We start from the raw sequence: 461,373 nt of genomic DNA on the forward strand, positions 1-461,373 counted from the left end.
CGTCGTGCTTGGGATACGCCCTCGTGATTTTGCAAAACCTTTACGCCCCCAACCCTAGCCGAATTCAGCCAAAGTGCCATACTGAGATCACGTATTTCACAGGAGGCAGTAACATGAAAAAGTTAATCGGATTAACAGCAATTTTGGCCGTAAGCATCGCGGCGACAGCAGAAGCTCAAGACCGCACTTATGTGAGCGGTGGTTACAATGACTTTGGTGATTCAGACTTTTTTATTAAGGCGTCGCGCCAGCTGGATCGCAATTGGGTCGTTGAAGCAGAAGCTTTTGATCTCGGCGATGTCGGTCTTCGTGCAGGTGGTCAGTATTTGATCACGAATTCACCGGTATTTATCCGTGGCGGTGTAAGCCATTATGATTTTGGTCGCAGCGACGACACCGGTGCATACGCAGGTATTGGTACCGAACTGCCATTGAGTACCCAGGCCAGTGCCATGTTTGATGCCAGTTACGATACTGCGCTCGATGGCTATGCTTCAGTAGGGGCATCGGTGCGTTATAACTTTGACCAGAACTTTGCCGCCGATGTCGGTTTCCGTGGCAACTTTGATGATATCGACAACGAGTTCCGCGTCGGTATAACCTACAAATTCTAGTACGTCGTGCCTTTGGCACGACCTCATGTCCTCGATGTTGGAGATACGTGCGCCGAAGGCGCACGGTACGTCGTGCCTCTGGCACGACTGCATTTCCTCGATGCTGGAGATACGTGCGCCAAAGGCGCACGGTACGTCGTGCCTTTGGCACGACATGATTCCTCGATGCTGGAGATGCGTGCGCCAAAGGCGCACGGTACGTCGTGCCTCTGGCACGACTGCATTTCCTCGATGTTGGAGATGCGTGCGCCAAAGGCGCACGGTACGTCGTGCCTTTGGCACGACTTCATGTCCTCGATGCTGGAGACACGTGCGCCATAGGCGCACGCTACTGTACCATGAGTCTTGGTCCTGCGATTTCCTGAGATTTGTAATTGCGCAGTGCGCGAACCATATTGTTGTAGGAATCCAGGAACGCGGCGGAAATCACTTTTCCTTCTGGGGTATCCGTGTAACCGCCGGCACCTAATCCCAGCCCCCAGAATCCAGCGAAGCCACCGAAATCATAGTTCTTGGCGTTGCCGGTCGCGGCTGAAACCTGCACACCGGAGCGGTTATCAATCAGCATTAGCGTGGTTGATGCTTCATTAGCCGAAAGTCCCCCGGCGACTAAACCTACCCAGCCGCCGAGCAGGGCGCCTGCCTTTTGTGTGCCTTTTTCAGAAAACTGAATTGACGGGGTGACGGTATAGTCGGCGGATACCAACTGGCCTTTGCCGAAGTTACTGCCGGCGCGCAACTCGCCGCTGTCCATCAATGCTCTTTCGGCGCGCATGGCGGCCATTGCTTTTCCGCGTTCGACAATCACAAAGCAATTAGATTGCTGGATCATGAGTCGAATCACAGGCAGGGTAGAGCCGAGCTTGGGGTAACGGCTTTGATAGTCCCGCCACCAATTGTCCTCGGTATCCTCAAATACCGATAGGGTACCCAGTGGTGCGTCGCAGCGCTCGAGTTCTGAATTAGCGCCGCTGGCGGATGCGCCGCCGGCGCCGCCACTGGTGGTCATGCCACCGCTACCGCCGAGCTTTGGGGTGGTGCTGACGCAGCCGGATAGGGCGATTGTGATGACTGCTGCTAGAGAGACGACTTTTGTCTTGAACATAGACCTTAACCTTTTCGTAGGTCGTGCCTATGGCACGACTTGGTGTTTGATACGTGTGCCCCAGACACACGTTGCGGATATTTAAAAATCGAGATTAAGGTTTATTCATGAGAGCAAGGTTTTCCAGCTGCGTTGTAGGACAAAGAGTTTAGGAACTTGAGGGATGGAAACGTGCGCCGAAGGCGCACGCTACGTCGTGCCTTTGGCACGACCTGATTCCTCGATGCTTGAGGTGCGTGCGCCAAAGGCGCACGGTACGTCGTGCCTTTGGCACGACATGATTCCTGGATGTTTGAGGGTACGTGCGCCAAAGGCGCACGGTACGTCGTGCCTTTGGCACGACATGATTCCTGGATGTTTGAGGGTACGTGCGCCGAAGGCGCAGGGTACGTCGTGCCTTTGGCACGACCTGATTCCTCGATGCTTGAGGTGCGTGCGCCAAAGGCGCACGCTACGTCGTGCCTTTGGCACGACCTGATTCCTCGATGCTTGAGGTGCGTGCGCCGAGGGCGCACGGTACGTCGTGCCTTTGGCACGACATGATTCCTGGATGTTTGAGGGTACGTGCGCCAAAGGCGCACGGTACGTCGTGCCTTTGGCACGACATGATTCCTGGATGTTTGAGGGTACGTGCGCCGAAGGCGCACGCTACGTTAGAGGCGTTTTCGCAGCCCTAACAACGCCAGCAAAATAATCAGCCAGCCGCTGCTGCCGCCGCTGGAGCCGCCGTTGTCCGGTTCGGTGACCGGTGGTGGCTCGACCGCTGCGGCTTCTGCACTAAACTCAAACGATGCCGTATCGCTGGCGCCGGATGGGTCGGTAACAGTCACTTCTACGGTGTACGAGCCCTCTTCATTGGCGGTTACGGTCAACTCATCGGTATCCGTGCCGGATAAGGTCAAATCGTTACCGGAAACCTGCTCCCAGGAGTACGTCAATTCGTCACCGTCGGGGTCGGAAGCTGAAGCACTTATTACCAAGCTGTCCCCAACCTCGACAGTCGAGCTGTCGGCACTGACTGAAACCGTTGGTGCCTGGTTGACGCTACCGCCGCCACCATCGCCCTCAGCGACGGTTAGATCCAAAGAATAGACAATCTGGCCACCGTCAACATAATCCAGCGCTATCTGAAACTCGTAGTCATCGGCATCCAGTTGCCCCAAGTTAAACACAAACCGGTTGCCGTCCTGTGACTCGGGCGTATCGTAAACAACGTCTTCGGCCCCGGGGACTAAACGACGGATCTCCAAGGTGTCCCAGAATGAGTTATCCTCAAGATCGGCGAGGGTAACTTCCAGCAAGATATCAACCCCTTCAACCAACTCCGACAACACTTGCACGTCTTCAACACGGTTGCCATCTTCGGCGTAGCCGCTCAAGGTTAAGGTAACACGCTGGTCGGCGCGGTCACCCCAACGAGCAATCAGCTGCCAGGTGCCGTTCGCATCAATATTAACCGGGTCACCTTGTACCTCGATAACCCGTTGATTGGCCGTATCACCTTCGGTCACCGTGTATGAAAAATTCGGTAAAGTAATATCGCCGGCCTGCTCAACCGTTACCGTCGCATCCGCCGGAAGGTTATTCAGCAAGGCTGAAATTTCGTAGGGTTGTTCGTCCAGCAAAAATTCACCGTCTTCGAAAAAGCCATAAGGCAGGCCTTTGCCTGGTTGTTCTGGGTCATCGGTCACCCAAACAACGGACGCTACGGCGTATTCATTGTAACGGGTGTCGACCAGCGCCAAGGGTAAATGAAAGGGGTTACGCTGGTCGTCAGCCGCCAGTTCCAGCGCGATTTCTGCCGGGGATTTAATAAAATTCAGCGTCGCCGTACGCTCGCTACCGCTACCACTGATACTCACATCAAACCACTGTTGTGCCTGCGCGATGCCATCGGCCAGTGCCGGACGGCCGCCCGCTGCGTCGTTAAACAACGCCAGTGCGATGTCGCTGTTAGCTACCGTATCGTCCGATACAATAAAGTCGATGGTTTGCGCCAGACTGCTGTCGTACACCCACAGGCTGTTATTCTGCACCAACAGGTAGGCAGGCTGAGAGCCACTTTGATCAATATTAGCCTGGTATTCAGCCACCGGCCGATAACCGGAATTGGCGGCGTCCGTCGCTTCCAGCACACAGGCGCGCAGCGTTGAGCTGTCACTTAACGAACCGCTGGCAACACCGCTACTGGCATCGGTGCCGTCGGCAATTTGCGCGGCGGTGAAAAAGCGGTTGTCATTACAGGAGCGGTCAAGCAGCACGTAATCAAGGTTGTCGTTGGTGGCAAAACTTAACACCCCGCCACCGTCGCCGGCGGGGGTCAGGCTCATACCGGTATAATCCTGAAGGCTCGAGTAGGCCACGGCCCAAGGTAGCGTCAGCGCTAAACCACGGCTGGCGTCGGCGGATTCGGTGACTTCGGCCGGGGCGCCGGCCGATTCACCGTCGATGACCACATCCGGGTTGGAATAAATCGGCGCAGACTCACATTCAGCGGTGGCAAATACGTCGGTGCAACTGCTTTGATACGCCATGGTGGTGTAAAACTGGCCTTCGGGCTCGATGTAACCGTAAGGAACATGATTATCAAACGACTCGCCGGCACCGTCTTCGTTGTTGGCCAGGGTGTAACGGTCGTGGTACAGACCTAAGTTGTGGCCGAGCTCGTGCGCAAAGGTACTGTTCCCCAAACAGCCGTAGTTGGTGTAAGCCACCTGAAAATCCAGCGAGGTCGAGTTAAATTCGTTATTCAAATCGATATCATTGGCAACAAATGCCTGTCCACACACCTGGTCGGTGATACCGATGTAATGCACAACGTCAGCGTCGTAGATGTCTTTAAGCCGTTGCACTTCGCCACTGGCGACCAGTTCATCAAGGATATCCTCGGTCGGCGAGTTAATGTAGCGGTCGGTGGTGCTTGGCAGGTTGATCGCGTGAGTTGCGGCCAGATTGTGCTCAAACGGCAACTCAGAGTTACTGAAAATGGTCTGGGTGAGATTCATCGCCCCCTGCAAATCGGTTTCGAACTGACGGCCAATCATATTAACCCGTGCCGGCAGCCGCGGATCAAACAACACCAGTGTGTCAACGCTGTTAAGCCCGTCGTCGATCGGAGCGGGGGATAATTGAGGTTGGGGACTCGTGCCGGAGGCACGAGCTACCCCAGAGGTACCAGCTACGCCTTCGTACCTCGTGCCTTCGGCACGAGCGGTCGAATCAACATCCACAGAAGGCTGCAGCGGCTCTTTCCGTACCCCATTCACTGTCTTTATTTCGGAACCGTTGTCGGACTGATAAATCTTCGTAATGGAACCATCGGCATGTTGCAACACCGTCAGAGTGACATCCGGCCCCTGTTGGACAAAACCGCGGTAGGCGTTTTTACCATTTATCTGGCGTAGTGTCTCCAGAACCAGAAAGCCACGCTCGGGCAGACTGCTGTCCGCAATTTTAAGCGTTTGACCGGCAACGTTCAGAGTAGAACCGACAATCAAATTACCCTGAGTCATCATCGAATGAACATCGGGGTACTGGGTTTCAGCTGCCGCAGGCAATGCCAGCAACGCAGCAAGCGCAAAAGGTTTTAATTTCATACAAAGGTACCAAATGAGATGTTGAGTTGTTAACACGATTTAAACATTTTATTGCGCAGCCTGCAAAGAGTCTTATTACCTACAATTTAAACGCGATTTACATCAGAGATTGGTGCATAAAGCAAAGGCGCATTAACAAAAAACCGCTTGCAAATCTGTGTCTTCCCAGCTAACGTACAAAGTAATCAGCCACAGGCATGTGGTTTGATTGGCCAATCGAAAAATGTACGCACATTGAGGTGTAAGTATGAAAAAATTAACAGCATTATTTGCTGCAGCGTTATTAGCTGCTGCTCCTGGTGCAATGGCGCAGGACGAAGGCGCCGCTGGTACAGCTGGCGGTTCTACTGCAGCTGGCATCGGTGGCATGAGTGCTGCAGCTATCGGTATCACTGCAGTTGCTGCAGCGGTAGCGGTAGCTGTTGTCGCTGACGGCGGTTCTGATGACGGTAACGTCACACCAGATCCAGATCCGGATCCAGAGCCACCAACAACAACCACATCTACAACCACTAGCACGAGTACTACTACAGTTACTCAGTAAAAGTGCCGTGAACGGTTGTAAAGATCAAAGCCGTCTCTTTTTAGAGGCGGCTTTTTATTTTATACTGCGCCAATACGCTCAGTCAGGACAACAATAAAAAATGCTCAAACGCCAACTGACCTTATGCGGACTCATGTTGTTACTTACCGCCTGTGGTTCACGTATTGATTCCATGCAACAAACCATCGAACACGCGGTTTTTGGTCCGCCGGACATCGAACTCACCAGCGAACAGATTAAGCAATATCGCTATCCGATACAGTATTTGCGTTTAGATAACGGGCCGCAAATTGTGCTTGGTCTGGCGTTTGATGATAAAGGACTGTATAAGTGGCAATCCGGCGCCGGTGAAATTCTAGTAACCCAACGCGGCCGAGCGATTCAGACGCAGGGAGTGGCGCTTAATCTCACTCATGTTGCCGGTATAACGAATGATCCGCTGCTATGCCTTACGGCCCTAGAGGATGACTGCTCGTTATCCTGGCAGGGAAGAGTCACCATTGGCGAAGGTTTTCATCAGCAAACCATGGCGTTTAACGGCCGTTTCACCCAACAAGCGGAGGAAACGGTTCGCCTGGGTAACGGCAAGACGGTGCAAACCGAACATTGGGTCGAGCACATGACCAGTGCCGACGGCCAGCAACACTGGCGCAACCATTTTTGGCTGGAACAACACAGCGGACGGGTGGTTAAATCCAGGCAGACCCCGCACCCTGGCTGGAAGTCGCTGCAACTGCTGGAAGTGAAAGCCTACCGCCCGGATCTAACGCCGACCCCAGCGAACCCGGGGCAAGGAGCGCAACAATGAATCGCTGTTTAACATGGCTGATGGTGTTTGCGGCAATCCTGCCGCTGTGGGGGCAGGCACAGTCGTTCAAGGTAACCGTACACTACCCGGGGCTGGAGCGGGCATCGCAAGAACTGTTGTTTGAACAGCCAACGCGGTTGGCTGATGTCGTACAGGCCGCCGTAGCCGGACTCGATAAACTGGCGTTAACGCAGATTCGCTGGTCCAACGCCAAAATCAACACCCCCGAATTGCAACAGCAACTGCAGCAACAACGGCAAGGGGTATTGACGCAATTGCGGGAACTGTTGGAATACTGGGAAAAACGCCAGCAGTACGCCATGGTCAACGGCATCAAACGACTTGCCGATGACATTCGGCGTTGGCCACTGACGGCGACCTACCAATTAGGCATTGCGCCGGACTTGTTGCGTACCCGACTTGACGATAATGTGTTGCTGTCAAACGCGTTATCACCGTCCTACACATTAATACTCCCGGCCGTCGAGCCTGAGGCTCAGCGTTTAGGGCTTGCCGCTGATGAACCAGCCGCAGATGGGCTGCACCGCTGGGCGATTGCGGCCAACGGCGAGATCGCGGAAGTTGCCATCGGCTATTACAATCAGGCACTCGCCAGCGACTGTTATGCGGTTGCACGTCGCACCCCGCTCAGCCTTGTGTCAACGGGGCCATGTCACCTGTCGGCGTCGGTTCAGGCACATTCCCTGGTGGGGTTATCCTATCGAGCCAGAACCGGCCGCTTTGCCGAACTGAACAAAGACATTGCCGTACTTGCGGTGTATCTGACAAGGTATTCTAATGATTAAACAGCGCGTTCTCGTCAGCACCCTAAGCATCGTGACCCTTGGTTTGTCCGTTTGTGCTAAGGGGCAAGATTTGGATCCCGTGGTTGCGTCACAGCCGACTCAATCCGACGTAGGCGGTGTGGGCCTGTTGCAAATGCCGACCGCGCGGATGGCGCCGGTCGGCGAATTCACCGCAAGCTACTATGATAACGATGAATACCGCCGCATGGCATTGTCAATGCAGCTGTTCCCGTGGCTGGAAGCCACCATTCGCTATAACGACATTCGTACCCGTTTATACAGTTCATCGCCCGGCTTTAGCGGTAATCAAACTTACAAAGACCGGGGCGTCGACGTAAAGCTGCGGTTGCTACAAGAGAGTTACTGGCTGCCGGAACTGAGCATCGGCCTGCGCGATCTGGCCGGCACCGGTAAATTTGCCGGCGAATATCTGGTTGGCAGTAAACGTTTCGGCCCTGTTGACGTCACCCTGGGGGTGGGCTTTGGCTACCTTGGTAACGCAGACGACTTTGCCAATCCGTTTTGCGAAATCAGCACGGAATTTTGCCAAAGAGGAACTGGCACATCCGGACGCGGCGGTGAGTTTGAAGTCGACGACTGGTTCAGCGGTAATGCCGCTGTGTTTGGCGGGCTTGAATACCAGACGCCGTGGCAGCCGCTGCGCATCAAACTGGAATATGACGGCAACGACTATCATGACGAGCCCTCCGGAACCCCGGTATTGCAGGATTCGCGCTGGAACTACGGGGTGCATTATCGGGTCAGTGATAACGCCAACCTGCAGCTCAGTTACGAACGCGGCAATACGCTGATGTTTGGCTTTAACCTGCGCACAAACTTTAATACCGTAACTCAGGCCAAAAATACCCCCCCCATAGCGGCGCCCGAGAACCCACCGGTGGTCGCAGTAAACGAGCTGGATTTTAAAGACATTGCCTTGTCGGTATATAACCAATCCGGCTTTTATCCGCGTAAGATTGATATCAGCGATAACGGCAAAGTGGTGACGCTGTACGGCTATCAGGGCATGTATCGTAAGCATAAAATGGCCATTGATCGCGCTGCCGCGGTGCTGGCCAATAGGCTGCCGGTAACCGTAGAAGAATACCGTTTTGTTGATGACGTCTGGGACATGCAACTGGCGGAAGTTCGAGTTGATGCGGCTAAATACAAGCGGGCGTTTTATCGCGCCGATTTTACCAGCCGTTATGAAGACTCTTACAAACTGGTCGAGCCATCGCGGCAGCCAGCAACCACGGCGTACCAGTATCAACGTCAGCTCGGCTGGCCCAACGTTGGGCTGCGCCCCTATCTGGAGCAGGCGTTTGGTAGCCCGGAAAACTTTTATATGTATCAGCTAAGGCTGGATGCTTACGCCGACTGGGTCGTCAGCGACAAGCTGCTGCTTAACGGTATTATCAGCGGCAGTTTACTGAGCAATTACGATGACTTTAATTTCCTGGTGGATAACTACAACACCGACGTCCCTAGGGTGCGTACCTACGTGCGCGAATACGCGACCCAGTCGGACATCTGGCTGAATAACCTGCAGGCAACCTACTTTGAACAACTCGGTGATAACTGGTTTGCCTCCGCTTACGGGGGCTATCTTGAGCGCATGTTTGCCGGGGTCGGCAGCGAATGGCTGTATCGCAAAGTTGGCGCTAAATGGGCGGTCGGGGTGGACATCAACTACGCCCGTCAGCGCAGCTTCGAGTCGCACTTTGGCCTGCGAGACTATGACGTGGTAACAGGGCATGCAACAGCATACTGGCAACCCTCGTTCCTCAAAGGCACCTTATTGAAAGTCGCCGCCGGACGCTTTTTGGCCGGGGACAAAGGCGTGCAAGTTAAGTTCGAAAAACAATTCGACTCCGGCATCATCGTCGGAGCCTTTGCCGCGCGCACTAATCTCTCGGCAGAAGAGTATGGCGAAGGCAGTTTCAGTAAAGGGTTCTACGTCAGCATCCCGTTCGATCTGTTCCAGATGAATCACAGTGCCGGCCGCGCGCGCGTTGGATGGACACCGCTGACCCGCGACGGCGGTCAAATGATGGGCCGCAGTAATCGGTTATTCCCGCTGACCGATGCCCGCGATCGCTATTATACCGAGTGGTAAAGTCGGATGTTATAACGTGAATCAGGCGCGTCTTCTAAACGCCTAGTTTTTGCGCAATCCCGCATCAATTAAGCGTTGCACACTAACCATCGGCCGCGATAAACTACGTGCTTGGATAAATTTTATAATAACTTCTTAACGATTACCGGTTATTGGGAACCGCAACCCAAGGGCGGTAGCGTACCCAAACCAAAATTTGAGGGAAACACCGTGCTCAGCTTAACCATGCGCTTTAAGCAGCTCATTAAAACCGTATCGATCTCGCTATTTTTTGCTTTTGTTGTCGCCTCATCCAGTTATCTGCCTACTGTTTACGCACAACAATTGAGTCAGGATCAAATTGAGCAGTTTAAACAATTACCGCGAGCTCAACAGGAGGCGCTGGCGCGTCAGTACGGGGTGGATCTCGATACGGTATTGTCCAATGGCAGCAGCCGTCAGGGGCAACAAAAAACCAGCACCGGTGTAGAAACGTCGCGTCGTTCGTCCGCTGATAGCCCGGGTAACCCAAACCGACCCATGAACGAGTTGACCCCTGCGGAGCTGAGTGCGCGTCTGTCGGCAGAGAACGAAGAGTTACAGCCTTTTGGTTACGACGTGTTAAAAGGTAAACCCTCCACCTTTTCCCCCCTTAGCAACGCCCCGGTGCCGAACGACTACCTGATCGGCATCGGCGATACCCTGCGCGTACAACTGTACGGCAAAGAATCAGCCAGTTATACCTTGCCGGTAGACCGTGAGGGCTACATCAGCCTCACTGATCTTGGGCCGATTCAGGTGGCCGGACTGCGATACAGCGAAGTGCAGGAGCTGATAAAAGCTACCGTACAGGAGCGCATGATCGGTGTTCAGGCTGCGGTATCGATGGGCGACATTCGCTCGATGCAAGTGTTTGTGATTGGTGAAGCCGAGTTGCCGGGGGCTTATACGGTCAGCTCATTAACCACGGTAAGTCAGGCATTAGTGCAAGCCGGAGGTATCTCCGAGATAGGCTCGCTGCGTAACATTCAGGTAAAACGCAATGGCAAGCTGGTCACCGAGTTCGATCTTTACGACCTGTTGATGCGCGGTGATAACAGCAATGACGTAACCCTGCGCGCCGGCGATGTCGTGTTTATCCCGGCTCGCAAACCACTGGTGAGTGTCAGCGGGGCGGTGGTACGTCCGGCTAAGTACGAAGTGAGCGAAGGCGAAACGCTGGCCGATGTCATCGATTTTGCCGGTGGCCTTAAGGCCACCGCCTACGCCTCTTCAGCGCAACTACTGCGCTATCGCAATGGCCAGCGCAGCGTGCAGACCGTGGATTTACACTCGGAAGAACGCAGCCAGCCCATCCAGGGCGGCGATCACCTGAATATCGGAGCGATCGGCGATGACATTTCGGATGGCATCATGCTGGTGGGAGCGGCGGCACTACCGGGTTATTATCAATACTCTGATGGTATGACCATTAACGACGTACTGACGGATGTGAACACGAGCTTACTGCCAATCACGGATCATCATTACGGACTGATTGTGCGTAAAAAGCCGTCCACGCAAAAAGTAGAAGTTTTACAGTTCGACGTGGTGGATGCCATTAACGGCGCGACCGATGAAAACCTGGCTCTACAGCCACAGGATAAATTGGTGCTGTTCAGCCGCTACGAATCGGCGCAGGCAGAACGCAGCCAGTTAAAAACGTTGCTGCGGTCAGAAGACGAGCGAGCACGCGAAGAGCGTGAGAAGGTGATTGACGCGTATCGACAGCAGTTTTTTAGCCGTTTAGTGGGTAAAGACGTCTCGGTGGATCTGGACGACGACATCAGAAGCCTGGATATCAATCAGCTAGAAAGCGATGTACGTAGCTTTTTCGATAAGGCAGACAATAATGACCAACGCCCAGAATCCTATTACTCGCGTTATTCACGCCACCATTTGTTGCAACCCATCATCTACGAACTGCGTAACCAGTATTCCGAAACCGGCAGTTTATCGCTGTTTTATATTGATGGTGAAGTGCGCTATGCCGGCGTCTATCCGTTACCAAGTAATGGTTCTGTGGCAACGGCCATTGATGCGGCGGGTGGCTTAAGAGAATCAGCCTATCTGCAACGGGGTGAAATTACCCGCACCGTCATCAGTGCTGGTGAAGCGACGACCGACTACGTTAGGTTTAATCTGGGTGAAATATTATCCGGCGAAGAGGACGTTAAACTGTCGGGGCGCGATCAGATTAACATCTTAAAAATACCGTCCTGGCAAAACACCATCCAGGTAACCTTAGGCGGCGAAGTGCAATTCCCGGGCACTTATAACGTACGTCGCGGCGAGACTCTGCAGCAACTGGTAAAACGGGCAGGCGGGTTAACCGAATACGCGTTTGTGCGCGGAGCGGTGTTCACCAGAGCCGACTTACGCCGCACCGAACAACGTCAGATAGAAGCGTTAACGCAGCAACTGCGCCGAGAAATGGCTTCCAACATTTTGACCGATCAGAGCACTAATATTGCCTACTCTGATCTGCAACAGTTGCTGGACGATATGGCCAATATTGAAGCCGTGGGCCGACTGATCATCGACCTGGAAGACGTGTTAGCATCCAGCAGTGCCGCGACTGATGATATTCAGCTGAAAGACGGCGACGCACTTTATGTGCCGACGGTGAAAGACACGGTAAGCATTATCGGCGAAGTGCAATTGGCCAGCTCGTATCGGTACGATCCTAACCTTGGCTTGCAAGACTATCTGGAACGCGCCGGTGGTTTGCGGCAGAAGGGCGACGACGAGCGCATTTACGTGATAAGAGCCAATGGCTCAATCGAGGTGCCTAAATCCACCTGGTTCTCGGCCAACAACCTGGCGATACGCCCCGGCGATACCATTGTGGTGCCGCTCGACTCACAATACATGAGCAATATGGAACTGTGGAGCACCTCCACCCAGATTATCTATCAGGTCGGCGTAGCCCTCGCCGCGCTATCCAACCTATAACAAACACATAGCGTGCGCCCTAGGCACAAACCCATAACACACACGTAGCTTGCGCCTCCGGCGCAAGCCTGTAACAAACACGTAGCTTGCTCCTCTGGCGCAAGCCTGTAACAAATACGTAGCTTGCGCCTTTGGCGCAAGCCTGTAACAAATACGTAGCTTGCGCCTTTGGCGCAAGCCACTAAAGGCAAAAAAATCAAAACCATGGACCAAACACAACACCCTCAACCCGCAGACGACGAAATCGATCTACGCGAACTGTTCGGCATCATCTGGCAAGGCAAATGGTGGATCATCGCCATCACCTTCGTATTTGCCGTCGGCTCAGTCATTTACGCACTAAGCCTGCCGAACATCTACAAAGCCGAAGCCACCCTCGCCCCCACAGAAGAAGCCAGTGGCGGAGGCCTGGCCAGCATGGCCGGACAACTTGGCGGCCTAGCCAGCTTAGCCGGCGTTAACCTCGGTAAATCCGGAACCGACAAAACCACCATGGCCATCGAAGTACTCAAATCCCGTGCCTTCTTGACCGAATTCGTAAAAAAATACGACATATTACCCGAACTGATGGCGGTAAAAGAGTGGTCACCAAACCAAGGCTTGGTATACGACCAAGATCTCTATAATCCCGATATCAAGGAATGGGTGCGAGAAGTAGCCCCCCCCAAACAACCGAAACCAACAAGCTGGGAATACGTCGACGTTTTTCGGAAAGAAATTCTGGCAGTCGATAAAGATCAGGAAACCGGGCTCGTGAGGATATCGGTAAATCACCAATCTCCCGAGTTAGCCCAACAATGGGTAGAATGGCTGGTAACCGAGGTGAACAACCACATGCGCCAACGGGATATTGAAGAAGCACGCCGCAGTTTGGAATACTTGAATAACGAATTGCAAGACACTTCCCTCAGCAATATGCAGCAAGTGTTCTATCAGTTGATAGAAAAACAAACACAAACCATTATGCTGGCAAATGTGCGACCTGAGTATATTTTTCAAACACTTGATCCCGCCGTTGTACCAGAACAAAAAGCCAAACCATCGCGGGCACTAATATGCATTATTGGTGCCTTTTTAGGCGGTGTTTTAAGCATCGGCTTTGTATTAGTAAGAAACCTATTTCGTTCGTAGCTCGTGCCTCGGCACGAGAACAATGTATTCGTAGCTCGTGCCTCGGCACGAGATAAACGTAAATAAAAAAGCTAACAATCTATGAAAATTCTAGTAACCGGTGGTGCCGGATTTATCGGCTCGGCTGTTATTCGGCATATCATCAATGATACTAATCATACGGTCGTCAACGTTGATAAATTGACCTATGCAGGCAATTTAGAAAGCCTGGCATCAGTCAGCGATAGTAACCGTTATGCATTCGAACACGTCGATATTTGCGACGCTAATGAAGTAAAACGAGTATTCGAGCAGCGTCAACCAGATGTTGTCATGCACTTAGCGGCAGAGTCTCACGTGGATCGCTCCATTGACGGCCCCGGTGAGTTCATGCAAACCAACATTATTGGCACTTATACGCTGCTAGAACAGACAAGAGCCTACTGGCAAAACCTGCCGGAGAATCAAAAGGCGACCTTTAAGTTTCATCATATATCGACCGATGAAGTGTATGGTGATTTACCGCATCCTGATACACACGAAGGTGAGCTACCGCTATTCACAGAAACCACGGCCTACAAGCCCAGCTCACCGTACAGCGCTTCAAAAGCCAGCAGTGATCATTTAGTTAGGGCGTGGCACCGCACCTATGATTTGCCAACGGTTATCACCAATTGCTCCAATAATTACGGCCCTTATCACTTCCCTGAAAAGCTCATCCCTTTAATGATTTTAAATGCCTTAGAAGGCAAGCCGTTACCGGTTTATGGCAAAGGCAACCAAATACGCGATTGGCTGTATGTGGAAGACCATGCTCGCGCATTAGTAAAAGTGGCCACAGAAGGCAAAGTGGGCGAAACTTACAACATTGGTGGGCATAACGAAAAGCAAAACATTGAAGTGGTCACCACCATTTGCGACATACTCGATGAGTTAGTACCCATTAACAGCTCGTATAAAGACTTAATAACGTACGTTGAAGACCGCCCCGGCCATGACATGCGCTACGCCATTGACTCAACAAAAATTAAAAACGATTTAGTCTGGGTGCCTGAAGAAACCTTTGAGTCGGGTATTCGTAAAACCGTGCAATGGTATTTAGAGAATCAAGAGTGGTGTCAGCGAGTGCAGGATGGAAGCTACCAACGAGAGCGATTAGGAAGCGCACAGTCAGGAGAAGTAAAATGAAAGGAATAGTGTTAGCGGGGGGATCAGGGACGCGTCTATACCCAATAACAAAAGGTGTGTCGAAACAACTATTACCCATTTACGACAAACCAATGATTTACTATCCGCTGTCAGTATTAATGCTGGCGGGTATTCGTGAAATCCTCATTATTTCCACACCAGAAGACTTACCAAACTTCGAAAAGCTTTTAGGTGATGGCTCTCAGTTTGGTATAGAGCTTAGCTATAAAGAGCAACCAAGCCCTGATGGTTTAGCACAAGCTTTTATTATCGGAGAGGAGTTTATCGGTGATGATAGTGTGTGCTTGGTGCTTGGTGATAACATTTTTTATGGACAGGGCTTCAGCCCTAAACTTCAGCATTCAGCAAAACAAACATCGGGTGCAACAGTTTTTGGATACCAAGTAAAAGATCCTGAGCGTTTTGGTGTCGTTGAGTTTGACGAGAATAAACGAGCTGTTTCAATTGAAGAGAAGCCTGATAACCCGAAATCTAATTATGCGGTGACTGGGCTTTATTTTTATGACAATGAAGTGGTAAAAATAGCGAAAGAAGTTAAACCTTCAGCTAGAGGGGAGCTCGAAATTACCAGTATAAATGAAGCATACCTTGAGCGAGGGGAGTTAAATGTTGAACTGTTAGGCCGGGGTTTTGCTTGGCTTGATACTGGCACCCATGAAAGCTTGCTGGAAGCAGCTCAGTTTGTAGAAACTATTGAAAAGCGGCAGGGGTACAAAATTGCCTGTTTGGAAGAGATAGGCTACTTACAAAACTGGCTGAGCTGGGAGCAAGTGCAAAAGGCTGGGCTTGATCTGCGGAAGAACGGTTATGGTCAATACTTACTAAGCCTTAAACCAAAGACGTCGTCAAAATGATACCTGTAACTAAACCTTACTTACCCAGTCGTGAAAAATTCGATAAATACGTTGACGGTATTTACGAACGAGAATGGCTAACGAACAATGGTCCATTGGTTCAAGAACTGACTAAACGACTAGAAGAATATCTGGGCGTAGAGAATTTATTGCTCGTTTCTAATGGTACATTGGCATTGCAAATCGCTTATCGAGCTTTGAATATCCCAGAGACAGTCTGCGGTAAGCCGGCCGAGGCAATTACTACGCCATTTACCTTTGTAGCTACATCCAGTTCACTGAAGTGGGAAGGTATCGAGCCAGTTTTTGCAGATATTGATCCTGATACTTGGTGTTTAGATCCTAACAAGATTGAGCCTGCAATTACAGAGCAAACTAAAGCAATAGTTCCAGTGCATGTATTTGGGAATGCTTGTGACGTGGAAGCTATCGAGGAAATTGGTAATAAACACAACCTAAAAATTATTTACGATGCAGCGCATGCCTTTGGGGTTAATTATAAAGGTGAGAGTTTATTGAAATGGGGTGACGCTGCTACGCTTAGCTTTCATGCGACTAAGGTTTTTCATACCATTGAAGGTGGTGCTATTGTTTTTAAGCGCAAAGAAGATTTAGACAAAGCAAAAAAATTAATTAGTTTTGGTATTACAGGATCAGAAACAATAGACGAACTTGGTATTAACGCCAAGATGAACGAATTCCAAGCAGCCGTTGGTTTAGCAATATTAGACGATATAAATAATGTAATAAAAAAAAGGAAAGACATAAAAGAATACTATAACGATAAGTTGCTTGATACTTGTGTATTACAAAAAATGCATCCTTTCATAACGAGTAATGGAGCCTATGTTCCAGTTATTCTAAATAGCGAATCGGAGTTAATGGACTTACTGTCCTATCTTAAAGTTAATGGTGTTACAGCACGTCGTTATTTTTCGCCTTCTTTGGATTCACTAGTTTTTATTAATAATATTACTATTAATAAAATTTCTCGAGATATATCCAAGAGAATTATGTGTCTTCCTATCTATGAATCCCTAGATTATGAGATTGTTGATTTAATAATAAGAATCATAAAAAACAAAAATGGTAGTTAGCTATGGCTTTTTTAACTCAATCAGAATTAAATGAAATTGGTTTTAAAAGTTTAGGTTCAAAAGTATTAATTTCAGATAAAGCATCTATTTATAATCCAGCAAATATTTCAGTTGGTTCAAATGTAAGAATAGACGATTTTTGTGTCATCTCGGCAGGTGTGGAAGGAATAAATATTGGTAGCAATATTCACATCGCGGTGTTTACTTCGATAATCGGTGCAGGCAAGGTAACTCTCTCAGACTTTTGCAATATATCTTCTCGTGTAAGTATTTATAGCAGTAATGATGATTACTCGGGCCAATCGATGACAAACCCAACTATTCCAAATGAATACAAAAACGTGCGCGTTGCACCCGTTTATGTTGGCCGTCACTCAATTATCGGTTCAGGAAGTGTCATTCTTCCTGGTGTAACTTTGGGTGATGGAGTTGCAATTGGTGCGCTAAGTCTTGTAAACAAAAACTGTGAAGATTTCAAAGTCTATTCTGGTGTTCCTGCGAAATACTTAAAAGAAAGAAAAAAAAATTTGTTGAAATTAGAAAGGACTTTTTTGAGTAAATCATGAGAATTCTACATTTGGCAACTGATGATAAGTTTATAGATCATGCAAGTTTATTGTTTGAGGAAGCCTTCCCTGGATCAAATGATATATACGTTTTTTCAAGATCGAGAAGCCTTAAATATGTAAAGCTTGCTGTCGATAAGATAATTAAGCCAAATAGAATATTGAAAAATCCAACTCTCAACGCTCATGACTATGCTGAGTATGATGTTGTAATTTTTCATTCATTAAGCGAATTGTTTTTCTCCGAGATTTTTTCAGTTCCAGAAGAGATTCCAACAATATGGCTAGGATGGGGTTATGATTATTATAATCTAATCACCTCGCCGGAATCGTTGCTTTTAGCAGAAACCCAAAAAGTCACAGAGAATGCCAGAATAAAAAGCTATGTCTCATTCATAGCAAGTAAAGTTAGAACTATACTTGAGAAACTTAAAGTAAATAAAACCAAAATCGATGCGATTGAAAAAATTACCTTATTCTCACCAGTACTTCCTCAAGAATATGATTTAGTTCGTAGCTCAAGAAAATGGAAGAATTTTCCAGAATATTTGCAATGGAATTATGGCACAATAGAAGATAACTTTATAAGAGGTTATGAAAATACCGAGGTTGATTCAAATTCAATTTTAGTTGGAAATAGTGCTTCTTCAACAAGTAATCATTTAGAAATCTTTAACTTGCTTAGAAATCTAAACGTCTCTGACCGATATATTGTATTGCCTTTGAGTTACGGTAATAAAGGCTATGGTAGTAGAATAAAAAAAATGGGCTACGATTTATTCGGAAGAAACTTTGTACCTTTAATAGATTTTATGGCGATTGATGATTACGTACAAGCTATCAAAAAATGTGGTTTTGTTATAATGAACCATAAAAGACAACAGGCTGTTGGAAATATCGTGATAATGCTCTATTTCGGGGCTCGCATCTTCCTTAGAGAAGAAAATCCAACTTATACTTTTTTAAATGAAATCGGGGTAGTGCTGTCCTCTGTTCAAGAACTTGAGAGTGAACCATCTTTAATCGATACTCCTTTGTCCTCGGAGGAAAAAAAGAATAATCGACAACTAGTTGTCGACTACTGGTGTCGTGAAAAGGGGATTGAAAGAACTAAGAATATAGTGAAAAGAGCTTTATTCTTAAGTCGACAGAATCATAATCTGGCAAAAACTCGGGCGTAGATATTTAAATTGACACCAAGAAAAATCGTTAGTTTTGCAATAGGTCCTGTCAGCGGGGCCCTCTTCGGGCTTATAACCCTACCTTTAGTCACTTGGTTTTTTGCCCAAGAGGATGTCGGACGTCTGTCGATGCTTCAAGTGACTCTAAGCTTTAGCGTACTTTTATTCAGTCTAGGACTTGATCAGGCGTATGTGAGGGAGTTCCACGAGCGAAAGGATAAACCAGCACTGCTTAAGCATGCTGCCTTACCAGGATTTTCATTGCTTACATTTACTATTGCGGTTTTATTATATTTCGGGGGGTTAATTTCAGACTTATTGTTTGAAGTTCCTGCGACCCACCTGAGCTTGCTGGTTACACTTGCTTTATTAGCCAATTTTACGTCGCGTTTTTTATCGTTAGTTTTGCGCATGAACGAACGTGGACTGGCGTACTCGATGAGTCAGCTTTTACCAAAGTTATTACTCGTTATTCTGATTGGCTTATACGTATTGTTGGATGTTAAAAAAAGTCTAACGAACTTGGTTGTCGCAATGACGGCTTCTGTTGTAGCGGTTACAATGGTGTTTGCTTGGAATACACGAGCAGAATGGCTAAAAGCAATACACTCGTCTTTTAATTGTATCGAAGTTAAGTCGATGCTTAGATTTGGACTTCCTTTAATATTTGGTGGGCTTGCTTTTTGGGGGTTAACTGCTTTAGATAAAGTGTTTCTTCGTACACTTTCAAGTTTTGAAGAGTTAGCTGTTTATTCTGTTTCAGTTAGTTTTGCTGCCGCCGCCACTATATTTCAAAGTGTTTTTTCCACCGTCTGGGCGCCGACGGTATACAAATGGGCAAGTTCAGGGCAAGGTCTTGAGAATGTTGAAAAAACAACTAGGTTTGTTCTTGCTATTGTTGTGCTCGTATTTTGCTTCGCAGGACTCTTTTCTTGGATTGTGACTTACTTTCTGCCGCCAGAGTATGATGCAGTGCAATGGATTGTAGTTTCATGTTTAGGTTATCCCCTACTTTATACACTTTCTGAAACCACGGTAGTCGGTATAGGTATTTCAAGGCGCAGCTCCTTTGCAATGCTAGCAGCACTATTGGCGTTTTGTGTAAATATTATTGGGAATTTATTACTCATACCCGAATTTGGTGCTGAGGGTGCAGCTGTTAGCACATGCATATCTTTCTTAGTATTTTTCGTGTTACGCACAGAGTTCTCAATTCATCTTTGGCGAAAAATGCCTAGGACTATAGTTTACGCATATACCTCTATTATTGTTCTGCTAGCCTCTATTTTTACATTATATGGTAATGAATTGGCAGAGATTATGATAATAGGTTGGATCATTGTAATTCTAGCTAGTTGTATCAGTTTCAAACGCGAGTATATAGCAACTTTCAAATTTGTTCGCGGCAGAACCAAGTTGAATCTAGATGGTACTAATAGCTGAAACACCAGTTTTAACCTGTTGCAATCGCAGAGATGAGTTTCCATTACTTCAGCCTTGTTGTTAGTTGCCAATTTGACTATTAATAAATAGCGGGCGGTATAGGTTGATTTATGCCACGTTACTCCGAAGAGCGTAAAGCAGCAACACTTAAAAAATTATTACCACCACAGAGTCGCTCTGTAAACTCTGTTGCTAATGAGGATGGCGCCAGCCAGCACACCTCGTATCTTTGGTTAAAACAGTGTCGTGAGCAAGGAATTGCAGTGCCTGGATATCAGATTAAGATTGATAACTATTCAGTTGAAGAGTAATTAACCATCGTTATCGACACGATTTGCTTGTTAGAAGCCGAACTATCGATCTATTGTCTGGAAACGGATAATTTATCGAGAAGGAAAATAGTAGCGTACGGTTTGCCTGAAGGGCTTCGGGCGCACCGCTGAAAGTGAGCGCCAGGTCAAGCAAGAGCGTAAAAAACGGCCAAAAAAAATCAAGAAGCTTAAAGCCAAGGTTCGTTGTTAAGCGAGCCTATAAGCCTATCCGATGACCTTAACGAGCGACTAATGACGGCGCATAGCCCTACTGGGAAGCTCACGTTCGTTATTTAAATAAACCAAAGCACGTTAAAACGCTGGGCTAATCCGGAGCCGGATAAACGCCCTACACCAGCGCTATTTAAACAGCTCCGGCAGCTGAGCGAAGACGAAGAGCAGCGTATTCTGACGGTCTGTTACTTACCGCGGTATGCGGATTGACCTGCCTTAAAAAATCGCACCGTTACTGGCCGATAAAGGCGTCTTCTGGCATCTGTACTTAATATTTGATATTTACAGCCACAAAATTTTCGGCTGCGAAGTCCATGGAAAAGTATTCGGTGAACTGGCAGAACAATTGGTTGAGCGAACTCTGTTCCGTGAGGGCTGCTGACATAATCCGCCGGTACTGCATCTCTAGATGACGGAGCGCCGATGATCTAGTTTACATGGAAATTAAAGTTAACCTGTCCGCTTATTGCTATGTGGCACAACTTGGCGTGCGTGAGTAACGATAATTCGTATACAGAATCGTTGTTCCGGACCGTAAAGTACTACCAAAATGGCCGCGCAAAGGGTTTAACTCACTTATGTACGTAAGGCAGTGGATAATGGAACTCGTTAACGTTTACAACGAGCATAATCTGCACAGCGGTACTAACCTCGTGACACTGGGTATATCTGAACCGTTACAAAGATAACGCCATATTAGCCAACCACGCCTCATTATATGAGCAGTAAATACGCAGCCGCGCGGGCCGCTGATAAGTCAGCTCCAGAGACTGGACTCTCGTTGGTCGCGTTGCGCTGAATTCCTCCAATATCAAGGAAAATAAGCATAATACCGCTTTTCTTTAAAACAGGTTTTTATGGAAAACTCGGTTGAAAAACATCAAAGCAAAACGATGCATTGTTATTGCCGCTGATAGAAGAGTCGTAAGATTATTGCGCAGCGCTTACTTAGAAAGAAATTTTAAAACCAGCTTTGTAGTCGATAAATAAAACTCGTAAATTCAGTTTTTTTTCGATGAATCCGGTTTGATAATTGCTTCGGGTGCCTTATCAATTTTCTTTCCTAAACTAAGGAGATGAAGTGAATAAAGAAATTGTTTATCTAAATGATGTGGTTTTCTCTCAAAACTCAGGAGAGCTGACACACGCAGTTGGTTTTTTAAAATCTTTAGCAAGAAAAGATTATAATATAATGTTTTATACAATTAAAAAAAACAAAACAAAACTAGCAAGCTTGGAAAAATATAAAAATATCAAGATTAAATATACCCCGTTTGTTTTTAATGTTGTTTTGTCACGTGTTTTATATAATGTAATCTGTCTTTTCATTTATAATTTTAGCATGTGTAAATTTTATATAAGACTTACAAACTATAGTCCGGTTCTTCTACTTAAAGTGTTGATTATAAGAAAAAAATGTTTTGTTGAGGTTAATGGTGTGTCAGAAATTGAAAGCAAGGCTGGCTATTCATTATTGCTGAATAAAATAATTTCAAAAATCAATTTTTTTATGTGTCGTCAAGTAAAAAGCGTTATTAGTGTTTCATCAGGAATAACAGAATATTTAAAAGATGTTTATAGTCTGGATAGGGTTTTAACAATCAATAATGGCACAGAACTTGTGAAAAAGGACCTAAGCGTCCGTAAAGACAATGACGATTGGAAAAATATTGTTTTTATAGGTAATTTCGCAAAATGGCAAAACTTTCAATACTTAATTGACTGTGTGTACAGCCATAGAAGCTTCCTTCTGAAGAAAAAGATTAGGTTTAAACTCTACGGAACCGGTAAGAGCTTTAATTTTTTGGAAAAAGAAATTAATTTAAAAATGCTCAGTGATTTGATTTTTCTAGAGGGTAAAATACAAAGGAATAAAATTCCGGAGGTATTAAATATCGCTAATGCTGGGTTGCTCATAGATACTAGATTCTATAAAGAAAAACCCCTCTTTTCACCTCTAAAAATGTATGAGTATAACTCGTTCGATTTACCAACCTTTTTTGTTTCTCCTTACTCATACCCTAAACTGCAAGATAAGGGTTTTTATATACTTAATTTGGATGATTTCAAAGATATATCTTTATTTCTGAATAATGAATTTAACCTAGAAAGTTACCGAAGAACTTGGGACGATGTGGTTAATGAATTTATCTGGCTAAATGAAAACTTCTGATGTTTACCCTTATTTCCTTTTCAACCGTCTTATTCGCAATTATAATAAAAAGGAATGTCTGGTTTTATATTGCTTTATTTGGGTTTTCATTAGTTGTGCTTTCATTTGCTCTTGATGGGGTATGGGAGGGGGCAATATGGCGCAGTATGTATGTGTACGACAGTGTGGAAATGTCTTTAAAACTGGTTTTTTACTGGTTTGTGTATTTTATGGCTTTTATTGTTTTTTTTCTGAATCTATCTAATAAGAAACAACCAAATTTTTTTTACACGCTCAGTGAGACACAGGTTGGCTATGCCGTATACATAACTTCATTCATAGCTATTGGTGCAGCTTTTTATAATCTCTCACAAGCGCCTTCTATAAGTATATATCTGACAAACTTAAGAGAGTGGGAAGCAGGTTTTGGGAAGAATGTAATAACAAATTATCTGTATTTTCTGCACTTGTCGGCACTCACCTTTTTCGCTTTAATTCTTGGATATAGAAAATATAATCTACTCGACATTTTTATTATACTTCTTTTGTTTTTAACTACGCTTTTTCATGGGATCAAGTTTACAATTATACATGCTTTTATATATTTTATTGTTGCTCGCTTTGTTGTTAAATCTGAGAAGCTTGAAAAGCCTGAAGTTATAATTGGATTAGCCCTTGTTGCGTTGTTAATTGGATTTTTTACTTTTGGTAGAGGAGGGGGGGTAGGCGGCTTTGTTGATTATATTTTAAGCGCGTCAGTTAACTCATTCTACGTAATAAATAGATCGGAATTTTATGATATTTCTTCTCTTTCAGTATTTAACCCACTCTCAATTTTAAATATTGATAGGGCTTACCAACGGCTTATAGAAAATACGCTTGAAAGCACTTCAGACGGTGGCTTTATTTTAAACCCAAAATATAATTTAGAGCACGCGATATCAAAAGTAGGATTTGCATTTGGGTTTGGAACTCTGGTTTACGCATTCATATTTGCACGTATTATTAACTGGTTTAGAAGCCTAACGGTAAAGTCGACTTTTTCAATATTTTTATTTTTAATTACAGTTGATTCGGTTTTCTTCCTTTATACAGGGTTCGAATTTTATAAAACAAAACTTTGGTTTGTAATGTGTTATTCTATATTTATTGTTTCTTTTATACGGTTAATTAAAAATAAGAATATAAAACATCCTGGACTTTAACCGTTAAAATATAAAGGCTACTAGAGTTGTCCAAGAGTAAAGGTCAATTTTATAATCAGAAAATTAAAGGTTGAAGCCGTAATGCAGATGTCTGATTGCGTTGTTCTTTTTTTTGAAATTGCTGTTCGTGCTGTAAGCTTGTCAATTAACCTTAATGCTGGTGGTTTAAGCTCTTAAATATATTAAACACTATCAATCCTTCTAGAAAATAGCTACGTGTAGAAAAACTTTAATCTCAGCTAAAACGTGTTAAAAACTAACTGAATATATTATTGTATATAAGCTAAAATAGAATTTGTAGACCGTTAAAATGAGATAGATTTTAGCTGTGACCTAAAAAAACATTTACTTTCTTCTGCGCGTATCTAATATTGAAATAGATATATGATGCTTTATAGGTTTGGGTAAAGATGTCTTTAAACTACCTTTCGATATAAGAAGCAAGACTTTTTACTCAGTAAGACTCTGCAGTAGCCTATGTTGGCACTTACGGCAGTTCAAGAGTCGACAAGGTTTTCTTAATGTAGCCTAAGAAATTCAGCGCTCGTCTCTTTGCTTAGAATATTTGGTTCAATAAACCCAGCACTTAAACTGGTTATCAAGCCTGACACATAAATGAGGTGCGTATAGCTGCGTTTCTGAAAATGTTTTAGAGCGTCAGTTTAATCCTGTAATGCCAAATGATTTGTGGGTAGGCAACATGAGCACTGTCTGTAAGAATGAAGTTTTTTGTTTATGCAGCAACCATTAATAAATTGCTCTCCGGAAGTGCGGAGGCTGGTCAATGAATGGAAATATGGGTAGTATCTGTCGCTCATGCGAACTTGCAGTCTAATGCCGTCGATGGGGCGATGGACGAGCAGTCACGATAACACCCTTGCTGAGAGGCTTTTTGTCTCCTTTAATAAGCAGATTATCCGAAAGAAGAGTTACTCTAACTTGAATTGTGTTAAGGCTGAAATCTTTAGTTTTATTGAGATTTTTACAAAACTAAGCAGCGTCGTTCTTACGTGAGCGGTGTTTTTCCTAGCGATTTTCAAAATCTAAATACTGTCTAGTGAGCGATGGCTGGGAAGTCCAGTTCTATAATATTTTATGGTTTTAACTTTTGCTGTGTACTTTTAAAGTCTTGAGAATAATATGGCTACACAAAAATCTCTAACAAATTCAAAAATGAGAGGTTTATCGCAAAGAAAAATAGATTGCTCTTTGGAATTATTTGAAACTCCTTCTTAGTTTACTGGTAGTCTTTTTCGACTATTGGTTGTTGATATTCACTCTTAGTTGAGTAGATCTTCGAGATATACTTTGTTTCTGATATTAAAGAGGGTCTACTTTACATTGTATTGCTCTATTTTTAAGATTTAGCATTGTCTTTTAACTACATAAGTTAACATTTACATATATACTGGGGCGATTTGTGAAATCGGTTATTATAGTTCAAAATATTTTGTCTACTGTATTGACATTTAGAAAGGTTTATATTTCCAGGCTTTTATCAGAAGGTTATACTGTCGTTGTTTTAGCTCCTTGCGATAATAAAGAATCAAGAAGAAGATTGGTGGCCATGGGGTGCATAGTTCCAGAGTTGCCTTTGATAAAAAATATTTTTCTTCGTTCTTTGTTGTTAAATATTGCTCTAATAAAATTTAGGATTAAGAACTTTAAGAATCGCCATTGCATTTTTGTTTGCCACTTTATATCTACCTATCTCCTTACTTATTTATCTACTTTATTTTTAGGTAAGAGATTGGTTCTGTATGTTGAGGGGCTCGGTAGTTTATTTGCAACGTCTAAAGTTAGGCAGTGGTGTTTGAGGAGGCTTGTTAGTCTTAGGTCTAATAATGTTTTAACTTGTAATAATTATGAAGCTAAAATAATCGGTGTTTCTAAAGAAAATATAACAGGTGGAGTTGGGATTGAGCTAGATAAATTTGCTTCCAGTACCGCTTTTAGTAAAAGAGAAATACTCAGAATCGGATATGTAGGCCGCCTGGTTGCTGATAAAGGGGTGTTCGACGCGGTTACGTTCTTTAGATATATAATTAATAACTATCACTCAGAAGCAGAGTTGCATTTTATTGGCGATGTCTATCCAAAGAACCCTAGCTCATTGTCCCAAAAAGATATAAAAGAAATAAAGGAAGAATTTCAGGATAAAGTTTTTTTTCACGGTTACGTGGACAATCCTGAAGAGCATTATAATAATATTGACATACTTGTGCTTTTTTCTAAATGTGAGGGCTTTCCAGTTTGCGTAATGGAGGCGGCAGCTTGTAGTGTACCAAGTGTTGTTTACGACGTTCCTGGTTGTAGGGATGCTGTTATCAATAATATTACAGGTATAATTGTTAATAAAGGTGAAGTCAAAGATGCCGCCAGAAAATTTATGGACTATTGGAATAATGAAAGCAGATTCTTAAAAATGAAAGGCGCATGCTTTAACCTTTCAAAAGAGAATTTTGATGCTAATGTTAAGGCAAAGCAGCTTGTCGATTATTTAGAGAAATGCTTGAAGCTAAATGCTGATTGTTGGATTTTATAAGAATCTAATTTACATTACAAAAGTAATCATAATAATATCTTTTTTGCGGATATGAATACGATTATATCTTTCGGTTGAACATGTTTTAGCTATTTAGATTCTACTCTAATAAACTAAATTGTATAAAGAGGTTAGTTAGTGAATCAATCCACGACACTTGTAATAATATTTTTGATTGCATTGCTAACGTCAGCTTTTCTTAGTCGCGCGTTGATTCCAATTGCCCATCGTTACCGGTTACTCGACATACCCTGTAGCCGCAAGCAACACAATGGGAGTATTCCTCTTGTCGGTGGTATTTCTATCTTTATTACCACGGCAGTCATGTTACTCGGTTTTATCAGCACAGAGGAGGGCGCTAGGCTGTTTGTTGTGGCCAGTGCACTCATGGTCTTTATTGGTGTGTTGGATGATAAGCATGACTTGAGTGTGCGGCTCAGAATCGTTGCACAATTACTGGTTGCGTTAATTATTGTCTTTGGTGCAGAAACCTACATTACCAATTTAGGCAACCTGGTTGGTTTGGGTGATATCAAACTGGGCGTATGGGGTATACCTTTTACCTTGTTGGCTATCATGGCCGCCATGAACGCTTATAACATGGTTGACGGTATCGATGGTTTGCTCGGCGGATTATCATTTATTAGTTTTGCGGCCATAGCTTTCCTTGGTTATGCTCACGGTAACGACTTTGTTCACACCACCAGCATGGTTATCGCTGCCGCATTGATTCCGTTTATCGCACGTAATACCAGTTTCCCCTTTAAGAATGTTCGCAAAGTGTTTATGGGCGATGCCGGTTCCATGTTTATTGGTCTTGCCATCGTCTGGCTACTGACACTGCTAACCCAACCCTCGTTACAAACCAATGAATCTACTCCGGTAAGACCCGTCATCGTATTGTGGTTTATCGCCGTACCGTTAATGGACATGCTCGCTATCATGTTCCGCCGTACAGCCAAAGGACAGTCTCCCTTCAAACCTGACCGTAACCATCTACACCACATTTTTATGCGGGCAGGTCTCACCTCTCGTGAAGCTTTACTTTTCATTTTAAGTATTGCGCTGATAAAAGCATTACTTGGTATTGCGCTTGAGCTGTTTTACGTGGCCGACTGGATTGTACTGGGTTTATACGTATCGGTCTTTGTGTTTTATTGTTATCTGATAAAACATGCCTGGAAAGTGGTCACTTGGGTAAAACGGCGGTCAAAGCCTGAAACGAAAGTAAAGGATTAGTTGCAGTGAATCATAACGTACTCGTCACCGGCGGAGCCGGCTACATCGGTTCGCACACCCTTGTCCAATTACTCGATGCAGACTACTCGGTTGTTGTTTTGGATAATTTTTCAAACAGCTCCAAAGAAAGTCTTAACCGTGTCGAGAAAATCACCGGTAAACGGATTACCCTTGTGGAAGGTGATATTTGCGACAAAACCTGTTTGCAGGAGCTGTTTAGCCAACACTCGATAGGCTCAGTGATTCATTTTGCCGGCCTAAAGGCCGTTGGTGAGAGCGTAGAGCAACCTTTGCGTTACTATCAAAATAACGTCAGCGGTACCCTCGCGTTGTGCGAAGTAATGGAAAACTTTGGCGTTAAGAACATCGTGTTTTCATCATCAGCGACCGTATACGGTGACCCTGAGACCGTGCCCATTAATGAGCAATCACCGGTAGGCAACACCACCAACCCGTACGGCACATCAAAGTACATGGTTGAGCGAATTCTTAGAGATCTTTGTGCTGCCGACTCCGGCTGGTCAGCTGTGGTATTACGCTATTTTAACCCCGTTGGCGCACATAAATCCGGGCTCATCGGCGAAGATCCAAACGGTATTCCGAATAACCTGTTGCCCTACGTGTCGCAAGTGTCTATAGGACGGCTTGAACAGCTCAGTGTCTACGGCAACGATTACCCAACCAGCGACGGCACCGGTGTACGTGATTATATTCACGTCGTTGATCTGGCCCGCGGTCACCTCGACGCATTAACGCTGATGGAGCAGAGCGCTCCGGTTGGCTTTGATGCGATTAACCTCGGTACCGGGCAAGGTTACTCCGTACTTGACGTCATATCCGCGTTCGAACAACAAAGTGGTAGATCAGTACCATACCAGGTTGTTGAGCGTCGACCCGGCGACATCGCTGTTTGCTATGCCGATCCGGATTATGCACACAAACGACTGGGCTGGAAAGCCGAACTCGGATTAGATGATATGATGCGAGATTCGTGGAACTGGCAATTAAATAACCCCAATGGCTACAACGTAGACTGACTTGAGCCTAAGGCACAAGCTACTGGTATCAATCATGATGAATAGATACAAAAAGGACTTTCCCCATGCCGCTGATTTCTAGTAACACCCTGCATTTGGACACCAGTTACCAGTACCAGAGTACAGAAGCTTTGTTTGATGAGTACTTTGGCGATGAAGGCGGTACGACAAAACAAAGTTTAAGCGAGGCGATTAATCTGCTCATGCGCGGTGAGTACGTTAATGTGTCCGAGCAGCGTAATGTCACGCATCCGCAAACGCGATCTTATCATGCTGTGGTAACGGCTAACCGCCGTGACACCCGTTTTGCCGACACAGTGCGTAAACTGCGCTCGGGTAACTGGTTTGGCGCTACCGGCAAGCCGATAACCGCTGTTGTTAATATCGGTGTGGGTGGCTCCGATCTTGGCCCCAACATGGCCTCGTTCGCGCTAAAAGAATTTGCTGATGACCATCAGAGCCATAGCTTAAACGTACATTTTGTCTCGTCCATGGACGGTGGTCAGTTGTACGCGGTACTGCCAATCATCGACCCGGAAACCACCGTTTTCATTATTGCGTCTAAGTCGTTTTCCACCATCGATACACTGGCTAATGTTAATACCGTCCGTGAATGGATAAAACCGCAACTTAATCAAGAGCAGTGGTTGCAACACCATGTGATCGGGGTGTCGTCCAACGCCAAAAAAATGGGCGATTACGGCATACCCGAGGCACATCAGTTTACCTTTGGTGAAGGGGTTGGCGGGCGTTACTCGTTATGGTCTGCGATCGGGTTAAGCATCGCGCTCAGCTGCGGTCTACACACTTTCGAGCGGATGCTGGAAGGCGCCAAAGCCATGGACGATCATTTTGCCAGCGCCCCGGCAAGCAAGAACCTTCCACTGGCATTGGCACTGCACGGGATTCATAACCGCGAACAGCGCGGCATCAACAACCTGGCGATACTGCCATACGATGGTCGCCTGCGCATGTTGCCTAACTATCTGCAACAGCTCGACATGGAAAGTAACGGCAAACAGGCCAGCGCCGATAATCATGCCATTGATTACCCAACCGGGCCTATCATCTGGGGTGGGTTTGGGCCGAACGGACAGCACGCATTCTTCCAGCACCTGCATCAGGGCTACGATGACTTTGCCGCTGACTTTGTGCTGGTGCTTAAACGCAACGCGCCTACCTTTAACAGTGCCGTTGCCGCTAAGCTGGCCGAACAGCAACAACTGTCGGTGGCGAACTGTTTAGCCCATCGCCGGTTAATGTGGTTTGGTGCCAAAAACACCGAATCACCCCGCGATCATTACCCCGGCGGACATCCGTCCAACCTGTTAATGATGGACGAGCTTACCCCGGAAAGCTTTGGCGAATTGATCGCCGCCTATGAACATAAAGTGTTTGTACAGGGCGTCTACTGGAAGTTAAACTCGTTCGATCAACCCGGTGTGGAAAAAGGCAAAAAAATAGCGCTCGACGTGATGGGTAGCCTAAACGGTGATGCCGATACCGCGTTTGATGAATCAACCGATGCGATTATTCGTCGTTACAGAAATATGTGATCTGTCGGTCGTGCCTATGGCACTCTGAACATTATACTTGCGCCACAGGCGCAAGCTATGGACAGAATGATGATAATACTTGCGCCAGAGGCGCAAGCTACGGACAGAATGTTGATTATACTTGCGCCAGAGGCGCAAGCTACGCTTTCGAAAGGATGAGGTAATTACGTGAGAATTGCAGTAGCTGGAACAGGTTATGTCGGGTTATCCAATGCGGTGTTACTGGCGCAACACAATGAGGTAACGGCGGTTGATTTAAACCTAGAAAAAGTGACCGCGGTTAACGAGCGCCGCTCACCGATCGTGGATGATTACATCCAGGACTACCTAACCAATAAACCACTGCAGCTAACCGCAACCAGCGACGGCGACAGCGCATACCGCGATGCCGAGTATGTTATTATTGCCACCCCGACCGATTACGATCCGGTTACCAATTACTTTAATACCCGCAGTGTCGAAGCAGTTATTGAGCAGGTACTTAAGGTCAACCCGGATGCGGTGATGATCATCAAATCGACCATACCGGTGGGGTATACTAAACAGCTTCGGCAAAAATACGGCAGTAACAACATCATCTTCTCGCCAGAGTTTCTGCGCGAGGGCAAAGCGCTGTACGACAACTTGTACCCGTCACGGATCATCGTCGGTGAACGTTCGGAGCGAGCAGAAACCTTTGCCAAGTTGTTACTGCAAGGGGCCTTGGTAGACAACGTACAAACGCTGTTTGTCGATTCGACCGAAGCTGAAGCGATTAAGCTGTTTGCGAACACTTATCTCGCCATGCGCGTGGCCTACTTTAATGAACTGGATTCCTATGCCGAAACCCACGGCCTAAACACCAAACAGATCATTGATGGTGTATGCCTGGACCCACGTATCGGCGACCATTATAACAACCCGTCGTTTGGGTACGGGGGCTACTGCCTGCCAAAAGACACCAAACAACTGCTGGCCAACTACGAAGACGTGCCACAAACGCTGATCCAGGCGATCGTCGATGCCAACCGTACCCGTAAAGACTTTGTTGCGGGTAAAATTGTTGAGCGCAACCCCAAACGCGTTGGCATTTACCGCCTGGTGATGAAGCAAGGCTCGGATAACTTCCGTGCCTCGGCAATACAAGGCATTATGAAACGCATCAAAGCCAAAGGCATCGACGTAATTGTGTACGAACCGGCGCTGAAAGAACCGCATTTTTACAACTCCCAAGTGTATACCGACTTTGACGCCTTTAAACGTGACGCGTGCGTAATTGTTTCTAACCGCATGGCACCGGAGCTGGAAGACGTCAGCGACAAGGTTTACACGCGGGACTTGTTTGGCAGTGATTAGTCGTTCGTGCCTATGGCACTCTGAACATTACGCTTGCGCCAGAGGTGTAAGATACAGAAAAGGGGTTCAATGCTCACTGATAAAAAGCTAACGCACCTAAAAGCACTGGAATACGAAGCCATTCATATTCTGCGTGAGGTCGTGGCTGAGTTTGATAACCCGGTGATGCTGTACTCGGTGGGCAAGGACTCGTCGGTGTTATTGCACTTGGCGCGCAAGGCGTTTTACCCCGGGAAGATTCCGTTTCCGTTGCTGCACGTTAACACCACCTGGAAGTTTCGCGAAATGATCACTTTTCGTGATCGCATGGCGGAGCAACATGGCTTTGAACTTATCGAGCACATCAACCCCGAGGGTCTGGAAAAAGGCATCGGTCCGTTCACGCACGGCAGTGCGTTGCACACCGATGTAATGAAAACCCAGGCATTAAAACAAGCGCTCAATAAATACCAGTTCGATGCCGCTTTTGGCGGGGCCCGCCGCGACGAAGAAAAATCGCGGGCTAAAGAACGGATGTATTCGTTCCGCGACAAAAACCACCGCTGGGACCCGAAAAATCAACGACCTGAACTGTGGAATATTTTTAACGGCAACGTACACAAAGGTGAGAGTATTCGGGTGTTCCCGCTGTCTAACTGGACCGAGCTGGATATCTGGCAGTACATCTATTTAGAACACATCGATATTCCTCAACTGTACCTCGCCAAAGAACGGCCGGTGGTTGAACGTGACGGTACCCTTATCATGGTTGACGATGATCGTATGCCGTTGGAACCGGGCGAAACCCCGCAGATGAAACGGGTGCGCTTTCGCACCTTAGGTTGTTATCCACTGACCGGCGCGATTGAGTCCAACGCCACCAGCCTACCCGAAATCATTCAGGAAATGTTGCTGACCAAAACCTCGGAACGTCAGGGCCGTGTCATCGACCACGACAGTTCCGGCTCCATGGAAAAGAAAAAAATGGAGGGGTACTTTTAGTACCGGGCATGTGAATGAGTCACACTTCTGCGCTGATCGATAACGACATTCTTTCCTACCTCCGGCAGCACGAACGTAAGGAATTGCTGCGCTTTATCACCTGCGGCAGTGTTGACGACGGCAAAAGCACGTTGATTGGCCGATTACTGCACGACAGTAAGATGATCTTTGAAGATCAGTTAGCGGCCATTACGGCGGACAGTAAAAAAGTCGGCACCACGGGTGATCAGGTCGACCTTGCGCTGTTGGTTGATGGCTTACAGTCCGAGCGCGAGCAGGGCATTACCATCGACGTTGCCTACCGTTATTTCTCTACCGATAAACGCAAGTTCATCATTGCCGATACCCCTGGTCATGAGCAATACACCCGTAATATGGCCACCGGCGCGTCAACCTGTGATGCAGCCGTTATTCTGCTAGACGCCAGTAAAGGCGTGCAAACCCAAACCCGCCGCCACAGTTTTATCTGTTCATTGCTGGGAATAAAAAACATCATCGTTGCCGTTAACAAGATGGATTTGGTGGATTATTCCCAACGCGTGTACAAACGCATTCAAGCCGATTATCTGGATATGGCCGGTGCACTGAATATCCCCAACATACGCTTTGTGCCGGTGTGTGCGCTGAACGGCGATAATGTCGTTAACCGTTCGGAAAACCTCAGTTGGTTCCGTGGCTCGACATTGATGCAATACCTCGAAACTATGGACGTGCAACGCGCGGTCAGCCACTCGGAATTTCGTTTTCCGGTGCAGTACGTTAACCGCCCTGACTCGACGTTCCGTGGCTTTGCCGGAACCATTGCGTCGGGCGCGATTGCCGTGGGCGATACCATACGAGTATTACCGTCCGGTAAGATATCCACGGTTAAGTCGATCGTCAGTTTTGACGGCGAACACGCCTCTGCCCAGGCACCGGCTGCGGTTACGTTGACACTGAACGATGAAATCGACGTCAGCCGTGGCGACATGATCGTAAAAAAAGACGCGTTGCCGAATGTGTCGACACGTTTTCGCGCCAAACTGGTGTGGATGAACGATGACCCCCTACAAACCCACCGCGAATACTACCTAAAATTTAACAGCAAGCTAACCACCGGAGAGGTGGAAGACATTCAGCACCGCATTGACGTTAATACCTTTGCCGAGCACAAAGCCGGTGAACTGGGGTTAAATGAGATCGGTGAGGTGGATGTCCGGGTGACCGAAAAGGTGATGTTTGATGATTATCAGAGCAACCCGAAAACGGGCGCCTTTATTGTCATCGACCGTTTTACCAACATGACGGTAGCCGCTGGTATGATTGAGCAGGCCTTGTCCGACTCGGACGAAAGCCGTGGCGACAAACACCAGTACAGCGAGTTCGAACTGGAGCTGAACGCTCTCATCCGCAAGCACTTCCCGCATTGGGAAGCCAAAGACCTGCTGAAGTAGCTCGCGCATTTTGCGCAAGTTACGGTGTGTGGTTAAAACAGTGAACCGCAGAGGGCGCGGAGGGCCCAGAGAAAAGACATTTAAATGGAAAGCCCAAAACAAAAGGGGGTCCACTTTTAGACGCTTTCCCTGCGCCTCCCGCCAGTTTCATCAGCCCTTATGGGTATCAAACCAATCTGATGGTGTTTAATGCCAGCAGCTATCGCCTAAAACATTTTTTATACAGCGGTGTACCGATGGCCGTGGTGTATTTGCTGATCACCATCACCACGATTGGCTATTTTTATTTACTGTAACGACACAGAGTGAATGATGAGTGAACCTATTGTCTGGCACGAGGCCAGTGTCAACCGCGCTGAGCGCAGTAAAGCCAAAGGGCACCGCCCGGCGCTGCTGTGGTATACCGGGTTCAGCGGCTCGGGTAAGTCGACCATTGCCAATGCGGTGGACCGCAAGTTATTTGAATTGGGCTGTCACACCTATTTGCTGGACGGTGATAACGTTCGTCATGGGTTAAATAACGATCTGGGTTTTGGTGATGAAGATCGGGTGGAAAACATCCGCCGCATCACCGAGGTTGCGAGGCTGTTCGTGGATGCCGGGCTTATCGTGGGGACAGCGTTTATTTCGCCGTTTAGGGCGGACAGGGCGCAGGCGCGGGCGCTGGCGGGTGATGCGTTTATTGAGGTGTTTGTCGATACGCCGTTGGCTGTCTGTGAACAGCGAGACCCCAAAGGGTTGTACAAGAAGGCGCGAGCGGGTGACATTCCGCATTTTACGGGGATTTCGTCGCCGTATGAGGCACCGGAATCGCCGGAGATTCACCTGCGTACGGGGGCGTTGAGTATTGAGGCTGCGGCTGAGCAAGTCATCGACTACCTACGCCGCCAGGGCTTTATCTTTGAGGGTGCTGAGTAGGCAGAGAGCGCGGAGGTTATTCACCGCAGAGGGCGCGGAGAGCGCGGAGTTTTTTATTGGAAAACATAACGCCGTGATTCTTTGGTGACAATGGCAGCGGTGCTGACGACAAGCACCACGCCTAATCCCACCCAAAAACCCTAACAATTGGGTTTCCCATTCAAAGTTTTTTCTCTGCGGTTCTCAGCGTCCTCTGCGGTGAAAAACATATTCATTAAGGAATTTGTTGATGCTGAAGGAATTGGAACAGATCGCGCGTGATGCTGGCGCGGCGATTATGGAGATTTATAACAGCGACGATTTTGATGTGCAGTTGAAGGGCGATGACAGCCCCCTGACTAAGGCCGACCTGGCCGCACACCGGGTGATTGTTGACGGGTTAAGTCAGCTGAATGAGCAGTATCCCATTTTGTCTGAAGAGTCTGCTGATATCAGCTGGGATAAGCGTCAGCAGTGGCAGCGTTACTGGTTGGTTGATCCACTGGATGGCACCAAAGAGTTTATCAAGCGCAACGGCGAGTTCACCGTCAATATCGCACTGATTGAGAACGGCGAGCCGGTTATGGGCGTGGTGTATGCGCCGGTGCTGGATGCCATGTATGTGGGCGACCGTGATAATGGCGCAACGTTAAATGATACCCCGATTCAGGTCGAGCAAAATACGCCTGAAACGTTGCGTATTGTTGGCTCGCGTTCACACGCTTCGCAGGAAACCACCGATTGGCTGGAGCAACTGGGCAAGCCTTACGAAATGGTACCGATGGGCAGTTCGTTAAAAATTTGTCTGGTAGCCGGGGGGAAAGCCGATATCTACCCGCGCTTAGGGCCAACCTCGGAGTGGGATACCGCGGCCGCGCACGCCGTGCTTAATGCTGCCGGTGGTTCCATTACCACCGTCGACGGTGAACCGCTGCGTTACAACCAGAAAGACTCCTTCCTGAACCCGTACTTCATTGCCCGGTAGGTCGTGCCTCTGACACGACGCGGAAGTTGTACCGTGCGCCAAAGGCGCACGGTACTGCAATCCTATTTGCGCAGATAGGGAATAAACATCAGTAGTGCCAGCGTGCTGACAAATAGCCCTGAATGCGAACCAGTGGCTAAATAGGACAGTACTGCGTAGTAGACAACATCAAACAGTAAATACCCCGCGAACACACGCTTAAACCAGCTGCTGCCGCGCCAGACAGCAACAATCAGTGCCAACTGCAGTGGCACGAATAACATCAGTTTCCAGCCCCATGTACCGATGAACGCACTGGCGAGGCTGTCGGTACGCTCACTCAACGGACCTAACAACGCGTCTTGGTAACTGTGAGCGAACTGTATATCAAACATAATCCAGTAGAAAAACGCGACGGTGTACGCCAGATTGAGCAGTAAATACGCGCTAATGGTTTTCTTTGGTGCTGACGGTTGAGTCGCTGTCTCATGACTTTGCGTAGCCGCCCTTGTCGCTAACACCACCACTGCAACCAAATAGAATACTTCGGTCGCAATATATAACCCTCCTGCGAATACCCCCACGTTATCTTTCCGCGCAAAAGAGTAATAGGTTGCCGACAGGTTGTCCGATAAACCGGCTAAGTGCAGCAGGCTGATGAGCATTAGCTCAGCGTTGTGCAGGAAATCACTCACCCATTGCATCGGGTAGATGAACCAGTCAGCAAAGTAGATGGACGAGAAGGCACCAATGGTGACAGCAAGACCCAACAAAGCCATCATCCCGCCCGCAGGTGGTAAGCGACCGGTTAGCGTGGTGTGCATAGCGATCATGCGCTAAGAAATCCTTAAGTTTTTGTTTTTAAAAACTATACAGACCCTTTTGTGGTTCGGCAACTTTGTGGTTTGCGTGTATTGAGCGGCCTCCGCGGTGAGAAGGTCTTTTTTGTTCACCGCGGAGGGCGCGGAGAGCGCAGAGTCTTTTAATGGTAAACACAAACCCTGACCGATTGGGTTTTCCATTAATAAATGGTTTCTTCGTATACTCAGCGGTGAAAAGGTCTTTTTTGTTCACCGCGGAGGGCGCGGAGAGCACAGAGTCTTTTAATGGTAAACACAAACCCTGACTCATTGGGTTTTCCATTAATAAATGGTTTCTCCGTGTACTCAGCGGCCTCTGCGGTGAGAAAGCTCTTTTGTGTTCACCGCTGAGGGCACGGCGTTTATATTGAGTGGTCTCTAGAGGCGTTGACTGTATCTGCGCATACCATTGAAAATGGGTTCAGCAATAAAACTGGGGAACGACTCAGGTAAACCGCAACTAACCTGCTCTATGACACTCTCCGTCCTTGCAGCCATATCGTCTAATATCTCGTTCATGGAATCTTGGCTGAAACCAACCTCCCTAGCGGTTGCCAGGAAGTGCTCTCGACGAATCATTCGACATTCATACTTTCTTCCTTGGCTGCCCTTAAGCGACATGGCAAGCTTCAGATCTTTTTCGTGTAAACCCTTTTTATTAATAGCTGGAAACGCCGACAGGATATCGTAGAGTGGCGTTAAGCGATATCGGTTTTCACGTTCGATAAAAACAGAAAAGTTTTTGGCATGGCCGTCAGTCGCACCTAACAGCCAAAATAAAACTTGCGCACGCATGAAGGTGTAACGGTCCTCAATAGGTTTAACTGACCCTAGCAGCTCCTTCATAATCTGCGAAATTGCCGGACCGCCATCGGTTTCATATTTTCTTGCCGGTGATGTACCAGTGGCCTGGCAAAATCCTCTTGCGGAAGACGTATTATCCACGACCCGTCTGGGCTCTGTTTACGGTCAAAACGCTCTACGGCAAGCGCTTTTGTGTCATCAGGAGTAATGATCTCGCAATTTGCGGCTTCAAACCCATAAGCTTTTGCAATCTGCAGACACAAATATTCGTTCTCAACGCTATGTCTCATGTCAATAACTCGGTCATGAGACTGTATCTCACCGATGGGTAACTTGATTATGTGCGTTGTTGGTGTCGCGTCATGTGGCAAGAACCACTGGCCGTTATGAAATAATAAAGCTGTTTTCTCCTGGGCCCCTGCAAGAGAAATGCGAAAATCCGCTTCATCTTTTAACATACCCAGCGGGGTTTTAGATTGATATCCCCTCAAGATTTTCGCTAGTTGCTTTTCAGATAGCGGGCTTAGGTCAATGCGCTTCACATTGGGTGGCTGTGCCTTATGAGGTAACAGTTGTATAGCGCCAACACAGTCGCGGCCGATTTGGGTTAATATATCAAATGGCTCACTAGAGTCGGCTTGAAAACGCGCAACGATGCGTTCTCGAATTTCCCGGGAGTCGGGAAGTAGATTGTCAAAATAATTATAAACTTCTGGCCCCGAATAGGGCTTGCTTCGAAGCGGCAGCGAAAGTGAAATACTGCGACGCCCCGGCGACTTTAGCCAGCTTTCATCATATTGAAATGTATTTGCCCCACTGCGGCTACGGCCGTACTCCCCCACTTTTAGCCCGTTCATGTAAACATCGAGTTTATCCATTGTTTACCACTCTTCCGTCCATTCTGATGAATCGCCTTGGCTTCCGGTATCTCGTGTATCTATATCGACTTTTAAATTAAGCGCGGCCAGAATCTTAAAGAAGGTTTCTAGCTTGCAGGCTTGGGGTTTATTTTCGAAATCCGATACTGTGGCGACACGGATCCCCACAAGCTTTGCAATATCGGACTGAGTGAGACCGCTTTTACTGCGGTAGTCCTTGATAAACGCGCTTAGTTGCTCAGGTCTTGTGATATTCATGGTATTACCCGGATAGTGGCCGTTCAGTTTGGATTTTTAGTATACGCTATAGCGTAATAAAAGCAAATATACTCTATGGCGTATACTGTAAAAATATACGCTATAGAGTAAGACCAATTGAGACGGCTTGTTACAATAATTTAACAGTTGCTGTGGCAAAAACATTAGCAATTTCGCCGTAAACCCTCGCCCAAGCGGGCGGGGATATAAGGCGATTGAGGCGAGGCCTCAACGTCCTTGACAAGCAAAGCTATATCAGGAGAATACTGGTTATCTATACAGTTGCATGATTTAAATGTTAAGAGCGACAAAAGTACGCATTTACCCAACTCAAGAGCAGGCTGAGTTTTTAATAGCTCAGTTTGGCGCTGTGCGTTTCGCGTACAACAAGGCTCTGCATTTAAAGTCTCATATGTATCGCAAGCATGGTGTCACACTGAATCCAAAAAAGGATATAAAACCACTGCTTGCAGTTGCTAAGAAATCACGAAAATACCACTGGTTGAAACAATATGATTCAATCGCCTTACAGCAGGCGGTCATCAACCTTCACCAAGCCTTTGACAACTTCTTCAACCCGAAGTTAAAAGCCAAATTCCCGCAATTTAAACGCAAGCACGGCAAACAGTCGAGTTACCACTGTGTGGGTGTTAAAGTGCTGGATGGGGCTGTTAAATTGCCCAAAATGCAGCCTGTAAAGGCAAATATTCATCGTGAAATTACGGGTGCAGTAAAAAGCATTACTGTCAGTTTGAGTAAAACAGGTAAGTTTTACGCATCAATTCTTGTGGATGATGGAGTCGAAGCGCCTGCATTACTTCACACTGTAAGCAAGGTTATAGGTGTTGATTTGGGGCTGTCTCACTTCACCATCGAATCAAACGGCAGAAAGACTGCCAACCCTCGATTTGTAAAACGCGCTGAGAAAAATCTCAGACGTAAGCAGCGCCAGTTGTCTCGTAAGGCTAAAGGGAGCGCCAACCGAGCAAAGGCTCGTTTGTTGGTTGCAAAATGCCACGAAAAAGCAGCAAACGCTCGTGCCGACTTTCAACACAAACGCTCTCGAACTCTCGTTGACGAAAACCAAGCGGTGATAGTTGAGACATTGAAATCGGCCAATATGATGAAAAACCGTAAACTGGCAAAACACATAGCCGATGCCGCATGGCATAGCTTTGTTGCGAAACTGGAATACAAACTGAAAGAGCAAGGCAAATACCTAGTCAAGCTCGACCAGTGGTACGCCAGTTCTAAAACATGCCATTGTTGCGGTCATAAAATGGAAGAAATGCCCTTGTCTGTTCGAAAGTGGGATTGCCCCTCATGCGGAACGACGGATATAGATCGCGACTTAAATGCCGCCTTCAATATCCGTGATAAAGGCATTCTGGAATTAAAGGCGGCTGGACGGTCGTCTCTGCTTATGGAAGCTGCGTAAGCCTCGATACTATCGAGCAACGGCTAATGAAGTAAGAAGCATCGCCTGATAAGGCGGTGAGTAGTCACGCAATATTTTCTACGTAGATGATTACCTGTGAGCAGCTCTTTTGTGTTCACCACCGAGGGCGCGGAGAGCGCGGAGGTTTTTATTGGAAAACACAAAACTCGACCTATTGGGTTTTCCATTAATAATCTTTTCTCCGCGTACTCAGCGGCCTCTGCGGTGAGAAACGAAGGCTCGGCGTTCTTTGATCTCATGAACTCTTACTCCCGTACCCTAAAGGGAATTCAAATTAACAAGGAGTAAGTATGAGCAAGTTTGCAGATTTTACCGCTCCGGGGTTAAACGCCGAGAAAGCAGAGAACGTCATTAGTTTACTCGATGACCGCATGGTAGCCTTGATTGACTTACAACTGACGTTAAAACACATCCACTGGAATGTGGTGGGACCTAATTTTATTGGCGTTCACGAAATGCTCGATCCACAAGTGGATTCGGTACGTGAAATGACCGATACCATCGCAGAGCGCATTGCAACGCTGGGAGGCGTGCCTTTCGGTACACCGCAGTCTATTGTCGAGCGCCGTCGTTGGGATGATTACTCTATCGGTCGAGGGCTGGTGACCGAGCACTTAGCTGCGCTGGATAAAGTGTATGACGGTGTTAATAGCGATCACCGGCAGGCGATGGAAAAACTGGCCGAGTTGGATCCTGTCTCGGAAGATATGTTGACGGGGCAACTGGCGGAGTTGGAGCAGTTCCAGTGGTTCGTCCGCGCCCACATTGAATCGGCTTCGGGGGAGCTCAGCAGCCATTAAGTGTGCTGAGGGCACTGTTCACCGCTGAGGGCACGGAGAGCGCGGAGGTTTTTATCGGAAACCACAAACCCTGACTCATGGGTTTTCCATTAAAAAGGTTTTTCTCCGCGTACTCAGCGGCCTCAGCGGTGAGAAAGGCAGACTGACTTGCGCCAAAGGCGCAAGCTACAGGGTTTTGAGGAAGCTGAGCAGGGCCTGGCGTTCTTGGTCGCTGAGCTCAAAAGCCACCAATAACTCGGTGGTTTTTGGGTAGTACGCCTCTGGCGGCAAGTTCTTTGGCCGACGTGGTCGCGCGCCGCCATGCTCGTACATCCTTACAATCCCCTCTAACTGAGTAAACAATCCATTGTGCATCCACGGCTTGGTCAACACCAAGTGTCGTAGCGACGGCGTACGGAATGCCCCCATATCCTTGTTCAGACCTGTCACCTCATAACGTCCGAGATCTTCGAACTTACGCCCGAAATAGTGCAGACCCATGTTGTGAAAGCGCTGATCGGACAACAGTGGGCCGTTGTGGCATTTCACACAGCCCGCTTTGGTCCGAAACAAATGCAACCCCAGTAACTGCTCGTCCGACAGAGACTGCCGTGCCGTTGACCAATCCTCTGCCGCCACCGCCAATAAAAAACGATCCAGCACCTGCTCCTTCGGGTCATCCATCAGTGAGCGCTGAAACTCCGCCAACGCCTTCGCCAGTAACGACCAATCCAAATCAGACAAAGAGGTATTCAGCCCCTGTAACAGCGGCCGGTAATCTTCCGCCTTGCGCACCCACTCAACAATCGCTTTAGGACTGTGTGCCATTTCCAGCGGATCCTCCACCGGCATCACCGCTTGCGTTTCCAATGACGATGCCCGGCCGTCCCAGAAAAAATGATCCCACAAATGCGTATTGAGCAGCGCCGGTGCATTCCGGCGGCCTTCCTGATCACGCACCCCCAGCGAGCGGGCGCGCGGATCCGCAAAGGCGTGGCTGGCGAGATGGCAGGACGCACAACTGACTTCGGCCGTTTGTGATAAGCGCTTATCGTGAAACAGCTTCTCGCCTAACTCCACCAAGGGATCATCAAGAGCGGCCCGCAGCGGGTGCGGATCCGGCAGCGGTGCCAACGGCTGCGCCTCCTTGGGTAAGGCCGGCCACTGTGCTTGCGGCCGCAGATATTGCTGCCACAATGCTTCCGTCGATGGGTCTTCGTCGCTTCCGGCATGAGCAAACGGTGATAACAGTGCGAACGCCAACGAAAGCATTGCCCTCCGCGCAATCGACATTACCATCGGTATTCCGCCCCCAACCAGAAACTACGGCCGCTTTCCAGCCCTTGCTGACCTTCGGCGACGGAATAGGTGCGCTGATTGAGCACATTGTCAATTTCCACACTCAGGGTCAGCGGCCGCGCCATTAGCTCCAGCTGATACTGCACATTGGCACTGACCATGGTACGAGCCGGGCGTTCCGCGTCCTGATACACCGGGTATGCCAGTTCAACGTCCTCGCACTGCGTACAGAGCTGATCACGCTCAGCAAAATACCAACTGCCGGTGTCCACCGCACGTGTGTAGTCGCCCTGATAACTCACTGTTAGCGAGCTTCTCAGCGCATCGCTCCACTGACTGTGCACCGACAGACTCGCCACCAGCGGTCGACTGAAATCCTCGTTTAAACGGTTCAGATCATCCAAACTGATGAGCTGATAACGGCCATTACCCGTGGCACTGAGATACGCCACAATTTCATCTTCAGGCACCGAGTCCACCGAGCGGTCATAGGACGAACTGGAACTGAGGTTTTCGCTGTGACTGGTGTGCAGCCAGAACTCATGTTCATTCCATCGATACTGATACGACAGCGTCAACCGTTGGTACTCGCCGCTGCCGGCATTAGTGGCGGTTATGTAGGTGATGCCGTCCTGCTGTTGCGTGCTGCCGCGAGCCAGTTGCTCGCGTTGCCAGCGTTTTACCCCTTTAACCGACAGCACTCCACCGAACAATCGTTGCTTAAAGGCCAGGCTGAGTTCGTCGTTGTAGGGGGTACTGACGTCCTCAAACTGATAGCGAAACCGTTCCGCCTGTGCTGAGGTTGCCCAGTTGCCAACTTGTCCCTGGCTGATGGGACGAAACTGAGTCAGATAAGGGCGCCGCGCTTCACGCAGTTTGTAAGTGACCAGGTTGGCCGAGTAATAGCGGTTAGCGCCGGCAATTAAACGGGTTCCTGCAAGCGGTTGATAACCCAGTTGCAGCCGCGGTGCGACATCGATATTGGCGAGAAAATCGTTGTAATCGGCTCGCAGTCCGAGGCGCAGATCCCAATCGTGCCAGCGGATTTGGTCATCGGCGTAGACGCTGAACTCGTTCATGGTCACTTCGATGTTCTCGATTGGGTAGACGCGACGATAGCGGAAGAACTGACCGCGTTGCAGCAGATTGTCCTGGTATGCCTGCAGATGCTCAGGGTTGGATAAGTCGATGTTGCCGCCCAGCTGAGCCGCCAGTTGCTCGAGTGGCATCGCCAGTTGCTGCTCAACACAGTCCAGCGTTTGGCCGTTACAGTCGATGTTGGCGTCACGGAACGGTGCGTTATAGACCACGGCGGTACTGCTACGATTACGCTCGATGGTCAGCAGGTTAGCGCTGGCGCCAAGGCTGAGTTCGTGGCTGGCCGCGCCGATATCAAAGGCATCACGGTTAAGGCTGATGCGGGCGCTGAGATCCTGCTGGGTTTTATCCAAATCGCCGTAGCCGCCTTCGATGCTTAAAGCTTTATCACCGACAAAAGTACCCCAGTCTTTGCCCGCTGCGCGGAACCAGGGACGGTAATAATTGGGCGCCTGCCGGCTGTTTTCACTGAACGAATAGCCCAGTCGGGCGGTGCCTTGCCAGCGTTGCCATTGTTTTTCGGCGCTGATGCTGAGTTGGTGGCCACCACCGTCCTGGGTATAGCGGGAATCTTTGACGTCCGTTAATACATAGTCGCCCTGATAAGGGGAATAGGACGCGCTGACGCTGATCCGATCGAACAGTGCCTCAGCGCCAGGGGTATAGCTGTACTTAAGAAGGCTGGAGAGTGAACGGCGCTCGGTTTGCACTGGTTCGAACAACGAAATTTCACCAATGGTGGAGGTGGTCTGATTCACCGAGGCAAACAGTGCGTGTTCGTCGTTTAGCGGTAATGCGACGCTGAGACCTAGTGTCTGTTTGGCGAAGTCGGGGATCTCAATGTCATCCTCCCGTTCGGCCTGTTGTTGCAGTTGGTCGTCGGACAGCGTGCCACGCAAGTCGTAGTACCGGTATTCATTCCAATCGCTGAGCGAGCGGCGGTAGCGCAGACTGACGCTGGGTTCCTTAAAATCGCTCAGCTGACGCGCCTGAACATCGACCACGCCGCCGCTGAAACCGCCGTAGGAGGCCGGGATATTGCTGTCAAACACCGTCACTTGTTGCACAAGTTCTTGGTTAATAAACTGGTTTTGCGGGTGTCCCTGTACGTCATTCACGGATGCTGTGGAACGCGATGCGGCTGCCGGGTCGATGCGTGAATTGTTGGCCAGACCGTCAAAATAAAAGCCGGTCTGCCAGGGTTGGGCGCCGGAAATCGAAATCAACTGACTGCGGATTTCCTGCTGCAGATCGATGTTGTAGGCCTCTTCTGACACTTGCACGCCGGGTAGGAACGTCAGCATATCGGTGATGTTACCGTTGCCCTGGTTGCGAAACGTCAGAAACTCGCGGCTTAAATCATAGCGGCCGCTGAGCGAGAGGGTTTCAGGAAACCAGCGATAGCCCAGTACTTCGATGCGCTCATCGACGTCGACGTTAGCGTCAGGTTGTTCGTTCGCATCGGTGTCGGTCTCGGCGGCCGCACCGAAACTCAGTGCGGCCGCTAATGTTAACGTTAAGGTGGCGAACAGCGATAAGCTACGCATATCAGACTCCGTCGTCGGCGCTTAGCGGTGCCGGGTCATCCTCGTCGACAATGCCGTCGTTATCAGCATCGTTATCGGCGCTGATGCCACTGGCTTCGATGGCTTCGTCCGTAGCTTGTTCGGCGAAGAAGTTGGCCAAACCATCCTGGTCGGTGTCGACGCTGGCAACTGCGGTTGCTGGGAAGTCATCCTGTTGTGCTTGTTGCAGGCTGACGGTTGCCAACAGTTGCTCGACTTCGGCGGCACCGAAGCTGCTCAGTTGCGCGAGACGCTCAGCGTCCGCGTAACGACGCTGTGCACTGAGTGCCGTGATGACGTCCTCGGCCGTGCTGACCTGTGCAGCCGCCGGTAACTGTTCGAAGCGGTCAATCAGTTCATCACTGAGGGCGGTGGTCAGCGCGTCAAAACGAGTCAGTAGCTGCTGATAGACTGAAGCTTCCAGCTCGACGCCGACGGCCGCGCGCACCTGTTCAATCAGTGACGGCCGCTCGAATACGGTTTCGTCGTCACCGTCTACCGCGGCGATCACGCTAAGGTGAGCGGCTAAGGTATTGACGGCGCTCTCGCTGAGTTGTGGATAAGCGGGGTGCTCGCTGTCGCTCCAGCGCTGTTGCAATGGTTCCAGTAACGCCAGCATTGGCTCGAACGCGGCCGCAGAACCATAAGCACGAGCTAGGCGCAGCGTCAGCGGCTCCAGCGTTTGCCATTGATCATCGGTTTCCGTCGGTAATTGCTGCAGTGCCTGTTGTGCTCGATCTAACTGCGCTAATTGCCCTTCGCTATCGCCGACAAATTGATACAGATCGGCGATATCGATGTATGCTTCAATTTGATCAGCGGCGGTGATGATGACCCCGTCGGGTTGACCAAACAGCTTGTCGGCGATGGTGTTGCAGGCGCTGATGATGGTGGTGTTCAGATCCGCTGCTGTGCTGTCATCGAGGCTCAGGTTGGCTGCGTACTGCAGGTATTTAAGACACCCGCGGGTACTGGTGGTGTACAGGCGCGAGGTTTGTTCCGCCAGATACGCGTCGCTTTGCATCAGCGTAATGCCGGCTTCGAGCATGGCCGCGGCCGCCTGCTGATAGTTCATTTGTGCCAACAAACCACCGGTATAAGGTGAATTCGCGGTACGGCCGGAAAACGCTTCCTGACGCCCGCGCAGATCGTCGGGGTAGGCTTGTTCAATCAGCGCGATGGCCTGCTCGATGTCGGCGTTGCTGCCGTCACCGTTAAGAATGGTGGCCAACGCCCGTGCTTCGTTCACATTATCCTCAGCGCGAGCCTTACTGCGGCTGTCAGCGGGGATCAGTGCCAGCGGCAGGTTTTCCAGTTCGGGATACAGTAACGCGAAGTAGCGCGCGGCCTGCACCAGCGGGAAGTCGAACTCCTGCAGTGTTACGTCTGCGTTAGGTTTGGCCGGGTAGCTGTAATCCGGGTCATAATCGGCGTCGGTGTAATAGGAGAGCGTCCATGCCAGCAACTCCTTGGCGGCTTCGAACTCGCCAAGAGTAAGAAAGTAATCCAGCGCGAAGCTACCATACAGCGGCGCGAGTTGGTATTTGATTTCACCGGCGTTATCGCCGTTTCGTTGGATCTGATAACCAGTTTGGCGTACCAATCGCGAGACGTTCTCAGCGGCCGCGAGGGCGGCATCAAAGTTAGCCTGGCTGCGATCGTCGACATAGCGTTGGATCAGTGCCGCGGCGTTGTTGCGGTAGCTGGTGACGATAAAGCCGAACTCGGTGCTGTACTCGTTATCGATGCCACCAAGCTCAGTTGCCAAGGTGTCAAGAAACGCAATGATGGGAGCCGCGCCGCCGCTGTCATTGGCGTCGTTGAAGTCGTTGATCAGGCCGAGCAGAAATTGGCTGTCGGCCGGGCGCAGGTTATTGATGCCGTTGTCAGCGATGTAACTTTGGTATTGCTCAAAACTGCTGAGGCGTCGTTGCCGTGCCTGATCGGTTTGGTTAAAGCGATCGTGGGTCAGAGCCAGGGTGCGGAACGCTTCGGCTTTACCCTGCTGTGAGTTGATACGGTTGTTGATAATTTCATTCGCCTGAGTTGCCAGTGCTCCCTGCTGGTAGCCGCTGGCCAAAGCGATGAGCGCCGGCTGGGCGATAACGTCGTCGCTGAGTTGCGTCAAACGCTGTTCCGCGGCGTTGAGGTGCGATTGCGCAGAGCGATAATAGTACGCGGCTTTCTCGCTGTTGCTGCTGTAGGCCGGGATCAAATCGACGGTAACGTCGACGCTGACGGTGCCGTCGCTGGCGCTGACTACAAAGTTTTCGGCGGGTAGGCTGAGTTCGTCGAGGGTATAGTCAAACACGCCGTCACTGCCAAGCGCGATGGTGCCTTTTTCAGGTTGAGTTGCAACGCTGAGCGAAACGTCGTCGCCGTCGACATCAGTGACTTGCAGCTCACCGCGGTAGGTCTGCTCATCGATAAGGCTGATGCGGGTGCTGGTGACTTCTGGAGCGTCATTAACGGGGGTGACGGTAAAGCTGAGCTGGTAACGGGTGTCGCCGGCTTCGACGGTGGCGCTATCGCTGCCGTTATAATTCTCGTCTGGGGTGTAGGTGACACGTTGATCGGAGACACTGATACTGCCGTTGCTGGCGTCACTGATGACGATGGCGGTGCTGGTAAACAGAGTGTCGCTTTGCCACTGCGTGTCTTCGGCCAGGCTGGCGCTGATTTGTTCCGTGCGGATGTTATCGCCGTCACTGCCGCCCCCGCAGGCGCTGAGTGTGAGAAGGGCTGTAGTTATGAAAGAATATTTGAAAGTTCGCATGTAAAGCTCCGGTCATTCAATTTGGGCTGGATCATAATGCGAACTATTCCCATTTGCAACAATTTGAGGGCGCGGAGGTTTTTCACCGCCGAGGACGCGGAGAGCGCGGAGGTTTTTATTGGAAAACACAAATCCTGACTCATTGGGTTTTCCATTAGAAATGTTTTCTCCGTGTACTCAGCGGCCTCAGCGGTGAAAAGCTTTTGTGCTCACCGCCGAGGACACGGAGAGCGCGGAGGTTTTTATTGGAAAACAAAAACTCTGACTCATTGGGTTTTCCATTAGAAATGTTTTCTCCGCGTACTCTGTGGCCTCAGCGGTGAAAAAGTTTTTGTGGCGTGGAGTAAGCGGTTGACTGTTTGATGACAAATTAACCGGCATCTGCTATAACATCTAAACGCTTATTAATTATCAATGCATAAAAGCCTGCATAAAACATGAGTTTTAATAGTAAAAAATATATATAACAATGATTTATATATAAAAATTATCCATGCATTTTCGATGCAAAATTCGTGTTTTACGAGTGCTGTCCTGAGCTATTCAACCAATGTCTGAACTTGATAACAACATAGTATTAACATTAACGTCAGGGCCAATGTCGGCGGCTCAGATTGCTCGTATTTTGGGTGTTGATGCGACAACGGTGTCGCGGCGGCTGGGTCGTTTGGGTTCACAAGTACTTAAAGCCGGCCAGGGGCGTGCGACGCGCTGGGCTCTGCGGCGCAGCTTACCGATGCTCCCGGGGCATTCTGTATTGCCAGTTTACCGGGTTGATGCTAACGGCAAAGCGGAGAAAATGGCTTTGCTCAATATCGTTCATCCTGATGACAGTTACTTGGTGGAATATTTTCGAGCGAATGATGCTAGCGGTAAGGTACTGTCGGAGTGGAAGTTCTATCAGCCTTTGCCGTGGTGGTTGTCCGACATGAGACCACAGGGGTTTCTAGGACGTTCTTTTGCCAATCAGTTGCGGAGTCAAGGCGAGTTATTGGATGCTGACCCCAGTAAATGGTCGGAAGATACGACGCTGGCGGTGCTGGCGAAGTTTCCGCAGGACCATGTTGGTAATCTCCTGGTCGGTGATGTGGCCTATTCCCGGTGGCTAGAGAGGCCACAAGATATGGCCGTTAGCGATGAGCAAGCGGCCATCAAGGCGGATGCTATAGCGCGTGGTGAGCATTTTGATTCATCGGCTAAAGGTGAGCAGCCTAAGTTTGTTGCAACCCTCGATGAGGGTGAATGTATCGTTAAATTCTCTGGTCGGGTGATGCAAACGGAGCTTGATTCCGTCGCTAATCGGTGGGCGGATTTACTTAATGCAGAAGCACTCGCGGCGGCTGCACTGAATACCGTCATCGCCGATGTTGCTGCTCATAATCGCGCGTTCAATGTTGATGGACGAACGTTGCTTGCCTCTCCGCGGTTTGATCGTACTGGGCAGGGTGGGCGCGTCGGGGTTATATCGTTTGCGAGTTTGGACTTAGAGTTTGTCGGGCGGGCTAATGGGCATTGGCCTGATGTTGCCGACGTTTTGTATCAGCAAGGGGTTATTACCGAAAATGCGGTGATCCGGTGCAAGGTTGCTTGGGCTTTTGGTCAACTTATTGCTAATTCTGACATGCATTTAGGTAACGTTTCAGCGCTCAATTCTGGTGGGCGACCTTATGAGCTGGCGCCGATCTATGACATGCTACCGATGCATTACTCGCCAACCTCGGCAGGAGATTTACCCTCGGAACCGTTTAACATTCGTTTTCACCCGAATGTTCCAAAGATATGCTGGCAAACCGCGCAAGTCGCGGCCGTCAAGTTCTGGCATAGCGTGTTAGAGAGTGGTGTTATCAGCAGCCATTTTAAGTATTTGGCTGCGCAGCAGCTGCAAGTGGTTACGGACTATGCGGGGACGATTGAGCGGATGGCATAAACCCAGTCTGCTTACCGCTGAGAGCGCGGAGGTTTTTATTGGAAAACACAAAACCCGACCGATTGGGTTTTCCATTAGAAATGTTTTCTCCGTGTACTCAGCGGCCTCAGCGGTGAAAAGAGTCGTTGCGCTGAGCAGATTGACTTGCGCCAAAGGCGCAAGCTACGAGATCAGTGGTCGATTCGCAGCGACTAATGGCGTTTTAATTTACAGGTCTAACCTGTTAGCCTATATGTAATCGCTTACATCGAGCTTGAAACACTTTGTAACAATCCGTGTTACAAATTTTTAATAAAAGTTAATAGAATGTGTCTTCAGAAATGTTGATGCCGCGTTAAAGGCGCGACATCGTTATCGCTTGCACCGTTGGTGCAAGTATAAAAACAACAAGAAGAGGACATTATGGCTCGAAATACCTTTAAGCTGACGGCATTGTCGGCGGCTGTACTCCTGGGCTTGACTGCCTGTGGTGGTGACGGAGACACCAACTTTGCTCCGGACGTGAGCGCACAGAACATAAACGGTGGGCTGCAATGGGTCCCCGTAACCGGTCAAGTGACCGCTACCGATGCGAATAATGATTCGTTATCTTTTTCAGCAAGTGTCGTGGCTTCTGAAGGAGGAGAAACCCCCGGAACGGTTTCTATCGATGGTAGTGGTCACTTCTCTTACGTTCCTCTGACAACCGAACCTGCAACCATTAATATTTCTGTCAGTGATGGCACGGAAACGACAACGGCACAGGTGCAGGTAACTGGCATTGCCGGTGACCCGCTCACCTATCAACAATGGCACCTGCGCAATACTGGGCAAAAAGCCTATGCGCAAAGTGAAGAATTCCTGACCTTCCTGGTTGAAGTTTTAGGGTATCCGGAAGATTTGGCGCTTGAACTTTTCTTTGACGAGTCTGTGTTCCAGGCTGGTGAAGACATGAACATCGTCGAAGCGCATGCTCAAGGCGCGTTTGGACAAGGTATGATGGTTGGTGTTATCGATTCGGGTCTGGAAATCAATCACCCGGATTTACAAGCTAATATTGCGGCGAATAAATCACTCAACGTCATTCCGAACGCCATGAATAAAATGGACCCAACCAGCGCCTCTCAAATGGGTGATCATGGTACCTCGGTTGCTGGTCTTATCGCGGCCGTCGCGGGTAACGACGAGGGTGGCCGAGGTGTGGCACCAATGGCGAAAGTCTTTGGTATCAACTATTTAGGAGGCCAGGGTACACAAACCATGTTGAACGCCGGTTTGTCGCACGGCCTGCCAGGCAGTGGCATTACAGAGAGTGACCCGGTTATCGCGTACAACCGAAGCTACGGAATTTCCGTGCCGTTTGCCCTGTACTCATCGGCGACCGATGAAGCTTTCGAACAATACGTTATGCTGGGCTTACGTGACGGCAAGGGTGCGCTTAACGTTAAGTCAGCAGGTAACTCGTTTAACGACACCGGTAGTGCAGGTTACTTTTCTAATATCTGTGACGCGACGGGCGCCATCAGCCTTGGTTTGAGTTGCCTCAACGGTAACTTTGATCCGTCTAATGCCAGCTTCTTTACGACCACCGTTGCCGCAGTTAACTCGGACGGTAACCACACCAGTTATTCTACCGCCGGTTCTAACGTGTTTGTTTCAGCACCTGCCGGAGAATATGGTTATGCCGCTCCTGCTATGGTAACCACAGACCAGTCGACCTGTTTACGCGGCTATTCAAGCTTCCCGCGTCAGGACTCAACGGACGCTTCGACCGGTATCCCTGGCTATTTCGCCGGCTTGTATCCGTTTAACGCGCCGGGTCACCCTGAGAACCCGAACTGTAATAACACCTCGACATTCAACGGTACGTCTTCTGCGGCGCCTAACGCGTCGGGTGTTGTTGCGCTGATTGGCTCGGCCAATCCGGACTTGAGTGCACGTGAAATCCGTCACATTCTGGCGAATACATCTACTCAGGTTGATGCGGATGATGCCGGTGTTGTTTTACCGGTGGGCGACGGTGAGTTTGTCGCTGATGCGGGCTGGGTAACGAACGCAGCAGGCTACAACTTTAACATTAAGTACGGTTTTGGCCGCGTTAATGCCGGTGAAGCCGTGCGGATGGCGAAAGAAATGTCGGCCGGCAGCATGGGGCCATTAGCTTCAACGGGTTGGTTGGACGTATCACCGGAAGCGCCGATTGAGATCCCGGATAACAACGCTGAAGGCGCGTCGTACAGCTTTGAAGCGCCGGCTGGTCTGGTACTGGAAGGTTTACAGTTCCGTCTGACCGTAGCGAACGATGACTTTGCTGGCTGTAGTCTTTCTACCGCAGGTAATGACCTGGCGGTTGAAGTGACGTCACCTGCAGGCACGACCACGCAACTGCTGACTGGCCGCCAGGCAATCAATGTTGGTGCTGATGGTTGGTGTAGTGAGTACATTCTGGAAGACAGCGTGTTCCTCGCTAACGCATTCTACGGTGAAGCGTCAGGTGGTGAATGGACTGTTCGCTTGGTTGACACCAACGGCAGCGACCTGGTTGCCGATGGACGCGCACTGGGCGGTTCAGCACAAGCAACCTTTGCAAACAACAGCACACCGTCACGCCTTGAAGCGATTCAAGTTCGTGCCTTCGGTCACCAATAAGAGCGTCAGGAGAAAGACATGAAATTAGTAACGTTATTTGCACTGGCAGCCTCTGGTCTGATTGCGGCAAGTGCCTCTGCACAACAATTACCAACTCCGAAAGTTGGAGAAACTATCGATAATCCACAATTTATTGGCGGTGATCGTGACTACAAGGGTTACCAGTTCACTAAGTTACCTGAGCCACGCGCAGGCGTTGACTTTTCTGAGCGTTCAGGTGAGCAATTATTGGCTGGTACCGAAATGGTCAATACGCTGTCGGGTAAAGAAGCATACGTTTCAGGCATTGTCTCCGTGCTGATGGATGGCACGGATATCGATGCGCTGGCTCAGCAGTTCGGTTTGACCGTTGAACGCCTGTACGGTCGTCTGAACCTGGCGCTGCTGCGTGCCCCAGAAGGCACTGAAATGTTGCAGCTACGCCGCGACATGATGGCGTTTACCGGTGTTAACAACGTCGATATCGAAATCGTTGAAGACATTCGTGAACCGCACGTGATTAAGTAGGTCGCGCATTCTGCGCGACAAATAAAAACGCCCTCCGGTCTTGGAGGGCGTTTTTTTATGCCTAATGGTACGCCGCGCCTTTGGCGCGACTATCTATGCCATCAGAATGAATAACTCACCTTCGTGTAAACAAAGCGGCCGCGTGGGTTATGCACACTTGGTGCATAGCCGTACAGGTCGTTGTTAAACGCTTCGGGTGGCTCTTCGTCGAACAGGTTGGTTGAACCTAAGGTTACACGCAGTTCCGGTGTTACGTCGTAGTAAGCCTGTAAATCGACCAATAATTGGCTGTCGACGATACGGGTTTTCGACGCTTCAACGTCAGCAGGTGCCTGATAGTCCTCAAACTCGCCGATGTAGTTCAGGTTCAGGTTGACACCGAAGGTATCACGAGCCCATTCGGCACGGCCGGTCCAGCGGTGCTCCGGGTACTCGTATTCGCCGGCGTAATCGATACCGTCTTTCTCGAACTTACTCATGTAAGACCAGTCAAGACCCAAGCGAATGTTGCCGATGTCCTGCAGTTCCCAATTGTAGTTCGCGGATAGGTCGATACCGGCCGCTTCCTGGCTGGATAAGTTAACGTAAGTGTTGTACAGCACCGCTAACTCACCAAGTTCGTCACCCGGTAACGGTGGGCGGCGTTCGCAGATGGTGCTGTTCTGATCGCCACAGTGCTCCGCATAGACGTTTTCAAAATCGTTCTGAACAATTTTGTTGTCCTGCTCGATTGACCAGTAGTCAGCTGATACATCAAAGGCGTCGGTTACCTGCCAGATACCACCGATGTTGTAGTTTGAAGATTCTTCTGGCTCAAGGCCGTCAGAACCTGAGAAGACAATGGTGTAATCCAATGGTACACAGCTTTCGCCGTCCGCTTCACAACGATAGGTATCGGTGAAGAACGTTGATACCTGCGACGGACCTAAACCAATTTGTGCCAATGACGGTGCGCGGAAGCCTTCACCGTACGACGCACGCAGAGTGACATTGTCCGACGGACGCCATTGCAGTTTTGCCTGTGGATTAAAGGTAGAACCAAAGTCACTGTAGTCATCGTGACGACCGGCAACGGTTAGCTCTAGTTGGTCAGTCAGCGGTACCAGGAACTCGACATAAGCGGCCCATTGATCACGCGCTGCTTGTGCCTGAACGGATTCGGTACCAAAGATCAGCCCGCGCTGGAACTGGTCGTCCGGCTGGTCGAAAACGTCTTCTTCACGGTACTCAAGACCTGCAGCCATTGAGATCCACCGATCGCCCCACTGGAACGCTTCGCCGGCAATGCTGGCATCTACAGCGGTCAGGTGTGATTCACCGCGACGCACCAGCGAAGTGGTGATGTTGTTGATGACTTCCGGATCGTTAACGGTGCCGCCGAACGGGTTGTAGTTACCAAGATTAATTTGCTCCTGCAGGAAGTCTGTACGCACCCAGCCTTGCTCACGCGAACCGGTTTGCATGCCTTCACTGCGGCCTTTTTGGTAAGAAACGTCCCAGTTCCAGCCATTCAGATCACCGCGTAAACCGGCGATAAAGCGCAAGGTGTCAGACTCGACGTCCCAAATACGCGCACCGGCATCAACGGTACGGAAGAAGTTAATGTCGACGCGCTCGCCCCATGGGTTGTTCGGGTGATCGGCCGGTACGTATAGTCCAGCGTCTGCATCCAGTGGCGTTGGCGCACCGCCGGCCATCGAACGGTTATGCTGTGCTGCGATTTCGATGTAACCTTCAACGTTGCGGCTTAGCTCGCGGCGTGACTGAATGATGGCACCAACACGTTCTGCTTCCGGGAAGATTTGTGCGTAGGGGCCATAGTCAAATACGCAGCGGGTACCAACCAGCGAATCAGGTGGGCAGTCCGGATCTGGCTGCTCGGCACCGTCGACAATAAAGCTACCCGGGAAACCGCGTGATGAGCGGAAGTCGTTACCACCGTATGGCGCTTGGTTAGCAGTACCGTTGCGGCCAAATTCAGCACCGAAGATGGAGGTGTTTTTCCAGTAGTCCATGATGATGGTGGTGTTGCCTTTGTCGTCCCCGGTACCCCACACCAGACTCATGGTCGATTCTTCATAGTTGACGTCACCGGTGGTACCGCCGTGACTGACCGACAGCTCGGTACCAACGAAGTCATCACGCAGGATGATGTTGACAACACCGGCAACGGCGTCAGAACCGTAAATGGCCGATGCGCCATCCTTTAAGATATCGATACGCTCAATGGCGGCGACTGGGATGGTGTTGATGTCGACGAAAGAGTTCGCAACGCCTTCGGCAAATGATGAAACGGCAACGCGGCGGCCGTTCAGTAACACCAGCGTTGAATCGGCGCCAAAGCCACGCAAACTGATGGCGGCAGAGCCGTTGGCGGTGGTGTCCTGACTGTTACCCTGGGTTGAGAAGGTGCCCACACCGGCCGATGGCAGGCGCTCGAGCAATTGTTGCAGGTTGTTAAAGCCGGAGGCTTCAATGGCTTCGCGGTCAATCACTTCAACCGGCGAAGCGCCTTCCATATCGGTACGGTTAATCCGCGAACCGGTAACCTGAATACGCTCTAAGCGTTCGTCCTCGGCTTGTGCCTGATCCTGTTGTGCGTAGCTGACCGGAGACGCAAAGACCGCCCCGATAGCCAACGCGCACAACGAATATTTGAATGTGCTTTTCATTGTTTTTGTTCCCTGTGATTTTTATAAACAACAAACGGCTTGTCATTTTAATGACACATTCTTTATTACACTTAATTAACACCTGATCAAGATCATATCTTGTTAGTCATACTAAAGTTGAACGTCTAATCGTTCTTGGGTCTGCGACGCTCCAGACCTTTGGCGGGTTTAGAGCCTTCGGCTGGTATGGGCGCTTCGCGCGGTGTAGCTCGCTGCCTTCGGCGCGAGGGTGTAGGGGCTTCGCCCGTCAAACCGCGAAGCCCTACACCGCGAGCAAAGCGAGCCCAAAACTCGTTTGTCTTGCGGCTGTAACATTCCCGAGGTACGATCGTTGCACATTTATTGTGGAGAATTTCTGACATGAAACGCACTCTTCTTGCGGCGTCAGTTGCCTTGCTGTCGACCGCAGCAGTGGCTGATGACCACCAAAAACCGAACATTATTTATGTCATTGGCGACGGTATGGGGTTTGAATTCATCAGCGCCTACCGATACGCGATGTCGGATTTGGAAACTAAAAACATAGCACCGACACAGTTTGATGATGTGCTGACCGGCGCGGCGACCACTTACCCGGAAGACGATACCTGGGTGACGGATTCGGCAGCAGGCGCCACGGCGCTGGCGACGGGTGAGAAATCGTACAACGGCGCCATTGGTATGGATAACGACAAAACCTCACTGAAAACCGTGATGGAATACGCCAAAAACAACGGTTATATGACCGGTTCGGTATCGACGTCACAAGTTAACCACGCTACGCCGGCCTCGTTTTTCTCGCACCACCCGTCGCGTTACGAGTACAACGAAATCGCTGATTTGATGGCACAACAGTACATCAAGAATGAAGCATCCTATGACGTGCTACTTGGTGGTGGTCAGCAATACTTTGTGCGTGAAGACAAAGATTGGGTGTCGTTGCTGGAGCAACATGGCTTGCAGGTGATTCAGGACATGCAGATGCTGGATCAGGTTGAGCAGCCGCCGGTGATGGGCTTGTTTGCACCTAAAGGTTTGCCGCACGCCATCGATGAAGGTAAAGACTCACTTGCGCGCATGACCTCAACCGCGCTGCGTCTGTTGTCAGCAGACGATAAGCCATTTGCGCTGATGATTGAAGGCAGTCAAATCGATTGGTGTGGTCACGCCAACGACATCGCTTGTGCGGTACACGAAATGGACTCCCTGAACAAGGCGCTGGAAGTGGTGGATGAGTTTATTAAAAATAACCCCAATACCTTGTTTGTGATGACCGCCGATCACTCGACCGGAGGCCTGACGCTGGGGCGTGACGGTGAATATGCGTGGTACTCAGACCGGGTGATGGCGATTGAGAGTTCGATTGCGACAATGCGCTCTGAGCTGCTGGAGATGGACGCCGACAAGTGGGCTGACTACGTTGCCGATAAAGTGAACGTTGAGCTAACGCAGGAGTACGTCGATGAGCTGGCGTTGGCGGCTGAACAGCAGGGCGAAGATCGTGAAGACGCGCTGCACAAAGCCCTGGTGTACATTACCGGCGACATTACCGGCACCGGCTGGACCAGCAGCGGCCACACCGCCGTTGACGTACCCATCTTCGCCCGCGGCCCACACGCCGAGCAGTTCCGCGGTTACATGGACAACACCGACATTGGTAAGCGTTTGATCGAGATCGTACGGTAATGACAGCGTCGCGCAGAATGCGCGACCTACCGTAGCTTGCGCCTTTGGCGCAAGCGGCTTGGCAATTAAAACCTGTTTCCTGCCGTTAAGTTGAGTTAGTATCTGTAAAAACGCGACTAACTCTAACTTAACAAATGAATAATCCCAAGAGCCTAAGCTCTATCAAGTTAATCAAAGAATTTACCCGCTTTAAAGCGTTATTGCGCGAGAAACCTGAGGCGACCATTGATGACGTGCTCGACGTACTGGCGGTCTTTGATGTCTATGAACCGGATATGTTTTTATGGTTAGAACAGGGGATTGATTACGGTAGGCCCGATCAGCGTGAATCCTTGTTTCAGGCGTATCAACAGCTAGACCGCGAAATGACCTTGCCATTAAACGAAGCGGTAACGGCGTTTTTCAATATCCTCGCAGAAGACGGCCAAACTGAAACGATTGCGCCAGAGTATGCGAAAACCCTCGACGAGCAGTTGGTGAAAGCCATCGAATGGGCAAAAGAGTTTAGCAGCCCCGACTTACTGACCCTGCAACAGCAAACCCGCGACGTGATTAAACGCATCAAAACACGCATAGTGGGTCAAGATGATGCCGTTGAACAGCTGGTCAAAACCTACTCAAGCCAGCAGGTCAGTCGTCTCGGTCAGCGGCCCCGAGCCGCAGCATTGTTGGTTGGGCCGGCACAGAGTGGTAAAGGTTTTTTAGCCCGCGTGCTGGCGTCAGAGTTGGCCGACGAGGACAATCCTCGTCCGGTTTTCGAGCTCGATTTAAGCTCCCTGCAAAGTGCCAACCAAAGTGCGCAAATCGATGGCAATGAACCAACCTACAGCAATGCCAGACCCGGCAAGTTGACCAGTTTTGTGCGGGAGAACCCGCGCGCGGTGGTGGTCTTGAAGAACATGGATATGGCCGAGCCCAATGTGATTAGCCGGCTGGCATCCATTTTTACCGATGGCGTATTGGTGGATCAGTTTGGTTTTTTCAAAAACAACGACCTGGAAGCGGAGCAGATTGCGCCTCCTGAAGTGGATTTTTCGCGCACACTGGTCATTGCGACCACCAGTTGCGGGCAGCGTTTGTATGACGATCGTATGTTCTGGCAAACCTACAGCGACAACCGAGCGCAGGCCATTTCTTTGTTAACCTCGGAAATTCGGGCTGAGCAGAGCAGTACGCGCAAGGCCGCCGCAACCATGTTATCGATGTTTGCGGATAGTGACGTGATTCCGTTTAAACGTCTCAGCGGAGCTGATTATGAACTGATTTTTACCCGTGCAGCTGCGCAGTTAGTTGACGACTTTACCGCCCGCTACGGTATCGATATTGAGCTTGAAGCTAATGATACGCAAGGTCTGAGTCGGCTGTTGATAAGCCGTGACTTGCCGCACGTATCGCCGCAGGCGGTCAGTACCATATTAGAAACGGAAATATTGCAACTGCTGCTTGGCAATGACGAGATTGCCTTGCAGGGTATCAAGCGTGTGCACATCGCACTGTCTGAGCGTAGTCGAGAAACGGCGCAGCTCATTGAACAATGGGCGGATGGGGCAGACTGGCTGGAACAGTTGCTGCGCCGTAACCAATACCTGTCGTACCACTGGGCTGTCAGCGTCGATGGTAAGAAGTTGCACCTGACCTTAACCGATGCGCTACTCAATAAGCACCTGCAGGTACAGGATATTCGTGGCAGCGGCGCAATCAGGCTGGAAATCCCAGACGTCAGCTTCGCAGACATCGCGGGGCATCATGCGGTGAAAGAGCAGCTTCAGGACGTGGTCGACTTGTTACGTCACCCGGAAAAAATTTCACAGTACGGCGGTTCGGTGGCAAAAGGCATGTTGCTCTGGGGCGTGCCGGGTACGGGTAAGACGATGCTGGCCAAAGCGCTGGCAAAGGAAGCGGAGTTGCCGGTCATCAGTCTGGTCGCCACCGAGTTTAGCGATGTTGAGACTACCCGTGAGGTTTTTGCCCGAGCCCGCCGCTATGCCCCGAGTATTCTGTTTATCGATGAACTTGATGCCGTTGGTAGCCGCGACAAGAATGGCCATCCGGCACTGATTAATACCTTGCTGTCTGAGATTGATGGCTTTGATACCAGTCTGCACGAGCCGGTTTTTATTATCGCCGCCACCAATCTGCCAAACAGCATTGATCCGGCTTTATTGCGGTCGGGGCGTATCGATTTGCACATCGAAGTACCCAACCTGGATCGTGACGCACGTGCCTTTTTTATCGATAAAATCTTGTCGTTACCGGTAGCAGAACCTGTCGATCGTAATGCGCTGCTGGATTTAAGTTCGGGCATGACCGGTGCCGACTTAATGCGCACGGCCTCGAAACTGGCCGCTCATCTTGCCAGCCATGAAGGGCGGCAGTTGTCTGAAAAGCACATCATAGAAACCTTGCATCAACACCGTTTTGGAGAAGTGAGGACAGTGCAGCGTTCCCAGCAGATCCGAGCATTAATTGCTTATCATGAAGCCGGTCATGCGGTGGTGTCGTCAGTGCTTAATCCCTCCAAAACCATCACGACCATCAACACACTGACGCGCAAAAACATGGAAGGTTTTGTGGCCTTTAACGGTGATTACGACAGCAACCCGCAACGTCGGGTAACCTACACCGAGTGTCTGGAAGATATTGCCGTTTACCTTGCCGGGCGGTTATCCGAGCGGCAGTACGCGCCCCGCCTGGAGCCGTGTGCGGGTGCCAGTGACGATTTAGCGAAAGCGACCCAAATCGCCGAATACGCGATAACCGAACTGGGGCTGGACGCAGAACTTGGTTCCTTGTCGTTGCGCGATCTGCCCGGTTATTACCGTGAGGCATTTACTGACAAAGTGGTTACGCGACTGCATCACTGGTTGCAGGAAGCCGAAGCGCTCTGTCAACAAACCCTTGTTGAGCATTGGAGTAAGGTCGAAAAGGTCGCCAATGCATTAATGGATCAAGAGATCATCACCGGTCGCCAGTTTTATCAACTTATCGAGGATTAACGCTATTATGTCATATACGTTGCTAGCTTGGCTGGCGGGCATATTTGCAATAACGACCCTGGTGCTTGCCTTGTGGGGCGTAGCGCAACGCCGTCAGCGTCTGGCGTTGAGCGCAACCAACCCAACCCCACAATTGGCGACACGCTCGCTCATCGAAACCGCCATCGCTGTGCAACTTGGGCAAGACCCTAGCGGAGCCGTAGTGTTTATTGACATGGACGACTTCAAGCCAATTAACGACCAGTTCGGTAAAAACGGTGGTGATAAGGTGTTGGCAACGGTGTCATCTCGATTAAAAACCTTCTTTGGTGAGCATGTGTATGTTTGCCGTTATTGCAGCGACGAATTTATCGCCTTCATTCCTTCGCAGGTTGTCCCCGCTGAACTGCTGGCGGACTATCTCGAGCGGCTACAGGCAACTCTGTCGAATGACTTTACGCTAATGAGCCGGCCCATGTCGCTGACCGCCAGTATCGGTTACTACCGGCTGAGCTCTGATACTGAGAGTCCGACCCAGGCTATTCAGGCCGCTGACATTGCCATGGGCGAGTCTAAGCGTCAGGGCGGCGCCAAAGTTACCGAATTTAGCGACGCACTGTGGCAACAGTACCAGCGGGAACTGACGATAAAAACAGAGTTACAATTAGCACTCAATAACGAGCAATTGGTGATTTTCTACCAACCCATAGTCGACTGCATCAGCCACGATATTGTCGCGGTCGAAGCGCTGGTTCGATGGCCAAAAGATAGCGGCTTCGTAGCGCCGTCCGAGTTTGTTGCGGTTGCCGAGCGGTCACGACAAATCGTCGAACTCAATCAATACATACTGCGTCAGGCGGTCAAGCAATTTGCCGCGCTACCCGGCAACATTCGGTTATCGGTTAACATTCCCGCCAGTCAACTGCACGCCACCGATTTAGTCGCTGACGTAAAAGAGCTGCTCGAGACCACGGGTTTGCCGAGCCAACGCTTGTATCTGGAACTGACTGAAACCGAATTGGTGACCGATTCCGCGCATGTATTGAATCAGTTGCAGGCGCTGCGCGCGTTGGGCGTTGGCATCGCGTTGGATGACTTTGGCACCGGCTATTCAAACCTTCAGTATCTAAAGCAGTTGCCGGTGGACATCGTCAAATTAGATCGTTCGTTTATTGATGATATTGGCGATAAAGCCGCCGATAACCAATTGACCGGCTCGATTTTGGACATGCTTCGTTCACTGGATAAATACTTGATCGTCGAAGGCATCGAAAATTTACAACAAGCCGAATACCTGCGCACATTTAATGTTAACGCCCTGCAGGGCTTTTACTTTCATAAACCGATGCCGTTGGAGGCCCTGCGGGCGGTGTAGGGTCGCTGCGCTCGCGATGTAGGTGTTGCGAGCGCCGAAGGCGCAAGCAACAAACGGCGATGGCCGAAGGCCGAGCCCAAACCGCAAGCGCGACAGCGCGCCAGGCAAGCAACGCGCCAAGCCGCGCAGCGACAAGCAAGCGTAGCGCCCAGCGCGAGCGAAGCGAGTGCGTAGTAATATTTCTGTCATCTGTTGGGCCTTTTGGTACGTTACTCTATAGAGAAGTTTTTTTGAGTTGTAGGTCGCGCCTCCGGCGCGACATTTCAATGTTGTAATAGCTTGCGCCACAGGCGCAAGCTACGACTTTGGGCGTGGTGGCATGAAGTTTTATAATAAAGAACTCAGTTGGTTATCGTTTAATGAACGTGTGTTGCAGGAAGCGGCTGATGAGGCGGTGCCGGTTATTGAGCGGATGCGCTTTTTGGGCATTTTTTCCAGTAACATGGACGAGTTTTTCCAGGTGCGGGTGGCAGACGTACGCCGCCGTATTTTCTTTAGCCAGTCACCGCAGGAACGTCGCGAGCAAGAACAATTGATGGCGCAGTTGCAGATTAAAGTGAACGAACTGCAACAAAAGTTCGATGACATTCTGGCCCGCGTCATCGTTGCGTTGCGGGAGCATCATATCCATCTGCTCGAACCCCAGCAGCTCAGCGCCGATGAAAAACAACGGTTGAAATTTTTCTTTATCGAAAAGGTTCGTCGCCATGTGGTACCGATCCTGGTCAACGATAAAATCAACCTCGCAAACGCCATTCGGGAAGACGAAAACTACCTGTGCGTTGAGATCCTCAACGATAAGTGCAAATGCTACGCGCTGATCGAAGTACCCGCCGATGATATGGATCGCTTTATAAAACTGCCGACCCATGGCCGTTCACGGGATCATAAGGTACTGTTTCTGGACGATATTCTGCAGCTCAATCTGGATGAGCTGTTCCGCGGCATTGTGCCGTTTAAACGGTTGCGGGCGTTCTCGTTTAAAATGACCCGTGATGCCGAATACCGGCCGTCGGACGATATCGAGCAGAGCATTCTGGAGCGCATGGAAGAGGGCCTTAAGCAACGGATTAAGGCCGATCCCGTGCGTCTGGTGTACGATAAAAAAATGCCCGACGAGATGCTGGTGTTTTTAAGCGAAAAGTTGAACCTGAACCGTTTTGACTCGCTGGTCGCCGGTGGTCGTTATCGTAATACCCGTGACTTTGCGAAGTTCCCCAACTATGGCAAAACCTCGCTCGAGCACCCGCGTCAGCCAGCGCTGCTGCATCCAAAGTTTTTCCACCACGACAATGTGTTTGATGCGGTGCGTAAGAGCGACATTTTACTGTATTACCCCTATCATCGCTTCGCCCACTTTACCGAGTTTGTGCGCCAGGCCGCTTATGACCCTAAAGTAACCCGCATCGCCATTTGCATCTATCGGGTCGCGCCGAATTCACGGATTTTGCACTCGCTCACCGATGCCGTGCAAAACGGCAAGCACGTCACCGTGATGGTCGAGTTGCAGGCACGTTTTGATGAAGAGGCCAATATCGAATGGGCGAAAGAGCTGACCGAGGCCGGCGTGCACGTCAGTTTTGGTATTCACGGCTTAAAAGTGCACTCCAAGCTGGTGCTGGTGCACCGTCAGGAGGGCATCAGCGAGCGGCGCTATGCGGTGATCGGTACCGGCAACTTTCATGAAGGTACCGCGCAGGTGTACACCGATTTCAGTCTGTTTACCTGTGCTAACGAACTGACCGCTGATGTTGAGCGGGTGTTTCACTATCTCGACCAGCCCTACCGACAGCATCGCTTCCGGGAGCTATTGGTGGCGCCGGTTAATTTACGCCAGCGTTTGACCGACTACATTGACTATGAAATCGAGCAAGCGCAGCTGGGTAATCCCGCTGAGATTTTTCTCAAGGTGAATAATCTGGTCGACGACAGCTTGATCGTGCAGTTATATCGTGCGTCACGGGCGGGGGTTAAGGTGCGCGCCATTGTCCGTGGTATGTGTGCGCTGCGGGCTGGTGTAAAAGACCTCAGTGAAAACATCGAGGTGCGCAGTATTGTGGATCGCTACCTTGAGCACCCTCGGGTGTATTACTTTGCGCACGGTGGACAGGCGGAGGTGTTCATTGCCTCCGCTGATTTGATGACCCGCAACCTCGACTTCCGGGTTGAGGTCGCGGCACCGGTGCGTGATAAGGATGCCCGTACGGACGTGATGCAGGTGCTCGAGTTGCAGTGGCGTGACCGGGCGAAAGCTCGTCTGATTGATGCCGAGCAAACCAATCCCTATGTGTGCGATTTGAATCATCGCCAGCAGTCGAGTCGCCGGCGACGGTTACTGCGCTCACAAACGGCGATTTACCGATATTTTAAACGGCGGGGCAAGGATTATGACAACATCGACTAGCCCAACGGCTAATGCAGTGCCGCAGTTTGCGGCGTTAGACCTTGGCTCGAATAGCTTTCATTTGATCATCGCGCGACTGGTGGAAGGCCAGTTGCAACCGATTTTTAAATTTAAACAGCCGGTGCAACTGGCACAGGGGCTAAACGGTCGCTATTTGTCCGACGCCGCCATTGAGCGCGGTGTCGAAGCGCTTAAGCAGTGTGCGGCGAGGTTGGAAGGTTTTGATCCGGAAAATGTCAAAGTGGTGGGCACCCACACCTTGCGACGGGCGAAAAACCGTAAACAGTTTCTGGCGGCAGCAGCGCGGGTGATGCCGTATCCCATTGAGGTGATTTCCGGCCGTGAAGAGGCCCGCCTGATCTATCGGGGGGTCTGCGAAACCATCGCCGAAAAAGGCTCTGAGCTGGTGATCGATATCGGCGGCGGTAGTTCGGAATTTGCCTTTGGTAAAGACAAAAAAGCGCAGTTCCTCAGTTCTCGCAGTGTCGGCAGTCTGGTGTGTTCGGAGCAGTTTTTCGGGGACGGCAAGCTTACCGCCAAGCGGTTTGAAAAAGCCGTTGTGTATGTTCGCCAGCAGGTTGAGCCGGTCGCTAATGGACTTGCCGGCTACACCATTCAGTCGGTGTTTGGCACCTCGGGTACCATCAAGGCCATTCATCAATGGGTGGTTAAACGTGCCGGCGAACAGCCACTGGGATTAACGCTGGCGCACCTGTATCACTGCCGCGATGAATTGATCGCCGCCAAGCACCTGAGCGATTTGCCGACCGACATTATTTCGGAGGATCGCAAGCAGTCGATTGCCGGCGGTGTCGCGGTGCTCATCGGTGTGTTCGAAGAACTCGGCATTGAGCGTATGCTGCCCCATGATTCTGCATTGCGCGAAGGGGTGTTGTACGAGTTGGCGCAGGAGGTGTTAAGCCATCAGGACGTGCGCGAGCGTACTATCTCCAGTTTGGCGCAGCGTTATTCAGTCGACGGCGCGCAAGCCGACCGGGTCTGGCGCACGGCTTATCAGGTGTATCAACGTGCTGCGGCGTTGTGGCAAATTGATTCACACGATTTAGAACTGTTGCTTGAGGGCGCCGCGAAGCTGCACGAGGTGGGCCTCAGCATCAGCGCCAGTGGCGTGCAGAAGCATTCCGGCTACATTCTTGCCAATGCCTATATGCCGGGCTTTAACGCCGAAGAGCAACGCTTTTTAGCCACTGTGGTACGGTTTTTCCGCAAAAAAATAAAGCCGGAGGAGCTGCCTGAGCTGGCGTTGTTTGAGCACAGTCAGTTGTTGAAGCTGATGATCATTCTGCGTTTAGCGGTGATCATTAACAGTGATCGGCAGGATCGGGAGCTGTTGCAGGACGTCAAAGTCACCGCAAACGGACTGACGCTAAAACTGACCAAAGCCGCCCGTTTGGATTCGGTGCTGCAAGCGCAACTGGCCGACGAAGCCAAAACCCTGGGCAAGTTGGGTTATCGGTTGACTTAGGGCCTTCGGCCGATCTAGGGCCTTCGGCCGGTTTAGACTCGCTGCGCTCGTGGTGTAGCTTGCTGCCTTCGGCGCAAGGGTATAGGGGCTTCGCCCGTCAAACCGCGAGCAAAGCGAGCCTATCCCGGCGAAGCCCTAAACCGCGCGAAGCGCCCAAACCGCCGGAGGCCTAAGCCGCCGAAGCGCCTAGGCCAGCCGAAGGTCCGGAAGGTTTAGAAGCTATACATCGCCATCAGTTGCAGGCGGTTTAAATCACCGTCGACGCCGGCTTCGGTTTCGCGGTTTGCTTGTGAAATTTCCGCACCGAAGGTCAGGTTAGACGCTGGTGAATACATCAGGTTGAACGCCAGGCGTTGGGTGTATTCGGTCATGTCACCAGCCATACCCAACAGTGCGTCGTCGTTATCGGCCCAGCCGCGTGAGTAGACCACGTTTGAACGCAGTTTCTCGGTCCAGAAATGGCGGTAAGCAAACGAGATACCGGTAGAATCGATGGTTTCCAGACCACCGTCAGCGTCAATGTAAGCGCCGTTCCAGGTGTTCAGACCCAGATAGCGGCCAAGGCCAGAGCCGGTAGTGATTGACGCACGGATGTCGTCCATACCAAAGCTGTATTTCGCGCCTAAGCTAACACCGTAACCAAAAGCCGTTTCATCGTCGCCGCTTTGTGCCACATCATAAGTTAACTGGCGCAATAACGCGGATGCCTGCCATACCAGGTTGTCTGCTTTACCGGTGTACTTAAAGGTGACGTCCGGCATCAAACCGTCGCTGGATACGATACGGCTGCCGCTTTCGTCGGTCACTGTCGTTTCCGGGTTTTCAAGAGACGCACTAAAGCCACCGGAGGTGTAACGGATCTGCGCTTGACGGTTAAACACGATACCATCAGTGATACCGATAAAATCGACCGATTCTGCCAGAATGTTCAAATCCTGGAAGTTTGACCAGGTTTGACCAAAGGTCCAGTTACCGTATTTGATGAACGCATGGCGCAAACGCGGGTTGTAGGAGTTAGAAATACGCTGGTCGCCGTCCGGCGTCAGCATAAAGTCCATTTCGATATGGCCGGTCAGGGTTTCACCGTTATCCAGTTCGGTTTTGTTGGTAATAAAGAAGCGTGACTGACGTGCGTGAAAATCAGTTGCCATGTCATCGCCGTCGCCACCGACCGGCGTCAGGCTGGGAATGTACTGCTGGCGAGCAATGCTACCACTGTCCGGTGCCGCACCGTCGGCATAATCCGATACCATCATGTCGAGTTTAACGAAACCACCAAACGTGAACTCTGAGTCCTGCGCCTGAGCGCCGAAGCTGGTGACGCCCATCACTGCTGCTGCCGCAGCCGTAAGTAAGAATTTGTTCTTGTTCGAACTTGAAGCCATCGTGTGTTCTCCCGTGTCAGCCAAGTTTTTAGTGCTTAAGATAAGCTTTATAAACGCCATTAATTCTCGTTAATTGTTCAAATTTTCGCAATCTAGACTATGGTCTAATAGTGTTCAGCCCAGGTATTACGTACAAAAGATGCATCATGCGAATAAGGAGGAAGTGGTAATGTCGCAACTCTATAAAGTGCCGGATCACATTAAGCAAACTGCAAAACTTGATAACGACAAATACTTAGAACTATACCAACAGTCCGTCGACGACCCGGAAGGGTTTTGGCGTGAACAAGGTAAACGCATCACTTGGTTCACTCCTTACACTAAGGTCAAAAATACGACCTTTGAACCGGGTAACGTCAATATCAAATGGTTTGAGGACGGTACCTTAAACGCTTGTTACAACTGTGTCGACCGCCACCTCGCGGATAAAGCGGACAAAACCGCAATTATCTGGGAAGGTGACGACCCGAGTGTAGACAAACACATCACGTATCGCGAGTTACATAAAGAGGTATCCCGTTTTGCTAATGGCCTGAAAAAATTAGGTATTGGCAAAGGTGACCGTGTGGCAATTTACATGCCGATGGTGCCTGAAGCCGCCTATGCGATGCTCGCCTGTGCGCGCATCGGTGCTGTGCACTCGGTGATCTTCGGTGGCTTCTCGCCGAACGCGATTGCCGACCGCATCAATGACTGCGGTGCCAAAGCCATTATTACCGCCGACGAAGGTCGCCGCGGTGGCAACACCATTGGGTTGAAGAAAAACGTCGATGCTGCGCTGGATGATGACGCCTGTCCGACGTTAGAGCACGTCATTGTGGCACAAGTGACCGAAGGTCAGGTGAGCTGGACCGAAGGCCGCGATGTCTGGTGGCACGAACTGGTTGCTGACGTCAGCAGCGAATGTCAGGCTGAAGTCATGGATGCCGAAGATCCGCTGTTTATTCTGTATACCTCGGGTTCAACCGGCAAGCCGAAAGGTGTGGTGCACACCACCGGCGGTTATATGGTGTATGCATCGATGACACACGAGTACGTGTTTGACTGCCACGATGAAGATATTTACTGGTGTGCCGCAGACGTCGGCTGGATTACCGGTCACTCGTATATCGTTTATGGCCCGTTTGCAAACGGTGCAACTACGGTGATGTTTGAAGGGGTACCGACTTATCCGGGCGTTGGCCGTATCGGCGAAATCGTTGATAAGCACAAAGTCACCATTTTATACACCGCACCAACGGCGATTCGTGCGCTGATGGCAAAAGGCGATGAAGCGGCGAAAACCTCGAGCCGTGACAGCTTGCGCATCATGGGCAGTGTGGGTGAGCCGATCAACCCGGAAGCCTGGGAATGGTATCACCAGCGCATTGGTAACGGTAAGTGCCCAATCATGGATACGTGGTGGCAGACCGAAACCGGTGGCATCATGATCACGCCACTGCCGGGTGCGACGGATCTGAAGCCGGGCTCGGCAACACGTCCGTTCTTCGGGGTGAAACCGGCGTTGGTGGATAACGAAGGCAATAAGCTGGAAGGCGAAGCCGAAGGTGGGTTAATTATTGAAGACTCGTGGCCGGGTCAGATGCGTACGTTGTGGGGAGACCACGAACGCTTTGAGCAAACGTACTTCTCGACCTACAAAAACGTGTACTTTACCGGTGACGGCGCGCGTCGTGACAGCGATGGCTATTACTGGATCACCGGTCGTGTGGACGATGTCCTGAACGTTTCCGGACACCGTCTCGGTACTGCTGAAATTGAAAGCGCGCTGGTTGCTCACAAGGCGATTGCCGAAGCCGCTGTCGTCGGTTATCCGCACGATCTGAAAGGGCAGGGTATCTACGTTTACGTGACGCCGGTTGAGGGTGTGGAAGTGACCGACGAGTTGACCAAGGAAGTGCGTAATTGGGTGCGCTCCGAGCTCAGCCCAATCGCCACGCCGGATCTGATCCATTGGACCAGCGGCATGCCAAAAACCCGTTCCGGCAAGATCATGCGTCGCATTCTGCGTAAGATCGCCGCCAACGAGTTTGACAGCCTGGGTGACACCTCAACCCTCGCCGATCCATCCGTCGTCGACGACCTCATCGAAAACCGCAAAAACAAGTAGCGCGTGCCTCCGGCACGCCTCGTGCGCTGCCGCTTGCGCCTTTGGCGCAAGGGGAGCGCTAGTAACAAGCAGGCTTTACAGGCTCTGTTGCCCCCGTGTCAGGGGGACGCCACGAGCACGTCCGTGTGGGCTTGTTTCCGGCCATCCATGGCCTTCGACACCCCCTGACACGGGGGCAACAAACCCTGCGCCTGCTTGTCACTACCGCAGTAATTTGGTCGTAAAGCGCCTTCGGTCGTAGCTTGCGCCTTTGGCGCAAGGGGGCCGCAAAGCAAGCCCGCTTCTGTCAGAGCTCGAGGGGGGTTGACCAGGAACCGCCACGAGCACGTCCGTGTGGGCTTGTTTCCGGCCATCCATGGCCTCCAACATTCCTGGTCAATCCCCCTCAAACTCTGACGCGTGTTCTTACATTGCAGCCAACTTGTCACGGCTGCCGGCGACTTGCGCCAAAGGCGCAAGCTACGGGCAAAGGTGCAAGCTACCATTCGAAGCGTTGGCGGAACTCCAGGTGGAACAGGCGGGTGGGGCCGGCGATAAAGGTTGGGTTGCCGAAGCTGCCACCGGTGTTACCAGCGTCGACCAAGTAGTCTTTGTCGAGCAGGTTATTGCCTTTCAGCACTAGGCTCCAGCCATTGCTGTCGTCATAAATGCCGACGCTGCCGTTTATCAGTGTGACGGCGTCTTCTTTTATCGCCAAGCCGGCAATAGGCGCATTTGCTGGCTCGAAGAAGATTTCCGAACGATACGTGGTGACCAGTGAGCTGCGCAGCATCAGGTTCGAGTTAATCGGCACGTCAAACAGCAGCCCTAGGCTTGAAGTCCATTCCGGCTGCAGGCGGAAGCGGTTGCCTGCTAACTGGCCGTTGTTGGCATCATCATCGATCTGCGCATCGAGGTAAGCGACGTGACCAAAGGCCTCCAGCTGTTTCGAGAAATAGGCCGTGAACTCGGTTTCAATTCCCCAGTTGGTAGCGTCGCCGGCGTTGTCGGTATAAAAATTACCGGCTTCATCTTGCAACGTCACCTGAAAGTCTGAATAGTCCTGATAGAACACCGACGCACTGTATTGCAACGCATCCGCCCATGAGCCTTTGACACCGGTTTCATAGTTCCAGATCGATTCTTCCGGGATTAGATTGGTTGCGGCAACGACGTCACCATCATTGTTGCGCGTTGAGCTGACATCCACCACAAACGAACGCTGGCCTTTTGATACCGTGGCGAACCAGTTGGTGTCTTCGTTAACTTCATACAATGCATTGAAACGCGGCAACAGCGCGTCGTTGGAACCGCTGCCGGAGAGTCGCTGTCCGTTGGTTGATACGACCGGTAGCAGTGGCTGTGTTGGTTGGCCCAGTAACGTCAGTAACTGACTGTTTGGCATGGTGGCGGCAAAACCACTGTCGCGATCTTCGTCGATATAACGTAAGCCGGCGGATAACGTGACGTCATCGGTCAGGTCGTACGTCACATCAGCGAAGGCCGACCATGAGCGATTATCACCATAGTTTACATAGTTGCCCTGGTAAGGAAGCTCGCTAAGCGCGCCGCCGGTCAGTACCGGGGTCAGCTGGTTTACGCTGCCATCGGCATTAATGCAGGGTAGGCCGCTGCCCAGCGCTCCAATGCAGTTAAAGTAGATGGACTCTTCAGTGCTGAACGGCACCCGTTGAGAACCGTCTTCCGTAAAGTAGTTCACGCCCCACAGCAGGAACGTATCGTCCAGGGTATGGCTGAAGCGAAATTCCTGACTGAATTGTTGCCCTTCGGCATCTTCAGCAAATTCCAGGAACCACGCCTGGGTGCCGTCAGCGTCGAAGACTTCCAGCGAGTCAAATTCACGATAACCGCTTACTGAGGTAAAGGTCGTCTGCGGACTCAATTGCCAGTCGAGGGTTAAATTGACGTCGTCGATGGTACGTTCCAGCCCCAGCTTGTCATCGCCCAATACGCTTAGCGAGTATGGACTACTGGTCATTTCAACAAAACTGAACGGGCTGGTGTCACCCCCGGTGGGGGCGTAGATACCGTTTTTGAAAGACGTTCCGGTGTCGTTGTTGTCCTCGTGGCTGTAAATCAAGTCGGCGGTGATCGCAGCCGTTGGCTGATAGCGCAGTGACAGTCGCAGCCCAGTTCGCTCGATACCGTTCATGTCGTCTTGATTGGGCGCGATATTGTCGATGTAACCGTCACGTTCTCGGTAGCTGAACGCCAGCCTGCCGCTGACTTCATCACCGGCCAGGTTCAGATAACCGTCTGTTCGGCGTTGCCCTTCGTTGCCGGCGCCAACAGCAATCTCGGCGCTGTCGAAATCCTCCGGTTTTTTGGTGATCACGCTGATGGCACCAACAGCCGCTGCGGTACCAAATAATGTGGCCTGCGGCCCTTTCACCACTTCCACCCGTTCGATGTCAAAGAGTTCAAAATAGGAACCCCGCGAGCGCGATACATCGACGCCGTTGTAATAAATCGAAACCCGCGGTGATATTTGTGACGAACCGCTGTCCGACGTGATCCCACGGATGACAAAGCCGGGGTTATTCGGACTTTGCTCTTGAATCACCAGCCCCGGGGTAAGATCCGACAGCATGTCTAATTCGTTCAGCCCAAGCTCCTGCAGCCGCTTGCCGTCAAACGCGGAAATACTAGCGGGTACCTCGTCTATTGATTGACTGCGTTTCTGCGCGGTCACTTTGATACGTTCGAGATTGTCATTATCAGCCTCATCCTGCGCATGGCTAAGCGCCGGCAAACTGGCAAAAACAGGCAGCGCTAAAATCAGCGCACGGGTAACATAATTGCGGGGGAAGTTCACTTTCATCGTCTTGACATCCTGAGTCCTGGCAAAGATGTCAGCACTCTAAAACCCAACCGTGACGATTTAACGCCAACTCAGTGACAAAACAACGAAACAATTATTGCAGTAGCTTGCGCCTTTGGCGCAAGGGAAGCCGCAAAGCAAGCCCGCTCCTGTCAGAGCTCGAGGGGGGTGACCAGGAACCGCCACGAGCACATCCGTGTGGGCTTGTTTCCGGCCATCCATGGCCTCCAACATTCCTGGTCACCCCCCTCAAACTCTGACGCGCGTTCTTACTTTGCGGGCAACTTGCGGAGGTCGTGACAAGCAGGCACAGGATTTGTTGCTCCCGCGGCAGGGGGTGTCGAAGGCCAGGGATGGCCTGAGACAAGCGCACACGGATGTGCTTGTAGCGTCCCCCTGCCGCGGGAGCAACAGAGCCTGTAAAGCCTGCTTGTCACGGCTGCCGGTGACTTGCGCCAAAGGCGCAAGCTACGGCCGAAGGCGCAAGCTACCCGGTGTAGCGGCTGCTGTGGGTGGCGGCGAGTTGGTAGTTTTTTGATTTTACGGTATCGACGAAGCGCCACTGGTTGTTGATGGCGTCGCGGTTAATGGAGGTTACCATGTAGCCGCGTTGATGCAGGTTGGTGTACTGCAGATCGTCGATCAGGGTCGGCAGGGCGGCGGCGAGTTGTTTGGCGGTGTCGTCGTCCAGGCCGAGGTAGGATTCCATGCCCGGTGATGACACTGAACTGGTGGCAAATTCGACGCCGACTTCGATACCGTCGCGGGTTGTCAGCCGGCTGTGCCAGGCGTTGTGGGTATCTCCGGCCAGCACCACCAGCTTTTTACCCATCCGTTGTGCTTGTTGCAAAAGAACCTCGCGCTCGACCGGATAGCCGTCCCAGGCATCCAGGTTGTATGGCGTTAGGGTATCGATAAAACGCTGTTGTTCGGCGGTTAGCGACTGCCCGCGCTGGCGCGCCTGTTTGAGTTGTGCCGCTTGCAACAACTGCGGTGCTACTTTGCTGCGATCCTGGCTGCCAATGATCGCCGCAGGGAAATTCATGCGTGCCATTAACAGCTGTTGCCCTAATAATTGCCAGCGGGCGTCAGAACCTTGCAATTGCTCGATCAACCACTGCAATTGGGGCTTGCCGAGTAGACTGCGATCACTGGCCATGGCCGCTTGAAACCCCTGACGATCAAACTCGCCAGTGGCAGGATCCATAAAGTCGGCGTACGCCAGCTGTTTTTCACGGCCAATGATACGGGTGTCCAGCATGATCAGGTGGGCAAGTTCGCCAAAGGTAAAGCTGCGATAGATTTGCAGATTGGCGTCACCTTTGGGTGGGCGAATGGGCAGCCATTCATAGTACGCCTGAATCGCCGCGGCCCGACGTTGATAAAAATCGCCCTCGGTTTCTGGTTGATGGTTTTGCGCACCGTCGAGGTAAGTGTCGTTGGTAATCTCATGATCGTCCCAGACCACGATAAAAGGCGCATGAGCATGCAACGCCTGTAACCCCTGGTCCTGGCGATACAAAGCGTAGCGGCGACGGTAATCCTGCAGGTGGATGATTTCTTGGTCGTTATCAGCGGGGAAGGTTCGCCCAAGTTCTACGGCGTCGTCATAACCATAACCGCCGGCGCCGTATTCATAGATGTAATCACCGAGGTGTAATACCACATCGATGCTGTCGTCCTGTGCCGCATGGTGGTAGGGATTGAAAAAACCAGCCGGGTAGTTGGAGCAGGAGAAAACGGCCATGTTCAGGCTATCGATGCCGGTTTTGGGAATGGTATTACCGCGCCCGACCGGCGAGGTTTGTTCAGCACCGAGAAAGCGATAGTACAGGGTGATACCGGCGGGAAGCTGTTGCACATCGACTTTAACGGTAAAGTCACGATTTTCCTGAGCTACCGCCGTCCCCGAGCGCAGCAGTTGCTTAAATTCCGGGTCGCGTGCCACTTCCCAACCGACCCGAGCGCTGTTGTTACTGCGATTTTGCGGTACCGCACGAGTCCAAAGCATCAGCGCCGAGGTGGTGGGGTCACCACTGGCAACACCGTGGGTAAACTGCACATGGTCCGGGCGTTTACCGCCGCTGAGCGAACTGCAGCCGCCAAGCGCTGTTGATACCGTTACCGCAGCACTCGCACCAGCAATGAGTTTCAGAAATTGACGACGATTCACCGGTTTCATGGGGCTATCCTTTTTCCAACAAAATAATCACTACACTAAAACGCTTGCATGACAGAGGTGTGACAAAACCATCACAGCCGTGGCTCGCGTCTTTGGTCGTAGCTTGCGCCTTTGGCGCAAGGCCGCAAAGCAAGCCCGCTCCTGCCAGAGCTCGAGGGGGGGACCAGGAACCGCCACGAGCACATCCGTGTGGGCTTGTTTCCGGCCATCCATGGCCTCCAACATTCCTGGTCAACCCCCCTCAAACTCTGCCGCGCGTTCTCACTTTGCGGTCAACTTGCGGAAGTCGTGACAAGCAGGCACAGGATTTGTTGCCCCCGTGTCAGGGGGTGTCGAAGGCCAGGGATGGCCTGAGACAAGCGCACACGGATGTGCTTGTAGCGTCCCCCTGCCGCGGGGGTAACAGAGCCTGTAAAGCCTGCTTGTCACGGCTGCCGCCCCCTTGCTCCAAAGGCGCAAGCTACAGCCAAAGGCGCAAGGGGAGCCATTCACTTTACGGCCTCACTCCCCGTCGTTGGCTTGCGTGCGCGGCTTAAGTTGGGTAGCTTATAGCTAACGAACCGAGTATAAGAATAATTATGGCTAAATTTTTGATCGCGGATGACCATCCGTTGTTTCGCGAAGCGCTGCAGGGAGCGCTGGGGAATCATTTTGAGGAACTGACGCTGCGCGAGGCTGAGGATTTGGACTCGACGCTGGCGGCGCTGAACGAGGATGACGATGTCGACTTGTTGTTGCTGGACCTGCATATGCCCGGCAGCGGTGATCTGTACGGTTTGATTCGGGTACGGGAAGACTTTCCGTTGTTACCGGTGGCGATCATCTCGGGCTCAGAAGACGCATCAATTGTTGCCAAATGCATTGGCTTTGGGGCGTTGGGATTTATCCCTAAATCGCTGTCATCGGCAAAAATTGCCGAAGCGATCGACACCATTTTACAGGGCGATACCTGGGTGCCGGAAGAAACCCGTGGTCGTCTGGATGGCATTACCGATGAGGATCAGGAACTGGCGCGTAAGGTGTCGGAACTGACGCCGCAGCAATACCGGGTTTTGCATTTCTTGCACGAAGGGCTGTTGAACAAACAAATTGCCTACCAGTTGAATATTACCGAAGCCACGGTGAAAGCACACATCACCGCCATCTTCCGTAAACTCGGGGTATACAGCCGTACCCAGGCAGTACTCGTCGCTGAACGCCTGCAGTTGTAACTCGTGCCCCGGGTACGGCGGAGAGGTTATGCTTAACTTGCGCCAAAGGCGCAAGCTACGAAGGATGGATAACGAACAATGACGTGGATTTTGGTGCTGGCTTCGCTGTTGTATGTGGTGTTTTTGTTCACCATTGCCAGTTGGGGCGACCAGAAAGATTCCTGGGCCAATCGGCTCAGCCATCGGCCGTTTGTGTACGCCATGTCACTGGCCATCTACTGCACCTCCTGGACCTATTACGGCGCGGTCGGTAACGCCGCCAATGAGGGCTGGGCGTTTTTTCCGATCCTGCTTGGCCCCATTCTGTTGTTTTTATTCGGCATCAAGGTGCTGGAAAAACTGGTGTCGGTCAGTAAACAGCAGAACATCACCTCGATTGCGGACTTTATCTCTTCCCGTTATGGCAAAAAACGCCGGCTCGCGGTTGTCGTTACGACCATCGCTGCGCTGGCCATCGTGCCCTACATTGCGCTGCAATTGAAAGCCGTAGGGTTAAGCTTTTCGGTGCTGACTGAAAACGATTCGGTGGTCAGTGAGTTTTCACTGAAGGAGCTCGGTGCGGCGGCGCTGATGGCGCTGTTTGCGATGTTGTTCGGTACCCGGCATGTCGAGGTGACCGAATACCGCAGCGGCATGATTCTGGCGATCGCGGTGGAGTCAATGATAAAACTCGCAGCGCTGGTGGCTGCCGGTATTTTCGCCTGGGAATTGATCAGCACCGACACGCAGTACCAAATGGTGCAGACCTTCGGTTCGCCGGAAAAACCGCAATGGAGCCTGGCTGCCTTTGGCGAGTTTGAGTTTATCGTACAAACCTTTATGGCCGCCGGTGCCATTCTCTGTCTGCCACGTCAGTTTCACGTTGCGGTGGTGGATAACGTTAATGTTAAACATTTAAAAACGGCACGTTGGGGCTTTCCCCTGTATCTGGCGGTCACCGCGGCTGCTATCGTTCCGATTGCGGTAGCGGGTACTTACTTTCTACCGGTGGGCTCTGATGGCTCGACCTTTTCGCTGCAGTTACCCTTGCTGCAGGACCAGTTATGGTTGTCGTTGGTGGTCTTTATCGGCGGTATTTCGGCGGCAACGGCGATGGTGATCATCGCGTCGGTTACCTTAAGTACCATGGTAACCAACGACGTCATTATGCCGATCCTGCTGCAACGGGAATCCCGGCTACCGTTAAAAGAACGCCGCCGCGAGTATGACCGAACCTTGCTGAAATTCCGCCGCTGGGCGATCGCCGTGACCATGGCGTTGTCATTTTTGTGTTACTACTTCTGGGCCTCCCGTACCGACTTGGTCAGTATCGGTCTGTTGGCGTTTTCATTGGTGTTGCAGTTGCTGCCAAGTTTGCTCGGCGCTCTGTATTGGCGCAAAGGTCATGCCCGCGGTGTTTATGCCGGGTTGGCGGCCGGATCCATCGGCTGGGTGGTTGCGGTACTGGTGCCGTTGTACTCGACCGCGACGGCCACGGACGTTGAAATCATAACGCGCGGGACGGTGATTTCGCTCAGTATGAATCTGATTGCGTATATCGCCTTCTCAATGATGGCGCAGCCGCGGCTGGTCGACCGCATTCAGGCGACGGCCTTTGTGAAACCGCGCGCTGAACTGCCGGATAATAACCTGCACAAAAATCATCACGCCACCAACGCCGATATGATGTTGCTGCTGAAAACCTTCCTCGGCGCCGAGCGGGCTCAACAACTGATGTCTTATTATCAGGCGCCGGACGAGAGTCAGTCGTTGCGGGCCGAAGCGGTGGCTGACCGGGCGCTGATCCAGTACGTTGAACGCGCCATTGCCGGGGTATTGGGCTCAGCTACCGCGCGCTCGCTGATCCAGGCTGCGCTACGAGACAAGCAACTGAACCTGGAAGAAGTAGTGCACTTTTTTGATGACACCACTCAGGCGTTGCAGACCCAGCAGTCGATTTTGTTCAGCTCGCTGGAGAATCTGGCACAGGGCATCAGTGTGGTCGACAACGATCTTAAGTTGGTGGCCTGGAATGCCCGCTATCTGGATTTGTTTGATTACCCCGAGGGCATGGTCAAGCCGGGTCAGCCGATTGCGACTTTGATCCGCTACAACGCAGAACGCGGTGAGTGTGGCCCCGGCGATATTGATGAATTGGTCAGTAAGCGCTTACGTTACATGCAGATGGGCTCACCGCACCGCTTTATCCGCCGCCGCGCCGATGGCCGGGTTATCGAGATGGTGGGCAATCCATTGCCCAGCGGTGGTTTTGTGACCAGTTTTACCGACATCACCGAACACGTCGAAACGCAGCAGGCGCTGGAAGATGCCAATATTGATCTGGAGCAGCGGGTGGATACCCGTACCCAGGAGATCCGTGAGATCAATCAGGAACTGACGGCGGAGATTGATCGCCGTCGTGAGGTCGAAGAGCAACTGAAAAAAGCCAAAGCGGAAGCGGAAGCCGCTAACGCCTCGAAAACACGCTTCTTAGCACTGGCCAGCCACGATATTTTGCAGCCACTAAACGCAGCCCGGCTGTATTTGTCGGCCATTGACGAGAAGGAATTATCCGAGCGCAACCTTGGCCTGGTTGGCAAGTTAGACACCGCTCTGGGCTCGACGGAGCACTTATTGTCGACGTTGCTGTCGATCGCAAAAATGGATCAGGGCGCACTGCAGCCACAGTTTCGTCATGTCCAGCTCAGCTCGATTTTGGCGCCGTTGGTTGAGGAATACACGGTGTTGGCCGAGCAGCGGCAATTGCAATTCAAGGCGTTTTTTAACGATCGTCCGGTGTACACCGATCCGACGTATTTACGGCGTATTGTGCAGAACTTTTTATCCAATGCGATTAAATACACGCCTAAGGGTAAGGTCTTGCTGGGCGTGCGCAAACGCGGTGACTACCTGCAGATTGCGGTGTGGGATACCGGTCCGGGCATAGCGGCACAGCAACAGAACAAAGTTTTTGACGCGTTTTACCGGATCCAGAATCAGAACGTTGAAGGCGTTGGTCTGGGCTTGAGTGTGGCACAACGGATGAGCGAACAACTCGGCTGTGAACTGCAGATCGCCTCGGTCGAAGGCAAGGGCTCGTGTTTCTCGGTGACGGTACCCCTGGGCAACGCGGCACAGGTGGTGCATAAGCCTCAGTATAAAGCCGATGAAACACCGACCACCGAGCTGACGTTACTGGTGGTGGATGATGATCAGGAAAATTTAAACGCAGTCAGCGCATTGCTGGAAAAATGGGCATGTCGTGCGGTTACCTGCCGCAGTTATGCGGAGGCGGTTTCTTATGCACAAGCGCAACCGGCGGTGGACGGCCTGCTGCTCGATTATCAGCTGGGCGAAGGCAATGGTTTGGCGTTGGTGCACGAGCTGCGGCATATCTGGCAAACGGACAACCTACCGGGAGCGCTGGTCACGGCAATGCGTGATGATAATGTGAAAAAAGCAGCCCGACAGGCAAAACTGCACTTCCTGCCCAAACCGGTTAAACCGGCATCGCTTAAAGCCCTGCTAAAATATATATCCTCGCGTTGATATTGTATGTCGCTGCGCGACAAAACAGGCGAGTGGCGAAGCCACAAGCCACCCAGTTTTTGTTTAGCAAGGCGAGTGGCAAAGCCACAAGCCGCCCAGTTTTTGTTTAGCAAGGCAAGTGGCGAAGCCACAAGCCGCCCAGTTTTTGTTTAGCAAGGCGAGTGGCGAAGCCACAAGCCGCCCAGTTTTTTGTTTAGCAAGGCGAGTGGCGAAGCCACAAGCCACCCAGTTTTTTGTTTAGCAAGGCAAGTGGCGAAGCCACAAGCCCCCAGTTTTTTGTTTAGCAAGGCAAGTGGCGAAGCCACAAGCCCCCAGTTTTTTGTTTAGCAAGGCAAGTGGCGAAGCCACAAGCCGCCCAGTTTTTGTTTAGCAAGGCGAGTGGCAAAGCCACAAGCCCCCAGTTTTTTGTTTAGCAAGGCAAGTGGCGAAGCCACAAGCCGCCCAGTTTTTGTTTAGCAAGGCGAGTGGCAAAGCCACAAGCCGCCAAGCAAAGCGCGCAGCAGCGCGCTGCCAAGCAAGCCGCCAACGGCGGCGCCCAGCAAGCCCCGCAGGGGCGCCAAGCGCACCCAAAGGGTGTGCTCTTAGACCAAAGTCCAATTCTTTTTATTAACAACCCCATCTACATTTGTTAGCGAACAACAAATCACGTTCGACAATAACTATCAACAAACAAGAGGGGACGTTTATGGCATTTAAAAACGAAAGTGATGCCAAAGCGTATTGGAAAGAGAACCTGGGCTTAATGCTAAAGCTCCTGGTTGTCTGGTTTATCGTATCCTATGGCTTTGGAATACTGCTCGTGGACGTGTTGAACGAAATCACATTCTTCGGCTTTAAGCTGGGTTTCTGGTTCGCGCAACAAGGCTCCATCATTACCTTCATCGTGCTCATATTCATTTATGTACGGAGCATGGCCAAACTCGATAATAAATACGAAGTTCACGAGGACTAGTGCGCTATGGATATTCAAACGCTCACATTTATCATTGTCGGCCTGACCTTCGCGTTATATATCGGTATCGCAATTTGGTCTCGTGCCGGATCAACCAACGACTTTTACGTAGCCAGCGGCGGGGTTAACCCCATTGCCAATGGTATGGCAACCGCGGCGGACTGGATGTCGGCGGCTTCTTTCATCTCAATGGCGGGAATCGTCGCATTTGCAGGCTATGACGGCTCGGTTTACCTGATGGGGTGGACCGGTGGTTATGTACTGCTGGCGATGTGTCTTGCACCTTACCTGCGTAAGTTTGGTAAGTTCACCGTGCCGGACTTTATCGGTGACCGCTACTATTCACAAACAGCACGTACCATCGCGGTACTCTGCGCGATCCTGATCTGCTTTACCTACATTGCAGGCCAGATGCGTGGTGTTGGGGTGGTGTTCTCGCGCTTCCTGGAAGTCGATATCGCTACCGGCGTTATCATCGGTGCCGTGATCGTATTCTTCTACACGGTATTGGGTGGTATGAAAGGCATCACCTATACACAGGTAGCGCAATACATTGTACTGATGTTTGCTTACATCGTTCCGGCGATTTTCCTGTCACTCTTGATCACCGGTCACGTGCTGCCGCAAACTGGTTTCGGCGGTACCATTGCCGATGGGGTACCGGGCTCCGGACAGTTCCTGCTGGAACGACTGGATGGCTTGTCGGTTGAACTCGGCTTTGCCGAATACACCGAAGGTGTGCGCAGTAAAGTGGATGTGTTCTTTATTACCGCTGCACTGATGGTCGGTACCGCGGGTCTGCCACACGTTATCGTGCGCTTCTTCACCGTTCCGAAAGTACGTGATGCACGCCGTTCAGCGTTCTGGGCTCTGACCTTCATCTCAGTCGTTTACCTGACTGCACCAACCATCGCTGCGTTCGCCAAAGTGAACATCTTTAACACCATTAATGGTCCTGACCTACAGGGTGTTGAATATGAAAACGCACCAAGCTGGATCAAGAACTGGGAAAAAACCGGTCTGATCACCTGGGAAGACAAAAACGGCGACGGCAAGATGTTCTATTCGGGCGATGATCGCAACGAAATGACCATCGACCGTGACATCATGGTACTGGCTAATCCGGAAATCGGCGACTTGCCGGCCTGGGTAGTGGCATTGGTTGCTGCCGGTGGTGTTGCTGCCGCGCTGTCAACCTCCGCAGGTCTGTTGTTGGTTATCTCGACCTCGGTTTCGCACGATTTGCTGAAACGAAACTTGATGCCGAACATTACCGACAAGAAGGAGCTGTTCTACGCCCGACTGGCGGCGGCCATCGCGATATTTATTTCGGTCTACTTTGGTATCTACCCGCCCGGCTTCGTGGCGCAGGTGGTGGCCTTTGCCTTCGGCTTAGCCGCAGCAAGCTTCTTCCCTGCGATCATTCTGGGTATCTTCCATAAACGCATGAACCGTCAAGGTGCAGTAGCGGGTATGGTTGTCGGTATTCTGTTTACCTTCTCGTACATCGTGTTCTTCAAGTTCATCTCGCCTGAACTGAACACACCGGAGTACTGGTTCTTTGGTATTTCGCCGGAAGGTATCGGTACCTTGGGTATGATCATCAACTTTGTGGTCGCTACCATTGTCCACAAAATGACCGGTGATGCCCCTGAAGACATTCAGGAGCTGGTTGAGTCAATTCGCTACCCGAAAGGTGCTGGCGCAGCGACTGACCATTAAACGTATCGTGCGCCTTTGGCGCACTTTACCTTCCCCACATATTATTCGTAACGTGCGCCTCAGGCGCACGCTGCGTTTTTACCCACCGATATTTTATTTCAACCGTATTGTATATTTCCGCTTCTGGTCTACTGTTTAATTAACAACAAAACAGACTATGGCGGGTGCATTGTGGTAGTTAAACGACGGATTCTCTTGGTGTTTGGTACACGGCCCGAAGCGATTAAAATGGCGCCGTTGGTGAAAGCGCTGAAAGCCGATGAACAATATGATGTGCTGGTTGCCGTTACTGCGCAGCATCGACAAATGCTCGATCAGGTGCTCAGCTTGTTTGATATCGTGCCCGACTTTGACCTGGATATCATGCGCGCGAACCAAGACCTCTTTGATATCACCGCAGCGGTATTGCTGGGGATGCGACAGGTGTTGAACGATGCGAAGCCGGATTTAGTATTGGTTCACGGTGATACCGCAACAACCTTTGCCGCCACGATGGCTGCATTTTATGCTCGTATTCCTGTGGGCCATGTCGAAGCGGGTCTGCGCACACACAATCTCATGTCGCCCTGGCCGGAAGAAGCGAATAGGCAGTTGACCGGACGTTTAGCGACTTACCATTTTGCGCCAACCGAACGAAACAAGCAGGATTTAATGCGTGAGGGAATTGCCGCGACGAATATTGTGGTTACCGGCAATACGGTGATTGACGCGTTGCAGTGGGTTACAGCAAAAATTGCTGGTTCAACGCAATTAAAGCAACAAATACGACAGCAATTAATGGAAGCCGGTTTGCGGATTGATCCACACCAGCGTCCGTTTGTGTTGATCACCGGTCACCGGCGGGAAAATTTTGGTCAGGGTTTCGATGATATTTGTACCGCCATTAAGCGACTTTCTGAACGCTTTCCAGAGGTAGACTTTATCTACGCGGTGCATTTAAACCCAAACGTGCAAAAGCCTGTGCAAGCGATGCTGAGTAACATTTCTAATGTTCACTTAATCAAGCCGTTGAGCTATGAGCCGTTTGTGTATCTGATGGCGCGTTGCTACTTAGTGTTGACTGACAGTGGCGGCATCCAGGAAGAGGCTCCGGGGCTGGGTAAACCCGTGCTGGTGATGCGCGATACCACCGAGAGACCTGAGGCTGTTGTGGCAGGGACGGTTAAGCTGGTTGGTACAAATCCTAAAGCGATCATTGATCACGTTAGCACGCTGCTGACGAGTCCCGAATGTTATGCCGATATGTCACGCGCGCACAACCCGTACGGCGACGGGCGCGCCTGTCAGCGAATTATTCACTTTTTGTTAATGGCAGATAGCGTAGCGAAAAAAATGCATCCGAATCTGTTGCTGCAGCAATAGCTGCCTCTATGTCAGTATTAGAACGAGGAGCAAAGGTGCCTGACTGGTATTCAAACAGCTCTCTGATCACTGCCGTTTGCGTGGGTATGGCCTTTAGCACGCTAGCTCGTAGTGTCGCCGCTACGGCTTGAGTGCCAACACCGTCCTGATGCAGCAGACGAATGCCTGATTGTTGCAGTTGTAAAAGCTGTTTACGATAGTGCTCGGGACTGACTTTACCGCTATAAAAGGTGCTCACGTAGATGGGGGTACTGAGCGTCTGTTGCCATTGTGAGAAGGTGCGCGTAACGTGATTCAGGAAGTTTTGGTCAGACAAGGCGGAATCATTAAACTCGCCGGGAAAATAGTATCCGTCAACATGGATATTCAATGCGTTAGTTAGGTTGCTCAGCTCATTCAGCCAGTCTTTGTTTTGTTGAATATAAGCTTGAAAATACCGACTGTCGGCGCTTTCATTAATGAACTCAAAATACTGACTGTCTGCGTCTAAGCCGATAATCAGTTCAAAGTCCTTGTCCAACCATTTAAGCCGTCTTAATAGCCAATTATCGGGGAATTGGAATCGATGATTATCGTGCCGTGTCCATTGCACATAGACGCGGCGGATGCCAACGCGCTTTAAATAATCAGTAAGATCGAACCAGTAGGCATCACTGAGATAGGCATCTTGATGCAACGGTTGGAAGAAAATGCCTTTCTCCCAACCGTTGGTGGTATCGGCGACACTGCTGGCGCAGGCGTTTAGTAATAGAGCGCAAAACGCAGCAGCAAAGCATTGTCGTTTTCTTTTGAAATATCGCTGTTGATAACGTACTGCCATTCTAATGATGCCTCCAGAAATACGTTATAACCTCGGTAGCGATTTTTCCCCCAACGGGAGCGGCTACTGATACCGAGACCGGCACGCGTGTCTGACAGTGTCGATTTCGCTAACGTGTCATTGGTTAACTGATACTGCACAAACGGATAGAAACTACCCTGATAAAACAACCGCTGACGACCGGCAAAATCATAACTCGGTTTGTAGCGGGCGTAACCACCGTAAGTTCCACTATCAATGTAGTATATGGCATCTAAGAACAGACTTTGCGAGGGCCATAAATGGTCTTGTGACCACGATTTTGCCTTAGCCATGCTTTGTAGCGGGTCGTAAGAAGCGCGGATGTAGGTACGTGAATTGTCACTGTCGAAGTTGTGTCGGATACCGAACCGCGCAACGGCTTGTTGGTCGCTCCAGGGGCGCCAGGCTAAGTGAAAATCAAGCTCCTCATTGTCAAAAAAGGTGTTTTCGCCACCGGAAAGCGTTGCGACAGCCAGACTTATGTCGGATCCAACGCGGTTGTCGTAGTTAAGATTGTAGCTGACCTCGGCGTTCAAAAAATAGTCCGCTTGAAAGTCATTGGCCGTGACTACTGACACCGCAGAACTGTCACCAACCCAGCCGGCTAGTGTTACGCCCCAGGGAGAGTCGACTTCTTGGTAGAGTTGTTGTGCTTTAGCGACGTCTTCATGTTCTGTTGTCTGAACGTGGTTAAGGCGTTGTTCGAGGCTGTTAGTCAGCAGTTTTTTTGCTTCCGTATCTTTATCGATATAAAGGTTAGCGTAAGCAGCTTGCTCCAGGTTGGCGGTTGTTTGTGTGCCGCTGTCGTTATTAAAGGCGACGTTAAATTGCCGAGCGGATGCGACAAAGTCTCCCTCGCTGTAATAAAAATAAGCTTTACGAATGGCGGTTTCTGCGACTCGGTCGTAAAATTGGTCGGCGATGGCAAACAGCTGTCGTTGCTTCTCTTTATTGTTTTGTTGTGCGGCTATCGACAAACGTGCGTCAACCAATAGCCACTGTTCCTGCCAGTCTTCGATACCAACGATAATGGCATCGGCTTGTTCGTAGTCCTGCTGTGCAATAAGCAGAAATGCGGCTTCTGCCTGCTGACTGGCAGGCCGCTCTTCAAGGTTCTGCAATAATCGCGCGAGTCGTTTGTCGATGGCCGCTTCACAATTGAAGGTGATCGCATCTTTCGACGCTTCCGATACGGTTGCATAGAGACTCATTGCCTCACTGCAGGCGTTATTTCTCAGCAAAGCATTAACCAAAATATCACTGGTCGGATCGAGGGATGCAAAAAGTGAGCGCTGTTCAGGAGTCAGTGAGAGTACCTGAGTATCAATGATGAATTGCGCTCTCTCGCGCAGAGACGTTGAACGGTCGAATAAATCAGGCTGTTCGTTAAGCGCTGCGGAAATTAATGCCAGTGCGCGTTGGTATTGCCCCTGTTCGGTCAAATAGTAGGTGGCAAGTTCAAGGTCGGAGGGCACGTTTGAAAGTTGCCAATTCGCCACCACGACATCACTGGCATCATCAACACGCTGCTGTTGTTTTAGCGCTGTTGCTAATACCCTTCGCTCGTTGGCGGTCAGTTGATCCAACGGAAAAGGTGACAACAACGCGACCAACCGAGACCAATCTTTGCTGCTGTTATAGTGATCTACTAAGGCCGAACGTTGCGTCTTTATCAGCTTCTCGTCATCGAATCGTTTGTGCGCCAACGTTTCATACATCCGGTTTTCAGTTAACAGCAGTAATTGCTGCTTAGCATTTTCAGCGGTAACCGGGCAGTTGGTGAGCGTTTCTCGAAGCGCGGCGGTTTGCCCAAGCTCGTGTTGCTGCTGCGCTCGTTCGGCACATGACAGATCGGATTGCGCTAACAACTGTTGTGAGATGACCTGATCGCCAAGCGTACGGGCGACCGTGTAAAGCCTGGCGACTTGTGAAGGCGTCAACGAGTTGTTATCGATATAGGGTGCCAATACGGTGAGCAAACTCTGATAATGACCGCGTGCAACCATTCGCTCGATAATGTCGTCGATAAGCCGGGGACGGAGCTCAGGCAGTCGCTTCAAGGTCTGCTGAATTTGATCAAATTGTTGTTGTTCGATGTAAGCCATGAATAGTGCACGCCATTCGGGATAGTTACAGCTTCGTGCGGAACAAATTCGTTGTTGGTAGCGAGACACGGCGGTGCGGTCACCTTGTTGGATAAATCGTTGGTTAAACAGTATCGCTGTATCGCTAGTGACTAACGTTGCCGGGATCAACTCATAAAGCGCTTTTAATTCGCGGTTGGTTAGTTGTTGGTGGTTGAAGACAAAGAAGCGAATCAACGCGTCACGTTCAGCAACAGGTAATCGACTGGCAAGTTTGATCATATCTTCCGCGCCGGTCGATGCTCTAAGTGCATATTGCTTGTAGGCTTCTGCCGCTAAGTCGGTTAACTCGGCATCGTCGGGAAATTGAGCGGCAACCTCAGCCGCGCGAAGGTAACGCTGTTCAAGTAACAGGAGGTTGGCATGATAGTGTGCCAGCGGCCGGTAGAGTGGAATGGCTTCGCGTGCTTTTTCAATTTCGACAATAGCGTCGGCGATACGATCCTCGGCGACCAGCCGATAAGCCATGTCGACCCGAGGATAGGCTTTAAAGCGCTGATATTCTGAAAGACCGCTGAGTAACTCAGTGGAATTTTGAGCTGCGTTTACCGGGGCCAGTAACAGTGCAATAAGTGCTGGCAAAACAAGACGTTTGGTGATCATAGTAGAACGTCTACCGGGCAGATCTAGGGTGCCGTTCATAACGGTTATACTCCCGCCAATAGGTTGAGTCGACGGGCTTGCTCATTCAATGCAAGATCGAGTTGGTCCTGTTTGAGCCAGCCGTGAGCAATTAACAGATCACCAAACCGGGTGGTTGGTTCGCTGTCGTAATAATCCAGTTCCGCCTGTCGTAAGGTTGCTGGCGCAATAAGATTCATATTAACCAGAATCTGCCCTAATGATTCATTGACGGCAAAATAGGTGTCCTGGTCGGGTTGCTGTTGCGCGCGCTGTTTGACACTCTCATCATTGAGATACCAGTAGCGCAGCCCAACACTGACAGCCCCCGGCTGTGATATCACGACGTTGATTGATGTTTTGGTGGCTCGGCGCAAACTCGCAAGCGCAACTTTGCTCGGTTCGTTTTCCGATGCCACAGTCAGCAGGTTTTTCGACGCATCATAGGCGACCGGCAGCACCCGATACATCAGTGCTTTGCGACCCGGAATTTTCTGTATTAAGTCGCTACTGAGCTGAAAAGGGTCGACTCGCTGAAACGAGAGGCCGCTGGTCTGAGCAATCAGTTCACCCAGCTGTCGCGGTGAAAGGATGTGTTCTTGTATTAAGTACGCGCCGAGCCGCATTCCCAAGGGTTTACTGATTAACGCATCGGTTAGTTGCTGTTCGGTGAGCAGGTTATGCTGCAGCAGCAGTTCACCGATGACACGTTTTTTGGCATCCAGGACATGAGGGAAGTCATGCTGTGTTTTATCCCACGCTACCGCTGAACCTTTTGCCAGGATAACCAGTTTAATGGCACGCAGTACGGCAACGAAATTGATGACATTAGCCCACACCATGCGCAGGATTGAGAGGAATCCCTGTGTCATACCGTAAAACTGTGTGGTAAAAATAAAGCGCTGAATAAGACGGTTAAAAAACATCAATAAGTTGGCGCTTAATAACACCATCACGATCACATCGTCGCTGAAGATCGAGAGAAAACGATAGGCGTCAGGAACCCAGGCTTGATAGGCGTATATGATCACCAACTGAAAGAACACCAACATGGCTAGAAAGCTGACGATATTGGCAATAACTCCGCGGCGGTCGCGCCAAAGAAAATAGTTAATGTGAAAGTCTTTGCTCCAGCGATGCGTTCTGAAGCCTTGAAAGACGATGCCGACAATCCAGCGTGACTTTTGCCGCACGGCATGTGTAAAGCGACTGGGGAAATATTCTCTCACACAAATTACCCGATGCTCGCGGTCGTGCACAAAGTGGTGTTTTTCTCTTAATGAAGCATCTTCGGCTTCGGCAGAAAACCGAACAAAAATTTCCTTCATGCCCCATTTTTTAAGCCGGAAGCCGATATCGTAGTCTTCAGTCAAAGAACGGGTATCAAACGCAACGCCGTCACCTTCGAGTAAAAGCTTCATGATCGCTTGGCGGCTAAAACAGGTGCCGACTCCTGCCGACGGAACTTGTCCGGCAATTGACTCGCGGACCACGACGTCCTTGCCATGCAATTCGGCAAACTCATCAATGTAATGCGCCGCGGTAAATTGATACCAGTGCTTGGTGTATGGATAAACCGGGATCTGAATCAGGTCTTTGTTTTTGATGAGTAAATAATTAAATAATCGTAACTCAAGTGGCGAGATCATATCCTCGGCGTCGTGCAACACGAACCCTTTAAATTCAAACTTGTTGATCTGCTCAAATTCCATGATGGCTGCAATAATGTTATTAAGGCAGTCTGCTTTTGACGTTGGCCCCGGCAACGCACAAATAACTTTGTGCACGTTGTCGTAATTACGACAGACTTCATCAATATCAGCTTGGGTGGCTGGATCGTTGGGGTAAGTGCCGACAAAGATTTGATAGTTTTCATAATCCAGGGCTTTAACGGCAGCATCGGCCATTGGCCCGACAACGCCAACTTCTTGCCATGCAGGCACTAAGATCGCTATTGGTTTTTGTTTGGGCACAAACAGATCGCTGGGATCAGCATGTTTAAATTGGGTATATATGGTGCGGTTACGGCGCAGTTTTCGTAGCCAGTAATAGGCATCGATAAACAGATCGTCCAGACCAAATAAAAACAACACAATGAGTAGAAAAATGCTGATAAATTTCAGCACGTAAAGATAGTCAATGAATAGGTCGAGCATGATCAACTCACACTGCAAAATAGAACCGTAAATAAAGTTATGTCATGATTCTGAAAACGTCCATGTATCGGCAATGTTTTTTTAATATTTTTTATATTGTTTTATGTGAAACTGTGATTTAAACCTCAGGTTTAAATCACAGTGTTAGGGAGCAAGCCATGGAGCCGGATAAATTTTTGACCGACTGCCCGCCCTTTGACGGGCTGGAGGCCGAGCAGCGGCAGTGGGCAGTATCGCAATTGCAGTCGGTCTATATGAATGAAGACAATTGTAACGATATCCTGCGACAGATGCGTCCCGCGTTGTTCATTGTCCGCTCCGGAGTTTACGATTTACGCGGCAGCGACGGGCGTTTAATTGAACGGCTTGAAAGCGGCGACTTGTTCGGCTTTCCATCACTGTTGACCGGCCGCGAGATTGTCAATCGCTTGACGGCGATTGAAGATGGCATTGTCTATGTGCTGCCTCAGCATGCGTTTGATCGTCTGCGTAATGCCTCCAAACAATTTGAACAGTATTTTATTCGAGCCCATGGCGAGCGGTTGCTGACCGAAAAGGGCGGCAGTAATGACGGTAGCAGTGATGACTGGACCGAGCAGACCGTCGGGTCGGTGGTGACCATGGCGCCGGTCAGCCTGAGCAGTGATACCTCGATACAGGACGCCGCAAAAGTCATGTCCGAACACGGCATCAGCTCGGTACTGGTGGTGGATGACGGGCAACTGGTGGGGATTTTAACCGACCGCGATTTGCGCAACCGGGTGATTGCTCAAGGGTTGTCTTATGAGGTGACCGTGGCCGCGGTGATGACGCAATTGCCGGAGTCGGTCGAAGAGAGCCGCTCGTTGTTGGACGCGCTAACCACGATGACGGCCAATAATGTTCACCACTTGCCGGTGGTAAACAGTAACAATGAGCCGGTGGGTATGGTGACGGCGACCGACCTTATCCGCCAGCAACGCAGTGAGCCGGTCTACCTGATCAGCGCCATTCGTAAAGCCGAAAGTCGTGAGCAATTGATTCAGGAAGCACAGAAAGTACCCGAGTATTTAAAAACCTTCGCCAACCGCGTGAAGCGCACCACGGTGGTCGGCCAGTTAATGGCCTCGCTGACCGATGGTATGACCCGTCAGTTAATCCAACTGTATGAAAAAGATTACGGCGTAGCACCGGCTCAATACAGTTGGTTGGCGTTTGGCTCGCAGGGGCGCGAAGATCAGACCTTAAGCTCCGATCAGGATAATGGGTTACTGCTGGCTAATGGCCTTAGTGATAAACAAAAAGACTGGTTTAAGGGGCTCGGCGAATATGTTTGCGAAGGGCTACATGAATGCGGCATTCCGTTGTGTCCGGGCAATATCATGGCGTCCAATCCGGATTGTCGGGGAACCACCGACGAGTGGCTGGCGAGATTTCGTAATTGGACCCAGAGTCCGACGCCGAAGGCACTGATGTATTGCCAGATATTTTTTGACAGTCGTGCCGTGGTCGGTAACAACCGTTTTTATCAAAACTACCGTGAACAGGTTGCAAAACTGGCGCAAAATGAGATGTTTCTCGGCAATCTGGCGATTTTGGTCAATCGTATTTCAGTGCCTTTGGGGCTGTTCAACCGGTTTCGAACCGAAGATACCGACGAGGGCGATACCATTGACATCAAGCGCTATGGCATTGCCCTGATTAATGACATCGCGCGCATTTACGCGTTGCAAGCGGGCTTTACGATGCCGAGTACGCCGGCGCGGCTGAAAGCACTGGAAAACAGTAAGCTGCTGAACCGGCGCGACAACCAGTCGTTGCTTGAGGCGTGGCAGTTCCTGACTCAGCTCAGGTTGAATCATCAGTTGGCGGTGTGGGATACGGACAAACCGAAGAACGCACTGGATCCCGATGAGCTCAGTACGCTATCACGACGTCAGTTAAAGTCGGCGTTTAAGATCATTAAAGAAGCCCAGCAGGGTGTCGGTCTTAAATTCAGTCGTCAGGGTTATTAGTCATGGGTAAACTTCTCGGTGCCTTAGCCGATTGGTATCAACGCCGGCAACAACTGCAAAAGCCCTGGACGCAGCAGCGCTATGTCGCGCTTGATATTGAAACCACTGGGTTGGATCCCAAAAAGCACCAAGTACTCTCCATTGCCTGGATGTCGATAGAACCGCCGGTGATGCATACCGGTAGTGCTCAATATCATGTGTTTTCTCATGGGCAGGAACTTGAGCTAGGTCAAAGTCCCACCATTCATGGTTTGACACGACAGGATTTTTTGCACAGTTCAGAACCACGACAAACTTATGCGATGCTAAGCCGAGCCTTGTCTGGCGCGGTATTGGTGTGCCATCACAAAGGCATGGATTGGCGTTTTCTGAAGCACATTGAAAAACAGTATTTTGTAAATTTCAGGCCGTTGGGCATATTTGACACGCTGGCTTTCGAAAAAAATAGCATGTTCAAAGATCTAAGTAACCCGCCGCAAAAGGGACAGCTAACGTTAAACGCATGCCGTTTGCGCCATGGACTACCAAACTATACATCCCATCATGCTCTAACGGATACGTTATCGTGTGCTGAACTATTTTTGGCACAAGCTTTTAAGTTTTCCGGAAATGACGCTACAACCCGAGAATTGATTGATTTTGCTCGTTAATTCTATCAGCAACATCAGGTTTTCTCAGAAGTTTTGACTAACAATTGACTAAAAGTAGTGAAAATCTGTGTTTTGATGTTGTACAAGCAAGGTAATTTGAAACTGACTAAGCAACAAGCGGTGAGCGTTTGCCTAGAGTGTTATGCTAAAAATCTATTTAATGTTTTGTTTTTATTGTAATTATTGGGTGTTTTTCAAACATAAAAAGAAATAATGAATAAAGAAGAGTAAATGTATACAGGTATCGCTGAAACGCTTTTGGAATAAGGATTTTGTTAACAAAAATAAAACATATGTTGGCTTTTCGTTCAAAATCAAACCAATGCCGTTTTTTTCGAACAAACCGTTTACATTAAGTCGATAGGTTGTTATTTTCTATCGCCATAGCTTGGCTTAGAAAGAGCAGGCTTGTTATAAGAAAAATACCCCAGGGAGATGATAATAATGAAACATCTAGCTTTTCGTAAAAGCTTAACGGCAGCAGCAGTTGCGGCGACTTTAAGCTTCCCAGCGGTTGCACTTGCGCAAGATGCACAAGAGGCAAATTCTGGTGAAGAAAAAAGTGTTGAACGTATCGAGGTTACAGGTTCTCGTATCAAGCAAGTGGATATGGAAACCTCTTCACCCGTTACGGTTATCACTGCAGAAGACATTGAAATTTCAGGTGAGCCAACAGTAGCTGACGTGCTTAATAATGCAGCCGTAAACAGCTTTGGTTCTTGGCGCGGCGTATCTGGTTATGGTTCTGGCGGTAGCGCGACGAGCAACGTTAACATGCGTGGCTTAGGAGCAAACTACACGTTGGTACTGTTAGATGGCCGACGCATGCCTGGTACCAGCTCGAGCTCAGGTGCTGCTGCGGACACGTCGCGTATTCCAATGGCGATCGTAGAACGTATTGAAATTTTGCGTGAAGGCGCGTCAGCGGTTTACGGTTCTGACGCTGTTGCCGGTGTCATCAACATCATCACCAAAAAAGACTTCAATGGCCTGAAGTTTTCTTACGACCTAGAACGCCCAAGTGTAGAAGGCGGCGACAGCGATCGTTTTACCGCAGCAACTGGCTTCTCAACGAACAAGGGTAATATCACCTTTACCTTTGAAAACTACCGTAGCGACGCCGTTTTTGACCGTGACCTTTGGAAGTTAGACGATCCAACATACGGTGCTTATTCTTCATTCAGCGCAGTACCTAATGCAGCTGGAGCAAATCAATACTACACTGCAGACTTTTGTGAAACTGCGCCTAATACTGTTCCAAGCAGTGATGGTCGTTGTCTTTATAGTTATGGCGAAGTCACCAAGTTCTATGGTGATGTAGAGCAAAATTCAATTTTGTCTAACTTTAACTATCAATTGACCAACGACTTACGTTTCCGGGGCCGCGCAAGTGCATCAATGTCACAAACTGACACACGTTATGCGGGAACGCCGGTATCAACTACATACCCTGTAATGACTGCAGACAATCCAATGAACAACACGGGTGAAGACCTTACGTTGTTTATGCGTTCTGCTCAGATTGGTGAGCGTGACACACGCACCGAAATTAACAATGTTGACTTTTTAGGTGGACTTATAGGTTTCATCGATATTGGTAATGGTGTCGATTGGGAATTAAACGGCCAATATAGCAAGTCAACTACACGGTCATTTAACTCTAACTTAATCAATGACGTGACAATGCAGCGTCTGATTGACAGCGGTGAATACGATATCCTTAACACCACTGACATGAGTTATGAAGACTGGAACTCGCAAATGACTGACCTGTATAGCCAGGCAGCTCATACTGGTTTATACCGTGCCGAGTTTGATAGCACACAAATTGACGGCTTTGCGTCTACCTTGTTGTTTGACAATGGTGACGTATCGATGTCAGGTGTTATTGGTGCTGAGTACGAGAAGATTGAATTTACTCAACAGAGCGATCCTCAATCTGCGTCGGGCAACGTTTCCGGTGGTTCAGGCGGTGATGACGTATTCGCTGACCGTGACCGCACCTCAGTATATGCAGAATTGCAAACTACACTGCCATTCGACATTGACGTGAACGCGGCCGTTCGTTACGACGAATACGACCAGTCAGGTGATGTTGGCGCACAAGTTGTTAGCGGTACCTTTGATAACGTATCTCCTCAGTTAGGTGTTGCATGGCGTGCAACCGATTCGTTGTTGTTACGTGCGAGCTGGGGTGAGTCATTCCGCGCTCCTAACATGGGCGAAATGTTCTCGTCACAAGCACTTAGCTTCGAAACCGCTGTTGATACACTGTGGTGTGATCAGCCACAAAACTCTGACCCAGTTTACTGTGCTGAATCAGGTACTCAGCACAAAACTTGGTTTGGTGGTAATCCAGATCTGCAGCCCGAAGAAGGTGACTCTTTGACCTTGGGTGGTGTTTACAACATCACAGAAAATTGGTCAGCGGAACTGTCTTACTACGACATTTCTTTGGACAATAAAATTGAAGCCGTTAGCGTTTCTCGTTTGCTAGCTGAAGAACGTGAAAACGGTATTGGCTCAAACCCTGCCGTCGTGCGTGATCCAGCAACGGGTAAAATTGACGTGATGTATAGCTTTGACCAAAACATGGCGAGCCTTGAAACGTCTGGTTTTGACTTCAAAACTAATTACAACCTAAGTACTGCTTACGGTGACTTCGGTGTTAAAGGTGAAGCAAGTTACGTTCGTGAATATGTTGAGCAAACAACTCCAGAAGCGGACCCGTTTGACTATGCTGGCCTCCAGGATTTCCCAGAGCTGCGTGCTAATCTTGCCGTAGATTGGAAATACGAAAACTGGGGCGCTGCGTGGGCGACGTATTACATTGGTCCACAAGATTCTGGTAACGAAGAATACGGCGTAACGTATTTGCAAGATATCCCAAGTTACGTTAAGCATAACGTTCAGGTATCGTACACGCATGCTTATGATGGCCGTATCACTTTAGGTGTTAACAACGTATTCGATAAAGAAGGAACGTCTTGGTATGACGGCTTCCGTGATTATCGTGACGTGAGCTGGACATTGTACGATGTATTAGGTCGCACAGTATTCTTGAAGTTTGAGCAATCATTCTAAACTTTAAGTTATAATGTCTTTAATCAAAACCGCCTCCTTTGGGGCGGTTTTTTTATGAATACGACAAAAAGGCGACAAGGTGCTGGTTATTTAGTTCAACATACTTACAACAATTTGATCGCATAAGCGTTACAAAGTGTTTACATTAAAATAACTTCTTGCTAACTTTTAATCATCCACAGTTATTGTGGGTGATAACAATAAATGTTCCGGGGAGTTTTAACTCATGAATAACACGACATTTCGCAAAAGTTTGCTTGCGGCAACTATCGCGGGGGCTATCAGCTTCCCAGCAGTTGCGTTAGCGCAAGATAATCAAGAAGACGGTGCTCAAGAAGACGTTGAGCGTATTCAGGTAACAGGTTCACGTATTAAACGTACCGATATGGAAACGGCATCTCCTGTCGAGATGGTTTCCTCAGAAGAAGTAAAAGCATCAGGTTATACCCGTGTGGAAGACTTGATGGCAACATTACCTCAGTTAGAAACTGCAGCGCAAAACTCGTTTGTTGCTAACGGCGCAGCGGGTGTTGCTAACCTTGACCTTCGTGGTTTGGGTGCTCAGCGTACCTTGGTACTGGTTAACGGCCGTCGTTTACAGCCAGGTGGCGTATACTCACAGGCTGCTGACGTCAACCAAATCCCGACGGCTTTGATTGAGCGTGTCGAAGTGTTAACCGGTGGTGGTTCTTCGGTCTACGGTTCCGACGCGGTCGCCGGTGTTGTTAACTTTGTCATGAAAAAAGACATGGAAGGCTTTGACGTTTCTATTGGTACGTCAGGCTACCAGCATGACAACAGCAACGACTACATGCAGGGCTTGATGGACGAAGCGGGTTACGACTATCCGACCGACGGTTCAGGCATTGACGGTAAGACATACACCATCGACGTTTCTGGTGGTAGCTTGTTTGCTGGCGGTAAAGGTAGCGCGACGTTCTACGCGACGTACCGTACCAACGAAGAGTTACTGCAAGCTCAACGCGATTATTCATCCTGTGCTTTGAACGGTGCGGGTACAACATGTGGTGGTTCTGCAACGGCACCGGTACCTAACTTCTTCATTTCTCCAATCGTTGGTGGCGCGGCTGACTTTGACCAAGAAGTGTTCTGGTCATTAACTGAAAACAGCACCTTTGAACCTTTCAGTGACAACGTTTACAACTATGCGCCGATCAACCACTTCATGCGTCCAAATGACCGCTACACGTTTGGCTCATTTGTTAACTACGAAGTGAATGATAATTTCCGCCCATATTTGGAAACCAGTTACATGCAAGACCGCACCGCTGGTCAGATTGCGCAGTCTGGTGTGTTCTTCCAAAACTTCGTCTTTGATATTGACAGCGACGTTTTCAACGACGCACAACGTCAACAGTTCCGCGATCAGTTTGGTAGCGATACTGACCAAATTTTGGCTTACATCGGTAAGCGTAACGTTGAAGGTGGTCCACGTGTAAACAATCTGGAGCACAACTCTTATCGTATCGTTGCAGGTGCCAATGGTGCCTTAAGCGGTATGTGGGAATATGATGTGTCATTCCAGTACGGTGCGACGTCTTCATCGTCTGTTTACATCAATGACTTATACGTTCCACGCATGGCTCAGGTGCTGGGTGCATCAGGTGCTGACGCTTGTACCGGTGACTGTATTCCTTATGAAGTATTCACCTATCAAGGTGTTACTGAGGCAGCGGCACGTGCTCTAGGTGGTACAGCGGCTCTAACCGGTTTAACAACTCAGCGTATTATTAACGGCTATGTTACCGGTGAAACGGGCTATAGTCTGCCGTCATCAAACTACAACATCGCGGCAGTATTTGGTGTTGAAAACCGTGAAGTTGACTTCGAACGTGTGGCGGATGAAGTTTACCAAATGGGCGCGCTGTCCGGTCAAGGTGGCCCGACTAACAGCTTAATCGGTGGTTATAACGTTTCTGAAGTATTTACTGAGATCAACATTCCAGTAGTAGAAGACGTGAGCTGGGCAAACAGCTTAGTACTTGACTTGGGTTATCGCTACTCAGACTACAACACCTCTGGCGGTGAACCATCGTACAAATTTGCCGTTGATTGGCAAGTTAACGATGATTATAAGGTTCGTGGTACGTTCAACCGTGCAGTACGTGCACCAAACGTAGCAGAACTTTTTGCTGAACAGGGACTTGGCCTGTGGTCAGGTGTGGATCCATGTGCAGGTGATAGCCCTGAGTACACGCAACAGCAATGTGCGCTTACCGGTATGAGTGCGTCACAATACGGCAATGTTGCGCCAAACCCAGCTGGTCAGTACAACGGTGTCTTTGGTGGTAACCCGGATCTAGACCCAGAGCTGGCAGATACCGTTACGTTCGGTATTGTTGGTAACCCTTTAGACAACTTTAACTTCTCGATTGACTACTGGGACATCGAGATGGAAGACCGTATCGGTACCATCTCTGCCGAACTTATTGTCCGTCAGTGTGCTGAAACTGGCGATGCGCAATACTGTGATGCAATCACCCGTAGTCCAGCTGGTGACTTGTGGCGTGGTACCAATGGTTTTGTTACTGCAACCAACGTCAACTTGGCGCAGTCTAAAAACACCGGTATCGACGCAAACTTCAATTACAACACCGAAATCGGTGGTGGTCAGTTAGCGGTCAGCTTAACTGGTACTTACTACATGACCAAAGAAGTCACCACGGTTCCTGGGTTGGCAGGTACGACGTACGACTGTGCTGGTATCATTAGCTCAGACTGCTTCCCACAACCTGAATGGCGTCATTCAATGAACTTCAAATACAGCACCGGCGACTGGTGGACTGTTGGAGCTAAGTGGCGCTTTAATGGTCAAGTGGACTATGACGGCTCGACTGACCAGCTAATTGGCGACGGTCTGGCTTCTGTAAGCTACTTAGACTTGAACGCAAACTTCGACGTAACAGACAACATCTCCGTTCTGTTCGGTATGAACAACGCGTTGGATAAAGAACCAGAAATCGTCGGTGACGTGAACAGCCTGAACGGTAACACTATCCCTGGTTACCACGATGCGCTGGGTCGTTATGTGTTTGGTAGCGTAACGTTCCGCTTCTAAACTCTCAGCATTATTATTCTTGTGTACTAAAGGCGGCCTCCGGGCCGTCTTTTCACATTCTAATAACAGCTGTTATTAAATAATAAAACATTTGAAGACTAAGTGCGCATTGAGGCCAAAAAGTGGCCAAGAAACTCAAAAAACTCCCCGATCAGTTGAATTCGGTACTTGCACCGAGTAAAACAGTTGCGCTTGTTTTAAGCAAAACTAACAAAAAGACGTACCAGGGAGTTTTCTCATGAAACGTAGTACCTTCAAAAAAGCCTGACCGCGGCTGGGATCGCGACGACTTTAGCAATTTCGCCGTAAACCCTCGCCCAATCGGGCGGGGATATAAGGCGATTGAGGCGAGGCCTCAACGTCCTTGACAAGCAAAGCTATATCAGGAGAATACTGGTTATCTATACAGTTTCATGATTTAAATGTTAAGAGCGACAAAAGTACGCATTTACCCAACTCAAGAGCAGGCTGAGTTTTTAATAGCTCAGTTTGGCGCTGTGCGTTTCGCGTACAACAAGGCTCTGCATTTAAAGTCTCATATATATCGCAAGCGCAGGATTACGCTGAACCCCAAAAAAGACATAAAACCGCTGCTTGCCGTTGCTAAGACATCACGAAAATACCACTGGTTGAAACAATATGATTCAATCGCCTTACAGCAGGCGGTCATCAACCTTCACCAAGCCTTTGACAACTTCTTCAACCCGAAGTTAAAAGCCAAATTCCCGCAATTTAAACGCAAGCACGGCAAACAGTCGAGTTACCACTGTGTGGGTGTTAAAGTGCTGGATGGGGCTGTTAAGTTGCCCAAGATGCAGCCTGTAAAGGCAAATATTCATCGTGAAATTACGGGTGCAGTAAAAAGCATTACTGTCAGTTTGAGTAAAACAGGTAAGTTTTACGCATCAATTCTTGTGGATGATGGAGTCGAAGCGCCTGCATTACTTCGCACTGTAAGCAAGGTTACAGGTGTTGATTTGGGGCTGTCTCACTTCACCATCGAATCAAACGGCAGAAAGACTGCCAACCCTCGATTTGTAAAACGCGCTGAGAAAAATCTCAGACGTAAGCAGCGCCAGTTGTCTCGTAAGGCTAAAGGGAGCGCCAACCGAGCAAAGGCTCGTTTGTTGGTTGCAAAATGCCACGAAAAAGCAGCAAACGCTCGTGCCGACTTTCAACACAAACGCTCTCGAACTCTCGTTGACGAAAACCAAGCGGTGATAGTTGAGACATTGAAATCGGCCAATATGATGAAAAACCGTAAACTGGCAAAACACATAGCCGATGCCGCATGGCATAGCTTTGTTGCGAAACTGGAATACAAACTGAAAGAGCAAGGCAAATACCTAGTCAAGCTCGACCATTGGTACGCCAGTTCTAAAACATGCCATTGTTGCGGTCATAAAATGGAAGAAATGCCCTTGTCTGTTCGAAAATGGGATTGCCCGTCTTGCGGAACGACGGATATAGATCGCGACTTAAATGCCGCCTTTAATATCCGTGATAAAGGCATTCTGGAATTAAAGGCGGCTGGACGGTCGTCTCTGCTTATGGAAGCTGCGTAAGCCTCGATACTATCGAGCAACGGCTAATGAAGTAAGAAGCATCGCCTGATAAGGCGGTGAGTAGTCACGCTTCCCAGCATTGGTAGCTGCACAGGACAGTGGCGCAGACGACGTAGAACGCATTCAGGTAACGGGTTCTCGGATCAAACGTACGGACACAGAAACAGCAAGCCCTATCACCGTTTTTGACGCAGAAGCGATCGAAAACTCTGGCTTCACCACCATGGAAAAGTTCATCCATAACATTCCTTCGATGAACGGTGGTTACAACGGTTCAAACACTAACAACGGCTCTGTAGGTTACGCTTCAGCTAACTTACGTGGTCTGGGTTCAGCACGTACCCTGATCCTGATCAACGGTCGTCGTTACGCTTCAGGCGATTTGAACTCTATCCCAATGGCATACATTCAGCGTGTTGAAGTATTGCGTGACGGCGCCTCAACCATTTATGGTTCTGACGCGATTGCCGGCGTTATCAACTTCATCACCAAAGACGATTTCGAAGGCGCTGAGTTCTCAGCTCAGTACGACCTGACTGGTGAAGGTGACGGCGAAACCACCAAAGTATCGGGTGTTATTGGCGCAACCAGCGACAAAGGTAACGTAACCTTAGCGCTTGAATACCAAAACCGTAACCCAATCTGGCAGGGCGATCGTGACTTCTCGAAAGTTCCTTACAGCGAGTCTGGCGGTGAGCTAGTACCCGGTGGTTCTTCAACTATCCCTTACGGTAACTGGTCTGCACTAGACCCAGATTCACAGTACAACTCAGGTAACGCAGGCACCAGCTTTGTTGTTGATCCGGTCACTGGCGAAGTTCGTCCATACAACGGTCAGCAAGACGCGTACAACTTCGCCCCTGCAAGTTACATGGTAACGCCTCAGGATCTGTTCTCTATCAATGCCTCAGCTAACTACGAGCTAACTCGTGACCTGACCGCATTCATGGAAGGTGGTTTCACTAACCGCCAATCAGACCAGTTGATGGCTGCAGAAGGTACGTTCTGGGGACCAACCGTTGCGGCTGATCACCCAAACAACCCTATCGGTGAAGAGCTGGTTATCTACCGTCGTCTGGCAGAAACCGGTGGCCGTTCATTCACTCAGGACTTCTCTGATTACCGTATGGTATTCGGCCTTGAAGGTTACCTGGACAACGGTTGGGCGTGGGACGTTTCTTACAACTACTCACGTTATGTTGACAGCCGTGTAGAATACGGTCGTTCAAACCCAGAGCGTATCGGCACCTTGTTGGATCCAACACTGTGTGCGGCAGACGAAGAGTGCCCTGGTGTATGGAACCCGTTCCAGGAAGGTACTTTCACACAAGAATTCCAAGACTACGCAACCATTCCAAACTCGCCAGTTGACCGTGCGACGACTAAGCAGTTGATGGCTAACTTAACCGGTGATACTGGTTCATTAAGCCTGCCTGCGGGTCCAGTTGCATGGGCATTTGGTGTTGAGAAGCGTTGGGAAGAGTACCAGAACCAGCCTGACGGCGGCGCAATCTTAGGTCAAATCTACAGCGTTGCAGCTGAACCAACTGAAGGTTCTTATGACGTTCAGGAAGCGTACGTTGAAATCAACGCACCGTTGTTGGTTGGCTTGCCAGGCGTTGATCGTCTTGACCTGTCAGCAGCCGTTCGTCGTTCAGACTACGACTTCCTTGACGCTCAAACCACAACCAAGTTTGGTTTAGAGTACGTACCGACTGACGGTATGTTGGTTCGTGCAACGTTCGCGGAAGGTTTCCGTGCACCAGGTATCGGTGATTTGTACTCGCCACAGGTAGAGTCTAACATCAGCTACACCGATCCGTGCATTAACTACGCGAACAGTAACGCGAGCGAAACCGTAAAAGCGAACTGTGCCGCAGAAGGCCTGCCAGGTGACTTCAACCTGGATAACAACCAGTCTTCAACCCTGGTTGGCGGTAACCCGGATCTGAAACCAGAAACGTCTGAAAGTTTCACCATGGGTATCGTTTATCAGCCTGAGTTCATCGAGAACTTCAGCGTCGCCGTTGACTACTACGACATCGAAATCGAAGACGGTTTAGGTGCACCAAGCACTTCTGCGATTATCTCTGAGTGTTACAACAGTGATAACTTCAGTGCTGCGTCATGTGACCTGATCTTAGGTTCAGAAGCCGTAGGTCGTCCGGGTTACTCAGGTTCTGATTTCCGTGACTCACAAGGTTACATGGCGGGTATCTTAGCGGGTACAGCGAACATCTCTACCTTCACCACTTCAGGCCTTGATTTCGACATCAACTGGGCATCTGAGCTGGGCGACGGTATGTTCAACCTGCGCGTTGACGGTACCATCCTGGATGAGTACAAGTACCTGGCACAAGAAGGTGCACAAACGCTGGAGCTGGCGGGTAAATTCGGTGCTGACACCAACTTTGGTGGCCGTGTTGCTGCGTTCCCAGAATTGCGCACTAACTTGACCATGGGCTACCAGAGCGGTGACTTCGACTGGAGCTGGATCACTCGCTTCCAGGACGGCGTAACCGACATCAACTACTCAGAAGACGATCTGTCTTCAGAAGTTGGCAGCTACGTTTATCACGACGTTCAAATGAGCTACTTTGTTAACAACACGACCACCTTTACTCTGGGTGCACGTAATTTGTTCGATAAGCAGCCTCCATACGTTACTAACAATAACGATATGAATACCTTGAACTCTTCTTATGACACAGCTGGCCAATACTGGTATGCTCGTGTTGGAGTTAAGTTTTAATCGATAGTGATTAACGATGAAAAACCCGGCTCCGGCCGGGTTTTTTTTGTCTAACAGATAGCTAAATAATAATAAACTGGCGTAAGGAAGTCGTATTATGTCAAATAAACAAAATCCATGGTCCGTGTTCTGGCAAAAGGGCGCATTTGCGGCATTTCTGGACGAAAAATCGACGCTGCAAAATTATCAAATGCGTAAGTTTTGGTTTGAGCGGATGGAAGAAACAGAGCCGAAGCAACCGATTCTGGATGTAGCCACGGGTAACGGTATCGTGCCGCAGTGGCTTAGTGAATTCGCTGACAAGAAAGGTAAGAAATTTGATCTGATTGGGGTCGATTCGGCCGTGATCAAACCGGCTAACGACAAGCTTAAGCTGCACGGCGAAACACCTTACGAGCGCTTTACCCTGCCGTCGAATAAGAAGTTCGGCACCATCGTGTCCCACTATGGGCTGGAATACGGCGATATGGCAAAAGGCTTACCGCACCTGCATAAAAACCTTAAGCGTGGTGGCATGGTTATCGCCCTGGTGCACTCGGAAGACTCGGTTATTGTGCAAACCAGTCGGAAGGTTTATGAGCTGTTACCGACGCTGATAAAACACCTGAAAAAGTCGGTCGAGCCTTTGTATACGGCGATTTTAAAAGCAGCCGGTAAGCCGTTGCCAAAAAATGCACAAATTGCCCAGCAAAAGCTTAACCAGCTTGCCGCAAAACATCGCAACGATGCGGCCTTTCATCGCACCAACTTCGTCCCGGCTGTACGTCACATTTTACAAGCTGCCGGGCAGGGTAAAGCCGCCGAAGCTAACCACGTTTTCAACGATTATTTAAGCAATTTGAGTGATCACAAAGCCCGACTTACGACCATGGTTAAAGCGGTTGAACAGGCAGGCAGCGGAGAACAACTAAAACAGCAGTTTGAAGCAGCAGGTTTTAAAGATGTGAAGGTCCAGTCGGTTCAGTTTCCGGAAACAGGAATCGTCGGACAATGTGTACAAGCTTGTAAATAGATTGAAACAAGTGTTGCAAAACTGTTGTAAAAAGTTTGAAAATATGTTTTTCTTCTTGCTGAGAGCGAACTATAAGTATGGTCGCTCTGCATAATGACCGGTTGTTATGAAAAGAAAAAACTAGACAACTGGAAAATAAAAATAAAATATTCAGGGAGACTGAACATGAACGAACAGTCATTATTGGCTCGTTCTATAAGAACGATTTTGTTTGCAGGTGTGAGCTCAGCATTCTTTGCGGTTCCAGCAATAGGGCAGGAGCAGCAAGTTAACAAAGAGGCTGAGGCTGAAGAGGAAGTTGAACGTATCGAGGTAACAGGATCGCGGATTGCGCGACCAGAGTTAGCACAAGCAGCGCCTTTATTGAGTCTAGGTGAAGAAGATATCGAACGGTTTGGTACTCCCGATTTAGGTTCGATACTTGCTGAGTTACCGGCGATCGGTGCAACCGATACAGTAATCGGTAACCGCGAGTCAAACGCAAGCGCAGGCGTAAGCTCTGCGGACTTACGTCGCTTAGGCGCTGCCCGTACTTTGGTTTTGGTTAATGGTAAACGTCATGTTGCCGGTCAGCCCGGGTCTGCACAGGTTGACTTGTCTAGTATTCCTTCAAGCATGATCAAGCGTGTTGAGGTCGTTACTGGGGGCGCATCTGCTATTTATGGTTCGGATGCAGTATCTGGTGTTGTTAACGTCATACTTAAAGACGATTACGAAGGATTGGAATTCAGCGCTACCGGCTCAGGCTCAACTGAGGGTGTTGGCGCAAAGTCACACCAGTTTACTATCCTTGGTGGTGGTGACTTCATGAATGGTCGTGGGAATGCTACATTTTTTATGACGCAAACGCGACTTCAACAAACAATGGAAAATGATATCCGTCAGTTCGAACGCTGGGGTACAATTCTTAATCCAGAAGACACTGGTCGGTTAGATGGTATTCCGGATCGCCTTTTTGTCCGTAACGTTGGCTCTGAAATGATTAACCGGTTCGGTGTAATTAATCCTTTTGGAGGTGGCCCACGCTATACCTTCCAACCTGATGGTAATCCGATTCTGCAGCAAGAGCGTGATGGAACAAACAGCTTTGCATTTGGCAGTTTTCCAGATGGTTGTGACACCTGCTTCTTTGGTCAAGATTACGTGAACTATCAGCCTGATGTGCGTCGTGAGACTGTTGGCTCTACGTTTAATTTTGATTTCAACGATTATGCACAGTTCTATGGTGATTTTAAGTACTCGCGTGCTGATGTCGAGCAACAGTTCCAACCTTCTTTCAGGTTTGGTAATATTACAATTGATGTAGCAAATAACGCCTTTATAGACGAAGCTCTTCGTCAAGAGCTGCTCGACAATGGCCAATCATTTGTCAGTATGGCTAAGTTCTTCGATGAATGGGGCAATCGTTCTGCAGACAATGAGCGTCAGACTTTCCGAGTGGTTTCAGGTGTTAAAGGTGCCGTACCATTAGGAAGTACTTTTTTAGATTACGATTTCTATTATTCTTATGGGGAAACATCGAATAAACGTCAGACGTTGAATTCACTTATCCCCGGTAACTTTGCCGCAGCAGTTAATTCTGTGATTGATCCAGAAACTGGTGAAGCTGTATGTGCAGATCCATCCCAAGCAGACGTTAATCCGCAAAACTGCGTTGCTTATAATCCGTTTGGCTTTGGCCAAGCATCACAAGAAGCAATTGATTATGTGTCTGCTGACGTAACTCGAGAAGACAAAATTACTCAAGAGTACTTGGGAGCCTCATTTGTAACGGATACTACGGGGATGTTCGAACTTCAGGGTGGTCCAGTAGATGTTGCATTCGGTTTTGAGTATCGCGAAGAAACATCAACGACCATTACTGACGAGTTCACTCGTCGTGGGTTGACTCAGAACGCAGCTACTCCAAATGAGTACGGTGAGTATGATGTAAGTGAGTTTTTTGCCGAAGTTAATCTACCTATTTTGCGCGACCTAGATTTCGCAAAAGAATTAAGCATTGATGCGGCATTTCGCACGGCCGACTATTCTCATGCTGGTACAGCTGATGCGTGGAAAGTAGGGTTGGTTTATCGTCCTATTGATGATGTGCGCTTACGTGGAACATTAGGACAAGCCGTTCGCGCTCCAAATATCACTGAAGCATTTAGTCCTCAGTCTCCAGGCTTTGCTAATGTTTCAGACCCGTGTGATGCTGATAATATCAATCAAAACCCTAATCGGGCAGCTAACTGCCAGGCATTAGGGGTGCCTGAGGGCTTTCAGGCTAATGACAACGTAAGTATCGAGCTAATCTCAGGTGGTAATCCTGATCTTGCTCCGGAGGAGTCGGATTCGATGACCTTTGGTATCGTGTATACTCCATCGTTCCTTGAGAACTTCTCAATTACTGCTGACCTTTATGACATTGAAATCTCAGACGCGATTACCTTTATCGGTGCACAAACCGTCGTAAATAACTGTGTTGACTCAGAGGGAGGCCCGTCAGGAACATTCTGTTCTCAGGTTGACCGTGATGAGCAAACTAACGATATCACACAGGTACGTTCCGGCTATCTGAATGCTGCTGCACTCAATACTCGCGGGGTAGAAGTCGATATTAATTATCGTACTGAATTGGAACAGTACAATCTGCCTGGCTCATTGTCGGCTAACTTATTTATCAACCATCTAATTGAGCTGGAGTCGTTTGAATTCCAAGACCAGCCGGAATTGAATAACGATGAGGTTGGAGAAGTGGGCGATCCAGAGTGGCAGGCGCGTATGTCGTTGACATATCGTCTGGATGACGTGTCGGTTAACTGGTCATCACGTTACCTAGATCGTTCAGCTCTCTTTGACGTAACTGAACGTCTTGAAGCTTATGAGAACGTCTCTCCTAATTACGTTGGTTCTATTGTGACTCATGATGTTTCTGCGAGTTACTATTTCAGCGAGAACTTCAATGTAAACGCGGGTATTCGTAATGTGTTCGACAAACTTCCTCCAGGTTATACGGGCAATCCGCTTTATGACCTTGTGGGACGTCGAGCATATGCTGGTGTTCAATATACATTCTAAATTGGATGATATCGGACGATAAGCCGATGTCAGACAGCAAAACCCTCGCTTCGGCGGGGGTTTTTTATTGCCTGCACGCTACACTTTAACGCTTTATATTGGTCAGGAGTTACTGTGACAGTCCCCAAATCCGTGCTTTATAAAAACTCACTCGACGCGCTTGTCACATATTCTGCTTTTCGTGTTTTCCTTCCCTACCATCCTGTAGAAACGCTAATGGAAAGGGATGGGCCATTTAAAGCTATGAAACGAGTGTTTCCTGTTCGCTCTGTCGGTAAGATCGAACTTGTACCACTGGAAGAAATTCGCTGGATCAAGGGTGCCGCGAACTACGCTGAGATCCACGCACAAAACGGTAAGTATATGCACCGGGAAACCTTGCATAACCTGACCCAACAATTGGATCCTTCGATGTTTTTACGCATTCATCGTTCAGCGATCGTAAACCTGAATCATATTAAAGAAATCAGCAGTGAGCTGGGGCGGTTTTCGCTGGTCACTCTGCGTGACGGTACCGAATTAAAAATCGGTAACGGCTATCGCGACACGCTTTTCTCAGCCCTAAACCTGTGATGTCGAGTACGTCGTGCCTTTGGCACGACACAAAAATTCCCCTCAATTATTTACCTCGACGGCCGATAACAGCGTAACAAGGCATTAGCGGAGAAGTTTTATGTTACGCGCGGGTTTATTGCTGCTGACATTGGTGTTGAGCCCTTTGGTAGCGGCTCATAAAGCCAACACCTACGAGGGCGTGGCCGATGATTTAGCGGAGCAACTGGTGGTGCAATTAAAGCGCCAGGGAGCCGATGACGGCTTTTCACAATTGGGATTGACGCGCTGGGTGATGGCGGACTCGCTGGCGCTGCCGCATCCGCACGATTCAGTCACAGGCCTTAGTCATCAGCTGAGTGAAAGCCTGTACACTCACCTGCAGGAACGTAACGTGCGCTTAATCGACTATCGGGCTCAGGATTATGTGAGTTTGTCCAAGCAGGGCGCCACATTATTGACCCGCGATCCGCAACGACTCAATCAGCAACCGTTACTGGACTGGGTGCTGGTGGGTACGATGGCGCCGGAGCAGGGGGGTGTCATCGTTAACCTGCGGGTTATCGACCGCACATCACAGCAGGTGCTGGCCTCAGCCAATCGCTTTGTACCTAAGCACTTGTATGCCGATAACCGCCGTAGCGAGATGGTTGGCGGCAAACTGCAACGTAATTTTTAAGGGGACCGCGATGAAACACTACCTCTGCATCGGTTTGATCAGCGCGCTGGTGTTGGGCGGATGTACGGTGCTGCCGAAGCCGGATGCCAAAGCGCGCTTGTCCAGCTACGAAAAGCCGTATCAACAACCGGGCAGCTCGCAATACGCCAGTGATATCGCTCAGCAACTTGTACACCATGCTAACGCAGATTTATCGGCGGCCACCATTGGCGTTACCACCTTCAGTAACGTGACGTCTGATTACAACGAAGGAACACCCTTTGCGCAAACCCTGGCTCAGCAGTTGATGACCGAAATGCATCGTCAGGAAATGCCGTTACTGGACTTTAAAACCACCGACTTTATTCGGGTAACCGCCGATGGCGACTTTGCCTTAACCCGCGATTACCTGGAAATTGATGAAATTTTACCGGTTACCCATGTGGTGGTGGGTACCTGGGCTCAACACCGTGCCGGTGTGATGGTTACCGCGCGACTGGTGGATATTAACAGCAAAGACGTGGTAAGCGTGGCACAGACCTTTGTGCCGCAGCAGGTGGTGCGACAATTGAGTGAACAGGGCGAAAAGGCCATTATTCGTAAAGCACCGTAGATCTCGCTTTATCAATTAAGCGTACCTATACTGTTGAATAACAACACATTACAACAATAGGTACGCTATGAAAACGTTGCAAAACTTGTTTATCCTGCTGGGCTTTTTGTCCGTCATTGTGCTGGCTGTGTCCGGGCCTCTTTATCAGTCTGAGTTGATCAGTTTAGGAACCGCTTTCTTGTTGTTGCGGTATGCGGCTTACGTGGCAGCCGCCACCGTCGTCATTAATGTTCTGTTTTTTATTTTTCGTCGCCCGGCCGGTGCTCGAGCCGGTGCTTCGGTGCTTTCCGTCATTGCCGCAGCGATTGCGTTTTACCTGCCGTTCAGCCAATACCAAACGGCCACATCGGTACCGCCCATCCATGATATTTCGACCGACTTGGTTAACCCTCCGCAATTTGAGGCCATTGCGCCATTGCGTGCGGATGCACCAAACCCGGTAGAATATGCCGGCGAGGAAACGGCAAAGCAGCAACGTGAAGCCTACCCGGATCTGCAGACCTATACCACCGCTGAAGACGTTAACGCGGTGTTTGCCAAAGCTCTGCAGGCGGCCAACGACATGGGCTGGGAAATTGTTGAAGCCAACGAAGACGAAGGCCGTATTGAAGCAACCGACACCACCACCTGGTTTGGCTTTAAAGACGACGTGGTCATCCGTATCGAGTCGGTAGACGGCCAGACCCATTTGGATATCCGCAGTAAGTCCCGCGTCGGTCGCAGCGACGTCGGTAAAAACGCCGAACGCATCCGTGAGTTCTTAGCCGCATTGTAGCTCGTGCCCGCTGTAGCTCGTGCCTCTGGCACGAGCCTCACTTCTCAGTCGCGCTGTAAGCGCGACCTACTGTTTAAATTCCAGTTGTAGTCGGTGTAGCGGATGGCAATATCGGTTTCTGTTAAGCGCTGACGCTGCTCTTCGTTATCCGCTAAAGCCTGTGCATATTGGCGCATATACTCACGAACGCTTGCCTCGTTGACTTGCTTAAAGTCCTCAGCATACCAGTCAAAGATCTTCGATAAATACAGACCCCGGTCGTCGATGCCGTTTTTGTTGCGATCGCGTAAAAACGACACCATTTGGTCGTCGAGCTGCTGCTCAAGTTTGTCGCCAACAAACGCCTCTGCTCGCAGTTTGGGACAACTGACGGCGGCACAAACAAGTGCCGCATGAATGCGCGGCTCGTCAAAGTCGACACGTATCTTTTCGTGTTCTAGCCAATCCAGCGTGCGTTTCTCGCCCAATAAGGTGAAGAATTCCTGTTCCCAGGGGCTGGTAAAAAAGCCCCCTAAATCCCTGATGGATTCAGCATTGCCGGATTTAAACGTATGAAAGTTTTCGATAATTAGCTGTAGGGTAAAGGCGTTATAGGCGTTGATTAAAAAGGCTAATTGCTGGCTGTCGCTCCACTGTTGATATTGTTTCTCTGTTACTGCTGACAGCATTCTCAGGTAGCTGTTTAATGGTTCGGGTGCTGATGCCAAAGTGGCGTAGTCGACCGCAGACTTCAGGCCTTCATTATAAACCACCACATGCTGCTGCAACACCTCAGTAAAGCGCTGATGCTGGAGATCAAAGGTTTGGCTTAGTGTACTGGGCGTCACCAGAATAAGAATGAGTAGTAGGTAGCGCATAGAAATTAGCATCTCCGGTCGGGATGGTTCTGTACAGCCTCGCGGTTTGGGCGCTTCGCGCGGTGTAGCTCGCTGCCTTCGGCGCGAGGGGATAGGGCCTGCGGCCGGTGTGGCTTTGCAGCATGCCCCCCAAACCCGCGAGTGCGAAGCACGAGCCCATACCGCGAGCGTAGCGAGCCTATTTGAACTTCTGAAACGGCTCATCAATTGGCGTTTGCGCGATGGCATTGGTGTAGTTGCTCATGGTTTTTTGCGCAATCCCCAAAATAACCTCCAACACGTGGCGGTTGCCGTAGCCTGCATCAAAAAATGGGCGTACGTCGGTTTCCTCCACCTGACCACGTTTTTCCAGTACCGCCTCGGTAAAAATACGCAGTGCTTGTAATTTTGAGTCGTCAAGCGTTTCGCCATTTTTCAACTGCCGCGTAATCGAGTCATCCGCACCCATCTGCTTGGCAATGGCCGTATGAGCCGGTACGCAATAATGGCAGCTGTGGTAAACGTTAATGGTTTGCCACACCACAGTTAGTTCGTTTTCATCGAAGCTGCTGTTAGCAAACAGTTCGTGAGTTGTCTGATAGGCTTTTAATAGCCCTGGCGCTTCTGCCATCACCGCATGCAGATTCGGGATCATGCCGAAAGATTTCTCAGAGTCCTGTAACAGTGGTTTGCTCTCTTCGGGAGCTGATGTTTGGTCATGCAGTTTAAAGTCGGCCATGGAGCCTCCTGTAAAATAGAGTATGTATTCAAAGCATACGCAATGACATACAATTTTGTTCTCTTGAACGATAATCAACATCCAAAATACCAATGAGTTACGTAAACCAATGACGATGTAGGCTTTGCGGTATAGGCGCTTTGCGCGGTGTAGGCTCGTGCTACGCACTCGCGGTTTAGGCGCTTCGCGCGGTGTAGCTCGCTGCCTTCGGCGCGCGAAGCGCCCAAACCAGGATCAATCGATAGGATAGTGAAGTGAAGAAAACGATTATTTTTGCCTTAACAACCATCCCGCTGGTAGCCCCGGTTATGGCGCAAGAGCCGATGGAAGTGATTGAAGTGATGGGGCGTGACAGCGAGCGGTTGTTGTTACCCTCAGAAGACGAGACTGAAGGGCTGTTTGGTCTGGCCGAGAGCCTGAAAGACATTCCCCGTGCTGCGACCGTCATCAATGCGTCATTGATGCAGGAAGCGGCCATCGACGATTTACACGATATTGCGCGCTTTGCGCCGAACAGCTACGCCGCCGCCGGTTTTGGCAACCCGTCACTGCCAACATTACGGGGTCAGTTGGGTGAACTGTTTGAAGCCGGCATGCGTCGTCAGGCCGGTAATAATGGCCTGGGCATTCCTATGTCGTTTAATGCCATTGAAGGGATTGCTGTGGTAAAAGGCGCGCCGCCGGTGATGCTCGGCACCACCCAGCGGGTTGGTGGTTTTGTTAATCTGCAGCCGAAAACCGCTAACGTCAACCGTCAACACAGCCGACTGGCCGGAGAGTGGGGTCAGTGGAGTCAGTACCGCTTACAGCTCGACCACAACGCGGTGTTAAAAAGCGACGAGCAGGCTCTGCGGGTAAGCGCCGAGTACATCGATGAAGACAGTTTTTATGATTACCATCATCATCGCAGCGATGATTTGCTGGTGGCTTACCAGTGGCAGCCTAATAACGACACCCAGTTAGATGTGGCATTGGAATACTATGATGTTGCCTGGACCGACAACGCGGGTATTAACCGGCCAACCCAAGGGTTAATCGATAATAACCTATACATTACAGGTCAAGGCGTGCAACCGAACGGGTCAACCGTGCCAGGAGCGGGAGCCGTGATCACTCCAACTGGCGAAGTACGCATTGATCGCAGCAACACACTGACCGATCCACTGGATACCAATACCGCTGAAACCACTTTGTTGCACGCAAAATTACAACATTATTTCAGCGACGATCTGGTGCTGGTAAACCGCACTTATTATCAATATTTAACGCGCGAAGGCATTAATCAGAACAGCTTTGTCGAGATCATCGATGCGGCACATACCTTTGAAAACCGCACCGAACTGCACATTAATAACAACACTGTTGTCGGCGCTAATTTACGCGTCAACGATGTGCTGGGTTACAGTCAATTCACCACCGAAGCCGACAATCCGATCGATTTGACCGGGCCATTAAGCAACCGCCGTATTCCGCTGACCGACGCGCAGCAAGCACGCTTAATCGAGTTGCGGCCGGGAGTGTTTGTCTCGCCGGGGGCGCAGTATGATGTAGACGGTGACGGTGTCGGCGATTTTAACCTGTCGGATACCACCGACTCGACCAGCTATCAATGGGGCGTGTTTGCCCAGCACGAGCAAGCCCTTAGCGAACGTTGGCGAGTGACTGCCGGTGTGCGCGCCGATTATTATGACGTGGAAGCTGAAGATCCGCTGGCGCCTGCCGGGGTGGCGGCGAAAAGCGACAGTTACAGTGACTGGCTATCGGCATTAAGTTTATCGACACAGTATGACTGGACGCCGGATTTAACCCTGTATGCCACCGCCTATAAAAGTGATTCGACTTCCAATTCTATGGCCGGCGGCACCGTGCTCAATGCTGCCGGTGTCATTGATGAACAGAACTTTGCCACCGAAAACGAATTGTACGAAATTGGTTTGAAGTACGCGCCATCCGATGCTCGCTGGTATGCCGATGCAACGCTGTTTGACCAAAGCCGCAGCCTGCGTAATCGTGACGGTTCCAATAGCGGTATTCGTACCGAAGGTATCGAAGGCCAATGGCATTTTGCCGCGGACTCGTATTGGGTAACATTGGCCGCAAGCTATATCGATGCCTACTGGGATAATTCAGCGTCGTCACAGGGGACACGACAGGTGGCTGATGCCTTTGACGATTCACGCCCGGATATTATCGAGGGCACCGGTGTGGGCTCACCAAATTTCACCTTGTTCCCGGCATCGACTCAACAATTGCAGGGTATTCCAGAGGTGCAGGCGTCACTTGTGGCGGGCTGGTCGGTCACGGAAAATTGGTCGGTGGGCGGTGATTTAAGCTACACCAAGCACTTTCCGCTGGATTTTCTGCAAACGGTGTTTATCCGCGACCAGCATACTCTCAATGTGCACACACAATACCGTGTGACGCCGCAACTGACCGCTCGGCTGGATGTATTTAATGCCACCGATCAGGATAACTGGTCACCGGTATTCGAGGGCGGCTACTTTGGCGCCACGCTGGCGTTTCCATCGCAGCCCGTGCACGCTCAGTTAAGTGTGCGTTACGCATTTTGAGGTTAGTTTATGTCATTTAAAAAGCTGTTGTTATTACTGCTGATCGTCGCGCTGTTTATCAGTGCATTTGTGTTTGATCTGACACAGTATTTGTCTTTGGACGTATTGAAAGAGCAGCAACAGCAGCTTAATTCGTTGTTTGCCCAGAACCCTTTCGCAACCTTTGCGATTTATTTTGCGATTTACGTTATTTCTACGGCACTTTCGCTGCCCGGTGCGACGGTATTAACATTAGGTGCTGGCGCAATATTTGGGTTTGGCTGGGGTCTGCTGTTGGCAAGTTTTGCTGCCTCCTTTGGCGCCTTTTTATCGTTTTTAAGTGCGCGTTTTATTTTGCGTGATTGGGTACAGGCTAAATTTGGCGAGCGGCTGGAGGCGATCAATCGCGGTATCGAGCGTGATGGTGCGTTTTACCTGTTGAGTTTACGGCTGGTCCCTCTATTCCCGTTTTTTGTCATCAACCTCGTCATGGGGCTCACGCCGATTAAAGCCTGGACCTACTATTGGGTGAGCCAGGTGGGCATGTTGCTGGGCGCGGCCGTTTACATTAATGCCGGCACTCAGTTGGCGCAGATCAATAGCCTGGGGGATGTCGTGTCGGCGGACCTTATCGGTGCCTTTGTATTGCTCGGTATTATGCCAATTGTCGCTAAGTTTATTCTAAGCATCGTCAAGCGGCGGAAGGCATTTAAAGGCTACCACAAGCCGAAATCGTTCGATAACAATATGGTCGTTATTGGTGCTGGGTCTGCCGGGTTAGTCAGTGCTTACATAGCGGCGGCGGTGAAAGCCAAAGTCACGCTTATCGAGCGCGACAAAATGGGCGGCGACTGTCTGAATACTGGTTGCGTGCCGTCGAAAGCGCTGCTGCATGTCGCTAATGTCGCCCAGCAAACCCGTAACAGCGAACATCTTGGGGTCAAGGCTGATAATGTGCAGGTTGACGTTAAGCAAGTGATGCAACAGGTACAAGATGTTATCGGTAAAATCGAGCCCCATGATTCGGTCGAGCGCTACGAAAAACTCGGTGTTAATGTCGAACTCGGCAATGCGCGCATCGTATCGCCATGGGAAGTCGAAATAACCCAAAATGGCGAGACGAAAACCATAACCACCCGCGCTATCGTGGTTGCGACCGGGGCGCGCCCGTTAATCCCGCAATTTGAAGGACTGGATAATGTCGATTACCTGACTTCCGATAATGTGTGGTCGTTGCAGGAATTGCCTAAGCGATTGCTGGTGCTGGGTGGTGGGCCGATTGGCTGCGAACTGTCGCAGGCCTTTCAGCGGCTCGGCTCACAGGTCACCCTAGTGGAGATGGCGGATCGTATTTTAAGCCAAGAGGATCAGGACTCGGCCGAATTGTTAGCTCAGCAGCTACAAAGGGATGGTATTGACTTAAAAACCGGTCACAAAGGCAAGCGCTTTGAACAGCACGACGGCGAACATGTATTGGTGGCCGAATACAACGGTAAAGAACAGCGGATACCGTTCGACCGAGTGTTGATAGCACTGGGCCGTCAGGCCAATGTTAGCGGTTTTGGCCTGGAAGCGTTGGGCGTTGAAACCGACCGTACCATTAACACCAACGAGTTGCTGCAAACCAATTACCCAAACATTTACGCCTGTGGCGATGTGGTTGGTCCCTATCAATTTACCCATGTGGCGTCACATCAGGCCTGGTATGCTGCGGTAAATGCGTTGTTTGACCCGTTTAAGACCTTTCGTGTTGATTATTCGGTCATCCCCTGGGTAACGTACACCTCGCCGCAGGTGGCGAACGTTGGGCTGACCGAACAGCAAGCGCAACAACACAATAAACAATATGAAGTGACGACTTATGACATCGGTGAGCTGGATCGGGCGATTGCCGATGACAGTGCCTACGGTCGTGTTAAGGTGTTGACCGTGCCGGGCAAGGATAAGATTTTGGGCGTGAATATTGTCGGACCTTATGCCGGGGAGTTGTTGGCAGAATACGTACTGGCCATGAAACACGGCATTGGTTTGAACAAAATTTTGGGTACCATTCACAGTTACCCAACCCTGGCCGAAGCCAATAAATACGTGGCCGGCGAGTGGAAACGTGCGCATGCCCCGCAGCGGGTGCTGAACTGGGTCGAAAAATTTCATCGCTGGCGCCGGAGCTAACATGAGAGGTTGGTTATTGTGTTTGATCGTTATTGCGAGCCTGTTGCCCGCCGTCAGTCTGGCACAGACGCAAACCGTGTATTTTTACGCCTGGGGCGGTAACCCGGCGGTCAATGACTATTTGCGCTGGGCTGCAAGCGAGTTGCGTCGGCAGGATATCGAGCTGCGTCATGTCAAAGTCGCTGACATTGCCGAGGTGGTAAAACAACTGACGGATGGTCGTAGCAATGCCGATTTGTTGTGGATTAATGGTGAAAATTTTCACGCTTTAAAGGCCGCAGGGAAGCTTTACCCAGTCGCTGATAAGGTCAGCAATCTAAGTCAGGTGAGCAATGAACTGAACTGGCGCACAGACTTCGGTGAGCCGGTTGACGGCTTGGAAGTACCCTGGGGACTTGGGCAATTCTATCTGTTGAGCTGCAACGAGTGCCTTATCGGCGATGCCGTATCGGCCGAACAATTGCTGCTGTACGCTGAGCAACATCCCGGCACCATCAGTTATCCAAAGCCTCCGGAGTTTCACGGTACCACGTTTCTAAAAGCGTTATTGCTGTCGCTGAGCGAAAACCATGAGCCGTTCCAGCAACCGGTGACTGAGGTCGATGCCGATGCTTTAACCCGACCGCTCTGGAATTATCTCGAGCGATTGCACCCCTTGTTATGGCAACAGGGTGAAAACTTCCCTGCTTCGGCCGCTGAAATGCAAAACTGGTTTGCTAATGGTGTCTTACATATTGCTGTAAGCTTTAACCCGAACGACGTTCAGACGCTGGTGAATCAAGGCCGGATTCCGGCGCAAACGCAGCGGGTGATACTCGGTGAGGCTGCCATAACCAACCATCATTACCTGGCGGTGCCGACAACGGCGAAAGCGAAACCGGCTGCAACTCAAGTCATTAATTTTCTGCTGAGCGAGAAAGCGCAGCGTCGTAAGGCGCAACTCGACGGCTGGGGCGATCCGGCGGTAATCCGTTTGAGCGCTGATGACGAAACCGAGCGGTTACCGGTGGCGGCCGATTTTCATGCCAGCTGGCAAGCGTATCTGGAGCAGGCGTGGTCAGAGCGCTTTCAATAACGGTACTACTGCTGCTGGTCGGGTTACCGTTGCTGGCGGCGTTGCCGGCACTGCAGTGGCCGTCCGCGATGACACTGGCGCCGTGGCTGAAGGCGCTGATGCAAACGTTGTTGGTGACGTTACTGAGTACCTTGGTGGTGACCTGGCTGAGCCTGTCGGCGGCGCGGACGTTGGCAACAAGCCGATGGTTCAGTGCACTGAGTGTGTTACTGGCGACTCCGCATGTTGCTTTCGCGGTTGGTGTGATGTTTTTGTTCAGTCCCAGTGGTTACCTGGTGCGTGTTATTGATGCCCTGAGTGGTTGGCTACCGGTGCCGGCAAACGGCTGGCCCTTGCCGGAAAAGTCACTGCTCACGCTAACCGTCGTGCTGGTGCTGAAAGAACTGCCCTTTCTGCTCTTGATGATCGCCACCCAGCGTAAACAGTTGCCGCTACAACGCTGGTTGCTGCAGGCTCAGAGTCTGGGCTGGTCGGCAACCCGAGCCTGGTGGTGGCTGATTGTTCCTGAGCTGTTGCAACGGCTAAAGCTGCCGCTGGCGGCGATCATTATTTATACCGTTTCGGTGGTTGATATCCCTTTGTTGCTGGGGCCTAACGCGCCGGGCTTACTCGCGGTGGTTGCGTTTGAACAACATTACCAATGGGCGGATACGGAAGCGGCGGCCATCGGCGTATGGCTATTGATCCTGGCCGGTGCGGTGTTGCTGCTGGCGGCGACGGTTACGGTAAACGGCTATCAGCGACTGGCGGACCGCGCCCGGCAAGGTCTGGTGAAAACCACGGCTTCGCGCTGGCGCCGGCTACTGGCCGGCGGTGGTCGCCTGATCACCCCGACGCTGGTGATAGTGTCGTTATTGGTGGTACTGGCACTGTTGCTGCATAGCCTGGCCGGCAGTTGGTTCTATCCGGCGCTGTTGCCACAACAATGGCAACCGCAACGTTGGTTGACAGAATGGCCCTATCTGGCGCCGTTACTGTGGGACACATTCTGGCTGGCGTTGCTGACCGGGCTGTTATCCGTTGCCGCTGCGGTTGCGGTACTTGAGCATCAGCGGCAACGCGGACAACGGCAGCTCAACGTCGTACCGCTACTGCTGTTGCTGCTACCACAACTGGTACTGGTGCTGGGCTGGCAACGCCTGCTGGGGCAGGGTTCGGAGGGTCCGCTGTTGCTGTGGGCGCATGTCGCGTTCGGCTTCCCTTACGCCTATCTGGTTCTGCACGGCGCTTGGGTCAACCTGAGTCAACGCTGGCTTTATCAGGCACAAAGTTTAGGCTACAGCTACCGCCGAGCCTGGTTTACACTGGTGCCCGGGATGATGCGCGGACCGTTATTAACCGCGTTTGCCATCGCCTTTTCGGTGAGTATTGCGCAATACCTGCCGACACTGTGGCTGGCCGGCGGCACCGTGCCAACCTTAACCACCGAAGCGGTCAGCATTGCGTCCGGCGGCGACTGGCGGCTGGCTTCGTTGTACGCGCTGATGCAGGCGCTGTTGCCGCTGCTGGTGTTATCGCTGGTGATGTTCATGCAAACCCGACAACGAGGTACCGATGTCAGTTACTGATGCCTTACGAATACGTTCGCTGATGATTACTCGTCGCCAGCAACCGTTGGTCAGCATTGACCGGCTCGACGTTGAGCCCGGCGAAATCGCCACGCTCATCGGCCCCAGCGGCAGTGGTAAAAGCACCGTGTTGCGCTGGATATTGGGCGAACCATTAACCGATTTCGACGCCAACGGCGAACTTTGGCTGGGCCAACAACGTATTGATGAGTATCCCATTGAGCGGCGACGTATCGGACTCATGTATCAAAAGGGCGACTTATTTCCGCACCTTAGCGTGCTGCAAAACCTGATGTTTGCGCTCCCACGCGCAAGCCGCAGTGAGCAACTGCAACGCGCCGCACACGCGCTCGATGCGGTCGGGCTACAGAGCAAAGCTGAGGCGATGCCAGCCGAACTCAGCGGTGGAGAACAAGCGCGCATCGCGCTGGTGCGCTCGTTACTGGCCGAGCCGCGTGCGATTTTGCTGGATGAACCTTTTTCGGCGCTGGATACCCAACTGCGTCAACAAATTCGTGACTGGACCTTTGCGCAAATAAAGGCCCGTAATATCGCTGCGGTATTAGTCACACACGACCCGGCCGATCACGGTGACGGCCCGTTGCTTGAACTGGGGAAACACAATGATTGATCCGCTGCTGACACCGGTAACGAGGCAGTTGCTGCATGCGCCCGCCGGCTGGCTTATCCGCCGTAACATCAATGCTGATCAGGTCACCCTGGGCGGATTTTTTGTCGGTTTGCTGGCGTTGCCGGCACTGGCCTGGGAGTACTACACGCTGGCGCTGTTGTTAATTCTGCTGAACCGGCTCGCCGATGGGTTGGACGGTGCGGTGGCACGACAGACAAGACTCACCGATGCCGGTGGCTATCTGGACATCGTGCTGGATTTTATTTTTTACAACGCCGTGGTACTGGGCTTTTTAATCGCGGACGTATCGCAAAATGCCATCGCTGCCGGGGTGCTGATGCTAACCTTTACCGGTACCGGGTCGACCTTTCTGGCGTTTGCCGGTGTCGCTGCCAAGCGCGGCATTGATAATGTCAGCTACCCAAACAAGTCGCTGCATTATATGGGCGGATTAACCGAAGGCTTCGAAACCATCGTCGCCTTCATTGCCTTTTGCGTATGGCCGCAGCACTTCGCAACGCTTGCCTACGTGTTCGCCGCGGCTTGCTGGATAACCGCCATCACACGCTTGTGGAGCGGCTACCGAACATTGAAAATGATGGATAAACATTAAGCTGCAGAGGTTTTTCACCGCTGAGGGCGCTGAGAACCGCAGAGAAAAGACTTTTAATGGAAAACCCAATGGGTTGGTTTTTTTGTTGGGTTGATGCTGTGTGCCTGTTGTCACCACCGCGGTTGATATCATGAGAGGGGCTGGTGGTTTTACAATAAAAAAACCTCCGCGCTCTCTGTGCTCTCTGCGGTTAAAGGGTTAAAGGGTTAAAGGGTTAAAGGGTTAAAGGGTTAAAAGGGGTTAATGGAAACGATAGTTCGACTGACGATTTTTGTGACGGTGCTGGCGTTGATGATCGGCTGGGAGTTGTGGCGGCCGAAGCGACAGTCACGCTATACCCGTTGGCAGCGCTGGCCGGCGAACCTCGGCATTGTTGCCATTGATACACTGATCGCGCGTCTGGCGGTACCCGCAGGGGTCGTCGGCGCGGCGGTATGGGCACAACAGCAGGGCGTGGGCTTGTTTAACGTCGTTAGCTGGCCGCTCTGGCTGGAAGTAGTACTCAGCTTCTTGCTTTTCGATATCGTCATTTACTGGCAGCACCGCGCTTTTCACCGCATTCCCATTTTATGGCGTTTGCACCGGGTGCATCACGCCGATCCTGACTTTGACGTCACCACCGGCCTGCGTTTTCATCCGCTTGAGATCCTCCTCAGTCTCGGCATCAAAGCGGCGGCTGCCGTTGCCCTCGGCGCGCCGATATTGGCTATTATCGTATTCGAAGTGGTGCTGAATGCCTGTTCCCTGTTTAACCACGGCAATGTGGCGTTGCCACCGAAATGGGAAGCGCGGGTAAGAAAAGTCTTAATTACGCAGGAATTGCATCGCATCCACCACAGCAGCGTAAAGCAGGAAACCAACTCCAATTATGGCTTTAGCGTGAGCTGGTGGGATCACCTGTTTAACAGCTATACCGACCAGCCCAGCGCCGGTTCTGACCACATCGACATCGGCCTCGAACACTATCGGGACGGTAACTTGACCACGCGTTTGTGGGGGCTTTTACGGATTCCTTTTAAATAATGGCGTTGCCGCACCCCGTATAAATAGGCTGGTCGGACTTTCTATTTTTTATGCTTTATGGTAAGACTCGTAAACGAAATGTTAACAATATGAGTCGTTTAGCATGGAAGATAAAGCGGTACGGTTAAGGAATAACGTAAAAGTCATCGGAACCGGGTCGCCGACGCTGCTGTTTGCGCACGGCTTTGGCTGCGATCAGAGCATCTGGCATCAGGTTGCGCCTGCATTTCATGACCGCGCTACGGTGGTGACCTTTGATTACGTCGGCAGCGGTGATTCTGACCTGAGCCAATACGATGAACAGCGTTATCAGTCGCTCAGCGGCTATGCGCAGGATTTAGTCGACGTCGTTAACAGTCTCGAATCCGAGCACCTGATCCTGGTTGCCCACTCGGTCAGCGGCAGTATCGCAACCCTTGCCTATCCGGCCATTCGGCAACGGCTTAACCACATCGTCATGCTTAACCCGTCACCACGTTATCTTCACGATAAACCGCATTATCAAAGCGGCTTCGACCGCGAGGACGTTGATCAACTGATGGTCATGATGGAACAAAACTTTTTTGCCTGGGCGCAGGGTTTAGCACCGCAAGTGATGGAAAACCCGGAACGCCGTGATCTGACCGAACAGCTGACGCGTCAGTTTAGCGCCGGTGAACAGCGCATAGTACGGGCGTTTGCGCGGGCGACCTTTTATTCCGATGTGCGCGCCGAACTGGCGCAGGTTGATTGCCCGGTAACCGTGGTTCAGGCCAATAAAGACATCGTGGTACCGCAACGGGTGGCGGAGTACACCGTGGCTCAGTTGCCTAAGGCCGAGCTGACGGTGATAGATGCCAGGGGACATTACCCGCATGTCAGCGCACCGGCCCAGGTGATTGCGCAAATCGAACGAGTGCTCAACCAGGCTACGGTGCCCTTATGACCGATTACTTGACCGACTGGCCTGGTTTGGCCGTGCGGATAGCGCTGGACGGGCGCATCATGCATGAGCTGAGTCCCGAGTTTGCGGCGTTGCTGAAACGTACACCAGAGCAACTCATCAATACCAGTCTGGACAATGTTCTAACCGCGGCCTCGCGCCTTTACTACTTATCCGCCATCGACATCAAGCTACGTCAGCGCCAGAACTGCGAACAACAAACCTTATATTTGAACACAGCTCAAGGCTGTCGGCCGTTTATTGTGTCAGCACACCCGCAGGATAACGACACCGCATTACTGATACTGATGCAGGCCGATCAACATCTGGCGCTGCAACAGCAATTGATCCAGGAACGCAAATACACCGAAAGCCTGAACCGGGAACTGAGCCGGCGGGAGCAGCACTTACGGAATGAACGTAACAAGCAAAAAGCGCTACTGGAAAAGCTCGAAAACACCAATTATGAACTGCTACAAACGGAGAAGCTGGCGGCGCTTGGGCAACTGTCAGCGGGTATTGCCCACGAAATCAACAACCCGGTCGGTTACATACAGTCCAACTTGAACAGCCTCAGTCATTATGTGGAAAAACTGCTCAAGGTACTAACGGATAACGCTGAGGGTCTGTTAAAGCAACGACTGCAACAGGAAAATTTCGAGTTTATTGCGGCTGATTTACTGGATTTGCTGCAGGAAAGTCAGCAGGGCGTCGCGCACATCACCTCAATCACCTCAGCGCTGACGCAGTTCGCGCGGGCGCCCGGTAACGTCGAGCAATGCAATGTGCACGAACAGATCAATACCACCTTGCGGGTGCTGCATAATGAGATTAAAAACAAAGCCCGTATCCAACGGGACTTTAATGGCAGTCCGCTCAATATTGCCTGCGATCCGGCTCAGTTTAATCAGGTGATGATGAATCTGCTGGTGAATGCGCTGCAAGCAATCAATCGATTTGGGCAGATCACGATCCGTACCGGTGTCGTCGAGCAATTTGTTTACATCGAAGTAGCCGATAATGGCGAGGGCATGAGTGAAGAAACCCGCAAGCGCGCGCTGGAACCATTTTATACCACCAAGCCCGAAGGCGAGGGCACGGGTCTCGGTCTGGCACTGGTTTATAACATCGTACGCAGACACTTGGGTAAATTAACCATCGACAGTGACGTCGGTAAGGGAACATGCATTGGCGTGTGGTTCCCGTTGGCACAGGAGTGTAATCATGGCAAACAACTCGAATAACGGCATAAACATCGTCGCACGCGGTTACTGGTTTGCACTAACCTGTCTCTGTTCGGTCTGGGGCGGCTTGTTAAGTTTTGGGCTGACCCTGAACTTGTTCAGTGTATCCAGCCGCTTATCCCTGACTGACGGTTTGCTAACGCTGCTGCTGGCGGTATTGGGATGGGCGCTGCTGCTCAGTTCGCGGTTGCGGATACGATTAACGGCGATGCGACGCTGGTTCTGGCGAGGTCTGGCGCTAATCAGTGCGGTTGCATGCGCTGCGTTTTTGTACCAAGGATTAAGCTCAGATTTGCTGATTTACCGCGCCGTTATTTCGCTACAACTGGCACTGGGGTTTTGGTTGCTGCCTTACCTGAACAGTGGCTACAGGGATCAGCAGGACAACATCTGGTTATGGGTTTACCTGACGCTGGCGTTATTGCTGGCATTTATCTGGCTACACGTGGTAAACCAGCCGTTGCAGGGGAGTGACGGCTTATACGACTCGTTGCCCGGAGTGTTTCTGGTGATGGCGTTTGCCGGCCTTAGCCTGATTGAAATCATGCGACAACTGTTGTTGGCTTATGTCACGCTGCTGCACTCGCGTCGGGCCACTGATGTGGCGATGAATGATCGTCTAATGAGTTTGCCATTGGCGGCGTTGGTGGTGCAGAGCGATGGAAAAATCGTTAACAGCAATGCGCTGGCGGAGCGCTGGATTGCGGCGCAGAATAGTCGTCTGCCCGGCCGCAGTATCGACTGCTGGTTGAGTGATGCCGACTGGGACGTCTTACGCCAGCAACTAGTGCAGCAACAACCCTCCGATCGTAAGCCGATGCGCTGGCACGGCAGTTGGTTAAGCGACGGCGTGAAATTACCGGTAGAGCTGTTGATCAAACGCTACAACGGTCATTGGTTAATGATCGTGAACGATCGTACAGAGTATGCACAGATCGAAGCGGAACGTGACCGTGCATTAAGGTCCCGCGACAGTCTCGCATACATTATTGATCAGCATTTACAGGAACCGGTTCAGGTGGTGCTGACACAACTGCAACAATTCGACAGCAATGTCGAGCTGGATCCGCAGACGACCACTCTACTGCAACAAACGCAAAGCAGTATTCGCCACTGGCAGCGCTTGCTGCAGGAAACCCAGGCTTATGCGTTGTTAGACAATCACCAACCGCAACAAAGACGCTGTGACTTAAATGAAATCACGCATCAGGTGGCGCTGGAATACCATGAGCGGCTGCAGCATTTGCGGGCAAATCTGGACATACAGGTTGCCGAGAGCGCGACGGGAGATGCCGGGTTGTTGTATGAGCTGGCCAAACAACTCATCAGTAACGCGATCAAATTTAGATCGCCGACGCGGCGACTAAAAATCACTGTCTACACCCAGTCTGTCGGCAACGGTAAAGTTGCCTGGTGCTTTGCCGATAACGGCAGGGGCATGAAAAACCAGCAATTAAAAAGGATGTTAAGACCCTTTAACCGCGGTGATGAAGCCGATGCCGAGGGCATCCCAGGCAGTGGCATGGGGCTGGCTCTGGCAGAAAAAATAGTTGACATACATCACGGAAAACTGATGATAGAGACCGCTGCAGAACAGGGCTGTGTGATAAAGGTCCTGCTGCAGCAGGCCAACGACGGGACAAAAAATGACTTCTGATACCTTGCTACTGCAGTTACTCGAAGATATGCCGACAGCTGCCTTACTGGTGACGCTGGAACGACGCATTCTGTATGCGAACCCGGCGGCTGAGAAACTGCTGCAGCAAACCGACAGCGAACTGTGCGACAAAATTCTGCCACTGCAGTTAACTGAAGACGCGTTACTGGGTAACACCGGACAGCTGGAATTACCCAATGGCAAGCAATTGCCGGTACGACATTTTAACGTTCCCACCGTCTGGCATGGCAATACCGTACGGATGGTGCATTTAGAGGATGTTTCTGCCGTGCAGGGGCTGCAACAGCAATTGTCGGACCTGGTCAATTATGATGGTCTGACCGGCCTGCCGAATCGCGGTTTGCTGGAAGATCGTCTGAAACAGGCGTTTTCGTTCGGACAACGTAATAAAGGGGTATTGGCCGTTGTATTTTTTGATTTGGATGGCTTTAAACCGATCAACGACACGCTCGGCCACGAACTCGGCGATCGCCTGCTAAAGCAAGTGGTTGAACGGCTGCGGTCCTACATTCGGCCGAGCGATACGCTGGCCCGTCTCGGCGGGGATGAGTTTGTATTGATATTGCCGGATCTGTCGCATATCGGTGACGCCGCGGCGGTGACTGAGCGCATGTTGCAGTCGGTAGCGGAGCCATTCGAACTCGACAGCAACGAGCTACACATCAGCGCCAGTGCCGGTATCGCCACCACCGAGCTTTATGATGAAGATCCGCTGCAGTTAATCCGCCAGGCCGATATGGCCATGTTCGAGGCCAAGCGCCGGGGTCGTAATCAGTACCAATGGTTTGACCAATCACTGGATACCCGCACGGTAAAATCGCTAAAAATTCGTAATGCACTGCAGTCCGGCATTGAGCAAAAGCAGTTTGAACTGCACTATCAGCCGCAGTTCGATCTGCATAATAACGACGTGGTCGGGGTCGAATCTCTGGTGCGCTGGAATCATCCCACCATGGGCATGATTTCGCCGGCCGAGTTTATCCAGATTGCCGAAAATACCGGTGAAATCGTGCGTCTGGGGCGCTGGATCTTGCGGCGTGCCTGCAAGGATTTCGTGCAATTGAAGCAACAGATGCCAAACAAGGCAACGGTATCGGTTAATATCTCGGCAATCCAGCTACTGCGCCATGAATTCGTCGACGAAGTGGCGCAGGCATTGCGTGAAAGTGGCCTTGATGCGCGCCACCTGGTGCTCGAAATGACGGAGTCGGTGTTGGTTGAATATCCACAGCTGATCAGCGAGAAATTGGCGAAATTGAATCAGCTTGGTGTCAAACTGGCGCTGGACGACTTTGGTACCGGATACTCCAGCCTGAGTTACCTCAAAGACCTGCCGGTTAGCTGGGTTAAGATAGATCGCAGTTTTATCACCGAACTCACTCACGACAGCCGTGACGCGGCCATTACCGAAGGCATCATTTCAATGGCTCATCACCTGCAACTGGAAGTGATGGCGGAAGGTGTGGAAACCACCGCCCAGCGGGATTACTTGCGGCGCAGCGGTTGTGATGCCATGCAGGGCTTTTTGATGGCTAAGCCAATGCCTAAACCGCAACTGGACAAGTTTTTGAGTCAGTATCAGGCATCCATCAGTACCGACGAGCCGAGTTCAGAAGCGACCGTCATGATTGTTGACGACGAGGAAAACGTGAATAAGTCTTTGCGGCGCTTACTGATGCGAGATGGCTATCATATTTTGACCGCAAACTCGGCCAATGAGGCGTTTGATTTATTGGCCCAGCATAACGTGGACGTGGTTATTTCCGACCACCGTATGCCGCAGATGCAGGGTGTCGAGTTTTTGACCCATGTTCGTTCCATGTATCCAAACACACAACGTATTGTGTTGACCGCTTATCAGGACGAAGAGGCACTGGCGCGGGCGCTGAACGAGGGTGAGGTATTTCGTTTTTTGACCAAGCCCTGGGATGATGAAACCATCCGCCAATCCGTAAGAGCTGCGTTGCAGGGATAACGTTGAGCGGCGCGAGCTTGCCCAAGGCCGTGGCTTTTTGGCATAATCGGCGCCGGCAAGTTCCCGTAGCTCAGTAGGATAGAGCAGCCGCCTCCTAAGCGGCAGGTCGCAGGTTCGACTCCTGCCGGGAACGCCAGTTATCGGTTATTCCGCCGGTATAACCCAATCGTTGACCTGGACATTGGTAAGAATGCCCGGGCCGGACAGCTCGGCCACCGCGGTGTTGTGCTGAACCTGGGTGACTTCTACGGTAAACTCACTGACCTGCCATTTCTGCCGATAAATCCCTTCATTGTCGACAAAGTTAGACGGGTGAATAATTTTTAGCTGATCGCCGACGCGAACGCCGTGGTGTGAGCCTAAGTTAAATTGCACCTGGTTATCCTGTTGCCATACCACCCGACCACGAGTCGGTTTGCAACGTAACTGTTCACGAACGCCAGCGGCGAGATCTTCGATGCCGGTCATAAGTGCAGCGCCAAACGGGCGATCCCAGAATTCGCTGGCGGCAACATCAACGGTTTCATTACGCTGATAATTCCAGCTTTCGACGTCGCTGACCCGCGCCCGGGTAAGCAGTTCGCCGCTGCTGGCGTTAAGCAAATACAAGGTCAGTGCGTAGTTACGGCGATAATCAGAGTCAAACAAACCCCAGCCGCGCTGCTGTTCAATCATGGATAAATCATCAAACAGTCCGAACACTACATACTGACTGTCGTTTGCCTTGCCAACCTCGCGTGCCATGGCGCCTAACTGCTCCAGGTTAAGCTGGCGCAGAGCGTTGGTTAAGCCGGTATTCCGTGACAAGGTATGGCTGACATAAATGCGATCGCTGCGTCTGGAAATTTCCCGGGTCAGTCGCTCGGCGCTGACTTTCCCCAACTCCCAGATCTGTCCAAAAGCACCGTGTTCACGATTACTGAGTTCGAACGGAACCACGGTCAGAGCAATCTTATATTTATCGCCGCGACAGGTGTTTTCGCGATTCCAGATCTCTGCCTGTAATAACACCACCAGACGATCACCCTGGACTTCCTCGCGGATAATACTGACGCGTTCGACGTCACCGGTTGCCGACACCTGGGTTTGATTGGTGCTGAGTACGCCATCAACAATGGACTGGACACTGGAAATTGAACTGCCGGTCATGAGCAGTGCCTGCTGCAGCGCATTTTCAATGGCGCGTTCGCGCGCCGCATCGGTGTCACCGTTAACAATGCGCGCGCTGCCCTGGGCTTCCACCACACGGGCGTCGGCGCTGACGGCTACCAACAGTACCAGTGAAAAAAGAATGAGTTTCCAGTTCATGCATTACCTGCTTGGCGTTTACGTGTTTAGGCGGTTATGCAAGTACCATTCCAGTCGGATTCATGACACTGTGTTAATAGTACACAACGCGCTTAATTTTCTGCTGGCGGCTGGTGCTTTGGTAGATGCGATGAACTTTTTCGAAGTCCAAGCGCAGCTCGGTGGCGTAGTATTCACCGACGGTGTAGGTGCGAACCACTTCGGCACCGCGAATCACGCCATCAACCGATGACTGAAACGTATCGTTGGTCAGCGCCCAGTTTTGTACCGAACTGCCGCCGGCAATGCGTTGCCCATAAACCTGTTCTGCCAGTTCCCGATAAGCCGCCAGTTTGGACGCGCGCATCGCAGCCAAATCTTTATGTTGCTGGCTGTCTCCCGGTTGTTCGTCAATCGGCGCATAACCAACCGCCGTTAATACCGGAAATTGATCCGGCGTTTCGGTTTCCCACTCAACGTGTTGCTGATCATACGCCAGATTATAATAGGCGCTGCAGCCCGACAGCAGTAAAGCAGACGCAAGTGCAAAGGTGACCGCTAAGTGTTTCATGACAACCTCATTATGGATTATGCCGATACCTCGTTTGATACTTTGTTTAACGGCCACAGCGCGCAAATCTTTAACCTTTTAAAGGCTGAACTGCTGTAACAACTGAACCACCATCGGGTGTTGAAACGGCCGTTTCAGGGTGATGGCATAGAATTGCTCGTAGACATTCGGCAACTGCAGATAACGACTTAGCTGGCCACTGTTAAGCTCATCCCTTACCACCACGTCCGGAATCACTGCCAGCGCGCCGGTATCGCGGGTCAGCAATCGCAACATGGCCATATCGTCGGCTTCGGCCAGCACAATCGGCTGCCAATTGTATTCCGCGCTGAGCATGTCAAAGGCCAGCCGCAGCGACAGGTTTTCCGGTGGTAAAACCCAATGCTGCTTGACCAGCGCCGGTGAATTGAGTTCGGTTATCGCCCGTCCCGGCGGCCCAATCAGCGACACCGGCTGACGTGCCAGCAAACGACTCTGCCACAGTTGTTTGTCACTGCCTCGCACATTGGTGTTGGCCAACGCGATGTCAATTTGGTGATTGGCCAGTTCATTAAACAACTGATCCGGGGTCATCGAATGCAGCCGATAGTGCACCTCTTTTTGGCTAACCAGATCATTAATAAAAGCTTCAACAAAGTTACGCGACATGGTCGAGGCATGGCCAATACGGATGATCGCCGGCTGATCAGAGGCACCTTCTTTGAGCTGTTTCACTAAGCTCTCGCCTTCGGCGAAGATCCGGTCGGCGTGCTGCTTGGCAATATGGCCGGCCTGAGTTAACACCAACTGGCGGCCACGGCGTTCAAACAACGCCATGCCAAACCAGTCCTCCAGCTGTTTAATTTGTGACGATAACGCCGACTGCGACACGTGCAGCTTTTGTGCGGTCTGGGTCAGATGACCGCTGGCGGCCACGTGCCAAAAGTAATAAAGGTGTTTGTAATTCATCCGGGCTCACTCACTGTTCTATAAAAAAGAACAAAACGATATTTTATATCTATTTTACTTAATTTAGCACCAGCGCCAAACTTAGCACAATCCAATTCAACAGGAAGTACTATGTTCGACTGGCTGACAATCTCCGGCATACGACCCGTGTTGCTGATACTGGTGGGAGTTCTGGCAATGGTGGTGCTGCGTTACTCGTGGCGCAACTTCCGTCTCGACCCACGCCGCAGTGTGTTTATGCGTTATATGACCTTGTGTCTGACCGCGGTGGTGGTATTGATCCTAAGCAACCACATGTTGCTGTTCTTTGCCGCCTGGGTGTCCATCAGCTTACTGCTGCATCAATTGCTGATGTTTTATCCGGAACGCGATCGTGCCGTACTGGCCGCGCACAAGAAATTCATTTTGGCGCGTTGCTCAGAAACCTTTTTAGGCATCGCTCTCGTGTTGGTGTACTGGCAAACCGGCACCGGCTATCTCGACGCCGCGTTGGCGAGCATTTCGCAGCAGCCGGTCGGTCTGCTGCAGCATGCCGCGGCGATCGCACTGGTGATGGCGGCGTTAATCAAGTGCGCGCAACTGCCGTTGCACGGCTGGCTGATCCAGGTGGTGGAAGCCCCCACGCCGGTGTCGGCACTGCTGCACGCCGGAATCATCAATTTGGGCGGACTGCTGCTGTTGGTCACCACCCCGGTCTGGAGTGTTTCCACCCCGGCCATCTGGCTGTTGTGTCTGGTTGCGGTGGTGTCGTGCTGTCTGGCGGCATTGATCATGGCCACCCGCATCAGCATCAAAGTACGTCTGGCCTGGTCGACCAGCGCCCAGATGGGCCTGATGTTGCTGGAAATAGGCTTGGGCTACTATGACCTGGCGCTGCTGCACCTGGTTGCCCACTCAGTATACAAAGCCCATGCGTTCCTGTCAGTCAGCGAAGTCGCTTATGTTAAACAATCCGAAGCGCGCTCGCTGCCGCGGGTGGTGGTGGTATTTTTCGGCTTTCAACTGGCGTGTCTCGGCGCCGCGCTGTTGCTGACCGGCTCGCCAAAGTGGCTGCCGTCGGCACTGCTGGCGATGGTGCTGGCAACCATATGGATGAACCTCAATCGCTGGGGATGGCGTCTGTTGTTGTCACTGGCGCTGCTCAGTGCCTACGCGCTGTTGGTTTGGGCCGCCGGTAATGTGATGGACAACCGCAGCATTGACCTGGCTCTGGAGCTTGCCGTTGCCGGTATCGTTAATCTGTTTGCCATCAGTTACTGGTTAATCCATCACACCCCGCAGTACGCCATCAGCCAACGTTGGTTTATCAGCCTTAACGCCGGTTTGTATCTGGACGAGTGGCTGACCCGATTTGTGCTGTGGCTGTGGCCAAGCCATCCGATCCACTATTACCAGTCTCGCAATAACGTCGCGGTAAAAGGAAAGTTGTATGAGCAAACTCGCTAACCAGGCTCAGTTGGCGGTCGCCCGCGTGGCACCGCAGTGGCCGTTGCCACAATGGGTGGCGGTTAATCCGCTGTGGGAATACCGTCAGCAGCCATTAACGGAAGTTGCTGCGCAGTGGCGCTACTGCGGCAACGTCGCTCTGACCATGTCACCGGAGTTCTACCAGCAACACTATGAGCAGGGTGCTATCGAACCGGCGCTGGTGACGGATGACATGCGTCGTCAGCTAACTCAGTTGTCTGACACGCCGCGCTGGCAGAACATCAGCCATTTGGTGGACCGTTATCAACAGCGCCGTCGCAAAATGCTCTGGCACGATGAAGTGGTGTTTCAGATCAGCCAAAGTTGCGGGCTGTTTATGCAGTTTCCCCGGCGCTTTCAGGGGCAGGGTAAGGACAGTTCGCTGTACCAGCATTGGTTGACCATTTCACGTGCCGACCGCGGTATTGAAACCCTGATGGACGAAGCAGACCTGAACGAATTGTTTGCCGAGCTACCGGACAGTCCCGAGGCCTTATTTGAAGCTTGTGAGCAGCTCTGGTTTGGTAGCGCACCGAGCGCTGCCGCTGAACACTATTGCCAGGCGCTGATCATTGACGTGCTGGGCTGGGCTTCGGCACTCAGTTATCAGGATCGTCAGCACGGCAGCCAGTGGCTACTGGAACTGCTGGCCATCCGCATGGCCTGGGATTATCTGCTGTGGCAACTGGCAGATCGCACCAATCAGGCGGTGTTTGAACCCATTAAACAAGACTTTGAACAGCAACTGCGTGACAGTGATGACGCCGTTGCCGCCATCATTGCCCAGCAACAAAGCCTGTGGCAGTGGCAACGCGCCTACGAGCGGTCACAGCTCAGTGCGCTTAAATTTAAGCCGGCGGCAGACGCCGACCGTAATGATTCGCCACAGTTGCAGGCTGTGTTCTGTATCGATGTGCGCTCGGATCGTTATCGCCGGGCATTGGCACAGGCCGGTCGTGAGCACGGAATGACGGTCAACAGCAAAGGCTTTGCCGGTTTTTTCGGGGTGCCGTTGGGACGTGAACAGGGCGACCAGCAAATACCGCACGTACCGGGGTTGTTACAGCCAAGCTTTTTTGTCCGTCAGCAAAGCCCGGATAAATCCTTTAAAGACTTGCTGTCGCGCTCGTTTAACAGTCCGGCTTCTATGTTTACCGGCGTTGAGGCGCTGGGGCTGGCCAAACTCGGCGAGCTGTTAAAAGGCATTAAGGGCTCGCTCGATACCGCTCAGTTTGATGCCGATGCGGAGATTTATCACAACGGCCGCGCCGTTACCTGCGAGCAACTGGCCGAGCTATGCGCACAGGCGCTGACCGGCATGCAGTTTACGCAGTTTGCCGAGCACGTGGTGCTGGTCGGTCACGGTGCTAAACACAGCAACAACGCGCAACGGGCCGGAATGAACTGCGGTGCCTGCGGCGGCCAGACCGGCGCACTGAGTGCCCGGGTGTTGTGCCACTTACTGAATCAGTCGGCTATCCGCCAGCGCCTCAGTGAGCATGGCTTCGCCATTCCGCAGGCGACGCAATTTTACGCCGCGCTGCACGAAACCGTCACCGACGACATCGTCTGGTTGTCCGAAGATGTTCCGGCGCAGGTCAAACAAACCTTTGCCAGCGCATCGGCACAGTTACAGCAACAGCAACCAAACCGGACTACGCGGGCCAATCACTGGGCGGAATTGAGGCCCGAATGGGGATTGGCCGGTAACCAAGCGCTGTTTTTCGGCAACGCCGGGCGCTTAGCCGACGACGCGGTACAGGGGCGCAGCTTTCTGCACGACTACGATGAAGCATTAGACGCCGACGGTTCGCTGCTGACGGCGCTGCTGTCCGCACCGGGACTGGTTGCTAACTGGATTAACTGGCAATACTACACCGCCGTCACCGACCCGCTGCGCATGGGCAGCGGCAACAAACTGTTGCACAACCGGGTGGCCAATGACATTGGCGTGTTCGAAGGCAATGGTGGTGATCTCCGCCTGGGGCTGGCGTGGCAATCGGTGCATGACGGCAGCGATTACGTGCACAAACCGGTGCGTCTGAGCGTCATTATAGAAGCGTCTGAACCCCGTATTCATAAAGCGCTGGCGCAAGCCGGTGACTTTAATCAACTGTATCAAAATCAATGGATTGACGTTTATCGACTCAACCCAAGAGGTGAGCTATGCCGACTACAACATCAGTAACGAGCCAGAAAACCGTCACGGAAACCACCTGTTTTCTGATGAAAGATTTGTACGACTGTGTGCGTAACCGGCCGTTCAATAAACCCTTTACGCTGGTGCATGAAGACGGCAGTGTGGATAAAGGGCTGAAAACCGAGCAGGAGATGAAAGAGGTGTTGTGGCAACGGCAAAATCCGTTCTTGCAGCGCCCGGTTACCTTTAAATGCTAGCGGATTTTACCCTTAGCGTTATAGGTCAGGCTGTCCTTTCTGGCATTGGAAAGGATGGTCTGTTTTAGCTGTTCAATACTGTTTAGGGTGGACTGGACAACCCGCTCGTTAACCGCGTTTTGCGCTTTAATGCCGGTCAGTTGCTGCTTAATGTCGGCCACCTGTGCAGCCAGTTGTTCGTCGTCCTGCAACAGATTGGACTCAGGGTGCTCGCGTAAAGCCGCATCCAGTTCGCTGACTTCAGCCAGCTGCTGAGCTTTCTGCTCTGCCAGCTCCGCAACGCGGCCGTGTTGGCGTTCTACAATGGCTTGTAATTCCTGCTGTTGTGACACAGCAAGGGCATCTAGCGAGTCAGCCAGTTGTTGTAGAAGCTCATGTACCGGTGTTGCGGTCGTTGACATTGATACTCCGTCGGCCTCGATTATTCGTCGCCGTTGGTCTGGCCACCGAACAGGTCGCCTTCAAATTCGGCCAGTTTCGACGCTAACCGCTCAACATCGACTTTATACGAGCCGCTTTCAATTTGCGCTTTGATGCGGTCAACTTTGGCTTGATCGATGCCGCTGCTGCCCATTGCTTTTTCTTGTAAACGGCTCAGCTGCTGCGCTTCTGAGGTCAGCGACACCGAGTCACCGCCGCCACTTTTGGCGGGTGCCGGGCTATTACCCGCGGTGCTACCTGCATCGACCTGACGATTAGTCTTAGTGTCGATGTTGGTGTTTTTTAAACCGTTGTTGTTGATATTAATTGGCATATTCTCTCGCCTCGCTAGATAGAAGTTCTCGTGCCCTTATCGGCTCTTTGCGAGAAACCTTTAATTTTTTTGTGCACTTTCGTTGTTGCCGTTTACAGTTGCACCGTCACTTCGTTTAAACCGGTCACAACCGCTTCTAACGCCTTGTTAGAACGTACGTTTTCAACCGTCACTGATTCACCTTTAAGGCCGTCGGCCAGTGCCTTTCCGGTCGCGGTAATACGCAGTGATTTATTTTTGGCCACTATTGTAACCTTTTCCCCTGAACACACAAGACAGGTATCGCTCGCTTCGATCGGTTGACCCGAGCGAATGCGCTTTTTAATGCGTGCACCGATCAGGGCTTTAGCGTCGGTAAATACGTTCGAGCGAATGCGGTTGATGTCCACTTCGGTGGTGGTCAAATCCGCCTGGGTCACCAAATGACCCGGTGACATCGGTACTGCCGCAGTAATCACCGGCTTATAGCGGTAAATTCGCACCGGCACATAGGTGCGCCAGGCGGTCGGTGCCGTGCATTGAATCTCGACGGTGGTGTAGCTGTCCAGGCCCGAATTGGAGGCAAAACTAACTTGCGGCTGTGAAGCGCAGGTTTTTGCCACCATGCGCGGATCCAAATTGTTGGCGACGATATCCACCCGACCGTTATCCGGTTTAATCACCTGAGCCTGCACAAACTCGTGTGCAAGCGACTGCAGCGCTTTATGATCAAAGCGCTGCGTCGGCTGGTCTTGATCATTCGCAAACGCATTTGAATGAACTATGATCAAAAACAAACTGATTAATAAGCTATTGCGTATTATCATAGTGTAATTCCACTAAGGTTTAATGGTTTTCTGCCGACACATCCTGTACAAAGGAAGAATGTGTAAAGCGTCAACTTTTTGTCGATGACGTCGCGGCACAAAGAACGATTAATAACGAAGCAAAGAGTGTGCCAACAGGCAGGAATGTCACCCAGGGCATGCCAGTAAAGGAGCGAACATGGCCAGTATTCTGGACTCGGTGAATCAACGCACACAAATGGTCGGCCAAAACCGGTTAGAGTTGTTATTGTTCAGACTCTCCGGTAAACAGCGGTTTGGCATTAACGTGTTTAAAGTACGCGAAGTACTGCCATGCCCCAAGTTGACCGCCATGCCGCACCGCAATCGTCTGGTGCGGGGCATCGCTCACATTCGCGGTCAGGCCATTTCAATCATTGATTTAAGCATGGCGACCGGTGGTCCGGAAATTACCGATATTCACAACCGCTTCATTATTATTGCCGAGTACAACCGTACCGTGCAGGGCTTCTTGGTCGGCGGCGTTGACCGCATCATTAACATCAACTGGGAAGAAATCCTGCCGCCGCCGCGCGGTACCGGGCGGGATGCCTACCTGACCGCAGTCACCGAAATCGACAAAGAGCTGGTTGAAATCATCGACGTTGAGCGTATTCTCGCCGACATTACCCCGGTTAACAGCGACATCAGTGAGGAAGTCGCGAATCAGCCGATCAATGTTGCAAAAGACAACCTCACCATTCTCATTACCGATGACTCAGCCGTAGCCCGCGGACAAATCAAGCGGGCCTTGCAGTCCCTTGAAATACCGTTGGAAATAAAGAAAAACGGTAAAGAGGCTCTCGATTGGCTCAAAGAAAAAGCCAAAGAAGTCGACGGCGACGTGCATCCGCACGTACCGGTCATCGTTTCCGACGTGGAAATGCCGGTCATGGATGGCTACACGTTAACCGCAGAAATCAAAGCGGATCCCAAATTAGCAGGCGTTCATGTTATTCTGCACACATCATTAAGCGGTGTTTTTAATCAGGCCATGGTAAAAAAAGTTGGCGCAGACGATTTTATTGCCAAGTTCCACCCTGATGAGCTGGCAACCGCCGTTAAAAAATGGCTTAATGCAACAGCAGACATCGAAATTGAGTAACGGCAACTATGCCGTTGAATAACAAGAACAATGCAGTAGAGAAACGTGATCAATAAAGAACTCAGTCCGGCAGAATACCAGGAGTTTCGACAGTTTTTAGAGCATCAGTGCGGTATCGTACTGGGTGAAAATAAGTTGTATCTGGTTAAAAGTCGTCTCAGTCCGCTGATGACGAAGTTCAATATTGACTCGTTGTCTGAGCTGGTTAAAAAATCGATGAAAATCAGCGAGCGGGCACTGCGCGCCGCCGTCATCGATGCCATGACCACCAACGAAACCCTTTGGTTCCGGGACACGTATCCGTTTGAAATTTTGGCCAACCGGGTGTTACCGGAATTTAAGAATAACTCCGGCCCCGTCAAAATTTGGTCATCGGCCTGTTCATCCGGGCAGGAGCCGTATTCAATGGCGATGACTTACCTGGAGTACAAAGCCAAAAACCCCGGCGCCTTAAAAGGTGGTATCCGCATCACCGCCACCGATATTTCCAATAAAGTGCTGGAACAATGCGCCATCGGCGAGTACGACAGCCTTGCCATAGCCCGCGGCTTATCCGCCGAGCGGCAAAAGAAGTTTTTCACGGAAGGCAGCAAACCCGGCTCGATGAAGGTTAAAGACGACGTAAAAAGTTTCGTCCAGTTCCGCCACCTCAATCTGCTCGACAGCTACGCGCTGCTCGGTAAATTCGATATCATCTTTTGCCGCAACGTGCTGATTTATTTTTCTGCTGACGTAAAGCGGAAAATTATTGCCCAATTCCGGCAATCGCTTAATCCCGGCGGTTATCTTTTCCTCGGCGCTTCTGAGTCCATCTCTGGCCTCACCGAGGAATTTGAAATGATCCGCTGCAACCCGGGAATTATCTACAAAAGGCGCTGACGCGCCTTTCGCCTGGCGCCGCCGCTGGCGGCTTGCTTGGCGGCCTCGCTTCGCTTGGCCTTGCTCGGCGTGCGCTACGCACACTTGCCAGGCGGGGCTATGCCCCTTGCGGTAGGTCGCGCCTTTGGCGCGACTCATCGGCTTGCGGCAAAGGCGCAAGCGACGGAGCCCAAGTTGGCACGATCTCTGCATCATCTCCCACATCGAACCAACGGGAGACGAAAAAATGGCACTTTCCATGGACAAACTCATGGGCATTCAGCAATACACGCTGGGCGTACGCACTCAGCGTGCGGAGATGATTGCCAACAATATCGCTAACGCTGACACCCCCGGCTACAAAGCCAAAGGCCTTGATTTCCAGCAAGCACTGAAACAAGCACAGCGGGGCATGGACAGCTATAAGTTAGCGCGTACCCACGAAAAACACTTCAACGTCGAAATCAAACCCACCGGACAAGAAAAATTCCGCGTACCCACGCAACCCGATACCGGTGACGGCAATACCGTTGATGTGCAGTTGGAACAAAACTTGTATGCACAAAACGCATTGGAATATGAAATGACCATGAACTTTCTCGACGGCCGCATCAAAGGCGTCAAGAAAGCGTTAAGTGGCCAATAGGCGAGGTAAGCAACGATGAGCTTATTTAACATTTTCAACATCAGCGGATCGGCAATGAGTGCGCAGTCAGTGCGCCTCAATACCACCGCCAGTAATTTGGCGAACGCCAACTCCGTGAGTAGCAGCGTGGAAGAAACCTACCGCGCCCGCAACCCGGTCTTTGCAACCGCATTGGCGGATGCCGGCGGTAACTACCGTGGTGACAGCCTGACCAATCAAACTCAGGCCGGGCAAGCCGCTGGTGTCAAAGTAAAAGGCATTGTTGAAAGCCAAAAACCGCTGCAAATCGAATACGCGCCAAATCATCCCATGGCCGATGCAAACGGTTACATTTACCGCTCAAACGTCAACACCATGGAAGAGATGGCCAACATGATTTCCGCTTCGCGTTCCTATCAGACCAACGTGCAAGTAGCGGATACCGCGAAAACTATGACCCAGCGTTTACTGCGCCTCGGTCAGGCCTAACAGGAGATAACCGATGGAAGGCGTAAGCAATAACTCCTATATCGATAACTTACGGTGGCAGAAGGAAGAGCAAACGAAGTATGCCGATCCGGATGAAAACCAAAAGCTTGAGCAGGAAGACTTCTTCAAACTGTTAACGCAACAGTTGAACATGCAGGATCCGACCAAGCCGGTGGAGAACGATCAGATGATCGCTCAGATGACTAGCTTTACGATGGCTGAGGGCATTACCGGGTTACAGGAACAGTTCACCAAGTTCACTGAAAATATGACCTCGAACCAGGCTCTGCAGGCATCAACGTTGGTAGGTCGTAAAGTCTTGGTACCTACGTCAACAGCATCACTTGAACCCGGTGCCGGCGCATCGGGTATGATTGCTGCTCCACAAACCGCTCAAAATGTGCGCTTGAGCATAAAGGATGAGACGGGTGCTGTGGTGCGAACCATTAACCTGGGTGATTTGCCTCAGGGAACAAAAGATTTTGAATGGGACGGACTGGATGATGCCGGCAATGAAGTGCCGGCCGGCAAATACAGCTTTACCGCCAATGGCCGAGTCGGCAACAGCAGTGAAGAGCTCCCGTTACAAATGCACGCCACAGTTCAAAGCGTTAGTACCGGCGGCGACCGCGGCATTGTTTTAAACCTTAAAGGCTTAGGTGGCATCAATTTTGCTGATGTCACAGAGATTGGATAATTAGTGAGGTGACTTATGTCATTTAATATTGCACTTAGCGGCATCAACGCATCACAAAAAGATCTTGATACCACCGCCAACAACATTTCGAACGTTAAAACGACGGGTTTTAAACAGTCCCGCGCAGAATTTGCTGACGTTTACGCAACGAGTATTTTTAATGCCGGTAACACAAAAGTAGGTGACGGTGTATTAACATCGCAAGTTGCTCAGCAGTTCAGTCAGGGAACACTAGACTTTACTGATAACTCGTTAGATATGGCAATCAGTGGTAACGGCTTTTTTGCCACGACCGATGATCTGGGTTCGCGCGATATGACCTATACGCGGTCAGGCGCTTTTAAACTTAATGATGATAAATTCATTGTGGATAACCAGGGCAATTACTTGCAGGGCTATCAGGTTGACCGTAATAGTGGAGCAACCACATCGACAAGTTTAGCGACTACCCAACCTATTCGTATCCCAGATGTAGCTGGCGCGCCTCAAAGTACTAATAACGTATTTACTGCATTTAATGTTGACGCGCGGGTTGCGACGATTGATGGCACAGCGACACCGTTTGACCCTAACGATCCGTCTTCTTATCACAGTTCCACATCGGCGACTGTATATGATTCGTTAGGAGAGTCACATGTACTTTCCACCTACTATGTGAAACGTGCGCCAAACTCTTGGGATATTTATGCGACATTTGACGGTCAGCAAATTGACTTAGGAACAACGCCTGGGGGCACGCCATCTACAGCACCGTCAACGGACAACTATGATGGTTTGAATGTTAGCTTTTTAGGTAACGGCGAACCTGATTTGGCGGCGGGCGAGCAGACTTTTTCGCCCGGAACACTTGACCTGAGTGGCTCCGGCCCGTCTGGTCCCTATTTAGATAATGGTGCTACGGCACAAACGATACAGTTTAATTTCCAAGACCAAACCGGAACCACAACACCAACGCAGTTTGCGTCGGACTATGAGGTAACGTCACTGGATCAAGATGGAACAACCGTAGGCCGACTGACCAATGTTGATATTGGTAAAGACGGTCTAATTGCCGCTACGTATTCAAATGGTGATGTTCAGTACCTCGGGCAAGTTGCACTTGTACGCTTTGCTAATGAGCAAGGTTTGACTCAAATCGGTGGAACCAAATGGCGTCAGAGTCTTGACTCAGGCGAGGCTCTGGCAGGTGAAGCAAATTCCGGTACTTTTGGTTCAATTGAAGCCTCCGCACTGGAAAACTCCAACGTCAACCTGACCAAAGAACTGGTGGACTTGATTTCAGCACAACGTAACTTCCAGGCCAACTCGCGTTCGCTGGAAGTGAATAACACGCTGAACCAGACGATCTTGCAGATCCGGTAGCTCTCGCTTTTAGCGCGAGGGCTTTCGGCTGCGCCGATGCTTTCTTCGGCTACGCGATGCTCTTTGCGACTTCGTCGCGGCTGTTTGTGCCTGCGGCACGGCTGTTTATCGGCTTGCTTCGCTCGCCGATGGCTGTTTAAACATAATGAGGGGCTTGCATTCGCAAGCCCTTTTTTTATTTCTTGCGCTAAAAGCGCAAGCTACTGACACTCCGTAGCTCGCGCTTTTAGCGCGAGGGCTGTATTCGGCGGAGCCGAAAACAGCCGCCACGCAGTGGCCAAAAGCCGTGCCGCAGGCACAAACAACCGCCCGTAGGGCAAACGACCGCGCCGAAGGCGCATGTTGGCACGATGTCTGCATATATCCGACCAAGACGACAAATTTTTGGCTGGAGGTCAGCGATGGACAAAATGCTTTGGATTGGAATGAGCGGCGCAAAAGAAAACATGAACGCCGTCGCCTTGCGCGCCAATAACCTGGCAAACGCCAACACCACAGGGTTTAAAGCCGACTTACAACAAGCTCGCTCCATGCAAGCGTTTGGCGAAGGCTTACCAACCCGCGTGTTCTCGATGACAGAAAGCCCGGGGCAAAACTTTGCCAGCGGCGCACTGCAAACCACCGGCCGTAATCTTGATGTTGCCATCCAGGGGCAGGGCTGGATTGCCGTACAAGACGAAAACGGCAACGAACGCTACACCCGCAATGGCAGTTTAGAAATCGGCCCCGACGGCATGCTGAAAAACGACCGCGGACAGCCGGTTATGGGCGATGCTGGCCCCATCTTTATTCCGATGCCCGTTGATAACCTCACCATCGGTGCCAACGGCAATATATCCATTCGCCCACAAGGCGCACCGGAAGACGCCATGGAACTGGTTGACCGGATCAAACTGGTTAACCCACCCAACGGCAACATCAAAAAGACCAACGACGGCTTGTTTGAGCTGAAAGACGGACAACAGGCCATCGCCGATGCCAACGTAAAACTATCGATAGGCGCGCTGGAAGGCAGTAACGTTAATGCCGTCGAAGAAATGACCCAAATGATCGCACTGCAGCGCCAGTACGAAATGAACGTAAAAATGATGAAAACCGCCGATGAAAACGCCCAGCGAGCTGAATCGCTGATGCGCATCAGCTAATCGGCCGGTAGAGGAGCAACACCATGAACCCAGCATTATGGATCAGTAAAACCGGATTGGACGCGCAGCAGCGCGACATCTCGGTTATCTCAAACAACCTGGCTAACGCCAGTACCGTGGGTTTCAAAAAAAGCCGCGCGGTGTTCGAAGATCTGCTGTATCAAAACATCAACCAGCCCGGTGGCCAGTCAGCGCAAGACGTGGAATTGCCGAACGGTTTGATGATTGGTGCCGGTACCAAGGTGGTGGCCACGCAAAAATCACACACCCAGGGTAACGTACAAACCACCGACAACTCACTGGATGTGATGATTTCCGGCAAGGGCTTCTTCCAGATCCTGATGCCTGACGGCACGGTTTCTTATACTCGCAACGGCCAGTTTTCATTAAATGAAGAAGGGGAAATGGTTACCTCCGGTAACGGTTACCCGCTGGAGCCGGCGATTCAGATCCCAGAAGATGCGATTTCGGTCAGCATTTCTCAGGAAGGCGAAGTAACCGTGCGACAGCCGGGCAATGCCGATAACGCGGTTGTCGGGCAAATCAACTTAGCCAGCTTTATCAATCCAGCCGGTTTAGAACCCATCGGCCAGAATCTGTATAAAGAAACCGCAGTCAGCGGTGCGCCGTTAGAGGCAGTGCCGGGCGTTGATGGCATGGGCACGACCATTCAGGGCGCACTGGAAAGTTCGAACGTTAACGTAACCGAAGAACTGGTTAACCTGATTGAGTCGCAACGGGGCTACGAGATGAACTCGAAAGTGATTTCGTCCGTTGACCAGATGCTCAGTTACATCAGTCAGCAGCTTTAAGATAAACGGAATAGGTGATGTTATGCGTATTGCAGCGTTAATTTTAGCAAGCCTGGTGATGGCCGGTTGTGCCTCGAACCAACCCAAGCCAATGCCGGATGATCCGATGTACGCACCGGTGTTACCCGAAGAGCGGGCGCAACCGGTGGTACCAAACGGTTCCTTGTTTCAGGCGCAGTACGCTGACAGCTTGTATTCTGACATTAAAGCGCGGCGTTTAGGCGATATCATTACCGTTAGCTTGCAGGAACGCACCACCGCCAGTAAATCGTCATCGACCGAAACCACCAAAGACAGCAACACCGAATTGCCGTCGCCGCAGTTGTTTGGTCGCGACGTCAGCATCAACGGCAATCCGCTGTCGGCCAGTTTTGGCGGCACCCGTTCGTTCAGCGGTGAAGGCGATGCCGATCAAAGCAACCAGCTGAACGGCGAAATCACCGTTACCGTGATAAAAACCCTGGCTAACGGCAACCTGATTGTGCGTGGCGAAAAGTGGATGCGGATTAACACCGGCGATGAATACATCCGCCTGACCGGCATGATCCGGCCGCAGGACATCAGTGCCGACAACACCATTCCGTCAACCCGGGTAGCCAACGCGCGGATCGAATACAGCGGTACCGGCACCCTTGCCAACGTGCAGGAACAAGGTTGGTTAACGCGCTTCTTTAACAGCCCCATCTGGCCGTTCTAACGGAGACCTGAACGATGTTACGTTGCATAAAGTTTGTCGTCATTGCAGTGAGTCTGGTGTCCCTGGTATTACCGGCACAGGCTTCTCGCATTAAAGACATCGCCTCGGTAGAAGGCATTCGTGATAACCAGCTGGTTGGCTACGGCCTGGTTGTGGGCCTGCCCGGTACCGGTGAACAGACACCGTTTACCGACCAGACCTTCCGCACCATGCTCGGTAACTTTGGTATTAATGTACCGGCCGGCGAGCGGCCAAAAATTAACAACGTCGCCGCGGTAGCCGTCACCGCCGACATTCCGCCGTTCGCGAAGCCGGGTCAAAAGATTGACGTCACGGTATCCTCGGTGGGCAGCGCCGACAGCCTGACCGGCGGCACCCTGATGCAAACCTTTTTGAAAGGCGCTAACGGCGAAGTCTATGCGGTCGCGCAGGGTAACCTGATTGTCGGAGGCCTTGGTGCTGAAGGCAACGACGGTTCACGGATTGTGATTAATACCCCGACCGTTGGCCGCATCCCAGGCGGTGCCACCGTTGAGCGGGAAATCCGCACCTCTTTTGGCAGCGGCGACTACTTTACTTTTAACCTGCATCAGTCCGATTTCACCACCGCCAAACGCGTCGCTGAAACCATCAACGGTTTGGTCGGTGAGGGCACAGCACAACCGCTGGATGCCACCTCAATTCGGGTTCGTGCACCACGGGATCTGGGCCAACGCGTCAGCTACATGTCGACATTAGAAAACCTCGAAGTGGAACAGGCTCAGGGGGCCGCAAAAATTATTGTTAACGCCCGCACCGGTACCGTCGTGGTCGGACAAAACGTTGAACTGCGCCCGGCCGCCGTCGCCCACGGTAATATGCAGGTGACCATTGCCGAAAACGTTCAGGTCGATCAGCCGAACCCGTTCGGCGACGGTGAAACCGTGGTAACCCCACAAAGCATCATCGATGTGCAGCAAGACGATGCCCGCATGTTCGTGTTCGAACCCGGCACCACATTGAACGACCTGGTACGGGCGGTAAACCAAATCGGCGCCGCACCGGGCGACATGATTGCGGTGTTAGAAGCATTGAAGCAAGCAGGAGCGATTTCCGGTGAGCTCATCGTTATTTAATACCGACGCTGCGCGGCTGTTTGAACTTGCGCCAAAGGCGGGTGTAGGTCGCGCCTCTGGCGCGACGGGTGCGGTGCTGGACAATCACTCGCTGGACGCGCTGCGTAAAGAAGCGTTCGGCGACAATAAAGAACAGGCGCTGCGCGCCGCGGCACAGCAGTTCGAAGCCATATTTTTGAACATGGTGCTTGGCAGCATGCGTAAAGCCAACGACGTGTTTGCCGAAGGTAATATGCTCAACAGCCGCTACGGCAATATGTACCGTGATATGTATGACCAGCAGTTGACCTCGGAATTGTCCTCGCAAGGCTCACTGGGGCTGGCCGACTTGATGGTCAAACAGTTAAGCGGTCAGGCCGGCCTGAACGACGCCCAGCGCTACGGTGCCAATTTAGGTGAAGCGCGCATGGCAAGTAATCCGAAAAGTCATGAACCGGTTGCAACACAAACCCTGTCCGACCAGGGCGGTATCGATGCCGGCTTATATTATGGTAACCAGCGCGTTAACACGGCCAAGCTCAGCGATAGCGAAGCGCGGTTTACTACGCCGCAGGACTTTATCGACGCGATCAAACCGCACGCCGAAAAAGTGGCGGCAGAGCACGGTCTTAATGCCGATGTTCTGGTGGCTCAGGCGGCACTGGAAACGGGCTGGGGCCAGCGTTTAATCCCGGGCCGTCACGGTGGTTCGAGTAACAATTTATTTAATATCAAAGCCGATCAGCGCTGGAACGGTGATAAGTCGCATGTCGCGACATTGGAATTTGACGGCGACGTGGCGAAAAAAGAACGCGCTGCCTTCCGCAGTTACCAAAATGTGGAACAAAGCTTGCAGGACTACGTTGAGTTTATTAAAGGGCATCCGCGCTATCAGCAGGCACTGCAAGTAGCGGATAAACCGGTAGAGTACGCGCGCCAACTGCAACAAGCCGGCTACGCCACCGACCCGCAGTACGCGGATAAGATCCAGGCCGTAATGAATCGGCTAACACCGTAGCTTGCGGCTTCGGCGCAAGAAAAAAAACCGGCAATTTTTTGCCGCCCGGACTAAACCTTTAAACGCCACGGCCGATAACAGAGCCATGAGCATTGGGGAGTAACGAATGAGTTTCGACTTATTAAACATTGGTAAAAACGGCATACTGTCGCATCAGCAAAGTCTGCAGACGACCGGTCAGAATATTAACAATGCCAATACCCCAAGCTATGTGCGTGAACGTACGGAGTATTTGGAATCACAATACGGTGGTTTAGAGCGTGTCCGCGTACAGCGGATGATCGATGAGTTTGCGAATCGCCAGTTGCGTACGGACATCTCAAAAGTCAGTTTTTACGAAGCAAACCTGCAGCAGGCTGAGCAACTCGATACCTTATTAGGTGACAGTACCACCAACGTAGCTTCGTCTATCGAAAACTTTTTTAACACCCTGCAGGACGCAAATAACGATCCGGGTTCTGTAACTGCTCGCCAGTTGGTACTAGCGGAAGCAGACGGTATGGTTACCAAGTTTAATGATTTCTCTTCCTATCTGAACGATCAAAAAACCATTATTAATGAGCGAGTTAAATTATCGACGGATCAAATTAACTCACTCGCTGAGAATATCGGTAATTTGAACGAACGAATTTTTGCTTCGAAAGGCGGAAATAACTCTTTCGGTGATACTAATGCACTGCTTAACCAACGGGATGAAGAACTGCGAAAGCTAGCCGAGCTGGTTGAATTCAGTGTCGTCGAGCGGGACAACGGAGGGCTAAGCGTTAACTTAAAAAATGGTCAACCGCTGGTTTTAGAAGACGGTCGTTTTAATTCGGTGGCAGCAAAGAATAATCCTAATACTGAGCGGCTCGAGTTTGTGTTACAAAAGCAACATGGCAGCGGTTCTAAAAGTGAGTTTTTAGTGCCGGCGGATCAAGTGGGTGGCTCCGTTGGCGGTTACCTTGAGTATCGCGATACGGTGTTGATGCCAACCCAGCGACGCTTAGGGCAACTGGCCGTGCGTATTACGGACAGTTTAAATACTCAAAACCAGAAAGGTCTTGATTTAGATAACCAGTTGGGTCGGAAACTATTTGATTTAACCCAAACGCAAGCATCAGGCTTGGCGTATGAGCAAAACACTGGCTCTGCAAACGTAACCATGTCGGTACTTGAAGGAAATAGCGAATCTTTTCCGTCGGAAAATCTGCAAGTGACTTATGATGCTGCCGACAATGAGTACGATATTGTCGCTGTTGACAGTACCGGGGCGCCCCTTGAAGGCGCTGAGGTTGTTAGTGTCTCGCTGACCGGCGGCAGTGCTGATGTTGTGCGTTACGGTGTGCGTTTGGACGTTACCAATGCAGCTGGTGCGGCAGATGGCGACCGGTTCTTAGTTAAGCCCGCTGAAAGCGCCGCGAGCGAGATCGAACTGGTCGTACGCCGTCCGGAAGATTTAGCGCTTGCGAGCCCGGTGCGTGTTACTGATGATATCGATAATACCGGATCTGCCACGGCTGAATTAAGTCAGATTAATGTACCGGATGAATATTACGACACCACCAATAATACGTTGTTGGGCTCGGCTCCGGCCCGTGTGGAAATTACGGGAAAAAATGGCAACTTGTACGATTTGGAGTTGTTTGACAAAGACGGTAACTCGTTGGGAACCCTTATTAATACCAATGATTTAACTGATATAATAGGTAAAATCGAAGGAGGCGATCCTGACTATGACATCAGTATCGTCGGGGAACCGGCGGTAGGAGATGAGTTTACTATTGCCTATAACGAAAATGGTTTTGACGATAACAGCAACGGCCAGAGGTTGACTGACCTGCAGCGTCAGCAATTGGTGCGTCGGGACGGCGCTGAAGACTATGAACCTACCATGACCTTCAATGAAAGTTACGGCCGGCTGGTATCGGACGTCGGTAGCCGAGTAAGTCAAACTCGTGTATTACGCGACTCTGCGGAAGCCATCAAAGGCCAAACCGAAGCGTTATATGAATCAAAGTCTGGCGTTAACTTAGAAGAAGAAGCAGCCAACTTAATTCAGTATCAACAAGCGTATACAGCATCGGCCAGAATTATCACCACATCGCAAACGATTTTTGACACGTTGTTGCGGTCATTGGGTTAACAGAGGTAATTAACTATGCGTTTAAGTACCAATTTATTCTATCAACGCGCCCAAGATAGCTTGACCTCTTCTCAATCGCGTTTAGATAAAGTTCAACTGCAATTGACAAAGCAAACGCGCATCCTGAGTCCGGCTGATGATCCAATCGGTAACTCTCAGGTATTAGCTTTGGATGAAAAACTCGCACAAAATGCGCAGTTTGACCGTAACTCTGTGACACTCGAAAACAACCTGCGTCGCGAAGAAAGCGTACTGTCGAATATGGTGGATTTTATTCAACGGGCTCGCACACTCGCCGTGAATGCCGGTAACGGTAGCCTTTCCGAGGATAATCGAGAGTCGATTGCACTTGAGTTGCGCAATATTGAACAGGCGATGTTTGACCTTGCAAATGCGCAGGATGAATCTGGTGAGTATATCTTTGCAGGCTTTCAGAACCGTATTCAGCCGATGGAATATAATGACGCTTCTCGGTCATACAGTTATCGCAGCGATGACGGGCAACGTAACATTCAGTTATCGCCGAGCCTTTATTTACCGGCTGGTGATCCCGGCAGCAAGGTTTTTGGAACCTTATCGAAACGGCTTGATGTCGAGTTCACCGCCGGTCAGGGATTCGTTGACGAACTGAAAGCGAGCAACATTGATGACCTGGATACGTATTGGGATTCGGCAAATCCTGATACTCAATCGGCTACTGTTCAAATTACAGCAGGTAATAATTTCCAGGTTGTGAATGCTGGAGGTGCTACATTAGCTTCCGGTACATACACTCCCGGTATGGAAATTGAATTTGAAGGAATCTCAATAAAGACTTCTGAAGATATGGGAGTTGGTGATCAGATAGACTTGAACATTGGAGAACCAGTGTCACGGAATATTCTGACCCAAATAGGTGACTTGGCCGCTTCTCTTGAGGGCTCTGCCGATAATACACCAGAATATTTTAGAGAAGAAATAGCGAGTTCACTGACTGCGTTCGATGAAGCGATTTCTAGCTTGACGAATACTCAGGGAAAAGTTGGTGCGCGATTGAACGTTCTGGAAAATACTAAGTTGAGTAACGCTGACCTGGAGATCGTAAACAAAAAAGCTCGTGCCGATATCTCGGATGTTGATTACTCAACAGCTGTAACTGATCTGATAAAAAACGAAACCATCTATTCTGCGGCACAACAAGTGTTTACCCGCGTGTCGCGTTTGAGTTTATTTGATTATCTATGATATTGGGTCTCGCGTCTTTGTTCTGTAACTCGCGCTCCTAGCGCGAGTTGTCTTTTTACCAAAAAAATTAAAAAAATCCTAAAGCTCCCTAAAACCCTGCCGATATGATTCACGAGAGGAAAATTTAACCAGGCGAAACACGAAGCCAAAACGATTCCTCCAGCTTGGCAACAACGATTGAATCCAAGCTTAGGCTAGAAAACTGAGGAGCATTATTATGCCATTATATGTAAACACTAACGTCAGCTCATTGAACGCACAGCGTCAGCTGATCAGCTCAGGTAACTCGCTTGACCAAGCATTCGAACGTTTGTCGTCAGGCTTCCGTATCAACAGCGCATCTGATGACGCTGCTGGTCTACAAATCTCAAACCGACTTGACTCACAGGTCAACGGACTTAACCAAGGTAACCGTAACGCGAACGACGGTATCTCTCTGGCTCAAACCGCTGAAGGTGCGTTAGACGAAATTACTAACAGTTTCCAACGTGTCCGTACACTAGCTCAGCAGGCTGCTAACGGTTCTAACACTGATGAAGATCGTGTGGCAATTCAAGAAGAAATTGATGCCCTAATGACCGAAGTTAACCGTATTGCGAGTGATACTACTTTTGGTGGTCAAAACTTACTAGATGGTAGTTACTCAGCTAACTTCCAAGTAGGCGCCGATGCTAACCAGACTATCGGTATTACCATGACTGAGGTTGGAGGATCTGATGCCTCAATCAGCGCAAACAATGGCTTTACTTTATCGGGTATTGCCGGAGTTGCGTCTGTGGTAACTGGTGACCAAGTTTCAACTATTGTTGGCTCTGATTATGCTGCGGATGCCGATAACGCGACTTTCGCTAGCATGTTTGTATCAGGTACTATTTCTGTAACGTCAGAAGCTAATGCTCAGGTCGTTTTAGCAGGTATGGACTCACTGGTTGCGGTAGTTGATAAGAAACGTGCTGAGCTGGGTGCGACCCAGAACCGTTTCCAATCAACGATTCGTAACCAAGGGAATGTTTCTGAAAACCTGAGTGAAGCAAAATCACGTATTAAAGATGCTGACTTTGCGGCTGAAACTGCAAAACTGACTCAGGCTCAGATTCTGCAGCAGGCTTCTCAGACTATCCTTGCGCAGGCTAACCAGCGTCCACAGGCTGCCCTGCAGTTACTTGGATAATCTCTTCCGAGATAATCAGTTTACGCTTAAAAACTGGAGCTTTTTGGCTCCGGTTTTTTTATGTTTAAAAAAAGTACAAAAAATTCTAAAGTTTCTCTCAATGGTTTCCGATAACAAACAAGGATAAATGTTTTAAGCTCATTTTTGTGCTTAAATAATGAAAACGGAATAATGGTGACCATTATGGCTGAACTAAAAATTGATAGTTCTCCAGTTGCTTATAATGCATTGTCAGAGAAAAGCTTTCCCTCGCAAGAAAAGAAAGAGAAGGTCATTGATACTGTTCAGCAAGTTAAGCAAGAAGAACAGGTAAAGAGAGAAGATTCCAAAAATGATAAACAGTCCGTAGCCGATGTTGTCGAAGAGATGAACCGCTCTGACGCAATTCGAAACACCAGTCTTCAGTTTATTTTTGAGGAAGAGGGTGAACCGCTAGTCGTCAAAGTTATAGATAAAGAGAGTGGAGATACAATTCGGCAAATTCCATCTGAGCTGGCGGTGAAACTTTCTAAAGCTTTGGATGAAATGGCCGACAAAGAGGCTGAGCGTTCGGGGTTTTTGCTCGATCAGAAGATTTAATTTAGCGAGAGAGGAGAACTACTATGCCCTTATTTTCATCAGCAGGTGTAGGTTCTGGTTTAGACCTTGAGTCTATTATCAAGTCGACAGTAGCAGCTAGTGACCAGCCCAAGCAAGTTCAATTTGCCAAGGCAGAAAGACGCTACTCTACCGAGTTATCTTCATTAGGGTCGGTAAAGTCTGCTCTCTCTAAATTAGACGATGTTATGGCTAAGTTAGCGAACCCTGATGAGTTTGCGAAGCGGACAGCTACTATTACGCAGCCTGCATCGGGTGACATTATTTCTTTCTCTGCTGGTAACGAGGCCACTTCTGGAACTTTTGATATTGCAGTTAATCAGCTTGCTCAAGGCTCCCGAGCTGTTTCGACCGACGGTGCATTTACCTCAGCTGATGATGTGATTACCTCCCAGGCAAGCACGTTAACTTTTGGGGCTGGAACAGAGAGCTTTTCAGTATCAGTAGATGCCAATGCCACACTCGAAGATATTCGTCAGGCGATTAATGAATCAGCCGATAATTTTGGCGTAACCGCGAATATTATTAATACAGGTAGTGAGGCGAAGCTGGTTTACAACTCAGAAGTGACGGGCGCTGGTAATGACCTAGAAGTGACTAACGATAATGCAGAACTAGATGCGTTGTCGACAGTAGCTAATGGCGGTGGTGCCGGCGGTATGACAATTGCAGCGGGCGATGAAGCAATGGATGCTGAAATAGTAATTGACGGAATTGTCGCCACAAATAGTACTAACACCTTTAAAGATGTGATCCAAGGATCCACGGTAACAGCCGAAGCAGTAGGTGAGGCCGGTGAAAATGCAGTAGTAGAGGTTGGGCGTGACAGAGAAGGTGTGACTAAACTTGTCGACGAATTTATTAAGAGTTACAACACCGTAATCGATGTAATGAACAAAGCAACTGCTACAGGCGCTCCCTTGCAAGCTGACGCGACAATGCGTGGGCTGGAGCGGCAAATGGCAAGCACGTTAACCAGCAAAGTCGCTAATGCCGGTGATTTTGAGACTTTATTTGATATTGGCATTAGTATGAATGACGAAGGTAAGCTGGAAAAAACAAATGTCGTTCGTAGCTTTGATGAGGCACTTGATCAGGATATTGATTCCGTTGCTAAGGTTTTCTCCAGCGCCGAAGGTTTTGCTAGTCAGTTTGAAGGATTGATGGATAACTACATTGACTCGCGAGGTGCTATCACTTTTCGTGAGAAAGCACTGAACGAAAACTTGGATCGTCTTGATGATTCTCGCGAGTCCCACCAATATAGAATGGAGCAGTTAGAGGCTCGGCTTCGCGAAAAGTATACTGGTTTGGATACGATGTTGGCACAAATGCAAAGCACTCAGCAATATTTATCTGCTCAGCTTTCAAACCTTCCTGGTTTTGGTGGTAAAGATTAATCGAGCGTTGGAGGAGTAGAAATGAATAAGAAGTTAAAAGGTTACACCCAAGGTTCATTAAGGGCTCGGGTAGCGGGCGCAGACCCTTACCAGTTGGTGCAAATGCTGATGGCCGGTGCAATTGAAAACATTAGCTATGCAAAAGGCGCTATTCAGCGTGATGATCTGGAAAATAAAAGCGTTTATATTAGTAAAGCTTTAGCCATTATTGAGTCTTTACGAGCCAGCCTTGAAATGGATAATGGTGGCGAAGTTGCTGAAAATCTGAACGATTTGTATTTGTACATGACTGAAAGGTTGTCTGATGCATCGGTAAGTAAAGATGTAAATGTTTTGGATGAAGTAAGCAGTCTGTTAAAACAAATAAAGTCAGCGTGGGATGCTATTCCGGTGTCAGAGCGCACAGTTGCCGTTAGTCAATTAGAGCAAGCTCAGGCGAGTGGTCTGTAAAAATGACAGAAGACCTAAGCAGTCTATCGCTCGAAAAGCTTCTGCTTAAGCTGAAAGACGAGGAGCTTAGCGAGCGAGAGTGTTCTGTTATCATGCAATGCTTGCCTGACAAAATGTCAGCGCTGATGAGCAATGATGAATTCACGGACGAAGAGAAAGGTAATACTATTGTCAGTTTTCAACGGGCAATAGAGCCACATAAACAGAAATTTGAGCTTGAGCACAAAGAGGCTCGGGAAGCTCTTACGAAGTTAAGTACCGGCAAAAAAACCATCCGGAATTATCAAGATATTAAGCCGGAATAACGTTGCTTAAACATGCTTTTCATCGTACGCTTGGTGCTATAACCCGTTAGTAAGACTCAGCATGAAGTCAATAGAAGAACAACTTGCCAAACTCATTAGCTCTGCGGAAACTCTAAAAAAATTATTTGAGCGCGAACAGCAGTTTGCACAACACGCAGAAAAAAGGTTTGTAAAAAATTTACAAGCATTTCGTGAATATTATCCTCAAGTTGCTGACTCAATCGAAGCGTATAAATCAGATAATCCTTTAGAATTATTTGTTACTAAGACGGGGCTTGGCAATATTCGTGAGCGTTCCTCTGGAATTCCAATATATGGCGATGATCCAGAGGCTCAAGTTGAAGAGCAGGTTAATCGTCAGTTAAGCACGCCTCAAGTTAATCATATTGATTTTTCTGAATTTGGCAGCGCCCCAGAGGACGATGAACGCGTACATGTTCGATATATTAGAAAGTTAGGCCATGTAGTTAAAAACTTAGGACAGACCGAAAAGCTAACATCTATTGGCGAGTATTTCCCTACAGCCGTGATTTTTGGGTTAGGCTTGGGGTATCACATTCCTAAACTGGTTAGCCGAGTAAAATTTGATTACGTTTACATAGTAGAGCCAGAATTCGAACACTTCTACCTTAGCCTGTTCTGTACTGACTGGGCTGCAGTACTTGAACAAGTCAATGAGCATAGGAGCGTACTTGTCTTTCATTTAGGCGCCAGTTACCAGAACTTTATTGACGATCTTTATGCGGTTAGTAAGGAAGTGGGTGCTTACTCTTTGACAAAATGCTTTTTATACCGTCATTTTGATACCCCGTCAGTGAATGAATTGATTAAGCAGTTTGTTGAGCGATTATTTGAAATCCATGGAGGTTATGGGTTTTATAATGACGCAACAACTGGACTGGCGCATACGGTTATAAATGCAGAGCGAGGTTTTAATATGTTGGCGAGGTCAGCGTTTACCAGCCAACGTTACGGTCGTTATCCTATCTACATTGTGGGTAATGGACCATCTCTGGATGCCTCCATGGATTTTATAAAAGAAACTCAGGATCAAGCGATAATTATTGCTGCGGGGACAGCGCTGCAGACACTCATGAAGAATGGGATTACACCAGACTTCCATACCTTGGTAGAGCGACCATATACGACCTACGAAGCTCTTATCAATACTCAGCCAGAGCAGGGTTATGATAAAGTAAATTTGTTAACCATGACGCTGATTTATCCAGAAGTGACTAAGCTCTACAATTGGGTTGGGATGGCTGGGAAAGGCAATGAAGCAGCGACTGCCTTTTTGAATAAATGCATGCTAGCAAAACTGCGTATAGGCATTACAGGGCTTCCTTTTAGTAATCCTATGGTATCCAATGCGGCTTTATCTTACGCAGTGAGTCTGGGATTTAAGCAACTTTATATGTTTGGTGTCGATAACGGTTATGCCGACGACGGACAACATCACTCTAAGCACAGTGATTATTATAAAGGGAATTTAAAAAAAGTCGTTCAACATGAAGCTAAGATTGAGTTGAAAGGTAACTTTGGTGGTACAGTCAAAAGTACCAACCTGTTAGCCATCTCATCCCAACAGATGGGCCGATTGCTGGGCATGCCTAATCTGGAGTCTGTTGAGTGTTATAACGTGTCAAACGGTGCTCACGTTGAACATGCTCTGCCACTTCGCCCCGAACTGGTATTGCCTGATTTCCAGTCAGTTAACAAAGCCGATGTTATTCAGTTCATAAAGGAACAACAGTTCCAGAGTATACAAGTTGATGACTTTGAAGAGCGAATAGATTTCAAAGTGTTTTCTGCAGTTTGTGACGATTTGATTGAAATTGGTGAAAGACCGATTCAGTCTCGCTCAGAAGCAACGGATATACTGCGGCGTCAATCAAATTACCTGAAGGCGTACTCGAAAACCGAATATGAATACATTTACCATATGTTATCCGGCGAACTCTTATATTTTCATTGCCCAATGCTGTCAGTCTTGTTTAGTAAGAATGAAGAGGCTGATTGTCTGGAAGCCTTCCATGAGTTAATGGCGTTATGGATCGCATTTTTACAGGAAGTAAAACAGACATTCCATGAAGACTGGCGAACGCTATGTGATATTCGATTATAGGGTAAAGCCATCATCAATGGTTAAATTGGTTCCGTTGATATAATTAGCTTCGTCCGATAGTAAAAAAGTAATGCTTCCGCAGATGTCTTTAGCGCTTAGCATTCCATGACCTAAGGTTTTACTTTTATAAGCGTTTAGGAATGTTTCCGGTTGACCGTTCTCGATGCCACCGGGGGACACACAGTTCACGCGAAAGTCTGAATCGTTAATGTATTTTGAAAAGTATTTGGCCAGATGAATTAATCCAGATTTAACGGCTGCATACTCTACCGGCATCGTCATTGACGTTCCCTCGTAGATTGAAAAGTCTGGAGCTTTAATGCCATAAATAGAGCTTAAAAGTACAACCGATAGTGGTTTTTGTCGTGACTTAAAGTGTCTTGCTGCGAGCTTCAACAAGCTAAAACAGGAGCCCAACTGGAGAGCAACATTTTCATTGAATGAGGAGGTGGAGACTTCCAGCGCATCGGTACCATATTGACTATTTCTTGGGTAAGCGCAATTTACGATACCATCAATATTAGGGTATTGAGTTAGTAATTGCCCTATATCGGTTTCCGAAGTGATGTCACAAACGTGGGTGATGACTTTAGCAGAGGTCGACTCATCAGAGGTTATGTCTGCGGCAATAACTCGCCCGTTTTTCTGAGCAATGTGTTGCACCACAGCCTGACCAATAAGGCCTTTTGCCCCCAGCACTAAGATTGTTTTTCCTGACAGCATTAGGTTTGCTCCGTCATTAACAGCTCTGCAAATTTAAAATCGATAATATCATCAATATCAACGGCCCGCTCTCTGGGCACTTCTATTGCGGTGGCTTTACCGTCAAAGAGTCCTTTTGCGTTCAACACAAAATCTGTCGTTGCTGCATAAACACAAGTTGTTATGTTGTATGCTTTAGGCGCATCCTGGCGTCGAATAATTTTGTTTTCTGAGTCAATCATTAATCTCGCATATTGCTCATCATCTAAGGTGACCATATTAAAACAGGGATGATGATTAGAGGGGGTAACCGATAGGCAGATATCCGCATCGGACTGTTTTAGTCTGAAGATAGCTGAATTAACATCAGCAACAGTCGTTAAGGGACTTGTTGCCGGCAGACTGACAAATGTTTCGAAAGCTCCCGTATGCTGCGTCACCCAGGTTATGGCATGCTGCCAGGATAGCCACTCCGGACTTTCATCAGTGGCAAGTTCTTTTGGACGGTCAATAACTTTAGCTCCGCCTTTGCGTGCAACATAAGCGATATCGACATCATCAGTTGATACATAGATGTCATCAATAAGCTCACTAGTCTGAGCGCAATCAATTGAATATTGAATTAAAGGTTTATTACACAGTGGCTTGATATTTTTTCCCGGAAGCCCTTTAGAGCCCCCTCGTGCAAAGACGAAAGCAATAGTTTTAGACATTTTGGGCGCGCTCTCTAATACGTTGAATGATGTGTAAAACCTCAAGTCCTTCGTTTAGGGTAACCGTGTTTTGCTTTTGAGCGGTGAAGTCACTGAGCATATCCAGATACATATTGTTCTTGTCGTACTGGTAGCCATCAAAGAGAGTCTTAACGCCGTTAGCATCAAATTGAGTGATAGTGTTGGCTATCAAGTCCCACTCGATTCGCGCTTTTTCGGCAATGATAGTGCATTTTCGATGAGGTCTTTTTTGTAACAAGTCTAGGTGAACTGTGCCTATTGCGTCATTTTTCAGTTTTATCTGGGCATCGACAATTTCTTCAACGTTGGTCTTTAGCTCTTGTGAGCAACGTAGTGAAGCAGACAAAACCTGATCGACCCCGAACAGCCAATTGATGTAATCGAGTTCGTGGCTTAGTTCGTTTAGTGCGCCGCCGCCCAGATCTGAACGTGCCGACACTGATTGAGTGTAATCGGTGTCGGGACGCCAGTCGGGCAGATACTGACCGACTTCTGCGTTGACGTTGTATATTTGACCTAGTTGCTTCTGCTCAATTAACTGTTTCATAAATTGAGCAGAAGGCAGGTACCTCAAACAATATGCGACTCCGACCAATTTATTCTTACTTGAGTTCAACGAGTCGATGAAATGCAGGCCATGAGCGTAGTCTTGCGCCAGCGGCTTTTCGACTAGCGTTGGTATATTTAAATAAAGACAATGACTGGCGTGCGCTATATGAAAATTAGCGGGTGAAGCGACAATAGCAAGCTCAAAAGAGGAATCCAGTTCTTCAAGCGTAATTAGAAGATCCGCATCTGCCGGGCACGATGTGTTGCCACTGCCGGAACGGATAGCGCAGACCGTCACTTTAGGGAACAAATTTTTGATATTACGCATATGGCGTTGCCCAATATTACCGCAACCAATAACTGCCGCTTTCTTCATATTATAAATCCAGATTGATAATATCGAGCTGCGCTCGTTTGTAGTCCTCAATACGGCCTATATCCAGCCAGTATTCACGTACCGGATACATGACAACATCCTTTTCTTGTTCAATGGATGACTCAAGTAGTGAGGGCATATCGATGTATCTGTTCTTAGACACCGACCGTCTTAACTCTGGGCTGATAATATAAATACCAGCGTTAATAAAGTAGTGCTCCACTGGTTTTTCTTGCATGTTAATAACTTTATTGTCTTTTCCCTGAATGACCCCAAAGGGTACTTGATATTCGTAGTCCCTGACGCACATAGTGGCATGAGCTTTTTGTTTGTTATGAAACTCTAAGACTTTTTCAAAATCGACATTGGTCAGGACGTCGCCATTTATTAAGAATAAGGGGAGGTCGGGGACATCATCGGGCAATAATCCTAAAGCACCGCCGGTCCCTAAAGGCTCTTCTTCATGTACGTAGGTAATATTCACTTTCCACTTTGAGCCATCGCCAAAGTAATCCCTTATCATTTCAGGTAAGTAATGAGTGGAAATATAAAAGTTTTTAAACCCAGAGCGAATAAAGCTGTTAAGGACAATTTCCAGTATCGGTTTGTCACCCACTTTAAGCAGAGGTTTGGGGCAGTTATCGGTTAGTGGGCGTAAGCGGGTACCAAAGCCACCGGCCATTATAAAAACCGGGTTTTCATAGGTTCTGCCTGAACCGGTTTTGTTGAGTGTTTCCAGCCCAACAACCTTTCCTTTTTCAAGCAAAGGAATTGCTAATAATCCCTTGGACTCCATGAGTTTAACGGCGTCTTTTCTGGTGACACTTTTGGGAGCAGTCACGGGCGTTTTGTTCATGACATGCTCGACCGGAGCATCGAGACCGACACCTTTTATTAAATGTCGGCGAATATCACCATCAGTTACTACACCGACTAAGTGTTCAGTATCATCAATGACTAACGCAATTCTTAAAGCTGCATTATCGATTACTTTGAGTGCTTCAAGAATGCTCTGATTAGACTTCAATAAAATATTATGCCAACGGTAACTCATCGCTTTTCCTTTATTGGCGTAACGGTCATTTTTGGAGCGTAAACTATGTGGTTATCGGGTATCGATTTATTCACTGTCGCACCAGCAGCAATAATAGAGTTATGACCGATAGTGAGCCCCTGAATGATGTTTGCACCTGTACCAATGTGCACGTTATTTCCAACATTAACACCGCCTGATAGATTAGCGCCAGGCGCGATATGACAATTCTGTCCAACTGTTACATCGTGCTCAATAATAGCCCCGGAGTTGATAATACTGTTCTCTTTAATTAAAGCTCCTGAGTTAATAATTGCTCGGGGGAGAACCTGTACACCAGTGTTTAACGTTGCATTATCAGAAATAATGGCAGAGGGATCGTTTATTGACATAAAGTCGTATCCCCTTGTTGCAAAAAACTGATATATCTCCTGCCTTTTGTGATCATAGGGGAGGCTGCCCAGGCCATTAATTAGAACGACATCATTTGTGTCAAAGGTTAATACATCGTTGTCGCTTTGGAGCCACTGTAGTTGCTTAAAAGCAGCTTCGAGAGGCTCAGGAGAAACCACCGCAAACAAGGAAATATTGTTTCGGATGCACAGATCCAGGCAGACACTTGCGTGGCCACCGGCACCAACGAGTAAAACTTTCTTGTCACTCAAAAATGAGTTCTCCGGCTTCATAATCCTGTGTACAAATTTTGCCCTGAATATTCCAGTAGTAGACTGGGGAGAGTCCTCCGCCAGGTCTTTTTACGGCGATATCCTCTTTAGTAAAGACTTGTCCTGCTTTTAGTCTGCGTGCCGCGACTAAGCTTCTGCGAGCAACCGGTTTATTGTTAATCTCACTTTTTGTCGGGCGTTTTATACCGTCACCAAGAGCTTTCTCTACCGTCCTAATTGACGCCACCATTTGTTTCAACTGTTCAGGTTCCAGTGACGCTTTGTGATCCGGACCCTCTAAATGGCGATCCAGAGTGAAATGCTTTTCGATAATGCGTGCGCCTTTTGCCGCTGCGGCAATGGGAATAATAATACCGTCGCTATGATCAGAGTATCCAACAGGAAGTTTGAACGCCTGATGGATCGTATCCATTGCGTTTAAGTTTATCTCATCGAAAGGCGCGGGATACTCCGTGGTACAGTGCAAAATAGTGACTTTGTCCTGCAGCACTCGTTGCCCTTCAGAAGAGGCATAAGCGGCTTCAAAATCTGTTAGTGCAGGTTTTTCTGTTGTTTTATCGAGATAGCCAAAGGCAATAATGGCCAATGCGGTTTCTATTTCAGCCAGGGTTGCCATACCGGTAGAAACAACTAAGTCACATTGCGTTCGCGCGTGGGCCAGCAAAAAAGGCGCATTGGTTATCTCGCCTGATGGCACTTTCAGACGTTTTAGCCCTAAGTCATTGACTAGAAAATTGAGGCTCTCATCATCAAACGCGGTAGAAAGGAATTCTATTCCCAATTCGTTGCTGTACGCCACTAGTTCATAATGCAACTCAGGCGCTAACTCGAGTCGTTTGAGCATGTCATATTGGCTTTCTTTCTTGCCTGTGTTTTCGGTTTGGTAGTTTGCTTGCTGCGCTTCTTTAGTCACCAGTTTGTCGGCTTTAAATGTTTGAAATTTAACGATATCAGCTCCCGCATCTCTGGCTGCTTTTATTAGCTCTCTGGCCAGTCCCGGGTCACCATTATGATTAACCCCGGCTTCTGCAATAATGAGGGTCATTGGCTCTCTCCAATATCGTAAAAAATCTTCGTTCTATTCAAATTAGCAGACTTAAGAATGTCAATGATTTTACGGCTGGCGTTGCCTTGTCCGTAAGGGTTATTGATATTTTCACCGAACTCCGTAGTAACAGCTCTATCTATTGCGTTTACGATAGCATCGTATGAACCTTCGCAATGAAGGACACTTTCCGCTGCTAAGCGGCCCAACTGGCGCTGACCTATATTGACAGTCGGTGTACTGAAAGAGGGGGCTTCGATAATTCCACTCGAAGAGTTTCCGATTACTGCATTAGCATGTTTAATAGCGCTTAAGTAACGCTGCTGACCTAATGATGGAATGGCAATAACGCGATTTTCATTTGCATCTGCATATTGCTCAATAAGCGGAATAATTTGTCGTCCGCCATCGTCAGCATTCGGATAAGTGAAAATGACGTCAAACTCAGGATAGTTATCCAGAGCTTGAGTCAAGTTTCTGAAAGTTTCAACCGGCGGTTCGTCAGCTAATGTTACCGGATGGTACGTGACAACGAAGAAGTCCTGGCGCAACTCAAAGCTAAGGGAGTTGGCAAGCTCTTTGTGATCTAGCAGCTTTGTGCGTGCTATGTGATCTAAGCCGAGTGCGCCAACATTAAAAACGCGATCAGGTGTTTCGCCAAGCTGAATGACTCGCTTTCGGTATTCTTCCGTCGCAGTAGCATGCAGATAACTTAATTTGGTAATGGCATGGCGAATAGCGTCATCATAGGCACCTTCGGTAATTTCACCACCGTGAATATGCAGTATCGGTATTCGCATTAACATAGCAGATTGGGCTATTCCTAAAGCTTCATAACGATCGCCCAGAATAACCACAATATCAGGCTGTAGTCTGGTCAAGGCATCGGCGTAACCGATAATACCCATGCCAAGGCTTTTAGCGGTACCCTGTGCAGTATCTGAGGAGAGCAGCATCTCGACTTTTTCATCAATTTTAAAACCATCTTGTTCAATGTGCTCCGCGGTATAACCGAATTCCGGTGATAAGTGCGAGCCAGACGCTATAACCTGCAAATGAAATGCGGGGTCTTCGCGTAAATCGTGAAGCAGCCAGTATAAAAGTCCGTAATCAGCGCGGGTTCCGGTAAAAACGGTCACCTTCATTGGTCACCCCTCTTTAAAATGGGTGAACTTGGTATATTCACCAAACGGGATTGTATATCCTCTGATACCGTCAGCTTACCACGTGGGCAATGCTCGAACATGGGAAGTCTATTCATTAAATGCCATGCTGGACGACACATAATCCCAGCGTTATTTTGTTCTTCAATGACAGCATTGCGCAGGTCACTATGCTCACACAAAATAGCATTTAACCAAAAGTTGGAGCGACACTCTGAAGGTTCATCGATAAACTGGAAACTGGAGCTTTTAAAGAACGCCTTGTATTGTTCTGCAAGTTCACGTTTTTTCTTAATAAATGTTTCCAGATGCCTCATTTGTGCGCAACCTAAAGCTGCATTAAGGTTTGGCATTCGGTAATTAAAGCCCGGTTCGTCATGATAGAACTCGTAGGGATGAGCAGCCTTAGCTGTTGTCGTTATGTGCTTTGCTCTATGACCTTCGGTTTCATCGGCACACAGCAGCATACCACCGCCGCCGGTGGTAATAATTTTGTTGCCGTTAAAGCTCAGAGCTGAAAAACGAGCTTTAGTTCCAGTGTGCTGACCCTTATAAAATGAGCCTAAACTCTCAGCTGCATCTTCTACCAGCTCGATGTTCCACTTGTTACATATAGCCAGTAATTCATCTAATTGAACCGGGTGCCCAAAAGTATGCATAGGAACGCAGGCACGGATTTTTCGCTTAGACGTTTTGTGAACGCAATTTTGTCCATCTGTTATTGCATGTTCTTCAAGAAAGGACTCAAGTGCAATAGGGCACATTCCCATGGTTTGATAGGCCACATCGATAAAAATTGGCTCAGCCCCCATGTGATGAATTGCATTGCAGGTTGCGACAAAAGTCAGTGCCTGAGTAATGACATAATCACCGCTCTGAACACCCGCCATATATAGAGCGGCGTGAAGAGCTGCGGTACCATTGACTGTTGCTATTGCTCTATGAGCTCCGGTAAAAGCCTCCACTTGGTTCTCAAAACTAGTGACGTACTCACCGACGCTGGAAACAAAGGTGCTTTCTATAGTCTCGAGAACATTTCGTTTTTCCTGTTCGCCAAAGGTTGGCGCATGTAAGGGAATAAACTCATTGGTCTGGTAGAGTGACCGGATAAACTCGCTGAGTTGAGATGCCGTAGGTGACATAAGACTAATTCACATTTTACCGTCGAGGTACTTGCCGGTTTCTTTATGATCAAAGTTTGGCAGCAAGGTACAGAAGAGATCAACTACATCCTGTTTGTTCCAGCATTTTGAATGCTTGAGTTTAAGGACTTTGTCTTCAAAGTTTTTCAGTAAATCAGATGAGTAATTCAGCTCATTCTTAACCACACCAATATTGTGAAAGCGGTTCATGTCGATAGTTTCATCTTGAGTGAAAAACTCTTCAAAGTCTTTTTCTCCGGTGGTGTCACTTCTCGTAAAAAGGCATGGCCACTGGCCTTTTTCTGGTAATGTTAAAGCCAGAGCTCTTGCTTCATCTTCTGACTGACACAGCACGGGTTCTAAGCCTCTTTGCTTTAAGTATTTCTCGGCAATTTCAGAAAAAGTAATCAAGTGTAGAGCTTCGCTCAGCTTTGGAAAGAAGATGTCTCTGTTTTCGCCGAAAATACAGGACATAAGACATAATTCGCCTGACTCTCTCGGAGTAACGAAATAGCGTTTAATGTCGTTGGGCGCAACAATCGGCTGTCTTTTCTGAATGCGTTGATTAAAACCATGCAAAAGCGAGCCGTCTGAAAAGGCGACATTAGCGAAACGAGCCGTTGATATATCTATTTGTTCACCGCGCTTCATTAAAAACATTTCCATGATTCGCTTTGATGCGCCCATCATGTTGACTGGGTTCGCTGCTTTGTCAGTCGAAACACAGAAATACTTTTGGCTGCCATTTTTTATCGCGTGCTCAATGGTTTTGTCGGTATTGAAGATATTGACGTCTAGCATTCGCATTAATGTGAATGGGTCTTTTTCACTACGAACATGTTTTAAAGCCGATAAATTGAGGACATAGTCATACTGCCCGTAGTGGTTCATTAAGGCATCGAACTCCAATGAGCCAATATCCAGAGCGAAGGTTTTAAAGTCGCCATTGATATAGCCCAGCGAGCTACGGACATCTCTGACAAGTTCAACTAAGTTGTTTTCACTAATGTCAACGACATGAATTCGTTTAGGAGAACGTTTGAAAATTTCTTTAACAACCGATTGCCCAATTGAACCTGCGCCACCCAAAACAAGGAAACTGGAAGAAGAAACTCGTTCGCAAAGTTCCGTTTCATGATTTAGAATATCGCCAGAGAACAGCTCTCGATCGCGACCAATTAACGATAAAATATTATCCACGTTATGTATTTTATGAGTCTGAATTGGTTATAGATTGTAATCGGCAGAGTATGCTATGTCTTGAGTTAATGCAATTCAAATGGGTAGTTTAAGTGGGTGGCGGTTGTTAGTTTTATTTCAATAAAAACAAAGAAACCGACCTAGAGGTCGGTTTCTTTTATCCCTACGCTAAAAAGCCTAGGTAAGTAATCTTTAAAGCGCTTGGATCTTAGCGTTCAAACGGCTCTTGTGACGTGCCGCTTTGTTTTTGCTGATCAAGCCTTTAGTTGCGTAACGATCCAACAGAGGGGTTACGTTTTTCAGTGCTGCAGTTGCAGCTTCTTTGTCTTTGCTCTCAATCGCAGCGTTTACGCGCTTGAGGTAGGTACGCATCATTGAGCGACGGCTTGCATTGTGGCGGCGATTTTTCTCGGCTTGGATCGCACGCTTTTTAGCAGACTTAATGTTAGCCAAGGTGAACTCCTAAAATTCGTTAACTTACGCTTGTCTTGTAAAGGCCGCAGATTATGCCTTTTCTGTCGGAAAAGTCAACAGCCTTGGGATAAAAAAGATGGTTTTTTGCGGACTGTCTCCGCGGGTGTTTGCACCTTCGGTGCGGCTGTTTGGGCCTGCGGCCCGGTTACTTGTTGCTGCGCAACGGCTGTTGTCGGCTTCGCCGAGGCTGTTTGCCGCTTCGCTTGCCGGGGACGAAATACTATTTGCGTCACCCAAACAGCAAAAGGCTAAGCATCTAATTGTAAAAGCAAAGCAAATTTGCGATATTTCCCACACAACAAATGCCATAATTTTCCCGGCGAGCGAAGCGAGCCGAAAACAGCCGCAACCGCCGAAGGCAGGTTGCCAACAGCCGCGCCGCAGGAGCTAACAGCCGCTGCGCGCGTAGCAAGCAGCAAACAGCCGTTGGCGAAGCCAACAAAAAGCCGCGGACAACGTCCGCAAACAGCCGCGCCGAAGGCGCAAATAGCCGTCGCAAAGCGACAAAGGATTGTAGTGTCAAAATCGTTGCTCAAATCCGGATTCATCGTCAGCTTTATGACCCTCATCTCGCGGGTTCTCGGGCTGGTGCGCGACGTGGTGATCGCGAACCTGATGGGGGCCGGCGCGGCGGCGGATGTGTTCTTCTTTGCCAACAAAATCCCCAATTTTCTGAGACGGTTGTTTGCCGAGGGCGCCTTTGCTCAGGCGTTTGTGCCGGTACTGACCGAATACAAACAGGGGCGGGAACTTCCCGAGCAGCAACTGCTGATCGCGCGGGTGTCCGGCACCCTGGGTACCATCATCACCGTCGTGACGTTGTTTGGTGTGATCGCGTCGCCGGTGGTGACCGCGCTGTTCGGTATGGGCTGGTTCCTGGACTGGTGGCACGACGGCCCGCAGGGACATAAATTTGAGCTCGCCAGCGACTTGTTGCGCATCACCTTTCCTTATTTATGGTTTATTACTTTTACCGCGATGGCCGGGGCGATCCTCAATACGCTGGGTAAATTCGCGGTGGCGGCGTTTACGCCGGTGTTTCTTAACATCGCCATCATAGCGGCGGCGATTTGGCTGGCACCCAACCTCGAGCAGCCGGAATATGGGCTGGCGTGGGGTGTGTTTTTCGGTGGTCTGATCCAGCTCTTATTCCAAATCCCGTTCCTTAAAAAGGCGGGACTTTTGGTCCGCCCACAATGGGGCTGGAAAGATCCCGGCGTGACCAAAATTCGCAAGTTGATGCTACCGGCCATCTTCGGCGTGTCGGTCAGTCAAATCAACTTACTGTTAGACACCTTGATTGCCAGCTTCCTGATGACCGGCTCCATCAGTTGGCTGTATTACTCCGACCGGCTCTTAGAGTTCCCGCTCGGATTGTTCGGCATTGCGATTGCGACGGTGATTCTGCCGGCGCTGTCCTCACGGCATGTGGATAAATCGCCGCAGGAGTTCACCAAAACCCTCGACTGGGGTATCCGCATGGTGCTGATCCTCGGGGTGCCGGCGATGGCGGGTCTGTTTTTCCTGGCCGAGCCGATGTTAATGGTGTTGTTTATGCACGGCGCGTTCTCACCGGACGATGCGCGCATGGCGTCTTACAGTCTGATGGCATACTCCGCCGGTCTGCTGAGTTTTATGCTGGTTAAGGTGCTTGCTACCGGATTTTATTCGCGTCAGGATACCAAACGCCCGGTAAAATTCGGCATCATCGCCATGGTTGCCAATATGGTGTTCAACATCGCGCTGGCGATCCCGTTCAGTTACGTCGGGCTGGCCATGGCGACCGCCGCTTCCGCCGCCATCAATGCCGGTTTACTCGGCTTTACGTTACATAAAGAAGGGGTGCTCAAAGCCCAACCCGGCACCTGGCGTTTTATCATCCAGGTTATCCTCGCCACCGCGGCGATGGTCGCCGTCATTTTGTGGTTCAGCCCCGCCACCGAAGCCTGGCGCACCACCTCCGTCATCGAACGCCCCTGGCTACTGGCCCAGGTCATCGGCCTAGGCGCCGCTACCTACCTCGCCACCTTGCTCATCACCGGCCTGCGCCCACGACACATCGCCGGCCACCGGTAATAGCGCCTTCGGCGCGGTTGTTTGTTGCTGCGCAACGGTTATTTGCGCCTGCGGCGCGGCTATTGGCAACCTGCCTTCGGCGGTTGCGGCTGTTATCGATTCGCTTACCACGGCGTAGGTCGCGCTTTCAGCGCGACTAGGTCTGGGAAAGGCTGTTAGTCAGGCGGTGTAATGAGATTTGAATTCGGGTGTTGGTGTTTTGCCACTGCTTTATGTCCGGATGGGTTAACCAGTTTAAGTCTTTGCCGATGGCTAGTTGTGTTTCGAGTTCCGCACTCGACCCGATGGCGTAAAACAGGATTCTCCGCCGGTCCGCCATCGTGTCCCTCACCATGGCTTCCGCTATATTGCTCGGAATCGACAGCGCTGAACGACCAATTTGGTCTCTAAAGAAATAGTGCTTAGAGTCACTGACATGGCGCAAAACAGCGGTTGCCAGCGCCATCGACTCTTGCCAAACCCAAAGTGTGTGATAGTTCATCGCTTCACCCAAATGACAAAAGCCTAGCAACTCATTCTAAAAGCAAAGCAAATTTGCGATATTTCCCACACAACAAATGCCATAATTTTCCCGGCGAGCGAAGCGAGCCGAAAACAGCCGCAACCGCCGAAGGCAGGTTGCCAATAGCCGCGCCGCAGGCGCCAACAGCCGCTGCGAGCGAAGCAAGCAGCAAACAGCCGTTGGCGAAGCCAACAAAAAGCCGCGGACAACGTCCGTAAACAGCCGTGGTTTCACGCCCAGGTTTCGGTTATAATCGGCGCTTTCTCAAACACTCGAAAAACAGGGTACGGACTCGCCCGTCATGGAACTGATTCGCGGTACACACAATTTACGTGCAGAGCACCGGGGTTGCGTATTAACCATCGGCAACTTCGATGGCGTGCATTTAGGCCACCAGGCGGTACTGCGGCAGGTGCGGGCGAAGGCTGAGGCGTTGGGCGTGCCGTCGGCGGTAATGACCTTTGAACCCCAGCCACAGGAGTTGTTCCAGCCGGAGCAGGCGCCGGCGCGCTTGACCAACTGGCGCGAAAAGTACCTGGCGCTGCGTGATCAGGATGTTGATCGCCACATCGTTATCGAATTTAATAAAAAATTCGCCAGCCAACCGGCCCGCGAATTCATTGAAAAGACTCTGGTTGAAAAACTCGGTGTGAAGTTTCTGGTGGTCGGCGACGACTTCCGTTTTGGCTACAAGCGCGAAGGCGACTTCAGCCTTCTGCAGCAAGCCGGTAAAGAGCTTGGCTTTGAAGTGGTCGACACCCGCAGTTACCGCCAGCAGCAACAGCGGGTCAGCAGTACCGCCATTCGTAAAGCGTTGGCAGAGGGCGACTTTAAAAACGCCGAAGCCATGCTCGGCCGCCCTTATCAAATGCAGGGTAAAGTCGTACACGGGCGCAAAAATGGCCGCACCATCGGCTTTCCCACTGCCAACATCCCGTTAAAACGCTTAAAAAGCCCGCTACACGGCGTCTTCGCGGTAACGGTAACCATAAGTCGTGCCGAAGGCACGACCTACGACGATACCGATGTAGGTCGCGCCTTCGGCGCGACAAACAGCCGCGACGCAGGCGCAAATAACCGTTGCGCAGCAACAAACACCCGTGCCGAAGGCACATACCACGGCGTCGCCAACCTCGGCACCCGCCCAACCCTGAACGGCGACGAAGTCCAATTAGAAGTGCATTTATTCGATTTTTCAGGCAACCTGTACGGTCAACGAGTCACCGTCACACCGGTTGCTAAACTTAGAGCAGAGCAACGCTTTGCCTCGTTAGAACATTTGAAACAACAGATAGAAAAAGATGCCGCTCGCGCTAAACAACTGTTGGCTCACGAAGCCGAACGTTAGCGTGATGTCGTTATAACTATGCGGAAATGGAAACAGTGACCCATGAGTGAATACAAGCATACGCTAAACCTGCCGGAAACGGCGTTCCCGATGCGCGGTAACCTGGCGCAGCGTGAACCGAAAATGCTCAAAGACTGGTACGCCGATGATCTGTACGGAGCCATCCGTCAGGCCAAACAAGGCAAGCCGAGTTTTATTTTGCACGACGGCCCTCCGTACGCGAACGGCAAAATTCACATTGGTCACGCCGTTAACAAGATTCTGAAAGACGTTATCGTGAAAGCGAAAACGTTGAGCGATTTCGACGCACCCTATGTACCCGGCTGGGACTGTCATGGTTTGCCGATCGAACTGCAGGTTGAGAAAAAACACGGTAAACCGGGCCAGAAACTGAGCCTGGCGGAGTTCCGTGAAAAATGCCGTGAGTACGCGCAAACGCAAATCGATCAGCAACGCGACGACTTTAAACGTCTGGGCGTGTTGGGTGACTGGGATAACCCGTACCTGACCATGAACTTTAAGCAGGAAGCCGACAGCGTTCGTGCACTCGCCAAAATCATCGAAAAAGGCCATATGCACCAAGGCTTCAAGCCGGTGCACTGGTGTACCGACTGTGGTTCGGCGCTGGCTGAAGCCGAGGTTGAGTACAAAGACAAAACCTCACCGGCGATTGATGTAAAAATGCCGCTGGCGGCCACCGAAGAAGCGCTGACCCGTTTCAGTACGCCGGAAGGTCATGCCGGTGAAGGCAAGCTCAGTATGGTTATCTGGACCACCACACCGTGGACCATTCCGGCTAACCGCGCGGTGACACTGGCGGAAGGGCTGGAATACGCGCTGGTACAAATTGAGCAGGACGACGATCGCGAAGCCGAGCGCGTCATCCTCGCCAGTGACCTGGTCAATGACTGTATGGATCGCTGGGGCATCAAGCATTATCACAAGCTGGGCTTCAGCACTGGTAAAAAGCTGGAAGGCCTGCAACTGAATCATCCGCTGTTTGATTTTAACGTGCCGGTGATTCTCGGTGACCACGTCACGACCGAAAGCGGTACCGGTTGTGTGCATACCGCGCCGGGCCATGGTGTGGACGACTTTTTGGTGGGTCAAAAGTACGGCATCGAGGTGTATAACCCGGTGGGCGACAACGGCGTTTATAAAGACGACACGCCGATGTTTGCCGGTCAGCACGTATTCAAAGCCAATCAGCCGATCATCGACGCGCTGCGCGATGCCGGTAACCTGATGCACGCGGAAGCGTACGAGCACTCGTATCCGCACTGCTGGCGTCACAAAACGCCGATCATTTTCCGGGCCACACCGCAGTGGTTTATCAGCATGGAAAAACAAGGCCTGCGTCAGCACGCACTGGAACAGATTAAGCAGGTCGGCTGGTTCCCGGAGTGGGGTGAAAGCCGTATTGCGTCGATGGTTGAAGGCCGTCCGGACTGGTGTATTTCGCGGCAGCGTACCTGGGGTAACCCGATTGCGGTGTTTGTTCATAAAGACACTGAAGAGCTGCACCCGAACACACTGGAGCTGATGGAAAAAGTCGCGCAGTTGATCGAAAAAGACGGCGTGCAGGCGTGGTTCGATTTAGAGCCGGAAACGCTGCTGGGCGATGAAGCCAAAGATTATCGTAAAGTCACCGACACGCTCGACGTGTGGTTTGACTCCGGTGTGACCCATCACTGCGTACTGCGTGAGTTCAAAGGCCTGAGCTGGCCGGCGGATCTGTACCTGGAAGGTTCGGATCAGCACCGTGGCTGGTTCCAGAGCTCATTGGTGACCGGTGTCGCGATGTATGACGAAGCGCCTTACCATCAGGTACTGACGCACGGCTTCACCGTCGACGCTAAGGGCCGTAAAATGTCCAAATCCATCGGTAACGTGGTGGCGCCGCAGGATGTGATGAACAAACTCGGTGGCGATATCCTGCGTTTGTGGGTGGCGTCTGCCGATTACTCCGGCGAGATGACGGTATCGGACGAAATTCTCAAGCGTTCAGCCGATGCGTACCGTCGTATCCGTAATACCTCGCGCTTCCTGCTGGCCAACCTGAGTGGTTTCGACCCGGCGCAACACCGTGTCGCGATGGCCGATATGGTCGAGTTGGATCGCTGGATTGTCGGCCGTGCAGCTGACCTGCAGAAGCAACTGGTGGAGCATTACAATAACTACCAGTTCCTCACGGTGGTACAAAAGCTGATGCATTTCTGCTCCATCGAACTGGGCAGTTTTTACCTCGACATCATCAAGGATCGTCAGTACACCGCCAAGGCCGACAGCTTAGCGCGTCGTTCTTGTCAGACCGCGCTGTATCATATCGCTGAGGCGCTGGTACGCTGGATGGCTCCGATTTGCAGCTTCACCGCGCAAGAAATTTGGGAACTGTTGCCGGGACAACGTTCTAAGTATGTATTTACCGAAGTCTGGTATGACGGTTTTGCCGAGTTTGCCGGCGTTAAAGACGAAGAAAATCAGTTCTGGATGCAACTGCTGGAAGTCCGTGACAGTGTCAATCAGGCGCTGGAACAGGCGCGTCGTAACGACGTCATCGGCGGTTCGTTACAGGCGGAAGTGACGCTGTTTGCGGACGACGCACTGGCGGCTAAACTGGCGCGCCTGGGTGATGAGCTGCGGTTTGCGCTGCTGACCTCGGAAGCGACGGTAAAACCGTTAGCCGAAGCGGATGCTGAATCGTTAAAAGCCGAAAAACTGCCACTGGCGGTCAGTGTTGCTGCGAGCAACTACAAGAAATGTGAGCGTTGCTGGCATCACCGCGAGGAAGTCGGCACCATCGACGGCCACGACGATTTGTGTCAGCGTTGCGTAACCAACATTGACGGAGAAGGTGAGGAACGTCGTTTTGCCTAACGAGATGCTAAAAAAACGCGCCTCCGGGCTGCGCTATCTGTGGATAACCGTGCTGATGGTGATCGTCGATCAGATCACCAAAGTGTGGGTGGCCGCGGAGTTTGAACTGTACGAAAGCCGGGTAGTGATTGACGGCTTGTTTAACCTCACCTACGTTCACAATTACGGCGCTGCGTTCAGTTTTCTGAGTGACGGTGGAGGCTGGCAACGCTGGTTCTTTACCGTCATCGCCATCGCCATCAGTGCGGTGCTGCTGATCTGGCTGCGCCGCAACCCGGTAAATTTCTGGCGCCAGAATCTGTCGTTCGCGTTGATTTTATCCGGTGCTATCGGTAACGTCGCCGACCGCATGATGTACGGCTACGTCATCGACTTTTTGGACGTGCACTATCAGGGCTGGCACTGGCCGGCCTTTAACGTCGCCGATATGGCCATCACCATTGGTGCGGCATTGATGTTATTAGAAGCCTTCGTGGAGAATCGTCGTGACGATACCGAAGCGGAGCGCGAGGAGGGTAAGAAGTAGTATGAGTCGTTTACCCATCGAAGATGGTCGCGAAGTGGTCATGCATTTTACCATCAAGCTGTCGGACGGCTCGGTCGCCGACAGCACCAAGATGTCCGGTAAGCCGGCGAAATTTCGTATGGGCGACGGTAGCCTGACGGAAAACTTCGAAGCTTGCCTGATTGGCCTGCGTGCCGGCTCTAAGCGTGAATTTACGCTGGAACCTAAAGACGCTTTCGGCGAGCCGAACCCGGATAACTTTTATTACGTGGACTCGTCTAAGTTCAGTGACGAAACCAAACCGGAAGTGGGTGCCATTCTGGCCTTTACCCAACCGGACGGTACTGAGCTGCCGGGCATTGTCCGCAAAATCAATGGTCCAACCGTTACCATCGATTTTAATCACCCGCTGGCCGGCCAGACGGTGATTTTTGATGTCGAAATTATCAGTGTTGAGCCTTAATGGCGTTAATCGCGCCAGTTGCTGAAGGCTCCGGAGGAATTATGCAAATACTGTTAGCCAACCCACGCGGGTTTTGTGCCGGTGTTGACCGCGCCATTACCATCGTTGAACGTGCGCTGGAAATTTTTGAACCGCCGATATATGTGCGCCACGAAGTGGTGCATAACAAATACGTGGTGAATTCATTAAAAGACGCAGGCGCAGTATTTGTCGAAGAGCTGGACGAAGTGCCTGACGACGCCATTGTCATTTTCAGTGCGCACGGGGTGTCGCAGGCGGTACGTCAAAACGCCAAAGACCGTGGTCTGAAAGTGTTTGACGCCACTTGCCCACTGGTGACCAAAGTGCATATGGAAGTCACCCGTGCCAGCCGCAAAGGGCATGAGTGCGTATTAATCGGCCACGCCGGCCATCCGGAAGTCGAAGGTACCATGGGCCAGTACGCCAATCCTAACGGTGGCATGTACCTGGTTGAATCGCCGGACGATGTGGCGACGTTGCAGGTGAAAGATCCCGACAACCTGCATTACATGAGTCAGACCACGCTGTCGGTCGATGACACTGCGGATGTTATCGACGCCTTAAGAGCGCGCTTTCCGAACATTCAGGGACCGCGCAAGGATGATATTTGCTACGCCACCCAAAACCGCCAGGACGCGGTACGCGAACTGGCCGGCGAAGCTGACGTGATGCTGGTGGTCGGCGCCAGCAACAGTTCAAATTCAAATCGCCTGCGCGAGTTGTCGGAAAAAATGGGCACTCCGGCCTATTTGATCGACGACGCGAGTTGCATCGACCGCAGTTGGCTTGACGGCAAACAACGCATCGCCGTCACCGCCGGCGCTTCAGCTCCGGAAGTTTTGGTGAAATCAGTCATCGACCAATTACGCGACTGGGGCGGCGAGACCGTCACCGAACGCGAAGGCCGAGCCGAAAACATCACCTTCTCCATCCCGCCGGACTTGCGCCCGTAGCTTGCGGCTTTCGTAGCTTGCGCCTCTGGCGCAAGAACTCTTTGCCGCTGTAGCGGCGGCTAGTTCTGCCTTTACCGTGTCAGAATAAACCGCAGGCTATAGGCGTCAGCGGATAGGGTTAGAACAGCTCGGTGCGCGTCGATGACATCGAGTTGCCAGTCTATTTCCATTGCTTCAACTGAAACGCTACCTTCACGCCATTGCGCTGCGATATCGGCATGTAACGTCATCATGGCTTCGACCCGCTCCGCTCGTTGTTGCACCTTAAGTTGTGTCGCCAGGGCGGTTTGTAGTGCATATAAACTACTGGGGAGCCACAGGGCGAAAATCGCGGCGGCTACCAATACCTCCAGTAGTGAAAATCCATCATTCCTTTTCAAGCTGCGCATAATAGGCCTGCTGGCGCACAAATTGCTGCTCGTTACGCTGCTTGAGTAATAGCCACTGCCGGTGTTGTTGCGCCTGCAGCGCCTGTGCCTGAAACAGCAACCCTGCCAGCGCCATCGAGCTGAGCGCGGTGAGCGTCACCACCGTCATTAACACTGCCAGCCCGCGCTGGTGACGAAGATTAGCGCGCAACATGCAGAACCACCTCGCGCTTAAAGGCATGATAACTGTCATCGCGCGGCGACTTAGCTGTCAGTGCCAGCTTAAGTAACGCCGCCGCAGCGGTTGGGGTTAACTGCATAACCAGCTCGTCGACGGCAATATCATGGTAATGGCTCAGACTTTGCCAGCCACGCTCAGGGCAATGAGGGGCGAGGGTGTGGCGCTGTACCTGACGGTTTTTAACCCGATAGGCTAACAGCCGGCCGTCGTGCTGTGGCAGCAAATAGCAACGACCGCTTAATGCGATGGCGTCGGGGTTGGCATTGGCAGCATCTTGGGCGATCTGTTCAATCAGTGACTGTGCTGTTAAAAAAGCCTTGGTCGATTCGCCTGACCCCAGTTGCTGGCCCAACTGCCAGGCCCAGGTCTGCTGCACCGCGAGCACCACCAGCAAGCCCAGCGAAGCGGCGACCATCATTTCCAGTAAGCTCGCTCCGTTCTGACAACGCCTTAACATGGCCGCAACCCGCTAAGCCGTTGCCCAGCCGACTGACAGCGACGAATCCGGCCAAGCCCGCTGATAATAATCTTTACTGCATAACCGCCGTTACGCAACTCCAGGCTGCCGGCCCGGGCAAAACCGCTGGCTCCTTCAAAACTCAGCGGCGCACCGGCATAAAAGTTATGCGTCAACAGCAACCGCGGCGGCAGCTCCGTTGCCAACGACGCCAAATCCACCGTAACCGAACGGTCTTCAGCCATCGCAAAAGCCTTACGTTGTTGCAGTAACAACATCACCCGTTCACTCCATACCGCCATCTGCACCCGCTCCGAGGTCTGCTGTAACCCCGGCATCCCCGCCGCCAGCAAGAACGCCACCACCACCATCGACACCAATAACTCAAGCAAACTAAAGCCCATCACAACACCGCCCAAAACCACCCAGTTTAGCCACCTTGGGCCAAACGCCCATTGCACGGTAACGGATAAATTCGTACGCGATATCGGCTTCGATGGGCCCGCCGTCAAAAGCCTCGGCGAAGCCGAAAAAAGCCGTGCCGAAGGCACAAACAGCCGCGCGAAGCGCAAGCTGGCATGTATCTTGAATAAACAACCCCAGATTCAAACTTTTGACGCGAGAAACGAAGTATGGCGAGTGGTGCGGAACGGCTTAACAGCGTAAAAGCATTTGCACAGAATAACTCCTATTTAATCAAAGGTTTCGGTACCCCCCTGGCGGTGATGGCGATACTGGCGATGGTGGTGTTGCCGATCCCGGCGATGATCCTGGATATATTATTCTCGTTTTCCATCACCCTGTCGCTGGTGGTGATGCTGGTTGCGGTTTATACCCAGCGACCACTGGACTTTGCGGCGTTTCCGACGGTGCTGCTGATCGCCACCGTCCTGCGCTTGTCGCTCAACGTCGCCTCCACCCGTATTGTATTGCTCGAAGGTCACAACGGTCCGGGCGCTGCCGGTAGCGTTATCGAAGCCTTTGGTAGCGTGGTGATCGGCGGTAACTACACCGTCGGTTTGGTGGTGTTCGCCATTCTCGTTATCATCAACTTCGTGGTTATCACCAAGGGTGCCGGACGTATCTCTGAAGTCACCGCACGTTTTACCCTTGACGCCATGCCGGGCAAACAAATGGCCATTGACGCCGACCTGAACGCCGGTTTGATCAACCAGGAAGAAGCCAAACAGCGTCGTCAGGACGTTACCCGCGAGGCGGACTTCTACGGTTCAATGGACGGTGCCAGTAAATTCGTTAAAGGCGATGCCATCGCCGGTATTCTGATCCTGCTGATTAACATCATCGGCGGCTTCCTGATTGGGATGATCCAACATGGTCTGAGCTTCGGCGAAGCCATCGAGGTTTACACCCTGCTGACCATTGGTGACGGTTTGGTCGCGCAAATCCCGGCACTGTTACTGTCGGTTGCCACCGCTATCATCATCACCCGCGAAAACGACACCAAAGACATGGGCGACGCGGTGGTGTTTCAGTTGGTCGACAACCCCCGTGTCCTGGTGATTGCCAGTGCCGTGTTGTTTGCGCTGGGCGTGATCCCGGGCATGCCACACCTGGCGTTTTTAAGCATGTCGGCGGTACTGGCCGGCGCCGCTTACTTCAAAATCAAGAAAAGCGAAACTCAGGAAGGTGAGCTGGTCGAAAAAGAGCAGCAGGAGCAAAAACAACAGCAAGTCCAAAAAGAGCTCAGCTGGGACGACGTGCGCCATGTCGATACCCTGGGTCTGGAAGTGGGTTATCGTCTGATCCCGTTAGTCGACAAGTCGCAGGGCGGCGAGCTGTTGTCGCGCATCAAGGGTGTGCGTAAGAAGCAGTCGCAGGAATTCGGCTTTCTGGTACCTTCGGTGCACATTCGCGACAACCTCGATTTAGGCCCGAACAGCTACCGCATTACCATGATGGGCGTCACCATGGGCGAAGCCGAGATCCGTCACGACTGGGAACTGGCGATTAACCCGGGTCAGGTGTTCGGCGAACTGGACGGTGAAAAGACCAAAGATCCGGCCTTTGGCCTGGATGCGGTGTGGATCCGCCCGGAACAGCGTGAACACGCGCAAACGCTGGGTTACACCGTGGTGGACGCGGCGACGGTGGTGGCAACTCACCTAAGCCAAATCGTCACCAACCACGCGTCACAGTTGCTGGGTCACGAAGAAGCGCAGGAACTGCTCGATCGCCTTGGCCGCAGCCATCCGAAACTGGTCGAAGGGCTGGTACCGGATATGCTGTCGCTGGGCAATTTTGTCAAAGTGCTGCAAAACCTGCTCGATGAGGGCATCGCCATCCGCGATATGCGTACCATCGTACAGACCCTGGTGGAATACGCACCACGGAGTCAAGATCCTGACGTTCTCACCGCCGCCGTGCGCATCGCCCTGCGTCGTCTGATCGTGCAGGATATCTCGGAGGGCGCGCCAGAACTGCCGGTTATCACGTTAGCACCAGAGTTGGAACAGATGTTGCATCAGTCTTTGCAAGCCGCCGGTAATGACGGTAATCAGCAAGGTGCAGGCATCGAACCCGGCCTTGCAGAACGGTTACAGGAATCATTACGCGACGTACATCAGCAACAGGAAATGAACGGAGAACCGTCGGTGTTGCTGACCTCGGGGCTACTGCGCTCGACCATGGCACGCTTTGCCCGTCACGCGACAGATGGCATGAGAGTACTGAGTTATCAGGAAATCCCCGATGATAAACAAATTCGGATCGTCAGCTCTATCGGTGGAAACCAAACCGTGGGCCAGAATAGTTAGGATGGGAGTCGCTTGTGAAAATTAAACGCTTTTTTGCCGAAGATATGCGCCGCGCATTGCTGCAGGTAAAAGAAACCCTGGGCCCGGACGCCGTGATCATGTCGAATAAAAAGGTCAACGGTGGCATCGAAATCGTCGCCGCCGTCGACCCCGACGCCCAACAACCCGAACCTGCACCAGCACCAGAGGTTGCGACTGCGAAGCAGGAGCCCACCCCAGCCAGCTCCCTCGCCGAACTCCTCCAACGCCAAGCAGCGAGTGCCGAAGGCACAAGCCACCCCGTAGGTCGCGCCTTTGGCGCGACAGCAAGCGCAAGTGCCGAAGGCACAAGCGCGCCAAACCAGCAAGCAAGCGACGAAGGAGCGCGCGCCCAGCAAGCGGCAACGCCGCGCCAAGCAAGCCCACAGGGCGCCGAGCAAGCCCCGCAGGGGCGCCAAGCGCTCGGGGATGACATCCCCGAGCACGTCAGTGGCGGCAGTGCTGCTGAAATCGCCGAATTAAAAGCCCAGATCCGCGGCATCAAAGACCTGTTGCAACATCAGCTAAGCGGCCTGATGAAGCAAGAAATCGAGCGCGAAGAACCCATCCGTGCCATGCTCACCAAACGTTTGATGGGCATGGGTCTGAGCGAACGCATCGCCGATCAGATCGCCTGTTTCATTCCCGAAGGCGGCGAAGACGACGACAGCTGGGAGCAATGCCTGCAATTACTGGAAGGTCAGCTCAATACCACCGCTGACGATATTTTGACGCGTGGCGGCGCGGTGGCCTTGGTAGGCCCGACCGGTGTCGGCAAAACCACGACCATTGCCAAGCTGGCAGCACGTTACGCGCAGCGTCACGGCGCTGACAAAGTGGCGCTGATCACCACCGACACCTTCCGTATTGGTGCCAGTGAACAATTACAGACCTATGGACGTATCCTGGGTTGTCCGGTAAAAATTGCCAATAACGCCAAAGAGTTGGCCGATGCGTTACTGACGCTGCGCGATAAATCACTGATCCTGATCGACACCGCCGGCATGGGCCAGCGTGATAAACGCCTGAACGACCAACTGGCCACGTTACTGCACAATAACCGTCTGCGTATTCGCCCATATCTGGTATTATCAGCAACGTCACAAACGCAGGTACTGAATGACGCCGTCAAACAGTTTAAAACACTGCCGTTAAGTGGCTGTATTTTTACCAAACTGGACGAATGCCTGAGTCTGGGTGAGAGCATCAGTGTTGCCATCGAGCATGGCATGGCGGTAAGTTATCTAACCAACGGCCAGCAAGTACCGGAAGACATCAAAGTGGCGGACGCCCATTTTCTGGTGAACGAAGCTGAGCGCTTGTATGACAAAAGCATTTGTTCGAACATGACAGAGATGCCAAAATCGTACTGGCACACGAGTATTAACTAAAGAAGTAGCGCGCACATGGATCAAGCAAGTGGCTTAAGAAGAATGAAACAGTCAAAGATCAAAGTAATTGCAGTCACCGGAGGCAAGGGCGGCGTGGGTAAAACCAACGTGTCGCTGAATATGGCGATTGCAATGGCGCAGCAGGGTAAGCGCGTCTTGGTCTTAGACGCCGATCTGGGGTTAGCAAACGTTGACGTCATGTTGGGCCTCAGAGTGCGTAAAAACCTTTCTCATGTGCTCGACGGTACTGCCGATTTGCGGGACATCCTGGTGGAAGGGCCGGCGGGCATCCAAATCGTACCGGCCACTTCAGGTACGCGCACCATGGTCGAGTTGACCGAGCGTGAAAACGCCAGCCTGATCCAGGCATTCAGTGAGCTTCAGGGCGATTTTGATGTCTTGATCGTCGATACCGCCGCCGGTATTGGCAACACGGTGGTCAGCTTTGCGCGGGCATCCCAGGACGTTATCGTGGTGGTCTGTGACGAACCGACGTCAATTACCGATGCGTACGCGTTGATGAAAGTATTGAGTCGCGACCAGGGTGTGTTTAAGTTTAAGGTGGTTGCCAATATGGTACGCAACCTCCGTGACGGCCAGGTGCTGTTTAATAAATTGACAAAAGTCACCGATCGATTTTTGGATGTCGCGTTAGAATTGTCCGCTATTATTCCGTTTGACGAAAACCTGCGTCAGGCGGTCAGAAAGCAAAAGGCGATGGTCGTGGCGCACCCGAAATCACCCGCATCGTTGGCGATAAAAGCGCTGGCGAAGAAGGCCCTGGGCTGGCCAATCCCTGCCCAAGCAGGTGGCCACATGGAATTTTTCCTTGAACAATTAATAACTTCTGCCGATAACAGATCTAAGCAGGATGTTGCCAATGAATAAAGCAGCTGTGTACAGTGCGCATGCCGACAACCGTCAGGCCATTATCGAGAAGCATACCGGTCTGGTTAAGCGCATTGCGCACCACATGATGGCGCGATTGCCGGCCAGTGTGCAAATCGACGACCTGATCCAGTCGGGCATGATTGGTTTACTGGAAGCGGCACGAAATTTTGACGGCAGCAAAGGGGCCAGCTTTGAAACCTTTGCCGGCATTCGTATTCGCGGTGCGATGCTTGACGAAATTCGCCGGGGAGACTGGGCGCCGCGCTCCGTACACCGAAACCATCGGCGGGTACTGGAAGCCATTCGGCAGGTTGAGAACGAAACCGGCCGTGATGCCAAAGACGTAGAAGTAGCGGCACAATTGGAGCTGTCGCTGGACGAGTATCATGCTATCTTGCGTGATGTAAACTCGGGACGCATCATCGGTATTGAAGACCTCGGGGTGTCAGAAGATGCGATCATACCCGAGCAGGTAACCGGCGCGCATTACGAGCCGCAACGGGATGTCGAGAACGATGCCTTTCATCGGGCGTTGGCTGAAACCATTTCGTCATTACCTGAACGTGAAGCTTTGGTGCTTTCGTTGTATTATGATGAAGAACTGAACTTAAAAGAGATTGGCGAAGTACTCAGTGTGAGTGAATCGCGAGTCAGTCAAATTCATAGTCAAGCCATGCTGCGCCTTAAGTCGCGTATGCAGAGTTGGGTTGAATAATTTGTGGTAATCGAGAGCCTCAGTGGAGGGAGCTTTGGATAAAAATATGAAAATTCTTGTTGTTGATGATTTTTCAACAATGAGACGAATCATCAAAAACTTACTGCGCGATTTGGGCTTCACCAACATCCAGGAAGCCGACGACGGTAATACCGCGCTGCCCATGTTGCAACAAGGTGACTTTGACTTTGTCGTAACAGACTGGAATATGCCGGGTATGCAAGGCATCGATTTGCTCAAAGAGATTCGCAAAGACGATAAATTGTCACACCTGCCAGTGTTGATGGTAACGGCAGAAGCCAAACGCGAGCAGATCATCCAGGCCGCACAGGCCGGCGTCAACGGATACATCGTGAAACCTTTTACCGCTGCGACGCTAAAAGAAAAACTCGATAAGATCTTCGAACGCATTAGCTAACAGGGCGAGCTATCATGACAGAGCATGCCCACGACATTTCGTTAGAGCAAGCCAAAGAACTGGTTGCCTTACTGGAAGCCGGTCAGCAGAAACGAGCCAACGAAATGCTCGACGAAGTGTACAATCGGCGCAACGACAAACTGTTTACTTCGGTAGGACAGTTAACGCGTGACCTCCACGAAGCGCTGCAGGATTTTCAGTTGGACCCCCGCATTGTGCAACTGACTGAAGACGAACTGCCCGACGCACAGAATCGTCTGCAATACGTCATTCAAAAAACCGAAGATGCCGCCAACCGCACCATGGATGCCGTGGAAGCTTGTTTGCCGATGGCAGATGACATGCATCAAAAAATCGAGCAATTAATGCCGAAATGGCAACAACTTATGGACAATAACATTGAGTTGTCTGAGTTTAAGTCGTTGTGCCACGGCGTTGACGACGTACTTAGGTCGTGTGGGCAGAACATGCCGCAGATCCACGGCTTGATGACGGAAGTATTAATGGCTCAGGATTATCAGGACATTACCGGTCAGGTCATCCGCCGTGTCATCCAGTTGGTTGAGGACGTCGAAAAGAACCTGATTGAGTTACTGAAGCTGTTTGGCGACGAAGCGAAAAAAGGTGCTAAGAAAGCGCCGCAAGCGGCCGATAAAAGTCAGGCAGAAGGACCCATTATCGACGCCGATAAGCGCGATGATGTGGTGTCCGGTCAGGACGATGTTGACGATTTATTGTCGAGTTTAGGATTCTAGGAGCAGCGATTGCATGAGCTTTGAAATGGACGAAGACATTCTGCAGGATTTTTTGATAGAAGCCGGGGAAATCCTCGAGCAACTGTCAGAGCAATTGGTAGAGCTTGAAAACGATCCTGAGAATTCAGATTTGCTGAACGCCATTTTCCGCGGTTTCCATACCGTTAAAGGTGGTGCCGGCTTTTTGAACGTGCACGCGTTAGTGGACACCTGTCATGGTGCCGAAAACGTTTTTGACACCTTGCGTAATCATCAACGCCGTGTCACTTCAGAGCTCATGGACGTCATTTTGCAGGCGCTGGACACCATCAACGCGCAGTTTGCTCAGTTGCAGGCGCGCGAAGAGGTTGAAGCTGCCTCTGACCAACTGCTGCAGGCTTTGCACAAACTCAGTGAACCGGAATCGGCCGACGAACACGACGCTGCTGCCGCTGACACCACTGAAGAAGCTCAAGCGCCCGCAGAGCCGGAACAGCCGGAACAACCGGAAAGCGAAGCCAACGACGGTGGCATCGACGAAATTCAGGAAGACGAATTCGAAGCCCTGCTCGACGAGCTGCACGGCAAAGGCAAAGCGCCAACCAAAGCCGCCTCTGATACGGCTCGTGCCTCTGATGTAGCTCGTGCCTCTGATGTAGCTCGTGCCTCTGGCACGAGTAAAGACGACGACGAAATCACCGACGATGAGTTCGAAGCCTTACTCGACGAACTGCATGGTCAGGGTAAAGCCCCAACCAAGCTAGACGCCAACAAGCCGGCCCCGGATACAGCCCGTGCCTCTGGCTCGGGTAAAGACGACGACGAAATCACCGACGACGAGTTCGAATCCTTACTTGACGAACTCCATGGCCAGGGCAAAGCCCCAACCGCCAAACCAGGCGAAGCCGCTAAACCCGCCGCAGGCTCCAAACCCGCCGCAGGCGCTAAACCAAGCGAAGCTTCCAAACCCGCCGCCGGCGCCAAACCAGGCGAAGCGTCTAAACCCGCAGCCGGCGCAAAAACACCGCCGCCACCACCGGCAGAAACCACGGTCCGCGTTGATACCAAACGCCTTGACGAAATCATGAACATGGTCGGCGAACTGGTGTTGGTGCGTAACCGTTTACTGAGCCTCAGCAATAACGACGATAACCAAAACGCCCAGGAAATGAGCAAAGCCATTTCTAACCTGGACGTGGTAACCGGTGACTTGCAGGGTGCGGTGATGAAAACGCGTATGCAGCCGATTAAGAAAGTCTTCGGCCGCTTCCCGCGAGTGGTTCGCGACCTTGCGCGCAGCCTGAAAAAAGAAATCAACCTCGAGATGTATGGTGAAGAAACCGATCTCGACAAAAACCTGGTTGAAGCGCTTGCCGATCCCTTGGTGCATTTGGTGCGCAACTCGGTCGACCACGGTATTGAAATGCCGGATGAACGGGTTGCCAAAGGAAAGCCACGCCAGGGTACAGTAACCTTGTCGGCGTCGCAGGAAGGCGACCATATCATGCTGTCGATCAAAGACGACGGTGCGGGTATGGACGCTGAAAAACTGAAAAGCATTGCCATTAAGCGTGGCGTACTGGACGAAGACAGTGCCGCCCGCATGAGCAATGAAGACGCGTATAACCTCATTTTTGCGGCCGGTTTCTCGACCAAAGAGCAAGTGTCTGAAGTATCCGGTCGCGGTGTGGGCATGGACGTTGTAAAAACGAAAATTGCCCAGCTCAACGGTAGCGTTAAGATCAATTCAGAGCTGGGTAAAGGTACCGAGCTGCTGATCAAAGTGCCACTGACGTTGGCCATTCTGCCAACCTTAATGGTGGCGGTGAAAGATCAAACCTTCGCGCTGCCATTAGCGGTCGTCAGTGAAATCATCGACCTCGACATGAAGCGTACCAATACCGTCGATGGTCAGTTGACGCTGATTGTCCGTAACCGCGCGATACCGCTGTTCTTCCTCGAGCACTGGCTGGTGCGCAACCCGGACCGCTCAAGCCGTAACGAAAACGGTCATGTGGTGGTGGTACAAATCGGTAATCAGCAAGTCGGCTTCGTGGTCGATGCACTGATTGGCCAGGAAGAAGTGGTGATTAAGCCGCTGGATAAATTATTGCAGGGCACGCCGGGGATGGCCGGAGCAACCATCACCAGTGATGGTGGTATTGCCTTGATCATCGATGTACCGAGCATGCTCAAGTATTACGCCAAACGTTAACGGATAACCCTCCTGATGACAGTACGAGTTCTGGTGGTAGATGACTCGGCGTTTTTTCGCCGCCGAGTCACTGAGATCCTCGAACAAAACAGCCGACTGGAAGTGATCGGCTCAGCCAACGATGGCCGCGAAGCCGTCGACAAGGCCAAGTCACTCCGCCCCGACGTGATCACCATGGACATCGAAATGCCGGTTATGAACGGCATTGATGCGGTCAAAGAAATCATGCGTTCGGCGCCGTGCCCGATCCTGATGTTCAGCTCACTGACTCACGAGGGCGCCACCGCAACATTGAATGCGCTGGAAGCCGGTGCCGCCGATTTCTTACCGAAAAAGTTTGAAGACATCGCCCGTAATCGCGACGAAGCGGTAAAAACCCTGCAGGATCGCGTACTGGCCATTGCTCAGGACAGCTCGGCACGTTCCACCCGGGCAGCAACGCCGACGCGACCGACGACCGACCCACGTCCCTCAAGCCGTGATGTCAGCAGCCATCGTGATACCAGCAGCACGTCATCGTCGGCGCTGGATCGCATTCGCCAGCGCAGTGAAGAGCGTCAACGTCAGCGTGAGCAGGCCACCGCGCCAAGCGCGCCGGCGGCGACCGGCAATCTAACCATTAACCGCGCTTATCAGGTGCTGGCGATTGGTACCTCAACCGGTGGCCCGGTGGCGCTGCAAAAAATTCTGACGCAATTGCCGGAGAATTTCCCGTACCCGATCCTGATGGTGCAACATATGCCGGCGGCTTTCACCAAAGCCTTTTCGCAGCGCCTCGACGGGCTCTGTAAAGTGCGCGTGAAAGAAGCGGAAGAGGGCGATGTGTTGCGCCCCGGACACGCGTATCTGGCGCCCGGCGGCAAACAGATGATCGTCGATGGCTCGGCCAGCAGCGCACGCATTCGTATCAAAGAAGACAACAGCGGCCGGATCACCTACAAACCCAGTGTCGACATTACCTTTGCCAGCTTATCGAAATTGTTCGGCGGCAAGGTGCTGGGCGTTATCCTGACCGGCATGGGAGCCGATGGACGCGAGGGTTCACGAATGCTGAAACAGCAGGGGGCCACCATCTGGGCGCAGGATGAAGCCAGCTGCGTGGTGTACGGTATGCCACAAGCGGTCGCCAGTGCCGGTATTTCGACGCGCAGTATCAGCTTAAATGACATGGCCCGCGCCATCTTAAAAGAGGTTGGATACCACTGAGCATGATCGTATGGACCGTCGCGAACCAAAAGGGTGGTGTTGGTAAAACCACCACCACGGTTGCCCTGGCCGGACTGCTGGCTGAGCGGCAACAACGCGTACTGTGCATCGATACCGACCCGCATGCGTCACTGACTTACTATTTTGGCTTTGATTCCGAAGAGCTGCCCGCCAGCGCCTATGATGTATTCTCGGCCGGAAAAGCCATTACCCGTGAACAGGTCAAACAGGCAATTCTGCCCAGCGAAGTAAAACACCTCGACGTGATGCCGGCCACTATGGCCCTGGCCACGCTGGATCGTAAACTCGGCACGCAGGGCGGCATGGGGCTGGTGTTAAAACGCGCGCTGGCGCTGGTCGCCGACGACTACGATTACGTACTGATTGACGTGCCGCCGGTGCTTGGCGTACTGATGGTTAATGCGCTTGCCTGCTGTCATCGGGTGTTGATCCCTATGCAGACGGAGTTTCTGGCTCTAAAAGGGTTGGATCGGATGATGCGCACACTGTCCTTGATCCAAAAATCCCGCGGCCACGGTTATCGCTACACCATCATCCCGACGCTTTACGACAAGCGCACACGAGCGTCACTGGATACCTACAAAAAGCTGGTGGAACGCTATGGCAATTCGGTCTGGAATGGCATGATACCCATCGACACCAAGTTTCGTGACGCCAGTAATGAACAACTGCCACCGTCGTTGTATGCGCCTAAGGCTCGCGGTGTGTTAGCCTATCAAAGTTTGTTGACCCATTTACAACAGTTAGCACAGCAGGACACAGAATGAGCGGCAGCAGCGATAAAGCCATGATGGAATACCTCAACGCCTTGCTTGAGGAAGAAAAAAAGCCTGTCGCCGAGTTCGACCACGAGCCGGTCAAACAACTGCTGCAAAAAGCGACACTAACGCGCGAAGCGCCCAAGCCGGCAAGTGAAGCAAGCCCTACACCGCGCGCAGCGCCCAAGCCGGCGAGCGAAGCAAGCCCCGCACCGCGCGCAGCGCCCAAGCCGGCAAGCGAAGCAAGCCCCACACCGCGCGCAGCGCCTAAACCGGCGAACGAAGCAAGCCCTAAGCCCGACGCCATGCAGGAATACCAGCAAGGTGACTTCCAGGCGTTGTTCTTCCGCGTCGCCGGGCTCACTTTGGCGGTACCGTTAAAAAGTCTCGGTGGTATTCACACGGTCGGTAAAATCAGCCCGCTGATTGGCAAACCGAAATGGTTCAGAGGCATCATGACCGAACGTGAAGAAAAACTGCAAGTGGTCGATACAGCTAGATGGGTAATGCCGGAAAAATTAACCCCGGAGCTTGAACAGAGTATCGACTATCAATATCTGATCACGCTCAACGACAGCCCCTGGGGGCTATTATGCGAAGAATTGGTTGACAGCGAACCGCTGCACCCGGATGCCATCCAATGGCGTAAAGGTGTCAATGAAAAGCGCCCATGGCTCGCCGGTGTGGTACGCGAACGCATGTGTGCATTGCTCGACGTCAATGCATTGATTACACTGCTGAATAACGGTTCAGGACACATTCAAAAATAACCCGGAGGCCGCGCCCTGGCGCGACCACAAAATATCGGAGCAAAAGCATGGCGACGGAAACTCGAAACGTAAAAAACACGCGTAAAAACAGCGAAACAGACGCAAACGACGAAGTATTGCAATGGGTAACCTTTCAGCTCGATCAGGAAACCTACGGCATTAACGTAATGCAGGTGCAGGAAGTCTTGCGCTACAGCGAAATCGCCCCGGTCCCCGGCGCGCCAAACTATGTGTTGGGTATCATCAATCTGCGCGGCAACGTCGTAACCGTGATCGACACCCGCCTGCGCTTTGGTCTGCCCCAAACGGAAGTGACCGACAGCACCCGTGTGGTCATTATCGAATCGGAAAAACAGGTCATCGGCATCCTGGTGGACAGTGTAGCCGAAGTGGTTTACCTGAAAAAATCAGAAATTGATACCGCACCGAACGTCGGTACCGACGAAAGCTCGCGCTTTATTCAAGGCGTCAGCAATCGCGATGACGAGTTGCTGATCCTGGTCGATCTGGACAAAATGCTGACCGACGATGAGTGGGATGAGATTTCCCGTTTGGGTTAACCAATGATGCTCTCGACGCCGTTGATCATCGCCGTGATCGCGTTAGTGCTGGCGCTGCTGGCACTGACCGCGGTGATTGTCACGTCGCGCAAACAGGCTGAGCTGATTGAACGTCAGCAACAGCGGCTGATGATGCTAACCGAAACCGCGGCTGACGTGCTGGCCCTAAAGCAACAACTGGAACAACAACCCAGTCATGTTGACTATGCCCAAACCGAACAACTGCAACAGAGTCTTGAATTAAGCCTCAAGCAACAACTGGACGCGCAAAGCGAGCAACTGCAGCAGACAGTGGCACAGCTCCAGCAAGAACAGCAGTTGTTAGAGCAAAAACTGCAGCAACTGGCGGAGCAGGATCCGGGCGCAAAACTCTATCAACGCGCGGCCAAACTGATTGCCGATGGCGCCACAGTCGAAGACATCATGCAGGAATGCGACTTACCCCGTGCCGAAGCGGAGTTGCTGGTGGCGATGCGCAAATAATCCCGTTACGCCTCCCATGATGCGGGAAACTTGCCGTCCAGCAGATAGGCAAACGCAATGATTTCAGCAATGATGATGTACAGATCGCGCGGAATTTCTTCACCCACGTTCAGCCGTGCCAGCGAATCCGATAATAACGGATCCTCGTGCACCATCACGCCATGCTCTTTTGCCACCGCGATGATTTCTTCCGCCAGTTCATCAAAGCCCTTAGCGATAACCTGCGGCGCATTGACGCCGTCATAAGAAAGTCCGATCGCTTGTTTCGATTGCTTATCGCTCATACCGTCACCCGAATAATGCCGCTTTGTTGTGTGGCCAGCGTATCAGGTACTTTGCCTTTTTGTACCGCCAGCTGAATACCCTGCACCTCAAGACTGGAAAAACGCTCGGCCAGCTTTTCGATGTGTTTTTCCATTGACCGCTGCGCGTGGTCCGATTCAGTGTAAAAATCCACCCGCGTACCAGCAGGGTGATAGCGGCCTTTAACCAGCAGCGGTCCGTACTGTTGCAATTCAAAACGCAGGGTAAACAGCCACAGTGTGCGGCCCGGTTCACCGTCTTTCGGTGGCTGCTGCTCGCGGCGGATTAATAGCTCATGTTGCTGTTGCTGCTGTTGTGCGGACGCCGGTAGCAGCACAAAGTACTCCGGGCTGCTGGTACTGGTTTCGGCCAGCCGCGCCTGACTGGTCTGGGCGCCGTTAAGTACCGCCGTAAACAGCTGCATCAGCCGTTGCAACTGCGTTTGTGGCAATTGCTGTAACAGCTGATTGATGCGATCGCGCACTTCACCGGTAAACTGCGGTTCGTTGGGGCGCTGCGCCGCCGGGCGCAGAATTTCATCCAGCAATGCCTGCGTCAAATGATTGGCGTTATGCTGTTGCAACGCCGACGCCGCGGCACCTGTTGCCGACGGTGTCGGCGCCTTTTGTAAGGTCATACCCAATAGCATCATCAGCATTTTACCCAGCCCACCGAGTTGCTGCTGAGCTTGCGCGGCCACCGGTTTGGCTGCAAACCAGTCGTTAACCCATTGTTTCAGTTGCTGCGGCTGCTGCATGGCCTCCGGCGGCGGCAACTGCTGTACCACGGCCCGCAGTAACCGCGTCAATGCCTGCTCAGGGCTGGCCGGCGCTGGCGCGGCCGTCGACATTGACGGCTGAGGCTGCGGCGGTAGCGAGCGAAGCAACTGTTGTAAGGCCTGTTGAAACTGCTGAGGGGTGATTTGGCTCGCCTGTTTCAGCATCAGCCCCTGTTGTGCGGGAGCCTGGCTGATAGGAGCCGGCGCAGGCGGCGCCGTTGCTGCGGTTGGAGAACTGGACGGGCTGGTCACTGAGGTGGCCGTGTTCAACAGCGCGGCCGCCACCGGCCGCGGCAACTGTGTCAGCGGTAGCGACAGCGTAACGGGTTGCTGCGGCGCTTTGGGGCTGACCAATTGTACCTGCAACAGCGCCTGTGACTGCGACGGCGGTTGCGCGCCCGCTCCGGTTGCGGCGGGCGGAGTGGTTGACAGCGGATTTTGTACGACCGGCTGTGCCGATGGCTGGCCCGTCGTTGCGCCCCGCGCAGCGGGCAATACCGCTTTTACCAGCAGCAACAGTGGTTGATTCTGATTCGCGGGCGGCAATTGTTGCAACTGCCGCTGTTGCGGCCGGTCAATGGCTATCGGCAGCGTCAGGGTCTTGCCGTTAAGGTCAAGGTTCAGCAGTACCTGTGGTGGACGCTGCAGTGCCGCGTTAGCCGGCGTCAGTGTGATGGTCACCGGCAATACCGGCAGCCGCGCGGCGGTTGGCACATCAGCCGTCGGTGTCGGCATTTGAGTCACCGGCGCGTTGCCGGCCGCCCGTTGCAGTACCTGCATCAGCACCTTGGCCGCGTCGGCATCGACGACACGGGTCAGCTGCTTAAGAACGCCCGTAGGCAGTGCCTGAGTATCGGCTTTGCCCGACGTATTCAGCAGATTTTGCAGTAACTGATTCAGTTCCATTTCAGCGTCATCCCCCGGTGACAAAGGTTACCGTTTTCGCGTGGGTTTACATGGTATTTTCGGCAATAACTGTGGTAAACTCGAGCCAATTTACGTATTTCTTTCACACTTTGATGTTTGGGTGTTGGATTAACCATCGATGACACAGTCCACGAACACGGCTATGCCACTATTACACGCCGACCGTGTAAGCTCAATTCGCAGTGGACGCGTATTGTTCTCGCAGTTGCAACTGGCCGTTCAGGCCGGCGAGATCTGGCAGATCAGCGGTGCCAACGGTGCCGGCAAGTCAACCTTACTCCGTATGTTGGCGGGGTTACTGGTGCCGAACGAGGGCGAAGTCCGTTTTAACGGCCAGCCGCTGCACCGGGTTCGCGACGACTATCATCAACAGCTGTTATACATTGGCCATAAAGCGGCCGTTAAACCCGAACTCAGTGCGCTCGAAAACGTGTTCTGGCAGCGCCGGTTGGGGGGCGACACCACCGCCACCGCCGAGCAAGCGCAGGACTGGGATGTCCTGGAACAACTCGGTTTGTTGGGGCTGGAAGAAGAAATGACCGGACGGCTGTCGGCCGGACAGCAGCGCCGCGTAGCACTCACCCGACTCTGGTGCAGCACCGCCAGCTTGTGGATCCTCGATGAACCTTTTACCTCACTGGACGTGGACGGCATTGCGCTGTTACAACAACGTTTTCTGCAGCACCTCAGCCGCGGCGGCAGTATCGTCATGACCTCTCATCAGCCGCTGACCGACACCCAGTTGCCACTGCAGCAACTGACACTCAACAGCGCCCGGGCCGAGGTGTTGTTATGATGAACTCCTGGCAGTTATGGCGGTCGGTATTAGTGAAAGATTTGCGCATTGCCGCACGACGGCGCTCTGACGCGCTCAACCCGCTGTTGTTTTTGTTAATGGTGGTGACCTTGTTCCCGCTGGGGATCGGCCCCGGTCCGGACATTCTTGCGCGCATTGCGCCGGGTATCATCTGGGTGGCGGCACTGTTGGCAACCCTGCTCGGTCTGGATCGGCTGTTTAAGGACGACTACAACGACGGCTCACTGGAGCAGTTGTGTCTGTTGCCGCAACCGTTGGCTTTTACGCTGACCGCCAAAGTGGCAGCGCACTGGCTGTTAAGCGGACTGCCGCTGGTGATCCTGTCGCCGGTGCTGGCGTTATTACTGAATTTACCGCTGGACGCCTGGTGGGCACTGGCACTGACGCTGCTGCTGGGCACCCCGGCACTGAGTGCACTGGGTGCTATCGGCGCCGCGCTGACCTTACAGTTGCAACGTGGCGGCTCGCTGGTCAGCTTGATATTATTACCGCTGTTTATCCCGTTGCTGATTTTTGCAACCTCGGCGGTGGAAAACGCCGGCATGGGCCTGGCGGTGCAAGGACAATTGGCCATTTTGGCTGCAATCTCCGTATTAACGGTAACCCTGGCGCCGCTGGCGATGGCGGCCGCTGTCAGAATGAGTATGAATTAATATGTGGCGATGGTTACACCCTTACGCAAAACCTGAAGCAACTTATCGTTTGGTCGACAAACTGCTGCCTTGGTTCGCGGCGTTAACCGCGGTGTCACTGCTGGTCGGTATGGTTTGGGGGCTGGCGTTCGCACCGTCGGATTATCAGCAGGGCGACAGTTACCGCATTATCTACATTCATGTGCCGTCAGCGATTTTCTCCATGGGAGCCTACTTTGGCATGGCCGTGATGGGGGTGATTGCGCTGGTCTGGCAGATCAAAACCGCAGAATGGTCGATTCCCGCCATTGCGCCGGTCGGTGCCGCGATGACCGCCATTGCCCTGTTTACCGGCGCCATCTGGGGCAAGCCGATGTGGGGCACCTGGTGGGTATGGGACGCGCGGCTCACGTCGGAGCTGATCCTGTTGTTCCTGTACGTCGGTGTAATGGCGTTGTATTACGCCTTTGATGACCAGCGCACCGGTGCGAAAGCGGCAGCCATTCTGGCCATCGTCGGGGTCGTCAACCTGCCCATCATTCATTATTCCGTCGAGTGGTGGAACACCCTGCATCAGGGCGCGACCATTACTAAATTTGAGCGGCCGTCGATAGCGACCAGCATGCTCTGGCCGTTGCTCATCAGTCTGCTCGGCTTCATGCTGCTGACCATCAGCCTGGTGATGATGCGCTTTAAAAACGAATTATTACGCCATGAGTTACACCGGCCCTGGGCGCAGCGCGTACTGGGCACGGCGGAGGAGTCACACTAATGGCTTTTGACAGTTTTCAGGAATTTGTACAGATGGGCGGCTATGGCTTTTACGTCTGGTTGTCGTTCTTTCTGACCTTTTTGGTGATTGCCGGTGTCGCACTGGATGCGCTGATCGGACGTCGCCGCCTGCAACGACAAAGCAGAACATTGCAGCGTCGCAGGCAGCGTTTGTCCAAACGTCAGCAACGGCAATCGTCGCCGGTTGAGGAGTCGAAGCGATGATGAACCCACGCAGAAAAAAACGCTTAACCTGGGTGATGCTGTTGGTGGTCGGGGTATCTGTGGCCATCGGGCTGATGCTGTTTGCCATGAGCCAGAGCATTAACTTATTTTACACGCCGTCCGATTTCGTCGAAGTCGAGGAAGGCAAACAACCACCGACCGTTGGCCAGCGCATGCGCGTTGGCGGCATGGTGGTAGAAGGCTCGGTTAAACGCAACCGTGACACCCTCGAAGTGCGTTTTAACATCACCGATACCGGCCCCGAAATCACCGTGCTTTATCAGGGTATCCTGCCGGATCTGTTCCGCGAAGGGCAGGGCATCGTTGCCCAGGGCGAACTGATTGAACCGCGGGTACTGCGTGCCAGCGAAGTGCTGGCCAAGCACGACGAAGAATACATGCCGCCGGAACTGGCCGAAAAAATGAAAGGCATCAAGCACGTTAACCCGAATGCACCGGATGCCTTTAAACAGACTTCAGACGGAGAGTCGCAATGATTGCCGAAGCGGGACATCTGAGCATCGCCATCGCGCTGGCGTTTTCGGTCTTGTTGGCCGGTTACGCCCTGTACGGTGCCTGGCGCAGCCACGGTGGCGTGATGAGTTACGCGCGACCGCTGGCGATAGGGCAGTTTTTATTTACCGCCATCGCTTTTGCGCTGTTGGTCGCCGCCTTTGTGTTAAACGACTTTTCAATTGCCTACGTGGCCAATAACTCCAATACCGCGTTACCGGTGCATTACCGGGTAACCGCCGTATGGGGCTCGCACGAAGGCTCGTTTTTATTGTGGATGTTGATGCAGTCGGGCTGGATCGCCGCAGTGGCGCTGCTGTCCCGTTCAATGCCGTTGCCGATGGTGGCGCGGGTGCTGGGCATTTTAGGGCTTATCAGCATCGGCTTTTATCTGTTTATGCTGACGGTGTCTAACCCGTTTGATCGCAGTCTGCCGATGATCCCGGTGGATGGCCGCGACCTGAACCCCTTGTTGCAGGACCCCGGCATGATCATTCATCCGCCGTTGCTGTACATGGGCTATGTCGGCTTCTCGGTGGCCTTTGCTTTTGCCATTGCCGCACTTATCTCCGGTAAGCTGGATGCGGCCTGGGCGCGCTGGTCGCGGCCGTGGACGTTGGCCGCCTGGATTTTCCTCACCCTGGGTATTGCCATCGGCAGTTGGTGGGCCTATTACGAACTGGGCTGGGGTGGCTGGTGGTTCTGGGATCCGGTCGAAAACGCGTCCTTTATGCCCTGGCTGGTCGGCACCGCACTGCTGCATTCACTGGCGGTTACCGAAAAACGGGGCAGCTTTAAATCCTGGACCGTGTTACTGGCGATTGCTGCGTTCAGCTTAAGCCTATTGGGTACCTTCCTGGTTCGTTCCGGCGTACTGGTGTCGGTACACGCGTTCGCCTCAGATCCAACCCGTGGCTTGTTTATTCTGGTGTTGCTGGCGGTGGTCATCGGCGGCTCACTGGCGCTGTACGGTATGCGCGCAGCACAAATGCAGGGTTACAGCCGCTACGACGTTAATTCCCGCGAAGTGATGCTGCTGGGCAACAACGTGTTGCTGATGGCGGCCATGGTGGTGGTGTTGCTCGGTACGTTGCTGCCGTTGGTGCACAAAGAGCTGGGAATGGGCAGTATTTCCATCGGTGAACCCTTCTTTAACGAACTCTACAGCTATCTGGTGGTGCCTTTCGCGCTGCTGTTGGGGGTCGGTCCGCTGATGCGCTGGCGCCGGCAGCCGTTGCAACCGCTGCTGAAACCACTGGGTTTATGTCTTGTATTGGCCTTGGCGCTGACCTTGGCGCTGCCGCAAATTTGGGCGGACGAATTGCCGCTGTGGGCGGCGATCGGCCTGTTTTTGGCGTTCTGGGTCGCGCTCACGACCTTCACTGAGGTGCAACAGACGCTCAAACAACGTAAACAGGGGCTGGCCGGTATCACCCGCATTCCCGGCAGTCACTGGGGCATGGTCTTAGGTCACCTTGGTTTCGCGGTGATGCTGATTGGCGTGGCGCTGGTATCTCATTACGAAACCGAGCGCGACGTCGCCATTGCACCGGGACAAACGGTGCAAGTGAGTGGTTACGATCTGACCTTTAAAGAATTGACCCATTTTGAAGGGCCGAATTACCAGGCCGATCAGGGCGTGTTCCAGTTGCATCAGGACGGCGAGCTGGTGACAGAGGTCGTCAGTGAGAAACGTTTTTATACCGTACAGCGGATGAGCATGACCGAAGTCGGTCTGGACGCCAGCCTGCTGCGCGATCTTTACATTGCCATGGGTGAGCCATTGGACGATGTTGCCGATGCCGATCAGCCCTGGGCGGTACGTTTTTACGTAAAACCTTTTGTGCGCTGGATCTGGCTGGGTGCCATCATCATGGCGATTGGCGGTGTGTTTGCGATGGCTGATAAACGCTACCGTTCACGCAAAGTGAAAGCGGACGCGTCAACGGCTAAGGAGCAACAAGCATGAGCGAAACACAAAACAAACGCCGCTGGTGGGTGTTGTTTGCGCCATTGGTGGTGTTTGCGGGGCTAGTGGTCTTTCTGTTAAAAGGCTTAGGCAGCGACCCAACCCGACTGGAATCGGTGCTGATTGATCAGCCGGTACCCAAATTTGAGGCCGTTGACCTGTTCAATACCGACAAGGTGTACAGCGAAGAGGTGCTCAAACAGGGACCATTGCTGATGAACGTCTGGGCAACCTGGTGTCCGACCTGCCGTGCTGAACACGAGTTTTTAAACCAATTGTCGGCGCAGGGGATTCCGATTGTCGGACTGAATTACAAAGACGATTCACGGGCCAAAGCCATCGACTGGCTGAACACCCTGGGTGACCCTTACACCGTTAATTTGTACGATCCAGAAGGCAACGTCGCCTTTGAATTTGGTGTCTATGGTGCGCCGGAAACCTACTTTATCGACGCCAACGGCACCATTCGTTACCGCCATGTTGGTGACGTCAACGAACGCAACTGGAACAACAAACTGCAGCAGATTTATCAGCAACTGCAACAGGAGGCCGCGCAATGAACCGCTGGTTACTGTGTATAGGTGCATTATTGCTGAGCTTTAGTGCCGCATTGCTGGCGCAGCAGGTGACCTACGACGGGCACGAGTTCGACAACGAACAGCAACGGCGCACCTACGAAGCCTTGATTAAGGAACTGCGCTGCCCTAAGTGTCAGAATCAGAACATTGCCGATTCTAACGCGCCGCTGGCTGAAGATATGCGCGAGCGGGCTTATCAGATGGTGATGGCAGGTCAGTCAAAACAGCAGGTGATCGACTATATGGTGGCGCGTTACGGTAATTTTGCCCACTACAAACCGCCGTTTAACGCCTTCACTGCGGTGCTCTGGCTGGCGCCGCTTGTGATCGCTCTGGCCGGTATCATCATTGCACTGCGGTTGTCCCGCAAACGCAGTCAGCCGGTTGCGCTGAGTGACGAGGAACAACGTGAACTGGCGCAGTTAAAAGAGAGGTCAAAGCATGATTAAGTTAGTGCTGACCCTGGCGGCGTTAGTGATTTTAGCCGTCATCGTGGTGTTATTGGCGCGGCTGTTTCAGCGCAAGCAGGATATCCGCCGCGATGCCGAAAATCAGCAATGGTATCAACAACGTCTGCGCGAACTGGAAGACGATAACGACAACGGTCGACTGAGCGCTGAAGAGTATCAACAGGCCAAAGTCGAACTCGATAAGACCTACGTCACCGACAGCCGTAACATCGAAGACGAAGTACGCTGGTTACCGGCCAAGCCCTGGTTACCGATGTTGCTGTTGGTGGTCATTTCAGTGGGTTTTTATGCCGGGTTTGGTAGCTGGTCATTGCAGCGTCAGGCAGATCAGGCGTTGCAACAATTACCCGAGTTGGGCAAAACCGTACTGCAGGAACAACAGCAGGTTGACGCAGAGACGTTGTCGACATTTGCGCTGGGACTGCGACAGAAACTCCAACGCCAGGGCGATGACCCCATTGCCTGGTGGATTTACGCCGGGCTAATGACCGATTTGCAACAGTTCGATCAGGCCAACAATGCCTTCGAACGCTCACTCAAGCTCGATCCGGATCGGGTTGGCACGTTGATCAGCTACGCCCGTTTTCTGCTCCAGAACGGCGGCGCTGACGCGAATCAGAAAGCGGCACAGTTACTGGCACGGGTGTTAAGGCTAGAGCCGTCGAATATCGACGCCTTGTCACTCAGCGGTTTTGTCGCGTTCGAAAACGGCAATTATCAGCAGGCCATTAATGCCTGGCAGCAGTTGCTGCAGTTAACACCGGACGGTGCCGCGCGCCGCTCGGCGGTGGAACAGGCCATTGCCGATGCCGAACAGCGCATGCAGCAGGACGCTCAGCAGTTAACGGTGACGGTAGAGGTCAGTGAATCGCTGCGCGATCAGATCCCGGCAGGGGCAACCTTGTTTGTTTACGTGACCGCGGCTGACGGCGCACCAATGCCGGCAGCGGTAAAACGGGTACCGGCCAGTTCGCTGCCGGTTACGGTAACCCTCAGTAACCGCGATTCGATGTTGCCGGACTACCGCATGAGCTCGCTGTCACAGTGGAAGGTACAGGCACGGGTATCGGCGGATGATAAAATCGATGCCGCCGCCGGTGATCTGAATGCCGAAGCTAAGGTTATTAAGGCTAAAGAGTCCGCCACGGTTACTCTGCAACTGTCCGAGCAGACCGTGCAGGAAAAGTAATACAGGCTTCATTCAACAAGGGAAACAAAAGAACACATGCAGAAGACGTATTTGCAAACGAGCGGCTGGTTAAAAGCACTCACCGCGGTATTGGCGATGGTGGTGTTGAGCGGTTGTTCATCAACGCCGGACGATCCCTACGCCGACAAACGTGACCCCTTTGAGGACGTTAACCGGGTGATGTGGGATTTCAACCAGGAAGTTGATGAAGCGGTCATTAAACCGGCGGCAGAAGTTTATAAAAAAGTCCCTGAACCCATCCGCACCTCGTTGCACAATATGTTTGAGAACCTGCAGGAACCCTGGTCAATGGCCAATAACCTGTTACAGGGTAAGCCGACCGATGCGGCGGTAAGCGCCGGGCGGTTTTTCTTTAACACCACCATTGGTCTGCTGGGTCTGCTTGATCCGGCCACTGAGATGGGCTTGACCAAACGCGAAGAGTCGCTCGGGCAAACGTTGGCGGTGTGGGGCGTCCCCGATGGTCCTTACCTGATGCTGCCGATTGCGGGGCCGACGGTTCTGATCGACCGTGGTACCGACTGGGTGGACGGCAATTACTTCCCGTATACCGAAATTGATACGGACTGGGATATCCCCCGTTACACCGTAAAAGGTCTGCGTGCGCGGTTGAGTCTGAGTAAGCAGGAGCAAATGCTGGAGAACTCACTGGACTCCTATACCTTTGTAAAAGAAGCCTATTTTCAAAACTGGCGCTATCAGGTGTACGACGGTAACCCACCACCAGAAGAAGACGAAGGTAACGAATCGTTCGACGATTTCGAAGAATTCGAAGAATTTTAATCATTTCGTGACATTGACGGTTCACTCATCCTGAACAATGCTTAAGGAGCGGTTACGGATATGAGGTGAACGGTCAATGTCGCAAGCAAAGGTGTTGGTCATCGAAGACGATGTCGTATTTCAGGGCCTCGTCAGCACCTACCTAAAACAATTAGATTACGATGTGCAGTGTGCGACACGTGGCGAAGAAGGCATCGCTCTGTGCCGCCGACGGCTGCCCGATATTATCCTCTGTGATTTACATTTACCCGACGTCAGCGGCTTGCAAGTCATTGAAAATCTGTTAAGCAGCGCTGCCGATCTGCCCATTATTGTGGTTTCCGCCAGCGAGTCGATGAACGATATTCGTGATGCGGTGCGCCTCGGAGCCTGGGACTATCTGGTGAAACCGCTGGACAGCCTGGCCATTTTAAATCAGTCCATTCAACACTGCCTGAAGCGCTATCAGTTGGAGGAAACCTATCTGCACGATCGTTGGGAGCTGGATGACCACATCGAAGTGTTGTATCAGGATGATGCGCTGGTTAAACGGCTGACCAACGAGCTGCTGCCGTCCGGACCATTGCAAATTGGCGGCTATCGGCTCGATTTTACCCTGCAGTCGCAGGAGCCCAACGCCTGGATCGATTTTCGGCCATTGACCGACGGTAATGTTCTGGTGTTGATGGCGAGTCCGCAAAATGCCACGGATCAGGCGTTGATCCCGTTACTGGTTTTTAAAACCTTGCTGGATCCTTTGTTACGTCAACACTTGTCCGGTCATGACGATACCTTATTGCACCCGGAAAAGTTATTGCAGCATTTGAACACCGAGCTGTGCCATTCGCGCATTCGCACGGCGTTTGATGTCTGGGTGGGCGTGTTAAATACCCATTCCGGTCAGTGGCAGTGGGCGCAGGCCGGCGATCGCATTCATTCCGAGCCGCAGGCCCGTCCGGATCTGGCGTTGGGCATTTGGCAGCATGCTAACTTTCACTGCAGCCAGCTCACCGAGCGGCAAAAAATACACGCTCGGCTACCGCAGGGGGCAGAGGTTATGATTCAGCTCGAGACGCCTCAAACTGACGAATAGCTTTATCGATGTAGGGCAGGCTCATATTAATATTAATCGGCTGGGTAAAGAGGGGATAACCAATACCCGCCGCGAGTAATGCCGGTAGCTTCCACCAGCCGGGCACATCAACAATGGCATAAAACACCACACAGATAGGAACCAGTTTGGCCAGATTACAAATCAACCGCCGTGGTACCGGCATAGCTTCCTGCGCGGCCGCCATAATGGCCGCCCGTTCGACAAAGGAATAACCGCTGAGCTGAGGGATTTTTTTAGTAGAAAAATAAAACGCCATGATGACCTGCTTTAGCCTGATTGCCTTTAGATTCAACGTGTATAGCCTAAACGAATTTGCATTATAACAGCTATTCGCGGTATAAACGTGGCCGAATTTTAGAATTTTAAATATAGGTAAAGAACATGGAAAAACAGCAGGTCAAGAAAGTCGTCATCCCGGTTGCGGGGCTTGGAACACGGATGCTGCCCGCGACGAAGGCGATCCCAAAGGAAATGCTGCCGTTAGTTGACAGACCTTTGATCCAATTTATCGTGGAAGAATGTGCCGCCGCCGGTTTAACCGACGTGATTCTGGTGACCCATTCCAGTAAAAACTCCATCGAGAACCATTTTGACACCAGTTTCGAACTGGAAACCACGCTCGAGCGGCGGGTAAAACGTCAGTTACTGGAAGAAGTTCAGGCGATTTGCCCGAATGGCACCACCATCATGCACGTACGTCAGGGCGAAGCGAAAGGCCTTGGTCATGCGGTACTGTGTGCGCGTCCATTGATTGGAGACGAGCCGTTTGCGGTGGTGTTACCGGACGTATTGGTTGACGAAGCCAGCTGTAATTTAAAACGCGACAACCTGGCGGAAATGAAACGCAACTTCGAAGAGTCGGGCGCCGCGCAGGTTATGGTGGAAAAAGTGCCACGGGAAAGTGTCAGCAGCTATGGTATTGCCGACATTAACGGCGCGGACTTAAAGCCGGGTGAACAGGCACCGATCAAACAGCTAGTCGAGAAGCCGGGCGTTGAAGAAGCTCCATCGGATTTGGCGGTGGTTGGCCGTTATGTGTTCCCGAGAGAATTGTGGCCGCTGCTGAAGAAAACGCCAATCGGCGCGGGTAATGAAATTCAGTTGACCGATGCGATGGCGATGTTGCTGGAAGACAAGCCGGTTAATGCCTACTACATGAAGGGTCGCAGCCATGATTGTGGCAACAAGTTTGGCTACGCAAAAGCGTTTGTTGAGCACGCTTTACGTCATCCGCAGCTTGCGGCTGACATGAAAGCTTATCTTAAAACCCTCTGACAGCTTGGTTCCTGCCGTCGCGCCAAAGGCGCGACCGACTAGCCGGCGGCAGCTTTGGCGGTTTCGATCTCCTTACCCATGATAAGATCCGCCAATTGCCGCGCGCAGGGGCCGGTTTGTTCGCCCTTGGGCAACACCAGGTACAGGCTGCCTTTGCGGCAGGTACTGCCTTCCAGTTCCAGCTTGCGCAATGCGCCTTTCTTCATTTCCCGTTCGGCAATGTACGGCGGCAACCAGCAAAACCCGAGTCCGGAACGCACCAAACGCAAGGCTTCGTCAAAATGACTGACGGTCCAGCGCTGTTCCGCTTTTAACCAGCCCTCATCTTCCTGAGGATTAACCGCAGTATCGCGAATAACGATTTGTAGATGCTGACTCAGCTCTTCCTGCTTGATCGGTTGTTCCAGTTGCGCCAGGGGGTGAGAGGGGTCGCAGACCAGATCCATGACATAATCATCAATCGGCTCGCCAATAAAGCCCTTAGGGACATGGTGAGTAATGACCACATCCGCCGATTTTTCCCGAATGTGCTCCAGCGTACCGGTTAACACGGTGTCTTCAATGGATAACCGGCTACCGCGGCTAAAATCCTGAAATTTGCGCAGCGCCGGGATCAGCGTGGAGCGGTCAAACACCATTTCCAGCGCCAGTTTCACTTCCGGCTCCCAGCCCTGTTCCAGATTGTGTGCCAATTGCTCCAGCTCCTGCGCGGTCTGGGTCAACTGCCGGGAGCGTCGTAACATCACCTCGCCGACGCTGGTGAGCACCGCTTTACGGCCCTTCACCTCGAGCAGTTGTACGCCAAGAACTTGTTGCAGTTTGGCTACGGCGTGGTTTAACGAAGACTGACTCTTATTGAGTTGCTCGGCTGCGTGAGCGTAGCCGCCACAGTCGATTACGGCCTGAAAAATCCGCCACTGCTCTAAGGTGGATTTTGCTCTGTAATGTGCCATATCGGTATTGATGCCGCCTTTTATCAAGAAATTACTGAAATAACTTATGTCCTCGCCGTAAGAATGGCGCGGATCGGTGCTTTGTACCCTTCAATAGTCATTTTGTGGTCATTTGGATCAAGAAAGTCGGCTAAAGATTCTCCTCGCATCCAATCCGTTGCCCGTTGCTCCTGCAGCGAGGTGGTGTTGTGATCGACCACCTCGATGTCAGTAAAACCGAGTCGTTGCATCCATACCGCCAGCGCTTTGGCACTGGGCAGGAACCAAACGTTGCGCATTTGTGCGTAGCGCTCACCCGGCATCATTACGGTGGTTTCATCGCCCTCGACGACGATGGTCTCCAGCACTAGCTGGCCGCCGGGCTTCAACAGGCCTTTCAGTTGCTGCAAAAACTCCAACGGTGAGCGGCGATGATAGAGCACGCCCATGCTGAACACGGTGTCAAAGCTGTTCAGTTGCGGCATCTGTTCAATCCCGACCGGGAAAAAGTGGGCGCGCTTGGCCAGTGCCGTCGGCATGTATTTTTTAATCGCCTGAAACTGGGTTAAAAACAACTCGCCCGGATCAACCCCCCAGACATCCGCTGCACCGGCTTCCAGCATCCGCCACAGGTGATAACCACTGCCACAGCCGACATCGAGCACCTGTTTGCCCTGCAGTGAATTAATGTGTGGTGCAACCCGTTGCCACTTCCAGTCCGAGCGCCACTCGGTATCGATGTTCATGCCAAACAGCTCAAACGGGCCTTTGCGCCAGGGGCACAGTTGCATTAACAAGCCGCGCAGTTGCGCCCGCTGCGAATCAGTCGCTTGTTGCGCGCGACCGACGGTGACGGTATCGCCAAGGCTGACATCGTCGTCACGCTCAATGCTCAGAGACGGCAGTTGTTTCAATACTCGCTGCCACTTACGAAAGTCACCGTGCGGCTTATCGGTAAATTGCCGTAGCTGTGCCGGCAGCGTCTCCAGCCAGGCTGCATGAGGGCTATCAATCAAACGCGCCAACGAAGCATTAAACCAATCCATTATTCGGTACCCTTAACCGCCATCATCGCGGCAAAATTAAAACATTGAAACCAACAACCGTAGTGGGCAAAACCTGCCTCTTCAAAACGCGCAAAATGGGTCGTCATGGAGTCAATCTTCATGACGTTTTCAATGGCCGCCCGTTTTTGGCTGATTTCCAGTTCGCTGTAACCGTTGGCACGTTTAAAATCATGATGTAGATCAACCAGTACATCGGCGATGTGTGGGTCTTCGGCGACGATTTTTTCGGCAATGAACAGCACACCGCCGGGCTTTAATCCGGAAAAAATGCGCTGAATAATCTGCTGACGCTCTTCACGCGGCACAAATTGCAACGTAAAATTCAGCACCACAATAGAGGCATCCTCGATGTGGGTTTCACGAATGTCCTCGCACCGCAGCGTTACCGGCAGTTGGCTTTTAAAGCCCTGCAAATGCAGTTGCGCGCGCTCAATCATGGCGTCGGAATTATCGACGGCAATAAGCTGAACCTGCGACGCCTGTTCACAGCCTTTACGCAGCGCAAGCGTGGCCGCACCGAGCGAGCAGCCAAGGTCATACACGTTGGACTGCGGCTGGACGTAACGCTCAGCCAACTGTGGCAACGTCTGCAAGATGCTGGAATAGCCGGGCACCGAGCGGTTGATCATATCGGGAAAAACTTCGACCACCTGCTGGTCAAAGCGAAAATCCGAAACGCTCGGCAGCGGTTTAGAAAAAATTGTGTCGCGATGGTTCATAAATAGCGTTACTGTCCGATACTTTAGATGAATAATAAACGGGTTGCTTACAATAGTTGTAGTTTACCGAACCTGCTGGAGATAATACACCGAATGAAACGTCAATGGTTTCTATTACTCTTAATACTGACCAGTGCAATAGCCACCCCAGCGTTAGCGACGGAAGAGGCTAATGACTGGCTGGTTGACCATCCGCAGGTTCGGGTCGGAGTGCCGGACGATTTGGCACCACTCATCAGCATCAGTAATGACCAGGCGCGTGGCTTTGACGTCGACGTATTAACCACCATTACCGCCGGTGTACCGATCGAGTTTGCCTGGACCCCTTGCGGCAGTTGGTCGCAATGTCTGGTTGCACTAAAAAACAAAGAAATCGATGTACTGACCAGTATGTCGTACTCCACCGAGCGAGCGGCGTACACCAGTTTTACTCAGCGTTACTGGACCATGCCCTGGGCGACCCTGTCGCTGGTGACCGAAACCGGTGCCAGTGAGCGTGAAACCGACGTCAATCAGCTGCGTGGTCGGCAAATTGGTGTTACCGAGGGTTACAGCGTGATCCCCATGTTGCGTAATATCGAGCAAACCGAAGTGGTTGAATACCGTTCACTGACCGACGGCATCGAAGCGCTGCAACGATCGGTGATAGATGTCTATGTCGACAGTCTACCGATTGTGGTTGATGAATTGCAGCAGCGGCCGCTGGTCAATGCGCAGCTTACCGTTTTAAGCGGCGCGCCGGGAGAGGACCTGTTCATCGGAGTGCGCAGTGACTATCAGCCGCTGGTGGTGATTCTTAATGAAGGTATCGAAAACCTCACCGCGCTGGAGCGACAGCGCCTGCGTCGCAAATGGTACGGCTACGAGTTACAGCGTGGCTGGAGTGACCAGGAACTGCTGAGTCTGGGGTTAAAAGCGGGTTCGGTGGTGGTGCTGCTGATTGCCGGCGTCGCTTTCTGGAACAGCCGCCTGCGCCGCGAAGTAAAATTGCGTAAAGCCGCCGAGCGACGCATACGTTACGTTGCGACCCATGACGAATTAACCGGGCTGCCGAATCGTAATCTGTTGTCGGATCGGCTCGAACAGGCGATTCTGCAACATCAGCGCAGTAATAAAGCCTTTGCCATGATGTTCCTCGATCTGGACGGTTTTAAAATCATTAACGACGACTTCGGCCACGAATACGGCGACGAGCTGCTGGTGCAGGCCGCACAGCGTCTGACCGGGTTATTGCGCAAGTCGGATACGGTATGTCGTTACGGCGGTGACGAGTTCGTGGTGTTATTACCCAGTACCAATAACGTCAACGCCGCACTGGCGGTCGCACGTAAATTGGTAGTGCACCTGGCGCGCCCCTATAAAGTCAAATCGCAGACCCTCGATGTCAGCGTCAGCATCGGCGTGGCAATGTTCCCGAAACACGGCGTCGACGAGCAAACCCTGCTGCGCTCCGCCGACAAAGCCATGTACGCGGCAAAAGCCGCCGGCAAAAACGACGTTCGCATGGCCGGATGACATTCCGTGCCAGTTCGCTATAATGTAGCGCTTCATTTTGACAACATCCAACCAACGCCGGTAGTAGGAAACGTACATGCGAACGCATTATTGTGGACAAATTAACGCAGAATTAGCAGAACAGCAGGTCACTCTGTGTGGCTGGGTTAACAAACGTCGCGACTTAGGCGGATTGATCTTTATCGATTTGCGTGACCGCGAAGGGCTTATCCAGGTGGTGTTCGACCCGGATCAGCAGGCTCTGTTCGAACAGGCTAATAAATTGCGTCAGGAGTTCTGCGTTCAGATCAAAGGCAAGGTCAACCGTCGTCCTGACAGTCAGGTTAATAAAAACATGAAAACCGGCGAGGTTGAGTTGCTGGCGTCAGAGCTGAACATTTTAAGCCGCTCTGAACCGCTACCGATCGATTTTAACTCGCAGGTCAGCGAAGAAGCGCGTTTGCGCTACCGCTACCTCGATCTGCGTCGCCCGCAGATGAACGAAAAACTCCAGTTTCGTGCGAAAGTCACCAGTGCTGTGCGTCGCTTCCTCGACGACAGTGGCTTTTTAGACATCGAAACGCCGATGCTGACTCGCGCTACACCGGAAGGCGCGCGCGACTATCTGGTGCCGAGCCGCACGCACAAAGGCCGCTTCTTTGCGTTGCCGCAAAGTCCGCAGTTGTTTAAACAGTTGCTGATGATGTCCGGTTTCGACCGTTACTATCAAATCGTAAAATGCTTCCGCGACGAAGACTTACGCGCCGATCGTCAGCCGGAATTTACCCAGATTGATATCGAAACCTCGTTCATGACCGCGGAGCAGGTGATGGAAGTCACCGAAAACATGACCCGCGAGCTGTTCCAGTCATTGCTGGGCGTTGATCTTGGCCAATTCCCGACCATGAGCTGGCACGAAGCGATGCAACGCTACGGTTCGGACAAGCCGGATCTGCGTAACCCGCTGGAGCTGGTTGACGTTGCCGATCTGCTCAAAGACGTTGAATTTAAAGTATTCTCTGGCCCGGCCAACGACGAGAAAGGTCGCGTTGCGGTTATCCGTCTGCCGGAGCAGGCCGATAACGTATCGCGCAAGATGATCGACGAATACACTAAGTTTGTCGGTATCTACGGCGCTAAAGGGTTGGCCTGGGTTAAGGTTAATGACCTGTCTCAAGGCCGTGACGGGCTGCAGTCACCGGTCCTGAAATTTTTACCGGATGACGCTCTTAACGCGATTCTTGAGCGCACCGGCGCGCAAACCGGTGACGTGCTGTTCTTCGGTTCCGACAAAGCCAATGTGGTGGCCGAATCGATGGGCGCACTGCGGTTGAAACTGGGTGAAGAATTTGGCCTGGTCAGCGACGAGTGGAAACCGTTGTGGGTAGTGGACTTCCCGATGTTCGAAGAAAACGACGACGGTTCGCTGGCGGCGTTGCACCATCCGTTTACCGCACCGGTCAATGTCACGCCGGAAGAACTCAAAGCCAACCCGGCACAGGCACTGTCGAATGCGTATGACATGGTGCTGAACGGCGTCGAAGTCGGCGGCGGTTCGGTACGTATCTTTGACAACGCCATGCAACAGGCGGTGTTCGAAGTGCTCGGCATTGGCAAAGAAGAAGCGGCCGAAAAATTCGGCTTCCTGCTGGAAGCGTTGAAGTACGGTACACCACCGCACGCGGGTCTGGCCTTTGGTCTGGATCGTCTGGTGATGCTGATGGTCGGCGCAAGCTCCATCCGTGACGTGATTGCCTTCCCGAAAACCACCACCGCCGCCTGTGTGCTGACCGACGCACCGGGGCTGGCGAATCCGGATGCATTGCAAGAACTGGGTGTTAAGAGTACGGTTGAGGATAACCAAGAGTAAACACAAAGGGTGAACTATGGCAGGTCATTCTAAATGGTCCAACATTAAACACCGTAAAGCCGCGCAGGACGCTAAGCGCGGCAAAATCTTCACAAAACTCATCCGCGAAATTAATGTCGCCGCCCGCGAGGGCGGTGGCGATCCGGAAACCAATCCGCGCCTGCGCGCCGCCATTGATAAAGCGCTTTCCAATAACATGAAACGCGACACCATCGATACCGCGATCAAACGCGGTACCGGTGAAATGGAAGGCGATAACGTTGAAGAGCTGACCTACGAAGGCTACGGCCCCAATGGTGTGGCGATTTTGCTGGAGTGCATGACCGACAATAAAAATCGCACGGTGTCGGAAGTGCGTTACGCGTTCAGCAAGCACGGCGGTAACCTGGGCACCGACGGCTCGGTGGCGTACCTGTTTAATAAAAGGGGGGTCATCAGTTTTAGTAACGACGATTCCGCTCAGCAGGTGACCGAGGAACAGCTGATGGAACCGGCGCTGGAAGCCGGCGCTGAGGACATCGTCAAACACAGCGACGGCAGCCTTGAGGTGATGACCACACCGGAAAACTTCGGTGCGGTTAAGGATGCGTTGGATGCGCGCGAGTTGCACGCGAGCAACGCCGAAGTGACCATGGTACCGGACACCAAAGTGGATTTGGATGAGGACAGTGCGCGCAGTTTCTTAAAACTGCTGGATGCGCTGGAAGACCTCGATGATGTGCAGAATGCGTATCATAACGCGGACATCTCGGACGAGGTGTTGGCGAATCTAAACGACAGTTAATACAACCTCTCACTGAGCGACCTGACGCATGAGCATCATTCTGGGCATTGACCCGGGTTCCCGGCTAACCGGTTACGGCATTATTCAGCGCCACGGCCGCCATTTGCATTATGTCGCCAGTGGCTGCATTCGGGTTACGGGAACGGCAGCGCAGCCGCTGACGCTGGCGGAAAAGCTGAAGCGTATTCACAATTCGGTGGCGGAGCTGATTACGCAGTTTCAGCCGGATGAATTTGCGATTGAGCAGGTGTTTATGGCTCGTAACCCGGATTCGGCGTTAAAGCTGGGGCAGGCACGGGGTGCGGCGATTGTGGCGGCGGCGTGTTGTGATCTGCCAGTGGCGGAATACAGCGCGCGTTCGATTAAGCAGGCGGTGGTGGGCACCGGTGCGGCGGAAAAGGAGCAGGTACAGCATATGGTGATGGCGTTGCTGAAACTGTCCCGCCGGCCTCAGGCTGACGCCGCCGATGCCCTCGCTGTCGCTATTTGTCACGCCAATACCTCCCGCCGGTCCGAATTAATTCCTCGGGATATCAACCATCACAGGTTTTAAAGAATTCAACGTCAAAAACCTTTGAAACCTGAAACGCCAGCATTTCCTGGGAACCTAAACAGATCGTCGGTAGCCGTCGGTTTAGTGAGGCGTAGCCGAACGTACCGACGGTCCGAGGCGTAACCCCGCCTAGCGCCCCCGAATACCCAATGATATGATATCGCCATCACCAATAAAAAAAGAACACCAATGATTGGACAAATTTCCGGCAAGCTTATCGCCAAACAGCCTCCTGAAGTGCTGGTCGACGTCAACGGCGTTGGTTACGAAATACAACTGCCAATGACCTGCTTCTACGCACTGCCGGCACTTAACGAAGCCGTTACCCTGGTGACTCACTTTGTGGTGCGCGAGGACGCCCAGTTATTGTACGGTTTTAATAACCAGAGCGAGCGCAGCCTGTTCCGGTTATTAATCAAAACCCAGGGCGTTGGCCCCAAACTGGCGCTGGCCATCCTCAGCGGAATGAACGCCGACGAATTTGTCTGGGCGGTGAATCAAAACGACGTCAGCCGGCTGGTAAAACTGCCCGGTGTTGGCAAGAAAACCGCCGAACGGCTGGTGATCGAAATGCGCGACCGCCTGAAAGACTGGCAGGGCAGCAGTACACCGGCGACCGACGCCGCAGCCATTGACGCGGTCACCGCCGATTCCACCTTTGTACACCCGGCCGATGCCCGCGCCGACGCCTTGAGTGCCTTGCTGGCGCTGGGTTATAAACCGAATCAGGCGGAAAAAGCGCTCTCTGCGGTGTATCAGCAGGAGTTAACCAGCGAAGAGCTGATCAAAGCCTCGCTAAAACAACTGGCATAACGAGAACACCATGATTGAAGCCGACCAAATACCGAGCCATCGCATCGTCGAAGCCGCGACTCAGGGCGACGACGAAGCCATCGATCGCGCCATTCGCCCCAAAGTGCTGACCGACTACACCGGTCAGAAACACGTCGTTGAGCAAATGGAGATCTTTATCGAGGCCGCCCGCAAACGACAGGAAGCGCTCGATCATCTGCTCATTTTTGGTCCGCCGGGGCTGGGTAAAACCACACTGGCCAACATCGTTGCCAATGAATTAAACGTCAACATTAAAACCACCTCCGGGCCGGTGCTGGAAAAAGCCGGTGACTTAGCCGCGCTGCTGACCAACCTGGAACCGCACGATGTGTTGTTCATCGATGAAATTCATCGCCTCAGTCCGGTGGTGGAGGAGATCCTTTACCCGGCGATGGAGGATTACCAGCTCGACATCATGATCGGTGAAGGGCCGGCGGCGCGCTCCATTAAACTCGATTTGCCGCCGTTTACACTGATCGGTGCCACCACCCGTGCCGGTGCGCTGACGTCGCCACTGCGGGATCGCTTTGGCATCGTCCAACGGCTGGAATTTTATAACGTAGAAGAATTGACCGACATCATTGAGCGCTCCGCCAAGTACATGAACATGGTGATGAAGCAGGGCGGCGCCCGTGAGATTGCCCGCCGTTCGCGCGGCACCCCGCGTATTGCTAATCGGTTGTTGCGACGGGTTCGGGACTACGCCGAGGTGAAAGGCAACGGTGAAGTCGATGAAGCCACCGCCAACGCCGCGCTGACCATGGTCGACGTCGACCAGGCTGGTTTTGATTACATGGACCGCAAATTGCTGCTGGCGATCATGGAGAAATTCCTCGGTGGTCCGGTGGGGCTGGATAACCTGGCGGCAGCCATTGGCGAAGAGAAAGACACCATTGAAGACGTGCTCGAGCCGTATTTGATCCAACAGGGCTTTCTGCAGCGCACGCCCCGGGGTCGCATGGCAACACCGCGCGCTTATCAGCACTTTGGTTTAAAGCCGGAAGACAAAACTCGGTAAATGTTCTGTAAAAAATAGCCAAAAAAAAGCCCGCACATAAGTACGGGCAAACAGAACAACAAGAAGGAAGTTAAAAAAATCCAGGGAACCAAATCAAAAAAACTCAGAAATAGTGACAACCAAACTCTGTCTCTTCGATTTGATGGCTATTATACGGCTAAATTGCGCTGTATCAAACAAGAAAAATTGCACTTTCAAATTAGTTTTAGTAATCCGACTGTTGTAACAAACGGTGAAAAAAAGACCAACATTTTTTCAACAAACGAAAAAATTCGTTAAAAAACAACTATCTGAATTTTAATTGTTTCAATTTTGTCATAAAAAAAAGTCTGCTGAGAAATTGCTCAGTCCAACTTTTAAAGGCTCCGGGAGCAAATATGACAAAGTTGTCATTTTTAGGGGTTTTGTCCAATATGAACGAGCACTTTGAGTGGCCAATACGGGTTTATTACGAAGACACAGATGCTGGTGGTATCGTTTATTATGCGAATTATCTCAAATTCCTTGAGCGCGCCCGCACCGAATGGTTAAGGTCTTTAGGGATTGAACAGGACAGCTGGTTAGATCACAATAGAGCCTTCGTCGTCAGACAGGTGGAACTGGACCTGCGCGAAGCGGTTCGTTTTAACGCTGAACTGACGGTCACGGTTAAGGTCGAACAGCTAAAGCGCGCCTCCATCGTTTTTACCCAGCGGGTGTTGGGCAAACAGGGGCAGCTGCACTGCCAGGCAACGGTAAAAGCAGCCTGTGTGGATAAGCAGGCGATGCGCGCGGTTGCCATGCCAGAGCCGATTCATACGGCGATCAGCGCGGCACTGGGCTAAACCAGCCGGACGAAATAACGAAGTGCCTAAGTAGCACGCACAACGGTCACAACAGAGGGTTACATAGCGTGGAAACAGAATTATCCTTTATTGATTTGTTCTGGCAGGCAAGCCTGCTGGTGAAGTTGGTCATGATCATGCTGTTGGCCATGTCAGTATGGGGTTGGGTGCTGATTTTCCAGCGTAAAAAGGTGATTGCCACCGCCAACAAAGACGCGCTGAAGTTTGAAGATCGTTTTTGGTCCGGTGTCGATTTAGCACGTCTGTATCAGGAAATTTCAGCCCGCGCAAAAAATGCCAAAGGCATGGAACTGCTGTTCCACGCCGGCTTTAAAGAATTCGCGCGCTTGCGCAATCATCAGGGCTCTAACCCGCAGGCGACCGTTGAAGGGGCGTTCCGCGCGATGCGCGTTGCCCACGCGCGGGAGTTGGAAAAACTCGAGAACAACCTGGGTATTCTGGCCACCATCGGTTCGATCAGCCCTTACATCGGCTTGTTTGGTACCGTGTGGGGGATCATGAACGCCTTTATCGCCCTTGGTGCAGTTGAACAGGCCACGCTGGCGATGGTAGCACCGGGTATTGCCGAGGCTCTGATCGCTACGGCCATGGGTCTGTTTGCCGCGATTCCGGCGGTCATTGCCTATAACCGCTATGTTAACCGGGTAGAAAAGGTCGATAACCATTACATGAACTTCATCGACGAGTTCATTGCCATTTTGCAGCGTCAGGCGCTGGCACAAAGTGCTAACGGTAACAGCAAAAGCGAGGACCCTGCGCTATGATGGTGATGCCGCGCAAACGCCGTAAGCCGGTCGCGGAAATTAACGTCGTACCCTACATCGACGTGATGTTGGTGCTGTTGATCATCTTTATGGTAACGGCGCCGCTGATCACGCAGGGCGTTAAGGTAGAACTGCCAAAAGCGTCCTCGGAACCGCTGGCAAAAGACTCTAAGCCACCGTTGGTGGCCTCGGTAGACGCCGAGGGGAATTATTATCTCAATCAGAACACCAACCCGGACCAGCCGATCAGCGCGCAGGAAGTGGCGACGTTGGTGGCCGCACAGTTGCAGGTCGAGCCGGACACACCGGTAATGGTCAACGGTGACGGGGCGGTGTCCTATAACCAGGTGGTGCAACTGATGGTGTTACTGCAAAAAGCAGGCGTGCCCTCGGTTGGCCTTATGACAGACTCTTCGGAAAATTAGTTGTGGCGAAAAAAGTACCAGGCACAGACAGTATTACTTTACCGCTGGTTTACTCCATCGGCATACACCTGGCCATTGGTGCGGTGTTGTTATTCAGTTTTGAATTCACACCAAAGGAACCAACACCGATGGAAGTGAGTCTGAGTGAATCAGAGTTCCAGCAGCAGCCCGACGAGGTGGTGCAGGCGGTATCGGTGGATAAGGCCGCGGTTGAACAACAGGTCCAGCGCATCAAAGAGCAAAAAGAAGCCGAACGCCGTGCCGAACAACAACGCATTGCCGAATTAGAACGCAAAGCGGAAGACGCTCGTAAAGCGCGTGAACGTGAAGAACAGCGTCGCCGTGAAATCGAGCAGCAGCAGGAGCGCGAACGTCAGGAAGCCGCAGAAGCTCGTCGTGCCGCCGAACAAGCCCGTAAAGAAGCGGAAAAACTGGCGGAAGAACGACGTAAAGCGGAAGAAGCCGCGAAAGCAGCAGAAGAGCGCCGTAAGGCCGCTGAAGAAGCCGAGCGTCGGGCGGAAGAAGAGCGCAAACGCCGCGAGGAAGAACGTAAACGCCTGGAAGAGGAGCGTCGTAAAGCGGCTGAGCGAGAAGCGCAACTGCAAAAAGAAATGGAAGCCGAGCGTGAGCGCCGTGCCGCCGCACGTCGTCAGCAGATGCTCAGCGAAATCGAGAAATATCAGGCGCTGATCCGACAGACCATTCAGCGCAACTGGAACGTCGACGAGTCAATGAGCGGTAAGTCCTGCGAATTGACCATCAGCGTAGCGCCCAGTGGTTTTGTGAAAAGCGTGACCACCGGCGCCGGTGACCCGGCGGTGTGTCGCTCAGCCGAAAATGCGGTGTTGAAGGCAACCACTTTACCGGTGTCGGAAGATCCTGAGATTTATGAACAAATGAGTACCATCAAACTAACTGTTAAACCGCAGTTGTAACTTAAGGTGAACCATGAAAAAGCTGTTAATCAACACATTGTTGTTTTTCTTCGTGCTGACTGCCAGCGCCCGAGCCGGCGTCCTGGAGATCGTCATTACCGAAGGTATGGACACCGCCAGACCGATTGCGGTTGTACCTTTTAAATGGCTGGGTGACGGCCCGGCTCCGGGTAATCTGACCGACGTCATCGCCGCCGACCTAACCCGCAGTGGTAAATTTAATCCGATCCCGCAGTCGGCAATGCCACAGCAACCGGCGAACGACGGCGAGCTGGATTATTCCGCCTGGGCGAAACTGGGCGTTGAAGCGGTGTTGATGGGCACCATTGAACCCTATTCGGTCGACCGTTACATGGTCAAATTTCAGTTGGTGGACGTGCTGCGCGGACAAATCACCGGCGGTAACGCGCAAATGCTGCGCGACGGTCAACTGGTAAAAAGTAACGACCACATTCTTGATGCCCGTAGCTCGGTCATCGACGGTGATCAGTTCCGTCAGTACTCGCACCGCATTTCGGACGTCGTCTACGAGGCCTTAACGGGCGAACGCGGCGCGTTCATGACCCGCATCGCCTACGTTACCGTCAATCATGACGACCAGTATCCCTACAAACTGATGGTCGCGGACTACGATGGCGCCAATGAAAAAATATTACTGCGTAGCCCGGAACCATTGATGTCACCGTCGTGGTCTCCGGACGGCAATAAGTTGGCTTATGTCAGTTTCGAGAACGAAACCGCAGAAATTTTCATTCAGGACATTTACACGACGCGTCGGGAAAAATTAACTTCGTTCCCGGGCATCAACGGTAACCCGGTATTCTCGCCGGACGGTAAGAAAATGGCGATGGTATTGTCGAAAGACGGCAACCCGGAACTGTACGTGATGGACCTGGCGACTAAAAACTTGCAACGTGTGACACGGAATCGTACGATTGATACCGAGCCTAGTTGGACGCCTGACAGTAAATCGCTGGTATTTACGTCAGAAAGGGGTGGCAGACCACAACTTTATAGCGTAAATTTAGATTCAGGTCAGGTACGCCGGTTAACGTTCGAAGGTGAGCAAAACTTAGGTGGTACAGTTGCGCCAAGCGGTGATTCGATGATTTTGGTCAATCGCACCCGCGGCAACTATCACATCGCTCGCCAAGAGTTTCCACGGGGTACCATGCAAGTGCTGACCAAAACGTTTTTGGACGAATCGCCAAGCATTGCGCCAAACGGCAGTATGGTGATTTACAGCACGACCCATAATGATAAGCAGGTGTTGGCGCTGGTATCGACGGATGGTCGCTTTAAGGCCCGGTTACCGGCATCGGATGGTGAAGTTAAGTCGCCGTCCTGGTCACCCTTTATGTAGTAATTTGCAATACAATAAACCACTTGGTTTGACTCGAAAATATAAGGATTAAAAGGATGCAGCTGAACAAACTCTTAAAAGCTCTGGCAATTGCTGTACCAATGGCAACTTTGGCCGCTTGTAGCTCTAACCAGTCTACTGACGCCGGTGCAGGCTCAGGTCAGCAGACTAACGAAGCGTCTGACCAGGACTCAGGATCAGGTGTTCAGGTTGGTGCTGCGGACCGTCAGAAGACACCTGAAGAAATCCGTGAAGAGCAGATGGAAGCGCTGCGTAAAGAGCACATCGTCTACTTCGCATTTGATAAATCAAACATCCAGTCTGAGTACGCTGAGTTGTTAGCTGCACACGCAGATTACCTGGTGAAAAACCCGAACGTTAGCGTCGTTATCGAAGGTCACGCCGACGAGCGCGGTACACCTGAGTACAACATCGCGTTGGGCGAGCGTCGTGCCAAAGCGGTTCAGAGCTACCTGGAAAACCTGGGTGTTCAGGACTCACAAATCTCAACCGTATCTTACGGTGAAGAAAAGCCGATGGTTAATGCCTCTACTGAGAGCGCATACGCGAAAAACCGTCGTGCCGTTCTTGTTTACTAATCACTGTTAGTAGCCGTATTCAACGATGTTGAAAAAAACGCTTATTGCGATAGCGATACTGGTGCCGGGTGTTTCACTGGCACAGGCACCAGTGTCTAGTCTTTCCGACTCAGCAGGCTCGCTGGAACAGCGCCTGGCTACCATCGAACGAATGATGGAAGCCCGCCAGGGTGCGCAACTCGAGATGCTGAATCAACTCAATAACCTGCAGCAGGACGTCGCTGAACTGCGCGGTATCACCGAAGAACACGAATACCGTCTAGAGCAGTTACTGCAACGTCAGCGCGAGATCTATCAGGAAATCGACCGCCGCTTCAGCCAACTGAATAGCCAGGGCAACAGTTCAGGCAGTAATTTCAGCACGGCACAGCAAGTTCCGGTCAATACCGATTCCGGTAGCTCGTCGTCTAACGGTTATTCGTCAAACCTTAGCGAAAACGATGCCTACGATCGGGCCATTGCATTGGTGCTGGAAGACAAGCGCTACGATGCGGCGATACCGGCGTTTGAGCAGTTTGTCGAACAGTTCCCTAACTCCAGTTATCTGCCTAACGCGCATTATTGGTTAGGTCAGTTGCAGTTTGCGCAGCAGCAATACGATGCCGCCAAACAGCATTTTGAAACGGTGGTTAAGGACTTCCCTGAGAGCAACAAACGCGCGGACTGTATTCTGAAGCTGGGTGTGATTGCGTCAGAGCAGGGTAAGTCGGCCGATGCTAAGCAGTATTATCAGCAAGTGGTGGAAGAATACCCGGATAGTACTGAAGCAAATTTAGCCAAACAGCGTCTTAAGTAGTAACAGTTAGGTAACAACTGCTGGCGAAATAAGCAGTCGAACAAAAAACTGAAATTATCAGTTGCATCACAGCGTTATTTAAGTAAACTATGCCGCCGTTGCCAAGGAGAAAAGCGCAGTCTTTTCGGTACTTGTAACCAAGTTATTGGCAGCGGCGTTTTAAATGTGGGTTGTTAGCTCAGTTGGTAGAGCAGTTGACTTTTAATCAATTGGTCGCAGGTTCGAATCCTGCACAACCCACCACGTTCTCTTCAAGTGTAGTTTGTGCGGCTGGCACAAGAACAAATCTGAATATGGGTTGTTAGCTCAGTTGGTAGAGCAGTTGACTTTTAATCAATTGGTCGCAGGTTCGAATCCTGCACAACCCACCATTTCCCTTTATCAAGATTCCGCTTAAGCCTTTAGCGCTTGGCACCGCCTTTGGCGGTTTGCCTGAAGCTGCTTGCTGCGCTCGCAGCTAGCTCGGCGCGGTCTTCGCCCGCTTGCCTGGCGCGCCAAAGGCGCTTGCAAACACCTGCGACAAGCCTCCTTGCGCCGTAAGCGCAAGTAACGGCTTTATGCAAGGCGCTTCGCGCCGCCAGGCAAGTGGGTGAAGCCCACGCCAAGCAAGGCACTGCGAAGCACGTGCCGCTAAGCAAGCCGCCGCAGGCGGCGCCAAGCTGTAAACCCCATTGAAATCCGCTATAATCAACCCAACGTATAGATAACACCCGAAACAGCGATGTAGGTAGTATGTCAGCAATTCAGACCCTAGATACATTGGATTACGCTTTTCCGGCCAAGCCGAAGCCATTATCCGATGAACAAAAAGCACAATACCGTGCCAAGATTAAAGAATTATTACAGCAGCGTAACGCCGTGCTGGTCGCGCACTATTACACCGACCCGGAAATCCAGTCACTGGCTGAAGAAACCGGCGGTTGTGTTGCCGACTCACTGGAGATGGCGCGTTTCGGCCGTGATCACGAAGCACAGACGCTGATCGTTGCCGGCGTTCGCTTTATGGGTGAAACCGCAAAAATTCTGACGCCGCAGAAAACCGTGCTGATGCCAACGCTGAAAGCCGAATGTTCGCTGGACCTGGGTTGCCCGCCGGATAAGTTCTCGGCGTTCTGTGATGAGCATCCGGACCGTACCGTGGTGGTTTACGCCAATACCTCGGCGGCGGTAAAAGCCCGTGCCGACTGGGTAGTGACCTCCAGCATGGCGCTGGAACTGGTTGAGCACCTGGACAGTAAGGGCGAGAAGATCCTGTGGGGGCCTGACCGTCATCTGGGTAACTACATTCAGAAGCAAACCGGTGCCGATATGGTGATGTGGCAGGGTGCGTGTGTGGTGCATGACGAGTTTAAAGCGAAAGCGCTGCTGGATCTGAAAAAAGTCCACCCGGACGCGGCCATTCTGGTACACCCGGAATCGCCACAGAACATCGTTGATATGGCCGATGCGGTGGGCTCAACGTCGCAGTTGATCAAAGCCAGCCAGGAGTTGCCGAACGATACCTTTATCGTCGCCACCGACCGCGGTATTTTCTATAAAATGCAGCAGTTGCAGCCGCACAAGACCTTCCTGGAAGCGCCAACAGCCGGTAACGGTGCCACGTGCCGCAGTTGTGCACACTGCCCGTGGATGGCCATGAACGGCCTGGTTGCGATCGCCGAAGCGTTGGAACACGGTGGCGAAAGCCACGAGATTCATGTCGATGCAGAGCTGGGTAAGCAGGCAATGATCCCACTCGACCGAATGCTCGCCTTCAGCGCCACCCTGAAGTAGGTCGCGCCTTCGGCGCCCTCTGCGGTGAAAAGATCTTTTATGTTCACCGCAGAGGGCACGGAGAGCGCAGAGGTTTTTAATTTTAAAACGAACAGCTTCCCGGACCATATCACCACCGCTGCTGGTGGTGGGCGCTTGGCCCGCCCTCAAAACCAAAGCCAGAACGATTGGGTTTTCCATATTAAGAGGTTTTCTCCGCGCTCTCAGCGGCCTCTGCGGTGAAACGTTTTAACAACGTGCGCCGGAGGCGCACGCTACAGGGCGTTCAAATGCGCGGCGGCTTTTTCCATCGGTTGTGCCAGGCCTTCAACACGGAACGACACGCGGCCTTCGCGGTCCAGTACCGTTACCAGATTACTGTGGTCAAAATTGCCGTCGTCACGCTTGCGGTAACGCACCCCCAGCACCGTCGCCAGACCACGAATGTCGGCGTCATTACCGTGCAGGAATAACCAACGGTCGTTGTCCAGCCCATAGTTCTCGGTATAGGCGCGCATCACCTCCGGCGTATCCCGCTCACTGTCCAGACTGACCATCACCAACCGCACCTGCTGTTGCAGTTGCGGGTCCAGTAACTGATACAGCCGCTTAACGTCATTCACCAGCACCGGGCAGGCGGTGGTGCAACTGCCGTAAAACAAGGTAACGATGGCCGGCTGGCCCTGTAAATCCCGTAACGCCAGTGACTGACCCAACTGCGTCGTCCACTGACCCTGTAACTGATACACCGAATGCTCCGCCATCGGCTCGGCCGCCTGCGGATGCTGGCTGTGATGCTGATGATGGCTATGATCCTGCGCCATCGCCGGCGCCAACAGACTCAGTGAGGCCGCAGCGGCCCATAGTAAGGTTTTCATGGTTCATTCCTCTGGTCGTAGGCGCAACGAAAACCGAGCGTACTGGTGGTGTTCTGCGCGGCGTAGTCGCTGCGTGATTGATAACGAAAGAAGGTGGCGTAATTGGCCTGATTAAACTTCGCCAGAAAGCGCGCGCTGTCGCCACAGGATCCGGACAGCACATCCACCTCGTCGCCACTTTGAATCAGCAGTTGGAAATCTTCCACCCACTCGTTGATGCGGCCATGCATATGCGCCAACTGCTGAGCATCGGCAGCCACCGGCTGCTGTTGCGACGCGCCCGGGTTGGAATACCAGGCAAACAACTGGCGCGCATAATCCTCATCCGTTAAGCCCTGTTGCTGGCGGTACAGCACCGAGGCGTATTCCCATTCGTTTAACGTCGGCAGGCGTCCGCCCTGTGCCTCACAGTAAGCCCGCGCGGCAAACCAGGACACATAGGTCACCGGTGCATCGTGCTGTTGCTCGGTTATCACCGTGTCGGCCGGCCAGTGCGACAAGTACGAGCCATCGTGAAACAACGCGGCAATGTTACCGCGTTGCCAGTCGGGCTGTGCCTGCACAAACGTTAAAAACTGATGGTTAGTGACCGGGGTGGCATCCAGCCAGAACGTCTCCACCGCAATCGACGGGGTATCGCTGTCGAGCAATACCGGCGTGTCAAACAAACCGCCGGGTATCTTTACCGGTTCGGCAGCACCCATTACAGGTGCTGCGAACGCCACGGCACATAACCCTATGCCCAGCCACTTCATCATCGTTACCTCCTAGTCTTTGCGCGGACCGGCAATTAAGGCACCGGCAGCACCGCGTTCCGCATCGGCAAACTCATGGTCAACCAGCTTATAGACGCCTTCTTCCGGCACGATAAAGTCCATGGTGGCGCTGTTGCTGGCACCCAGCAGCACGGTTTGCATGCCGTACCATTCGTTGCGCGGATCGCCTTCGTACCAGACGCGGTCAAAAATGGCACCGATCACGTGGAAGCTGGAAGTACCTGACGGGCCGGCATTCAACACATGCAGACGCACGCGGTCACCTTCGTTAGCGCGCAGCGGGGTATCGCTCAGCGCACCGACATGGCCGTTAAAGGTGACATGGCTTGGGTCACGAGCCAGTGCGGCACTGTGGTTGTAAATGTACTGACCGTTCATTTCTTCCAGATAATGCTCGGACTGCACCAGCACGTACTCGTGGTCGACATCGTCATCGGTCGGATAACCGTCTTTCGGTGACACCACAACGGCGCCGTACTGACCCATCGCCGTGTGCATTAACACGCTGGAGGTACCGCAGTGATACATATAAGTGCCCGGGTAGTTGGCGATCCATTCAAACTCGATGGTTTCGCCCGGCGAAATGGTCCGCCATTTGTCTTCGGCCGCTACCGTACCGCTGTGGAAGTCCATCGAATGCGGCATTGGGTTAACCACCGGCTTGTTGTTCTGATACAGGTTGGCCTGCAATTGGCTGAAGAACGGGGCGCCGTCTTTCACCGGCTCGGTGATCACCACTTCTTTGTCGGAGCGGTTTTTCATTTTGAACACCACGCGGTCACCCTCGCGGACGTGCAACACCGGCCCTGGTACGGTACCGCCGAAGGTCCATGCGGAATAGCTCACGCCCGGTGCGACTTCGACCTGTTGTGAGAACACATCAACGCGCACGTCGTGGGTTTTATTACCGACATAATCCAGTTTCGCCAAATGGGGTACCGCGGTTAAATAGTCACCTACCACCGCCGGGCCATTGTAGTCTTCGCGGTAAACCTTGGCTTCCGGTAAACCGTACACGCGGCCGTCGATGACGTATTCGCTGTCGTGCACTAAGGTCGGCTTGCTGTCATTGGCATAGCTGGCTGGAACAACGGCTGCCAGTAACGCAGCAGTAAGAGCGGATAAAGCGATTGTTTTCATGATGACATTCCTTTCGTCGTTGAAAAAATAACCAAAAGTTGATTTAGCGCAAAGACGCTACCGCGCCGGCATCGGTTTTTTCCTGGCCACCGGCTAAGTCCAGATTGATGTAGTTGGCAATGGCCGCCACATCGTCATTGCTGAGGTAGTTCATTGGCGGCATAAAGCCGTTGTAAGTAACACCGTTAACCTCCAGCGCACCGGACTTACCTTTCAGCACCGCGTCGATGATGCGTTGTGGCTGATCGACCAGGTTGGGGTTACCGGCCAGCGGCGGGAACACACCGCTCAAGCCTTTACCGCCGGCCTGGTGACAGGCCTGACAATGCTTGGCAAACAGCGCTTTACCGTCGGCAGCGGCAGCCGGTGCCGGCAGAACCGTAAGCAGGCCCATGGCGCAGACAGAAGCAACAGCAAGAAAGCGAAATAATTTCGGAGATTGACTCATGATGACACCTTTAAGGTTGTTCAAAAGATGTCATTAAAATGACGCCGTTATGCGCATTTGGCGAGTGAAATGAAGGAGTATTCCGGGGCTACTCCCAAGGGGATAATGGCGATTATTCAACAAATCTATTACATTTAACGGCTTTCGCATGATAATCTAGCTTAAATGAATAATCATTCATTGGAGCTTTGTATGAGTTTGTATCAGCATGACGACGTGCGCGATAACTGCGGCTTCGGTTTAATTGCCGACATCAACGGCGCCGCCCGTCATGACCTCATCAGTACCGCCGTAACCGGACTGGACCGTATGCAACACCGTGGCGGTATTGGCGCCGACGGTAAAACCGGCGACGGCTGTGGGCTGTTGCTGCAGATGCCGGAGCAGTTTTTCCGCGATTACGCCAAAGCCCAGGGGTGGGGACTGAGCAAAAAGTTTGCTGTCGGAACGGTGTTTTTTGCCCGCAACCGTGACCAGCGCGAAGCCGCCCGTACCCTGATCCAACAGGAATTGCAGAAAGAAACCCTCGAAGTAACCGGCTGGCGTAAGGTGCCGACCAACAACGACGTGCTCGGTGAGGGCGCCAAACAATCAGAACCGGTGATCGAACAGGTACTGGTGTCGGCGCCGCCGGGGTGGCGTAAAAAAGACATCGAACGACGGCTGTACATGGCCCGTCGCCGCGTCGAAAAGCACATCAGCGACCCGGATACCCTCTACATTGCTTCGCTGTCCAGCTTGTTGCTGGTTTACAAAGGGCTGATGATGGCCGGTGATCTGCCGCGCTACTTTCCGGATCTGGCCGATCCGGCGTTAAAAACCAGCATTTGTCTGTTTCATCAGCGCTTTTCCACCAATACCCAGCCGCGCTGGCACTTAGCACAGCCGTTCCGCTTTCTTGCCCACAACGGCGAAATCAACACCATCCGCGGCAACCGCCAGTGGGCGAAAGCCCGCGCTTACAAGTTGCAGACCCCGTTGTTGCCGGATTTACAGGACGCTGCCCCGATCGTGGGCATGAGCGGCTCCGACTCGGCGTCACTGGATAACATGCTGGAATTGCTGCTGGCCGGCGGCATGGACTTGTTCCGCGCCATGCGGTTGCTGATCCCGCCGGCGTGGCAGGGCGATAACACCATGAGCGAAGAAATGCGTGCCTTCTATCAATTTAACGCGCTGCACATGGAACCCTGGGACGGTCCGGCCGGGGTGGTCATGAGCAACGGTCGGCACGTCGCCTGCTGTCTTGACCGAAACGGCCTGCGCCCGGCGCGCTATGTACTGACCAACGACGGGGTACTGACCATCGCCTCGGAAGTGGGCATCTGGGATTACGACGAGCGCAACGTAAAGGAAAAAGGGCGCCTTGGTCCCGGCCAGATGATGGCGGTGGACACCTACACCGGTCGCATTTGGTATAACCAGGCCATCGAAGACGAATTAAAGGACCGCCACCCCTACCGCCAATGGCTGGATCAGCACCGGCGCACGCTGTTGCCGTTTGAACGTTGCAGTGCCGATAAAATCGGTGTGCGCCTATACGACGACAAAATGATGAAGGTGTTGCACAAAGCCAACCTCTATACCGAGGAAGAGCTGCAGCAGGTGGTCGCGGTACTGGCCAAAGACGCTCAGGAAGCGGTGGGTTCGATGGGCGATGATACCCCCACGGCGGTGCTGTCGCAGCAACCGCGGCTGCTGTACGACTTTTTCCGTCAACAGTTTGCCCAGGTGACCAACCCGGCCATCGACCCGATTCGGGAACGTCACGTGATGTCGCTGGCAACCATCATCGGCCGCGAGCACAATGTGTTTAACGAAGCCTCCGGTGACGCCGACCGGGTGGCGTTCGAATCGCCGATACTGATGTACACGGACCTCAAGCAACTGCGCGAAATGGACCCGACCCATTACAAACACAAAACCCTGTCGCTGGCGTTCGGTGCCGGTCAGGAAGGGCGCGCCGATGACTTACAAGGTGCGGTGACGCAATTAATTGAAAGCGCTATCACGGCGGTTCGCGACGAGCAGGTGGTCATCGTGATACTTTCCGACCGCGATTTGCAGCAAGGTCAGTTAATGATCCCGGCGGCGATGGCGGTGGGCGCGGTTCAGCAGGCGCTGGTGGATAACAACCTGCGCTGTGACTCCAACATCATCATCGAAACCGCCAGTGCCCGCGATCCGCACCACATGGCAGTGTTGCTGGGACTGGGCGCGACCGCGGTGTACCCGTATCTGGCCTATGAAACCGTCGAGCAACTGGTGCAACAGCAGCGGCTGGATCTGGAACTGCAGCAGGCGCTGATCAATTACCGCAACGGCCTCAATAAAGGCTTGCTGAAAATTCTCTCAAAAATGGGCATTTCCACCATTGCCGGTTATCGCGGCGCCTCGCTGTTTGAGGTGGTCGGCCTTGATCAACAGGTGCGTGAGCTGTGTTTTGCCAACGCCCCGGCGCGTATTGGTGGCGCGACCTTCAGCGATCTGCAGCAGGATCTGCAACAGGTGTATCAGCGCGCCTGGCTGCATCGAAAACCGCTGCCGCAGGGCGGTCTGCTCAAATACGTCCACGGCGGTGAGTACCACGCCTACAATCCGGATGTGGTGATGAGCCTGCAGAAAGCCGTCGCCAGCGGCAATCAGCAGGACTACGACACCTACGCCAAACTGGTGAACGAGCGCCCGGTCACCCATCTGCGCGATTTGCTGGCGCTTGATCGCAGCGCCTGCCAGCCGATTGAGCTAAACCGGGTAGAGCCGAAAGAACAGTTGTTCCAGCGTTTCGACACCGCCGCCATGTCGATTGGCGCGCTCAGTGCCGAAGCCCACGAGGCGCTCGCCATTGCCATGAATAAAATCGGCGGCCATTCTAACTCCGGCGAGGGCGGTGAAGATCCAAAACGCTTCAACAGCCTGAAAAACTCGCGCATCAAACAGGTTGCTTCGGGTCGTTTCGGCGTTACACCGCATTACCTGATCAATGCCGACGTGATTCAAATAAAAGTCGCCCAGGGCGCCAAGCCGGGCGAAGGCGGTCAGTTGCCGGGCGAAAAGGTCACCGCGGAAATCGCGAAACTACGCTACGCGGTACCGGGCACCACGCTGATTTCGCCGCCACCGCATCACGATATTTATTCCATCGAGGATTTAGCGCAGCTGATTTTCGACCTCAAACAAGTCAATCCCGACGCGTTGGTCAGCGTTAAGCTGGTTTCAACACCGGGTATTGGCACCATCGCCACCGGTGTGGCCAAAGCTTATGCCGATCTGATTACTGTCTCGGGCTACGACGGCGGCACCGGTGCCAGTCCGTTGACCTCGGTAAAATACGCCGGTTCGCCGTGGGAACTGGGGCTGGCCGAAGTGCATCAGGCACTGGTGACCAATAACCTGCGCCACAAAATTCGCCTGCAGGTGGACGGCGGCTTAAAAACCGGCGTCGATATTGTCAAGGCGGCCATCCTGGGTGCCGAGAGCTTTGGCTTCGGTACTGCGCCGATGATCGCGCTCGGGTGTAAGTACTTACGTATCTGCCACCTGAATAACTGTGCCACCGGTGTGGCGACGCAGGACGAAACTCTGCGCAAAGAATTTTTCCGCGGGCTGCCGGAGCGGGTGATTACCTTGTTCGAATTTGTCGCGGAAGAAGTGCGTCAGATCCTCGCCGAACTCGGCCTTAGCAAACTGACCGACGCCATTGGCCGTACCGACTTGCTCAAACGCCTGCCCGGCGACACCTTGCGTCAGCAACAGCTGGATCTCAGCCCGCTGCTGGCGGCGGCCGGCAGCCGTTCGGCGCACAGTCTGTATTGCAGCGAAAGCAATCCGCCGTACGACAGCGGCGCTTTAAACCAACGGCTGCTGGCGCTGACGCAGGATGCCATCGAGCAGCGCAGCGGCGGTAGTTGGTCATTGCCGATCCGCAATGACGACCGCTCGGTCGGAGCGCGGGTGTCCGGCTTTATCGCCTCACGGCACGGTAACCAGGGCATGGCCGCGGCGCCCATCACTCTGGACTTTACCGGTACCGCCGGGCAAAGCTTCGGTGCCTTTAATGCCGGCGGCCTGAAGCTGCGGCTAAGCGGCGACGCCAACGATTACGTCGGTAAAGGCATGGCCGGCGGGCTTATCGTCATTAAGCCAGCGGCCGGTGTGCGTTACCTCAGCCAACAGGCGACCATCATGGGTAACACCTGCCTGTACGGTGCCACCGGGGGTAAACTCTACGCCGCCGGCTGTGCCGGAGAACGCTTTGCGGTGCGCAACTCCGGTGCCACCGCGGTCGTGGAAGGCATCGGTGACAACGGCTGCGAATACATGACCGGCGGTATCGTCGTTGTGCTCGGCAGTTGCGGCATCAACTTCGGTGCCGGCATGACCGGTGGTTTCGCCTATCTGCGCGACAGTGACGGCGATCTGCACCGCCGTCTGAACCACGAACTGGTGGAAGCCGTAGCTGTTGACGCCCCCATCATCAAAGAACATTTACGCGGTTTGATCCACGAACACCATGAAGCCACCGGCAGCGCTTATTCGCAGCAGTTGCTGCAGGATTTCGAACACGTGGTCAGCGAGTTTTACATCGTCAAACCGAAAAGTGCCAACATTAAGGAGTTACTCGGCCATCGTGCACGCTCCACCGCAGAACTACGGGTCGAGGTGATGTAATGAACAAGAACATCTATCAGTTTTTAGACGTACAGCGAATCGATCCGCCCAAGCACCCGGTTGACGAGCGGCGCATCGACTTTAAGGAAATCTACGAGCCAATGTCCGAACGCCAGTTGCAGGGTCAGGCCGACCGCTGTCTGGACTGCGGCAACCCCTATTGTGAATGGCAGTGCCCGGTACACAATTACATTCCGCAATGGCTGCAACTGGCCAACGAAGGGCGGGTGCTGGAAGCCGCCGAGCTGATGCACAAAACCAATTCGTTACCGGAAGTGTGCGGTCGCGTCTGCCCGCAGGATCGCCTCTGCGAGGGTGCCTGCACACTCAACGACGGTTTTGGTGCGGTCACCATCGGCAGCATCGAAAAACAAATGGTGGACGAAGCCTTTGCTCAGGGCTGGCGGCCGGATCTCTCCGAGGTTGAGCCGCGTCCGGAAAACGTCGCCATCATCGGTGCCGGCCCCGCCGGACTCGCCTGTGCCGACGTATTGGCACGTAACGGCATTAAACCGGTGGTGTATGACCGTTACCCGGAAATCGGCGGCCTGCTGACCTATGGCATTCCGCCGTTCAAGCTGGATAAGTCGGTGATGACCTTGCGCCGCGAAATTTTCACCGACATGGGCATCGAGTTTAAGCTCGGTGTCGACGTCGGCCAGGACCTCGATTTTGCCGACCTGCTGCAGCAGCATGACGCGGTATTTCTCGCACTCGGCACCTACAAAGCGCTGGACGGTCGTTTGCAGGGGCTGGATACGCCCGGTGTCTATCCGGCCTTACCGTTTTTGATCGGCAACACCCAACGCTTACTGCAACAGCGAATGAGTGAGTACCCGCTGATTGACGTCAACAACGAGCAGGTGGTGGTGCTGGGCGGCGGTGATACCGCCATGGACTGTGTGCGCACCTCTATTCGGCAGGGCGCCCGCTCGGTGGTCTGTGCCTACCGCCGCGACGAGCAGAACATGCCCGGTTCGCGCCGTGAAGTGCAAAATGCCCGTGAAGAAGGCGTGCAGTTTGAATTTAATCTGCAACCGCTGGAAATCGTGAAAGGCGATGATGGCCGTGTCAGCGGCGTGCGCATGGTAAAAACCGAACTGGGACCGGCGGATGAAGACGGTCGGCGGCGGCCGCAGCCGGTCTCCGGTTCCGAATTTGTGATGCCCGCCAGCGCCGTCATCATTGCCTTTGGGTATCAGCCCAACCCGCCGGCGTGGCTGGCCGAACACGGCGTTAAGCTGAGCGACTGGGGCACCGTCATTGCCACCGGCGACAGCGAATTCGGCATGCAGACCAGTAACCCGAAAATCTTTGCCGGCGGTGATATGGTGCGCGGCGCCGACCTGGTGGTCACCGCCATCGCCGAAGGGCGCACCGCCGCCGAAGGCATCCTCGACTGGCTCGATCAGGCACCGCGCTAAGTCATTGCTATTGCCCCGGCTTTGCGCTATTTTCGGGGCATGAACATATTAGCGATTGGTTACGGCGACATTGCACAACGTGCGGCGCGGCTGCTGACAGCAGACGGACATCACGTGGTGGGCGTTTGTCGCCACCCTGACAATAAACCGCACATCAACGGCGTCGAGCTGATCGCCGCCGATGCCGGTAACGAGCAGGATCTGAAAAAACTGCTCTACCGGCGCGAATACGGTGCCATTCTGGTGACCCTGACGCCGTCGGAATACAGCGCCGAAGGCTATCGTCAGGGTTACGTGGTGCCGTGCCGGCATTTGCAGCACGTCATCAACGGGCTGGACTACTCACCGTATATCATTTATCTGTCCAGCACCGGCGTTTATGGCCAGCAGCAGGGCGAATGGGTGGACGAAGACTCGCCGACCAAGCCCGCCAGCGACGCCGGTAAGATGCTGTTGCAGGCGGAGCGGCTGATCGCCGATTTACCGGTTACCAGCACCATTTTGCGCTGCAGCGGTATTTACGGCGAGGGGCGGGACTTTCTGCTGCGGCAATTGCAACAACACAACGTGACCCTGCGCGACAGCTGGACCAACCGCATTCATCAGGACGATGTCGCGCGCTTTATTGAGTTCATCGTTAAAAACCCCGAGAAACGCGCGCCGCTCTACCTGCTCAGCGACGACGCCCCAACCAAACAGTACGAAGTGTACCAATGGCTGGCGCATCAACTGCAACTGGAAGTGTCCTCCGAGGTTGAACCGGGGCCGGGACCCAGAGGGTCCAAACGTTGCAACAACAAAAAACTGCGGGCCAGCGGTTTTAGCTTAAAACATCCCGACTTTAAAAGCGGCTACCAGGCAATGCTCAAGGATTCACTGTAGCGTTTATCCCGCCTACTGTTGCGTCTATAACTTTTATTAAAAATACGTCTTAGTACGGATTGCTATTAGGCCTACAGCCCAATAGGATTGCCGCAATGCGGTAATCTGGAGCAGTAGGTCATGCGACTGAATAAAACCTTTTTAGCCTCTTATGCGCTGACCGCGGGCGTGCTCACAACACTGCTTGGCGTGATAGGCATTGTTGTTTCCTTTATTACGCCACTGTTCAATCAGCTGCCGCTGTTCGACTTCTTTTCGGCGTTTACCGGTTTGCTGGTCGGTGGCGCACTGATTGCCGGTACCCTCAACATGCGTGCCTTACTGCGTCTGTGCGGTGCTCTCCTGCTACTGTATTCGCTGATGATGCTATTCGGTGTGCTGCGCGATATCGACCCCGGCTACCATCAAATCCCGCCGTTAATGGCGCTTAATTTGGGCGTGCTGTCATTAAGTTTCCTCTGTTACCGGGCGTTTAAACACTGCTGGATGATCTGCGTGCCCAGCGCCTTATTCTGTGCACTGCTCGGTGTGTACTACGTGGTCAAGCTGTGGGCCTTCAATGACATCGTATCCGCGCAGTCGAACCTGTTTGAGGTGTCGGTGTACGGGCTGATGATGGTGGTCGTTGGGGTGACGCCGCTGCTGTGGCATAAAATCGACGTCAGAAACGCCCGCCTAACCTGGCGCGCCAGTTCGGCAGCCATCATCGCGGTTTGTACCTGCGTGGCCGGCCTGTGGTTTTATCAGTCTGGTTCATTACTGCAGTCGCTGGAGCAGCGCGGCCGGGTGTCGGCCGAGCAGACCGGGCGCGCGATCAATACCGCGTTCACGAACCATTACGGCACCCTCAGTCGGTTGGCGGAGCGGGTTGTCGCAGCGCCACAACCGCGTTTTAACACACTGGTCGAAGAAAGCCAGCGCTTGTACGACGACTTCCCGCTGCTGGATGCGGTCATGTTGTTACAAGGCGATGACATTCGTTGGCACAGCGGCAGTAAAGCCGGTGCCAATTATGAGCACATCATGCAGCCGGAATTTCAGACCTGGCGGTTAAACCTCAGCGACCAAATCAGCATCGAGAACAGCTCCAACCGTCAGCATCGCAGTGTGGTGTTGGGGTTCCGGGCGGACGACGCGGGCGACCCGCTGCAGGCGTTGTATTTCTTTGATATGGAACTGGTGCTCAGTAAGTTATCCGGTGGTATGGCCGATGAATACAGCAACGTCATCCGGTTGCGTAATGACACCCTGTTGTCCACCCGGGCGTTACCGGACAACAGTGAGGAACTGGAACGCATCATCAACGACAGTACCGTGGTGGTGGAATACGCGTACAAACTCAGCAACGGTTACCCGTTGAGTCTTTATGCGGTATTGACTGACTACAGCAGCTTTCTACAGTCAATTCGGGTAAAACAACTGGTACTGTTAGCCGGCGCTATTTTTGCCACCATCATGGGCTTTGCACTGGCCAGTAACCGCCGCATTAAAGAGCAGGACGAAACGCTGACCAACCTTGCGACACGCGATGACGTAACGCAGCTGTACCGACGGCTGTTTATCGAAAAGCGCATCAACAGTTGCATGCAGGAATACGAGCAACCGGGTTGGGTGTTCTTTATCGACCTGGACGGTTTTAAACCCATCAACGACAGCCTTGGGTTTCGCATCGGTAACCTGGTGCTCAAGGAAGTTGCTCTGCGCTTAAGCGGTGACGCCGGTAAAGGGGTGTGGTTCGGGCGTTTCAGCAGCGACGAATTTATTGTTTTTGTCGAACATCGCGCGCGCTTTGACAGCCAGATTTACGCCAAAAACCTGCTGATGCGGGTGCGCGAGCGGCTGGTCATCGAAGAATTCTCGCTGTCGCTGACCGCCAGTATCGGCATTTATAAAATCGACAACTCTGAGCTCGACGCCAGTGAGGTCATCCAGCGCGCCGATGTTGCCATGAGCAGTGCCAAAGCCAGTGGCGGCAACGGCTATCGCACCTACCGGGATTACATGGCGCGCCATTACGAGCAAGCGCTGATGTTGCGTAACCAGTTACAGGACGCACTCGATCAGCGGCAAATCACCGTGCATTATCAGCCGATCATTAATGCCGCCAGTGGCCGTATCGAGTCGGTTGAGGCGCTAGCGCGCTGGCAGCGCAGCGACGGCCATTGGGTGTCACCGATGGTGTTTATTCCCATTGCCGAACAAACCGGGCAAATCATTCAGTTGGGCCGGCAAATTCAGGAGCAGGCGCTGCGGGAGATCAAACCGCTGTGCGAAGCCTATGGCGTATCGCTGGCCATCAATCTGTCATCGCAACAGTTTCAGCATAAAGCGGTGCTGGCAGAACTGAACTCGCAAATCGAGCACGTGAAATTCCCGTACGACAAGCTCCATCTGGAGCTGACCGAAAGCATCGCCTTAACCGACTTACGGCTGATCAGCGACAAACTGGCACTGCTGCGCGAGCGCGGCGTGAAAATTGCCATCGATGACTTTGGTACCGGTTACTCGAGCCTGGCGTACATCAGCAAACTGCCGGTCGACATCATTAAGCTGGATCGCATATTTACCCGCGAAGTAACGTCGGCCAATGGTCATTATCCACTGCTGGAGTCGATCCTGAGTCTGCTGAAGGCGGTCAACAAACACATCATCATCGAGGGCATCGAAACCGCCGAGCAAAAAGCCTTTTTCAGCAAGAAAGGCTGTGATGCGATGCAAGGGTATTACTTCAGTAAGCCTTGCGACCTGGCGAGTCTAGAAAAGAAAATGACGTCAATTGACGTTATTAAGTAGGGGTCACTCGGCGACAACGAACCATTATTGCATTATAAAGCTCATTTGATTATGTTGCCCTCGTGTTAACAGGAGGGTTGAAATGGTCAATGGATTGAGCATGCAGAAGCTGGTTAACGAGCTGAAAGGGAACGTTCATTCAAGTCGTTTTGAACAGCTGTTCAGCGAAAAAACCGAGCGCCTCAGCGGGCCGCAAAAACTGCAACTGAAACTGCGTCTTAACGAGTTAACTAAGCCCGCCACCGAAACCATCGATCTGCGCCGCAAAGTGCCGGGGCCGGTGGAGGTTTACCCGTATCATGGACGAACGCACTTCCTCGATAACGACGCCAGGAAACTGTTCACCGAGGGCCTTCGCAACAACTGCGGCATTTACACCGTCGAAACCTACCGCCGCATCATGCAGTACGTGCGAGAACAGCAGCAAAAACGCATCAACAAACAGCGCGCCGACCATGACGGCAGTAAACTGGGCAGTTTCGTGCTGGGGCGCTATTACCGTCGCAGCGAAGAGCGCATGAACTTCGTCACCGATGTGGTGGTAAAAACCACCATCGACGGTAAGCCGGCTAAATTCAAAGCGGTCACCGTTGATATCTCATTGCAGGGCATGCAATTGAAGCTGCCCGGCACCATCCCGGTGCAAAAGCTGCAGCAGCAACGGGTGTCGGTGTACCACACCGGGCTGGCCTCCGAGTTTGTCTTTAACGGCACCCGCGCCTACGAATACCAGGTGCTCGGTACCCACAAAAAGGATAACCACAACTATTTACGACTGCGGCGGCGGGCGCTGGCCGGTGCTGATGCCCTGGATAAACTGCTCAGCGGCTTGCTCAACGGCTACAAATACCGCTACAAGGTGAACGTTGATCACGTCATCCACTCGGTTCGCTCGAAAGGCCATGAAATGCAATGGCTGCAGGCGCAGCAGGGCATTCCGCTGGTGTTTAACGGCATGCCCGAAAAAGCCGCCTACGCGATAAAAACCCAGAGCAACCAGGATCTGCTCGAGCAGATTTGCCGCCAGCAGCCGTTGCTGTTTAATGGCCTCATCAACGAACGCTGGATACGCCTTAAACTGGCTAAGCTAAGAGGCCAGAGCGAGCAGACGCGGCTGCAAATACCGTTTTACTTTGTGCAGCTTCCGGTTAAAGGCGTATTGCGGCAGTTTGCCATCCCCGGCTCGGCCATGCGTCAGCAGCCGGCGATAAAAAACATCCTTGCCGGATTAAGCCGCGCCGGCTATCCGGTGCTGTCGCTGGTGTTAAGTGTTACCTATAGCCACATCGACAAATTCTTTGTCGGGCTACTGTCCGAGTTGGAGCTGCCGGCCTGGAAAACGGTCAAAAGCGCCGAGCTTAAGCTGGCGCCACTGCGCAACTACCAAATTTTTACCCAGGGCGTAAAAGCCACCAAAGTGGTCAGCGAACACCAGCGTTTGATCCAGCTCTATACCCAGTGCGGCCTATGCAATGCGCTGTTTGTGCATCAGGACCAGCATCTGCAACGCGACATCGGGCTGGCGGCGCTGATGCCGTTTAAACACGGGTTACCTAGTTGGTTCCAGAACCCCGAGCTGTGGCTGAGCAAAAGCCATAAGATCCTCGGCGGTGAAAAGTTCGAGCAGGAGTTGCTGCAGCGCCTTAACGATCTCAAACCCAGTGACAGCGCCAAAACCAAAACCCTGTTGCTGCGCCTCAGTCAGAGCGACGGTGATGAGGAACCGACCGTCAACGGTCGCTGGTTAAGTGATTTTGTCAGCTTTAACGAAGCCAGCCTGTACATGCAAAAACTCTATCAGCAGAAAAAGCTGTTGGCGGTAAACGTCGAGCTGTATCGCTGCAGCCGGCCGGCCATCAAAGTTTTGCGCGACGATCTAAACTACGTGCAAAGCTATCTGCCGCACCGTGCCAAAACCCTCGAGCGGCAGATCAAGTCCATCGACGCCGTCATCGGCGTGCAGGATGTGACAGCGCCGTTGCTGCGACTGGCCATGAGCGCGTAAGAAGCTTTTGTTTACTGGTCTTTTGGGTGGTTTTCTGATTATCGATACAACAGTGTGGACAAAACTTAGCATCATTAAACGTACTTTTGGCTAATTCAAGGGCGTGAAGTCCTGAATGGATATCGGCTAACCGCATTGGCATTTTTGCTTGTTTAACGAGCCGGCAAGTTGCAGTATGAATAAAGCGAGTTGGTATACCATTATCCGCCAATCCTGCGTTTATCTAATACTTCAGCATATTCAGGTTGAATCTCATAACCGATTTCAGTAACTCTATTTAGTTACTTTTAAGAGTGTTGATTAAACATTAAACGGTAGGTTGGCTATGGCGACGCCTCTTGCGGCGGTGATTACCGGCGATATTATCGGTTCGCAGCTTTAATTCGCTTAACCTTATTGGCCGAGCAGGTGGGTGTCCGCCATAGTATCGCTGTGGGCGCCATCGATAAACTCCGCGACAACGTCAAAAGCTCAACCGGCGATGCTTTTGTCCGCTCTGGGAATCGGTTGGAACAAATGAAATCCGAGTTGTTTCAGTTTTCCTCGTCGCAACCTGAGTTAGAGCGGCATCTGAGCGTGACCATTAAGCTGTTTGATGCGCACCTGTCGTCGTTAACCAAAACCGAGGCACTGGTACTTTGCTGCTATTTGTCCCACCCTGATGAACCGCACAAGTCGCTGGCCGCGCGGCTTGGCAAAAGCCGGGTGAATACCACCAAGTTGTTAAACGCCAGTGCCTACAACGCCGTTGACGCCTACCTGACGTATGCCACGGCGTTGATCCAACAGGGCAACGCTTAATCTTCCTCAAACGCCTCGACCAGTGAGCGGAACTCCCGCAGCCGGGTTTTGATGGCTTTGACTTCGCCTTCGGTGTCGCGGCTGAGTTTGTTGGCACCGCGAACGTTGTCGTTTATCGACATCATGCTTTCTTTCACTTCCGATACCGCGCTGGTGTGCTGTTCGGCGGCTACCGCGATTTGCGTCATGCGGTCGTTGATGGCGGTCACGGCTTCGGACACTTCATACACCTGTTGTTCGGACTTGCGGCCTAATTCGCCGCATTCTTCGGCCAGTGTGCGCTGTTGATACATCTTCTCGCGCCAGGCACCCATGGCGGTGGTCATGCGATTAACCGTTGCTTCGATTTTATCCACCGCTTCCTGCGTTTTCTGCGACAGCGACCGGACTTCGTCGGCAACCACGGAGAAGCCGCGGCCATGTTCACCGGCGCGGGCACTTTCGATGGCGGCATTTAACGCCAGCAGGTTGGTTTGCTCGGCAATGGCGTCAATCTGCTCGCTGACCTCTTTGACCGAATCGGCGTTGCGCGACAGCTCTTCGGTTTGTTCGGCGCTGCGTGATACTTCCTCAACCAGGGTAGAAATTTTCTTGCTGCTGTCAGAGATAAAGCGCGCCGCGCTTTTGGTTTGCTCGCTGACTTCGCCGCAGGCGTTGGATGAGTCGTTAGCGTTCAGAGCGATTTCATCCACTGTCTGACCCATTTCTTCCATCGAGGCGGCGATCTGGTCGATTTCAGCAACGGTTTTTTCGGTGGCATCGGCGGTTTGCGCGGCGTTTTCTGCGGTGGTGTTAACGGATTCCGCCAGCACTTTGTTGCCTTCGTCCAGACGCGAGGTGAGTGCCAATAGCGACGAGTCACGCAGGGCGAGTTCGTACATGGCTTTACCCAGCGGTGATTCGCTGCCGAATATTCGGTGCTGGCTTTTGGCGGTGGCGCCGTCGGCCTGATCGAGGGCTTTTTCCCAGTGTTTATTACTGCGCAGCTTCAGCAGCGGTATCAAGGCCGCAATCAGTACCGGTATAAAGGCCAGCGGATGAATGAGCAGTGACGAGGCTACTGCTACGACGGCTACCAATGCCCGCAGTAAGGGCGTTTCCAGCCGGCTGTAAAGGGCCTGGCTTTTACTGCGATAGACCTGACTGGCCTTTTCCGCGTGTTCCTGCTCGGCTTTGTACATCAGCCATTGGCTACCGGTGACTTTACCGCCACGGAAAATGGCGCGCACCAGCACATCAAACCAGACGGTGCCGCGGCCGGGAACTCGAAAGGGAATAATGGCACGCCACGGCACTTCGCGGCTTAGCGAGGTTTTAAGTTCGTCGAGGACGTAGTCGGGCAGTTGGTCGGTGTCGAGTAGGCTGTTAAGGGGTTTTTTCAGCAGGGAGGCTTTATCCGTTTGCATTAACCCTTGTATGTTTTCCGGGCAGTAGGTCAGTTGATTATTCGTATCAAGGCTAAAAACAAAAACCGTATCCTCATCCCAATTGATGTGGTTATTCATAGTGTTGGCTTCCAAGTTTGTACTGGTAAACGATGAATACTTGAATAAACGCTACACCTGTTTTCGATTAAATCAACTGTAATATTCTAGTAATTAGAACGTTTAAAAACAGATTTTTCGCGACAAGCCTTGTGTGCGTTGGGGTCTGGACTTGCTGATTATTTACGTCGACTGACGTCATATTTCATCTGGATTACTTAAACTTCATACAGTTGTTAACAAAAGTCAAGTTATGACTTGCGCCTAAGGCGCAAGCTACTGCGATGAGGTAACTTGCGCGGCGGGCTTAAGCTACGCATAATCGATTGCACCTTGTATAAGAGAAAAGGCAGTTAATTATGCGTTATTTAAAGAACCTGGCTATTGCGGCGAGCTTGTCGTTAAGCCTGCCGTTGACGGCATCGGCGCAGGACGCGCTGACCTATAAAGACCAACAAAAACTCCATGATATCGCGGCGGCGGTGCAGGCCGACCGCATCGAGAAGGACATCGAAAAGCTGGTGTCTTTTGGTACCCGCCATACCCTTTCTGAAACCGAATCCGACACCCGCGGCATTGGCGCGGCACGGCGTTGGATCTACGAAGAGTTTAAGCGCATTTCCGCCGACTGCGGAGGCTGCCTGGAAGTGATGTACGTCAGTGACATCATCGAAGGCGAAACGCGCATCCCCGAAGCTACCGAAGTGAAAAGCGTCATTGCTATTCAGCGCGGCAAGACCGACCCGGGTCGTTACGTGTTGATGTCCGGTGACATTGATTCGCGCGTCAGTGACGTGATGGATTACACCTCCGACGCTCCGGGTGCTAACGACAACGCTTCGGGCGTGGCCGGCACGCTGGAAGCGGCTCGGGTTCTGTCGCAGTACGAATTTGACGGCTCTATCGTTTACGCGGCGTTAGCCGGCGAAGAGCAGGGCCTGTTCGGCGGTAAGATCCTGGCCGAGAAAGCCAAACAGCAGAAGTGGCGTATTCACGCGGTGCTGAACAACGACATGATCGGCAACATCGAAGGCATTAACGGGGTGATCAACAACACCACCGCACGGATTTTTGCCGAAGGTACGCGGATGGATGAAACCGATCGTGAAGCGACGATGCGCCGCTTTTACGGCGGTGAGGTCGATTCACCGTCGCGTAATGTGGCCCGTTACATCGATTTAATGGCGGATCGCTACATTCCGAACCTGGACACCATGATTGTTTATCGCCTCGACCGTTTTGGCCGTGGTGGTCACCATCGCCCGTTTAATGATCTGGGCTATCCCGGTGTGCGTATTATGGAGACGAACGAAAATTACTACCGTCAGCACCAGGACTTACGTACCGAGAACGGCATTAAGTACGGTGACACCATCGACGGCGTTGATTTTGATTACGCTGCCAAGCTGACTGCCTTAAACGCGGTATCGCTGGCGGGCATGGCCTGGGCGCCGGAGCCACCGCAAAATGTGGATATCGAGGGCGCCGTACAGCCATCGACCACACTGAAGTGGGGCGACGTGCGCGGACAGGACAATCTGGCCGGTTACAAGATTTACTGGCGTCTGACCTCGGAGCCGCAGTGGCAGTGGAGCCGCTTTGTCGGAGACGTGAATGAGTTTACGCTGGAGAATGTGGTGATTGATAATTACATTTTCGGAGTGGCCAGCGTCAGCAAGGACGGTTTTGAGAGTCCGGTGGTGTTCCCGGGACCCGCCGGTGAGTTCTCGATTGACTTTGAAGGAGAGGGCGATCAGTAATACTGAAAGCACGTTTCTACCGCTATCACGCGAGTGCACCGTCGGCTTTGAACTGGAATTTTCCGGGCTGTCGGTGCAAAGCACACTTGATACCCTGCAACAGCAGTTGCAGGGTCAAATCCAACGCGTATCGCTGGCCGAACGCACCATCACCCATTCCGAGCTTGGTGAGTTTCAGATTGAGCTGGACTGGAGCTACCTGAAAAAACTGGCAAAAGAGCAAAGCGAAAGCGGCGAAAAAGCCTGGCTGCAGGACTTGCAGCAACTGGCGGAGAAAGTGGTGCCGCTGGAGGTGGTGTGTCCGCCGTTAACGCTGAGCCAGTGTGAACATCTGCCGCCGTTAGTGGACGCCTTGCGCCAGGCCGGCGCGCGCGGTACCGATGAGAGCTGGATTGCCGCCTATGGCGTGCACGTAAACGCCTCGGTGCCGATGAACGACGACGGCCATATTGAACCTGAGGTTATCCATCGCTATTTGCAGGCCTACGGGCTGTTGCAGTGGTGGCTGTTTGATGCTCTGCAGGTGGATACCACCCGCAAAGTGAGTCCTTACATTGATAAGTATCCGGAGCGTTATCTGCGTTTGCTGATGGCGCATGAGTCGGTAACCATGCCGCTGCTGATCAGTGATTATCTGGAGCATAACGCCTCACGAAACCGCGCGCTGGATATGTTGCCGCTGTTTGCGCACATCGATCCGGACCGCGTGTTTGAGGTGGTTGGTGACGACAAAATCAACTCCCGGCCGACCTTTCATTACCGCTTGCCGAACTGCCATATCGAGCAGCCGGACTGGAATCTGACGGATTCCTGGAAAGGCTGGTGGGTGATTGAGCAACTGGCCAACGATGAACGCGCGCTGGCTTATTGGCGCGATGAATTTCTGGCGTTGAGCCGGCCGCTGATGGGGGTGGCCGAAACCGACTGGAAGCGGAGGATGCAGGCATGGCTGACCGACCGCGGGTGGTGGTAACCGGTAACGCCCGGCGCTGGTCGCCGTCCTGGTGGTGCACCTGGTTGGCCTTGCGGCTACTGGGCGCGCAACCGCTGCGCGTGAGTGTGCGCCACAGTCTTAGCCCGAGTGATGACATTGATGCCGTGATCATTGGCGGCGGTGATGACATCAGTCCCTCCCATTACGACCAGCCGCCGGAGCACGACGGTGAATACGACCCCGAGCGCGATGAGCTGGAGATACGCTGGATTAACTGGGCGCTGGCCGAACACAAACCGCTGCTCGGCATCTGCCGTGGTTCGCAGTTGATCAATGTGGTGTTAGGCGGCGCATTGAACCAAAATATCCGCCAGTTACGTAAATTGACCTATAACCGTCCGGGGCTGTTACCCACCAAACAGGTGCGGCTGGCCGATGACGCGCGGCTGGCGGCCATTTGTCGCAAGCCAAGGTTACGGGTTAACAGCCTGCATTCGCAGATTGTCAGCAAAACCGGCGAAGGCATGACCGCCGTCGGCTGGGATCTCGACGGTTTTATTCAGGCGTCCGAGCATAAGCAACGTGACGTAATCGGAGTTCAGTGGCATCCGGAGTATTTGTTTTATGTCCCGAGTCAGTTACGGCTTTTTCGCTGGTTGTTGGGTTGTCGTTAGTTTACTGCTCGTCAGTTGCTCGACGCCGGGCTATCAACCCAGTAAACCCTGGCACACCGAACGTGGTTTTAAGAACTTACACGCCGAAAAAGAAAACGGCTTTTTTGATTATTGGTACATGCGCTGGTTCAGCGACGTCGACTGGCAGGATCAGGCCGAGCAAGCGCATTTGATCCCGACCGCCGAACCCAACATGGACGCGATTGAAGCGCCCGACCCGGACGTGCGTCAGGTGACCTGGATTGGGCATTCGACCTTTTTGCTGCAATATCAGGGGCTGACGGTACTGACCGACCCGATCTTCAGCGACCGCGCGTCGCCGGTGAGTTTCGCCGGGCCGACCCGGTTAACGCCGCTGCCGTTGCCGCTGGAGGCGTTGCCGCCAGTGGATGCGGTGGTGATTTCCCATGACCATTATGACCATTTGGATGAGGCCAGCATTAAGGCGCTGGGGCCGGATGTGCATTACTATGTGCCGCTGAAACTTAAGGGCTGGTTTTTAGAGCAGGGCATCGAGGCGGAGCGGGTGACCGAGCTGGACTGGTGGCAAAGTGCCAGTGACGGCGCGTTAGCCGTGCACGCCACACCCAGCCAGCACTGGTCCGGGCGCAGCCTTTGGGATCGCTTCGAAACGCTGTGGGCCAGCTACGTGATCGACATCGGCGACTGGCGGCTGTGGTTTGGCGGCGACACCGGCTACAACGAGTTTCAGTTTAAGGACATTGGCGAACGCTTTGGGCCGATCGATCTGGCGTTAAACCCGGTTGGTGCGTATTTGCCGCGCTGGTTTATGGAAATGCCGCACGTTGACCCGTATCAGGCTACGCTTATCCACCGCGATATCGGCGCCCGGCAAAGCGTTACCATGCACTGGGGCGCGTTTCAGTTAGCCGCCGAGGGCATTCAGCAGACGCTGGATGATATCGAGGCAGCCCGCGAAAAAAGTGGCTTGTCGCCGTCGGAGTTTCAGGTGATGGCGGTGGGGGAAACCAAATTCTTTTAACTTTTTTTGATCTAATCTGCACCTAATTCGGTAAAACACTTCGTTAATTTAGAATAATCAATCAAGTTCTGGAGTTATTGATGACCATTGCCAACCGACTGTACGCGGGTTTTGCCTTTATTATCCTGCTGTTAGTGGCCACCACCATTATTGGTACGTACCAGGTAGATGAGATAAACACGACGTTGACGCGCGTAAACGATGTTGGCAGTGAAAAACAACGTTATGCGATTAATTTTCGCGGTTCGGTGCACGACCGTGCCATTGCGCTGCGTGATTTGGTGCTGACCGAACGCGAGAGCCAGCGCGATGAGTTTCGGGCGCTGGTGGATGACCTGAAAGCCGACTACGCCGACGCTGAACGCGGCATGGCGGAGATATTTTCTAATCCCAAATACGTCAACAGCCAGGAGAAACAGCTGATAGAACGTATTGAGGAAATCCAGCAGCAGGCGCTGGCCACCACCGTCGAAGTTGAACGCTTGCTCGCCAATGGTCAGCGTCAACAGGCGCAGGACTATGTGCTCAGTGATTTATCACCGGCCTACGCGGAGTGGCTGAATCGCATTAATGATTTTATTAATTATGAAGAAGCGGCCATTGCTGACGGGGTAGACTCGGTGCTGGAGCGCAGTAACAGCTTTACGACCTTGATGTGGATTGTCACAGTGTTGGCTATTGTTGCCGGCGCCGCGGTAAGTTTCTTTATCGTGCAGCGGCTGACCCACACTATTGGTGGTGAACCTGAGGACGCCGTTGAGATCCTTGAGCGCATCGCCGACGGTGACCTGACGGTGTCGACCCGCTCTAAGTACGAAGGTTCGATGATGGCGCAGGTAAATCGCATGGCTCAGCAGTTGCAGCGCTTGGTCAGAGAAGTGTCAGAGTCGTCGGAGCGCTTGCTCAGCTCGTCAAATGAACTGTCGGAAACGGCCCGCAACAACTCCGAACTGGTGATTAACCAGCAGGACGAAACCACCCAGGGCGCCGCGGCGATTAATCAGATGTCGCAGACGGTCAGCGAAGTAGCCCGCCACACCAATGAAGCCGCGCAACTGGCGGATGAAACCGACCGTGAAACCCAGGCCGGCAGCCGTGAAGTGGAATCGACCATTCGTTCGATTGAGTCGCTGGCGCACGAAGTGGAAAACGCCGCGGTTGTGATTACCCAGTTAAGTGACAACACCGAAGAAATTACCAAAGTGTTGGAAGTGATCGAAGGCATCGCCGACCAGACCAACTTATTGGCACTGAACGCCGCCATCGAAGCCGCCCGCGCCGGAGAGCACGGCCGCGGCTTCTCGGTGGTTGCCGACGAAGTACGCGCGCTGGCGAACCGCACGCAGGAATCAACGCGCAGTATTCAATCGTTGATTGAAACCATGAAAGGCAGCGCCGGCGAAGCCGTCACCGTAATGGACCGCGGCCAACAACAAGCCGCCGACAGCGTCGAACAAGCACGCCGCGCCGGCAAATCGCTGCAGACGGTTAATGAATCGGTACAGCGCATGACCGATATGAACGCCCAGATAGCCACCGCAGCGGAAGAGCAAAGCTCCGTCGCCGATGAAATTAACGAAAACTTCCACAAGATCACGCAAGCCACCGAACAGTCCGCCGCCGGCTCCGAGCAAGTCAGCGAAGCCAGCCGCGAACTGCACGAACTGGCAAAACGCCTAAGCGAACGCGTACATCGCTTCAAGGTCGCGTAAATCTGCATAAGTTTTACGCGAATGATCTGAAAGCACTTGATATAACGGCCCAAAACCCCTAGTATAGCGGCCGTTCCGGAGAGGTGTCCGAGTGGCTGAAGGAGCACGCCTGGAAAGTGTGTATACCGAAAGGTATCGAGGGTTCGAATCCCTCTCTCTCCGCCAAGATTCCAAAAACCGCCCCCGTGGCGGTTTTTTTGTGTCCTCATATTGGGGTAATTTCGCGGGCGATCGATGCGGCTTTTGGAGGCGGGAATGCTTTTGGCCCCGATCGGCACGCGGCTGCGCCGCTAAGCCGATGGGTACCCACGATATGAATGGGTTTTGTGGCATTGCCGGGATTTCGCATTGAATACGCCCTTCGCATGAATTCGGTGGGATTTTTATGGATCGCGGTCGCATGCCGCGGGCGGATGATGCGGCTTTTGGAGGCGGGAATGCTTTTGGCCCCGATCGGCACGCGGCTGCGCCGCTAAGCCGATGGGTACCCACGATATGAATGGGTTTTGTGGCATTGCCGGGATTTCGCATTGAATACGCCCTTCGCATAAATTCAGTGGGATTTTTATGGATCGAGGTCGCATGCGGCGGGCGGATGATGCGGCTTTTGGAGGCGGGAATATTTTTGGCCCCGATCGATGCGGCTTGCGGAGGCGGGAATATTTTTGGCCCCGATCGGCACGCGGCTGCGCCGCTAAGCCGATGGGTACCCACGATATGAATGGGTTTTGTGGCATTGCCGGCCCCCCCGCATTGAAAACGCCCTTGCACGAATTCAAAACATGGCACCGAAAATATCCCCAAATCTTTTGCAAATCGTAGGTAACCATCGGCTTAGCGAGGCGGAGCCTCGCGTGCCGATCGGGGCGGAGGGCATTCCCGCCTCCAAAAGCCGCATCGATCGCCGGCCGCATGCGCTCTCGATATCAAAAAATTCCCGCGCCCGAATCCGCCCCCGATATCGAAATAATCCACGCCCGAATTCATTCCGGATATCGAAATGATCCGCGCCCAAACCCGCCCCCGATATCGATAAAATCCGCGCCCAAACCCGCCCCCAATATCAACCCCCCCAACAATGTGCCGATGTCGTCGGGGATTTTGGGATATTTTTGGCGGCGGGGGGTGTGGGGTTGGTCTTTAATGGCGGGATGACGATTTGGAAATTGCGAAAATATTATCCGGCCGGTCTGTATTTTATCACCATGAATACGTTTGAGTGGCAGAAGGTGTTGATTGAGCCGGAGATGTTGGCGTCTTTGCGGCGGGCGGTGGCTTTGGCGAAGGGGAAATATCCGTTTGAAAATCATGCGTGGGTGGTGATGCCGGATCATATGCATTTTGTGATCCGCACTCATCACGTTGAACTGGGGCGTTTTATTGGTTGTTTTAAAAGCCATATGACGCGTGATTTCTCGCAATTCTCTTATAAAAACTACAGCCTCAATAACCACTACAAATGGCGTCGGCGGGCGAAACGGGGAAGGCTCTGGCATCTGCGGTTTTACGACCACCGCATTACCGACCAACAGGATTACGAGCGGTGCGTAAAATACTGCCTCTACAACCCGGTCAAACATGGCTATACCGCAACCGCCTGGGATTGGCCTTATTCAACGCTGCGATCTTACATCAAACAGGGCAAGTACCCTGAACGCTGGAAATACCTGACCGGACAATGACAACTCTGGCGATCCGGTCTGATACGCGGGGAACCGCGGTTATACATTTTGATTGTTATTGTTTAGACAGCTTGTTAATATTTCGTTGTTCATGTCATTGAGATATGAGCGGAAAGCTTTTTCAAGGATGAAACACACAACAGCATGTTGGTTTGGTTGACTCTCCCCCCGTCACGCATCCTTGATTCCTTTCCAATAAAAATAATAAAACAGGAATCAAATCATGAAATCGATAAAAGCGGTGATCGTAACGTCGGCGTTGATACTGGCTGGCTGCGCGACGATAGTTGGTGATAGAAATCAGTTGATTCCGATTTCCAGCACCCCGGAAAAAGCGGACGTAACTATCATTGATGAACGGGGCAACACGGTATTTTCGGGAAGAACGCCAACCACGGTTACGCTACAAAAAAGTGACGGCAGTTATTTTGGTGGCAAAACCTACAGTGTTCAAATTCAAAAAGCAGGGTATTCCTCACAAACCATCACGGTAACTTCCAGCCCCAACGGTTGGTACCTTGCCGGCAACTTTGTTTTTGGTGGGTTGTTAGGCTGGCTGGTGATCGATCCATTGACCGGAGCGATGTACAATTTGTCGCCTGAAAACGTCAATGGTCAATTGGCTGGTCAAAACGCAAACAACGACGAATCAGCAAACGGCATTTCCGTTGTGTTGCTCGAAGATGTGCCCGCGCCACTCCGAGAAGGGCTGGTTGCTCTTCACTGATCACTTGCGGTGTGCACCGTAAAAATGCCCGCTGAGACGTGGGCATTTTTATCAGTCTTTGCTAAAAAACGCTTCTTTATTGTTGTAAACTCAACACCTTACTCGACGATGTTAGGCGCGACTTATGTTACCGGGCAGCAGTGATTTTTGGTTTTTGCCGCTTGGCGGTACCGGTGAAATCGGTATGAACATGAACCTGTATGGGCATGCCGGACAGTGGTTGATGGTGGATTGCGGACTGTCATTTGATGAACCGCTGACGCCGGGGGTTGAGGGGGCGGTTAACCATGAAGTGGTGGCGCCGGACCCGAAATTTATCACTGATAACCTCGACTTACTGGCGGGTTTGATCATCACCCACGCGCACGAAGACCACATCGGAGCGGTGGAAGACCTCTGGCCTCGACTAAAATGCCCGATTTACACCACGCCCTACACCGCCGCGGTGTTGCGTCGCAAACTTGGTTACACGCATTTTGCCGATAAGGTTCGCATCATCGAAGCCCGCGATGGTGAGCAATTGACCATTGGTGAATTTGCGGTCACCTGGATACGCCTGACGCATTCTTTGCCCGACCCATACGGCTTATTGATTGAAACGCCGGTAGCCCGGGTTGTGCACACCGGCGACTGGAAAATCGATCGTGACCCGGTGATTGGCGCGCCCATTGATGCGCGGGCGTTGCAACGACTGGCTGAACAGCCCATCGACGCGCTCGTCGGCGATTCTACCAATGCGCTCAAGCCGGGTTGGTCGGTGTCGGAAGCTGAGTGTTTTGACGGCCTGCTGGCGGCAACCCAAAAAGCCGCCGGGCGCGTGGTGGTTGGCTGTTTCAGCAGTAACATCGCGCGGTTAGTGACGTTAGCGCGGGTGGCACAGCGCACCCGCCGCCGGCTGGCGGTATTTGGTCGCTCGCTGGAGCGGCATGTGGCCACAGCCCGGGCTTTTGGGTTATGGCCAGAAGAGTTAGAGCTGATCACTCACCGCGACGTGGGTTATCTGCCGCCTGATGAAGTGATGGTGGTGGCAACCGGTTGTCAGGGTGAACCGCGTGCGGCACTCAGCCGGCTGGCGAACGACAGCCACCCGCAATTGGCACTGGATAAAGGCGATACCGTTATTCTGAGTGCGATGGTGATTCCGGGTAACGAAGCCTATGTGCAGGCGCTGGTGCAAAAGTTTCATGGCCGCGGCATTGCGGTGATTCAGAAAGACGACACCGAGCTGCCGATCCACGCTTCGGGGCATCCAAATCAGGAAGAATTGAAGCAAATGTACCGTTGGCTGCAGCCGGCGATGGTGATACCAACCCACGGCGAGGCAGCACACCTGCAAAAACACGCAGAGATCGCCCGTGAGGTTGGGGTACGACGCACCTTAACCGGCCGCAACGGCGACCTATTTCGCATCGCGCCCATCCCCAGCATCCGCCGTGCGGCGGTTTACACCGGGCGAATTCCGATCGCCCGGTAATTCTGCACCCACCCAAACCTGCGACCAAGGTCGAATTCCAATTTATTTGCCGGCGCCTATGCTGTTATCAAGTTGTTAACAAAGAGTTGAGGTTGGTGTATGCAGGCTTATCATGAAATTTATGCGGAGGCGCAGCAGGATCCGGAAGGCTTTTGGCTGGAGCAGGCGCAGCGGCTGGCGTGGTTTAAGCAACCAACGGTCGGGGCGACGTTAAAGAAAAACGGCATGGCGGATTGGTTCCCCGACGGTGAGCTGAACGTCAGTTATCTGGCGCTGGATGCTCAGGTTGAGGCCGGCCGTGGCGAGCAGACCGCATTGATTTATGATTCGCCGGTTACCGGTAATGTGCAAACCTACAGCTATCGAGAATTGCTGGATGAGGTGGCGAAGTTTGCCGGGGTTATTCAGTCGATGGGGGTCGGCAAGGGCGATCGGGTGATCATTTATATGCCGATGATCCCGCAGGCGGCGATTGCGATGCTGGCTTGTGCGCGGGTTGGTGCGATCCACTCGGTGGTGTTTGGCGGTTTTGCCGCGCACGAGCTGGCGATCCGTATCGACGACGCGGAACCGGCACTGTTGCTGACCGCGTCTTGTGGTATCGAGGGTAAGAAAACCCTGGCGTACAAACCGATCGTTGATAAAGCCTTAAAAGAGGCGGAAAAGCCGCCGCAGAACGTGATTGTATTTCAGCGTGAGCAGGAAACCGCGACATTGCAAAGTGGCCGCGACCACGACTGGCAGCAGTTGATGCAGCACGCTGAGCCTGTCGCGGCGGTGCCGGTGGCATCGACCCATCCGCTTTATATTCTGTATACCTCCGGCACCACCGGGCGACCGAAAGGTGTGGTGCGGGATCACGGCGGTTATGCCGTGGCACTCAACTTCTCCATGAATTATGTTTACGGTCTGCAGCCGGGCGAGGTCTTTTTCACTGCTTCCGACGTCGGCTGGGTTGTGGGCCATTCTTATATTGTGTACGGGCCGCTGATCTTTGGCTGCACCAGCATTCTTTATGAAGGCAAGCCGGTGAATACGCCCGACGCCGGTGCGTTCTGGCGGGTTATCGAGCAGCATAAGGTGACCGCGGTGTTTTCAGCTCCGACGGCATTCCGTGCGATTAAAAAAGAAGACCCGAAAGCGGACTATCTGAAACGATACGATATCGGCTCGTTGCAGCGCATTTACATGGCCGGCGAGCGGTTGGACCCTGCTACTTACGAGTGGACCACCGAGGTTACCGGGCGACCGGTGTATGACCATTGGTGGCAGACTGAATCGGGCTGGCCGATGTGCGCCAATCCGGTTGGGGTGGGCGCAACGCCGGTTAAACCGGGCTCATCGAGTCTGCCGGTGCCGGGTTATGAAATTGCCGTGCTGGATACCGCCGGTAAGCCATTGCCCGCCGGAGAAGAGGGGTCGATTTGTGTGCGCTTGCCGCTGCCGCCGGGCTGCCTGCCAACGGTCTGGGGCGATGAGCAACGCTTGCGCGACAGCTATTTGAAAGCCTTCCCCGGCTATTATTGCAGCGGCGACGGTGGTTACATCGATAAGGACGGTTATGTGTTTATTATGGGACGCACCGATGACGTCATTAATGTCGCCGGGCACCGCCTTTCGACCGGCGAAATGGAAGAAATTCTGGCGGCCCATCCGGCGGTGGCGGAATGCGCGGTGGTCGGTACCCCGGACGACTTGAAGGGCGAGCTGCCGATTGGGCTGGTGATCCTGAAGAACGAAGCGGATATCGACCCCGGGCAACTGCAAAGCGACCTGGTACAGACCATTCGCGATAAAATCGGTGCGATTGCCTGTTTGAAAACGCTGTATGTGGTGCCGAAACTGCCGAAAACCCGTTCCGGCAAGATTTTGCGCCGGCTGATCCGGCAGTTGTTGCTGCGCGAGGACGTTGCGATTCCGTCGACCATCGATGACCCCAACAGCATTGCGGCCATTCAGCAGAGCATTGAGCAACAAAGCAAGGCTAGCCATCGATAACAGTAACAGGGTAAAATGCGCCTTTAACTAAACGGAATTCAAAGGGTTATTAATGGCGTTATCGATTGTCGCAGTTATCGTTGGGTTAGCGGTACTGGTTTGGAGTGCGGATCGTTTTGTTGATGGTTCGGCCGCCGTTGCTCGTCATTTGGGGATGCCGCCGCTGATCATCGGTATGGTGATCATTGGGTTTGGTACCTCGGCGCCGGAAATGGTGGTGTCGGCACTGGCGTCATTGGACGGCAGCCCTGCGCTGGCGCTCGGTAATGCCTATGGTTCTAACATCACTAACATCGCGCTGGTGTTGGGTCTGACGGCGGTGCTGGCGCCCATTACGGTGCAGTCCGGTGTGATCAAACGCGAAATGCCGGTGCTGATTTTGATCACGCTGTTCAGCGCGGTATTGCTGTGGGACTTTAACATCAGTGAACTGGAAGCCTGGTTACTGCTGGCGATTTTTGCGGTTTACATGGGCTGGTCGGTGTACCTGGGGGCTAAGGGCAAGGAAGATACGCTGGCGGCTGATTTTACTCAGGAAATCGATTCGCATCCGATGGCGATGAAGCCGGCCATCATTTGGCTGATTATCGGTTTGGTGCTATTGGTGCTGAGTTCGCGCGCGCTGGTTTGGGGCGCGGTGAATATTTCGCAGGCGCTGGGTGTGAGCGATTTGGTGATTGGTTTGACGGTGGTGGCGATAGGTACGTCGTTACCTGAGCTGGCGTCGGCGATCGCGGCGGTGCGCAAGAACGAGCACGATTTGGCGCTGGGTAATGTGATTGGCTCGAATATGTTTAATACGCTGGCGGTGGTGGGTATCGCCGGTGCGATTCATCCGGTGTCTCTGGAACCGCTGGTGCTGTACCGGGATTGGGTGGCGATGGCGGCGCTGACGCTGTTGCTGTTGTTGTTCTCACTGCGCATCAATCGCATTGGCCGGATTAATCGTATTCACGGTATTTCGTTCTTGGCGATGTACGTGGCTTACTGTATTTACCTCGTATCGACGGGCTTCGCCCCGGCACTGTAGCTTGCGCCGTTGGCGCAAGGTCAGCAACAGGTCGTGCCAAAGGCACGACCTATAGCTTTTCCAAGCACTATTGCAAACTATTCGCATTTACGCTATTCTAGCTTTTAACGTAGAGAGGTGAATGCGAATGTATGTTTGTTTGTGCAAAGGCGTGACCGACAAAACCATCAAAAAAGCCGTCGCCTGTGGTGACGTCGACAACATGCGTGACCTGCGTCAGCAGTACGGTGTGGCGTCGCAGTGCGGATGTTGTAAACAGTGCGCCAAAGATGTGCTCAACGACGCATTGAGCGAACGCACAGAAAAACCCCAAACCGACTTGGCTTTTCCCGCTAAACATCCTCAAACGGTGTGCTACACTTAAGTTAATTTCTTCCATGGAATGACTTAAGGAGTGCACACTCTATGAAAGGTGATGCAAAAGTTATACAGCAGCTGAATAAGGTGCTGACCCTCAAATTGACCGCCATAAACCAGTACTTCCTGCATGCCCGCATGTACCGCAACTGGGGCTTCGAAAATCTCAATAAAGTGATCTACAAAGCGTCCATCAACGAGATGAAGCATGCGGATGAGGTCATTGAACGGATTCTGTTTCTGGAAGGCATGCCAAACCTGCAAGAGCTAGGCAAGCTGTTTATCGGTGAAGATCCGCGCGAAATGATCGAGCTGGATCACAAGGTACAGTTTCAGGACGTTAATGCGATCCGCGACGCGGTAAAAGTGTGCGAAGAGCATCAGGATTACGTCAGCCGCGATATGCTGAACCACATTCTGGACAGTCAGGAAGAGCATCTGGACTGGTTAGAAACGCAAATCGATCTGATGTCGCGTCTGGGTAACGAACTGTATTTACAATCTCAAGTAGAAAAAGGGGAGTAGTATGAAGGCTGATAATAACGTTGTTGAGCAGTTGAACCGTTTGCTGGCTTTCGAACTGACTTCCATTGACCAGTACACCTCGCATTCGCGTCAATACGAAGACATGGGTCTGATGAAGCTGTACGAGCGCATCAACCATGAAATTGACGACGAACGTGGCCATGCCGATTTACTGATCCGCCGCATTTTGTTCTTAGAGGGCAAGCCCAACATGAGCAACCGCGAGCCGCACACCATTGGCTCAGACGTTCGCGAAATGCTGGAGAACGACCTGCAACTGGAATACAACAACGCGCGGACGCTGCGTGAGGTTATCCAGTACTGCGAAGAAGTGCGCGATTACGTAACCCGCGACATGCTGATTGGCATTTTGCGTGATACCGAGGAAGACCATGCTTACTGGTTGAAAATTCAGCTCGGCCTGATGGACAAGCTGGGCGAGGAGATTTACCTTCAGAGCATGAAATAATGTCCTTTATTATTGATGCCTGGGACTTTAACCAGCAGCCGCCGGTTCGGGTTGAGGATTTAACCCATAAACCGCAGGTGGGTTGCTGGTACCACCTGCAGCGCGATACCGAAGGGCTGCAGGATTGGTTACGGCAGGCGGAAATCCCCGAACCGCTGATTGACGCCATGACCGAAGAGGACACCCGGCCACGCTTTCAGCGCCTGAAAGAGGGTTTTGTGCTGTTGTTGCGGGGCGTTAACCTGAATGAGGGAGCGGCGCCGGAGGATATGCTGAGTCTGCGTATTCTGTCCTACAAAGGCGTGGTTTATACCTTCCGTAAGCGGCCGTTTAAGGCCATTACCCATATTCGTCACAGTCTGGAAAAGCAGGATGGCCCGGAGAGTTTAAATGACTTTTTGGTGCACCTGGTTGAGCAACTGAATTTACGCATCGAAGATGTGATTGATGCGGTTGAAATCAAGATTGAGGACATGGAAGCGGAAGGCTATGACAACACCGCCGGTCAGCAACAGGAACTGAGTCGTCTGCACCGGCGTTTGTTGCGGCTGAACCGCTTTGTACGGCCACAGTTGGCGGCTCTGGATAAGTTCACCACCGAAAGTGAGCGGGTGATGGACAATGAGATGCACCAGTGGCTGCTGAATGAACGGGATACCACCCAGCGTTTGCTCGAGCAGATTGATTTGATGCTGGAACAATTGTGGATGCAACGGGAACTGCTGCAACAGGCGGTAGCGGAGAAGATGAACCGCAATACCTACTGGTTGTCGGTGATTGCGGGGGTGTTCTTACCCTTGAGTTTTCTGACCGGTGTGTTCGGTATCAACATCGGTGGCATGCCGGGGGTGGAAAATGAAGATGCGTTCGAAATTTTCACCTACGCCTTGATCATCATCGCGGTGATTGAATTCCTGCTGCTGCGCCGCCTCCGGTTCTGGTAATCGCAAACGCCCGTAGGTCGCGCCTTTGGCGCGACACAATACCGGCGGTGGACTTGCGCCAAAGGACCGTAGGTCGCGCCTTTGGCGCGACACAATACCGGCGATGGGTTTGCGCCAAAGGACCGTAGGTCGCGCCTTTGGCGCGACACAACACCGGCGTTGGACTTGCGCCAAAGGTCCGTAGGTCGCGCCTCTGGCGCGACACAACATCGGCGATGGGTTTGCGCCGAAGGTCCGTAGGTCGCGCCTTTGGCGCGACACAACACCGGCGTTGGACTTGCGCCGAAGGTCCGTAGGTCGCGCCTCTGGCGCGACACAACACCGGCGTTGGACTTGCGCCGAAGGTCCGTAGGTCGCGCCTCTGGCGCGACACAACATCGGCGGTGGACTTGCGCCAAAGGCGCAAGCTACGTCTGGTTCTGGTAATGCGCGACACAATACCGGCGTTGGACTTGCGCCAAAGGCGCAAGCTACGTCTGGTTCTGGTAATGCGCGACACAACACCGGCGGTGGACTTGCGCCAAAGGCGCAAGCTACGCCTTGGTGGTGTTTAATCGGGTAATTCGCAAAGGTCGGAGTCGAACACCACCAGGTGGTCGAAATCGACGTCGATGCCGACCTGAGTACCGTTTCTAAGCGCCTGATGCGATGGCCCTACGGCCAGCACCTGCGAAGTGTCCGGCAACTCCAGCGTGTACAGATAGTGCGAACCACGGAAACCGCGGCCGGTCACGATCGCGGTTAATTTACTGTCCTTTTTATCGGTGATCAGCACATCGTCCGGGCGCACCAAGAACGTCACGTCATGGTCACTCTGGTCACACAGAATTTCATGGTCAATCACGCCGAAGGCACAGTGCAAGCGGTGCTCGCGGATCTGCCCCTGCAACAACACACCACGGCCGATAAAATCCGCCACCAGTTGATGTTCCGGCTCGTGATAGAGCTCGTACGGCGTGTTCCACTGCAATAACTGCCCGGCGTACATGACACCCGCCTTGTCGGCCATGGCAAAGGCTTCCTGCTGATCGTGAGTCACCAGCAATGCGGTGATGCCTTCTTCTTTCAGTAACTGACGGACATCCTGTGCCAGCAATTCGCGTAATTCGGCATCAAGACTGGAGAAAGGCTCGTCCAGCAGCATCAACTGCGGTTTAGGTGCCAGTGCCCGGGCCAGTGCCACGCGCTGTTGCTGGCCACCGGATAATTCGTGCGGGTAGCGTTTTTGATAACCGCTTAAATCGATGCGCTGCAACAACTCCTTGATGCGGGCGTCTTGCGCGCTGGTGCTCAGGTGTTCGATACCAAAACGGATGTTGTCGGCGACGTTTAAATGCGGGAACAATGAGAAATCCTGAAACATCATGCCGACTTTGCGCTGCTCGGTCGGTAACGACAACGACGGCGACGAAACCACATCACCGTGCAGTGAGATTTCGCCGGCGCTGACCGGATTAAAACCGGCGATGGCGCGCAGTACAGTGGTTTTACCACAGCCCGACGGCCCCATCAGACAGCCAATATCACCGGGCTCCAGCGCAATGCTCAGCTGGTCGACAATGCGGTGGCCGGCTAATTCGATGGAGACATTGTTCAGGTTTAATAACGCGCTCATTTACTCTCCCGTTTTTATGCTTTGGGTTTTTAACGCCCGCGATAACATCATCACCGGAATTAAGCCCACGGCAACGATCATCAGTGCCGGCGGTCCGGCGTCGGCAAGACGCTCGTCGGACGCCATTTCGAACGCCCTTACGGCCAGCGTATTAAAGTCGAACGGCCGCAGCACCAGCGTCGCCGGCAGCTCTTTCATGACGTCCACCAGCACCAGGATCAGCGCCGCCAGAATCGAACTGCGCAGCAGCGGCAGGTGTACCCGCCATAAAATACGTCGCGGCGACGCCCCCAGCGTACGGGCGGTGTCGTCCATCTGCGGGGTGATTTGTTCCAGCCCCGAGCTGACGGTCTGCAACGATACTGATAAAAAACGCACGCTGTAGGCGAACAGCAGCGCCACCACGGTGCCCGACAGCAGCAGTCCTGGATTGACATCAAAGGCCCAACGGCTGAAATCGATGATGCGGTGATCCATCCAGGTCAGCGGTGACAGCAGGCCAACGGCAATCACGATGCCGGGGATGGCATAACCCAGTCCGGCCAGACTGACCGCCGCGCGCAGTGGCCGGGTCGGGTGGCGACGGCGGCCGTAAGCCAGCCACAGCGCCAGTAATACGGTAATAGCCGCGGCCATCAGCCCCAGCCAGAGGGTATTAAAGGTCAGTTGCCAGAAGCTTGGCTGAGTCCAGACTTCGGCGCGTTCAATGGACCAGATGACCAGCTCGATGGCAGGGATGATAAAGCCTAAGACAATTGGCAACCAGCACACCAGCGAGGCCATCACGGCGTGGCGTCCGCGCAGCGGTTTGCGCATCGAGTCGCCGTCGCTGCGGCGTTGATAGAATTTCGCCCGGCGGCGGGAATAGCGTTCAACCAGGATCAGCGCCACCACAAACAGCAACAAAATAGCCGCCAACTGCAGCGCACCCTGGGTGTCACCGATGCCGTACCAGGTTCTGAATATGCCGGTGGTAAATACGGTGACGCCAAAGTATTCCATGGTGCCGTAGTCGGCGAGGGTTTCCATCAGCGCCAGGGTGACGCCGGTGGCGATGGCCGGCCGCGCCAGGGGCATGGCCACCCGCCAAAAGCTTTTCCAGGGGCCGGCACCGAGGGTTCGGGCGCTTTCAAAGGCGGCGGTGGACTGCTGCATAAAAGCCGCACGGGTGATCAAATAGACGTAGGGGTAGAGCACCACACAGAGCACGAAGATGGCGCCGGGCAGGCTGCGAATGTTGGGAAACCAGTACTCGCCTAACTGCCAGTCAAACACCGAGCGCAGTGCTTGTTGCACCGGGCCGGCGTAGTCCAGCAAGCCAGTGTAGGTGTAGGCGGTAATGTAAGCGGGCATGGCCAGCGGCAGCAACAGCCCCCAACTGACCCAACGCCAGCCGGGAAAGTCGAATTGCGATACGCACCAGGCGGTGCTGACACCTAAAACGGTCACGCCAATGCCCACCGAAACCAATAGGATCAGTGAATGGCTGACGTATTCGGGGATAACCGTTTGCCACAGATGGGCGAGGATATCCCATTGGGGATTTAACAAAGATAGGGCGACCACAATCAGTGGTAGCCCTATCAATGCCGCAACGCCGAACAACAATAACGGGCCGCGGGTCATTCGCAATTCTCCTTGAACGTGCAATTTCTAAGGACTTATCTCCAGCCGGCGCGGTTCATTAAGCGCACAGCTTCGGCGTTGTTCTCGCCCAGTATGTCCATGGAAATATCGTCTTGCTTGAAGTCACCCCATTGTTGCAGAGTCTCGCTCCAGGCAACACCCTCCCGGACGGGGTACTCATAGTTGGCTTCAGCATACCATTTTTGTGACGATTCTGAGAGTAAAAACTCGATCAACTGCTTGGCTTCGTCGATGTTTTTCGCGTGCTTGGTGATGCCGATACCAGAAACGTTTACGTGGGTACCGTTGCTTTGCTGTGCCGGCCAGAAAATCTTCACCTTTTCGGCGGCGGCTTTTTCTTCGGCGTCGTCAGAGTTCAGCATATGACCAAAATAGTAAGTGTTTGCTACGGCGATATCGCAGACGCCAAATGCTACACCTTTGATTTGGTCACGGTCACCGCCGACCGGCTGACGGGCAAAGTTATTGACCAGACCTTCGGCCCAGTCTTCGACGTTTTCCGCGCCGTGGTGTTCAATCAGAGCAGCAACCAGTGACTGATTATAAAGGTTGTTCGATGAACGGATGCAGATGCGATCGTTCCATTTTTCGTCGGCCAACGACAGATAATCGTTGAGTTCGGCCGGATCGACTCGCTCCGGCGAATAAAAGATCGGGCGAGCACGTAGGCTCAGGCCGACCCAATGGTCGTCACTGGAACGAAAGTGTTCAGGTACAATGGCGTTAATTTTTGCCGACGATACGGTCTGGAAGACATCAGCGGATACGGCACGGTGCAGGGCGCCGGCGTCAACGGTCAGGAACAAATCGGCGGCGGTGTATTCACCCTCTGACTTTAAACGCGCCAACAGCGCATCGGAATTACCGGTCAATAAATTGACCTCAATACCGGTTTTTTCACTAAACTGATCGAGTAATGGTTTAATCAATGCTTCTTTGCGCGATGAGTAAACATTAACCTCTGCGGCACTGGCAGCGACCGGCAATAAACTCGTGACAACGCTTGCCAGCGCCAGTACTGTGGTTAACTTATTGAATTTTATTGCCATAGAGAAACCTCTTACTGATAATTAGCGTATAGAATTTGATAGTTCGAGTAGGCTATCACATTATCAACTTAATGATAGCTATTCTCATTTGTGTTTTGACGAAAGTCAAGAGCTTTACATGGAGCGTGTATGTCTGAATTGTCCCTGCTGGCCTTAATTGGGGTGCTGTCGATTTCGTGTCAGTGGCTCGCGTGGCGTTTAAAGACGCCGGCAATCTTACCGCTATTGGTGTGTGGCCTTATTATTGGCCCGACGTTGGGCTGGCTGAACCCGGATCAGTTGTTTGATCAACTGTTGTTTCCGCTGGTGTCGCTGGCGGTTGCGGTGATCCTGTTTGAAGGCAGCTTAACGCTTAAGTTTGACGAAATTCGTGGCCATGGCCGCATGGTAACCAACCTGGTCAGTGTCGGTATGGTGGTGACCTGGGTTGCGATTGGCGTTGCCACGCACTTTTTAATGGGCTGGGAATGGGAATTGTCGGCCTTATTTGGGGCGCTGGTGGTGGTGACCGGGCCAACGGTAATTCAGCCGATGATACGGTCTATCCGGCCGATCAATAAACTGGCCAATATCCTGCGCTGGGAAGGCATTATTATTGATCCTGTCGGCGCGCTGTTAGCGGTATTGGTGTATGAGTTCATCATTGCCAGCCAGGATGTGGCGTTTTTACACGCCATGCAGGCGTTTGCCAAAACCATCGGCATTGGCTTTTTCTTTGGCTGGGTGGCGGCCAAATTACTGGGGCTGGCGCTGGGTCGCGGTTGGTTCCCGCATTATCTGCAGAACGTGGCCACGCTGACCATCGTACTGGGTGTGTTTGCGCTGTCGAATGCGATTCAGCACGAATCGGGGCTGCTGACGGTTACGGTGATGGGGATGGCGATGGCCAATACCAAAAACCTTAACCTGGATGAGATCCTTGAGTTTAAGGAAACCCTCAGCGTACTGTTGATTTCGGCACTGTTTATTATCCTTGCGGCACGACTGGACTTTGCCCAGTTCGACGCGCTGGGTCTGCCGGCGGTGGTGTTACTGGCGATTATTCTGTTTGCGGTGCGGCCGTTGGCGGTGTGGCTGTCGGCGATAGGCACGGAGTTGCGCTTTAAGGATAAGGTGCTGCTGTCGTGGATTGCCCCGCGCGGTATTGTTGCGGCCGCTGTGTCGGCACTGTTTGCGTTAAAAATGGAACAGTCCGGCTGGGATGGCGCCGAGTCGATAGTACCGCTGGTGTTCCTGGTGATCATGACCACGGTGGTGCTGCAGAGCCTTACCGCCAAACCGCTGGCGCGATTACTCGGACTGATTGAACCACCGGCACGGGGCTTTTTGATCTTCGGAGCCAACCAAATGGCGCGGGCGGTGGCCAAAAGTTTGCAGGAACATGACATTCCGGTGCGCCTGGCTGACACCAACTGGGAGAACATCCGCATGGCACGGATGGATAACCTGCCGGTGTATTTTGGTAACCCGGCCTCTGAGCACGCTTCGAATAACATCGATTTGACCGGTATCGGCCAGTTGTTGGTGATGTCACCTTACAAACAGCTGAACCCACTGGTGTCGGTGTACTATCAGGACTGGTTCGGCAGCCATAAAGTGCATGGCCTGAACAGCGGCGAATCGGATTTTCGTGCCAGTCACCAGTTGTCCGAGGCTTATAAAAATACCCTCGACCTGTTCGGTGAAAGTGTGACCTATTCGAAACTGGCGAGCCTGCACTTTCAGGGCGCGAAGATGAAGTCGACACCGATTACCGAAAACTTCAGCTTCGAGGATTACCAGCAGCAGTATGGCGCTCGGGCGGTACCGATGTTTGCGCTGGATGATCAGAAGAAAGTGCATATTTTCAGTACCTCGCGCGAGCTTAAACCGATGCCGGGCTGGGTGATTATTGCGATGATATCGCCGGAAAAAGATGGCGACGCTAAGAGCAGCAACGCATAACCGGGTCGTCTGTCCTGACTGTGACCGCTTGGCGGATGTTCCGGTAACATCCGCCGAACCTTATACCTGTCCCCGTTGTGGTCATGGTCTTGGCGGTGGCAAAGCGGTTGATGAAACCACTACTTTAGCACTGGCATTGACGGCGCTGATCCTGGCGCTGGTCAGTCTGCTGTTGCCGTTTGTCAGCTATTCTGCCAACGGCGTATCACAAACCATGACATTGCTGGACACCAGCACCGAACTGCTGCATTTTCACGAACGCCTGCTCGCCATTCTGGTGTTGTTCACGGTGTGGGTGATACCGGTGCTGTATTTGCTCGCGGTGTTGTGGATTTTTAGCCGATTGTTGCTGCCGGGCGCGCTGGGGCCGGTGACGCTCTATTTTATTCGCACGGTGGTGCAGTTGCGGGTATGGATGATGGCCGATGTGTTCCTGCTGGGAGCATTGGTGTCGTTGATTAAAATATCCGGGCTGGCGGCGATTGACCTGGACAGCGGCTTTTACACCTTTATCGGCTTTGTGGTGGTGTTGCTGCTGACCGGTGATCGCGTCAGTCGTTATCAGTTGTGGCACCGTCTACCGCACGACAACGCACCGCCGTCGCAGGTGGGGCGTGATGCAACGGCCCAGCAACGGGTGGGTTGTGTCTGTTGTCAGGCCCCCAATACCCTGACCGCGTCGCGGTGCTGGCGCTGTGGTGAGAGCATGCGTTTGGCGCGCTGGCGTGGCTGGCGCTTAACCACGGCGCTGTTGATTGCCGCCGCGTTATTGCTGATCCCCGCCCACCTACTGCCGGTGATGGAGACCACGACACTGGGGCGCACCCAGCCCAATACCATTATTGGTGGGGTTATTGAGCTTTGGCAAAGCGGTGACGCGCCTATTGCGATTATTGTGTTTGTTGCTAGTTTAGTGATACCGGTGGTGAAAATTTTAACCTTGCTGGTGTTGCTGTGGCTGGCCGAGCGACGCAGTGAAACACGAACCAAACAACGACTATGGCTGTACAAAGTGACGGACTGGATTGGTCGTTGGTCGATGATCGATATTTTTGTGGTGGCGGTATTGGTGGCGCTGGTACGCAGCGGTCAGTTAATGTCGGTGTACCCAGGTAATGCAGCGCTGGCGTTCGCGCTGACGGTGATACTGACGATGCTGGCGGCGATGACCTTTGATACCCGTCAGTTTTTTCGCACCATCGATCGAAATCAAGAACAACAGGAAACAGCAATCGAATGAGCCGAAGTGCAATCAAGAATCTGATCTCGCCGATTTGGTTAATTCCTTTACTGGCGTTGGCGGTGGCGTTATGGATGGTGTGGCAGGAAAGCGCCGGTGCCGGCCCGCAGGTGCAGGTTCTGATCAGTGATGCCGAGGGGCTGGAAGCCGGGAAAACACCGGTGCGGGTGCGCAACGTCGACGTCGGGCTGGTCAGCGAAATCAGCCTTAATGACGACATGAGTGCGGCAGTACTGACCATTGATATGAATGAAAATACCCAGCGCATGCTGGCGGTCGACAGTGAATTCTGGGTGGTTAAGCCGCGGATCGGACGGCAGGGAGTAAGTGGCCTGTCGACGTTGTTATCGGGAGCCTACCTGCGTTTACAACCCGGCAGTGCCGAGCAGACGACGACCCGTTTTAAGGCGCTGGAGGAGCCGCCGGTGACGCCACAGCAGACGCCCGGCCGTCGTATTACCCTGACCAGTTCGGTAAACGCCGCCGTGGTGGTGGGGGATTCGGTGCAATATCGCGGTGTATCGGTGGGACAGGTCGAAAAAGTGGCCTTTAACGTGGATAACCGCACCATGGAATATCAGGTGTTCGTCGAGCAACCTTATGACGAGCTGCTGACCGAGAACACTCGCTTCTGGTTGCAAAGTGGTCTGTCACTACGCTGGAATGCCAGCGGTCTGGATGTATCGCTGGGGTCGTTTGAGTCGTTGTTGGGGGCGGGGATCAATTTTGGTGTGCCGGAAGGGCAGCCGAGTGGTGAAAAGATTGCCGAGAGCCGCACCTTTGAGCTGTTTGCCAGTGAAGAAGCCGCTCGTCAGCAGGGTTTTGTGAATGGTATTGATTACGTGATTTTACTGGATGAGTCGGTGGCCGGGCTGGAAGAGGGAGCGCCGGTGCAGTTCAAAGGGGTACGAGTGGGTACGGTATTGAAAGTGCCGCTGCGCTGGAACCCAACCGATGACGACCAGGCACCGCTGAAACAGATCCCGGTGCTGGTTCGTTACGAACCCGAGCGCATGGATGGACTGGTGCCGGATACGCGCATTGAGTATTGGCGCGAACGACTGCCGGAACTGTTTGAACAGGGTCTGCGGGCGAATATTCGCGCCTCGAATCTGCTCACCAATACCCTGTACGTGGACCTGCGTTTTTATCCGGAAGCTGAAGCCGTTGCCGAACAGGAGTTTGCCGGCTATCCGGTGCTACCGTCGATGGTGAGTGATTTCAGCCGGCTGGAAGAAAAACTGAATCAGTTACTGGATAAATTTAATGGGCTACAGTTGGAAGCCAGCCTGAATGAGTTCAGTGAGGCGATGACGGCGACCCAGACCAGCGCCGAGGAAATTGAGGCACTGGCACAGTCGGTGGCCGAAATTGTGGCGCAACCGGGGATGCAGGAGCTACCACAGTTGTTGCAGCAAAACCTGGTGCAGTTGCAGCAACTGTTGGACAGCGTTGACGATGGTTCGGCGACGCGGCGTCAGTTACACCGCTCGCTGAGTAATATCGAGCAGTTAACGCGGGATTTAAAACCCTTTATTGAGCAATTGCGTGAACAGCCGAACTCACTGATTTTTGCCCCTGAAGAAACCGCTGATCCGGAGCCAAAAGCGAATGATTAACATGACCTTAAAAGCAACTGCGGGTGTGCTGCTGGCACTAACACTGAGTGCCTGCGGCAGCGTGCCGCAAACGCAGCGCAGCGATTACCGGCTGCCGATACTGAATCAGGCAACGGAGCGTTTTTGTCCGGCGTCGGCCCGCCAGGTGGTGGTCAGCGACCTTATGCTCAGCGACGGTATTTTATTGCAGCGCAGCGAAACCCGCATTCATGCGGCCCGCAATCATCGCTGGAGTGGTTCGCTTGAGCAACAGTTGCAGCAAAGTGCACAGCGGGTGTTGAATCAGCCGCATTGTGACGGCCAACTGGTGATTACGGTGATGGATTTTTACGGTGATAATCAGGGCCATGCGGTGGTCAGCGGCCACTGGCATTATCAGCAGGGCGAACAGCAGTTAAGTGGTTCATTTCATCAGCGCCAGGCCTTACAGCAGGACGGTTACGACGCCCTGGTAAGCGCCCTTAACCGCGCCTGGAGTAAGACGCTGAGCGATATTAAAAGCGCCATTCCCAACTGAGGTGGGCGCCAAGCTCGTCTTGCTCAACGAGTTCACGGTCGTTGTATTCAAAACCTATGTTTAGTAGACCAGCCAACAAAGGCTGGCTCCGTTCAAGCAATGCCTGGGTATGTGAACGGCCATCAGTCAGCTTAGAGTGAGAAAACTGAGCCGTCCAACCACTTCCATCAATGGCATACAGGCGATAACTCAGTGACAGAGTTTTACTGTCCGGGGCAAATGATGAGCCTAAATTACGTTCATAATGCTGATAAATGAGTTCGCTCGGCATGCCATTAATACGCTGGTAAAAACTCATGCTTTCACTGTCAGTATATTCAGCGATAAGTGTATGGCGCATTTCTTGAGTACTGAAAATGGAGTGGTTGAATTGCCACTCACCACCCATAGTAAACGCTGGATGCTCACCATCTTGCAACTGTCCGTCAAAAGCAACTTCAGTGTATGCGGCAAAGTGTTGTTCACCCCAGCTCCAGCCTTTGCGTAAGTCAAAACTCACCATAGTATTGGCAGGAATTGTAAAATCATTGGCGCTAGTCACTTCTGCGCTGTCTTGATGTATGACACTGACCCCTCCAGTCACGGCCCAATATAATTTGGTTGCTGCGCGAAAACCTAAAAGTTCGCGAGATACCTTACTTCGAGCAACCTCTGTTTTGTTTTGTCCGATGAAGGCACTGATATGGAGTTGATTAATACCGACGGGAGCAAAATCGGGACTGTAGTCTAGTCGTAGCTTGTTGACCGGGCGGGCGTTGGAGGACATTAACAAACTGCTGTGTTGTGCAGGTCCCCACCATAAAGGTAATGCGTCTAAACTGACACTGAGATCACCGAAATTGTAAGCTAGATAGCTGCCATCAAAAGTCTCTTTATTTGAACCTTCAAATGTCTCCCAGCGATGATTTATCTGTATTTTAGCTGCGAAACGTTCGCCCTTAAAATGACGAGCGATACTTAAGTTGCCGCGCTCCTGTATGCTACGCCCGAATCGATTAATCCAAGGGTCTTCACTATTAACTTCGACTTTTAGGTAAGTTTGAGGCCCGTGTTCGGCGTTGTGCAGGTAGTGACGAACCTGTCGAAATGCCAGCAGTTGAGTTTGGTTTAATTGCTCCTTGTTAATAGACTCTAACTCTAACAGAAGTGCCCGCCAAGGGGTTGGCCATTGTTGTAGAGGAGTATTTATATAACCCGCATTTACCAGCACGTTAAGGCTATTGCGTAAATCTACGTTATCACTATTGATGTAAACGGATGCATCACTTTGCGGTGTTAAAACACCGAACCCCGTAATCAGTAGTATTGCGGATAACAGCGACTTACGCACGATGATTCCCTTTTATTTAGAAGTATAATGAACTCATATATGATGCCAGAAGCTAGCGCTGATAGACAATCCTATAATTTACCGGTGTTGCTCTGCTAAACTACGGGCACATGTTGAAGACTATTTTTAAAACACTAAGAGAGCGCGGCGTGAAGAAATCGTATTTTGTGCTGTTGTCTGTTGCCTTGGCGTCGTTGCTGAGCGCTTGTGAACCGGCGTCCGAGCCGGCCGCGGAACAACAACTGGAAACCACCATGCAGCAGTTGGATCGGCAATTATTGCCGAACGACGAATGGCAGCTTAGTGCGGCAGTGATTGAACTGAGTTTTTGTCGCAACCCGGTAAACGAAGCCTTGCTGGCATCGGAAATGGAGTTGAATAACTGGCGTTTAACCGGTGATGTGACGGCGTTTCCACCGTATCGTAAAGACGGCTTGGCGGCGTTGCAGGAGATTTTGGCGAATGAATCCTTTATGTTGTGGCAAACCGACGGGTCGGTTAGTGCGCAACGCTACCGGATTGTAATGCCGGCGGAGCTGTCGCGCGGCGATGTCGCCGAACAGGTGTTCCCGGCCGTTGCAACGCTGGCAGCGCAGCGGGTGATATGTCACACAGCAGTGGTTGAACAATAAAACGGGGTGAACAGTATGAAGATGGCAGAACAGATTGAACAAAAATTACGGCAGGCATTTGCGCCGGTGCACGTGCAGGTCGACGATGAAAGTTACATGCACGCCAGCGGCCCGCACGCCCAGTCACATTTTAAAGTGACCTTGGTCACCGACCAGTTTGCCGGCAAACGCCTACTGCAGCGCCACCGCGCAATCAACCAACTGCTGGCCGACGAACTGCAACAAATCCACGCCCTGGCACTGCACACCTACACCCCCGACGAATGGCAAGGCCAAGCCCCCGACTCCCCGAATTGCATGGGCGGAGGGGGTAATTGCCTGGGATGGGGCATTCCCGCCTCCGGGGGCCGCATGGATCGCCGGCCGCATTCGCCCTCGATATCGAAATAATCCGCGCCCAAATCCGCGCCGATATTGAAAAAATCCGTTGGTTCGCATTGAATCCCCGCGTGCATGAATTCGGGGGTGGGATATTTCCGGATCGCGGTTGTATGCGGCGGGCGATCGATGCGGCGTTTGGCGGTGGGAATGCTTTTGGTCCCGATCGGCACGCGGCTGCGCCGCTAAGCCGATGGCTACTTACGATATGAATGGGTTTTGTGGTATTGCCGGCCCCCCCGCATTGAAAACGCCCTTTGCATGAATTCAAAACATGGCATTGAAAATATCCCCAAATCTCGTGCAAATCGTGGGTACCCATCGGCTTAGCGAGGCGCAACCTCGCGTGCCGATCGGGGCGGAGGGCATTCCCGCCTCCGGGCGCCGCATCGATCGCCGGCCGCATTCGCCCTCGATATCAATCAATTCCCGCGGCGGAATTCATCCCCGATATCGAAAAATCCGTTGGTTCGCATTGAATACCCGCGTGCATGAATTCGGGGGTGGGATATTTCCGGATCGCGGTCGCATGCGGCGGGCGGATGATGCGGCGTTTGGCGGTGGGAATTCTTTTGGTCCCGATCGGCACGCGGCTGCGCCGCTAAGCCGATGGCTACTTACGATATGAATGGGTTTTGTGGTATTGCCGGCCCCCCGCATTGAAAACGCCCTTGCACGAATTCGGTGGGATTTTTTATGGATCGCGGTCGCATGCGGCGGGCGGATGATGCGGCGTTTGGCGGCGGGAATTTTTTTGGTCCCGATCCATGCGGCCTTCGGAGGCGGGAATTCTTTTGGTCCCGATCGGCACGCGGCTGCGCCGCTAAGCCGATGGCTACCTACGATATGATTGGGTTTTGTGGTATTGCCGGCCCCCCGCATTGAAGACGCCCTTTGCATGAATTCCGATGGGGATTTTTTATGGATCGCGGTCGCATGCGGCGGGCGGATGATGCGGCGTTTGGCGGTGGGAATTCTTTTGGTCCCGATCGGCACGCGGCTGCGCCGCTAAGCCGATGGCTACTTACGATATGAATAGGTTTTGTGGCATTGCCGGCATCCCGCATTGAAAACGCCCTTTGCATGAATTCAAAACATGGCATTGAAAATATCCCCAAATCTCGTGCAAATCGTGGGTACCCATCGGCTTAGCGAGGCGCAGCCTCGCGTGCCGATCGGGGCGGAGGGCATTCCCGCCTCCCGGAGCCGCATGGATCGCCGGCCGCATGCGCCCCCGATATCGAAATAATCCGCGCCGATATTGAAAAAATCCGCGTTCCCATCGCCCCCAAAAATCGCCCCCAGATCGTGGGTACCCATCGGCTTAGCGAGGCGCAGCCTCGCGTGCCGATCGGGGCGGAGGGCATTCCCGCCTCCGGGCGCTGCATGGATCGCCAGCCGCATGCGCCCTCGATATCGAAATAATCCGCGGCGGAGGGCATTCCCGCCTCCGAGCGCCGCATGGATCGCCGGCCGCATTCATCCCCGATATCGAAAAAATCCCGCGGCGGAGGGCATTCCCGCCTCCGGGCGCTGCATGGATCGCCATAGGCAAAAAAATGGTATGATCTGTTAAATGCTAAGAAACCGCTACAATAAGAGCAAATTCAAAATAGGGAACCTCTAACATGGTGATTAAACCAAAAATTCGTGGGTTTATTTGTACTAACGCGCATCCGGCTGGTTGTGCGGAAAATGTTCGTCGTCAGATTGAGTGGGTGAAGCAACAGCCGCGGGTTGAGAATGGGCCGAAGAATGTGCTGGTGATTGGCTCGTCGACGGGTTATGGGCTGGCGTCGCGGATTACTGCGGCGTTCGGTAGTGGCGCTCATACTTTGGGTGTTTGCTTCGAAAAAGAACCGACTGAAAAACGTACGGGTACGGCCGGTTGGTACAATACTGCGGCGTTCCATGAGCAGGCTGCGGCTGAGGGTTTGAACTTCCATTCCATTAATGGCGATGCGTTTTCTGATGAAATCAAGCAGCAAAGCATTGACTACATCAAAGCCAATATGGGCAAAATTGATTTGGTGGTGTACAGTCTGGCGTCGCCGAAGCGTAAGGACCCGGAGAGTGGCGAGGTTTACAGTTCGGTATTGAAGCCGGTGGGCAAGCAGTACACCACCAAAACCTACAATACTGACCGCGATGAAGTGCACGAAGTGACGCTCGACCCGGCTACGGATGATGATATTGCCAACACCGTCAAGGTGATGGGTGGTGAAGACTGGGAGCGTTGGATCAAGCAACTGCATGATGCCGGCGTATTGGCGCAGGACTGTCAGACTACTGCTTATACCTACATCGGCAAAAAGCTGACCTGGCCAATTTATGGTCACGCCACCATTGGTCGTGCGAAGGAAGACCTCGACCGTGCCTCCAGTGAGTTGGATAAAAACTATCAGGACATTAACCTGAAAGCTTATGTATCGTCGCTTAAAGCGCTGGTTACACAAGCCAGTTCGGCGATTCCGGTGATGCCGTTATACATCTCGCTGATTTATAAAGTAATGAAGGAAGAGGGCACGCACGAGGGTTGCATTGAGCAGATCTATCGTTTGTTCACGGAAGGCTTGTACGCGCAGAACCCGGAACTTGATGATGCCGGCCGTTTGCACATGGATGGTTACGAAACCAACGATGCCACGCAGGCGAAGATCGAAGCGCTGTGGGATCAGGTCACACAAGAGAACTTTCATGAGCTGGCTGACTACAAAGGCTACCATCAGGACTTCCTGAATTTATTTGGGTTTGGCTTTGATAACATTGATTATGATGCTGACGTAAATCCAAAAGTTAACTGGTAAGCGCACCTGAAAAAGTGTTAAAATCCGCCCGATAAGTGTGGAATACGTTTTTAAGTTACGGAGTCTGGTGGTCGCGTAGGCGTTGCCATGCTCGGTAACTTATTGATTTTTCAGGTTTCCAGCCCTTACCGGCTGGTTGTGATGAATCTTCCCTAACGAGTAGTGCAAACGCATATGATTACTATCAAGAAAGGGCTGGATATCCCGATTAAGGGAGCCCCCCAGCAGCAAGTATCCGACGGTAAGGCCGTGACGACGGTCGCTACCCTTGGAGAAGAGTATGTCGGTATGCGCCCGACCATGCACGTTAAAGTTGACGAGCGTGTGAAAAAAGGTCAAGTGATTTTTGAAGACAAAAAAAATCCGGGCGTTAAATATACTGCTCCTGCAGCGGGTGTTGTTAAAGACATCCCGCGTGGCGAACGTCGCGTATTGCAAGCAGTAGTTATCGAATGTGATGGCGAAGAGCAGATCACCTTTGATAAATTCGACAGCGACAAGCTCGACTCTATCGGTCGCGACAAAGTTCAGGAAATTCTCGTAGAGTCTGGTCAGTGGCCAGCGCTCAGAACCCGCCCCTACAGCAAGGCTCCGGCACTTGACGCAGAAGCTACGGCTATCTTCGTTAATGCGATGGACACCAACCCGCTGTGCATGGACCCAACGTTGTTCATCAACGAACACAAACAAGCCTTCATCGATGGCTTGAAAGTGTTGTCAAACCTGACCGACGGAAAAGTTTTCGTGGTTAAGGCGGGTGATGCAGAAGTTGATACCGGCGATGCGAAAGTACAGCTGGAATCCTTCGGCGGCGTGCATCCGGCTGGTTTGGTCGGTACTCATATGCATTTCTTGCATCCGGTTAGCCTGAAGCGTCCGGCGTGGCACATCGGCTATCAGGACGTAGTCGCCTACGGTAAATTGTTCACCACTGGTGAAATCTTCACCGATCGGATGGTGGCGGTTGCCGGTGAATGCGTAAAAGAACCTCGTGTGTTGCGTACTCGTATGGGTGCCAACTTGCGTGAACTGACTGACGGTGAGCTGCAAGGCGATAACTACCGTATTATCAGTGGTTCAGTGTTAAATGGTCACAAGGTGGACGACGCGCACCAATGGCTGGGTCGTTTCCATACCCAAGTCAGTGTTATCCCTGAGGGTAACCACAAAGAATTCTTCGGCTGGTTGCGTCCAGGTTCGGACCTGCACTCGGTTACCCGAGCTTATGCCGGCCACTTCAATCCGAAGAAGCTGTTCAGCATGACCACCTCACTGAACGGTTCGTCTCGTTCGATGGTGCCAATTGGTAACTATGAGCGCGTGATGCCGTTGGATATCGTACCAACGCTGTTACTGCGTGACTTGTTGTCAGGTGATACCGACGAAGCTCAACAACTGGGTTGTCTGGAGCTGGACGAGGAAGATTTGGCATTGTGCACCTATGTTTGCCCTGGGAAGTACGAGTACGGCCCGGTGCTGCGCGATTGTCTCACTAAGATTGAGAAAGAAGGCTAACCATGAGCTTGAAAGATACACTCGAGCGTATTGAGCCGCAGTTTGAAAAGGGCGGCAAATACGAAAAGTGGTACGCGCTGTATGAAGCAGTAGCCACTATCTTTTACACGCCAGGTACGGTGACCCAGTCACGCACGCACGTTCGTGACCGCATCGACCTGAAGCGCATCATGATCCTGGTTTGGATGATGACCTTCCCGGCTATGTTCTGGGGCATGTATAACGTTGGTAACCAAGCGGCGCTGGCGCTGGCAGACGGTTATCAGTTATCTGACGCCTGGCAGGTGGGCTTGTTCCACTTATTGGGTGGCGATCTTGGCGCTGACGCCGGCTGGGGAACTAAGATGTGGTACGGTGCCTGCTGGTACCTGCCGATCTACGCGGTGACCTTTATTGTCGGTGGTTTCTGGGAAGTGCTGTTTGCGTCAATTCGTAAGCACGAAGTTAACGAAGGCTTCTTCGTGACCTCGGTACTGTTCTCATTGATTCTGCCGGCGACCACGCCACTGTGGCAGGTTGCTCTGGGTATCACCTTCGGTGTTGTTATCGGTAAGGAAATCTTCGGTGGTACTGGCCGTAACTTCCTTAACCCGGCACTGACCGGTCGTGCGTTCCTGTACTTTGCTTACCCGGCAAGTATGTCTGGTGACTCTATCTGGACGGCGGTCGATGGGTTCTCTGGCGCGACTAACCTGGGTAAAGCGGCGCTGGGTAATCTCGATTACGCTAACACGGAACTGTGGTGGGACGCGTTCCTGGGTAACATCCAGGGTTCAGTCGGTGAAGTTTCAACGCTGATGATCCTAATCGGTGGTCTGGCACTGATTTACTTCCGCATCGCCTCATGGCGCATCGTTGCTGGTGTGTTCGTAGGTATGGTGCTGTTCTCCGGTCTGCTGAACCTGATTGGTAGCGACAGCAACCCAATGTTTGCGATGCCGTGGTACTGGCACTTAGTACTGGGTGGTTTTGCGTTCGCGATGATGTTCATGGCGACCGACCCGGTTTCTGCGTCATTCACCAACAAAGGTAAATTTGCATACGGCCTGTTAATTGGTTTCATGACGGTGATGATTCGTGTCATCAACCCGGCATTCCCGGAAGGTATTATGCTGGCTATCTTGTTCGCGAACGTCTTTGCACCGTTGTTTGACTACTTTGTAGCACAGGCCAACATCAAACGGAGGTTAGCACGCAATGTCTAAGAAGAATGAAAGTCTAGGCAAAACCATCGGTGTGGTGCTGGCTCTTTGTTTGGTGTGTTCGATTCTGGTTGCTGGCTCAGCGGTTGCGCTGAAGCCACTGCAGGAAAAGAACGCGGCGTTGGCTATGCAACGTAACATTCTGGATGCGGCCGGTATTTTAGAACCGGGTATGGATATCCCTGCGGTTTACAACGAGCGCATTAATGCTCTGGTTGTCAGCCTGAAAGATTATCAAGTACAGCAGGACGTTAATCCTGCGGAATTTGATAACCGTAAGGCAGCAGGCGACCCGGACACCAGCACGCGCTTGCAAAAAAGTGAAGATATCGCAGGCATCGGTACCATGGAAACCATGACCGAGGTATACCTGGTTATGGACGAAAACGGCAATCGCGACGGTGCGGTACTGCATATTCGTGGCCAGGGCCTGTGGGGCACCATGTACGGGCTGATCTCGTTGGAAGACGATCTGAACACCGTACGTGGCGTTAACTTCTATGAACATTCTGAAACACCGGGGCTCGGTGGTGAAATCACTAACCCTAGCTGGGTGAAAACCTGGGAAGGTAAAGAGCTTTTCGGTGACGACGGCAATGTGAAGTTTGACTTGGTTAAAGGTGGCGCAAGCAATGAGCATCAAGTTGATGCCCTTTCAGGTGCAACCCTAACCAGTAACGGCGTTGACGCGCTTATCGACTTTTGGATGAGCGACAAAGCTTACGGTCCGTTACTCGCTAAACTTCGCAAAGGAGAGCTGACCAATGGCTAGTGCAAAAGAAATGAAGTCCGTTTTATTCGGACCGATCTTCGCGAATAACCCCATTGCGCTGCAGATCCTCGGTGTCTGCTCAGCACTGGCGGTAACGTCTAAGATGACCAACACGCTGGTTATGTGTATCGCACTAACCGCGGTTGTTGCGGCATCAAACTTTTTCATCTCGATCATCCGTAACCACATTCCTTCGAGTGTGCGGATTATCGTGCAAATGACCATCATTGCGAGTCTGGTTATTGTTGTTGACCAGGTGTTGCGAGCCTACGCTTACGAGATTTCCCGTGAGTTGTCGGTATTCGTTGGTCTGATCATCACCAACTGTATCGTTATGGGCCGTGCCGAGGCTTATGCGATGAAGAGTACGCCGTTTATGTCCCTACTGGATGGTATCGGTAACGGTCTGGGTTACTCTATCGTATTGTTGGTGGTTGGCTTTATCCGTGAGCTGTTTGGTTCAGGTAGCTTGTTCGACGTACAAATTCTGCCACTGGTGTCAGAAGGTGGTTGGTACGAGCCGGTTGGCTTGTTGCTGATGCCGCCAAGTGCGTTCTTCATCATCGGCGGTTTTATCTGGGTACTGCGTACCTTCCGCCCAGAACAAGTCGAACCTAAGGAGTAACGGCCATGGAACAATATATTAACCTGTTCATTCGTGCGATTTTCATCGAAAACTTAGCGCTGTCGTTCTTCCTGGGAATGTGTACCTTTTTGGCGGTGTCCAAAAAGGTTAAAACAGCCTTTGGTTTGGGTGTAGCGGTTATCGTGGTACTGGGTATTTCAGTACCGGTTAACAACTTGGTTTATCACAACATACTGGCGCCGGGCGCGTTGGATTGGGCGGGCTTCCCTGATGCGGACCTGAGCTTCCTGCGCTTCCTGACCTTTATCGGCGTTATCGCGGCTCTGGTGCAAATCCTTGAGATGGCACTGGATAAATACGTACCGGCGCTGTACAACGCGTTAGGTATCTTCCTGCCGCTGATTACCGTTAACTGTGCCATCTTCGGTGGCGTGTCGTTCATGGTTGAACGTGACTACAACTTTGGCGAGTCTGTGGTTTACGGTATCGGCAGTGGCGTGGGCTGGTGTTTGGCGATTGTTGCCTTGGCAGCGGTGCGCGAGAAACTGAAATACGCTGATGTACCGGATGGTCTGCGTGGTTTGGGCGCGACGTTCATGTCAGTAGGTCTTATTGGTTTGGGCTTTATGTCGTTCTCCGGCGTATCTCTTTAACCAGTGTGTTGAATCAGTAAACGTTAAAGGTACGAATCGATGGATATTACTCTGATAGCGCTCGGTGTAGGGATGTTTACCATCATCGTACTGATTTTGGTGGCGATCATCATGGTCGCTAAATCAAAGTTGGTACCGCAGGGCGATGTAGAAATCCTGATTAATGAGGACGAAGAGAAGAAGATTGTTACCCAACCGGGCACCAAACTGTTAGGTGCACTGGCGAACGCGGGTATCTTCGTATCGTCTGCATGTGGTGGCGGTGGCTCTTGTGGTCAGTGCCGGGTTACGGTGAAAGAAGGTGGCGGTGACATTCTGCCAACCGAGCTTGACCATGTGACCAAGCGCGAAGCGCGTGAAGGTGTGCGTCTTTCTTGTCAGGTTAACGTCAAGCAAGACATGAAAATCGAGCTTCCGGAAGAAGTCTTTGGTATCAAAAAATGGGATTGTACCGTTAAGTCTAACGACAACGTTGCAACCTTCATCAAAGAGTTCGTGGTACAGCTGCCGGAAGGTGAAGAAGTGCCTTTCCGTGCCGGTGGTTACATTCAGATCGAAGCTCCACCGCATCACGTTAAGTACAAAGATTTTGATATTGCGCCAGAGTATCGTGGTGACTGGGAACGCTTCGGCTTCTTAGACGTCGAGTCTAAAGTTGACGAAGAAGTGATTCGTGCGTACTCAATGGCGAACTACCCGGAAGAAAAAGGCATCATCATGTTGAACGTTCGTTGTGCGACTCCGCCACCGAACGATCTGAGCTTGCCGGCGGGTAAAATGTCATCGTACATCTTCAGCCTGAAGCCAGGTGATAAAGTAACGATTTCTGGTCCGTTTGGTGAATTCTTCGCGAAGGATACTGACGCCGAAATGATCTTTATCGGTGGTGGTGCTGGTATGGCGCCGATGCGTTCGCACATTTTCGACCAGCTGCGTCGTCTTAACACTAAGCGTAAGATCAGCTTCTGGTACGGTGCACGTTCACTGCGCGAAATGTTCTATGAAGATGACTTCAACATGCTGCAAGAAGAAAACGACAACTTCGAGTGGCACGTGGCGTTGTCGGATCCTCAACCCGAAGATAACTGGGATGGTGATACCGGCTTTATCCACAACGTGTTGTATGAGCGTTATCTGAAAGATCATGAAGCACCAGAAGATTGTGAGTTCTACATGTGTGGTCCACCGGTCATGAACGCGGCGGTCATCAACATGTTGCACGAGCTTGGTGTTGAAGATGAAAACATCATGCTGGACGACTTCGGTGGTTAATGCATGATGGCTTTTAAACCATCCGTGGTCGCTAAATGGTGGCTAGTCCTTTTGGGACTAGCCTTTTTAGTGTCATGTTCGGACGCGCCAAAGCAAATTCGTTTTAGTGGCGATACCATGGGAACCACCTACAGTATCGCGCTTTACAGTAAAGATCCGCGCCATACCCAGGCAGAGATTCAGAAAAAAGTCGAAACCGTGTTGGCGCAAGTTAACGCGCAGATGTCGACCTATGATCCGGACTCGGAACTGTCGCGTTTCAACCGTCACGAATCGACCCAACCGGTGGTGATCAGCCGTGCGCTGGAACGGGTTATCGGGCGGGCGTTAGCGATCTCTGAACAGACTGATGGTTTGCTGGACGTTACCGTCGGCCCGCTGGTGAATCTGTGGGGCTTTGGTCCACAGGCAAAACCGGAACAGGTGCCAACGGCAGAAGAACTGGAAGCGGTACGGGATTATGTGGGTTACCGCAAATTGCGCATCGAAAATCATCAGTTGACCAAAGCGCATCCTAAGGTATACGTCGATTTATCAACCATCGCTAAAGGCTATGGTGTGGATCGTGTCGCTTACCTGCTGGACGATTTGGAGATTACCCAGTATCTGATTGAGATTGGTGGTGAGATCCGCACCCGCGGTGGCAAGCCGGACGGTCAGCCCTGGCGGCTAGCGGTTGAGAAGCCGGTTTCTACGGAACGATCGATTCAGGAAATTGTCTCATTTAATGAAGGGGCACTGGCCACTTCAGGCGATTACCGTAATTTTTATGAAGAGAACGGACGTCGTTATTCACACATTATTAATCCGTTAACAGCCGAACCCATTCAGCACAATTTGGTGTCCGTAAGTGTCTACACCGACGACTGCATGTCGGCGGACGCTTATGCAACCGCGTTGCTCGTGATGGGAACCGAACAGGCAAAAGCGTTTGTGGAAAAACATCAGCTCGCGGCGTTATTGGTTTACAAAACTGATGATGGCTTTGGTGAGTGGGTTAGCCCGGCGTTTGAGCCGTTGTTATCGGAGCAGTGATTAGGAGTTCTCATGCAAACCTTTCTTTTGGTACTGGCGTTGTTTTTGATCGTCGTAGTGATTATGGCGGTCGGTTACATTGTACAGCGCAAGACCATTTCCGGAAGTTGCGGTGGTATCAGTTCATTGGGTATGGAAAAAGCCTGTGACTGCGATGATCCGTGCGACAAGAAAAAAGCGCGGATGAAAAAAGAGCAGCAGTGGAAAGAAAACCAAATCCATTGACCACAAAACGTTATAACGATATAACTACCCTCAATCATCGCCGTAAATGCCGTATTGGGGGTAGTCATGAATCCACTTGAGTTACAGCCGGACAGTCAGGAAATCTACTTAGACTGCAACGCCACCACACCGGTTCTTCCCGATATTGCCCGCTCGGTGTCACACACCATGGAAGCCATTTTTGGCAACCCCTCCAGCAGCCATATTACCGGCCTGAAAGCGCGTTACATTTTGGACACGACTCGCCAGCAGGCGCGAGAGGCGATTGGCTCCTTTAACAGCAAACTGATTTTTACCAGCGGCGCGACCGAAGGTATTCAGACCGCGGTGGTGTCGGCGATTCGTGCCGCCGTGCAGAACCCCGACCGGCCACGGCAATACTTGCTGTATGGTGCAACCGAACACAAGGCGGTGCCCCAGGCGCTCGCCCACTGGAACGAATTACTGGGCTTAAACGCCGAGTTGCTGGCCATTCCGGTCGATCAAAAAGGGCTGCTGGATTTAGATTTTATTGCCGCGCACGTGGCGCAGGCAGCAATGATTTGTACCATGGCGGTGAATAACGAAACCGGCGTAGTGCAGGACTTAAGCCGTTTAGAGCAGGTGATCCGTCAGCATGCGCCAACGATTCCGTGGATGGTTGACTGTGTGCAGGCGCTGGGCAAACAAAACCTTGAGCTGGACAACACCAGCATTGATTACGCGCCATTCAGTGGTCATAAGCTGTATGGCCCGAAAGGCATTGGTTTTATGGCGATCCGTGACAGCGCGCCCTTTACGCCGCTGATCATCGGCGGCGGACAGGAGAGCGGTTACCGCTCGGGCACCGAAAATTTGCCCGGCATTGCCGCGCTCAATGCGCTGTTTGAGGTCATGAACGGTGAACACAAGGGCTTTGCCTCGCACGCGACGCTGACGGCCTATCGGGAGCAACTGGCGGCGGCACTGAAAAAGGCGTTCCCCGGCGTGGTGTTTAATAACGACTTTGCCGTATCGGTGCCTACCACCTTGAATTTTTCCGTTCAGGGGGTCTCTTCACGTGACATCATGGACGTGCTGGATGCCTGTCATATCCGCGTTAGTTCAGGTTCGGCTTGTAGCTCGAAAGTGACCCGCAGTTTTGTGCTGGATGCCATGGGGTTGCCGTCCTGGCGCAGCGAGTCGGCGATCCGGATGTCGTTTGGCCCGGCCACCACCCAGGCCGAGATTGATGAAGCCTGCAAACGCCTGCAACAGGCCGCAGACGCGCTACAGCAGTCGTGCCTGATTGTGGCGGATACCAACGACGACAACGACAGTTTGCTGGACGGCGTGGTGCAACTGCGCTACGACGACAGTTGCAGTTATCTGCTGATTGATCGGGCCGCCAAAGAAATGGTGGTGATCGATCCGCACCCGGCTTTGGCCGGGCGTATCGAGAACATCGCCCGTTGTCAGCATTATCAGGTACCGGCGGTGTTGAGTACCGCCGCAGAAGGTGAGTGTGCCGATGCGGCGGCGCTGTTGCGCGATATGTTACCGCTAACCAGTGGCGACAGCGATTTGTTTGGCTGGCCAACCGCCGCGATTGCCCAGTGCGATGCCATCCCACAAGAATGTCAGAGCGGTGTTGATGGCTGTCTTAATATCGGCGCCCGGCGTTTGTTCCGCTTCGGCAGCCGGTTACCGGTGTATCTGCTGAGTGAACCGGTGGCGGAGCGGCAGGCACTGCATGTTGATTTTGCCTTTATCGGCAAGGACATTGCGCGGGAGTCTTTGTGTCGCTGTCTGGGTGAGCGTACGCTCATCTGTGCCGGCTATGATCCGGACTCTCAGTTGGTCACCCGATTGGACGACCGCGCCGTAGCCGTGCCGCAGACCGGTATCGATATCGCGATTGGTGACGAAGATTTCTGGCGCCGTGAGGACGTCATTATCATTGACGTGCGTGAACGGCAGGAGCATATGGTGGATGATTTGCCGTGTTGCGCCCAGGTGATTAACGTCCCGCTTACGCAGGTGGTGCAGTTCATTCACGATAACAGTGAGTTACAGCAGCGTGAACTGATCTGTGTGTGCCGTTCGGGTAACCGCAGCGGCGTTGTTGCCAACGCGCTGCGTCGTCATGGGTTTACTAAAACCCGACATCTTCTGGGCGGTCTGGCTCTGGCTTCCAAACAAGCTTAGCCACAAAGCCTTCTTTGCCAACCAGCCAACAACTGATGTTGCCATGGCACTGGACGTTCCAGACATTGGCATCGGTGAGGCTGAACCATTGGCTGCTGGGCACGTGATAAGCGGCTGCGCCGGAAGGGTTTGAGGTGAGCAGCCAGCGGCCATTGTGTTCGACCACACTGAGACTGTACAGCGCGCCTTGCAGGGGAGGTTCCGGCAGCGCGTTGAATTCATTGCCGTCGTAAAACCACAACCGCTTGCCTTCGTCCTCGGCGGGATCAATGTGACCACCGGCGATATAAAACTGCTCATCATCAAGCGGCCAGACTGCAAAGATACCGGCGTTAGGCCCGGCCTGCATCGGGCTGTCGATGACGTCAAAACGGATACCGAATCCGCCTTTGCGCAAAACTCGCGCGGTATCCGCGTTGCCGGTACCGACTAACCAGGTATCGTTATTAAAGCGCACACAGCTGCCACTGGAGGCGAAACCGCCCTCGTTGGACTGCGGCTTTTCGCTGATTGCACTGTTGGCTTTAATCCAGTTTCGGCCGCTCGGACTGCGCACAATGCGCCACTCATCGCCGACGCTGTCACCAAATACCCAGGCTTCACCATTGGGCGAAATGCCCATGCAGTTCAAGAAGGTATCGGCTTCGGCGCGGTAGCGCATACGCCAATTGGCGCCGCTGTTGTCGGTAAAGTAAACTTTCGACTGACCGTCATCGCCGATACTCAGTACATACGCCTGACGATTGTCGATGGCTTCAATATCCCGAAATTGCAAATCGTCCTGGCCTGGCTGACTGTAACGCCAGCTCGTGCCGCCGTCTTCGCTGTGCGCCACCTGCCCATTTTCGCCGGATAACCAGATCGTTGACCGGCTAACGGGGGCAACGCCTATCCAGAGTTGTTTCTCAACATTGTCGAACACTTCAAGTTGTGGTGGCTCTACCGCCAGCGCCGGAGCGCTGAGTGCGGACGATGCCAATAACAATGTAACGAAATGGCGTTTTATGTGCATAGACCAACCTTGGTGGTGGCGACGCGCGCTATTGCGCGTCGAAACAAATGTTATTGTCTTTTGTACTATCATCGCCCATCAGATACAAATAAGTCGGCATCAGATCTAACGGTGTTTTGAGCTGTTTTGGATCTTCTGCCGGATAGGCTTTTGAGCGCATACTGGTGCGGGTTGCCCCAGGATTGATGACGTTGGTGCGAACCGTGGTGGTGTCGTACTCGTCAGCAATCACCTGTGCCATACCTTCTGTCGCAAACTTCGACACCGAGTAGCTGCCCCAGTAAGCGCGCCCGTTACGACCGACGCCTGATGAAGTAAAGACCAGCGACGCCTGCGGTGCCAGTTGCATAACCGGTAACAACGCCTGGGTCATCAGCATCGGCCCGGTAACATTGACCTGCAACGAATCGCGGAAGTCGTCTTCCTCGATGTGGGTAAACGGCGACAGAATACTGAGGATGCCGGCGTTGTGCAGCAATCCGTCCAGGCGTCCGAACTGTTCTTTAATGGTGGCGGCCATGTCCTGGTAATTTTGTTTGCTAGCGCCTTTTAAGTCGAGCGGAATAATCGCGGGTGTCGCGCCACCGGCTTGTTCAATTTCATCATAGACCGCTTCCAGCTTGGCCACGGTGCGACCGAGGAGAATGACGGTAGCGCCATGTTCCGCAAACGACAGCGCCGCCTGACGGCCGATGCCGTCACCGGCGCCGGTAATAAGAATGACTTTGTCCTTCAGCAGGTCAGGACGCGCTTGGTAATCGTGTACAGTTTTGATTTGCATATTTATCGTTTTCCATTGGACTGTTAGCGTCAGTGTAAGCTATTGTACTGATATTCGGATAACTTCTCAGCAAACGAATAGAAATTCCGGAAAAAGCCTTTTATCTTAATTCATACAGGTGTATAAAAATCGTTAAGCGAAGGCTTCATAATAAAAATGTAAAAAAGGACTGGGGAATCCACATGAAAAAATTATTACTCCCATTGGCGATTGGATCAGCACTAAGTCTGGTCGGCTGTGGTAGCGGTGATGAAGCACCGTTGACAGAAGAAGAAATTAATATTGCTGCAACGCGTGTTCAGTTTGATCCTTCTAACAGCATTATTCCGGCGCCAACCAACGTGTTGTTGAGCGGTACCGTTGATGGCACGCTGAATATCCCGGTTGCAGACCCAAGCGACAGCAGTGATCCACAAGTGGCTTTAAATGGCCTTGACGGCTGGGGTACACACCCGACCATGACCTTTAACTTCTCATTGCCGCGTGATGAAAATGGCGACCTGATAGCCGTAGCAGCAAGCAGTGTCGAAGCGCAGGGTGCGATTCGTGTGTTTGAAACCATTCAGGGCGGCTCGGACGTAAGCGCCGAGTGTGCTGCAGCGAGCCCGGCGGCGGCTTGTGCGGTAACAGCTGAGCTGACACACGGTGTTGACTTTACCGTATCGGCGGTTGATGAAGACACTGTTGCGGTGGTACCGCTACGGCCGTTAAAACCGAAAACTGGTTACATCGTGGCATTAACCTCGAACATTCAGGACGAATTGGGTCGTGATGTTCATCCTTCACAAACTTACACATTGATGAAACGTCCGGCTGACAGCGATCCGGTATCGTCAGATCCGTCGGCGGTGTCGCTGCAGCGCTTAATCAACAGCTATGAAGGCGCTCTGGCGCAGTTTGGTGTGGATGCCGAAGACGTGATTTATGCGTCCAACTTTACCACCCAGTCGGTCGGTGATGTGCTGGGCGCAACTAAACAGATGCTGGCCTTAAGTGCGGCGGGTGTGGATACACCTTGGTCACCGGAAGTGCCGGTTATGCAGGCTGCTCCACAAGGTTATACGTTGGACGTGGTGCTGCAGCAGAACGGTGTCACCGATCCGGCGGCGCTGGCTGCGGCTTCGGCAGCGCGCGTGTACGGTGGTCAGGTTAACCTGCCTTACTATTCACCGTTGCCAACCGCTGAAAACCCAACCGCGCCGATTGACGGTCGCTGGCAGGCAGCCTGTGACAGCCCGGCATCGATTTTAGGTGCGATTGAACAGGGTGTTATTGATCCTGCAGGTGCGGGTATTCCGGCTGAAGCGCTGGAGGATCCAAGCTTGCTGTTGCCACCGAATAACTGTTTCGACTTCCCGGGTGTGGATAACGAACGTCACTTAACCAAGTACAACCCGGTTCCGGCCATTCAGGGCACACAAACGGTACCGGCGTTTATTACCATTCCGGATCTGGCGACCGTTAACGCGATTCGTGCTCAGCGCGGCATGGCGGAACTGGAAGCGGTCCCACAAGGCGGCTGGCCGGTAGTGATTTTCCAGCATGGTATCACCGGTGAGAAGACCAATGCCGCAGGTATTGCCGGCTCATTGGCAGCCGCTGGCTTTGCCACCGTGGCCATTGACCATCCATTACACGGTGACCGTGCCTTTGGTGCGATTGACGCATCCAGTCCGGCTGGTGTGACGGCGTACATGAACCTGGCTAACCTGCTGGGCGCTCGAGACAACATTCGCCAGTCGATTGCTGATCTTGTCGGCTTGCGTATGAGCCTGAATAACTTCATGGCAGCGGACGGCGCACAGCTGAACGGTCAGGACGTGCACTTTGTCGGTCACTCGCTGGGCGCGATTGCCGGTGTTGGCTTTACCGCGTTGGCGAATACGCCATTGTCTAACCCACAACTTGAGCCGTTAAGCCCAATGTTTGAGGTGCAGGCATCGTCGTTCGGTATGCCGGGCGGCAGCATTGCCAACTTCTTGCTGGCGTCAGGTTCTTTCGAAGTGCCGGTTAAGAGCCAGTTGCTTTACTCAGCCAGTGCAGAGTTTGCCGAAGTGGTTAACGCACAGGCGGAAGCGGCCGGTGTGACGCCGGGTGGTGAAGGCTTCAGCGAATTGCTGGCACAGGTGTACACGCAGTTTATCGATGGTGCATCGGATGCTGAACGTGCGCAGATTAATGCGACCTTTGAGCAGTTTGCCTTTGCTGCGCAAGCGGTGATTGACTCGGCGGATCCGGTGAACTATTCGGCGGGCGTTGTGGCGACCGAAACGCCGGTTCATTTAATCGAAGCAGTGGGTGATGCAACCATTCCAAATGCGGTTGCGGGTAAACCACTGGCTGGTACTGAGCCATTGATTGGTCTGATGGGCCTGCCTTCGGTATCGGCTACGGTGCAGTCCGAAGACGGTAATCCGGTATCGGGAGCGGTGCGCTTTAGTGCTGGTGACCATGCGTCGTTGGTATCGCCGGAAGCGTCTGCGGCGGCGACAACCGAGATGCAAACGCAGATTTTCAGCTGGTTTGGTTCGGATATGCTGATGCTGCCTGTCACTAACGAAGATGTTGTTCAGTAGCAGGTAAGGCGGTGTTCCGCCTTACCCGCTTGGCAAAAAGGTCAGCTTCGCTGGCCTTTTTTTGTTTGGCGCGGGCGGTGCCCGCTTGCTTGGCGCCCTGCGGGCTTGCTTGGCGGCTTGTGGCTTCGCCACTCGCTTTGCTTTTTTTAGGTGTGCTTGTGGCTTCGCCACTCGCTTTGCCACTTGTCCGGTGGTTTGGGGCTACAGCGGTGCGGAAAAGTGCTAGACTAAAGCGAACTGTGGAATGTAGGAGTGGGTATGGAATTTTTAGCCGATGTCGGCGGATTTTTGTTAAAAGCAGCCATTATTGTGTTCGCTTTTGTGGTGATCACCGGTGTTATTGCTCAGGCTGCGCAAAAGCAAAAGAAACAAAAAGGCGAATTGGAGGTTACCCATTTGTCGCGAGAGCTGCAGGAAATGCAGGATGCCTTACAGATGGAGCTGTTGGACAAAAAGGCGCGCAAAAAAGCGGAGAAACTGCTTAAAAAAGCCCGTAAAAGTGAAGAAAAACACGATAAACGTTTGTTTGTGATCGACTTTAAAGGATCTTTGGATGCCAAGGAAGTCGACAGTCTGCGGCGTGAAGTGAACGCTATCCTGAGTATGGCAACCGACAAAGACGACGTGCTGGTGCGGCTGGAAAGCGGCGGTGGTGTGGTGAATGGTTATGGGTTAGCGGCGGCGCAGTTGCAACGTTTACGTGAGCATGGCATGACCGTACACGTGGCGGTGGATAAAGTTGCGGCCAGTGGCGGCTACATGATGGCCTGTGTTGGTCACAAGATTTACGCGGCGCCGTTTGCTTTTATCGGCTCCATTGGTGTGGTCGCGCAAATTCCTAACGTGCATCGCTGGTTGAAGAATCATGACATTGACTTTGAACAGATTACCGCCGGTGAATTTAAACGGACGCTGACCATCTTTGGTGAAAATACTGAAGAAGGGCGCCGTAAGTTTAAAAAGGATTTGGAAGCCATCCATCACCAGTTTAAGGAGTTCGTCCAAACCAACCGTCCGCAACTGGATATCGACAAAGTGGCAACCGGTGAGGTGTGGTCAGGACAACAGGCGAAAGAACTGGGGTTGGTGGATGAGATCATCACCAGTGACGCCTGGTTGCTGAAACAGCTGAGTGAACGCGAAATCCTGAAGCTGGAATACAGCGTGAAGAAACCCATCAGCGAACGTTTTGCCAAAGGTGCGGCGACATTAATCCACACATTGAAGACCTCGTTTGCCCGCTCGGATGTGTAATTCATCGTATCATTAGCCCACACAACGGTTTGGCGCTAGCGCGGCTAGCGCCTTTTTGCTAGGCTATGGCGATTATTTTGGGCTTGACTGATAAGACGCTAACTATAAAGGACTCGTATGAGTGATAAGAAAAAACTTAGCCTGACCGCGCGCATTGCCATTGGTATGTTCGCCGGTATTATCCTGGGGCTGGCGCTGCGTTACCTGGTAGGTGAAAGTGCCTGGGTTGATAGTTATCTGACGAATGGTCTGTTTAATATCATTGGTCAGATATTTATTACCTCATTAAAAATGCTGGTGGTGCCCTTGGTGTTTGTGTCGCTGGTGGTGGGTACCTGCTCACTGAGCGACCCGAGCAAACTCGGCCGACTGGGCGGTAAAGCCGTCGGTTTGTATTTGATCACCACGGCTATTGCCATTTCGATTGCGATTTTCTCGGCCATCCTTATTCAGCCGGGTTCGGGTGTCGAGCGCGACTCTAACGCCACCTTTGAGCCCTCGGAAGCGCCGTCACTGTCGCAGGTTATCATCGATTTGTTCCCGGATAACCCGATCAATGCGATGGCCGAAGGCAACATGCTGCAAATCATTGTGTTTGCGTTGTTGTTCGGTATTGCGATGGCGCTGGTTGGAAAACCCGGTGAGCGCCTGAAAGGCTTTTTTGACGACTTTAATGACGTCATCATGAAGCTGGTGGTGATTCTGATGAACCTCGCCCCCTACGGTGTGTTTGCGCTGATGGCGAAGTTGTTCACCGAAACCGGGCTGGGCATGATTGCCGGGTTGGCAAAATACTTCTTCCTGGTACTGGTGGTGCTGATCATTCACGGCTTGGTGGTGCATCCATTCCTGCTGAGCGCCTTAGCGCGTGTTAAGCCGGGCATCTTCCTGAAGAAGATGCGTGACGCGCAGCTGTTTGGTTTCAGTACCGCATCCAGTAACGCCACCATGCCGATTACGCTAGAAACCGTTACCAAACGTCTGGGCGTTAAGAACAGCGTCGGTTCCTTTACCGTACCGCTGGGTGCCACCATCAATATGGACGGCACCTCAATCATGCAGGGTGTGGCGACGGTGTTTATCGCGCAGGTTTATGGTCTGGATTTGTCCGTGGGCGACTATCTGATGGTTATCCTGACCGCGACACTGGCGTCGGTAGGTACCGCAGGTGTGCCCGGCGTTGGTCTGATCATGCTGGCAATGGTATTGCAGCAGGTCGGGTTACCGGTTGAGGGTATTGGCCTCATCATCGGTGTTGACCGCTTGTTGGATATGACCCGTACCGCGGTTAATGTGACCGGTGATGCGATGGTAAGTTGCGTTGTGGCGAAGTCGGAAGGTGACTTTGACGAGGACGTTTACTACGATCGCGAAGCGGGTAAAAAACTCGAAGATCTGTAGGTCGCGCCCCGGCGCGACACGCTTCCGGCGGTACGCATCGGAGTTATGCGGCCGCCGGTTTAGCGGTGCAAAGCGGACCACCGAGCCAGCTAATTTAGTCATATTCCATTCCTGCCTATTATAGATTAAATCGTTCGTTCGCTTCCTTATGTATCGGATTTATTATCGACGCCATCATGGTTTAAGAGGTGGCGACGATGGCGATACAGCAGTTACCCATCATTTCGTACAAACAGTTAGACACGCAAGCCGAGCGCGAACGGTTGCTCTGGGCCGCCAGTGAGGTGGGCTTTTTCTATCTGGTCGAGCACGGCCTTTCGGAGGCTGATTTGGACGCCGTGTTACGCGTCAGTCGGCGTTTCTTTGCATTATCACAAGCGGCCAAAGAGCAAGTCAGTATGGCCTATTCGCCGCATTTTCGTGGCTACAACGCGGTTGGTCAGGAAGTCACGGCCGGTGCCGTTGATATGCGCGAACAGTTTGACTGGATGAACGAAGAGCCGGCGCCGAAGCAGCTACAGTATGACTGGCAGCGGGTGATCGGGCCGAACTTGTGGCCGGCGGCGTTGCCGCCGTTGCGGGAACAGTTACTGAGCTTAACTCTGCGGCAGACAGAGATAGCCGTTACCTTACTGCGGGCGTTGTGTCAGGCGCTGGGTGTCGCATGGAATGCGTTGGATGACAGTTTCCGCGACGGTCCTTACACCCACTCGAAAATTATCCGCTACCCGGGCACGGAAGCCTCCAGCCAGGGCGTTGGTGCGCATAAAGATCCGGGCTATCTGACGTTTGTGCTGCAGGATCAACAAAGCGGTCTGGAAGTGGAACATCAGGGTGAATGGCTGGACGTCGAGCCATTGTCCGGTTCTTTTGTGGTGAACATTGGTGAGCTGCTGGAGCTGGCGTCTGACGGTTTTCTGCAGGCCACCAACCACCGCGTGCGCGCGCCCAAACCGGGTACCGAGCGCTTTTCGGTCGCTTACTTTATGGCGGCACAACTGGATGCCACAGTGCCGGTACTGGATTTACCAGCCGCGATGAAGGCGAAATCAAAAGGCGTTTCGACCGATCCAAATAACCCACTGCTGTCGCAGGTCGGTGAAAATGTGCTCAAGGGCCGGGTGCGATCGCACCCGGATGCGGGGTCGTTGAGTTAGCGGTTTTACCCGTTTGGGAAACTGGACAGAGTTGTCAGAATTAGCGTATTCGCGTAATCTTACCGTTTTATACGGAAGTAAAAAAAACGTTATGACGAAGTGCCTTACTGTGGCTGTAGTACGCTTCAGCATCCTCCTTATAGTATTGTTCAGCAGCTTTTCCGGCAATGCCGAGAGCAACCTGTCCACTAAAGAATTTTCACGCGTCGCGCACAATATTGCTGCTCGCCAGTCATCGATTTATCACATAACAACGGATAGCAATGGTCTGCTTTGGCTGGCAACAGATACCGATGGTATTTTGCGCTTTGATGGCAAGCAATTTGTGCGCTGGACCGACAGTGTTCTTAGTACTGAACAGTCCGTCGATTTTTCTAAATTACGGATTGATAACGATAACATCTGGGCTGCAACTTGGGGGCATGGTCTCGTGGCCTGGAATTCAGCGACACAGGCGATGACGCAATTTAAGGCTGGCAAAAATAGCGGGTTATTAAAAAATAACCGAGTACAAACATTGTATATAGACCGTCAACAAAGACTATGGGTAGGAACGTTGAACGGTCTACAGTATATCGATATCGGCACGAGTAATAGAAATGCGGGTTCTCTACAATTTATTGATGCTGAACATCCGTTAAATAACCTCAGAATTTGGTGGATTACGGAATCAGAACGTTGGCTGTGGATTGCCAGCTCGCAAGGTTTGTTCCGAGTCGCCCAAGATCTATCAAGCTGGACGCGCTACTACATCGATGCAGATAACGTTGGTGAAAATCGCGCTAACGAAGTAAGGACTATAGAACTCATTGGAGATACGCTCTGGGCGGGCACAGACCATGGCCTGTATTATTTATCTGAAAATAGCCGTGCTTTCCAAGCCGTTAAAAACAATGACGATGTTTCTTCAGTCAATTTAAGGGTTAACGATCTCGTGCTGGAAACCGGTTCCGATTTGGAACCAACCTTGTGGATAGGCGCCGGTAACGGTCTGTATCAGTTTGATTTAAATAAAAAAGAGTTTGTTAAACAGGGTGACGATTGGGCAACTTTACAAAATATCGATGTGAGGTCGCTGCATTTGGATGAGAACAACACTCTGTGGGTCGGTACACGTGGTCAGGGGTTGTTTAAAGGGATGACACTGAGTCAAAACTTTGTCGACCCGTTGGCGATGAGTTCACTAGGTGCAGCAAAGGCTCCGGTACAGGCGGTTCATTATGCAAGTGATGATACGCTTTGGTTGGCCAATGACGAGGGGATCTTTAAACGCCGGTCGGACCTTAAATATTGGGACTTTTACCCATTCCCGGAAGCATTGGGCGTACGCAAAGTTGACGTGCTTTATGCTGATCGTTCTGGGGATTTGTGGATTGGTACGAATCAGACCGTTATCAAAACGTCCAGCGACACCCCGGAGTTGATTCGTAACACAGCAATGAATGAACATTTGGGTCTTGATGAGGCAACGCTCACAGCTATTCATGAGATGAAAAATGGTGATATCTTGCTCGGTATTTGGGGCCGGGGCGTTGCCCGCTACGATCGCGAGACAGCAACCTTTTCCTGGCAGAGCCGCACCTTTGACGAATTGCTAGGTGACCAAGCGTATTCTATTATCGATACGGAAGGTTCGGGCATTTATATCGCAACACGTTATTCTGGTTTAATAAATTTGTTTAACCAGGAACGGGTAAAAGGCGAGTTTAATGATCACACGCTCACGTGTGCGTATGCCACTGACCCAAATTCAATTTGGCTTTGCAGTGATAACGGTATCTGGAATTATCATTTTGAAACGGGGGCTGTCCTACACTACACCGAGTCCGACGGGTTGCCCTCTAACCGGATACTGGGTATGACCGATGATGACCACGGAAACCTATGGGTAATTAGTCTGGGTGGCTTAGCCCGAATCAGTATTTCATCTGGCAAAATAATTACTCTCGGAAAAGCAGATGGACTGTCCACTGCAAACTTTCTGGAGCATGCTATTGACAGTTCAAGTGATGGTGAAGTCACGTTAGGAAGCCTGGAAGGTGCTATCAGTTTCCAGCCTGAATCCCTCAACATCTCCGAGATAGCGCCGAAGGTTGCACTGACCGGTATTGTTGTAGACAACAAAAACATTACGCGAGAATTTGCATTAACAGCCAGGGAGATACTGTTACCAGATGATTTTCAAGCGTTGCGGTTATCATTTGGTGTTACAGACTTTAGGACACCGGAGAAAAATGCGATTCGGTATCGGTTATCGGGTGTCAGCGACTCCTGGAGTCACTGGATGTCGAAACTGTCAATTGATCTTAACTCGTTGGCACCAGGCACTTATGAGTTATTAGTAGAGGGTAGAAACAGTCAGGGTACTGAGAGTGATAAACCACTGCGCTTGAGGATTACTGTTGATCCCCCCTGGTGGTACAGCTTTTGGACATTATTTTTTGCTAGTACCGGTTTTATCTTATTAATTTATATCGTAAGTCGGGTGAGAGTTAAAAACCTGGAACGCGTTAACCGTAAGTTGCAAGAGCAGATAGCCTTGCACACTCGTGAACTAAAGGTTGCAAACAAAAAACTACAGACCTTATCAGAAACCGATGCGTTAACCGGACTGCTTAACCGCCGCGGCTTTGAGAACCGTTTTAATCGATTACTTGAAGACTATCGTAGTTCTGACACACCTATTAGCTTGCTGTTGATTGATGTCGATCACTTTAAGCAATTCAATGATGACTTCGGTCATGAGATTGGCGACGTCGCCCTTAAAGTGGTCGGCGAATGTTTGATGACTTGTTTTAGGGATCGAGACATTATCGCCCGCTGGGGGGGAGAAGAGTTTACCGTCGCGCTACCGGAGCTTGCTTTCGATGAAGCAACGCGAGTTGCTGAACGAGTTAGGGAAAAGATAGCAAAGCAGGAGATTGACAATGCCGGTGAGCGTTTAAGCTTGACGGTAACCATTGGAGTCAGCTGCTTTGCTGCGCGCAACGCTGAATTGCAAACCTGGTTAAGTGTAGCGGACGATGCGTTGTACCAAGGCAAGCGCCAGGGCAGAGATCAGGTTGTTGGCTGATACAGTGAGCTTGCGCCAAAGGCGCAAGCTACGATCAGTTTAGACGGGGAGACCCGAGTGAAATTTAAAATCGGTGTCCGGCTGCAGGATAAGATCGCGTTCAATGGCACCGAAGAAATTAACCCGGTCACTGATGTCTTCATCGGAGAACTGTTGAGCCAGGGTCAGATAGTCCTGGTAATGGCGGGCTTCGGAACGCAGTAACGACACATAAAACTGCCCCAGACGTTCATCGACATAGGGCGCGATGGCGGCAAAACGTTCGCAGGAACGCGCCTCGATGTAGGCGCCGCAAATCAATTTGTCGATTAACGCCGCCGGCTCGTAAGTGCGCACGTGGGTCAGTAGTCCCCGGGCATAACGGCTGGATGTGAGCTTGTCGTAGTCAATGCCGAGCTGTTGGGCAATTTCCAGCACCTGATAAAAGTGATGCAACTCTTCTTTTATCAGCAGCACCATTTTATCAATCAACTCCTGGCTGTAGGGCCGATCGGATTTCGGCACCATGCGCTTATTGAGACGGTTATGCTGAGCCAGGTCGCGCCAGTCGCCCACCATGCGGTAGGTAAAATCTTCATAGGGTTTGAGCCACGCCAGCAGCGCATTACCGCTGTCTTCGTCGACCGCGTAGCGGCGGATCAGCAGCATCGCACTCTGCGCCGCCTTTAATTCGCACACCATATGATCGCGTAACAGCACCGGCAGGCTTTCGGGTTGTTTTGCCCGTTCCAGCCAAGCTTCGGGCGTACGGCACTGTAAGAAGGAGTTTATCGGGGTCAGTAACGATTCGATGTCGTCGTGGGACAAGCGATGGCTCATACGAAAGTTCAGTTGGTGTTGATGAATGAGCCGCTATTTTACGCCAATAGCGTGAAAAATTGAATCTCAGCGGCATCGGTTTCCGTGCTTATTACGTATTGTTAACAAAGTGTTTGTTTTGTTAAATAAAAGATCTTGACAGGTTAAAAAATGTTCTCAATAGTAGAGGCTAAGGTGAATTTTTACTCACTTGTGCGCTCAAACAGTGAGAAGCACGTAATAACAACAAGAAGCCGTTATAACGGACAGCGATGATGACAGTCGTTACTGTGATCAGCATTATGGGAACAACAAGGGCGGCAGAGCCGCGTTAAATGGGGAAGTCAATTATGATACTGAATCACATCTGGGGTCTATACGCTCATCCAATGGAAGAGTGGAAAACCATTGACGCAAAACGGGAAAGTATCGTTAATTCGTTAACGCATATTTTGTTTGTCGCAATTTTACCCTGTGTTGCCGCTTACTATGCGTCGGCACACATCGGTTGGAGCGTGGGCGCCCGCGAGTCTATTTTTCTGACGCAGGGCAGTGCGGTGATGCTTGGGGTTGCAATGTACCTTGGCATTATTGCTGCGACCTTTGCTTTGGCTTACTTAGTGTACTGGATGGCGAAGACTTTTGGCGCTGATCCGAGCTACACGCAATCGCTGGAGTTGGCGGCTTACACCGCGACACCGGTGATCATGTCCGGTATTGCAGCGCTGTACCCTGAACTCTGGTTCGTGGCGTTGATTTTCTTAGCGGGTGTGGCGTATTCGGTATATCTGCTGTACGCGGGTATTCCGGTGCTGATGCACATTCCGGAAGAGCGTGGTTTCTTGTACGCCAGTTCGGTGGTCACTGCCGGTCTTATCCTGATGGTGATCCTGATGGTAACCACGGCAATTCTGTGGACCAACGGGTTTGGTCCGACGTTTATGTCTTGATGTTCATGTCGCCGATCGGGCCGGTCGGCGAATTGACGTTTTGGCCCGATCGGTGGATTGACGTTTGTTCCCGATCGGTGGATTGACGTTTTGGCCCGATCGGTGGATTGACGTTTGTTCCCGATCGGTGAATTGACGTTTGGTCCCGATCGGTGAATCGACGTTTGTTCCCGATCGGTGAATTTACGTTTGTTCCCGATCGGCACGCGCGATTGCATCGCGCTAAGCCGATGGCTACTTACGATCTGAACTTTCGTAGCTTGCGCCTCGGGCGCAAGTTACCTCTTCCGGTATCTTCTGACAATCTCTCGTGGGTGCGCCTCGGGCGAAAGTTACTTTTTGTAGATGCCTGAATATCGTTTGGGGTTGACTATTTTTTGGGCGTCGTACCAGTCGCCCAGTACGATGCGTTGGGCTTTTTGGCCGTTGGCGTAAAAGGCGTGGATGGCGGCGCGGTGGGTGTGACCGTGGATCAGTCGTTGTACCTGATGTTTTGCCATGACGTCGAGCACGGCCTGGTGTTGGGCATCCATCTGCCGCAACCGCTGTTGGCTCAGGTTGGGACGTTTTGAGGCGGAACCGGCGCGGAGTTTGCGGGCGATGCGCATACGCAGTGACAACGGCAGGTGACGCAGCACAAATTTACTGATCGGGTGTTGGATGATGGCGCGGTAGCGTAGGTAATCGACATCGTCGGTACAGAGGGTGTCGCCATGCATTAACAGCACAGGTTCGCCATCCAGCTCAATCACGGTTTCATCAGGCAGTATGGTTAAACCGACCTCATCGGCAAAGCGCTGACCCAGCATAAAGTCCCGGTTTCCGGGCATGAAGAACACATCCACGCCCGCCGCACTTAACTGCCGCAACTGGGCTTTGATGTGCGCGGCAAAATCACTGGGATCGTCATCGCCTAACCAGGCGTCGAATAAATCTCCGAGAATATATAGCGCATCGAGGTGTTGGTGTTGCTGACAGAAGTCGCTGAACGCGGCCGTGATGTCTGGCCGCGCCGGCGATAAGTGAAGATCAGCGATAAACGCAGTCGTCATGACAACGCTTAGTCGTTGATGGTGACTTTCTTGATGACCACATCTTCAACCGGTACGTCCTGATGGAATCCAGCAGAACCGGTTTTAACGCCTTTAATGGTGTTAACCACATCCATTCCGTCCACCACTTCGGCAAACACGCAATAGCCATAGCCATTCGGTGTTTCGTTCTGGAAGTTCAGGAAGCTGTTGTCATTGACGTTAATGAAGAACTGCGACGATGCGGAATGAGGATCCGGCGTACGCGCCATCGCAACCGTACCGACGGTATTCGGCTTCGCGGTTTTGGCTTCGTTCTCGATATTGTCACGGGTTTCTTTTTGCTTCATGCCTGGCTCAAAGCCACCGCCCTGAACCATGAACCCATCGATGACCCGGTGAAACAGGGTGTTATTGTAAAACCCGTCACGAGCATATTTCAAAAAGTTTTCAACGGTATTCGGCGCGGTGTCCTGATGCATTTCCAGCGTGATGTCACCGTGGTTTGTGTGTAATACAACCTGCATATTGGTATCCTGTAACAATGACTAAACCGGGCGCTAGTGTACCAGAGCGTTGCGTTCAGTGGTATCATTAGTGCTTTAACCGAATCTTATCAACCATCGAAAAAAGGAAGCGCAGCAACCATGGCACTGACACTGTTTAATACCCTGACTCGTGAAAAGCAGACGTTTACGCCGCTTAACCCCGGCAAAGTGGGTATCTACGTGTGCGGTGTTACCACTTACGACTTCTGTCACATTGGCCATGCGCGTACCTATGTGGCCTTTGATGTGGTGGTGCGCTATCTGCGCAAATTGGGGTACAGCGTCAAGTACGTTCGCAACATCACCGATCTGGACGACAAAATTATCCGCCGGGCGATGGAAAACGGTGAAGATTTCCACGCCGTGACCGAGCGTTTTATTGCGGAAATGCATCAGGATTTCGATGCCCTGAACCTGCTGCGCCCGGACGTTGAGCCGCGGGTCACCGAACACATGGACCAAATCATTGCTATGATCGAGCGCTTGCTGAGCAACGGCCACGCCTATGTTGCCAGTAATGGTGACGTGTTGTTTGATGTGTCCACCTTCGCTGATTATGGCCGCCTCAGTCGTCAGGACTTAGAGCAACTGCAGGCGGGCGCCCGGGTCGAAGTGGACAACGCGAAAACCGATCCACTGGATTTTGTGTTGTGGAAGAAAGCGAAAGCCGGAGAACCGAGCTGGGACTCACCCTGGGGACCGGGCCGTCCGGGCTGGCACATTGAATGTTCGGCGATGAATAAAGAACACCTGGGTGAAACCTTTGATATCCACGGCGGAGGCTCGGATTTGACCTTCCCGCACCATGAAAATGAGATTGCGCAAAGCTGCTGCGCTAACCAGTCAGACTACGTTAACTACTGGATGCACAGCGGCATGGTGCAGGTTGACGACGTTAAGATGTCAAAGTCGCTGGGTAACTTCTTTACCATTCGTGACGTGCTGAACGCTTACGACGCCGAGACCGTGCGTTATTTCTTGCTGTCGAGCCATTACCGCTCGCAGTTGAACTACACCCAGGACAATTTAGAGCAAGCGCATGCCGCGTTGGAACGTTTGTACACGGCGTTGCGCGGCATTGAGCCGGCAGCGGTAAGTGCGGAATTGCGTGATCCTTACTGGCAGCGTTTCAGCGCCGCGATGAACGACGATTTTAATGCGCCGGAAGCCATGAGTGTGCTGTTCGATCTGGCCCGCGAGCTGAACCGTGTCCGTGACAGCCAGCCGCAGCAGGCGGCACAATTGGCCAGTGTGCTGAAAGAGCTGGCTGAGGTGCTGGGCTTGTTGCAACAGGCGCCGGAGCAATTTCTTCAGGGCGACAGCGACGATGTGGCATTGATCGAGTCGCTGATCGCCAAACGTAATAACGCCAGAGCAGAAAAAGACTGGGCGGCAGCCGATGCAGCGCGTGATGAACTGACCGCGATGGGTATCGTGCTGGAAGACGGCGCTGACGGCACCCAGTGGCGCCGCAGCTAACACGCCCTTAACCGGAGGTAAAAGAATTATGGCATTTGCACAATTACACTGCGTGGAATCACTGGCGCAGGCGAAAGAAAACCAAAACGTCGATGCGCTGATCGTGATCGGCCCGTTTGACCGCATCGACGATACCGAGCTTAGTGAAGCCATTCGTGGGGCTCAACAGGCTGACCAGCGCATTGGCAAGGAAACCTTGCTGTTGTTGCAGGACGGTGTGCCGGGCAAGCGTCTGGTGCTTGCGCCGACCGGGCCACTGAACCGTGACTATGATGACGTTCGTCAAATTTTCGATGCCGCCGCTAAAGCCGCTAAAATGGCGCAGGACGCCGGCGCCCGCCATCCGGTGCTGATGCTGAATGCGGTTAATACTCAGGACGAACGCTATCAGAACGCGCACCTGGCAGCCTATTTGGGTGTTTGTCAGGCGCTGTATCAGCCGCTGGAAGCGCGCGAAGCGCTGGGCGAAGATGACATTGAGCCGACCAAAGACGTGACCCTGGTCGGTGCGCTGAACCGTGACTGGGCAATGGCGTTGGAAGCCGGTAAACGGGTGGCCCGTGATCTTGCCGGAACCGAGCCAGAGCGCATGGCTCCGCTGCGTTTTGCCGAGTACTGCCGACAAGCGTTTGCACACACGGCGGTTAAAGTCACGGTGATCGACGATTATCAACAACTGCAGCATGAGTACCCACTGGCGGCTGCCGTCGGGCGTGCGTCGATGGACGTAGAACGTCACCGTCCCTGCGTCATTCGACTGGAGTACAAAGGCAGCAAGCCCGAGCGCACGGTGATGTTTGCCGGTAAAGGGATTGTTTACGATACAGGTGGTGCGGATCTGAAAACCGGTGGTCACATGGCCGGCATGAGCCGTGATAAAGGCGGTGCGGCTGCGGTGGCGGGTTTTGTTAAAACGGTTGCTGAAGTACAGCCGGAACATCTGCACGTGATCGCGGAAATTGCCGCGGTGCGCAACAGCATCGGCGCCGACGCTTTTGTGGCTGATGAAATCATTACCGGCCACAGCGGCAAACGGGTACGCATCGGTAACACCGACGCGGAAGGGCGCCTGGCAATGGCTGATTTGCTGTCGCATCTGCGTGAGCAGGCCGCCGCCAGTGAGTTACCTTGTGATCTGTTTACTGTGGCGACCCTAACCGGCCATGCGGCCTTGGCAAAAGGTCCGTACACAGCGTTGGTGCCAAACGGACCGGCGCGTAAAGCACAGCTGGCTCAGCAGTTGTTTGAGGTCGGCGAAGTGTTTGGTGACCCGGCAGAAATTTCCTGGTCGCGGCGCGAGGATTTTGACTTCGTTAAAGGCCGCACGCTGTGTGATGATCTGCTGTCATCAAACAACGGACCGTCAGCAACAACCGCCCGTGGACATCAGTTCCCGATGGCGTTTTTAAGCGGTGTTGCGGGTCTTGATGAGCATGGTATTGCCAGTGATAAACCGCTGAATTATGTCCATGTTGATATTGCTGGCAGTGGTGTTGAGGGCGGTGACTGGCAACACGGTAAGCCGACGGCGGCACCGGTCACGATGCTGGCCGCGCAATACCTGCGGAAATAATGGCTATTTGCCCCTTACGGCGCGGCTGTTAGCAACATCGCTGCGCTCGTTGCGGCTGTTTGTGCTACGCATGGCTTTTACTGCCGTCAGGCAAACAACCTTAGCGGCCGAAGGCACGCTAAAAACAGCCGTCGCGAAGCGACAAGTAGCCGCAGCGCAGCTGCAAAAAGCCGGCCGAAGGCCATTCATCTTAATGTCATAAAATCGGCTTAAGCTGTTCTCATCGCAACGATGAGGACAGCCCCATGTTGAATGTAGAAGACGTTGTAAAAGAGAGCCTGCCGCGGATCCATAACAAACCCTGGCTGGCCAAACCCACCACCTGGTTTTTACGCAACCTCCTGCACGAGAGCGATATCCGCGATTTTAGCCAACGCTATCCTGAACTTAACGGCATTGATTTTGTTGAGCAGGTGTTGGACTACTTTAACTTTTCCTACGCCTACCGCAGCAGCGAGCTGGACAACATTCCCACCCACGGGCGGGTAGTGATTTTTGCCAACCACCCGATCGGTTCATTGGACGGGCTGGCGCTGTTGAAACTGGTCAGCGAAGTGCGGGCTGACGTTAAGATCGTTGCCAACGATTTGCTGATGAAACTGGAACCGTTGCAGTCGATGTTACTGCCGGTACGCGTGTTCAACGGCCAGAGTTCGCGTGACGACATTCGCAATATTCACCGGCATCTTGAGGCCGAGGGTGCGGTGATTGTGTTCCCGGCGGGCGAGGTTTCACGACTGCGGCCGCAAGGGGTACGCGACACGCGCTGGCAACAGGGCTTCTTAAAGCTGGCGAAACGCTGTGAAGCGCCGTTATTACCGATCCGCCTGCACGCGCATAATTCAGCACTGTTCTATACCGCCTCGATGGTTTACAAACCGTTGGCAACGTTGTTGCTGGTCAAAGAAATGTTCCGCCAGCAGCGCAAGCACGTCAGTTGCCGGATTGGTGAACTGATCCCATTCAAAGCGTTGGACGCTACACGGTTATTGCCGGTAAAACAGCAGCTCAAGTTACTGAAAAAACATCTGTACCGATTGGGCACCAAAAAAGAGCTGATTTTTCCGACGCAGACCGCGATTGCCCGGCCGGAGCCGCGCCAAACTCTGAAGCAGGCCATCGAAGCCTGTCAGCAACTTGGCACCACGCCCTGCGGTAAACAGATTGTGTTGTATGAATTTTCCGGCAGCTCGCCGATTCTGCGCGAAATTGGTCGTTTGCGGGAAGTGGCGTTTCGCGCCGTCGGTGAGGGCACCTGGCAGCGCCGTGATCTGGATGATCACGATCGGTATTACATGCACCTGATCCTCTGGGACCCGGCGGATCTTGAGATTGCCGGTGCATACCGGCTGGGTGACTGTGCACAGATCCTGCAGAAGGTCGGCTCAGATGGATTGTATACGCAGGCGTTTTATCAGTTTGATAAAGCGATGTCGGATATTCACGCTGAGGGTCTCGAACTGGGTCGTTCCTTTGTTCAGCCGCGCTATTGGGGCAAACGCAGTTTGGATTATCTGTGGATGGGCATTGGTGCGTTGCTGCGCGCGCGACCGCAGTACCGTTATCTGTTCGGCTCGGTCAGTATCAGTAATGCCTTGCCGGACCCGGCGAAAGAGGCGTTGGTGACCTTCTACCGGCATTATTTTCCGGCGCAGCAACCCTTGGCTGTGGCCAATCACCCGTATCAGCCGGACGCGCGGCATTTTCGTTTAAGCGGCTGCTATGAAGAAGACTTCTGCGATCTAAAAAGTTATCTGGCGTCGATGGGCACCGCGGTGCCGACGCTGTATAAGCAATATGCGGATTTATGCGAGAAGGGCGGTGTGCAGTTTTTGGCGTTCGGGGTGGACCCGGATTTTTCCAATTCAATTGATGGTTTAGTGCTGGTTGATGTGACTAAGCTGAAGGCCAAAAAACGCAAACGCTACTTGTAGGTCGCGCATCCTGCGCGACGGCTATTTGGCCCTCCGGACCGGCTGTTTTTAGCGAGCCTCCGGCCGCTGAGGCTGTTTGCCTGACGGCGGTAAAAGCCGTGCGTAGCACAAACAGCCGCAACGAGCGAAGCGATGTTGCAAACAGCCGTCGCGAAGCGACAAAAAGCCGCAACGCAGTTGCAAACAGCCGCAGCGCAGCTGCAAACAGCTGTTACTCCTGGAACTGCTTACCGAAGTAAGAGTCTTCCAACCATTGTGGGCGCTGGTCCGCGTTAGCGATTTCTTTGCCGATTTCGAAGTTGATGTTGGTGAAGCGTGCGCCCGCTTCGTAGTTCACATCGTGTACCTTCAAGTCATCGCTTGGGCGGTGGTAATGTTTCGCAAAGAATTTACCCCAGACTTCGCCACCGTCTTCGCCTTCGGTGCGAGAGGTAAAGCCAGTCATCAGGAACACCGCCGGAATGCCTTTTTTCACCAGGGTGTAATGGTCTGAACGGGTAAAGATCGCCTGTTCAGGCATTGGATCCGGGCTTTGCTTGGTATCGTATTTTTCCGCGGCCTTGGTTACCGTGTCACCCAGTGTTGAGTGCGAAGCACCAAAGGCGATGACGTCGGCAAAATCGTACAGTAGCACCGGCATATCCAGGTTTACGTTAGCGACGATGCTGTTTAACGGTACGGTTGGGTTGTTGGCGAAGTAATCGGCGCCAAGCAGGCCTTTTTCTTCCGCGGTTACCGACAAGAACATGATTGACCGTTTGTTGTCGATACCTGACTCAACAAACATACGCGCGGTTTCCAGCATTACAGAAACACCGGAGGCGTTGTCCATGGCACCGTTGTTGATGGTGTCATCACTGCTCATGTCTTTCACCACACCGATGTGGTCTGAGTGCGCGGTGTAAACGACGTACTCGTCTTTCAGGTTCGGATCGGTGCCCGGTAATACCGCTGCCACGTTCGGGCTGCTGGTTTCTTCGTGGGTCGATTCTTTCACCAGTTTCACCGAGCCGTCCAGTGCGAAACCTTTTGGTGAGAAGTTAGGATCTTCCTGAATTTGTTCAAAAATGGTGTCCAGCGCTGTGGGCGCATTGGCAAACAGTTTTTGTGCCGGCTCATCGTCGAGATACGCAGAACCCATCAGCTGTTGTTCCTGACCCTGCGGCAGGCCGTTTGGACCGATCCAGGTCATGCGAGGCGTTTTGGTGTAGTAAACGCTGGTTTCGAACTTACGCACTTCTTCACGAACCGGGGTATGCAAGGTAATGATACCGACGGCGCCTTTTTCACGGGCGATGTCGTTTTTAATGTTGGCCAGGTGAGCGCCTTCTTCGCTGGGCAGGTTTTCCGGACGGCCGGTCAACATCACTACGATTTTACCTTCAACATCAAGGCCTTCGTAGTCGTTGAGACCAAATTCCGGGGCTTCCATACCGTAGCCGACAAACACCAGTGGTGCGGTCACTTCAGTGCGTTCGCTGTAATGGCTTGGACCTGTAATAAATTCTTTACCAAACTCAAAGCTCATCTCTTCGCCGTCGCGGGAATACACCATTTCGGCGCTATCGGCGACCAGCATGCTGGTGCGGAACGGGATGCGTTGATAGTAGGTGCCATCTTCGCCTGCTGGTTCAAGACCCAGTTGTTTGAATTCGCTGACGATGTATTTCGAGGCGATTTCGTGTCCTTCGCTGCCGGTTTGACGACCTTTTAAGTCATCACTGGCAAGAAATTCTAAATGCGCGCGGATGTTTTCCTGTTGCGCACTGACGCTGACATTTTTCGCAGGAGCGTCCTGCGCGCCACAAGCGGCGAGCGTTGCCGCAACGGCGGCGGGTAACAGCAGACGAGTTAACTTCTTCATGGTGTTCTCACAACGTATTGTTATTAAAAGATGTTGATTTAGCTTTGCCAGTGTACCTCAGCTATCCGTTCAGCACTAGCCGCAGGTGAACCTAAGAGTGTTGCAAATCGTAAACAGCAAGTGTAATGTTATATTATTACATTGAGTCGGTTAAGCAATGAGAAGGACAGTATCGTGAAGTTGAATGCCATTACCTTGAGTGTTTTAAGTATGACGGCCTGCGCTGCGAGCGCCCAACAGGCCGCGGAAACCACACAGCAGCCGGTGGATGAAACCATCGTTATCCGTGCGAATCCGTTGAATAAAACCGCGCTGGAGTCAACTCAGCCGGTTAACATCATCAGCGGTGATGAGCTTAAACAAAAGCATTCGCAGACGTTGGGTGAAACGTTGGCGCTGGAACCGGGTATTAACAACACCCACTATACCGCCGGTGCCGGTAGCCCAATCATTCGTGGCCTTGACGGCCCGCGGGTTAAAGTGACGCAAAATGGTCTGGACAGCGGTGACGTTTCGCGCGGCAGCCCGGATCATGCGGTGACCACGGAAACCAGCAGCGCTGAACAAATTGAAGTGTTACGCGGTCCGGCTACCTTGTTGTACGGCAGTGGCGCCATTGGCGGTGTGATTAATGTGGTCGACGGACGCATTCCGGCGGAACCAGTGTATGGTTTAAGCGGTAACGCGAACCTTCGTGGTGCTACGGTTAATGACCAAAAAGAGGCATCTTATAACATTACCGCGGGTAACGGAAGTTGGGCGTTTTACGCGGATGCGCATTATCGCCGTGCAGATGATTTTGAAACACCGACGTTCCTTAACGACGAAGGCGAAGTGGTTGATGTTGTCGAAAACAGCTTTGCCGATTCTGACGGTGCCAGCCTGGGCACTTCATACCACGGTGACTGGGGCTACTTTGGCGTGAGCTACGAAGCGCTGAACATGCAATACGGTATTCCCGGGCATGCCCATGAAGATCACGGTCATGAAGAAGAGGAAGAGCACGAGGACGAGCACGGAGCGCTGGAGGAGCATGACGAACATGATGAGCATGAGGGCGAAGCGCTGCCGTTTGCCGATCTGGAGCAGCAACGCTGGCAGTTCGCCGGCCAGTTTAATGCGCCGCTGCAGGGGTTCGAAGCGCTGGAGTTTCGTGCCGGCCTAACCGACTATCAGCACAGCGAAGTTGAAGGTGACATCCTTGGCACCCAGTTTAAGAATCAGCAAAAAGAATTGCGCGTGATCGCCAAGCATGAGCCGTTAGGCGGCTGGAGTGGCGCTCTGGGTTATCAGTGGGACATCAGTGACAAGCAAGCCTTTGGTGCAGAAGCCTTTACGCCGGATACCTCACGCCGTTCGCAAGGCGTATTCTGGTTGGTGGAACAGGAATTTGGTGACCATCACGTGGATTTGGGCGCACGCTACGAGCGCACCACATTGGCCAGCGACGACGTACGCCTGGATACCTTCAACTCGGTATCAGCGTCGGCCGGCTACCTCTACCACTTTGATAAATTCAGTTCGGTATCGGTTAATTTGAGCCATGCTGAGCGTGCGCCGAGTGCTACTGAAGTGTTTGCCAACGGCGAGCATTTCGCCACCCGCACCTACGAATTAGGTACTTTCTACGAGTTGCATGCGGAAGACAACGGCGAATATCACATTGAAGAAGCCGGGCACGCGCTGAATACCGAAACATCGAACAACATCGACGTTGGGTTTCACTACGAAAACGAACAATTGCACGCCGAGTTAAACGTGTTCTATAACCGCGTTGACGACTTTATCTATGAGCGCTTTACCGGCATCAGCAGTAACTTGTTGCACACCGACGAAGGTCATGAAGAAGCTCACGAGGAAGGCCACGAAGAAGGCCACGAAGAGCCGCATGACGAGCATGATCACGGCGCTGAAGAGGGCCTGCAAGTGGTGCAGTTTGCGCAGACCGATGCCGAACTTTATGGCTATGAACTGGATCTGAGCTACCGCATCGACGATCAATGGTCGTTGCACGGCTTCAGTGATTACACTCGTGCGAAGCAGCGCGGTGGTGATGACTTGCCGCGTATTCCGGCGCAGCGGATCGGTATCGAAGCCCGTTATCAGGCTCAACAGTGGGATGCGGCGCTGGGCTATACCCGCTACCTGGAACAGGATCGTATCGCCACCAACGAAACCGTCACACCAGCGTTTGGGTTGTTGGATGCGCGGTTGAATTATTACCCGCAGTGGCTGGCGCAGTATGGTGCCACGGTTTATCTGAAGGGTGAGAACCTGACTAACCAGTTGGGTCTGGTACACAGCTCGTTTTTGAAAGACGACGTGCCGATGGCCGGACGTAACCTGCAATTAGGGGTGTCAATAAACTTCTGAAGCGCACCGTTAATCGCAGCGTAACAGTATAACGCAGCATTATTTGGTATGCTTGCACGTTATCAATATGAGCAACGCTTTGATAGCAAGCAAGGACACCCGATATGCTGCGTTTTTCTATGCTGGCTGCGGCGGTTACCGCGGTATCAGCAAGTTTATGTTCAACCCCGGCTGCCGCTGAGCAGCTGACCATCGAACGAATTTTCTCGGCGCCGGCACTGTCCGGCGAATCCATTCGTGCCTTACGTTTTGCGCCGGACGGTCAGTCACTGACCTATCTGAAAGGGCGTGATGACGACGCCAGTCGTTATGACCTTTGGCAGTATCAAATTGACTCCGGTGAACACCGTCTGCTGGTGAATTCCGACAGCCTTTATTCGGGCCCGGAGAACCTCTCCGACGAAGAAAAAGCGCGGCGTGAACGGCTACGCTTGAGTGGTTCGGGGATTGTTTCCTATCAATGGTCGGCGCAGTCCGACGCGTTATTGTTCCCGCTTAACGGCGACGTCTATTACTACGATTTAGCGCAAGGCAAAGCGCGTCAGATTACCGATACTGAGGCGTTTGAAACCGATGCGCGGCTATCGCCGCAGGGCAATTATGTGTCCTTTATTCGTGAGCAAAACCTGTACACCGTGCATCTGGACAGCGGCAAAGAGCAGGCGATCACACACTCTGGTGGTGGTGCTATCAAATTTGGCATGGCGGAATTTGTCGCACAGGAAGAGATGGATCGCATGACCGGTTATTGGTGGGCGCCGGATGAGTCGTCATTGGTGTTAACCAAGGTTGACGAAACACCGGTTGACATTGCCACCCGCAGCGAAATCTATGCCGACCGTATCGATATGATCGAGCAGCGTTATCCGTTTGCCGGTACCGACAATGTCGATATTGATCTGGGTTGGGTGAAACTGTCTGAGCGTGAACAGAGCCTGGAGTCGACCATTCAGTGGCTGGGTTTGTCCGAGTTAGGGGATGGCTATCTGGCGCGGGTTAACTGGATGAACGACGGCAAACGTTTTACTTACCAGTGGCAAAGTCGCGATCAGCAAACCCTGGAACTGCGGTTGGTGGAAACCGAGGCGCTGAAGCAGCAAGTGCTGATCACCGAAACCAGCGACAGCTGGGTGAACATCCATGATGATCTGTACTTTTTGAACGACAACAAACACTTTGTCTGGGCGTCTGAGCGCAGTGGCTATAAGCATTTGTATCTGTATCGCGTGGACGGCAGTTTAATTCGTCAGTTAACCGCCGGTAATTGGGCGGTGGACGAATTGGAAGCCATTGATGAGCAAACCGGTGTGATTTATTTTAGTGGTCGTCAGTCGTCACCGCTGGAACGTCACCTGTACCGTAATCAGCTAAACACCGGTTCGCCGGGCTCGCCAAGCCGCATTACCGAGCGCGAAGGCATTCACAGTATTGTATTTGCCAGTGATGCACAATCTTACCTAGATACCTTTGAATCGCCTGAGCAACCGCCGCAGGTGAGCTTGCACGGACCGACCGGGGAACGACTGGCGTGGTTGAATCAGAATGAAATTAACAAAAACCATCCGCTGAAGCCGTATTACCGGGACTGGTTGTATCCAGACTACGGCACGCTGGAAGCTGATGACGGCCAGACGTTATATTATCAGCTGACCAAACCGGCCAATTTTGACAGTCAGAAGCAATATCCGGTGATGGTATACGTTTATGGCGGCCCGGGCGTGCAGGTCGTCGATAAAGGCTGGGGTAACCTGTTTGTGCAGTACATGGCACAACAGGGGTACGTGGTCTTCAGCCTTGATAACCGCGGCTCAGCCAATCGCGGCAAAGCCTTTGAAGCGCCAATTTACCGCGCTATGGGGGAGCCGGAAGTGCGCGATCAGATGCGTGGTGTCGACTACTTGCGCACGTTGGACTTTGTCGACCCGGATCGGATCGGCATCTATGGTCACAGTTACGGTGGTTACATGACGTTAATGTCGATGTTTAAAGCGCCGGATTATTTTGCGGCGGGCGTATCGGGTGCTCCGGTTACCGACTGGGCGTTGTATGACACGCACTACACCGAACGTTATATGGGCATGCCACAAAACGGAGACGCTTACCAGAATTCGTCGGTGTTTCCGTATGCGGAAAAGCTGCGGGGCGACTTGCTCATTTATCACGGTATGGCCGATGACAACGTGCTGTTTACCCACAGCACCAAGTTGTACAAGCAGTTGCAGGATAATCGCCAGCAATTTCAGATGATGAATTATCCGGGCAAAAAGCACTCGCTGAATGGCACTGCGACGAAAATTCACCGGCATCAGCTGATCCACGACTTTTTTCAACAAACGCTTAAAAAATAATGCGTTATACTTAGCGACTCTTTCACTTAATTTGTTAAGGAGTCGCTATGCGTTTTCTTTCCCGCCGCCTGGTTATGCCCAATGACCTTAACTTTGCCGGCTCTTTATTCGGTGGCCGTATTCTGGAATGGATTGACGAAGAAGCCTACATCTTCGCCAGTTGTCAGTTGGAAGCCAAAAGCCTGGTCACCAAGCACATCGGTGCCATCACGTTTGAAACCTCTGCGTTCCAGGGGGACGTGGTGGAATTTGGCCTGCAGGTGAAAAAAGCCGGCCGCAGCTCACTGACGATTACTTGTGTGGTGCGTAATAAACACACCAAACAAAACATCTGTGTGGCGGACGACATTGTCTTCGTTCACATTGATCCTGAAACTCGCCAGCCGACTCCGCACGGTAAAACCAAAGCCGAGCTGGACGAAGCTAAAATCGACGTTTAACGCGTCGGGGTTCGCCTTAAATCGGCGAACCCGGAGGTAATGGATGTGGCTGGTAATTGGCTGGCCACGTTCCTTCATCTAAGTAAGTCTGCAACTGCTGCGCTAAGGTGTTAGCCAGGCCGTTATCGCTGTTGTTCAGCTTTTGTTGCTGAGTTTGCAAGGCACGGCGCAGTGTCAACGCCACTTCTGGTGCTAACTGTTCATCCTCCAGCGCTTTCACCATCGCATTAAAGGCGGTGCTCAGCAGCCGTTGCCGCAACACATCATCTGGTTGTTGCTGCCAGTCTTCCAGTACCACTGCGGCGACCTGATTGAACAGCGCGGCTGCCGAGGGGACGTCGCTGTCGCGGGCGTGCTGTTGATGCAAGCGGTTAAGGCGGGCACTGTCAAACATTCGCGTTAAGCTAAAGTGCGCGGCGCTGGCTGCCCAACTGACCGGATCCGGGATCAAACCGGTACGGCCTTTAAAGCGCTCGCGGTTATCAGCGGAACCATACGCCAGAGGGACCATCAATTGTGCAACCTGCTGCGGCAATTGCAGTTGTTCGGCACGAATGGTTCTCAGCAGTTGCTGTAACGCGCGTTGCTGGTTAGCGGCGCCAACCGGCTGGTAGTTTTTCGGCGCGCTGTCGTTCATGTAATAGCGGTAATGAACACCGCCGAGCACCTTAACCGCGGCTTCGGTCTGGTAGCGGTGCAGCAAATACATGGGTACCAGCACTTCCTGCAAGTCGCTGAGCGGCGCGTCAGCAGGCAGTTGGCTCTGACCAAAGTTTTGCAAAACTTGTTCGCGCACGGTCAGAATCCGCTGCAGTTCGGTCACCGGGTCGGCACCATTGTCCCACAGGTGAGCGGTGGGGTGCGCGCCGCTAACGGGGCGGGCGTCGCGGTCGGAAATAAATTCGAGCCCCAGTTGCTGGTTTTCGGCCAGAATACGTTGCAACTGTTCTGACTCCGACGGCATACCGCCAAAGTCACTGTAACCGTAGGCAATGACTTGTTTGTCCCAATCACCCAAACCGACGTCGTAAGCCTCTTGCAGGCTCAGCGTGCCGTCAGTGGTGAGGGTGACCAGCGGGTGCGGGTAATCCATCACGGAAGCCCGGTCCTGCGGTGATGCGGCAAAGTTATGGGCGATACCCAGGGTGTGGCCAATTTCGTGGGCGCTGAGCTGGCGGATACGCGCCAGAGCCATGGTCTCGATGGTTTCCTTCAACTCGGCGCGGTTATCGCGATGAAATGGACCGAGCAGGCCTTCGGCGATTTTCATGTCCTGACGAACGCGCAATGAACCGAGTGTCACGTGACCTTTGATGATTTCGCCGGTACGCGGGTCGATCACCGACGAACCATAGGACCAGCCACGGGTGGCACGATGCACCCACTGGATGACGTTGTAGCGTACGTCCATCGGGTCAGCGCCGTCCGGTAACACTTTGACTTGAAACGCGTTTTCGTAACCGATGGCGTCAAACGCCTGTGCCCACCATTGTGCCCCTTCAAGCAATGCGCTTTTCACCGGCTCCGGTGCGCCCGGATCCAGGTAGTAGACAATAGGCTCACGCGCTTCACTGCGGGAGGCGATAGGGTCTTTTTTGTTGAGCCGGTGACGGGGGATTACTTTGGTTTCCAGATCACTGCCCAGCGGCGCGGAATAGTCGACAAAGGTTTCGGCCCAAAAGCCGCTGTTGGGATGGAAAGCTCGCGGCGTGTAGTTGTCGTCCGGCAGGCGGATGAAGGAGTGATGCAGGTGCAGCGTCAGCGCATTGCTGTCGGCTGCCACCTGACGCAGATAACGGCCGTTGCCTTCACCGGTAAACGTGACTTTGGCTTCGAGCTCGGTGTTATCGACAAAGGCTTTACTGCGCGCCGGATAAATCACCGAACGGCTGCTGTCGACGCTAAAGCTACCCTGGTTGGTGGATTTCAGCCGCTGACTGACGCCGTGGACATCGGACAGCAAATACGGGGTGTAATCGATCAATACCGAATTGCCGTCGTCGGCGCGCGCGACCACGTTAAAGCCATACAGTGCGCTGTCGGCAAAGGCTTCGTTGACGCTGTCGCGTTCGGCCTGGTTACGGCTGCTGGCGCGAAACCCGGTGTTATGCGCTAACAATAAGGCTTTGTCGCCTTCGACATGAAACGACGCTAACTGCGTCTGGCCAAGTTGACCGCGATCCAAACCGATGTCATTGGAGCCAAGCCCCCACGGCAACGAGGTTTGAAAAATAAAGGCGTCACCATCGACCGGCACCTGCAGGTAAATTTTGCCGTTGTGCTGATCGTGGTAAAAGGTATAAAAGCCCTGGTGTTGTTGCAGCGACTCGGTAAAACTTGCCACCGTCGGGACGTCAGCGTCTGCGTCAACGGCCGGCACCCAGGCGAGGCTTAGGATGAGTAGGGTTAAACTAATAACGTGCCGCATAACGGGTTCCTTATTATTATTCCAGTTGTTCTGCGATTTCTTCCAGCAATTGAGTGGTCCACTGTTCGATGCGCTCATCGGACAATTCATACTGTGAATCTTCATCCAGCGACAGTCCAACAAAATATTGCTGATCCTCGGTCAATGCTTTTGACGCAGCGAAGTCGTAGCCCTGGTTGGGCCAAAAGCCAATGCGTTTACAATTTTTGTCGGCAATGGCGTCATGCAACATGCCAAGGGCGTCCTGAAACCAGTCGGTGTAGCCTTCCTGGTCGCCCATACCGTATAGCGCAACCAGCTTGCCGTCCAGGTTAAGCGGCGTAATGTCGTCCCAGTGGCTTTCCCAGTCTTCCTGCAGCTCACCGAAGTCCCAGGTGGATATCCCGAAAATCAGAATGTCAAACTGCTCGGCTTCGGCCAAAGGGGTGTCTTTGATGTTGTAAAGCGACACGATGTCGGCGCCAATCGCCTGCTGAATTTTCTCCGCTGCGATTTCGGTATAGCAGGTGGTTGAACCATAAAATAAACCGATTTTTAGTGACATAGGCTAAGACGTCTCCTGTCGGATCGACGATAATGTTCGTGTAGGTGCGGATGCATTGTAACAAAAAGCTGGTTAAAATGGCCGCCAACTTATCATGAAAAGGATACCTTATGTCGCTTAACGTCGTGGTGGAACAACTGGAAGCCGTATTTGATCAAGCCTATGTCGACGGCACCGATGATGAGCTGTTTGCCAGTGGTTATTTGCGCGGACACTTTGATTTGGTGATTGCGAAAATGGAAATGAACGGAGAAACCGATCCGGCGTTGATCATGCCGCACCTGCGTGCTGCGGTTGAGCAGGCAAAGCATGAACTGGCGCCTGCGGATCAGGCGCACGTGCAAAACCTCATGGCGAAGCTGGAAGGCGTCTGAGCCGTGGCCGCGATTAGCGTGGTGTCAGCCGCGCTAACGCATCGCTGGATAATGGCTGCAGGCCGCCGGTAATTTGCGCGGCAAGCACCTCGGCCAATACTGGCGCGGCGGTCAGGCCGCGCGAACCCAACCCACTGCAAACATACACCTTATTGGCGACGAGCCCGGCCATCGGCTGGTGATCGGGGGTAGTGGCTCTTACACTGACGCGCGAAGCGACGTGTTCAAGCCCCGCGGCCCATGGTTGTTCGGCGCAGTCGGCAAGACTGGCCTGATTTTGCTGGTCATCTTCGCTACGCACATCGGTGCCGTCATCGCCGCGGTTGAAAGTCGCGCCAATACAATGCAGGCCGTTATCGGCCGGCACCATATAGCCTTTGTAGCACAATACGGTGCGCAACGCGGTGGTTGCCGGAGTAGCGCGAACCAGACTGATTTGCCCGCGTACCGGGTTCAGTGACGGCCGTTCGCCAGTGATGGCCTCCACCAGCGCAGCGCTGTGATGACCACAGGCGATAACGGTTGGGGTATGCGGTTGGACATCAGCAGGTTCAAACTGGGTCTGTTTGAGCTCGGCAGCAGCGCCGTCAAACAACGCCTTAACCAGTGGTGCCGGACGGAGCCAACCGGCTGCCGGGTACAACAGGCTGGGTTGACCAATGGCCAGGTTAGCGGCGGCATCGGCCTGTGCGGGTGTTTGCAGAGAGACGGTCTGCTCACTGTAAAGGCCGCTGGCAATTTTTTCCGCACGTTGACGGCGCTGAGGGTTAAAACCCGGTTGCATCACGCCACTGTCAAACCAGTGTTGATGACGCCAGGGCAAATAGTAACTGACTGCGGTGCTGAAGGCCTGCAGATAAAATTGACTCAGCGGCGTGGTTTCGGCGTGCAACAAGGGATACACCGCGCCCTGAGGGTTGCCCGAGGCGCCGTCGGCAATGCCGTTGCTGACCACCTTAACCGGCACGCCCCGGCGCGTTAGTGCCAGCGTCAGAGTTGCGGCCGCAATGCCACCGCCGACAACGGTAACGGCGTCGGTGCGCAGCGCTTGCTTGCACGGCAGTTGCGATTGCTGCGCCTGTCCACACAGCATCTCGCGCTTACGACCGAATCCTTTGACCTTTTCAACGCTAAAGCCGGCGGCCTGTAGCCCTCGCTTGACCACGCCGGCGGCTGTGAAGGTTGCATAACGGGTGTGTTGGTGAGCGCTGGCGGCCATCGCCTCGAACAAAAACGGCTGCCACATTTGCGGGTTCTTTGCCGGCGCGAAGCCGTCCAGAAACCAACGGTCAACCTGTCCCCGGGCCTGCTCGATAAATTGCGGCAGTTGATCCTCAATATCACCACACCAGAGGTCCAGTGTGACCCGCCCGTCGGCCAGACACAACCGGTGACAGCCTTGTTCTGGCGAAGGATAGACCGCAAGTAATTGATCACACAAGGGTTGCAGTTGCGGCAGTGCCTGATACGCTTGTTGTAACTGCGCGCGGCTGAGCGGAAACTTTTCAAAGCTGACAAACACCAGCCGGCAACTGGCCGGTGCGTGCTGCACGAAGGCCTGCCAACACAGCAAAAAGTTTAAGCCGGTGCCAAACCCGGTCTCTGTCACCACATATTCATAATGTTGCGGTAGCTTGGCAAATGCCTCGGGTAATCCATTGTGTTGTAAAAACACGTAGCGTGACTCATCAATGCCGCTGTCGACGGAAAAGTAAATGTCGTCAAATTGGTTCGATACGGGCACGCCGTCGCTGTTAAAGTGGATATCCGCCGTTGAATTCATTTAGCTAGCTCATGGAATCTGTCATAATGGACGCTATAATAACAGCCAATGGGTACAAATCGGTAGACAAAGCAGACCACCTGATGGGATTAGCTTCGTTACCATAGGCGTCATACTAGCGAACAGTTTAAGCATTTTAATTACTTCAAGTTAAACCAAAGGCGCAGCAGCGCCGCACAGGAACACAGAATGAAAAGAGCAGTGATCACTGGACTCGGGATTGTCTCGAGCATCGGCACCAACCAGGAAGAAGTGTTGGCATCATTACGCACCGGCAAATCGGGGCTTGAACGCTCTGAATCTTTTGCTGAAATGGGACTACGCTGTCAGGTCTGGGGCCCTGTTCGCCTCGACGTAAAAGATCATATCGATCGTAAGGCGTTACGGTTTATGGGCGACTCGGCCGCTTATGCCTACATCGCCATGAAACAGGCAATTGCCGATGCCGGCCTGAGCGATGAGGAAGTGTCAAACCCGCGCACCGGTTTGGTGGTGGGTTCGGGCGGCGCTTCCGGCGAACATCAGGTTGCTGCAGCCGACACCTTACGTGAGAAAGGCGTCAAACGTGTGGGTCCTTACATGGTTCCGCGTTGCATGGCGTCAACCACCTCAGCGTGCTTAGCAACGCCGTACAAAATTAAAGGCGTGAATTATTCCATCAGCTCAGCCTGTGCGACTTCAGCGCACTGTATCGGCCACGCGTTGGAACTGATCCAGTTCGGTAAACAAGATCGTGTGTTTGCCGGTGGCGGTGAAGAGTTGCACTGGACGCTGGGTATGGAATTTGATGCGATGGGCGCGCTCAGCACTAAGTACAACGATACACCGGAAAAAGCATCACGGACTTACGACCGTGACCGTGATGGTTTCATTCCGGCCGGTGGCGGCGGTATTCTGGTTATCGAAGAACTGGAAGCGGCAAAAGCCCGTGGCGCGAAAATCTACGCCGAAATCGTCGGCTATGGTGCAACCTCGGACGGTTATGACATGGTGGCGCCGTCAGGTGAAGGCGCAGTGCGTTGCATGAAGATGGCGATGTCGACGGTCGATACCCCGATCGATTACCTGAATACCCACGGCACCAGCACACCGGTAGGTGATGTGAAGGAACTGGAAGCCATCCGTGAAGTGTTCCCTGAGCAGACGCCGATGATCAGCGCGACCAAAGCCATGACCGGTCACGCATTGGGTGCTGCCGGTGTACATGAAGCCATTTACTCATTGTTGATGATGAAAAACGGCTTCGTGACGCCAAGCATCAACATCGAAAATCTCGATGAAGCGGCGGAAGGCATGAACATCGTGCGTGAGCCAACCGAAGCAAAACTGAAGACTGTGATGTCGAACAGTTTCGGTTTCGGTGGTACCAACGCGACGCTGGTGTTGCGTGAATACAGCGAATAATTCACGTTTAACGCGAATTCGTTAACGTGCAGATTGTCGCAGACCAAAACATACCCGCATTGTCGTCATTACTGGCGGATGCGGGTTCTTTGTCTTTGTACGCGGAGCGACAGCCGCCGGCACATTTGCTAGCCGAGGCGGAGGTGTTGCTGGTGCGCTCGGTGACCCGTGTTGATGAGGCCTTGCTGGCGCAGGCACCACGACTTAAGTTTGTGGCCACCGCAACCATTGGTACCGAACACCTTGATTTGGCGGCGCTGGCGGAGCGTGGCATCGCGGTGGCCAGTGCGCCGGGTGCGAATGCGGATTCGGTGGGTGAGTATGTACTGACCGCGGTGCTGGCGCACTATCAGCGCCGGCAGCAGCTAGCGACATTGGCGGATAAAGAAGTGGCGATCATCGGCGCCGGCAATACCGGGCGCGCTGCGGGCCGGCGTCTGGCCGCGCTGGGTCTGACGGTTCACTATTATGATCCGCCGTTGTTGCAGAAGGGGGCCGTGCCACCCGGGCTGGAAGTGCACGATCACTGGCAGCGGGTACTGAACTCGGACATCATCAGTTGTCATGTGCCGCTGGTGACGGCAGGCCCTCACCCCACCCATCATTTATTGGATATTGAAGCCCTGCAGTCGCTGCACAGCGGACACTTGTTGATTAATGCCAGCCGCGGAGCGGTGATTGATAATCAGGCATTACTGACTTGTTGTGAACAGGGTGATTGTCCGGGCCTGATCCTGGACGTGTGGGAAGGCGAGCCAGCCATTGCGGTGGCGTTGCTGGAGCACGTTTCGATTGCCACGCCGCACATTGCCGGGCACAGTGCCGAAGGCAAAGTCGGTGGTGCATTGAAAGTGGCCGAAGCCTTGTACGCGTTTTTGCAGCGGCCGTTTACCGCCGACGCTGACAGCGTGTTGCCGGCCTGCCCATGGCCGACCTTTGACGCAACGCAGATTGCGTCGCTGGAGGATTTGGCGGCGCTGGCACTGCACCGTTACGATATCTGGCGCGATGATGCCCTGATGCGCAGAGACGGCGGCACCGCGGCCGGCTTTGATCAATTACGAAAACAGTATCGTAAAGATAATCCACGCCGACAGTTCAACAATCAACGTATTGCGTGTCATAATAGTCAGCAGTTTGAACAATTTTTACAGTTGGGCTTTAACGCCGTCAGGGCGCAGTCCTAGCATAATACAGGAGTTACTATGTCTGAAGGTTTTCGCGTTGCCGTTTTAGGTGCCACCGGGTTGGTGGGTCAACAGATGATTGAGATCCTGCAGCAGCGAAAATTTCCTGTGAGCCAATTGTTTCCGCTCGCCAGTGCGCGTTCGGCCGGTGCTACGGTAAAGTTCGGTGGCGAAGACATCGAAGTACTCAACGCCGAAGAGTTCGACTGGAGTGAGGCTGATATTGGGTTTTTCTCAGCCGGTGGCAGTATTTCCCGCGAATTTGCACCTAAGGCCGCTGAAGCCGGCTGTGTGGTGATTGATAACACCTCAGAATTTCGTTACGAAGCGGACATCCCGCTGGTGGTGCCGGAAGTGAACGGTTATGCGTTGGCGGACTTCCGTAATCGCAACATCATCGCCAACCCGAACTGTTCAACCATTCAGATGCTGGTGGCGCTAAAGCCATTGCATGATGCGGTTGGTATTGAGCGCATTAACGTTGCCACCTACCAGTCGGTGTCCGGTGCCGGTAAGGAAGCGATGGAAGAGCTCGCCAAGCAAACCGCCGAACTGTTAAACGGCAAAGAGCCGACGGTGGCAAACTTCAGCCGTCAGATTGCCTTTAACTGCATTCCGCAAATTGATGTGTTTATGGACAACGACTACACCAAAGAAGAAATGAAAATGGTGTGGGAAACCCAGAAGATACTCAATGATCCGACCATTCGCGTGAATCCGACCGCGGTGCGGGTACCGGTATTCTTCGGTCACGCCGAAGCGATTCATATCGAAACCCGTCAGCCGATTACTGCTGAGCACGCGAAGCAGTTGTTGCAGGACGCGCCGGGAATCACTCTGCTGGAAACCCGGGAAGAATTCCCGACTCAGGTTGGCAATGCCGCCGGTCACGATGAGGTCTTTGTTGGCCGTATTCGTGAAGACATCAGTCATCCGCAGGGTTTGAACTTGTGGGTGGTAGCCGACAACATTCGCAAAGGCGCCGCGACTAACTCGATTCAAATTGCTGAGCACTTGATTCGCGAATATTGGTAACGGGTTGTTGAAAAGAGTGTGGTAAAAAGGCGACGCTTATGTCATAAAGTTTTTATGATGGACGCCGTTAATAATAACAGCAAAGCGCGGGCAGAGATTAAAGGATGAAGATAACCAACATTGGACGCACACATCGAGCAACGATAAGACGCCGGTTAATCAGCGGCTTACTGATAGGCCTTATCAGCGTCCCCCTTGCGCTTGCTGCAACCCCTGTAACGCCGTTGCAACAGGACGGCGTTATCATCAAAGGCGAAAAAGGCTCGGAAGCTACCGATGTCCGTGAGGGGCAGGAACGCTACGGCCCAATCACTTCTGCTGACACCTTGTGGGCGATCGCCCGCGAGTATCGCCCGCACTCCAGCGTTACCCAGTACCAAACTATGGTAGCGATTGCCCAGGCCAATCCGCGCGCCTTTGTCGATGGCAACATCAACCGTATGCTTGACGGTTTTTACCTGCGTATCCCGAGTCTGCAGGAAATCCGCATGATCAACCCGGAAACGGCGCGGCGTCGGGTGCTGGCGGATCAACAACTACAATCACAACAGCAACGTCTGAGCGAGGCCGAAACGGAAACCCGGCAAACGCGCGCGGAACAGCAGCAGGTGCTGAACGAAGCCCGTGAGCGAGCGGAGCAGGTGATTGAAGAGGTTGAACAACAGCAACAACAGAGCTTTGCGGAGTTGCGCGCCGAAGTGAATCAATCGTTGCAGGCGGTGCAACGGGTTTATGACGAAAACGAGGCGATTCAGCAGCGGCTGGATAACCTTGCTGAGCGCATTGACGAGTTGTCGGCCGGTTTGCAGCAGACCGGTGAACTGGAAGAACAATTTAATCAGCTACTGCAACAGCAGCAACAAATGCTGGCAATGCAGCAGCAGGAACAGGTGACCGAAAGCAGCTCCGGATTCATGGAGTGGTTGAAGAACCCTCTGAATCTGGCGTTATTGGCGATACTGCCGGCACTGCTGGTGATTTTCGCGCTGTACTTCTTTGTCTTCCGCCGCAAGCCGGAAGTTGAACAAGAGGACGTGCCGGCGTCGAAGAAGGTCGAAGAGCTGAACGATGAAGAAGCGTCGAAGGCACTGGATCGCGAACTGATGGCCGGCGGACAGGACAATGCTGATGACGGACTGTTTAATCTCGATGGTGATGCATCAGCCGATGATGACGATGAGCTCGGCGATGATTTGAGTGCGCTGGAAGCGGAACTGACACAAACCGGTCAGTTGGGCGATGACGATGACGACTTTAGCATTCGTCTTGATGACGAAGACGATGAAGACGAGTCAGCGCAAAACCAGGACAAAGACAGCGCTCAAAGCGCTGATGATGAGTTAGCGGATGAAGATGCTGACCTGTTGCCGACGGATGACGACGATGTGGGTCAGGCTGATACGGATGACGATGAGGGCTCGAGCGAGTTGTCTCAGGAAGAGTTGGATCGGTTGTTCTCGGAGTCGGATGACGACGATGAACCGGCGCTCGATTTGTCATTGGATGATGATGACGATGACGCGGCGACAGAGTCCGATGATGAAGAGGAAGCGCAGGCTGACGCGGAAGCTGAGCAAGAGGCTGAGCTGGAATCGGAACCAGAACCAGAGACAGAGCCGGAATCAGAAGCAGAGCCCGAGTCTGAACCAGAACAAGCACCCGAGTCGGAGCCAGAGTCAGAATCTGAGCCAGAATCTGAACAACAACCGGAGCCGGAAACCGAATCCGAGCCTGAGCCAGAAGCCGATGACGAGCCAGATGCAGCCGCTGAGGGTGAGCAAGAACCTGAACAGCAACCTGAGCCTGAGCCAGAACCAGAATCAGAACCAGAGTCAGAGCCCGCCGCTGAAGCGAGCGCTGAACCTGAATCGGATACCGATGAGCCAGCAGACGATGAAAGCGACACAGACACGCCGACGGAAGAGTATGAAGATCCGGATGCCGCTGACGAAACCCTTGCTCAGTTAGGCATCGAAGAGGGCGATGAAGAGGATCCGGACGACGCGGACGGCGAGGACCTGGACAGTTTGCTGCAGGCGTCAGAAGAGCTCGAGTCAGAACTGGGCGACCTCGATGATATCGAGGAAGAGCTGCCGGAGGACGATGAAGCCCTTGAGCAAGCCGAGCAACAGGCCGACGAGGATTTGGACGCGCTGTTTGGTGACGACAGCACAGCCGCCGAGCCAGCGTCAGAACCAGCGCCACAATCAGAATCAGAACCAGAACCAAAGCCACAGTCCCCGCCGGAAGCGACGGGTGAAGAACAAACAGACGACGACGGCGGTTATCTTGATATTGATTCACTGATGCAGGACGCCGACGATGGTGATGGCGACGACAGTGATGAAGACAAGTACGATGCGGCCAAGGTCGAAGAGTTGCTGAACGACGAAGAGTTGCAGGATTTTAATGGTGATGAAGAGCCGGACTTTGATGAAGAAGCCTCGGCACAACTGGATTTAGCCCGTGCCTATATCGATATGGGTGAAGAAGGCGAAGCCCGTGAGATTTTGCAGCAATTGATTGATAACGACGACGAACGGCTGGCAAAAGATGCCAAAGCGTTGTTGTCGCGGATAGACTCATAACTTTATTCGTAAGGGTGCGGTATGCGAATTGCGCTGGGTCTGGAATATGACGGAAGCCGGTATTTTGGCTGGCAACGTCAGCAGGAAGTCGATACGGTTCAGGAGCGGCTGGAAAAAGCACTGAGCAAGGTCGCTAATGAGCCGATCGAAACGGTCTGTGCCGGTCGTACTGACGCCGGTGTCCACGCCACCAATCAGGTGGTGCATTTTGATGTGTCGCAGGAACGTCGGGCGGCGGCCTGGACGCTTGGCGTTAACAGTAACCTGCCGGCTGATATTGCGGTACGCTGGGCGCAACCGGTAGCTGATGATTTCAGTGCCCGTTTTAGTGCAACCGCACGTCGTTACCGCTACATTATTGCCAATACGCGTCTGCGTCCGGGTATTCACAGCCACGGCGTTAGCCACTATCATCATCCTCTGGATGAACAGGCTATGCAGGCGGCGGCGCCGGCGTTGCTGGGTGAGCACGATTTTACCAGTTTTCGAGCAGCCCAATGCCAGTCGCACTCGGCGCATCGTGAAGTTACCCACCTGAGTGTGACGCGGCGTGGTGATTTTATTATCGTCGATATCAAGGCGAACGCCTTTTTACATCACATGGTACGCAATATTGTCGGTAGCCTGATTGTTATTGGTCGGCATCAGCAGCCACCGGAATGGTTGGGTGAGCTGCTTGCCTGCCGTGACCGTACCCAGGCTGCGGCTACCGCCAAGCCCGGCGGCTTGTATCTGGTGCAGGTCGATTATCCGAATGAACTGCAGTTACCCACGCCGGAGCCGGGGCCATTATGGTTTGCACCCTAAACTGTTATGACCTCTTTGCTTGACCGAGTTGTGCTACCATGTAAGCTATTCAACAAATACGACACTGAGTGCAAAAGCAAACATCTATGAGCTGGATTGAACGAATTCTTGCCAAGCCGAAATCGAATAAACGTAAAAACGTCCCTGAGGGCGTTTGGAGTAAATGTTCGGCTTGTGATGCGATCATTTATCGCAACGACCTTGACCGTAACTTAAGCGTTTGCCCGAAATGTGATCATCACATGCGGCTGACCGGCCGTGAGCGGCTGAAATTGTTTTTAGACGAGCAAGGGGTAACCGAAATTGCCGCCGAGCTTGAGCCTAAGGATATTCTTAAGTTTAAAGACTCGAAGAAATACAAAGATCGCATCGCGGCTGCACAAAAAAGCAGTGGCGAGAAGGACGCTCTGATCGCTCAGCGTGGCACCGTACAGGGCGTTCCTGTGGTGGCCGTGGCGTTTGACTTCAATTTTATGGGCGGTTCAATGGCGTCCGTGGTTGGCGCTAAATTCGTTAAAGCGGTCGAAGAGTGTCTGGCACATCGACTGCCGTTGGTGTGCTTTTCGGCCTCCGGCGGTGCGCGTATGCAGGAAGCCTTAATGTCATTGATGCAAATGGCGAAAACGTCAGCCGCACTGGCCCGCATGAGTGAGGAAGGACTGCCCTATATTTCGGTACTGACTGACCCAACCATGGGTGGGGTTTCAGCCAGTTTGGCGATGTTGGGCGATATCCATATTGCCGAACCAAAAGCGCTGATTGGTTTCGCCGGTCCGCGGGTTATCGAGCAGACCGTGCGTCAGACGTTGCCGGAAGGGTTCCAGCGCGCAGAATTTTTGCTCGAGCATGGCGCCATTGATATGATTGTCGATCGCCGCGAAATGCGTGCGACCGTTGCTCGCTTGCTGGCGAAAATGATGAAGTTGCCATCGCCGGTGAGTGCAGAGGACGACGACACTGCGCCGTTAGTCAAGGCCTAAGCAAAAGGGCGTAAGTATGTCCCCAGGGAAGACCATCACAGCGCCGGGTAAGGACTCGGCGCTAAGCGACTGGCTCAATTATCTTGAGCACCTCCACAGCACGGAAATAGACCTTGGCCTGACTCGGGTCGCGCAGGTTTACCAGCGTTTGTCTCCATCCTCATCGGCGGCTAAGCCGGCTCGTTATGTCATCACCGTGGCCGGTACCAACGGTAAAGGCTCTACCGTCAGTTATCTTGAGCACATCCTGCGCGATGCCGGTTATCGGGTTGGGGTGTACACGTCGCCGCACCTGGTTGACTACCGGGAACGCGTTACCATTGATGGTGACATGCTGAGCGAGCAACAGCATGTACAGGCCTTTACCGCCATCGAAGCGGCGCGTGGTGATACCTCGTTAACGTATTTTGAATTCGGCACGTTGGCGGCATTTTGGTTGATGCAACAGCAAGCGCTGGATGTTGCCATTCTTGAAGTCGGGCTAGGGGGGCGTCTTGATGCCGTTAACGTGGTTGACCCTGACGTTGCGGTAGTGACCAGTATTGGCATTGATCATATTCAGTTCCTCGGTGATAACCGCGAACAGATCGGGCGCGAAAAAGCCGGCATCGCACGCGCAGGTAAGGCGTTAATTTGCGGTGATAAGCGCCCACCGAAAAGTATTAAAACCGTTGCTGAAGAAGTCGGCGCAAAACTGCGACAGAGTGGTACTCATTTCGGCTACAGTGAAGCGGACGGTTGCTGGCATTATCGAGGTATCGAGTCGAACCTGTTGCAATTACCGTTGCCGCAACTACCGCTGATGAATGCGGCGACTGCGTTAGCGGCGCTGGAGTCGTTACCGCTGGCGGTCAGTGCCGATGCGATACGCTCGGGGCTGCAGCGCGCGCAGTTGATGGGCCGTATGCAACAATTGAGCTATGGTGGTTGCGATGTGCTGCTGGACGTGGCGCACAACGCGCACGCGGCGGAGTATTTGCTGCAAGTATTGAATAAGCGTTACAAGCAGCGGCCGATCGTTGCGGTGGTGGGAATGTTAAAAGACAAAGACCACAATGCCGTTTTTGCACAGCTGCAAGGTCGCATTCAACGTTGGTATCTGGGCACTTTGAGCGAACCGCGGGGTAACCAGGCGCAGGTTCTGGCGCAGGCGCCGAGCCTGCAGGAAAGCCACGCCGAGGTGCAGTGTTTTGACCAGGTTGAGCAGGCGTTTGAACAGGCCATCGTTGATGCTGCAGCAAGTGCAAACGAAAAGCCGCTGGTGTTCGTATTTGGCTCGTTTTACACTGTTGGCAGAATTAATCAGCGAATAAGGAGCTAAGTTTGGCCAGCCCACTACAAAATCGATTGGTTGGAACCATCATCTTAGTCGCACTTGCCGTCATTATTTTGCCCGATGTGCTCGACGGCGAAAAAGCCGAAACGGTCGAAGAATTCGAAACCATTCCTTTGCAACCGGAACAGGAAGTAGCGCTGCAGGAGCCGCAGCCTGTGCCTGAGGAAACTCGTGCGCGGTTGCAGCAGAACGATGCCGAGAACGATGAGAGCGAGCTGGAAAAGACCGCTGACACGGCACAGCCCATTAATAATGACGACAGCGCCGCAACGCTTCAGGCACCGCCGCGAGAGCCCAAAGAGTTTGCCGCGGACGGCGAAGCTTACGTTATTCAGCTTGGTGCCTTCAGTAACGCCGACAGCGTCAATAAATTAGTGGTGCAATTACGGGATAAAGGCTATGCGGCCTACAGTGAACGGTCCGGCCGTTTGACCAAGCTGATGGTGGGGCCGGACACCTCGAAAGCGGAGCTGGAAAAACAGTTGCCGGCACTGACCAAACTGACCGGACTTAACGGTAAAGTGCTCAGCTACAAACCTTAACGAAAAAAAGGCACATTTTTGCCTGGTTTCTGTTAAAATTCGCACACTTTTTGACGGGCTAACGAGTGCTTATGCTCTGGATAGATTTTTCCATAATTGGCATCATCGCGATATCAACGCTGGTCAGCTTGGTTCGCGGCTTTATAAAAGAAGCGGTATCACTGGTCATTTGGGTTGCGGCCTTTTTTATCGCCAGTCAGTTTTATCAGGATCTGGCCGTATACATTACCCAACTGCAGGACCCCATGCTCCGTAACGGAGCCGCTATCGCCATCCTTTTCGTTGTTACCCTAATCCTCGGCGCCATCGTCAATTACATTTTATCCAAATTGGTTGAACATACCGGACTATCCGGCACGGATCGCGTGTTGGGACTGGTGTTTGGCGCCTTACGCGGCGTTTTAATTGTGGCCGCGCTGTTGTTTTTCATGGATTCGTTTACGGGCTTGTCCGACAGTCAATGGTGGCAAGATTCGGTCCTGATCCCGCATTTTGGCGTGTTCATTCAGTGGTTCTTTGAATATCTCGAAACAAGCTCTAGCTTTTTAGTCCCGAAACCCGTTTAAGAGGTCATCGTTTTATGTGTGGTATTGTTGGTATCGTTGGCAAGCAGCCCGTTAACCAAGCGTTGTATGATGGTTTAACCATGCTCCAGCACCGTGGTCAGGATGCCGCCGGCATCATGACGGTGGATGAATACAACACCTTGCGTCTGCGCAAAGCCAATGGACTGGTTCGTGACGTTTTTCATACACGCCATATGCACCGTCTGGCCGGCAAAGTCGGTATTGGCCATGTGCGTTACCCAACCGCAGGCAGCTCAAGCTCGGCGGAGGCTCAACCGTTTTACGTCAACTCGCCTTTTGGCATTGCCATGGCTCATAATGGCAATTTGACCAATGCCGCGGACGTGCATAATCATTTATTTAAAACCGCGCGTCGCCACATCAACACGACGTCGGATTCCGAAATCCTGCTCAACGTTTTTGCCAATGAACTGGATAAAAACGACAGCCTGCGTCTGAACGATGATGATATCTTTCGTACCATTACTGCCGTGCACCGCAAAATCCGTGGTGCCTATGCCGTGGTAGCCATGATTCTCGGACATGGCCTGGTCGCGTTCCGTGATCCCTGGGGCATTCGCCCGCTGGCGTTAGGTAAACGTGAGACCGAAGACGGTGATGAGTACATTGTCGCTTCAGAAAGCGTTGCTATTGACGGTACCGGCTTTAAATACGTGCGTGATGTTGAGCCAGGCGAGGCGATCTACATCACTAACGACGGTAAATTGTATTCGCGTCAGTGCGCGGATAAGCCGAAGCATTGCCCGTGCATTTTTGAGTATGTTTATTTTGCTCGTCCGGATTCCTTTATCGACGGTATTTCGGTGTACGCGTCACGGGTTAATATGGGTCGTAAACTGGGTGAGAAAATTAAGCGGGATTACGCCGATCTGGACATCGATGTGGTTATTCCAATACCGGAAACCAGCAACGATATCGCGCTTGAAATTGCCAGTGCGCTGGATTTACCGTACCGCCAGGGTTTTGTTAAAAACCGCTACATCGGCCGTACCTTTATCATGCCGGGGCAAACTCAACGACGTAAATCGGTGCGTCGTAAGTTGAACGCCATCAGTGCCGAGTTTAAAGGCAAGAACGTGTTGTTGGTGGACGATTCTATCGTGCGCGGAACGACGTCGGAGCAAATCATTGAGATGGCTCGTGATGCCGGGGCAAAGAAGGTCTATTTCGCCTCAGCAGCGCCGGAAATTCGTTTCCCGAACGTTTATGGCATTGACATGCCAAGCGCCAACGAACTGATTGGTCATGGCCGTGAATCGATCGAGATTTGTGACATGATCAAAGCGGACGGATTGATTTATCAGGATCTGGAAGACCTGGTAGCGGCTGTTGGTCAGGAAAACCCAAGCATTCAGCGCTTCGAAACGTCGGTGTTTAACGGTGAGTATGTGACGGGTGATATCAGTCAGGATTACCTGGATCAGTTGGATGCGGCGCGCAACGACACGGCTAAAGCACAGCGTGACGGCAGTGAAGACGCCAACCTGGAACTGCACAACGACAACGATTAAACGCTGCGCGGCAGACGCCGCCTAAGGCGGCTTGCCGGGCGGCACGCACTTCGGCGTGCCTGGCCTGGCAAGCGGGCGTAAGCCCGTGTCTAGCGTTGGAACGCGTAGACTGAACCCAGTTTCAGGATTTGCGTCAGTTCGTCCAAGGCGGCGCGTGACTCCTCCAGCAGAGCCGGATCACGAAGATCATCCACCGCCAACTCGTCGCGGTAGTGCTTATTAACCCACTTATTAAGGCGCGCAAACAGCTCGTCAGACATCAAACAGTTCTGGTTGGCCGCACCCAGCTCTTCGTCATTTAACGCCACACGCAGACGCAGACACGCCGGACCACCGCCATTGCGCATACTCTGCTTAACGTCAAAGAATTCTACCCGCTGGATCGGACCACCACGGCTGACTAACGAGTCGAGGTACGCCTTAACGCGCGGGTTCTCTTCACACTCGGTCGGCGCGATGATGGTCATCTTGCCGTCTGGTGGCGTGATCAACTGAGTGTTAAACAAATAGGTGCTGACCGCGTCTTCGACGCTGACGTCGGCCGTATTGACTTTGATAAAGTGTAATTCACTGTCACCAAATTTCTGCTGAATCTCCGCCAGTTTGGCTTCGGTGTCGGCAAATGCCTGCTCGTGATAGAACAGCACGTTCTGATTGCCGACGGCAATCACGTCGTTATGGAACACGCCCTGGTCAATCACATCCGGGTTCTGTTGGATAAACACCGTGTTGTCCTCTGACAGACCGTGCAGGCGGGCGATGGCTTCACTGGCTTCCAGTGTTTGCCGAGCCGGGTAACGCTTTGGTGCCGGCTTTGATGAATCAAAGGCATGTCGGCCATAGACAAACAACTCGACACCGGCGTGGCCGTATTCACGACACAGACGGGTGTGGTTGGCGGCGCCTTCGTCACCAAAATGCTCGTTATCCGGTAAGTGCTTATGATGATGGAAGTAACGTTCGTTGCTGAACATCGCCTGCAGGATACGACCGCTGGTTTGCGGCTCCAGCGAACGATGGAATTTATTGGTCAGGTTGGCCGGCGTAAAGTGCACTTTACCGTTGGCCGTGTCTGCGCTTGGCGATACCGTTGCCGCATTGGCGGTCCACATACTGGACGCGGAACAAACCGCCTGAAAGATGGCCGGCGCTTGTGTGGCCGCTTTGTACAACACTTCGGCGTCGGTGCCGGTAAAGCCGACCCGGCGCAATGCATAAACGTCAGGACGTTCCTGCGGCGCCAGCACACCCTGCTTCATACCCATGTCGTGCAGCGCTTTCATTTTCTGCAGTCCCTGCAAGGCAGCATCCTTCGGGCTCGACGATGATTTGGCATTGGCCAATGAGGCAACGTTGCCAAATGACAGGCCTGCGTAGTTGTGTGTCGGGCCGACGAGGCCGTCATAGTTTACTTCAAAATGTTGCATGGTCACGTTCAGGCGCTCCTGTAATAGTGCGTCGAATTGATCGGATTGACGCTATTATACGTTGTTAAAGCTAGCTTGTAAGCCTTTATTTTTGCGGGCTTTGGCTTAACGCAGCCAAGCTGACTGTTTATGTCAGTTGTGCGAATTTTTATCAAATTGTCGGACAATGGTTGTTTCTGCCAGCAATTACCGATATACCTAAAAAAAGGAAATACTGACCAAGTGACAGTTGTAATCACGTCGTCGAATACTTATATCGTCGGTCATACATTATCAAGAGAAGCATAAAATCTATGGCGAAATCGCTCGTTATTGTCGAGTCCCCGGCAAAAGCTAAAACGATTAACAAGTATCTGGGTAAGGACTTTGTCGTTAAGTCCAGTGTCGGTCATGTCCGTGATCTGCCCACCAAAGCGGTGGAAAAAGTACCGAGCAAACCGGCTGCAGAAATTCGTAAGATGGCACCGGAAGAAAAAGAACGCTATCAGAAGCAGCGCGATTACAAACGCCTGATTGCGCGTATGGGTATTGATCCCGAGCACGATTGGGAAGCCCATTACGAAGTGCTGCCGGGCAAAGAAAAAGTGGTCAAGGAACTGCAGCAACTGGCGAAAAAATCCGATGCCATCATTCTCGCAACGGATTTGGACCGCGAGGGGGAAGCTATTGCCTGGCACTTAAAAGAACTGATCGGGGGTGACGATAATCGTTATCAGCGAGTGGTGTTTAACGAGATCACCAAATCGGCGATTCAAGAAGCCTTTAAGCACCCGGCAGAGTTAAATACGGCGCGGGTTAACGCGCAGCAGACCCGGCGTTTCCTCGACCGGGTGGTCGGCTTTATGGTGTCGCCGTTGCTGTGGAAAAAAATTGCCCGCGGACTGTCGGCCGGACGGGTGCAATCCGTCGCCGTGCGGCTGGTTGTAGAGCGTGAACGCGAAATCAAAGCCTTCGTCCCGGAAGAGTACTGGGATGTGTTTGCCGATTTAATGACGCCGTCGAGTGACGAACTGCGCATGCAGGTGGCCAAAGAACAGGGCAAAACCTTCCGTCCGAATAACGAAGCGCAAACACAACGCGCGCTGGAGGCGTTAAAAGACGCCAGTTACCAGGTTATTGCACGGGAAGATAAACCAACCAGCAGTCGTCCGTCAGCGCCATTTATTACGTCAACGCTGCAGCAGGCAGCGAGTACGCGACTGGGTTTTGGTGTTAAGAAAACCATGACCCTGGCACAACGTTTATACGAAGCCGGTCACATTACCTACATGCGTACCGATTCAACGAACCTCAGTGCCGATGCTGTTGCCTCCTGCCGGGCGTTAATTGAAGAACAGTTTGGGAAAAATTATCTGCCGGAGAAGCCCAACCGCTATGGTTCAAAAGAGGGCGCTCAGGAAGCTCACGAAGCGATTCGTCCATCGGATGTGGCGGTGAAAGCCGAACAGTTAAAGCAGATGGAACGTGACGCACAGCGTCTGTATGAGCTGATTTGGCGGCAATTTGTGGCGTGCCAGATGGTACCGGCGAAATACACCAGCACCACTCTGACGGCACAGGCCGGTGATTTCGAACTTAAAGCCCGCGGTCGGGTGATGAAATTTGCCGGTTGGACCAAAGTGATGCCGCCGTCCGGTAGCAAAAAAGACGGTGATCAGATTTTGCCGGACGTCGACAAAGGCGACACCCTGGACCTGCAGAAACTGGATCCGCAGCAACACTTTACCAAGCCACCGGCTCGATACAGCGAAGCCTCGCTGGTTAAAGAGCTGGAAAAACGGGGTATTGGTCGTCCGTCAACCTACGCGTCGATCATTTCGACGATTCAGGATCGCGGTTACGTAAAAGTTGAGAACCGCCGTTTTTACGCGGAAAAAATGGGTGAGATCGTTAACGATCGACTGATCGAAAACTTCACCGAGTTGATGAATTACAACTTTACCGCCGAGATGGAACAGGCGCTGGATGATATCGCCGCCGGCGAACGAGACTGGAAACAAACGCTGGATTCGTTCTATCAGGACTTTAAAGAGCGTCTGGAAAAAGCCGAACTGGAACCGACCGAAGGGGGTATGCGCGGCAATCCGCCGGTGCTGACCGACATCGATTGTCCGAAGTGCGGCCGCAAGATGGGTATTCGTACCGCGTCGACCGGGGTATTCCTGGGCTGTTCCGGCTATAACCTGCCGCCGAAAGAGCGCTGTACACAGACACTCAATCTGGTGCCGGGGGAGGAAGCGGTTAAAGTTTCCGATGACGATGAGGCCGAAACCGAAGCGTTACGGGCGAAAAAACGCTGTCCGAAATGTGGCACCGCCATGGACAGTTACCTGATTGACGAGAAGCGTAAATTGCACGTTTGCGGTAATAATCCGACCTGTGACGGTCATCTGGTTGAGCAAGGCTCGTTCCGCATCAAAGGCTATGATGGTCCAACCATCGAGTGTGATAAATGTGGTGCTGAAATGCAGCTTAAATCAGGGCGTTTCGGTAAGTACTTTGGTTGCACCAACAGCGACTGTAAGAACACCCGTAAGTTGTTACGCAACGGTGAGCCGGCGCCACCGAAGGAAGACCCGGTGCCGTTACCGGAACTGCCGTGCGAAGATTCCGATGCGTATTTTGTTCTGCGTGACGGCGCTTCGGGTATCTTTTTATCCGCCAATACCTTCCCCAAATCGCGTGAGACCCGCGCGGTGACGGTGAAAGAACTGGCACGCTTTAAAGACCGTTTGCCGGAGAAGTTTAAGTATCTGGCCGAAGCACCGCAGGAAGACGATGACGGTAACGATGCGATTGTGCGTTTTTCGCGCAAAACCAAAGAGCAGTACGTGGTTACCGAAATCAATAAAAAGCAGACCGGCTGGAAGGCGTTTTATAACAACGGTCGTTGGGAAATCGATAAAAAGTAGTCAATTTCCTACAGCCTGTGTCGGTGTTTTCCACTAGGCAGTAACGGATCTTCTTTCTACAGTTGACGGGTGTCAGGAAGACACTGTCAACGGGACAAGGAGGTCCAATAATGTCGCAACGTGTATCCCTCTCTCAACTTTGCAGTTGTTGCATTATGTTGGCATTTCCGGTCGTCGCTGCGCCGGCAGCGGCGACCGAATTAGCGCCTTGCCAGCCACTGCAATTAGATGCCTCAGCTACGCCACATCAGACCACGGCCGTAACCACACCCGCAGACGTTGCGATGCAGTTGCAACGCGGACAACTAGAACCACAAATTCGGCAGTTACTGCGTGAACACCTGGCCATCAAAGTGCTCGATTGGCAGGCGTCCCCGCATCACCAATGGCCAACCGAACATACGGTTCGCGCCGGCAGTTGGGCGGAAGTATTACGGCGTGTGCTGCAGCCATATCATTTACAGCTCGTCATGCACCCCAACCACAGCGCCGTGGTGCGCTATCGAGACGCTGCTGCACTATGACGGTGTCGGCACGCCTGCGCTGCGCTTTGCCGATGCTGAGTGGGTTGCTGCTTAGCGCTTGTGTGCAAAGTCCGCAACAATTGCTGCAACGAGCGGATGCGTTACAGCAAACAACCCATCAACAGTTGGCTGATCGCTATCCCTACCAGCGTTTACCGACGCCGCAGCAAACCGTTGTGGTCAGTGACGAGTTTTATGTGCCGGCGCTGGATCAAGCCAGCGTTGACAAGCCGGCCTGGTTTAGCCAACAGGTGCAGGCGGATATGCGCGGTATAACGTTGCTCGAAGCCTTGCAACAACTCCTGTCCCCGCTTGGCGTGCGGGTCGTGGTGGCCGACGAAGTGGATACCGATGCGTTGGTGTTTGCCGATCACCAGGGTACGGTGGGGGAGTTGTTAGCCTGGATTGCCAATGCGCATCAATTAATCATTGAACCGTTTGCGGCCCGCGCCGAAGTAAGGCAGTTGGAGGTGCGTCGCTTTGATGTGTCGTTTTTATCCGGTGACACGCGCTTTATGCTGGGTGATCAGGGCCAGCGCAACAGGCCGCATCAGCGTGCTGAAACCGTTGCCGGACTGGTGCCACAATCACAACAATATTTAAATTTTGCCTCCGAGCAGTTATCGCTGTGGCAGGACCTTGAGCGGACGCTGACGTTGATGCTGTCGGAGCGGGGCGAACTATCGATCAATCAGAGCTCAACCTCGGTAGTGGTTAAGGACACGCCTGCCGTGATGGCGTCGGTGGCTGACTATATTGCCGATCTGAACCGACAGTTAACGCAGCAGGTCGCGATTGACGTGCAGGTGATCGAAGTGACCTTTAACGACCGTGAGCAATACGCCATTGACTGGCAGCTGCTGCGGCATATCGATGGCATCGGTCCGTTAACGGCGGCCGCCAACACCTCCGCCGCTGCGGTACAGTCAGTGTTATCGTTGGGACTGCAACGTGACAGCGGTGCTTTTCGTGGCTCGCAGGTATTGATCGATGCGCTGCAGCAGCAGGGCCAGGTGCGCATCAGCCATCAGCCGCGGGTGCTGACGTTAAACAATCAGGTGGCGCGTATTTTGGTCGAGGACGAAACCAGTTATTTAGCCTCGGCCGGTTCAACCAGCACCCCTAACGTCGGTACCGAACAGCTGTTGCTTCCCGGGCGGGTGACGACCGGCTTTGAATTGTTTTTGCTGCCGAAAATTCAACAGCAACAGGTGATCCTGCAATTGTCCTCAAGCCTCAGCGCATTGAAAGGGCTGGATACGGTGTCTTCCGGTGAGCAGCAGATACAAACACCGCGCACATCGCGGAAAACGTTTTTTCTCAAAGCCATGGTCGGCCATCGGCAAACACTGCTGCTGTCGGGGTTACAACAATCGCGCAGTGAGCACGGTGAACAGCGTGGCTTATTCAGTTGGCTGGCAGGCGGCGACGTTCAGCATGCACTCGGCAACAGCGAAACGCTGTTGCTGCTAACGCCTTATATTGTCGGGGCCGAACACTGATGCATCTGGCGATAGGTTTATTCCGTGAATGCTGGGGCATTCGCCAGCCGCCGCTGAAGGCAGTCAGGCAGAGAGCTGAGCAGCTCGGTTATCACTATGCACGACTGTATTTTGTCGGCGGCAACTGGTGGCTGTCGCTGGCAACCAGCGAATGTTGTGACCTGGTAATGAGTGTCTCCGCCGAACTCGATCAACACAGTGATTGCTGGATTTTGGTCAAGCATGGCCAGGGGCCATTGCTGATCCATTGGCATCAGGGGCAACTGGTTCGAGTGTGTCAGCAGCCGTTGGCCGCGTGTGTCGAGGAGTTTCAACAGCAGTGTCGTGACCGGGCAGCGGCGCAGTGCCTGCAACATGGCTGGAATGAGGAGTTACCGGCGCCATGGACGGACGCCGGGCAAGTGCCGGTGAAATTTCGTCACCAGCGATTGCTGGCACTGGAGCAGTTACATTACCTGCCGAACTACCGGCGTCGCCGCCGGTTGCGCCTGACGGCAGCTTTGTTGCTGGTGGTTGGCGGTGTGGCCGTTGGACTTTGGTACGGCTGGCCGACTAAACCGGCGATGGATCATGATGCCGACGCCACGGCTGTGGCGGTACTGTCATGGCTGCCTGCCGGACAGGTGATGACAGCGCTGTTACCCGTTGCGGAGTCTCGTTGGCATGGCCCCTGGGAACTTACCGGAATAACGCTTAGCGGTGCCTCGTTATCGTTTGAATACCGTGGTCATGCTCCGCTCGCTCTGCATTCTTTACAGCGCACCGATGCGGTGGGCTGGCAGACCGCATCGCAACGGATGCCGTTGACGCGCCGGCAACAACTGTCATTAACGCTGCAACGGCGCACGCAGGCTGAGGCACCAACCGTTTCTGAGTTACACGGTGAAGCATTGTTGCTGTTGGCGGAGCAGCGGCCTGGGCTATCGTTGTCGCAACAAGGACAGCAACTGATCCTGCGTTGGCAAAACTGGTCACTGGCACAGCTTAATGAATTGATACAGCGGTTGTTGCCGTTAGCCCTGCACAGCGACTCGGCGTCGCTGCAGGCGGTCGGCAAAGGCTGGAATGGAGAATGGGTGTTAACCACGACAGGGAAGGTGGTGCAATGAAGAACAACAACCGCTCAATGCCATTGGCGCTGCTGAGCATATACAGTGTGGCAGCGTCAGCACTGCCGTCACCGCCGCAATCGACGGTCGATGTGCAGGCACTGAATCAACGTTATCAGCAGGTGCAGTTACAAATCCAGCAACAGCAGCTGGACAATGAATTAGCACAGTTGCAGTTACAACACGCCGAACTATTACAGCAATTGGCTGAACTTAATGGGCGCACTCAATCGCCGCAGCAAGCGATTGCGCCGGCGCGACCCCATCAACTGGTCAGTACGGTCCGTTTTACGGGCCTGAGCTTGACGCGTTATCAGGTCAATCAACAGCCGCACTGGCATCGCAAAACCTTACCCGCCGTTGGAGAACCATCATGGCCGAAGCGCTAGTTGAGAGCAGTGAGCTACAGGGGTGTGTCATTCCGCCCTCGATTCTCAGTTATTGTCTTGAATTGTCGGAACGCTGGCGCAGTAATGCTCAGCCGGAGCTGGCCATTCTCGCAACCGAAGCCGGCATGCTGGTGTGTTCTCCGGCGGTGCCGCGGCAGGCGCAACTGGAGATGAATAACGTTAAGCAAATGCTGCAGGAACGGTTGCAAAAGCCGGTGGTTACCGCATTTGCCAGCGCCGCGAATATTCGCTCGTTGTTGGACGAGGCCGAGCGCGAACATGGTGGGGACGGTTTACTGAGTCAGCCGAACGGGCAAATGAATACCACTCGCGCACAACAGACCTTAACGGATCTGGTGAGCGAAGCACTGGCGATGCAGGCGTCAGACATTCATTTGCGGTTTACGCCGGTACGGGCGGTGGTTAATTTTCGTGTCAAAGGACGCCTGATCGGGGCTCGGCACCGCAGTCGGGAAGCCATGGTGGAATCCATTGCGGCGGCGCTGAATACTTACAGTAATGATTATCGGGAGGTGTTTAATGAAGACAGTTGCGACAGTGCCAGTATCGAACTGCTGTTGCCGGCGACCGCCGAGCACGAAGCGCAGCGGGTTCGTTTGCGGTTACAGAAGTCACCGATTAATCATGGCTTTGCGGTGACCCTGCGGTTATTGCCGGAACAGCAGCAGGCGCTCAGTTTGAGCCAATTGAATATGGCCGCCGATGTGCAGGCCGGGATCCACGAATTGATCCGTCACCGGCATGGGTTAATTTTAATCGTTGGCGCCACCGGTCATGGCAAAACCACGACGCTGGCGGCGGTAAATCAACTGTTTGGGGCGGATCGGAAAATCATTTCACTGGAAGATCCGATTGAAATTGTTCAGCCGGGGGTGGAACAACGTTGGGTCGATGGACAATCCGAGCATTTTTCAGAGCACATCAAAATTGCCCTACGGGAAGATCCTGATGTGATTTCGATCAGTGAAATTCGCGATGCGCAGACTGCCCAAGCCGCTTTGATGGCTGCCTTGACCGGGCATCTGGTGACCGCAACGTTACACGCTCATGACTGTATTGGCGCGATTCAGCGCCTGACCAACCTTGGTCTGCGCATTAATGAACTGATTGCAACCGGTGTGTTGCAGGGCATTATCGCACAGCATTTGGTGCACCGCGGAGCGGAGTCGCTGCTGGTTGCCGAATATGTGTTGATGGATCATCCGGCGCGCCGTTTTCTCCGTCGCGAGGATTACAGTGGCTGGCGAGACTACTTGTGTCAGCAGGGCTGGCAGTCGATGGCGGCACGCTGGCGTGCACAACCCGGCGCTCGCGGCAGCTTGTCGGAACCGGCGCAAGTGTATCAGTACCAGCCCGAGGGCCCTCGTGCCTGCTAAATCGTCGTTGTTACTGCGTTGGTCGACAACTCGGCAGTGGCAATGGGTGGAGGATTATTGCCTGTGGTTGGAGGATGGCTGCAGTCCGCTCCAGGCTGCGCAGGCAATGTGTTTGAGTGCGCAACAGTACGGTTTGGCGGCGGAAGCGCGGATGGCCGAACGACTTTATCAGTGTCTGCGCAGTGGTCGCCCCATGATCAGTGGCTTAAAAGACTGCCTGAACCCTGAATTATTACAGGTTTTCGCGCTGGGACAGCAGAGTGACTGTTTGACCGATTTGCTGCATGGTTACCGCGACTTTCAGCGACGTCGTTATCAGTTACAGCTCAGCCTCTGGCGGCAGCGTCTGTACCCGATGTTTGTGCTGGCGCTGGTACTGACGGCAACGCTGGCGGCAGGGCAATCGTACTTGCCTCGGCTGCTGGCGCACGCAACGGTGCCGGTGGAGCACTGGAGCATTAACGTGGTGCTGTCGCTGGCCGAATTATTGATGCAGTGGGGTGTCGTGTTGCTATGCACGGCGGTCGGGCTGTGGCTGTTTTATCGTTGGCTGGGGCGCCATTGGATAGCGCCCTGGCGCTGGCGACTGGAACGATTGGGTTTGTTCGGCTACCAACGCGCCATGAGCGCGGTCTGGGTGACGCAGATGGTGGCGTTACTGTTACGGCACCGACTGAGTCTGCAAGACAGCCTGCGGCGTTTGCAGCCGCTGTCAAACCCATATGCCGGGTATCATCTGCAATGTATGGCAAACCGGCTGGCTCGCGGAGAACAGCATCTGTCGCAGGTGATGAGCACCGGGCTGCTGACACCGGAGTTATTATTTCGGTTACACAACAGCGGTCACAACGGCGCCGCCGTTGACGGCCTTTGGCGTACCGCATTGCGTTGCGATACCAGTATTCGGCGACAGTTGTTGCGACGACAATGGCTGACGTTGGCGTTGCTGTATGGGGTTATTGTTGCGCTGTTATTGCTACTGTTGCAGGCGGGTGGGCAAACGATGATGGCCTTACTGCAATGACAGGGACGGATTTATCAACAAGGAGAGTAATGATGAAACGAGTGATACAACGTGGGTTTACCTTTATCGAGGTGTTAGCGGTTTTGAGTATTATCGCTATCGCCACCCTGGGAACGCTGGTGCTGCGTGATTGGGCGGTGTCCAATTCGCGCATTTCAGAAGCGAAAAGCATGATCACGACGCTGCAATCGGGCGCGCAAATGTGGCGACCGAATACGGGCGTCTATACCGGTATCAGTATTACCGAACTGAGCGCTATCGGTGCGGTTCCGGCGACCTGGGGGAATGGTGTAGAGAAAAACCCCTGGGGTGGGGATGTAATGATTGGCCCTGATACAACAGTACCGACACAATATATTGTGAGATTTACAAATGTTAACTCTGATGAAGAAGGTGCCCGCTTGGTTAAAGAATTATCTGACCAGACTGTAGTTTCATCATATGCAGCAGGTGATTTTACAGCTACTTTCAAGGGCTAACATGCCCAACCAAGGCATGACCTTACTATCGGCTGTCGCGGCATTGGCAGTGGCCGCGACGCTGTCATTGAGCTGGTTTGCCCTCTGGCAACAGCAACAGGCGTTACAGCAGGTACAGGTGTGGCGGCTATCGATGCTGCAACTGCAACAGGCGCAACGCAACTTTTACCGCCTGCACGGACGTTTTGCCGACAGCCAGAGTGAATTGGTCAGCGCCGCTTTGTTGTCGCAGTCATTGGTGTTCCCGGATACCGGTGGTTGGCAGTTTGAAGCCGATCAACATCGTCTGATCATGCGGGCTGAAATCCATCGACCGTCGGTGACCTTGCTGATGAAAGACTTTAACGATTATCACTGGCAACCGCCGCTATTGAGCGTCAAGGTCATTGGTTATGTTGCGCCATAGATTGTCGTCATTGCACCGACAACGAGCTCAGGCGGTGACCGAGTTTGTGGTGGTATGGCCAATCATTTTATTGGCTATTTGTTTTATTACTCAATTGCTGTGGCTGTGGTGGGCTCAGCAGACATTGCATACGGCAACCCAGTATGCCGTCAGGGTGGGGGCCATCAATCACGGCAACCAGAGCAAAATGCGTAATATGTTGATTTTGGGGATGGCCGGTGTCAAACCACAACTGCAACACAGTGAAGCCGTCGCCGCAGCGACCGAAGCGGTGGTGGAGCAAGGGATTCATTATGCCCTATACGGACGGTTAAAGGTATTGCAACCGACCAAGCAAGATTTTCAGCGGTTTGCCGAGCGGCGCTGGGATAATGAACAGCGTCGTTACATCAGGGAAATTGCCGTTGATCACTATGCGGCCCGTCAGGCTCAGGAGGACTCCGAAGCATGGGCCAAGGCACGGGTACTGCGTATCGAAACACAATGGTGTGAAGATTTAACGATTCCGTTGGTGGCCGAATTTCTGGGGCAGCTTGCGTTGTGGCGGGGTAACTGCGTGCTTGGCAACGGTCAGGGCCGACCGCAGTGGCCGCTGAGCAGTTCGGCACAACACGAGATGCTCAGCGGCTATCGCCGTTAGTCGTGATAATCGACGCAGGCCTGTAAAGTGTTCTCAATCAGCGAGGCAACGGTCATTGGTCCGACGCCCCCCGGTACCGGCGTTATCCAACCGGCTCGTTCTGCTGCGGCGGCATATTCCACGTCGCCGGTGAGACGGCCATCAGGAAGACGATTCATACCGACATCAATGACGATGGCACCGGGTTTCACCCAATCACCGGGAACAAACTCAGGTTTGCCCACCGCAACCACTAAAATGTCGGCGCGGCGCACGTGTTGCTCAAGGTCGTTAGTAAAACGGTGACAGACTGTGGTGGTGGCACCGGCCAACAATAGCTCAAGGCTCATTGGACGGCCAACGATATTGGAAGCGCCGACCACGACCGCATTTAACCCGTGCAAATCGATCTGGGTGCTTTCCAGCAGGGTAATAACGCCCTTGGGTGTGCAGGGGCGCAGCGCCGGGATGCGTTGTGCCAATCGACCGATGTTATAAGGGTGAAAACCATCGACGTCTTTGTCCGGACGGATCCGTTCAAGAATTGGCGTTGCATCAAGTCCGGCCGGTAACGGCAACTGCAAAAGGATTCCATCGATTTGCGGATCGTCATTCAATTGGTCAATCAGCGCCTCAAGCTCTTGTTGTGAGGAGGAATCCGGTAAATCATAATCAAAGGATTTGATGCCGACTTCCTCACAGGCGCGGCGTTTATTGCCGACATACACTTCGGAGGCGGGATCTTTGCCGACCAGAACTACGGCGAGCCCCGGCGCGCGCAGGCCACTGTTGATACGTTCACTGATTTGCGACTTTACTTGTTCTCGAACGGCGGCAGCGATTGCTTTACCATCGATAATTTGTGCGGGCATGTGTCGGTTATTCCCCAAGCTAGATGATGAGTGTTTGGTCTGGCGTTATAGTGTACGAGTTTTGCGATGCCTTGTCACTGTACGATAGTACGGCAAAAGTGACGGCTTTTTGAGTGATAATGTGCTAAAAATAGACAGCTTGTTGCAAAAGTAGCCACTCAGTCATTGTTTCGCAAAAAATGTTTGACGCTGACAATCGCAGCAGGTAATATTCGCCCCCGTTGTCAGCCAGCAAGCTGATAACACGCTTTTATGAAAGTTCGGCGAGTAGCGCAGCTTGGTAGCGCACTTGGTTTGGGTCCAAGGGGTCGCTGGTTCGAATCCAGTCTCGCCGACCATTTATAAAAGCAGGCGGTTGCAGGAAAAGTTCGATATGCGCCCGTAGCTCAGCTGGATAGAGCAACGGCCTTCTAAGCCGTCGGTCGCAGGTTCGAATCCTGCCGGGTGCGCCAGAACGCGCCAAACAAAAGTCTATCAGTGGTGGGTGTAGCTCAGTTGGTAGAGCCCCGGATTGTGATTCCGGTTGTCGTGGGTTCAAGTCCCATCATCCACCCCACTTCTTTTTTCCTCCAGTGAACAATCTAGGTTTTCGGCGAGTAGCGCAGCTTGGTAGCGCACTTGGTTTGGGTCCAAGGGGTCGCTGGTTCGAATCCAGTCTCGCCGACCATTATTGTTACTGCGGTTATCTGATCGTCTGCCGATTTATTTGCGTATCCCCTCATTACAACTAGACTTAACGTCAGAATCTTTCTTCGCTAGTGTACATTATTGGAGGTCGCAATGGCTGATTATGAAACCTGTTTGCGCAATCCCGCGGGTACGTTCGGTGAGCCTGAAAATGTTCTGAAGCGTGACGATCTGAGCAAAGAACAGAAGCTCGAAATCCTCAAACAGTGGCGTTACGATGAATACGAAACGGAAGTTGCTGATCAGGAAAATATGCGCGGCGATAAACCGGATCGACTGGGTGAAATCAATAACCTCATCTTAAAATTGGAACAGTAGCGTGCGTTTTTAACGCACGCCCGCCAGCTTTTTTCCTCTTAGCCTCTCGACTCGCGTCGGTTACCTCGCTATAATGCTGCGTCATTTTTAAAGGTCAACGCCGTTGTGGTGCCCACATCTTTTGATTAGCATTTGATAACAAAAGGGGCGCACGACATTCATTGATTGAAACCGAGGTAATGAAGCAATGCAGGTTTCTGTAGAGACAACTCAAGGTTTAGAACGTCGCGTCACCATTTCGGTACCGGCGGATACTATTGACAACGAAGTCAAACGTTTACTGAAAGAAGAATACCGTCACCGTCGTGTGAACGGTTTCCGTAAGGGAAAAATTCCTCCACACGTGCTGCAGAAGCTGTTTGGTCGCGAAGCTCGTTCGCGCGCGGCATCGGGTGTGATGCAAAGCAAATTCTACGAAGCGGTCATGCAGGAAAAATTAAACCCTGCCGGCGCGCCTGCTATCGAACCTAAAGTGAATGAACCGGGTAAAGACCTTGAGTTCACTGCGACGTTCGAAGTGTATCCAGAAGTTGAAGTGAAAAACCTGGATAAAATCGCTATTGAAAAGCCTGCGGTTGAAGTTACTGACGAAGACGTCGACAACATGCTGGAAACGTTGCGCAAGCAACACGCTGGCTGGAAAGAAGTTAAGCGTAAGTCGAAGAAAGGCGACCGTGTAACCATGGATTTTGTCGGTTCAATTGACGGCGAAGAATTCGAAGGCGGTAAAGCCGAAGACTTCCAGCTGGAACTGGGCGAAGGCCGCATGATTCCTGGCTTTGAAGACCAAATCAAAGGCATCAAAGCGGGCGAAGAAAAGACCATCGAAGTGACGTTCCCGGAAGACTACCACGCGGAAAACCTGAAAGGGAAAGACGCGCAATTCGTGGTTACCGCGAAAACCGTTGAAGAACGTGAACTGCCAGAACTGAACGACGAGTTTGTGGCGTTGTTTGGCGTTAAAGAAGGCGGTGTTGATGCGCTAAAAGCTGAAGTGCGTAAAAACATGGAACGCGAACTGAACAATGCCGTTAAAGGTAAGCTGAAAGATCAGGTGCTGAAGGGTATTGTTGAGCATAACGACGTTGAGTTGCCAAAAGCGATGATCGACCAGGAAATCGACGCGCTGCGTAAGCAGGCTGCACAACGTTTCGGCGGCAACCCAGAGCAAATGCCTGAATTGCCGGCAGAACTGTTCGAAGAACAGGCAAAAGAACGCGTTAAAGTTGGCTTGTTACTGGGTGAAGTGATTCGCCAAAACGAAATGAAGCCAGATGACGAAAAAGTTGACGCCATCATTGCGAACGCGGCTTCTGCGTACGAAGACCCTGAAGAAGTGGTTGCGTACTACAAGTCGAACAATGACATGATGCAACAGGTTCGTAACCTGGCCTTGGAAGAGCAGGCAATTGACTACGTGATGTCGCAAGCAAACGTTTCTGAGAAAGAAGCGAGCTTTGACGATATTATGAACCCAAAGCAGTAAGATCAAGACGGAATCCTTGACGGACTCCGTATCTGCTTGGTTTAATGGCTCGTATGACCTCATACGAGCCATTTTTATTTCAGGAGCATTAAATTAATGTCGAGTGATATTCAGGACCCAATGGCACAGCTTGTTCCAATGGTGGTCGAACAGACTTCTAAGGGTGAGCGTTCTTACGATATTTATTCTCGTTTGTTGAAAGAGCGGGTGATTTTTTGTTGTGGTCAGGTCGAAGACCATATGGCCAATTTGATTGTGGCACAGCTGTTGTTCCTGGAGTCGGACAATCCGGATAAAGACATTTATCTCTACATTAACTCGCCGGGTGGCGTGGTAACGGCCGGTATGGCGATATACGATACCATGCGGTTTATCAAACCCGACGTCAGTACCGTGTGCATGGGGCAGGCTGCCAGTATGGGCGCTTTCCTGTTGGCCGGTGGTGCTAAGGGCAAACGCTATTGTCTGCCGAATTCACGGGTAATGATTCACCAGCCGTTAGGCGGTTTCCAGGGCCAGGCTTCGGATTTCGAAATTCACGCCAAACAGATCCTCGATCTGAAAGAGCGCTTAAACCGTATGTTAGCGGATAATACCGGACAGGATTACGAGAAAGTGGCGCGCGACACCGATCGCGATTACTTCATGGCGGCACAGGAAGCCGTAGATTACGGTCTGGTTGATGGTATTTTGAGCCAGCGTGGCGAAGAGCAGTAGGAGAGAAGCATGACTGATAAAACCGAAGGTGAAGGCGATAAGCCGCTGTATTGCACCTTTTGCGGTAAAAGTCAGCACGAAGTTAAAAAGCTGATAGCCGGGCCGTCAGTGTTTATTTGCGACGAATGTGTGGATCTTTGTAACGATATTTTGAAAGAAGAGATCCAGGACATCGCGCCGGCGGCCGCAGAAGATAAACTGCCGGTACCGAAAGAAATTCGTGCCAACCTGGACGACTATGTGATTGGCCAGGATCGTGCCAAACGGGTGCTGTCGGTGGCCGTATATAACCACTACAAGCGCTTGCGTAACAGTGGTAAAGGCAAAGAGCCAATTGAACTGGGTAAAAGTAATATTTTGCTGATCGGTCCGACGGGCTCGGGTAAAACCTTCCTCGCCGAAACCATGGCGCGTTACCTTGATGTGCCGTTTACCATGGCGGATGCGACCACCCTGACCGAAGCCGGTTATGTGGGTGAAGACGTCGAAAACATCATTCAGAAATTGTTGCAGAAATGCGATTATGATGTGGAAAAGGCCGAGCGCGGCATCGTCTACATTGACGAAATCGATAAAATCTCGCGCAAGTCAGATAACCCGTCGATTACTCGCGACGTTAGTGGCGAAGGGGTGCAACAGGCGCTGTTAAAACTGATTGAAGGGACGGTAGCGTCGGTGCCGCCACAGGGTGGTCGTAAACACCCCCAACAGGAATTCTTGCAGGTCGACACCTCGAAAATTCTGTTCATCTGTGGTGGTGCATTTGCGGGCCTTAGCAAAGTCATTGAACAGCGTCTGGCGACCGGCACCGGCATTGGTTTTGGGGCCGAAGTGAAAAGTAAGAAGCAAGCCGAAGAAGGCAAGGTGATTGCTCAGGTTGAACCGGAAGACCTGGTTAAATACGGTTTGATTCCTGAGTTTATCGGTCGTCTGCCGGTGGTTGCGACACTTGATGAACTGGATGAAGAAGCTCTGGTGCAGATTCTGAAAGAGCCGAAGAACGCACTGACCAAGCAATACGCGGCATTATTTGATATGGAAGGTGTTGAGCTGGAGTTCCGTGATGACGCCTTGCGGGCTATCGCTAAAAAAGCGATGTCACGCCGCACCGGCGCACGAGGCTTGCGTTCTATCGTCGAAGATGTTCTGCTCGGTACCATGTATGAACTGCCTTCCATCGAAGGGGTTGCTAAAGTGGTGGTGGACGAATCGGTAATTGCCGGTGAGTCTGATCCAATCTTGATCTATGCTAATCAAGGTAAGGATAAACAGGCCTCGGGTGAGTAAGCCGCTGTTTTAGCGCAAAATGTGTGCAAAAAAGGGCCGTATGGCCCTTTTTTTCTGTCAAACATTGAACTTTGCCGTTGAGACCGCATATAACAGTTATAACCAAGGTCGGGAGAAATTAATGAGCGAAGAACGTACAGAACAAATGACCATGCCTGTTCTGCCGTTACGAGACGTAGTGGTGTACCCCCATATGGTGATACCACTGTTTGTTGGCCGCGAGAAGTCGATTCGGTGTTTGGAAGCGGCGATGGATGCGGACAAGAAAGTGTTTCTGGTAGCGCAGAAAGACGCTTCGGTCGATGAACCTGCCGAGGACGATATTTATCGTGTCGGCACGGTAGCCACGCTGTTGCAACTGCTGAAACTGCCTGACGGTACCGTTAAGGTGCTGGTAGAAGGACAGCAGCGTGCGCAGTTGGATGACTTACAGGATGATGACGATTTCTTTAAAGCCAGCATCCATTATCTGGCCTCAGAAGAGTTGCCGGAAAAAGAACAGGAAGTGATGACCCGTTCGGCGATGAATCAGTTTGAAGGCTATGTAAAGCTGAACAAAAAGATTCCGCCGGAAGTGCTGACCTCGTTGTCGGGGATTGACGACTGTGACCGCTTGGCCGATACCATGGCCGCTCATATGCCGTTGAAGTTAGCGGACAAGCAACACGTACTGGAAATTACCGATGTGCGTGAGCGGGTGGAATACCTGATGGCGCTGATGGAAGGTGAAATCGATATTCTGCAGGTTGAGAAGCGCATTCGCAGCCGGGTTAAAAAGCAGATGGAGAAAAGCCAGCGCGAGTATTATCTGAATGAGCAAATGAAAGCCATTCAGAAAGAGCTCGGTGAAGGCGAAGACGGCGTTGACGAATTTGAGCAGTTACAGAAGAAAATCGATGCCGCACAAATGCCGGCGGAAGCCCGTAAAAAAGTTGAAGCGGAGCTGTCGAAGCTGAAAATGATGTCACCGATGTCGGCGGAAGCAACCGTGGTGCGTGGCTACATCGACTGGATGGTGTCGATTCCGTGGAAGAAAAAATCGCGCATTAAGAAAGATTTGGCGAATGCCGAGAAAATTCTTGATGCCGACCACTACGGTCTGGAAAAAGTGAAAGAGCGCATTATCGAGTACCTTGCGGTACAACAGCGCACCAGCAAGGTGAAAGGCGCTATTTTATGTTTGGTAGGACCGCCGGGGGTGGGTAAAACCTCGCTGGGACAGTCGATTGCCAAAGCAACCGGCCGTAAATATGTGCGCATGGCGTTGGGCGGCGTTCGCGACGAAGCTGAAATTCGCGGTCACCGACGTACTTACATCGGCTCTATGCCGGGCAAATTGATCCAGAAAATGGCCAAAGTGGGTGTGCGTAACCCGCTGTTCCTGTTGGATGAGATCGATAAGATGTCCGCTGACATGCGCGGCGATCCGGCTTCAGCGTTGCTGGAAGTATTGGATCCTGAGCAAAACGTTAACTTCAACGACCATTATCTGGAAGTCGATTACGACTTATCGGATGTGATGTTTGTGGCGACCTCGAACAGCATGAACATTCCGGCGCCGTTGCTGGACCGTATGGAAGTGATTCGCTTGTCCGGTTATACCGAAGACGAGAAGCTGAACATTGCCAAACGTCACCTGTTACCGAAACAAATCGAACGCAACGGCTTGAAGCAAAAAGAGATTACCGTTAAGGATGATGCAATTGTCGGCATTATTCGTTACTACACCCGCGAAGCCGGTGTGCGTAACCTCGAGCGTGAACTGTCACGTTTGTGCCGTAAGGCGGTAAAAACGATTTTGCTGGATAAGTCGATTAAGCACGTAGAGATTTCGCAGGATAACCTGAGCGACTTCCTTGGTGTGCAACGCTTTGACTTTGGTAAAGCGGAAGAAGCCAATCAAATCGGTCAGGTCACCGGTCTGGCGTGGACCGAAGTCGGTGGTGATCTGCTGACCATCGAAGCGACCAATGTGCCGGGCAAAGGCAAAATCACCTCTACCGGTTCCTTGGGTGACGTCATGCAGGAGTCGATTCAGACCGCGCTGACGGTGGTTCGCAGCCGTGCCGATAAGCTCGGTATTGCCGATGACTTCCACGAAAAACGTGATATTCACGTGCACGTGCCAGAAGGGGCAACCCCGAAAGACGGCCCCAGCGCTGGTGTGGCGATGGTGACGGCCTTGGTGTCGTCGTTGACCAAGATTCCGGTTAAATCGGAAGTGGCGATGACCGGTGAGATCACGTTACGCGGTGAAGTACTGCCGATCGGTGGTTTGAAAGAAAAACTGTTGGCGGCGCATCGTGGTGGCATTAAACACGTGTTAATTCCGAAAGACAATGAGCGTGATCTGAAGGAAATTGCTGATAACGTTAAGAAAGATCTGACCATTCAGCCGGTGCAATGGATTGATGAAGTGCTGGCTGTGGCGTTGGAAAAGAACCCAATGTCGAGCAACTAATACAAACGTCGTATAGCGTTTGAGCTGGAAAACGGCAGAATGCGGTCTATGGCATAGAAATACGCCTGTAGGCCGCATTTTTTCGTTAAAAATATCGAAAAAAGGGTTTTCAAACGTAACCACTGTGGTAGCCTAACTGTGAAAGCTAACACCGGCCTGAGTAGTTGCCGGGCGGCTGGACAGAAAAAGTTCGGATAGTATGGTGTTGAACATTTAAATTAAGCTTGATATAACAATTTCGGCCCATTTAAAAAATCCGAATGGAACCACGGAAATTTGATAATAACAATCGAAGGGGATGATACTGTGAACAAGTCTCAGCTAATTGACAAAATCGCGGCAGGTGCAGATATCTCTAAAGCTGCTGCTGGTCGTGCACTGGACTCAATGATTGATGCAGTAACCGAAGCTCTGAAAAAAGACGACCAGGTAGCCCTGGTTGGTTTTGGTACATTCAGCGTACGTGAGCGTTCTGCGCGCACGGGTCGTAACCCACAAACGGGTGAAACCATTCAAATCGCTGCTGCAAAAGTACCTTCTTTCAAAGCCGGTAAAGCTCTGAAAGACGCAGTAAATTAATTAAGGCGCTAACGCGCTTTTTTTATAAAAGATTTTGAATCAATAATAACCCGGAGTCTGTGAACTCCGGGTTATTTTTTTGTCGAAAGGGTGAGTTTTAGTGCGGTTTCGCTATAATGTGCCGTCGATAATTAAACCACGAAGGAAGTTCTGATTATGTTAGAGCGGATACGAGAAGGATCGCAGAGTTTTGCTGCGAAAGCCGTTCTGGTGCTGATAATTTTGACCTTTGCGCTAGCCGGTGTAGGTAGCTACGTAACGGGAGGCGCGGACACTACGGTTGCTGAAGTTAATGGCGCCGAGATTACCCAGACGGAATATGACCGAGCTTATGAAAATGAGCGTAGCCGTTTGCAAGAGCAATTCGGTGATATGTTCGATGCCATCAGCTCGGACCCGGGTTACATGAAAACCGTACGTGCCAATGTGATGAATCAGTTAATTGAGCAACGCTTGCTGATTCAGTACGCGCAGGATCATGGCATGCGCATTTCGGCCGCTCAGGTTAAGCAGGAAATTCGTGATATTCCTGCATTCCGTACAGCCGGTCAGTTTGATAACGACGTTTATTTGATGGCGTTGCGCAATGCCGGTTATACGCCGGAAAGTTTTGCCAACCTAATGCAGAACGATTTGCTGCGTAATCAGTTGCTCCAGGCACTGGCAGGCAGTGAGTTTGCCCTCGATTCAGAAATTCTGGCTATCCTGCGCTTGCAGGAACAGACCCGCTCAGGTGGCTACCTGGTGGCTCGCAACGCCGATTTCATTGATCAGGTGGAGCTAAGTGAAGAAGAAATCACTCAGTACTATGAGAGCAACAGCCAGGCGTTTCAGGCGCCGGAGCGCATTAAGGTTGAGTACGTCGAGCTGTCCAAAGCCGACCTAATGAGTGATATCGAGATTGCTGACGAAGAAGTGCGGGCATTCTACGATAATCGTATCGACCAGTACCGCACCGAAGAAGAGCGTCGCTTATCTCATATTCTGGTGGAGCATGGCACCGAAAACGCGGAGCAAAAAGCGCAACAAGCGTTAGCCGAGTTGCGTGACGGCGCTGACTTTGCGGACGTCGCTCAGACGTATTCTGACGATACCTTCTCAGCCGAAGTCGGCGGCGACCTTGAATGGGTTGAGCGGGGCATGATGGATGAAGACTTTGACCAGGCGGCGTTTGAACTGGAAAATGTCGGTGATGTTTCTGACGTAGTCGAAACCAGTTTCGGTTACCACATCATCAAGCTTACGGATTTGCGTCCGGGCTCAGTGACTCCGTTCGAGGAAGTTGCAGACGAGGTTCGCCAGCAGTTGGTCGAGCAACAGCTTGAAGACCGCTACTTCCAATTGCAGCAGCAACTGGCTGAGGTCAGCTTTGAACAGCCTGATACATTGGCACCGGCGGCAGAGGCGATTGGTGAACAAGTTCGCACCACCGATTTATTTGCCCGTAACCGTGCGCCGACACCGCTCAGTGATGATGTTATTCTGAACAATATCTTCTCTGAGAATCTGATTGATGAGCGTTTAAACAGTGACATCATTGAAACCTCAGACGACCGCTCGCTGGTTGTGCGGGTTCTCGAACATGAGCCACAGCACACCCGTGAGCGGGCTGAAGTGCGTGACCAAATCGAGCAACAGCTGCGTACTGAAAAGGCTCAGCAAATGGCTCTGGAACAGGCACAGCAGTGGCAACAGCAGTGGGCTGAAGGCGGCAGTGAGTTGGATGACCAGGTAGTCTGGTTTGACAGCATTACTATGAACACCCAGGAGCATCCACGTGGTGTCGTTCGCAACGTGTTTCAAATGGCGCCTAACGCGGGCGATGAACCGGCAATGAAAGCGGTCGAGCTGAGTAACGGTGATGCTGTGGTGATTGCACTGACTCAGGTTACCCCTGGCAACGCGGAACTGGACGAGCAGGCCGATCAGATTCGTCAACAGTTAAGCAATCGTCAGGCGCAGGTAATACTGCAAGCCTTTATCGATACCCTGAAAGAAGATGCGGATATCACTCGTAAAGATATCTAAGTTTGATGGTCTAGAGGCTGCGCCCGGTTTGGGCTCGGCTTCGCTTTCGCGGTCTAGGGGCTGCGCCCGGTTTGGGCTCGGCTTCGCTTTCGCGGTCTAGGGGCTGCGCCCGGTTTGGGCTCGGCTTCGCTTTCGCGGTCTAGGGGCTACGCCTGTTAAACCGCGAAGCCCATCCCGCGCAGAGCGTCTAAACCGCGAAGCCCATCCCGCGCAGAGCGCCTAAACCGCGAAGCCCACCCCGCGCAGAGCGCCTATCCCGCGAAGCCCGTTAATAAAGCTCTGGCAGATCGTTGCGTTGTTTCGGCTTGGGCTGATTGTCCAGGGCTTTGCGCAGGCTTTGATAAAGCGCTTTACCGCCGGTCCATTTGGGCTTGCTGGCACTGAACAGTGACTGCTGCAAATCATTAAGCTGTTGTTGCAGCTCTTGGTCGACCTGATTGCCATGGGCCAGCCATCTTGCCAAATCACCCAGCGCGACCAGGCGCTTGTCAAAACGTTGCTGCGCCCATTTGCGCAAAAACTCATCGGCCTTGCGGGCATGGTTGTCGGCGCAAGCTTTTTGGAAGTTCCGCCACTGCTGACTGCTGGTCAGCGGTTGTTCGGTGTTTGCCTTGGCTTGCACCTTTAACGGCCGCTGTTTTCTGCGGCGCCAGAAAAAGGCCAGGTTACCCAGCAGTGACAGAAACAACAGCAGCGCTAACACGGTTACCAGACGCTGATCCGCGAGGGCACTGACGTCAGGCTGAGCTTGCGGCTGTTCGCTACTCTGCGGCGAGGCTTCCGGCTCGGGCTTAGGCTGCGCCTGAGGCTCTGCTTTGGGTTGTTGCGCCAGTTGGTTGGCAACCCCTTCCACCGTCAGTGTGACGGGGTCGGTACGCGCGACATCGGCCTGATCGCGCTTGGTGTTGAACCAAGGTACGCTGACCGACGGCAATTGCAACGAGCCGGGCTGATTGGGGACGACCGCGAAGCTGACCGTTTTCTGAGCAATGGTCACGCCATTGCGAACGTACTGGTCGGTTTCGTCGTTATCGGGATAGACCCGCACGGAATCCGGAAACGCCGGCGAAATCTCCGGTAACTGTTCCGGCTTTACACCGACGGCGGTTAATTGATAGCGAATGGTTAAGGGTTCACCCACCTCGATGGTGTCGGCTTCCGGGCTAAGCGTCTGTGACAGCGTAACCAGTTCACTCGGTAGCCAGGCTCCCTGCCAATTGGCCGGTATCGGCTTAACCGTCAGTTCGATGGTCTCGCCGAGGGTGCTCACCGGCTGGGTGTTAGAGAACGACGAAAAGATAGAGCGCTGACCTTCCGCGTAGACTTCGCCATCAAAGCGCGCGCCTTTAATCTTAAATGTACCGGATTTGTTGGGGGTTATCTGGAAAGTGCGCTGGTAAATCTTATAGCGGCGGCCGTTGATCATCTCGGACGATTCTTCGTCTGAACCAATTTGACGAATATCGGCATTTTCCATCTGCGGTGGTACCAAATTGCCTTTATTCAGATCAGCGGCCAGATACAGGCGCACAATGTAGGTCAGCGGCTGTTGCAAAAACACCGAATCGCTGTCGACGGTGCTTTCAATAAAGGCAATCTTATCAGAGCGCGCGCTGGTATCGCTGCCGGCCGCCAACACTTCAACCGTAATGGGTTTCGACTTGGCGCCATCCATCATAATGGCCGGGATGGTATAGGTACCGGGTTGTTCCGCAATTAACACCGTGGTGAAGCGGGTCAGCTTATTCAATTCGCCGTTCATAATCGAGGTTTGCCGGCTCACTGAGGTGCGTCCGACCATAAAGTCGCTGAGCAGTTGCTGCGGCTGGAAGGCACTATTACCGACGTCGTCATTAAAGGTCACCGTTAACACGAAGGATTCGTTGGCAATGACCGGATTTTTGTCAACGGTTGCCTCAATTTCAGTGACATCGGCGTAACTTGCTGCACTGAAGACCACCAGTACAACCATACAAACACCTTGTATCCACCTTACCATTTTCGCTCAACTCCCTCAGGTTGTGATGCGCGGCGCTGGTTGCGACGCTGACTTTCCAATAGCATTTTATTGCGCAGCAAGATACTGGGATCATCAGGGATACGTTTCATCCACTGTTCCAACTGTTGGGCTTTTTCCGGGTCAATATCGTCGCGGAATTGCGTTTGCTGATTACGCTGCCGCTCGGCCTCGGTGTTCTGTGGTTGCTCGCCTTGCTGTGCCTGTTGCTGCTGCTCGGATTCGTTTTGTTGTTGTTGGCGTTGTTGCTGTTGGTCGCCATCGCCTTGCTGCTGACCCTGAGGATCCTGCTGCTGATCGGCTGAATTATCCTGTTGTTCGGCGTCCTGCTGGCCGTTGTTTTGGTTTTCGCCCTGATTTTGGCCTTGTTGATCACGGCTGTCATCCTGTTCACCGTCGTCACCTTGTTGGCCTTTTTGTTCGCCGTCCTGTTGCTTTTGCTGTTCGAGCAACTGCTCCATCAGCGCTTTATTTTCTTCCGCTTCGGGCCAGTCACTGCGGCGCTTCAATGCCTGTTCATAGGAATCCCGGGCGGCTTCAAACTGTTGCAACTGAGCCAATGCATTACCACGATTGTACCAACTTTGGGCGCTATCAAGCTGGGCAAAACGATCGACAGCGGCCTGATAATCCCCGGCACGATAATAGGCCACGCCCTGGCGGAAGGGCTGCTCACTTAACTCAGCGGCTGCCTGATACTGCTCCTGCTCAAGTAATTGTTGCGCCTGTTGCTCCTGATTCAGCCACCAGCCCGGCGCCGCGTCCGCTTGCTGGGTGGCAGCGTAAGCACTGCCGCTCGACAGGCTCAGCGGTAGCCAACCAGCCAGCAACAGCCAACTGCCGAGGCTGCCGCCGCGTCGCCAACTGAACAACACCAGTGGGATCAGCAGTAACGCCAGTAACGGACCATTATCGCGCCATTGGTCGCCTTGCTGTTGTTGGTCGGCGTCTTTGCCTTCACGGGTTAATGGCGGCTGGTTGACGAGCGCCGCAACATCGTCGTTATCACGGCGCACAGTTTGATAAATACCGCCGGTAAGGCTGGCGAGATCTTGCAACCGGGACGGTGTAAGCTTGGCGATGACCGGCTGATTAAAGCGGTCTTTTAGCAAACTGCCATCGGCGGATCGTACCGGCGCACCGTCGGTAGTACCAATACCAAGAATCGACACCCGATGGGGTTGCTTGCGCAAATAACTGCTCAGCGCATTCAGTTCGCTGGTGGCAATGCCGTCCGTCAGCCAGTAGATGTCCCCCTCGGCGTAACCGGCGTTGGTCAGCAGTTCGTCCGCAAGCTTGAGTGCCCGCAGCGGCTCACTGCCGGCATTAGGCATGATTTGCGGCGACAACGACGGGATCAAATTCAATAAGTTATTATTATCAGCGGTCAACGGACTGATGGTAAAAGCGTCGTCGGCGTAGGCGATAAGACCGGTGTCGCCATCAAGACCGGATTTCACCAAGTCCATGGCTTTAAAGCGCAGTTGGGTTAAACGATTTGGCTCGATGTCCTCCGCCAGTAGCGATGGCGACATGTCCATGATCACGACCTGACCGGTTTCCAGTTGATAAACCGGTTGTGGTAAACGTTCCCAGGTCGGGCCGGCAAGGGCGGTACTGCTGATCAACCAGAACAGGCCGAGTCGATGGGCCGACCACGATGACTGTTTGCCACCGGAATTAACCAGCACGTGGGCAAGATGTTGGGGCAGCCATTGATGCCAGCCAGACTGCGTTTTCTGCATCACCAACAGGCGCCAGTAAAACAGTGCCAGCGGCAGCAGTGCCAGTAACCACCAGGGACGAAGAAAATGGAAATCAGCCATGACGAAACCTCCACGGGCGATAGTGGAAGAGCGCAATCACTACCATCAGTAGCAGCGCACCGGATAACGGCCAAAAATACAGCGCCTGACGAGGTCGTAATTGCTGCGGGGAACCGGCGATGGGCTCGAGCTCATCGAGCAGTTGGTAAATTTGTTCCAGTTCTTCAGTGCTGCGTGCGCGGAAGTAACGGCCACCGGTGGTTTCAGCAATGCGTTGCATTAGCGGTACGTCCAGATCGCGGCTGGGGTTAACCCGGCGCTGACCGAAGAAACTGTCGACAACGACTTCTTCGGCGCCCACCGCGATGGGGTAAATGCGAACATCAAACGCATCGGCTAACTCCAGTGCCTGATCCGGTGTCAGGTTGCCGGCGGTATTCTGACCATCGGTTAACAGCACCAATACCCGGTTGGTTTCGTCTTTACTGCGAAAGCGTTTAACCGCCAGGGCGATGGCATCACCAATCGCGGTGCGCTCGCCAACCAGTCCCAGCACCGATTCTTCCAGCATTTGCCGGACGGTTTCACGGTCATAGGTCATTGGGGTTTGTAAAAAGGCGGTATCGGCGAAAAAAATCAGTCCCAGCCGATCGCCTTCGCGACGGGTGATAAAGTCACCCAATACTGCCTTGACCATGGTCAACCGGTCGACACTGCGGTCATTAAGCTGCATGTCCGCAATTTCCATACTGCCGGAGAGATCCACCGCCAGCATAATCTCGCGCCCCTCAGAGCGCACCGGCAACGGCTCACCGAGCCATTGCGGCCGTGCACTGGCAGCGATGAGCAAACACCAGCAGAGCGTCAACAGCGCCCACATCCAGGGCTTTGCGCGCATGCTTTGTTGAGTATTGGATAAGCCATTCAGCGACGGAATGCGGATCGCCGACAACGTTGGTGAGCCGGCCGGCAGTAAATAGCGGACCAGCCAGGGTAACGGCAGCAGCAAAAACATCCAGGGCCAGGCAAATTCAAACATGACGGCCACCTTTACGCGCTTGGCGGGCGTGGCGGTGGGCATGACGAATCCATTGTTCGGCGAACTGCTGGTAGCGGCTGATTAATTCGCCCTGCGCCGGTTTATAAAATAAGGCGTCACACTGTTGTAGCAGGTCATTATGTTGTTGCGCGTTGGCACCCATAAAGCGCAGCCAATCCTCACCGCTGAGAGCGGCAATCTGCTGACGAGGGTAATAGGCCAGTGCCACCCGTTTACAGAGTAAAGTGACATCACTGGCCGATGGCTGTTGCAGTTGTCGTAATTTCGCCAGCGCCAGACGTTGCGGGCGGCGGATACGATAACGCGCATGCAGCCACCAGAGCAGTCCTAGCACCAGTGCCAACAGTATTATGCTGATGGCAATAACCGGCCACGCCGGTGGGCAGATGCTGGCGGCACCGGGTTCAACAATATCGTTTAGTTGTTCTAAAGACGCTTGCTGCATCAAAAACGTTCACCTTATTCCTGTGTTGCTAACGGAGGTCGGCCCATTGCTGTTCCAGCGCCTGGGCACTGCTGACATAACTGATCCGTAAGCCATGCTGTTCAAATTGTTGTTGCTGATGATGCCGGCGCTGCTCGGCGGTGTTGTGATAGCGTTCGCGCTGACGCTTGTCCGCGAGGTTAATTTGCGCCTGTTGTTCGCCGTCAAAAACGGCCAGTGCCTGTGCTGAATAACCTTGTGGCAGTTCGCACTCCATGGGGTCATAGCTGCAGAAGCAACGCACGGAGTTACGCTGATTTAGACGAGCCAGTGGCTCCAGAAGTTCATCGTCGAAATGCTGGAAATCACTGATGATGTTAATCAGGCTGCCCGGTTTAACGAGTTTCTGTAAACGGTTAATGGTGTCGGCCAGTGGTGCAGGGTGCGGGCGCTGATGCTGTTGCCAGCGGTTAAAACTGTCCTGGTGCACGTCCAGCAGACTGTGCAAAAAGTGCAATACTCCCGCCTGACGTGCCGCCGGCTTATGTTCGCGATGCAACCAGCCGTTACTGATGATACCGCCGACCCGGTCACCACGCTGCTGTGCCTGCCACGCCAGCGCTGCGGTCAAATGGCAGGCCTGCACCGATTTAAACAGCAATTGACTGCCGAATAACTGCGTCAGAGCCAAATCGGTCACCAAAAACACCGGTCGCTCTTTTTCTTCGCGGTACAACTTGGTGTGCGGTTTTCCGGTACGGGCAGTCACCCGCCAATCGATGGCGCGAATGTCATCGCCCGCCTGATAATGGCGCACTTCATCAAATTCCATCCCGCGGCCCCGGGTTTTGCTTAATAAGGGTCCGCTTTGGCTAATCGCCGGCAGGTTACGTTTGTGACGGGCGATGGCCGGCAGCCGGGTACGGTAATACAGCAGCTCCTGCATGGTCGGCTGGAGGCCGTCACTGCGCAGTTTCTCTAACCAATAACGTGACTGCTCTTGCGACAACATACTAAGGAGCCGGTACCAGTGAGACGATTTTATCGATGACCTGATCCTGAGTGATGCCGTCGGCTTCGGCCTGGTAGCTGATGATGATGCGGTGGCGCAGACAGTTGTGCAACACGCTGTTGATGTCGTCCGGCGTGACAAAGTCGCGGCCGTCAAGCCAGGCGCTGGCGCGTGCGCAGCGCTCCAGTGAGATGGTGGCTCGCGGGCTGGCGCCGTAGGCTATCCAACTGGCCAGCTCAGCGTCGTAATTGGCCGGCTGACGGGTGGCAATAATCAGTTGCACCAAATAGTGTTCCACCGCCTCGTCGAGGTATATCTGCATCACCTGTTGGCGTGCGTCGAACAACTGCTGCTGAGTGAGCGGCGTCGGCATGGCCTCTTCGCCCTCAATGACCTCGCCGCGGTTGAGGCGCAAAATTTGCTGCTCGGTTTCGGCATCCGGGTAGTCCAACCGCAGATGCATTAAAAACCGATCCAACTGCGCTTCGGGCAACGGGTAAGTACCTTCCTGTTCCAACGGGTTTTGCGTCGCCAGTACCATAAACAGCGGTGGCAACGGGTAGCTGCGTTGGCCAACGGTGATTTGTCGCTCCGCCATGGCCTCAAGCAATGCCGACTGCACTTTGGCCGGGGCGCGGTTAATTTCGTCAGCCAGAATCAGGTTATGGAACAACGGGCCCTGTTGAAACTCAAAGGTGCCATTTTCCGGCCGGTAAATGTCCGTACCGGTCAGGTCGGCCGGCAACAAATCCGGTGTAAACTGTACGCGATGGAAGTCACCTTCAATGCCTTTTGCCAAAGCCTGTACGGCACGGGTCTTGGCCAAACCGGGAGGTCCCTCTACCAGCAGATGGCCATCGGCCAATACCGCCAGCAGCAAATTGCGGGTAAATTCGGGCTGACCGAGCACCTGCCGATCGAGAAACTCATGCAATGCTTTAAATTGTGACGCAGCCATGGGACTCCTGTTGTACCTGTTATCAATGCCTACCTGTGCTATTTTGAGGGTAGTCTTTTGAGTTTTAAAGTCATAGATAGTAACACTTTAAACAAAACGATGGTTTTAATCTGCACGATAAACGGCTAGAATTTGTAACAAAATCTATTGTGGTCAGACCAGTATTGGCCGTCATTCATATAATGGAGAAAGCATATGGCAGCAACACAATCGTTGCGCACCCCCAGCGGTGACCGAATTGCCATTGTGGCAGGGTTGCGTACACCTTTTGCCCGTCAAGCCACTGACTATCACGGCATACCGGCACTCGATCTGGGTAAAATGGTAGTGCAGGAGCTGATTAATCGCACCGGAATCGAACCCGGACTGGTAGAGCAACTGGTGTTTGGCCAGGTGGTGCAAATGCCGGAAGCACCTAATATTGCCCGCGAAATCGTCCTTGGCACACAGTTGCCGGTCGAAGTTGATGCGTACAGCGTCAGCCGCGCTTGTGCAACCAGCTTCCAGACCACCGTTAATGTGCTGGAAACCATGATGGCCGGCAACATCAGTGTCGGCATCGCCGGCGGCGCGGATTCCTCTTCGGTGCTGCCGATTGGTGTGAGTAAACGTTTAGCCCGAGCGCTGGTCGATCTGAATAAGGCCAAGAGCCTTGGACAACGCTTCAGTATTTTGCGCCGTCTGGGTCTTAAGGACCTGTTACCGGTGCCCCCTGCGGTGGCGGAATACAGCACCGGTTTGAGCATGGGGCAGACCGCTGAGCAAATGGCGAAGTCGCATGGTATTTCCCGCGAAGCGCAGGATCAACTGACGGTGGAGTCGCATCAAAAGGCGCACCAAGCGTGGGAAGCTGGCTGGCTTGATCAAGAAGTGATGACCGCCTATCCGGAACCTTATAAGAAACACATCAGCCGCGATAACAATATTCGTGGTGACAGCCAAATCGACAAGTTGGCGAAATTGAAGCCGGTCTTTGATCGCAAACACGGTACCGTAACCGCCGCCAACAGTACACCGCTGACTGACGGGGCATCGGCTGTCATGCTGATGACGGAAAGCCGCGCCAAAGAGCTGGGCTACGAGCCCTTGGGCTATATTCGCAGCTACGCCTTCAGCGCCATTGGGGTTGAGCAGGACATGCTGATGGGGCCTTCTTATGCGACCCCCATCGCGTTAGATCGTGCCGGCATGAAACTCAGCGACCTGGACCTGATTGATATGCACGAAGCCTTTGCCGCACAAACACTGACCAACATGAAAATGTTTGCCAGCAAGCAGTTTGCGCAGGACAAACTGAACCGCAGCGAGGCCATTGGCGAAATCGACCCGGCCAAGTTTAATGTGTTAGGCGGCTCGATTGCCTATGGTCACCCCTTTGCTGCTACCGGCGCGCGGATGATCACGCAAATGATTTACGAATTACGTCGCCGTGGCGGCGGCACCGCACTGACGACAGCCTGTGCCGCCGGTGGACTGGGCGCAGCGATGATTTTGGAGAGTGAATAATGAGCGAACAGAAAGCCTTCTCACTGGACATAAAGGACAACGGCGTTGCGGTGATCACCATTGATGTGCCGGGCGAGTCAATGAACACCCTCAAGGATACCTTCGCGGACGAAGTCGGGCGACTCATGAACCGGCTGGAGGGCGATTCGGACATCAAGGGCGTGGTGTTTATCAGTGGTAAGCCGGGTTCCTTTATTGCCGGCGCTGACATCAACATGATCAACGATTGTGAAACCGCTGCCGATGCCGAAAGTCTGGCCCGCAAGGGGCAGGCCATGTTTGATCGCATCGAGCAGCTGGAAGTACCGGTCGTCGCGGCCATCAACGGTGCCTGCCTGGGTGGCGGTCTGGAACTGGCGATGGCCTGTCATGTCCGGGTTTGTTCGGATAATCCGAAAACACAACTGGGTTTACCGGAAGTGCAACTGGGTTTACTGCCCGGTTCCGGCGGAACGCAACGGTTGCCGCAATTAGTCGGTGTTCAGCAGGGCATCACCATGATGCTGACCGGTAAGCAATTACGGGCGAAACAGGCGCTGAAAGCCGGGTTGGTGGATGAAGTCGTGCCTCAGTCGATTTTGCTCGACGCGGCGATGAAACACGCGTTGTCGGCTAAGCCGAAAAAGAAAAAAGCGCCCCTGAAAGGCATCATTAAAGTGCTGGAAGCTACCGCTTATGGGCGTAATATTATTTACAAGAAAGCGGCTGAACAGGCACAGAAGAAAGCGCAGGGGAATTATCCGGCGATCGATAAGATCATCGATACCGTGCGTATTGGTGTTGAAAAAGGCCGTGAAGCTGGACTGGACAAAGAAGCACGCAGCTTTGGTGAACTGGCGATGACACCGCAGTCGTACCAGTTGCGACAAATCTTTTTTGCCACCACCGAGATGAAAAAAGAAACCGGTGCTGACGGTGTTAAGCCGGCGGAGATTCATCGCGTTGGTGTGCTTGGCGGCGGTCTGATGGGCGGCGGTATTGCTTACGTGACGGCGGCTAAAGCGGGTTTGCCGGCACGCATTAAAGACATCTCCCACGAAGGCATCACTCATGCACTGCACTACAGTTATGAGCGTTTGAACAAAAAAGTAAAACGCAAACACATGCGCCGTGCGGAACTGGAAAAAACCATGTTGTCATTAAGCGGCACCCTGGATTATTCCGGTTTCGAACGGGTGGATGTGGTGATTGAAGCGGTGTTTGAGGATCTGGAATTGAAGCAAAAAATGGTGGCTGACATTGAGCAGTACGCCAAGCCGGAAACCATTTTTGCGACCAATACCAGTTCGTTGCCGATTACCCAGATTGCGGCGAAAGCGCAGCGTCCACAAAATGTGATTGGTCTGCATTACTTCTCACCGGTGGATAAAATGCCGTTGGCAGAAATTATTACCCATGAGGGGACCTCACCGGAAACCATCGCGACGACCGTCGCGCTTGCCAAGAAACAAGGCAAAACGCCGATTGTGGTTAAGGACGGCGCCGGTTTCTTTGTTAACCGGATTCTGGCTCCTTACATGAACGAAGCTGCACGACTGGTGCTTGCCGGTGAGCCTATCGAGCACGTCGACAAAGCGCTGGTGAAGTTTGGCTTCCCGGTCGGGCCGATTACGCTGCTGGATGAAGTGGGTATTGATGTCGGTGCGAAAGTGGCGGCAATTTTGCGCAAAGAGCTGGGTGAGCGTTTTGAACCTCCGGCGGCTTTTGACAAGCTGATTGACGATGAGCGCAAAGGCAAAAAGAACCAGAAAGGTTTTTATCAATACGGTAAAGGGGTAAAAGGTAAGCCGGTCGACAGTTCGGTGTATTCGTTGTTAGGCATTGAGCCGAAACAAAACCTTGACCGCGAAGCCGTGGCGGAACTCTGTGTGTTGCCGATGTTGAATGAGGCGGCCTACTGTCTGCAGGAAGGCATTATTCGCAGTGCCCGCGACGGCGATATCGGCTCAGTGTTTGGTATCGGCTTCCCGCCGTTCCGTGGCGGTCCATTCCGTTATATGGATGAGATTGGCATTGGTGCGCTGGTTGCCAAACTGAAGACCCTGGCAGAACAGCGCGGTGATCGTTATCAACCGGCACCACTGCTGGTGGAAATGGCCGAACAGCAACGTCGCTTTTACTAAAGCGACGGTTGCTCCTGATGTTGCCCGATGTAGCGGATGAACGCATCCGCTTGCATCGGTTCGGCATAGTAAAAGCCCTGAATATACTCACACCGCAGAGTTTTTAAGATCTCCAGTTGGGTGCGCGACTCAACCCCTTCAGCAACCACTTTTAAGCCCAGGTTATGTGCCATTCCGACAATCGATGCAACCATGTTGCGATCCTTGTCATCAGTGGTGATGTCATCGACAAAGGCTTTATCAATTTTCAGGGTGTGCAGCGGGAAGCGCTTTAAATAAGCCAGCGATGAATAACCGGTACCAAAATCGTCCAGCGCCAGTTGCACGCCCATATCCGCAAGGTTTTCCAGCATGGTAATGGCTCGTTCCGGATCAGCCATAACCATCCCTTCAGTGATTTCGAACTCGATATGGCGTGGGTGCATATTTTCTTCTGCAAGTATCGACTCGACCTGAAACGCCAGGCTGGAGGTAGAGAACTGGCGTGCCGACAGGTTGATCGCTACGTGACGCGGTGCGCCGGCCAGCTTCAGAAAGGTTTTCATGTCGCGGCAGGACTGCCGCAACACCTGCTCGCTCAACGGCACGATCAAACCGGTTTCCTCAGCCAGCGGAATAAAGTCGGCTGGGCTGATTACGGTGCCATCTTCACGGCGTATTCGTGCCAGCGCCTCAATGCCGGCAATATGCTGACTGGCCAGTTCGATTTTCGGCTGATAGAACACTTCCACGCGCTGCTCACGTATGGCGCTGCGCAACTCGTTTTCGATTTGCAGGCGACGAATCGCATTTTCGTTCATGGATTGGCTGAAAAACTGGTAGCAGTTGCCGCCGCGTTGTTTGGCATGATACATCGCGGTATCAGCCTTTTGTAACAGTTCCTGAGAGGTGTGACCGTCGTGAGGGTAGAGCACAATACCGATGGAACTGCCGATCACCACTTCGTGCTGCTGGATGTTAAAGGGTACTGCGATTTCGGTATTAATTTTCGAGGCCAGCACACTGATGGCGTTGATTTCTGTGGTGTCTTCAACCAGCAAGCCAAACTCATCGCCGCCAAGCCGGTAGAGGGTGTCCTGACGCCGGCCAATGTCGGTTAATCGTTCGGCCACCCGGCACAACAGCTCATCACCGACTTCATGGCCGAGCGAGTCATTAATCTTTTTAAAGTCGTCGAGGTCAAAAATGAGTAGCGCATGCGGTACTTTCTTGCGCACCAGGTTTGAGTGACTGACCTGAAAGTAGGAACGGTTGGGCAGCCCCGTGAGACTGTCGGTATTGGACAGCCGGCGCAATTCGTTTTCGGTGTTGCGGCGTTCGGTAACGTCCGAGAAACTGGCGACGATAAGTTCGATATCGCCATTGTCGTTGTTGACGGTATCCAACGTCAGTTCCATCTGAAACTCGCTGCCGTCGGCACGAATATCGGTCACTTCGCCACGCCAACTGCCTTCTTTAAACACGTCACGTTTAATTTGATCGATAAAGTTTTGCTCATAAGCCTGCAGCGTAAAAGGTTGCTCCAGTATCTGTTCGCGACTGTAGCCGGTGATGGTTTCAAAGGCTTTATTGATCTCACGTTTGCGGAAAAAGCGGTCAAAAATACAAATGCCGTCGGAGATGTTCGTGAGTGACAAAGCCAGCATATTCAGGCGTTCTTCACTGCTTATCATGCCGCTGATGTCAGTGATGGCGCCTTGCACCCGGCGAGGTTTACCCTGTTCATCGCGCTCGGTAACTTTGCCGCGATCCATAATCCACAGCCACTGACCCTGGTTGTCCAGCCGGTAGCTGCACTCAAACATGTCTTTACTGCCGTCGACGATGGCACTGAATTCTTCTTTGACGCGCTTGAGATCCTGCGGATGGATATTGGCAGCGGAACCCGCATAACCACAGCGAATGCCATCGATAGGGAAGGCTGGGCAGTGGCGCCAGATGTTGTGACGAATTAACTCGCCCTCGCTAAGATGCCATTCCCACAGTTGCGCACCGGAGCTTTCTACCGCTTGTGCCAGGTGTTGGTGGCTGGCTGACAGTTGGTCACGTTGCCGGCATAAATGCACAAACCAGCGTCCGCTTAGCAGCAGTAATCCGGCCACCAATAATGCATAAACGCCGTAAGCCCAACTGCTTTGCCACCAGGGGCCGCTGACACTGATATCTTGTTGGTGGCGAATGGCCCAATCATTACCGTCAACGGATGCCTGAATCTGAAGCGTGTATGAACCGGCTGGTAAATGGTTAAATGAAATTGGCTGTAACGGGCGCGATGTGTGTTGCCACTCATCCATTAAGTCGAATAAGCGAAACCGGTACTGCATACGCTCCGGTTCCGGAGCCAATGGACTGACAAAGTCCAGGTACAATGTTTGTTGCTCGAACTCGGTGGTAACAAACAGCGGTTTGAGTTCGTCATTGCTGCCGCCCCGGGACAGTGGCACCTGCTCAACGACGCGGAAGAACTCATCCACCGCAACGGCATTATGCTTATCGGCTATCCAAATTTTACTGTCGTGTACGGCGATACGTAGGTTTTCCTGTTCGAAGAAAGCCTGATTATCGGGCATCCGCCGCCAGCGCTTTTCAGCGATATCAAAGATCAGCAAACCATGCTTCTGGTCGACCACAAACAGATGTTCGGCGAACAGTTCCGTTTGCATCACATTGGGTGGCTGTGTCAGAGGAAGGGGATGTACTTCTTTAATCTGCTGTTGTTCAGGCTCGTACTTCAGCAATCCCAGTTCATTGGTAAACCACCAGAATCCCTCATAGTCCTTGGTCGCGCTGGTATAGTCGTTCAGTGTCGACGGCAACGACAGGGTATTCAGCTCATTGCTCAAACGAATATCCAGTAGCTTTTCAAAGTTGAGTGCCGACCGCGGTTTCGAAAATTGGTACAAGCCCCCGTTGCCGGCACCGACCCAGAGCCGTTGCAGGTGATCAACCGTAAAGGCATTAACCTGCAGTAAAGGGGGCAGAGATAACGAATGCTGACGGCTGAGATAGGCCGGCTGGCGCGAGAACGTTTCCAGTATTTTTATGCCCTGACTGGTACCCAGTAACAGATGGCCGTTATCGACATAGGCTAAACTGCTGATGGGCGTGCTGTTATCAAGATCGGTGGCATTGTCCAGTTGTTGCAACAGTCGAAAATCGTCGTCAAGAATGAACAGTCCCCGATCATGAGCGAAATAAATCCGATCAGCACGCTGTAAGATGTGATTGAAGCCCGTGGCCGGCAACGGGTCAGTGATCGGGTTTTGCTGACTGACTTTGAACACATCAAAGCTGTTGCCGTCCCAGACATACAGGCTGCCATCCTGCTCACTCAACCAGATCCAGCGTTTGCCCATGTGGATATTGGTGATATTGGTCAGCGTATCGCCGTTGTAGGACAGTGTGACGGGCGTGGCTGTTTTGGTATCCACCCGCCATAAACGACTTTCCGATAAAAACAGCAAGTTGTCATTAAAGTCAGCGATGATTTTGTTAACGATCGGTGGTTGTGGGCCGTTAACGTTGTCAAATTTAGGGTGGCGGTAGAAGCGGTTCTGCTGATAGTCAAAATAAGCCACACCCCGTGCCGTAGAAACCCATAATTGCTTGTCGTTAAACCACAGATCGAGAATGTTGTTGCTCGGCAGTTGGTGCGGTTGCCGGCCGGTCATAAAATGTTCGAACGAGACACCGTCAAAGCGTTGCAGGCCATTGCGAGTGGCTATCCACAAAAAGCCGCGACTGTCCTGCAACAGGTCGGTTACGGTATGGCTGGTCATGCCCTGGCTGATGGCCCAATGCCGTGATTGCGCCAGCGCCCCGGGCGGCGCAGCACTGGCACTGTTCAATATCATAGTGAGGCCGGCTAAGAGAGCGAACCAATAGGTAACTTTCACGGTAAAGATAATGTCCTGATGGGAGGCCGCTGGCTTGCGGCTCTTATAATTTGTTAATTTAAGGTTAAGCTAACCAAAAGCAAAAATAATGTAAAGCGATTCTAGCCGCTATCGGCCTTGGTTTGAATATAAAGCCGAACCGGTTGCTCAAACAATAACCGCTGGCTATACGCGAGCCAGTCGTCGAGCTGCCAGTCGTCAAGTGCGCGGATAAGTTGATCGGCACGATCGAACTGCGTATCGCCTAATTGAATGGCACCCCATAGCCGTTGACTGCGAACCCTCAGACTGCGATCGGTCACTGATAACTGCTGTCTTAACACCGATTTACTGTGTGCCCAGGCTTTTAAGCTCATTTCGTTCAGGTGTTCGAAACACAGCTCAAGAGCTTCGCTGATCTGGTGTTGCAAATCGTCTTCACTGACGTTGGGTGATTGCACGAAAATAATGATGCCGGGCAAACGCTGCAGCGCAAAATACTGGCTGCCGGCCATGTAGCCCAGTTGACGTCGGGTGCGCAGCTCATCAAACACAAACTGATGGATAAGTTGTTGCAACAACATCAAGGCGACCTGCTCGCGCGGCGAGTCGGACGCGCCCTGAACATATTGCAAAGCCGCTTTGTCGTTGTGTTGCATTGGCACTGCAATCGGGTTGGCTGCCCGCTCGATGTCCAGCAGCCGTTTTATGCGTTGCTGAATTGGGGCTTTATTAAGGCCGTTGCTGCCGGTGTTGGCCTGAATCAACTGAGCCAGTTGCCCGGCGTGCTGTTGTTGCCAGTCGCCGTGCATAAAACCGGTGACTCGCATGGGTTTAAACAAGTTGGCAACGATGTGTGAAAAATGCGTATAACTTAAACTTTCGCAGGCAGCCGCCATGTCGCTGAGCCGGTACAGGCCTTGCTGCAACAGTAGGTTCAGCTCTGAGAACAACAGGTTTAGCGGCTGATTCTGATGGGCCGAATGCCAGTTGTTGACCAATTGCTGGGTTACCGCTTGCCAGCGGCTGCGATCGAACTTTACGGTTTGCGCCTGACGCATTAAATAACTCAGCAACGGCAACTGGCCTGCCGACAGCCCGGTGGTATGAATGGTGATACCGGTCTGGGTCGGATAAATATTAAAATGCAGGCCGGCAACTTCGGCGTCATACAAGTCTTCATTGAGGGCATCAATCATCAGTTCCGCCCATATTCTTGAACAGGCAAAATTGAGCGCTGAAGCGGTGACCTGAGGTGCCTCTAAATTAAGGTAAATGTGGCCTTTTGGAACCCTGAATTCTTGATCCTGAAGGTGCCACAGAGTGAGCTGGTCATTATCAATAAGGGCGCTCGGGCGTGTCTGCTCAGCTTCCAGCGGGTAAGGCTGAAAGTGCTCGTTAAGGAAACGGTTCTGCCGCGGCAGTTGGGCGCAGAAGCCGTCGGCGGGCGCCTTCAATTGAGCCACCTCGTCGGCTTGTAACGGACGCATGCTGTAGGGCGTATCGTATAACAACGTCAGCTTATTGGTGTTAGCCTGGGCACTGATCAGAGTGATCCGGGCGCGTTCCGGTACCATCAGGTTGAGCAGTTCATTGGCGCGCATATTATTGAGGCAGTCCATGCGGTAATCGCCGTAAATGATGTCCCGCTCAGGGTAGTGGTGCGCGTTCACTGCAAGTTGCGAGACCAGTTCGCCGACCGGTATCGGTTCCTGAAATTTAAAGCTCAGCTCGGTACTCAGGCGGCGTTCTTCGTAGCGCCAGTCTTCAATACCTTGGTCCTGTATCAGCCGGATGTAATTAAACACCCACTGGGCGACGCTAAGGGCATGCTTCTCACCACGTTCGGTCAGCTGTATGTTGATATTAAAATCTTTAAAATTACTGCCACTGATACCGCCGCCGGCTGACAGACTGTTGATCCAGCCGCGATTACGTAGGCAGGAGAACAAACTTTGCGGCCCCTCGTAGCCGAGAATATGTGCGATAAAACTGGTGGTTTTATGGGCATAATCATCGTCGATAGCCGGTAGCGGCAGGGTGATGATCAGACGACGAGCGGGCTTAACCGGTTTAACCTCCAGTTTTACACCGAGCTGATCAGGTCGGTACAACGGCGCTAACCCTTTTTTGGCGGTTGTCATCTGAGCGCTCGACGGCAGTGCCGAGAAATGCGTTTCAGCCAGTTCCGCTAACCGCTCGAGCGATTGTGGCCCGGCAATGACAAGGCGCAGATTGTCACTGACATAATGCTGCTTGAAAAAACGCCGAAGTTTGTCCTGCAGCGTACCGTGCTTATCGTCTTTGAGGGTATTTAAGTTGCCCACCGAAAACTGACTGAAAGGGTGTTTTGGGTTACAGGTTGACTTGTGCACCTGATAAAGTCGTCGCAACTCGTCTTGTTGCTTAAGGCGAAACTCGGATTCAATGGACTGGCGTTCTTTATCTATCCATTCCTGTGCCAGCAGGGGCTGTTGAAACATGGCGGCAAAGTACTCCAGCGCGCGTTCCAGCGCACTGGCCTGGCAGTCGAAATAAAAGTTGGAGTATTCGGTTCCTGTCCAGGCGTTTTGTTGCCCACCATAAGCATTTAAGAAGTCGCTGAAGGCCGACGGCGAAGGAAAGCTTGAGTTGCCGAGAAACAGCATATGCTCAAGGAAGTGAGCGAGACCCTGAGTGTGTTCAGGGTCGTCAAAGTGACCGGCATTTACCGCCAAGGCCGCGGCAGCTTTATGACTGCCGGGGCAATGCACCAGCAACGCCTGTAAATTATTCTCTAAGCGGACGGCGCGGTAGTCCCTTTTGTCCCTGGGACTGCGGACAATGTGGACGACCTCGTCATCGATAGAAGAGCTCGCCATCGACGGGGGTTCCTTATTCGTCTAACGGAGTATCAAATTCTTCAGGTTCTTCAAAATCCCCTGACATCTGCACCAGTAAACCTGCATTAAAGTCAAGAATCAATTCCTTTCGAAAGATTTTGCCACTGTTTGGATTCATTTCGTACAGATAGACCCAACGATCACTATCGAAGGCATTTTGTGCAACAGGGCGGCCTAATACATAGGCAACCTGCTCTTGGGTCATACCGACACGTAACTTGTCAACATCCCGTTGTTCCAGGTAGTTACCCTGTGGAATGTCAATGCGGTAAACCATCTCATTGAGTGTTGAGCAGCTACTTAAGCCAATGACAAGTGCTGTAGCGACAGATAATTTTGATAACGTGCTTTTCATTAACGACCCACGTGGTTTTGTATAAATGTGTTTATGTGAATGCTTACGCGTCGATGATAAACAATCATAACCTCAGTTACCAGCGTATCCGACGCGCCACCTCAACAGGCAAGCATTTCTTTTGCGTTGGCTTTGGCTAAATCGGTCACTTTATCACCGCCTAATAAACGTGCTAATTCGATAACGCGCTGGTCGCTGTCCAATGCCGTAACCTGAGTTTCGGTTTCCTGACCATTGGTTTGTTTCGCCACCTGCAACTGTTGATGCGCTTTTGCTGCAACTTGCGGTAAGTGAGTGACACAAATGATCTGGCACTGCAGCCCCAGTTCTCGCAGCATAGACCCCACAACCGCCGCGGTTGGCCCGCTGACACCGACGTCAACTTCGTCAAACATCATGGTCGGAACGGTTTGCTGGGTAGCGCTCATCACCTGTATGGCAAGGCTGATACGGGAAAGTTCACCACCGGAAGCCACTTTGCTCAACGGCTGCAGTGGCTGGCCGGGGTTTGCGGTGACCTGGAACTGCACCTTATCGGTTCCTTGCGCGGTGGCCGGTGCACTCTCCTGGTGTTCCAACATAATCTCGAAGCGGCCATGAGGCATGTTCAACTGCTGCATCGCCTGGGTGATTTTTTCGCTTAACTGACGCGCTGCACGTACGCGGCTGTCGGATAATTGTTTTGCCTGCTGACGATATTGCTGGCGCAGTTGCTGACGTTGTTCGGCCAGTTGCTCGCCAGCTTCATCATTGGCTTTTAACTGCGCCAGTTCTTGCGCTAAGCGCTGGTGTAGCTGATACAGCTCAGCCGGTGCACACTGATGCTTCTTGGCCAACTTGAGTGCCTGTGTCATGCGCGCTTCAAGTTGTTCCAGTTCACCACCGTCGAGGGTCATTTGATCTTGGTAATGACGCAGCTCCAGCGCGGCTTCTTCGATATGCACCATGGCTTGCTGCAGTAACTTATCAATATCACCGAGCTGAGCATCCATGTCGGCCGCTTCCTGCAGTCGTGATGCAGCACTTTGTACCAGACCGTTGGCGTTATTGTGCTCACCTTCGTAGAGTGCGTTAAGGGCGAACAGACTGGCTTCTTTTAACGTGCGGTGGTTAGACAAACGCTTATGGTCGGCTTCCAGTTGTTCAAATTCACCCTCCGCCAGGGCAAACTCGTTCAGCTCCTGTACCTGATACTCAAGCAACTGGCGCTGTGCCTGTTGATCCGCTTTGGCCTGCTGTTGCTGGCGGTAGTTTTTTTCGACCTGCGCCCATTGTTTATAAAGGTCACGGGTTTGCAGAAGCAGTGACTGATGACGGGCATACTGATCCAAAACCTGTAGTTGATGCTCATCCTTGCTGAGTAACTGATGCTCGTGCTGGCCGTGAATATTCACCAACAACGGCGCCAAGGCTTTTTGCATCGACAGCGGCACCGGAGAGCCATTTATCCAGGCTTTTGAGCGGCCGTCTTTGTTGATCACGCGGCGTAACAAACATTCGCCGTCGGCATCCAGTTCGTTGTCCTTTAACCATTCGGCCGCGGGGCTGTCGTCGGCCACCACAAAACAGGCACTGATTTCGGCTTTGTCGCAGCCCGGACGCACTAAACTGGCCTCTGCGCGACTGCCGAGGCACAGACTCAAGGCGTCCAAGGCAATGGATTTACCGGCACCGGTTTCCCCGGTAATGGCGGTCATGCCGCGGCGAAACTCGATATCGAGTGATTTTACGATCGCAAAATGGCGGATGTGTAGCTCGGTTAGCATTGCAAACCTCCAGAACCACTGATGATTTATACAGTTTATACAGTAGTTATACAGTAGTTTTCAGGAAATGCAATGACCCTGCGCTGATTTTTTGTGCGACTTGTTAAAATAAACGGCTACCCCAGCCCAGTTTGTTACGCAACACATGGTAGTAGTTGTGTTCGACGGGGTGAATCAGCGTCAGGGTTTTCTTATGTTTACTGATGACGATGTCGTCGCCGGGGTGTACCGCCATGCGCACATGGCCGTCACAGCTTATCTGCAGTAAGTCGTTGTCGTAGGCGGCGCGTAAACGCACTTCGGAATTGGCGTCTATGACAATCGGACGGCTACTGAGGGTGTGCGGGAACATCGGCACCAGCGTAATGGCATCAAGGTTGGGGTGTAAGATGGGGCCGCCGCCGGACAGTGAATAGGCGGTCGAACCGGTCGGCGTCGCGATGATCAAACCATCAGAGCGCTGGCTGAAGACGAAGTGGTCATCGACATACACTTCAAATTCAATCATGTGGGCGACTTTGTCCGAGTGCAGAACCGCCTCATTAATGGCTGAGCCCTGGCCGGCAACATGACCGTTACTGAGCACCTCGGTATTGAGTAAAAAGCGCTCTTCGATGGAGTAGTCGCCGGCGAGTACTGCCAACAAGGGGGTCATTACCTCATCGGGGTCGAGGTCGGTAAGAAAGCCCAGATTACCGCGGTTAACGCCGATCACACCCACATCGTATTCGCACAGCACCCGCGCGGCGCCCAGCATATTACCATCGCCGCCGACCACAACGGCAAGATCGGCCCATTCGCCCATCTCGCTGATGGTCATGGTTTGTACTTTATGACCACTGCCGATCTGCTCGGCGCAACGGTTTTCGACGGCGACATCATAGTCACGGTGCGTCAGTGCGCTTAACAGGGTCTCCAGAGTTTGACGGGCACCCCGGTCATCGATTTTGCCCAGTAATCCAATCTTTTTAAATGGCTGTTTTGTCATGCTGTAATGTCTACCAAAGCCCAACTGTTACTGCTGCTAACGCTACGTTGCTTTAATTTTTTAATCAAGAGCAAAACATGACTTGAATGTTGAATTCAGCGTCCCCATCTCTCTGTGCATTGATGAATACATGTTTAGCTTATAGAGAGTGGCACTATGACGGATAAAAAAGCACAGGCAAACGCCGAGCAGTATCAGCAACAAGCGGAACAGGCAGCAAAACAGCAAGCTGCTGAAGAGCAAGCGCAGGAGCAGGCTGAGCAGACCCTGGCCGATGAGGGGCAGGCGGAAACTCAGGATCAGACTGCAGCAACGGCTGATGCCGAAATGGACCGCATCGCTGAACTGGAACTGGCGTTGAGTAAAGCCGAAGCTAAAGTCAATGAGCAAAAAGAGTCGGTATTACGCACGCAGGCGGAAATGGAAAACGTTCGTCGCCGCGCCAGTCAAGACGTCGAAAAGGCGCACAAATTCGCGCTGGAAAAATTTGCCAATGAACTTCTGACCACCGTTGATAATCTCGAACGTGCACTGCAAGCTGCGGATGGCAAAGAAGATTTGGATAAAAACTTTCTGGAAGGCATCGAACTGACCTATAAAAGTCTGACCACGACGCTGGATAAATTTGGGGTAAAAGCCGTCGGTGAAGAGGGCGAAAGCTTTAACCCGGATCTGCACCAGGCAATGTCAATGCAGGAATCGGAGCAACATGACAATAACACCATTATCGCGGTGATGCAGAAAGGTTACGAGCTTAATGGGCGCTTGTTGCGACCAGCGATGGTCATGGTAGCTCGTAACCAGCAGGGTAACGTCGATACCAAAGCATAAAAAAATAGGTCATGGGCTAAAAAAATAAGGTATCTCTCCAGAGTTTTGTGCTAACTTAATGAGTTATCGCGTTGTCGGCGATAACAAAAATAATAACTCTGGGGAGAGAACCATGACAAAGAATCGGATGCCAAAAATGGCGAAAAGCCAATTGGCTATAGCGATTGCGTGTGTGTTTGCATCAGCGCCGGTGTTGGCTCAACAAGAAGAGCAACAACAAACCGAGCAACAAGCTGAGCAACAGCAAGAAGTTGAACGCATTCAGGTTACTGGTTCGCGTATCCGTACCGACGGTATGGATGAGGCGACGCCAGTACAAGTTATTCAGGCTGAGGATGCCATCACTCAAGGTTTTACTAACCTGGGTGATTTACTGCAGTCGAGCACCATCGCAGCGGGCTCGGGTCAGGTAACATCAGCGATTTCTTCGGCGTTCGTGGCCGACGGTGGTTCAGGTGTTAACACCTTATCACTGCGTGGTCTGGGCGCAAACCGTACACTGGTCTTGCTGAACGGCCGTCGTGCCGGTCCTGCAGGTACGCAAGGTGCGGTTTCTGCATTTGACTTGAACGTTATGCCGTTGGCGGCTATCGAACGAATCGAAATTCTTAAAGACGGTGCGTCGTCACTGTACGGTTCTGATGCGGTTGCCGGTGTGGTTAACATCATCACCAAAAAAGGTGATGCAAGCTCTGTTGACATCAACATGAGCCAGCCAATGGACGACGGCGGTGAGACCATGCGTCTCAGTGCAACGTTAGGTCGTACCTACGATAAAGGTTCGTTCCGTGTGGTTGCGGACTACAACCTACAAAAAGAATTGGCCAACGGTGACCGTGACTTCTTCCAGTGCGGCCAGCGTTATGCGTTTGATCCGGAAACCGGCGAGCGTACTGATAACGTTGACCCACGCACCGGTGACTATCACTGTTCTGACCTGCCTTGGGGTCACGTCTGGATATACGATTACTCAACCGGCGGTTTGGTAACGACCCGTGCGCAGTATGACTACGACGGCGACCTTGGTAACTACATTCCGCGCTTTAACCAGGATCCAAACAGCCCTGATTACATGGCGACAGAGCCAGGCTGGCCTGAAGGCTGGTATCAGGTTGGTTATGACAATGCTTCAGATGCGGTCGATAACCAGGATCACCCGTTCCAGGATCGCGAATCACTGATTCCGCGTCAGGAAAAAATTACCTTGTACGGTCAGGGTGACTACCTGTTGACTGACGACGTTACCCTGTACGCCGAGGCGTTGTTAAACCGTCGTACGACCGAAATTAACGGCTACCGTCAATTCTGGTCATACAAATACAACGAGAACTTCTATGCCGGTGATCCGCTCAGCGAAGGTTGGACGGGCGCACAATGGCTGAGCCCAACGCCAATCACTGACCATGCCGACGATGAAATCGTGGTTGATTATCGCCGCTTTGTGGTGGGCGCTAATGGCTATCTGGGTGAATGGTTCTGGGACTTCTCGATTCAGGACAGTCACAGCGACGGTGATTACACCAGCGACGTCATTTATGATGACGCAATCAGCCCGTATAACTTTGCTTCAGGCTCATGTGAAGGCACGGTCACTCCGGTACGCGGCGTCGACTGTGTGGACGTACCATGGCTGGATCCGGACTTCCTGGCCGGCGACATCCCACAGAACGTGAGAGATTTCATGTTCGGTCGTGAAACCGGTAATACCGTTTATAAGCAGCGTACCGCTGAAGGTTACTTCTCTGGTGACTTGATGGAACTGCCTGCGGGTATTGTTGGCGCAGCCATCGGTGCACAGTATCAGACCGACGAAATTGTCGATACACCGGCAGAAGTTACCCGTATCGGTAACGCCTGGGGTTCATCAAGCGCCGGTATTACTCAGGGTAAATCAAACTCGCGTGCGGTATTTGGTGAAATTCAAGTCCCTGTGTTGGCGGACTTACCGTTTGCCGAGCGATTGGACTTCACGGGTTCTGCGCGTTGGACTGACGTTTCAACCTACGGTAGCGATACGACTTACAAAATGGGCCTGAACTGGTTAATTGGTGAAGGTTTCCGTATTCGTGCAACTCGTGGTTCTTCGTTCCGTTCACCGGCATTGTACGAGTTGTTCCTAAACTCACGGACGTCATTCCCGTCACAGCGTTCGATCGACCCTTGTGTTGATTGGGCTAACCAGCTTGAGCAGGGTAATATCAGCCCGACGCTGGCCGCAAACTGTGAGGCTGATGGCCTGCCGGGCGATCACGTTGCCGGTTCAATCAGTGCGACGTTCTTTGAAAGTGGCGGTGCTGAGAACGGCATCAAAGCGGAAACGTCAGTATCTGAAGTTATCGGTTTTGTCTGGATTCCCGAAAGCGTCGATTTTGCCTTCTCAGCTGACTATTTCAACATCGAAATCGATGACGAAGTAACCAGTCTGAGTCCTGCGAATATCGTTTACGGTTGTTACAACTCAGAAAACTTTGCCTCTGAGCCGCTGTGTGAGCAGTTCACTCGCGATGATACCGATAACCGTATTGACGAAATCTTCGGTGGTTATCTGAACATTTCTGAACAGATCAACCGTGGTATCGACTTTAACGTCAACTATCGCACGGCAACGCCAATTGGTGACCTGTCGTTCCGTTACGAGCACACGGTACAGATCGAAGCTTCACGTAAATTGTTACCAACCAGTGACCCGGTTGATTACACGGGTGAAATTGGTAATCCTAAGCACGTGGGCGTGTTAACCACTGAGTTGCGTTACAGCGACTGGACCTTTAACTGGACCGCTCGTTACATCGGTGACGGTGACAACTATGAGCGTTTTGGTAATGGTGAGTTCGACAACACGGCAAGCTATCGTGGTGAAGAGTCGATTGTTAAGCTAGATGTACCATCGGTGTTCTACCATGCGTTCTCAGCTAACTACGACTTCGACAACGGCTTTAGCACAACCGTCGGTGTGGCTAACGCCTTTGATAGAGAGCCACCATTAATTACTGGTATCTCTGGTATCACCACTCGTCGTGGTAACTCAGCTTTCTACAGCCAGTATGATTGGCTTGGACGTCGTGTGTTCTTGAATTTAAGTTACGACTTTTAATCGATAGACCGCGTCAATAGAGAATAAAATGCCGACACTTTGTCGGCATTTTTTCTCGTATTTTTGACAGTGAGAGAAACATCATGCCAACGGTAAAAGCCAAACCCGACACTCTGAATGAAATCAACAAACGCTTTGAGCAAAAGCCGCTGACACACCCCGTGTTTTTAAATTCGGTACCCAAGTGCGGTACCCACTTAATTCGCAATATTTTTCGTATGTTCGTGATGGTTGAACAGCAATATCACGACACCTTTATTCAATACCCTAACCTTGGCCAGCATTTAAAAGCCTTTCAGGCAATTACGCCGCGCTTGAGCTGGGGCCACTTACTGTTTTCGGACAATTCCGCCATTGCCACCGCCGATGCTGTGAAACTGATCATCGTGCGGGATCCCTACGATTGGGTGCTGGCGCGGGCACGGTTTTTCTTGTCCGACAATTTTGATGCCAACCTGGAACACTTAAAAACCGGTGACATCACAACAGACCAGCTACTCAATATGATGATTTTTGGGATTCACCAAAAAGTACCGACGCTCAGCGAGATTTATACCCATAATGCGGTGTCGTGGCTGGCTGAAGACATAAAACTGGTGCGTTACGAAGAGTTGGTTAAGCACTTAAAGCAACTGGATACGGACGAAGCTGAAGCGTATTTTACCGACTTATTAACGGTAACCGGCTGGAAATCGCTACCCGCAGACTGGCGTGAACGCGTACAGTTAGGCGCGGATCGGAAACAAAGTGGCACGGCACGGGAAAACCTGCAAAACGTCGCACTGGAGATTCCGGATGAGCTGCCGCAACGACAAAAAGCCATGGTGGATTTTGCCGTACCAGGACTACGACGTCTGCTCGGCTACGAGTAACACCTGAACGCCTACATAGAGTAAAACGTACTATGCAGAATAATAATAAAAAAACGCAACGTGTGGTTATTGTCGGTGGTGGCTCCTCGGGTTGGATCGCCGCCGCCTACCTCAACGGCGCCCTGAATCAGCGCGGTGAAAAACCACGGGTTGATATCACCGTTATCGAGTCGCCCGATATTCCTCGTATTTCGGTCGGTGAAGCAACCATCCCCGCGATTCAGCATGTGCTGTCGGTTATCGGTCTGAACGAAGCTGAATTTTTGCAGCAAACCGACGCCACCTTCAAGCAGTCGATTAAGTATTGCAACTGGGTCAAGAAGGATAACACCTTCTATCATCACCCCTTTTCCAGTATGCGCGTACAGCCGCTTGATTTTGCGGCGCAGCGCTGGCTTGCCAGTGATCGCAGTATTCCGTTTATGGAAACGTGCTCAGCGCAGCCAATCATTTGCGAGTGGGGGTTGGCGCCTAAGATGATGGGTGAATGGCGGATGGGGCCGCCGCTGACTTATGCCTACCATATGGATGCGCAAAAATTTGCCGACTATTTACGGGACTTTTCTAAAGCTCGTGGAGTACGCCATATTGCGGCCAATATGACCGACGTGTCATTGACCGCAGAGGGCTCGGTGAGCTCGGTAAATACCGATTGCGCCGGCGAAATTGAGGGTGATCTGTTTATTGACTGCACCGGTTTCCGGGCCAAACTCATTGAAGAACAGTTACAGGTAGGATGGGATGACTGCTCGCAATGGCTGTTGTGTGACCGAGCGGTTACCATGCATCTGCCCTATGATCGCTTTTACCCCGGTGAAGTAAGACCTTATACCACGGCTACGGCATTATCCAACGGCTGGGTGTGGGACATTCCCATGCAGTCACGTCGGTCAGTCGGGTACGTACACAGCAGTGCCTATATTTCTAAGCAAGACGCAGAAGCCGAGTTAAGAGCCTACCAAGGGGGCGACAGCAGCAGCCAAGACGTACGTTTTATTGATTTCAAAGTCGGCCGACGGCGCCAGAATTGGGTCAATAATGTGGTAGCGGTCGGTTTATCCGGCGGCTTTATTGAGCCGTTGGAGTCGACCGGCTTGTACTTGAGCGAACTGGGCGTAGTAGCGCTGGCGGAATATTTCCCTTGGCAAGCGTCGTCGATGCAAGCGATGAGTGAGCGTTACAACCGGGTATTGCAGAATCGTTATTATGAAATCCTGGATTTTATTAATATGCATTACTGCCTGACTCAGAGGGACGATACCGAATTTTGGCGTGAAGTACGTAAACCACAACGCATCAATCCCCGTCTGCAGCAAAAGCTGGCGTTATGGCAGCACAAACCGCCGACATTCCACGATTTTCAGGATCAGTGTTTCGGTAGCCCTACCGCAGCCGCCACCACGCTCAGCGGTGATGCTCGCGCGCCGATCGATACGGCGGGCCTTTGGAATCACGAAAGCTATCAGTGCATTTTATACGGTATGCATTATGACGGCTCGTTCAGTAAGGGCGATCAACCGCCGCGGGTACCCAAAGCCATTATTCAACGATTGCAGATGGCACGGCAGATGTTGCCTCCGCACGCCTACTGGTTGCAGCAAAAAGTGGGTATGGCAAACTACGCAACCGCTCATCGACCACCAGGCTGGGTATAATTTCTTATGCTTCGGCCTTGTGTTCGCAAAATTTATCCCCATCTACGGTAGCAACGCAAACTATCGGCAACAGAAAAATTTTTGTTCAGAGTTGAAAAGCTTAATCGCTGCCCCCAACTCTCAGGTATCCGATAAACATCAGAAATTTTTAGTGGAGATGAATTATGGGCAAGACTATTGGTATTGACTTAGGTACAACCAACTCTTGTGTGGCTGTACTGGATGGCGGTAAAGCACGCGTAATTGAAAACGGCGAAGGCGACCGCACCACACCTTCGGTAGTAGCATTTACCGACGACGGCGAAATTTTGGTCGGTTCACCGGCAAAACGTCAGGCGGTAACTAACCCGAACAAAACCTTATTTGCGATCAAACGTTTGATCGGTCGTCGCTTCCAGGACGAGGAAGTTCAGCGCGACATCGGCATCATGCCTTACAAAATTGTCAAGGCCGATAACGGTGATGCGTGGGTAGAAATTGATGGTGAGAAGAAAGCGCCGCCACAAATTTCTGCAGAAGTATTGAAGAAAATGAAGAAAACCGCCGAAGAGTTCTTGGGTGAAAAAGTCACCGACGCGGTTATCACAGTACCTGCCTACTTTAACGATGCTCAGCGTCAGGCAACCAAAGACGCCGGTAAGATCGCGGGCTTAGAGGTTAAGCGTATCATCAACGAGCCTACCGCTGCGGCCCTGGCTTACGGTATGGACAAGAAGTCCGGTGATAACGTCATCGCCGTTTACGACTTAGGTGGTGGTACCTTCGATATTTCTATCATCGAGATTGATGAAGTTGAAGGCGAGCACACGTTCGAAGTATTGGCGACCAACGGTGACACGCACTTAGGTGGTGAAGATTTCGATAACCGCCTGATCAACTACCTGGTTGAACAGTTCCAGAAAGATCAAGGTATCGACCTGCGCAAAGATCCGCTGGCGATGCAACGTCTGAAAGAAGCGGCCGAAAAAGCTAAGATCGAGCTGTCTTCAGCTCAGCAAACCGAAGTTAACCTGCCTTACATTACGGCAGATAACACCGGTCCTAAGCACTTAGCGATTAAAGTAACCCGTGCGAAGTTAGAATCACTGGTTGAAGACCTGATCAAGAAGTCACTGGAGCCGGTTAAACAAGCATTAGCAGACGCTGATCTGTCGGTAAGCGACATCAACGACATCATCATGGTCGGTGGTCAGACACGTATGCCTAAAGTTCAGGCGGCGGTAACCGACTTCTTTGGCAAAGAGCCACGTCGTGACGTTAACCCGGATGAAGCGGTTGCTATGGGTGCTGCGGTACAGGGCGGCGTGTTATCAGGTGACGTTAAAGACGTACTGTTGCTGGACGTGTGCCCGCTGTCGCTGGGTATCGAAACCATGGGCGGCGTCATGACTAAGCTGATTGAGAAAAACACCACGATTCCGACCAAAGAATCGCAAACGTTCTCGACAGCAGAAGACAACCAGTCTGCGGTAACCATTCACGTGCTGCAGGGCGAGCGTAAACGTTCTGCCGACAACAAATCGTTGGGTCAGTTTAACCTCGAAGGTATCCGTCCGGCGGCGCGCGGTGTCCCGCAAATCGAAGTCACCTTTGACATCGATGCGGATGGTATCCTGCACGTATCGGCGAAGGACAAAGATACCGGTAAAGAACAGAAGATCACCATCAAGGCGTCTTCTGGTCTGGACGAGTCTGAAGTCGAAAAAATGGTTAAGGACGCTGAGGCACACGCCGAAGAAGATAAGAAGTTCGAGGAAATGGTACAGGCACGTAACCAAGCGGATGGTTTGGTGCACGCGACCCGTAACCAGCTTAAAGAAGTCGGTGATGCCTTAGCTCAGAACGACAAAGACGCGATTGAGAAAGCCTGTGAAGAGCTTGAACAAGCGGCTAAAGACGGCGACAAAGAAGCCATCGAAAGCAAAACTCAGGCGCTGATGGAAGTGTCTCAGAAGCTGATGGAAGCGGCTCAGCAACAGCAAGCTCAGCAAGGAGCTGAAGGCGCTGCCGGTGGCGAGAAGTCTTCGTCAAAAGCGGATGATGACGTTGTCGACGCTGAATTTGAAGAAGTCAAAGACGACGACAAGAAGTAAGCACTAAGGCAACTTCACTAATCAACACGGGTGTTGCCGCAAGGTAATGCCCGTGTATTCGTATCAGAGTAGGACAGAAGACGTAACACTATGGCGACACAAGATTTTTACCAAATTCTTGGGGTCTCAAAAGACGCCAGCGAACGGGACATCAAAAAAGCGTATAAGCGCATGGCGATGAAATACCATCCGGATCGCACCAAAGGCGACAAAGACCTCGAGTTAAAATTTAAAGAGATCAAACAAGCCTATGAGGTTCTGACCGACCCGCAGAAGCGCCAGATGTATGATCAATATGGGCACGACGCGTTTGAGCAGGCTCGTCAGGGCGGTGGTGGCCCGGGCGCCGGTGGATTCGGTGGCGGTGCCGATTTTGCTGATATCTTTGGCGATGTGTTTGGTGACATTTTCGGTGGCGGTGGCGGCCGCCGTGGTCAGGCTCGGGCGCAACGCGGTGCCGACCTGCGCTATAACCTGGAACTGTCGCTGGAAGAAGCGGTACGCGGTAAGAACGTAGAACTGAAGATACCGACCCTAGTCGAATGTGAGGACTGTGACGGCAGCGGTGCCAAAAAAGGCACCAAACCAGAAACCTGTAGTCATTGTCACGGTGCCGGACAAATTCAGATGCGACAGGGCTTCTTTGCAGTGCAGCAGGCCTGTCCGCACTGTCGTGGCAAGGGGACGGTGATTAAAGATCCGTGCCGCAGCTGTCATGGTCAGGGTCGGGTTGAGAAGACCAAAACCCTTAATGTTAAGATCCCGGCCGGCGTTGATACCGGTGACCGTATCCGTTTGGCCAGTGAAGGTGAGGCGGGCGAACACGGCGCACCAGCCGGTGACCTGTACGTGCAAGTACATGTTCGCGAGCACCCAATCTTTGCTCGTGACGGTAATAACCTCTACTGTGAAGTACCGGTCAGCTTTACCAAAGCGGCGCTGGGTGGCGACATCGAAGTGCCGACGCTGGATGGTAAAGTCAAACTGAAAGTACCGAAGGAAACTCAAACCGGTAAACATTTCCGGTTACGCGGTAAAGGCGTGAAATCGGTGCGCACCGGTGCGGTGGGAGACCTGATTTGCAAAGTGGTTATCGAAACCCCGGTTAATTTATCCAGTAAGCAGCGCGAAATGCTGGAAGAACTGGAAAAGTCGATGGGCGAAGGTGATGAAGCAGCCAAGTTTCGCCCGAAAGAAAAAGGCTTTTTCGACGGCGTAAAGCAATTTTTTGATGACTTACGCGGATAAATTGGCTTTACTGTAGAGTAGGTCACAATCAGGAGATCACGTATGCGCTTACGCACCGTTGCAGCTTCGCTGCTTGCGACACTGGCTTTGGTCAGTTGCTCGAAATCACCGACGGGTCGCTCACAGCTGACTCTGATGCCGACGCAACAACTGGAGCAGATGGGCGACCAGTCCTATCAGCAGATGAAGCAAGAGTTAGCGATTAACACCGATGCCGCGACCAATGCCTATGTGCGTTGCGTGGCGGATGCGCTGATCGAAACCCTGCCGCAGCCTTATCGCAATGCCGATTGGGAAGTCACGGTGTTTGCGGACGACGCAGCCAATGCGTTTGCCTTACCGGGCTACAATATTGGCGTCTACGACGGTCTGTTAAAGGTTGCAACCAATCAGCATCAACTGGCCGCGGTTATTGGCCACGAAATTGGCCATGTCATTGCTGAACACAGCAATGAGCGGGTGTCCAGTAACATGATGGTCGGTCTGGGACTTCAGGTCGGCGCCATTATCGCGGACACGCAACTGGATTCAGAAAACGCAGCGCTGGTTATGGCGGCACTGGGTATTGGTGCGCAAGTGGGCATCCTGTTGCCTTATTCGCGCACCCATGAGTCTGAGTCAGACCGACTGGGACTGGACTATATGGCCGCGGCTGGTTTCCGCCTGGAAGAAGCCGCTCAGCTCTGGCGTAACATGGCTGCTGAGGGCGGTGCTAATCCACCCGAGTTGCTGTCAACGCACCCGGCACCATCGTCTCGCATTGAAGCGATCAACAACTACATTCCACAGTTAACTGTCGCGAATAAAAGCCCGAATTGCCGTCGGTAATTCGGGGCATATCATATAGCCAAATCATCTTTCGCGTTCCATAAAGCGGCGTAAACTATGCCCTTTTATTGATTTTGCGGGGTTGTATGCTTAAAGCGTGGTTCGCGATTCCTTTTTGGCAGCGGGTTTTGGGCGCCTTTGCCCTGGGCATGTTAATCGGTGCGCTGGCGCCCGAAGTAGGGGTTGCGCTAAAGCCGCTCGGTGATCTCTTTATTCGAGCCATCAAGATGTTGGTTGCGCCATTAATTTTCTGTGCCATTGTCAGTGCCATTACCGATCTGAACGATGGCCAGAAACTCGGCCGACTAGGGGTCAAGACCATTGGCTTGTTTATGCTGACAGCGGTGATCGCCAGTGCTATTGGCCTGACGCTGGCATCGCTGATTGATATGAGCCCGGCAACCACGCTGACCGCTACCGAAACCACGGAACGACAGATACCATCGGTGGCACAGGTCTTTCTCAACTTTGTGCCGACGAATCCGTTTGCGGCTCTGACCGAGGGCAATGTACTGCAAATTGTGGTGTTTGCTGCGGTGGTAGGTATCGCCATTCAGAAACTCAGCGGTAAAGCGGAACCTCTGCGTCAGACCATCAAATCGGGCGCGGAAGTGATGTATGAAATTACCCGTATGGTGCTGCAGTTAACGCCGATCGGCGTGTTCGGTCTGATGGCCTGGGTGATTGGTGAATACGGCTTTGCCAGCTTGCTGCCGTTGGCGAAATTTGTTGGCGTGATTTATCTTGCCGCGGCGGTTCATATCATTGTTGTGTACGGTAGTCTGGTACGCTGGTTTGGCAAGTTAAGTCCGCGCGAATTCTTTAAGTCGGTGTTTGATGCTCAGGTTGTGGCTTTCACCACCTGCAGTTCATTTGGCTCGTTACCGGCCGCGCATCGAGCGGTGACCGAACGTTTACGGGTGTCGAAAGATTACGCCTCATTTGTGTTGCCACTGGGCGCCACCATTAACATGGACGGCTGCGGCGGGATTTACCCGGCCGTAGCGGCCATTTTTATTGCCAACCTTTACGGCATTCCGTTAGAGTGGTTTGATTACGCGCTGATTATGATGACCGCCACGCTGGCCTCCGTTGGTACCGCCGGTGTTCCGGGCACGGCTCTGGTGATGTTAACGGTAACACTGAATGTGGTTGGCCTGCCGCTGGAAGGGATCGCCTTTATCGCTGCGATTGACCGGATTATTGATATGGTCAGAACGCTGACCAATGTTACCGGCGATATGATGGTCGCCCGGGTGGTGGCACGCAGTGAAAACTTATTAACCGAGGAGAAAGCATGAAGGTAGGGGTTATTGGTGCATCGGGACGCATGGGACAAGCGGTGATTGCCGCGCTGCAGATGTCATCACAGCATTCCCTGAGCGCAGCCATTGTCAGCGACAATAGCGCCCGGCGTGGCCAAGCGGTAGCGACAACGCATTATCAAACGCTGGCAGAAGTGCAACAGCAGCCGGATGTGTTGATCGATTTTAGCCTGCCGCAGGCACTTACCGATAACCTTGACTATGCGCTACAGCACCAGTTACCGCTGGTGGTCTGCACCACCGGACTGGATGCGTCGCAACAACAGCAACTTGCGGCGGCGGCGCAACAGATTCCGATCTTGTATGCGCGCAACACCAGTGTTGGCGTTGCCTTGCTAGAGCAATTGGTGGCGCTAAGTGCAGCAGCGCTGCCGGATGCGGACATTGAAGTCTTCGAGGCACATCACAAGCACAAAAAGGACGGTCCGTCAGGCACTGCACTGGCGCTGGGCGAAGCCGCAGCTCGTGGACGCCGCCAGCATTTTGACGACATCAATGCCGGCGTTCGCGGTAACGGTGAACGCCGAGATGGCAGTATTGGCTTTTCGGTGCTGCGGGCCGCCGATATTGTCGGTGAACATCAAGTGATGCTGGCGCAAACCGGCGAGCGAATCGAGCTGAATCACCGCGTTAGCGATCGCAGCATATTTGCCCAGGGGGCGCTACGGGCGGGCGCCTGGCTGGTCGGACAGGCCCCGGGACTGTATAAAATGCAGGATATCCTGAACTTACAGGAAACCTTGCAGCGGTTGCTTGACAGTGAGTCCGGCGAATAAAGCGCTGGACGAAAAGTGAAAAAATTCGTACAATAAGTGCAATTTGCCTAGCGGAAGTTTCTAGGCAGAGACTGCGCGGTTCAAGACCTTAAACGGGGAAGTCAACATTGTATTGATTCACCCGTTTTTTTATGTACGGAGGTTGCCCTTGAGTATTTTAGCGAGTCAATCCGCTAACCGAGCAATACTGGTTCTAGCTGATGGTACCATTTTTCGCGGTACCGCCATTGGAGCCGAAGGCTCCGCGGTCGGCGAAGTTGTTTTCAACACGGCCATGACCGGCTACCAGGAAATTCTCACCGACCCATCTTATACTGAACAACTCGTTACCCTGACTTATCCCCACATTGGAAATACCGGTACCAACGACGAAGACGAAGAGTCAGATGCCGTTTGGGCAAAAGGCTTAATCATTCGTGATAACGCATTAAAAGCCAGTAATTTCCGTAAACAAGAAACACTCAACGAATACCTTCGCCGCCACAATGTGGTTGGAATAGCCGATATCGATACTCGTAAGTTAACCCGTATTTTGCGCGAAAAAGGCGCTCAAAACGGTTGTATCATGGCTGGCGAACTGGATGACGCCAAAGCGCTCGAATTAGCCCAGCAGTTCCCGGGGCTAAAAGGCATGGATTTGGCCAAAGAAGTCTGTTGTAAAGAGGTTCAACCCTGGGTTGGTGGCAGTTGGAAACTCGGCGAAGGGCACACCCAACCGGAGCAGTCAAAATACCATGTGGTGGCATACGATTACGGCGTAAAGCACAATATCCTGCGCCTGCTTGCTGACCGCAACTGCAAAATCACGCTGGTACCCGCACAGACGCCGGCCAGTGAGGTGTTGGCGATGAATCCGGATGGTGTATTCCTGTCCAACGGTCCGGGCGACCCGGAGCCTTGTGACTATGCGATTAAAGCCATCCAGGAGTTATTGGACAACAACATCCCTATCTTCGGTATCTGTTTAGGCCACCAATTGTTAGGCCTGGCCAGCGGTGCCAAGTCGGTGAAGATGAAACTCGGTCACCACGGTGCTAACCACCCGGTGCAGGACAGCCGTACTAAGCGGGTGATGATCACCAGTCAGAACCACGGTTTCGCGATCGATATCGACACCCTGCCGGATACCCTGGAAGTGACCCATGTGTCGTTGTTTGACGGCACCTTACAGGGCATTAAGCGCAAAGATAAACCGGCGTTCAGTTTTCAGGGACACCCGGAAGCCAGCCCGGGACCGCACGATGCGGCCGAACTGTTCGATCAATTCATCGAGCTCATGCAACAGCGAGTGCAGGCGACAGCCTGATTGAGTACAGGAAAAGGATAGAGCGAATTTATGCCAAAACGTACAGACATTAACAGTATCCTGATTCTTGGTGCCGGTCCGATCGTTATCGGTCAGGCGTGTGAGTTTGATTACTCCGGCGCTCAGGCTTGTAAAGCATTACGCGAAGAAGGCTATCGGGTCATTCTGGTTAACTCCAACCCGGCCACCATTATGACCGACCCGGAAATGGCCGATGCCACCTACATTGAGCCGATCCACTGGGAAGTGGTGGAAAAAATCATCGAGCGGGAAAAACCGGATGCCATTTTGCCGACCATGGGTGGACAAACGGCACTGAACTGCGCCCTGGATTTGGACCGCCACGGGGTACTGCAAAAGTACAACGTGGAAATGATTGGTGCCAACGCTGACGCCATTGATAAAGCAGAAAACCGCGATCGCTTTGATAAAGCAATGAAGGCGATTGGTCTGGAGACGCCCAATGCGGAAATGGCGCACAGCATGGAAGAAGCTTTTGATGTGCTCGACCGACTCGGTTTCCCGTGCATTATTCGGCCATCTTTTACCATGGGCGGAAGTGGCGGCGGTATCGCCTATAACCGCGAAGAGTTTGAAGAAATCTGCCGCCGCGGGCTGGATTTGTCACCGACCAACGAATTGTTGATTGATGAGTCGCTGCTGGGTTGGAAAGAATACGAGATGGAAGTGGTTCGTGATAAGAACGACAACTGCATCATCGTCTGTACCATTGAAAACTTTGACCCTATGGGTATCCATACCGGCGACTCGATAACCGTGGCACCGGCACAAACGCTGACCGACAAAGAATTTCAGGTGATGCGTGATGCGGCGATGGCGGTGTTACGCGAAATTGGCGTGGAAACCGGTGGTTCGAACGTACAGTTTGGCGTTAACCCGGATACCGGCCGTATGGTGATTATCGAGATGAACCCTCGGGTATCACGCTCGTCTGCGCTGGCCTCGAAAGCGACCGGCTTCCCGATTGCTAAAGTGGCGGCCAAGTTGGCGGTGGGCTATACCCTCGATGAGCTCGACAACGAAATTACCGGCGGCATTACACCAGCGTCCTTTGAACCGGCACTCGACTACGTGGTGACTAAGATCCCACGCTTTAACTTTGAGAAATTCGCCAACTGTAACGATCGTCTGACCACACAAATGAAATCGGTCGGTGAAGTGATGGCGATAGGCCGTAACTTCCAGGAATCCATGCAGAAAGCCCTGCGCGGGTTGGAATTGGGGGCTAACGGCCTCGATCCGATCATTGATATCACCGCCGACGATGCCCGCGGCAAAGTGATACGCGAGCTAAAAGAACCGGGTGCCGAGCGCATCTGGTACATCGCTGATGCTTTCCGTATGGGCATGAGCGTGCGTGAAGTGTTTGAGCTGACCCGCATTGATGAGTGGTTCCTGATCCAGCTGGAAGAATTGATCCTGCTGGAACGAGAAATGGACGAATTAGGTCTGGCCGGATTAACCCCGGACGTAATGACCGCACTCAAACGCCGCGGTTTTTCAGATAAGCGCATTGCCGATGTACTGCATGTGAGTGAATCGGAAGTGCGTAAAAAACGTTATGAGTTTGCCATTCATCCGGTTTACAAACGGGTTGATACCTGCGCCGCAGAATTTGCCTCCGGTACCGCCTATATGTACTCAAGTTATGATGAAGAGTGCGAAGCGCAAGTGTCGGATCGTGAAAAAATCATGGTCATCGGCGGTGGTCCTAACCGCATCGGCCAGGGTATCGAGTTCGATTACTGCTGTGTCCATGCGGCCCTGGCGATGCGCGAAGACGGTTACGAAACCATTATGGTGAACTGTAACCCGGAAACCGTTTCAACCGACTACGACACCTCAGATCGACTGTATTTTGAACCGATTACGCTGGAAGACGTGCTGGAAATCGTCCGTATTGAGAAGCCGAAGGGTGTGATTGTTCAGTACGGTGGTCAGACGCCACTGAAACTGGCGCGTGAACTGGAAGCGAATGGGGTGCCAATCATCGGTACCTCACCGGACGCTATTGACCGTTCAGAAGACCGCGAGCGCTTCCAGGCGGCGGTTCGTCGACTGAATCTGAAACAGCCGGAAAACGCAACCGTGACCGGTATCACTCAGGCGCTGACGGAAGCTAAACGCATTGGTTATCCGCTGGTGGTTCGACCGTCGTACGTGCTCGGTGGCCGGGCAATGGAAATCGTTTACGACGAGCAGGATCTAAACCGTTATCTGACCGAAGCGGTTAAGGTATCCAATGAAGCGCCAGTATTGCTGGACCGCTTCCTCGACAACGCGATTGAAGTGGATGTTGACGCCATTTGTGATGGCGAAGACGTGCTTATTGGTGGCATCATGCAGCACATTGAAGAAGCCGGCGTTCACTCCGGTGACTCGGCCTGTTCATTGCCGCCGTATTCACTCAGCGATATTATTCAGGCGCAACTGCGTGAGCAGATTCGTAAACTGGCGTTCGAGCTTAATGTAAAAGGCCTGATGAATGCCCAGTTTGCGGTTAAAGACGATGAAATTTATCTGATCGAAGTTAACCCGCGTGCAGCCCGTACAGTGCCGTTTGTGTCGAAAGCCACAGGTGTGCCGCTGGCAAAAGTTGCTGCTCGTGTGATGGTCGGTCAAAGCCTGAAACAGCAGGGCTATGTAAAGGAAATCATCCCGCCGTATTACTCGGTCAAAGAAGTGGTGATCCCATTTGCAAAATTCCAGGGTGTGGATCCTATCCGCGGCCCGGAAATGCGTTCAACCGGCGAAGTGATGGGTGTTGGTGAGAGCTTTGAGGAGGCCTACGCGAAAGCGAATCTGGCCGCCGGTGAAGCACTGGCTAAAAAGGGTAAAGCACTGATTTCGGTTAAAGACAGCGACAAGCGACGGCTGATGGATTTGGCCCGTGGTTTACTGGCGCTGGGCTTTAAACTGGAAGCAACGCGCGGCACCGCTAAAATGTTAGCGGAAGAGGGCATCGACTGTTCAATAGTGAACAAGCTGCAGGAAGGCCGGCCTAATATTGTTGATGCCATCAAAAATGGTGAGTACAGTTACATCATCAACACGGTTGAAGGACGTCAGGCGATTGAAGACTCTGTCTACATTCGTCGTGAGGCGCTGTTGAATAAAGTGATTTATACCACCACGTTAAATGCTGCGTTTGCTACCGTTAAAGCGAACACAGCAGATGACCGGGCGCGGGTGAGCTCGGTGCAGGAACTCCATAAAAGGGTAGAGCTAGTATGAACCAGATTCCAATGACGGAACGCGGTGCGCAGTTATTGCGTGATGAACTCAAGCGCTTGAAAACGGTCGACCGGCCGCGCATTGTTGAGGCGATTGCCGACGCACGCGAGCACGGCGACTTGAAAGAAAACGCTGAGTACCACGCAGCACGTGAACAGCAAGGGTTTTGTGAAGGGCGGATTCAGGAAATTGAATCGAAGCTGTCCAATGCCCAGATCATCGATGTCACCAAAGTACCGAATAACGGTAAAGTGATTTTTGGTGCGACGGTCACGGTCTATAACACCAAAACCGACGAAGAAGTGACCTATAAAATCGTTGGTGACGATGAAGCAGACATCAAGTCTAACTTGATCAGCGTTAATTCACCGATTGCACGCGCACTGATTGGTAAAGAGATTGATGATGTTGCGACGGTGACCACGCCAAACGGCGAAGTTGAATACGAAGTGGTCGAAGTTAAATACATTTAATGATATTTATCAATAATTTAGTTAAAAACCAGCGCTTCGGCGCTGGTTTTTTTATGTTTACAGCAAAATCAGATTTTTGCGCATTGTTTCCTAAAAATGTTTTTTGTATAACTAATCCCGTTTTTCGTCTTATTCGTCCTAAATGAGGTATGGAAAGGAGTCCATTTATGGAAACGGCATTTTATCCTTACAACGCGCTTGCCGAAAATCTGACGGTGACAGACTGCATGCACCGATTAAAGCAAGTGATCAATGCATCGACCATCAAAGAGGTAGTGGCCTGGTTAGGCGTAGATTACTCGCACTATAAAAACTGGAAACATCGACGGATTATCCCGTACAGCCTGATCGTGCCAAAACTGTTGCAGGTGGGTTATTCCGTTGATTGGTTGTTCGCTCCCGGCGTTAAGCTGTTTTACCCGAAGCCATTATTGAGTTTAAGCGACAGGCCAGCGCAGGTGATTGAGCAGCAAATTGAGTATCGCCGTTACACCAAAGCGATGCAGAAAATTGAACCGTTGCTCAAACGCAATCGGTTAAAGAACATTGAACACAACCGCACGGAATTATTGAGCGCGTATCTGCATTCCTACGAAGGATGGATGAGCCTGGACAGCTCGTTGTCGTTTATTGCAAGAGCAACGGCGATCGAGCCTGTGCCCGCGCCGCTGCCATTGTCAGTTGGCTAAACTCGGAGTTATGCTTTCGGCAGATGGATTTTGGGTTCTTCTGCCGCGCGGTACAACACCAGCGTTTTACCAATAACCTGAACTTGCTCTGCGCCGGACTCAGCAACAATCGTTGCGATGATTTGCTGGCGCAATTCACGCTCTTCTTCTGGCACTTTCACTTTAATTAACTCATGATCGTTCAATGCCTGATCGATTTCAGCCAGTACGCCTTCGGTTAATCCGTTAGCACCGAGTAACACCACCGGTTTTAACGGATGTGCTTTACTTTTTAGGAACTGTTTTTGCTTATTGCTTAATGACATTAGATAATACCGTTCTTTTGACTTGAATTTTGCCTATTGTAACGCCATCTACCGTTAGCAGGCCAGAAAAACAAAGGATATCCAGTTGTATGGCAAAAAAACGCAGCTCCAGCAGTCGCCGCTGGCTTGACGAACACTTCAATGATCACTTCGTGCAAAAAGCGCAGAAGAAAGGTCTGCGTTCGCGTGCCGTCTTTAAACTTGAAGAAATTCAACAACGCGACCGCTTGATAAAGAAAGGTCAGACGGTGGTTGACCTGGGCGCCGCACCGGGCGGCTGGTCACAGTACGTGGCCGATTATTTTAATGGTGATGGTCAAATTATCGCCTGTGATATTTTACCGATGGACCCAATCGCCGGCGTCGATTTCTTGCAGGGCGACTTTCGCGATGAAGCGGTTTTGCAGGCACTACTGACCCGAATCGACGGTAAAAACGTAGATGTAGTATTGTCGGATATGGCACCTAATATGAGTGGTAACGACAATGTCGATCAGCCACGCGCCATGTATTTAGTGGAGTTGGCGTTGGATATGTGTCATCAGGTTTTGAAACCCGGCGGCTCTTTTGCGGTCAAAGTATTTCAGGGACAAGGATTTGAGGAGTTCTTAAAAGATGTTCGTGCCGCCTTTAAAACAGTAAAAACACGCAAGCCCGAGTCATCCCGTGCACGCTCCCGTGAGGTGTATCTGGTAGCGACGGATTACAAACTATAGTACCCTGTCAAAAGGTATAAAGATTTCAATTTACACTAGAGGTAATAGGCTTTGAGCGATATGGCAAAAAATCTCATCTTGTGGCTGGTAATAGCCGTTGTGTTGATGAGCGTTTTTCAGAGCTTCAGTCCGGGTGAAACCTCCGGTTCACAAATGGCTTACAGTGAATTTGTCAGCCAAGTGAATGACGGAAATATCCGCCGTGCAGACTTTGGCGAAGATGGGCGCACCATTACGGGTATGACCAATAATGGTCAGACATTTAAAACCGTGGTTCCAACACAATACGATCCGAAAATTCTGGACGATTTGCTGGCGAATAACGTGCAAACGCAAGGTACTCCGCCGGAAGAGCCGAGTATCCTGACCTCTATCTTTATTTCGTGGTTCCCGATGCTGCTGTTGATTGGTGTATGGATTTTCTTCATGCGTCAAATGCAAGGCGGTGGCGGCCGTGGTGCCATGTCGTTCGGTAAGAGCAAAGCGCGGCTGATGAACGAAGAGCAAATGAAAACGACGTTCAAAGACGTTGCTGGCTGTGACGAAGCAAAAGAAGAAGTGGTGGAACTGGTCGACTATCTGAAAGATCCGTCCAAGTTCCAGCGTTTAGGCGGTAAGATTCCGAAAGGCGTGCTGATGGTAGGCCCTCCGGGTACGGGTAAAACCTTATTGGCGAAAGCCATTTCCGGTGAAGCCAAGGTGCCGTTCTTCAGCATCTCAGGTTCGGACTTCGTCGAAATGTTCGTCGGTGTCGGTGCATCTCGTGTGCGCGACATGTTCGAACAGGCGAAAAAATCAGCGCCGTGCATCATCTTCATCGATGAGATCGACGCGGTCGGTCGCCAACGTGGTGCCGGTCTTGGGGGTGGGCACGATGAGCGTGAACAAACCCTGAACCAAATGCTGGTCGAAATGGACGGCTTTGAAGGTAACGAAGGTATTATCGTGATTGCCGCGACGAACCGTCCTGACGTTCTCGACCCTGCGTTACTGCGTCCCGGTCGTTTTGACCGCCAGGTGGTGGTTGGTTTACCAGACGTGCGTGGGCGTGAGCAGATCCTGAAAGTGCACATGCGTAAAGTGCCGCTGGGTGACGACGTTAAGCCGGAACTGATTGCACGGGGTACCCCGGGTTTCTCCGGTGCCGACCTTGCCAACCTGGTGAATGAGGCTGCCCTGTTTGCTGCTCGTGGCAACAAACGTGTGGTTAGCATGGAAGAATTCGACAAAGCGAAAGACAAGATCATGATGGGCGCAGAACGTCGCTCAATGGTTATGACCGATGATGAAAAGGCGATGACAGCCTATCACGAAGCCGGTCACGCCATTGTTGGCCGTCTGGTGCCGGAACACGATCCGGTCTACAAGGTGTCGATCATTCCGCGTGGTCGGGCTCTGGGTGTTACCATGTACCTGCCGGAACAAGATCGTGTCAGCCACACCAAGCAACATCTGGAAAGCATGATCTCCAGTCTGTTTGGTGGCCGTTTGGCGGAGCAACTGATTTACGGTGCTGATAAAGTCACCACCGGCGCTTCCAACGACATCGAACGTGCGACAGAAATCGCCCGTAAGATGGTGACGCAATGGGGTCTGTCGGAGAAAATGGGGCCGTTATTGTACGCAGAGGACGAAAATGAAGTGTTCCTCGGCCGTTCAGTCACTCAGCACAAGCACATGTCAGACGATACTGCACGTGCGATTGATGAAGAAGTTAAGGCTGTTATTGATACGAACTATCAACGGGCGAAAAAGATCCTGGAAGAAAACATGGATATCTTACACGCCATGAAAGACGCCTTAATGAAGTACGAAACCATCGACGCCGATCAGATCGACGACCTGATGAACCGTCGCGACGTTCGCCCACCAAAAGGCTGGGACGACTCACGCGATGACGGTGGCGACACCGGCGGCGGCTCCGCCAAGGCTGACAACACCGAAGAGCGCCCGGAGCGCCCAATCAATGTTGAAAAGCCAGGCGACGCAACGTCATAAACTGGTATCGTTAATAAAAACCCGCCGCTGGCGGGTTTTTTGTGGTTGAGGACTTTTGGCTGACGACCCGGGGGAAGGAGTGGCAGGATTATGGCAGGCAATTGACCCACCCCTAAGCCAAGGGACGCCCACAAGTACGTCCCTGTAGGGCTTGACTGGCGCCATCCATGGCGCCAGACACCCTTGTCTTAGGGGGTGGGTCAATTACCTTATTGCCATATTCCTGCCGCTCCTCCCCCGGGGTCAATACGGCGGTAACGGATAGTTAGTCTACGGTTGGTCGGGTGAGTAGCGGGCGCGGTGTTGGTTGCGGCGCCATTCAGGGGGTGTTGGAGGCCATGGATGGCCGGAAACAAGCGTACACGGACGTACTTGCAGCGTCCCCCTGAATGGCGCCGCGACCAACACTAACAGCCCGCTGCTTACCCGACCAACCGCAAGCCTGAGAACGATAAGGAAGCTTCGATGAGCAAACAAACTAAACCTTTGAGGGTGATGGGAATTTTGAATGTGACGCCGGATTCATTCAGTGATGGCGGGCGTCATCATACGGTGGCTAAGGCGGTCGATCATGCGGCGCGGTTGCTGGATGAGGGCGCGGACATTCTGGATGTTGGCGGTGAATCGACGCGGCCGGGGGCTGAGGCAGTGGCAACGGAGGAAGAGCTGGCGCGGGTGATTCCGGTGGTGGAGGCGATTAAGCAACGTTTTGATGCCTTTGTTTCCGTTGATACCACCAAAACGGCGGTGATGCGCGAGAGCATTGCGGTGGGTGCGGACATGATCAATGACGTTTGTGCGTTGCAGCAGCCGGGGGCTTTGCAGGCGGTTGCGGATAGTGAGGTTGAGCTGTGCTTAATGCACATGCAGGGCGAACCGCGCACGATGCAGCATGAGCCGCGTTACGATGACGTGGTCTGTGACGTGAAGGCGTTTTTGCAACGGCGGATTGCGGCCTGTGAGGAAGCGGGCATTGCGCGTCAGCGGCTGTGGCTGGACCCTGGTTTTGGGTTTGGTAAATCGATGCGCCATAACTATCAAATGTTGCAACGTTTGCAGGCGTTTCACGAACTGCAACTGCCGCTACTGATTGGTATGTCGCGTAAATCGATGATTGGTCATGTGACCGGACGGGCGGTTGATGAGCGCTTAGCGGGGAGTATCGCGGCGGCAACTATTGCAGCCCTCAAAGGAGCACGTATAATCCGTGTTCACGATGTTAAGGAAACGGTTGATGCGATGAAAGTCGTGGCAGCCACACTCGAGGGAGACTATTTGTGAGCGAACGGAAGTATTTTGGCACCGACGGTGTGCGCGGACGCGTTGGAGAATTTCCAATTACCCCGGAATTTGCGGTAAAACTCGGCTGGGCAGCCGGGCGAGTGTTGGCGGCAAAGGGTACACGTAAGGTATTGGTTGGTAAGGATACCCGTGTCAGTGGTTACATGCTTGAGTCGGCGCTGGAGGCGGGACTTGCGGCGGCCGGGGTCAATGTTGACTTTCTCGGGCCGATGCCGACGCCGGGTATTGCCTATTTAACCCGTACGTTCCGTGCTGCTGCCGGTATTGTTATCAGTGCATCGCACAACCCTTATTACGACAATGGCATTAAATTCTTTGCCGATAACGGGCACAAACTGCCGGATGCGACTGAGCTGGAAATCGAACGATTATTGGATCAGCCGATGGAATGTGTCAGTTCGGAGCATTTAGGTCGTGCAAACCGTATTGCCGATGCGGCGGGTCGTTACATTGAATTCTGTAAGAGTGTGTTCCCGTCTGAGTTGTCGTTACAAGGGTTACACATTGTGGTGGATTGTGCTCATGGTGCGACCTATCACATTGCGCCAAACGTGTTGCGTGAACTGGGCGCACGGGTTACCGAGATTGGCACCAAACCCGATGGCATGAACATCAATAAAGACTGTGGCGCGACGTCGTTGGACGCGCTTCAACAGGCGGTATTGGATAACAAAGCGAATGTCGGTCTGGCACTCGATGGTGACGGTGATCGCATCATGATGGTAACAGACAAAGGACGTGTTATCGACGGTGATGAGATTCTTTATATTCTGGCGGTGACGGCGCAGCAGCAGGGGCAACTGCAAGGCGGCGTAGTTGGCACTCTGATGACGAACTTTGCGTTGGAAAAAGAGTGCGAGCGGCGGAACATTCCGTTTGTTCGTGCCAAAGTGGGCGACCGTTATGTGATTGAAGAACTGGTCAAACGCGATTGGTATTTGGGTGGCGAAAATTCAGGTCATGTCATTAATCGTCAATACCACACCACCGGTGATGGCATTATTGCCGGCTTACAGGTACTGGCGGCGATGCAGTTTGAAGGCAAATCGTTACATGAGCTGAGCCGTGATTTTAAAAAGCTGCCGCAGGTGCTGATTAATGTGCGCTTTAACGCTGGTGAGCAGCCGCTGGAATCTGACACCGTACAGGCCGTCGTCAATGAAGTCGAAACCGCGCTGGCCGGTAAAGGCCGGGTGTTGTTGCGTAAGTCGGGTACTGAACCTCTGATCCGGGTCATGGTCGAAGGAGAAGATGAGAAAACCGTGCGGACGTTTGCGCAGCAAATTGCGAACGAAGTGGAAGCGGCTACAAATTAAACACTTGAGCGGTTGCAGCCGAAATGCCGCTTGTATCTTCACGCGGCTTCGGCTACTATTCCCGCCGCTCTAACGAAGGGAGTTTTAATGGCCAACGCATCCTTAGTGATTGGAAACTGGAAGATGAACGGTAACGCGGCATTGACACGCTCAATGACCGATGCATTGCGCTCTGCGCAGCAGCCGACTGATTCGGTTAAAGTGGTTGTTTGCCCTCCGTTTACGCTGTTAGGCGAACTGACGCGTCATTGCTACTACGATAACATCGCGGTTGGCGCGCAAAATGTAAACGCCAACGAAAATGGCGCGCACACCGGCGAAGTGTCGATTGAGATGCTGAAAGAACTGGGTGTGGAGTATGTGATTATCGGTCATTCTGAACGTCGTGCCATGTACGGCGACAGTAATGACGTTGTCGCGGCGAAGACAGCAGCGGCAACCGCCGCGGGTTTGCAAGCCGTGTTGTGTGTTGGCGAAGACAAACAGCAACGCGACGATGACAAGACCTGGCACGTTGTTGAACAGCAACTGCAGGCTGCCTGCGAGCAACTGAGCGCTGAGCAGGCGACCAAGCTGGTGGTGGCTTATGAGCCGATTTGGGCCATTGGTACCGGTGAAACGGCAACTCCCGCGCAGGCAGAACAAATTCATGCACAGATTCGTGCGTGGCTGACCGAGCGATTTGCCGCGGTTGGCGAAAAGATAGAAATACTTTACGGCGGGTCTGTAAAAGCGGATAATGCCGCCGAATTATTTGCGCAACAACATATCGATGGTGGTTTGATCGGAGGCGCGAGTCTGAAAGAAGACCAGTTTGTCGCCATCGTTCAAGCAGCACAAGGGTAAGTTATTATGTATGAAGTGTTATTAGTCGCCTTTTTGGTGGTTGCCATTGTCCTGATTGGTTTCATTATGATCCAGCAAGGCAAAGGTGCTGACATGGGTGCATCGTTTGGTTCAGGCGCTTCCAATACGGTATTTGGTTCGTCCGGTTCGGGTAACTTTTTAACCCGTACGACGGCAGCTCTGGCGGTTGTCTTTTTTATTCTGAGTCTGGTGTTGGGTAATTTATCGACCGACAGTTCAGATGCGGGTGAAGACTTCTCTGACTTGTCAGTACCGATGGAAGAGCAGGCTCAAACGCCAACCGAAAAAGACTCTGGTTCAGACGTACCGCCGACCAATTAATCGGCAACAGTTTACGCGGATGTGGTGGAATTGGTAGACACGCTATCTTGAGGGGGTAGTGCTTTCGGGCGTGCGGGTTCAAGTCCCGCCATCCGCACCAAATTAAGTGCTTTAGCACTTGAAATAAATAAGAAAATCCCTATAATATGTAGCAAGTTTCGGACGCGGGGTGGAGCAGTCTGGTAGCTCGTCGGGCTCATAACCCGAAGGTCGTAGGTTCAAATCCTGCCCCCGCAACCAATTTTAACAAAGAAGTGCGTATCGCTGCGGTTAAGTGCCCAGCCGATAAGAGCCAGGATTAGAAAGGTGGCTCCGCTTTTGTTAAAATAACTGACAAAGGGTCCAGTGTTTAAAAAGCCCCGCAGCAGCTCGGGGCTTTTTGCTATGTGGCCTTAGCTATCTCCGGATAGCCAGAACACTGGGCGCTTGCGCCCTTTTTTTGTTTCAGGAGGCAGTTTGGCAAGTTTACAAGAACGGTTAACCGATATGATTCGTCCCGCGGTAGAAGCGTTGGACTATGAATTGTGGGGTGTAGAGTTCGTCCGTGCGGGCAAGTTTTCAACATTACGGGTATACATCGACAGCCCTGACGGTATCGGTGTTGATGATTGTGCTGATGTCAGTTATCAGGTCAGTGCGCTACTGGATGTCGAAGATCCGATTAATGCGGAATACAACCTGGAAGTGTCTTCTCCGGGGATGGAACGACCGTTTTTCAGCGCCGAGCAAATGCAACCTTACGTCGGCGAGACCATTGCGGTTGAACTGAACGTGGCGCAACAAAACAAACGTAAATTCAAAGCGCAGTTGGAAGCCGTTGAAGGCGACCAACTGACGTTGTTAGTAGATAACGAAACGCTTCAGGTGAGCATGCGCGATGTAAAGAAAGCTCACTTGGTTCCAACATTTGATTAAAGGATTGCGGTGGCGAGGCAGCACTCATGAGTAAAGAAATACTGTTAGTCGCAGAAGCGGTATCGAACGAAAAAGCAGTACCGCGCGAGAAAATTTTTGAAGCGTTGGAGTCGGCTCTTGCGCATGCAACAAAGAAAAAATATGAAGGTGACATTGACGTTCGTATCGACATTAACCGCCAGACCGGTGAGTTTGATACGTTCCGCCGTTGGTTAGTGGTTGAAGACAGCGACGAAGGGTTGGAACATCCGTATCGTGAGATCAGCCTGTCGGCAGCACAATACGAAAACCCGGAAATGAAAGTCGGCGATTATGTGGAAGAGCAAATTGAATCGATTCAATTTGACCGTATTACCACGCAGACGGCGAAACAGGTTATCGTACAAAAAGTCCGCGAAGCTGAACGTGCTCAAGTTGTTGACGAGTATCGCGATCAGGTCGGCGAAATGGTCAGTGGTATCGTTAAACGCGCTAACCGCGAACACGTTATCCTGGATTTAGGCAACAACGCCGAAGCCATCATTTACCGTGATGAAATGCTACCGCGTGAGTCGGTTCGCCCAGGCGACCGTGTCCGTGGCCTACTGTATGACGTTCGCCCGGAAGCGCGTGGCGCACAGTTGTTTGTCAGCCGTACCCACCCGGACTTCCTGATGGAACTGTTCCGTATTGAAGTGCCGGAAATCGGCGAAGAAATGATCGAACTGAAAGGTGCGGCTCGTGATCCCGGATCACGTGCTAAAATTGCGGTTAAGAGTAACGATCGCCGCATTGACCCGGTGGGCGCTTGTGTTGGTATGCGTGGCGCGCGTGTGCAGGCGGTCTCCGGTGAACTGGGTGGCGAACGTGTTGATATCGTATTGTGGGATGATAATCCGGCGCAATACGTCATTAACGCCATGGCTCCGGCTGAAGTCGCATCCATCGTGGTTGACGAAGACGCTCATACTATGGACATCGCCGTGGCGGCCGATAATCTGGCACAGGCCATCGGTAAAAGTGGTCAAAATGTCCGCCTGGCCAGTCAGTTGACCGGCTGGACGTTAAACGTCATGACCGAAGCAGAGTTCAATGAAAAGAACGAAGCTGAAGCACAGCGTTTGCTCGACCTATTCATGAATAACCTGGGTATCGATGAAGACTTCGCCAGCGTACTGGTTGATGAAGGTTTCTCGTCGATGGAAGAAGTGGCTTACGTTCCTGTTGCCGAGTTCCTTGAGATCGAAGGCATGGACGAAGACATTGTTGAAGAATTACGTGGCCGTGCCCGTGCCTATTTGACAACCAAAGCGCTGGCTGATGAAGAGTCGCTCGAATCAGCAGAGCCGGATGAGTCACTATTGAACTTAGAGGGTATGGATCGTCACCTGGCCTATGTACTCGCCAGTAAAGGCGTTGCAACGCTGGAAGACCTGGCTGAGCAGGGCATTGACGATTTAGCCGATATAGAAGAACTGGATGAACAGCAAGCTGGCGAATTGATCATGAAAGCCCGCAATATTTGCTGGTTCAGCGAAGAACAGTAACGATCAGCGGAGGTACAACAGACTATGGAAGAAGTAACGCTCGATAAGCTGGCCAAAGATGTCGGTACAACAGTTGATCGTCTGATTCAGCAATTTGCTGAAGCGGGCATGAAAAAAACGCCGGGTGACACGGTCACCGAGGACGAAAAACAGAAACTGCTGGTACATTTGAACAAGCAACATGGTGGCGGCGGTTCTGCGCCAAGCAAAATGACATTGAAGCGCAAGACCAAAAGCACCTTGAACGTCGGTGGCAGCGGTAACAAATCGGTACAGGTCGAAGTACGTAAAAAACGGACTTACGTAAAACGTTCTGCGGCGGAAGAAGAACAACGCCTGGAAGAAGAACGCCTGCAAGCCGAGAAAGAAGCCGCTGAAGCAAAACGCCGCGAAGAAGAGCAGGCTCGTGAAGAGCAAGCGCGTAAAGAAGCGGAAGAAAAAGCCAAAGCAGCACGTGAAAAAGCGGAAAAAGAAAAAGCTGAGAAAGAAAAAGCGCGCAAGGAAAAAGAGAAAGCGCGTCAAAAAGCTGAAGCTGAAAAACGTGCCGCGATGACCCCTGAAGAACGTGAAGCCGCCGATAAAGCGAAAGCCGAAGCGGAGAAGCTGAAACGTCAACAGGAAGAAGAAGCTCGTAAAAAAGCGGAAAAAGAAGCAGAGCGTCAGGCTGAAGAAGCCCGTAAGCTGGCTGAAGAAAACGCTAAGCGCTGGGAAGAAGAAGAGAAAAAACGTAAAGAGCAGGAACAGCAGGACGTGCACTTTACCACCTCATCAACAGCCCAGGAAGCGGAAGACGCGCAGGACTTTGACGAAGAGCGTAAGAGCCGTCGTCGCAGTAAGAAAAGCCGTCGTAAAGAGGAAGAAGCGGAAGAGCGTTCACCGCGTCGTGAAAAACGTCGCAAGGGTGGCCGTCGTCCGTCGACCTTACAGCAAGGCTTTAACAAACCTGCACAGCCGGTTGAACGCGAAGTCCGTATCGGTGAAACCATCAGTGTCGGTGAATTGGCGAACCGCATGGCTGTGAAAGCCAGCGAGCTGATCAAAACCATGATGAAGATGGGTGAGATGGTAACCATCAACCAGATTCTTGATCAGGAAACCGCATCGTTGGTGGTTGAAGAACTGGGCCATAAAGCGATTCTGGTGAAAGACAACGCACTTGAAGAAGAAGTGTTGTCAGACCGTTCAGAAGGTGGTGAAGAAGCACCGCGTGCGCCGGTGGTTACTGTTATGGGTCACGTTGACCACGGTAAAACCTCGCTGCTTGACTATATTCGTAAAGCCAAAGTGGCGTCCGGCGAAGCCGGTGGTATTACTCAGCACATTGGTGCTTACCACGTCGAAACCGATCATGGCATGATCACCTTCCTGGATACCCCGGGTCACGCCGCCTTCACCTCGATGCGGGCACGTGGTGCCGGTGCCACTGACGTGGTTATCCTGGTGGTAGCCGCTGATGACGGCGTCATGCCACAAACCAAAGAAGCGGTACAGCACGCCAAAGCGGCCGGCGTTCCCATTATTGTTGCGATCAACAAAATGGACAAAGAAGAAGCCGACCCGGATCGCGTTAAAAACGAATTGGCGCAGCTTGACGTTATCCCGGAAGACTGGGGTGGTGATGTGATGTTTGTGCCGGTATCAGCGCATTCAGGGATGGGTATCGATGACTTGTTGGAAGCGGTTCTGCTGCAATCCGAAGTCCTTGACCTTAAAGCCGAAAACACCGGTATGGCATCGGGCATCGTGGTCGAATCACGACTTGACCGTGGCCGCGGTCCGGTAGCCACCATTCTGGTACAGCGCGGACTGCTTAAGCAGGGCGACGTGGTACTTTGTGGTCTGGAATACGGTCGTATCCGTGCGATGCGTGACGAAAACGGTAAGGACATTAAAGAAGCCGGTCCATCGATTCCGGTTGAAATTCTGGGTCTTTCCGGTGTGCCGCAGGCCGGCGACGAAGCCACTGTAGTTAAAGACGAACGTAAAGCCCGTGAAGTTGCTAACTATCGTCAGGGTAAATACCGTGATGTGAAACTGGCGAAACAGCAGAAAGCGAAACTGGAAAACATGTTTGCCAACATGGAAGAAGGCGACGTTTCTGAATTGAACATCGTGCTTAAGTCGGATGTTCAGGGCTCGCTGGAAGCCATTTCTGATGCCTTAACCAAGCTGTCAACCGATGAAGTTAAGGTCAACATCATTGGTTCCGGTGTCGGTGGTATCACCGAAACCGACGTTTCACTGGCCAGCGCATCGAATGCGATCATTGTTGGTTTTAACGTCCGTGCCGAAGCCGCTGCGAAGAAACTGGTCGAACAGGAAAACGTCGACTTACGTTATTACAGCGTCATTTATGACCTGATTGACGAAGTTAAGGCGGCCATGAGCGGTATGCTGCAGCCTGAATTCAAGCAGCAAATCATTGGTCTGGCCGAAGTCCGTGATGTGTTCAAGTCACCGAAACTGGGTGCCATCGCGGGTTGTATGGTAACCGAGGGTGTGGTGAAACGTTCAGCACCGATTCGTGTCCTGCGTGATAACGTGGTGATTTACGAAGGTGAGCTGGAGTCACTGCGTCGCTTTAAAGATGACGTTCAGGAAGTTCGCAACGGTATGGAATGTGGTATCGGTGTTAAGAACTACAATGACGTTAAAGAAGGTGACCAGATTGAGGTCTTCGAAACCGTTCAAATCGAACGTACGTTGTAATTAGGCGATTCGCCATAGGATAGTTATGCCGCAAGATTTTAGCCGTACAGAGCGAGTAAGACATCAACTGCAACGCGAGATTGCGATGATACTGCAACGCGAGGTGAAAGACCCTCGCGTGAGTATGGTCACGGTGTCGGATGTAGAGGTGTCACGCGACCTTGCGTACGCCAAAGTGTTTGTAACCTTTTTTAATGATGACAGCGATCAAGTTAAACAAGCCGTTAAAATACTGAACGAAGCAGCGGGTTTTATCCGCTCGTTGTTGGGTAAACGGATTAAGGCGCGGGTGGTGCCGGAGCTTAAGTTTCATCACGATACCTCGTTAAACGAAGGTATCCGCATGAGCAAGTTAGTTGCCGAAGCCCGCAAGCGCGATCGTAACGAGCCATCAGAGGACTAGCACATGGGCAAAGCAAGACCCCGTAAAGGGCGTCCTGTTAGCGGTGTGGTGCTGTTAAATAAAGCGAAGGGCATGAGTTCAAATCATGCCCTTCAGCGTGTTAAGCGCCTGTACAACGCACAGAAAGCCGGTCACACCGGCGCATTGGACCCGCTGGCAACCGGCTTATTGCCGGTCTGTTTGGGCGAGGCCACCAAATTTTCGCAGTATTTGTTGGACGCCGATAAAGCGTATCGGGTGGTCGCCAAATTAGGCATCAGAACCACCACCAGTGACGCTGAAGGTGACGTAGTAGCGACAGCTGAGGTGACGGTTACCGAAGCGCAGGTACGTGACGTGTTACCGACGTTTATCGGTGAGCAACAACAAACACCGTCGATTTATTCGGCGCTAAAGTACGAAGGGCGACCGCTGTATTATTATGCCCGCCGTGGCATTGACGTCCCCCGTAAAACCCGCACTATTCACATCCACCAGATTGACTTTATCGCCCTCAAAGGCGATGAACTGGAGTTGCAGGTGAGTTGTTCGAAAGGGACCTATATTCGAACCCTGATTGACGATCTGGGTCAGGTATTGGGGTGCGGTGCTCATGTCGCGCTTTTGCACCGTAATGGTGTGGCCGAACTTGACGCAGAACAGATGCTGACGCTGGAACAGTTGGAACAGCGAGACAGCGACGCTGAACTCGATGCCTTGTTGCAGCCGGTGGATTGCCTGTTGTCGGCGTTGCCGCAACAACGCATTGTTCGGCAACAAGCACGGGCATTACTGCACGGCCAGCCGGTTGCCAATCACACCGACTTAGCTGAAGTGGGTGATGAATGCCGAATGGTGGCGCAACGGATTGACGGTGGTGATGCCTTCATTGGTGTGGCGGCGTTACGGAAAGACGGACAGTTTTGGCCAAAGCGGGTACTGGCGTTGGCATTTTGCGATTTACAGCTGGATGATTTGCAGTAAATCCGCGCTGCTGTTATTGATTTTACCGTTAAGCGCTATATAATACGCGCTCGGCTTGCCGCTGAATTAGTGATCGGAGGCAAGATATTTCTAAAACCAGGAGTACATTATGTCACTAACTGTGGAACAAAAAGCAGAAATCCTTAAAGAGTTTGGTCGTAGCGAAAATGACACCGGTTCTCCAGAAGTGCAAATCGCACTGCTGACCAAGAACCTGGCTGAGCTACAAGATCACTTCAAAGCGCACAAAAAAGACCACCACTCACGTCGTGGCTTGTTGCGTATGGTTAGCCAGCGTCGTAAATTGCTGGACTACCTGAAGAAGAAAGATCAGTCGCGTTATGTTGCGATCGTAGAAAAGCTCGGCATCCGTCGTTAAGACAGAAGTTAAGCAGATTTCTAAGAAAGGGCCGTCAGGCCCTTTTTTATTGCCTGAAATAGCGCTCAAGACCATGCTTTTTTACCGTTTTTTTAATCAAAGGGTCTTAATTTTGTCATTGATGCCTTATACTATGGCTCGAGTAAAAAAAGAGAGAAGACGAGTACCAATCCGGGTGCTCACATTCAGTAAGGTAAAGGAAAGCAAATCGTGAATCCGATAACTAAACAATTTCAATACGGTCAGCACACAGTCACTCTAGAAACCGGCGTGGTTGCACGTCAAGCGACTGCTGCCGTAATGGCAAGCATGGATGACACCACTGTGTTGGTGACCGTAGTGGCGAAGAAAGAAGCCAAAGAAGGCCAGAACTTCTTCCCGCTCACCGTAAATTATCAGGAAAAAACTTACGCCGCCGGTAAAATCCCGGGTGGCTTTTTCAAACGTGAAGGGCGTCCAAGTGAAAACGAGACCCTGACATCACGTCTTATCGACCGCCCAATCCGTCCGCTGTTCCCTGAAGGCTTCATGAACGAAGTACAGGTTGTCGCTACTGTGGTTTCTGTGAACCCACAGATTAATCCGGACATCGTTGCGCTGATCGGTACCTCCGCGGCATTAGCTATTTCTGGTGTGCCGTTTGACGGTCCTATCGGTGCGGCTCGCGTTGGCGTTATTGATAACGAATACGTCTTAAACCCAACCATGGACGAGCTGGAAAAATCCAAGCTGGATCTCGTGGTTGCCGGTACCGAACAAGCCGTACTGATGGTTGAGTCAGAAGCTCAGTTGCTGTCTGAAGACCAAATGTTGGGTGCGGTTGTTTACGGTCACGAACAAATGCAAACCGTTGTTTCTGCCATTAACGAATTTGCCGCTGAAGCCGGTAAAGAAAAATGGGATTGGCAGGCACCTGCAAAAGACGAAGCGTTGCAGGCTAAAATCCGTGAATTGGCCGAGCAGGGCATTGGCGAAGCTTATCGCATCACCGACAAAGCCGAGCGTAAAGGTAAGCTTGACGAAGTTAAGCAGGCGATGACCGAGCAGTTGCTGGCAGATGACGAGAACGTTGATCTTGAAGCGGCCGGTGAAATCTTCCACGACCTCGAGAGTGAAATCGTTCGTAGCCGTATTATTGCCGGCGAAAAACGTATCGACGGCCGTGACCCGGACATGGTTCGTGCCATCAGCGTTGCCACTGGCGTGCTACCTCGCACCCACGGTTCGGCCTTGTTTACCCGTGGTGAAACTCAGGCATTGGTTACCGCGACTCTGGGTACAGAACGTGACGCACAGATGATCGATGAGCTGACGGGTACCAATACCAGCCGCTTTATGTTGCATTACAACTTCCCTCCATACTGTGTGGGTGAGACCGGCATGGTCGGCGCGCCGAAGCGTCGTGAGATTGGTCATGGCCGCTTGGCGAAACGTGGTATTCAGGCCGTTATGCCAAGCCACGAAGAATTCCCATACACCATCCGTGTGGTATCAGAAATCACCGAATCGAATGGTTCCAGCTCGATGGCGTCTGTCTGTGGTTCATCACTGGCGTTAATGGATGCCGGCGTGCCGATTAAATCTTCGGTTGCAGGTATTGCCATGGGTCTGGTGAAAGAAGGCGACAAGCACGTGGTACTGTCTGACATCTTAGGTGATGAAGATCACTTGGGTGACATGGACTTTAAGGTTGCCGGTAACACCGATGGTATTACGGCCTTGCAGATGGACATCAAGATTGACGGCATCACCCGTGAAATCATGGAAAGCGCTTTGGCTCAGGCAAAAGCCGCTCGCTTGCACATCCTTAAAGTAATGGATGAAGCGATTGGTAGCCATCGCGAAGAACTGTCCAGCTACGCACCGCGTTTCAGCACCATCAAGATTGATCAGGACAAGATCAAAGACGTGATCGGTAAAGGCGGCGCGGTAATCCGTGAATTGACGGAATCCACCAACACCAACATCGAGATCGGTGACGACGGTACCATTAAAATTGCCGCCAGTGATCAGGCCGATGCCGATGCCGCGATTGAGCGCATTAAGCAACTGACTGCCAACGTTGAAGTGGGCAAAATTTACCAGGGTAAAGTGGCTCGTATCGTTGATTTCGGTGCGTTTGTTACGGTATTACCAGGTAAAGATGGCTTGGTTCACATCTCGCAAATCGCCGAAGAGCGTGTTAACGACGTTAACGAATACTTGAAAGTCGGTGATGTCGTGCCGGTTAAAGTATTGGAAATTGACCGTCAAGGACGTGTTCGTCTGAGCATGAAAGAAGCGGTTGAGAAGAAAGAAGAAGCGCCTGCAGAAGCGGAAGCGACCGCATCGAATGGCGACAACAACGACGAATAATTGTTGTTGAAGGAAAAACAAACCCCGCTGAGTGCTAGCTCAGCGGGGTTTTTTTGTGTTGTAATAGCCATTCACAGAGATAAGGATTCGATATGCAATTACGGCGTTGTTTGGCGGTTACAGGTTTATTCAGTGTACTTCTGACAGGGTGTGCGATGTCTCCCGGCGGCAGTTCCGATGCGATGACGCATTTGGTGATTGCGGAGCCTGAACGCGCCGAGTTTCGTTATGAGATCGAACTGGCGAAGTTAAATCAGATGCTGCAACAGGAACTGGATGCAGAGCAACTGGGTTTTGCCTATTACCGGCGTGGTGCACTGTACGATGCTCTGGGATTGCGCACCCTGGCGCGTATGGATTTCACCCGTGCCATTGATTACCAGCCGCGCTTAGCCGATGCGTACAACTTTCTCGGCATTCAATATACCGAGTTGGAGGAATTTGATTACGCCTATGAGGCACTGGATTCGGCCATTGAACTCGAACCTGAGCATCCTTATGCGTATTTAAACCGTGGCATCGCGGAATACTATGACCGCCGCAATAAGTATGCAATTGATGACTTACAACAGCATTTGGCGATGGAACCCGCTGATCCCTATCGGGTATTGTGGTTGTTCCTGGCCGAGCATCGCGCCGATCCCGAGCAGGCGTTGATGAATCTTAGCAGCAATGCCGCGGCTATCGACAGCGATGATTGGGCCATGGACTTGGTGCGGCTGTACCTTGGCGAGCTCAACGAAAAAGCCTTTCTTGCGCGCATGACCGATAATCTCCGCGACGATGAAACATTGACCGAGCGGCTGTGTGAAGCTTATTTTTACCTGGGTAAGTATCAGCAGATGCAGGGCAACTGGGCGCGTTCGATGAACTATTTTAAACTGGCGCTAACCACCAATGTGTATGAATTTGTTGAACATCGCTATGCCAGAATTGAACTCGAGCGCAGCCGGGAGCAACTGAAGACGCCATGAAGAAGGGCTGGCGGCCACTGTTGATGGTTTTCTGCCTGTTGTTAACGGCTGACAGCCAGCCAACACGGCAGCAACAACAGTGGTTTGCCAGTTTTGCCAATGATCCTGCGGCGCAGCATCAAACCGCGCTAACGTTTTGGCAGCAAGGGCAAAAGAGTGACGCCTTGTATTGGTGGCAGCGCGCGGCTCAGCGGGGCTCACAGGGTGCCTTGCAGTCCTTAACCAAGCACTTTCCACAGCAACGTCGCAAATGGCTGGTGTTGGCGGCAGAGCAGGGCGAGCCGGCCGCGGTAAGAGCGCTGGCAGCGCGGCAATTGCGTCAGCCGGGGATAAGCTGGTCGCAGTGGCAGGCGCGTTGGTTACAGCCGCGCTATGAGTTTTTGCAGGAGTATGAGCATCTGCGCAACCGCAGCGCCGACTGTCAACAGCAGGTCACGGTGGTGGCCGGCTCTAACCGGCAAAAAGCACGCTATGTGCAATTGCTGCGCGACGTACAGGCAATCGAACTACCCACCGCGCAGTGGTGTTTTGAATGGCAACTGGATGCTTCGCTGCAGTGCACAGTGGACGACGCTTCGCAGCGCGCGCAGTGCGCGACCTCGACGCCGCAAGTGGCGGAACAACGCTATATTGTGTTTGCGGCGGCGGGCAAATCTTCCGCACACGGCAACCGTCTTACCCTGAGTGAACACAGTGATCGTGCGGTTCTGGCGCACGAACTGGCGCACTGGCTTGGTTTTGCCGACGAATACCCGATGTCAAAACCTCTGGCGGAGCATTTTTGTCAGGGCCGCTATGACTTTCGGCCGCTAAATCTGGTAACGACCACAGCGCGAACCCTGACCACCGCTGAACTGAAACGGCTTTGGCAGACATTGCCCTGGCGCAGTGCGGTCGCTGATTGGCGGCAATTGGCCCAGCGAGGTGCGGACGGACGCTGGCAACTGGGCAGTGATTCAGAGGTTATTGGTTTACACCCGGCAGCCACTTGCGATGCCGTCGATGGCGTTTACGCGTGGAAGCCGCTGGCTCAGCAAACGCCGATGGAGCGGCATCAATTGCAACAGTGGCCGGCGCTGTATCAGCGCCTTGCAACTCAGGCTTTAATGGCTAATTGAGCCAGCATCAGTACCGGACACAGTAACGCGAAAAACCACACCAATGAGCGCAGTTTATCGGCGTTGAGCAAATACAGCACGTGGTAGGCTACCCTTAACACAATGAAGGCAACGGCGAGCTGTATAGCGCGCTCACTGACCTGGTCGGTGGCGATGGTAGCCAATACCGCTGCCGCGTAGAGGGGGAAGGCTTCATAGGCATTGTAATGACCGGCAACGGCACGGGCGCCGATACCGGTCAGACGTTGTTGCTGAGCACGCGGGTGCTTATTGTCGTAACCCCGGTCGCGGTTTTGAAAATAAACCACCGGGGCTTTCGCTAAAATGGGCAGTAACCCCGCTATCAACAAGCACCAGAGCAACACGTTCATGGTTTAACGTACCGTTTCGCCGGCGGCCTGCAAATCCGCGTGATAAGACGAACGTACCAGTGGTCCGCTGGCGATGTGGCTAAAGCCCATCTCAACGCCGGCAACACGAAGCTCTTCGAACTCATCCGGGTGGACATAGCGGTCTACCGGAATATGGTGACGGCTTGGCTGCAAATACTGACCAATGGTGAGCATATCGCAGTCGTGTTCACGCAGATCGCGCATCACTTCCAGAATTTCTTCTTTGGTTTCACCCAGACCGACCATTAAACCGGATTTGGTACGAACGTCCGGACGCGCGGCTTTGTAATTTTTCAGCAGGTCCAGTGACCATTGATAGTTGGCACCAGGGCGCGCCGCTTTATACAGACGTGGCACCGTTTCCAGGTTATGGTTAAACACATCCGGCGCTTCTTTGCTCAGAATATCCAGCGCCACTTGCATCCGGCCGCGGAAGTCCGGCACCAGAATTTCGACCTGAATACCGTCACTGTGACGGCGAATTTCGCGCACACAGTCGGCGAAGTGCTGAGCTCCGCCGTCACGCAAATCATCACGGTCAACGGACGTGATCACCACGTACTTAACCTTCATGTCGCGAATGGTTTTGCCCAGTTTTACCGGCTCTTCCGGATCCGGCGCTAATGGCCGGCCGTGAGCCACGTCACAGAATGGACAACGGCGCGTGCAAATATCGCCGAGGATCATAAAGCTGGCTGTGCCGTGATTAAAACATTCCGGCAGGTTAGGGCAGGAGGCTTCCTCACAGACAGAATGCAAGCCGTGGCTACGCATCGCCTGCTTAATTTCATCAATGCGTTGGGTATTCGAAGGCAGTTTCACCTTCAGCCAGGACGGCTTGCGCAACATTTGATCGCGCTCAGTTGGTACGATTTGTACTGGGATCAGTGCCATTTTGTCGGCATCGCGCATTTTGACGCCGGGTTCTACTCTAACTGGCTTTGACATAATCTTTTGCGAGTCCTGTTTGGTGTTGAGTATTTTGGTAGCCAATCCGTTTGATAAAATGATTGACTACCACCTCTGCCGCCTCGTCGAAGCTATTAGGTCCGCCAAGGTCGCGGGTCTGAACCATTTTTATTCCAGTCAGACCACAGGGGTTAATGCGTGAAAACGGCTCCATGTCCATATTGACGTTCAGAGCCAGGCCGTGGAAGGAACAGCCACGGCGAATGCGAAGGCCTAATGAACAGACTTTATCACCGTCGACGTATACGCCCGGCGCATCACGGCGGGCATTCGCATTGATGCCATAATCCGCAAGTCCGTCAATGATGGTATTTTCGATGCTGTTGACCAGTTGTCGAACGCCCATACTCAGGCGACGGATGTCGAGCAGGAAGTATATGACCAGCTGGCCGGGGCCGTGATAGGTCACCTGACCGCCACGATCAACCTGCACCACCGGAATATCGCCGGGAGCTAAGACATGCTCCGCTTTGCCTGCCTGCCCCTGGGTAAATACCGGGTCATGTTCAACAATCCACAGTTCATCGACCGTATCGGCATCACGCTGATCGGTAAATTCTTGCATGGCATGCCAGACCGGTTCGTAAGCTTGACGACCGAGTTGGCGAATGATTAATTGTTCGGGCATGGTGTTAGTATATCGCAGTTGGACGGGGCACGGCTAGAGCCTTATTAGGCTCTAGCGTTATAAGACATAGCGGACATCTTCGATGTCGGCCAGGGAACGGTAGAGAATCTCGATATGTTGTTGACTCTCAACCTTTACCGAGACCGAGACCGAGTGATAATTACCCTTACTGCTCGGTTTTACCGAGGGGCTGTAATCGCCCGGAGCATGTTGCTGAAGTACTTCCACGACTTGATCGGGAAGGCTTGGTGTCGCCACCCCCATCACTTTAAAGGTAAAGTGGCAGGGGAAGTCGACCAATTCGTCAAAGCGTGTCTTTTGCATCTGTTAACGACCTCATTCTTCCGAAAACTTACGCTTAATATAGTCCATTGCCTGCTTAAACAAACCGCCTTCCTCGACCGCTTGCAGGGTGACTAACGGGAACGATGCAACGTCTTCGCCACCCAGTTGTAGATAAACCGTACCAACGTTTTCGCCCTGTGCCAGCGGCGCCTGTAACTCTTGGTTTAACTCAAAGTTGGCGTCCAGTTGATCACGCTGACCTTTAGGCAGGGTAATGACAACGTCTTCGCTGATTCCGAGTTCGACCTGATCGATATCGCCACCCCAGATGCGGTGTGATACAAAACTTTCACCGGCTTCATAGGCGGTGATGGTTTCAAAGTAACGGAACCCGTAGTTGAGCAGTTTTTTGCTTTCTACCTTACGTGCCTGTTCGCTGCTGGTGCCCATAACCACAGAAATCAGGCGCGTGTCACCTTCAACGGCGGAAGTCACCAGGCTGTAGCCGGCTTCATTGGTATGGCCGGTTTTGATGCCATCGACGTTAAGGCTACGATCCCACAACAATGAGTTACGGTTGTATTGTTTAATGTTGTTATAGGTAAAAGACTTTTCGGCGTAGAGCGCATACTCTTCCGGAGTATCCTCAATCAGCGCGCTGGCCAATGTTGCCATATCACGGGCAGACACGTATTGCTCTGGATCAGGCAAGCCGTGGCTGTTGGCAAAGTGACTGTTGGTCATACCCAGTTCCTGCGCGTAGGTATTCATCAATGACGCAAAGGCATCTTCGCTGCCGGCGATGTGTTCTGCCATGGCCACGCAGGCGTCGTTACCGGACGAGATGATGATGCCTTTATTCAGATCCGCAACAGAAACCTGTTTACCCACTTCGATAAACATTTTTGATGATTCCGGGAAATTTTTCGCCCAGGCGTTTTCACTGATGGTCACTTGATCCGCCGGGCTGATACGGCCTTCCTGAATTTCTTTACCGATGATGTAGCTGGTCATCATTTTGGTCAGGCTGGCCGGCGGCAACGACTCGTCCGCGTTTCCCTGCGCCAGTACTTTGCCGGTGGTGTGATCGATCAAGATGTAGGCCTTTGCGTTAACCGCCGGAGGATCGGGTACAAACGATTGCGCGTAAGTGACCGTGGAAACCGCCAAAACAACGGTGGAGACAAAAGCAGAAACTAATTTATGCATGGGCTTTATCATCTTTATTTATCGGTTAAGAGCACGAAATAATTTTGACCGCGGAGTATACCACTTCTGCGCCTTGGCGTCAGTTTGCTATGGGCTAATTTGCGTGCTTTTAACACGAAAGGCCCGTGGAAACCCCTGCGATCTTACGCGTTGTAAGGTTCGGTTTGCCTGTGCCTGTGGATAAGGCCCAAGCAACAGTTTGTATAGACCATTTTTTTGCTCAGTAGTTGCAAGCTTTTGCCAGTCTTGCGGTAACTCAGCGCTGATTTTCTGCAGCTTATCGGGATTGGAGGAAGCAACCAGTTGGATATAGTATTCGTGCCCTTGTAAGGGGGACTTAAATTCGATGGCCTCGACCCGTACCGGCGCCGTGCCGGTATCGAGCATATCGAGCTTATAGGCGGCAGCAAAAGACAGATCGATGACCCGTTGCGGATGGAAAGGGCCGCGATCATTTACCCGCACCACCACGGATTTGCCGTTTTCTAAGTGTGTTACGCGCACGTAGCTGGGCAGCGGCAGATGCTTGTGGGCAGCGGTCATGCTGTACATATCATAATATTCGCCATTTGAAGTTAAATGGCCATGAAACTTATTGCCGTACCAGGACGCGATGCCGGTTTCGGTAAAGCCGGCCGCGCTGTCCAATACCTGATACTGCTGCCCTAACACCTGATAATCGGCGTTGCCCTGTGGACTCGGTGGTTCTGGAACCGGAATTGCGTCCTGCAGTTCCGCCGGCGTCGGTAAGCGCGTCGGTGCGCTGTCATGGCGTTGGCTGTAACGGCTTTGGGTCTGGCTACAGCCAGCCAGCAACAAACACGATAACAGACTAACCAGGGCAAGGGTACGCATCATCAGTCCTTACGGTGCTGTTGGCGTAACTGCTCGCTCAGCTGATAGGCGACCATGGCGTAGAGCGGGCTGTGGTTATAACGGGTAATGGCGTAGAAATTATCAAAACCAAGCCAATATTCGTAACCGTCTTCGGTTTCAAACTGCAACACTTTAACGGCCTGCTCGCCGTCATAGCTGGCGTCGATCTCTAACCCGGCCTTACGCAGTTCCGCAACTGTCGTATCAGGTTTCATGCCGCTGCTGGCTACGGCAGCCCAATCTTGCTGCTGATTGGGTTTGTGAGCAATAGGCTCGCCAGCCTGCCAGCGGTGTCGGGCAAAATAATTGGCGACGCTACCGATGGCATCGACCGGGTTGCTGATGATGTTACGCTTGCCGTCGTTGTCAAAATCAACCGCGTAATGGCGGTAGCTCGATGAAATAAATTGACCAAGGCCCATAGCGCCTGCATAAGAGCCTAATTGTTCTTTCACCGGCCATTGTTCGGCCTTCGCCAGCCGCAGGTACTCACTCAGCTCAGAGCGAAAAAATTTTGCCCGTGGCGGGTAGTGGAAGGCCAGGGTGTAAAGTGAGTCGAGCACCGGATACTTGCCCAGGTAGCTGCCGTAAAAGGTTTCGATGCCAATAATGGCGACAATAATCTGCGCCGGTACACCAAACTCCTGCTCAGCACGTTGCAGTGTTTGCTGGTGCTGTTGCCAAAACGACAGTCCGGCGTTAAGCCGCTTGTCGGTGAGGAAAATAGGATAATACTGATACCAGGGTTTGGCTTCCCATGGACGCTGAATGGCTTCCAGCACTTGTTCGTTTTTCTCGGCCTGAGCCAGCCAGCGGCGAACTTGCTGTTCGTCCAGCTGATGTTGTTCAACCTGTTCCTGAATAAAGGCTTCGACGTTAGCATCTGTTTGTTGAGCCAGGCTTAAACTGCTGACCGACAGCAGGGCGGTCGCCAGCGCGGTGTTCTTAAACCATTGCAGTGCGCACATAATCTTTTCCGTTGTTATTATTGGTTGATGATCAGTCGGTGATGAGTGGCTATCGACATCAGGATGCCAAATCCGGCTAAAATCGTCACCATCGATGTACCACCATAACTGATTAACGGTAAAGGTACCCCGACCACCGGCAGTAATCCAGAGACCATGCCAATATTTACAAAAACATACACGAAAAAGGTCAGCGTTAGTGCGCCCCCCAGCAACTTGCTGAAGATATCTTGTGCACGCAGAGAAATGATTAAGCCGCGCATGATAACAAAGCCATACAGCGCCAGTAATAATACCACGCCGGTCAGACCGAACTCTTCGCTGAACACGGAAAAAATAAAATCGGTGTGGCGTTCGGGCAAAAACTCCAGTTGCGATTGCGTGCCCTGGAGCCAGCCTTTTCCGTCAATGCCTCCGGAGCCGATCGCTATTTTCGACTGGATAATGTGGTAGCCGGCACCGAGCGGGTCGCGCTCCGGGTTGAGAAAGGTTAGTACTCGCTGACGCTGATAGTCATGCATCAGGTACAGCCATAATACCGGTGCGAAAGCGCCGACTAACGCCGCTGCCACGGCAATCAGACGCCAACTCAAACCGGCCAGGAAAATCACAAAAATCCCAGCGCTAGCGACCAGCAGTGAGGTGCCGAGATCCGGCTGTTTGGCGATCAGTAATACCGGTGCCAGTACCAGCCCTACGGCCAGCAACAGGCGCCCCAGCCGTGGCGGAATAGCGCGGCGATTAATAAACCACGCCAGCATCATCGGCACCGCCAGTTTCATCAGCTCGGACGGCTGAATGGTAACCGGACCAATGTCCAACCAGCGCTGTGCGCCTTTGCCGACTTCGCCGACCAATAACACGGCCACCAGCAATAACAGACCAATGCCATACAGAATGGGAGAGAATTTTTCGAAGAATCGCGGCGGTAATTGCGCCAGGATAAACATACCGACAAAGGCGGCACCAATACGAATGACCTGACGCATCACCAGATCCTCGTTTTCGCCACCGGCACTGTAAATCACAAACAAACTGATGACGGCCAGAGCCAGTAAGCCCAGCAACAGCGGACCGTCGATATGGAGCTTTTTCAGCAACGGGTTACGTTGGCGTTCTTCAGTCGTCAGCATTGGCCAGCCCCTCTTCGGTTACCAACTGATAGCGTTGGTACCAGCTATCCAGCATTTCCCGTGCCGCCGGTGCGGCAACACTGCCACCACCGCCAATCACGTTTTCCATCGCCACGGCAATCACCACCTGCGGGTCATCTGCCGGGGCATAGCCCACGTACATGGCGTTATCCCGGTATTGTTCGGCGATCTCTTCAGCCACGTATTCTTCGTCTTCGCCCAGGTTAACGACCTGCGCGGTTCCGGTTTTGCCGGCCGAACTGTAGGGAGCGTCTTCAAACGCTCGTCGTGCCGAGCCCTTGGCCCCCATATTAACGTCCTGCATTGCGTCTTTAATGACCTGCCAGTGGTTGTTGTCAGAAATCACCACCGGGCGTTTATAGCCGGGTTCAGCCGGGTCCAAATCGGTAATATTGCCAAAGCCGCGTAATAGGCGGGGTATCACTTGTTCACCCTCGTTGGCAATAGCGGCGGTTGCCGCGATCAATTGCATCGGTGTTGCCGTCCAGTAACTTTGGCCGATACCGACAGACAGTGTTTCACCGGCGTACCAGGGTTGATTGTAACGAGCTCTTTTCCAACCGCGGGACGGCATCAGAGCCGGAATTTCTTCATGGATATCGATGCCGGTTTTTTCACCAAAGCCAAATTGGGTCATAAAGCCGGAAATCTTGTCGACGCCAAGTTTTAACGCCAGATCATAATAAAACGTATCGCAACTCTCGGCGATGGCGCTGTTGATATTGACCCAGCCGTGTCCCCACGACAGCCAGTCCCGGTAGCGGCGGTCGACGCCTTTAATCTCGAACCAACCCGGATCCCAGATACGGCTGGTCGGGGTAATGGTGCCTTCTTCGAGGCCCAGCAGACCGATGTGTGGCTTAATCGTCGAGGCTGGCGGATAACCACCCTGAGTTGCACGATTCAGTAGCGGACTGTCTTTGGAGCGCAACAGCGACTGATAACGTTTTACACTGATGCCATTCACAAACCAGTTGGCGTTGTAACTTGGGGTACTGGCCATGGCTAACAGGCCGCCGGTTTTGGCATCCATCAGGATGATGGAACCGCGTCGATCTCCGAGAATTTCAGTCGCCTTTTTTTGCAGTTCAATATCCAGTTCCAGCACCACATCCTGACCGGGCGTCGGTGCCTCGGTGCTGAGGGTGCGCACCGCCCGTCCACGGTTGTTGACTTCAACGCGTTGGTAGCCAACTTCGCCGTGCAGTTCGCTTTCATAATACTTCTCGATACCGAGCTTACCAATGGTGCGGCTGGCCGCATAATTGGCCAGTTCACCGTCTTGCTTCAGGCGTTCAACGTCACGACGGTTAATCTTCGCGACGTAACCAACCACGTGCGTCAACAAATCATCGTAAGGGTAGTGTCGTACCAGTCGCGCTTCGATGCTGACACCGGGGAAACGGTGCTGATGAGTGGCGAAGGTGGCAACCTGTTGCTCATTGAGATTGTCCAGCAGGGTGACGTTATTGAACCGGCGCTGACCTTTTAAATTGCGCCGAAACTGCTCGAGGTCATCATCATCGATGGTCAATATCTGTTGTAACTCGGCAATGGTCTGGTCAAGGTCGTCAATTTCTTCGGGGATAACATCGAGACTGAAAATGGGGATGTTTTCCGCCAGCAGAACGCCGTTACGGTCATAGATTAGACCCCGGTTGGGCGCCAGTGGCAGCAGTTTAATGCGATTATCGTTCGAGCGCGTTTGCAGTTCGGTGTGTTCCTCTACCTGCAGGTGATAGAGGTTACCGATCAACAACATAAACACCGCCGTAATGATCGCGATAGCCACGAACACCCGGCGGGCAAAGAGATTAGATTCACCTTCTGTATCTCGAATCGGTGTGCGCGTTCGCATTAGGGCTTGCTGTTCCGATTATTCCCGATGGTAGGGATGGTTAGTATTTAAGCTCCAGGCCCGGTACAGGCTTTCAGCGACGATGACTCTCACCAGCGGATGAGGTAATGTCAACGCCGATAATGACCAACGTTGATCAGCGGCCTGCAAACAAGCATCCGATAACCCTTCCGGGCCACCTATCAGCAACGATACATCGCGACCATCCATTTGCCAAGCCTGTAATTGTTGAGCCAACTGTTGGGTGGTCCAGGCTTTGCCCTTAACTTCCAGCGTAACAATACGGTTGCCGCGCGGCACCGCGTTTAACAGTGCCTCGCCTTCGATATCGGTCAAACGCTTGGTGTCGGCCTTTTTGCCGCGTTTCTGCGGGGTGATTTCCTGTAAGCTCAGTGAGCACTCGTTGGGAAAACGGCGCTCATACTCTTTATAGCCTTCGGTCACCCAGGCCGGCATCTTGTTACCTACCGCCAGCAATTGAATCTGCACTTACTGGCTCCAGAGTTTTTCCAGTTGGTAAAAGTCCCGAATCGATTCTTGCATTACGTGTAAAACCACATCACCGAGATCGACCAGTACCCACTCGGACTGTTCGCCACCTTCGATGCCTAATGGCGGTAATCCGGCATGTTTGGCTTCGGTTGCAACGTGCTCGGCAATACTGCGCACGTGCGTTTTCGAGTTCCCCGAGCAGATCACCATAAAGTCCGCTACATCGGTTTTACCTTTTACATCTAATACTTCGATATCGCGGGCTTTCATATCTTCCGCTTTATCGATCACAAATTGGCGCAGTTGTTCGGCTTGCAATCTTGCTGTCTCCTTAGGTTTAACGTAACGCTCAGTTTAACAGAAAAGCGCGCCGTTGTACCAAGTAACTGGCGCGGCCGCTGGTCTTCGTTGCTAAGCGTTAACGATACAGTTGGTGTTGTTCAATGTAGTCAGCAACCGCAGCCGGCAAATCGCCGCGTTCGGCGGCGCGTTGTGGGTGCTCACGAATGGCGGTGGCAGAAACGTCGTAGCGAGGAGTATTGGCCAGGTAAATGGCGCCCTGTGGCTTATCTCGCAGAGCTTGCGGCTGCTGACACAGGCGTTCATTAATAAAGGCTAACAGCGACGGTGATGCTTGCTGCAGTTGGTAACCGGGACGTGGCATAACCACCAGGTGAGCCAGTTCAGTGAGCTGTTGCCACTGATACCACTGATCCAGTGAGACCAGCGAGTCCATCCCCATCACAAATAACAAGATGTCATCCGGGTAGCGCTGTTTAAAGCCCTGCAATGTTTTTACCGTATAGGATGGCGGCTCGGCATTTAATTCGAAGGCTTCGGCACATAACTGCGGATGCGCTTGGCAGGCCAGCTCAACCATCGCCAGCCGCTGCGCTGAACTTGCCTGCGGCTGCGGCCGGTGCGGCGGTACCGCATTAGGCATCAAGTGCAGACGGTCAATGTTCAGCTCCCTGAGCAGGGCTAAAGCGGTATTGATGTGACCGCAGTGGATCGGATCGAAAGTACCGCCAAACAGTGCCCGGATCATTGTGCCATGACCGCCAGTTGTTCGATAAGACGTGGTTGATGGGGCCCCTCACAGAGGAGTCCCAGGCAATGCATAAACAGGGTGTCGACCGGCTCGCCAGTGTCATTTTTCAGCGCCAGTTCAAGCCGCTGAATCAACCGTTGAGCCTGTTGCAGTGCCGTCCAGGGTAATCGCTGCGCGCGTTGTTGATAGGCCGGTTGTTGCGATGGCCAGATCATCTGCTGGCGAAAAATGGTGGCGCTGTCGAGTTGGCTCTGTTGCGCGGTTTTTACTTGTGACAGTGCCTGTACTTCGCGTTGCATGACCCACAACAGCTGATGCCGGTCGACGTCTTCTTCTAACAATCGCGCCAGTCGGTGTGCGGCCTGCTGCCAGTCGTTTTGCAGTAAACTGTCCTGCAGCGAAAACGCGTCAAAATGACTGACGTCCTGCATAAACTGTTTTACCGCCGCAACATCCAGCGTTTCTTGGGTATGCAGCAAGGACCATTTCTGCAATTCCTGATCAAGGCTTGCTAAACTGCCTTCAAACCAGTGCGCCAATAGATCCAGTGCATCACTGCTCAGTTGCAGCCCGTAGCGCTGCGCGCGCTGATGAATGAAGCGTGGTAGGCGGGCGCGATCCGGGGTTGGTGTGCGCACCAGCCAGGCATGTTGGCTCAGTGCTTTAAACCAGCGGCTGTTTTGCTGTTCTTTTTTTAGCCGGTCGCCGATAACCACCAGCAGTTGTTCGGCAGGGGGCTGCTGGGCGTATTGGGTCAGCGCGTCTGATCCTTCCCGGCCGGGCTTGTTATCATGCAGTTCCAGTTCCAATACGCGAAACTGGCTGAACAGACTTAACGACTGACCGCTGTCTTGCAACTGTTGCCAGTCAAAGTCATGTTGTTGTATCAGTCGCTGCCGTTCCAGTTCATCGCCAAAGCGTTGTTTTAGGTACTGGCGTAGCTCACTAAGGGCATCCTGCCGTAACAGCAGTTCTTCTCCAAACAGCAGTATTATCGCAGGCAGTGGCTGCCCGTTGAGGTGTTGTTGCAGCTGTTCAGGAAAGAGGGTTTTCATTGCTCGTTATCAGCGAAAGCAGTGATCATTTTACGCACCAGACGGCGCGCTGCATCGTCGCGCATTTCGGCGACCAATAATTCCCGTTCACGGGTCTTTGCCAACGCGAAGTTGGGGTCATCCTGATAGTCGCGGGCGACTTCAACATTGTCCTCGATGACCACTTCGCCGTCGCGAATGACCTGATAGTCTACGCGGTAAAGCAGTTCATATTCCGCCACCTGGCCGCTTTCAAACAGGCTCAGTGTGCGGCGATCCAGACGGTCAGAGAGGATCCGCAACTGCGCCACCCCCGCTTGATTGTGATCGACCAACTGAATACCCGCTGTCAGCAAACGCTGCTTAAGGCTTTCTTCCAGTCCCATCGAACTGACGGCCTGCAGATGCATTTGCTGCAGTGTCTGTGGCACCTGATAGTGGTCACGTAATTGAAAGCCGCACGCGCTTAGCCCGACCATGACGGTCAGGCTAAGCAACGCGGTTTTCATACCTCGCAATGACATCATCTTAACCGACAACAATGTTAAAGATTTTGCCCGGTACGTAAATTTTCTTACGTACGGTTTTGCCGTCGGTGTATTTCTTCACCGCTTCATCATTCAGTGCCTGTTCTTCCACCGCTTCGGCCGAGGCATCTGCCGGCACGGTTAGCTTCGCCCGTACCTTACCGTTTACCTGCACGACGATCAGCTTTTCGTCTTCAATTAAGGCGCTGTTGTCGACATCTGGCCACGGCGCAAAGTTCAGATCGTCCTGGTGACCTAATTCACGCCATAATTGCTCGGTGATATGCGGCGTAATCGGTGCCAGCATTTTAATCATGGCATCCAGCGCTTCGCCCATAACGGCGCGATCGGCTTCGCTTTCCAGCGGCGCTTTCTGCAGGTGATTCAGCAACTCCATGATCGCCGCAATGGCGGTATTGAAGTGCTGACGACGGCCCATGTCATCAGAAACTTTGGCAATGGTTTTATGCAACTCACGACGTAAATCTTTGTGCGCTTTGGTCAGCTCGTCTGACTGTGCGTAACCACCGGCCTGAATAAAGTCGTAAGTCAGCTTCCAAACCCGGCGCAGGAAACGTTGCGCGCCTTCTACACCCGAGTCCGACCATTCCAGCGTCATTTCCGGAGGCGCCGCAAACATCATAAACAAGCGCACCGTGTCGGCACCGTAGCGTTCAACCATGGTCTGCGGATCGATGCCGTTATTTTTCGACTTCGACATCTTGCTCATACCGGCAATTTGTACCGGCTGCCCGTCGTCTTTGTGACGGGCGGCAACGACGGCGCCTTTGTCGTCACGCTCTAGCTCAACGTCAAGCGGCGAAATCCACTGCTTACCGCCTTTCTCGTCTTCACGGTAATAGCTGTCGGCCAGTACCATGCCCTGGCATAACAGGCGCTTGAACGGCTCGTCGGATTCAACTAAGCCGGTATCGCGCAGCAGCTTATGGAAGAAGCGCGCGTACAACAGGTGCAAAATCGCGTGTTCGATGCCACCAATGTATTGGTCGACCGGCAGCCAGTAGTTGGCTTTTTCCGGATCCAGCATGGCGTCGTCGGTTTGCGCGCTGCAATAGCGGGCGTAGTACCAGGACGACTCCATAAAGGTATCAAAGGTATCGGTTTCGTGCTCTGCCGGTTGGCCGTTGTACTCGGTCTTGCGCCATTCCGGATCGGCTTTGATCGGCGACGTCACACCGTCCATAACCACGTCTTCCGGCAAGCGTACCGGTAACTCGTGTTCCGGTACCGCAACGGATTCACCGTTTTCCAGGTTCAGCATCGGAATCGGCGTGCCCCAGTAACGCTGGCGCGAAACACCCCAGTCACGCAGACGGTAGTTGACGGTACGTTCACCAATACCACGTTCTTCAATCACTTTGGCGATGGCATCAAAAGCTTCCTGCGAGCTCATACCGTCGTACTCACCGGAATTAATGACCTTACCTTTTTCGGTGATGGCAGCTTGTGCGATATCGCCTTCACCGCTGAACGGTTCGATCACAGCCGTGATGGGCAGTTGATACTTAGTGGCAAACTCCCAGTCGCGCTGGTCATGCGCCGGAACCGCCATAACCGCACCTGAGCCATAGTCCATCAGTACGAAGTTAGCGACCCAGATTGGGATCTCTTTGCCGGTTAGCGGGTGAATGGCACGCAAGCCGGTGTCCATACCCAGTTTTTCCATGGTCGCGAGGTCGGCTTCAGCAACTTTGCTGTTTTTGCACTGTTCAATAAATTCGGCCAGCTGCGGGTTGTTCTCGGCGGCCTGACGGGCCAGCGGGTGTTGCGCGGCCAGACCCATGTAGGTCACGCCAAACAGAGTATCCGGGCGGGTCGTGTAAACACTCAATGTGTCGCTGTGGTTAGCAACATCAAATTCAATCTGTAACCCTTCGGAGCGACCAATCCAGTTACGTTGCATGGCCTTAACCTGTTCTGGCCAACCGTCCAGTTGGTCAAGGTCACTCAGCAACTCGTCAGCGTAGTCGGTGATTTTAATAAACCACTGCGGGATTTCTTTTTGTTCCACTTTGGCGCCACTACGCCAACCGCGACCGTCAATAACCTGTTCGTTCGCCAGTACCGTTTGGTCAACTGGATCCCAGTTAACGGTGGCGTTCTTTTTATAGACCAGGCCTTTTTCGTACAGCTTAGTGAAAAACCACTGTTCCCAGCGGTAGTAATCGGGCGAGCAGGTTGCGATTTCGCGGGTCCAGTCGTAACCAAAGCCGAGGCTTTTAAGCTGCTCGCGCATGTAATCAATGTTTTGATAGGTCCACTTTGCCGGTGCCGTTTTATTCTGAATCGCGGCGTTTTCGGCCGGCAGTCCAAACGCATCCCAACCCATCGGTTGCAGCACATTTTTACCCAGCATGCGTTGATGACGTGAAATCACGTCGCCGAGGGTGTAATTGCGCACATGACCCATGTGCAGCTTACCGCTCGGATAAGGGAACATTGACAGGCAATAGAACTTTTCTTTGCCAGGTTGTTCTTTGACGTCGAAGACATGGTCTTGTTGCCAACGTTGCTGAATGGCTTTTTCAATCGCCGAGGGATTGTATTGTTCTTGCATAGTGTTTGTTACATCCGGTTAGCAAAAGTGGAGCAGGGCGTTAACTGATGGCGTACCACATCACCAGCATAATGACGATGCCGGCCAGGCCGAAGAAAATGTTTTCGAAACGCTGACGTTGAACGGCTTCACGATCGTTCACATCCGCGGGGATGAAAAACATAAGCCAACTGCTTAAACCTAAGCCGCCGGCAGCTACTAATACAGCAAACAATAACGCATCTAAGATGTTTTCCATGAGGTACATTCCTGTAAAAATAAAAACCGTGTTTATTGTACTGATTTTTGCCCGTGCTGACCACGCCTGTTGCGCGCACGATTGAGCAAAGGCAAAAGTCCGATGAGGGCAAACAGCAAACTGCCGCTGTGACCTAAACGTGCAAACAGCGTTTGCCCACTGACTTGCGGTACTTCAGCCGATACTGTGGTGGCGGAGAACTGCGGTGCCATAGCGAGAATGCGGCCGAATTCATCGGTTAGCGCCGAAACACCGTTATTGGTCGCCCGTAACAGTGGCCGACCCAGTTCCTTGGCCCGCATTTGCGCGATTTGCATGTGCTGCCAGGGGCCGTGTGAATCACCAAACCAGGTGTCATTACTGATGGTTAACAGGTAGTCGGTACCGGCATGCGTGTTATCGCGCACCTGTTCGCTAAAGGCAATTTCGTAGCAAATGGCGGTATTTAACTGGTGGCCGTTAGCCATCAGATTCGGCTGTTGGTAAGCGCCGCGACTGAACGACGACATCGGCAGGTTAAACAACGGCGCCAGTGGTCGCAGTAGTGATTCAAACGGTACATACTCGCCAATCGGCAGCAACTGATGCTTTTGATAGCGGTTACTGTGACCATATTGATAAGGCTGTTCCAGCGCCTGCTCGGCGTGTTCCTGACCGAGTACAATGACACTGTTGTAAAAATCATCGTTCAATTGTTGATAGTCGATGATGCCGGTGACCAGCGCTGCGCCGTTGACACTGGCTGCCTGATCAATATTGTACAGCACATCATCGGCATAAGGTTCGAGGGCGGTGATGGCCGATTCCGGCCAGACGATGATGTCATGCTGATATTGCGGACGGGTTAAATCAAGGTAGCGTAAAATATTCGGCCATTGTTGGTCGGCTCGCCATTTTAACGATTGCTGGACATTGCCCTGCACCAACAACACCGAGGTGCTGTCAGCCGCACGCTGCAACGGTTGCAATAGCGGCGACAGCCAGGCTAACACAATCAACACGACCACCAGTAAGGCATTGTGGGCACGTCGGTAGCGTAGCCCGGTGACTATCGCCAGCGCGATAAACCACAGCGCCACGGTAATGCCATATTGACCCACTGACGGAGCCAGCCCGCCCAGTAAGGCATCGGTTTGGGTGTAACCAAGTCCAAGCCAGGGGAAACCGGTAAATAACCAGCCGCGCAGCGCTTCACAGAGAAGCCAAATCAGCGGCAGGCTAAAACGCCATAACTCGGAGCGCTGACAGAGTTTGCGCCAGACCGAAAATGCCAGCGCCGGGTACAGTGCCAGATAGGCAACCAGCAACGCCAGTACCAGGACATTGGCAATGTCAGGCATGCCACCGTACTGGTCAATACTGACGTAGATCCAGCTGAGACCGGCAGCAAACCAACCAAAGCCAAACGCAAAGCCTCCGGCAAACGCCTGCTTGGGGGATAGGTTCCAGAGTAATGCCAGCGTTAGCGGCAGTATCCAGAACGGTAATATCGCGAGCTTGAACGGGGCATAGGCAAAGCACAAGGATGCGCCCAGTATCAGTAGCAGCAAATGGCGCAGCCACGCCGTTTGCTGCAGTTTACCGGGCAACGAGCGGATCACTCAGCTTTATCCTCGTCGTGCTTTTGCGTTTCCGGCAGGGTAACTTGCAGTTGCTGGATACGTCGTTTGTCGGCACTGGTCACCCGGAACACAAAGCCTGCTAAGGTGATTTCTTCACCCGGCTGTGGCAAGTGCCCAAACCCGTGTGCGACCAAGCCACCGACGGTGTCGTTTTCTTCGTCACTGAAGTCGCTGCCGAAGTAGTCATTAAAGTCTTCGATAGGAGTCAGCGCCTTAATCGAATAGCGGCTGGCGCTGAGGCGTTTGATGTTGGCCTTCTCGTCTTCATTGTGGTCGGTTTCATCTTCGATTTCACCGACAATTTCTTCGAGAATGTCCTCAATGGTGACCAACCCCGAGACGCCGCCGTATTCATCGACGACGATCGCCATATGGTAGCGGTTCGAGCGAAACTCTTTGAGCAACACATCAACCCGTTTGCTCTCCGGTACAATCACCGCAGGGCGCATAACTTCGGGTAGTGAAAAGCTCTCTTCATTAAAATTAAAGCCATAACTGAGCAGATCTTTCGCCAGTAAAATGCCTTCAACGTGATCTTTATTGTCGGTAACAACCGGGTAGCGGCTGTGCTGTGACTCGATCACAATAGGGAGAAAGTCTTCAACGGTTTGATTGATGTCGATGGTGACCATTTGCGAGCGTGGAATCATAATATCGCGAACTTTCAGTTCGGCGACATCAAGGACGCCCTCAATCATTTCCTTGGTATCGTTATCGATCAGGTCGCGTTCCTCTGCGTCCTGAATTAAATCGACAAGTTCTTCTCTGCTTTTCGGCTCCCCGGTGAAGACCTGTAGCAGCCGCGCCGCCCAAGACTTTTGAGAAGAGCCGTTGGCTGAGTGGGGGTTGTCGTCGCTCATCAAGCGTTTTGCTCCGTGTTAGTTGATACTTGGTATGGATCAGCGATGTTCAGCGAAGCAAGAATGTCTCTTTCCAATTGTTCCATCTGCTCAGCTTCATCGTCTTGTATATGATCATACCCCAGTAGGTGAAGCGTACCGTGGATCACCATATGCGTCCAGTGATCCAACAGTGCTTTGTGTTGTTGCTGCGCTTCTTCAGCAACCACATCGGCGCAAATAACCAAATCACCCAGTAACGGGATAGGTAATTGCACCGGTGCGTCAAAGGGAAACGATAACACGTTGGTGGCATAGTCACGGCCACGATAGGCCTTATTGAGTTGCAGACCTTCGTCTCTATCGACAATACGAATGGTCAGTTCGGCCGCGTCGAGCTCAGTAGAGGCGGCGCTGACAGCAGCGCTGACCCAGTGCTGCATTTGCTCGGCACTGGGCAGTTCGGTGGTCGTCGTTACGTTTATCTGGTAATCAAGCGTTATCGTCATGGGTTCTCTGACTGTCAAAATCGTCGTAAGCCTGGACAATACGCTGCACGACCGGATGCCGCACTACGTCACCGGCCTGGAAGAAGGTGAAGCTGATGTCTTCCACCTTACTCAGCACTTCGATGGCGTGACGTAAGCCGGAGCGTTGACCGCGGGGCAAGTCGATTTGGGTAATGTCGCCGGTGATCACCGCGCGCGAGTTAAATCCAATACGGGTCAGGAACATTTTCATTTGTTCCATGGTGGTATTCTGACTTTCGTCAAGAATAATAAACGCATCATTTAAGGTGCGACCGCGCATATAGGCAAGGGGGGCTACTTCGATGACGTTGCGTTCGATCAGCTTCTCGACTTTCTCAAAGCCAAGCATCTCAAACAGCGCATCGTACAGTGGGCGCAGGTAAGGGTCGACTTTTTGTGCCAGGTCACCGGGTAAAAAACCCAGTTTTTCGCCGGCTTCGACTGCCGGGCGTGTCAGCAGTATTCGCCGCACCTCCTGGCGTTCCAGCGCATCGACAGCACAGGCAACGGCAAGATAGGTTTTACCGGTCCCGGCGGGACCAATACCAAAGTTGACATCGTGCGCCAAAATCGCACGGACGTAATCGGCCTGGCTGTGGTTACGCGGCTTGATCAGCCCGCGCTTGGTTTTAATGTGGGTCATCTTTTCCGATGCCGGGTCACCGCTGTCCTGCTCCAGCACTTTGGCCTGCTGAATAGCGAGGTGAACCTGTTGCGGTTCGATGCTGCCGGCCTGGCCTTTAACGGTGGCTGTTTCGACGTAAAGATCGCGCAGAATGTTCTGCACCGCAGACACCGTCAGGCTGGAGCCGATGAGGCGAAAATGATGCCCCCGGTGGGTGATTTCGACACCAAGACGACGCTCAATGTGTTTGAGGTTGTCGTCAAAGGGACCGCAGAGATCGGAAAGCCGACGCAAATCCGCCGGCTCTAATTCAAACTCGAGTGTTTCAGTTCGTGGACTCAATCTATCCTCGTTTCATTGTGTGCATAAGCTATGACGCTTTCGGGGTTACCCGGGCAACGCCAAGTTCATCCGGTTCGTTGGCCCGACCGCGCTGTAAGATGGTTTCTGGTGCCGTATCGACGCGCAGACCCATGTCAGCTTCTTCACGCAGCAATTCGCCGCGCAGTGAGTTCGGTAATACTTCAGTAATTTTTACATCAACGAACTGCCCAATCATATGGGGCTGACCAACGAAGTTTACAACCCGGTTGTTTTCAGTACGTCCGGAAAGCTCCATTGGGTTCTTTTTCGATGGGCCGGTCACCAAAATACGCTGCTCTGTGTTCAGCATGCGGCGTGCGTGCGCCATCGACTGCTGATTAAGGCGTTGTTGCAATAACTGCAAGCGTTGCTTTTTGGTCTCTTCGCTGACGTCATCCGGCAAATCCGCGGCGGGTGTACCCGGACGTGCACTGTAGATAAAGCTAAAGCTCATATCAAAATCAACCGCCTGGATCAGATCCATGGTGGCTTCAAAATCGGCGTCGGTTTCACCCGGGAAACCAATAATAAAGTCAGAGGACATGGCCAGATCCGGACGCGCCTTTTTCAGTGCGCGGATTTTCGATTTGTACTCCAGCGCTGTGTGGCCGCGTTTCATCATCGTCAAAATGCGATCGGAACCGCTTTGCACCGGTAAGTGCAGGTGGCTCACTAATTCCGGAATGGTTTTGTAAGCCTCGACGATGTCATCGGTAAATTCCACCGGGTGCGAGGTGGTGTAGCGAATGCGGTCGATACCGTCAATGGCGGCAACCAGATGCAGTAATTCGGCGAAACGGCATACTGACCCATCAAAGTTTTCGCCACGGTAGGCGTTGACGTTTTGTCCCAACAAGTTGACTTCACGCACGCCTTGTTCGGCGAGTTGTGCAATTTCGTAAATAACATCGTCCACCGGTCGGCTGACTTCTTCGCCACGGGTATAAGGAACAACACAGAACGAGCAGTATTTAGAGCAACCTTCCATGATCGACACAAAGGCACTGGCGCCATCGGCTTTAGGCTCCGGTAAGCGGTCAAACTTTTCAATTTCCGGGAAGGAGATGTCCACCATGGGCTGATGATGCTCGCCAACTTGTTTGATCATCTCCGGGAGTCGATGCAAGGTTTGCGGACCAAACACCAGATCAACGAAGGGCGCGCGGGTGCGAATGGCGTCGCCTTCCTGAGAGGCAACACAGCCGCCGACACCGATCAGCAAATCGGGATTGTCTTGTTTAAGGTTTTTCCAACGGCCCAGTTGATGAAAGACCTTTTCTTGAGCTTTTTCGCGGATAGAACAGGTATTCAACAGGATTAAGTCCGCTTGCTCCGCTTCATCCGTGAGTTCATAGCCATGGGTTGCATTCAGCAGATCCGCCATTTTGGCTGAATCGTACTCGTTCATCTGACAACCCCAGGTTTTTACATACAGTTTTTTACTCATGGTCTCTCAATTCTTTCTCTGACGTGTGGCCTTAAAAAGGGCGCATATTTTACCGCGTATAAGGGTGGAAAGCCAACCGATATCGGTCAACTTTTACGCCGGCTGCGAATGGCAAAATAACCTGCGGTCATAATGATCAGGGTTCCCCACAACATATGCCAGTAGACAGCCTCATCAAAGAACCAGTAGCCAAGCATAGCGGCAAATATCACAGAACTGTAGGTAAACACACCGATTTTTGCCGCCGGCGCGATGGAAAACGCCTTTGTCATGGCCAATTGACCGTAAACCGCCAAACCGCCCATCAGCGCCAGTCCGAGCCAGTTTTGTGGCGGGATAGGTTGCCATAACCAGAATAAGGGAATGGCCGAGGCGATGGTGGCAAAGCCGGAAAAATAGAACACAATTTTGCTGGTTGATTCGGTATCTGACATACGTCGAATCACGGTTTTGGTAAAAGCCGCTAAGGCGGCGGCGATGAACGCTACGGCGACCACCGGCGAAATGTCACTGCCCATCGGGTCGAGGAAAATAAACACCCCGACAAAGCCTAATGCGATCGCCAGCCAGGTCTGGCGCGAAACATAATCGCGCAACCACAGCCAGCCGATCACCGGAATTAAAAACGGCGACAGCAGCAAGACCAGCGTTGCCTGTGCCAGTGGAATGGTGGCGATGGCGTAGAAAAATAGGTACATCGCGGTGATGCCGGCAATGCCACGCACCACATGCAGCTTCCAGCGTTTTGTCGTTAATGCCGCCGGGCCTTTACGCCACAACCAGGGCAGTAATACCAAGAATGCCAGCACATTACGAAAGAACACTAATTGCTCGAAGTTTTGTGTTGCCGACAGGTGTTTTACCAGCGCACTGACACCGGCAAAACTGGCCTCCGCTGACAACAAAAGCAGTGAGCCGATGAGTACCGATTTACTGGATGCTTCGCTGTTCATCAAGGTTCAAGCGGGCCTGATTTAAGAAATGAGTCACTATGATAACGGAAATTCGAGTCAATTTGTGGTATTTATACGGGCGTTCATGCGCAGTAACAGAGTAACCGGGGAGAGCCAGATGAAACATTATGTAATTAACGGCGGTGGCATGGTCGGTGCAGCAGCGGCATTGGCGCTGAGTCGTGCCGGCAACCGAGTTACTGTGGTGGACGCGCAGGCGCAGCCTGCACCGGGCGAGCACTGGGACTTGCGCATCTCGTCGGTTAATCAGAACCACTGGCAATGGCTGCTTGAACTGGGGGTCGGTGAAACCATTGATTGGCACAAAGTGCAACCTTATCAACAACTGTCGGTGACTACCCAAACGGGCGACGAACTGAGTTTTAGCGCGGCGGATGCTGATCTTGAGCAACTGGGGGTGATGGTTGAGAACAATAGCCTGCAGGCGGCGTTATGGCAGTGCGCTGAGGCCGACAGCCGGATTCGCTTAACAGCGGCCACCCGGATAGAGCAATTTCACCTGACACAGCAACGGCTGCAACTGAGTGGTGGCGAAACGCTCGATTACGACGTGCTGATCGGTGCCGATGGCGCCCAATCCGCGGTTGCACGCGCAGCGGCGATCGGTTATCGCGGTTGGGACTATGGTCAGCGCTGTCTGCTCGCCAACGTTAAGCTGCAGCGCCCGATTGCCGCGACCACCTGGGAAGTGTTCCGCCCCCAGGGGCCTTATGCGCTGTTGCCCTTAGGTGATAGCGAAGCTTGCCTGATCGATTATCGCAGTAACAGTGACATCAAAGCGCTCAGCCAGAATGCCGATACGTTGCAACGGGCATTGCAGGAAACCTTTGCCGCGCATATTGGCGACTTCGAACTGTTGCGCTACGCCAGTTTTGCGCTGCAACGTAAACATGCGTTGCGTTATCACCGCGGCGAAACGCTGGTGTTGATGGGGGATGCGGCGCATACCATTCATCCGCTGGCAGGGCAGGGCGTTAACCTGGGCTTTGCCGACGTTCGCTGTTACCTGGCCTGTGACGGCGATGTTGGGCGTTACCAGCGTGAGCGAGCCCGTGATGTGCAACGCACAATGCGCGCAATGGACTTGATTCACTGGGGCTTTCGCTCGCAAAACCCACTCTGTCAGCTTGGCCTAAAGGCAGCTTTTCGTGGCTTATCGTCCACCTGGCTGAAACAGCAAGTGATTGATTTTGCGATGCAAAAGGTGGAATAACGGGAAGGGCAAAAGACAGGCACAAAAAAACCACCTAAAAGGTGGTTATTTGTCGTTCTGCGTGAGCACCACGGGTTTTGTTTTATCAACATAACCTAATGGTGCGGAGGGAGGGACTTGAACCCTCACGTCCTTTCGGACACTAGCACCTGAAGCTAGCGCGTCTACCAATTCCGCCACCACCGCAGATTAAGTTAAGCTTGGCTGGGGCACCAGGGATCGAACCTGGGAATCGCGGGATCAAAACCCGCTGCCTTACCGCTTGGCTATGCCCCATCCAACTTAATACCGACTCACATTGTAGGTCTACAACGAACAGCTGATGGCTGGGGCACCAGGGATCGAACCTGGGAATCGCGGGATCAAAACCCGCTGCCTTACCGCTTGGCTATGCCCCAATTGTCAGCTATTCAAGAGAGATTGGTGCGGACGGAGAGACTTGAACTCTCACGCCGTGAGGCACTGGAACCTAAATCCAGCGTGTCTACCAATTCCACCACGTCCGCACAACAAGTGACAAAAGTTTGGTGGCTACGGCGGGATTCGAACCTGCGACCCCAGCATTATGAGTGCTGTGCTCTAACCAGCTGAGCTACGTAGCCTAAACTTTGTTGTGCATCTCTCTGTGAGTGCGGCGCGTATTATGCAAATCGCTTTGCCTACCGTCAACCTCTTTTTATGAAAAAAAGAGGGTTTTCGGCGCGACTGCTCAAAAAAACGCAAAAACGATGAATAAACGAACGAATCCGCAGCGCCGAGCCATTTACCAAGGCAATTCTTCACCGTTACTGTGGAAAAAACGACCGCTTTTTTCTATATCCAGTTCATCAATCCGCTGGATCAGCCGTTGCGCAGCTTCACTGGCGGAAATATCACCGCGATGGCCGACCATATCGGTCTGTACATAACCCGGGTGAAGCAATACGACCGCAATGCCCTGGTCTTTTAAGTCCAGCGCCAGTGATTTGCCGGCCGCATTGAGCGCGGCTTTTGACATGCGGTAGCCGTAGCGACTGCCAGAACCGTTATCGGCTATCGACCCCATGCGGCTGGTGATCAATGCGACCTTACTGCCGTCGTGCAGGTTATCGAGTAACGCTTCGGTCACCCGCAGCGGCGCGATGGCATTCACTTCGTACTGCGCGCGCAGGCTGCCTGCGTCGATCTCACCCAGTTCGTCTTTATTCAGTAAACCGGCGTTATTGATAAGAATGTCGACGGTGTTGTCGCCGATGCTTTCCTGCATGCGCAACAAGTCCGCAGCTTTGGTGACATCAATACCTTCGATGATGGTGACATCCAGCTCGGTCAATTGCTTTGAGTTATTGCGGCATACCGCCGTTACGTTATAGCCGGCGTCGCAATACTGTTTGGCAAATTGAAAACCGATGCCGCGGTTGGCACCGGTGATGACCACATGTTTCATACTACTCTCCTTGATTAACTCCGCCCTCAGTGAGCTTTTTCGGATCTAACAGACGCTCGAGTCTGGCGCGGTCGATGTCCGTCATTTGTTCGGCTACGTCAATGATGGCACGGCCTTCTTGATAGGCCTTTTTGGCGATTTCGGCAGCCTTGTTGTAACCGATAACCGGGTTCAGTGCGGTCACTAAAATGGGGTTTTTCGCCAGTGCTTCATTTAGCCGGTCCTGGTTAACGCTAAAGTCCGCGATGGCTTTATCGGCCAACGCCCGACAACTGTTGCTGAGCACGTCAATCGACTGCAGCAGGTTGTAGGCAATCACCGGTAACATCACATTCAGTTGGAAGTTGCCTTGCTGCGCGGCGGTGGTGATGGTGGTGTGATTACCGTTCACCTGTGCTGCCACCATCGCTACGGCTTCCGGAATCACCGGATTGACTTTGCCCGGCATGATGCTGCTACCCGGTTGCAAAGCGGTCAACTGAATTTCGCCCAACCCGGCCAACGGACCGCTGTTCATCCAGCGCAAATCGTTGCTGATTTTTAGCAAGGTGGTGGCCAGCGTATTGAGCTGCCCATGCAACTGTAAATTCAGTTCCTGACCGGCAATACCGGTAAATGGATTTGGCGAGTGCCTGAACTCGCTGCCGGTTAACTCACTCAGATGTTGGGCAAAAGCTTGGGCAAACCCCTGCGGTGCATTGATACCGGTGCCGATGGCGGTACCGCCCTGCGGTAATACCCGGCTGTGTTGCAGCAGTTGTGGCAGTTGTTGCGCGCTATGATCCAATTGCCCGGCCCAACTGTCCAGCTCCTGTGCCAGTGTCATCGGCATCGCATCCATTAAGTGGGTGCGGCCGGTTTTGACCACCTCACGCAGCGATACCGCTTTAGCCCGGATGCTTTCAATAAGATGCTTGAGCGCCGGTTGCAACTGCTGCTCGGTATTCAACACACTGGCCAGCTGAATGGCGGTCGGGATGACATCATTGCTGGACTGGCTCTGATTGACATGGTCATTCGGGTGTACGTCGACACCTTGCTGTTTGCAGAGGTTGGCAATCACCTCGTTGACGTTCATATTGGAACTGGTGCCGGAGCCGGTCTGAAAAACGTCGATCGGAAAATGTTCCCGGTGCTGTCCGTCGATCAGTTGTTGGGCGGCGGCAACGATGGCATCGGCCTGCGCCTGGCTTAAACTGCCGACCTCGACGTTGGCTTTAGCGGCGGCCGCCTTAACGTAGGCGATGGCGGTTATCATTTCGCTCGGCAGGGTAAGCCGACTGATGTTAAAATTGTCCACCGCCCGTTGAGTCTGAGCCGCATACAGGGCATGTTCCGGCACCTGTACGTCGCCCATGCTGTCGCGTTCAGTACGATATCCTTCCGTCATGGCGTGCACCTCCTTTAAGGTAAACGGCAAAAGTTTCGCTATAGGTATAACACACTACGCCGCTCATGGAGTGAAGATCACCGCTTGCGGCGCTTGCACATTCGGCCGCAACGGGTAATCTAGAACGATCGATAAAAAATAAGGATGAGCTTTTGACCTTACGCCACTTTTTCATTGTGTTGACGGCCTGTTCCGGTATCGCCGTTGCGGCAGCGACGGCTGCCAACGAAATGACCGTTAATATTGTCGATAAAACGGGCCAACCGCTCGCCAATGCAGTGTTGATGATTGATGATGGGCTGTTAACAGAAGCGGCTCGCAGTGAAGCATCGGCGCACATCATTGACCAGGTTGATCGTCAGTTTACGCCGTTCATGACGGCGGTAAAGACGGGCAGTACCATTACCTTTCCGAACAGCGATAATATTCGCCACCATGTGTACTCCTTTTCACAGCCAAAGCCGTTTGAATTAAAACTGTACGCGGACGGTGAGCGTCCGTCGCTGCGGTTTGAGCAACCGGGGCTGGTCACTCTGGGATGCAATATTCACGACCAAATGATTGCCCACATTGTTATCAGTGACCGCCGCACCGCCTTTGTCAGTGATCCGCGCGGCAAGATCACGCTGAGTCTGGCTCAGTCCGCGGCATCGTCGGTGTCGGCGACGCTCTGGCATCCGTGGCAGGGTGCTGATCTCAGTCACGCACGGTCGGTGCAACTTAATCCCACTGAGCAGCAGACATTACAACTTGAGGTAACGGCGCCGGCACCGCCGGAGCCGCCAAAATCGCGTTTACAGCAACGCTTTAACCGCACGGGTAATCAATGATTAACAGCTTTCGTACGCGTCTGATCGTTATTCTGCTGCTGTTGGTTGCCGGTGCCATTACGGTGTCACTGACGGCCATCGGCATTGCGGTAAAGCAACAAGTGCAGCGTTCTATTCAGCAGGAGCTGAGCGTCAGTGACCGGGTGTTTCGTGAATTGTTGGACAACCGCAGTGCGTTGTTAAAACAGGCGGCCGAAGTATTAACGGACGATTTTGGCTTCAAACGGGCGGTGGCTACCGGTGATCGCGACACCATTGTGTCGGCGCTGGTTAATCATGGTGAACGCATCGATACCGAGTTAATGGTGTTACGGGCGCCCGATGGGCGTGAAATCGCCGCAACCCATTCGTTGTCGGCGGCGACGATTGAGAACACGCAAAACGACAGCCGTCAGCAGCTCGCCTTGATCGAAGGCCAATTGTTCCAGCTGATTACTGTTCCGGTGAACGCGCCGCAACTGATTGCGCGGGCAACTCTGGGGTTTGCCGTTGATTCTGCGTTAGCGCAGCAATTACAGAGCCTGGCAAACGCCGACATCAGTCTGTGGCTGGAATCGACGCAGGGCATACTGGCTTCCAGCTTGAGTGAAGAGCAGCAACAGCAATTGCAACAGAATCTGGCCACTTCAACCGCGGTGGAACATTGGTTACAACAGCAGTCACTGGTGGGACAGGAAGCGCTATTGGTTACTGCCGATAATGAAACCGTGCATGTTCTGTTGTCGGCCTCGCTGGCGGAGGCGATGGCGGAATTCGAGCGGCTGCAGTTACAAATGGTCGTCATTGCGCTACTGGCATTGTTGCTGGCAACCTTGGTGGCGCTGGTGATGGCGCGCAGTGTATCACGGCCGCTGGACAAACTGACCCGTGCGGCCAAGCAATTGCAGCGCGGCGACTACAGTAAATTGCGGTTGGAGCAACGCGGCGATGAATTCGGTGAACTGGCGACGACCTTTGATTCAATGCGGGATGCGATTTCGCAGCGTGAGCAACGAATTTCCTTCCAGGCCACTCATGATCAACTGACCGCGCTGCCGAACCGACGCTATTTTGCGAAGCAGTTACAGGCGAAATTGCAGGCCGGGGAATCCGGAAGTCTGTTGTTGCTTAATATCCATCAATTTCGACGCTTAAATGACACCCTCGGGCAGCAGGTGGGTGATCAGGTGCTGCGGCAGATTGCCAACCGGCTCGGCTCCGTTAACGGCGTCAGTTTGCTGGCGAGGGTCGGCGGCGACGAGTTTGCATTGGTGTTGAAGCAGCCCATTGAGTCGGCACAGGATGCCTTTGTCGAGGATTTGCTGGAGCAGTTGCAAGCGCCGGTAAAAGTGGGTGAAAGCGACTACCCGGTCAGTTTTCACTGTGGGGTGGTGCGCTTTCCGCAGCAGGGAGACGAGTTTGATACCTTGCTGCGGCGGGTTCAAGTGAGCGCACAGCAGGCCAAACACGAGCAAACCTTTCTGTATTGCTACAGCAGTGGCCTGGATGAACAGCATTTGCGTCAATTGCATATTCTTGAGCAACTGCAGCAGGCAGTGGTGCGCGATGAACTGACGCTGCTGTTGCAGCCCAAAATTGACTGTCGCAGTGGCCGTACGATAGGCGCTGAATTGCTGTTGCGCTGGCATAACCAACAATTGGGTTTTGTCGGGCCGGATGAGTTCATTCCGTTGGCTGAGCAGTCAGGGTTGATAAAGCGATTGACGCGGTGGGTCTGTGAACGGGCGGTTGAGCTGCTGGAGCAACTGCCGGTAGACAGTGAACACTTTAGTCTCAGTGTGAACTTGTCGGCGGTTGACCTGCTCAGTGATGAGATTCTGGCGCTGATTGCCGACCTTGAGGTGCAGCGCCCGCAACTGAATCGCAATCTGGTACTGGAAGTGACCGAGAGTGCCATTGTCAGTGATCCAGACAACGCCATCGCCCGTCTTAACTGGTTACGCAATAAAGGCTACGGCGTATCCATAGACGACTACGGCACGGGCTATTCATCGCTGGCGCAGATGCGTCAGTTGCCGGTGACCGAACTTAAAATTGACCGTGCCTTTGTCCAACCGTTAGCCGACAGTGCGGTGGATCAATCCATTGTCCGCTCGACCATTCAATTGGCTCACGAACTGGGTTTGTACGTGGTGGCCGAAGGGGTCGAGGATGAACCAAGCTGGCGCTGGCTGCAGCAGCAGGGCTGCGATGAATTACAAGGTTTTTATTTCAGCAAACCAATATCAGCAATTGATTTTGCGCAACGTTTACAAGGAGAGGCTCATGCATAAATGGCGGGCGGGCATGGTATTGGTGGCGTTTACACTGGTGCCCGGTGTCAGTTTTGCTGACAGCGGTTCAAAGTTACTCGCCACCGGCGGTGCCAGCACCATCGAAGGTGCCGGTGGTGGAGGCATTGTGCCCTGGGCGACGTTAAGCAGTTACGCGGATGTCGGCGAGTGGGGGGCAACGGTTAACGTCAGCGAAGTGGCGGTTGATGACTTTCGCTTGAGCGTACAGGGCGCGAGCTTATCCTGGAACAACCGTGTTGAAGTGTCCTATGCCAGACAGACCTTTGATCTGTCGACCATCGGCGGCGAATTGGAACAGAATATTCTGGGTGTCAAAGCGCGGCTGTTCGGCGATTTACTCTACGGTAACTTGCCGCAGGTGAGTGTCGGGTTACAACACAAAAGCAACCAGAGCTTTGCGCTGCCATCCGCGGTGGGGGCCACCGACGACAGCGATACCGATTATTACCTGAGCGCCGCCAAGGCCTGGCTGGACGGGCCTTTTCACCGAACCTGGGTAGCCAATGTCACGGCGCGGCGAACGCGTGCTAACCAAATCGGCTTGCTTGGCTTTGGCGGCGATGTTGACGATTCAGCAGAGTGGGTGGCCGAGGCTTCGGTAGCGGCTTTTATCAACCGCTACTGGGCCGTCGGCGTTGAATACCGACAGAAGCCGGACAACTTATCCTTTGCCGACGAGCAGGACTGGCGTGATGTGTTTGTCGCCTATTTTCCATCAAAGCGAGTATCGGTCGTTGGTGCCTACACCGATTTGGGCTCGATTGCCGGGCTCGATGATCAAACCGGTTGGTATCTGTCATTGCAGGCCGCATTTTAAGGAGACGCTATGAAAGCACTGATGTTAACTGCCGCGTTATTGCTGACACCACTGGCATCGGCACAGAGTTTGTACGACCAACTGGGGCAAAAACAAGGCATTTCGGCTATCGTTGAAGAGATGCTTTACCGCGTTGGCGGTGACGAACGCATTGTGCATCACTTTGATGGGGTAGACATTATGCGGGTGCATCAACTGATCACCGAGCAGGTCTGCAACGTGGTTGGCGGCCCCTGTGAGTACAGCGGCGAAAGCATGCGTGTGTCTCATGAAGGTATGGGCGTTACCCACGCCGACTTCAATGCGTTGGTGGAACACCTGATCGTGGCGATGGAAAAGCACGATGTACCGGTGGCTGCCCAGAATCAATTGCTGGCAAAGCTGGCACCGATGTATGACGACATTGTTGAATGAGCATAAAAAAGCCGCTCGATGATGGAGCGGCTTGTTCGATAACTTTGGTACTTAAACGTTAAAGCGGAAGTGAATCACATCGCCGTCTTTAACGATGTATTCTTTACCTTCGAGACGCCATTTACCGGCATCTTTCGCACCTTGTTCGCCATTATGCGCAACAAAGTCCTCATAGCCAACCACTTCGGCACGGATAAAGCCTTTCTCGAAGTCAGTGTGGATGCGGCCTGCCGCTTGTGGTGCGGTCGCGCCCACTTTGACCGTCCAGGCACGAACTTCTTTTGGACCGGCGGTGAAATAGGTTTGCAGGTTCAACAACTCGTAACCGGCACGGATAACACGGTTAAGTCCTGGTTCGTCCTGCCCGATCTCAGACAGAAACTCTTCTTTGTCGGCGTCATCCAGTTCCGCAATTTCTGATTCGATAGCGGCACAAACCGGCACCACGACCGCGTTTTCTTTGCTGGCGATTTCGCGCACTTTATCCAGGTGCGGGTTGTTCTCAAAGCCATCTTCATTGACGTTGGCGATGTACATGGTGGGCTTGAGCGTCAGCAGGTTATACGAACGAATGGTCGCTAACTCATCTTTCGTTAAGCTCACCGAACGTGCCATTTCACCTTCGTCCAGTGCTGGCTTTAATTTTTCCAGTACGGCGATTTCGGCTTTGGCTTGAGCGTCACCGCCCTTGGCTTTTTTACCCAAACGATGCAACGACTTTTCGACCGAGTCTAAGTCGGCCAATGCCAATTCGGTGTTAATGGTGTCGATGTCGTCGGCCGGGTTGACGCCACCGCTGACGTGCACGATGTTATCGTCTTCGAAGCAGCGTACCACGTGACCGATGGCATCGGTTTCACGAATATTGGCTAAAAACTGGTTACCCAGACCTTCGCCCTGTGATGCACCCTTAACCAAACCTGCGATGTCAACAAACTCCATGGTGGTGGGTAAAAGCCGTTGCGGATTGACGATTTCGGCCAATTTATCCAGCCGCGGATCAGGCACAGGCACCACACCGGTGTTGGGTTCGATGGTACAAAACGGAAAGTTAGCGGCTTCGATACCGGCTTTGGTTAATGCGTTAAAAAGTGTCGATTTACCTACGTTAGGTAAGCCAACAATACCACAGCGAAATCCCATGATCTGTTAACCTTTCTGTTGTGGACGGTAGCTGTGCAGGCGCTGTAATGCCTCGGTCCAGCCTTGTTCCATTAATGTATCGATACTGCGACTGGCCTCATCGATGCAATCGTCGATCAGTCGCTGTTCTGTCGCGGGCGCTTTGCCGAGCACAAATCCGGTAACTTGAGACTTATGACCGGGATGCCCGATACCAATGCGCAGCCGCATAAAATCGGCACTGCCGATCTGCGCTATGATGTCTTTAATGCCGTTATGACCACCTGCACCGCCGCCTTTCTTGAATTTGGCAACACCAGGCGGTAAGTCGAGCTCGTCATAAGCCACTAAAATCGCATCGGCAGGAATTTTGTAAAAGTTGGCAATGTGTGCCACTGAAAAGCCACTGCGATTCATGAACGTTTGTGGTAGCACGATACGCAGATCGTGCGCACCTTGCTGATAACGGCCAACCCAGGCTTTGGATTTGTTATCGGGAGAGAGGCTAATGCCGTGTCGACGACAAAACGCTTCAACTAACCAAAAACCCGCGTTATGGCGGGTTTTTTCGTATTCGGGGCCTGGATTTCCCAGGCCCACTAATAGCTTAATGCTCGTTCCCATAGCAGGACGTCAGCTTACTCTTTGTCAGCGTCGTCTTTGCTTTTCTCGGCTGGGACGGCGTCAGCGGCTACGCTGTCTTCTTCGCTTGTTTCTTTCTCTACGCGTGGCGCAGTGATAGAAACAACCGCCTGGTCGTGGTCTTCGCCTTTCGTCAGCTCAACCAGTTCAACGCCCGTTGGCAGTTTCAGGTCAGACAGGTGCAGTGTGTCGCCGATGCTCATGTCTGCTACGTCAACTTCCAGGTACTCTGGTAAGTCTTTTGGCAATACCATGATTTCTACATCGTTAACGTGGTGAACAACAACACCGCCTTCTTCTTTAACGCCTTTCGCCGTGGTTTCGTTCAAGAAGTGCAGAGGCAGGTTAGTGTGCAACTTGTGACCTTTTTCAACACGTTGGAAGTCTAAGTGAGTCAACTTAGGCTTGTACGGGTGACGTTGCATGTCTTTCAGGATGGCTTGTTCTTTTTTGCCATCGATGTCTAACGTCAGGATGTGTGAATAAAAGGCTTCGTAGTCGGCCATGTTATTCACTTTGTTGTGGTCAAGTTCCAGTGCGACAGGTTCGCCTTTACCACCGTAAAGGATAGCTGGCACTTTGTCCGCGTGACGTAGGCGGCGGCTCGCACCTTTCCCCTTGTCCGCACGAACGGTAGCTTTGATTGTAAAGTCTAATTTAGCCATGATAGTGGGCTCTCATTGTTAATGTGTTAATTTGTCGTCACTCGCGACCAAGTGGCGACCCAGATACTTCAAAACCGACTCTTGAGCCGGTTTCAGAAGGCGCGCAATAGTACCACCGCAGCGGTACCATTGCAATGGCTTATGCGGTCTTACTGAGCGGTTTCACTCAGTAATCAAACATCGCCGAAATGGATTCTTCATTACTGACCCGACGCAGTGCTTCTGACAGCATGCCGGATAGCGTCAACTGGGTGACTTTACCGGTTGCTTTCATTTCTTCACTGAGCGGGATGCTGTCGGTAACGATGAATTCATCGATGTCCGATTCCATGATGTTTTTAACCGCATTGCCGGAAAATACCGGGTGAGTGGCGTAGGCAAACACGCGCTTGGCACCGTGTTGCTTGAGAGCTTCCGCGGCTTTACACAGCGTACCGCCGGTATCAATCATGTCGTCGACGATGATGCAGTCACGACCTTTAACGTCACCGATAATGTGCATGACCTGAGAAACGTTAGCGGATGGGCGGCGTTTATCAATGATGGCTAAATCGGTGTCGTCCATCAGTTTGGCGAATGCGCGGGCGCGCACCACACCGCCGATGTCCGGTGATACTACGGCAGGATTCTCAAACTGTTGCTTGCGCATGTGTTCCAGCAGTACCGGTGTACCAAACACATTATCAACCGGTACGTCAAAGAAGCCTTGAATCTGCTCGGCGTGTAGGTCAACGGTAAGCACGCGGTCAACACCGACGCTGGACAGGAAGTCAGCGACGACTTTCGCGGTGATTGGAACACGTGCTGAGCGCACGCGACGATCCTGACGGGCATAACCAAAGTACGGCATGACCGCGGTGATGCGTCCGGCCGACGCGCGGCGCAGAGCGTCAACCATAACGATAAGCTCCATCAGGTTATCGTTAGTGGGAGCACAGGTTGACTGCAATAAAAAAACGTCCGAGCCACGGACGTTTTCATTGATAGAGACACTGATTTCACCGTCGCTAAAGCGGCCGACGGAGGCTTCGCCCAGCTTAATATACAGGCGATCGGCGATCTTCTGGGCAAGTTCTGGTGTGGCGTTACCAGCAAAGAGTTTCATGTCAGGCACAACAAACCTCGACTAATATTGGGTTAATGTCCGGATAAGCGATGAACGGTTCTGGCCTTGCGCAACAAAACTTTGCAGGTCGCTAAACTGCTGTTGCGCGCTGAGTGCAGCATCTTGCGTGTCAAAGCGTGCAAATAAACACGCGCCGCTGCCAGTGAGCCGAGTCGGTGCGTATTGTAGCAACCGCTCGCGCAATTTGGCAACTTCGGGGTATAGAGCACAGACCACCGGTTCAAACACGTTGGCGGTGTTGTCCAGTGACCAGTCGTCGACGCTCAGTTGGACACAGTCGCGCTGTAGGTGCGGATGCTGGAACAGCGCGGCGGTCGCAATCGACACCTTCGGTTTTACCACCAGGTACCAGGGGGTTGCCGGTTCGACGTTAATGAACCGTTCGCCGACCCCTTCAGCAAAAGCCGCGTGGCCATGAATAAAAATGGGCACATCAGCACCCAGAGTCAGCCCCAGCTGCAATAACTCGGCCTGCGACAGCGGCTGCTGCCATAAGTGATTTAGGCCAACCAGGGTGGTGGCGGCATCGGACGAACCACCGCCGAGGCCGGCGCCCTGCGGTAAGCGCTTACTCAGCGTGATGTCAGCCCCAGTAGTGGCGAGGCCTTTCGCCGCGGCGGCCTGTTGCAAGGCGTTGGCGGCCCGAACCACGAGGTTATCGGCGTAGGCAACGCCACTGTGGCTATCCTGCAACTGGATGCGCTGATCCGTGCGCCGGGAAAACTGCAGTTGATCACCGTAGTCTAAAAACTGAAAAACCGTTTGCAGGTTATGGTAACCGTCGTGGCGACGGCCGACGATGTGTAAAAACAAGTTGAGTTTTGCCGGTGCCGGCAACGTCATGGTGTCAGTCTTGTACGGCGTCATTAGGTGCTAATTCCGGGCTGATTTGCCAATCATTTAACTGCAGTTTAATGCGTAACTGGTTGGATTCTAAATGAATTTGTTGCGGCAATAATTGCTCGCCGTAAAACCATTGCAGTGACCACAGTTGTCCGGCGGCGGTGTGCACGTCGGCCTTGGCGATGCGGCCGCCGGCAATAAAGGCGCGCTGTTGCAACGATGGGGTGACTTTACCCAATACCCATTGGCTCAGGGCATTAACCGGCAGTTTAAGGCCGAGCACCCGATGCAGCAGGCGCTCGGCTGAACGATCCTGATACTGTTCGCCGTCGGCGTTAAGTTGCGCGCCCTGCGGTGTGATGGTCAGGCTGGCCAATTGACCTTTTAACGGGTGTGAAAAGCGCAGGTTTTGGTGTTGGTCGGGTTGCCGCTGCCAATCCCAGTTAAGATACAAACCGTCGCGTTCATCGTTGGCTTTTTGCACGATCGCAAGCCGCGCCGATAAGCGCCATCGAAAAATTGAATCCAACCGCTGCTGGTGTTCTGTCACGGCGGCATAATCGGTATTTTCAAGAATCGTCTGTGGCGCCGGTGTGGGCATCGAACAGCCCGCCAGCATTAGTGCCCAAAAGCTTGTGACGGTGTAAAGCGAACGGCGGTAGAAAGCGGTTAACACTCGAGCTAATTCCTGACCAGTTAATCTCCTATTCAGTGGAACAGAAAGCGGCGCCACTTTCAATGATAAAGGCTTTCACGTACAATCGGCGCACTTATAACTGACCACGTTGAGATAACGAGTTTCTGCAGCGGATGACCATTTCAGCTCTGGGTATCAATCACAAAACGGCGCCAGTCGATCTGCGCGAGCGAGTTGCTTTTACGACCGAGCAGCTCGATTCGGCGTTGCAGGCCATCCGCCAATTGCAGGGCGTGGAAGAGGCCGTCATTGTATCGACCTGTAACCGCACCGAACTCTACTGTCAGGGTGATGTATCGGCCGATCTGTTGCTCGGTTGGCTGTCCGGCTTTCATGGACTGGCGCCGGATGCGCTGGCGCAGCACCATTATGCCTATGAAGACGAGCAGGCCATCAGCCATTTGATGTCGGTAGCCAGTGGGCTGGATTCGCTGGTGCTGGGCGAGCCGCAGATTCTTGGCCAGGTCAAGCAGTCGTATCAACTGGCCAAACGTCAGGCCGCGGTGGGCGGAATTCTCGAACGCCTGTTTCAGCACACCTTTCGGGTAGCCAAAACCGTGCGTAACGAAACCGAGGTGGGGCAGAACGCGGTATCGGTGGCTTATGCCGCGGTCAGTCTGGCTAAACACATTTTTGCTAAGCTGGATAAGTCCAGTGTGCTGTTGATTGGTGCCGGTGATACCTCCGAACTGGTGGCACAGCACCTGAAACAGCAAGGTGTGGTGGATATCACCGTGGCCAACCGGACGTTACAGCGCGCCAGTGAGTTGGCAGAAAAGGTCGGCGGTCGCGCGCACAGCTTATCCGAACTGGGCGAGTTATTGCCGAGCGCCGATATTGTCGTCAGCTCGACCGCCAGTACGCTGCCAATTGTCGGCAAAGGCAGTATTGAACAGGCGTTGAAAAAGCGTCGCCACAAACCGATGTTGTTGATTGATCTGGCCGTACCGCGTGATATCGAAGAGCAGGTCAACGAACTGGATGACGCCTATTTATACACGGTTGATGATCTGCAGAACATCATCAGTGAGAACATCAAGAACCGTGAGCAAGCGGCGCGTCAGGCGCAGGTGATCATTCAGCAGCAAAGCCGGGAATTTGGTGAATGGCTGAAGTCACTGAACAGTGTTGAACTGATCCGTGGCTACCGTCAACATGCCCAGGCCATTGCCGAACAACAGACCGAACGCGCCCTGCAATTGCTGGCGCAGGGCAAAGCACCGGAGCAGGTGATACAATTGCTGACCCATCGCTTAACGCAACAATTGACGCACCAGCCGACGCAGTTGCTAAAATTAGCCGGTGAACAGAATGATCAGAAGGCACTGGCGTTATTGCAACAGCTGGTGCCGGATACCACAGAACACAGTGAAAACAAGGATTAAAAACCGTTAATGAATCCATCCATTGAACGTAAGCTTGAGGGCTTACTCGAGCGTTATCAAGAAGTGCAGGCGTTACTGGGCGAAGCTGATGTGATAGCCGATCAGAATCGGTTCCGGGCGTTGTCGAAAGAGTATTCGCAGTTGGAGGAGCTGGTTGACAGTTTCGAGCAATACAAACAGGCACAGGCCGACCTTGCTGCAGCGCATGAGATGGCCAACGATGATGACGCCGAGATGCGCGAAATGGCGGCGGAAGAAATCAAAACTGGCGCAGCGCAGGTTGAGCAATTGGAGCAACAGCTACAAGTGCTGTTGTTGCCGAAGGACCCTAACGACGATCGGGCTTGCTACCTGGAGATCCGTGCCGGTGCCGGTGGTGATGAGGCGGCGATTTTTGCCGGCGACCTGTTCCGTATGTACAGCCGTTTCGCCGAAGCCAGTGGCTGGAAAATCAGTGTTGTGTCCGCTAACGAAGGCGAGCACGGCGGCTATAAAGAAGTCATTGCCCACATGAGCGGTGATGGCGTTTATGGCAAAATGAAGTTTGAATCCGGTGGTCACCGCGTGCAACGAGTTCCGGAAACCGAGTCACAGGGGCGTGTGCACACCTCGGCTTGTACGGTAGCGGTGTTGCCGGAAATTCCCGAAGCCGAAGCCATTGAAATTAACCCGGCGGATTTGCGTGTCGACACCTTCCGAGCTTCGGGCGCCGGTGGTCAGCACGTTAACCGAACCGATTCTGCCATTCGTATAACCCACTTGCCGTCCGGCGTGGTGGTTGAATGTCAGGAAGAGCGCTCGCAGCACAAAAACCGCGCCAAAGCGATGTCGGTACTGCAGTCGCGACTGCAGAAAATGGAAGACGAAAAGCGCCAACAGGAAGAAGCCAGCACTCGTCGTAACCTGGTCGGCAGTGGTGATCGTTCGGAGCGTATTCGAACTTACAACTATCCACAAAGCCGGGTCACCGATCACCGCATCAATCTGACCTTATACCGCTTGGATGAAGTACTGGCCGGTAGCCTCGATTTGATTCTCGATCCGATTATTACGGAGCACCAGGCGGATCAATTGGCGGCGTTAGCACAGGATCAGCACTAACCGATGAAAAGCCTTGCTGATGCGCAGGCGTGGTGCCAACAACAACTAGCCGACAGCGAAAGCCCAGCTGCAGACAGCCGGGCTTTGCTGTGTTTTGTGTTACAGAAAAATCGCACTTACCTGATGACCTGGCCGGAGCAACGGCTAACCGAGCAACAATGGCAGCAACTGCAGCAACTGGTGGCGAGACGTCAGCAGGGTCATCCGGTGGCTCACCTTACCGGTGAACGGGAATTTTGGTCGCTGCCGCTGGCCGTGAATGACAGCACTCTGATTCCGCGGCCGGATACCGAAACCTTAGTAGAGGCTGCGTTGTCATTGGAGTTACCCGACGACGCGCGGGTTCTTGATCTGGGTACCGGCACCGGCGCTATTGCGCTGGCGCTGAAATCGGAACGGCCGGCCTGGCAAATTACCGCGCTGGATAAACAGCCGGCGGCGGTGGCGCTGGCGCAACACAATGCAGCGCGCTTAGCGCTGCCGATTCAGGTGCTGCAAAGCCATTGGTTTGATGCCTTGCCGAACACAGCCGGGTTTGATTTGATTGTCTCTAATCCACCTTATATCGATGCCCACGATCCGCACTTACAGCAGGGCGACGTGCGATTTGAGCCACACAGTGCGCTGATCGCTGAGCAGCAGGGGCTGGCGGATATTGCGCATATCATTGAGCAGGGACGCTACTATTTACGTGAGCACGGCTGGTTACTGCTCGAACAAGGCTGGCAACAGGCGCCGGCTGTCGTTGAGCTACTGACGGAAAAGGGTTATAAACATATTAACCGCTGGACAGATTATGGTAACGTAGAGCGAGTCACGGGCGGACAGAAGGCAAGCTAGAGAGGGAATATTATGAGCAATCAGTTTATGTTTGCGGATGAACCTGGGCAGCAGACACCCAATATTCCGACGGAGAATTGGAAAATTCTTATTGTCGACGACGAGCCGGAAGTTCACGCAGTGACTAAGCTTGCCTTAAGCGACTTTAACTTTCTTGGCCGTGGGCTGGAATTTCACAGTGCATTTTCCGGGCAGGAAGCCTGCGAACTTATCGAGCAACATCCCGACGCGGCCATTTTGCTGCTGGACGTGGTGATGGAAACGGACGATGCCGGGCTTAAGGTTGCCCGCTATATTCGTGAGCAGGCACAAAATCATTACACCCGTATTATTCTGCGCACCGGTCAGCCCGGCCAGGCACCGGAACGCACCGTCATCGTCAATTACGATATTAACGACTATAAGTCGAAGACCGAATTAACGGCGCAGAAACTGTTCACAGCGGTGATGTCATCGCTGCGCTCTTATCGCGATATTATGTCGATTGACCAAAGCCGCCACGGACTGGAAAAAATCATCGCAGCGTCGTCGAACCTTTATGCGCTGCAGCCGATGAATAGTTTTGTCGATGGCCTGGTGCAGCAATTAAGCTGGGTGATCGGCGGCGCCCGCCAAACTCTGTACGCCACCGCCGATGCGCAGGGGCGCACCTATAAAGTAGTTGCCGCCTATGGCGAGGATGCTAACGTTGCCGTAGGGCAGACCTTGCGGTCGGTATTACCGGCCGAAGCACTGGCAGAATTGGATGACGTGGTCGCGAATCACGGCAGTTATTACGGCGATGACTTCGTCTTATTGTATTGCCGCAGCCACTGTCGGCCTTATGGCTCGGTGCTGTTTATCGGAGGCATTTCACGGCAATTGACCGAAGACGACCATCATGTTTTACAACTGTTTTCGGAAAATGTGCAGTTGGCGCAGGACAATGTGGTTTGCCTGGAAGATTCGGATCAGTTCTTAGCGCGCTTGGGTGATCAATTGATGGAGTTGCGCAGTGCCCGTTTTGCGGTCGACGAATTACCGCCGGCGGCGGCATTGAGTTATCAGGTCGCCGGACTGGTCAGCCCCGATAATGAGGCAAAAAATACCGCGCTGGCCTGGTTCCTTTATGAACCGGCCGGGCCGTTATTGCAATGCGCGCCGGAATCCGTTGCCGCCAACGAAACCACCTGTCAACAGCGGGTAGCGCGTTCACTGCGGGCTTTGGCGCATGGTCAGCATGTAGCAACACAGGTTGCGCACCGGGCGTTAATCGAACGCCTCGAACGTTGGGATGGTATGGGGCTGCCGGACGGTAAGCAGGGCACCGCCATCGGCACCAGTACGCAGGTATTGCTGCTGACGGAACAATTGCTCGACTGGCAACAACAGGGCCTGTCAGAAAACGACATCAAAACCCGTTTGCAGGCCGAGAAAGGACGCTACTACTCGCCGCAGTTTCTCGACGCCGTGGTGCCGGAACTGGCGCAGTTAATTAAACACTCATTTTAAGGAGAGCATTGTGTACGTTGCGTTTAAACATATGCACGTTTTGTTCGTGGTCATTTCGGTGACGCTGTTTTTATTGCGTTTTATCTGGAAACAACTGGACTCCGATCTATTACAAAAACGCTGGGTCAAAATCGTCCCGCACATTAACGACACCTTGCTACTGGCCAGTGCCATTGTGATGCTGGTGTTGACCCACCGTGCGCCCTTTGCCGACCCGTGGGTGACCGAGAAAGTGTTAGGGGTTATTGGTTACATTCTGTTTGGCCTGCTGGCACTTAAAGGCTCAAGCAAAGCCGTAAGTTGGATTGGCTTTATTGGTGCCTGTGCCTGGCTGGCGGCATTGTTTCATGTCGCGGTCAGTAAAATGCCGTTGCTCCTAAGTTAAGACAAAAGGTAAACATGCAGTATTCGTTTCTTCAGCAATGCGAACAGGAAGTTCTGCCAACCAGTGAAATACTCTGGGAAATCAGCCGTCAGCTTGACTTCAATGACGGCTGTTCTTTAACCGATTTTAGACAGCAACTGAACGACTTTAGCGGTTTTAGTGAAGACGCTGACGGGGTTCAGAAAGTCAGTCAGATCAGTGCCTATTTTTATCGTCAGTTAGGCTACAGTGACGCGCCGGAAACCTGGATTAAATCCAACCGTATTGCCATTGATCAGGTCGCCGCGTTCCGTACCGGAATCCCGCTGGTATTGGCGGTGTTGTTGCGGGAATGTGCGTTGCAGTATGGGCTCGATCTGCAGGTGGTGGATTTTCCCGGGTACCCGCTGTTAAAGCTCAACGATGACGACAATAAGACCCATTTTATCGATCCGCAGAATGGCCAGATGGTGTGCTACCAGGAGGTCATGGAACGCTTCGAAGACGTGATGGAAGGCGATGCTGAGTTTTGTTGGGAATGGGCCGAACCGACCCCGCAAAAGGCGTTGGTCGAAGCTTACCTGACCGAATTAAAGCATTGTCTAATGGCAGAAGCGCGGTTTGAAAAAGCCCTGCGCTGTGTGCAAATGCTGTTGACCTTGCTACCGGACGATCCGTATGAGATCCGTGACCGTGGTTATTTGTACGAAGAACTCGGCTGCCAGCATGTGGCCGTAGATGACTACCAATACTTTGTTGATAAGTGCCCCGATGATCCGAGTGCCGAACTATTAAAATTACAACTTGAGAGTTACTCAGGCCCTCACGATGTGTTTCACTAAAGGAGAGAGTTTATGCTAGCTGCTGCACCTGCCGCTGCTGAGACGACTGCGTTAATTACCAATGATGGTGTCATCACGGGCTTATTGCTTGCGATTCTTGGTCTGGTGTTTTATACCCATTCGAGTAAACATCCGGCGTTTGAGAAATTTTATAAATTTGTGCCGGCGCTGTTGCTGTGTTACTTCCTGCCGTCACTGTTAAATACCTTCAACATTGTTGATGGCAACGCCACCGCCGTTACCGACATCACCATGGACTACCTGTTGCCGGCCTGTATGGTGTTACTGACGCTTAGCCTTGACCTGAAGGCTGTGTTCGGACTGGGATCGAAGGCATTGATCCTGTTCCTGACCGGTACCGTCGGTATCGTTATTGGTGGACCCATTGCCCTGTTATTGGTGTCGTTACTGTTCCCTGAATTATTGGGGGGAGCTGGTCCTGACTCGGTATGGCGCGGGATGACGACCATTGCCGGTAGCTGGATTGGCGGTGGAGCTAACCAGGCGGCGATGAAAGAAGTGTATGAAGTCGGTGGTGATATCTTTTCCGCGATGGTCACGGTTGACATTATCGTGGCTAACTTATGGATGGCAGTGCTGTTGTATATGGCCGCTAACGCCAAACAAATTGATGCGCGCACCGGTGCCGATACCTCAGCCATTGACGCCATCAAGGCCAAAGTTGAAGCCTATCAGGCGGAACACGTCCGCAACCCGTCATTACGTGACTTAATGTTGATACTGGCGGTCGGCTTCGGCGTGGCCGGAGCCGCACATTTGTTGGCTGACTGGATCGCGCCGGCCATTGGTACGCATTTGCCGTACCTGCGCCGGTTTAGTCTCGATAGTCTGTTCTTCTGGGTGATTGTGCTGGCCACGGCCGGTGGTATCGCCTTGTCGTTTACCCGAGCGCGCAGCCTGGAAGCCGCCGGCGCGTCAAAAATTGGTTCGGTGTTTGTCTATATCCTGGTGGCCAGTATTGGTCTGCATATGGACGTCACTGCCATCGTCGACGCGCCCAAGTACTTCCTGATAGGTGCTATCTGGATGCTGGTGCATGCCGGGCTGATGCTGTTTGTTGCGAAATTACTGAAGGCACCAGTGTTTTATATGGCGGTGGGAAGTCAGGCCAATGTCGGGGGAGCAGCTTCTGCGCCGGTTGTGGCATCGGCGTTTCATCCATCGCTGGCCCCGGTCGGCGTGTTGCTGGCGGTAATGGGCTATGCTTTAGGCACTTACATGGCCTACCTTGCAGGTCAAATACTGCGTGTTGTTGGTAGCTAAATTAAGGAATGACCAAAACTATGATCACATCACTGACGCTCAATAACATCGAGATTGCAAACGACAAACCTTTTGTCTTGTTTGGTGGCATGAACGTGCTTGAATCTCGTGATCTGGCGATGCGCATCGCGGAGCATTACGTTCAGGTAACTGAAAAACTGGGCATTCCTTACGTGTTTAAGGCATCCTTTGATAAAGCCAACCGTTCCTCCATTCATTCGTTTCGTGGCCCCGGCCTGGAGCAGGGGTTGCGTATTTTTGAAGAGATCAAACGCGAATTTGGGGTACCGTTGATCACCGATGTGCATGAACCCCATCAGGCCAAGCCGGTTGCTGAAGTGGTGGATATTCTGCAGTTGCCGGCGTTTTTGGCGCGGCAAACGGACCTTGTGGTGGCAATGGCAGAAACCGGCAATATGATTAACGTGAAAAAGCCGCAGTTTTTAGCGCCGCACGAAATGAAGCATATTTTGAAAAAGTTCCGCGAAGCCAATAACGAGCAAGTGATGTTGTGCGAGCGCGGTTCTTGCTTCGGCTACAACAACTTGGTGGTTGATATGCTGGGCATGGATGAAATGAAGTCGATGGCGCCGGTCATTTTTGACGCCACCCACGCACTCCAGCGTCCGGGCGGCCGCAGTGATTCGGCCGATGGTCGCCGTGCTCAGGCCGCGCAACTGGCGCGTTCAGGGATGGCACTTGGTATCGCTGGGTTGTTTATTGAAGCGCATCCGAACCCAAACGAAGCGAAGTGTGACGGACCTTGTGCGTTGCCGCTGGATGCTTTACAGCCGTATCTGGAGCAAATGAAAGCGGTTGACGATCTGGTCAAGAGCTTTACCGAACTTGATACCTCAGCGTAACAGGCCATGATGCAACAAGCCTCCACCGTTGCTGACAACCGCTTGCGCCCACAGCAGGCGGTTAAATTATTGGCAAAAGCCATTGGAGCGCTCATCGCCATATTGTCATTGGCGTTACTGGCGCCTTTTGTGCTGGCGGTGTTTCATGGCGAGAAAGATCAGTGGACCTATTTAACGCTGTCGATCATCGGCCTGGTGTTGGGGCTGGTACTCTATTCGCAGAAGACCGGTGATGCTAAGCTCCGCGCGCGGCAGGTATTTTTGCTGACCACGCTGTGTTGGGTTTGCGCCAGTTTGTTTGCCACCCTGCCATTTATCTTCGCCCAGCCTTATCTGGATTTTACCAACGCTTGGTTTGAAGCGATGTCGGCCATCACCACCACGGGTGCCACGGTCATTGTTGGTCTGGATACACTGCCGAAGTCGGTGCTGTTGTGGCGGGGCATGCTGCAATGGCTTGGTGGCATCGGTATTATCGTTATGGCAATGGCCATTCTACCGTTCCTGCAGGTGGGTGGTATGCGTCTGTTCCAGGCGGAATCTTCGGATATGTCGGGTAAATTCCTGCCACGTTCAAGCCTGATGGTGATGGCCATTGGTAAGGTTTACCTGCTCCTGACCGCGCTGGTTATCGCGCTCTACGTAATCGGTGGCATGAACGTTTTTGATGCGTTCGTGCACGGCATGACTACCATTGGAACCGCTGGTTTCTCCAACTACGATGCGTCATTCGGGCATTTTGCCGATAACGCCTTTCTGGTTATGGTCGGTACCCTGTTTATGGTGGCCGGGGCGTTGCCTTTTGTGCTTTATATCCGCGCACTTAAGCAAGACTACGAGCCGCTGGTCAAAGACACTCAGGTGCGCGCGTTTCTGATCTTTCTGACGCTGGCGATTGTCGCCATCGCTCTGATTCAAATTGCCAAAGGCCGTGAGGTGGGGGACGCTTTCCTGCATACTGCGTTTAATGTGGTATCGGTGGTCACCACCACCGGTTATGCAACGGAAGACTACGGTCAATGGGGCAGTTGGTCGCTGATGCTGTTCTTTTACCTGATGTTTGTCGGTGGCTGTACCGGCTCGACCGCCGGCGGCATGAAAATCTTTCGGTTCCAGTTATCACAGTTGCTGCTGCGGCGTCAGTTCAGTCAATTGATCCATCCGAACCTGGTACAGGTACAAACGTATCAGGAACGGCGAGTTAATGATTCGTTGTTGGGTTCGATGGTGGCTTTTTGTTTCACCTATTTTTTATTGGTGGCAGCCATTGCCTTAGGTTTGTCACTGTTTGACCTGGACTTTCTGACGGCCATTTCGGGCGCGGCATCAGCGGTCAGTAACGTGGGGCCGGCGTTGGGTGACATCATCGGCCCCAGCGGCAACTTTCTCCCGTTACCCGATGGCGCGAAATTTCTGCTGATTTTTGCGATGCTTGCCGGACGTCTGGAAATCATGACAGTATTGATTTTATTCCATCGCCATTACTGGCGTCACTAATTAACGGGAGTGCTCATGGACGGTTGGCTGGCGGCATTACTGGTCAGTGGGTTGAGCGGCGCGATGACGGCGGTTGGCGCGGCACCGGTGCTGATCGGCTGGCGTCCCGATGAACGCAACACCAACGCCCTGTTAGGGTTCGCGGCCGGCGTGATGCTGGCGGCCTCATTCTTTTCGCTGATTGTACCGGCACTGGATATTGCCGAACAACAATATGGCAGTGGCCTGGTACCGCCGTCCATTGCGGTTGCCGGTATTATTATCGGCGCGTTACTGATTGGCGCGATTGATCGCAGTGTCCCGCATGAACATTTTGTCAAAGGTGCAGAAGGCCCGGTGGCGCGACGTTTAAGTCGGCTGTGGCTGTTCATTATTGCCATTACCATTCATAACATACCGGAAGGGTTGGCCGTGGGGATTACCGCCGCTGGCGGCGATCGTGATGCCACCGTTGCGATTGCTTCGGGGATTGGTCTACAAAACGTGCCGGAGGGTCTGGCGGTCGCGTTAGCGTTACTGGCACTGGGTTACAGCCGTTGGCAGGCGTTTGTGGTGGCAGGATTAACCGGTGCCGTAGAACCCCTCGGCGGTGTCATCGGCGGCTGGTTTGTCGGCATTGCCGAATGGTTTCTGCCGTGGGGATTATTGGTGTCTGCCGGTGCGATGATTTTTGTCATCAGCCATGAAATCATTCCCGAAACGCACCGCGAGGGTCACCATTCCCGTGCCAGCTTTGGGTTAATGCTGGGGTTGGTGGTGATGCTGTTTCTTGATGTATGGCTGGGTTAAGTCAAAACGCGGATAAATAGTTTCAGCGAACACTTGATCGCTGAAACGAACTGAATTAAATTAAACGCATGTTTAAAATATGCGTTTATACCTATGTCTGAAACGGTCACCCGAACCCGAAAATCAAAAACCTCTACCCAGAAGCGCATTCTCGATGCGGCGGAAACGTTGTTCGCGCGGGAAGGTTTCGAACAAACCTCATTACGCCAGATTACCCAGGAAGCGAACGTTAACCTGGCCTCGGTCAACTATCACTTTGGCTCAAAAAAGGCTTTGATTCAAGCGGTGGTGGCACGTTACATGAACGTGTTTATGCCGGCGCTGGAGGCGGAGCTGAAACAGTTGGATGAGCGGCCATCGATCGACAGCCTGGCGGTGTTTGAGAGCTTTAAAGCGCCACTGGTAAGCTTAACCCAGGTGCACAAGCGTGGTACTGAGCACTTTCTGCGCCTGCTCGGATTTGCGTATTCTGAGACTCAGGGTCACCTTCGTCGTTACACCCAATCGGCCTTCGGCGATGTACTGCAGCACTTGCTGGCGCTGTTGCATCGAGCCAACCCCAAACTGACTGAACAAGATATGTTCTGGCGCCTTCACTTTGTGCTGGGTGCAACCGTGTTTGCTCAGGTGTCTGGACAAGCACTGATTGAAATTGCACAAGCGGAGTTCGACGAGGACGCCGACATTCAGACCGTTATTGATCACTTAATTGTTTTTATTGCCGGAGGCCTGGACAGTCAACTTGATGGCTAAGCAAAGCCGGGGTTGCTGTTCTACACTCTGTTTATGGATGGTTAGCTGGAGAAAACCATGGAAATTATCATTTTATTGATTGTATTGCTGGTGATTGTACTGGCGGTTGGAGAAATCCGACGCAGCCTTATTACCAAACCAGTATTTGGTTTGTTTAAAAGGATTTTACCACCACTTTCGGACACCGAACGCGAAGCGATGGAAGCCGGTGATGTCTGGTGGGACGGTGACTTATTCAGTGGCCGTCCGGATTGGCAGAAATTGCTGGATATGCCAGAACCGAAGCTGACTCAGGCTGAGCAGGATTTTGTCGATAATCAGCTGGCGACGTTACTGGATATGCTGGACGACTTTAAAATCGTCCAGCAAGACCGCGATTTGCCGAAAGCGGTGTGGGATTACCTGCGCAAGGAACGGTTTTTTGCGATGATCATTGGCAAAGAGTTCGGTGGTCTGGAGTTTTCACCGGCCGCCAACTCGTACATCGTCTCGCGCATTGCGACGCGCTCAATCAGCGCGGCGGTCACGGTTATGGTACCCAACTCGTTGGGGCCGGGTGAGCTACTGACCCATTATGGTACGAAAGAACAACAGCAGTATTGGTTGCCGCGTCTTGCTGATGGCACCGATATTCCTTGCTTCGCGCTGACCGGACCGGAGGCCGGTTCTGATGCCGGTGCTATTCCTGATGAAGGGATCATTTGTAAGGGCCAGCATAATGGCGAAGAAGTGGTCGGTATACGGCTCAACTGGTCCAAGCGTTATATCACCCTGGCACCCGCTGCGACGGTACTTGGGCTGGCGTTTAAACTGTACGACCCGGAAGCGTTACTGGGCGATAAAAAAGAGCTGGGTATTACCTGTGCGCTGATCCCGACCGACCACGATGGGGTTGAAATTGGTGATCGTCACTTCCCGCTGAACCAAGCGTTTTTGAACGGCACGACCTATGGCAAAGATGTTTTTATTCCACTTGACTGGATCATCGGTGGTGTTGATTACGCCGGCAAAGGCTGGCGCATGCTGGTGGAATGTTTGTCAGCGGGCCGCGGTATCTCATTACCGGCTCTGGCAGCGGCTTCTGGTCACGTGACGCAGCGAATGACCGGCGCCTACGCTTATGTGCGTCAGCAGTTTGGCTTGCCAATCGGGGTGTTTGAAGGGGTACAGGCGTCGATGGGTAAAATCGGCGGTACCAATTACACCCTTGAGTCCATGCGCCGGCTTACCATCAATGCCCTGTGTCAGGGTAAAAGCCCGTCGGTGGTCACCGCAATGACCAAGTACCATATGACCGAGATGGGTCGTGAGGTGATGGAACATGCGATGGATATCCATGCCGGTAAAGGCATTCAACTGGGGCCGCACAACTACCTTGGGCACAGCTACATGGCGACGCCGGTATCGATTACGGTAGAAGGTGCCAACATCCTTACCCGTAATCTGATGATCTTCGGCCAGGGCGCAACCCGTTGTCACCCCTATGTGCTGGAAGAAATGAAAGCTGCGGCTAACCCCGATGAAGAACAGGGTATGCGTGATTTCGATAAGTTGTTGGTGAAGCACATTAAATTTGCCGTCAGCAACGTTTTTGGCAGCCTCTGGATGGGCTTAACCGGTTCGCGCTTTAATGAGACACCGGTGAGTGGCGAAACCGCTCGCTACTATCAGCATCTGACACGCATGAGCCGAGCTCTGGCGATGGTTTCGGATGTGTCGATGTTAATGCTCGGTGGCGACTTGAAGCGCAAAGAAATGATCTCGGCGCGTTTGGGAGACATCCTCAGCCACCTGTATATGGCCTCGGCCGTATTAAAACGGTTTGAAGACGAAGGCCGTCAGGCGGCTGATTTGCCGTACGTGCATTATGCGGTACAGCAGCATCTGCATAAAATCGGCTATGCCTTTGATGGCTTCCTGCGTAACTTCCCTAACCGCGTGGTTGCCGTGGCGATGCGGGCGTTGGTATTTCCGCTGGGTAATCATTTTGGCGAGCCGTCGGATGAATTACTACAGAACATCAGTACCGATATGATGAAGCCGGGCGTTACCCGTGACCGTCATACCTTCCTGTGTTTCTGGAAAGAAGAAGAAAGTGATCCAACCGGCCACATGGAAATGGCGTTCCTTGCCATGTTGAAAATGAAGGATGTCTATAAAACCCTGCGTAAAGCACAAAAACGCGGTGAATTGTCGGCAAACCTGAACGGTCAGGAACTGGCGGATACAGCCCTGGAAAAAGGTTTAGTGGATAAAGATACCGCCGCCGAGCTTGCGAAAACGGAACGACTGCGGTTAACCGCTATCGGTGTCGACAGCTTTGCGCCGGGCATTCTTGAGCACAACCAGTTTTACACCACCAAGGGTGAACTGAGAAAAGCCGCAGTTCGCGATTAATGAACGCCGAACTACGGCAGTATCAACGCGCTTCGTTATTGTAACGAGGCGCGTTTTTGTTTGAGGTTATAAAACACCGGCTGTTGCGGCACAAAATCATCCGCCGATGGTTGCAGCAAGGCTTGAGCAGACGAGCTGACCGGACAGTTCCCGGTTTCCAGATAATTCCGCGCCGCTGCCGTCAGTGGGTCGTCAAAGCTACCCCAATCGGCAACGATGCGATCCTGCACCGGACAGGTCGGCGCAATGCCGTCAAAGTAGCGCCCATCGCCCTCAGAGTTAACGGTTTCAAAGTTAATCGCAAAGGTGACTTTGTCACACAGTTGTTCGGGCACCTGACCAACCGGTTTACCACAGGTGCGGTTGCCAATGACGGTGACATCGATATGAGGTTTTAGCGAATTAATGATCAGCTCTGATGATGAGCAACTGGCACCGGTGGTTAAGACAATGACACTGTCCAGATCGAGCTGTTCGATACCATCGACCAGACTGAAGGGGACGGCTTCATTTTGATTACGGTTTTGCTCGTTAAAACGGTATTCAACAAAGGTTTTACCTTGCACATGGGTACCGGCGGTTTGCGTAGCCGTCTGGTTGGCATAGCGAATGAGGCCGCCGCCGTTATAGCGAACATCGATGACCAGTTCGCGCACGCCCGCTGTCGCGAAATCATTGAAAGCCTCATTTAAATCATCGCCGGTGCGGTTAATAAAGCTGTCGAGGGTAAAATAGCCGACCGGTTGTTGGTTTATGTCCCATACCTGAGCGCCCATGACGGTATTGGTTGCCACCTGATCTTTGCTGATGGTTGCGGTAAATTCCTCGCCCGCCGGATTGCGCCAGCTGATATCACGGGTGACACCGACTTCCGGCTCGCCCAGTGCCTCATTGTAGGTACCATTGGCCAATAGCTCGCTGGTCGGTACTCCATCAATCGCGATGATGCTGTCGGCCCGCCGCATACCGGCCTCCCACGCCGGCGAATCACGGTAAACCAACCGCAATTTGATCTCTGTGGCACTGACCTGTTGCTGCGAGAAGCCAAAGCCGGCGTATTCGGCATTAACAAACAGCGACTCGTACTCTTCCTCGGTCAATATGTAGCTGTAAGTGTCTTCAGGAACACGCAGCTCTTCCAACACCGCATAAACGTCATCGAAAGCTTCAGGATCCAACTGCTGCGGTAACTGATCGGCCCAAAAATAATCGTCTTTCATGTACTCGAAAAAACGTTGGTTTTGATCCGGAATTGAACAGCTTGCAAAGCCGTCATCGTTATTGCTGCTACCGGTCGTACCGGCGTCAGATGAACCGCCGCAGGCGGCCAGCGTGGTTGCTAACGCAACGGCAAGTGTTGAGCGTATTATGTTCATAGGGCACCCAAATGTTATTTTTTTGTCAATTAAGGGTTAGAGTAAACCAACTGAAAAAAATTCAACAGTGTACTGGCCAAATTTACGTTGTCTGGCACACTAGCGGCATCAACAAAAACAACAGGACTTCATCATGGCGCAAGTAATGATCGATGTGGCGGGCACTGAGTTGAGTGCCGACGATCGTGCCTTATTAGCTCATCCGGATGTGAATGGGTTAATTTTGTTTACCCGCAACTTTCAGTCACCTGAACAGTTGCAGAGTCTTTGTCATGAGGCTCGACAGGTAGCGCAAAAGCCGCTGTTGATCGCCGTCGATCATGAAGGCGGGCGGGTACAACGGTTTCGCGACGGCTTTAGTGCGATTCCACCGATGGCATCGATAGCGCAACGGTTTACCGATCCGGTAGAGCAGGCACAGGCGGGGCGCGAGCTAGGTTGGCTAATGGCAATGGAAGTTCAGGCGGTGGGCATTGACATCAGTTTTGCGCCGGTGCTGGACATTAACGCCTGCAGTGATGTGATTGGTGATCGCGCTTTTGCCGATAATGCGCAGGACGTAACACGGCTGGCGGCTGAGTTTATTGCCGGCATGCATGAAGCAGGCATGGCGGCAACCGGTAAGCATTTTCCCGGCCATGGTTCGGTGCAGGCGGACTCGCATATCGCTATCCCGGTTGATGAACGGGATAAAGCCACCATTTTCGCAACGGACATTCCACCGTTTCGGGTGCTGGCAAAAAAACTGCAAGGCGTCATGCCGGCACACGTTATTTACCCTGAACTCGATGATAAGCCAGCGGGTTTTTCCAGCTATTGGTTACAGCAGGTATTGCGCACCCAATTGGGCTTTGACGGCATGATTTTCAGTGACGATCTGTCCATGCAGGGGGCAACGGTAGCGGGCACCATGAAAGCACGGGCGGATGCCGCGCTCAACGCCGGTTGCGACATGATTTTGGTGTGTAACGACAGAGCCGCCGCGAGCGCATTGCTGAGTGAACCGCTGGCTGCGACCGGGTCACACAGTGCGACGCGCTTTCAACGGATGTTGATGAGTGGTACTCGGCCTAATTTGGCGGAACTGCAACGCACGCCACGCTGGCAGCGTGCGCAACAGTATTTAGCTGACTGATACCTCGTAAGGCAGCGGATCGCGTTGTTGATTCGCTGCGAATGCCTGCAGTCGTTCAATACAAGCTCCACACTTACCACAGGCTTTATCGCGGCCGTTATAACAGGTCCAGGTGTTGCTGTAGTCCAGTCCCATGCGCAGGCCGTCAGCCAGAATGTCGTTTTTATCCTGGTCCAGGTAAGGCGCGACAACCTCTACCGGTTCGTAGTTTGCCAGTTTACTGACGACATTCATCTGGCGCACAAACTCCGGCCGACAGTCCGGGTAAATGGCGTGGTCGCCCGAATGCGCGCCATAGTAGACCGCGGTCGCCTCAACGGATACCGCGTAACCAATCGCCAGTGACAGCAGAATCATGTTGCGGTTGGGGACTACCGTTGACTTCATCGACGCTTCCTCGTAGTGACCCTCGGGAATGTCGATATCGTCGGTTAGCGAGCTGCCCGCGAGCAGGCCATTGATGGCAGTAATGTCGACAACTTTGTGCGTTATGCCGAGGTTTTTACAGACGTTGGCAGCAACATCAAGCTCTTTCACGTGTCTCTGTCCGTAGTTAAAGGACAGTGCTAAGACCTCATGACCCTGTTCAATGGCCTTATTCAGTACGGTGTAAGAATCCATGCCCCCAGAATAAATAACTACGACTTTTTGCGACATTTCCTACCTCTCAGTTATAATTGCGCAGCCATTCATTCTAACCAAAGCTATGACATACCGCATCAACGAAATTTTTGAAACGTTACAAGGCGAGGGAACCTTTACCGGTGTGCCTTCTATTTTCATCCGTCTGCAGGGTTGCCCGGTCGGTTGCCCCTGGTGTGATACGCAACATACCTGGGAAACGCGAGCGGAGGATGAGGTTAGTATTGCCACCATGATGGCGAAAACCTCGGCTTCGCCACAATGGGCGGCGATGACGCCGGACGACATTCTGGCGCTGATACAACAGCAGGGTTACCATGCCCGTCATGTTGTGATTACCGGCGGTGAACCGGCCATGTTCGATCTACAGCCGCTGGGCGAAGCGTTAGAGGCGCAGGGCATGCGGTTGCAGATCGAGACCAGCGGTACCTTTACCCTACAGGTCACAGCAGCGACCTGGGTAACGGTATCGCCGAAGCTCGATATGCCCGGCGGTTATTTGGTGCGGCCCGATTGTATGGCGCGGGCTAATGAAATCAAACACCCCATTGCGATGCAGAAACATATTGACGCGTTGGATAGGTTATTGGCGCAAAATTCGCTGCGTGATGACGTACAAATCTGCCTTCAGCCCATCAGTCAGCGGCCGCGGGCAACCGAGCTTGCGATGCGAACCTGTATTGAGCGTAACTGGCGCCTGTCCGTGCAGATGCATAAATATCTGAATATCGAGTAAGTGATCGACGACATCGATCACGCCCCCTAAAACGGCCTCCTATACTCTGCGTTTTCTCAACGTAGCCTATCAGGAGGCCGCTTATGCTTACTCAACCTATCTCTCTTCGTCGTATTGCCGGTCAGGGCATGACCGAATACATCATTATTGTTGCATTGATTGCGGTTGCTGCAATTGGTGTCTACTCGTTGTTTGGTAAATCAATCCGTAACCAGGTTGCCGGTCTGGCTCAGGAAATGACCGGTCAGTCCTCCAGTCAGCAGTTAAATCGGGCGCGCCAGTCGTCGCGTTCTGCTGCCACTAATGCTAACCAGGACATTAATCTGGGCAATTACGACGAAGCAACCGAACAAGGAAACCAGTAGTTGTTCCGTTTTAGAGCCCGGCAACAACAGCAGCGCGGTCAGACACTGACGGTGATGGCCGCCGCTGTGTTTTTAATGGTGTTGATGCTGATGGCGACATCACGGATGGGCGAGCATGCGCGCCGGCAGTGGTATTTACAAACCGTTGCCGATAACGCGGCATACAGCGGTGCAACGCTGATGGCACGTCAGTTCAATGTATCGGCGGTGCTGAACCGGGCATTAATCGCCAATCAAGTGGCGGTTGCGCAATGGGTTGGTTTAGCGAGCTGGTTAATGATGGCAAAACAAGCGGTCTTCAATACCGCGCTGTTAATGATGTGGATTCCGGGAGTTCAGGGGTTCATGATGGCGTTGATGCGGGCGATGTCACGGGTTGATGACGTCGTTGACCCGATCATCGAAAAGTTGTTGCTGTTTCATGCGGCGGTTATTAAAGCAATTTCGCTGGCCTTAGTGGCACTGGAAGCGGCTATGATTGCGGAAACCTGGCTGTCGATTCGGGCGGTGATCGAAAAGCATGACCCCGAGCTGGACTGGGATGCGTTCCAGGGCGGAAGCATGGTGCCTTTTCCGGCGCTGTGGGTCAGTATGACCAATACCCGTTCTACTCGTAAACGCAAGGATTCCAATTTTTTTAAGCAACTGGTTCTGCACAGTCGTGACCCTTTTACCACGTCACGCAGCTATCGCTGGTTAGAAATAATGAATACCAAAGTCGTCAAGGCGGGCGGCAATGAACTGGAAACCCTCGCAAATGGCATCTGGAATTGGAATGCCATTGACTCGGTTGCGGTTCACTTAAAGGTTTTTCATCGCGATTACATTGTTGCGCCAATTGGCTGGGGTGCCAGGGCGAGTTATCGCCGTTATTGGGCGAGCCGCGGCCATCATACCGTCTATGGTGATGCGTTCAGTCTCAACAAGCAGGTGACCGACCTGGCCTGGGCATCCATGAAAAGCTATCGAGTGGCGATACCATCGTTTCACTATTTAACCCTGCGAAATCATAAAAAATATGGTGCCAATGCGTTAGTGGTCGGTATCCGAGATAAGGCAACGGGGCAGGTTGCTCACGCGCGGGCCGAAGTCCGCTTCTCGCGCCCGTTATCCTTGTTTCCGCGGGGCGATCGACAATTCGAAAGCGACAATTTATTTAACGCCCTGTGGGAACCGAACCTGGTGCCGTTGAGCAACGTCGATAAAGCGGCGATTGCCGCCAAGGAGTGGGCTCGCAATGGCTAAGGGACAGGTCCTGATCGAAGCCGTTATCGGCCTAACGCTGATGCTGCTGGTTGTGTTGATGCTGCAGCAACAACTGATGCCAGCGGCGCACAATAATGAAGCGGCGTTAACGGCGCAACGGCACGCCATTTGGGCTCGAACGGCGGATCCGGGAGTGACACAGACGACGGATGACTATCCTTCTGCCCGTGCCAGCGGACGCGTACTCAGTTCACTCAGTAATTTGGTTGAGCTGGACTTTGACACCAATAATCTGCGCACGTCTGTCGCCGCTGACGAGCAAACCGAGGCGGCTGATTACCCGATGGCTCGCATTACCGATGCCTGGTCACCCACTCGAGCTGAGCAACTGCAATCAAGGCCGGCTTTGTTTGTGTTGAATTCACTGTTATCGAACCGGGTGGTTACCGTTGTGCAAGACGGTTTGGGCTGGCTACCAATCGCTAAGGAACTTGCTTCTGACTCGTTAATCTTCGGGCACGTTGATGCTGATGTGGTGCCGGAGCGGGCACTCACACAAATTCCGTATCGTTAGGCTGAATAACATGAGGTATGAGAATGGACATTCCTGCGGGCTTTGAACAGTGGCAGTGGCAACCGCTTGAAGTGCGGGTTTTCGCGGCAACTACGGCGTATCGCTTAATTGAGCCGCAGCAACCGGACTGGACGTTACTGCAGCGCTGGTATCCCCAATGCACTGAACAGAAACTGAGTAACTTTTGGCTTTGCGAAATTGCTGGCAGGCGCTGGACCTTTCTTGAATACAGCAGCGGCCAGTGGGTGTTAATGCCGGTCGTTAACCCGGTTGTCGAGCGCGACTCACCGCTGCCCATGGGGCTGGATTTACTCAGTGTGAGTGAGAGTAACGGCAGCGAAGTTTACCTGTATTTTTCCAACAAACCGATGCCGCGTTTGCAGCGCCAATTAAGGTTCCGGCTGGCGCAGCGGATTGCAGAGATTAAGACCCTTGAGCAGGAGGATGACCTATGGCTATTAAAAGACAACGATGGTCGGCTGGTGTTTAGTCAGCACGGTGACTGGACCTTTGTGACGCTATTGCGATGAGGTATCAGACAGGGCAGGCCACGGTTGAGTGGTTGCTGGTAGGACTGGCACTGAGCACGATTTTATGGTTGAGCGAACGCCAGCTCAACCTCACCGAGCAGTTGCGTGAGTGGGGCGTGCGGGTTATCGAGCATTATCATTTTATTTTTAACTACATTGGTTTAGCGCCAGGGAGTGGGTTGTGACCGGAAAGTTAAAATGGGCGGCGATATTGATCATCAGTTTGGTGATGACGGCACTGACCTTGTTATTTTTACAAAAGTACCTGTCCGAAGAAACGCAGCGGCGGCTCGCCGAGGCCGAGCCCGAAGGGATTGCGGTGGTGGTATTTGCACGCGCGATGCAGGCCGATGAACAGGTATTTGCCGATGCGTTGGCGCTACGTGAATTTCCTGAACACCTAATCAGCTCGCAATGGTTGTCACAACAACAGGTTGCCGGACTGCTGGGGCAACGGCTCAAGTACGATGTTCAACAGGGTGAGCCGATGACTGAAGCCATGCTCATCAGCAACAACTTTGCCGGTTTAAGCCGGCAGCTCCCGGCTGACCATTTTGCGGTTACGTTACCGGCAACCGACGTTGCTCGCCACAATGGCTTACTGGCGGTCGGTGACCGAGTGGATATCACCTTCGCCGAAGACAGCCAGCAGGGTGATGTTCGACAGCACACCTTCAGCAACTTATCGATCTTTGATTTGGGCGCAACGGACGGTGACTACGGTCATGCGTTTGCCGGTATCACGGTGTTAGTGCCGGCCGCTGAAATCGCAGCATTTACGCGCTACCAGAATGACAATTACGCATTATCGGTGCGGGCTAAGCAAATGAACTCATCGTTATCTATCTGGCAACCGGTGGCGCCATCGGCGCGCATTCTTAGCTGGCAGGGAGAGCACTGATATGCGTCTGCAACTGAAGTTGTTTGTTCTCATTCTGCTCGTGCTGTCGGCTACCCCCGCGTTGGCCGCCGACAAATCGACGATCACGCTGCTGGTGAATGGTTCTGAAACAGTAACCCTGCCGGACAATACTCAGGTAATGGTTGGCGACGAGTCCAAATTGGCGGTGCGATTGGTAACTCCGACGCAGCTGCTGATGAAAGGACTCGCGCCGGGCTACACCGATGTTTGGTTGATCAACGATACGCCCCAACGACTGCGGGTAACCATTGAGCGGCCGCTGGATGAAAGGCTTGAGCTCGAACTGTCGGCGTTGCAGCAGGTTGAGCCGGACTTGCGCATCACCCGACACCGTAATTTCGTCATTGCCGATGGCATGGTATCCGCCGTGAGTGAGGAAAAGCTCAGTGTACTGGCGAGCCAGTATCAACAGTTGTTGGTACAGACCGAGGTGACGCTGACCGATCCGCCGATGTTGCGATTGAGCGTAAAAATTCTCGAAATAAAACGCCAACAATTACGCCAGTTAGGTATTGAATGGCAAAGTGCAACCAGCGGTCCAACAGCGGCGACAGCGATCAAGGGGATGTTTGCCTGGTCAGCGCAAATGGAATCGACGCTGAATCTATTGCAGCAGCAGGGCCACGCAAAGCTGTTGGCCAGCCCCACACTTTCGGCACAAAGCGGAGAAAGTGCTGCCTTTCTGGCCGGCGGCGAAATTCCGATCCCGCAGGTGGTGGCGCAAGGTATGCAGGACGTCGAATTTCGTGAGTACGGCATCAAGTTGAATATCGCGCCGGAAGTGACCGCGACCGATAAAATTAAAACCGTGTTGAGTGCCGAAGTCAGTAATTTGGATCCGGCGGTTTCCGTTAACGGTGTTCCCGGCATTCTGACCCGCCGTACCGACTCTGTGTTTCTGGCCGCGGAGGGAACCACGTTAGTGCTGTCTGGATTACTGAGCCATGAACACAGCTTGAATGAGTCGGCAATACCGGGGCTCAATGACGTGCCGTTACTGGGCAAACTCTTTCAGGCGCAGGAACAGCGGCAGCAACAGACCGAACTCGTGATCATGGTGACGACCGAGCGGCTGGATGCGGCAGAACAACGCCACCAACAGCAATGGCAACGACAGCAGCAACAACAACACTGGCTTGAACAGGCGGGGTGTGTCGGTTTACAGGAGGTGAACGATGAATGAGCTGAAGCAACAATTGCAGCAACAACTGCGTCAGCATTTGGATCAACGGGATGCATTGATGGACGAACTCAGTGATGAGGACTTGCGAGACCACGCGACACGTTACCTCAGTGCCCAGGCAGCGGCGAGTGAACAGCATCATCATTTAATCAGAGAGGTGGTGGATGAGGCAATTGGCTTAGGGCCGTTGGAACCGCTGTTAGGCGATGAATCGGTGTCAGAAATTATGGTAAATCGGTTTGATCAAATTTTTATTGAGCAGTCCGGCAGGCTACAACAAGCACCGATCCAATTCAGCTCTGAACAGGCACTGCGACGCGCCATTGACAGGATTGTACTACCACTGGGGCGACATGTTGATGATGCCTCGCCGATGGTTGATGCGCGACTCAAAGATGGTTCCCGGGTCAATGCCGTGATACCGCCGTTGGCGCTGAAAGGAAGCTGTCTTACGATTCGTAAATTTGCGGCCAAACCGCTGACGCTGGATGATCTGATTGCATCCGGATCTCTGTCTGCAGCGGCGGCAAAATTTTTGATACTGGCGGTGCAATGTCGGCAAAACATCATTGTTTCCGGTGGTACCGGAACCGGTAAAACGACGTTACTCAACACGTTATCCAGCAACATTCCGGCGGGCGAACGGGTAATCACCATCGAAGATGCGGCCGAGTTGCAATTGGGTCACGAAAATTTAATCAGTTTGGAGGCGCGTCCGAAAAACCAGGAGGGACAAGGAGCGGTGGGCATTCGTGAATTGGTCATCAACGCGCTGCGGATGCGCCCGGATCGGTTGGTGGTGGGTGAATGTCGCGGTGCGGAAGCATTGGATATGTTGCAGGCGATGAATACCGGGCACGCCGGATCATTGAGTACCGTCCACGCCAATACCGCGCGAGATGCCCTGCGGCGACTGGAAGTGATGGTGTTGATGGGAGGTATAGAGTTACCCGTTATCGCCATTCGGCAGCAGGTGGCCAGTGCGGTGGATATTATTGTACAGATAGCCCGCTTATCGAATGGCCGACGGGTGGTGATGAGCATTAACGAAGTGACCGGACTTGACGGTGATACGTTACAGGTGGCCAGTTTGTTTGAGCGAACCCGCCAGTCCGGGCAGTTAGAAAGTTGTCAGACCCTGTGTCAGTTCGCGCAGCAGCAGGATGATCAGGTTCAGGCGCAATTAATGGACTGTCTGGTGAACTGACATGCTGATGCAAGTATTGGTGGCGTTTTGTCTGTTATTGAGCACGGTCTTTTGGTGTTCACTGTTGCTTCAGTTTAACCGACAGCGCTTAAAAACCTTAGAAGGCGCGTTGGAAAGCAACGCACAGCGTTCACTACAGGAATTTTTCCTGTTCCTGCCGGTAAAAATACTGGTGCGCCTGTATCTTTCGCTGTGTGTGATGTCACCGTTATTAGGTTGGCTGGTCGGCGACTGGTTCAGCGCGTTGGTGTGTTTCGGGGTTGTCTTGGTGGCGCCGCCGATGGGCTACAAATGGCTATTAAAGCGCCGCTACCGGGCTTTGCAAAAACAACTGGCACCGATGCTGGTCACGCTCAGTAATCAATTACGCAGCGGTATCAGTATGGCGAATGCCATTAACGGCCTGAAAGGTGAAATCGCGGCGCCACTGGGACAAGAAATCAATGAAGTACTGCGTCAGGTAAAGCTAGGCCAGGACTTGGAGCAAGCGCTGCTGGGCTGGCAACAACGGGTCCCCATATTCTCGGTAAAAATGGTCGTGCAGTCATTGATATTGGGGTTTCGCAGTGGCGGCCAGCAGTCGGATTTATTGATGCGGCTGGCCGATAACTTACAACAGCAGGAACACATTCGGGAACGCCAGGCGACCTTGTCGTCGCAGGCTAAAATGCAGGCGCGGATATTGGTGCTGATGCCGGTTGCGTTGTTTTTGTTACTGCGCAGTATGAAACCCGACCACATCGCTATGCTCACCGATACATTGGTGGGGCAGTTGATGTTAGTGGCTGCGGCGGTATTAATGTGCATTGGTGGTTGGATGATGAAGAAAATCCTCAATACGGATGACTTTTAATGCTGTTATTGCTGTTTCCCATGACCTTTATCTGTATGGTTTTGATGTTCTATTTATTGTGGCGGCTGTGGCGCTGGGTGCGGCTACCGGAACGCCTGGACCAGTGCAGTCAGTATCTTTGGCAACGCCTGCCGGCGCGATTAAGTCGACGGCTGCAGCAATGGTTCGACAGTGAACAGAAAAATCCGTACATCCATCGAGTGATTATTGGCTGGTCTGCGCTGCTAATGCTGATGGCGGTGCTCAGTGCCCATTACGGCGAACCTCTGCTGTTGATGGCCGTCAGCCTGTTACCGTTACTGCAAATCAGTAAAAACCAGAACCGGTTTAAAGTAAAACAACGCGCGGTGGTTAAAGAGCTGCCGGATTTTTGCGATATGTTGGCGATGATGATTGCTGCCGGTATTCCGCTGATACCGGCGATGGCGAGGGTTGCCAGTGCTTGTGAAGGAGGGCGGCTGGCCGCTGAAATTGCTCGAGTCAATCAACAACTGCGGCAGGGGGTTCCGTTTGCCGAGGCGTTACAACGTCTTGCCGGACGCTACCGGCTACCGTTGTTAAATGAATGGACCGGACTGTTAATTCAGGGCCATCAGCAGGGCAGTAGTCTGGTCACGACGTTGCGTTTTCACTCGTTACAAATGCGCCAGCAATTGCTGAATGAGGCCGAGAAACGGGCGCAGGAAGCGCCGGTAAAGTTACTTTTTCCGCTGATGACCTGCTTCTTCCCGGTTAATTTTCTGGTCATTTTGGGTCCCATTGTATTGCAGCTTAGCGAAGGTGGACTGTAATGACTGATTATCCGGTTATTTGGCCAATGGGGCGCAAAATGAGTGGCTTTGGTGAACGTTTGTGGGGGTTGATTAAGGTTCCCGAACCGGCCGCGTATCAGGCTTTTTGGTTTCCGCGCTGCCGCAGTATTCATACCTTTGGCATGAAAGCGCCGATCGACGTGCTGGGACTGGATCAGGAACAGCGTATTCGTCAGGTTGAGCGTCACGTCTGCCCTGGGCAGGTACGTTATTTTAAAGGCTGTGACAGTGTTCTTGAGCTGGCTTCGTTCAGTCCCTGGCCGCTGCAACACTGGCTTGGTCAGCAACTTATTTTTAACCGGCAAGGAGTGCCAGAACATGCTCAATTTGAAGCTACTGATCCGAATTATTTTGCTATTGCCATCGCTATTGCTGGCGCAGGGCTGCCAGTCGACCGTGGCCGAGACGCAGGAGCAGCAACAGGTTTATGAACAGGCTAAGCAGTGGTATTTACAAGGTGATTTATTGACCGCCGAGCAGCAATTGAACCGTTTGCATTTGCGTCAGTTGGATACACCACAAAGTTGGCGCTTGCTTGGTAATATTCAGTTTCGGCAACAGCGGCTGGCGGCTGCCGAACAGGCGTATCAGCAAGCGTTGCGCTATGATGCTAATGATCGCCTCAGTTGGCATAACCTGGCGTTGGTGCGTTTGCGGCAAACCACGGCGACATTGATGCAGGCGCGCGCCGAACTGGGTGAGTTGAGTGCTGGCGATGCGGTATTGTTGGATCAATTGCTAAAACTGCAACGTGTTGCGCTGCCCTGACGGTCGACGTGCGCGCGGCATGATCATGCTGAGCCTGGCACTGTTTGGATTATTGCTGAGCAGTGCTGTATCCAGCGCGCTGCTGCTCCGTGTCAGAACTCAGGCCGTGTATGTCGACGTGGTTGCCAATGCCATTATCAACCGAAATCACCTGATTGTTGCTGAACAACGTCGACTGGGGCGGATGCCAACGGCGGCGGAACTCAGCGCGACACAGCACAGCAGCGCGATCATCTGGCCGTTTGAGATAACAGAGTACAGTGCCGAGCGGGTGGTCTACCGTTTGCCGCTAGCGCAACCTCAATGGCAGCAACGGCTGCTGGCAAAGGTGGCAGGAACCGTTGTCGACGGGCACTGGTATGGCGAATTGCAGGCGCCCGTCGTAACGGCAGATTAGCTTAACGAACGGAGTGTTTCATGATGCGCGACTTCTGCCGCTGCCAGTCACGCTCTTTAATGGTGTCTCGTTTGTCGTGAGACTTCTTACCTTTAGCCAGCCAGCATTCGACCTTGACCCAAGGGCCACGCCAATACATCGCCGTAGCTACAATAGAGTAGCCTTCACGCTCGGCGGCTCCGATCAGTTTATCCAGCTCTTTACGCTTCAATAATAATTTGCGGCTGCGGTCCGGTTCACAGTAAACGTGACTTGAGGCTTGATTCAGTGGCTGAATTTCAGCGCCAAGTAGGTACGCTTCGCCATCTTTAATAATGACGTAACTGTCCCTGATGTTGGCCTTGCCTGCACGAATGCTTTTAACTTCCCATCCCTGCAAACTGATACCGGCCTCGAATTTTTCCTCAAGGAAATACTCGTGCCGCGCTTTTTTATTAAGCGCAATGGTGCTGCTTGATTGTTGTGGTTTCTTTTTGCTCATGAGCGCTATTATACCCATGATTCAGTAAAAGAAAATTGCTTTCAGGACTAGAAAGGCTGGCAGATTGCGTTATTATTGCGCAAACCGAATTTGGCAGTAGGAAGATCATGCCCAGAATCGAAAAAAGTGCGCTGGTTTCATACAGTGCACAACAGATGTTTGACTTAGTTAATGACATTGATGCGTACCCACAATTTGTGCCCGGTTGTGTCGGTGCACGAGTACTTGAGCAGGGCGACGATTATAAAGTGGCCAGCCTGGACATCAGTAAAGCCGGTATTCGCAAAAGTTTTACCACGCGCAATCAACTGCGTCCGCCGGAGCGGATTGAAATGCAGTTGGTTGATGGGCCGTTTAAGCAACTCGGTGGTGGCTGGCGTTTTGTGCCGTTAGCAGAAGACGCTTGTAAAATTCAGTTTGAGCTGGATTTTGAATTCTCCAGCCGCTTGCTGGGAATGGCGTTTGGTAAAATTTTTGGTGAAGTAACCGCGCGTATGGTCGATGCCTTTGCTGAGCGAGCCAAACAGGTGTACGGATAATCATGAACATGCTGACGATAGAAGTGGCTTATGCAACACCGGAAAAACAATTGATTCTGACGGTGCAGGTGCCTGAAGGCACCACGGTACAACAATGCATCGAGCAATCGGGGATTGTTGAGCATTTTGCGGAAATCGATCTGAGTCAGCAGAAAGTCGGCATCTGGAACAAAGCCGCGAAACTCGATGCGACCCCCAGAGACGGTGATCGTATCGAGATTTACCGGCCCTTGATCGCCGACCCCAAAGCGGTTCGTAAACGCCGGGCTGAGCGTGCAAAAGAAGAAGGCCGTGCCGATAAAGTGACCGGTGGTCGGCCTGATACTCAGCGTCGCCAACGAAGTAAGGAGTAGCCATGCGTTTGTACATCATGCGTCACGGTCATGCGGTATTGCCGTTGTCCGCACAAGCCGATGAAGAACGTCGCTTAACACCTGAGGGTGAGCGGGAAGTTGCGACCACGGCACAGTGGTTGGCCGAACAGGCCGGGCAACTGGATGCCTGTTTAATCAGTCCTTATATTCGCGCTCAGCAGACGGCAACGGTCGCCATGGGGCGGGTAAACTGTCGTCAGCGACAAGACTTGTATGAACTGATACCGGATACTAACCCAAAACAGGCGCTGGCCGCGTTGGCTGCTGAAATTGAAACGCACGATTACCAACAGGTGCTGGTGGTCTCACATATGCCGTTGGTCAGTTATCTGGTTCACGAAATTGATCGCGCCAAGCAACCGCCGATCTTCCCCACTGCCGCGATCGCCGTGATGGAGTTTGATCCGGTCACCCAACGCGGTCACTTTGAACAGTTGATGGTGGCCGAGCGCTGCGCCGGCTAAACGGACGTTAGTCGCGCCGCTGGATTAACACCAGAATGGCGGCGTCGCCACCCCATTCTTTGGGTGCCTGATGAAATGCACGCAGCCCCGGATACTGGATCAGCCAGTGCGGTATTTGTTGTTTCAATTTCCCGCTACCATGGCCGTGCATGATTGAGCAACATTCAATCAGCTGTTTTTCGCAGGCCTTAAACATAGCCGCCAATTCCTGCTTTGCGGCTGCCAACGTTAAACCATGCAAGTCGAGTAACATTTCCGGTGCAAAATCACCGCGCCGCAACTGTTTCAGCAGATAATGTGATTCGCCCTCGACGACGTATTTCACGGTACCTTCGGCCACGTAGCCCTGAAACTGATCGGAAAAGAAATCGCTGCTGGCGCGACTGACTTCGGCTTCCGGAAATTGCTGCTGACGACGTTGCTTCTGGCGCACTTTTTGTCGCGCCGGTAACGGCTCGACGGTGTCATTGGTCAGTGTCCGGGTACCTTTAACCGCAGCCCTGAACAAATCGCTGTCGTCCTCGTCCAGCTTGGGCGTAGTTGCTGTTAATGCTTTTTTAAACGAGCTCATGATGGATGATTCTGATGCCTTTTTCGGTTACTCTATCAGTCTAACATAGAAACTCAGATAATCTGTTAACCGGAGACGCCGTTGAACCCAACGATATTAGACCATGCCCTGCAAGACCTGCACAGCATCGACGATCTGTTACGCTGGAGCGTCAGCCAAATGATCGCGCAACAACTTTATTTTGGCCATGGCAATGCCAACGCAGTAGAAGAAGCTCGTGTGTTGCTTGGTCATGTTACTCAGCTAACGCCTGACGAGTTGCTCGATGCGCGCCATTGTCGCTTAACCCGTGACGAAAAGTCTGCCTATCTGGAGTTGTTAAAGCAGCGCATCGAATTGCGTAAACCTGCCGCTTATCTCATTCATCAGGCATGGTTTGCCGGCTTACCGTTTTATGTCGATGAACGGGTACTGGTGCCGCGTTCACCGATGGCCGAGCTGATTGAACAGGGCTTCCAACCCTGGTTGCAACACCAGCCGCAACGGATTCTTGATCTCTGTACCGGCAGTGGCTGCATTGCCATCGCCTGTGCGTATGCGTTCCCGGAAGCACAGGTGGATGCCACTGATGTGTCCACCGATGCGCTGTTGGTGGCAGAGCAAAATATTGCAGAACATGGCCTTGAACAACAAGTCATCCCATTGGCATCGGATGTGTTTGATGGCATCCAGGGCGAGCGCTATGACCTTATCGTCAGCAATCCGCCGTACGTGGACGCCGATGATATGGCTGATCTGCCGGATGAGTACCACCACGAACCAGAACTGGGTCTTGCGGCCGGCGATGATGGTCTGGAGCTGGTTGATAAAATGCTGTTGCAGGCCGCCGATCACCTGACCGAGCACGGCTTATTCTTTTGTGAAGTCGGAAACTCGATGCCGGCGTTAAACGAAAAGTATCCGGAAACGCCGTTTGTCTGGGTTGAGTTTGAACGCGGCGGCGACGGCGTCTTTGTGCTGTCAAAACAACAACTGGAAGCGCATCGGAGTCGTTATGGCGGGTAGCAGCTTTGGCGAATTATTTCGCGTCAGCACCTTTGGTGAAAGTCATGGAGCGGCGCTGGGTGCCGTGGTTGATGGCTGTCCACCGGGGCTGGCGCTGTGCGAGGCTGATATTCAGCAAGCGCTGGATCGGCGCCGGCCCGGCAATAACCGTTACACGACGGCACGGCGTGAGCCGGATCAGGTGGAAATTCTCTCTGGCGTATTCGAGGGTAAAACCACCGGAACGCCGATTGGCCTGCTGATCCGCAATACCGATCAGCGCAGCCAGGATTACTCGCAGATAAAAGACGCTTTTCGACCAGGGCACGCCGACTATACCTACCAGCATAAATACGGTTTTCGTGACTATCGTGGCGGCGGTCGTTCGTCCGCGCGCGAGACCGCAATGCGTGTGGCAGCCGGTGCGATTGCCGCTAAATTGTTGGCTCAGCAGGGTATCGAAATCCGTGCCGGGCTAACGCAGATGGGCGATATAAAGGCACAGCAGCTGGACTGGACGACGGTCAACGACAATGATTTCTTTTGTCCCGATGCGACGGTTGTCAGTGACTTTGAGCAACTGATACGCAGGTTGCGCAAAGAAGGCGACTCGATTGGCGCAAAAATACACCTGCAGGCGACCGGACTACCACCGGGCTGGGGTGAACCGGTATTCGATCGGCTCGATGCGGATTTGGCCAAAGCGCTGATGAGCATCAACGCGGCCAAAGCGGTTGCCATCGGTGACGGTTTTGCGGTGGTCGCTCAGCGTGGCAGTGAACATCGTGATGAGATGACCCCTGAGGGCTTTTGCTCCAACCATGCCGGGGGTGTGCTTGGTGGTATCAGTACCGGACAGACACTGACCGCGGACGTCGCCTTTAAACCGACATCCAGCATCAGTGTGTCCGGTAAAACCATCGATCGTTTTGGCCAACCGCAGGCGATCATCACCAAAGGCCGGCACGATCCCTGTGTGGGTATCCGCGCGGTACCGATCGTGGAGGCTATGACGGCTTTGGTTCTGGTTGATCATTGGTTAAGGCATCGCGCTCAGAATGCCGATGTCAGCGTGGATACTCCTGTTATCTGATATGCAGCAACCGCATCATTATCAGCAGTTGATTGAGGTCTTTAACCGCTGCTTTAAGGACACCGAGCAAACCATACTGGTGGCCGGTGACGACGAGCCTTATTATTGTCCTGCCGGTCAGCATCAGCGCTATCATCGGGTGGTGTTCGCGCATGGCTTTTATGCGTCGGCATTGCATGAAATCAGCCATTGGTGCATCGCCGGCAAAGTACGCCGGCATATTTTCGATTACGGTTACTGGTATGAACCGGATGGCCGCAACGAACAACAGCAGCGGCAGTTTGAACGTGTGGAGCGAAAGCCGCAGGCACTGGAATGGCTATTCTCATTGTGTGCCGGAGTCCCGTTTCAGGTGAGTGTCGACAACCTCAGTGGTATCGAGGTTGACCGTGCCGCGTTCACGGCCGCGGTAAAAGATCAATTAATCACCTATCACCGTAGTCATATACCGACACGCGCTCAACAATTTGCGCAGGCCTTGTGTCGTTACTACGGTAACCCGTGGCCGTCGTTAACCGAGCTAACGCGGTTACCGACCGTTAATCAAAACTGAAGGAGTGATGCGATGTTACGTCGAACCATGATGTTGTTGTTAGCGCTGAGTGTAGCCGGCTGCGCAACCATTGAGGGGGCCGGCGAGGATCTTGAAGCCGCCGGTGAAGCCATTCAGGAAGAAGCTGAGGAAAATAACGAGTAATGAGCACAAGCCGTTTAGTTGTCGGTTTAATCATCAATCCCTTTGCGGGTGTTGGCGGCTCCGTCGCTCTTAAGGGCAGCGACGGTAAAGCCACCCGCGAACAGGCACTGAAACTTGGCGCAACGCCGAAGGCACAGCAGCGTGTGACGCAGGCGTTGACGCTATTGCAGCCACAGCAGGAGGCGCTCGAATTTGTCACTTGCAGTGGCGCTATGGGCGCCGATGTACTGCGCCAGTTGGGTTTTTCATATCGTACGGTATTTACTCCGGCGGATACTGAAACCAGCGCACAAGACACCCAACAAGCGGTGGCTGCGATCCAGGCGGAGGGCGTTGACCTGCTGTTGTTTGCCGGTGGCGATGGCACCGCGCGGGATGTCTACGAAGTGATCGACGACGAACAGTTGGTGCTTGGCATTCCCGCGGGGGTGAAAATTCATTCGGGCGTTTATGCGGTCAGCCCTAAAGCGGCCGGGCGAGTGGTTGAACGTATTGTTCGCGGCGAGCTCTCAAGCCTTAAGCGCGCCGATGTGATGGACATTGACGAAGCACTGTTTCGGCAGGGCACGGTAAAGGCCAGACGCTATGGCGATATGCTGATACCGGCCGAACTGGAATACGTGCAGGCGGTAAAAATGGGCGGTATTGAAAGCGATGAGCTGGTGCTCGCCGATATCGCCGCCGAAGTGATCGAGCGCGTCGATGACGAGTACTTAGTGATGGGTTCAGGCTCAACCGTGGCCGCGGTGATGGAAGAAATGGGGCTTGAGAACACGTTACTCGGCGTTGATTTGGTGCATGATCAGCAACTGCTTGGCAGTGACTTAACTGAGCAACAGTTGTATCAGCAAGTGGCTAACATCGAACCCGGTAAGGTGAAACTGGTGATCACCGTCATCGGTGGCCAGGGGCATGTTCTGGGTCGTGGTAACCAACAGCTCAGCCCTCGGATCCTGCGACATATTGGGCGTGAAAACGTCTGGTTGGTAGCAACCAAAAGTAAGCTGGAATCGCTACAGGGGCGGCCACTGTTATTGGATAGCGGTGATGAAACGCTCGACCAGGAATGGTCGGGACTGATTGCGGTCATCACCGGTTATCATGATGAAGTCTTAGTGCGGTTGCAGGGCGTCGCTTAGAACTGTGACTTTGGCAAGTGCACGACCAGCCCGTCCAACGCTTCGGTAAGCTCGATCTGGCAGCTTAGACGGCTGTTGTCTTTTGGTTCTATTGCCATATCGAGCATATCTTCTTCCTGCTCAGACGCCGGCTCAAGTTTGTCGAGCCATTTTTCATCGACATAACAGTGGCAGGTGGCGCAGGACAGCACGCCACCGCACTCGCCGACGATACCATCAATAAAATTGTCGACAGCGACTTCCATGACGTTGGTGCCGGCTTCGGCTTCTGCTTCAAACTGATTGCCATCAGCATCGATAAAATAAACAGTCGGCATAGCTCTCTCTTTCGTTCAAACTTTGGGCCGAATAGGATAGAATACGCCGCTTCTTATGACAACGCCATTTTCCGGGAATCGTTCATGAAGCAAGCGCAAACTTCCTCTTCTTCGACGGGATTGCTTGAGCGTCTATTTAAAATTAACGCACAGGGCAGTTCGGTCAAATCAGAAATCATTGGTGGTATCACCACCTTTCTAACCATGGCCTACATCATTTTCGTCAACCCCTCGATTTTAAGCGAGACCGGGATGGATTATGGTGCGGTCTTTGTCGCGACCTGTCTGGCGGCCGCCATTGGCTGTCTGGTGATGGGGCTGTGGGCAAATTATCCGGTGGCGCTGGCGCCGGGCATGGGATTAAACGCGTTTTTTACGTACACCGTGGTGTTTGGCATGGGTTATACCTGGCAAACGGCGTTAGGCGCGGTCTTTTTCTCCGGCATCATCTTTTTCCTGCTGTCGGCGTTTCGTATCCGTGAATGGATCATCAAATCCATCCCGACCACAT

The 461,373-nt window shown here is 52.4% G+C and carries 387 protein-coding genes, 15 tRNA genes and 3 pseudogenes (2 of these 405 running past the window's edge); 287 read left to right on the forward strand and 118 right to left on the reverse strand.

Translation table 11 applies throughout. The features are described 5' to 3' along the window. Positions 1–80, reverse strand: partial view of an REP-associated tyrosine transposase gene (locus tag C5610_RS02435; RefSeq protein WP_262339976.1) — the start only. It extends 601 nt beyond the left edge of the window; the window shows 80 of its 681 coding nt (coding positions 1–80); it begins with the start codon at positions 78–80; the stop codon falls past the left edge of the window. 33 nt (positions 81–113) lie between these two features. Between C5610_RS02435 and C5610_RS02440 the strand changes: the two genes are divergently transcribed. Then, entirely contained in the window at positions 114–614 is a 501-nt protein-coding gene (locus tag C5610_RS02440) for a putative porin (RefSeq protein WP_105305733.1), read from the forward strand. A 328-nt stretch (positions 615–942) separates the two neighbouring features. Here C5610_RS02440 and C5610_RS02445 read toward each other — a convergent pair whose 3' ends face one another. Then, positions 943–1,719 carry a CsgG/HfaB family protein gene (locus C5610_RS02445; protein ID WP_105305734.1) on the reverse strand — a complete coding sequence of 259 codons (777 nt, stop codon included), beginning with the start codon at positions 1,717–1,719 and terminating at the stop codon, positions 943–945. A 653-nt stretch (positions 1,720–2,372) separates the two neighbouring features. Further along, positions 2,373–5,315, reverse strand: coding sequence for a PKD domain-containing protein (locus C5610_RS02450; RefSeq protein WP_105305735.1), 2,943 nt, complete (start codon positions 5,313–5,315; stop codon positions 2,373–2,375). Positions 5,316–5,562: 247 nt separating this feature from the next. Between C5610_RS02450 and C5610_RS02455 the strand changes: the two genes are divergently transcribed. From C5610_RS02455 to cysQ, 24 genes are all read left to right on the forward strand, one after another. After that, positions 5,563–5,859 (forward strand): hypothetical protein, encoded by a 297-nt coding sequence (locus C5610_RS02455; RefSeq protein WP_105305736.1) that lies wholly within the window; start codon positions 5,563–5,565, stop codon positions 5,857–5,859. Positions 5,860–5,959: 100 nt separating this feature from the next. Further along, entirely contained in the window at positions 5,960–6,667 is a 708-nt protein-coding gene (locus C5610_RS02460) for a YjbF family lipoprotein (protein WP_105305737.1), read from the forward strand. Continuing rightward, a complete protein-coding gene (locus tag C5610_RS02465) occupies positions 6,664–7,473 on the forward strand; it encodes a capsule biosynthesis GfcC D2 domain-containing protein (protein ID WP_105305738.1) in 810 nt (269 codons plus the stop codon). The genes C5610_RS02460 and C5610_RS02465 overlap by 4 nt, the downstream gene beginning before the upstream one ends. Then, positions 7,466–9,592 carry a YjbH domain-containing protein gene (locus C5610_RS02470; protein ID WP_105305739.1) on the forward strand — a complete coding sequence of 709 codons (2,127 nt, stop codon included), beginning with the start codon at positions 7,466–7,468 and terminating at the stop codon, positions 9,590–9,592. The genes C5610_RS02465 and C5610_RS02470 overlap by 8 nt, the downstream gene beginning before the upstream one ends. Before the next feature lie 210 nt (positions 9,593–9,802). After that, a complete protein-coding gene (locus tag C5610_RS02475; RefSeq protein WP_262339977.1) occupies positions 9,803–12,565 on the forward strand; it encodes an SLBB domain-containing protein in 2,763 nt (920 codons plus the stop codon). A gap of 204 nt (positions 12,566–12,769) precedes the next feature. Then, positions 12,770–13,696: a Wzz/FepE/Etk N-terminal domain-containing protein gene (locus tag C5610_RS02480; RefSeq protein WP_105307679.1), complete on the forward strand. Its 927-nt coding sequence runs from the start codon at positions 12,770–12,772 to the stop codon at positions 13,694–13,696. A gap of 81 nt (positions 13,697–13,777) precedes the next feature. Next, positions 13,778–14,863: a dTDP-glucose 4,6-dehydratase gene (gene rfbB, locus C5610_RS02485; RefSeq protein WP_105305740.1), complete on the forward strand. Its 1,086-nt coding sequence runs from the start codon at positions 13,778–13,780 to the stop codon at positions 14,861–14,863. Further along, positions 14,860–15,738 (forward strand): glucose-1-phosphate thymidylyltransferase RfbA, encoded by an 879-nt coding sequence (gene rfbA, locus C5610_RS02490; RefSeq protein WP_105305741.1) that lies wholly within the window; start codon positions 14,860–14,862, stop codon positions 15,736–15,738. The genes rfbB and rfbA overlap by 4 nt, the downstream gene beginning before the upstream one ends. Then, positions 15,735–16,835, forward strand: a complete 1,101-nt coding sequence (locus C5610_RS02495) for a DegT/DnrJ/EryC1/StrS family aminotransferase (RefSeq protein WP_105305742.1) — start codon at positions 15,735–15,737, stop codon at positions 16,833–16,835. Before rfbA ends, C5610_RS02495 begins: the two co-directional genes overlap by 4 nt. Before the next feature lie 2 nt (positions 16,836–16,837). Further along, positions 16,838–17,401, forward strand: coding sequence for an acyltransferase (locus C5610_RS02500; RefSeq protein WP_105305743.1), 564 nt, complete (start codon positions 16,838–16,840; stop codon positions 17,399–17,401). A gap of 11 nt (positions 17,402–17,412) precedes the next feature. Beyond that, entirely contained in the window at positions 17,413–18,582 is a 1,170-nt protein-coding gene (locus tag C5610_RS02505) for a TDP-N-acetylfucosamine:lipid II N-acetylfucosaminyltransferase (RefSeq protein ID WP_262339978.1), read from the forward strand. A 9-nt stretch (positions 18,583–18,591) separates the two neighbouring features. After that, positions 18,592–20,025 (forward strand): lipopolysaccharide biosynthesis protein, encoded by a 1,434-nt coding sequence (locus C5610_RS02510; protein ID WP_105305745.1) that lies wholly within the window; start codon positions 18,592–18,594, stop codon positions 20,023–20,025. 110 nt (positions 20,026–20,135) lie between these two features. After that, positions 20,136–20,336 (forward strand): hypothetical protein, encoded by a 201-nt coding sequence (locus C5610_RS02515; RefSeq protein WP_105305746.1) that lies wholly within the window; start codon positions 20,136–20,138, stop codon positions 20,334–20,336. A 1,315-nt stretch (positions 20,337–21,651) separates the two neighbouring features. Next, positions 21,652–22,743, forward strand: a complete 1,092-nt coding sequence (locus tag C5610_RS02520; protein ID WP_105305747.1) for a hypothetical protein — start codon at positions 21,652–21,654, stop codon at positions 22,741–22,743. Next, entirely contained in the window at positions 22,743–23,927 is a 1,185-nt protein-coding gene (locus C5610_RS02525) for a hypothetical protein (protein ID WP_105305748.1), read from the forward strand. Before C5610_RS02520 ends, C5610_RS02525 begins: the two co-directional genes overlap by 1 nt. A 1,420-nt stretch (positions 23,928–25,347) precedes the next feature. Next, positions 25,348–26,472: a glycosyltransferase gene (locus C5610_RS02530; protein ID WP_158682641.1), complete on the forward strand. Its 1,125-nt coding sequence runs from the start codon at positions 25,348–25,350 to the stop codon at positions 26,470–26,472. Positions 26,473–26,610: 138 nt separating this feature from the next. Further along, positions 26,611–27,711: a UDP-N-acetylglucosamine--undecaprenyl-phosphate N-acetylglucosaminephosphotransferase gene (gene wecA / locus C5610_RS02535; RefSeq protein WP_105305750.1), complete on the forward strand. Its 1,101-nt coding sequence runs from the start codon at positions 26,611–26,613 to the stop codon at positions 27,709–27,711. A 5-nt stretch (positions 27,712–27,716) separates the two neighbouring features. Then, a complete protein-coding gene (gene galE / locus C5610_RS02540) occupies positions 27,717–28,748 on the forward strand; it encodes a UDP-glucose 4-epimerase GalE (protein ID WP_105305751.1) in 1,032 nt (343 codons plus the stop codon). A gap of 65 nt (positions 28,749–28,813) precedes the next feature. Further along, positions 28,814–30,304, forward strand: coding sequence for a glucose-6-phosphate isomerase (gene pgi, locus C5610_RS02545; RefSeq protein WP_105305752.1), 1,491 nt, complete (start codon positions 28,814–28,816; stop codon positions 30,302–30,304). 168 nt (positions 30,305–30,472) lie between these two features. Further along, positions 30,473–31,639 (forward strand): nucleotide sugar dehydrogenase, encoded by a 1,167-nt coding sequence (locus C5610_RS02550; protein ID WP_105305753.1) that lies wholly within the window; start codon positions 30,473–30,475, stop codon positions 31,637–31,639. A gap of 69 nt (positions 31,640–31,708) precedes the next feature. Further along, positions 31,709–32,620, forward strand: a complete 912-nt coding sequence (gene cysD, locus C5610_RS02555) for a sulfate adenylyltransferase subunit CysD (protein WP_105305754.1) — start codon at positions 31,709–31,711, stop codon at positions 32,618–32,620. Positions 32,621–32,634: 14 nt separating this feature from the next. Then, a complete protein-coding gene (gene cysN, locus C5610_RS02560; RefSeq protein ID WP_105305755.1) occupies positions 32,635–34,053 on the forward strand; it encodes a sulfate adenylyltransferase subunit CysN in 1,419 nt (472 codons plus the stop codon). A 312-nt stretch (positions 34,054–34,365) separates the two neighbouring features. After that, entirely contained in the window at positions 34,366–34,971 is a 606-nt protein-coding gene (gene cysC, locus C5610_RS02565) for an adenylyl-sulfate kinase (RefSeq protein WP_105307680.1), read from the forward strand. A 229-nt stretch (positions 34,972–35,200) separates the two neighbouring features. After that, on the forward strand, positions 35,201–35,935 hold the full coding sequence (gene cysQ, locus C5610_RS02570; protein WP_105305756.1) for a 3'(2'),5'-bisphosphate nucleotidase CysQ: 735 nt from the start codon (positions 35,201–35,203) through the stop codon (positions 35,933–35,935). Positions 35,936–35,997: 62 nt separating this feature from the next. Here cysQ and C5610_RS02575 read toward each other — a convergent pair whose 3' ends face one another. From C5610_RS02575 to C5610_RS02590, 3 genes and pseudogenes are all read right to left on the reverse strand, one after another. Beyond that, positions 35,998–36,747: a hypothetical protein gene (locus tag C5610_RS02575; RefSeq protein WP_105305757.1), complete on the reverse strand. Its 750-nt coding sequence runs from the start codon at positions 36,745–36,747 to the stop codon at positions 35,998–36,000. A gap of 405 nt (positions 36,748–37,152) precedes the next feature. Next, positions 37,153–38,456: pseudogene (locus C5610_RS13845) on the reverse strand (type II toxin-antitoxin system HipA family toxin). A 3-nt stretch (positions 38,457–38,459) separates the two neighbouring features. Next, positions 38,460–38,714 (reverse strand): helix-turn-helix domain-containing protein, encoded by a 255-nt coding sequence (locus tag C5610_RS02590; RefSeq protein WP_105305759.1) that lies wholly within the window; start codon positions 38,712–38,714, stop codon positions 38,460–38,462. 295 nt (positions 38,715–39,009) lie between these two features. On the opposite strand from C5610_RS02590, the gene C5610_RS02595 reads away from it, so the two are divergent. Together C5610_RS02595 and dps are read left to right on the forward strand one after the other, a co-directional pair. Further along, positions 39,010–40,152 carry an RNA-guided endonuclease InsQ/TnpB family protein gene (locus C5610_RS02595; RefSeq protein WP_105305760.1) on the forward strand — a complete coding sequence of 381 codons (1,143 nt, stop codon included), beginning with the start codon at positions 39,010–39,012 and terminating at the stop codon, positions 40,150–40,152. A gap of 311 nt (positions 40,153–40,463) precedes the next feature. Then, a complete protein-coding gene (gene dps / locus C5610_RS02605; RefSeq protein WP_105305762.1) occupies positions 40,464–40,973 on the forward strand; it encodes a DNA starvation/stationary phase protection protein Dps in 510 nt (169 codons plus the stop codon). A 165-nt stretch (positions 40,974–41,138) separates the two neighbouring features. On the opposite strand, the gene C5610_RS02610 is transcribed toward dps, so the two are convergent. Genes C5610_RS02610 through C5610_RS02620 form a run of 3 tightly spaced genes read right to left on the reverse strand, consistent with a single transcriptional unit; the run spans position 41,139 to position 47,690 of the window. Next, positions 41,139–42,224, reverse strand: coding sequence for a cytochrome-c peroxidase (locus C5610_RS02610; RefSeq protein ID WP_158682643.1), 1,086 nt, complete (start codon positions 42,222–42,224; stop codon positions 41,139–41,141). Positions 42,225–42,244: 20 nt separating this feature from the next. After that, complete coding sequence (locus C5610_RS02615; protein WP_105305764.1) at positions 42,245–44,896, reverse strand: TonB-dependent receptor plug domain-containing protein; 2,652 nt, start codon at positions 44,894–44,896, stop codon at positions 42,245–42,247. Position 44,897: 1 nt separating this feature from the next. After that, a complete protein-coding gene (locus tag C5610_RS02620; RefSeq protein ID WP_105305765.1) occupies positions 44,898–47,690 on the reverse strand; it encodes an Ig-like domain-containing protein in 2,793 nt (930 codons plus the stop codon). A 550-nt stretch (positions 47,691–48,240) separates the two neighbouring features. On the opposite strand from C5610_RS02620, the gene yjjJ reads away from it, so the two are divergent. The 3 genes from yjjJ to C5610_RS02635 all read left to right on the forward strand — a co-directional run bounded on the left by yjjJ (position 48,241) and on the right by C5610_RS02635 (position 52,752). Then, complete coding sequence (gene yjjJ, locus C5610_RS02625) at positions 48,241–49,617, forward strand: type II toxin-antitoxin system HipA family toxin YjjJ (RefSeq protein WP_105305766.1); 1,377 nt, start codon at positions 48,241–48,243, stop codon at positions 49,615–49,617. A 402-nt stretch (positions 49,618–50,019) separates the two neighbouring features. Beyond that, the gene (locus tag C5610_RS02630; protein WP_105305767.1) at positions 50,020–52,245 is read left to right on the forward strand and encodes a S8 family serine peptidase; all 2,226 of its coding nucleotides are present in this window, start codon (positions 50,020–50,022) and stop codon (positions 52,243–52,245) included. 18 nt (positions 52,246–52,263) lie between these two features. Beyond that, positions 52,264–52,752 (forward strand): hypothetical protein, encoded by a 489-nt coding sequence (locus C5610_RS02635; protein ID WP_105305768.1) that lies wholly within the window; start codon positions 52,264–52,266, stop codon positions 52,750–52,752. A gap of 101 nt (positions 52,753–52,853) precedes the next feature. Here the strand turns inward: C5610_RS02635 and C5610_RS02640 are convergent, their stop codons facing one another. Further along, positions 52,854–55,424: a TonB-dependent receptor gene (locus C5610_RS02640; protein ID WP_105305769.1), complete on the reverse strand. Its 2,571-nt coding sequence runs from the start codon at positions 55,422–55,424 to the stop codon at positions 52,854–52,856. Between the two features lie 360 nt (positions 55,425–55,784). Between C5610_RS02640 and C5610_RS02645 the strand changes: the two genes are divergently transcribed. The 5 genes from C5610_RS02645 (at position 55,785) to C5610_RS02665 (ending at position 65,329) form a co-directional block, all read left to right on the forward strand. After that, positions 55,785–57,089: an alkaline phosphatase gene (locus tag C5610_RS02645; RefSeq protein ID WP_105305770.1), complete on the forward strand. Its 1,305-nt coding sequence runs from the start codon at positions 55,785–55,787 to the stop codon at positions 57,087–57,089. 134 nt (positions 57,090–57,223) lie between these two features. Next, positions 57,224–60,085, forward strand: a complete 2,862-nt coding sequence (locus tag C5610_RS02650) for an AAA family ATPase (protein WP_105305771.1) — start codon at positions 57,224–57,226, stop codon at positions 60,083–60,085. 7 nt (positions 60,086–60,092) lie between these two features. Further along, the gene (locus C5610_RS02655) at positions 60,093–61,439 is read left to right on the forward strand and encodes a putative bifunctional diguanylate cyclase/phosphodiesterase (protein ID WP_105305772.1); all 1,347 of its coding nucleotides are present in this window, start codon (positions 60,093–60,095) and stop codon (positions 61,437–61,439) included. Between the two features lie 319 nt (positions 61,440–61,758). Continuing rightward, positions 61,759–63,843 carry a polyphosphate kinase 1 gene (ppk1, locus tag C5610_RS02660; RefSeq protein WP_105305773.1) on the forward strand — a complete coding sequence of 695 codons (2,085 nt, stop codon included), beginning with the start codon at positions 61,759–61,761 and terminating at the stop codon, positions 63,841–63,843. Beyond that, positions 63,827–65,329, forward strand: coding sequence for an exopolyphosphatase (locus tag C5610_RS02665; RefSeq protein ID WP_105305774.1), 1,503 nt, complete (start codon positions 63,827–63,829; stop codon positions 65,327–65,329). Before ppk1 ends, C5610_RS02665 begins: the two co-directional genes overlap by 17 nt. Before the next feature lie 212 nt (positions 65,330–65,541). On the opposite strand, the gene C5610_RS02670 is transcribed toward C5610_RS02665, so the two are convergent. Then, positions 65,542–66,714 (reverse strand): DcaP family trimeric outer membrane transporter, encoded by a 1,173-nt coding sequence (locus tag C5610_RS02670; RefSeq protein ID WP_105307681.1) that lies wholly within the window; start codon positions 66,712–66,714, stop codon positions 65,542–65,544. Positions 66,715–66,883: 169 nt separating this feature from the next. Between C5610_RS02670 and acs the strand changes: the two genes are divergently transcribed. Continuing rightward, positions 66,884–68,824, forward strand: coding sequence for an acetate--CoA ligase (gene acs, locus C5610_RS02675; RefSeq protein ID WP_105305775.1), 1,941 nt, complete (start codon positions 66,884–66,886; stop codon positions 68,822–68,824). Between the two features lie 478 nt (positions 68,825–69,302). Here acs and C5610_RS02680 read toward each other — a convergent pair whose 3' ends face one another. Further along, entirely contained in the window at positions 69,303–71,645 is a 2,343-nt protein-coding gene (locus tag C5610_RS02680) for a TonB-dependent receptor (protein WP_105305776.1), read from the reverse strand. 487 nt (positions 71,646–72,132) lie between these two features. Beyond that, the gene (locus tag C5610_RS02685) at positions 72,133–73,827 is read right to left on the reverse strand and encodes an alkaline phosphatase D family protein (RefSeq protein ID WP_105305777.1); all 1,695 of its coding nucleotides are present in this window, start codon (positions 73,825–73,827) and stop codon (positions 72,133–72,135) included. Positions 73,828–74,405: 578 nt separating this feature from the next. On the opposite strand from C5610_RS02685, the gene C5610_RS02690 reads away from it, so the two are divergent. From C5610_RS02690 to wecB, 5 genes are all read left to right on the forward strand, one after another. Further along, positions 74,406–75,038, forward strand: a complete 633-nt coding sequence (locus C5610_RS02690; protein ID WP_105305778.1) for a response regulator transcription factor — start codon at positions 74,406–74,408, stop codon at positions 75,036–75,038. Positions 75,039–75,116: 78 nt separating this feature from the next. Further along, positions 75,117–78,566, forward strand: coding sequence for a PAS domain-containing hybrid sensor histidine kinase/response regulator (locus C5610_RS02695; protein ID WP_105305779.1), 3,450 nt, complete (start codon positions 75,117–75,119; stop codon positions 78,564–78,566). A 685-nt stretch (positions 78,567–79,251) separates the two neighbouring features. After that, the gene (locus C5610_RS02700) at positions 79,252–79,518 is read left to right on the forward strand and encodes a DUF4212 domain-containing protein (RefSeq protein ID WP_105305780.1); all 267 of its coding nucleotides are present in this window, start codon (positions 79,252–79,254) and stop codon (positions 79,516–79,518) included. A 6-nt stretch (positions 79,519–79,524) separates the two neighbouring features. Continuing rightward, entirely contained in the window at positions 79,525–81,240 is a 1,716-nt protein-coding gene (locus C5610_RS02705; RefSeq protein ID WP_105305781.1) for a sodium:solute symporter family protein, read from the forward strand. A 228-nt stretch (positions 81,241–81,468) separates the two neighbouring features. After that, positions 81,469–82,602, forward strand: coding sequence for a non-hydrolyzing UDP-N-acetylglucosamine 2-epimerase (gene wecB / locus C5610_RS02710; protein ID WP_105307682.1), 1,134 nt, complete (start codon positions 81,469–81,471; stop codon positions 82,600–82,602). Here wecB and C5610_RS02715 read toward each other — a convergent pair. From C5610_RS02715 to C5610_RS02725, 3 genes are read right to left on the reverse strand one after another with little or no spacing between them, the layout of a single operon-like run. Continuing rightward, positions 82,532–83,422, reverse strand: a complete 891-nt coding sequence (locus tag C5610_RS02715) for a DUF4434 domain-containing protein (protein ID WP_105305782.1) — start codon at positions 83,420–83,422, stop codon at positions 82,532–82,534. The two genes, wecB and C5610_RS02715, sit on opposite strands and share 71 nt — an antisense overlap. Next, complete coding sequence (locus C5610_RS02720; protein ID WP_158682644.1) at positions 83,344–86,229, reverse strand: NfrA family protein; 2,886 nt, start codon at positions 86,227–86,229, stop codon at positions 83,344–83,346. Before C5610_RS02720 ends, C5610_RS02715 begins: the two co-directional genes overlap by 79 nt. Positions 86,230–86,234: 5 nt before the next feature. Beyond that, entirely contained in the window at positions 86,235–88,364 is a 2,130-nt protein-coding gene (locus C5610_RS02725) for a glycosyl transferase family protein (RefSeq protein WP_158682645.1), read from the reverse strand. Between the two features lie 158 nt (positions 88,365–88,522). Between C5610_RS02725 and C5610_RS02730 the strand changes: the two genes are divergently transcribed. The 12 genes from C5610_RS02730 (at position 88,523) to C5610_RS02785 (ending at position 108,158) form a co-directional block, all read left to right on the forward strand. Beyond that, complete coding sequence (locus C5610_RS02730; RefSeq protein ID WP_105305785.1) at positions 88,523–90,358, forward strand: DUF294 nucleotidyltransferase-like domain-containing protein; 1,836 nt, start codon at positions 88,523–88,525, stop codon at positions 90,356–90,358. A 2-nt stretch (positions 90,359–90,360) separates the two neighbouring features. Then, positions 90,361–91,008, forward strand: coding sequence for a 3'-5' exonuclease (locus tag C5610_RS02735; RefSeq protein WP_105305786.1), 648 nt, complete (start codon positions 90,361–90,363; stop codon positions 91,006–91,008). 444 nt (positions 91,009–91,452) lie between these two features. After that, the gene (locus C5610_RS02740) at positions 91,453–94,092 is read left to right on the forward strand and encodes a TonB-dependent receptor (protein ID WP_105305787.1); all 2,640 of its coding nucleotides are present in this window, start codon (positions 91,453–91,455) and stop codon (positions 94,090–94,092) included. Between the two features lie 226 nt (positions 94,093–94,318). After that, complete coding sequence (locus C5610_RS02745) at positions 94,319–97,171, forward strand: TonB-dependent receptor domain-containing protein (RefSeq protein ID WP_105305788.1); 2,853 nt, start codon at positions 94,319–94,321, stop codon at positions 97,169–97,171. Between the two features lie 422 nt (positions 97,172–97,593). Continuing rightward, a complete protein-coding gene (locus C5610_RS02750; protein WP_105305789.1) occupies positions 97,594–98,736 on the forward strand; it encodes an RNA-guided endonuclease TnpB family protein in 1,143 nt (380 codons plus the stop codon). A 79-nt stretch (positions 98,737–98,815) separates the two neighbouring features. Next, positions 98,816–101,488, forward strand: a complete 2,673-nt coding sequence (locus tag C5610_RS02755) for a TonB-dependent receptor plug domain-containing protein (protein WP_105305790.1) — start codon at positions 98,816–98,818, stop codon at positions 101,486–101,488. Positions 101,489–101,585: 97 nt separating this feature from the next. Beyond that, a complete protein-coding gene (locus C5610_RS02760; RefSeq protein ID WP_105305791.1) occupies positions 101,586–102,500 on the forward strand; it encodes a class I SAM-dependent methyltransferase in 915 nt (304 codons plus the stop codon). A 165-nt stretch (positions 102,501–102,665) separates the two neighbouring features. Beyond that, positions 102,666–105,560 carry a TonB-dependent receptor domain-containing protein gene (locus tag C5610_RS02765; protein WP_105305792.1) on the forward strand — a complete coding sequence of 965 codons (2,895 nt, stop codon included), beginning with the start codon at positions 102,666–102,668 and terminating at the stop codon, positions 105,558–105,560. Positions 105,561–105,803: 243 nt separating this feature from the next. After that, positions 105,804–106,133, forward strand: coding sequence for a LytR/AlgR family response regulator transcription factor (locus tag C5610_RS02770; RefSeq protein WP_158682646.1), 330 nt, complete (start codon positions 105,804–105,806; stop codon positions 106,131–106,133). 100 nt (positions 106,134–106,233) lie between these two features. After that, positions 106,234–106,791: a FlgO family outer membrane protein gene (locus tag C5610_RS02775; RefSeq protein ID WP_105305794.1), complete on the forward strand. Its 558-nt coding sequence runs from the start codon at positions 106,234–106,236 to the stop codon at positions 106,789–106,791. Positions 106,792–106,801: 10 nt separating this feature from the next. Next, positions 106,802–107,383: a FlgO family outer membrane protein gene (locus C5610_RS02780; protein ID WP_105305795.1), complete on the forward strand. Its 582-nt coding sequence runs from the start codon at positions 106,802–106,804 to the stop codon at positions 107,381–107,383. Between the two features lie 67 nt (positions 107,384–107,450). Continuing rightward, entirely contained in the window at positions 107,451–108,158 is a 708-nt protein-coding gene (locus tag C5610_RS02785) for a DUF1499 domain-containing protein (RefSeq protein ID WP_105305796.1), read from the forward strand. Between the two features lie 44 nt (positions 108,159–108,202). Here the strand turns inward: C5610_RS02785 and C5610_RS02790 are convergent, their stop codons facing one another. After that, positions 108,203–109,015 (reverse strand): DUF547 domain-containing protein, encoded by an 813-nt coding sequence (locus C5610_RS02790; RefSeq protein ID WP_105305797.1) that lies wholly within the window; start codon positions 109,013–109,015, stop codon positions 108,203–108,205. Positions 109,016–109,193: 178 nt separating this feature from the next. Continuing rightward, complete coding sequence (locus tag C5610_RS02795; protein ID WP_105305798.1) at positions 109,194–109,733, reverse strand: carboxymuconolactone decarboxylase family protein; 540 nt, start codon at positions 109,731–109,733, stop codon at positions 109,194–109,196. A 308-nt stretch (positions 109,734–110,041) separates the two neighbouring features. Here C5610_RS02795 and C5610_RS02800 point away from each other — a divergent pair, with 308 nt between their 5' ends. The 12 genes from C5610_RS02800 to C5610_RS02855 all read left to right on the forward strand — a co-directional run bounded on the left by C5610_RS02800 (position 110,042) and on the right by C5610_RS02855 (position 125,319). After that, positions 110,042–112,303 carry a TonB-dependent receptor gene (locus tag C5610_RS02800; protein ID WP_105307683.1) on the forward strand — a complete coding sequence of 754 codons (2,262 nt, stop codon included), beginning with the start codon at positions 110,042–110,044 and terminating at the stop codon, positions 112,301–112,303. Between the two features lie 9 nt (positions 112,304–112,312). Beyond that, positions 112,313–114,454, forward strand: a complete 2,142-nt coding sequence (gene lpdA, locus C5610_RS02805; protein WP_105305799.1) for a dihydrolipoyl dehydrogenase — start codon at positions 112,313–112,315, stop codon at positions 114,452–114,454. Position 114,455: 1 nt separating this feature from the next. Next, positions 114,456–115,529, forward strand: coding sequence for an ABC transporter substrate-binding protein (locus C5610_RS02810; RefSeq protein WP_105305800.1), 1,074 nt, complete (start codon positions 114,456–114,458; stop codon positions 115,527–115,529). Continuing rightward, positions 115,508–117,097, forward strand: coding sequence for an ABC transporter permease (locus C5610_RS02815; protein ID WP_105305801.1), 1,590 nt, complete (start codon positions 115,508–115,510; stop codon positions 117,095–117,097). The genes C5610_RS02810 and C5610_RS02815 overlap by 22 nt, the downstream gene beginning before the upstream one ends. Next, a complete protein-coding gene (locus C5610_RS02820) occupies positions 117,084–117,728 on the forward strand; it encodes an ATP-binding cassette domain-containing protein (protein ID WP_105305802.1) in 645 nt (214 codons plus the stop codon). Before C5610_RS02815 ends, C5610_RS02820 begins: the two co-directional genes overlap by 14 nt. Continuing rightward, on the forward strand, positions 117,721–118,341 hold the full coding sequence (locus C5610_RS02825) for a CDP-alcohol phosphatidyltransferase family protein (RefSeq protein ID WP_105305803.1): 621 nt from the start codon (positions 117,721–117,723) through the stop codon (positions 118,339–118,341). The genes C5610_RS02820 and C5610_RS02825 overlap by 8 nt, the downstream gene beginning before the upstream one ends. 243 nt (positions 118,342–118,584) lie before the next feature. Continuing rightward, on the forward strand, positions 118,585–119,364 hold the full coding sequence (locus C5610_RS02830; RefSeq protein WP_105305804.1) for a sterol desaturase family protein: 780 nt from the start codon (positions 118,585–118,587) through the stop codon (positions 119,362–119,364). 103 nt (positions 119,365–119,467) lie between these two features. Then, positions 119,468–120,289, forward strand: a complete 822-nt coding sequence (locus C5610_RS02835) for an alpha/beta fold hydrolase (RefSeq protein ID WP_105305805.1) — start codon at positions 119,468–119,470, stop codon at positions 120,287–120,289. Continuing rightward, positions 120,286–121,530, forward strand: coding sequence for a sensor histidine kinase (locus tag C5610_RS02840; protein ID WP_105305806.1), 1,245 nt, complete (start codon positions 120,286–120,288; stop codon positions 121,528–121,530). The genes C5610_RS02835 and C5610_RS02840 overlap by 4 nt, the downstream gene beginning before the upstream one ends. Beyond that, entirely contained in the window at positions 121,511–123,187 is a 1,677-nt protein-coding gene (locus tag C5610_RS02845) for a sensor histidine kinase (RefSeq protein ID WP_105305807.1), read from the forward strand. The genes C5610_RS02840 and C5610_RS02845 overlap by 20 nt, the downstream gene beginning before the upstream one ends. Further along, on the forward strand, positions 123,177–125,183 hold the full coding sequence (locus tag C5610_RS02850) for an EAL domain-containing protein (RefSeq protein ID WP_105305808.1): 2,007 nt from the start codon (positions 123,177–123,179) through the stop codon (positions 125,181–125,183). Before C5610_RS02845 ends, C5610_RS02850 begins: the two co-directional genes overlap by 11 nt. A gap of 59 nt (positions 125,184–125,242) precedes the next feature. Further along, positions 125,243–125,319: transfer RNA gene (locus tag C5610_RS02855), tRNA-Arg, on the forward strand. Between the two features lie 8 nt (positions 125,320–125,327). Here the strand turns inward: C5610_RS02855 and C5610_RS02860 are convergent. From C5610_RS02860 to C5610_RS02870, 3 genes are all read right to left on the reverse strand, one after another. Next, complete coding sequence (locus C5610_RS02860) at positions 125,328–126,491, reverse strand: flagella assembly protein FlgT (protein ID WP_105305809.1); 1,164 nt, start codon at positions 126,489–126,491, stop codon at positions 125,328–125,330. A gap of 73 nt (positions 126,492–126,564) precedes the next feature. Beyond that, positions 126,565–127,041, reverse strand: coding sequence for an LPP20 family lipoprotein (locus C5610_RS02865; protein WP_105305810.1), 477 nt, complete (start codon positions 127,039–127,041; stop codon positions 126,565–126,567). A gap of 78 nt (positions 127,042–127,119) precedes the next feature. Then, positions 127,120–127,989: a LysR family transcriptional regulator gene (locus C5610_RS02870; protein ID WP_105305811.1), complete on the reverse strand. Its 870-nt coding sequence runs from the start codon at positions 127,987–127,989 to the stop codon at positions 127,120–127,122. Positions 127,990–128,100: 111 nt separating this feature from the next. Between C5610_RS02870 and C5610_RS02875 the strand changes: the two genes are divergently transcribed. The 3 genes from C5610_RS02875 to C5610_RS02885 are packed head-to-tail and all read left to right on the forward strand — an operon-like array spanning position 128,101 to position 131,853. Continuing rightward, positions 128,101–129,435: an NADH-quinone oxidoreductase subunit L gene (locus C5610_RS02875; protein ID WP_105305812.1), complete on the forward strand. Its 1,335-nt coding sequence runs from the start codon at positions 128,101–128,103 to the stop codon at positions 129,433–129,435. Further along, complete coding sequence (locus C5610_RS02880; RefSeq protein ID WP_105305813.1) at positions 129,419–131,644, forward strand: putative inorganic carbon transporter subunit DabA; 2,226 nt, start codon at positions 129,419–129,421, stop codon at positions 131,642–131,644. The genes C5610_RS02875 and C5610_RS02880 overlap by 17 nt, the downstream gene beginning before the upstream one ends. Beyond that, positions 131,623–131,853 (forward strand): hypothetical protein, encoded by a 231-nt coding sequence (locus C5610_RS02885; protein WP_105305814.1) that lies wholly within the window; start codon positions 131,623–131,625, stop codon positions 131,851–131,853. The genes C5610_RS02880 and C5610_RS02885 overlap by 22 nt, the downstream gene beginning before the upstream one ends. Here C5610_RS02885 and flgN read toward each other — a convergent pair. From flgN to flgA, 3 genes are all read right to left on the reverse strand, one after another. Next, positions 131,850–132,254, reverse strand: coding sequence for a flagellar export chaperone FlgN (gene flgN, locus C5610_RS02890; RefSeq protein ID WP_105305815.1), 405 nt, complete (start codon positions 132,252–132,254; stop codon positions 131,850–131,852). The genes C5610_RS02885 and flgN overlap by 4 nt on opposite strands. Positions 132,255–132,274: 20 nt before the next feature. Next, positions 132,275–132,607, reverse strand: coding sequence for a flagellar biosynthesis anti-sigma factor FlgM (flgM, locus tag C5610_RS02895; protein WP_105305816.1), 333 nt, complete (start codon positions 132,605–132,607; stop codon positions 132,275–132,277). Between the two features lie 92 nt (positions 132,608–132,699). Continuing rightward, the gene (gene flgA, locus C5610_RS02900) at positions 132,700–133,413 is read right to left on the reverse strand and encodes a flagellar basal body P-ring formation chaperone FlgA (RefSeq protein WP_105305817.1); all 714 of its coding nucleotides are present in this window, start codon (positions 133,411–133,413) and stop codon (positions 132,700–132,702) included. 178 nt (positions 133,414–133,591) lie between these two features. On the opposite strand from flgA, the gene C5610_RS02905 reads away from it, so the two are divergent. The 19 genes from C5610_RS02905 (at position 133,592) to C5610_RS02995 (ending at position 152,730) form a co-directional block, all read left to right on the forward strand. Then, positions 133,592–134,536, forward strand: a complete 945-nt coding sequence (locus C5610_RS02905; RefSeq protein WP_105305818.1) for a chemotaxis protein CheV — start codon at positions 133,592–133,594, stop codon at positions 134,534–134,536. A 45-nt stretch (positions 134,537–134,581) separates the two neighbouring features. Further along, complete coding sequence (locus tag C5610_RS02910) at positions 134,582–135,415, forward strand: CheR family methyltransferase (protein ID WP_105305819.1); 834 nt, start codon at positions 134,582–134,584, stop codon at positions 135,413–135,415. Positions 135,416–135,641: 226 nt separating this feature from the next. Beyond that, positions 135,642–136,040: a flagellar basal body rod protein FlgB gene (gene flgB, locus C5610_RS02915; RefSeq protein WP_105305820.1), complete on the forward strand. Its 399-nt coding sequence runs from the start codon at positions 135,642–135,644 to the stop codon at positions 136,038–136,040. Positions 136,041–136,055: 15 nt separating this feature from the next. Next, a complete protein-coding gene (gene flgC / locus C5610_RS02920; protein WP_105305821.1) occupies positions 136,056–136,508 on the forward strand; it encodes a flagellar basal body rod protein FlgC in 453 nt (150 codons plus the stop codon). Between the two features lie 13 nt (positions 136,509–136,521). Continuing rightward, positions 136,522–137,205 (forward strand): flagellar hook assembly protein FlgD, encoded by a 684-nt coding sequence (locus C5610_RS02925; protein WP_105305822.1) that lies wholly within the window; start codon positions 136,522–136,524, stop codon positions 137,203–137,205. Between the two features lie 15 nt (positions 137,206–137,220). Beyond that, positions 137,221–138,567: a flagellar hook protein FlgE gene (flgE, locus tag C5610_RS02930; RefSeq protein ID WP_105305823.1), complete on the forward strand. Its 1,347-nt coding sequence runs from the start codon at positions 137,221–137,223 to the stop codon at positions 138,565–138,567. A 401-nt stretch (positions 138,568–138,968) separates the two neighbouring features. After that, on the forward strand, positions 138,969–139,712 hold the full coding sequence (flgF, locus tag C5610_RS02935; protein WP_105305824.1) for a flagellar basal-body rod protein FlgF: 744 nt from the start codon (positions 138,969–138,971) through the stop codon (positions 139,710–139,712). A 23-nt stretch (positions 139,713–139,735) separates the two neighbouring features. Further along, positions 139,736–140,524 (forward strand): flagellar basal-body rod protein FlgG, encoded by a 789-nt coding sequence (gene flgG, locus C5610_RS02940; RefSeq protein ID WP_105305825.1) that lies wholly within the window; start codon positions 139,736–139,738, stop codon positions 140,522–140,524. 22 nt (positions 140,525–140,546) lie between these two features. Then, on the forward strand, positions 140,547–141,221 hold the full coding sequence (flgH, locus tag C5610_RS02945; RefSeq protein WP_105305826.1) for a flagellar basal body L-ring protein FlgH: 675 nt from the start codon (positions 140,547–140,549) through the stop codon (positions 141,219–141,221). Positions 141,222–141,235: 14 nt separating this feature from the next. Then, positions 141,236–142,336: a flagellar basal body P-ring protein FlgI gene (locus C5610_RS02950; protein ID WP_105305827.1), complete on the forward strand. Its 1,101-nt coding sequence runs from the start codon at positions 141,236–141,238 to the stop codon at positions 142,334–142,336. After that, positions 142,317–143,333: a flagellar assembly peptidoglycan hydrolase FlgJ gene (flgJ, locus tag C5610_RS02955; protein ID WP_105305828.1), complete on the forward strand. Its 1,017-nt coding sequence runs from the start codon at positions 142,317–142,319 to the stop codon at positions 143,331–143,333. Before C5610_RS02950 ends, flgJ begins: the two co-directional genes overlap by 20 nt. A gap of 106 nt (positions 143,334–143,439) precedes the next feature. Next, the gene (flgK, locus tag C5610_RS02960; protein ID WP_105305829.1) at positions 143,440–145,458 is read left to right on the forward strand and encodes a flagellar hook-associated protein FlgK; all 2,019 of its coding nucleotides are present in this window, start codon (positions 143,440–143,442) and stop codon (positions 145,456–145,458) included. A 15-nt stretch (positions 145,459–145,473) separates the two neighbouring features. After that, entirely contained in the window at positions 145,474–146,682 is a 1,209-nt protein-coding gene (flgL, locus tag C5610_RS02965; RefSeq protein ID WP_105305830.1) for a flagellar hook-associated protein FlgL, read from the forward strand. Positions 146,683–146,899: 217 nt separating this feature from the next. Continuing rightward, positions 146,900–147,853, forward strand: coding sequence for a flagellin (locus C5610_RS02970; RefSeq protein WP_105305831.1), 954 nt, complete (start codon positions 146,900–146,902; stop codon positions 147,851–147,853). Positions 147,854–148,036: 183 nt separating this feature from the next. Further along, positions 148,037–148,432 (forward strand): flagellar protein FlaG, encoded by a 396-nt coding sequence (locus C5610_RS02975; RefSeq protein ID WP_158682647.1) that lies wholly within the window; start codon positions 148,037–148,039, stop codon positions 148,430–148,432. 23 nt (positions 148,433–148,455) lie between these two features. Then, positions 148,456–149,850, forward strand: coding sequence for a flagellar filament capping protein FliD (fliD, locus tag C5610_RS02980; RefSeq protein ID WP_105305833.1), 1,395 nt, complete (start codon positions 148,456–148,458; stop codon positions 149,848–149,850). 21 nt (positions 149,851–149,871) lie between these two features. Continuing rightward, positions 149,872–150,300, forward strand: coding sequence for a flagellar export chaperone FliS (gene fliS / locus C5610_RS02985; protein ID WP_105305834.1), 429 nt, complete (start codon positions 149,872–149,874; stop codon positions 150,298–150,300). A gap of 2 nt (positions 150,301–150,302) precedes the next feature. Beyond that, positions 150,303–150,605: a hypothetical protein gene (locus tag C5610_RS02990; RefSeq protein WP_105305835.1), complete on the forward strand. Its 303-nt coding sequence runs from the start codon at positions 150,303–150,305 to the stop codon at positions 150,603–150,605. Positions 150,606–150,666: 61 nt separating this feature from the next. After that, a complete protein-coding gene (locus tag C5610_RS02995) occupies positions 150,667–152,730 on the forward strand; it encodes a 6-hydroxymethylpterin diphosphokinase MptE-like protein (protein WP_105305836.1) in 2,064 nt (687 codons plus the stop codon). On the opposite strand, the gene C5610_RS03000 is transcribed toward C5610_RS02995, so the two are convergent. The 11 genes from C5610_RS03000 to C5610_RS13610 all read right to left on the reverse strand — a co-directional run bounded on the left by C5610_RS03000 (position 152,725) and on the right by C5610_RS13610 (position 162,370). Then, on the reverse strand, positions 152,725–153,453 hold the full coding sequence (locus tag C5610_RS03000; RefSeq protein ID WP_105305837.1) for an oxidoreductase: 729 nt from the start codon (positions 153,451–153,453) through the stop codon (positions 152,725–152,727). The two genes, C5610_RS02995 and C5610_RS03000, sit on opposite strands and share 6 nt — an antisense overlap. Further along, positions 153,453–154,145 carry a cytidylyltransferase domain-containing protein gene (locus C5610_RS03005; protein ID WP_105305838.1) on the reverse strand — a complete coding sequence of 231 codons (693 nt, stop codon included), beginning with the start codon at positions 154,143–154,145 and terminating at the stop codon, positions 153,453–153,455. The genes C5610_RS03000 and C5610_RS03005 overlap by 1 nt, the downstream gene beginning before the upstream one ends. After that, positions 154,138–155,091, reverse strand: a complete 954-nt coding sequence (locus C5610_RS03010; protein WP_105305839.1) for a Gfo/Idh/MocA family protein — start codon at positions 155,089–155,091, stop codon at positions 154,138–154,140. Before C5610_RS03010 ends, C5610_RS03005 begins: the two co-directional genes overlap by 8 nt. Before the next feature lies 1 nt (position 155,092). Further along, positions 155,093–156,145, reverse strand: a complete 1,053-nt coding sequence (locus C5610_RS03015; RefSeq protein WP_105305840.1) for a nucleotidyltransferase family protein — start codon at positions 156,143–156,145, stop codon at positions 155,093–155,095. Beyond that, complete coding sequence (locus C5610_RS03020) at positions 156,142–156,789, reverse strand: acetyltransferase (RefSeq protein WP_158682648.1); 648 nt, start codon at positions 156,787–156,789, stop codon at positions 156,142–156,144. The genes C5610_RS03015 and C5610_RS03020 overlap by 4 nt, the downstream gene beginning before the upstream one ends. Further along, a complete protein-coding gene (gene neuB, locus C5610_RS03025; RefSeq protein ID WP_105305842.1) occupies positions 156,782–157,855 on the reverse strand; it encodes an N-acetylneuraminate synthase in 1,074 nt (357 codons plus the stop codon). The genes C5610_RS03020 and neuB overlap by 8 nt, the downstream gene beginning before the upstream one ends. Then, positions 157,852–159,000 carry a UDP-N-acetylglucosamine 2-epimerase gene (neuC, locus tag C5610_RS03030; protein WP_105305843.1) on the reverse strand — a complete coding sequence of 383 codons (1,149 nt, stop codon included), beginning with the start codon at positions 158,998–159,000 and terminating at the stop codon, positions 157,852–157,854. Before neuC ends, neuB begins: the two co-directional genes overlap by 4 nt. Continuing rightward, the gene (locus C5610_RS03035) at positions 158,997–160,160 is read right to left on the reverse strand and encodes a LegC family aminotransferase (protein WP_105305844.1); all 1,164 of its coding nucleotides are present in this window, start codon (positions 160,158–160,160) and stop codon (positions 158,997–158,999) included. The genes neuC and C5610_RS03035 overlap by 4 nt, the downstream gene beginning before the upstream one ends. Before the next feature lie 9 nt (positions 160,161–160,169). After that, positions 160,170–161,360 (reverse strand): UDP-N-acetylglucosamine 4,6-dehydratase, encoded by a 1,191-nt coding sequence (locus C5610_RS03040; RefSeq protein ID WP_105305845.1) that lies wholly within the window; start codon positions 161,358–161,360, stop codon positions 160,170–160,172. A gap of 192 nt (positions 161,361–161,552) precedes the next feature. Beyond that, on the reverse strand, positions 161,553–161,813 hold the full coding sequence (rpsT, locus tag C5610_RS03045) for a 30S ribosomal protein S20 (RefSeq protein WP_105305846.1): 261 nt from the start codon (positions 161,811–161,813) through the stop codon (positions 161,553–161,555). A gap of 269 nt (positions 161,814–162,082) precedes the next feature. Continuing rightward, positions 162,083–162,370: a hypothetical protein gene (locus C5610_RS13610; protein WP_187346300.1), complete on the reverse strand. Its 288-nt coding sequence runs from the start codon at positions 162,368–162,370 to the stop codon at positions 162,083–162,085. Here C5610_RS13610 and murJ point away from each other — a divergent pair. After that, positions 162,351–163,910: a murein biosynthesis integral membrane protein MurJ gene (gene murJ / locus C5610_RS03050; protein ID WP_105307684.1), complete on the forward strand. Its 1,560-nt coding sequence runs from the start codon at positions 162,351–162,353 to the stop codon at positions 163,908–163,910. The genes C5610_RS13610 and murJ overlap by 20 nt on opposite strands. A gap of 136 nt (positions 163,911–164,046) precedes the next feature. Here the strand turns inward: murJ and C5610_RS03055 are convergent, their stop codons facing one another. Beyond that, positions 164,047–164,391 (reverse strand): four helix bundle protein, encoded by a 345-nt coding sequence (locus C5610_RS03055; protein ID WP_105305847.1) that lies wholly within the window; start codon positions 164,389–164,391, stop codon positions 164,047–164,049. Positions 164,392–164,713: 322 nt separating this feature from the next. Here C5610_RS03055 and ribF point away from each other — a divergent pair, with 322 nt between their 5' ends. From ribF to ispH, 5 genes are read left to right on the forward strand one after another with little or no spacing between them, the layout of a single operon-like run. Continuing rightward, complete coding sequence (gene ribF / locus C5610_RS03060) at positions 164,714–165,760, forward strand: bifunctional riboflavin kinase/FAD synthetase (RefSeq protein WP_105305848.1); 1,047 nt, start codon at positions 164,714–164,716, stop codon at positions 165,758–165,760. A gap of 42 nt (positions 165,761–165,802) precedes the next feature. Then, positions 165,803–168,637: an isoleucine--tRNA ligase gene (ileS, locus tag C5610_RS03065; protein WP_105305849.1), complete on the forward strand. Its 2,835-nt coding sequence runs from the start codon at positions 165,803–165,805 to the stop codon at positions 168,635–168,637. 4 nt (positions 168,638–168,641) lie between these two features. Further along, on the forward strand, positions 168,642–169,163 hold the full coding sequence (gene lspA, locus C5610_RS03070; protein WP_105305850.1) for a signal peptidase II: 522 nt from the start codon (positions 168,642–168,644) through the stop codon (positions 169,161–169,163). A 1-nt stretch (position 169,164) separates the two neighbouring features. Beyond that, positions 169,165–169,605 (forward strand): FKBP-type peptidyl-prolyl cis-trans isomerase, encoded by a 441-nt coding sequence (gene fkpB / locus C5610_RS03075; protein WP_105305851.1) that lies wholly within the window; start codon positions 169,165–169,167, stop codon positions 169,603–169,605. Between the two features lie 41 nt (positions 169,606–169,646). Next, positions 169,647–170,579, forward strand: a complete 933-nt coding sequence (gene ispH / locus C5610_RS03080; protein ID WP_105307685.1) for a 4-hydroxy-3-methylbut-2-enyl diphosphate reductase — start codon at positions 169,647–169,649, stop codon at positions 170,577–170,579. Between the two features lie 71 nt (positions 170,580–170,650). Here the strand turns inward: ispH and C5610_RS03085 are convergent, their stop codons facing one another. The 4 genes from C5610_RS03085 to C5610_RS03100 are packed head-to-tail and all read right to left on the reverse strand — an operon-like array spanning position 170,651 to position 172,052. Then, the gene (locus C5610_RS03085) at positions 170,651–170,968 is read right to left on the reverse strand and encodes a type II secretion system protein J (RefSeq protein WP_105305852.1); all 318 of its coding nucleotides are present in this window, start codon (positions 170,966–170,968) and stop codon (positions 170,651–170,653) included. Further along, positions 170,946–171,161, reverse strand: coding sequence for a Type II secretion pathway-like protein (locus C5610_RS03090; RefSeq protein ID WP_105305853.1), 216 nt, complete (start codon positions 171,159–171,161; stop codon positions 170,946–170,948). The genes C5610_RS03085 and C5610_RS03090 overlap by 23 nt, the downstream gene beginning before the upstream one ends. Beyond that, entirely contained in the window at positions 171,148–171,645 is a 498-nt protein-coding gene (locus tag C5610_RS03095) for a hypothetical protein (RefSeq protein WP_158682649.1), read from the reverse strand. The genes C5610_RS03090 and C5610_RS03095 overlap by 14 nt, the downstream gene beginning before the upstream one ends. Further along, positions 171,639–172,052, reverse strand: a complete 414-nt coding sequence (locus C5610_RS03100; RefSeq protein ID WP_158682650.1) for a prepilin-type N-terminal cleavage/methylation domain-containing protein — start codon at positions 172,050–172,052, stop codon at positions 171,639–171,641. Before C5610_RS03100 ends, C5610_RS03095 begins: the two co-directional genes overlap by 7 nt. Before the next feature lie 225 nt (positions 172,053–172,277). Between C5610_RS03100 and flhA the strand changes: the two genes are divergently transcribed. From flhA to C5610_RS03165, 12 genes are read left to right on the forward strand one after another with little or no spacing between them, the layout of a single operon-like run. Then, positions 172,278–174,419, forward strand: a complete 2,142-nt coding sequence (gene flhA, locus C5610_RS03110) for a flagellar biosynthesis protein FlhA (RefSeq protein ID WP_105305857.1) — start codon at positions 172,278–172,280, stop codon at positions 174,417–174,419. Positions 174,420–174,433: 14 nt separating this feature from the next. Then, positions 174,434–175,828 (forward strand): flagellar biosynthesis protein FlhF, encoded by a 1,395-nt coding sequence (gene flhF, locus C5610_RS03115; protein ID WP_105305858.1) that lies wholly within the window; start codon positions 174,434–174,436, stop codon positions 175,826–175,828. 15 nt (positions 175,829–175,843) lie between these two features. After that, a complete protein-coding gene (locus C5610_RS03120) occupies positions 175,844–176,716 on the forward strand; it encodes a MinD/ParA family protein (RefSeq protein ID WP_105305859.1) in 873 nt (290 codons plus the stop codon). Beyond that, a complete protein-coding gene (locus tag C5610_RS03125; protein WP_105305860.1) occupies positions 176,709–177,434 on the forward strand; it encodes an RNA polymerase sigma factor FliA in 726 nt (241 codons plus the stop codon). Before C5610_RS03120 ends, C5610_RS03125 begins: the two co-directional genes overlap by 8 nt. 34 nt (positions 177,435–177,468) lie before the next feature. Next, a complete protein-coding gene (gene cheY / locus C5610_RS03130; protein ID WP_105307686.1) occupies positions 177,469–177,852 on the forward strand; it encodes a chemotaxis response regulator CheY in 384 nt (127 codons plus the stop codon). 14 nt (positions 177,853–177,866) lie between these two features. Next, the gene (locus C5610_RS03135) at positions 177,867–178,607 is read left to right on the forward strand and encodes a protein phosphatase CheZ (RefSeq protein ID WP_105305861.1); all 741 of its coding nucleotides are present in this window, start codon (positions 177,867–177,869) and stop codon (positions 178,605–178,607) included. Positions 178,608–178,620: 13 nt separating this feature from the next. Continuing rightward, positions 178,621–180,801: a chemotaxis protein CheA gene (locus C5610_RS03140; RefSeq protein ID WP_105305862.1), complete on the forward strand. Its 2,181-nt coding sequence runs from the start codon at positions 178,621–178,623 to the stop codon at positions 180,799–180,801. A 15-nt stretch (positions 180,802–180,816) separates the two neighbouring features. Beyond that, a complete protein-coding gene (locus tag C5610_RS03145; RefSeq protein WP_105305863.1) occupies positions 180,817–182,007 on the forward strand; it encodes a chemotaxis response regulator protein-glutamate methylesterase in 1,191 nt (396 codons plus the stop codon). 2 nt (positions 182,008–182,009) lie between these two features. Beyond that, positions 182,010–182,795 carry a ParA family protein gene (locus C5610_RS03150; protein ID WP_105305864.1) on the forward strand — a complete coding sequence of 262 codons (786 nt, stop codon included), beginning with the start codon at positions 182,010–182,012 and terminating at the stop codon, positions 182,793–182,795. Then, positions 182,792–183,556: a chemotaxis protein CheW gene (locus C5610_RS03155; RefSeq protein ID WP_105305865.1), complete on the forward strand. Its 765-nt coding sequence runs from the start codon at positions 182,792–182,794 to the stop codon at positions 183,554–183,556. The genes C5610_RS03150 and C5610_RS03155 overlap by 4 nt, the downstream gene beginning before the upstream one ends. Before the next feature lie 47 nt (positions 183,557–183,603). Further along, on the forward strand, positions 183,604–184,116 hold the full coding sequence (locus C5610_RS03160) for a chemotaxis protein CheW (RefSeq protein ID WP_105305866.1): 513 nt from the start codon (positions 183,604–183,606) through the stop codon (positions 184,114–184,116). Positions 184,117–184,119: 3 nt separating this feature from the next. After that, positions 184,120–184,599 (forward strand): DUF2802 domain-containing protein, encoded by a 480-nt coding sequence (locus C5610_RS03165; protein ID WP_105305867.1) that lies wholly within the window; start codon positions 184,120–184,122, stop codon positions 184,597–184,599. Between the two features lie 5 nt (positions 184,600–184,604). On the opposite strand, the gene C5610_RS03170 is transcribed toward C5610_RS03165, so the two are convergent. After that, positions 184,605–184,883: an EscU/YscU/HrcU family type III secretion system export apparatus switch protein gene (locus tag C5610_RS03170; protein ID WP_105305868.1), complete on the reverse strand. Its 279-nt coding sequence runs from the start codon at positions 184,881–184,883 to the stop codon at positions 184,605–184,607. Next, positions 184,880–186,586, reverse strand: coding sequence for a flagellar hook-length control protein FliK (locus tag C5610_RS03175; protein WP_105305869.1), 1,707 nt, complete (start codon positions 186,584–186,586; stop codon positions 184,880–184,882). The genes C5610_RS03170 and C5610_RS03175 overlap by 4 nt, the downstream gene beginning before the upstream one ends. A gap of 139 nt (positions 186,587–186,725) precedes the next feature. On the opposite strand from C5610_RS03175, the gene ccmA reads away from it, so the two are divergent. From ccmA to C5610_RS03230, 11 genes are all read left to right on the forward strand, one after another. Further along, positions 186,726–187,403 carry a cytochrome c biogenesis heme-transporting ATPase CcmA gene (ccmA, locus tag C5610_RS03180; RefSeq protein WP_105305870.1) on the forward strand — a complete coding sequence of 226 codons (678 nt, stop codon included), beginning with the start codon at positions 186,726–186,728 and terminating at the stop codon, positions 187,401–187,403. Beyond that, entirely contained in the window at positions 187,403–188,077 is a 675-nt protein-coding gene (gene ccmB, locus C5610_RS03185; RefSeq protein WP_105307687.1) for a heme exporter protein CcmB, read from the forward strand. The genes ccmA and ccmB overlap by 1 nt, the downstream gene beginning before the upstream one ends. A 1-nt stretch (position 188,078) precedes the next feature. Beyond that, a complete protein-coding gene (locus C5610_RS03190) occupies positions 188,079–188,828 on the forward strand; it encodes a heme ABC transporter permease (RefSeq protein ID WP_105305871.1) in 750 nt (249 codons plus the stop codon). After that, a complete protein-coding gene (ccmD, locus tag C5610_RS03195) occupies positions 188,828–189,052 on the forward strand; it encodes a heme exporter protein CcmD (RefSeq protein ID WP_105305872.1) in 225 nt (74 codons plus the stop codon). The genes C5610_RS03190 and ccmD overlap by 1 nt, the downstream gene beginning before the upstream one ends. Then, positions 189,052–189,549, forward strand: a complete 498-nt coding sequence (gene ccmE / locus C5610_RS03200) for a cytochrome c maturation protein CcmE (RefSeq protein WP_105307688.1) — start codon at positions 189,052–189,054, stop codon at positions 189,547–189,549. The genes ccmD and ccmE overlap by 1 nt, the downstream gene beginning before the upstream one ends. Next, positions 189,546–191,534 carry a heme lyase CcmF/NrfE family subunit gene (locus C5610_RS03205; protein WP_105305873.1) on the forward strand — a complete coding sequence of 663 codons (1,989 nt, stop codon included), beginning with the start codon at positions 189,546–189,548 and terminating at the stop codon, positions 191,532–191,534. Before ccmE ends, C5610_RS03205 begins: the two co-directional genes overlap by 4 nt. Next, positions 191,531–192,094 (forward strand): DsbE family thiol:disulfide interchange protein, encoded by a 564-nt coding sequence (locus C5610_RS03210; protein ID WP_105305874.1) that lies wholly within the window; start codon positions 191,531–191,533, stop codon positions 192,092–192,094. The genes C5610_RS03205 and C5610_RS03210 overlap by 4 nt, the downstream gene beginning before the upstream one ends. Continuing rightward, positions 192,091–192,561 carry a cytochrome c-type biogenesis protein gene (locus C5610_RS03215; RefSeq protein ID WP_105305875.1) on the forward strand — a complete coding sequence of 157 codons (471 nt, stop codon included), beginning with the start codon at positions 192,091–192,093 and terminating at the stop codon, positions 192,559–192,561. Before C5610_RS03210 ends, C5610_RS03215 begins: the two co-directional genes overlap by 4 nt. Next, positions 192,554–193,771, forward strand: a complete 1,218-nt coding sequence (ccmI, locus tag C5610_RS03220) for a c-type cytochrome biogenesis protein CcmI (RefSeq protein WP_105305876.1) — start codon at positions 192,554–192,556, stop codon at positions 193,769–193,771. The genes C5610_RS03215 and ccmI overlap by 8 nt, the downstream gene beginning before the upstream one ends. Positions 193,772–193,807: 36 nt before the next feature. Further along, on the forward strand, positions 193,808–194,575 hold the full coding sequence (locus C5610_RS03225) for a VacJ family lipoprotein (protein ID WP_187346277.1): 768 nt from the start codon (positions 193,808–193,810) through the stop codon (positions 194,573–194,575). A 76-nt stretch (positions 194,576–194,651) separates the two neighbouring features. Beyond that, the gene (locus tag C5610_RS03230) at positions 194,652–195,647 is read left to right on the forward strand and encodes a response regulator (RefSeq protein ID WP_105305877.1); all 996 of its coding nucleotides are present in this window, start codon (positions 194,652–194,654) and stop codon (positions 195,645–195,647) included. On the opposite strand, the gene C5610_RS03235 is transcribed toward C5610_RS03230, so the two are convergent. Beyond that, positions 195,610–195,924: a DUF6170 family protein gene (locus tag C5610_RS03235; RefSeq protein WP_105305878.1), complete on the reverse strand. Its 315-nt coding sequence runs from the start codon at positions 195,922–195,924 to the stop codon at positions 195,610–195,612. The genes C5610_RS03230 and C5610_RS03235 overlap by 38 nt on opposite strands. 125 nt (positions 195,925–196,049) lie before the next feature. On the opposite strand from C5610_RS03235, the gene galU reads away from it, so the two are divergent. Further along, the gene (gene galU, locus C5610_RS03240; protein ID WP_105305879.1) at positions 196,050–196,943 is read left to right on the forward strand and encodes a UTP--glucose-1-phosphate uridylyltransferase GalU; all 894 of its coding nucleotides are present in this window, start codon (positions 196,050–196,052) and stop codon (positions 196,941–196,943) included. A 38-nt stretch (positions 196,944–196,981) separates the two neighbouring features. Here the strand turns inward: galU and C5610_RS03245 are convergent, their stop codons facing one another. From C5610_RS03245 to cmoA, 3 genes are read right to left on the reverse strand one after another with little or no spacing between them, the layout of a single operon-like run. Continuing rightward, positions 196,982–197,896, reverse strand: coding sequence for a LysR family transcriptional regulator (locus tag C5610_RS03245; RefSeq protein ID WP_105307690.1), 915 nt, complete (start codon positions 197,894–197,896; stop codon positions 196,982–196,984). 44 nt (positions 197,897–197,940) lie between these two features. Next, positions 197,941–198,921 carry a tRNA 5-methoxyuridine(34)/uridine 5-oxyacetic acid(34) synthase CmoB gene (gene cmoB / locus C5610_RS03250; RefSeq protein ID WP_105305880.1) on the reverse strand — a complete coding sequence of 327 codons (981 nt, stop codon included), beginning with the start codon at positions 198,919–198,921 and terminating at the stop codon, positions 197,941–197,943. Further along, positions 198,921–199,661, reverse strand: coding sequence for a carboxy-S-adenosyl-L-methionine synthase CmoA (cmoA, locus tag C5610_RS03255; protein WP_105305881.1), 741 nt, complete (start codon positions 199,659–199,661; stop codon positions 198,921–198,923). Before cmoA ends, cmoB begins: the two co-directional genes overlap by 1 nt. Before the next feature lie 93 nt (positions 199,662–199,754). On the opposite strand from cmoA, the gene C5610_RS03260 reads away from it, so the two are divergent. The 16 genes from C5610_RS03260 to nadA all read left to right on the forward strand — a co-directional run bounded on the left by C5610_RS03260 (position 199,755) and on the right by nadA (position 213,714). Next, positions 199,755–201,176, forward strand: coding sequence for a diguanylate cyclase domain-containing protein (locus C5610_RS03260; protein ID WP_105305882.1), 1,422 nt, complete (start codon positions 199,755–199,757; stop codon positions 201,174–201,176). A 76-nt stretch (positions 201,177–201,252) separates the two neighbouring features. Beyond that, positions 201,253–203,025, forward strand: a complete 1,773-nt coding sequence (aspS, locus tag C5610_RS03265; protein WP_105305883.1) for an aspartate--tRNA ligase — start codon at positions 201,253–201,255, stop codon at positions 203,023–203,025. Positions 203,026–203,041: 16 nt separating this feature from the next. Beyond that, complete coding sequence (locus tag C5610_RS03270; RefSeq protein ID WP_105305884.1) at positions 203,042–203,809, forward strand: YebC/PmpR family DNA-binding transcriptional regulator; 768 nt, start codon at positions 203,042–203,044, stop codon at positions 203,807–203,809. Positions 203,810–203,837: 28 nt separating this feature from the next. Further along, on the forward strand, positions 203,838–204,362 hold the full coding sequence (gene ruvC / locus C5610_RS03275; RefSeq protein ID WP_105305885.1) for a crossover junction endodeoxyribonuclease RuvC: 525 nt from the start codon (positions 203,838–203,840) through the stop codon (positions 204,360–204,362). A 189-nt stretch (positions 204,363–204,551) separates the two neighbouring features. Beyond that, complete coding sequence (gene ruvA, locus C5610_RS03280; protein ID WP_105305886.1) at positions 204,552–205,175, forward strand: Holliday junction branch migration protein RuvA; 624 nt, start codon at positions 204,552–204,554, stop codon at positions 205,173–205,175. 10 nt (positions 205,176–205,185) lie between these two features. Continuing rightward, on the forward strand, positions 205,186–206,214 hold the full coding sequence (gene ruvB, locus C5610_RS03285; RefSeq protein ID WP_105305887.1) for a Holliday junction branch migration DNA helicase RuvB: 1,029 nt from the start codon (positions 205,186–205,188) through the stop codon (positions 206,212–206,214). Between the two features lie 377 nt (positions 206,215–206,591). Next, positions 206,592–207,038, forward strand: coding sequence for a tol-pal system-associated acyl-CoA thioesterase (gene ybgC, locus C5610_RS03290; RefSeq protein ID WP_410054412.1), 447 nt, complete (start codon positions 206,592–206,594; stop codon positions 207,036–207,038). Positions 207,039–207,106: 68 nt separating this feature from the next. Continuing rightward, on the forward strand, positions 207,107–207,823 hold the full coding sequence (tolQ, locus tag C5610_RS03295; RefSeq protein WP_105305888.1) for a protein TolQ: 717 nt from the start codon (positions 207,107–207,109) through the stop codon (positions 207,821–207,823). 2 nt (positions 207,824–207,825) lie between these two features. Then, positions 207,826–208,248, forward strand: a complete 423-nt coding sequence (gene tolR, locus C5610_RS03300; protein ID WP_187346289.1) for a protein TolR — start codon at positions 207,826–207,828, stop codon at positions 208,246–208,248. A 2-nt stretch (positions 208,249–208,250) separates the two neighbouring features. Then, the gene (tolA, locus tag C5610_RS03305) at positions 208,251–209,183 is read left to right on the forward strand and encodes a cell envelope integrity protein TolA (protein WP_262339996.1); all 933 of its coding nucleotides are present in this window, start codon (positions 208,251–208,253) and stop codon (positions 209,181–209,183) included. A 13-nt stretch (positions 209,184–209,196) separates the two neighbouring features. Further along, positions 209,197–210,546 carry a Tol-Pal system beta propeller repeat protein TolB gene (tolB, locus tag C5610_RS03310; RefSeq protein ID WP_105305890.1) on the forward strand — a complete coding sequence of 450 codons (1,350 nt, stop codon included), beginning with the start codon at positions 209,197–209,199 and terminating at the stop codon, positions 210,544–210,546. 56 nt (positions 210,547–210,602) lie between these two features. Then, positions 210,603–211,145 carry a peptidoglycan-associated lipoprotein Pal gene (gene pal / locus C5610_RS03315; RefSeq protein WP_105305891.1) on the forward strand — a complete coding sequence of 181 codons (543 nt, stop codon included), beginning with the start codon at positions 210,603–210,605 and terminating at the stop codon, positions 211,143–211,145. A gap of 28 nt (positions 211,146–211,173) precedes the next feature. Beyond that, positions 211,174–211,941, forward strand: a complete 768-nt coding sequence (gene ybgF / locus C5610_RS03320) for a tol-pal system protein YbgF (RefSeq protein ID WP_105307693.1) — start codon at positions 211,174–211,176, stop codon at positions 211,939–211,941. A 167-nt stretch (positions 211,942–212,108) separates the two neighbouring features. After that, positions 212,109–212,184 (forward strand) — tRNA-Lys (locus C5610_RS03325). A 52-nt stretch (positions 212,185–212,236) separates the two neighbouring features. Continuing rightward, positions 212,237–212,312: transfer RNA gene (locus tag C5610_RS03330), tRNA-Lys, on the forward strand. Between the two features lie 361 nt (positions 212,313–212,673). After that, positions 212,674–213,714, forward strand: coding sequence for a quinolinate synthase NadA (nadA, locus tag C5610_RS03335; protein WP_105305892.1), 1,041 nt, complete (start codon positions 212,674–212,676; stop codon positions 213,712–213,714). A gap of 254 nt (positions 213,715–213,968) precedes the next feature. Here nadA and C5610_RS03340 read toward each other — a convergent pair whose 3' ends face one another. From C5610_RS03340 to C5610_RS03355, 4 genes are read right to left on the reverse strand one after another with little or no spacing between them, the layout of a single operon-like run. Next, positions 213,969–214,571, reverse strand: coding sequence for an SCO family protein (locus C5610_RS03340; protein WP_105305893.1), 603 nt, complete (start codon positions 214,569–214,571; stop codon positions 213,969–213,971). After that, positions 214,568–215,329 (reverse strand): formylglycine-generating enzyme family protein, encoded by a 762-nt coding sequence (locus C5610_RS03345; protein ID WP_105305894.1) that lies wholly within the window; start codon positions 215,327–215,329, stop codon positions 214,568–214,570. Before C5610_RS03345 ends, C5610_RS03340 begins: the two co-directional genes overlap by 4 nt. 9 nt (positions 215,330–215,338) lie before the next feature. Next, entirely contained in the window at positions 215,339–216,487 is a 1,149-nt protein-coding gene (locus tag C5610_RS03350; RefSeq protein WP_105305895.1) for a multicopper oxidase domain-containing protein, read from the reverse strand. Between the two features lie 43 nt (positions 216,488–216,530). Further along, positions 216,531–216,935 carry a c-type cytochrome gene (locus tag C5610_RS03355; protein ID WP_241970513.1) on the reverse strand — a complete coding sequence of 135 codons (405 nt, stop codon included), beginning with the start codon at positions 216,933–216,935 and terminating at the stop codon, positions 216,531–216,533. Positions 216,936–217,127: 192 nt separating this feature from the next. Between C5610_RS03355 and gltB the strand changes: the two genes are divergently transcribed. From gltB to C5610_RS03385, 6 genes are all read left to right on the forward strand, one after another. Beyond that, on the forward strand, positions 217,128–221,606 hold the full coding sequence (gltB, locus tag C5610_RS03360) for a glutamate synthase large subunit (RefSeq protein ID WP_105305896.1): 4,479 nt from the start codon (positions 217,128–217,130) through the stop codon (positions 221,604–221,606). After that, entirely contained in the window at positions 221,606–223,030 is a 1,425-nt protein-coding gene (locus tag C5610_RS03365; protein WP_105305897.1) for an FAD-dependent oxidoreductase, read from the forward strand. Before gltB ends, C5610_RS03365 begins: the two co-directional genes overlap by 1 nt. A 39-nt stretch (positions 223,031–223,069) precedes the next feature. Beyond that, positions 223,070–223,912 (forward strand): SDR family oxidoreductase, encoded by an 843-nt coding sequence (locus C5610_RS03370; RefSeq protein ID WP_105305898.1) that lies wholly within the window; start codon positions 223,070–223,072, stop codon positions 223,910–223,912. A 120-nt stretch (positions 223,913–224,032) separates the two neighbouring features. Further along, positions 224,033–226,705 carry a putative bifunctional diguanylate cyclase/phosphodiesterase gene (locus tag C5610_RS03375; protein ID WP_105305899.1) on the forward strand — a complete coding sequence of 891 codons (2,673 nt, stop codon included), beginning with the start codon at positions 224,033–224,035 and terminating at the stop codon, positions 226,703–226,705. A gap of 82 nt (positions 226,706–226,787) precedes the next feature. Further along, the gene (locus C5610_RS03380) at positions 226,788–228,710 is read left to right on the forward strand and encodes a PilZ domain-containing protein (protein ID WP_105305900.1); all 1,923 of its coding nucleotides are present in this window, start codon (positions 226,788–226,790) and stop codon (positions 228,708–228,710) included. A gap of 516 nt (positions 228,711–229,226) precedes the next feature. Then, a complete protein-coding gene (locus C5610_RS03385) occupies positions 229,227–229,511 on the forward strand; it encodes a hypothetical protein (protein WP_158682651.1) in 285 nt (94 codons plus the stop codon). Here the strand turns inward: C5610_RS03385 and C5610_RS03390 are convergent. After that, the gene (locus C5610_RS03390; protein ID WP_105305902.1) at positions 229,508–231,016 is read right to left on the reverse strand and encodes a methyl-accepting chemotaxis protein; all 1,509 of its coding nucleotides are present in this window, start codon (positions 231,014–231,016) and stop codon (positions 229,508–229,510) included. The genes C5610_RS03385 and C5610_RS03390 overlap by 4 nt on opposite strands. Before the next feature lie 338 nt (positions 231,017–231,354). On the opposite strand from C5610_RS03390, the gene C5610_RS03395 reads away from it, so the two are divergent. From C5610_RS03395 to C5610_RS03470, 15 genes are all read left to right on the forward strand, one after another. Then, a complete protein-coding gene (locus C5610_RS03395; protein ID WP_105305903.1) occupies positions 231,355–232,755 on the forward strand; it encodes a M28 family metallopeptidase in 1,401 nt (466 codons plus the stop codon). Continuing rightward, positions 232,715–233,728, forward strand: a complete 1,014-nt coding sequence (locus C5610_RS03400; protein ID WP_241970512.1) for an amidoligase family protein — start codon at positions 232,715–232,717, stop codon at positions 233,726–233,728. The genes C5610_RS03395 and C5610_RS03400 overlap by 41 nt, the downstream gene beginning before the upstream one ends. After that, positions 233,701–234,363, forward strand: coding sequence for a gamma-glutamyl-gamma-aminobutyrate hydrolase family protein (locus tag C5610_RS03405; RefSeq protein ID WP_105305905.1), 663 nt, complete (start codon positions 233,701–233,703; stop codon positions 234,361–234,363). Before C5610_RS03400 ends, C5610_RS03405 begins: the two co-directional genes overlap by 28 nt. After that, entirely contained in the window at positions 234,314–235,366 is a 1,053-nt protein-coding gene (locus C5610_RS03410) for an MBL fold metallo-hydrolase (RefSeq protein ID WP_105305906.1), read from the forward strand. Before C5610_RS03405 ends, C5610_RS03410 begins: the two co-directional genes overlap by 50 nt. A gap of 80 nt (positions 235,367–235,446) precedes the next feature. After that, positions 235,447–237,078 carry a methyl-accepting chemotaxis protein gene (locus tag C5610_RS03415; RefSeq protein WP_105305907.1) on the forward strand — a complete coding sequence of 544 codons (1,632 nt, stop codon included), beginning with the start codon at positions 235,447–235,449 and terminating at the stop codon, positions 237,076–237,078. A 77-nt stretch (positions 237,079–237,155) separates the two neighbouring features. After that, positions 237,156–237,243 (forward strand) — tRNA-Ser (locus C5610_RS03420). Between the two features lie 986 nt (positions 237,244–238,229). Beyond that, positions 238,230–238,760, forward strand: coding sequence for an REP-associated tyrosine transposase (locus tag C5610_RS03430; RefSeq protein WP_105305909.1), 531 nt, complete (start codon positions 238,230–238,232; stop codon positions 238,758–238,760). Positions 238,761–238,983: 223 nt separating this feature from the next. Then, complete coding sequence (locus tag C5610_RS03435; protein WP_105305910.1) at positions 238,984–239,487, forward strand: hypothetical protein; 504 nt, start codon at positions 238,984–238,986, stop codon at positions 239,485–239,487. 124 nt (positions 239,488–239,611) lie between these two features. Then, positions 239,612–240,961: a ribonuclease J gene (locus C5610_RS03440; protein ID WP_222843004.1), complete on the forward strand. Its 1,350-nt coding sequence runs from the start codon at positions 239,612–239,614 to the stop codon at positions 240,959–240,961. A 99-nt stretch (positions 240,962–241,060) separates the two neighbouring features. Then, positions 241,061–242,959 carry an acetate--CoA ligase gene (locus C5610_RS03445; RefSeq protein ID WP_105305911.1) on the forward strand — a complete coding sequence of 633 codons (1,899 nt, stop codon included), beginning with the start codon at positions 241,061–241,063 and terminating at the stop codon, positions 242,957–242,959. Between the two features lie 52 nt (positions 242,960–243,011). After that, positions 243,012–243,989, forward strand: a complete 978-nt coding sequence (locus tag C5610_RS03450; RefSeq protein WP_105305912.1) for a calcium/sodium antiporter — start codon at positions 243,012–243,014, stop codon at positions 243,987–243,989. A gap of 121 nt (positions 243,990–244,110) precedes the next feature. Continuing rightward, on the forward strand, positions 244,111–244,353 hold the full coding sequence (locus C5610_RS03455) for a (2Fe-2S)-binding protein (RefSeq protein WP_241970511.1): 243 nt from the start codon (positions 244,111–244,113) through the stop codon (positions 244,351–244,353). 41 nt (positions 244,354–244,394) lie between these two features. After that, positions 244,395–244,871, forward strand: a complete 477-nt coding sequence (gene bfr, locus C5610_RS03460; RefSeq protein ID WP_105305914.1) for a bacterioferritin — start codon at positions 244,395–244,397, stop codon at positions 244,869–244,871. A 1-nt stretch (position 244,872) separates the two neighbouring features. Continuing rightward, entirely contained in the window at positions 244,873–245,340 is a 468-nt protein-coding gene (bfr, locus tag C5610_RS03465) for a bacterioferritin (protein ID WP_105305915.1), read from the forward strand. After that, positions 245,340–246,284 (forward strand): CorA family divalent cation transporter, encoded by a 945-nt coding sequence (locus tag C5610_RS03470; protein WP_105305916.1) that lies wholly within the window; start codon positions 245,340–245,342, stop codon positions 246,282–246,284. The genes bfr (C5610_RS03465) and C5610_RS03470 overlap by 1 nt, the downstream gene beginning before the upstream one ends. 550 nt (positions 246,285–246,834) lie before the next feature. Here C5610_RS03470 and C5610_RS03475 read toward each other — a convergent pair. The 3 genes from C5610_RS03475 to C5610_RS03485 are packed head-to-tail and all read right to left on the reverse strand — an operon-like array spanning position 246,835 to position 250,595. Next, positions 246,835–247,899, reverse strand: coding sequence for an ABC transporter ATP-binding protein (locus C5610_RS03475; protein WP_105305917.1), 1,065 nt, complete (start codon positions 247,897–247,899; stop codon positions 246,835–246,837). After that, on the reverse strand, positions 247,900–249,525 hold the full coding sequence (locus C5610_RS03480) for an ABC transporter permease (protein WP_105305918.1): 1,626 nt from the start codon (positions 249,523–249,525) through the stop codon (positions 247,900–247,902). It abuts the gene before it with no gap. A 35-nt stretch (positions 249,526–249,560) separates the two neighbouring features. Beyond that, a complete protein-coding gene (locus C5610_RS03485) occupies positions 249,561–250,595 on the reverse strand; it encodes a Fe(3+) ABC transporter substrate-binding protein (RefSeq protein ID WP_105305919.1) in 1,035 nt (344 codons plus the stop codon). 129 nt (positions 250,596–250,724) lie between these two features. Here C5610_RS03485 and C5610_RS03490 point away from each other — a divergent pair, with 129 nt between their 5' ends. The 4 genes from C5610_RS03490 to C5610_RS03505 are packed head-to-tail and all read left to right on the forward strand — an operon-like array spanning position 250,725 to position 255,915. Further along, on the forward strand, positions 250,725–252,539 hold the full coding sequence (locus tag C5610_RS03490; RefSeq protein ID WP_105305920.1) for a cation:proton antiporter: 1,815 nt from the start codon (positions 250,725–250,727) through the stop codon (positions 252,537–252,539). Then, entirely contained in the window at positions 252,511–253,779 is a 1,269-nt protein-coding gene (locus C5610_RS03495; RefSeq protein WP_105305921.1) for a PqiA/YebS family transporter subunit, read from the forward strand. The genes C5610_RS03490 and C5610_RS03495 overlap by 29 nt, the downstream gene beginning before the upstream one ends. After that, positions 253,776–255,398 carry an intermembrane transport protein PqiB gene (gene pqiB / locus C5610_RS03500; RefSeq protein WP_105305922.1) on the forward strand — a complete coding sequence of 541 codons (1,623 nt, stop codon included), beginning with the start codon at positions 253,776–253,778 and terminating at the stop codon, positions 255,396–255,398. Before C5610_RS03495 ends, pqiB begins: the two co-directional genes overlap by 4 nt. Next, a complete protein-coding gene (locus C5610_RS03505) occupies positions 255,391–255,915 on the forward strand; it encodes a membrane integrity-associated transporter subunit PqiC (protein WP_105305923.1) in 525 nt (174 codons plus the stop codon). The genes pqiB and C5610_RS03505 overlap by 8 nt, the downstream gene beginning before the upstream one ends. Here C5610_RS03505 and C5610_RS03510 read toward each other — a convergent pair. Further along, a complete protein-coding gene (locus C5610_RS03510) occupies positions 255,893–257,245 on the reverse strand; it encodes a capsule assembly Wzi family protein (protein ID WP_158682652.1) in 1,353 nt (450 codons plus the stop codon). The genes C5610_RS03505 and C5610_RS03510 overlap by 23 nt on opposite strands. A gap of 149 nt (positions 257,246–257,394) precedes the next feature. On the opposite strand from C5610_RS03510, the gene C5610_RS03515 reads away from it, so the two are divergent. The 12 genes and pseudogenes from C5610_RS03515 (at position 257,395) to C5610_RS03575 (ending at position 270,488) form a co-directional block, all read left to right on the forward strand. Then, complete coding sequence (locus tag C5610_RS03515) at positions 257,395–257,877, forward strand: hypothetical protein (RefSeq protein WP_126819294.1); 483 nt, start codon at positions 257,395–257,397, stop codon at positions 257,875–257,877. A 15-nt stretch (positions 257,878–257,892) separates the two neighbouring features. After that, positions 257,893–258,183 (forward strand): annotated as a pseudogene (locus C5610_RS03520) (BolA family protein); the annotation flags it as partial. 1,700 nt (positions 258,184–259,883) lie between these two features. Further along, complete coding sequence (gene fabV, locus C5610_RS03530) at positions 259,884–261,062, forward strand: enoyl-ACP reductase FabV (RefSeq protein ID WP_105305928.1); 1,179 nt, start codon at positions 259,884–259,886, stop codon at positions 261,060–261,062. Positions 261,063–261,236: 174 nt separating this feature from the next. Further along, positions 261,237–262,577 carry a Na(+)-translocating NADH-quinone reductase subunit A gene (locus tag C5610_RS03535; RefSeq protein WP_105305929.1) on the forward strand — a complete coding sequence of 447 codons (1,341 nt, stop codon included), beginning with the start codon at positions 261,237–261,239 and terminating at the stop codon, positions 262,575–262,577. Positions 262,578–262,579: 2 nt separating this feature from the next. Beyond that, a complete protein-coding gene (locus tag C5610_RS03540) occupies positions 262,580–263,782 on the forward strand; it encodes an NADH:ubiquinone reductase (Na(+)-transporting) subunit B (RefSeq protein WP_105305930.1) in 1,203 nt (400 codons plus the stop codon). Further along, on the forward strand, positions 263,775–264,551 hold the full coding sequence (locus C5610_RS03545; protein WP_105305931.1) for a Na(+)-translocating NADH-quinone reductase subunit C: 777 nt from the start codon (positions 263,775–263,777) through the stop codon (positions 264,549–264,551). The genes C5610_RS03540 and C5610_RS03545 overlap by 8 nt, the downstream gene beginning before the upstream one ends. Beyond that, complete coding sequence (locus C5610_RS03550; RefSeq protein ID WP_105305932.1) at positions 264,544–265,176, forward strand: NADH:ubiquinone reductase (Na(+)-transporting) subunit D; 633 nt, start codon at positions 264,544–264,546, stop codon at positions 265,174–265,176. The genes C5610_RS03545 and C5610_RS03550 overlap by 8 nt, the downstream gene beginning before the upstream one ends. Positions 265,177–265,181: 5 nt before the next feature. Beyond that, on the forward strand, positions 265,182–265,790 hold the full coding sequence (nqrE, locus tag C5610_RS03555; protein ID WP_105305933.1) for an NADH:ubiquinone reductase (Na(+)-transporting) subunit E: 609 nt from the start codon (positions 265,182–265,184) through the stop codon (positions 265,788–265,790). A 45-nt stretch (positions 265,791–265,835) separates the two neighbouring features. Beyond that, positions 265,836–267,062 carry an NADH:ubiquinone reductase (Na(+)-transporting) subunit F gene (nqrF, locus tag C5610_RS03560; protein WP_105307696.1) on the forward strand — a complete coding sequence of 409 codons (1,227 nt, stop codon included), beginning with the start codon at positions 265,836–265,838 and terminating at the stop codon, positions 267,060–267,062. 69 nt (positions 267,063–267,131) lie between these two features. Continuing rightward, complete coding sequence (locus C5610_RS03565; RefSeq protein ID WP_262340002.1) at positions 267,132–268,097, forward strand: FAD:protein FMN transferase; 966 nt, start codon at positions 267,132–267,134, stop codon at positions 268,095–268,097. 12 nt (positions 268,098–268,109) lie between these two features. Further along, positions 268,110–268,322, forward strand: coding sequence for a (Na+)-NQR maturation NqrM (gene nqrM, locus C5610_RS03570; RefSeq protein WP_105305935.1), 213 nt, complete (start codon positions 268,110–268,112; stop codon positions 268,320–268,322). A gap of 66 nt (positions 268,323–268,388) precedes the next feature. Then, positions 268,389–270,488 carry an aminotransferase class V-fold PLP-dependent enzyme gene (locus tag C5610_RS03575; protein ID WP_105305936.1) on the forward strand — a complete coding sequence of 700 codons (2,100 nt, stop codon included), beginning with the start codon at positions 268,389–268,391 and terminating at the stop codon, positions 270,486–270,488. Here the strand turns inward: C5610_RS03575 and C5610_RS03580 are convergent. Together C5610_RS03580 and C5610_RS03585 are read right to left on the reverse strand one after the other, a co-directional pair. Beyond that, positions 270,436–271,500 carry a WD40/YVTN/BNR-like repeat-containing protein gene (locus C5610_RS03580; protein WP_105305937.1) on the reverse strand — a complete coding sequence of 355 codons (1,065 nt, stop codon included), beginning with the start codon at positions 271,498–271,500 and terminating at the stop codon, positions 270,436–270,438. The genes C5610_RS03575 and C5610_RS03580 overlap by 53 nt on opposite strands. Positions 271,501–271,528: 28 nt before the next feature. Then, positions 271,529–272,281, reverse strand: a complete 753-nt coding sequence (locus tag C5610_RS03585) for a YciK family oxidoreductase (RefSeq protein WP_105305938.1) — start codon at positions 272,279–272,281, stop codon at positions 271,529–271,531. 182 nt (positions 272,282–272,463) lie between these two features. Between C5610_RS03585 and C5610_RS03590 the strand changes: the two genes are divergently transcribed. The 5 genes from C5610_RS03590 to C5610_RS03610 all read left to right on the forward strand — a co-directional run bounded on the left by C5610_RS03590 (position 272,464) and on the right by C5610_RS03610 (position 281,742). Then, entirely contained in the window at positions 272,464–274,857 is a 2,394-nt protein-coding gene (locus C5610_RS03590) for a VolA/Pla-1 family phospholipase (RefSeq protein WP_105305939.1), read from the forward strand. Positions 274,858–275,115: 258 nt separating this feature from the next. Then, positions 275,116–276,111: a protease SohB gene (gene sohB, locus C5610_RS03595; protein ID WP_105305940.1), complete on the forward strand. Its 996-nt coding sequence runs from the start codon at positions 275,116–275,118 to the stop codon at positions 276,109–276,111. 117 nt (positions 276,112–276,228) lie between these two features. Next, on the forward strand, positions 276,229–277,512 hold the full coding sequence (locus C5610_RS03600) for a dicarboxylate/amino acid:cation symporter (protein ID WP_105305941.1): 1,284 nt from the start codon (positions 276,229–276,231) through the stop codon (positions 277,510–277,512). Between the two features lie 197 nt (positions 277,513–277,709). Then, the gene (locus C5610_RS03605) at positions 277,710–278,669 is read left to right on the forward strand and encodes an isopenicillin N synthase family dioxygenase (RefSeq protein WP_105305942.1); all 960 of its coding nucleotides are present in this window, start codon (positions 277,710–277,712) and stop codon (positions 278,667–278,669) included. A gap of 109 nt (positions 278,670–278,778) precedes the next feature. Continuing rightward, positions 278,779–281,742 (forward strand): ligand-binding sensor domain-containing diguanylate cyclase, encoded by a 2,964-nt coding sequence (locus C5610_RS03610; protein ID WP_158682653.1) that lies wholly within the window; start codon positions 278,779–278,781, stop codon positions 281,740–281,742. A 39-nt stretch (positions 281,743–281,781) separates the two neighbouring features. On the opposite strand, the gene miaE is transcribed toward C5610_RS03610, so the two are convergent. Further along, on the reverse strand, positions 281,782–282,561 hold the full coding sequence (gene miaE / locus C5610_RS03615; protein ID WP_105305944.1) for a tRNA isopentenyl-2-thiomethyl-A-37 hydroxylase MiaE: 780 nt from the start codon (positions 282,559–282,561) through the stop codon (positions 281,782–281,784). Between the two features lie 329 nt (positions 282,562–282,890). On the opposite strand from miaE, the gene C5610_RS03620 reads away from it, so the two are divergent. After that, on the forward strand, positions 282,891–283,490 hold the full coding sequence (locus C5610_RS03620; RefSeq protein ID WP_105305945.1) for a Yip1 family protein: 600 nt from the start codon (positions 282,891–282,893) through the stop codon (positions 283,488–283,490). A 332-nt stretch (positions 283,491–283,822) separates the two neighbouring features. Here the strand turns inward: C5610_RS03620 and C5610_RS03625 are convergent, their stop codons facing one another. Beyond that, positions 283,823–284,542: a UDP-2,3-diacylglucosamine diphosphatase gene (locus C5610_RS03625; RefSeq protein ID WP_105305946.1), complete on the reverse strand. Its 720-nt coding sequence runs from the start codon at positions 284,540–284,542 to the stop codon at positions 283,823–283,825. A gap of 8 nt (positions 284,543–284,550) precedes the next feature. Continuing rightward, positions 284,551–285,048 carry a peptidylprolyl isomerase gene (locus tag C5610_RS03630; RefSeq protein ID WP_105305947.1) on the reverse strand — a complete coding sequence of 166 codons (498 nt, stop codon included), beginning with the start codon at positions 285,046–285,048 and terminating at the stop codon, positions 284,551–284,553. A 120-nt stretch (positions 285,049–285,168) separates the two neighbouring features. On the opposite strand from C5610_RS03630, the gene cysS reads away from it, so the two are divergent. The 3 genes from cysS (at position 285,169) to C5610_RS03645 (ending at position 290,055) form a co-directional block, all read left to right on the forward strand. Further along, complete coding sequence (cysS, locus tag C5610_RS03635) at positions 285,169–286,548, forward strand: cysteine--tRNA ligase (RefSeq protein WP_105307697.1); 1,380 nt, start codon at positions 285,169–285,171, stop codon at positions 286,546–286,548. Positions 286,549–286,576: 28 nt separating this feature from the next. After that, positions 286,577–288,121 (forward strand): M17 family metallopeptidase, encoded by a 1,545-nt coding sequence (locus tag C5610_RS03640; RefSeq protein ID WP_105305948.1) that lies wholly within the window; start codon positions 286,577–286,579, stop codon positions 288,119–288,121. A 245-nt stretch (positions 288,122–288,366) separates the two neighbouring features. Then, a complete protein-coding gene (locus C5610_RS03645) occupies positions 288,367–290,055 on the forward strand; it encodes a GNAT family N-acyltransferase (protein ID WP_105305949.1) in 1,689 nt (562 codons plus the stop codon). Between the two features lie 211 nt (positions 290,056–290,266). On the opposite strand, the gene C5610_RS03650 is transcribed toward C5610_RS03645, so the two are convergent. Next, positions 290,267–291,919, reverse strand: coding sequence for a M28 family metallopeptidase (locus tag C5610_RS03650; protein WP_105305950.1), 1,653 nt, complete (start codon positions 291,917–291,919; stop codon positions 290,267–290,269). A gap of 174 nt (positions 291,920–292,093) precedes the next feature. Here C5610_RS03650 and C5610_RS03655 point away from each other — a divergent pair, with 174 nt between their 5' ends. The 3 genes from C5610_RS03655 (at position 292,094) to C5610_RS03665 (ending at position 297,080) form a co-directional block, all read left to right on the forward strand. Next, a complete protein-coding gene (locus C5610_RS03655) occupies positions 292,094–294,292 on the forward strand; it encodes a TonB-dependent receptor (protein WP_105305951.1) in 2,199 nt (732 codons plus the stop codon). A 104-nt stretch (positions 294,293–294,396) separates the two neighbouring features. Continuing rightward, entirely contained in the window at positions 294,397–296,640 is a 2,244-nt protein-coding gene (locus C5610_RS03660; RefSeq protein WP_105305952.1) for a S9 family peptidase, read from the forward strand. Positions 296,641–296,687: 47 nt separating this feature from the next. Then, the gene (locus C5610_RS03665; RefSeq protein WP_105305953.1) at positions 296,688–297,080 is read left to right on the forward strand and encodes an acyl-CoA thioesterase; all 393 of its coding nucleotides are present in this window, start codon (positions 296,688–296,690) and stop codon (positions 297,078–297,080) included. Between the two features lie 16 nt (positions 297,081–297,096). On the opposite strand, the gene C5610_RS03670 is transcribed toward C5610_RS03665, so the two are convergent. Continuing rightward, positions 297,097–299,508 carry a zinc-dependent metalloprotease gene (locus C5610_RS03670; protein WP_105305954.1) on the reverse strand — a complete coding sequence of 804 codons (2,412 nt, stop codon included), beginning with the start codon at positions 299,506–299,508 and terminating at the stop codon, positions 297,097–297,099. 16 nt (positions 299,509–299,524) lie between these two features. Continuing rightward, positions 299,525–300,052: a flavodoxin FldB gene (gene fldB / locus C5610_RS03675; RefSeq protein WP_105305955.1), complete on the reverse strand. Its 528-nt coding sequence runs from the start codon at positions 300,050–300,052 to the stop codon at positions 299,525–299,527. A gap of 110 nt (positions 300,053–300,162) precedes the next feature. Between fldB and C5610_RS03680 the strand changes: the two genes are divergently transcribed. After that, a complete protein-coding gene (locus C5610_RS03680) occupies positions 300,163–300,426 on the forward strand; it encodes a YfcL family protein (protein WP_105305956.1) in 264 nt (87 codons plus the stop codon). A gap of 13 nt (positions 300,427–300,439) precedes the next feature. Here C5610_RS03680 and mnmC read toward each other — a convergent pair whose 3' ends face one another. Then, the gene (mnmC, locus tag C5610_RS03685; RefSeq protein WP_105305957.1) at positions 300,440–302,209 is read right to left on the reverse strand and encodes a bifunctional tRNA (5-methylaminomethyl-2-thiouridine)(34)-methyltransferase MnmD/FAD-dependent 5-carboxymethylaminomethyl-2-thiouridine(34) oxidoreductase MnmC; all 1,770 of its coding nucleotides are present in this window, start codon (positions 302,207–302,209) and stop codon (positions 300,440–300,442) included. Positions 302,210–302,398: 189 nt separating this feature from the next. Between mnmC and fabB the strand changes: the two genes are divergently transcribed. From fabB to purF, 10 genes are all read left to right on the forward strand, one after another. Beyond that, the gene (gene fabB, locus C5610_RS03690; protein WP_105305958.1) at positions 302,399–303,613 is read left to right on the forward strand and encodes a beta-ketoacyl-ACP synthase I; all 1,215 of its coding nucleotides are present in this window, start codon (positions 302,399–302,401) and stop codon (positions 303,611–303,613) included. A 26-nt stretch (positions 303,614–303,639) separates the two neighbouring features. Then, entirely contained in the window at positions 303,640–304,800 is a 1,161-nt protein-coding gene (locus C5610_RS03695) for a 4-phosphoerythronate dehydrogenase (RefSeq protein ID WP_105305959.1), read from the forward strand. 18 nt (positions 304,801–304,818) lie between these two features. Continuing rightward, entirely contained in the window at positions 304,819–305,835 is a 1,017-nt protein-coding gene (locus tag C5610_RS03700; RefSeq protein WP_105305960.1) for an aspartate-semialdehyde dehydrogenase, read from the forward strand. A gap of 104 nt (positions 305,836–305,939) precedes the next feature. Further along, positions 305,940–308,423, forward strand: coding sequence for a FimV/HubP family polar landmark protein (locus tag C5610_RS03705; protein ID WP_105305961.1), 2,484 nt, complete (start codon positions 305,940–305,942; stop codon positions 308,421–308,423). A gap of 21 nt (positions 308,424–308,444) precedes the next feature. Next, the gene (gene truA / locus C5610_RS03710) at positions 308,445–309,230 is read left to right on the forward strand and encodes a tRNA pseudouridine(38-40) synthase TruA (protein WP_105305962.1); all 786 of its coding nucleotides are present in this window, start codon (positions 308,445–308,447) and stop codon (positions 309,228–309,230) included. A gap of 86 nt (positions 309,231–309,316) precedes the next feature. After that, positions 309,317–310,210, forward strand: a complete 894-nt coding sequence (gene accD, locus C5610_RS03715) for an acetyl-CoA carboxylase, carboxyltransferase subunit beta (protein ID WP_105305963.1) — start codon at positions 309,317–309,319, stop codon at positions 310,208–310,210. Positions 310,211–310,226: 16 nt separating this feature from the next. Continuing rightward, complete coding sequence (gene folC, locus C5610_RS03720; protein ID WP_105305964.1) at positions 310,227–311,531, forward strand: bifunctional tetrahydrofolate synthase/dihydrofolate synthase; 1,305 nt, start codon at positions 310,227–310,229, stop codon at positions 311,529–311,531. 2 nt (positions 311,532–311,533) lie between these two features. Further along, positions 311,534–312,088 (forward strand): SPOR domain-containing protein, encoded by a 555-nt coding sequence (locus C5610_RS03725; RefSeq protein WP_105305965.1) that lies wholly within the window; start codon positions 311,534–311,536, stop codon positions 312,086–312,088. A 71-nt stretch (positions 312,089–312,159) separates the two neighbouring features. Next, positions 312,160–312,654 (forward strand): CvpA family protein, encoded by a 495-nt coding sequence (locus C5610_RS03730; RefSeq protein ID WP_105305966.1) that lies wholly within the window; start codon positions 312,160–312,162, stop codon positions 312,652–312,654. Between the two features lie 14 nt (positions 312,655–312,668). Further along, on the forward strand, positions 312,669–314,186 hold the full coding sequence (purF, locus tag C5610_RS03735) for an amidophosphoribosyltransferase (protein WP_105305967.1): 1,518 nt from the start codon (positions 312,669–312,671) through the stop codon (positions 314,184–314,186). Between the two features lie 89 nt (positions 314,187–314,275). Here purF and astB read toward each other — a convergent pair whose 3' ends face one another. After that, positions 314,276–315,613 (reverse strand): N-succinylarginine dihydrolase, encoded by a 1,338-nt coding sequence (gene astB, locus C5610_RS03740; protein ID WP_105305968.1) that lies wholly within the window; start codon positions 315,611–315,613, stop codon positions 314,276–314,278. Positions 315,614–315,906: 293 nt separating this feature from the next. Here astB and topA point away from each other — a divergent pair, with 293 nt between their 5' ends. The 10 genes from topA to C5610_RS03785 all read left to right on the forward strand — a co-directional run bounded on the left by topA (position 315,907) and on the right by C5610_RS03785 (position 325,995). Further along, a complete protein-coding gene (gene topA, locus C5610_RS03745) occupies positions 315,907–318,525 on the forward strand; it encodes a type I DNA topoisomerase (RefSeq protein WP_105305969.1) in 2,619 nt (872 codons plus the stop codon). Between the two features lie 110 nt (positions 318,526–318,635). After that, complete coding sequence (locus C5610_RS13575) at positions 318,636–319,049, forward strand: hypothetical protein (protein WP_157982897.1); 414 nt, start codon at positions 318,636–318,638, stop codon at positions 319,047–319,049. Next, entirely contained in the window at positions 319,046–320,551 is a 1,506-nt protein-coding gene (locus C5610_RS03750) for a hypothetical protein (protein ID WP_158682654.1), read from the forward strand. The genes C5610_RS13575 and C5610_RS03750 overlap by 4 nt, the downstream gene beginning before the upstream one ends. Then, positions 320,551–321,660, forward strand: coding sequence for a hypothetical protein (locus tag C5610_RS03755; protein WP_105305971.1), 1,110 nt, complete (start codon positions 320,551–320,553; stop codon positions 321,658–321,660). The genes C5610_RS03750 and C5610_RS03755 overlap by 1 nt, the downstream gene beginning before the upstream one ends. Further along, a complete protein-coding gene (locus C5610_RS03760; RefSeq protein ID WP_105305972.1) occupies positions 321,657–322,049 on the forward strand; it encodes a hypothetical protein in 393 nt (130 codons plus the stop codon). Before C5610_RS03755 ends, C5610_RS03760 begins: the two co-directional genes overlap by 4 nt. Next, complete coding sequence (locus tag C5610_RS03765) at positions 322,034–323,446, forward strand: ATPase, T2SS/T4P/T4SS family (RefSeq protein WP_105305973.1); 1,413 nt, start codon at positions 322,034–322,036, stop codon at positions 323,444–323,446. The genes C5610_RS03760 and C5610_RS03765 overlap by 16 nt, the downstream gene beginning before the upstream one ends. Next, positions 323,436–324,470, forward strand: coding sequence for a type II secretion system F family protein (locus C5610_RS03770; protein ID WP_105305974.1), 1,035 nt, complete (start codon positions 323,436–323,438; stop codon positions 324,468–324,470). Before C5610_RS03765 ends, C5610_RS03770 begins: the two co-directional genes overlap by 11 nt. Positions 324,471–324,499: 29 nt before the next feature. After that, on the forward strand, positions 324,500–324,949 hold the full coding sequence (locus C5610_RS03775) for a type 4 pilus major pilin (protein WP_262340004.1): 450 nt from the start codon (positions 324,500–324,502) through the stop codon (positions 324,947–324,949). A gap of 1 nt (position 324,950) precedes the next feature. Further along, complete coding sequence (locus C5610_RS03780; protein WP_105305975.1) at positions 324,951–325,355, forward strand: hypothetical protein; 405 nt, start codon at positions 324,951–324,953, stop codon at positions 325,353–325,355. Further along, positions 325,342–325,995: a TadE family protein gene (locus C5610_RS03785; protein WP_105305976.1), complete on the forward strand. Its 654-nt coding sequence runs from the start codon at positions 325,342–325,344 to the stop codon at positions 325,993–325,995. The genes C5610_RS03780 and C5610_RS03785 overlap by 14 nt, the downstream gene beginning before the upstream one ends. On the opposite strand, the gene folD is transcribed toward C5610_RS03785, so the two are convergent. Then, entirely contained in the window at positions 325,992–326,846 is an 855-nt protein-coding gene (gene folD / locus C5610_RS03790) for a bifunctional methylenetetrahydrofolate dehydrogenase/methenyltetrahydrofolate cyclohydrolase FolD (RefSeq protein ID WP_105305977.1), read from the reverse strand. The two genes, C5610_RS03785 and folD, sit on opposite strands and share 4 nt — an antisense overlap. 261 nt (positions 326,847–327,107) lie before the next feature. Here folD and C5610_RS03795 point away from each other — a divergent pair. The 11 genes from C5610_RS03795 (at position 327,108) to C5610_RS03845 (ending at position 336,409) form a co-directional block, all read left to right on the forward strand. Then, positions 327,108–327,184: transfer RNA gene (locus C5610_RS03795), tRNA-Pro, on the forward strand. A gap of 37 nt (positions 327,185–327,221) precedes the next feature. Continuing rightward, a tRNA-Arg gene (locus tag C5610_RS03800) sits at positions 327,222–327,298 on the forward strand. A 28-nt stretch (positions 327,299–327,326) separates the two neighbouring features. Further along, positions 327,327–327,402 (forward strand) — tRNA-His (locus C5610_RS03805). A gap of 34 nt (positions 327,403–327,436) precedes the next feature. After that, positions 327,437–327,513, forward strand: a tRNA-Pro gene (locus C5610_RS03810). A 113-nt stretch (positions 327,514–327,626) separates the two neighbouring features. Then, positions 327,627–327,851, forward strand: a complete 225-nt coding sequence (locus C5610_RS03815; protein ID WP_105305978.1) for a hypothetical protein — start codon at positions 327,627–327,629, stop codon at positions 327,849–327,851. 187 nt (positions 327,852–328,038) lie between these two features. Next, positions 328,039–329,337: a trigger factor gene (gene tig, locus C5610_RS03820; RefSeq protein WP_105305979.1), complete on the forward strand. Its 1,299-nt coding sequence runs from the start codon at positions 328,039–328,041 to the stop codon at positions 329,335–329,337. 96 nt (positions 329,338–329,433) lie between these two features. Beyond that, positions 329,434–330,054 carry an ATP-dependent Clp endopeptidase proteolytic subunit ClpP gene (gene clpP, locus C5610_RS03825; protein ID WP_105305980.1) on the forward strand — a complete coding sequence of 207 codons (621 nt, stop codon included), beginning with the start codon at positions 329,434–329,436 and terminating at the stop codon, positions 330,052–330,054. Positions 330,055–330,063: 9 nt separating this feature from the next. After that, complete coding sequence (clpX, locus tag C5610_RS03830) at positions 330,064–331,341, forward strand: ATP-dependent protease ATP-binding subunit ClpX (protein ID WP_105305981.1); 1,278 nt, start codon at positions 330,064–330,066, stop codon at positions 331,339–331,341. Positions 331,342–331,462: 121 nt separating this feature from the next. Then, a complete protein-coding gene (gene lon / locus C5610_RS03835; protein ID WP_105307699.1) occupies positions 331,463–333,802 on the forward strand; it encodes an endopeptidase La in 2,340 nt (779 codons plus the stop codon). A 306-nt stretch (positions 333,803–334,108) separates the two neighbouring features. Further along, positions 334,109–334,381, forward strand: coding sequence for a nucleoid-associated protein HU-beta (gene hupB, locus C5610_RS03840; RefSeq protein ID WP_071463528.1), 273 nt, complete (start codon positions 334,109–334,111; stop codon positions 334,379–334,381). A gap of 156 nt (positions 334,382–334,537) precedes the next feature. Further along, the gene (locus C5610_RS03845) at positions 334,538–336,409 is read left to right on the forward strand and encodes a SurA N-terminal domain-containing protein (RefSeq protein WP_105305982.1); all 1,872 of its coding nucleotides are present in this window, start codon (positions 334,538–334,540) and stop codon (positions 336,407–336,409) included. Between the two features lie 268 nt (positions 336,410–336,677). Here the strand turns inward: C5610_RS03845 and C5610_RS03850 are convergent, their stop codons facing one another. From C5610_RS03850 to C5610_RS03875, 6 genes are read right to left on the reverse strand one after another with little or no spacing between them, the layout of a single operon-like run. Beyond that, on the reverse strand, positions 336,678–338,381 hold the full coding sequence (locus C5610_RS03850; protein WP_158682655.1) for a BatD family protein: 1,704 nt from the start codon (positions 338,379–338,381) through the stop codon (positions 336,678–336,680). Positions 338,382–338,401: 20 nt separating this feature from the next. Continuing rightward, positions 338,402–340,252 carry a vWA domain-containing protein gene (locus tag C5610_RS03855; RefSeq protein ID WP_105305984.1) on the reverse strand — a complete coding sequence of 617 codons (1,851 nt, stop codon included), beginning with the start codon at positions 340,250–340,252 and terminating at the stop codon, positions 338,402–338,404. Continuing rightward, positions 340,245–341,231 (reverse strand): vWA domain-containing protein, encoded by a 987-nt coding sequence (locus C5610_RS03860; RefSeq protein ID WP_105305985.1) that lies wholly within the window; start codon positions 341,229–341,231, stop codon positions 340,245–340,247. Before C5610_RS03860 ends, C5610_RS03855 begins: the two co-directional genes overlap by 8 nt. Beyond that, complete coding sequence (locus tag C5610_RS03865; RefSeq protein WP_105305986.1) at positions 341,224–341,697, reverse strand: DUF4381 domain-containing protein; 474 nt, start codon at positions 341,695–341,697, stop codon at positions 341,224–341,226. The genes C5610_RS03860 and C5610_RS03865 overlap by 8 nt, the downstream gene beginning before the upstream one ends. Positions 341,698–341,725: 28 nt before the next feature. Further along, positions 341,726–342,688: a DUF58 domain-containing protein gene (locus C5610_RS03870; RefSeq protein WP_105305987.1), complete on the reverse strand. Its 963-nt coding sequence runs from the start codon at positions 342,686–342,688 to the stop codon at positions 341,726–341,728. A 1-nt stretch (position 342,689) separates the two neighbouring features. Beyond that, positions 342,690–343,646, reverse strand: a complete 957-nt coding sequence (locus C5610_RS03875) for an AAA family ATPase (protein WP_105305988.1) — start codon at positions 343,644–343,646, stop codon at positions 342,690–342,692. Between the two features lie 195 nt (positions 343,647–343,841). Here C5610_RS03875 and fadI point away from each other — a divergent pair, with 195 nt between their 5' ends. Further along, positions 343,842–345,152, forward strand: a complete 1,311-nt coding sequence (gene fadI, locus C5610_RS03880) for an acetyl-CoA C-acyltransferase FadI (RefSeq protein ID WP_105305989.1) — start codon at positions 343,842–343,844, stop codon at positions 345,150–345,152. Continuing rightward, positions 345,152–347,275 (forward strand): fatty acid oxidation complex subunit alpha FadJ, encoded by a 2,124-nt coding sequence (gene fadJ, locus C5610_RS03885; protein WP_105305990.1) that lies wholly within the window; start codon positions 345,152–345,154, stop codon positions 347,273–347,275. Before fadI ends, fadJ begins: the two co-directional genes overlap by 1 nt. On the opposite strand, the gene C5610_RS03890 is transcribed toward fadJ, so the two are convergent. From C5610_RS03890 to nadK, 5 genes are all read right to left on the reverse strand, one after another. Further along, entirely contained in the window at positions 347,272–351,129 is a 3,858-nt protein-coding gene (locus C5610_RS03890) for an EAL domain-containing protein (RefSeq protein WP_158682656.1), read from the reverse strand. The genes fadJ and C5610_RS03890 overlap by 4 nt on opposite strands. A gap of 143 nt (positions 351,130–351,272) precedes the next feature. Then, entirely contained in the window at positions 351,273–354,011 is a 2,739-nt protein-coding gene (locus tag C5610_RS03895; protein ID WP_105305991.1) for an insulinase family protein, read from the reverse strand. A gap of 13 nt (positions 354,012–354,024) precedes the next feature. Further along, positions 354,025–354,387 carry an outer membrane protein assembly factor BamE gene (locus tag C5610_RS03900; protein WP_105305992.1) on the reverse strand — a complete coding sequence of 121 codons (363 nt, stop codon included), beginning with the start codon at positions 354,385–354,387 and terminating at the stop codon, positions 354,025–354,027. Between the two features lie 101 nt (positions 354,388–354,488). After that, a complete protein-coding gene (gene recN, locus C5610_RS03905) occupies positions 354,489–356,153 on the reverse strand; it encodes a DNA repair protein RecN (protein ID WP_105305993.1) in 1,665 nt (554 codons plus the stop codon). 103 nt (positions 356,154–356,256) lie between these two features. Next, positions 356,257–357,141 (reverse strand): NAD(+) kinase, encoded by an 885-nt coding sequence (gene nadK, locus C5610_RS03910; RefSeq protein ID WP_105305994.1) that lies wholly within the window; start codon positions 357,139–357,141, stop codon positions 356,257–356,259. Positions 357,142–357,304: 163 nt separating this feature from the next. Here nadK and grpE point away from each other — a divergent pair. The 13 genes and pseudogenes from grpE to C5610_RS03975 all read left to right on the forward strand — a co-directional run bounded on the left by grpE (position 357,305) and on the right by C5610_RS03975 (position 375,586). Then, positions 357,305–357,972: pseudogene (grpE, locus tag C5610_RS03915) on the forward strand (nucleotide exchange factor GrpE). Between the two features lie 112 nt (positions 357,973–358,084). Next, complete coding sequence (locus C5610_RS03920) at positions 358,085–361,066, forward strand: TonB-dependent receptor domain-containing protein (protein ID WP_241970508.1); 2,982 nt, start codon at positions 358,085–358,087, stop codon at positions 361,064–361,066. Between the two features lie 83 nt (positions 361,067–361,149). Then, positions 361,150–361,938: a hypothetical protein gene (locus C5610_RS03925; protein ID WP_105305997.1), complete on the forward strand. Its 789-nt coding sequence runs from the start codon at positions 361,150–361,152 to the stop codon at positions 361,936–361,938. A 32-nt stretch (positions 361,939–361,970) separates the two neighbouring features. Further along, the gene (locus C5610_RS03930) at positions 361,971–363,593 is read left to right on the forward strand and encodes a tryptophan halogenase family protein (RefSeq protein WP_105305998.1); all 1,623 of its coding nucleotides are present in this window, start codon (positions 361,971–361,973) and stop codon (positions 363,591–363,593) included. Between the two features lie 164 nt (positions 363,594–363,757). Next, a complete protein-coding gene (gene dnaK, locus C5610_RS03935) occupies positions 363,758–365,686 on the forward strand; it encodes a molecular chaperone DnaK (RefSeq protein ID WP_105305999.1) in 1,929 nt (642 codons plus the stop codon). 90 nt (positions 365,687–365,776) lie between these two features. Continuing rightward, entirely contained in the window at positions 365,777–366,934 is a 1,158-nt protein-coding gene (dnaJ, locus tag C5610_RS03940; RefSeq protein ID WP_105306000.1) for a molecular chaperone DnaJ, read from the forward strand. A 42-nt stretch (positions 366,935–366,976) separates the two neighbouring features. Further along, the gene (locus tag C5610_RS03945) at positions 366,977–367,762 is read left to right on the forward strand and encodes a M48 family metallopeptidase (RefSeq protein WP_105306001.1); all 786 of its coding nucleotides are present in this window, start codon (positions 366,977–366,979) and stop codon (positions 367,760–367,762) included. Positions 367,763–367,848: 86 nt separating this feature from the next. Next, the gene (locus C5610_RS03950) at positions 367,849–369,063 is read left to right on the forward strand and encodes a dicarboxylate/amino acid:cation symporter (RefSeq protein ID WP_105306002.1); all 1,215 of its coding nucleotides are present in this window, start codon (positions 367,849–367,851) and stop codon (positions 369,061–369,063) included. Next, positions 369,060–369,863 carry a 4-hydroxy-tetrahydrodipicolinate reductase gene (dapB, locus tag C5610_RS03955; RefSeq protein WP_105306003.1) on the forward strand — a complete coding sequence of 268 codons (804 nt, stop codon included), beginning with the start codon at positions 369,060–369,062 and terminating at the stop codon, positions 369,861–369,863. The genes C5610_RS03950 and dapB overlap by 4 nt, the downstream gene beginning before the upstream one ends. Before the next feature lie 148 nt (positions 369,864–370,011). Continuing rightward, on the forward strand, positions 370,012–371,169 hold the full coding sequence (carA, locus tag C5610_RS03960; protein ID WP_105306004.1) for a glutamine-hydrolyzing carbamoyl-phosphate synthase small subunit: 1,158 nt from the start codon (positions 370,012–370,014) through the stop codon (positions 371,167–371,169). A gap of 30 nt (positions 371,170–371,199) precedes the next feature. Further along, on the forward strand, positions 371,200–374,424 hold the full coding sequence (carB, locus tag C5610_RS03965; protein WP_105306005.1) for a carbamoyl-phosphate synthase large subunit: 3,225 nt from the start codon (positions 371,200–371,202) through the stop codon (positions 374,422–374,424). Then, positions 374,421–374,897, forward strand: a complete 477-nt coding sequence (gene greA / locus C5610_RS03970) for a transcription elongation factor GreA (protein ID WP_105306006.1) — start codon at positions 374,421–374,423, stop codon at positions 374,895–374,897. Before carB ends, greA begins: the two co-directional genes overlap by 4 nt. Before the next feature lie 167 nt (positions 374,898–375,064). Then, positions 375,065–375,586, forward strand: a complete 522-nt coding sequence (locus C5610_RS03975; protein WP_105306007.1) for a hypothetical protein — start codon at positions 375,065–375,067, stop codon at positions 375,584–375,586. 8 nt (positions 375,587–375,594) lie between these two features. On the opposite strand, the gene yhbY is transcribed toward C5610_RS03975, so the two are convergent. After that, entirely contained in the window at positions 375,595–375,891 is a 297-nt protein-coding gene (yhbY, locus tag C5610_RS03980) for a ribosome assembly RNA-binding protein YhbY (RefSeq protein ID WP_105306008.1), read from the reverse strand. A gap of 89 nt (positions 375,892–375,980) precedes the next feature. Between yhbY and rlmE the strand changes: the two genes are divergently transcribed. The 17 genes from rlmE to C5610_RS04065 all read left to right on the forward strand — a co-directional run bounded on the left by rlmE (position 375,981) and on the right by C5610_RS04065 (position 393,753). Continuing rightward, complete coding sequence (gene rlmE / locus C5610_RS03985) at positions 375,981–376,607, forward strand: 23S rRNA (uridine(2552)-2'-O)-methyltransferase RlmE (RefSeq protein ID WP_105306009.1); 627 nt, start codon at positions 375,981–375,983, stop codon at positions 376,605–376,607. Positions 376,608–376,658: 51 nt separating this feature from the next. Further along, on the forward strand, positions 376,659–378,605 hold the full coding sequence (ftsH, locus tag C5610_RS03990) for an ATP-dependent zinc metalloprotease FtsH (RefSeq protein ID WP_105306010.1): 1,947 nt from the start codon (positions 376,659–376,661) through the stop codon (positions 378,603–378,605). Positions 378,606–379,070: 465 nt separating this feature from the next. Continuing rightward, positions 379,071–379,886, forward strand: a complete 816-nt coding sequence (folP, locus tag C5610_RS03995; RefSeq protein WP_105306011.1) for a dihydropteroate synthase — start codon at positions 379,071–379,073, stop codon at positions 379,884–379,886. Next, positions 379,883–381,223 (forward strand): phosphoglucosamine mutase, encoded by a 1,341-nt coding sequence (glmM, locus tag C5610_RS04000; protein WP_105306012.1) that lies wholly within the window; start codon positions 379,883–379,885, stop codon positions 381,221–381,223. The genes folP and glmM overlap by 4 nt, the downstream gene beginning before the upstream one ends. An 87-nt stretch (positions 381,224–381,310) precedes the next feature. Next, positions 381,311–382,069, forward strand: a complete 759-nt coding sequence (gene tpiA, locus C5610_RS04005; RefSeq protein WP_105306013.1) for a triose-phosphate isomerase — start codon at positions 381,311–381,313, stop codon at positions 382,067–382,069. A 6-nt stretch (positions 382,070–382,075) separates the two neighbouring features. Then, a complete protein-coding gene (secG, locus tag C5610_RS04010) occupies positions 382,076–382,411 on the forward strand; it encodes a preprotein translocase subunit SecG (RefSeq protein ID WP_105306014.1) in 336 nt (111 codons plus the stop codon). A gap of 15 nt (positions 382,412–382,426) precedes the next feature. Next, a tRNA-Leu gene (locus C5610_RS04015) sits at positions 382,427–382,511 on the forward strand. A 63-nt stretch (positions 382,512–382,574) separates the two neighbouring features. After that, positions 382,575–382,651, forward strand: a tRNA-Met gene (locus C5610_RS04020). A 216-nt stretch (positions 382,652–382,867) separates the two neighbouring features. After that, the gene (gene rimP / locus C5610_RS04025; protein ID WP_105306015.1) at positions 382,868–383,326 is read left to right on the forward strand and encodes a ribosome maturation factor RimP; all 459 of its coding nucleotides are present in this window, start codon (positions 382,868–382,870) and stop codon (positions 383,324–383,326) included. 26 nt (positions 383,327–383,352) lie between these two features. Then, positions 383,353–384,852, forward strand: a complete 1,500-nt coding sequence (nusA, locus tag C5610_RS04030) for a transcription termination factor NusA (protein WP_105306016.1) — start codon at positions 383,353–383,355, stop codon at positions 384,850–384,852. Positions 384,853–384,876: 24 nt separating this feature from the next. Further along, positions 384,877–387,561: a translation initiation factor IF-2 gene (gene infB / locus C5610_RS04035; protein WP_105306017.1), complete on the forward strand. Its 2,685-nt coding sequence runs from the start codon at positions 384,877–384,879 to the stop codon at positions 387,559–387,561. Positions 387,562–387,586: 25 nt separating this feature from the next. Next, on the forward strand, positions 387,587–387,964 hold the full coding sequence (rbfA, locus tag C5610_RS04040) for a 30S ribosome-binding factor RbfA (RefSeq protein WP_105306018.1): 378 nt from the start codon (positions 387,587–387,589) through the stop codon (positions 387,962–387,964). Positions 387,965–387,967: 3 nt separating this feature from the next. Continuing rightward, positions 387,968–388,927 (forward strand): tRNA pseudouridine(55) synthase TruB, encoded by a 960-nt coding sequence (gene truB / locus C5610_RS04045; protein WP_105306019.1) that lies wholly within the window; start codon positions 387,968–387,970, stop codon positions 388,925–388,927. A gap of 109 nt (positions 388,928–389,036) precedes the next feature. Further along, a complete protein-coding gene (gene rpsO / locus C5610_RS04050) occupies positions 389,037–389,306 on the forward strand; it encodes a 30S ribosomal protein S15 (RefSeq protein ID WP_105306020.1) in 270 nt (89 codons plus the stop codon). A 210-nt stretch (positions 389,307–389,516) separates the two neighbouring features. Continuing rightward, positions 389,517–391,661, forward strand: a complete 2,145-nt coding sequence (gene pnp, locus C5610_RS04055) for a polyribonucleotide nucleotidyltransferase (RefSeq protein ID WP_105306021.1) — start codon at positions 389,517–389,519, stop codon at positions 391,659–391,661. Between the two features lie 92 nt (positions 391,662–391,753). Then, positions 391,754–392,635, forward strand: a complete 882-nt coding sequence (gene nlpI, locus C5610_RS04060) for a lipoprotein NlpI (RefSeq protein WP_105306022.1) — start codon at positions 391,754–391,756, stop codon at positions 392,633–392,635. Continuing rightward, positions 392,632–393,753: a hypothetical protein gene (locus tag C5610_RS04065; protein WP_105306023.1), complete on the forward strand. Its 1,122-nt coding sequence runs from the start codon at positions 392,632–392,634 to the stop codon at positions 393,751–393,753. Before nlpI ends, C5610_RS04065 begins: the two co-directional genes overlap by 4 nt. Here the strand turns inward: C5610_RS04065 and C5610_RS04070 are convergent. The 22 genes from C5610_RS04070 to C5610_RS04175 all read right to left on the reverse strand — a co-directional run bounded on the left by C5610_RS04070 (position 393,732) and on the right by C5610_RS04175 (position 414,391). Next, complete coding sequence (locus C5610_RS04070; protein WP_105306024.1) at positions 393,732–394,124, reverse strand: MAPEG family protein; 393 nt, start codon at positions 394,122–394,124, stop codon at positions 393,732–393,734. The genes C5610_RS04065 and C5610_RS04070 overlap by 22 nt on opposite strands. A 3-nt stretch (positions 394,125–394,127) precedes the next feature. Beyond that, the gene (gene lipA, locus C5610_RS04075) at positions 394,128–395,093 is read right to left on the reverse strand and encodes a lipoyl synthase (protein WP_105306025.1); all 966 of its coding nucleotides are present in this window, start codon (positions 395,091–395,093) and stop codon (positions 394,128–394,130) included. Then, complete coding sequence (lipB, locus tag C5610_RS04080; RefSeq protein ID WP_105306026.1) at positions 395,077–395,742, reverse strand: lipoyl(octanoyl) transferase LipB; 666 nt, start codon at positions 395,740–395,742, stop codon at positions 395,077–395,079. Before lipB ends, lipA begins: the two co-directional genes overlap by 17 nt. Before the next feature lie 57 nt (positions 395,743–395,799). Further along, positions 395,800–396,066, reverse strand: coding sequence for a DUF493 family protein YbeD (ybeD, locus tag C5610_RS04085; protein WP_105306027.1), 267 nt, complete (start codon positions 396,064–396,066; stop codon positions 395,800–395,802). A 12-nt stretch (positions 396,067–396,078) separates the two neighbouring features. After that, positions 396,079–397,254: a serine hydrolase gene (locus C5610_RS04090; protein WP_410054414.1), complete on the reverse strand. Its 1,176-nt coding sequence runs from the start codon at positions 397,252–397,254 to the stop codon at positions 396,079–396,081. A gap of 69 nt (positions 397,255–397,323) precedes the next feature. Then, a complete protein-coding gene (locus tag C5610_RS04095) occupies positions 397,324–398,094 on the reverse strand; it encodes a septal ring lytic transglycosylase RlpA family protein (RefSeq protein WP_316042294.1) in 771 nt (256 codons plus the stop codon). Then, positions 398,094–399,080 carry a lytic murein transglycosylase B gene (gene mltB / locus C5610_RS04100; RefSeq protein WP_105306030.1) on the reverse strand — a complete coding sequence of 329 codons (987 nt, stop codon included), beginning with the start codon at positions 399,078–399,080 and terminating at the stop codon, positions 398,094–398,096. Before mltB ends, C5610_RS04095 begins: the two co-directional genes overlap by 1 nt. Before the next feature lie 17 nt (positions 399,081–399,097). Next, positions 399,098–400,213, reverse strand: a complete 1,116-nt coding sequence (rodA, locus tag C5610_RS04105; RefSeq protein ID WP_105306031.1) for a rod shape-determining protein RodA — start codon at positions 400,211–400,213, stop codon at positions 399,098–399,100. Next, positions 400,200–402,092: a penicillin-binding protein 2 gene (mrdA, locus tag C5610_RS04110; protein WP_105306032.1), complete on the reverse strand. Its 1,893-nt coding sequence runs from the start codon at positions 402,090–402,092 to the stop codon at positions 400,200–400,202. Before mrdA ends, rodA begins: the two co-directional genes overlap by 14 nt. An 18-nt stretch (positions 402,093–402,110) precedes the next feature. Next, positions 402,111–402,581, reverse strand: a complete 471-nt coding sequence (gene rlmH, locus C5610_RS04115) for a 23S rRNA (pseudouridine(1915)-N(3))-methyltransferase RlmH (RefSeq protein WP_105306033.1) — start codon at positions 402,579–402,581, stop codon at positions 402,111–402,113. Next, complete coding sequence (gene rsfS, locus C5610_RS04120) at positions 402,582–402,902, reverse strand: ribosome silencing factor (RefSeq protein ID WP_105306034.1); 321 nt, start codon at positions 402,900–402,902, stop codon at positions 402,582–402,584. A gap of 100 nt (positions 402,903–403,002) precedes the next feature. Beyond that, a complete protein-coding gene (nadD, locus tag C5610_RS04125; RefSeq protein WP_105306035.1) occupies positions 403,003–403,632 on the reverse strand; it encodes a nicotinate-nucleotide adenylyltransferase in 630 nt (209 codons plus the stop codon). Further along, on the reverse strand, positions 403,629–404,690 hold the full coding sequence (gene holA / locus C5610_RS04130) for a DNA polymerase III subunit delta (protein ID WP_105306036.1): 1,062 nt from the start codon (positions 404,688–404,690) through the stop codon (positions 403,629–403,631). Before holA ends, nadD begins: the two co-directional genes overlap by 4 nt. After that, positions 404,687–405,178: an LPS assembly lipoprotein LptE gene (lptE, locus tag C5610_RS04135; RefSeq protein WP_262340021.1), complete on the reverse strand. Its 492-nt coding sequence runs from the start codon at positions 405,176–405,178 to the stop codon at positions 404,687–404,689. The genes holA and lptE overlap by 4 nt, the downstream gene beginning before the upstream one ends. Before the next feature lie 19 nt (positions 405,179–405,197). After that, positions 405,198–407,774 (reverse strand): leucine--tRNA ligase, encoded by a 2,577-nt coding sequence (gene leuS, locus C5610_RS04140; RefSeq protein WP_105306038.1) that lies wholly within the window; start codon positions 407,772–407,774, stop codon positions 405,198–405,200. 40 nt (positions 407,775–407,814) lie between these two features. Further along, positions 407,815–408,012 (reverse strand): hypothetical protein, encoded by a 198-nt coding sequence (locus C5610_RS04145; protein ID WP_105306039.1) that lies wholly within the window; start codon positions 408,010–408,012, stop codon positions 407,815–407,817. A gap of 32 nt (positions 408,013–408,044) precedes the next feature. Continuing rightward, positions 408,045–409,613, reverse strand: coding sequence for an apolipoprotein N-acyltransferase (gene lnt / locus C5610_RS04150; RefSeq protein ID WP_187346278.1), 1,569 nt, complete (start codon positions 409,611–409,613; stop codon positions 408,045–408,047). After that, entirely contained in the window at positions 409,610–410,494 is an 885-nt protein-coding gene (gene corC, locus C5610_RS04155; protein WP_105306040.1) for a CNNM family magnesium/cobalt transport protein CorC, read from the reverse strand. The genes lnt and corC overlap by 4 nt, the downstream gene beginning before the upstream one ends. Beyond that, entirely contained in the window at positions 410,494–410,976 is a 483-nt protein-coding gene (gene ybeY / locus C5610_RS04160; RefSeq protein ID WP_241970563.1) for an rRNA maturation RNase YbeY, read from the reverse strand. The genes corC and ybeY overlap by 1 nt, the downstream gene beginning before the upstream one ends. Beyond that, positions 410,966–411,970, reverse strand: coding sequence for a PhoH family protein (locus C5610_RS04165; RefSeq protein WP_105306042.1), 1,005 nt, complete (start codon positions 411,968–411,970; stop codon positions 410,966–410,968). Before C5610_RS04165 ends, ybeY begins: the two co-directional genes overlap by 11 nt. Positions 411,971–411,998: 28 nt before the next feature. Further along, positions 411,999–413,438 carry a tRNA (N6-isopentenyl adenosine(37)-C2)-methylthiotransferase MiaB gene (miaB, locus tag C5610_RS04170; RefSeq protein WP_105306043.1) on the reverse strand — a complete coding sequence of 480 codons (1,440 nt, stop codon included), beginning with the start codon at positions 413,436–413,438 and terminating at the stop codon, positions 411,999–412,001. An 86-nt stretch (positions 413,439–413,524) separates the two neighbouring features. Next, positions 413,525–414,391 carry a DMT family transporter gene (locus C5610_RS04175; RefSeq protein ID WP_187346279.1) on the reverse strand — a complete coding sequence of 289 codons (867 nt, stop codon included), beginning with the start codon at positions 414,389–414,391 and terminating at the stop codon, positions 413,525–413,527. 118 nt (positions 414,392–414,509) lie between these two features. On the opposite strand from C5610_RS04175, the gene C5610_RS04180 reads away from it, so the two are divergent. Next, positions 414,510–415,625, forward strand: a complete 1,116-nt coding sequence (locus C5610_RS04180; protein ID WP_105306045.1) for an FAD-dependent oxidoreductase — start codon at positions 414,510–414,512, stop codon at positions 415,623–415,625. Between the two features lie 99 nt (positions 415,626–415,724). Here C5610_RS04180 and C5610_RS04185 read toward each other — a convergent pair. The 7 genes from C5610_RS04185 to C5610_RS04215 form a co-directional block, all read right to left on the reverse strand. Next, a tRNA-Leu gene (locus C5610_RS04185) sits at positions 415,725–415,811 on the reverse strand. Between the two features lie 15 nt (positions 415,812–415,826). Next, positions 415,827–415,901, reverse strand: a tRNA-Gln gene (locus C5610_RS04190). Positions 415,902–415,948: 47 nt separating this feature from the next. Continuing rightward, positions 415,949–416,023, reverse strand: a tRNA-Gln gene (locus C5610_RS04195). 23 nt (positions 416,024–416,046) lie between these two features. Next, a tRNA-Leu gene (locus tag C5610_RS04200) sits at positions 416,047–416,131 on the reverse strand. 19 nt (positions 416,132–416,150) lie between these two features. Further along, positions 416,151–416,227 (reverse strand) — tRNA-Met (locus C5610_RS04205). A gap of 161 nt (positions 416,228–416,388) precedes the next feature. Then, a complete protein-coding gene (locus C5610_RS04210; protein WP_105306046.1) occupies positions 416,389–417,051 on the reverse strand; it encodes an SDR family oxidoreductase in 663 nt (220 codons plus the stop codon). Position 417,052: 1 nt separating this feature from the next. After that, positions 417,053–418,441 (reverse strand): class II fumarate hydratase, encoded by a 1,389-nt coding sequence (locus tag C5610_RS04215; RefSeq protein ID WP_105306047.1) that lies wholly within the window; start codon positions 418,439–418,441, stop codon positions 417,053–417,055. Between the two features lie 152 nt (positions 418,442–418,593). Between C5610_RS04215 and C5610_RS04220 the strand changes: the two genes are divergently transcribed. The 4 genes from C5610_RS04220 to C5610_RS04235 are packed head-to-tail and all read left to right on the forward strand — an operon-like array spanning position 418,594 to position 422,796. Continuing rightward, on the forward strand, positions 418,594–419,271 hold the full coding sequence (locus C5610_RS04220; RefSeq protein WP_105306048.1) for a methylamine utilization protein: 678 nt from the start codon (positions 418,594–418,596) through the stop codon (positions 419,269–419,271). Next, on the forward strand, positions 419,268–421,544 hold the full coding sequence (locus C5610_RS04225; protein WP_105306049.1) for a putative bifunctional diguanylate cyclase/phosphodiesterase: 2,277 nt from the start codon (positions 419,268–419,270) through the stop codon (positions 421,542–421,544). The genes C5610_RS04220 and C5610_RS04225 overlap by 4 nt, the downstream gene beginning before the upstream one ends. A 13-nt stretch (positions 421,545–421,557) precedes the next feature. Then, complete coding sequence (locus tag C5610_RS04230; RefSeq protein ID WP_262340064.1) at positions 421,558–422,382, forward strand: DUF3034 family protein; 825 nt, start codon at positions 421,558–421,560, stop codon at positions 422,380–422,382. Positions 422,383–422,391: 9 nt separating this feature from the next. Then, entirely contained in the window at positions 422,392–422,796 is a 405-nt protein-coding gene (locus C5610_RS04235) for a group I truncated hemoglobin (RefSeq protein WP_105306051.1), read from the forward strand. 51 nt (positions 422,797–422,847) lie between these two features. On the opposite strand, the gene ychF is transcribed toward C5610_RS04235, so the two are convergent. The 6 genes from ychF to lolB form a co-directional block, all read right to left on the reverse strand. Next, positions 422,848–423,939: a redox-regulated ATPase YchF gene (gene ychF / locus C5610_RS04240; RefSeq protein WP_105306052.1), complete on the reverse strand. Its 1,092-nt coding sequence runs from the start codon at positions 423,937–423,939 to the stop codon at positions 422,848–422,850. 6 nt (positions 423,940–423,945) lie between these two features. After that, the gene (gene pth, locus C5610_RS04245) at positions 423,946–424,542 is read right to left on the reverse strand and encodes an aminoacyl-tRNA hydrolase (protein ID WP_105306053.1); all 597 of its coding nucleotides are present in this window, start codon (positions 424,540–424,542) and stop codon (positions 423,946–423,948) included. Between the two features lie 14 nt (positions 424,543–424,556). Continuing rightward, the gene (locus C5610_RS04250) at positions 424,557–425,225 is read right to left on the reverse strand and encodes a 50S ribosomal protein L25/general stress protein Ctc (RefSeq protein WP_105306054.1); all 669 of its coding nucleotides are present in this window, start codon (positions 425,223–425,225) and stop codon (positions 424,557–424,559) included. A gap of 166 nt (positions 425,226–425,391) precedes the next feature. Continuing rightward, positions 425,392–426,339: a ribose-phosphate pyrophosphokinase gene (locus C5610_RS04255; protein WP_105306055.1), complete on the reverse strand. Its 948-nt coding sequence runs from the start codon at positions 426,337–426,339 to the stop codon at positions 425,392–425,394. A gap of 12 nt (positions 426,340–426,351) precedes the next feature. Continuing rightward, positions 426,352–427,218, reverse strand: coding sequence for a 4-(cytidine 5'-diphospho)-2-C-methyl-D-erythritol kinase (gene ispE / locus C5610_RS04260; RefSeq protein ID WP_105306056.1), 867 nt, complete (start codon positions 427,216–427,218; stop codon positions 426,352–426,354). Beyond that, positions 427,199–427,870, reverse strand: coding sequence for a lipoprotein insertase outer membrane protein LolB (lolB, locus tag C5610_RS04265; protein WP_158682657.1), 672 nt, complete (start codon positions 427,868–427,870; stop codon positions 427,199–427,201). The genes ispE and lolB overlap by 20 nt, the downstream gene beginning before the upstream one ends. 134 nt (positions 427,871–428,004) lie before the next feature. On the opposite strand from lolB, the gene hemA reads away from it, so the two are divergent. From hemA to C5610_RS04325, 12 genes are all read left to right on the forward strand, one after another. After that, complete coding sequence (gene hemA / locus C5610_RS04270; RefSeq protein ID WP_105306058.1) at positions 428,005–429,276, forward strand: glutamyl-tRNA reductase; 1,272 nt, start codon at positions 428,005–428,007, stop codon at positions 429,274–429,276. Positions 429,277–429,285: 9 nt separating this feature from the next. Beyond that, positions 429,286–430,377: a peptide chain release factor 1 gene (gene prfA, locus C5610_RS04275; protein ID WP_105306059.1), complete on the forward strand. Its 1,092-nt coding sequence runs from the start codon at positions 429,286–429,288 to the stop codon at positions 430,375–430,377. 3 nt (positions 430,378–430,380) lie between these two features. Then, on the forward strand, positions 430,381–431,217 hold the full coding sequence (prmC, locus tag C5610_RS04280; protein ID WP_105306060.1) for a peptide chain release factor N(5)-glutamine methyltransferase: 837 nt from the start codon (positions 430,381–430,383) through the stop codon (positions 431,215–431,217). 12 nt (positions 431,218–431,229) lie between these two features. After that, positions 431,230–432,708, forward strand: coding sequence for a DUF3369 domain-containing protein (locus tag C5610_RS04285; RefSeq protein ID WP_105306061.1), 1,479 nt, complete (start codon positions 431,230–431,232; stop codon positions 432,706–432,708). A gap of 10 nt (positions 432,709–432,718) precedes the next feature. Further along, entirely contained in the window at positions 432,719–433,093 is a 375-nt protein-coding gene (locus C5610_RS04290; RefSeq protein WP_105306062.1) for a SirB2 family protein, read from the forward strand. Positions 433,094–433,107: 14 nt separating this feature from the next. Next, a complete protein-coding gene (locus C5610_RS04295) occupies positions 433,108–433,914 on the forward strand; it encodes a SirB1 family protein (protein WP_105306063.1) in 807 nt (268 codons plus the stop codon). A gap of 12 nt (positions 433,915–433,926) precedes the next feature. After that, on the forward strand, positions 433,927–435,198 hold the full coding sequence (locus tag C5610_RS04300) for a DUF819 domain-containing protein (protein ID WP_105306064.1): 1,272 nt from the start codon (positions 433,927–433,929) through the stop codon (positions 435,196–435,198). 20 nt (positions 435,199–435,218) lie between these two features. Continuing rightward, a complete protein-coding gene (gene kdsA, locus C5610_RS04305; protein ID WP_105306065.1) occupies positions 435,219–436,061 on the forward strand; it encodes a 3-deoxy-8-phosphooctulonate synthase in 843 nt (280 codons plus the stop codon). A 6-nt stretch (positions 436,062–436,067) separates the two neighbouring features. Further along, positions 436,068–437,558 carry a TrkH family potassium uptake protein gene (locus tag C5610_RS04310; protein ID WP_262340024.1) on the forward strand — a complete coding sequence of 497 codons (1,491 nt, stop codon included), beginning with the start codon at positions 436,068–436,070 and terminating at the stop codon, positions 437,556–437,558. A 15-nt stretch (positions 437,559–437,573) separates the two neighbouring features. After that, a complete protein-coding gene (locus tag C5610_RS04315; RefSeq protein WP_105306067.1) occupies positions 437,574–438,347 on the forward strand; it encodes a ZIP family metal transporter in 774 nt (257 codons plus the stop codon). Between the two features lie 93 nt (positions 438,348–438,440). Beyond that, positions 438,441–439,100 (forward strand): TetR/AcrR family transcriptional regulator, encoded by a 660-nt coding sequence (locus C5610_RS04320; protein ID WP_105306068.1) that lies wholly within the window; start codon positions 438,441–438,443, stop codon positions 439,098–439,100. 57 nt (positions 439,101–439,157) lie between these two features. Then, on the forward strand, positions 439,158–441,497 hold the full coding sequence (locus C5610_RS04325; protein WP_105306069.1) for an acyl-CoA dehydrogenase: 2,340 nt from the start codon (positions 439,158–439,160) through the stop codon (positions 441,495–441,497). Between the two features lie 35 nt (positions 441,498–441,532). Here the strand turns inward: C5610_RS04325 and C5610_RS04330 are convergent, their stop codons facing one another. Then, positions 441,533–442,873 carry a S41 family peptidase gene (locus tag C5610_RS04330; protein WP_105306070.1) on the reverse strand — a complete coding sequence of 447 codons (1,341 nt, stop codon included), beginning with the start codon at positions 442,871–442,873 and terminating at the stop codon, positions 441,533–441,535. 133 nt (positions 442,874–443,006) lie between these two features. Between C5610_RS04330 and nagZ the strand changes: the two genes are divergently transcribed. Next, a complete protein-coding gene (gene nagZ, locus C5610_RS04335) occupies positions 443,007–444,008 on the forward strand; it encodes a beta-N-acetylhexosaminidase (RefSeq protein WP_105306071.1) in 1,002 nt (333 codons plus the stop codon). Here nagZ and queC read toward each other — a convergent pair. Beyond that, positions 443,997–444,665, reverse strand: coding sequence for a 7-cyano-7-deazaguanine synthase QueC (gene queC / locus C5610_RS04340; RefSeq protein WP_105306072.1), 669 nt, complete (start codon positions 444,663–444,665; stop codon positions 443,997–443,999). The two genes, nagZ and queC, sit on opposite strands and share 12 nt — an antisense overlap. A gap of 49 nt (positions 444,666–444,714) precedes the next feature. Between queC and queE the strand changes: the two genes are divergently transcribed. The 14 genes from queE to C5610_RS04410 all read left to right on the forward strand — a co-directional run bounded on the left by queE (position 444,715) and on the right by C5610_RS04410 (position 454,203). After that, the gene (gene queE / locus C5610_RS04345) at positions 444,715–445,386 is read left to right on the forward strand and encodes a 7-carboxy-7-deazaguanine synthase QueE (RefSeq protein ID WP_105306073.1); all 672 of its coding nucleotides are present in this window, start codon (positions 444,715–444,717) and stop codon (positions 445,384–445,386) included. Positions 445,387–445,469: 83 nt separating this feature from the next. Beyond that, a complete protein-coding gene (locus tag C5610_RS04350) occupies positions 445,470–445,751 on the forward strand; it encodes a Flp family type IVb pilin (RefSeq protein ID WP_105306074.1) in 282 nt (93 codons plus the stop codon). Beyond that, positions 445,752–446,996: a pilus assembly protein TadG-related protein gene (locus C5610_RS04355; RefSeq protein WP_105306075.1), complete on the forward strand. Its 1,245-nt coding sequence runs from the start codon at positions 445,752–445,754 to the stop codon at positions 446,994–446,996. Beyond that, positions 446,989–447,531, forward strand: a complete 543-nt coding sequence (locus C5610_RS04360) for a hypothetical protein (protein ID WP_105306076.1) — start codon at positions 446,989–446,991, stop codon at positions 447,529–447,531. Before C5610_RS04355 ends, C5610_RS04360 begins: the two co-directional genes overlap by 8 nt. A gap of 23 nt (positions 447,532–447,554) precedes the next feature. Further along, the gene (locus C5610_RS04365; RefSeq protein WP_105306077.1) at positions 447,555–448,061 is read left to right on the forward strand and encodes a hypothetical protein; all 507 of its coding nucleotides are present in this window, start codon (positions 447,555–447,557) and stop codon (positions 448,059–448,061) included. After that, the gene (locus C5610_RS04370; RefSeq protein WP_105306078.1) at positions 448,058–448,246 is read left to right on the forward strand and encodes a hypothetical protein; all 189 of its coding nucleotides are present in this window, start codon (positions 448,058–448,060) and stop codon (positions 448,244–448,246) included. The genes C5610_RS04365 and C5610_RS04370 overlap by 4 nt, the downstream gene beginning before the upstream one ends. Beyond that, positions 448,243–448,962, forward strand: a complete 720-nt coding sequence (locus C5610_RS04375) for a Flp pilus assembly protein CpaB (RefSeq protein WP_105306079.1) — start codon at positions 448,243–448,245, stop codon at positions 448,960–448,962. Before C5610_RS04370 ends, C5610_RS04375 begins: the two co-directional genes overlap by 4 nt. A 1-nt stretch (position 448,963) precedes the next feature. Next, the gene (locus tag C5610_RS04380; protein ID WP_105306080.1) at positions 448,964–450,166 is read left to right on the forward strand and encodes a type II and III secretion system protein family protein; all 1,203 of its coding nucleotides are present in this window, start codon (positions 448,964–448,966) and stop codon (positions 450,164–450,166) included. Further along, complete coding sequence (locus C5610_RS04385; protein ID WP_105306081.1) at positions 450,159–451,373, forward strand: CpaF family protein; 1,215 nt, start codon at positions 450,159–450,161, stop codon at positions 451,371–451,373. The genes C5610_RS04380 and C5610_RS04385 overlap by 8 nt, the downstream gene beginning before the upstream one ends. A gap of 1 nt (position 451,374) precedes the next feature. Next, positions 451,375–452,226: a type II secretion system F family protein gene (locus tag C5610_RS04390; RefSeq protein ID WP_105306082.1), complete on the forward strand. Its 852-nt coding sequence runs from the start codon at positions 451,375–451,377 to the stop codon at positions 452,224–452,226. Then, on the forward strand, positions 452,226–453,017 hold the full coding sequence (locus C5610_RS04395; protein ID WP_105306083.1) for a type II secretion system F family protein: 792 nt from the start codon (positions 452,226–452,228) through the stop codon (positions 453,015–453,017). The genes C5610_RS04390 and C5610_RS04395 overlap by 1 nt, the downstream gene beginning before the upstream one ends. Continuing rightward, positions 453,017–453,469, forward strand: coding sequence for a DUF192 domain-containing protein (locus C5610_RS04400; RefSeq protein ID WP_105306084.1), 453 nt, complete (start codon positions 453,017–453,019; stop codon positions 453,467–453,469). The genes C5610_RS04395 and C5610_RS04400 overlap by 1 nt, the downstream gene beginning before the upstream one ends. Continuing rightward, positions 453,435–453,806, forward strand: a complete 372-nt coding sequence (locus C5610_RS04405; protein ID WP_105306085.1) for a hypothetical protein — start codon at positions 453,435–453,437, stop codon at positions 453,804–453,806. The genes C5610_RS04400 and C5610_RS04405 overlap by 35 nt, the downstream gene beginning before the upstream one ends. A 19-nt stretch (positions 453,807–453,825) precedes the next feature. Continuing rightward, positions 453,826–454,203: a hypothetical protein gene (locus tag C5610_RS04410; RefSeq protein ID WP_105306086.1), complete on the forward strand. Its 378-nt coding sequence runs from the start codon at positions 453,826–453,828 to the stop codon at positions 454,201–454,203. Between the two features lies 1 nt (position 454,204). On the opposite strand, the gene smpB is transcribed toward C5610_RS04410, so the two are convergent. After that, on the reverse strand, positions 454,205–454,684 hold the full coding sequence (gene smpB, locus C5610_RS04415; protein ID WP_105306087.1) for an SsrA-binding protein SmpB: 480 nt from the start codon (positions 454,682–454,684) through the stop codon (positions 454,205–454,207). Positions 454,685–454,791: 107 nt separating this feature from the next. On the opposite strand from smpB, the gene C5610_RS04420 reads away from it, so the two are divergent. The 3 genes from C5610_RS04420 to sixA are packed head-to-tail and all read left to right on the forward strand — an operon-like array spanning position 454,792 to position 456,061. Continuing rightward, entirely contained in the window at positions 454,792–455,223 is a 432-nt protein-coding gene (locus tag C5610_RS04420; protein ID WP_105306088.1) for a type II toxin-antitoxin system RatA family toxin, read from the forward strand. A 2-nt stretch (positions 455,224–455,225) separates the two neighbouring features. Next, positions 455,226–455,576 (forward strand): RnfH family protein, encoded by a 351-nt coding sequence (locus C5610_RS04425; protein ID WP_187346280.1) that lies wholly within the window; start codon positions 455,226–455,228, stop codon positions 455,574–455,576. A 2-nt stretch (positions 455,577–455,578) separates the two neighbouring features. Further along, entirely contained in the window at positions 455,579–456,061 is a 483-nt protein-coding gene (gene sixA, locus C5610_RS04430) for a phosphohistidine phosphatase SixA (RefSeq protein WP_105306090.1), read from the forward strand. A 7-nt stretch (positions 456,062–456,068) separates the two neighbouring features. Here sixA and smrB read toward each other — a convergent pair whose 3' ends face one another. Beyond that, positions 456,069–456,632, reverse strand: coding sequence for an endonuclease SmrB (smrB, locus tag C5610_RS04435; RefSeq protein WP_105306091.1), 564 nt, complete (start codon positions 456,630–456,632; stop codon positions 456,069–456,071). An 81-nt stretch (positions 456,633–456,713) separates the two neighbouring features. Here smrB and prmB point away from each other — a divergent pair, with 81 nt between their 5' ends. From prmB to C5610_RS04460, 5 genes are read left to right on the forward strand one after another with little or no spacing between them, the layout of a single operon-like run. Beyond that, positions 456,714–457,637 carry a 50S ribosomal protein L3 N(5)-glutamine methyltransferase gene (prmB, locus tag C5610_RS04440; protein ID WP_105306092.1) on the forward strand — a complete coding sequence of 308 codons (924 nt, stop codon included), beginning with the start codon at positions 456,714–456,716 and terminating at the stop codon, positions 457,635–457,637. Beyond that, a complete protein-coding gene (gene aroC / locus C5610_RS04445; RefSeq protein ID WP_105306093.1) occupies positions 457,627–458,709 on the forward strand; it encodes a chorismate synthase in 1,083 nt (360 codons plus the stop codon). The genes prmB and aroC overlap by 11 nt, the downstream gene beginning before the upstream one ends. Continuing rightward, on the forward strand, positions 458,681–459,262 hold the full coding sequence (locus C5610_RS04450) for an elongation factor P hydroxylase (protein WP_316042297.1): 582 nt from the start codon (positions 458,681–458,683) through the stop codon (positions 459,260–459,262). The genes aroC and C5610_RS04450 overlap by 29 nt, the downstream gene beginning before the upstream one ends. Positions 459,263–459,274: 12 nt before the next feature. Continuing rightward, on the forward strand, positions 459,275–459,406 hold the full coding sequence (locus C5610_RS04455; RefSeq protein WP_105306095.1) for an entericidin A/B family lipoprotein: 132 nt from the start codon (positions 459,275–459,277) through the stop codon (positions 459,404–459,406). Continuing rightward, positions 459,406–460,545 carry an ATP-NAD kinase family protein gene (locus C5610_RS04460; RefSeq protein WP_105306096.1) on the forward strand — a complete coding sequence of 380 codons (1,140 nt, stop codon included), beginning with the start codon at positions 459,406–459,408 and terminating at the stop codon, positions 460,543–460,545. The genes C5610_RS04455 and C5610_RS04460 overlap by 1 nt, the downstream gene beginning before the upstream one ends. Here C5610_RS04460 and C5610_RS04465 read toward each other — a convergent pair. Further along, on the reverse strand, positions 460,542–460,862 hold the full coding sequence (locus tag C5610_RS04465) for a 2Fe-2S iron-sulfur cluster-binding protein (protein WP_105306097.1): 321 nt from the start codon (positions 460,860–460,862) through the stop codon (positions 460,542–460,544). The genes C5610_RS04460 and C5610_RS04465 overlap by 4 nt on opposite strands. Before the next feature lie 120 nt (positions 460,863–460,982). Between C5610_RS04465 and C5610_RS04470 the strand changes: the two genes are divergently transcribed. Next, positions 460,983–461,373, forward strand: the start of a protein-coding gene (locus C5610_RS04470) for an NCS2 family permease (protein WP_316042306.1). Its footprint extends 902 nt past the window's final position; the window shows 391 of its 1,293 coding nt (coding positions 1–391); it begins with the start codon at positions 460,983–460,985; the stop codon falls past the right edge of the window.

Origin of the sequence: Idiomarina sp. OT37-5b (assembly GCF_002968395.1) — a bacterium.
Classification (GTDB): domain Bacteria; phylum Pseudomonadota; class Gammaproteobacteria; order Enterobacterales; family Alteromonadaceae; genus Idiomarina; species Idiomarina aquatica.

What these genes read in the sequence shown, in the direction of transcription:
- cysQ (WP_105305756.1), top strand. Translation starts at nt 35,201, where the DNA reads ATGCTGAAGGAATTGGAACAGATCGCGCGTGATGCTGGCGCGGCGATT.
- C5610_RS04360 (WP_105306076.1), top strand. Translation starts at nt 446,989, where the DNA reads ATGGCTAAGGGACAGGTCCTGATCGAAGCCGTTATCGGCCTAACGCTG.
- C5610_RS03445 (WP_105305911.1), top strand. Translation starts at nt 241,061, where the DNA reads ATGCAGGCTTATCATGAAATTTATGCGGAGGCGCAGCAGGATCCGGAA.
- ispH (WP_105307685.1), top strand. Translation starts at nt 169,647, where the DNA reads ATGCAAATACTGTTAGCCAACCCACGCGGGTTTTGTGCCGGTGTTGAC.
- C5610_RS03395 (WP_105305903.1), top strand. Translation starts at nt 231,355, where the DNA reads ATGCGTTATTTAAAGAACCTGGCTATTGCGGCGAGCTTGTCGTTAAGC.
- C5610_RS04250 (WP_105306054.1), bottom strand. Translation starts at nt 425,225, where the DNA reads ATGGCTAAATTAGACTTTACAATCAAAGCTACCGTTCGTGCGGACAAG.
- C5610_RS02740 (WP_105305787.1), top strand. Translation starts at nt 91,453, where the DNA reads ATGAAACATCTAGCTTTTCGTAAAAGCTTAACGGCAGCAGCAGTTGCG.
- C5610_RS03850 (WP_158682655.1), bottom strand. Translation starts at nt 338,381, where the DNA reads ATGGTTGTACTGGTGGTCTTCAGTGCAGCAAGTTACGCCGATGTCACT.
- C5610_RS03575 (WP_105305936.1), top strand. Translation starts at nt 268,389, where the DNA reads ATGAATCCACTTGAGTTACAGCCGGACAGTCAGGAAATCTACTTAGAC.
- folC (WP_105305964.1), top strand. Translation starts at nt 310,227, where the DNA reads ATGTCCCCAGGGAAGACCATCACAGCGCCGGGTAAGGACTCGGCGCTA.
- C5610_RS03005 (WP_105305838.1), bottom strand. Translation starts at nt 154,145, where the DNA reads ATGTCTAAAACTATTGCTTTCGTCTTTGCACGAGGGGGCTCTAAAGGG.
- queC (WP_105306072.1), bottom strand. Translation starts at nt 444,665, where the DNA reads ATGTCGCAAAAAGTCGTAGTTATTTATTCTGGGGGCATGGATTCTTAC.
- flgF (WP_105305824.1), top strand. Translation starts at nt 138,969, where the DNA reads ATGGACAAAATGCTTTGGATTGGAATGAGCGGCGCAAAAGAAAACATG.
- secG (WP_105306014.1), top strand. Translation starts at nt 382,076, where the DNA reads ATGTATGAAGTGTTATTAGTCGCCTTTTTGGTGGTTGCCATTGTCCTG.
- C5610_RS03700 (WP_105305960.1), top strand. Translation starts at nt 304,819, where the DNA reads ATGTCTGAAGGTTTTCGCGTTGCCGTTTTAGGTGCCACCGGGTTGGTG.
- accD (WP_105305963.1), top strand. Translation starts at nt 309,317, where the DNA reads ATGAGCTGGATTGAACGAATTCTTGCCAAGCCGAAATCGAATAAACGT.
- C5610_RS03410 (WP_105305906.1), top strand. Translation starts at nt 234,314, where the DNA reads ATGTCCCGAGTCAGTTACGGCTTTTTCGCTGGTTGTTGGGTTGTCGTT.
- C5610_RS02515 (WP_105305746.1), top strand. Translation starts at nt 20,136, where the DNA reads ATGCCACGTTACTCCGAAGAGCGTAAAGCAGCAACACTTAAAAAATTA.
- C5610_RS04330 (WP_105306070.1), bottom strand. Translation starts at nt 442,873, where the DNA reads ATGAACATAATACGCTCAACACTTGCCGTTGCGTTAGCAACCACGCTG.
- cysD (WP_105305754.1), top strand. Translation starts at nt 31,709, where the DNA reads ATGCTCACTGATAAAAAGCTAACGCACCTAAAAGCACTGGAATACGAA.
- C5610_RS02810 (WP_105305800.1), top strand. Translation starts at nt 114,456, where the DNA reads ATGAGAGGTTGGTTATTGTGTTTGATCGTTATTGCGAGCCTGTTGCCC.
- flgK (WP_105305829.1), top strand. Translation starts at nt 143,440, where the DNA reads ATGAGTTTCGACTTATTAAACATTGGTAAAAACGGCATACTGTCGCAT.
- C5610_RS02790 (WP_105305797.1), bottom strand. Translation starts at nt 109,015, where the DNA reads ATGCGCTACCTACTACTCATTCTTATTCTGGTGACGCCCAGTACACTA.
- C5610_RS02880 (WP_105305813.1), top strand. Translation starts at nt 129,419, where the DNA reads ATGAGCAAACTCGCTAACCAGGCTCAGTTGGCGGTCGCCCGCGTGGCA.
- C5610_RS03750 (WP_158682654.1), top strand. Translation starts at nt 319,046, where the DNA reads ATGACGGTGTCGGCACGCCTGCGCTGCGCTTTGCCGATGCTGAGTGGG.
- lipA (WP_105306025.1), bottom strand. Translation starts at nt 395,093, where the DNA reads ATGTCAAAGCCAGTTAGAGTAGAACCCGGCGTCAAAATGCGCGATGCC.
- dnaJ (WP_105306000.1), top strand. Translation starts at nt 365,777, where the DNA reads ATGGCGACACAAGATTTTTACCAAATTCTTGGGGTCTCAAAAGACGCC.
- C5610_RS03190 (WP_105305871.1), top strand. Translation starts at nt 188,079, where the DNA reads ATGTGGCGATGGTTACACCCTTACGCAAAACCTGAAGCAACTTATCGT.
- C5610_RS02500 (WP_105305743.1), top strand. Translation starts at nt 16,838, where the DNA reads ATGGCTTTTTTAACTCAATCAGAATTAAATGAAATTGGTTTTAAAAGT.
- ileS (WP_105305849.1), top strand. Translation starts at nt 165,803, where the DNA reads ATGAGTGAATACAAGCATACGCTAAACCTGCCGGAAACGGCGTTCCCG.
- C5610_RS02760 (WP_105305791.1), top strand. Translation starts at nt 101,586, where the DNA reads ATGTCAAATAAACAAAATCCATGGTCCGTGTTCTGGCAAAAGGGCGCA.
- C5610_RS02645 (WP_105305770.1), top strand. Translation starts at nt 55,785, where the DNA reads ATGAAACGCACTCTTCTTGCGGCGTCAGTTGCCTTGCTGTCGACCGCA.
- aroC (WP_105306093.1), top strand. Translation starts at nt 457,627, where the DNA reads ATGGCGGGTAGCAGCTTTGGCGAATTATTTCGCGTCAGCACCTTTGGT.
- fadJ (WP_105305990.1), top strand. Translation starts at nt 345,152, where the DNA reads ATGAGCGAACAGAAAGCCTTCTCACTGGACATAAAGGACAACGGCGTT.
- C5610_RS03385 (WP_158682651.1), top strand. Translation starts at nt 229,227, where the DNA reads ATGAAATCCGAGTTGTTTCAGTTTTCCTCGTCGCAACCTGAGTTAGAG.
- C5610_RS03245 (WP_105307690.1), bottom strand. Translation starts at nt 197,896, where the DNA reads ATGGCACATTACAGAGCAAAATCCACCTTAGAGCAGTGGCGGATTTTT.
- C5610_RS02715 (WP_105305782.1), bottom strand. Translation starts at nt 83,422, where the DNA reads ATGGCAGTACGTTATCAACAGCGATATTTCAAAAGAAAACGACAATGC.
- queE (WP_105306073.1), top strand. Translation starts at nt 444,715, where the DNA reads ATGACATACCGCATCAACGAAATTTTTGAAACGTTACAAGGCGAGGGA.
- C5610_RS03145 (WP_105305863.1), top strand. Translation starts at nt 180,817, where the DNA reads ATGACAGTACGAGTTCTGGTGGTAGATGACTCGGCGTTTTTTCGCCGC.
- mrdA (WP_105306032.1), bottom strand. Translation starts at nt 402,092, where the DNA reads ATGCGAACGCGCACACCGATTCGAGATACAGAAGGTGAATCTAATCTC.
- C5610_RS02615 (WP_105305764.1), bottom strand. Translation starts at nt 44,896, where the DNA reads ATGCGTAGCTTATCGCTGTTCGCCACCTTAACGTTAACATTAGCGGCC.
- yhbY (WP_105306008.1), bottom strand. Translation starts at nt 375,891, where the DNA reads ATGTCATTAAGCAATAAGCAAAAACAGTTCCTAAAAAGTAAAGCACAT.
- C5610_RS04400 (WP_105306084.1), top strand. Translation starts at nt 453,017, where the DNA reads ATGACTGATTATCCGGTTATTTGGCCAATGGGGCGCAAAATGAGTGGC.
- C5610_RS03645 (WP_105305949.1), top strand. Translation starts at nt 288,367, where the DNA reads ATGTTGAATGTAGAAGACGTTGTAAAAGAGAGCCTGCCGCGGATCCAT.
- gltB (WP_105305896.1), top strand. Translation starts at nt 217,128, where the DNA reads ATGAGTTTGTATCAGCATGACGACGTGCGCGATAACTGCGGCTTCGGT.
- C5610_RS03340 (WP_105305893.1), bottom strand. Translation starts at nt 214,571, where the DNA reads ATGAAAACCTTACTATGGGCCGCTGCGGCCTCACTGAGTCTGTTGGCG.
- C5610_RS02440 (WP_105305733.1), top strand. Translation starts at nt 114, where the DNA reads ATGAAAAAGTTAATCGGATTAACAGCAATTTTGGCCGTAAGCATCGCG.
- C5610_RS03730 (WP_105305966.1), top strand. Translation starts at nt 312,160, where the DNA reads ATGCTCTGGATAGATTTTTCCATAATTGGCATCATCGCGATATCAACG.
- pal (WP_105305891.1), top strand. Translation starts at nt 210,603, where the DNA reads ATGCAGCTGAACAAACTCTTAAAAGCTCTGGCAATTGCTGTACCAATG.
- greA (WP_105306006.1), top strand. Translation starts at nt 374,421, where the DNA reads ATGAACCAGATTCCAATGACGGAACGCGGTGCGCAGTTATTGCGTGAT.
- ccmE (WP_105307688.1), top strand. Translation starts at nt 189,052, where the DNA reads ATGAACCCACGCAGAAAAAAACGCTTAACCTGGGTGATGCTGTTGGTG.
- infB (WP_105306017.1), top strand. Translation starts at nt 384,877, where the DNA reads ATGGAAGAAGTAACGCTCGATAAGCTGGCCAAAGATGTCGGTACAACA.
- fliS (WP_105305834.1), top strand. Translation starts at nt 149,872, where the DNA reads ATGAATAAGAAGTTAAAAGGTTACACCCAAGGTTCATTAAGGGCTCGG.
- C5610_RS04285 (WP_105306061.1), top strand. Translation starts at nt 431,230, where the DNA reads ATGAGCAATCAGTTTATGTTTGCGGATGAACCTGGGCAGCAGACACCC.
- neuB (WP_105305842.1), bottom strand. Translation starts at nt 157,855, where the DNA reads ATGACCCTCATTATTGCAGAAGCCGGGGTTAATCATAATGGTGACCCG.
- smrB (WP_105306091.1), bottom strand. Translation starts at nt 456,632, where the DNA reads ATGAGCTCGTTTAAAAAAGCATTAACAGCAACTACGCCCAAGCTGGAC.
- C5610_RS03600 (WP_105305941.1), top strand. Translation starts at nt 276,229, where the DNA reads ATGAGTGATAAGAAAAAACTTAGCCTGACCGCGCGCATTGCCATTGGT.
- ppk1 (WP_105305773.1), top strand. Translation starts at nt 61,759, where the DNA reads ATGAAGTTTTATAATAAAGAACTCAGTTGGTTATCGTTTAATGAACGT.
- nusA (WP_105306016.1), top strand. Translation starts at nt 383,353, where the DNA reads ATGAGTAAAGAAATACTGTTAGTCGCAGAAGCGGTATCGAACGAAAAA.
- C5610_RS04385 (WP_105306081.1), top strand. Translation starts at nt 450,159, where the DNA reads ATGAATGAGCTGAAGCAACAATTGCAGCAACAACTGCGTCAGCATTTG.
- C5610_RS03235 (WP_105305878.1), bottom strand. Translation starts at nt 195,924, where the DNA reads ATGGCGTTTTATTTTTCTACTAAAAAAATCCCTCAGCTCAGCGGTTAT.
- rfbB (WP_105305740.1), top strand. Translation starts at nt 13,778, where the DNA reads ATGAAAATTCTAGTAACCGGTGGTGCCGGATTTATCGGCTCGGCTGTT.
- C5610_RS03415 (WP_105305907.1), top strand. Translation starts at nt 235,447, where the DNA reads ATGACCATTGCCAACCGACTGTACGCGGGTTTTGCCTTTATTATCCTG.
- C5610_RS04210 (WP_105306046.1), bottom strand. Translation starts at nt 417,051, where the DNA reads ATGAAACATGTGGTCATCACCGGTGCCAACCGCGGCATCGGTTTTCAA.
- bfr (WP_105305915.1), top strand. Translation starts at nt 244,873, where the DNA reads ATGAAGGCTGATAATAACGTTGTTGAGCAGTTGAACCGTTTGCTGGCT.
- pqiB (WP_105305922.1), top strand. Translation starts at nt 253,776, where the DNA reads ATGAGCCGAAGTGCAATCAAGAATCTGATCTCGCCGATTTGGTTAATT.
- C5610_RS03975 (WP_105306007.1), top strand. Translation starts at nt 375,065, where the DNA reads ATGGAAACGGCATTTTATCCTTACAACGCGCTTGCCGAAAATCTGACG.
- C5610_RS03545 (WP_105305931.1), top strand. Translation starts at nt 263,775, where the DNA reads ATGTCTAAGAAGAATGAAAGTCTAGGCAAAACCATCGGTGTGGTGCTG.
- C5610_RS04395 (WP_105306083.1), top strand. Translation starts at nt 452,226, where the DNA reads ATGCTGTTATTGCTGTTTCCCATGACCTTTATCTGTATGGTTTTGATG.
- folP (WP_105306011.1), top strand. Translation starts at nt 379,071, where the DNA reads ATGAGCAAACAAACTAAACCTTTGAGGGTGATGGGAATTTTGAATGTG.
- rbfA (WP_105306018.1), top strand. Translation starts at nt 387,587, where the DNA reads ATGCCGCAAGATTTTAGCCGTACAGAGCGAGTAAGACATCAACTGCAA.
- C5610_RS02730 (WP_105305785.1), top strand. Translation starts at nt 88,523, where the DNA reads ATGGAGCCGGATAAATTTTTGACCGACTGCCCGCCCTTTGACGGGCTG.
- C5610_RS02835 (WP_105305805.1), top strand. Translation starts at nt 119,468, where the DNA reads ATGGAAGATAAAGCGGTACGGTTAAGGAATAACGTAAAAGTCATCGGA.
- C5610_RS02595 (WP_105305760.1), top strand. Translation starts at nt 39,010, where the DNA reads ATGTTAAGAGCGACAAAAGTACGCATTTACCCAACTCAAGAGCAGGCT.
- C5610_RS03440 (WP_222843004.1), top strand. Translation starts at nt 239,612, where the DNA reads ATGTTACCGGGCAGCAGTGATTTTTGGTTTTTGCCGCTTGGCGGTACC.
- carB (WP_105306005.1), top strand. Translation starts at nt 371,200, where the DNA reads ATGCCAAAACGTACAGACATTAACAGTATCCTGATTCTTGGTGCCGGT.
- C5610_RS02480 (WP_105307679.1), top strand. Translation starts at nt 12,770, where the DNA reads ATGGACCAAACACAACACCCTCAACCCGCAGACGACGAAATCGATCTA.
- C5610_RS03165 (WP_105305867.1), top strand. Translation starts at nt 184,120, where the DNA reads ATGATGCTCTCGACGCCGTTGATCATCGCCGTGATCGCGTTAGTGCTG.
- C5610_RS03480 (WP_105305918.1), bottom strand. Translation starts at nt 249,525, where the DNA reads ATGACCCGCGGCCCGTTATTGTTGTTCGGCGTTGCGGCATTGATAGGG.
- C5610_RS03470 (WP_105305916.1), top strand. Translation starts at nt 245,340, where the DNA reads ATGTCCTTTATTATTGATGCCTGGGACTTTAACCAGCAGCCGCCGGTT.
- C5610_RS02830 (WP_105305804.1), top strand. Translation starts at nt 118,585, where the DNA reads ATGGAAACGATAGTTCGACTGACGATTTTTGTGACGGTGCTGGCGTTG.
- hemA (WP_105306058.1), top strand. Translation starts at nt 428,005, where the DNA reads ATGACCATTTCAGCTCTGGGTATCAATCACAAAACGGCGCCAGTCGAT.
- C5610_RS03160 (WP_105305866.1), top strand. Translation starts at nt 183,604, where the DNA reads ATGGCGACGGAAACTCGAAACGTAAAAAACACGCGTAAAAACAGCGAA.
- kdsA (WP_105306065.1), top strand. Translation starts at nt 435,219, where the DNA reads ATGATCACATCACTGACGCTCAATAACATCGAGATTGCAAACGACAAA.
- C5610_RS03125 (WP_105305860.1), top strand. Translation starts at nt 176,709, where the DNA reads ATGAATAAAGCAGCTGTGTACAGTGCGCATGCCGACAACCGTCAGGCC.
- C5610_RS02655 (WP_105305772.1), top strand. Translation starts at nt 60,093, where the DNA reads ATGTCATATACGTTGCTAGCTTGGCTGGCGGGCATATTTGCAATAACG.
- C5610_RS03865 (WP_105305986.1), bottom strand. Translation starts at nt 341,697, where the DNA reads ATGCAGCAAGCGTCTTTAGAACAACTAAACGATATTGTTGAACCCGGT.
- C5610_RS02665 (WP_105305774.1), top strand. Translation starts at nt 63,827, where the DNA reads ATGACAACATCGACTAGCCCAACGGCTAATGCAGTGCCGCAGTTTGCG.
- fliD (WP_105305833.1), top strand. Translation starts at nt 148,456, where the DNA reads ATGCCCTTATTTTCATCAGCAGGTGTAGGTTCTGGTTTAGACCTTGAG.
- prfA (WP_105306059.1), top strand. Translation starts at nt 429,286, where the DNA reads ATGAATCCATCCATTGAACGTAAGCTTGAGGGCTTACTCGAGCGTTAT.
- C5610_RS04450 (WP_316042297.1), top strand. Translation starts at nt 458,681, where the DNA reads ATGTCAGCGTGGATACTCCTGTTATCTGATATGCAGCAACCGCATCAT.
- ribF (WP_105305848.1), top strand. Translation starts at nt 164,714, where the DNA reads ATGGAACTGATTCGCGGTACACACAATTTACGTGCAGAGCACCGGGGT.
- truB (WP_105306019.1), top strand. Translation starts at nt 387,968, where the DNA reads ATGGGCAAAGCAAGACCCCGTAAAGGGCGTCCTGTTAGCGGTGTGGTG.
- C5610_RS03625 (WP_105305946.1), bottom strand. Translation starts at nt 284,542, where the DNA reads ATGACGACTGCGTTTATCGCTGATCTTCACTTATCGCCGGCGCGGCCA.
- C5610_RS03585 (WP_105305938.1), bottom strand. Translation starts at nt 272,281, where the DNA reads ATGCAAATCAAAACTGTACACGATTACCAAGCGCGTCCTGACCTGCTG.
- C5610_RS04420 (WP_105306088.1), top strand. Translation starts at nt 454,792, where the DNA reads ATGCCCAGAATCGAAAAAAGTGCGCTGGTTTCATACAGTGCACAACAG.
- C5610_RS03815 (WP_105305978.1), top strand. Translation starts at nt 327,627, where the DNA reads ATGGCTGATTATGAAACCTGTTTGCGCAATCCCGCGGGTACGTTCGGT.
- C5610_RS02990 (WP_105305835.1), top strand. Translation starts at nt 150,303, where the DNA reads ATGACAGAAGACCTAAGCAGTCTATCGCTCGAAAAGCTTCTGCTTAAG.
- C5610_RS02860 (WP_105305809.1), bottom strand. Translation starts at nt 126,491, where the DNA reads ATGAACTGGAAACTCATTCTTTTTTCACTGGTACTGTTGGTAGCCGTC.
- C5610_RS03505 (WP_105305923.1), top strand. Translation starts at nt 255,391, where the DNA reads ATGATTAACATGACCTTAAAAGCAACTGCGGGTGTGCTGCTGGCACTA.
- fkpB (WP_105305851.1), top strand. Translation starts at nt 169,165, where the DNA reads ATGAGTCGTTTACCCATCGAAGATGGTCGCGAAGTGGTCATGCATTTT.
- C5610_RS04365 (WP_105306077.1), top strand. Translation starts at nt 447,555, where the DNA reads ATGGACATTCCTGCGGGCTTTGAACAGTGGCAGTGGCAACCGCTTGAA.
- C5610_RS04065 (WP_105306023.1), top strand. Translation starts at nt 392,632, where the DNA reads ATGAAGAAGGGCTGGCGGCCACTGTTGATGGTTTTCTGCCTGTTGTTA.
- C5610_RS03890 (WP_158682656.1), bottom strand. Translation starts at nt 351,129, where the DNA reads ATGATATTGAACAGTGCCAGTGCTGCGCCGCCCGGGGCGCTGGCGCAA.
- C5610_RS03390 (WP_105305902.1), bottom strand. Translation starts at nt 231,016, where the DNA reads ATGAATAACCACATCAATTGGGATGAGGATACGGTTTTTGTTTTTAGC.
- clpX (WP_105305981.1), top strand. Translation starts at nt 330,064, where the DNA reads ATGACTGATAAAACCGAAGGTGAAGGCGATAAGCCGCTGTATTGCACC.
- C5610_RS03705 (WP_105305961.1), top strand. Translation starts at nt 305,940, where the DNA reads ATGAAGATAACCAACATTGGACGCACACATCGAGCAACGATAAGACGC.
- cmoB (WP_105305880.1), bottom strand. Translation starts at nt 198,921, where the DNA reads ATGGATTGGTTTAATGCTTCGTTGGCGCGTTTGATTGATAGCCCTCAT.
- C5610_RS02825 (WP_105305803.1), top strand. Translation starts at nt 117,721, where the DNA reads ATGATTGATCCGCTGCTGACACCGGTAACGAGGCAGTTGCTGCATGCG.
- C5610_RS04410 (WP_105306086.1), top strand. Translation starts at nt 453,826, where the DNA reads ATGATCATGCTGAGCCTGGCACTGTTTGGATTATTGCTGAGCAGTGCT.
- C5610_RS02840 (WP_105305806.1), top strand. Translation starts at nt 120,286, where the DNA reads ATGACCGATTACTTGACCGACTGGCCTGGTTTGGCCGTGCGGATAGCG.
- C5610_RS03925 (WP_105305997.1), top strand. Translation starts at nt 361,150, where the DNA reads ATGCCAACGGTAAAAGCCAAACCCGACACTCTGAATGAAATCAACAAA.
- prmC (WP_105306060.1), top strand. Translation starts at nt 430,381, where the DNA reads ATGAAAAGCCTTGCTGATGCGCAGGCGTGGTGCCAACAACAACTAGCC.
- C5610_RS02690 (WP_105305778.1), top strand. Translation starts at nt 74,406, where the DNA reads ATGGCTAAATTTTTGATCGCGGATGACCATCCGTTGTTTCGCGAAGCG.
- C5610_RS02735 (WP_105305786.1), top strand. Translation starts at nt 90,361, where the DNA reads ATGGGTAAACTTCTCGGTGCCTTAGCCGATTGGTATCAACGCCGGCAA.
- miaB (WP_105306043.1), bottom strand. Translation starts at nt 413,438, where the DNA reads ATGAGTAAAAAACTGTATGTAAAAACCTGGGGTTGTCAGATGAACGAG.
- C5610_RS02785 (WP_105305796.1), top strand. Translation starts at nt 107,451, where the DNA reads ATGAAAACGTTGCAAAACTTGTTTATCCTGCTGGGCTTTTTGTCCGTC.
- bfr (WP_105305914.1), top strand. Translation starts at nt 244,395, where the DNA reads ATGAAAGGTGATGCAAAAGTTATACAGCAGCTGAATAAGGTGCTGACC.
- C5610_RS02610 (WP_158682643.1), bottom strand. Translation starts at nt 42,224, where the DNA reads ATGCTTTCGTTGGCGTTCGCACTGTTATCACCGTTTGCTCATGCCGGA.
- sohB (WP_105305940.1), top strand. Translation starts at nt 275,116, where the DNA reads ATGGAATTTTTAGCCGATGTCGGCGGATTTTTGTTAAAAGCAGCCATT.
- C5610_RS02950 (WP_105305827.1), top strand. Translation starts at nt 141,236, where the DNA reads ATGTTACGTTGCATAAAGTTTGTCGTCATTGCAGTGAGTCTGGTGTCC.
- clpP (WP_105305980.1), top strand. Translation starts at nt 329,434, where the DNA reads ATGTCGAGTGATATTCAGGACCCAATGGCACAGCTTGTTCCAATGGTG.
- mnmC (WP_105305957.1), bottom strand. Translation starts at nt 302,209, where the DNA reads ATGAATTCAACGGCGGATATCCACTTTAACAGCGACGGCGTGCCCGTA.
- ispE (WP_105306056.1), bottom strand. Translation starts at nt 427,218, where the DNA reads ATGACGCCGTACAAGACTGACACCATGACGTTGCCGGCACCGGCAAAA.
- C5610_RS03135 (WP_105305861.1), top strand. Translation starts at nt 177,867, where the DNA reads ATGACAGAGCATGCCCACGACATTTCGTTAGAGCAAGCCAAAGAACTG.
- nlpI (WP_105306022.1), top strand. Translation starts at nt 391,754, where the DNA reads ATGCAATTACGGCGTTGTTTGGCGGTTACAGGTTTATTCAGTGTACTT.
- C5610_RS04390 (WP_105306082.1), top strand. Translation starts at nt 451,375, where the DNA reads ATGCTGATGCAAGTATTGGTGGCGTTTTGTCTGTTATTGAGCACGGTC.
- C5610_RS03875 (WP_105305988.1), bottom strand. Translation starts at nt 343,646, where the DNA reads ATGGCTGCGTCACAATTTAAAGCATTGCATGAGTTTCTCGATCGGCAG.
- C5610_RS03920 (WP_241970508.1), top strand. Translation starts at nt 358,085, where the DNA reads ATGACAAAGAATCGGATGCCAAAAATGGCGAAAAGCCAATTGGCTATA.
- C5610_RS02745 (WP_105305788.1), top strand. Translation starts at nt 94,319, where the DNA reads ATGAATAACACGACATTTCGCAAAAGTTTGCTTGCGGCAACTATCGCG.
- C5610_RS03765 (WP_105305973.1), top strand. Translation starts at nt 322,034, where the DNA reads ATGGCCGAAGCGCTAGTTGAGAGCAGTGAGCTACAGGGGTGTGTCATT.
- C5610_RS03650 (WP_105305950.1), bottom strand. Translation starts at nt 291,919, where the DNA reads ATGAAGAAGTTAACTCGTCTGCTGTTACCCGCCGCCGTTGCGGCAACG.
- C5610_RS03605 (WP_105305942.1), top strand. Translation starts at nt 277,710, where the DNA reads ATGGCGATACAGCAGTTACCCATCATTTCGTACAAACAGTTAGACACG.
- C5610_RS03150 (WP_105305864.1), top strand. Translation starts at nt 182,010, where the DNA reads ATGATCGTATGGACCGTCGCGAACCAAAAGGGTGGTGTTGGTAAAACC.
- C5610_RS03210 (WP_105305874.1), top strand. Translation starts at nt 191,531, where the DNA reads ATGAGCGAAACACAAAACAAACGCCGCTGGTGGGTGTTGTTTGCGCCA.
- C5610_RS04455 (WP_105306095.1), top strand. Translation starts at nt 459,275, where the DNA reads ATGTTACGTCGAACCATGATGTTGTTGTTAGCGCTGAGTGTAGCCGGC.
- ruvA (WP_105305886.1), top strand. Translation starts at nt 204,552, where the DNA reads ATGATTGGACAAATTTCCGGCAAGCTTATCGCCAAACAGCCTCCTGAA.
- aspS (WP_105305883.1), top strand. Translation starts at nt 201,253, where the DNA reads ATGCGAACGCATTATTGTGGACAAATTAACGCAGAATTAGCAGAACAG.
- nadK (WP_105305994.1), bottom strand. Translation starts at nt 357,141, where the DNA reads ATGACAAAACAGCCATTTAAAAAGATTGGATTACTGGGCAAAATCGAT.
- C5610_RS02925 (WP_105305822.1), top strand. Translation starts at nt 136,522, where the DNA reads ATGGAAGGCGTAAGCAATAACTCCTATATCGATAACTTACGGTGGCAG.
- C5610_RS03120 (WP_105305859.1), top strand. Translation starts at nt 175,844, where the DNA reads ATGGATCAAGCAAGTGGCTTAAGAAGAATGAAACAGTCAAAGATCAAA.
- fadI (WP_105305989.1), top strand. Translation starts at nt 343,842, where the DNA reads ATGGCAGCAACACAATCGTTGCGCACCCCCAGCGGTGACCGAATTGCC.
- C5610_RS03215 (WP_105305875.1), top strand. Translation starts at nt 192,091, where the DNA reads ATGAACCGCTGGTTACTGTGTATAGGTGCATTATTGCTGAGCTTTAGT.
- C5610_RS03170 (WP_105305868.1), bottom strand. Translation starts at nt 184,883, where the DNA reads ATGAGCGATAAGCAATCGAAACAAGCGATCGGACTTTCTTATGACGGC.
- C5610_RS04320 (WP_105306068.1), top strand. Translation starts at nt 438,441, where the DNA reads ATGTCTGAAACGGTCACCCGAACCCGAAAATCAAAAACCTCTACCCAG.
- C5610_RS03450 (WP_105305912.1), top strand. Translation starts at nt 243,012, where the DNA reads ATGGCGTTATCGATTGTCGCAGTTATCGTTGGGTTAGCGGTACTGGTT.
- C5610_RS02465 (WP_105305738.1), top strand. Translation starts at nt 6,664, where the DNA reads ATGAATCGCTGTTTAACATGGCTGATGGTGTTTGCGGCAATCCTGCCG.
- C5610_RS03855 (WP_105305984.1), bottom strand. Translation starts at nt 340,252, where the DNA reads ATGGCTGATTTCCATTTTCTTCGTCCCTGGTGGTTACTGGCACTGCTG.
- C5610_RS02770 (WP_158682646.1), top strand. Translation starts at nt 105,804, where the DNA reads ATGAAACGAGTGTTTCCTGTTCGCTCTGTCGGTAAGATCGAACTTGTA.
- ruvC (WP_105305885.1), top strand. Translation starts at nt 203,838, where the DNA reads ATGAGCATCATTCTGGGCATTGACCCGGGTTCCCGGCTAACCGGTTAC.
- C5610_RS03485 (WP_105305919.1), bottom strand. Translation starts at nt 250,595, where the DNA reads ATGGCAATAAAATTCAATAAGTTAACCACAGTACTGGCGCTGGCAAGC.
- cysS (WP_105307697.1), top strand. Translation starts at nt 285,169, where the DNA reads ATGGCACTGACACTGTTTAATACCCTGACTCGTGAAAAGCAGACGTTT.
- C5610_RS04310 (WP_262340024.1), top strand. Translation starts at nt 436,068, where the DNA reads ATGATGCAACAAGCCTCCACCGTTGCTGACAACCGCTTGCGCCCACAG.
- C5610_RS02630 (WP_105305767.1), top strand. Translation starts at nt 50,020, where the DNA reads ATGGCTCGAAATACCTTTAAGCTGACGGCATTGTCGGCGGCTGTACTC.
- C5610_RS03780 (WP_105305975.1), top strand. Translation starts at nt 324,951, where the DNA reads ATGCCCAACCAAGGCATGACCTTACTATCGGCTGTCGCGGCATTGGCA.
- C5610_RS02670 (WP_105307681.1), bottom strand. Translation starts at nt 66,714, where the DNA reads ATGGCTTCAAGTTCGAACAAGAACAAATTCTTACTTACGGCTGCGGCA.
- flgE (WP_105305823.1), top strand. Translation starts at nt 137,221, where the DNA reads ATGTCATTTAATATTGCACTTAGCGGCATCAACGCATCACAAAAAGAT.
- C5610_RS03350 (WP_105305895.1), bottom strand. Translation starts at nt 216,487, where the DNA reads ATGAAAACAATCGCTTTATCCGCTCTTACTGCTGCGTTACTGGCAGCC.
- tpiA (WP_105306013.1), top strand. Translation starts at nt 381,311, where the DNA reads ATGGCCAACGCATCCTTAGTGATTGGAAACTGGAAGATGAACGGTAAC.
- C5610_RS03055 (WP_105305847.1), bottom strand. Translation starts at nt 164,391, where the DNA reads ATGAACTATCACACACTTTGGGTTTGGCAAGAGTCGATGGCGCTGGCA.
- folD (WP_105305977.1), bottom strand. Translation starts at nt 326,846, where the DNA reads ATGCCCGCACAAATTATCGATGGTAAAGCAATCGCTGCCGCCGTTCGA.
- C5610_RS03205 (WP_105305873.1), top strand. Translation starts at nt 189,546, where the DNA reads ATGATTGCCGAAGCGGGACATCTGAGCATCGCCATCGCGCTGGCGTTT.
- tig (WP_105305979.1), top strand. Translation starts at nt 328,039, where the DNA reads ATGCAGGTTTCTGTAGAGACAACTCAAGGTTTAGAACGTCGCGTCACC.
- flgL (WP_105305830.1), top strand. Translation starts at nt 145,474, where the DNA reads ATGCGTTTAAGTACCAATTTATTCTATCAACGCGCCCAAGATAGCTTG.
- C5610_RS02705 (WP_105305781.1), top strand. Translation starts at nt 79,525, where the DNA reads ATGGATATTCAAACGCTCACATTTATCATTGTCGGCCTGACCTTCGCG.
- C5610_RS02725 (WP_158682645.1), bottom strand. Translation starts at nt 88,364, where the DNA reads ATGCTCGACCTATTCATTGACTATCTTTACGTGCTGAAATTTATCAGC.
- C5610_RS02975 (WP_158682647.1), top strand. Translation starts at nt 148,037, where the DNA reads ATGGCTGAACTAAAAATTGATAGTTCTCCAGTTGCTTATAATGCATTG.
- C5610_RS03535 (WP_105305929.1), top strand. Translation starts at nt 261,237, where the DNA reads ATGATTACTATCAAGAAAGGGCTGGATATCCCGATTAAGGGAGCCCCC.
- lpdA (WP_105305799.1), top strand. Translation starts at nt 112,313, where the DNA reads ATGTCATTTAAAAAGCTGTTGTTATTACTGCTGATCGTCGCGCTGTTT.
- C5610_RS02875 (WP_105305812.1), top strand. Translation starts at nt 128,101, where the DNA reads ATGTTCGACTGGCTGACAATCTCCGGCATACGACCCGTGTTGCTGATA.
- C5610_RS03640 (WP_105305948.1), top strand. Translation starts at nt 286,577, where the DNA reads ATGGCATTTGCACAATTACACTGCGTGGAATCACTGGCGCAGGCGAAA.
- flgB (WP_105305820.1), top strand. Translation starts at nt 135,642, where the DNA reads ATGGCACTTTCCATGGACAAACTCATGGGCATTCAGCAATACACGCTG.
- purF (WP_105305967.1), top strand. Translation starts at nt 312,669, where the DNA reads ATGTGTGGTATTGTTGGTATCGTTGGCAAGCAGCCCGTTAACCAAGCG.
- lon (WP_105307699.1), top strand. Translation starts at nt 331,463, where the DNA reads ATGAGCGAAGAACGTACAGAACAAATGACCATGCCTGTTCTGCCGTTA.
- dps (WP_105305762.1), top strand. Translation starts at nt 40,464, where the DNA reads ATGAGCAAGTTTGCAGATTTTACCGCTCCGGGGTTAAACGCCGAGAAA.
- nagZ (WP_105306071.1), top strand. Translation starts at nt 443,007, where the DNA reads ATGGCGCAAGTAATGATCGATGTGGCGGGCACTGAGTTGAGTGCCGAC.
- C5610_RS03660 (WP_105305952.1), top strand. Translation starts at nt 294,397, where the DNA reads ATGCTGCGTTTTTCTATGCTGGCTGCGGCGGTTACCGCGGTATCAGCA.
- C5610_RS02460 (WP_105305737.1), top strand. Translation starts at nt 5,960, where the DNA reads ATGCTCAAACGCCAACTGACCTTATGCGGACTCATGTTGTTACTTACC.
- C5610_RS03270 (WP_105305884.1), top strand. Translation starts at nt 203,042, where the DNA reads ATGGCAGGTCATTCTAAATGGTCCAACATTAAACACCGTAAAGCCGCG.
- C5610_RS03140 (WP_105305862.1), top strand. Translation starts at nt 178,621, where the DNA reads ATGAGCTTTGAAATGGACGAAGACATTCTGCAGGATTTTTTGATAGAA.
- flgA (WP_105305817.1), bottom strand. Translation starts at nt 133,413, where the DNA reads ATGATAATACGCAATAGCTTATTAATCAGTTTGTTTTTGATCATAGTT.
- C5610_RS02455 (WP_105305736.1), top strand. Translation starts at nt 5,563, where the DNA reads ATGAAAAAATTAACAGCATTATTTGCTGCAGCGTTATTAGCTGCTGCT.
- C5610_RS03580 (WP_105305937.1), bottom strand. Translation starts at nt 271,500, where the DNA reads ATGCACATAAAACGCCATTTCGTTACATTGTTATTGGCATCGTCCGCA.
- C5610_RS02495 (WP_105305742.1), top strand. Translation starts at nt 15,735, where the DNA reads ATGATACCTGTAACTAAACCTTACTTACCCAGTCGTGAAAAATTCGAT.
- C5610_RS03665 (WP_105305953.1), top strand. Translation starts at nt 296,688, where the DNA reads ATGCGTTTTCTTTCCCGCCGCCTGGTTATGCCCAATGACCTTAACTTT.
- C5610_RS04370 (WP_105306078.1), top strand. Translation starts at nt 448,058, where the DNA reads ATGAGGTATCAGACAGGGCAGGCCACGGTTGAGTGGTTGCTGGTAGGA.
- C5610_RS04295 (WP_105306063.1), top strand. Translation starts at nt 433,108, where the DNA reads ATGCAGTATTCGTTTCTTCAGCAATGCGAACAGGAAGTTCTGCCAACC.
- C5610_RS03845 (WP_105305982.1), top strand. Translation starts at nt 334,538, where the DNA reads ATGTTAGAGCGGATACGAGAAGGATCGCAGAGTTTTGCTGCGAAAGCC.
- C5610_RS02450 (WP_105305735.1), bottom strand. Translation starts at nt 5,315, where the DNA reads ATGAAATTAAAACCTTTTGCGCTTGCTGCGTTGCTGGCATTGCCTGCG.
- C5610_RS02995 (WP_105305836.1), top strand. Translation starts at nt 150,667, where the DNA reads ATGAAGTCAATAGAAGAACAACTTGCCAAACTCATTAGCTCTGCGGAA.
- C5610_RS02525 (WP_105305748.1), top strand. Translation starts at nt 22,743, where the DNA reads ATGTTTACCCTTATTTCCTTTTCAACCGTCTTATTCGCAATTATAATA.
- galU (WP_105305879.1), top strand. Translation starts at nt 196,050, where the DNA reads ATGGAAAAACAGCAGGTCAAGAAAGTCGTCATCCCGGTTGCGGGGCTT.
- C5610_RS03015 (WP_105305840.1), bottom strand. Translation starts at nt 156,145, where the DNA reads ATGAGTTACCGTTGGCATAATATTTTATTGAAGTCTAATCAGAGCATT.
- ychF (WP_105306052.1), bottom strand. Translation starts at nt 423,939, where the DNA reads ATGGGATTTCGCTGTGGTATTGTTGGCTTACCTAACGTAGGTAAATCG.
- ybeD (WP_105306027.1), bottom strand. Translation starts at nt 396,066, where the DNA reads ATGCAAAAGACACGCTTTGACGAATTGGTCGACTTCCCCTGCCACTTT.
- C5610_RS03490 (WP_105305920.1), top strand. Translation starts at nt 250,725, where the DNA reads ATGTCTGAATTGTCCCTGCTGGCCTTAATTGGGGTGCTGTCGATTTCG.
- miaE (WP_105305944.1), bottom strand. Translation starts at nt 282,561, where the DNA reads ATGAGCCATCGCTTGTCCCACGACGACATCGAATCGTTACTGACCCCG.
- C5610_RS02700 (WP_105305780.1), top strand. Translation starts at nt 79,252, where the DNA reads ATGGCATTTAAAAACGAAAGTGATGCCAAAGCGTATTGGAAAGAGAAC.
- C5610_RS02780 (WP_105305795.1), top strand. Translation starts at nt 106,802, where the DNA reads ATGAAACACTACCTCTGCATCGGTTTGATCAGCGCGCTGGTGTTGGGC.
- C5610_RS02870 (WP_105305811.1), bottom strand. Translation starts at nt 127,989, where the DNA reads ATGAATTACAAACACCTTTATTACTTTTGGCACGTGGCCGCCAGCGGT.
- rodA (WP_105306031.1), bottom strand. Translation starts at nt 400,213, where the DNA reads ATGCTGACGACTGAAGAACGCCAACGTAACCCGTTGCTGAAAAAGCTC.
- C5610_RS04325 (WP_105306069.1), top strand. Translation starts at nt 439,158, where the DNA reads ATGGAAATTATCATTTTATTGATTGTATTGCTGGTGATTGTACTGGCG.
- dapB (WP_105306003.1), top strand. Translation starts at nt 369,060, where the DNA reads ATGAAGGTAGGGGTTATTGGTGCATCGGGACGCATGGGACAAGCGGTG.
- C5610_RS03895 (WP_105305991.1), bottom strand. Translation starts at nt 354,011, where the DNA reads ATGGCGAGCTCTTCTATCGATGACGAGGTCGTCCACATTGTCCGCAGT.
- flgM (WP_105305816.1), bottom strand. Translation starts at nt 132,607, where the DNA reads ATGCCAATTAATATCAACAACAACGGTTTAAAAAACACCAACATCGAC.
- C5610_RS02685 (WP_105305777.1), bottom strand. Translation starts at nt 73,827, where the DNA reads ATGAAACCGGTGAATCGTCGTCAATTTCTGAAACTCATTGCTGGTGCG.
- C5610_RS04175 (WP_187346279.1), bottom strand. Translation starts at nt 414,391, where the DNA reads ATGAACAGCGAAGCATCCAGTAAATCGGTACTCATCGGCTCACTGCTT.
- C5610_RS03550 (WP_105305932.1), top strand. Translation starts at nt 264,544, where the DNA reads ATGGCTAGTGCAAAAGAAATGAAGTCCGTTTTATTCGGACCGATCTTC.
- C5610_RS02775 (WP_105305794.1), top strand. Translation starts at nt 106,234, where the DNA reads ATGTTACGCGCGGGTTTATTGCTGCTGACATTGGTGTTGAGCCCTTTG.
- C5610_RS03260 (WP_105305882.1), top strand. Translation starts at nt 199,755, where the DNA reads ATGAAACGTCAATGGTTTCTATTACTCTTAATACTGACCAGTGCAATA.
- nqrM (WP_105305935.1), top strand. Translation starts at nt 268,110, where the DNA reads ATGCAAACCTTTCTTTTGGTACTGGCGTTGTTTTTGATCGTCGTAGTG.
- C5610_RS03435 (WP_105305910.1), top strand. Translation starts at nt 238,984, where the DNA reads ATGAAATCGATAAAAGCGGTGATCGTAACGTCGGCGTTGATACTGGCT.
- C5610_RS03085 (WP_105305852.1), bottom strand. Translation starts at nt 170,968, where the DNA reads ATGCGCAGCTTGAAAAGGAATGATGGATTTTCACTACTGGAGGTATTG.
- C5610_RS02720 (WP_158682644.1), bottom strand. Translation starts at nt 86,229, where the DNA reads ATGAACGGCACCCTAGATCTGCCCGGTAGACGTTCTACTATGATCACC.
- acs (WP_105305775.1), top strand. Translation starts at nt 66,884, where the DNA reads ATGTCGCAACTCTATAAAGTGCCGGATCACATTAAGCAAACTGCAAAA.
- flgH (WP_105305826.1), top strand. Translation starts at nt 140,547, where the DNA reads ATGCGTATTGCAGCGTTAATTTTAGCAAGCCTGGTGATGGCCGGTTGT.
- C5610_RS03945 (WP_105306001.1), top strand. Translation starts at nt 366,977, where the DNA reads ATGCGCTTACGCACCGTTGCAGCTTCGCTGCTTGCGACACTGGCTTTG.
- C5610_RS02445 (WP_105305734.1), bottom strand. Translation starts at nt 1,719, where the DNA reads ATGTTCAAGACAAAAGTCGTCTCTCTAGCAGCAGTCATCACAATCGCC.
- rfbA (WP_105305741.1), top strand. Translation starts at nt 14,860, where the DNA reads ATGAAAGGAATAGTGTTAGCGGGGGGATCAGGGACGCGTCTATACCCA.
- holA (WP_105306036.1), bottom strand. Translation starts at nt 404,690, where the DNA reads ATGAAAACCCTCTTTCCTGAACAGCTGCAACAACACCTCAACGGGCAG.
- C5610_RS03155 (WP_105305865.1), top strand. Translation starts at nt 182,792, where the DNA reads ATGAGCGGCAGCAGCGATAAAGCCATGATGGAATACCTCAACGCCTTG.
- sixA (WP_105306090.1), top strand. Translation starts at nt 455,579, where the DNA reads ATGCGTTTGTACATCATGCGTCACGGTCATGCGGTATTGCCGTTGTCC.
- nqrE (WP_105305933.1), top strand. Translation starts at nt 265,182, where the DNA reads ATGGAACAATATATTAACCTGTTCATTCGTGCGATTTTCATCGAAAAC.
- C5610_RS02845 (WP_105305807.1), top strand. Translation starts at nt 121,511, where the DNA reads ATGGCAAACAACTCGAATAACGGCATAAACATCGTCGCACGCGGTTAC.
- C5610_RS03475 (WP_105305917.1), bottom strand. Translation starts at nt 247,899, where the DNA reads ATGAGCGCGTTATTAAACCTGAACAATGTCTCCATCGAATTAGCCGGC.
- C5610_RS03430 (WP_105305909.1), top strand. Translation starts at nt 238,230, where the DNA reads ATGACGATTTGGAAATTGCGAAAATATTATCCGGCCGGTCTGTATTTT.
- C5610_RS03175 (WP_105305869.1), bottom strand. Translation starts at nt 186,586, where the DNA reads ATGGAACTGAATCAGTTACTGCAAAATCTGCTGAATACGTCGGGCAAA.
- mltB (WP_105306030.1), bottom strand. Translation starts at nt 399,080, where the DNA reads ATGTGCGCACTGCAATGGTTTAAGAACACCGCGCTGGCGACCGCCCTG.
- C5610_RS04350 (WP_105306074.1), top strand. Translation starts at nt 445,470, where the DNA reads ATGCTTACTCAACCTATCTCTCTTCGTCGTATTGCCGGTCAGGGCATG.
- C5610_RS03630 (WP_105305947.1), bottom strand. Translation starts at nt 285,048, where the DNA reads ATGCAGGTTGTATTACACACAAACCACGGTGACATCACGCTGGAAATG.
- C5610_RS04215 (WP_105306047.1), bottom strand. Translation starts at nt 418,441, where the DNA reads ATGACGGAAGGATATCGTACTGAACGCGACAGCATGGGCGACGTACAG.
- C5610_RS02650 (WP_105305771.1), top strand. Translation starts at nt 57,224, where the DNA reads ATGAATAATCCCAAGAGCCTAAGCTCTATCAAGTTAATCAAAGAATTT.
- wecB (WP_105307682.1), top strand. Translation starts at nt 81,469, where the DNA reads ATGGCGCCGTTGGTGAAAGCGCTGAAAGCCGATGAACAATATGATGTG.
- truA (WP_105305962.1), top strand. Translation starts at nt 308,445, where the DNA reads ATGCGAATTGCGCTGGGTCTGGAATATGACGGAAGCCGGTATTTTGGC.
- C5610_RS03785 (WP_105305976.1), top strand. Translation starts at nt 325,342, where the DNA reads ATGTTGCGCCATAGATTGTCGTCATTGCACCGACAACGAGCTCAGGCG.
- flgC (WP_105305821.1), top strand. Translation starts at nt 136,056, where the DNA reads ATGAGCTTATTTAACATTTTCAACATCAGCGGATCGGCAATGAGTGCG.
- flgG (WP_105305825.1), top strand. Translation starts at nt 139,736, where the DNA reads ATGAACCCAGCATTATGGATCAGTAAAACCGGATTGGACGCGCAGCAG.
- lspA (WP_105305850.1), top strand. Translation starts at nt 168,642, where the DNA reads ATGCTAAAAAAACGCGCCTCCGGGCTGCGCTATCTGTGGATAACCGTG.
- C5610_RS03900 (WP_105305992.1), bottom strand. Translation starts at nt 354,387, where the DNA reads ATGAAAAGCACGTTATCAAAATTATCTGTCGCTACAGCACTTGTCATT.
- C5610_RS03760 (WP_105305972.1), top strand. Translation starts at nt 321,657, where the DNA reads ATGAAGAACAACAACCGCTCAATGCCATTGGCGCTGCTGAGCATATAC.
- C5610_RS04460 (WP_105306096.1), top strand. Translation starts at nt 459,406, where the DNA reads ATGAGCACAAGCCGTTTAGTTGTCGGTTTAATCATCAATCCCTTTGCG.
- C5610_RS04230 (WP_262340064.1), top strand. Translation starts at nt 421,558, where the DNA reads ATGGTATTGGTGGCGTTTACACTGGTGCCCGGTGTCAGTTTTGCTGAC.
- fabB (WP_105305958.1), top strand. Translation starts at nt 302,399, where the DNA reads ATGAAAAGAGCAGTGATCACTGGACTCGGGATTGTCTCGAGCATCGGC.
- C5610_RS02795 (WP_105305798.1), bottom strand. Translation starts at nt 109,733, where the DNA reads ATGGCCGACTTTAAACTGCATGACCAAACATCAGCTCCCGAAGAGAGC.
- C5610_RS03930 (WP_105305998.1), top strand. Translation starts at nt 361,971, where the DNA reads ATGCAGAATAATAATAAAAAAACGCAACGTGTGGTTATTGTCGGTGGT.
- C5610_RS03405 (WP_105305905.1), top strand. Translation starts at nt 233,701, where the DNA reads ATGGCTGACCGACCGCGGGTGGTGGTAACCGGTAACGCCCGGCGCTGG.
- C5610_RS03540 (WP_105305930.1), top strand. Translation starts at nt 262,580, where the DNA reads ATGAGCTTGAAAGATACACTCGAGCGTATTGAGCCGCAGTTTGAAAAG.
- leuS (WP_105306038.1), bottom strand. Translation starts at nt 407,774, where the DNA reads ATGCAAGAACAATACAATCCCTCGGCGATTGAAAAAGCCATTCAGCAA.
- C5610_RS02640 (WP_105305769.1), bottom strand. Translation starts at nt 55,424, where the DNA reads ATGAAAAGCACATTCAAATATTCGTTGTGCGCGTTGGCTATCGGGGCG.
- C5610_RS03225 (WP_187346277.1), top strand. Translation starts at nt 193,808, where the DNA reads ATGCAGAAGACGTATTTGCAAACGAGCGGCTGGTTAAAAGCACTCACC.
- flgN (WP_105305815.1), bottom strand. Translation starts at nt 132,254, where the DNA reads ATGTCAACGACCGCAACACCGGTACATGAGCTTCTACAACAACTGGCT.
- pgi (WP_105305752.1), top strand. Translation starts at nt 28,814, where the DNA reads ATGCCGCTGATTTCTAGTAACACCCTGCATTTGGACACCAGTTACCAG.
- recN (WP_105305993.1), bottom strand. Translation starts at nt 356,153, where the DNA reads ATGCTAACCGAGCTACACATCCGCCATTTTGCGATCGTAAAATCACTC.
- topA (WP_105305969.1), top strand. Translation starts at nt 315,907, where the DNA reads ATGGCGAAATCGCTCGTTATTGTCGAGTCCCCGGCAAAAGCTAAAACG.
- C5610_RS03355 (WP_241970513.1), bottom strand. Translation starts at nt 216,935, where the DNA reads ATGAGTCAATCTCCGAAATTATTTCGCTTTCTTGCTGTTGCTTCTGTC.
- C5610_RS03870 (WP_105305987.1), bottom strand. Translation starts at nt 342,688, where the DNA reads ATGTTGTCGCAAGAGCAGTCACGTTATTGGTTAGAGAAACTGCGCAGT.
- C5610_RS02750 (WP_105305789.1), top strand. Translation starts at nt 97,594, where the DNA reads ATGTTAAGAGCGACAAAAGTACGCATTTACCCAACTCAAGAGCAGGCT.
- smpB (WP_105306087.1), bottom strand. Translation starts at nt 454,684, where the DNA reads ATGAGCAAAAAGAAACCACAACAATCAAGCAGCACCATTGCGCTTAAT.
- C5610_RS02905 (WP_105305818.1), top strand. Translation starts at nt 133,592, where the DNA reads ATGGCCAGTATTCTGGACTCGGTGAATCAACGCACACAAATGGTCGGC.
- ybgC (WP_410054412.1), top strand. Translation starts at nt 206,592, where the DNA reads ATGACAAAGTTGTCATTTTTAGGGGTTTTGTCCAATATGAACGAGCAC.
- cmoA (WP_105305881.1), bottom strand. Translation starts at nt 199,661, where the DNA reads ATGAACCATCGCGACACAATTTTTTCTAAACCGCTGCCGAGCGTTTCG.
- C5610_RS03345 (WP_105305894.1), bottom strand. Translation starts at nt 215,329, where the DNA reads ATGATGAAGTGGCTGGGCATAGGGTTATGTGCCGTGGCGTTCGCAGCA.
- C5610_RS03000 (WP_105305837.1), bottom strand. Translation starts at nt 153,453, where the DNA reads ATGCTGTCAGGAAAAACAATCTTAGTGCTGGGGGCAAAAGGCCTTATT.
- C5610_RS03860 (WP_105305985.1), bottom strand. Translation starts at nt 341,231, where the DNA reads ATGTTTGAATTTGCCTGGCCCTGGATGTTTTTGCTGCTGCCGTTACCC.
- C5610_RS04070 (WP_105306024.1), bottom strand. Translation starts at nt 394,124, where the DNA reads ATGAACGTGTTGCTCTGGTGCTTGTTGATAGCGGGGTTACTGCCCATT.
- flhA (WP_105305857.1), top strand. Translation starts at nt 172,278, where the DNA reads ATGGCGAGTGGTGCGGAACGGCTTAACAGCGTAAAAGCATTTGCACAG.
- C5610_RS04095 (WP_316042294.1), bottom strand. Translation starts at nt 398,094, where the DNA reads ATGATGCGTACCCTTGCCCTGGTTAGTCTGTTATCGTGTTTGTTGCTG.
- pth (WP_105306053.1), bottom strand. Translation starts at nt 424,542, where the DNA reads ATGGGAACGAGCATTAAGCTATTAGTGGGCCTGGGAAATCCAGGCCCC.
- neuC (WP_105305843.1), bottom strand. Translation starts at nt 159,000, where the DNA reads ATGAAGGTGACCGTTTTTACCGGAACCCGCGCTGATTACGGACTTTTA.
- C5610_RS03950 (WP_105306002.1), top strand. Translation starts at nt 367,849, where the DNA reads ATGCTTAAAGCGTGGTTCGCGATTCCTTTTTGGCAGCGGGTTTTGGGC.
- C5610_RS03620 (WP_105305945.1), top strand. Translation starts at nt 282,891, where the DNA reads ATGATACTGAATCACATCTGGGGTCTATACGCTCATCCAATGGAAGAG.
- C5610_RS02620 (WP_105305765.1), bottom strand. Translation starts at nt 47,690, where the DNA reads ATGCGAACTTTCAAATATTCTTTCATAACTACAGCCCTTCTCACACTC.
- C5610_RS02695 (WP_105305779.1), top strand. Translation starts at nt 75,117, where the DNA reads ATGACGTGGATTTTGGTGCTGGCTTCGCTGTTGTATGTGGTGTTTTTG.
- C5610_RS04225 (WP_105306049.1), top strand. Translation starts at nt 419,268, where the DNA reads ATGATTAACAGCTTTCGTACGCGTCTGATCGTTATTCTGCTGCTGTTG.
- fabV (WP_105305928.1), top strand. Translation starts at nt 259,884, where the DNA reads ATGGTGATTAAACCAAAAATTCGTGGGTTTATTTGTACTAACGCGCAT.
- C5610_RS03095 (WP_158682649.1), bottom strand. Translation starts at nt 171,645, where the DNA reads ATGTTAAGGCGTTGTCAGAACGGAGCGAGCTTACTGGAAATGATGGTC.
- C5610_RS03375 (WP_105305899.1), top strand. Translation starts at nt 224,033, where the DNA reads ATGCGACTGAATAAAACCTTTTTAGCCTCTTATGCGCTGACCGCGGGC.
- dnaK (WP_105305999.1), top strand. Translation starts at nt 363,758, where the DNA reads ATGGGCAAGACTATTGGTATTGACTTAGGTACAACCAACTCTTGTGTG.
- C5610_RS03090 (WP_105305853.1), bottom strand. Translation starts at nt 171,161, where the DNA reads ATGTTGCGCGCTAATCTTCGTCACCAGCGCGGGCTGGCAGTGTTAATG.
- C5610_RS03010 (WP_105305839.1), bottom strand. Translation starts at nt 155,091, where the DNA reads ATGAAGAAAGCGGCAGTTATTGGTTGCGGTAATATTGGGCAACGCCAT.
- C5610_RS03590 (WP_105305939.1), top strand. Translation starts at nt 272,464, where the DNA reads ATGAAAAAATTATTACTCCCATTGGCGATTGGATCAGCACTAAGTCTG.
- C5610_RS03670 (WP_105305954.1), bottom strand. Translation starts at nt 299,508, where the DNA reads ATGCGGCACGTTATTAGTTTAACCCTACTCATCCTAAGCCTCGCCTGG.
- C5610_RS02590 (WP_105305759.1), bottom strand. Translation starts at nt 38,714, where the DNA reads ATGAATATCACAAGACCTGAGCAACTAAGCGCGTTTATCAAGGACTAC.
- rpsO (WP_105306020.1), top strand. Translation starts at nt 389,037, where the DNA reads ATGTCACTAACTGTGGAACAAAAAGCAGAAATCCTTAAAGAGTTTGGT.
- C5610_RS03775 (WP_262340004.1), top strand. Translation starts at nt 324,500, where the DNA reads ATGATGAAACGAGTGATACAACGTGGGTTTACCTTTATCGAGGTGTTA.
- nadA (WP_105305892.1), top strand. Translation starts at nt 212,674, where the DNA reads ATGTCAGCAATTCAGACCCTAGATACATTGGATTACGCTTTTCCGGCC.
- cysN (WP_105305755.1), top strand. Translation starts at nt 32,635, where the DNA reads ATGAGTCACACTTCTGCGCTGATCGATAACGACATTCTTTCCTACCTC.
- ccmA (WP_105305870.1), top strand. Translation starts at nt 186,726, where the DNA reads ATGACACAGTCCACGAACACGGCTATGCCACTATTACACGCCGACCGT.
- C5610_RS03370 (WP_105305898.1), top strand. Translation starts at nt 223,070, where the DNA reads ATGAACATATTAGCGATTGGTTACGGCGACATTGCACAACGTGCGGCG.
- C5610_RS04315 (WP_105306067.1), top strand. Translation starts at nt 437,574, where the DNA reads ATGGACGGTTGGCTGGCGGCATTACTGGTCAGTGGGTTGAGCGGCGCG.
- C5610_RS03035 (WP_105305844.1), bottom strand. Translation starts at nt 160,160, where the DNA reads ATGTCACCTACGGCATCTCAACTCAGCGAGTTTATCCGGTCACTCTAC.
- C5610_RS03680 (WP_105305956.1), top strand. Translation starts at nt 300,163, where the DNA reads ATGTCGCTTAACGTCGTGGTGGAACAACTGGAAGCCGTATTTGATCAA.
- C5610_RS04145 (WP_105306039.1), bottom strand. Translation starts at nt 408,012, where the DNA reads ATGGAAAACATCTTAGATGCGTTATTGTTTGCTGTATTAGTAGCTGCC.
- C5610_RS02885 (WP_105305814.1), top strand. Translation starts at nt 131,623, where the DNA reads ATGCCGACTACAACATCAGTAACGAGCCAGAAAACCGTCACGGAAACC.
- C5610_RS03455 (WP_241970511.1), top strand. Translation starts at nt 244,111, where the DNA reads ATGCGAATGTATGTTTGTTTGTGCAAAGGCGTGACCGACAAAACCATC.
- C5610_RS02635 (WP_105305768.1), top strand. Translation starts at nt 52,264, where the DNA reads ATGAAATTAGTAACGTTATTTGCACTGGCAGCCTCTGGTCTGATTGCG.
- C5610_RS03495 (WP_105305921.1), top strand. Translation starts at nt 252,511, where the DNA reads ATGGCGACGCTAAGAGCAGCAACGCATAACCGGGTCGTCTGTCCTGAC.
- C5610_RS04180 (WP_105306045.1), top strand. Translation starts at nt 414,510, where the DNA reads ATGAAACATTATGTAATTAACGGCGGTGGCATGGTCGGTGCAGCAGCG.
- nadD (WP_105306035.1), bottom strand. Translation starts at nt 403,632, where the DNA reads ATGATCCGGGCACTGTTTGGCGGTACTTTCGATCCGATCCACTGCGGT.
- C5610_RS03230 (WP_105305877.1), top strand. Translation starts at nt 194,652, where the DNA reads ATGTCGCAAGCAAAGGTGTTGGTCATCGAAGACGATGTCGTATTTCAG.
- ccmB (WP_105307687.1), top strand. Translation starts at nt 187,403, where the DNA reads ATGAACTCCTGGCAGTTATGGCGGTCGGTATTAGTGAAAGATTTGCGC.
- C5610_RS04235 (WP_105306051.1), top strand. Translation starts at nt 422,392, where the DNA reads ATGAAAGCACTGATGTTAACTGCCGCGTTATTGCTGACACCACTGGCA.
- C5610_RS03365 (WP_105305897.1), top strand. Translation starts at nt 221,606, where the DNA reads ATGAACAAGAACATCTATCAGTTTTTAGACGTACAGCGAATCGATCCG.
- C5610_RS04300 (WP_105306064.1), top strand. Translation starts at nt 433,927, where the DNA reads ATGCTAGCTGCTGCACCTGCCGCTGCTGAGACGACTGCGTTAATTACC.
- C5610_RS02765 (WP_105305792.1), top strand. Translation starts at nt 102,666, where the DNA reads ATGAACGAACAGTCATTATTGGCTCGTTCTATAAGAACGATTTTGTTT.
- C5610_RS02470 (WP_105305739.1), top strand. Translation starts at nt 7,466, where the DNA reads ATGATTAAACAGCGCGTTCTCGTCAGCACCCTAAGCATCGTGACCCTT.
- ccmI (WP_105305876.1), top strand. Translation starts at nt 192,554, where the DNA reads ATGATTAAGTTAGTGCTGACCCTGGCGGCGTTAGTGATTTTAGCCGTC.
- yjjJ (WP_105305766.1), top strand. Translation starts at nt 48,241, where the DNA reads ATGTCTGAACTTGATAACAACATAGTATTAACATTAACGTCAGGGCCA.
- lptE (WP_262340021.1), bottom strand. Translation starts at nt 405,178, where the DNA reads ATGAAAACCGCGTTGCTTAGCCTGACCGTCATGGTCGGGCTAAGCGCG.
- C5610_RS02970 (WP_105305831.1), top strand. Translation starts at nt 146,900, where the DNA reads ATGCCATTATATGTAAACACTAACGTCAGCTCATTGAACGCACAGCGT.
- tolB (WP_105305890.1), top strand. Translation starts at nt 209,197, where the DNA reads ATGAAAAAGCTGTTAATCAACACATTGTTGTTTTTCTTCGTGCTGACT.
- cysC (WP_105307680.1), top strand. Translation starts at nt 34,366, where the DNA reads ATGAGTGAACCTATTGTCTGGCACGAGGCCAGTGTCAACCGCGCTGAG.
- C5610_RS04465 (WP_105306097.1), bottom strand. Translation starts at nt 460,862, where the DNA reads ATGCCGACTGTTTATTTTATCGATGCTGATGGCAATCAGTTTGAAGCA.
- C5610_RS02850 (WP_105305808.1), top strand. Translation starts at nt 123,177, where the DNA reads ATGACTTCTGATACCTTGCTACTGCAGTTACTCGAAGATATGCCGACA.
- C5610_RS02680 (WP_105305776.1), bottom strand. Translation starts at nt 71,645, where the DNA reads ATGAAAGTGAACTTCCCCCGCAATTATGTTACCCGTGCGCTGATTTTA.
- rlmE (WP_105306009.1), top strand. Translation starts at nt 375,981, where the DNA reads ATGGCAAAAAAACGCAGCTCCAGCAGTCGCCGCTGGCTTGACGAACAC.
- C5610_RS13575 (WP_157982897.1), top strand. Translation starts at nt 318,636, where the DNA reads ATGTCGCAACGTGTATCCCTCTCTCAACTTTGCAGTTGTTGCATTATG.
- C5610_RS02575 (WP_105305757.1), bottom strand. Translation starts at nt 36,747, where the DNA reads ATGATCGCTATGCACACCACGCTAACCGGTCGCTTACCACCTGCGGGC.
- lipB (WP_105306026.1), bottom strand. Translation starts at nt 395,742, where the DNA reads ATGCCCGAACAATTAATCATTCGCCAACTCGGTCGTCAAGCTTACGAA.
- corC (WP_105306040.1), bottom strand. Translation starts at nt 410,494, where the DNA reads ATGAGCGACGACAACCCCCACTCAGCCAACGGCTCTTCTCAAAAGTCT.
- C5610_RS04425 (WP_187346280.1), top strand. Translation starts at nt 455,226, where the DNA reads ATGAACATGCTGACGATAGAAGTGGCTTATGCAACACCGGAAAAACAA.
- fldB (WP_105305955.1), bottom strand. Translation starts at nt 300,052, where the DNA reads ATGTCACTAAAAATCGGTTTATTTTATGGTTCAACCACCTGCTATACC.
- ccmD (WP_105305872.1), top strand. Translation starts at nt 188,828, where the DNA reads ATGGCTTTTGACAGTTTTCAGGAATTTGTACAGATGGGCGGCTATGGC.
- C5610_RS04380 (WP_105306080.1), top strand. Translation starts at nt 448,964, where the DNA reads ATGCGTCTGCAACTGAAGTTGTTTGTTCTCATTCTGCTCGTGCTGTCG.
- C5610_RS02800 (WP_105307683.1), top strand. Translation starts at nt 110,042, where the DNA reads ATGGCGCAAGAGCCGATGGAAGTGATTGAAGTGATGGGGCGTGACAGC.
- C5610_RS03380 (WP_105305900.1), top strand. Translation starts at nt 226,788, where the DNA reads ATGGTCAATGGATTGAGCATGCAGAAGCTGGTTAACGAGCTGAAAGGG.
- astB (WP_105305968.1), bottom strand. Translation starts at nt 315,613, where the DNA reads ATGCAACATTTTGAAGTAAACTATGACGGCCTCGTCGGCCCGACACAC.
- C5610_RS02820 (WP_105305802.1), top strand. Translation starts at nt 117,084, where the DNA reads ATGTCAGTTACTGATGCCTTACGAATACGTTCGCTGATGATTACTCGT.
- C5610_RS02865 (WP_105305810.1), bottom strand. Translation starts at nt 127,041, where the DNA reads ATGAAACACTTAGCGGTCACCTTTGCACTTGCGTCTGCTTTACTGCTG.
- ruvB (WP_105305887.1), top strand. Translation starts at nt 205,186, where the DNA reads ATGATTGAAGCCGACCAAATACCGAGCCATCGCATCGTCGAAGCCGCG.
- C5610_RS03755 (WP_105305971.1), top strand. Translation starts at nt 320,551, where the DNA reads ATGCATCTGGCGATAGGTTTATTCCGTGAATGCTGGGGCATTCGCCAG.